The following is a 455,383-nucleotide window of genomic DNA, read 5'->3' as shown; positions in this document are numbered from 1 at the left end:
GCGGGCGGCGATTCCCGGATCCGAGCGCAGGCCGATGCCCACCAGCGACACCTTGGCCAGGTTCGACGACACCCGCAGCTCACGGGCGCCGAGCCGTTCGGAGAGCTGCTCCAGGTGGGGCTGCATGCGGAGCAACTCTCCCTCCGGCAGGGTGAAGGAGATGTCCGTCCGGGAACGCTCCAGGCCGCAGCGGGTATGGCAGAGCATGTCCACGCTCACGTTCAAGTCGGCCAGCAGGTCCGTGACCTCCAACACCTGATGCGGGCTGCACTCCACCCCGAGCAGCTCCACCCGGGCCTGCCCGCGCTCGCACGCCAGTCCGGTCAGTTGCCGGGCCTCGAGCACCTGCTCCCGGGCGACGATCCGGGTCCCTTCCTCTTCCGAGAACGTGCTGCGTACGTGCACGGGTACCTCGTATTTCATGGCGATCTCCACGCTGCGCACCTGGAGCACCTTGGCCCCCAGGGACGCCAACTCGAGCATCTCTTCATACGCAATGGTGTTCAGCTTTCGCCCGGAAGGACAGACACGGGGATCGGCCGTGTAGACACCGTCCACGTCCGTGTAGATTTCACAGACGTCCGCCTTCAGCGCGGCCGCCACCGCCACCGCGGTGGTGTCCGAGCCACCGCGCCCCAGGGTGGTGATGTTGTTGTCGGGATCCACCCCCTGGAAGCCCGCGACCACGACGATCTTCCCCTGGGCGAGGGCCCGGCGGATGGGGCCCTGCTCCACCCGCTGGATGCGGGCTCGGGAGAAGGCGCTGTCCGTGAGCACTGGCAGCTGGTGCCCCAACAGGGAGAAGGCCTGTCCGCCTTCCGCCTGGATGGCCAGCGCCGTCAGCGCCACCGACACCTGCTCCCCCGTCGAGGCGAGCACATCCATCTCCCGCGAGTCCGGCAGGGGAAGCACCTGGTGGGCCAGCTTCAACAGCCGATCCGTCTCGCCGGCCATGGCACTGACCACCACCACCACGTCGTTGCCCGCCTGCTGGCTGGCCAGCGCCATGCGGGCGATGTTGCGGATGCGCTCGATACCCGCCACCGACGTTCCCCCGAACTTCTTCACGACGAGGGGTCGCCGGTGGTTCTGGTACGCCCGCCCCCCCGGAGGGAGGGGGCTTATGACCGTGGGCTTCATTTCACGACCTCTTCCACCACGGGGGACCAGCGCACCTGGGGAGCGCGGTCGGGCAGGCTCCAGGTGCCACCGGACTCCGGCACCACGGCATGGTTGCCCAGGACCACCTCCTGCAGCTGGCTGAGCGTGGCGCGGGCGGACTCCCGCTGGAAGATGTTGCGTCCCACACACAGCCCGGTGGCGCCGCAGCGCACCACCTCCTCGGCCATCATGAGGATCTCCGCCTCCGAGCGCATCGCTCCCCCCGCGAAGAACACGGCGGTGTGCTCCCGGATGCCCTCGAGCAGCGTGGGCATCAGCGCGAGATCATCCGGCGCGGCCAGCTTGAGCGCGTCCGTGCCCAGCTCCACGCACGCGCGCATCAGGTGCTTGAGCCTGTTCACGCGCTGCTCCTGCGCGTCGCAGGGGACCTTGTCGTAGAGCATGGTGAGCACGGGCAGGCCGTACTGCTGGGCCTCGTCCACCACCGACCCGAGCTGGGCCAGGTTGTGGGCGTCGTTCTTTCCATCGAAGTTGAGCTGCAGGGAGACCGCGTCCGCCCCGAGGCGGAGCGCCGCCTCCACCGAGGTCAGCCGCTCCTTGCGGTCCGGTGTCGAGGCCAGCGACATCATGCCATTGAGGTGGATCATGACGCCGATGCCCTTCAACAGACCATGGCTCCCGAGCCGCTCCACCATGCCCTTGTGGGCGATGATCCCCGTGATGCCCGGATGACCGATCCAGCGCGAGAGCTGCTCCACGCTGGCCAGGCCTTCCACCGGTCCAATCGTCAGCCCATGATCCATGGGGACGATGATTCCCCGTCCGCTCCGCCGGTCCACGAAATGTGACCAGCGGATGCGCTTGGCTGTTCCATTCATGATGTCAGTCTCCTCCTGCTTGAAATGAAGTACTCCGATTGGGATGGGGCTCAGGTCTCGATGATGTGCTCGTCGACCTTGATGCCCACGTGCCGGCCGGGCTGGGCCAGGTGGCCGAGCACCTTGTCACCGGGCTTGAGGGCGGTGATGTTCAGCGGCTTGGCCTCGTCGGAGAAGATCCGCACGTGCCAGTCGTCCTGCATGATGGCGTTGATGCGCTCGCCGCTGGCGAACTCGACCTCGATGAGGCGCAGGGGCCGCACCTCCGTCTTCATCCGGCCGACGCTGGAGCGGCGCGTTTTGCCGTTGTGGTCCACCAGCATGATGGACGCGCCCGCGCGCAGCTCGCTCATGTAGTCCGTGCGGTTGTTGTAGTTGTAGACGTAGCTGTGCACGGCGCCGGCGTTCACCCGGAAGGGGCGCAGCTCCATGTAGGGCAGGAAGAAGACCTCGGGGCAGCACAGGATTCCGCCCTGCGAGGTGGAGCCCACCAGCATGCCCTCCGTCGGGGAGAAGAGCGTCGTGGTGTCGATGCAGCTGCGGTAGCCCATGCCGATGGGCACGCTGCGCACCACGCTGGCCACCTCCACCTTCGTCGCCGCGCGATCCAACCGGCCGAGCCGCGAGACGAACTCGCTCAGCGCCGCGTGGCTGCGCGGCGAGAACATGACGCCGTCCGCGCCCACCTCCATGACGCCCAGGGTGACGATGGCGTCATCCACGTCCGTCGGGGTGTTGATCTCCTTGATGAGCACGGTGCGCGTGGCCTGCAGCGAGGCGATCACCAGCTCCAGCGGGATGTTGGTGGGATCCCGGAAGCGGACCATCAGGTAGGCATGGTGGACACCCTCCTGGATGGACGCGTGGAGGCTGGCCCCGTCATCCACGTAGGCGCGGTAGCAGGTGTTGAGCCCCAGCTCGGCGGCCTTCAGCAGCACCTGGACGTCCGGGCTGGCCACCACGAAGCTCTGGCCGCCCTGGGGCAGGGTCTTGAGCCGCTCGAGATCCTCGATGCGCGGGGTATGCAGCACCTTGAGCACGCGCGCCGGGATGGCCGGCGCGAGCGCGGTGACATTCTCCGGGTAGAGGACGACGCCGGTGTAGGCCTGATTGACGATTCGTCCGAGCATGCCCTCGCAGTCCGCGGGCGTGGCCAGTCCGGCCGTGTCGAACCAGGCGATGAGCGAGCCGGTTTCCTCCACCCGGTTGCGGTCCCCCTCGACGCGCTCGAGGCGGATGCGCTCGCGCTTCTGCATGTTGACGACATCATTGTTCACGCTGTTGGTCGCGGTAACGTCCATGATTGTGTGTTCTCCACCCGGCATGTTCGTGATGCCTACCGTCCGCGGCGCGAGAGGGGCCGGGATGAGTGACGCGGACGGAATGGTTCGTCTTGGCTGGCCACTGCCTCACGGGTGGCGTTCTGGCGCGCTCACGTAGATGGGCTTGCCCGCCATTCCGAACGAGATCGGCTCCTGGCGGTCATAGAGGGTGCCCTTGGGGACCAGGTCGACCTTCAGGCGCAGGCCGTGGTGCTCCTCCAGCCGGGAGAGGAGGGCGGGCCGCAGCGAATCCCCCTCCCGCTCCTTCTCCACCGTGAAGTGCAGTTGTCCGTCCGACGCGGAGGTCACCCGCCAGAAGCGCCGGCTGGGCAGTTGGGAGACGATCTCCTCCAACTCCCAGAGATCGACCGGCCTGCCCTGGCTCCACAACAGGTCCTCCACCCGGCCGCGGACGATCAGGGTCGAATTCTGGCCGCACTTGCAGGGCCGCTCCACGCGCTGGACCCGATCGCCCGTGCGGTAGCGGATCATGGGCGAGGCCCGCGGGGTGAGCGAGGTGATGACCGAGTAGCCCGTCTCGCCCGGTGCCACCTCTTTCTCGAGCCGCTCGTCCAGCACTTCCATCAAGAAGTGCTCCTGCCAGGGATGGAGCTGCTGCTCCTGGCAGTCCATGGCCTGGGGACCCGTCTCGGTCATCCCATAGTTGTCATACACGGGCACTCCCCAGAGCTCTTCCAGCAGCTTGCGCCGGGCCTGGGTCAGGGGCTCTCCGGCGCAGCAGATGGCGCGCAGGTGGGGAAAGTCCCGGCGGAGTTCGAACCCCGCCATCTCCGCGGCCTCGGCGATCATCACCGCCGACAGGGAGATGGTGGCGAGCACGGTGACCTGCAACTTCTTCATCAGCTCGACCACGCGGGACAGCGGGGTGATGGAGCTCCGGCTGTCGGCGGGGATCACACAGGCGCCCTTGTGCTGGACGGCCCCATGGACGAAGTGCCCGATGGTGGAGAGGGCATAGGGGAAGCGGATGAGCACCCGATCCCCGGGCTTGAACCCGACGCCCCACTCGGAGAAGCGCGAATGGATCTCCGCGAGATCCTCGCCGCTGAACCAGGTGGACACGGGGGTGCCCGTCGTCGCGGAGGACTCGTGGTATTGCAGGAGCTTCTCGGGCGGGACACAGATGAGGCCGTGCGGCGACTGTCGGCGCAGGTCCTCCTTGGTCGTGAAGGGGAGCCGCTGGAACTCCTCCCAGGAGCGGAGGGGAGTATGCGGCAGGCGAGCCCGGTAGAAGGGGGCGCCTCGCGCGTGTCGCAGCACCTGATTGATGATGTCCATGCGTTCTGACGTGGCCATGGGTCGTGAGTCCCTCGGGGTGGTCAATCGAGGTGGAGCAGTTCGCGGATGTTGCCGCCCAGGATCTGCTCGCGCTCTCCATCGGTGATGGGAAGCAGGAGGACCTTCCTCAACTCCAGGGCGGGGTGGGAGAGGGGAAACTCGGAGCCGAAGATCACCTTGCTCGCCCCCGTCTTCTTCACCGTCTCCACGACGTGCAGGTAGCTGCTGAGCGACGTTTCGAGGAAGAAGTTGTCCAGCTCGGCGGCCGTGAGGGTCGCCTCTCCGTCGGTGGGCAACTGCCCCATGTGCTCCAGGATGAAGTTCGTGCGGGGGAACTTCCTGGCCAGCAGGGCGTAGTCGCCGGTGTTCGCCCCCGGCCGCCAGCCATTGTGGGAGACGATGGGAACGCCATACTCGCCGCACAGCTCGGCCAGCTCGGCCATCGAGTCATCCGAGAAGGAGAACTTGTGGACGAGCGGCGACACCATCAGGCCCCGGAAGCCCTGCTCCAGATACTGCTCCAGCTTCTCGGCGGCCTGGGGATCACACGGGTTCACGCAAGCCATTCCAATCAGCTTGGGACTGGATTGGACGCAGTTCCCCACGTACTCGTTCTTCGGGACCGCGTCTGGCTTCTTCTGACCAGACACGAACTCGCTCATCTTCCTCACATCCAGCATTCCGCCCGGACAGATGACGGCCTGGTCGATACCACTCTGGCTCAGGACCTCCAGGTACTGCTCGGTGGCGCCATAGGTGGTGGGGGAGACGTGTGCATGGGCATCGATGATCATGGATGAATTCCTCCGGTGGTGGGGTGGATCACTCACGGACGACACGGACCGCCTTGGCCGTCGGGCGGGGCAGGCGATCGACGAGCTCGATGTCGAAGGACAGGCCCGTCGAGAGCTTCATCCGGTTGGCGAGCGTGGTGGCCAGCTCCGGGGAGGGTTTGATGCCTTGAGTCAGCTCGCAGCGGATCTTGATGCTCGCGCTGTCCGTTGTCGGCATGACGAACTGGAACCAGTTGCCGACCTCGGGCATGCGCATCAGGTGCTCCTCCACGAAGAAGGGTGAGAATGGCTGACCACGGAAGTGGAGCTGGTCGAACGCGCGGCCCTTCATGTGGAAGCGGGTGAGCGTGGAGCCGCAGGCGCACGTGTCGGTCCGCAGGCTGCCCAGGTCTCCCGTGCGGAAGCGGAGGACCGGGCTGTCGTAGCGCAAGAGCGCCGTCACGACGATCTCGCCCACCTCGCCCGGGGGGAGCACCCGCCCGGTCTTCGGATCCACGATCTCCATGAGGACGTGGGCCTGGGCCAGGTGGTAGCCGTCATGCGCGTCGCACTCGATTCCGAGCTGCCCGCACTCGAGCGAGCCATAGAAGTAGTTGGCCGTGGTTCCCCAGAGCTTCTCCACGCGCTGGCGGAAGGCGGGCGAGCATCCTTCGCCGGTCAACCACATCTTCTTGAGCCCCAGGCTCTTCAGATCGAAGGAGGCCTCGGCCGCTTCCTCGGCCAGGGTGATGGACCACGACGGGCTGGTGACGACGATGGAGGGACGCAGATCCCGGATCATCTTGATGGTCTTGGCGGGCGTGGAGTAGGCGCCACCCTTTCCGGCGGGGATGACCGTGGACTGGTGGCCGTCCATGAAGGTCTTGTGGAAGGCGAGCCCCGCGGTGCTCATCTCGTACGGGAGGGCATTGAGACACACGTCGCCGGGTCCGACCGGAAACAGCTTCGTGTACCGGGGGGCGAGGTCGTGGAGCAGATAGTCATTCCACGTATACGTCATGTAGATTTCCTCACCGCCCGTCGTCCCGGTGGACACCTGGATGAGCACGACGTCCTTCTTGTCGCAGGTGAGCAGCCGCCAGGGCTGTCCGCGCAGCTCGTCCTTCGTCAGGAAGGGCAGCCGGGTGACATCCGAGAGTTGCTGGAGGTCGTCGGGAGAGATCCCGGCCCGGGTCATTTTCTGCCTGTAGAAGGGAGAATGGTCATACGCTTGCTGGACGACGGCCTTGAGTGCCTCGAACTGGTATCTGGCCAGCTTCTCGGGAGGCATGACGTCCGCCTGCCCCTCCCCGGAGAAGTAGTTCGCGATGACCGGGGGATTCCGCAGGGTCTTCAGTCGCTCTTCGAAGCTCGCGCGCATGTCTCTACACCTTCCTTCTGGAAGCCAGGGGGTTGGGGGCCGGTTTGGAGTTGTCCGTGCTTCCACGAAGGCCTGCCCAGGCCTTACACTCTCATCTCGAGAATTCAGCGGAGGCAGCGGGGGCGTTCACGGGCCTCAATGTAGACATGGCCGATCAGTGCGCTAGCCTGGCCCAGGAGGCTGGATTCATTCACGAAGCTAGCGCGACTCCAGGGCAGGGCTCCCCATGGGGCGGGGCGGGCAGTCGTCCTCGTTGGAGTTCATAGTTGATTGGGATTGGACACGCGTGTGAACCGCGCTCATCGCTGACAAAGTTCACTGCCTGACGCCCTGCCTCGGGATTCGATGGGCGGGTGATGCGCATCCGCCTGGCGCTTCTGGCATTCTCTCGTCAGCTTGCGTCTCACCCGAAGGAGTCACGACATGAGCGTACGTACCCTGTTGTTGGTCCTCTCCACCTCCACCGTGTCAATCCTCACTGGTTGCGCCACCAGCCAGACGGCGGCTCGAGAGGACACCACCGCTGCCTCCAGCACCTCCTCGGAAGTGGCCCAGGGCGAGTTCGGCGGATGCCGCTGCTCGCTTCACGCCAAGGCGGAGGATGGCTCCGCGCAGGCCGCGGCGGGCAGGGGTTGTCAGTGCCCGCATTGCTCGCATGGAGCCAGTGGCGCCGCGGGGAAGGGTCCCGCGTGCGGCTGCTGGCATCATGGCAAGGGCGACCAGGTCCAGGCCGAGGACGGCTCGCCCTGAGGAGGGCTCTCGCACGCGCGGGCACGAGGGGGCGCCCCCCATGTCCCGGGTCGGTGCGAGCTGAGTGGTCAGGGGGGTGGTGGAGGAAGCCGAGGCCGTGGCCTCAGGCTGGGATGATCGCCGCGGAGGGCCTGGCTCGCTCGAACTCGCGGAGGATCGCGTCCACCTTGTCGAGTTCCAGGCCGAAGGTGGCGCGTACCTCCTCCAGCGGTCTATCCAGCAGCGTCTTCCAGTCCGTGCCGAACAGCCGCCTGGCCCGCCGCCCCAGCAGCCATCCCCTTACCACCAGCGGCATCGCCACCTCGCACAACTCGAAGTTCTTCAGGAAGGTGAAGCACAGGCCCGCCACGAAGACACCCATCGACACGCGGGAGCCGCTCTGGGCGAAGTAGAAGGCCTGCAGCCCCATTTCCCCCTCGGAGGTCGTGGGGAAGCCCGTCACCACGTGCCACAGGTCGTGTGTCTCGAACAGGTGGGCCTTCACGTAGCTGGCCGCATCCGGGGCCTCTTGTACGCGCAGCAGGTTCGGATCCAGGCCGCTCTCACGCAGATGGTCCACGAAGGTGCGCCCCAGTGTGCCCCTGGGGAGCCGGCCCAGTGCCTCCAGGTCGATGCGTCCCAGACGGGGGCGCTCCCGCATCACGCGTGCGATCTCCGGATCTCGGGACATCCTCGCCACCGCCTTCTGCGCCGCATCCGACGATGAGTACAGCGCTTCGATCAAATCGAAGACCCGGTCGGGATCATTGGCGTTTCGGATCATGGCCAGGGCGGCACGGCTGACGCGGATCGTCTTGATGATGTTTCCCATGATGGACCTCCTCTGCCTGTTCCGCGCGCCCAGGGATGGTTGGGCGTGGGGATGGTTGCGAGGAGAACCTACTCATCGGGCTCAACCAGGTTCGATTCATCCCAAAGTGCCGGACTCCATCCAAATCGCGGCAATGCGGGGGCGTGGGGAGGTCCGCCCGTGTCCTCCAGGAGATGAATCTCTTGTTCTCCGGTGTGATTCTTCCGCTGGCACGCTCGGGGAACGGAGGATCGGTCTGGCGATTCGTTGGCGGCTATAAAGATAGACACGTTCATCATCGCCGCGGCGAGCCGAGCACCGCGGACGCCACTGTTCGGCGTCGAAGTGCCGGGGCGAGACGGGGCGGAGCTCCCGTGCAGGCGGAATGGGGTTCACCGGAAGAAACTCGTGCGCGCGGAAGTCGAGCCGTCGCACGTTGACTGCCGCACTCCCAATTGCACCCGAGGGCCATACTGACGATTTCGGCCATACGGTACAAGCCATGCAGACAGTCCTACGCCCGTCTCCCTGATTGGGCACACGAATGGCTTCACGTGACGGAGGTGTGCCTTGAGACGCAGGGTGGCGATCGTGGGCTTGCGGGGCCTCCTCCGGGTGCAGTGAGGCTCATGGCCATGACTCCGAAAGACAGAGAGGCCCAGCGCTCCCGGGCCGAGGTGGCCATCGTCGTGCTCGCCGTCCTGTGCATGGCGGTGCTCATGGCATTCATTGTCCCCGCGGCCAGGTTCGCACCGCTCCGGACGGAGCCGGTCGTCCTCTCCGAGCCCATTCAGGGCCCGCAGCGGCTCGTCAAGAATGGGGTGGTGGTGGAGTTCTCCCTGCTCCATCCCGACGACACCCATGGCTCCCAGGGGCCGCTGATGGAAGGCGATGAGGCCGAGGTTCGGCTGCGCATGACGGATGTGAGCAGTGGTCTTCCGCTGCGGGGCCTGTCGCCCTCGGCGTGGATGGACATGGGCCATCTGCTGTCGGACAAGGCGGAAGCGCAGCGGGAGTGCAAGGATCGGGTGGGTGTCTATCTCAAGGGCCTGGTCGGTATCCGCCCGCTCATCGACCTCAACGGCTACTACCTGCTGGTGCTCAACAAGGATCCGAGCATCTCCGTCATCGATCCGGTGGTGGGAATGACGGGCAAGACGAGCCTCTACACCACGGTGGTGCTCGAGCGCCCGGGAGCTGACTGGGTCAAGAGCCTGGATCAGAAGAGGCTCTATGTCTCCATGCCGAGGGCCGGGGCGGTGGCGGTGGTGGACACGACTGCGTTCCGGGTCGAGGCCCGGGTGCTGGCGGGCCAGGAGCCCACCCGGGTCGCCTTGCAGCCGGATGGGCACTACCTCTGGGTTGGCAATGACGCCAGTGAACCGGCTCGGAGCGGTGTCACGGTGATAGACATGCAGTCGCTGGAGCCCGTCGCGAGGATTGCCACCGGACGCGGGCACCATGAGATTGTCTTCTCCAGCGACGACCGCTACGCCTTCGTCAGCAACAGGGACGAGGGCACCATCTCCGTCATCTCCATCGCCCGGCTGGAGAAGGTCAAGGACCTGAAGGCGGGCCCGCTCCCCATCTCCCTGGCCTACTCACCGCTCTCCCGCGTCCTCTACGTGGCGGATGGGAAGGAGGGGACGGTGACAGCCTTTGACGGCGCTCGCCTGGAGGAGGTGGCGCGGCTGTCCGCGAGGCCGGGCCTGGGTCCCATGCGCTTCTCCCAGGACGGCCGTTGGGGCCTGATCGTCAATCCCGTCGAGCACGAGGTGTACGTCGTGGATGCGGCGGAGAACCAGCTCGTGCACGGCATCCCCGTGAGCGGGCAGCCCTACCAGCTCGGCTTCACCCGGGCCTTCGCCTATGTGCGGTTGCTGGACTCGGAGCGGGTGGAGATGATCAATCTCTCCACCCTGGGGAGGGGCAAGCAGCCCACGGTGCAAGGCTTTTCCGCGGGCCAGTCCGCCCCCAAGCTCGCGGGGGACCTGAGCATCGCCGACTCCATCTCCCAGGCCTCCATCGAGGCGGCCATCTTCGTGGCCAGTCCCGCTGACAACACCACGTCCTTCTACATGGAGGGCATGAATGCTCCCATGGGGAGTTTTGGGAACTACGGGCACAACGCCCGGGCGGTGCAGGTGGTGGACAGGCGCCTGCGGGAAGTGGAACCCGGCGTCTATACGGCTCGGCTGCGGCTACCGGTGGCAGGGCAGTATGACGTGGCCTTCCTCGTGGATGCTCCGCGGGTCCTGCACTGCTTCCGTGTGGAGGCCAAGGCCAACCCCGCTCTGAAGAAGGCGCTGGGCGCGCTGGAGATCGAGTATCTGGACGCTCCAGCGCGGTTTTCAGTGGGCCAGAAGCCGTTGCTGCGTTTCATGCTTCGCGAGGCCGCGACCCATCAGCCCGCCACCGGGTTGGCGGTGAAGGTCCTCACCTACGCCGCTCCGGGGCGGCAGCGCACGGAGATGACCGCTCGGGAGGTGGGCGAGGGCGTGTACGAGGTGGAGCCCTCGCTGCCACGCGCTGGCTCGTACTACCTCTACGTGGCGGTGCCCGAGTTGAAGCTGAAGTATGGCGAGCTGCCCTATCGCACCCTCTGGGTGGGGGGCATGACGCAGAACCAAACCAAGAGAGAGGAAGAGGCCCGTGGTCCACAAGCGAAGAACTAGCCTGGCCGTGGCAGGTTCCCTGGGGGTGCTGCTGCTGGCGGCGATGGCTCATGCTCAGCAGGCCTCTTCCTCCGCCGAGGTCCGCCTCGTCGACGCGGAGCTGCTCAATCAGGAGGGCGTGCCCGTCTACTTCAACAGTGATGTCCTCTCCAACAAGATCATCGTCATGGACTTCGTCTTCACCTCCTGCACCACCGTGTGCCCCGTGCTCTCCTCGCTCTTCGCCAGGGTGCAGGAGTCGCTCGGCGAGCGCTTGGAGAAGGAGGTGCGGCTGGTGTCTGTCTCCCTCGATGCCACGCGGGACACGCCCGCGCGGTTGAAGGCCTATGCCGCGCGGTACAAGGCGCGCCAGGGATGGACCTGGCTCACCGGAGACAAGCAGGACGTGTCCCGGGTGCTCGGGGGGCTGGGTGCCTACACGCCCGATTATAACAACCATGCGCCCATGGTGCTGGTGGGCGACATGCGCACGGGCAAGTGGGTGCGGCTCAATGGCTTTCCCAGCCACGAGCAGATCCTGGCGAAGGTGGATGAGCTGGCGGCGGCCCGCCGGAGCAGCAAGGCCGTCGAGCCATCTCCCAGCACGGGCTCGGCCTCCCAGCCCGAGGAGAAGTCCAGGAGCTACTTCACCGATGCGCCCCTGCTCACGCAGGAGGGAAAGACGGTCCGGTTCTACAGTGATGTGTTGAAGGATCGGGTGGTCGTCATCTCCTTCTTCTTCACGCGTTGCCAGACCGCCTGTCCGTTGCTCACCCAGAAGCTCCTGCAGGTCAAGCGGGAGCTGGGCGAGAGGTTTGGCAAGGAGGTGCATTTCATCTCCATCAGTGCGGACCCTTCCTTCGACACACCCCAGGAGCTGAAGAAGTTCGCCCGCCGCCACCAGGCGGAGGCCGAGGGATGGACCTTCCTCACCGGAAGCAAGGAGGACGTGGGACAGGTGCTCGGCAGGTTCGGGCAGACGGTGGAAGACGTCGAGGAGCACACCTCCCTGTTCATCGCCGGGAATGTCAGGAGCAGGCACTGGACGCGGCTGCGTCCGGACACGCCCGCGGCGGCCATCGCCGAGCGTCTGAGAGAGCTGGCCGGGCGGCCGTGAGGGGGCTGCTCCATGGGTTTCAGACTCTGTGGCTGGTGGCTGGTGACCCTGTTCTGCTGCGGCGCCGGGCGCCCGATGGGGCTCACGGCGCACGAGCAGGCGGGCAGGAAGATCTACCTCGAGGGGCAGAGCCCCACGGGGAGGGAGATCTCGGCGGAAATTGGAATGGGAGCACGCCTGCCGGGCAGCGCCGTGCCCTGCGCCAACTGCCATGGAGAGGAGGGCCTGGGCCAATCCGAGGGCGGGCTGCGGCCCCCGGAGATCACCTGGTCCCAACTCACCAAGCCCTATGGCCATCTCCACCCGAATGGCAGGAAACACGCCTCCTTCTCGGACAAGAGCGTGGCTCGCGCAGTGACCGAGGGAGTCGACCCCGACGGCAACCGATTGGACCCAGCCATGCCTCGCTACTCCATGTCCGCGGAGGACATGGCGAGCTTGCTGGCCTACCTCCAGCACCTGGAAGAGCAGGGCGATCCCGGGCTGACGGAGTCGGAGATCCGGCTGGGGGTGGTGCTCCCCACGCGCGGCCGGTTGGGCGAGATGGGCCGGGCCATGGCGGGATTGTTGAGCGCCTATTGTGACGCTCTCAATGCCTCCGGAGGGATTCACGGACGCCGGCTCGAGCTGGTCCTCGCGGAGTATGACAGTGATCTGGGCACGGGCCTCTCGAGCGCACGGGAACTCCTGGCTCGGGGTTCTGTCTTCGCGCTGCTCAGCGGGCTGGTGCCGGGGGCGGAGAGGGAGCTGGCGGTGCTGGCCGAGCAGGAGCGGGTTCCCCTCATCGGTCCGCTGACGCCGTGGACGTGGGAGGGCGGGCCGCCAGGCCGCCAGGTTTTCTACACCCTCTCCGGGGTAGGGGCGCAGGTCCAGGTGCTCGCCGAGTATGCCGCCAGGGCGCTGCACACGCACGGGCCTCGGGTGGCCATCATCCACCCGGCGCAGGAGAGCCTGGCCGAGGCGGCCCGTGTGGCGCGCGGGCGGTTTCGAGCGCATGGCTGGGAGCGGGTCGAGGTGCTGCGGTACGAGCGCGGCCGGTTCGACCCGGAGGTCGCCACGCGGTTGAAACAGAGCGGCACGAGGCTGGTCCTGTTCCTCGGCAATGAGGAGGAGTTGGCGGGACTCATGGGCAAGGCGCGGGCGCTGGGTTGGGCTCCCTACCTGTTGCTCTCGGGCTCACTCTCGGCTCGGGCGGCCATGGAGGCACCGGCCTTCCTCGATGGGCACCTCTTCCTCGCCTACTCGAGCCTGCCCTCGGACGAGCGGCCTGACGCGGTGGCATCCTTCAATCGACTGAGGGCTGGGGTACACGCCTCGGAGCGCCACCGGCTGCCCCAGGTGTCCGCGTATACGGCCGCGGCCGTGTTGACCGAGGCTCTGCGCCGCACCGGCAGACAGCTGAGCCGGGCCCGGCTGCTCGGCCACATGGAGAGCCTGTATGCCTTTGAAACAGGGCTGATGCCTCCCGTGAGTTACGGGCCTGATCGGCACGTGGGCGCGCGGGGGGCCTATGTCGTCACCGTGGAGCTCACGACTCGTACGTTCCGTCCGCTCGGCGGCTGGAGGGCGCTGAGGCCCTGAGCCCCGGCCACAGGCGGACCAGCAAGGCCGCCAGCGCCGAGGTGGTCGCCAGCAGCGTCACCGCCACCCATCCCCACCGGGCCAGCGCGAAGCTGCCGCTCGCCGCGCCGATGGACATGCCGATGAACATGCCGAAGATCAGCAAGGCGTTGATCCGGCTGCGCGCGGAGGGATCGATGCCAAAGACGATCGTCTGATGCGCCACGAGCGTGATCTGGACGCCGAGGTCGAAGCCGATCGCGCTGGCGGCGAGCAGCCACAGCCGGGTGTTCGGCTCGAGCCACGGCGAGGCGAACATCGTGGCGAACGAGAGGGCGGTCAGTCCGGCGCCCAGGCGCGTGACCACTTCGGGGCCGAAGCGATCCGCCATGCGGCCCGCCACCGGCGCGCCCAGGGCCCCGGCCGCGCCAGCCAGGCCGAAGGCACCAGCGGCCGCGCTGCCCAGATGAAACGGTGCGCCATGCAGCATCACGGCGAGGGTCGACCAGAAGGCACTGAAGCCCACCGAGAGCAGACTCTGGGCCATGGCGGCCCGGCGCAGGGCGCCATGCTCGCGCCACAGGCCAGCGAGCGAGCCGAGCAGGGCACCGTACGTGAGCGTGCTGGTCGGACGGAAGCGGGGCAGGCCGCGCCAGGCCACCAGGCCGATCAACGCCACGCTGGCGGCGGCGATCATGTACATGGCGCGCCAGCCGAAGTGCTCGGCGACCACGCCGCTGATGACGCGAGACAGGAGGATGCCGAGCAGCAGGCCCGTCATCACCGTACCGACCACCTTGCCTCGCTCCTTCTCGGGCGCGAGGGTCGCGGCGGCTGGCACGATGTCCTGCGCCAGGGTCGCCGTCAGGCCGATGGCGAGGCTCACCGCCAGCAGCAGGCCAATGCCGGAGGCGAGGCCGCCCAGCAGCAGCGCCACGCTCAGGACGGCGGCCTTGATGAGGATGATGTTGCGCCGGTCGAAGCGGTCGCCGAGGGGCGCCAGCAGCAGGATGCCCAGCGCGTAGCCCAGTTGGGTGAGCGTGGGCACGAGGCCCACCGCGGTGTCCGAGGCACCGATGTTGGCCCCCATCACCCCCAGCATCGGCTGGCTGTAGTAGAGCGATGCCACCGACAGCCCGGCGCCCGCGGACAGCAGCAGGCGCAGGCCGCCCGACAACCCGCTGACTCCGTGTCGGGTGGTCTCGGACCGCGACGGCTCGGCCCTCGTGGCGGCGGAGGCCGCCGCGGCCATGGTTCCGTTTCCGGCGGTACTATGTACGGTACGAATGAAGGACATGATGCTCACCCCGTGTGCTGCGAGTCGAGGCAACTGTGGGCCAGAGAGGTGGGCATCGGTAGTAGCGTGCTTCGCACAGCGGATATACGCTCCACGTATAAAGCAGCTTGAACCGCGCCATCATGCCCAACCCTTCGAAGCCGCCTCGGCCACGTGTTTCCCGGATGCGGAGTCCCCCACCCGCGGCATCGGCCACCGCCGACCGGCTCGAGCTGATGCAGACCTTCCTGCGCATCGTCGACGCCGGCAGCCTGTCCTCCGCCGCCGCGCAACTGGGCACCACGCAGCCGACGGTGAGCCGCCGGTTGCAAGCGCTGGAGCGCTCGCTCGGGCTGCGGCTGCTCCAGCGCTCCACCCACGCGATGAAGCTCACCGAGGACGGGGTGCGCTGCTACGAGCGCGCGAAGGAGTTGCTGGCGAGCTGGGAAATGCTCGAGGCCGACCTTCGCGGCGCCAGCGACGAACCGGAGGGCACGCTGCGCGTCGTGGTGCCCCATGCGTTCGGACAGCAGTTGCTGGTGGGGCCGCTGACGGAGTACCTGAATCGTCACACGCGGGTCTCGGTCGAATGGCTGCTGCACGACCGGGCGGTGGATTTCATCGCGGACGGCATCGACTGCGCCATCCACGTTGGCGAGGTGCATGACCCCAGCGTGGTGGCGATCCGCGTGGCCGAGGTGCCGCGCATCGTCGTGGCCGCGCCGTCCGTGTTGTCGGGCGTGCCCGTGCCGACCCATCCCGACGAGCTCGCGCGGCTGCCCTGGCTGTCGCTGCGCACGTTCTATCGCAACGAGGTCTCGCTGACCCACGTGGCCACCGGTGAGGTCCGGCCCATCGTCTTCCACCCGCGCCTGAGCACGGACAGCCTCTATGCCATTCGCAGCGCCGCGGTGAATGGCCTCGGCGTCTGCGTGGCCTCGGCCTGGGCGCTCCATGAAGACATCACGCGGGGTCGACTCGTGCACCTGGTGCCGCGCTGGCGGGCCGCGTCCTTGCCGATGTATCTGATCTACCCGTCCGCGCGGTTCCATCCAGCGAGGCTGCGCACGTTCGTGGAATTGATGCGGGAGACGATTCCAGGGGCCGTGGCGGTGGCCCTGGACGCTGATGAGCCGGACCCGTGACACTCTTCAGGTTGGGCTGCGGCGCGATCACCTCGGGCTCGGTGACAGCGCGGGTGTGAACGAGAAGCGTCTCCGCCCTGGCCTGTCCAGGTTGGGCCAGCCAGTCATGAAAGGCCTGCGGGCTGAGCGATTGCCGGATGAGGCGGGTAAACGCCTCGGCCAGATCATGCGTCTCCACGATGCTCAGTCGGGTGCAGGATTGCAGATTCTCCGGGACGTTGGGATCCACTCCGGGCTGGCATAGTGTCACGCAGAACGTTTCCCGATGCCCATACTGCTCCGAGCTGCTCAGGACGACTCGCGCGGCGGTGAGATCGACCAGACCGTCTCCCTGCTTCGTCTTGCACTCGACGGCGATGTCGGGGCGTCCCTCGACATGCAACAGGTAATCGAAGGCCCCTGGCTTCTGGCCCGTGTCGAACAGGGTATAGCGGATTCCAACGCGCGCCAGCAGGGCCTGGAACGCGGTCTCGAAGTGCTTGTCCCTGCTGCTGTAGAAGTTCTCGAGAAGGAGTTTGTCGGCGGTGTCCAGACGGCGCAGTTGCTGGGCTTTCGCGCGATCTCTGGTGGTGCCATGCCATCCGTTGGCGAGCTGTTGCAACTCGCGCGCACGAGCGTGTGGGTCGGTCGCTCCATTGGCGCCCAGTATCTCGACGAGGTGCTCCCAGTTGCTCCGGCGGCGGAGGCTCTCGAAGGATCCGAGGCCGATTTGATGCAAGGACAGGGCTTCGGCTCTGGAGACGGCACGTTCTCCGGTGGCGGTTTTCAACTCGGTCATCCAAAGAACCGTCGGTGGAAGACCGACATTGAGCCGCCAGACGAGGATCCGGAGCGGTTGAAGGAGACGGCGAAGGCTCTTCACCGCGTCGGGTGACAGCGCGCGAAGACAACTGGGCCGCTCCTCGGTCGATAGATTGGGCTGGGTGGCGGCCGCCAGGATGTTGGAGAGTCCGGAGAGGGCCCAGGCCAGATCCCTGCAAAGGCCTCGGATGTTGCCAGCCCGGACATTGGGGAATTGGCCCTCCAGCTGATTGAGGGGATCGCCCTCGAGCCAATCCATGAGAAGCATCGTGGCGTTCGCGGCTTCGCGGTAGGCCTGCCACTGCGTCTCGGCGAGGCTTGAGGCATAGGCCACGACGGGGTCATTCTGGACGAGGAGATCGAAACCATAGGGAATGGACCTTGCCTTGTGGATTCCCCAGAACTCGGGCGAGGTCAGGCAGGCGTTGATCAGGCAATAGTTGAGGCGTTGGGGGGAGCCCGGCCGCTGCTCTCCATCCGGGACGAAGGAGCAGAGCTCGGCGTGCCGGCTTCCCAGATAGTCCAACAGGTAGTGGGCGGTGTCGGGCCGCAATCCGCTGAACGCCACCTGGCGACCTACCTCCGTGACATGTATTTTCTTCACAGCATGAACCCCCATGTCCTGAGCGCCTGGATGGATTGACTCATGGCGCTTGTCCAATGTGACAGTCCCATCTTGTTCGATTCGAGTTCGCGCATGGCGCTGAAGGTGCTCGACAGGAAGTCGGAAACCTCTTCTTGCGTCTGGCATACCCCCGACGAGACGAGCTGGAGCGCGAGTTGGTTGAAGTCATCGGGCGTCACGCGCGGAGTGAGCGGCGTGGATTGGTCGGGATTCAGATAGGAGTTGACGGACTGTCTCTCCTGGTAGTTGTCCTTGGCCGTGAAGATGACGCTGCCGTGCGAGTGTTTCGAGCCCATGCGGCCAACCCGTCCGGCCATGTTGTGGAACTCGCTCGCGGGCATGGGCTCATGATTCTTGTTTCGATCGTTCCAGCGCTTCCAGTCGTCGAAGACCGCTGTCTTGAACGGGAAGTTGACGCCAGCGGCCAACGTGCTCGTGGCGAAGACCAGATCCAGGTGTCCCGATTCCAGTTTTCCTTCGACGAGTGCCCGCTCCTCCTCGATCAGTTCCGCCGAGTGGAAGGCGAACCGCTTGGGGATGAAGCGGGAGAGTTCCCGCGCCGCGGTGGTTGACTCCCTCAGTTCGGGCAGCAGGGGTTGTGTTGGCGAAGCGCCCAGGCCCAGCTTCCGAGCGTGCTCCTGAGACAGTTGTTCCACCTTCCGACGGGTCATACAGAAGACGACCACGGGGAGCGCGTCCTTGTTCTTGAGCAACTGCTCGAGGATCAAGGCCGTATCGTTCGGCGCTTGAGGAGTGGGCGCCGCGCTCTGGATGCCCGCTTCTGCCTTGTCTGTTCGGAAGGTGAGGACCCGGCTGGGGGTCCGGCATTCGTAGTGGAGGTGCTTCTCCCGGCCATCGAGACGAATCAGGGTGGCGTTGAACCACTCCCTCAGGTCCCTGGCGTCGCGCGCGTCGATCACCGCGGACAGCCCGATGAGCTGCCCCCATCGCGTCTTGCGCAGCAGCGTCAAGAGAACCTCGACGTTCCGGCCCCGATGCTGATCACCCAGAATCTGGATTTCATCGCAGACGATGACGCAATGGCTCATGTCGGAGCGGATGCCGCTTCCAGAGACCATCGCGAGATACTTCTCGTACGTCGCCACCAGGATGAGGGCGTCGAGGGGGTCCGTTGGAACGCCGCCCGCTCCATCCTCGACGGCGTCTCCATTGGCGAGCACGATGCTGCTCTTGTCTCCACCCAGATACCGGTCGCTCAGAAGCGCCACGAATTCTTCGAACTTCTGCCGGGCCAGGGCGCGATGCGTGACCAGGTACACGGCATGTCGGCCTGGACGAGCGAAGAGCCAGCTGCTCAAGGCCCAGATTCCAATGTGCGTCTTCCCCGTGGAGGTGGGAGCGACCACCAACATCGATGTGCCACGGGCGACGCCCTGGCTGAGGGCCTCGTACTGAACATCTGTCAGCGACGGTGTTCCCTCGGAGGTCTTCGGGAGGAGATCGGGGTCGCCGAGGATGCTGTCGGGCAGACCATGGTTGGCTGGGAGAATGTACTTCATTCATTCCTCTTCGTTCGTGAGAGGATGAATCTGGATGGAGCCCGCTGATGTTTCCATGCCTCTTTGGAGGTAGAGGATCGCCTTGACGCGCCAGGGCCGGCGCGTGGGCCGCGAGCGCGTGGCCCGTCTCATGGACGACTTCGTGCGCTCAGAACGTGTAGAGCAGGGAGCGGGGGGCGCCCTCGACGAGGATGGACATGGAGCCCTCCGTCTGCCGGTAGCCCCGGCGCCACTCCTCCTTGAGCGGCGTCAAATCGAACCGCCGTTTGTCGGAGACAGGGGTCTTGCAGCCGTCATTCCGGCCCTCATGGCCGAGGACGACCCTCGTCTGTACGGGGGCGCTCTCGAGAAAGAGGCGATCCCATTCGAGCCAGAACGAGTGCTCCTCGCAGCCGCCCTCATAGGACAACTCCAGTTCGAGGAAGTCGCCCTCGACCGAGACGCCCGTGATCTCGACGGGAGCCCCTCCGCTGGAGAGCAGCGGCTTTCCGTCCCCCGCCGCGTCGTCGATGATGATGGGCCCGCATCCGAGCAGGCCCAGGCCCGCCCACACTCCGGCGATGAACAGCAGACGTCGCATGTGTCCTCCTGAAGAACAGTCTGGGGAAGGTCGCAGCAAGTTCAGCGCCAGTCACCTGCCGGTGGCCACGCCCTGGAAGAGGCCCTGGCATGAAGCCCGAGTCCCCACGGAAAACCGAGGTGCCTCTCGGAAACCCGTGTCCCAGCCGGACCCTGTCAACAACCGAGGGCGCGCAGTGCGGCGAATGCTCCGCCCCCGGCGTGACTTTTGAAGTCACCTCCGCTAGCTTGATGACGCGGCTTGACGCTGTCTCACGGGGAGTGCTAGTCTCTCGGGTTAATAGGAGCTTTCAGTGAAGGGACGAGGTCCGAAGAGTCGGCCCATGGCAAACGAGCGTTCACGCGGAGGGCTGCCAGGGACGCTGTTGATATCGGGCCTGATGCTCGTGGGCTGTTCGGCCTCCCAATCCATTGAAGGGGTGGTGCGCCCCCAGCCCGGAGAGGCCTTCCTGGACAGTCTCCCGGGCCCGATGCCGGGCTTTGGGCCCTTTGACTCCTATTCGGATGCGCTGCTCGCCGCGTGCCCGCACATCCTGTCCAAGCCGAACGCGACCGCGGGCCGGGTGCAGTCCCAGGACTTTCAATTGCGCTGGCGCGTCTCCCGCGAGTACTGCGCCTGGCTCTATTACACTCCGGACCACAAGTACGAGATGAGCATGTTGACGGACCAGTCACGCCTGGACGGTCTGGACAGGAAGAAGAGCTGTGTCCTGCCTTCCCACGTGGATGATCAGCGCTATCCACCAGGCAGTCTCAAGTATGTCTTCGCGCTGCACAACCATCCCTACGCGGCCAGACTCTCCGACGAGGACATCCGCGCCATCGTCGCCAAGGGACGGACTCACGGCTTCGAGGCCGAGACCCGGGACGGCAAGGTCCGGCTCGCCGTCATCGCCTTCTTCTCCACCTCGAGTGATTCCGAGCACCCGACGTGCGATGGCTTCTTTCAATACATTCCCCTCACGAGCCAGTTGCTGAAATGGACCCAGGCCGAGGGGCAGTGGCGCTGCCAGCAGACGGGCACCCTGCGCTGGCTCAATGAGACGGACTTCCGGATCGAGGAGCGCGTGGCGCCCTGCCAGCTCGCCTCCGGGGGAACGCCATGAGACTCAGACGTCTGCTCCTCGCGCTCACCGTCCTGCTCTCGAGCTGTGCGTTCTTCCAGCGCGCGGCCCCTCCGCTCCAGGAAGATCCCTCCATCCGCTTCCCTTCCTTCCACGAGCCCCTGGCCGGGGACGGCGGCGCGGGACAGCTCCTGGACGTGGAGGGCGTGACGCTCCGGGCCCTCACCGTCGCGGCCAATGACTTTCTTCCCTCGAAGGCGGGCGAGCGGCCCTGCTGGGAGAAACAGGAGGCCCACCGCTACCGGGTCCTCCGCCAGGGCGACATCGTCTTCGTGTATATCTTCCTGGACCCCGCCGCGTGCGGGCACTCGGTGCTTGATGGGGGAGTGAAGTACGCCATCCATGTCGATGGCCGTATCCTCCGCCGCCTGTTCGACGGTGAGCCCGAGGCCCTCGCCGCGGACTCCGGGACGGCCGGTGAGCCCTCCTCGGAGGGGGCCCCTGTTCCGACGTCCCAGGTGGGCTCCACCCCGGCCGCGCCCGCGTCTGGCCTGCCCGCTTCGTGGTTCGACGGCGGCGTTCCCGATACCGGGATGGCGGAGACCGATGGCGGTGTGCGGACTCCGGACGCGGGCTGAGTGCCCACGCGTCCGTCCCTACGCCCGCGACCTGCCGATGGGACCGGGATGAACCCGGTCCCATCGTGACAATCACTACTGAGGGGTCAGCTTGCGCAGCGCGCCGTCACCGCCGCCCTTGACGTACCAGATGCTGCCATCGAGCGGCGACACCTTCAGCGCGCGCACCGCACCGGTGTACACGTTGTTCGCGCTGCGGCCGTAGCGCTCGACGCCCGTGACGTTGTTGGTCGCCGGGTCGATCACCACGCGGTACAGCGCGATGGACGAGGTGGAGCCGAGCAGTGCGGAGCCCTTCCACTGCGGGAACAGGTTGCCGTTGTAGAACGCCAGCCCGGACGGAGACATGGAGTTGGTGGTGGAGAACCAGCCCCAGTACGCCGCCGGCGGCGTGAACTGCGGCGCGGTGTCGTGGCGCGGATACGGCTGGCCCGGCAGGTAGGCATCGCCGTTGTAGTGGTTGCCGTTGCTCACCAGGGGCCAGCCGTAGTTGGCGCCCTTGATGATGAAGTTGAACTCGTCGCCGGAGGCGGGGCCCATCTCATTGAGCCACAGGTTGCCGCTGCCGTCGAACGCCAGGCCGTAGGGATTGCGGAAGCCCTTGGCCCACACCTGCCCGCGCACACCGCCCAAAGACGCCTCGGGGTTGTCGCTGGGGGTGCTGCCGTCGAGGTTCAGGCGGATGATCTTGCCCAGCGCGCTGTCCGTCTGCTGCGCGACGTGCCCGCGGTCGCCATTGGCGGCCGGGATGTCGCCGTCGCCGACGGCGAGGAAGACCTGCTGGCCATTCGGCGCGAACGCGATGCGCGCGCCCGGCTGGCCGCGGACCGAATAGCTCGACGGCTCCTGCCAGATGACCTGGAGGTTGGCGAGGGTCGCGGTACCGGCGCTCTCGTCGAGGCGCGCGGACGCCAGCGTGAGGTGGTTGTTGTTGTCCGCGCCCTTGGCCACGTAGCTGAACCACAGCTTGCGGTCCTGGGCGAAGGTCGGCGAGGTCGCCACGTCGTGAAGGCCGCTCTGGCCGCCACCGCCGTTGGCGCCCACGGAGACCGGCAGGCCGCTGATGGACGTCTTCACGCCCGCGGCCGTCACGATGTACATGCGGTCACTCTTCTCGGTGACCACGACGCGGCCGTCGGGCAGGAAGTCCAGACCCCACGGGTTGTTGAAGGTCGCCACCTCGGTGATGTTGAACGGCGCTGCGGGCTCCGTCTGGTTGCCGGTGACACGCGCGTTGTACGACACGGTGGGCGCCGTGCCCGGCGAGGCCGGAGGCGGATCCGTCGGGTCGGTCGGATCCGGGTCCGGCTGGCTGCCGCCGCTGGTGGCGTAGACCTCGAACTCGTACAGCGAGTAGCCGTAGATTCCGTTCTTCTGCGTGCCGTACACCGAGACGTAGCGCGCCAGGACGGGAGTGAACGAGATGTCTTCCGTTCCCCCCTGGCCGTTGGTCTTGGTATGCACGGTGCTCCAGGTGGTGCCGTCGTTGGAGACCCGGATGGTGTAGGCGGTGGCGTACGCGTTCTCCCAGCGCAGCACCACGCGGCCGATCGACTGCTCACTGCCGAGGTCGACGGTGATCCACGTGGGGCTCACGAACTCGGAGCCCCAGCGGGTGCCCAGGTCTCCGTCGTTGGCGTTGGCGGCCTTGAGCGCCACGGGGTTCTCGGTGCTGCTGGCGGCGATGGGCTTGTTCAGCGCGAGGTTGACCGGTGCGGTCTGCGCGAAGGCGCACGGGGTGGCGGTGAGGCCGGCCAGCAGCAATAACGAGTGTGGCACGCGACGCATGGTGAAACTCCATGTTTGGGTTGGGTAGCGGGAAACCACGGCTGCGACAAGGCGGCTTCCTTCCCAAAACGACGAGAGCGCCGAATTGGGATGTCGGTCGCAATATCATGAAATGCGGGGAGATGACGAGCGTCAAATCCGCCACGCACTCCTGACGGCCTCCTTTGGAAAGGAAAGGCAAAACGAGACGGGCCGCATCCTCACGTTCTGGGAATTCGTCCCGCGTTTCATCTCATACAGCGAGAACAACAACAAACACTCCAGCGTTTTCACTGGCTGTTGAAAACAGACAAACCTACCTTTGACTTCCTTTCGGCGCCGAGGCCGCGCGACCATTGAGATGACCATGCGCCACGCCCATCTCGCGCCAGCGGCCCGGGAGGGCGCGGGGCGGGCCTGTGTGCTCCAGTTCCCCACCGTGCCGGCCCGAGATGCCGAAGGGGCGCACGGAGGGCAGGGGAGAGCGCGCGGGAAAAGAAAAAGCCCAGCAACCCCGGAGGATTGCTGGGCTTTTATTGGCGAGGAGTACGGGACTTGAACCCGTGGCCTCCGGCGTGACAGGCCGGCGTTCTAACCAACTGAACTAACTCCCCACAGCGACTTCATTCTACGGACTTGGGCGGAACAGGGATTGAACCTGTGACCCTCGCCTTGTAAGGGCGACGCTCTACCGCTGAGCTATCCGCCCTCTCGCGCGTCACCGCGTTGCGACGGGGCGGCTTTTATCGGCCTCCCCCCGACCCTGTCAAGCATACCTTTTCCGGGGACGATTCATTCCGGGCCCACCCGTCACGGGCGTTGACCGGGGCGATTCCTCCTGTGACAACGCTCGCCCCCCGCTCGCCCCCCGAGGGACCTGGGGAGCCATCCGGAGTGTCCACCTTGAACGACCGCCTCCTTCGCGCCGCCCTCCGCCAGCCCACGGACACCACCCCCGTGTGGCTCATGCGCCAGGCGGGCCGCTACCTGCCCGAGTACAGGGCCATCCGCGGCAACATCGCCTTCCTCGACCTGTGCAAGCACCCGGACCTGGCCGCCGAGGTCACCGTCCAGCCCGTCACCCGTCTGGGCGTGGACGCGGCCATCATCTTCTCGGACATCCTCATCCCCGTGGAGGCCATGGGGATTGAGCTGGAGCTGGGTGACAAGGGGCCGCACTTCCCCAACCCCGTGCGCTCCGCCGCCGACATCGAGCGGCTCGGCGTGCCCGACCCCGTGCAGGGCACCGGTTTCGTCGCCGAGGCCATCCGCCGCACCCGGCGCGCGCTCAACGACTCGGTGCCCGTCATCGGCTTCTGTGGCGCCCCCTTCACCCTCGCCGCCTACATGGTCGAGGGCGGTGGCTCCAAGAGCTACATCCTCATCAAGCGCATGCTCTTCGAGCAGCCCCAGCTCGTCCACACCCTCTTCGAGAAGCTCACGCGCACGCTCATTCCCTACCTGCTCATGCAGGTGGAGGCCGGCGCGAGCATCGTGCAGATCTTCGACTCGTGGGGCGGCGAGCTCTCCCCCTGGGACTACGAGCGCTTCTGTCTGCCGTACCTCACGCGAATGGTGAAGGAGGTGCAGGCCAAGGGCGTGCCCGTCATCGTCTTCGGCACCGGCATGTCCAACCACCTGCCGCTGCTCAAGCGCACCGGCGCGGACGTCATCGGCCAGGACTGGCGCACCCCCCTGGACGAGGCCCGCCGCGTCCTCGGCCCCGACGTGGCCGTGCAGGGCAACCTGGATCCGCTCCACCTCTTCCTGCCTCGCGAGGAGCTGGAGCAGCGCGTGGTGGACATCCTCCGGCGCGCGGGACCCGTGGGCCACATCTGCAACCTCGGCCACGGCATCCTCCCGCCCACGGATCCGGAGGCCGCGAAGTTCTTCGTGGACGCCGTCCACAAGCATGGCTTCGCCCTGCGCCAGTCCCCGTGAGCCGCCGGGTTGTGTGATGTCTGACACCTCGCGTGCCCCCTCTCCAGGCGGGCCCCAGGGCGGGGGTGGGACGGGTTGATTCCAGAATCAATCTCCCGTTGACGCGCCGCACCACCGCTCATTAGATGCGCCTCACCCCGCAGGAAAAGGTGAGGCACACAATGGCACGCGAGCAGCAAAACGGTCACCGCAGGGTGGCCATCGTCCGTGGATTGCGGACGCCCTTCGCGAAGGCGGGTACGGACTTCGCGAGGCTCACCGCGTTGGAGCTGGGCCGCATCGTGGTCCAGGAGCTGGTGCAGCGCTCGGAGATCGATCCGCAGGAGATCGATCAGGTGGTGTTCGGGCAGGTCATCCCCACGCTCACCGCGCCGTCCATCGCGCGCGAGGTGGTGATCGCCGCCGGGCTGCCGCGCAAGATCGACGCCTTCACGGTGTCGCGCGCGTGCGCCACGTCCATCCAGGCGATGACCACGGCGGCCAATGCCATCGCCCTGGGCGAGGCGGACGTGGTGCTCGCCGGTGGCACCGAGTCCATGTCGGACGCGCCCATCTTCACCAGCCGTCCGCTGGCCCAGGCGTTGATGGCCGCCTCCAAGGCGCGCGACTTGCCCGGCAAGCTCAAGGCCTTCCAGGCGCTCAAGCCGGGAGACCTGGTGCCCGTGCCCCCGGCCATCGCCGAGCACTCCACCGGCCTGACCATGGGCGAGAGCGCCGAGAAGATGGCCAAGGAGAACGGCATCTCGCGCGCCGAGCAGGATCAGATCGCGCTCGCCTCGCACCAGAACGCCGCGCGCGCCTGGAAGGACGGCTTCTTCGACTCCCACGTCATGCACGTGGTGGTGCCGCCCAGGTACGAGAAGGTGGCGGACAAGGACAACATCGTGCGCGCGGACACGAGCCTGGAGTCGCTCGCCCAGCTCAAGCCCGTGTTCGACCGCAAGTACGGCTCCATCACCGCGGGCAACTCCTCGCCGCTCACCGACGGCGCCGGCGTGCTCTTGATGATGAGCGAGGAGCGGGCCAAGGCGCTCGGCCTGGAGCCGCTCGGCTACCTGCGCTCGCATGCCTTCGCGGCCACGGACCCGGGGGACCAGCTCCTGCAAGGGCCCGCCTACGCCGTGCCGGTGGCCCTCAAGCGCGCGGGCCTGACGCTCGCGGACATCGATCTCGTGGAGATGCACGAGGCGTTCGCCGCCCAGGTGGCGAGCAACATCCAGGCCCTGGCCTCCAAGGAGTTCGCCAGGAAGGCCGGCTGGAGCGCGCCGGTGGGCGAGGTGGACCGCACGCGGCTGAACCTGTCGGGCGGCTCGCTGTCGCTCGGGCATCCCTTCGGGGCCACGGGGGCGCGCATCGTCACCCAGGCCCTGCATGAGCTGAAGCGTCAGAACAAGAACACGGTGCTGTGCACCGTCTGCGCCGCCGGTGGCCTCGGTGCCGCGGTGGTCCTGGAGCGTGCGTGATGGGTGCCATGGTTGCTCAGGAGTCCGAGGTGAAGCAGGGCCTGTCCTTCCAGCTCGAGGGAGACATCGGCCTCGTGGTGTTCAACCAGGTGGACGAGCCGGTGAACACGCTCTCGCCCCAGACGGGCGCGGCGTTCGCGGCGCTGCTCGACCGGGCGGAGAAGGACGCCGCGGTGAAGGCGCTCGTCTTCATCTCCGGCAAGAAGGACAGCTTCGTGGCCGGAGCGAAGATCGACTTCCTCCAGACCATCAAGACGGCCGCGGAGGCCACCGCCACGTCCCGGGATGGGCAGCGGGTCTTCGATCGGCTGGAGGCCTTCCCCAAGCCGGTGGTGGCGGCCATCCACGGCGCGTGCCTGGGCGGCGGCCTGGAGTGGGCGCTCGCGTGCCACTACCGCGTCGCGACGGACAGCCCCAAGACGACGATCGGACTGCCCGAGGTGCAGCTGGGGCTGCTGCCCGGCGCGGGAGGCACCCAGCGTCTGCCGGCGCTCATCGGCGCGCAGGCCGCGTTGGATCTCATCCTCGCGGGCAAGACGGTGAAGCCCTCCAAGGCGAAGCGGCTGGGCATCGTGGATGAGGTGGTGCCCGTGCCCATCCTGCGCGAGGTGGCGTTGCGGCGCGCCCGCGAGCTGGTGGACGGGACGCTGAAGGTGGAGCGCTCGCACGGGCAGGGGCTCAAGGCGGTGGCGCGGCAGGGCAAGAAGGGTGGCCTGGGCGCGCTGCTGCTGGGGCTCGCCAACAAGGAGATGTGGACCGAGGTGGCGCTGGAGGACAACCCCCTGGGCCGCAAGGTGCTCTTCGATCAGGCCAGGAAGCAGCTGCGCAAGAAGACGCGCGGCAAGTTCCCCGCGCCGGAGAAGGCGCTCGAGGCCATCCGGGTGGGCCTGGAGTCCGGCCGCGCGGCGGGTCTGGAGGCCGAGGCCCGGCTCTTCGGGGAGCTGGTGGTGTCGGATGTCTCCAAGCGGCTGGTGGAGATCTTCTTCGCCACCACGGCGCTCAAGAAGGAGAACGGCACGGACAAGGCCGACGTGAAGGCGCGCCCGGTGAAGAAGGTGGGCGTGCTGGGTGGCGGTCTGATGGGCGGCGGCATCGCCTATGTCAGCTCGGCGCTGCAGGGCGTGCCGGTGCGCGTGAAGGACAAGGACGACGCGGGCGTGGGTCGTGCCCTCAAGCAGGTGCAGGGCATCTTCGACGAGCGCGTGAAGCGGCGCTCGCTCACGTCGCGCGAGTCGGCGGCGAAGATGGCGCTCGTCACCGGCGGCACCGACTACAGCGGCTTCAAGAACGTGGACGTGGTCATCGAGGCCGTCTTCGAGGACCTGGCGCTCAAGCGCCGCATCCTCGGCGAGGTGGAGGCCGTCACGCGCGAGGACAGCATCTTCGCCTCCAACACCTCGAGCATCCCCATCACCCAGTTGGCCGAGGGCGCGCGCCGGCCCGCGCAGGTCATCGGGATGCACTACTTCAGCCCGGTGCACAAGATGCCCCTCTTGGAGATCATCACCCACAAGGGCACCGCGGATTGGGTGACGGCCACGTGCGTGGAGATCGGCAAGAAGCAGGGCAAGACGGTCATCGTCGTCAACGATGGGCCGGGTTTCTACACCTCGCGCATCCTCGCGCCGTACATGAACGAGGCCGCGTACCTGCTGGCCGAGGGCGCCGACATCGCCGAGCTGGACAGGGCGCTCGTGGAGTTCGGCTTCCCCGTGGGTCCCATCACCCTGCTGGACGAGGTGGGCATCGACGTGGCGCAGAAGGTGGCGCCCATCATGGAGGCCGCGTTCGGCAAGCGCATCGCGGCGCCCAAGGCGTTCGACAAGGTGGTGGCGGACGGACGGCTCGGCCGCAAGAACAAGAAGGGCTTCTACACCTACGACGGCAAGAAGAAGGAGGTGGACACCTCCGTCTACGAGCTGCTGCCGCATGGCCGCGAGCGCAAGCACCTGGATGCCCAGGAGATGGCCGAGCGGTGCGCCCTGCAGATGGTGAACGAGGCGGTGCGCTGCCTGGGCGAGGGCATCCTGCGCAGCGCGCGTGACGGCGACGTGGGGGCCATCTTCGGCCTCGGCTTCCCGGCGTTCCTCGGGGGCCCCTTCCGCTACGCGGACAGCCTCGGGCCCGCCGAGCTGCTGCGGCGCCTGGAGCACTACCACGACAAGTACGGCGAGCGCTTCGAGCCCGCGCCGGCCCTCGTGGAGAAGGTGAAGGCGGGCGGGAAGTTCTACCCGGGCTGAGCCTCGCTGGCGCCGGAGCGGGAGGCCGCCACGAGGGGCTTCCCGCTTCGCGCGGGACGGATCAGTCGTCCAGCGCGGGCAGCACCCCCACCTTGAGGGAGCTGGGGTGCTGTGCCGTGTGGTGGACGCGGTGGAAGGCACGCACGAAGTCTTCCTCCCTGGCCTCGAAGATGTTGGGCACGAAGGTCTGCGGGTTGCGGTCGATGAAGGGGAACCAGCTCGACTGCACCTGGATCATCACGCGGTGCCCCCGCTTGAAGGTGTGCAGCACGTCGTTGATGGTGAATCGCACCCGCGTCACCTCGCCCGGCGTGAAGGCCTTGGGCTGGGTGTAGCTCTCGCGGAAACGGCCGCGGAAGGGCTCGCCCCGCACCAGCGTCTGTTGGTGGCCCCGGTCGGTCGCTCCCGGGCCCTCGTCGCGTCCCGGCGCGGCACCGGGCAGCTTGCCGGGGTTGACGTCGATGAGCTTCACCACCCAGTCCGCGTCCGTGCCGGTGGTGGATACCCACAGCTCCGCCTCCAGCGGGCCCGCGAACGTGAGATCCTTCTCCAGCGGCGCCGTCTGGTAGACGAGCACGTCGGGGCGGCGCGCGGCGAAGCGCTGGTCCTCGGCCATGTAGTTCTTGGCCCAGCCGGTGGTGATCTCCTGCGTGTAGGGCACGGGTCTGGCCGGGTCGCTCACGTACTCGTCGAAGGACTCGCCCGTGGCGGATGGGGCCTGGAAGGCGAGGGCGCCCCTGGGCTGGAAGTACAGCCGCTGCTCGCGCACGGCCTTGGGTGGCCAGGTGTCGAAGTGCCGCCAGCGGTTGGCGCCGGTCTCGAAGAGCGTGGCCTCGGACAGGGCGGGGGCCTCACCGCCCTTGAGGTGGTGCTTGAAGAAGGTGAAGCCCAGCTCCTGGTAGAGCGGGCTCGTGGAGAAGCCGAAGTCCGCGTCCCCCAGCGACGAGCCCTCGGTGCGCATCCATCCGCCATGGATCCACGGGCCCATGAGCAGGGAGTTGGAGATGCCCGGGTTCTGCTTCTCGATGGCGGCGTAGGTGCGCAAGGGCCCGTAGAGATCCTCGGTGTCGAACCAGCCGCCCACCACGAGCACCGCGGCCTTGATGTTCTTCAGGTGGGGCAGCAGGTTGCGCGACTGCCAGAAGGCGTCGTAGTTGGGGTGCGAGGCGAGGTCCTTCCAGAAGGCGACGTCGCCCTTGAAGTAGCGCGTGTCCGCGTTGCCGAGCGCGCCGAGCTCGAGGAAGAACTGGTAGGCGTCGGGGGTGCCGTGCTCGAAGCGCTTCCACTCCTCGCTGTCGGTGGGCTGGGGCCGGGGCAGGCCGAAGCCGGAGAAGAAGTTGAACGCCAGCACCAGGTTGAAGGCGCCGTGGCGGTGCATGTCATCCCAGAACCAATCGGCGATGGGCGCCTGGGGGGAGATGGCCTTGAGCGCCGGGTGCGAGTCGATGGCGCCCGCGGACGTGTAGTAGCCGGGGTAGGAGATGCCCCACTGGCCCACGCGGCCGTTGTTGCCCGGCACGTTCTTCACCAGCCACTCGATGGTGTCGTAGGTGTCGGTGCTCTCGTCGGTGTCCTTGGGGCCTTTCTTCGTGGCCAGGTGGGGCCGCATGTTGACGAACGTGCCCTCGGACATGTGCTGCCCGCGCACGTCCTGGAATGCGAAGATGAAGCCCTCCTTCTCGTACTGCGCGGTGGGCCCGAGCCGGTGGGCATAGCGGTCCACGCCGTAGGGCGCGACGGAGTAGGGCGTGCGCACGAGCAGCACGGGGTAGCGCTTGCCCGGACTCGCGTCGTTGGGGACGTAGACGGAGGTGAACAACCTCGTGCCGTCGCGCATGGGGATGCGGTACTCGAACTTGGTGTAGTGCGAGCGGAGGTACTCGAAGCGCTCGGGTCCTTCTCCATCGGCCTGGGCCCACGCCGGTCCGGTGAGCACGAGAAGTCCGAGCACCATGAGGTGGCGGAGGGTGGGGTGCATGCTGTCTCCTGGGGGAGGCGGCATTGTCGGTGACGGGGGGCGTGTCGGAAAGCGTCGTGTGCGGCATTCGCGTGGTGGCGCGTCTTGACCCCCAACCGTTTCTGGACGATGCCTTGCGGCGCATGCTCCGCTCTTCTTCCCGCATCCTGGCCCTCGTCGTGTTGGCCGCGCTCCTCGCCTGTGCCGCGGCCGCGGGCGCGGGGGCCTGGCGCTTCCATCACAAGAACCCCCAGGCTCCCGTGGTGCGGCTCGACGAGTACGTGGTGATGGGGTGGGTGGCGTGGGACGCGAGCTGGTACGCGCGGATCGCCGACCAGGGCTACGACTACCGTCCCGGCGAGCAGAGCTCGGTGGCCTTCTTCCCGCTCTATCCCCTGGCCATCCGCGCCGTGGAGGCGCTCGGCGCCAACGTGTACCAGGCGGGAGTGCTCGTCAGCCTGTTGTGCGGCCCGCTCGCGGTGCTGCTCTTCCTGCGCTGGGCGCGCCTGCTCGTGGACGACACCTCCGCGCTCCATGCCGCGCTGCTGCTCGCCCTCTACCCCTTCACCTTCTTCCTCTATGGCGTGATGTACTCCGACGCGCTCTTCATCCTGCTGGTGGTGGGCGCGTTCCTCGCGTTGGAGAAGGGGCACCTGGTGCCGGCGGTGGTCCTGGGCGCGCTCGCCACGGCCGCCCGGCCGGTGGCACCCGCGGTGGTGGTGGGACTGCTCGTGCGCCGCTGGGAGTGGAAGCGCGCGCGGGGCGAGCGCTGGAGCGTCGTGGATCTGCTGCCCGTCCTGTCCGCGCTCGGCTTCGTCCTCTACGTGCTCTACCTGGATCGCCGCTTCGGCCTGCCCTTCGCCTTCGTCGATGCCCAGGTGGGCTGGGGCCAGCAGCCCGGCTGGGAGGCATGGCTGAAGCTGCCCTGGTTCAAGGCCGTGTTCCACGAGGGCAACGCCGAGGTGAAGCTCCGGCTCGTCGTGCACGCGCTCTTGACGGGCGTGGCGCTCGCGCTCGTGATTCCCACCTTCCGGCGGCTGGGCTGGGGCTATGGCGCGTTCTGCGCCGTCATCGTGGGAATTCCCTCCGTGGCCACCAAGGACTTCATGGGCATGGGACGCTACCTCCTGTCCGCCTTTCCGCTCTTCGTCACCCTCGCGCTGCTCCTGAGAGACCATCCTCGCGTCCGCCAGGGCCTGTGGGCCGTGGGCGCGGTGTCTCTCGTCGTCCTCACCGCCGCCTTCGCCCTGGACCACTACATCTCGTGAACGCCCCGCTCACGCCCACCCTGTCCCTCTTTTCCCTCCTGCCCCCCGGCGAGCGCTTCCACGTGCACGCCCGGGCCTTCTCGGCTCCCCTGGAGGCCGTGGCCGCCCGGGTTCCCCCCGGGGGCCGTGTCGCCGAGGTGGGCTGCGGCCATGGCCTGCTCTCCGGGCTGCTGGCCCTGGGCGATTCCCGGCGCCGCGTGCATGGGGTCGATCCCGACCCACGGAAGATCGCGTGGGCGCGCCAGGGGCCGGGGACGCTGCCGAACACGGTGTTCGAGGTGGGGAGCGTGGAGTCGCTGGCCTCCGGACAGGCGGGCGGGTTCGACGCCGTGGTGGTGTGTGACGTGCTGTACCTGCTGCCGCTGGAGCGCTGGCCGGACTTCCTTCGCGACGCGTCGCGGCTGCTGCGCCCGGGGGGACGGCTGCTGGTGAAGGAGGCCGAGGGCGATGGCTCCTGGAAGCACCGCAAGTGCCTCGCGCAGGAGTGGGTGATGGTGAAGGTGCTCGGCCGGACGAAGGCGGGCGGCGCGCTGGTGCTCCAGCCGCGGCACGCGATGGAGGCGCTGCTGCGCGAGGTGGGCTTGCATCCGCGCGAGACGGTGGAGCTGGGCGCGGGTTACTCCACGCCTCACATCCTCTACGTGGCGGAGGCCAGGGCGCCGTAGGTGGTCAGCTCCACCCCGGCGCGCTGGAGCCGGGCGCGCACGCGGGGGCTGGTGAGCGCGTCCAGCTCGGACTGCCAGCCATAGGTCCACAGGGGATCTTCCGGCACATGGGGGCGGCCCTCGCCCGGGTGGCACCCCAGCTCGAAGTCTCCGGGGGGCAGGGCCTCGAGCAGCGACAGGAGGGCGGCCTCGTCGAGCTGGCCCGCCTCGAAGACGCCGCCCGCGCTCACCCGCCGCACGCCCGGCGCGGGCCTGGGCGCGCTCCGGGCCAGCAGCGTGAGCAACGACGTCTTCACCGCGGCTCCGGGTGCCCGTCTCCACGCGAGGCGGGGCAGCCGGTCCGGCCAGCGCAGGGGCAGGCGCTCACGCCGCGCCAGTGCCTCCACGACGGGGCGCACCCCGGGCAGCAGGTGCAGGTGCTGGTGCATGTCGAGGTGATCCACCTCGGCGCCCAGCTCCCGGGCCCGCGCGAGCTGCGCGGCCAGCTCGAGCTCCAGCTCCTCGCGGCGCACCCGTGCGGTGAGCCACGCGCGCGCGAAGTCCGCCCAGCCCGCGCGCAGACGACCGCCGGGCGCGAGCGTGGGGACGCGTGCGGGCGGCGAGACGGGGGGAAGCCGGGTGCACACGGCGAGGTGGACCCCCAGGGCGAGTCCCTGGGCTCGCGCCTGGCGCACCGCCTCGGGGGCGCTGGGGCCCATGACGAGCACGGTGGCGCTGGTGACGATGCCCTCGCGGTGGGCGCGCAGGATGCCCGCGTCCAGGGAGGGGTGCAGCCCGAGGTCGTCCGCGTTGACGACGAGGCGTGTGGGCGCGTGCTTCACCGGGGCCTATCCGTGGCCGCGCGCCTTCTCGCGCGCCGGGCCGTGCAGCGAGGCCACCGTGGGGGGCAGCCGCACCGGGCGTTGGGCCGCCCTGGGCCAGCGCGTCTCCGGGTACAGCCGCGCCAGCTCGCGCACCATCTTCAGGATGACCGTGGGCGAGGACAGCGTGGAGATGCCGCGCGTGCGCGGGAAATAATCCACGCCCATCTGGAATACCCTGAACCCTTGATGGATTGCCTTCACCACCAGCTCCGCGTCGATGAAGGAGCCCAGACTGTTGAGCTCCACCGACTCCAGGACCTTGCGATGCATCACCTTGAAGCTGAAGTTGATGTCCTTCACATGGACGCCGAAGAGCGTGCGGATGAGCAGGTTGTAGGCGAACGAGTAGACGATGCGCTTGGGGCCCTCGCTCGTGCGATCGAAGCGGAAGGCGCAGAGCATGTCCGCCTCGAGGTACTTCATCAGGCGCAGCGCCCGCTCCAGCTCGTTGAGATCGAAGGGCAGATCGATGTCCGAGTACACCACGATGTCCTTGGTGGACGCGGACAGGCCGGTGCGCATGGCGCCGCCGAGCTTGAGGTTGACCGGGTGCGTGATGAAGCGGAACTGGGGAATGCGCGCGGCGAGCTGCTCGCAAATCTCCTGGGTCCGATCCGTGGACGCGTCGTTGACGACGATGATTTCGAAATCATCGGTCAGCCGTGGAAGCACTTCCAGGGCGCGCATGACCGAGCGCTCGACGTAATCCTCCTCGTTCCAGGCGGGAAAGAAGAGGCTGATGCTGGGAGAAGGAGCCACGATGGAAGACCTCGGCGGTGCACCCCGATGAGCGGATGGCGGGGGAGGCGGCTGCTATCAAACATCCCTGGCCGAGTGCAATCCAACGGTCGCGGAGTGACGTACGGACGTGCTAGCGTCACGGCTTTGGCAGGTTTCGAGGGGTGATGTGGGAGACAGGCGCCTCATACTGTTGGTGGACGAACAGCCCGCTCGGCAAGCACAACTCGCGGGTGCGCTGGAGCAGGACGGTTTCTCCATCCGGTTGGTCTCCGCTGGCGCGGAGGCCCAACGCCTCATCGACGAGGCCCGTCTGGTGCTGCTCGTGCTCGGGCCGGCCGGTGGGCCCGCGCGCGCCCTCCTGCAGCACCTGATGGCCCGGGACGACGATGGGCAGCGTCCGTCCATCATCGCGCTCATCCCCGCCGAGGAGCGCGCGGCCGTGGTGGCGGTGCTGCGCCTGGGCGCCGAGGTGGTGCGCACGCCCGTGGATCCCGAGGAGCTGTCGGTCCGGGTGGAGCGCTGCCTGCAGGAGCGGCAACGGATGGACGCGCTGCTCACGCGCGTGACCGCGCTCGAGCGCCTGTCCATCACCGACGGGCTCACCCAGGTGCACAACCACCGCTACTTCCAGGACCGGCTGCGCGAGGAGTTCCGGCGCGCCCAGCGCTACGACGATCCGCTCTCGCTCATCCTCATCGACCTGGACCACTTCAAGCGCTTCAACGACGACCATGGCCACCAGGTGGGCGACGTCGTGCTGCGCGACGTGGCGGCCTCGCTCCAGCGCAACGTGCGCGAGACGGACTTGCTGGCGCGCTACGGAGGCGAGGAGTTCGCCATCCTCCTGCCGCGCACGCCCCTGGCCGGCGCGCTCACCGTGGCCGAGCGCGTCTGGCGGGAGCTGGGCGTGCTGCACACCGGCCCGGAGCGCACCCTGCGCGTCACCGCCTCGGTGGGCGTCGCCTCCTTCCCCCACCACGCCGTGGGCAACGCCGAGCAGCTGGTGCGCTCCGCCGACGAGTCCCTCTACCGCGCCAAACACGAGGGCCGTAACCGCATCTGCGTCCACTCGGCCCTCTCGTCATCCCCCGAACGGCCCGCCTCCCCCTAGTCCCCTTGCCCCCTCGGATGGGTCAAAAGGGGTGGGTCCCCATTGACCCGATTCATAAGTCGGGGTAGGATTATACCCAGGGTGGTCAGGGGCCCCGGGTGTTGAAGCACCCGGTATCAGGGCGGTTTGCGAGATAATGGATGTTGGCAGCGTCATTGCAAACGCTCGGGGTTCGGATTCGGGACGAGGTTGCCACTGGAACTGGCGCAGACACAGGGAGCGGTGCCACGCGGTCGGTTGCTGCTGGTGGACGACGAGGAGTACATCCTGAAGTCCATCCGGCGTGTTCTCCGGCGCGGTGACTGGCAGATCGAGACGGCGTCGGACGCGGAGGAGGGACTCAAGGCCCTCGAGCGCTTCACGCCCGAGGTGGTCATTTCTGACTTCCGCATGCCGGGCATGAATGGCGTGGAGTTCCTCAGCCGCGTGAAGGCGCAGGTTCCGCGCGCCCAGCGCATCATGCTCACCGGACAGGCGGATCAACAGGCCATCGAGGAGGCCATCAACCGCTCGGAGATCTTCCGCTTCATCTCCAAGCCGTGGAACGACAGTCACCTGGTGCTCACGGTCAAGAGCGCCTTCGAGCAGTACGCGCTGCAGGCGGAGAACGAGCGGCTGTTGCGCGTGACGCAGCAGCAGAACGAGGAGCTGCGGCGGCTCAACGCGGAGCTGGAGACGCGCGTGACGCTGCGCACGCACCTGCTCAGCCAGGCCAAGCGCGAGTGGGAGCTGGCGTTCGACTCCATGGACACGCCGCTGGCCGTGGTGCGCGCGGACTACGGGGTGCGCCGCGCCAACCGCGCCTACACGGAGCTGGCGGGGGACAGGCTCAAGGAGCCGCTGAGCGAGGAGGGCGCCGAGCAGCTGTGCCACAAGCTGCTGTTCGATCGCGACTCGCCCTGCCCGGGCTGTCCCCTGCACGAGGCGCTGGAGACCAATCGCGGCACGCGCGCGGAGATCCGCCCCCGTGGCCGCATCTACGCCATGGCCGCCTACCCGCTCACGGGCGAGGGGCGCGCGGTGTGCTCCTACCGGGACATCACCGACGAGCGCGAGATGACTCGCCGCTTCATCGAGACGGAGAAGATGGCGGCGGTGGGGCAGCTCGCCGGCGGCGTGGCGCATGAAATCAACAATCCGCTGGGCGGCATCCTCGCCTTCGCGCAGTTGATGAAGCGCGACGAGGGCCGCAGCAATGAGGACCTCGAGTCGCTGGGCCTCATCGAGGAGAGCGCGCTGCGCTGCAAGCGCATCGTGGAGAGCCTCCTGAAGTTCAGCCGTCACAGCCGCACGGATGATCGGCGCACGTTCCAGCTCAACAAGTGCGCGGAGGACTCGGCGGTGCTCTTCGGGGCCCAGCTCAAGTCCTACCCCAAGGTGCGGTTGGATCTGCGCCTGGAGCCGCAACTGCCCGAGCTGTTCGGAGACCCGGGCCAGCTGTCGCAGGTGATGCTCAACCTGCTGCAGAATGGCCTGCACGCGCTCCCATCCACCGGCGGCATGCTGACGCTGGAGACGGGCAGGGAAGAGGATCGCTGCTTCTTCCGCGTCGCCGACACGGGCTGTGGCATCGAGGAGCGCTACCTCGCGCGCATCTTCGAGCCGTCCTTCACCACGAAGCCTCCGGGTCAGGGAACGGGCCTGGGCTTGTCGATCGCCTACCGTATCGTCGAGGACCACGGCGGCGTCTTCAAGGTCGATACCCAGATGGGTGAGGGTTCTCGCTTCACCGTCTACATCCCCATTCCGTTGCAGCTCGAGAGGTCGCCGTGAGTCCTCCCCCGTCTGTTCCCGCACCCAAACGCGCCAAGATCCTGGTCGTGGACGACGATCCCATCGTCCTCAAGGCCGTCACCTCCATCCTCGTGCGCGAGGGCTATCAGGTCGTCTCCATCGACGACGCCGTCGAGGGACTGACGGCCGCGAAGGACCCGTCCATCGACGTGGCCGTGCTGGACATCAAGATGCCCAACCTGTCGGGCATGGACCTCTTGCGCGGCATCAAGGCGGTGCGGCCGGACGTGGAGGTCATCATGATGACCGCCTTCGCCACGGTGGAGACGGCCGTGGAGGCGGTGAAGGCCGGCGCCTACGACTACCTGACCAAGCCCTTCGAGAACATCGACGAAGTGAGCATGACGGTGGCCAAGGCCGCCGAGCGCAAGTCGCTCAGGGACCGGGCCCGCGCGCTCGAGGAGGCGCTCAGCGCGCGCAACCAGTTCGAGGAGCTCATCGGCCAGTCCGCGCAGATGCGCGCCGTGTTCAAGCTGGTGGAGACGGTGAGCCACTCCACCGCCACGGTGCTCATCCAGGGCGAGAGCGGCACGGGCAAGGAGCTCGTGGCGCGCGCCATCCACTACCGCAGCGCGCGCAAGGACAAGCCCTTCGTGGCGGTCAACTGCTCGGCCCTCACGGACACCCTCCTGGAGAGCGAGCTGTTCGGCCACGTGAAGGGCAGCTTCACCGGCGCCACCTCCAACAAGAAGGGCCTGTTCGAGGCGGCCGACGGCGGCACCATCTTCCTCGACGAGATTGGCGACGTGCCCCCCGCCACCCAGGTGCGCCTGTTGCGCGTGCTGCAGGAGGGTGAGGTCAAGCGCGTGGGCGCCAACGAGCCGGTGAAGGTGGACGTGCGCGTCATCGCCGCCACGCACGTGGACCTCAGCCGTGCCAAGGAGCAGGGCAAGTTCCGCGAGGACCTGTTCTACCGGCTCAACGTCATCACCATCGATCTGCCGCCCCTGCGCGAGCGTCCCGAGGACGTGCCGCTGCTCACCCACCACTTCCTCAAGGTGTACACGGCCAAGGTGGGCAAGCGCGTCACGGGCTTCACGCCGCGTGCCCTGGAGGCCCTCACCTGCAACCGGTGGACGGGCAACGTGCGCGAGCTGGAGAACGTCATCGAGCGCGCCGTGGTGCTCACCTCCAAGGAGGTGCTGGACACGGATGACCTGCCGCCGGGCTTCCAGGATGCGCCCCAGGCCGGTGCCCAGGTGGAGGTGTTCAGCCTCGCGCACCTGCCCTACGCCCAGGCCAAGCGCCTGGCCATGCGCGCCTTCGAGCGGCGCTACCTCACCGCGCTCCTGGAGAAGCACACCCACAACGTCTCCAGCGCCGCGCGCGCCGCCGGGGTGGATCGCTCCAACTTCCGCCGCCTGCTCAAGCAGTACGAGGTGGCCGGCCGCACCATGAAGCGCTCCAAGGACGACGACGACGACGATACCCTCGACGCCGCGTCCTGATGGTGGGGGGGCCGCTCAGCCCTCCTCGCCCGGCTCGCGCGTGCGGCCCTCCAGTTGACGTTGGAGCTCCTCGTAGCGCTCGGCCAGCTCCCGCTCGAAGCCGTTGCGCGTGGGCGTGTAGAAGCGCCGACCCTTGAGCGCCGAGGGCAGGTAGTCCTCCGGGACGTAGTTGCCCTCGAAGTTGTGCGGGTACTTGTAGCCCGCGCCGTAGCCCAGTGACTTCATCAGCTTCGTGGGTGCGTTGCGCAGGTGCGCGGGCACCGGCAGCGCGCCTCCTTCCGTGACGGCGGCGCGCACCGCGGCGTACGCGGAGATGACCGCGTTGGACTTGGGCGCGAGCGCCAGGTACGTCACCGCCTGGGTGAGGGGCAGGGTGCCCTCGGGCAGGCCCACCAGCTCGAAGGCGCGCAGCGCGTCCACCGCCACTCCGAGCGCGCGCGGGTCCGCGTTGCCCACGTCCTCCGAGGCGAAGATGACCATGCGCCGGAAGATGAAGACCGGATCCTCTCCCGCCTCCAGCATGCGCGTCATCCAGTAGAGCGCGGCGTCCACGTCCGAGCCCCGCATGGATTTGATGAAGGCGCTCACGACGTTGTAGTGCTCCTCGCCCGCCTTGTCGTAGAGCAGTGCCTTGTGTTGCAGGGCCTCCTCGGCGATGGCCTTGTCCACCCGGCCTCCCCCATGCGCGGCCGCGGCCTCCAGCGCCGTGAGCGCCTTGCGCGCATCGCCTCCCGACGCCTGCACGAGGAAGGTGAGGGCCTCGTCGTCCACCCGCACCTTGCCCGCGAGGCCCCTGGGCGACTCCACCGCCCGGCGCAAGAGCGCCACGAGCTCCTCTTCCTCCAGCCCTCGCAGGGTGACGACGCGCGCGCGCGACAGGAGCGCCGCGTTCAACTCGAAGGAGGGGTTCTCCGTGGTGGCCCCGATGAGCGTGACGGTCCCCTTCTCCACGTGCGGCAGGAGCGCGTCCTGCTGCCCCTTGTTGAAGCGGTGGATCTCGTCCACGAAGAGCAGGGTGCGCTGGCGGCGCATCTTCCAGCGCTCCTGTGCTCGCGCCACCGTCTCGCGGATCTCCTTCACGCCGGAGAGCACCGCGGAGAGCGACTCGAAGGCGGCGCCGGTGGAGTGGGCGATGAGGTGGGCGAGCGTCGTCTTGCCCGTCCCCGGTGGGCCCCAGAGGATGATCGACGGCACCTGATCCTGCTGGATGGCCCGGCGCAGGAAACGGCCTTCGCCCGTCAGGTGCTCCTGGCCGACGAACTCCTCCAGACGGGTGGGGCGCATCCGCTCGGCGAGGGGCGCCAGGGTGGCCTCGTCCTTGCGGCTGGCGTGATCGAAGAGATCCATGGGGGAATACTGTTGTCCCCCTCCGACCCTGGCACGGCGCCGTCGCCCCGCCGCGACCGCCAGGCCGTCCTTCGGCGGGTGCTCCTCCTTTCGTTCAGTGAATCGATTCCGTACAGGGTGAATAGGGGTCGACCCGATTCGGGTCGAAGTTCTGTGTTGTCGGGCCAAAGTCCGCTTCGGTAGTTTGGACTTCGGCTTTCTCGCAACGCCTGTCACCCCCTCGCGGAGACCCGACTTGAGCCGCTGGAACGGCCTATCTCCTGGAGAGCTCGCCCTGCTGGACACGGTGTTCTGGTCCAGCGGCCTGTCTCGCGACGCGCTCGCCCGGCGCTCGGCCTTCTCCAAGACGCGAGCCAACGCGGTGGTGGCGGGTCTGCTGGAGCGGGGGCTGCTGGAGGAGAACGGGTTGCAGGCCTCCTCCGGTGGCCGCCGGGCCGAGACGCTGCGACTTCATCGAGGGCTGGGCGTGCTGCTGGCGGCGGATCTCGGCGCGACCGGCCTGCGCGTGGGCGTGCTGACGCCGGACCTGGAGGTGCTGGCGCGGCACGTGGAATCCGCGGACGTGCGCAAGGGCCCCGAGTTCGTCCTCGCGCGCGTGCGAGCCTTGTTGCGTCAGTTGCTGGATCAGGCCGGCCGCTCGGCCCACGACGTCATCGGCATCGGCATGGGCGTGCCGGGCCCCGTCAACTTCGAGTCCGGTCAGCTCGTCAACCCGCCGCTGATGCCCGAGTGGGATGGCTTCTCCATCCGCGACGACATGAAGGCCGACTTCGCCGCGCCCCTCTTCGTGGACAACGACGTCAACATCATGGCGCTCGGGGAGCTGTGGCGGCTGCAGCGCTCGCTGCACGACTTCCTGGTCATCAAGGTGGGCACCGGCATCGGCTGCGGCATCGTGTGCCAGGGCCAGGTGTACCGGGGCGCCACCGGCTCGGCGGGAGATGTTGGCCACATCTGCGTGGACCCGTCCGGTCCGCGCTGCCACTGCGGCAACCTGGGCTGCGTGGAGGCGATGGCGGCGGGGCCGGCGATCGCCCGCATGGCGCGCGCGGCGGTGGAGGCGGGCGAGAGCGCGTTGCTCGCGGAGACCCTGGCGGCCACCGGCACCATCCGCCCCGAGGACGTGGCCCGCGCCAGCCGCGCGGGGGACGCGGCGGCCAACGCCATCGTGCAACGCGCGGGCGGGCTCATCGGACAGATGCTCGCGTCGGCCGTGAACTTCTTCAACCCGTCACACATCTTCTTCGGTGGCTCGATGATGCGCATCGGCCCGCTGTTCCTCGCGTCGCTGCGGCAGAGCATCTACCAGCGCTCGCTGGCGCTCTCCACGCGCCAGCTCGAGATCCAGCTCTCTCCCCTCGGGGAGCAGTCGGGACTCATTGGCGCCGCGGTGCTGGCCATGCAGGAGACCCTGCGCATGAAGGGAGCGGCGCGATGAGTCTCGCCATCGAGTTCCGTGACGTCGTGAAAGCCTTCGGCCCGGTGCGGGTGCTGCACGGCGTGAGCTTCGCGCTGCCGCCGGGCCGGGTCATCGGCCTGCTGGGCGAGAACGGCGCGGGCAAGTCCACGCTGATGAAGATCCTCTCCGGCTACGAGTCGGCCACCTCGGGCGAGGTGCTCGTCAATGGCGAGGCGGTCCACTTCTCCGGCTCCCGCGAGGCCGAGGCCCGGGGCATCGTGTTGATCCACCAGGAGTTCAACCTCGCCGAGGACCTGACGATCGCGCAGAACATCTTCCTCGGTCACGAGAAGAAGCGCGGCTGGTTGTTGGACGACGCGGCGATGAATCGCGAGTCCGCGCGCGTGCTGGAGCAGGTGGGGCTGCGGGCCTCTCCCGAGACGCCGGTGCGCCAGTTGATCGTCGCGGAGAAACAACTGGTGGAGATCGCCAAGGCGCTGGCGCGCAAGGCGCGGCTGCTCATCATGGACGAGCCCACGGCCACGCTGACGCCGGGCGAGACCGAGCGCCTGTTCGCGTTGATCGCCCAGCTCAAGGCCGATGGCGTCTCGCTGCTCTACATCTCGCACAAGCTGGACGAGGTGGAGCGCATCACGGATGAGGTGGTGGTGATGCGGGATGGCCGTTTCGTCGCCCGCTCGGCGACGCGCGACGTGACGCGCCACCAGATGGCCAGCCTCATGGTCGGCCGCGAGGCCTCGGATCTCTACCCGCCCAAGGCGCCCCCGCCCGCGGACGTTCCGCCCCGGCTGAGCGTGCGGGGACTGACGGTGCCGGGGTGGGCCCGGGACGTGAGCTTCGACGTGCGTCCCGGAGAAATCCTCGGCTTCGCGGGACTGGTCGGCGCCGGCCGCACCGAGCTGTTCGAGGGACTCCTCGGCTTGCGGCCGCGCGAGGTGGAGCGTGTCGAGCTCGATGGCCGCCGCGCCCACTGGCGCAACCCCCGGGATGCCGCCGGGGACGGGCTCACGTACCTCAGCGAGGATCGCAAGGGGAAGGGCCTGCACGTGCACTTCGGCCTGCGCGAGAACCTGACCATGATGGCGCTCTCGCGCTACGCCACGCCCTGGCTACGGCCCGACGCCGAGCGCCGGGCGCTCGAGGACGCCGTGAAGCGCTTCGGCATCCGCACGGGCTCGCTGGACAACCGCGCCTCGGCCCTGTCCGGCGGCAACCAACAGAAGCTCGCGCTCGCCAAGGTGCTGCACCCCGACCCCAAGGTGGTGGTGCTCGACGAGCCCACGCGCGGCGTCGACGTGGGCGCCAAGCGCGACATCTACTTCCTGATCGAGGCGCTGGCCCGCGAGGGCCGGGCCGTGATCGTCATCTCCTCCGAGCTGATGGAGCTGATCGGACTGTGCCACCGCGTGGCGGTGATGCGCGGCGGCCAGCTCCGCACCACGCTCGAGGCCGACCAACTGACCGAAGAGGAGCTCATCGCCCATGCCACCGGAACCCACTGACTCCCTTCGGCCAGGGGCCACCGCCCTGGGGGCCTCGGACGGGACGCCGCTGCACCGTGTCCGCGCCCTCCTGCATGGCTTCGGCCCGCTGCTCGGGCTCATCGTGCTGTGCATCGCCGGCACCGCGCTCAACGGCGACTTCGCCACGCTCGACAACGTGATGAACGTGCTCACGCGCACCGCCTTCATCGGCATCATCGCGGTGGGCATGTGCTTCGTCATCATCTCCGGAGGCATCGATCTCTCGGTGGGCTCGATGGCCGCGCTCATCGCCGGCGTGATGATCCTCCTGATGAACCGCCTGGCCCCGTCACTCTCATCACCCACGTCCGTGATCGCACTCGGCATCGGGTTCGCGCTGCTGTTGGGCGCGCTGTTCGGCCTCGTGCACGGCCTGTTGATCGCCCGGGGAGGCATCGAGCCGTTCATCGTGACGCTCGGCACGCTCGGCATCTTCCGGGCGTACCTCACGTACTTCGCCGACGGCGGTGCCATCACCCTGGATTCGGACCTGTCCGATGCCTACGGCCCCGTCTACTACGCCAGCTTCCTCCTGCCGGTTCCCGTCTGGGTGTTCCTCGCGGTCGCGCTCGGGGGCGGGCTCATCCTCAACCGCACGGCCTACGGCCGCTACGTGCAGGCCATCGGCTCCAACGAGCAGGTGGCGCGCTACGCCGCCGTGGACGTCAACCGTATCAAGGTGCTCACCTACGTGCTGCTCGGCGTCTGCGTGGGCATCGCCACCGTCCTGTACGTGCCGCGCCTCGGCTCCTCCTCGCCCACCACCGGCCTGTTGTGGGAGCTGGAGGCGATCGCGGCGGTGATCGTCGGGGGCACCGCGCTCAAGGGTGGCTCGGGCACCATCACCGGCACCGTCGTGGGCGCGGTCCTGCTGTCCGTCATCAGCAACATCCTCAACCTCACCAGCGTCATCAGCGTGTATCTGAACTCGGCGGTTCAGGGCTTCGTGATCATCGGCGTGGCGTTCATGCAGCGCCGACGCAAAGGAGCCTCGTGACGAAGTGAGCGGTGCCGTCCGGCAGCCGCGTGCTGCCCTGTCGTTCTCCCTTACCCCACCAGGAGACAAACCGTATGAAGCCCATGTTCCGTAGATTCGCTCTCGGCTTATCCGCCATGGCCGCGCTCCTCACCGCGTCCAGTGCGCTCGCGCAGGACAAGCAGGTCAACCTCGGCGTGGCCATCCCGACGGCCACCCACGGCTTCACCGGCGGCATCGTCTGGTGGGCCAACGAGGCCAAGAAGGAACTGGAGAAGCAGCACCCGGGACTGAAGATCACCGTGAAGACGGCCGCCAATTCCTCCGAGCAGGCCAATCAGCTCCAGGACCTGCTGACCGTCAACAAGATCAACACCCTGGTCGTCTTCCCCTTCGAATCCGCCGCGCTCACCCGGCCCGTGGCGCAGGTGAAGGGCAAGGGTGTCTACGTCACGGTGGTCGACCGGGGCCTGACCGATACCAACGCTCAGGACGCCTACGTCGCCGGGGACAACACCGCCTTCGGCCGGATTCCGGCCGAGTACCTGGTCAAGCGCCTCAACGGCAGGGGCAACATCGTGGCGCTGCGCGGCATCGCGACCACGATCGACAACGAGCGCATGGACGCCTTCAAGGCCGTGCTGAAGAACCATCCCGACATCAATCTGCTCGACGCGCGCTACGCCAACTGGAACCGCGACGATGCCTTCAAGGTGATGCAGGACTACCTCACGCGCTTCAAGCATATCGACGCCGTGTGGGCCGCCGATGACGACATGGCCGTCGGGGTGCTCAAGGCCATCGAGCAGTCCAAGCGCACCGACATCCAGGAGGTGTTCGGCGGCGCGGGCTCCAAGGGCATGGTCAAGATGATCCTCGACGGCAAGAACAAGCTCGTCCAGGCCGATGTCTCCTACTCGCCCAAGTTCATCTACGACGCCATCAAGCTGACCGCCGAGGCGCGCCTCAAGGGAGAGGTGCTGCCCCCGAAGACGATCATCCCCTCGGTGCTCATCACCAAGGAGAACGCCCAGCAGTTCTACTTCCCGAACTCGCCCTTCTAGGTGCCTCCCATCCCCGGCTCCGCCCGTGAGGGTGGAGCCGCGGGGTGTCTTCCCCTTCCAGGACTCCGACCATGCCAAGACCCGTCACGCTGTTCACCGGCCAGTGGGCCGACCTGCCTCTCTCCGAACTCGCTCCGTTGGCCCGGCGCATGGGCTACGACGGCCTGGAGCTGGCCTGCTCGGGCGATCACTTCAACGTGCGCGAGGCGCTCGCCTCCAAGACGTACGTGCGCGACAAGTGGGCCCTGCTCGAGTCCCATGGACTGCAATGCCTCGCGATCAGCAACCACCTGGTCGGCCAGGCCGTGTGCGACCTGATCGACGAGCGGCACCAGTCCATCGTTCCCGATCACGTGTGGGGGGATGGCGAGCCGGAAGGGGTGCGCCAGCGTGCCGCCCAGGAGATGAAGGACACGGCGCGCGCCGCCGCCGCCTTCGGCGTGAAGACCGTCACGGGCTTCACGGGCTCGTCGGTGTGGCATGCCACCTATGCCTTCCCGCCCACCTCCCAGGCCTTCTGGGACAAGGGCTTCGCCGACTTCGCCCGCCGCTGGACGCCCATCCTCGACGTGTTCGAGGAGCACGATGTCCGCTTCGCGCTCGAGGTGCACCCGACGGAGATCGCCTTCGACATCGCCACCGCCCAGCGCGCGCTCGAGGCGGTGAAGGGCCACCGCCGCTTCGGCTTCAACTTCGACCCCAGCCACCTCGGCTACCAGGGCGTGGATTACGTGAAGTTCCTCCGCACGTTCGCGGGCCGCGTCTTCAACGTGCACATGAAGGACGTGTGGTGGGGCCGGGGCGACGGCACCGTCGGCGTGTTCGGCGGCCACACGAGCTTCGGTGATTCGCGCCGCCACTGGGACTTCCGCAGTGTCGGCCGGGGGATGATCGACTTCGAGTCCATCATCGTCGCGCTCAACGACACCGGCTACGCGGGACCGTTGAGCGTGGAGTGGGAGGACAGCCGGATGGACCGCGTGCACGGGGCGACCGAGAGCGCGGCCTTCTGCAAGCGGCTCGACTTCCCCGCCGCGGCGGGAGCGTTCGACGCCGCGTTCGACAAGGACAAGCAGACCCGGGCGGCGAGATGAGTGCCTCACACGATCGCAAGCTGCGCTACGCCATGGTCGGTGGTGGGCGTGACGCGTTCATCGGCGCGGTGCACCGGCGTGCCATGGCCCTGGACGGGCAGATGGAGCTGGTCGCCGGCGCGCTCTCGTCCGACCCGGACAAGGCGCGCGCTTCCGGCCGCGACCTGGGCCTCGCCGACGCGCGCAACCACGGCCGCTGGGAGGACCTGCTCGCCGATGAGCTGAAGCGTCCGGTGGACGAGCGCATCGACTTCGTCTCCATCGTCACGCCCAACCACGTGCACTACCCGGTGGCCAGGGCCTTCGCCGAGGCCGGCATCCACGTGGTGTGTGACAAGCCGCTCGTGCACACCAGCGCCCAGGCCGAGCAGCTCGTGCGCACGGTGGAGCGCACCGGCATCGTGTTCGGCGTCACCTACAACTACACCGGCTATCCCATGGTCCGCGAGGCGCGGGCGCTGGTGCGCGGCGGCGTCCTGGGCGAGCTGCGCAAGGTGACCGTCGAGTACAACCAGGGCTGGCTCGCCACGCACGTGGAGGCCCAGGGCAACAAGCAGGCCGGGTGGCGCACGGATCCCGAGAAGAGCGGGGCGGCGGGTGCCATCGGCGACATCGGCTCGCATGCGGAGAACCTGGCCGCCACCGTCACGGGGCTCGAGATCGAGGCGATCTGCGCGGACCTCGGCTCGCTCGTTCCCGGGCGCCGGCTCGATGACGATGGCAACCTGCTGCTGCGCTGGCGCGGGGGTGTGCGGGGCGTGTTGGTCGCCTCGCAGATCGCCGCCGGCTTCGAGAACGATTTGCGCCTGCGCGTGTTCGGCTCCGCGGGCTCGCTCGAATGGCGGCAGGAGGAGCCCAACCACCTGGTACATGCGCCGCTCGATGGGCCCAGGCGCATCCTCACGCGGGGCTCGCCGTGGCTGAGCGAGTCGTCGCGCCGAGCCTGCCGCGTGCCCTCCGGTCATCCGGAAGCCTTCATCGAGGCGTTCGCCAACGTGTACCTGGGCGTCGCGGCGGACATCCGCGCCCGGCTCGCCGGAGTGCGCGCGGATCCGATCGCCGCGGACTATCCGCGCGTCACCGATGGCGCGCGCGGGGTGCGCTTCATCGAGAAGACGGTCGAGTCGGCCGCCAGCGAACGCAAGTGGACGCCCATGACGTGAAACGGACACGCCAAGGGCAAGGACCAAGGCCTCTTCAAGCTGTCGGCCGCGGGCACGGGCAACGGCTACGAGTTCAACCGCCCCCTCTGGGAGAACGTCATCGCTCCCGCGCACGGCCTCTGACGGGTCCGGGAGCGGCCGTCCCGGGGGGCTCCCTTCGGGACGGTTCGGCGCCCCGCCGGTGTCACGAGGTCATCGAAGCGGCCATTTCCTTCAGCGCGAGCCGGGGCGCTTGGTCTACAACCCGAACCCATCGTGCACACCCTGGTTCTGGTTGCGAAGAAGGACAAGCCCGAGGCGGCGGAACTCGCCCTGCGGATCCGTGAACGCTACCCCTCCCTGGAGGTACTGGGGGACCGCTTGTTGGCCCACACTCTCGGCTGGCCGCGCTTCGATGACCGGGAGCTGGTGAGCCGGGCGGATCTCGTGGTGGTGCTCGGGGGCGATGGCACCCTCATCCACGCGGCGCGGATGCTCGATGGGCGCCCCACGCCCATTCTCGGAGTGAACCTGGGCACACTGGGCTTCATGACGGAGATCTCCGCGGACGACATCTTCCCCGCGTTGGACGCGGTGCTCGCGGGCCGCTTCAAGCTGGAGTCGCGCATGAAGCTGTGCTGCCGGCTGGTGCGCGAGGGCAAGGTGCTGGTGCAGGACGAGGTCCTCAACGACGTGGTCATCAACAAGGGGGCGCTCGCGCGCGTGGCGGACCACGAGGTGTCCATCGAGGGCGTGCCCGTGGCCATGTACAAGGCGGACGGCGTCATCCTGGCCACGCCCACGGGCTCCACGGCCTACTCGCTGTCCGCGGGCGGGCCCATCGTCCACCCCTCGGTGGACTGCACGGTGCTCACGCCCATCTGCTCGCACGCCCTCACGCACCGCTCCACGCTCGTGCCCGCCGACCGCACCATCCGCATCACCCTGTGCAGCGAGACCGCGGACACCTTCCTCACGCTGGACGGGCAGACGGGCCACAGCCTGCAGTGCGGGGACAGCATCGAGGTGGTGCGCTCGCCCAACCGGGTGCAGCTCTTGCGCGACCCCGGCGTGGGCTACTTCTCCATCCTTCGCAAGAAGCTCCACTGGGGCGAGCGCTAGGCCCGGGCGTGTTCATCTTCCTGTCGAAGGTGTTGGATCTGTTCCTCGCGCCGCTCACCTGGGCGCTGCTGTTGATGGGAGTGGGCGGCGTGCTGCGCCGGAGGCGGGCGCGGCTGGCGGTGGGGCTGCAGGTGCTCGGGTGGCTCACGCTGTACGTCTTCTCCACCGAGGCCGTGGCCAACGCGCTCCAGCGCTGGGTGGAGGCGGACGTGGTGTCCACGTACCAGCCGGACACCGTCTACGACGCCGTCATCGTGCTGGGTGGGGCGGTGGACGCGGACGCCACGGAGCGCTCGGGCCATCCCGAGTACAACCCCGCGGCGGAGCGCATCATGCGGGGCTTCGAGCTGCTGCGCGAGGGCAAGGCGCGCCAGGTGCTCCTGGCGGCGGGCACGCTGGACACGCGCCCGGAGGCGCCGGTGGAGGCGGACCTGTTCGCGCGCCAGTTGATGATGTGGGGGATTGCTCCCGAGCGCATCGTTCGCGAGCGCAAGAGCCGCAACACGCGCGAGAACGCGGTGAACTCCGAGCGCATCATCCGCGAGCGGGGCTGGAGCAAGCTGGTGCTGGTGACGAGCGCGGCGCACATGCCCCGGGCGTTGGGGACCTTCGAGGCGGTGGGGCTGCATCCGGACACGCTCGTGGTGGATGTGCGCTCGCATGCCTGGTACCCGCACGGCTTCTGGTGGCAGCCCCGGGCGTCCAACCTGTCGGCGGGGACGGACGCGCTGCGGGAGCTGTTCGGGCGGCTGGTGTACCGGCTGCGCGGGTGGGCGTAGCGGGCTACTGCGCCGCCCGGGCGCCCAGGGCCGGGCAGGAGATGGGGATTTCCTCGTCCTTGGTCGCCTCGTCCTGGGCACCCGCGCGCAGCCGCCGGATGCGGCCGTCCGTGGCGGGGACGATGGAGGGCGCGGACGCGAAGGCGGCGCGCAGCACCTCCTGGGTGGTGCGCCCCTGCTTGGGGGCGACCTGGTACCTGGCGCCCTTGAACATGGTGTACCCGTCGCCGCCCCCGGAGATGTACGAGTTGGTGGCGAGCGTGTACGTGCGCTTGGGATCGAGCGGCTCGCCATTCACGCTGGCGCTCACGATGCGCTCGCCCACGGGCCGGCAGACGTCGAAGGTGTAGTGGATGCCGGAGACCTGGGGGAAGCGCCCCGGGTCCGCCTCCTCGGCGCTGCGGCTCACGCCGTGCTCCAGTGCCTGGCGCAGCACCGCGCCCGTCACCTCGATGCTCACCACCGAGTCCGGGAAGGGGTGGATGGCCAGCACGTCCCGGCGGGTGAGGGGCCCGGGCCGCAGCACCGAGTCCGAGCGGATGGCGCCGCCGTTGATGAGCGCCACCTGCGCGCCCGCGGCCTGGCGGTAGGCGTCCGCGATGAAGGAGCCCAGGTTGGTCTCGTGGTTGCGGTTGGCCTGCTCGTTCGCGTCGAGCGGCACGGAGGTGCGGCCCACGGGCTCGGACAGCTCGGCCGTCAGCGCGTCATATGGGTGCATGGCGGCGGTGAAGGCGGTGTCCTCGGGCACGTCCGGCGTCACCGGCAGCACGTCGAAGTCCATGCTGCGCAGCTTGCCGCTGCGCGTGCCCACGTGCAGCGTGACGCGTCCCAGCTCGCGCGCCTCGGAGGACATCTTCACGATGGGCGTGCCGTTGGACACCGCCTGCATCAGGATGTGCTCGTGGCCGCCGATGATGACGTCGATGGGCGCGCAGCGCGCGAGCGTCTTGTCCTCGGCCACGAACAGGTGCGTGAGCCCGACGATCACCTGGGCGCCCTGGGCCTTCATGAGCGGCACCAGCTCGCGTGCCTTGGCGCAGGTGTCCGTGAAGTACACGTTCGGCCCGGGCTTGGAGCTGTACTTCGTCTTGCCCAGCAGCACCCCGAAGAGGCCCACCTTCACTCCGCCCACCTCGCGGATGACGAAGGGCGGCGTGTCCGCGAAGGGGCGCCGGGTCTCCTTGTCCATGACGTTGGCGCCCAGCCACGTGAAGCGTGACTCCTTGATGCGCTGGCGCAGCACGTCCGGCCCGAAGTCGAACTCGTGGTTGCCCAGCACCGCGTAGTCCAGGCCCAGGGCGTTCCACGCGTCGATCATCTGCTTGCCCTTGTGGACGGTGGACTCCACCGAGGGCCCCAGCGTGTCACCGGCCATCAGGAACAGCGTGTGGGGCGATTCGGCGAGCGCCTGTTTGCGCAGGGTGGACAGCCGCGCCAGTCCTCCCCGGGCCCCGAAGTCCACCGGAGTGAACTGGTACACGTCGTTGACGTGCAGGAGCGTGACGGTGACGGTGGGCTCGTCCTCCAGCTCCGGCTCGGGCGGAGGCGTGCGTCCCAACAGGGCGGAACAGCCCGCGAGCAACAGGGGGGCCAGGAGAAGGGCGGAGAGGCTCGGCGGACGGAACGGAGAGGACATGGGAATTTCGGCGGCGAGAATCTCCCACGTTGGGCCCGCTTGTACATCCTTCTCGCGTGACCCGTTCGTGACGCTCCGTCGCAGGTGCGCCCTCCCTCTCGCACAGCGAGGTGGCGGGCGGTTCGGGTGGCTCACACCGTGTAGCGGCGTCCCTGGGCGAGTGGCTCGATGTTGCTCGCCGCGAGGTCGAACCCATCCGGGTAGTGGATGAGCCGCATCTTCGCGCGCACGGCCTCGGGCAGGGCCGCCAGCCTGTCGTAGGGCGTGTGGACGCCGTAGTTCGTCTCGTGCACCACGAGGTCCGCCTCGCCGAGCCAGGCGATCAACCCCTCGTCATAGGCGGTGTCCGCGCTGTAGCCGAGGCAGCGCCCGCCGGCGCGGATGCGCAGGGCGGTGGTGGGCACGTGGTGGTAGGTGCGGCGGCACTCGATGGTGAAGGGGCCGAAGCGCACGGCCTGCTCGGTGGAGAGCGGTAGGGGCTCGAAGTAGTCGTCGAGCCCATGGCGCTCGGGCTCTCCTCCGGGCGTGCGGATGAGATCCTCCATGCCGGCGGCGAGGTGGCCGTCCCACAGCCGGCGCGTCACGTCCGGGTGGGCGAGCAACCGCAGCTTCCGCTTGAGCACGAAGAAGGAGAAGTAGCCGAGCCCTTCCACGCCCGAGCTGTGGTCGGCGTGCAGGTGGGTGAGCACGAGGCCCGACACGCGGTCGGCGTCCAACGCCACCCCCGAGGACAGGCTGGCCTCGCGCATCATCTTGCGGATGGGGTGGGGACAGTCCACGAGCAGCACCTGGCCCTCGGCTTCGAGCGCCAGGCAGGAGGAGTAGTACAGGGCGGAGAAGGCATCGCCGACGCCGAGGGTGACGAAGGACAGGCTCATCGTGGACTCCAGCGAGACGTAGGGGAGGCGCGGCGCTGCTCGGGGCTCCAGTCGGGAAGGATGCGACTCATCGCCGCGCCTCCGGGCCGTCCGGGTCGAGCAGCCCCGCGGCCATGCGCTTCACGGTGCCCGCGGCCGAGCCCGGGGGAACCAGCCCCGGAGCGGCCGTCGAGAGCACGAAGTAGCCCTGGATCGCCGCGAAGAGCCCCGCCGCCACCGCCCGTGCCCGCTCCCGGCCCAGCACCTCGCCGACCAGCTCCTCCAGGTGCGTCAGGTCCGCGCGCACCACCTTGTCGTAGGCCGCGCGCACCTCGGGCTGGCGCAGTGCCTCCGCGCTGATGGTCACCCAGGCCGCCACCGCCTCTGGCTCCGCGTCGTCTCCCGTGGAGAGGAAGGCCTCGATGAAGGCCTCCACCCGTGCCCGCGGCCCTCCCTTCGTCCGCGCCAGCCGCGCCTTCACCCGCTCCCGCCCCCGCTCCGCCAGCTGCTCCACCAGCGCCAGGAGCACCTCCTGCTTCTGGGTGAAGTGGTAGTGCACCAGACCCGGGCTCAGCTCCGCCGCCTTCGCGATCTCCGCGATGGACGCGCGCTCGTAGCCGCGCTCGGCCATGACGCGCAGCAGCCCCTGGACGATCTGCCTCCGACGCTCCTCCGTGTTCGATGGGCGGGCCATGTCCGACCCCTCTGTTTATAAGTTGGTCGAACAACTTATAAACAGTCAGGGGAGACGGCGTCAACCGGGCCCCGGCTACTGTCCCAGGTCGGTCGGCTTGGGCTCGGGTTTGGTCTCCTGGGAGCGGCGGTGATGGGACTCGCGGTACACCTGGGCGCGGAAGCGCAGGATGGGGTCGTCGGACAGCTCGATGCCGGGGACGACGCCGGTCGGATCGAAGACGAACAGCTCGGACTCGCGCTGGTCCTCGTAGGGGCGCTCGAGCACGAGCCGGCCGACGGTCACCCGCGGGCGGTCCTCGGGCCAGGCGCGGGTGGCGTCATGGGTGGGGTCGCCCGGCTGGGCCAGCTGGAACTCGAGCTCCCAGGCCACGCGCTCGCGCGAGACGCGCTGCCGGATTTCGTCGAGCAGGTACTGCTCGGGGCGTTGCGTGGCCTCGGCCTCGCTCAGGGAGGTGGGGCTGGCCAGGGGCACCCAGCTGTAGCGGAAGGTGCGGCGCTGTCCGTGGGCGTCCACCAGGTGGTAGGCGTGGATGCCGTTGAAGCGCTCGTGGGCGAAGCTGGGCGTGGGCTTGAGCTGGGCGACGCCCTTGAAGCCGCGCAGCGCGTTCAGGTGCGTGGCGAGGTAGCCCAGCAGTCGCAGCGGGTTGGGCTTGCGCTTCTCGCCCTCGGGGCGCTGGGCGGTGGTGAGTTGGATGAACTCCTGGGGCGTGCGGGCGAGGAAGACGGGGATGTTGGCGGCGGCCCAGGTCGCGAACCCGCCCGAGGGCAGGGTGAAGCGCACGGCGAGGCCCAGCACCCGGCCCCGGGTGGGCGACACGCGATCCGCGGCGTGGGGGCTGCCCGCGGCGTTCGACAGCCGCACGAGCGTGCGGATGGGGGGGCCCTGGAAGTGCTCCGCCGTCGTCAGGCCCCGGGCGTCGGGCGAGGGGGTGAACGTCGCATGGAACACCAGCCCCCGGGAGTGGGCGCGCCGGTAGCCCTTCTCGGCGCCGGCATAGGCCTCCATGGCATGAATCGCTTCTTGAACTGGCTCCGCCATCTCGCTCGTCCTTCTTTTTTCTGGGAGGTTTGACACGACGCGCCACCAGCGGCGCCGCGCGCTGATAACAGGCGCTCGCGGGAGGTGCCATGCGGATTGGAATCATCGGCAGTGGGAAGGTGGGCCGGGCCCTGGGGGCCTGGATGACCCGGGTGGGCTACGAGGTGGCCTTCACCTCGCGCACCCAGGCGCATGCGCTCGAGGCGGCGCGCGACGCGGGCCCGGGCGCGACGGCCCTGGAGCTGCGCGCGCTGGTGGAGTCGTGCGACCTGCTCCTGCTGACGCTGCCCTTCGCGCAGATCGTCCCGACGCTCGAGCCGCTGCGCCAGGCGCTCGCGAGGAAGATCCTCGTCGACGTCACCAACCCGATCACGGACAACCACCGGGCGCTGAGCATGGGGCACACGACGTCCGGCGCCGAGGAGATCTCCCGGCGCTTTCCGGAGGCGAGCGTGGTGAAGGCCTTCAACGCCGTCTTCGCGGAGGTGTACGCCGCCCAGCGGGCCCGGCTCGAGGACCGGCCCATCACGATGTTCTACGCGGGTGACGAGGACGCCGCGAAACAGCGGGTGCGGGAGCTCCTCGTGCGGCTGGGGTTCGACGCGGTGGACGCTGGACCCCTGATGAACTCGCGCTACCTCGAGCCCCTGTCGCTGCTCAACATCCACCTGGGGCGCGTGCTCGGCTGGGGCGCGCACATCGGCTTCTCGCTGCTGCGCGAGCCCCGATAGGCCTCAATACGAGAGCAGGGCGCAGACCTTGTCGCGGCCCAGGCGCTCGCGTCCGGGCAGGAAGTCCAGCGAGATGAGGAAGCTGTAGCCCACCACTTCCGCGCCCAGCGCCGTCACCAGGCGCTGCGTGGCCTGAGCGGTGCCGCCCGTGGCGAGCAGATCATCCACGATGAGCACCCGGTCCCCCCGGCCCACCGCGTCCTCGTGCAGTTGCAGGCCGTCCTCGCCGTACTCCAGCGCGTAGCGCTCGGTGCGCGTGCGCCAGGGCAGCTTTCCCGGCTTGCGCGCGGGGGCGAAGCCCGCGTGCAGGGTCAGGGCGATGGGCGCGCCGAACAGGAAGCCGCGCGACTCCACGGCCACCACCCGGTCGATGCGCTGGCCCCGGAAGGGCGCCGCCATGGCGTCCACCACGCGGTGGAACAGGTGGGGGTCGGCGAGTACGGGCGTCACGTCCTTGAAGAGGATGCCCGGCTTGGGGAAGTCCGGCACGTCGCGCAGGCGGTTTTTCACCTCGTCGAGGAGGGTGGCGTCATGGCCGGCGGTGAAGAGGGAGGGCGAGGGATTCGGGCTCATGGTTGGTAGATCTCCGGGTTGACACAATTCGGGGGAGGGCGACCCTCCAGCGCGGCGAGCAGGTTGTCCACCGCCATGGAGGCCATGCGGCCGCGGGTGGCGTGGCTCGCGCTGGCGATGTGGGGGGCGAGCAGCACCCGGGGCAGGTGCAGGAGGGGACTGTCGAGCGGCAGGGGCTCGGGATCCGTCACGTCCAGGGCGGCGCCGCCCAGGTGCCCGCTCTCGAGTGCGTCCACGAGCGCGGATTGATCCACCACGGGCCCCCGGGCGGTGTTCACCAGCAGGGCGCCGGGTTTCATGGCGGCCAGCTCCGCCCGACCCAGCCAGTGACGGGTCTCGGGGGTGAGGGGCACGTGCAGCGAGACGACATCCGATTGGGCCAGCAGCGTGGCCTTGTCCACCCGCGTGAGGCCCAGCTCCGCCTCCAGCTCCGGCCGGGCCTGGCGGTTGACGTACAGCAGCCGCATGCCGAAGCCGCGGGCGCGCCGGGCCACCGCCGCGCCAATGGCACCCAGGCCCACGATGCCCAGCGTGGCCCCGTGGACGTCCGGACCCAGCAGCAGGCTGGGATCCCAGGTTCGCCACTGGCCCGATCGCACGTAGGCATCCGCCTCCGCCACCCGTCGCGCCAGCCCCATCAGCAGGGCGAAGGCGAAGTCCGCCGTCGTCTCGGTGAGCACTCCGGGGGTGTTGCCCACCGCGATGCGCCGGGCGGTGCAGGCGCCCACGTCGATGTTGTCGTGGCCCACCGCCACGTTGCTGACCACCCGCAGGTGGGGAGCACCGGCGAGCAGGGCCTCGTCCACCCGGTCGGTCAAGAGGGTGATGAGCCCCTCGGCCTCCCGGGCTTCCGCCTGGAGGACGTCCGGTGGGGGAGGAAGGGGTTCCGGCCAGACGCGGGGTGAGGTATGCACGGCCAGTCGGGCGAGCGCCTCTCCTGGCAATTGCCGGGTGACGAAGACGCGAGGGGGGTTGGGGCGTTTCATCTCGACCGACCATGCTCTCACAAGGAGCGGGCCGTGAGGTGGGTGAGCGATCGAACATCGTTCGCCCATCGCTCTTCACTTTTCCCACGACGCGAGACGCCCCGTCTGTGGTAATCGAATGGATTCCCCTCGCCCCGGGGGGAAGGGACTTGCCAGAACGTGCCTTCCATCGCCGACACACGAGAAGCACCTCCCCCTCTTGATGGCCAGTGGCTCCGGGCTCTCAAGGCGGAGGTTCCGCCCCTCACCTTCAAGAAGGGCCGCGAGGTCGCGGAATCCCGCCGCGTCTTCGGACTCAACCGGGATGGCGGACGCATCCGGGCCCAGGTGGCCAGCTCCGACGCGCCCGAGGTGCGCTACGAGGTCACCCTCGACGTGGGCGATGGCAAGCCCATCTCCAAGTGCACCTGCCAGGCCTGGAACGTCCAGGGGCCCCACTGCGAGCACGTGGTGGCCGCCGCCCTCATCTTCGCCGCCCGGCTGCGCGCCTCGATGATCGCCGCCGCGGCCTCCGCGCCGGCCAACGCTGCGGCCCCGGCGGCCGCTGCTTCCGCGTCGGCCCCGGCCGCCGAGCCCTCCCGGTACGAGGACGAGGCCCCGGTTGACTCGGAGGAGTCCGTGCCGATGGAGGAGGCGCCGGCCGGGGACGCGGTGAGTCTCCCCGCGCTCGCGAAGGTGGAGAGCTGGCTGGGCCTGTCCTCCCAGCCGGACTACGAGTTCCTCTACCGGCTCACGCCCACCAACGCGGGTCCTGGTGGGCGTCACTGGCTCATCGACGTGCGCCGCCAGGACGCGCAGATGAAGGGGCCGGTGCACATCAAGCGCATGCTCCAGGCCGGCATGCGCATCGCGCCCCCTGACGAGCGCGTCTTCATCCTGCTGGCCAAACACGAGCAGCGCTACGACTCGCGCATCGTGCTGTCCGACGAGGACCTGTGCGAGCTGTTCGAGTTCCTGCGCCAGCGCCGCGTCATCTACCGCGGCACCGCGCTCATCTTCTCCAACGAGCCGGTCCGGCCGCAGATCCACCTCGAGTCACGCCAGGACGGCGCCACCGCGCGCATCGAGCTGCTCATGCCGGATGGCACGAGCCTGTCGCTCAAGGACGCCATCCTGCTGGCGGGCATGCGCACCTACATCATCTCCGGGCAGAACCTGCTGCCGGTGGAGCCGGACCTGCCGCCGCGGCTGGTGCGCAAGTGGCTCCTGGAGCCCACCATGGCCTTCCCGGTGGGGCAGTTGGATCGGGTGCTCACGTTCTTCGCCGCCCATCTGCCGCGCTTCCAGATGGCGCTCAAGGCGGACGACATCGACGTGGACGAGTCCGTGGAGCCGCGCTTCCTGCTCACGCTGGAGGGTTCCTCCGAGCGCGTGAAGGTGCAGCTCGCCGCGCGCTACGGGCAGACCACCGTCGCCGTGTCGCCCACGGCCTCGCACCTGGGCTACGCGAGTGGCGTGGGCACCGAGGGCCGCAAGCTCTACCGGCGCCGCGAGGAGGAGGAGCGTGCCGCGGGCAAGCGCCTGCAGGACCTGGGGCTGCGCTACGATCCGCACACCCACGCGTACGACGCGAGCGGTGACGGGGCGATCGAGTTCTGGGCGCGGGGCCTGGCGTCCCTGCCGAGCAGCTGGGAGCGCTTCGGCGTGCAGGCGCCCAAGGTGCGGCTGCGGCCGAAGCTCCGGCCGCGCATCCGCGTGGGCATGAGCGGGGTGAGCTGGTTCGAGCTGGACGCCGAGTTCATCACCGATGATCAGGCGGTGGACCTGGGCGCGGTGCGCATGTGGCTCGACTCGGGCCGGCGCTTCGTGCCGCTCAAGGACGGCACCTACGCGGAGGCGGACATCGCGGAGCTCAAGCGCGCCGCGGATCTCCTGGAGGAGGCGGGGGCGCTGCCGGGACGCACGCGCACGCGCCTGCCGCTGCACCAGGCCGTCGCGTTGGATCTGCTCGCGGAGCTGGGCGACTTCACCGAGGTGGAGACCAAGGCGCGCAAGGCGATGAGCGAGCTGCGCGACACCAACGGCGTGCCCAAGGTGGCCTTGCCCGACGGGCTCAACGCCACGCTGCGCCACTACCAGGAGTCGGGCCTGTCCTGGCTGTGGTTCCTCCACCGCCACGGGCTGTCCGGCATCCTCGCGGACGACATGGGTCTGGGAAAGACGATCCAGTCGCTGAGCCTCCTGCGCAAGGTGGCCAACGAGGAGGGCCGCAAGCCGTCGCTCGTGGTGGCGCCCACCAGCGTGCTGGCCAACTGGGAGCGCGAGGCCGAGCGCTTCACACCGGGCCTCAAGGTCGTCGTCTGGCACGGGCAGGATCGCAAGGAGCGCGTGGAGGACCTGAAGGACGCGGACCTCGTGCTCACCTCCTACGCGCTCGTGCGGCGCGACCTGGAGGCGCTCAGCCAGGTGGGCTTCCGCTACATCATTCTGGACGAGGCGCAGAACATCAAGAACGCGGACAGCGCCACCGCCCAGGCCTGCAAGTCGCTGCCGAGCGACACGCGGCTGGCGCTCACGGGCACGCCGCTGGAGAACCGGCTCAGCGAGCTGTGGAGCCTCTTCGACTTCCTCATGCCGGGCTTCCTCGGCAGCGCCGAGGGCTTCAGCGACCGCTTCGAGCAGCCCATCCAGGTGGCCAACGACACCGCGGTGAGAGATCGCCTGCGCCGCCGCATCCAGCCCTTCATCCTGCGCCGGCTCAAGACGGAGGTAGCCAAGGATCTGCCGCCCAAGACGGAGAGCGTGGCGTGGTGCGAGATGGAGCCGGGCCAGGCGGCGCTCTACCGCGAGGTGCTCGAGGAGAGCCGCCGCAAGGTGAGCGAGTCCATCGAGAAGATGGGCTTCAAGCGCAGCCGCGTCTCCATCCTCGCCGCGCTCATGCGGCTGCGTCAGGTGTGCTGCGATCCGCGGCTGCTCAAGATGCCCCCGGGCACGCTCCTGCCCTCGAGCGCCAAGCTCGAGCGCTTCGGCCAGCTCGTGGACGACCTGGTCGCCGAGGGCCACCGCGCGCTCGTCTTCAGCCAGTTCACCGAGATGCTGGAGCTGCTCAAGGGCGAGGCGGATCGGCGCGGCCTGGGCTACCTCTACCTGGATGGCCGCACGAAGGACCGCATGGGCAAGGTGGACGAGTTCAACCGTCCCGACGGCCCTCCGCTCTTCTTCATCAGCCTCAAGGCGGGTGGCACCGGCCTCAACCTCACGGCGGCCGACTACGTCATCCATTACGATCCCTGGTGGAACCCGGCCGTGGAGGACCAGGCGACGGACCGTACGCACCGCATCGGCCAGACGCGCGCCGTCATCAGCTACAAGCTGATTACGCGTGGCACGGTGGAGGAGAAGATCCTCAGCCTGCAGAAGCGCAAGAAGGAGCTGGCCGCGGGCGTGTTGGGCGCGGACGGCGACTTCGGCAAGATGTTGACCGAGCAGGACCTGGTCGACCTCTTCCAGGCGGAATAGCGCTCCCTGGGACCCCGGTACACGCGGGGTCCCCACACTCCTTCGCGAGCGAGCGAGCGGGCGCCCGTGCTCCAGGCCGGAACGCTTGTGCAGTGTCAGAGGCCACTGCTAGGTTGTTCAGGTACGGGGTGTATCTGGCGAGGGAGTGCACCGTGCTGCTGGGCTTACGGATTTCGAATGTGGCGGTGATCGAGGAGGTGGAGGTGGCGTTCGGAGCCGGGCTGACCGTGCTCACGGGCGAGACGGGGGCGGGTAAGTCCATCCTCGTGGATTCGCTCGGGCTGCTGCTGGGGGGGCGGGCGGATGCGGAAGCCATCCGCGCGGGGTGCGAGGAGGCCTCGGTGGAGGGCGTGTTCGAGCGCACGCCCATCCTGGCCTCCCGGCTGGAGGAACTGGGGCTGCCGGACCTGGGCGACGAGGTGTTGGTGCGCCGGGTGGTGGGTCGCAGTGGTCGGGCCAAGGCCTACATCAATGGCTCCATGGTGACGGTGGGGGTGCTGGCGCGCTTCATGCGGGGCGCGGTGGACATCGCCGGCCAGCACGAGCACGTGAGCCTCTTCGACGCGGGGCTGCACCGGGTGCTGCTGGATCGCTACGGGCAGCTCGAGGAGCCGCTCGCCACCTATATGTGTGACTACGAGGCCGTCGCGGACGTGATGGCCCGCATGGAGGCGTTGGGCGGGGACGAGTCCCGGCTGCGCGAGCGCGCCGAGTTCATGCGCTTCCAGTTGGATGAGCTCTCCAAGCTGGACCCCGAGCCGGGAGAGGACGTGCGGCTGGACGCCGAGCGCAAGCGCCTGGCGGGCTCGGAGAAGCTCAAGCGCCAGGGCGCCGAGGCGGAGCTGCTGCTCGGGGGCGAGGAGGCGAGCGCCGTGGAGACGGTGGGCCGCGCGCTGGGGCTGGTGAACGAGGCGGTCAAGTGCGACGCGTCGCTGGAGCCGGTGGCCCAGTCGCTGGGCACCGCGCTGTCGGAGCTGGAGGAGGCGCAGCGGCGGCTCAACCGCTACGTGGAGGGCCTCGAGTCGGATCCCGCCCGGCTGAGCGAGGTGGAGGACCGGCTGGATGCCATCAAGCGGCTGTGCCGCAAGCACGCCACGTCCCTGGAGGGCCTGTTGCAGAAGCGCGACACCCTGGAGACGGAGCTGTCCACGCTGGACAACCGGCAGGAGGTGCTCGAGGAGCTCTCACGGGAGCGCAAGGTGGCCGAGGAGCGGGCGCGCCGCAGTGGCGAGGCCCTCTCGCGCGCGCGCGCCGCGTGCGCCGGAACGTTCGGCAGCCAGGTGCGCGAGGGCCTGGGGATGCTGGCGCTGGGCAAGGCCGCCTTCGAGGTCCGGGTGACGCCCGGCAACCAGCTCAAGCCCGAGGGCCTGGACGAGGTGGAGTTCTTCTTCAGCGCCAACCCGGGCGAGCCGGCGCGCTCGCTGGCCAAGGTGGCCTCGGGCGGTGAGGCCTCTCGCCTGCTCCTGGCCCTCAAGCGTGCACTGGCCGACAGTGACGGCTGTGGGTGCTACATCCTGGACGAGGCGGACGCGGGCGTGAGTGGCGCCATCGCGGACGTGGTGGGTCGGATGATCAAGGACGTGAGCGGACACCGGCAGGTGCTGTGCATCACGCACCTGCCCCAGGTGGCGGCCTATGCGGACGCCCACCTGCTCATCCGCAAGGGGCTCAAGGGCGAGCGCACCGTTTCGGAGGTGGTATCCCTGGAGGCGGGCGCCGAGCGGACCCAGGAGCTGGCGCGGATGATGTCCGGGGTCGAGGTGACGCGCGAGGCGCTGGGGGCGGCCGAGGCCCTGGTGCGCTCGGCCCACCGGGCCACGGGCTCGCCCCGGGCGCGGCGGGATCCGACCCCCGAGGGGGGCTCCCGGAGCCGGTTGCGCCGCAGCGCGTAGCAGACAGGCTGCAACCGCTTCTTGCTTCTGCCATGAGCGCTCACATAGCATCCACGACGTGTCCAGAACCGCAGGGCAGACCGCGGCTCCCCGCATGAAGGTCGTCTCGGCCGGCCTCACGGATGTGGGGCGTAAGCGCAATCACAATGAGGACAGCTTCCTGATCGACGACGAGCTCCAGCTCTATGTCGTCGCGGATGGAATGGGTGGCCATGCCGGGGGCGGTACCGCCTCGCGCATCGCCGTCGAGACCATCGACAAGGAGCTGAGGCGGGCCCGGGAGAGCCGGGACAACCCGTTCGCCACCAGCGCCAACCTGCAGGACTCGCTCCTGCCGGATGCCTTGCGCACGGCGGTGGAGAGGGCCTGTCTGGCCATCTTCACCACCGCGCAGGAGGATCCGCGCCTGTCGGGGATGGGCACCACGGTCATCTCGCTCGTCGTGCGCGACAACCACGCGTTCTTCGCGCACGTGGGCGACAGCCGCGCCTACCTCGTCCGGGGTCCCCTCATCCAGCAGGTCTCCGAGGACCACTCCCTGGTCAACGAGCAGATCAAGGCCGGGATGATCACCCCCGAGGAGGCCAAGCACTCGCGCTACAAGAACATCATCACGCGCTCGGTGGGCTTCGAGGAGGAGGTCCAGGTGGACGTGATGGGCGTGGTGGCCGAGCCGGGTGACGTCTTCCTGCTGTGCTCGGATGGCCTCGCCAACATGGTCGAGGACCGGGAGCTGCACGAGGTGGTGCAGGCCACGCCGGAAATCGCGCAGGTGCCCCAGCGCCTCATCGAGCTGGCCAACGAGCGCGGCGGTGACGACAACATCACCGCCATCGTCGTGCAGATGTGCGTCTGACGGGGGTGCTCCTCCTTCCGAGGAGCCTCCTGGAATCATTCCACCCGGCTGTAAGTGAAAGTCGGAGCGAGGGCGTCTCGGCTTGACACCCCTCGAAACCGGGTGGTAGCTGCCCAAACGACCCTCGTGGCAGTGCGGCACGGGGTGGGCATGAATCGGTGGCGAGGGCGGGGCAGGTGGAACGCGCCAGGGGCGGGTCAGTCGAGGACCGTCTCGCGAGCGCACACCGAAGCGCTTTGGCGCATCGAGGGAGTTTGCATTGTCGAAGGCGAAAAAGTCCTACACGCTGATGGTGATCGCGGACCACAACGCACCGGTCCGGCGTTTCAACATCTCCCGGTCGCTCATGTGGCAGGTGGGCAGTGGGGCGCTGTTGCTGACGGGACTGGCCCTGGGTGCTTCACTCCACTACTTCCAGGTGGCCCGGGACGCGGCGGAGAACCGCATCCTCCGGGAGGAGAACCTCACGCTGCGCACCCAGCTCAAGTCGGTGCGCGAGCGCATCGAGCACATCGGCTCCACGCTGGACCGGGTGGAGCGCTTCGATCAGAAGCTGCGCGCCATCACCCTCCTGTCGGATCCCCAGCGCAACCTGGCCATGGGCCCGGTGGAGCGGGAGCCGGGAGTGGGCGCGCCCGTGGCGGAGACCCAGTTCACCGAGCTGACGAGCCTGGAGTCGCCCAAGTCGCTGCCGGGCAAGCTGGATCGGCTGAGCGCCGAGGCCACGCGCCAGGAGCAGAGCCTCCAGGAGTTGCAGGCGTACTTCCAGGACCAGAAGTCGCTCCTGGCCTCCACCCCGTCCGTCTGGCCCACGCGCGGCTGGGTGACGAGTGACTTCGGCCAGCGGCTCGATCCGTACACCGCCGAGCGCGTGGGCCACGCGGGCATGGACATCGCGGCGCCCCACGGCAAGGCGGTGGATGCGCCGTCGGATGGCACGGTGGTGTTCGCGGGGCTCGAGGGCGGCTACGGCAACGTGATCGTCATCGACCACGGCTACGGCATCAAGACGCGCTTCGGCCACCTGTCGAAGATCCTGGTGAAGGCGGGGGATCGGGTGAAGCGCGGCATGCAGATCGCGAACGTGGGCAACACCGGCCGCTCCACCGGGCCGCACCTGCACTACGAAGTGCGCGTCAACGGCATCCCGCAGAACCCGCGCAAGTTCATCCTCGAGGACTAGAGGACCCAGTCATTCGCCGCGCCGCCCTTTCCGGGGCGCCGCGCCGTGAGCGGGGGTGGGAGCCCAGGGGCTTCCGCCCCCTTCGCGTTTGCTCAGGCTGGAGAAGCGGCGGGCACGAAGCCGTCGAGCCGCAGCCGGCGCCGCTGGAGCTCCTCGGCCTGTCCCAATCGCTCGAGGGTATAGGCGCGCTCCAGCTCTCCCCAGACGAGGGGGCCGAGCACCTGCCAGTGGGTGGGCTGCTCGAGCGTGAGCTCCAGCCGGGCGAGGGTGAAGTCCGGCACCTCGGCGCCGGCGGGCAGTGCGGCGGCCACGTCCGCGGCGAGCCGGGCGCGCACGGCGTCACGGGGGGCCTGCGCGAGAGACAGCCCCGAGGTGGGCACGAGGAGCACGGCGAAGTTGTCGCCGTGCAGACGCACCACCTTCGCCCCCGGAAAGCGCGCCTGGAGCGAGGCCACCACGGCGCGCAGCATCGCGTCGCCCGCGGGGAAGCCGTGGCGGGCGTTGACGTGGATCATCCCCTTCACGTCGAGGATGAGCGCGCCCAGCGTCCACCCCTCCTGGTGCGCGTGTGTGGAGAGATCGAACTCCTCGCGCAGGAGCGCGCCCTGGGTGAGGGCGAAGGGGTGGAGGGCACCCGTCGCATCCGGCACGCCCCGGCGCGCGTGCTCCTCGTCGAGCAGCCGCTGGAGCGCGACCTTCACGGGCTCGGCGGCGCGCTGCACGAGCCGTGGGTAGAGGGCCACCAGCGCGGTGGCCAGTTCTTCGTCGATGGCGTAGGGCATGGGGGGAGTCTGGCTCGCGAAGGAGGGGAGGCGCTCACTGGCCCCGGTGCGCGGTGACCGTCACCTCGTCCCGGTCATGGTAGAGCTGGCGCATGGTGAGCCCCTGCCAGCCCCCTTCCTCGGTGAGGATGTGGCGCACGCGCAGGAGCAGGGGGTTCTTGTCCTTCATGGGCAGCTTGATGTTGGCCACCAGGTGCGTGGCCCAGTCGCGCCGGCCCCACTTGGCCAGCAGCTGTGCCACCTCGAGCGGACGCCACGCCATGTCGCAGCACAACCAGTCGACGGGCTCCTCCGGGGTGTAGGCGAAGGCGCTCTCCTGCACGTGCTCCACCCGGGGGTGGTGGGCGAGCTCCGGCATCAACTTCGCCGGATCCACGGCGATCACCCGGGCGCCGCGCGCCACCAGCCGCTGGGTCCAGCCGCCGGGGGCCGCGCCGAGGTCCACGCACACCTCGCCCCGGCCGGGCTCGAAGGGGAGGTTGACCAGGGCCTCCTCCAGCTTCATCGCCGCCCGGGAGGGAGAGTCCGCGCCGCGGCGCATGCGCTGACGGCCTCCGGGCGAGAGCGACAGGGCCTCGCGCGCGGGCACCTCGCCCATCATCACCACCCCGGGTGCCACGCACAGCTCCACGAGTGTGGCTCCCGCCTCGCGCGCCCGCCACGTCTCCTCGAGGAGCCGGTCGGCGGGCAGGCGGGCCCGGGCGGCCTCCAGCAGGGCATCCGCCTCGTCCGCGAGCCGGTTGCCCGCCGGGCTGTCCGGGGTGAAGGACTGGAGGACGAGCATTCCCTGGGGCAGCGCGTCGAGGATGCGCTCGGCCAGGGCCCGGGCCGTCTGGTCGAGGTCCTGCCCGGAGGGGAGGGAAGTGAGCACGCGGATGCCGGTCCGCGCGAACACGGGCGGCTCGGCCGGGCGCGTCTCGCTCTCCACCAGGACCTCGCCCAGCATCCGGGGGGTGGCGCCCGCCCAGGCGAGCTCCTCGAAGAGGTGGGATTCGAACCCCGCCCGACACGTCCACAACCACCGGCCCGGTTGGGCGGGGAGGGTGGTGGGTGGGGGGACGGGGGCCTTGACCCGGGGCGGCGAGGCGCCAGGGGAGGGCCTGGCGGCCGTGTTCCGGGCGGAGGGGTTGCCCTTCGGGGCCGGGGGGCGGGGCGTCTGACGGGACGGCGGGGGTCTTTTCGACGAGAAGGCATTGCGTGGCCTCGGTTCCGCTTTACTGTGTCCCGCCGCTCGCGCGGCGGCCAATCTGATGGGATGACGGAGGAGAAACGCATGGTTTCCATCCAGCATCCCACCTATCTTTCGGGGATTTCCCTTCACTCGCCGTGTCCCATCGTGGACTCTCCGGCGGGAGAGTCACCATCGCATGATTGAATGGACGCTGAAGAAGATCATCGGGACCAAGAACGAGCGTGAGCTCCGGAAGACGGGTCCCAAGGTCCAACGCATCAACGCGTTGGAGAGCAAGATGCGGGAGCTCAAGGACGAGGACTTTCCCGCGGCCACCGCGCGCATGAAACAGGAGGTGCAGAACGGCCGTCCGCTGGACGACCTGCTCTGCGAGTCCTTCGCGCTGGTGCGCGAGGCCGCCCGCCGGGTGATCGGCCAGCGGCACTACGACGTGCAGCTCATCGGCGGCATGTTCCTGCACCAGGGCTGCATCGCGGAGATGCGCACGGGCGAGGGCAAGACGCTCACCGCCACCCTGCCCAGCTACCTCAACGCCCTGTCCAACCGCGGCGTGCACATCGTCACGGTGAACGACTACCTGGCCCGGCGTGACGCCGAGCAGATGGGTCGCATCCACCGCTTCCTGGGCATGACGACGGGCTGCATCCTGCACGAGCTCAACGACCGGCAGCGCCAGGAGGCCTACCGGGCGGACATCACCTACGGGCAGAACAACGAGTTCGGCTTCGACTACCTGCGCGACAACATGAAGTTCCGTCTGCAGGACTACGTCCAGCGCGAGCTCAACTACGCCATCGTCGACGAGGTGGACTCCATCCTCATCGACGAGGCGCGCACCCCGCTCATCATCTCCGGCCCCACCGACGACACCACCGACAAATACTACAAGGTCGACAAGGTGATTCCGGGGCTCGTGCCGGATCAGGACTACATCCTGGACGAGAAGCACAAGTCGGTGTCGCTCACGGACGCGGGCATCGAGAAGGTGCAGAAGCGCCTGAGCATCGCCAACCTCTACGATCCGGCGGAGATCGAGACGCTCCACCACGTGGACCAGGCGCTGCGCGCGCATACGCTCTACAAGCGCGACCGCGACTACGTGGTGCGTGACGGCGAGGTGATGATCGTCGACGAGTTCACCGGCCGCCTGATGAAGGGGCGCCGCTGGTCGGATGGCCTGCACCAGGCCGTCGAGGCCAAGGAAGGCGTGAACATCGAGAACGAGAACCAGACGCTGGCGACCATCTCGTTCCAGAACTACTTCCGCATGTACTCCAAGCTCTCGGGCATGACCGGCACCGCCGACACCGAGGCCGAGGAGTTCGCGAAGATCTACAACCTCGAGGTCCGCGTGGTGCCGACCAACCGGCCCATGATCCGTCAGGACCTGGAGGACGTGGTCTACAAGACCGAGCGCGAGAAGTTCGAGGCGGTGTGCAAGGACATCGAGGAGCTGCACAAGAAGGGGCAGCCGGTGCTCGTGGGCACGGTGTCCATCGCCAAGAGCGAGGTGGTGGCCAGCTTCCTGAGCAAGCGGGGCATCCCCCACAACGTGCTCAACGCCAAGCAGCACGAGCGCGAGGCGGACATCATCGCGCAGGCGGGCCGCAAGGGCGCCATCACCATCTCCACCAACATGGCCGGCCGCGGCACGGACATCCTCCTGGGCGGCAACCCGGAGACGATGGCCAAGCACGAGGTGGGCGCCGAGCCCCAGCCTCCGCCGCCCAGCCCCGACGGCCAGCCGGTGGACCTCACCGGCTACCAGCAGGAACTCGCCGCGCACAAGCAGCGCTTCGAGGAGGCGCTGGCGAAGTTCAAGGCGCAGACGTCCCGCGAGCGCGAGGAGGTCATGGCGGCCGGGGGCCTGTGCATCATCGGCACCGAGCGCCACGAGTCGCGCCGCATCGACAACCAGCTGCGCGGCCGCGCGGGCCGCCAGGGTGACCCTGGCACGAGCCGCTTCTACCTGTCGCTCGAGGACGACCTGATGCGCATCTTCGGCTCCGAGCGCATCTCGGGGCTGATGGAGCGCCTGGGCATGGAGGAGGGCGAGGTCATCGAGCACGTGTGGCTCAGCCGCGCCATCGAGAGCGCCCAGCGGCGGGTGGAAGGCCACAACTTCGACATCCGCAAGAACCTGCTCGAGTACGACGACGTGATGAACCAGCAGCGGCGCACCATCTACAAGCTGCGCCGCAAGGTGCTGGCCGCCGGCGCCGGCATCCCGCTCGTGGAGTACGACGAGGACAAGAAGACGCGCGTCAAGCTGCGCACCGAGCAGACCGTGTCCTGGGCGGACTACAAGGAGATGATCCTCGACGCCGTCGAGGACGTGATCGTGTCGCTCACCGACACCTACTGCCCGTCCAAGAACCCGGCGTCGTGGGACATCGAGGCGCTCGCGCGCGGTGTGAAGGACACGCTCAACCTGGAGATGTCCTTCGCCACGGCGGGCTCGCGCGAGGACATCCAGAACGACATCTACGCGACGGCGGAGAAGGTCATCCGCGCGCGCGAGGAGGAGTTCGGTGAGGAGTTCCTGCGCTTCCTCCAGGTGCGCTACCTCGTCTCCATCGACACGCTGTGGAAGGATCACCTGCTCGCCATGGACCACCTGCGCCAGGGCATCGGCCTGCGTGGCTACGGCCAGAAGGACCCCAAGCAGGAGTACAAGAAGGAGGGCTACTCGGGCTTCATGCAGATGCTCGGCGCCATCAGCGCGCAGTTCGTCAGCCAGATGATGCGGGTGCAGGCGCGCGCCGCCACCGCCGCCGCCGAGGAGACCGCCCGGCTCGCCCGGCAGATGGCCCAGCGTCAGCGCCAGATGCACGAGGGCCGCGCCGACGCCGACGGCAAGCTCGCCGAGCCGGCCGCTCCCCGTCCCGCCGCGACGCGTCAAGCCGCCGCCCCGAGCGGGGGCCCCAAGGTGGGCCGCAATGATCCGTGCCCCTGCGGCAGTGGCAAGAAGTACAAGAAGTGCCACGGCGCCAACGAGGCCAGCGTCTAGGACTTGACGCCGCCCGGCTCCTCGCCCTCCGGGGGAGCCGGATTCCCCACTCCCGCCCCTCCCGCCGTGCGCGTGAAGCTTGCATGGCCGGGAGGGGTTTTGTTAGAGAAGCCGCGCCCGCCGCCGGCCCAGGCTGGTGGCGGGTTTTTCACCGCAGTCAACCCACTTCACACACGCGCGTCCCGGCCCTCGGTGCTTCCGTCGAGGAGGCAACGGCCGGACCTTCCCCGCGCGTGGAGGACGAACCGAGATGGAAACGCAAGACACGACGCAGCAGCAGGCCATGGCCGCCGCCAGCGGCATCACGATGCGGCAGCTCCTGGAGGCCGGTGTTCACTTCGGCCACCAGACGAAGCGCTGGAACCCCAAGATGAAGCCCTTCATCTTCGGCGCCCGCAACGGCATCTACATCATCGACCTGCAGAAGACGGTCAACATGGCCCGCGCGGCCTTCCGCTTCGTGGCGGACATCACCGCGCGCGGTGGCTCGGTGCTCTTCGTGGGCACCAAGAAGCAGGCCCAGGACGTCATCCAGGAGGAGGCGCGCCGCTCGGGCCAGTTCTTCGTCACCAGCCGCTGGCTGGGTGGCACGCTGACCAACTTCAAGACCATCAAGCAGGGGATCGATCGGCTCAAGACCCTGGAGAAGATGGCCGAGGACGGCACCTTCGAGCGCCTGCCCAAGAAGGAAGTGGCGGCCCTGGAGCGCGAGCGCGAGAAGCTCGAGAAGAACCTGGGCGGCGTGAAGGAGATGACCAAGCTGCCCAAGTGCATCTTCGTCATCGACCCGAAGAAGGAGCACATCGCCGTGCACGAGGCCAACCGCCTCGGCATCCCCGTCATCGGCGTGGTGGACACCAACTGCGACCCGGACGGCATCGACTTCGTCATCCCGGGCAACGACGACGCCATCCGCTCCATCAAGCTCTTCACCTCCAAGGTGGCCGAGTCCTGCATCGAGGGCGGCGCCCGCTACCGCGCCAGCGGCGCGGCGGAGCGTGACGAGGAGGAGGCCCGTGACGACCGCCGGGGTGAGCGCGAGGACCGCGGTGGCGATCGCCGGGGTCCCCGCCGCAACGACCGGGGCGGTGAGCGCCGCGGTGGTGAGCGTGGCGACCGCGGCGGTGACCGCCGGGGGCCGCTCGTGGAGATGAAGGGTGGCGCTTCCGCCGCCGCCTCGTCGGGCGAGTCCGCCTCTGGCGAGGGTGGCGAGACCGCCGCCGAGTAATGCCGTCCGCGCCCCTTCCACGGGGCGCGTGGAGTCCAGCCGGACGGCGCCCGCTCGCCGCCCGGCTTTTCTGTTTTCAACCGCAGCACCCCTGACAACCTCAATCGCCCCTCCCGCCGTCCAGGCGTCCGGAGAGGCCCCTGGAGACGCACATGGCCGACGTCAGCGCCACGATGGTGAAGGAACTCCGCGAGAAGACCGGCGCGGGCTTGATGGATTGCAAGAAGGCGCTCGCCGAGTCCGCGGGTGACTTCGTGAAGGCCGAGGAGTGGCTGCGCAAGAAGGGCATCGCCAAGGCGGGCAGCAAGGAAGGCCGCGTGGCGGCCGAGGGCCTCATCGGCTCCTACATCCACGGCGGCCGCATCGGCGTGCTCGTGGAGGTCAACTGCGAGACGGACTTCGTCGCCCGCAACCCGGACTTCCAGGAGCTGGTGAAGGACGTGGCCATGCACATCGCCGCGGCCAACCCCCTGTACGTGCGCCGCGAGGAGGTCGCCACCGACAAGCTGGACAAGGAGAAGGAGATCCAGCGCGAGCTGCTCAAGCAGCAGGGCAAGCCCGAGGCCATGTGGGACAAGATCCTCGTGGGCAAGGTGGAGAAGTACTACGAGCAGGTGTGCCTCGTGGACCAGTTCTGGGTGAAGGACGACAAGAAGAAGGTCGGCGAGATGATCAACGAGCGCGCCGCGAAGATTGGCGAGAAGGTCGCCGTGCGCCGCTTCGTCCGCTTCGAGGTGGGTGCCGGCATCGAGAAGAAGAAGGACGACCTGGCGGCCGAGGTGGCCAAGACGCTCGGCCAGGCCTGAGCCCCTCGCCTCCACGAGGAGGCGGACGAGGGCCGTGTCTCCCGGGGAAGCCCCGGGCGGCGCGGCCCTCTTCATTTGCGTGCCCGCCTCGCCCGAGGGCTTTCTGGCGGACGCCCGAGGCACTCCGGCGTTGATGCGGCCGGGACGAGGGGATAGAAGCGGGGCCAATGTCCGCTCCAGCCTCGTCACCGCGCTACAAGCGCATCCTGCTCAAGCTGTCTGGCGAAGCCCTGATGGGTGAAGGGAAGTACGGCATCCACCCGCCCACGCTCACGCGCATTGCCTCGGAGTTGAAGGAGGTGGTGCAGGCCGGCGTGGAGCTGGCCGTGGTCATTGGCGGAGGCAACATCTTCCGCGGCGTGGCCGGCTCCACCGAGGGCATGGATCGCGCGAGCGCCGACTACATGGGCATGCTCGCCACCTGCATCAACTCCATGGCGCTGCAGGACGCGCTGGAGAAGCAGGGCTGCCACACGCGCGTGCTCTCGGCCATCAAGATGGAGCAGATCGCCGAGCCCTACATCCGCCGGCGCGCCGTGCGCCACCTGGAGAAGGGCCGCATCGTCATCTTCGCCGCCGGCACCGGCAACCCCTACTTCACCACCGACACCGCCGCCTCCCTGCGCGCCATGGAGATCAACGCCGAGGTCATCCTCAAGGCCACCAAGGTGGACGGCGTGTACAACGCGGATCCCAAGAAGGACTCCTCCGCGCGCCGCTACCGGACGCTCACGTACATGGACGTGCTCCAGCAGAACCTGAACGTGATGGACTCCACCGCCATCTCGCTCTGCATGGACAACAAGCTGCCCATCATCGTGTTCGACCTGACCCAGCGCGGCAACATCGCCAAGGCGACCCTGGGGCAGCTCGGGGAGATTGGCACCCTGGTGGGCGTGGGCGAGACCGCCTGGGCCTGAGGCAGTACGGACGCTTCGCAAGGAGACCTGCACATGGCAGACGTCGTGACCGATCTGAAGGGCCGTATCGACAAGACGCTCGATGATCTCAAGAAGGAGCTCACCAAGGTGCGCACCGGCCGCGCCAGCCCCAACCTGCTGGACGGCATCCGGGTGGACTACTACGGCACCCCCACGCCCCTGAGCGGCGTGGCCAACGTCACCTCGCCCGAGCCCCGGCTCATCATCATCAAGCCCTGGGAGAAGAGCGTCCTCAAGGACATCGAGAAGGCCATCCGCGAGGCCAACCTCGGCATCAACCCGATGAACGACGGCGAGGTCATCCGCCTGCCCTTCCCCCCGCTCACCGAGGAGCGGCGCAAGGAGATCGCCAAGCAGGTGAAGACCAAGGGCGAGGATCACAAGGTCGCCATCCGCAACATCCGCCGCGACGCCAACGAGGCGCTCAAGGCGCAGCTCAAGGACAAGAAGATCACCGAGGACGACTCCAAGCGCCTGACGGAAAAGGTGCAGAAGGAGACGGACGAGGGCGTGAAGAAGGTCGACGAGATCATCTCCAAGAAGGAGAAGGAAGTGATGGAGGTCTGAGATGGCGCTGGTCCTCGTCGCGGAGCCCTCGGTCGCGGTGGCCGGGGCGCTGCGCCGCTTCCTGGAGGGTGCCGGCCATGAGGTGTTGGTGGCCGGCGCGGTCCCGGAGGCCCTGGAGCGGGTGCGCGAGCTGGCGCCCGTCCTCGTGCTGTCTTCCGTCACGGAGAGTTTCGACGGGGAGAGCCTCTGCCGGCAGGTGAAGGAGGAGCTGCCGGGCACGCCGGTGCTGCTGCTCTACCTGCCGGAGGAGGAGAGCCCCGAGACGCGCTCGGCCTCCGCCGGAGCCGAGGCGTGTCTGGTGGGGCCCCTCAAGCGCGCCACCGTGGTGTCGTGCGTGAGCCTGATGATCCAACTCTCCAAGGCGCGCGAGGCGGTGTCGGTGGCGCGCACCGAGATGCAGCTCCTGCAGCAGCAGGGCAACCGCCGCGAGGCGACGGTGCCGCTGACGGACCTGGAGTTCTTCAAGCGGTTGCTCTTCATGGAAGTCAAGCGCAGCCGCCGCTACCGCTACCCCATCGCCTACCTGCTCCTGGAGCCGGATCGCTACGCGGAGACGCTCGCGTCGCTGCCGCCCCCGCTGCGCACGTCCGCGCTGGCGGAGACGCTCCGGCACATCAGCGACGGGCTGCGGGACATCGACGTGGCGGTGCCCTTCGCCGAGGGGCGCTTCATCATCTTCCTGCCCTATACCCCCTACGAGGGGGCCCTGGTGGTGGCGGAGCGGTTGCGCCAGCGCGTCAAGCAGGTGGAGTCCGTCCAGGGCCTCACGGCGTCGCTGGGCGTCGCGGTGTTCGAGCCGTCGGCGGCCAAGGGCCAGGCCCAGGTGAGCTTCGGCAGCCTGATGAAGGAGGCGGGCGAGGCCCTGCGCCGCGCGCAGGCGGACGGCGGAGATCGCGTCGTGGGGCGCGCGGTGGTCTCGGAGCCCGCCGCGTCGGCGGCCTCGGACGCCGCCCCGGAGACGACTCCGGAGGAGCAGGAGTAGCAGTCAGGCCCCTCCCTCCCACCGGTGGAGGAGGGGGGCCGGCACGCCTCCTGTCAGGCGCGGTAGGTGAGCGGCTCGCCGGAGATGTCCTGGACGACGTCCGCCACGAAGCGGAACAGCTCGAGCCCCTTGCCCTTGTCGTCCAGCCAGAGGCCCCGGGTGGGCTCGTAGGAGAAGTGGATGCCCTGCCCGCGGCCGGCGACCCAGATCTGCCGCACGGCGCGCTGGGTGTTGACGATGCACTTCTCGCGCGAGGCGCTGGTGAGCGTCACCATGTCGCCCGTGCTCTCGGCCTCCAGCACGTCGGGATCAATCCCGTCCGCCGCGGCGAGGATGCGCTTGAACGCCCCCGCCACGAGCTGGTTGTAGGTGGCCTCGTCCATCATCGGCTACTGGAGGACGTCGATGATCTGCTGGCCCGGCGAGGCGAAGAAGAGCAGCTTCGCGGGGGCGGGAGCGACGCCGGGCTCGGTGGCGTCCGGGCGCTCGATGGCGATGACGGTGCCGGGGCTCACCTGCTTGGGGAACGACTGCATCCCGAGCAGGTGGGTGGCCAGGGCGCCCATGGAGGGCTGATGGCCCACGAGGATGATGTTCTCGCCCGCGTGCTCGTCGATGACGGGCGTCACGGCTCCCACCGGCATGTCCGGCAGCAGGCAGCGGTGCACTCGCAGCGGCCCCTCGTGCTTCAGGGAGGTGGAGAGCATTTGCGCCGTCTGCACCGTGCGCACCAGTGGGCTCGTGAGCACGAGCGAGACTGTACCGATGCGCTCCGCCAGCGACGCGAAATGCGCGGCCGTGTTGGCTCGGGCCTTGGCAGTGAGCGCGCGAGCCTCGTCGCCGAGTCCCTCGGGGGCCTCCGCGTCCGCCTCTCCGTGCCTTACCAGGAAGATCCTCAAGGTGCCTCCACCGCTACCTGAACGAACCGCGGTTCGTACACGACCGCGAATGGGTTGGTCAAAGGTAATGCGGCGATTGTTGGATGTTGGGGCCTTGCCCGCTGGCCAGCAGGCAGCCAGAGCACCTCCGGCCGGTCCGACCCCAGCCCCGTGGCGGCCGGGGAACCCCTATACTGCGCCCTTTTCCTCGATGGGGTAGGTACGCCCCCAGGAGGCTCCTGGATGCGCAAGGTGTTGTGGGTGGTGTTCGCCGCTGGCCTGTTGTCCGGATGCAAGAAGGAAGGGCCCGCCGCCACGGCCGGGCCGAGGCAGGAGGCGCAGGCCGGCCGGGAGGAGGCCCCGGGCACGGGCGCCGACCCCTTCGATGACAGCAAGCCCTATGTGCTGACGCGGGAGAAGCTGGATGCCTATGTGAGCTACCAGCGCACGGTGCAGTCGGCCTACGCCGCCGTGGCCCGGGAGCTCCAGGCGGCCCGGGCCCGCTTCCAGGAGGCTCCCGGCACCCCCGCCCGGGGCCAGGGCCGCCTGTCCGAGTCCATGAAGGCCATCGAGAGCAAGGCGGAGCTCGAGGACAAGGCGCGCCGCGACGTGGGCCTGAGCGAGCAGGACGTCAACCGCATCGGCTCGCTGGTGACGGACGTCATCACCCAGCGGCACATGGCGGCCATGCTGGACCTGTCCGGAGAACTCCAGAAGCTCGAGCAGATGCAGGCCCGGCTCAAGCCCGAGCAGGCCGCGGAGCTGGCGCCGCAGATCGACGCCATGCGCCTGCGCCTGCAGGAGACGGAGAAGCTCGCCTCGGTGCGCAAGGTCCACGGGGACGCCAACGTGGACCTGGTGCTCACCCGGGAGCAGGAGCTGATGAACAACTACCAGGACATGCTCCGCTCGTTCGGGGGCAGGGCCCAGTAGGCGCCCACCCCCCCCCACCGGAGCCTGCACGCGGGCCTACACGCGGCGCAGGCCGGGCACCTTCTTGAGCAGCTGCGCCAGGTACAGGTCCGACATCTTCTCCAGGACCGTGTTGCCGCGCAGCCGCTGGTTGAGGTTGGCGAAGTCCACCTCGTCCAGGCGCTGATCCTGGTTGAAGCAGGAGAACACCCACGTCTCCTTGCCCGTCTTCGGATCCACGTGCCGCTGCAGGCACTGCGCGCAGATCTCCTTCATCATGCACTGCATGGGCGAGTTGATGGAGCCGATCGCCTCGTGCTCGGGCTTGAGGTGGGGCTGGAGCACCCCGTGCCGGGCCTCCTGCACCGCGCGCATCATCCGGTCCGAGCCGATGGCGATGATGCGATCCACCTGGCTGAAGGAGACCAGGGGCTTCGTGCTCAGCTCACCCTTGGCGTAGGCGAGCATCGCCTGCACCACGTTGCCCCGGAAGGACGAGTCCTGGGGACGCCGCGGCTCGATGGTATCGCCCGCGTCCACCGACCACACCACCTGGTCCGTGGAGGCCTCGATCTCCTCGTGCTTGAAGACGTCCGCGCGCTGACGGAAGCCGGCGAAGTACACCACCTTGCACCCGGCGGCGCGCAGCGAGCGCGCGATGGAGAAGAGCACCGCGTTGCCCAGGCCTCCGCCCACCAGCAGCACCGTCTCGTTGTGCGGGATCTCCGTGGGCGCGCCCGTGGGACCCATCACCACCACCGGCTCGCCCGGCTTGAGCGCCGCGCACAGCCGGGACGAGGAGCCCATCTCCAGCACGATGGTGCCCATGAGCCCCTTCTCCTTGTCCACCCACGCGCCCGTGAGCGCCAGGCCCTCCATGGTGAGCCGCACCCCGTCCACCACCGTCGCCGTCCGCTCGAAGTTCTGCAGCCGGTAGAACTGGCCGGGCTCGAAGTGCTGCGCGGCGAAGGGCGCCTTCACCACCACCTCCACGATGGTGGGCGTGAGCCGGTTGACCGTCACCACGCGCGCGAGCAACGCCTCGTCCAGCTTGCCGAAGTGCGCCGCCAGCTTCTCGTCGCGCCGCGCCTGCGCCAGCTCGTCGTTGAAGTCCAGCGCCGCCACTTCCTTCGCGTACAGCCGCGCCACCTCGGGGTAGCCATCCTTCGCGCTCGCCATGGCCTTCACCACGTTGCCCGCGTAGGTGGGGTGGTTGTCTCCGAAGTAGGAAACGAAGTGGCCCTCCTTGCGGTACGAGGTGAAGAAGCCCACCTTCGCGCCGATGTCCTCCACCGGCTTCACCTCGGACAGGGAGAAGCCCTCGGGGGACTCGGCCAGCTCGTAGCTGCGGAAGTACTCCTTGTTCTCGTCCAGCTCGAAGGTGCCCGGGTACTCCTTCTCGTAGGTGACGTTGGGCGCCGTGCCGGCCGCCACGCACACCGTGCGCGCGGGCATCTCGAAGAACTCGCCGCTGCCGCGCAGCTTGCCGTCCTTCGTCACCATGCGCTCGAAGCGCAGCGCCCGCACCGCGCCCTTCTCGTCCGCCAGCGCCTCCACCGGGCTCATGCGCTCGATGAAGCGGATGCCCTCCTCGAGCGCCTTGGACACCTCCTCGTGGTTGAGGCGGTAGGCGGGCGACTCGGTGAGGCCGCGGCGGTACACCAGGCTCACGCCGCCCCAGCCGCGCACCAGCCGGATGAAGTCCGGCGCCCGTCCCTCGGCCTTCGCGCTCTCGCGCTCGGCGCGCACCGCCCGGCCATGCTCCAGGAAGGTGAGGTAGGTCGCCTTCTCCTCGGGATCCAGCCGCGCGAGCACCGTCTCCTCGCCCAGCTCCGCCACGAGCTGCTCGTGCCGCAGCAGCGTCTTCTCCACCTGCACCGGGTAGTACGCCATCAGCTCCGTGGCGGTGTCGATGCCGGTGAGGCCACCGCCGATGACGATGGCCGGCAGGCGCACCTGGAGGTTGGTGAGCGAGTCGCGCTTGAAGGCGCCCGTGAGCTGCAGCGCCATGAGGAAGTCGCTCGCCTTGCGGATGCCCCGGATGAGGTTGTTCTTCATCCCGATGATGGTGGGCTTGCCCGCGCCCGCGGCGATCGCGAGGTGATCGAACCCCATCTTCCACGCGTCCTCGATGGTGAGCGTGCCACCGAAGCGGATGCCGCCGTAGATGCGCAGGTTCTCGCGCCGCTCGAGCGTCAGGTGGAGCAGGGTGAGGAAGTTCTTGTCCCAGCGCACGGTGATGCCGTACTCGGACACGCCGCCGAAGCCCTCCTGGATGCGCTCGTCCAGCTCGCGGGTGATGGCGTGCCAGTCGTGGATGGGCAGGAGCTTCTTGCCGTTGCGGCCCACCAGCTCGTCCGGGAAGGGCTCGATCTTCAGGCCGTCGATGCCCACCACGCCAAAGCCCTCGTTCACCAGGTAGTGCGAGAGCGTGTAGCCCGCGGGGCCCATGCCCACCACGAGCACGTTGCGGCCCACGTACGGCAGCGCGTACGGACGACGCACGTTGAGCGGATTCCAGCGCGTGAGCAGGCCGTAGATCTCGAAGCCCCAGGGCAGGCCCAGCACCTCGGTGAGCGTGCCCGTCTCCGCCAGGGGGATGTTCACCGGCTCCTGCTTCTGGAAGACGCAGGCCTTCATGCAGTCGTTGCAGATGCGGTGGCCGGTGCCCGGACACATCGGGTTGTCCAGCATCACCATGGCCAGCGCGCCCACCGACAGGCCCTCGCGCTTGAGCGCGTGCGCCTCCGAGATGCGCTCGTCCAGCGGACAGCCGGTGAGCGGAATCCCCAGCGGGTTCTTCTTGTACGTGTGGCCCTCGGCCACCGGATCCTTCGCCACGAAGCCCGTGGAGCACGAGTCCTTCTTGCGCTCGTGGCAGATGACGCAGTAGTCCACCTCGCCCATCACCTCGCGCTGGGTGCCGCGCGGATCCGTCAGCTTGAAGCCGTCGCGGTAGCGCAGGTGGTGCTCCGAGCCCTGCGTGGCCTCGGGCATGTTCGGGTCCGGCCGCTCGAGCTGCACGAGCTGATCGAACACCAGCGGCTTGGGCACCCGGTGCGTGGGCCACTTGTGGAACAGCTCCTTCATCTCCGGGTGCAGCGCGCGCGCGTACGTCCAGCGGTCCGCCAGCGACAAGAGGTTGCGCACCGACTGCAGCTCCGCCTCGTCCGAGCCCTGCTGCACCAGGCTGGAGCCGAACGCCTCCTTGCCCTCGGGCGCCGACAGCAGCGCGGCGCGCAGGCCCGTCCACCGGGTGCGCAGCGTCTCGGACTGCTCGGGCGTGAGGGGCGGCAGGTTGCCGGAGGTGCCGGAGAACAGCCGCTCCAGATCCATCAGCGTGAGCAGCGACTCGGCCAGCGCGCGCTCCACGTCGTCGCTCGCGAGCGCCTCGGGGAAGGCGAGCGACAGCATCAGCCGCATCCGCGCGTCCAGCGACGGGTACTCGGCGAGCGAGGGGCGATCCGCGGCGCCCTTCTTGAACACGCGGCGGGTGATGAACTCGCGCTTGAAGTCGAACAGGGGCAGCTCGCTCTTGAGCGAGCGCGCCAGCCGGTCCGACTCGGCCTCGACGCCGAAGAGCTTGGACACGAAGGCGCCCACATGGCGCGCCACGCGGATGAGCAGCTCGGACTCGGCGGGGCCCTCGAGGCCCTTGCCGCCCGCCTTGCGGTAGGCGTCGAAGCTCTGGAAGAGCTCGGGCTCGTCCTTGGCCAGCTGGGCGTCGAAGTGATCGGACAGGCGGCGCAGCCCGCGCGGACGGTAGAGATCCTCGAAGCTGAAGCCGGGAATACCGAGGGTCAGCGCGGGTCCGTCGTTGGAAGGAAGAGCGTTCAAGGATTGCATGTCACGGGCCGTCAAGGAGAGAGGGCAACCAGAGTGGAACGGCTGCTGGATCCGCTCCTATTTCGCGACTTACCGCCTGGAAAGCAAGCGGGACCGCCAGCCGGGCGGGAGGGCGTGCCCCGCCCCTTCTCCCCCTCGGCCCCGCTATTTCAGCAGGAGCACCTCGTAGGGACCCGCCGTGAGCCGCTCGTGGGGCCAACCCTCCCGGCGGAGCGTGGCTTCCCAGGGTCCGGGAACGAGGTAGCGGGAGCCGGGAACGATCGCGGAGAAGAGCAGGGCCCGCCGCGCGGCCGATTCGAACCGGCGCGAGTAGGGGGCATACCGGTTGTCGCCGGTGCCGGGCGCCACGGTCACCTGTTCCTTCCAGAGGTAGGTGAGCCGATAGGCGACCCAATAGTCGGCGACGGCGGCCTCCACGCCCCGCTGCTGGAGCGCGCTCAACAATACCCGGGCATCATCGCCGTTGCCCTCCGGGGTGATTCGCGGCAGTCCGTGGTGGATCCATCCGCCATGGCCCCGCCAGCCCGCCACGCCGAAGTGCGCGATCACCGGTAGCAGCAGGGCGGACACCCACACCGTCCCCCGCCCCCGCGGGAGCCGGGCGAGCACGGGTGACACCAGCAGTGGAAATCCCAGCAACACGGGCACGAGGTAGCGCGCGCTCATCAAATCCTGCGGACGGCGGGTGAAGAGGAACGCCACGAGGGATGCCCCCATCCAGGCCGCGCCACACCAGGCGAGCCGGCGCGCGCTCCACTCCATCCCAGGGGCGAGGCTCAGGAGCGCTCCCGCCACCGCCATTCCAGCGAAGAGCCCCATGCCCACCGAGGCGAGTACGAGCCAGGGTCCCTCCAGCACCTGCTCGGGCCGATCGAAGCCCGTGGTCGTGGCGAACAGCTTGGTGCCGGTGACATAGGGCAGGCACTTGCTCCAGAAGAGCGGCCAGTTGTGCTTCAGGTTCGACCAGGACAGCTCGCTGAGCTGGGGCGCCTCCATCCTGGCCAGCCAGCGCGGGATGCTCCCGAGTCCGAAGCCCACGAGCGCCCCGCCCAGCGCGAGCCACCGGGACGCGCGTGGCTCCCATGCCCACCCCAACAGGTAGAGCACCACCCCGGGCAGCAACTGCAGGACGAAGAGGTCCGTGTAGTAGCCCAGCCCCACGGCTCCTCCGGCCATCACCGCGAGCAGCAGCCGGCGGGTGGAAGAGCCGGCCCGCGCGGAGCGCTCGGCGAGGTACAGCCCGGCGAAGAGCAGGGTGAAGGCCCAGATGCGGAAGGCGCTGTAGGTGAGGAAGTTGAGCGGCTCGGGGCAGACCGCGACGCAGGCCGCGGCGAGCGCCGCCCACCTGGAGGGCAACCGACGCCGCAGCGCGCCATACAGGCAGAGCACCAGCAGCGCATGCCCCAGCACCGACGACACGGCGAGCGAGGCGCGGATGGGCAGCAGCAGCTCCACCAGCCGCGCCATCACGGGCGCGGTCACGCCCTGGTAGGTCGTTCCCCAGAGCAGCAGGGGTCTCGGTCCTTCTCCCAGGTGCCAGGCCTGCAACCCCACCACGGCGATGTCCGAGTCGAGCGCGCCGAAGTTGAGGATCGCCGGGAGACGGAACAGGAACGTGAGCAGCACCAGCAGCGCGCCCCCGCCGAGTCCCCGCCCGGCTCCAGGCGGGGCGTTGTCCACCGCGTTCATGTGGCGGGGGGGGGCGTGGTCGCCGGAGCCGGGGTCCGTGCCTCGAGGGGCCGAGCGGGGGCGTTCCAGGCGGCGAGCGCGCAGCAGAGGGCGGCGACGATGAAGTAGTAGTAGTTGCAGAACGCCTGCTTGCTGAAGGCGAAGAAGGCCATGAACAGCAGGCCCACCGCCAACGCGAAGCCCGCGGGGGTGCGAGGCGCTCGCCAGAGGGCGAGGCCGAGCGCGGGCAGCACCGCGACGAACCCCAGCAGGGACGGTGGCCGCACGCCCGTGCGCTGGTTCCACCAGGCGAGGTAGCTGAGCGACTCGACGCGGAAGGGCTGGCGGAACTGGAAGCCGATCAGATCCTGGAAGAAGGCCGCGGGATCGAGCACGGCGAAGGGCAGGGTGATGATCGCCGCGAGGGCCGCGGCCTTGAGCAGCGTGCGCACCGTGGCGCGCCAGGGCGAGGCGCCGGGGTGCAGCAGGACGACGAGTGGGGCGGCGAGCACCATGTAGTGCTTGATGGCGAAGAGCAGGCCCAGGGCCACGGGCAGCATCCGGGGCGAGCGGCAGGCACACCAGACGGTGAGCGCCAGCAGGAGCACGACATAGGTGTCCGTCCAGCCCTGCTCGAGCACGAAGAAGGTCCTCGGGGTGAAGAGGAAGACCGCCGCGGCCACCGCGGGCCAGCGCCCCGGTCGGCAATGCGTCATCAGCAACGCGGCCAGTCCCATCGCCACCAGGTTCGACCAGCGGTAGTCCCCGCCGAGCACGTATCCAGCGCCGGCGATCAGCAGGCTGAGCGGAGGGTAGGGGAAGCCCACCTGCACCCGGCCATCCACCAGCAGCCCCGGTCCATAGAACAGGTCGTGTCCGTAGATGTCCGGCATGGTGATGGCGTAGGGGTTCACACCCCGGCCCAGGGCCCGGAGCGCCTCGACATGCCAGGCGAAGACGTCGATGTGCGGCTGGGGAGAGGCACGCAAAATCCAGTAGCCCAGGGCCAGGTGGACGCCCACGAGGAGCGGCATCCGCCACCGGCCCAGCCACGAGCCGCTACCCAGTCCCGCCCCCGCGAGCACCGCCGCGGCCGCGATCCCCATGAGAAAGGGCTGGAAGCCTCCCTTTCCGGGCCGCAGGTACATGGCGGGCGAGGTCGTGGTGAGCTGGGCGAACTGCCAGATGAGACCCGCGCCCAGCACGAGCACCGCCACGCGCTCGGCATGCCGGGCGGCGTCCTCCCGCCGGAGCGTCGGCAGGACCAGGGCGAGCGTCGAGGTCACCAGCGCCACCGTGAGCCACGTCACCGACTCCGGATGGAGGTTTCCGTTGGACACCTGGATGGCGTAGCCGAGCCCCACGGCCGCGATGGCGACCAAGGGAGCGAAGAGGGCCCGATCGTCGGGAGAGGGGGTGTTCATGAGGGGGAGGTGGCGGTGGGCCGGGCGGAGACGATGAGCGTGCCCCCGCGCTCGAGCAGGGTGGTCAGGGTCACCGGGGGCATGGCCAGGGCGCTCAAGGCCGGGCCCAGGGCGAAGCTCAGGGCGCGCTCGGTGGGGCCGCCCTCCGAGGGCTTGCCGGTGAGCCGATCGAAGAAGACGTTGGGCGTGGGCATCAGCACGTTGAGGGCACTCTGGGCGACGCCCATCACGTCGTACTCGAACTCCTGGTGCCAGTGGCGCTCCACGCGGAGCCCGGCGCGCTCGACCATGCGCGTGAGCGACCCTCGGCCGAAGTGGTACAGGTGGCGGGGCACGTCCAGGTGGAACCACGCGGGGCCGAAGAGGCGGGCCTGGACTCCATCCGCGTCGGGCACCGCCAGCACGATGACGCCTCCAGGCGCCAGGGCGCCCGAGAGCATCCGGAGGCTGGCCAGCGGATCCCTCAGGTGCTCCAGGCTGTGCCAGAGCGTGATGCAGTCGAACTTCCCGCCAGGCAGCACCTCCTCGATGCGCTCGTACACCTCGAGCCCCGCCTCACGTGCTCCTCGCGGGTTGAACTCCGTGCCCAGCACCCGCCAGCCCCGCTTCCGGGCGGCGAGCAGGAAGGAGCCATCTCCGCAGCCCACGTCCAACAGCCGGCCTCCCGTGCTCCTCCCCGCCGCCTGCCGCACGAGCCGCAGCCGCCGGGCGTTGCACCAGGCGGCCGTCATCCCATGCCGGCCACCGTGGTAGGTCTCTCCGTAGTAGGGCGTGAGATCCTCGGGCTGGGGCAGCGTGTGCCCCAACCCACAGTCCTGGCACTCGTCGAGGGTGAAGACATCACGCGTGCGCGGATCCACCACCCGGGCGAAGCGGGTCCTCAGTGGGCCGCCACAGCCCACGCACTTCACGAGCGCGACTCCGCCGCCTGGGAGGAAGGCCCGGTCGGCAGCGTCAGCTTGCGCCCCTCTGGCGAGAGGAAGCGCGGATGGAGGAGCCCCATCCGGGTCAGCCGCAACTGGGCCGCGGTCTCCAGCACGCCGAAGCCGTAGCGCACGCTCCTGGCGAAGCTGATGGAGGACGAGTCCGTCTCGTAGCGCGTGGGACAGCTCACCTCGCCGATGCGGAAGCCGAAGTGGATGGCCTGCACCAGCATCTGGTTGTCGAACACGAAGTCGTCGTCGTTCTCCTCCAGCGGCAGGGTGAGCAGCACCTCGCGCGAGAAGGCGCGATAGCCCGTGTGGTACTCGCTGAGGCGGTGGTCGACGAGGATGTTCTCCACGGCGGTGAGGACGCGGTTGGCCACGAACTTGTAGAGCGGCATGCCGCCCTGGAGCGCCGACTTGCCCAGGATGCGCGAGCCCAGCGCGATGTCGTAGACGCCGCTGCTGATGCACGAGGTCAGCGCGGGGATGAGCTTGGGCGTGTACTGGTAGTCGGGGTGGAGCATCACCACGATGTCCGCGCCTCGCTTGAGCGCCTCGGTGTAGCAGGTCTTCTGGTTGCCGCCGTAGCCCCGGTTCCTCGGGTGGACGATCGTGTGCACCCCCAGCGAGCGCGCGACCTCCGCCGTGCGATCCTTGGAGCCATCATCGACGAGGATGATGTCGTCGACGATGTCCTTGGGGATCTCGTCGTAGGTCTTCTGGACGGTGTTCTCGGCGTTGTACCCAGGCATCACGACACAAATCTTCTTGTTGTCGAGCATCGTTGTTCCTTTGGGTTGCCCCGAGTTCATCCCCGCTCTGGCGTCTTGGCGACGCGGCGCTTCGCGGGCGGCGCTGGAGTCGGCGGCGGAGCCGGGGGCGTCGTCTGGGCGGCGCGCAGGGCTTCCACCTCGGCGCGCAGCCGCACCACCTCGGCGGAGAGCTGGGCGTAGGAGTCGCGCACATGCCCGTTGAAGGCGCGCTGGCGGCCGAGCGTCTCGTTGATGAACACCTGGCACGTCTGGCGGAAGGCCCACTTGGCCACCAGCACGAGCTGGCCCGCGCCGCCCCGGTGGGTGTGCGGGGGCAGCGGGCGGGTGGGGTCCGCGTGCTCCGCCAGCGCCTGGAGGTTGAAGGCGAGGGGATCCACCCGGGGCTCCACCCCGGAGGGGGGCACGTCCACGGGCTCGGAGGACGGCAGGCCACGCGTGCGAAGGCGCTCCTCGATGCGCGCGACCAGCTCGCGCGCGGGGATGTCTCGTCCCAGCAGTTTCATCGGCTCTTCTCCCTCAGGATGCGCTCCATCTCTTCGCGGTAGGCGTCCACCACCTGGGGCCACGTGTGGCGCTCGGCGTACGTCCGGGCCTTCTGGCTCAACCGGCCGCGCTGCTCGCCCACCTCGCGCAGCCCCGAGATGAAGGACTCGAGATCCGTGTAGACGCGGCCCGCGCCACTGCGCTCCACCTGGCCCACCAGCACCTCCGAGTGCCCGTTGACCAGCACCGGCGTGCCCGAGGCGAACGCCTCCAGCGTGAGCAGCGACAGGCTCTCGAAGCGCGAGGGCACCGTCACCGCCAGGGCCCCGGCCAGCGCGTCGTACTTCTCCTGCTCGCCAATGCGGCCCACCGCGTGCACGCCCTCGCCGCGCAGCTCCATGTGCGCCTCGCCCGCGAGCACCAGATCCGGCGCGTCGTGGAAGCGCGCGCGCAGCTCCCGGTAGTGCGACAGCAGCTCGGGGATGCCCTTGCCGGCCTCCAACCGCCCCAGATAGAGCAGATAGGGGTTGTGCAGGCCATGGCGCTCCCGGAAGCGCTGGGGATTCACGTCCGGAGGCACCTCCACCCCCACGCCCACCACCCGCGCGCGGGCATGGCCCGGCCAGGCGCGGCCGATGAGCGCCACCTCCTCGGGCGTGTTGCACAAGAGGGCGCGCGGGCGCTCGAACACGTCCGCGTAGGCGCCGAAGCGCAGGGGCGGCTCGTCATGCGCCGTGGGCACGAGCAACGCCCGATCCGCCACCAGCGGCAGCCCCCACACCGTGGGCGCATAGAGGTAGGTGAAGAAGACGAAGCCGTCGTAGTCGGCGCCGTGCGTGTCCAGGTGCTCGAGCAGCCCGGGCACCACCGGCCCCTGCTCGGCCACCCAGTGCTCCTCGCGCAGCCGCTCGTTGCTCCGATCGAAGACCTGCCGGGACAGGGCGTTGAAGGGCCGGATGTGGCGCACGCGCGTCACCGGGAAGCGGAGGATCCGCACGCCGTCCGCGGCCCGCTCCTCGCCCGGAGGGAAGGCGTTCTCCCAGGTGAGGTGGTTCCTCGCGCAGGTGGTGAGCACCGTCACGTCCCAGTGCGGCGCGAGCTGCTCCACCACCTGCTGCGCGTGGCGCTCGGCGCCTCCCGTCACCTCGCCGTAGCGCTGCACCACGAAGCCCACGCGGGGCTTCTTCCTCGTGCCCCGCGCGCGTTGCGCGGGTTTGGGCGGCAAGGGCAGGGCGCGCGCGAGGGCTTCCTGGCTCGCGTCGGCGGAGAAGTGTTTCAGCCGGCGGGCCTGGCCCGCGAGCAGCCGCTCGCGCAGGGCCTTGTCCTCGCATACCTCCACCACCAGCTCGGCGAGGAAGGCGAAGCGCTTCTCGTCGAAGGCGATGCCCGCGCCCCCGAGCGTCTCCGGCACGGCCGCCGCGGCGTAGGCCAGCACGGGCACCTCGGCGGCCATGGCCTCGATGAGCGGGACGCCGAAGCCCTCGTGCTCGCTCATGGAGACGAAGACATCCGCCGAGCGGTACGCCGCCACGAGCTGGGCATGGTCGAGCCGTCCGAGGAAGTGCACCCCTGAGAGTCCCCGGGCCGTGCGCTGGAGCGAGCGGAAGTAGCGGCTGCCCGGCTCATAGCCTCCCACCAGCAGCAGGCGGGCCTGGGGTCGCACCTCGAGCACCTGTGCGTGCAGCGCGAGCAGATCCTCGAAGCGCTTGTGGGGAGCCACGCGGCTCACCGAGAGAATGACGGGACCGGGGCCCTCGAGCCGCCGCAGCATCTGCGCGTCCGCACCCGCCCGGGCGAAACGGGAGGGCTCGACGAAGAGGGGCACGGTGTGCACGTCGCGGTAGCCGGCCTCGCGCAGCTCGGCGCTGTTGTAGTCCGACACGCCGAGGGCCACGTCCACGAAGGGGGCCATGGCGGCGAGCTGGGCCCGTCCGGTGCGCAGTGCCTCGGCCAGCGGGGTGCCCGCGTAGGTGTTCGCGGGGCTGATGTTGTGGAAGACGATGCCTCGGCGGCAGGGCAGGTGCAGGAGCTGGCCGCTCAGCGGCGAGGCGATGCCGTGGTGGTAGAGGACGAGATCCTCCGGTCCCGGGCGCAGCGCCGCGGCGGGGTGCGCGAGCGAGCCCAGGCCCTTGCCGACCTCGGCCGCGTACAGCTCGCCCGCATGGCCGAGCCGGCGCAGCAGCAGTTGCAGGTGCAGGGCCGCCTGCCCGGTGGCATCGCCCGCCACGAAGCTCGGAATCAGCTGATGGACCGCCATAGGGGGCCCCTGCCTATCACAGCGCCGTGTTATGAGGCGCCCCGTGTCCATTGGTCCTGTCGCTTTCGACGCGAGTCTGTGGGACGAGCCCATCACGGGCATTGGTCTGTATACCCACTGTCTGGCCGAGGGCCTCGAGTCCCGAGGCGTGCGGCTCCAGCGGCTGGGGGCCCGGGTGTCGGGTGATGAACCGCGGGGGACGCTGGGGCGCACCGCCTACGTCCTGGGCCGGCTGCCCGAGGCGCTGCGCCAGGCGGGGGCGGGGCTCTACCACGCGCTGGGCAACTTCAACCTGCCCCTGGTGCGCACTCCCGGCACCCCCTACGTCCTCACGGTGCATGACCTGATTCCGCTGTTGATGCCGGAGACGGTGTCCCGGGCCTACCACTGGCAGTTCCGCGTGTGGCTCGCCCGGAGCGTCCGGGTCGCGGATCGGATCCTCTGTGTGAGTGGGTGCACGCGGGACGATCTGCTCGCGCGCCACCCGGAGGCCGAGGGCCGGGTGGCGGTGGTGTACCACGGCGTGGACCACGTGGACCGGTACGTGCCGGATGCCGCCACGCTGGACTTCCTGCGTGCCCAGGAGCTGCCCGCGCGCTTCGCGCTGTACGCGGGCTCGCTGGACGTGCGCAAGAACGTGGGCCTGGTGCTGGACGCGCTCGAGCGGCTCAAGGCCCGGGGCCGTCCGGTGCCCCTGGTGCTGGTGGGGCAGCGCTGGTTCGGCTCGGGCTCGGTGGAGGGGCGGGTGGAGCGGCTGCGCGCCCAGGGCCATGACATCCGCGCGCTGGGCTATCAGCCGGAGTCCGTCCTCTACGAGCTGATGCGGCGCGCGTCGGTGTTCGTCTTCCCCTCGCGGTACGAGGGCTTCGGGCTGCCTCCGCTGGAGGCGATGCGGCTGGGCACTCCCGCCATCGTGTCCACGACGGGCGCCACCCCCGAGGTGTGCGGGAGCGCGGCGCCCGCGGTGCGGCCGGACGACGCGGAGGGGCTGGCGGAGGTGATGGATCGGCTGCTGCGCTCGGAGGAGGAGCAGCGGCACTGGGCTCAGGCGGGAGCGCGGCACGCGGCCGCGTTCACCTGGGCCCGCTGCGCGGAGGAGACACTCGCCGCGTACACCCACGTCCTGGCCAGGTAGCCCGCCGTCGCCCGCGAGCCCGGGGCGGGTTGCCAGGGGCAGGGCGCTGGGCTCAACTCGGCGCCCTCATGCCTTCCTCCCGACTGTTCCTCACGTGCGTCGCCCTCGCGGCCGCGGGTTGCGCGAGCGCCCCGCGATCCCTCTCCTCCACCGCGTCCTCCCCGGACTCGCGCCCCGCCGAGCCCGTGCGGCTCACGCTGGTGGGCACCAATGACTTCCACGGCTGGCTGATGCCCCATGACACCACTCTACGCAGTGGGCTGGTGGTGGAAGAGGGCGGAGCGGCGGCCTTCGCCGGCTACCTGGCCCGGTTGCGCGCCGACAACCCCGGGGGCGTGCTGCTCGTCGACGCGGGCGATCTCTTCCAGGGCACGCTCGTCTCCAACCTCACCGAGGGGGCCTCCGTCATCGACGTCTACAACCACCTGGGCTACGCCGCCGCCGCGCTCGGCAACCACGAGTTCGACTACGGGCCCGTGGGTCCCAAGGCGGTGCCGGGGCCGGGCGAGGATGCCTTCGGCGCGATCACCGCGCGCATCCAGCAGGCGCGCTTCCCCCTGCTCACCGCCAACGTGTTCGACGCCGCCTCGGGCAAGCCGCCCGCGTGGCTCGGCAACGATGGCACCCGGCTGGTGACGCTCCAGGGCGTGAAGGTGGGCCTCGTGGGCCTCACCACGCCGTCCACCGCGCGCATCGGCAACCCCGCCCAGGTGGGCTCGTTGCGCTTCGGTGACATGCGGCCCGCCACGCTCGAGGCCGTCCAGCGGCTGCGCGCCCAGGGCGCCGAGGTGCTGGTGGGCATCGCGCACGCGGGTGGCAAGTGCGCGGACCTGTCCAATCCCCACGACACCTCGAGCTGTGATCGCTCGGATGGAGAAATCTACGGGCTCGTCGAATCCCTGCCCACGGGCACCCTGGATGCCGTCTTCGCCGGCCACACCCACCAGGCCATGGGCCACTTCTTCAACGGCGTGCCCGTGCTCTCCACCCAGGGCCAGGGCCGCTCCTTCGGCGTGCTGGAGCTGTTCGTGGACCCGGTGAGCCACGAGGTGCTGCCCGAGCGCACCCGGCTCCAGGCCGCGGTGCCCGTGTGCGTCCGGGTGGAGGCGCAGAGCGGAAGTTGCGACGCGCGCAAGCTCAAGGACCTGGGCGCCGATGCGAAGCTCGTGCCGCCCACCTTCCTCGGGGGCGCGGTGGTGCCGGACCCGGAGGTGGAGGCGCTCGTGGCCCCGGCGTTCGCTCGAGTGGAGGAGGAGCAGCGCCGTCCCCTGGGCTTCACCGTCGCCTCCCCCCTGGGGCGCAACTACGAGGACGAGAGCGCACTCGGCGACGTCATCACCGATGGGATGCGGGAGATGGAGAAGGCGGACGTGGCGCTCGTCAACTCCGGCGGCCTGCGCGCCAACGTGAAGGCCGGCCCCATGACGTACGGAGATCTCTACGCGGTGTTGCCGTTCGACAACACCGTGGCCATCGTCACGCTCTCCGCGGACGAGCTGCGTCGTCTGCTGACGGCCGCCTATGGCGCGGGCACCAGCATGTTCCAGGTCTCCGGTCTCAAGGTGACGCTCGCGCGCTGCGCCGGGCCCCAGCGCTTCCGCGGCGCCACGCTGCCGGATGGACGGCCGCTGGATGAGAAGCGCATGTACCGGGTCGTCCTGCCGGACTTCCTCGCTCGCGGCGCGGGGGGTCTGGGCGTGGTGCTGTCCCAGGTGCCGCCCGAGCGCATCGACCTGGGGGCCGGCCGCGAGCTGACCCTGCGCGAGGCGCTCGCGGCGTGGTGGAAGAGTCGGGGCACGCCGGTGACGGTGCCCGCTACAGGCCGCATCAGCTACGTGGATGAGGGAGGCCCGTGCGCCGCGCGCCCGGCCTCCGAGCGCCCCGAACGACCATGAAAAAAGTGGCGCCTCCCGCTCGCCGGCCGCACCCTTGGCGGGTGATCGGGAGGAGGGTTCCCGGCCGAGTCCCCGCAAGTATCCGAGATCTGGGCGGATCGCCGCGCGGGCCGAAAAATCGGCTTGGGATCAGTTTTCAACTACCCTTTTCCTCCTTAGTCTAGTGAAGGCGCGCCGTGATCCGAGGAGCCTCCCAGGCTCCGCTCAGGGCCCGCCGGCTGGGGAGGAAACACATGCTCTACAAAGTGACCCCGATGATGCCGCCGCCGGGCTCCAAGGAGACCAAGGCGCGCGAGGCGGGTCAGCCGCGCAAGCGTCGCAAGTCGGCCATCTTCGATGCCGAGGGCCATGAGGTCCTCATCTCGTTGATGTGCCTCAAGTGCCGCTCGCTCAAGCCGCTCGCGCAGTTCGGTCTGCGCAAGATGGCGGATGGAGCCATCCGCAATCAGCCCTGGTGCCGCACCTGCCGCTCGGGCGCGGGCAAGCCCAAGGAGAAGGCCGGCGAGAACGTCGCGGCGCTCGAGCAGCCGCCCGCGGTGGCCGCCACCCTCCAGGTGGTTCCCGCCCCCGAGGCCGCTGTCGAAGAGGACGAGTCGTCCATCGCCCTCGCTTCCCAGGGTTGAGCCCGCTTCACCCCTCCATGCCGCCGCGAGGCTTCCGACGCGTCTTCCAGGCGGGAACGCCGGACGTGAACGGTCGCTTCATGGGCGGCACGGAGAGCATGCGCCTGGTGGCGCACTCGGGGCGGCGCTACGCGGCGACATCCACCCTGTGGGATCAGCCCGGAGATGAGCCGGCCGTGGGCGCGCAGGTGCTCGTGATGGAGCCTCCGGACGCGGGCTGGCCCGAAGCAGTGGGCGGGTCTCGAGCGTGTGGTGCGTGGGGATCGGATCACCGGCATCGAGCGCGTCTTCGCGGGAACGCTGCCCGGAGGGCTCTATAGCGGCGTCTATGACGCGGACGTGCCCGGGCGCATCCAGTGGAGCGAGGCCCCCGAGCTGTCGGGCTACAAGGCGCATCCCATGGCCTTCGCCGAGTGTGATGGGGCGCTGCACGTGGCGATCAAACCCCACCTCAACCGGCTGGTGGATGGCGAGCAGCCCCGATGGGAGACGGCCTACACGCTCCCGGGCGAGGTCACTCGCATCAGCAGTGGGCTGCGGGGGCTGACGACGATTCCGCACCCTGCACCCTTGGCCTGACGAGCGGGTCTACGCCAAGACGCGAGGGGATCGTCTTCATCTGTAAACGGCGAAGGGCCGTCCCTACCGCGACTCCTATTGGCGTGATTTGGGCTAGCTGACGATCCCCAAGCGGCTTCCCATGCCTCTCGCGATGTCTTTGAACAGCGTGTCGGCGTCTCGAGTTTTGTCATTGTATCCAGGATTCACGCCTTCGTATTCTCGCAAGCCTCCAATGGGTACGCCATGTTTTTGGGAGAGTGGCGACAAATAGGGTCCGCGGAGATGGAGCCTGTTTTTCATCCATGAGGCCAATAGTAGCCCACCGTCCGCAAAGCTCGGAGAGAGAACAAGTCGCAAGCCACTGTTGGACGAACATCACCTTTGCCACGGACGGACTTCGAGATGGATGACCAAATGGTGTTCCCTTTGTCCATTCCTGCTGGGTCTTCGAGCAACGAATGGAGCCTGGGCCAGCACCACCGGATTCGCGGGCAGTTGGCTGGCGGGACCTGCCTTTGCCATGCGACTGGACTTGTAAGCCAGGCTGCACCTACTGGACACGGACGGCACGTTGTTTTTTCCGGAAGGAGAATGCGCATGCGGTCGGAGGCCTTCTCTTGCATGAGCCTGGGAGCGGACAATGCGGACTGACTCGTCGCAGACCCGGTGGGCGGGCCTGCTGCTCGCCCTGATCCTGCTGTCCACCGGCTGCGTGTCGTTGACGCCACCACCCGGCCGGGGAATGCGCTTGCGCTACTCGCCGCGCGAGCCTGTCCCGCACGTCTCAACGGTGCGGCCCGGCGTCGAGGATCCGGGCGACCTCTCCTCCCCACCTGAGCGTCTTCGTCCGCTACTCCGATTACGGTGCCCAGCAGCTACGGTGGATTGACGCCCAGCTCTCCGCCGCCACCCGGTTGGCCAACGCCGCCTCGCAGGTGGAGGACCCGGACATGCAACTCGCCCTGCTGCGTCTGGCCGGCCCACGGATTGAGGCCGCCATGCTCGGCTCCCTTCTGCTCGCTGTCTGGCTCGACTTGCTCCACCTCGCCGACACCGTGTGCACCCAGCACTTCTACAGCGTGGAGCGGATGTTCGCGGACCTGGGGCGCTGGCAGCAGAGGCTCGAGCCCACCATGACGGCGCTCTCCTCGCTGGAGCCCGGGCAGGTGGAGGCCGTGGCGCGAGACGTCCCCGTACTGGTGGGCCACCTCTCAGGCGAGTTCACGGTCACTCTCGAGACCGCGCGCAAGGGGGCCGCGAACGTCGCCAAGGTGCTGGCGCTCAAGGAGGCCATCGAGGCGCTCTCCCTGTTCTCGGCGTTGAAGTTCTCGCTGCCCTCGGTGGCTCCGTCCGCTCCCGTCCTGCTCGGCATGGACCTCTCGGTGGGCAGCGGCGGCGTGATGATGGGCACGCGCATTGTCGCGTCCACCGATTGGGTGGAGATGATGCGCCAGTTGGTGCGGGCGGGCGTCCTCTCCGTGCCCGCCGTCAGCGCCGCCGTGCGAATTCAGGCCGGCCTGGTGATGATGGCCGAGGCGCACGGCGAGCTGCCCAGAGGCGTGCGAGAGGCCCTCGGCGACGGGCCCGAGGTGCGGGGCATGCGCGTGACGGGCAGAGCGGGGGCCGGCATGAACGAGCCCCCGCGACACCACGTCCTGCCCAAGGAGTTCCGCGAGTGGTTCGAGAAGCGCGGCCTCACCGGCGAGATGGACATCGACCAGTTCTGCGTGGAGATGGAGCAGGCACACCACCAGGCAATCCATGGCGGTGGGAACTGGAAGATGGGGCGAGCATGGCCCGGTGAATGGAACCGGATGATCATGAGGGCGCTGCGCGACGCCGAGGTTGAAACTGGACGGATGTTGACGCGGAACGAGGTGCTGGACATCGTCGCGGAGAACATGAAGGAGTACAGGCTCTCGATGAACTTCATCCGCTGGAGAGGGCGATGAGCGACGGACATGCCTGGGATGGCAACTGGAGGGTCCGACTGTACGAGCGGGTCCGCGAGCGTGGCTACTCTTCGCTCACCGCCTTCGCTGAGGCGCGCCCCACCGCCTCGCTGGTAGCTCTGGCTGATGAGCTTGGAGAGGACGATGTCGCCGGAGTGCAGGTGCTGAGCGGGTTGCTCGCTGAGGCGGAACAGCGGAAGCAGGTCACGCGTTTTGTTCGTGATGTGCTCGTACGCATGTTGTCCCAGAGTATCCCTAATGGCTGGCCGACCGTGATGGATGACGCCAATCGGTTCAAGGTTGCCAAGGCAATCGGCCGCTGGTCTGCCTATACACCAGAGACTCATCAGAAGCGCGTCGAGCAGGCCAGGGCAGCGCTCCGTTCTTCGCCTCCTCCTCCTGGCTGGCGCCCGCTCGGCCCCGACGACGAGTTGCTACGCGCGCTCCTGCCTGACGAGGAAGTCTAGGCCCGGATCGGTCACACGAAGGCCCGCGCCGGGCGGCCAGGCATCAATTGGCGGCGCCCGCGCGCGGCGCGTGGCGAATGGACACGCGGCAGCGTGCAGCGGGCATGACAGTGGCATGCACCGGCCGGCGTTGAGAGGTTGTCAAAGAGCTGCGAGGCGTCAGGAGGGAGTTGGGACTTCGCAGAGCTGTTGGGCGATGCGCGCGAAGAGGTCCTTCACCGGCGCAGCCGCGCTGAGCGAGAGCACGACGCGGCGGACGCTGGCGCGGACGATGGCGGCAACTTTGAGCAGCTTCAACCGGATGGTGCCCGCCTGCGCCCGCTCCATCTCGGTGCCGCGTAGGCCGAAGTGGCGCAGCAGGTTCAGCAGGACGTACGCGACGGAGGCAAACCAGAGGCGCAGATGGTTGGCGCGCGGGGAGTGGGCGCTGGTCCTGTCGGCGAAGAGGTCCAACTGCTGCTCTTTTATCCGGTTCTCCATGTCACCGCGGGCGCAGTAGAGCTGCTCGTACAGAACCCGGGCCTCATGCTCCTGGGGAGCAAAGAAGTCACCACGAAGCGCGGGTTGAATTTGTCCCCGAGCCATTCGGCCTTCGCGACAACGCGGCGCTCGCGAGTCCAGGACGTAAGCGTGCGGTAGCGAAGTTCCCGGTACGCCCGCACCGGAGCGCCCTTGCGCTCTTCGCGGGAGACGGCGCGCACCAGCTTCAGGTCCCCTCTTATCATGGCTTCCAGCCGGGCGTTTCGAGCTAAACCCAACACGAAGTCGATGCCGTTGTGCTCGCACCAGGTCATGAGTTCATCCCGGGCGAAGCCGGAATCCGCACGCAGGAGGATGCGCGTCTGCGGCCAGCGCGCGCGGATGCGCGAGACTATCCGCTGCACTTCCTCCAGCGAGCCCGCGGCGGCGTCGCGGTCGGCGGTGCGCAGCCTGGCGCACAGCAGGAAGTCGCCAGCGAAGATGTAGAGCGGCAGGTAGCAGTAGTTGCCGTAGTAGCCGTGGAAGAAGCGGCCCTCCTGCGTGCCGTGAATCGGGTCGTCTGTCGCATCGAGGTCCAGCACCACTTCGCGCGGCGGCTCACGGTGCGCATCCAGGAACGCGTCGACGAAGAAGTTCTCGATGGCCTGGCCGTCGTAAACCACCTTCCGGTAGCGGGCCTCGGCCGTCGCGTCCGCTGGCGTCAGCTCCAGCCGGTTGAGCGTGCTCGGGCTGGCCAAAGGCTGCTTCTGGGGCTCCGACTTGCCTACCACGGCCGCGAGCAGCGGGTCGTTTCGCAGCGTCTCATGGTCCACCAGGTCCTCGTAGCCGCACGCGATGCCGAAAACGCGCTGGCGGACGAGTTCTTCCACCGAGTGCTCAATCAACTCCGGCCTTCTCAAGTCCTTGAAGCACTCGGCGAACTTCTTCATCAGCCCGAACCGCTGGTCCGTTCGGTGCAACAGCGCCAGCCCTCCATCCGACGAGATGTGCTCGCCGTCGAACGCCGCCACCAGTTTCCTCCTTCCCACGCTGTCGAACTCGACCTGCTTCGCGTTACGCTCTGTTTTCACCGCGTAGCCCCTTCCGATGGGTGGAAAGCCTTGAGAACTCTCCAGTTATCGGCCGGTCGCTACGCGGTGTTCCCTCCCTTGGTGACCGATCCGGGCCTGGGTGCCACCACTTTCAAGGTCATGTGGGGGGGGGGCTACCATAGCGCTCGGGTGAGAGCATGAAGTATCACCTGGGTGGAGGTGGGTCCGGGAGTTGGATGGCCAAGAGCAATTCCTCACGCCCCTTCACGGAGGAATGAACGTGGCCTTGGATGCAATGGTGGAGCGATTCACGCAGCGCGGTCCCATCACGCTCATGGTGCGCCGCACGCTCGAGCATGCGCTGAGTTCGCAGTGGATTGATGAAGTCTTCGAAGCGCACCGAGAGCAACAGTACGCGCGTGAGCTGCTCTTTTCCACGGTGGTAGATTGGATGGGGCTGGTGGCGCTCTACGACAATGTGCCGGCGCAGAAGATGAGCGCGCTTGGAGGTGGCGGAGCTGTATGGGAGGCGATGGAAGATTGAAGGGATGTTTGGGAGTCAAGGGACCCTGCTCTGTGAATTATTACCTCCTTGAAAGGCTCGCCAACGTTGAGAGCGCGGAGCGGACTCCGAAATTCGTGACATTTAATCCGGCAGTCTCTCGGGCAACGTTTCCCCCATGAAGGCTTCGAGGGCTTGCCGAGCATACTCCTTGAGGTGAGCCATGCTCGGGGCATCATCGAAATCAATTGTCTCTACCATGTCACGGAACCGGGAGAGCGCGGCCTTGCACTCAGCGGGACGGCGAGTTGCCGGTGATTTGCGGCCCGCGTCGCTTTCAACCAGCTCGAGAACGAGGGTTGCGTCTTCGTGGAATGCTTCTCTTGCTTTCGCATCCCCTTGGGTGCCGCGAGCCCACTCTAGCGGGTGTCCGAGTGCGATATGCCCCAATCCATTGAGGGCGTTGGCGATGCGGGCCGCTTTTTCGCTGGCGGGATCTAAAGGCATTTGAGGTCTCTCCGCTGGAGGCTGCTCGGAGTTTCTGAATGTTCAGAAGATGGTGCGATAGCTCGTGTCGAGCACGCGCCGGTGCGTGATGAGCCGCGGCCTCCGGGCGTGCAGATCCTCGAGCGCGCAGTCGAGATGTCCGGGTGCTGCTTGCGGTACGTGTACACGGTGGTGGTCGCGCACCGGGGCGCCCCGACGATGAAGAAGTTCGGCTCGTGCATTCACCTCTACCAGGGGAAGTCCTGCCGGTCCTTGAAGAAGCCCCCTCGGGGCCCGTTGTCCGGAAGCGTGGCGAGCCAGGTGATGGTGTCCGCGCCCTCCTCGACGGAGCGATCCGCGTTCATGCCCCCCATGTGGGTGCGCACCCAGCCCGGTGTCATGGTGTTGACGAGGACGTTGGTGTCCTGGAGCTCGTCGGCGAAGACGCGGGTCATCGCGTTCATGGCCACCTTGGACAGACGGTAGGCGAGCCGGCCCGCGGTCATCTTCGAGAAGGAGCCCAGGCCGCTGGACACGTTGACGATGCGCCCGTAGTGGTTCTGCCGCATGAGCGGCACGAAGAGCTGCGTGAGGTGCATGGCGCCGTAGAGGTTGGTCTCCAGGGTGGGCCGGACGATCTCGTCGAGGCTCACCTCGAGGGCGGGAATGTTGCCGTCCAGGGAGATGCCCGCGTTGTTGATGAGCACGTCCAGCCGTCCGAACTCCCGGGTGATGAAGTCGGCGATGCGCACCCGGTCCGGCGCGGAGTCCACGTCGAGGGGTTGAAAGCCCACGTGCAGGCCCTCGGCCGCCAGGGTGGAGACCGCCTCCTTTCCCTTGTCCTCCCGGCGTGCCGTCAAGATGATCCGGAGGCCGAGCCTCGCGAGTTGCCGACAGGCTTCCAATCCGATGCCACGGTTCGCGCCCGTGACCAGCGCCACTCGTCGTTCCACGTTCCTGCCCCCCATCTCGAACATCGTGTTCAGGGAACATCTCGAAGAGCAGCCGCTCCCGGGACCGCACGAATCGTTTCAACTCTGGGGTGTAGTGGTCCTGCCAGCGCGACGCCTCGTCCCGGCTTCCCCTTCGGGGAACACCTTGGGCTCATCCAGGATGAACGCAATCCGTTCGCATGGCATCCCGCGGCCGCGCAGGAAGTCATGGAGTTGATGGTTGAGGCGCTCGGAGCGCGGGAAGTGCAAACCCTCCTCGTCCAAAGAGGCGAGGGCCGCGCGTGGTTCATGACAATAGAAAGGGATGGGACTGTTCGCGTGGAGGGCGCGCGGTGTGTGTGCTCAGGGGCGGCGTCCTTGCTGAAGCGCGGAGGGGGGATGTCATGGCCAGCGTGCGCAGGGCCTGACGATCCACCTTGCCGCTGGGCAGCAGGGGCAGGACGCGGAGGAGCCGGATTTCATCCGGGATCGCGTAGCCGGGCATCAGGTCGAGGCAGGCGGTGCGGATCCGCGCGGGCTCGAGGTGCTCTCCCTCGCGGGGAACGCAGAAGGCGATGAGGCGCCGGCCCCGGAGTCCCTCCGACCCGAGGACCGCGACGGCCCGCTCCACGCCGGCGACCCGCTCCACGGTGGCCTCGATGTCGGTGAGCATGAGGAGGCGTCCGTCCCGTTTGACGCCGAGATCCGTCCGGCCCAGGACCTCGAGCGTTTCCTCCTCGCGGAGGATGCAGAGCTCCCGGGTGCGGTACCAGCCGTCCCGCAGGAGCGGCTCGTCGTGCCAGGGATGGCCGTCCTCGTCGAGATGGCCTTGGGGCGACAGGGGGAGACATACGCTCGGAGGGAAGACTGGGGGCGTGTTGCCGGGGAAATCTAAACCCACCTGGGCGAACTCAAATGACGAAACCAGAAAATCTGGTAACTCCTTGACTTCGTCCCTGACCCGAGGGGGCTCCTCCCAGACACCGTCCGAGGCACTTCGCCCGAGGGGGCTACAAGCGCAGACCGGCGGGCAGGGTATCGCCGAGCGCGCGGGCCTCGTCGGCGGCCTCCAGGGCCACCACCTCGGTCACCATGCGCACCCAGGTGTCGGCGGCCTTGGCCGCGCGCAGGGCCTCGGCGGTTCTCGCTCGCAGGTCGGGGGAGATGTCGCGCATGCGGTCTCCGGTGAAGCGCGCGAGCTGGGCCGCGGCGAACGGGGCGCCGTCGATGCGCGGCAGGCCCAGGTCCAGCAGCAGGGACAGCCAGGCCTCGGCCACCTCCACCGCCACCACCTTGTGGCCGCTGCCGTAGAGCGGCACGCGCGCGCCCAGCCGGCCGAGGGCCCAGGGCCAGGGCCCGCCGCCCTTGTTCTCCGCCTTCAGCCGCGCCGCCATCCACCCGCCCAGCTCCGCCTTGTCCGTGGGCTCCAGGTGCTCGAGCGACGCCGCGGTGCGCACCATTTCGTCCAGGCCCTCGGGTTGGATGCCCTTGGCCTTGCCGGGGGGCGTGGGGGCGTCCAGGGGGATTTTCCGGGCCAGGTGCGGCTTGAGGTAGTCGTACAGCTTGCGCTGCTGCGCCTCGCTCAGTCCGCCGGCGATGCGCCGCCACATCACCCAGAACTCCACCCAGACGGACTTCTCGGTGTGGTGCTGCACGAGCGGCTCGAACAGGGAGAACGTCTGCTCGGCGCGCCAGTGGTCCAGGGGGTAGCCGAAGCCCGGGCGCAGCGTGTAGCCGGTGAGGCTGTAGAAGACGCGCTCGTGGTCCGCGGTGCGGCGGCGCTTGGCGGCTCCGGCGAAGAGCGCGCTCCACAGCTCGCGCAGCACGGGCACGCGCCAGGTCTCCCGGGGGCCGAGCACCTTCTCCAGCGTGCGCGACAGCTGCTTGATGTCCTTGGGCCCGACGGGCAGCGGCTTGTTGCCGTAGAGCCGGTCGACGTTGTCCTTGGCCTCGGCGAAGCGCGCCGGCATGGACTCGGTGACGGTGAGCTCGCGCTCGCCGCTGGTGCCCCGCAGCTCGAACTCCAGGCGCCAGCGCTCGTCGGCCACGTTGGACACGGCGAACAGCTCCAGCGTGCCGATCTCCGTGAGCCCCGAGCGCAGGTGCACGGGCACCAGGGCCGCCTTGCCCGTGGCGCCCTTGAGCACCGTGTGGATGGGGGGCAGGGGCTTGAGCTCGTCCTTGAGCTCTTCGGTGAGCGGCACCACGTCGCCCGGCTTGTCGATGCGGTCGCTCGTGGTGGAGTAGAGGGTGAACTGCACGGGCTGGCCGAGCGTGAGCGAGAAGGAGCGCTCGCCGATGTCGGCGTGCTGGCCCTCCTCGAAGCCGCGGGGGATGAGGCAGAGCACCGGCTGCTCCGCGCTGTCCGCCGGGCGCTGCAGAGCCACGTAGTACGCGCGCGCCGCGCCTCCGCCGATGCGCAGGCCGTGCCCGCGCCGCACGAGCCCGTAGTACGTCGCGCCCCGGGCCACGGCCAGCTCCAGCGACTCGTGCCGCAACAGCCGGATGCGCGGCGCTCCGGGCCACCAGGCGCTCACCGCGTCCACGAGCCGCTCGGCCAGCCGTGGCGAGTTGAAGACACCGCCGTTGAGGAGGATGGCATCCGGGCGGGGCAGGGCGCCTTCGGTGGGGGCGGACTCCCCGAGCGCGGTGAAGCCCGCGGCGGCGTGCTGCGCGAGGAAGGCGGCCAGGTGCCGGGTGATGGCGGCGTCCTGGGCGTAGGGCAGGCCCAGCTCCTGGAGCGCCATGCGCGCGGCGCGCCGGGGCCGCTCCTGGGCTCCCACCTGGGGGAAGAAGCCCTCCAGCACGAGCGCCTCGGCCTCCTCGCGCGTGAGGTCCGTGGACAGCGAGCCGCCGAGGAGTTTGCTGCCCCCGGCGACGAGGGACACGCCATGGCGCTCGGGGGGAGCGGTGCCGAGCAGGGACTCCTTGGCGGTGCGCGCGGCCTGGAGCGCCTGGGTCCACTGGGTGGCGGACAGGCGCCGGTTGCCGTCGGGGAAGAGCTTCTCCTCCAGCCGGCGGGCGAGCGCCGCGTCCATGTTGTCGCCGCCGAGCATGAGGTGCTCGCCCACCGCGAGTCGCCGCAGCATGGGGCCCTCGGGGGACACGCCCGCGTGCACGAGGGTGAAGTCGGTGGTGCCACCGCCCACGTCCACCACGAGCACCAGCCGCACCTCTTCCAGGGATTTCGCGAGGTCCTTCCGGTGGCGCGCGGTGTAGTCGTAGAAGGCCGCCTGGGGCTCCTCGAGGAGGGTGAACTTCTCCAGGCCCGCCCGGCGCGCGGCGCTCACGGTGAGGGCGCGCGCGGCCTCGTCGAAGGAGGCGGGCACGGTGATGACCACCTCCTGCTGGGCGAGGGGCTTGTCCGGGTGGGCGTGGTTCCACGCGTGGGCGATATGGGAGAGCAGCAGGGCGCTGGCCTCCACGGGGGACAGCTTGGCCACGTCGGCGGGAGCGCCCCAGGGGAGGATGGGCGCCGAGCGGTCCACGCCCGGGTGACACAGCCAGCTCTTGGCGGAGGTGACGACGCGGCCCGGCACCCGGGCGCCCTGCCAGCGGGCGAACTCGCCCACGACCTGGGTGCCGCCGTCGCCCCAGGGTAGCCGCAGGGCCCCCTCGGCGAGCTCGTGTCCGGCGGGCACGTAGACACAGGAGGGCAGCAGGGGCCGGGCGCTCACCTCGCCCTGACGCACCAGTTGGGGGACGGGGAAGTCCTCCACGGGAGCGGTGGGGCCCTTCGTGGGGTCCACCGAGGCGACGGCGCAGTGGGTGGTTCCGAGGTCGATGCCGACGATGTGCATGGGCGTGGGGAAGGGGCTTCTATTCCTTCATGCGGACGTTGAGCTCCAGTTTCCAGCGGCCGGGGCCGTTCTTCTCCAGGCAGCGCAGCTCCAGCGTGCCCACCTCGGTGACGGCGGCCTGGAGGTTGACGGGCGTCAGGTCGCCGAAGGGAGCGGGCGTGCCGGGGAGCGTCGTCTCCACGGGGGCCAGCTCCTCGAACTCGCCGTTGCCCTCCACGTCGTCCACGAAGGTGCCCACCTTGTCGTCGCGCCGCACGGACGAGGCGAAGAAGCGGAAGCTCGTGGGCTCACCGGTGACGAGGCCGAACTCCTGGGGAGGCACGTCCGCCTGGGTGCCTTCCTCCATGCCGAAGGGGGCCACGCACAGCGCCTTCACGGGGGGCTCCATGCCGGGCACGGCGGGCATGGCGGTCTCCACGCCCACGTAGTAGGCGCGCGCGGTGCCGCCGCGGATGCGCAGGCCATGGCCCTCGCGCACCCAGCCGTAGTAGGCGGCGCCCCGGGCCACGGCGAGGTCCAGGTCCGCGCCCTCGAGCTCCCGGGCGGGCTTGCCCCCATCGGCGGCGAGCCACGTGTTGAGCACCTCCATCACCCGGGCCTTGAGGGGGCCGGCCTTGAAGACGCCTCCGTTGAAGAGCACGGCGGTGGGGTGGATGAAGGCCTTGCCGCCCACGTCGACGGGCGAGTCCGGGGAGTTGGCCAGGGCCTGGGCCTGCCGGGTGAGGAAGGCGGCCAGGTGGCGCGTCACCGCCGCCTCCTGCGCGTACGGCAGGGCCATCTGCGCGAGGCCGGTGCGCCGGGCCACCCGGGGCAGCTCGGTGACGGGGGAGGGCGGGAAGAAGCCCTCGGTGAGGACCCGGTCGAGCTCCTCCCGGGTCAGCTCCGTGCGGATGGTGCCGCCCAGGAGCGAGGAGCCGCGGCTGGCGATGGCGATGGGCGCGTGGGTGAAGGCCGCGTTGCCGTAGAGGGACTCCTTGGCCATGCGGCAGCCATGGGTGAGGGCGTTGAACTGCCAGGCGTCCAGCTTCTTGCCCTCGGCGGTGAGGCGCTGCTGGAGCGTGTGCGCGAGCGCCAGGTCCATGTTGTCGCCGCCCAGGAGGATGTGGTCGCCCACGGCCACGCGCGTGAGCTCCACCTCGCCCGCGCGGTCGCGCACGGTGATGAGCGAGAAGTCCGTGGTGCCACCGCCCACGTCCACCACGAGGATGACCTCGCCCACCTTCATGTTCTTGCGGAAGGACTCGCCCTGGGCCTCGAGCCACGCGTAGAGCGCCGCCTGGGGCTCCTCCAGGAGCAGGACGTTCTCCAGCCCCGCGGCCCGGGCGGCCTCGAGCGTCAAGTCGCGCGCGGCGGCGTCGAACGAGGCCGGCACGGTGAGGATGACGTCCTGGGCGGCCATGGCGTTGCCCGCTTCCTCGCGCGAGCGGGCGAAGGTGTGATCCCACGCCTCGCGCAGGTGGCGCAGGTAGCGCGTGGCGGCCTCCACCGGGGAGACGCGCTGCACCTCCTCGGGGGCCTGCCAGGGAAGGAGCGCGCCGCGCCGGTCCACTCCGGGGTGGCTCAGCCAGCTCTTCGCCGAGGAGACGAGGCGCGTGGGCACCTTGGCCCCATGGGCGCGGGCGAACTCACCCACGAGCGCGGGGGCGTTCGGATTCCACGGCAGGGCGAGGCTTCCGGGAGGGAACTCCTGGGCGCCGGGCAGGTAGAGGAAGGAGGGCAGGAGCGTGCGCGCTTCCACGGTCCCCGGGGCGGTGAGCTGGGGAATGGGCAGCATGGACTGCGCGGGACCCCGGGCCTGGCCACCCTCGAGGTTGAGGTAGGAGACCGCGGAGTGCGTGGTGCCGAGATCGATTCCAATCGCGTAGCGGGACATGAGAGGAGGGCCCCCGTCGGGAAGGTCAGGACAGCTCGACTTCGGCGGGCGCGAGCACCCGCGGATCCAAGGCCGGACTGGTGGAGGGGAACGTCACGGAGGTGATGACCCAGCCCTTGTGCTTGAGCGAGCCGGAGTAGGGTGGCTGGCCGGCCACGTTGCCGGTGAGGCGGATGCGCTGGGCGTCGAAGCCGGCGGGCACCTGCACGCTGTCGCCCTCGTTCTGGGGGAGCACGGGCTCCAGGGCGAGGTACTGGCGCAGCACCTTGCGGCACCCCTCGTGGACGATGCGCGCGGCGGCCCCCACGTCCTCATCCGGGAAGGCGGCCACGTCCTCCTGGAGGAAGTCGACGAGGCGGCCCTCGCGCTGGAGCATGGCGAGCAACTGGAGGGCCGAGGCGTGCTCCCGCTCGGGGGGCAGAGGGGCGGGCGCCGAGGGGGGCGGGGTGGGCCGCGTGGGCGTCGGCTCGGGGACGAGGGTACCCGCCGGCAGCTTGCCGGCCCGGTCGGCCTCGCGCACGGGCAACACGGCCTGGGCGAACGAGCGATCGAGCCAGATTCGCCAGAAGCACACGAGGGCGAGCCACAGACGGGCGAAGAACGAGAGCGAGGGCTGGTCGGTCATCGGCCCCGGATAACAGACCCGGCGCGCTTTTCAATTCACTGGAGGCGCAAAAGAAAAGGGCTCCCCTGTTTCCAGGAGAGCCCTTCGGAACTTCATGGTGGAGGTGGACGGGATCGAACCGACGACCTTCGCATTGCGAACGCGACGCTCTCCCAACTGAGCTACACCCCCATGACACTCCTGTTTCTCAACACCGTTGGGCGGCTGCGGTTTCCCGCCGTCGAGAAGACGAACGGGCATGTACAGGACCCCAACCAGGGTGTCAAGCCGGGAATGTTCGGGCCCTCCTGGGCGATTGACGCACGGCAACTGGGGGTGTCATAAGAACCCCCTCAAGGCACCTCCTTTAATGTCCACCTCCCCATCAAAGACGTTGAGCCCGGCCGAGCTCGCGAAGCTGGAGCATGCCTTCGCGTCCGACCCTTCTTCCGAAGCCTACAAGCCCCTCGCCGAGGCGTATCTCGCCTCCGGTCGTTTCATGGAGGCGATGGTCGTCTGCAAGAAAGGGGTGAAGGCACACCCCAATCGAGCCGATCCCCGCCTCCTCCTCGCTCGCGTCTACCAGGACCAGGGCAAGGACAAGAAAGCCCTCGAAGAGGTGCTGGGCGCGCTGCAGGCCTATCCTACCGACAAGGCGACGCTGCGCATGGCGGGCGCCCTGCAGATCAAGACCGGTGAAGCCGACGCCGGCAAGGCCAACCTGCTCAAGGCCTACGAGGCGGATCCCACGGATTCGGACACGTTGGCGGTGATGCAGCAGTACAAGGTGCAGCCGCCCGCGGCCGCCGCGCCCGTGGCCCCCGCCCCGGCCCCGCGCCCACGCCTGCTCCCGTGGCGGCTCCGGTCGTCCAGGCCGCCACGCCCGCTCCGGTGGCCGCCGCGCCCGCCCCGGCCGCGCCCGCTCCGGCGGCCGAGCCGGCTCCTCGCGCCAAGGCCCCCGCCGCGCAGGCCGCGCGTCCGGCGGCCACCCGCCGTCCCGCCGTGGTCGTCGAGGACGATGACGTCGACGACGATGACGACGCGCCTGGCAAGTCGCGCAAGAAGAGCGGCTCCAACACGAACAAGTTCATCACCCTCGGTCTGCTCGTCGCGGTGCCGATCTTCCTGGGCGGCTACTTCGTCCAGGGCCGCATGGCCGCCCAGCGCAACCGGGAGATCAAGAAGCAGCTCGACGCCGCCACCCAGGAGCTCAAGCACGACTCCTTCGCCTCCTACAAGAAGGCGTGCGAGGCGGCGGACAAGGCGATCGAGGTCGCTCCCGACTCGACGGCCGCCCACGGCTATCTCGCGTACGCCTACGCCATCCGCTGGGGTGAGCACGGCGGCGGGGACGACGCGCGCAACAAGGCCGAGGAGCACCTGGCGGCCGCCCAGAAGAGCAAGGAGGTCAGCTCGCACCTCTACGCCGCCGCCGCCCTCGTCAAGACGTACGGAGGCAAGGGCAAGGAGGCGCTCGTCGAGCTCGAGAAGGAAGTGAAGAGCTTCGACGAGCAGGGCAAGCGCAGCTCGCTCCTGTACCTGACGCTCGGCCTCATCCAGATGAACGCGGGTGACCTGGATCGCGCCAAGGACAACCTGGAGAAGGCCCAGGGCCTCTCTCCGGACGATCCGCGCATCTACGCCGCGCTCGGCGCGGTGTACCGCCGGCTCGGCCAGGACGGCACCGCCTGGAAGAACTACGACTTCGCCCTGCGCTACGAGAAGGACCACCCCGAGTCCCTGCTCGGCAAGTCCCTGCTGATGCTCGAGCAGGACGAGCCGAACTTCGGCCTGGCCGCGGTCATGCTCAAGAAGCTGCTGGAGGTGGATCCTCCTCCCTCGCCGCGCCAGCTCGCGGCGGCCAACGTGGCGCGCGCGCTGCTCATCTCCCGCGTCTCCACCGCCATGGAGAAGATGAAGCCCGACGAGCAGGCCAGGCTCTCCGCGGACACCGGAGTGCCCACCGACAAGGAGAAGGCGCGCCAGGAGCTGACCAAGGCCGAGGACACCGGCTTCGCGCTCGACCGCAACAGCCCCGAGCTCTACCTCATCAAGGGCCGCCGGCTGCTCTCGGAGAACCACTACGACGAGGCCGCCGCGGAGATCCGCAAGGCCGTCAAGATGGACGGCACGCGCGCCCAGCTCTACGTGGAGCTGGCCAAGGCCCTCATGGGCAAGCCGGGCGGCGAGAAGGAGGCCTCCGAGGCGCTCGTCACCGCGCTCAAGACCATGGGCGACAGCCCCAAGCTGCTCACCATGCTGGGCAACGCCTACCGCCGCCAGGGCAAGCTGGACGACGCGCTCAAGACGTATGAGCGCTCGGTGAAGGACGCCAACGCGAAGAACCCCGAGGCCCGTCTGGCCATCGGTGCCATCTACCGCGAGCGCTCCGAGTGGTCCAAGGCCCAGGAGTCGCTGGAGAAGGCGAGCACCGAGTTCATCGGCCAGCCGGACAAGGCGGCCACCGCGCTGCTCGAGCTGGCGCGCGTCTTCGAGGGCAAGGGCGACACCGCCAAGGCCGACGAGACGTACCAGAAGGCGCTCAACGCGGACGAGAACTACGCCCCGGCCTACTACTTCTACGCGGCGTTCCTCGCCAAGGACAAGAAGCAGGCCCCCAAGGCCAAGGCGCTGGCGCAGGAGTACGTCAAGCGCGAGCCCAAGGGCGAGTACGTGGCGCAGGCCCAGGCTCTGTAGCCGGGCTCGTCCCACCGACAAGAAAAAGTAGTCACCAGACATGTGGGCGGGCGCGGGGATGGCATGAATCCCGCGCCCGTTTGCTTGATGTGGCCACCTCCTTGTGTGTAAGGGAGGGCGGCCTTTCATCTCATCTTGGGCGGAGTTCGCTCCGCCTCCAGCCGCGCCAGCCGCCCTGCGTGCCTGACGCGCCTCGGGGAGTCCGCGTGATTGCGCGTGCCGTGAGTTCGCCGAGCTTCGCCTCGGATCTGATGTCCCTCACCAAGCCGAGGCTGTCGGGCCTGGTGCTGGCCACCACCGCGGGCGGCATGTGGTTGGCCCCCGGAGCGCTGACGGTGTCGCGCATGCTGGTGACGCTCCTGGCCACCGCCGGCACGGTGGGCGCGGCCAACGCGCTCAACTGCTACTGGGAGCGCCACAGCGACCGCTTCATGGCGCGCACGAGCAACCGCCCCCTGCCCTCCGGACGCATGGAGCCCCAGGTCGCGCTCGCCTTCGGGGTGGGGCTCGCCGCGGTGTGCCTGCCGGCGCTCGCGCTGGGAGCCAACCCGCTCACCGCGCTGCTGGGCCTCGTGGCGCTGCTCAGCTACGTGCTCGTGTACACGCCGCTCAAGGCCCACTCCTCCATCGCCATGCTGGTGGGCGCGGTGCCCGGCGCGCTCCCCCCGCTCATGGGCTGGACGGCCGTCACGGGGCAGATCGACGCGGGCGGCTACGTCCTCTTCTCCATCCTCTTCCTCTGGCAGATCCCCCACTTCATCGCCATCGCCCTGTTCCGCCAGGACGAGTACGTGGCGGCCGGCCTCAAGTCCGTCCCCATCGAGCGGGGCGAGGACTCGAGCCGCCTGCAGATCGTCCTCTACCTCGTGGCGCTGGTGCCCATGAGCCTCTTGCCCTTCCAGCTCGGCATCTCCGGGGGCTGGTACCTCGCCGCGGCGGTGCTGCTGGGCCTGTCCTTCCTCGGCCTGGGCGCGGCGGGGCTCTTCCGGCGCCTGGGAAGGGCCTGGGCCCGCCAGACGTTCTTGTTCAGCCTGCTGTACCTGACCGGCCTTTTCGCCGCGATGATGCTCGACAGCGGGGGACATGGTTGATTCGAGGATGACTCCGGCCCCTTTGGCCTCTCCGGTCACGGCGCTCTCGTCCGTGCCCCTGCTCCAGCTCGACGGTCTCACCCGGCGCTTCAAGTCGCGCGTGGCGCTCGATGGCTTGAGCCTCTCGGTGCGCGCGGGGGAGATCGTCGGCCTGCTCGGCCCCAACGGGGCGGGCAAGTCCACCACCTTCCAGGTGCTCGCCGGACTGCTGGCCCCCGACGCGGGCCGCATCCTCTTCGAGGGGCGGCCCCTGTCGCTGCATGATCCCTCGCTGCGCCAGCGCCTGGGCATCATCTTCCAGCGCGGCAGCCTGGATGATCTCATGAGCGCGCGGGAGAACCTCCTGCTCGGCGCCCGGTTGTATGGGCTGACGGGTGAGCACGCCCGCACACGCGTGGAGGAGATGCTCCGGCTCATCGGCCTGGAGGCGCGTGGGGACGAGCGCGTGGGCACCTGGTCGGGGGGGATGCGGCGGCGGCTCGAGCTGGCGCGGGCGCTCGTGCACCAGCCCCGCGTGCTCCTCATGGACGAGCCCACCCAGGGGCTCGACGAGGCGTCCTTCCGCTCCTTCTGGGCCCACCTGCGCGCGCTGCGCGACACCGAGGGCCTCACGGTGCTGCTCACCACCCACCGCGCCGACGAGGCGCAGCTGTGTGATCGCCTGGCGGTCCTGGACGCCGGGCGGCTGGTGGCCATGGACACGCCCGCGGCCCTGACCGCGCGGGTGGGGGGAGATCTCCTCATCCTCGAGGGCCGCGAGCCCGAGGCGCTCGCGGCCGAGGTGCGCGAGCGCCTGGGGCTGGAGGCGCGCGTGGTGGAGGGGCACGTGCAGGTGGAGGCCGAGCGGGGCCATGCCCTGGTGCCCCGCCTGGTGGAGGCCTTTCCCGCGGGCCGGCTCGCCGCGGTGTCGCTGCGCCGGCCCACGCTCGCGGATGTCTTCCTTCAACTCACGGGCCGCACCCTGGGGGCGGATCAACCCACCGCCGAGCCTTCCAAGAGGAAAAGCCGTCGATGAACGCCCACGCCTCCTCCCTCTCCGACACCTCCCTGTCCCCCGAGCCCCGGCTCGAGCGGGTGGAGCCGGTCGCCCCCGCGCGGGCTCCGCGTGTGCCGGGCGCGCTCGCGCTCCAGTGGGCCACGGTGCGCGTGCTGCTCTCGCGTGACGTGGTGCGCTTCTTCCGTCAGCCCAGCCGCGTGGTGGGCGCGCTCGCCCAGCCCATCCTCTTCTGGTTCGTCATCGGCGCGGGCTTCTCCGGCTCCTTCCGCGTGGAGGGGGCCCGGGGCCTGGACTACCAGCGCTTCTCCTTCCCGGGCGTGGTCGCCATGGTGCTGCTCTTCAGCGCCATCTTCGCCACCATCTCCGTCATCGAGGACCGGCGCGAGGGCTTCCTCCAGTCCGTGCTGGCCGGGCCCGGCTCGCGCCTGTCGGTGGTGCTGGGCAAGGCGCTGGGCTCCTCGGCCATCGCGCTGCTGCAGGCCTCGCTCTTCCTGCTCTTCGCGCCGCTGGCCGGCGTGTCGGCCGCCACGGTGAACGTGCCCCTGTTGCTCTCGGTGATGGGGCTGTCCGCCCTGGCCCTCACCTGCATGGGCATCGCGCTCGCGTGGTGGGTGCGCTCCACCGCCGGCTACCACGCCGTCATGAGCGTGGTGCTGCTGCCCATGTGGGTGCTCTCCGGCTCCCTCTTCCCGCTCAACGGCGCCAGTCCCGTGCTGGCGTGGGTGATGCGCCTCAACCCCCTGCGCTTCGCCGTCGAGGGACTGCGGCGCGCGCTCTATGGCACCGAGGCCTCGCTCGCCCTGGGCTCCTCGTCCGCCGGGCTCGAGCTGCCCGTGCTGTGCGTCTTCGCCGCCGTCTTCACGGGACTGGCCGCGTTCAGCATCAGCCGCCGGGAATGACCCGTAAACCCGTTCTCGCGTTGACTTCCAGGACCGCTCTTCTTACGACAGGTGGCGCCCTTCACGGGTTCACCGCGCGGCCCGGCGGAAGTGGGCGCCATGAGGAGAGATGACATGAAGTTGCGTACGCTGGGGATCGCGCTGCTGGGCACGGTGGGACTCACCGCCCTGGCCGCCTGCAAGCAGGAGAGCCCCCCCGCGCCCGTTCCGACGGAGCCGTCCTCGCGGACCCAGAACGCGGCGGCGGAGGCGACTCCCGCCGAGGAGTCGCCCGAGCCCGAGCCCCTGACGGGCGGCGGCACCGTCCAGGGCACCATCACCTTCAAGGGCACACCGCCCACGCCCGCGCCCGTCACCCCCAGCCAGGATCCCTCCTGCCAGGGCATGCCGTTGGTGGACCAGTCCCTCCAGGTGAAGGCGGGCAAGCTGGAGAACGTGCTCGTGCGCGTGCGCGGATTGATGCCCCGCTCGCCCCGGACGCGGCCCGCCGTCGTGGACCAGAAGCAGTGCAGCTACACCCCCCGGGTGCAGGGCGTCGCCGTGGGGCAGCCCATCCTCATCAAGAACAGCGACGGCACGCTGCACAACGCGCGGGCCATCTCGGGCACGAAGTCCATCTTCAACGTGGCCCAACCGCCCAATGGCAAGCCCGTGCAGCGCACGCTGCCGGCCGACGCCGAGGTGGTCCGCTTCAAGTGCGACATCCACCCGTGGATGGTGTCCTGGGTGGTGGTGAATCCCAACCCGTACTTCGCCACCTCCAACGCGGACGGGGCCTACTCCATCGAGCACCTGCCCGCGGGCACCTACACGCTCGAGGCCTGGCACGAGGTGCTCGGCACCAAGACGGCCGAGGTGACGGTGAAGGAAGGGGAGAGCACGACGCTCGCCTTCGAGTTCTCCCCCGAGGACGCCAAGAACAGCGCGTCGGGCTCGGTGAAGTAGCTCACCCCGCCGCCGGGCGGCCGCCGCGCTCCAGGGTGAAACCCACGCGCGCGCCGCCCTCGGGCCGGTTCTCCGCGAAGGCCTCTCCGCCGTGGGCCCGGGCGATGCGCCGCACCAGCGCGAGCCCCAGGCCCAGCGAGCCCGCCTCGCGCCGCTCTCCGCCCGCGCTGCCCCGATAGAAGGGCTCGAAGACGCGGGCCTCCTCTCCCGGTGGCAGTCCCGGCCCCCGGTCCTCCACGCAGAAGGCGAGCCGCCCCTCGCGCTCCACCAACCGCAGCGCCTCCACCCCCTGGCCGTGTCCGCGCGCGTTGTCGAGCAGGTTGGTCAGCGCGCGCCCCAGCAGCGTGGCGTCGCCCACCAGCTTCGTGTCGGGCACCTCCACCGAGAGCAGCTCGGCGGACAGGCCCGTGCGCTCCAGGGCCCGCTGCGCCAGATCCTTCCCCTCCAGGGCGTGGGGGTTGAGCTGGCCGAAGTCCAGGCGGGAGCTGGCGAGCAGCTCGCCCACCAGGGCATCCAGCTCCACGATCTCTCGCTCCATCTGGTCCGCGGTGCGCTCGGGTCCTCCGGCGTCGCGCATCAGCTCCACGAGCACGCGCAGGTGCGCGAGTGGTGTGCGCAGCTCGTGGGACACGGTGGCCAGCAGCTCGCGCTGGTCCGCCATCTGCCGTTCGATGCGCGCGGCCATCTCATTGAAAGCGGAGGCCAGGAGCTGCATCTCCCCGGTGGCGTGGCGGCCCAGGTCCACCCGCGTCTCCAGCCGGCCCTCGCCCAACTGCTGCACGGCGCGCGCGAGCATGTCCAGGGGCCGGGCCAGCCGCCGGGCCACCCAGCCCGAGGCCATCCACATCGTGAGTCCGCTCACGGCCCAGAACAGGGTGCCACGCCAGGGAGTGCGGCTCCGGGTGCGCCCGGAGCAGACGTAGGCGGTGCCGAGCCGCACGCCTTCGTGCTCCACCGGGAGGATGACGTTGGCGGGGCCGAGACACGGCTCTCCGGCGCGCACGAGGCTCTTGCCCGAGGCGTCGAGCAGCTCGATGTCGAGCAGCAGATCCGTGGACACCTCGCGCACGAGGGCGTCGCGCCGCTCGGGCTCGTCCCAGACATCCGCGAGCCGGTGGATGGCGAAGGTGCGCACGCGCTCGAGCTCCTGGCGCCAGGAGTTGCCTCCCACCAGGTTCATCACCGAGCCCACCACGACGCCGGTGACGAGGATGGAGATGCCGAACCAGAGGAAGAGCCGTCGGCGCAGCCGGGCCCGGACATAGACGCCGAGCCGGGTCATCGGGCGGGGAGGCCAGCCGCCGGGCGATTCCCAGGGCCCGTGCCCGTGCCCGTGCCCGCGCCCGTGCCGTCTCACGGGCCCTCCCGGGCGAAGAGGTAGCCCACGCCCCGGACGGTCTTGATGAGCTTCGCGCCGTCCTCGCCCAGCTTCTGGCGCAGGTGGGAGATGTGCACGTCCACGGTGCGCTCGCCCACGAGGGTGTCGCTGCGGCCGGCCTCGCCGAGCAACGCGTCGCGGGGGATGACGCGGCCGGCGCGCCGCACGAGCGCCACGAGCAGATCGAACTCGAGCCCGGTGAGCTCCACGCGCCGGCCATTGACGCGGGCCTCGCGGGCGGGGACGTCGAGGGAGACGCCGTGGGCCTCGAGCTTCTCGGCCATGGCGGAGGGCTGGGCGCGGCGCAGCACGGCGCGCAGGCGCGCGAGCAGCTCGCGGGGGCTGAAGGGCTTGGCGAGGTAGTCGTCCGCGCCGAGCTCCAGGCCCACGACGCGGTCCGTCTCGTCGCCGCGCGCGGTGAGCATGAGGATGGGTACGGTGCTGCGCGAGCGGATGCGCCGGCACACCTCGAGTCCATCCATGCCCGGCATCATCACGTCCAGCAGCACGGCGTCGAAGGCCTGGGAGTCCAGGGCGGCCAGGCCGCGTCCTCCGTCGGGGGCATGGGTCACCTTGATGCCTTGCTGCCCGAGGTACTGCTCGAGCAGTTCATACATCCGGGTGTCATCGTCGATGAGCAGGACGCGGGTGGACATGGGCGGGGCGGACTCTACCAAGGCTTCACCCCGCCCAGGCGCCGCGCCAACCGCAGTGGCCAGCCCGGAAGGCGTGGGCGCGGCGGTGGCGGTGGTGGGAGAAGCCCCAGCCGCGCTCGACGAGGTCCGCCAGCTCGCGCCGCTGACGCGGATCGAGCGCCTCGTGGACCTTCGCGAGCGAGGCCTGGATCGTCTTGCGCAGCTCGTCGACGAGCGCGTCCTGCTTGGCGTCCTGCTCACGCAGCGAGGCCCCATCGAAGTGCTCTCCGCGCAGGGATTGAGCCCAGGCGGAGCGGGTGTCGCCCCAGAGGCCGCGCAGCTTCTCGGCGGCCTGGATCACGTCCTCGACGGCCTGGACGAGGATCTTCTCCTGGCCGGGGGAGGTGTCGAGCCGCTCGAAGACGTGGCGCATGCGGCCGCGCGGGCTCCAGGGGCCGGGGCCGCCGCGCCAGGAGGCGTAGCGCCGGGCGCGGCGCACGGTGAAGAGGGCTCCCGCGAGGCAGGCCGCGCCAAAGATGTATCCGAACATGGTGTTGCTCCTTCCGTGAGCGACCGGCCCGTCGGGGGCTCGGCGCCATCGGTCAGTCGGGAAGGTAGGAGGCGGATGTGAAGCGCTCACCCGGGGAGCGATGAAGAAGTGTGAAGGCCGGGGAGGAATGGAGGATGGCTCCGAGCCGTTTCATCCGCAGAACCATCCTCACGTTGAGGGTGGTGGATTGCCGTTACGCAGGCGCAGAAAGTCAGGGAAGTCCATGGCAACTGGTACCGTGAAGTGGTTCAACGACGCGAAGGGCTTTGGTTTCATCGCACCGGATGCGGGGGGGGATGACGTTTTCTGCCACCACACCGCCATCAACGCGCAGGGCTTCCGCTCGCTGGCCGAGGGTCAGAAGGTGGAGTACGACGTGACGCGCGGCCCCAAGGGCTTGCAGGCGCAGAACGTCCGCCCGCTAAGCTGAGCAGGGCCTTCGAGTCGTGACCCGCCCGCCCGCTTCTCCCTTCGGGGGGGGAGCGGGCGTGGTGTTTCGGGGGGTTCGCTTCGCTCTTGGCTTCCTTAGCTTGTCCGGAAGAAGTCAAACGACAGGGGAGAGCCGAGATGGGTGACACCAGTGTGAAGAAGGTCGATTCCCACCACTCGCCGACGGGGCAGATGGGGCAGAAGTACCTGGCGGAGGGGATTCGGGTGGCGATGCGGCTGTGGGAGAACGAGCAGCCCGCGGAGGCCAAGCCCGTGAGCATGCGTGACTACGAGACGGTGGGCTACGTCATCAAGGGCCGCGCGGAGCTCCACCTGGAGGGCCAGGTGCTGGTGCTCAACCCCGGGGACTCGTGGCTCGTGCCGAAGGGGGCCAGCCACACGTACAAGATTCTCGAGACCTTCACGGCGGTGGAGGCCACGAGCCCGCCGGCCTCGGTGCACGGCCGCGACGAGAAGAACAAGGGCGAGGTCAAGGCGTGAGGGGAGGGGGCGTGGGCCAGGCGGTGGGCCCGCGCCCCGGTCACGTCGATGGCCGCCTCAGCCGCTCGTCGTCGGCCGGGGCGCTTCCTCGGGGCCGTGTATTGTCTTCACCACGCGGACCACCAGATCCCGCATGAAGCGGATGGCGTCGTCGTCGTCGACCGTGTTGCGCCAGAGCAGCTCCGTCGGTGCGCCTCCCAGGTCCAGGGGCAGGGGAGTGGTTCGAAGGTTCGGACGCAACGAGATGATTTCGCGCGCGACCACGGCGGGCAACGTGGCGAGCAGGGCGCTGCCTTCCACGAGCGCCCCGACGCTGTGGAACATCGGGACCGAGACCCGGACACGCCGCTGGACGCCGAGCGCGTCCTCGACAATTCCTCTCAAGTCTCCGTTGTACGAGACGATGACGTGCTCGTGCGCGAGGTAGCTCTCCCGCGTCAGTCGCTTGCCAATCCGGGCGTGCCGCGGATCGTAGAGACAGACGAATCCGCCCCAGAACAATGACAGACGCCGCGTGTCGGCTGGCAGCTCGTCGGCCACCGTCACCGCGAAGTCCACCGCCGAGGAACCCAGGGCCTCGGCGATGGTGCGGAACTGCACGGGAATCACGACGAGCCTCATGCGTGGCGCCTCCTCGTCGAGCGCGCGCAGCAGCGGCGGAAGGAGCCAGGTCTCGTTCGCGTCCGAGAGGCCGATCCGCACGGTGCGCTCGCTCGTCTTCGGGTCGAAGGCCGCCGGGGAGACGGTGGCTTCGACGAGGGCCTGGAGGAGCGGCCGGGCCGAGGTGAACAGGCGCTGTCCGCGTGTCGTGAGGGCGAGTCCGCGTCCCGCGCGGACGAAGAGCGGTGCCCCGACCGTCGACGCGAGGCGCCTGAGCGCCGCGCTCACCGCGGGCTGCGTGAGGTAGAGGCGGCTGGCGGCCTCCGTGACGCTGCCCGCCTCCGCCACCACGACGAAGACGCGGAGCAGGTTGAGGTCCAGGTCTTTCTCATAGATTCCGTGCATGATTGGGATACATCCTATTGATTTGATTTAAGTGTGTCGATCCTTAGTCTTGGCGCAGCAAGGAGACACACGGATGAGCACGCACGAGACGAAGCAGACGAAGCGCACGGTGAAGCTGGGCTCCACGGGTCCCGAGGTCTTCCCGCTGGGACTGGGCTGCATGGGGATGTCGGGCACGTACGGGAAGACCGATGACGCCGAGAGCGTCCGGACGATCCAGGCGGCGATCGAGCGAGGGGTGACGCTGATCGACACGGGGGACTTCTACGGCATGGGCCACAACGAGATGCTCGTGGGGCGGGCCATCGAGGGGCGCCGGGACAAGGTGCAGCTCTCCGTGAAGTTCGGCGCGCTCCGAGGGCCGGATGGGAGCTTCAACGGCAACGACACGCGCCCCGTCGCGGTGAAGAACTTCATCGCCTACAGCCTGAAGCGGCTGGGGGTGGAGGCCATCGACATCTACCGCCCGGCGCGGCTCGATCCCTCGGTGCCCATCGAGGACACCATCGGGACGGTCGCGGATCTGGTGAAGGCGGGCTACGTGCGCCACATCGGGCTGTCGGAGGTGGGTGTCGAGACGATCCGCCGGGCCCACAGGGTCCACCCCATCGTCGACTTGCAGATCGAGTACGCCATCGGCACCCGGGGCCCCGAGGCGGAGATCTTCCCCGTGCTCGCCGAGCTCGGCATCAGCGCGACGCTCTACGGGGTCTTCTCGCGAGGACTGCTGACTGGCAGCAAGCCGACGGAAGCGGGAGACTGGCGCGCCCATCAGCCTCGCTTCGCTGGCGAGAACGGGGCGAAGAACGAGGACTCGGTGAAGGCCCTCCAGCGCTTCGCGCATGAGCGTCGCATGACGCCGGGGCAGGTGGCGCTCGCCTGGGTGCTGGCGCGGCAGCCCGCGTTCGTTCCCGTGGTGGGGGCGAAGACCCGCGCGCAGCTCGATGACGTGCTCGGTGCCCTGGAGCGCCCGCTGTCGAAGGATGACCTCGTGGCGCTCGAGTCGGTGGTGAAGATCTCCGGTGACCGCTACGACCCGGCCCAGATGAAGCACCTGGACAGCGAGCGCCGGTAGCGCGCTCCCTGTCGTCGGCGCTGGGGTCCCCCGAGGGAGGGGGACTCCGCCTACCGGCCGGCAACCGGGAGTGGCTCCGGGTGCTCCTGACCTGTGGAGAGGCCGAAGAGGACACGGCGCCGCTGGAGGGCTGCTCACGCGCTGGCTTTGTGCCGCGCCTGCTCCTCCGTGTAGAGCGCCCGCTCCTCCGCGAAAGCCTTCGCCACGCTCGGCCTGTCTCGCAGGCGGGCGACGTATGCGCAGATCGCCGGCCACTTCTTCAGGTCGACCGGCGTCACCACGGACCAGTTCAGCACCGTGAACAGGTATGCGTCCGCGACGCTGAATCGCTCGAGGAGGAACTCACGGCCGGTCAGGTACGTCTCCAGATGAGAGAGGCGGGAGGCCCCCTTCTCCAGCGCGTAGGCCTTCGCCCCCTCGGGGGCCTTCGTGTCGAGGAGTGGCGCGAAGAGTGCTTTGTGCAGCTCGGTCCCGATGAAGCACAGCCACTCGTGCAACCGGGCGCGCTCCATGCGGTCCGTCGGCGCGAGCTTTGCCTTGGGGAAGAAGTCGGCCACGTACTGAAGGAGCGCCGCGTTCTCCGTGAGGATGTCGCCGTCGTCGGTGCGGAGGGTTGGGACGAGGCCGAGCGGATGGATGTCCCGGAAGTTTTTTCCGTCGCGCGTGAGCTTCGTCTTCCGGTCGACCTCGATGAACGTGGCGTCCTCTCCCGCCTCGTAGAACGCGATTCGGGCCGCTATCGAACAGGACAGGGGCGAAAAATAAAGTTGCATGGCATTTCCTCCAGGGGTCGTTTTCGTTCCGTTCACCGGAACGAGCGCCACTCTGCGCATTCTGGAGGAATGCGTCCAACGCATCCTTGGCATAGACTCAATGCATGAATGACATTGCTCCTCCGCCGAGTCCCCGCCTCGACGTGCGCGACCTTCGCGTCGTGCTCGCCCTGGCCTCCGCCGGCACCACGGCGCAAGCCGCCTCCGTGCTGCACCTCACGCAGCCAGCGGTGAGCCGCGCGCTCCTCGCGGCGGAGGACAAGCTCGGCACGCGCCTCTTCGACCGTACGCCTCGCGGGCTCGTCCCCACCGCGGCGGGGCAGCGTCTCGTCACCGGCGCGACGCGCCTTCTGGTGGAGATGGGCGACCTCGAGCATCTCGTGCTCGCGCCGGTGGCTCCGCCCATGCGCATCCGCCTCGTCTGCGAGTGCTACACCGTGTACCACTGGCTCCCGTCCACGCTCATGAGGCTGCGCAAGAGCCTGCCGGAACTCGAGGTCGCGTTGGCGGTGGAGCACACACTCGCTCCCGTCGCGGCGCTCGAGGCCGGGGAGATCGACGTCGCGCTCGTCACGACGTCGGTGGTCCCACGCGGCAGGCTCAAGGAGCATCAGATCTTCTCCGATGAGGTCGTGTTCATCATGTCGGCGTCGCACCCGCTCGCTGCGCGCAAGACGCTCACTCCCGCGGACATCCGTGAGAACACGCTCCTGATCGGGCAGGTCGCGTCGGCGGAGTCGCACTGGTTCATGGCGAGCGTGTTCGGCCGGGCGAGGCCACGGCTTCGCTTCGAGCGGCTGCCGCTCACGGAGGCGATCCTCGACGTAGCGCGTGCGGGCATGGGCATCGCGGTGCTCTCCGAGTGGATCGCCCACCCGCACCTCGGCAAGGGAGAGCTCGTCGCGAAGCGTCTCGCGGCGGGACCACTCCGCCGGCCCTGGCGACTCGCGTGGCGGCGGGAGCTCAATGATGCCGCGCTCCGCCTCTTGTCCGCACTCGAGGCCGCGGCCCCCCGTGGACTTCTGGCTGGTTGAGGAGCACGGGACATCTCCATCGACGGGACTCAACGAGGTGTCGGCGGACACGAGGACCCGCATCGTGCGGTTCGTGGAGCCGAAGTTCCACGGCAACATCCTGCTGGAGACGCAGCGGATGGAGTGGACGTCGCCGGCCACGGCGAACCTGTACGAATCGCAACCGCTCACCGAGGCTCAAGTGCGCGAGTTCCAGCTGCAGGAGCACCTGGTGGCGCGCGCGGCCGAGACGCACGATCACACCGTGAGCGACCAGCCCAGCCGCCGCTTTCCCGGCAGGGGCGCGGCAGGGGCCAGACGCTCTGGGCTGGCTGTGGCGGCTTGAGCTTCAACACCACGCGCTCTGGGGCGGCCCTCGCGCCGGGGCCAGGCGCGCACTCGCCGTGGGCAACCCCAGGTGCGCCAGAATCGCTCTCACCCCTCCTGCTCCCTTCACGTCCGCCACTCCACTCCGCCTGCCTCCAACCACAGTTGACACCTTTTCTGGGAGGCGCCTGGGGGGCCTACAGCAGGTCCTCGATCCGGATCGGCATCTTGCGCACGCGCTTGCCGGTCGCGTGGTAGATGGCGTTGGCGATCGCACCGGACGCACCGGCCATCGCCACCTCGCCCAGCCCCTTGGCGCCAGTCGTATTGGTCAGCGGGTCGGGCTTGTCGATGAAGGTGACGTCGATGTCGCCCACGTCGGCGTTCACCGGCACGACGTAGTCGGCGAGGTCACAGTTCAGCCAGCCGCCAAAGCGCGGGTCGACCTCGGTCTCCTCGCGCAGCGTCGCGCCAATCGCCCAGACGACGCCGCCCAGCACCTGGCTCGTCGCGGTCCTCGGGCTCACGACCCGCCCGCAGTCGACGACGCTGACGACCCGCGGCACACGCACCCGCCGCGTGCGCGGCTCGACGTGGACCTCGACGAAGTGGGCGATGTAGCTGAACGACGTGAACGACGGATAGTGGGGTCCCCACACCCCGAAGCCGCCATGCCTGAGCGCGTCCAGCACGCTGGGATCCTGTCCGGGCCCGACTTGCGACGCCTCGATCTCCAGGTACGGGCGACGCACCTTGAGGAGCCGCTGGTGCAGGTTGCCGGAGAGCTCGCGACCCGCGAACAGTGCGTCCGCCGCCTCGCGCATCTTCGCCGCGGCGGTGGCGGCGGCGGAGACGACGCTCGTCGTGCCCGACGAGCCGGAGGTGGGGTGCTGCGGCGCGGCACTGGTGTCGCCAATCAAGATCTCCAGCCGGTTGGGATCCAGATCGAGCTCGCGCAGCAGCACCGAGGCGATCGCGGTGCGCATCCCCTGACCCATCTCGTGGCCGGAGGCGGCGTAGCGCGTCCTGCCGTCGGCGTAGACGCGCAAGGTCACCAGCGAAGGCGTCGTCATGGACGGATAGGCGCCGCAGCCGATTCCCCAGCCGACCTGTGTTCCGTCGGGCAACGCCATCGACCCCGGCGCCGCGGTCCGCCGCTCCCAGCCGAAGCGTTGCGCCCCCTCGCGGATGCAGTCGTTCAGGAACCGCGACGACAGCGGCTTGCCATGGAGCGGGTCGATCGTCGTGTCATGCCGCAGACGGAACGCGACCGGATCCTCGCCGAGCTTGTAGGCGAGTTCGTCGACCGCGCTCTCGAACGCGAATTGGGAGGGCTGAGGGAACGGCGTGCGCATGTAGCCCGGAGTCTGCGTGTCGATGCGGATGTTGCTGGCGGTGCCGAGATAGTCGGCGATGCCGTACATCTGCACCGTCGCCTCGTGGTACCGCGGAGGGAAGTTGCCCGAGCGCGACTGCTGGTGGTCGGCGTCGTACTGGACCGCGACCATCTTGCCCGCGTCCGCGCCAAGCTTGACGTGATGGCGGCTCCTCGGCCGGAAGCCCGCGTTGTGGAAGAGCTGCGCGCGCGGCATGACCAGCTTCACCGGGCGTCCGAGCAGCATCGCGGCGTGCGCGACGAGCGTGGTCTGGAGCTGAAACGCGCCCTTCTGCCCGAAGCTGCCGCCGACCGAGGGGCTCTTCACCTCGATCAGTGAGCGGTCCAGCCGAAGCATGAGCGCGAGCCCTGTCGTCATCGGGCCCGAGATCTGTGTCCCTTCCCACACGGTGAGCTTGCCATCCGACCAGTGCGCGGTGGTGGAGAGCATCTCGATCGGGTTGTGGTGCTGCGCCGGGCTCACGTAGGTGTCGGCGTGCGATGTCGAGGCGGTCTCCATGGCGAGTCGGGCGTTGCCGGCCTCCACACCCGCGAACGGCTCGTGCACCGCGCCGGTGCTGTCGATCAGCGCGCTGGAGGACATCGGGCAGCGGGTCGAGCTTGGGCAGGGGTCTCGAGGGCTTGGGTGGCTTGCCCCCATCGAGCGTGACGAGGTGTCCGAGCAGCCGTTGGAAGAGCACCTCCCACCCAGGGCGGTCGTGGGGACGAAGTCCAGCATCTGCCAATTGGAGGAGGAAGCCGAGGCCTGGATGAAGACCTTCATCCACCTGGCTCGCGGAGCTGCCGCGGCGACTCCCCTGTGTAGCGGCGGAAGACGCGCCGGAAGGCGGCCGCGTCGGCGTAGCCTACCCGCGCGGCGATGTCTTCAATCGCGTAGCGGGTGGTTTCGAGGAGATGGATGGCGCGGCGCACGCGCAGGCGATGGACGAACTCCAGCGGTGTCATGCCCAGGCTCGTCCGGACGCGGCGAGCGAGCGTCCGCGACGACACCTGCGCCGCGCGCGCGAGCTCCTTGAGCGACAACTGTCGCTCCACGTTTTCGGCGACGAAGCGCTCGATCGCGAGGACCGCTGGATCGCTCGCTCGAAGATGCTCGTGCACCATGTAGCGAGCCTGGGACGAGCGCTCGTCGAGCACGAGGTAGCGCGTCACGAGATGCGGCAAGGAAGGACCGATCATCCGCGCGACGATCGTGAGCGTGAGGTCGACGTGGGCCAGCGCGGCACCCGCCGTGATGATGCTCCCTTCGTCGACGACCATGCGCTCGGCGGACAGCGAGACCTTCGGGAACCGCCGTGCGAACTCGGGCGCGAGCCACCACGACGTCGTCGCGGACCGTCCGTCGAGCACGCCCGACGCGGCGAGCACGAACGTGGCGGAGCACGACGCAGCGAGGGTCACGTCCTTGGAGGCGGCCTTCGCGAGCAGTTCGGCTGCGCGGCGGGCGTCCTCCCGGGCCAGGAGCTTCTCGACGGTTCGTGCGCCCGCCGAGAAGACGCCCGGTAGCAGGACGACATCGCCTTCGCGAAGGGCGCGAGGGCTGAACGCACCATCCACGGCGACCGAGCGCCCGGCCGCCGAACGCACCGGCTCTCCGTCGAGGGACACCACGCGCTGGAGCAGCGCCTTGCCGCCGTGAGGCAACGGAGCGCGCCCGGACTGGGTGAAGTGGGCCGCGGTGGCGACGACGTCGAGCGCCACGCCGAGCGCGCTGTCCGCGACGCCGTCGAGAATCAAGTGAAGGAACATGTGGCGAGTATAGACCGAACATTGTCAATGACGCCACTGGCTGGAAATGTCCGCTGTTGCGATTGTTCATCCCGTGCCCGGCGGCCTCGCTCGTCGTCTTCACGAGTGGCACCGACGGCTTCTTCTTCAATCGGGTCGGCGCGCTGACGGGAAGATTCGTCGTCCATTCACTCAGAACACACAACATTGGAAAGGCAACACCATGAACAACAAAGAACTCGTCCTCGCGGCAATGACCGGGCTGTTCATCAAGCGGGACCTGACGGTCCTCGAGAAGTATTGGGACCCTGGATACATCCAGCACAACCCGCGCATGCCGAACGGGACGGACTTCTTCCGCAAGATGATCCCGAGCCTGAAGGCCGACTTCCGCTACGAACCCGGTCTCGTCCTCGAAGACGGCGAGTTCGTGATGATCCACGGTCGATACGTCGGTTGGGGCGACAAGACGATGATCGTCGTCGACATCTTCAAGGTCGTGAACGGGCGCTTCGTGGAGCACTGGGACGTGATCCAGGAGGAGGTCGCCGCCGAAAAGACGATCTCCGGCAACTCCATGTTCCCGATCAAGTAGCCGCGGCCGTCGGCTTCGACAGGACTTGTCGGAAGGCGACACCGGCTGCGGCCGGTGCCGTCGAACCGCCCGCCGCGCGACGCGGGCCGATGCGCGGCCAGCGGGCGGCCTCGACGGGAGGCGGCGGAATCAAGCCCGCGGCGGGCCTACGGAGCCGCCGCCCGCCACTCGGTCCCCGAGCCTAGGAAGGACAGGAGCCCTATGGGGGGTAGCGGGCGGGATCAAAGGGGGGGAGGAGAGGGAGGCGGACGGGGAGCCCATGAGCCGCACGCCGGGCGGGCGCGGAAGCACCCGAACTGAGTGGCGGCAGAGTGGGTGTCACGCGGGACTCAAGCCACAGGTAAACAGGCATGGCCTGGACGGGTGAACCGACCAGCCTCCAAGTCTTTCCGAGAACTTGCGAGCTGGCCCACGAGGTGCATCGGGCCCTGCGAACCGGATGCAGTGGATGGGGATGGGCTGGCCGCTGAGGATGTTCCAGGACGAGGGCTTCTACTTCGTCACTTCCAGGTGCTTTCAGGGGGTGCTCGCCAAAGCCGTTCAACACAGCGCCGGCTCCGTTCGCTTGCACGATTCACCTTCGCCTCCAATCACTTCCACCTGCTGCTGTGGGCTCGAGGTGCCTCTCTCTCCTCCTTCATGCAGGACCTGCGCGCCAACCTCTCCAGGAAGGCTGGGCGGCTGGTGGACTGGAGTGGCGACTTCTCATGTCAGCAGAGCGGCTGACGTGTCATTCAGAGCGGCTGAAACGCAGAGATGGGGCCTTCTTGCGGGAACCACGCACAGCTGCGTTATGTGTTGCCCTTGTCATTGGGGGCCAAACGAGCGAGATGCCGGGCCGGAACGCCAAAAGACGGGCAGGGGCCTGCCTCGACATCACATCCCGAAGCCGTATTCCATTCCACGGTGGCATCGCTCCTGTATTGACGACCTGGTGCTTCTCCTTTAGTCCGGTTGCTGCGCGCGGTACCCCACGCGCATACAAGAATAGAGGACTAGACCCAGACATGCGCTACCTCAAAAGCTCTCTCTCCTGCCTTACGATCCCGATTCTCTCCGCCCTGCTCCTCGCGGGCTGCACCAGCACTGACCCCTCCGAGGCCGACAGCCACGAAGGCGACGAGACCGTGGGCGAGAGCCATGACACGCTCACCGACGAGCAGTGCAACTACTTCGATGTCAACGGGCAGGTCCAGATCTGCCACAAGACCAGCTCGACGATTCATCCCTACACGATCGTCCGTGTTAGCGAGCAGGCGTGTATCAACGCGCACAGCGCTCACAACGGCGACTACGTCACCAGCCTCGATCTCCAGCAACGCGGTCGTGGCCGTGGACGTGGACGGCGACGGGTGGCTCGACGCCGTCACCGTCAACGGCCAGACCAACCTGCTCCTCAACAACGGAAACATCAGCGTCTACAAGAACCTGGGCCCGAGCGCGCCCGGAACCTTCGGCGCGCCGACGAGCTTCACCACCGGCACTCCGGGCTCCGTCCACCTCTGCACCGGGGACTTCGATCACGACGGGGTGGCTGACATCGCCACGACAAGCGTGACCCTGAACCAGGTGAGCGTGCTCTTCGGCACCGGCGCGGGCAGCTTCGGCGCGCCCACGCTCATCGGCATCCCGAACACCGGCGGCGTGCAGTCGACGATCGCCTGCCGTGACCTGAACAGTGATGGCTTCTCTGATCTCGTGGTGACGAGCCCCGCCAGCGCACGCCTGTCGATCCTCATCAACCAGGGCAACGGCTCGTTCGCCGCACCAGTCTCCTACACCAACGCCGTCAGCGGCCAGACGGCGGGCATCGCCTTCGGCGACGCCAACGGCGACGGCACGCTCGACATCCTCTCGAACGGCGCGGCCGGCCGGTACCTCTTCTTCTTCAAAGGGAACGGCAACGGCACCTTCGCGAGCGGCGTTCAGTCCGCCGCTGCCGCCACTACGGTCGCCAACTCGGCGCTGGGCGTCGTGGCCGATGACTTCAACGGCGATGGCAAGCTCGACGCCTACATTCTCGTTACAACGGCCTCGGGCGGCGTCCGCCCGATGACCGGCAACGGCAACGGAGGCTTCACCTCGGGCACTGTCGTCACGACCGGCGCCTCGCCTGGCCTCAACGCCATCGCCACCGCGGACATGGACGCGGACGGGGACGCCGATCTCATCCTGACCAACAGGGGATCCGGCACCGTGACCGTGGTCCCCAACGGACTCTGAGTTCTTGAGCAGCCCGGCGAGAGTCCAAACGGGGTGAGCGCTCCTTGCCCGGCTCCTCCACCGTCGCGACAAAGGCTGGGCTCTCCTCCTCCTGCCCCGGCTCTGCCCCCGCCCCCGCTCGCGGGACCCGGGACGCGCCTTCGCGCCGGTCGAGCCGACGAAGGCCCTGGCTTCCAGACCATGTCGCTCTTCGCGCCGTCGCCAGGGTGAGGGTGCTCTTGGTGCCGAGCGCCTGGAGGGGCTGGCCGTCGAGCAGCATCATCACCCAGTGGAACGTGTCGGGGTCGTCTCCGAGCGGGAACAGCCCGGTGGTGGCCGCCGAGCTGAAGCAGTGCGCCGCCAGCGGCTCGTGCTCGAACTCGATGGGCGGCGGACCGGGGGCTTTCCTGGCGGAGTGCAGGAGATCGTGACGGCAAGCACGGCGAGCAGGGTGTGCGTGCACCTCGTCCTGATGTCCAAACAACTTTCCCCTGATGGATGTGGTCGGCCCCGAGCCTACTCCGGCCCGGGACGTCGCATCGAGCAGGGCTGAATCATCCGAGGGCGAGGGCCTCATGCCGCCGAGTGGGCCCTCACCCTCCGAGTGCTTCTACTTCTTGCCCTCGGGAGGTGTCTGCGCGCCGCCGCTGGCGCCCTCGGGAGGCGTTCCGCCCCAGCCGGCCTCGACCATCGTCTTCCACTTCCACTGGCCGTCCCGCTTCACGAGCAGGGAGGTGTTGCGGCCGGTGACCTTCTGCTTGCCCTGGGTCATCGTGAAGTCATCGACGACACTCACCAGCGAGTCCGAGAGGACGCTGATGGTGTGCTTGTGGGTCACCTTCATGTCCTTCGGCATGTTCTCGAACATGGGCTTCATCATCGCGGCATACGCCTCGCGGGTGTACTCCCCGCTCTCGGGCACGCCCTTCAGGTCATCGGTGACCATGAAGATGGGGAAGTCGTACGTCGCGAGCGACGCCTCGAAGTCACCCTTCTTCTCGATCTCCTCCTGCTGCTTGAAGAACTCCATGACCTCCTTCTTCGTCTGCTTCTCGTTGGTGGGCTTGCGAGCCCCCGGGCCCATCGCCTTCAGGTCCATCGCTGGCGCCTGCTCGGCCGTGGCGGCGGGCTTCTGAGCCGCGGGTTTCTGCTCCTTGTCCTGAGCCCAGGCAGCGGAGCCTGAGATCGCAACGGCCGTGACGCACACCAGAATCGTACGTTTCATGAATGCTCCCTTGGGTGGTGGGCGGCGGTGACTACTGGACCGTGCATGAAGTCGTCAATACCGCGGTGTGGAGGCCGTGCGGGGACATGACAATCAGAGGAGCTTCATGGACTGGGCCGCGAAGCTCTGGCTCCCCGATTGGGAGAGTGTGGGGTCCCAGCTGCTGGGCGACCGATGTCATAACAAGGCCAGGCGCCAAGGGCACAAGACAGCGCGGCGCTGGCCCGGTGGAGCGAACCCACGCATGGCTCACGCGTTTCCGCCGACTGCTGGTGCGTTGGGAGAAGCGCGAAGACACCTCCCGGGGGATGCTGCACTTCGCCCTGGGCCTCATCACGGGGTTCCACGCCTTCCTACCGAAATAGGTTCTTAGGCGCGATCGTGGAGGGTGACCTGGTAGCCGTCGGGGTCAGCGAAGGTGAACGTGCGGCCGAAGGGTCCGTCGAACGGAGCCCGGACGATCGTGTGCCCGTCGGCCACGAGCGCGTCGTGAATGGCCTGGACATCCGTGGCGTGAAGCCAGATCGCGGCCCCGATGCCGGGCTGAGCAACGGACGCGAGATCGGTGCCGGGAACGATGTCTCGCAGCGCGAACGCGATCGGCGTCGTCTTGAAGACGACGGCATGGGGCGGGCCTGATGGAGAGCGGACGAGGCCGAGGTACCGCTCGTAGAACGCCCGCGACGCGTCGAGGTCGCGAGCCTGGAGGGAGATGAAGTCGGGACCGGTAACGGGCATGGTGATGTTCCTTCTCGGTATGTCAGCTTGCTGACATCGAACAATCTATGTCAGGATGCTGACATGAGTCAAGACGGAGTCGGCATCGACCTTGAGACGTCACTGGGCTACCTGCTGAAAGAGGCGTCGAGCGCCCTGCGCGCGGCGATGGAGGCAGCGCTGCGGCCGCTCGGACTGACCGTGACGCAATACTCCTGCCTCGAGCTGCTGGCTCAGCGTCCGGGCCTGTCAAACTCCCAGCTCGCGCGAGGCGCGTTCGTGACACGGCAATCGATGAACGTGCTGCTGCAAGCCTTGGAACGAGACGGCTACGTGACCAGGCCCGCGGAGGCCCCTGTCGGGAAAGTACTGCCCACGCGCCTCACCGCACGGGGTCGACGGCTCCTCGAGAAGGCGACCGTTGCGGTCCGATCCGTGGAGGTGAGGATGCTGGGTGGCATGACGGAGGATGAGCAGTCGATTGCGTTCAAGCTCCTGCGGAGCATGGTCCACTCCTTGCGTGACGGCGACGGCGACGGTGAAGACGGGGCGTAAGGCGGGGTCAGCGCCCCAGCGGCAGCACCAGGATCCCCGGGAAGAGCAGCGCACCCGCGCGAAGCCGTGCGCCAGTTCTCCGATGCAATCGAAGCACGCGGCGGACAGTGGCTTGCGCCACACCCAGCAGGTGGGACGGCCGAGCTGGGGGAAGGGCTGGAGCAGCGGGTAGTCGGCGAAGACCTGGCCCCAGGCGCCCGCGGTCGGGGCGTCCAGCTCCAGGGCATGGGGCAGGCCCACGAGGGCGTCCGCGGGCAGGGTCCACTGTTGTCCTGGCTGTCGGCGAAGGAGCGATCCTCGGCCACGCGGAAGGTGGCGGTGAGCCGGCCCTCGGGGGAGTAGGTGCCCCAGACGAGACGGCGCACCACGTGGATGAGCAGCGGATGCTCGACGAAGAACTGGCGGAAGACGTCCGCGCTCCAGCGGCGGCGCGCGCACATGGCCTGGCCACTCGGCGCACCTTTCCACCAGTCCCTCTTTCACCCCATGGGCGAGCACGTAGCTTCCAAGTCCTCGGAAACACTCGAAGAACGGTCGGGTGACCCGTCTACGCCGAGCCCTGTTCTTCGGACGCCTAAGCGTCCGTACGGCTCGTCTGACACCCTTCTCGGCGAGTCCTTTGACACCGTCTTCGCGACACCGTCTTCGCCCACTTGATGGTATGTTCGTCTGCTTGCAGGAAAGTTGCCCGTTTCTGCCCTCTACGCAGCTTGGATCTTGCGTCTTCCTCATGTCACAGAGCAACGCTGCCGAGATCTCTATATGCCATGCGTGCGGTGTGGCACATGCCCCGAAGAGCTATTACCACTGCGGATCGGCGAGTGCGTCGGAGAAGCCGCAGCGGGCGCCAGCAAATTACGCGTCCATGGGTCCGAATCGCGTCGACCAGACACACGCGTACGGCAGCCGCTGGGTGAGCGCGGGCGAGCCTACTCAGTCGCCCTGCGCACGCGACGGCTGCGGCAACGTTGAAGGCAACGTCAAGATCTTCATGGACGAGTCTGCAGGATTGGACGGCGTCAACGAATGCAGTGAGATCAAGTGCGCCAGATGTGGATGGTTTACGCTGTACAGATGGAGGGATGAGTTCTAATTTTCTACAGTTACAGGAGGGGCACACCCCTCGCCCCTTGCACGAGAAGGCGACGAGCAGTTTGTCCTTGCAACTCTCGCAGCGCACCCGCGCGAAGCCGTGTGCCAGCACTCCGCATTCCAGGTACCTGGCGAAGTCCCGCTCCACGTACCGGGGCAGGCCGCGTCCCAACTCGCCTGCCTCCGCTAGCAGCGTGGCCAGGTTCTCCCTCACAGCTGGCGGACGGCACCACGCATCTCTTTTTCACCGGGCTGGAACGGCTCCGTCGCATGGCGTCCCTGGTGCCTCCGCCTCGGGCGAACCTCACGAGGTTTCATGGCGTCTTCGCTCCGGGCGCCAGGCTCCGGCCATTTCTGCTCTCTCAAGCGGGGACGGAGGCGGGCCCACAGAAGGAGAGCCTCTCCTTGGCCGCGACGGTGGAGGAGCCGAGCAAGCAGAGGACGCCGCGGGTGGATTGGGCCGGGCTGCTCCCCAGCAGGCGTGGTGCTGAATCTGGCGCAGCCGCTGTCATTGCGCCCCAACTCCCTGCCTCTCTCCTCAGCGAGGGCGGCCAGGACAGGGGTGTGCCCCAAGAGGTTGTACCGTCCCGTGTACCGGCGCGGTGCGCGGCCTTGCTGGCCCCGGCTGCGGCCCTTCTCGGCCCCTCCTCTCCTGCCCTCACCCTCAACATGGCTTCTATCCCGCCTATACGCAATAAGCAGGATTATGTACAAGGCCGTTTGAATCTGTTAGACCTCTCTTCTCTATCATATCCCCTGCGGGGAAACTCAGGCCCGTTTGTGTAACGATTCAAGGAGAGAGCTCATGAAGCAGTTTCTTGCGGGATTGGTGCTTTCTGTTGCCGTTGCAACCCCGGCTCTGGCTCAGCAGCAGGACGGTCCGTTTGCCAGCACTGCCGAGCTGGCGAGCTACTGGGCGACGCAGAGCACCGGCGGCGCGCTGACCCAGATTTATGTCAATGGACACAAGATCTACCAGAGGTCCGGTTTCGGTCCGGCGTTCGTCAAGCAATACTTCAACTGTGCCGGTGGCAGCGTCATCAATGCTACATGTAACTCCATCTTCGATGGTTATACGACGGTGAGCGGTGCTGTGGGCACGTTCAGCAGTGGGCTCACCGTCTATCTCGACGGCGCGCCGTATCGCAATGCCAGCCCCTATTACTACGCGCATATCAAGACCTGCTACGGCGATGCGAGCTTTTACGGTGCCGTGAAGTATTACATCGTCGAGAGCATGGACGACGGCTTCAGCCCGCCCTACCCGGGCAATAGCTGTTTCTAGCAGGCTGAAAAATCCGGTCGAGCATGCCGTAGTCTGCGTCCACCGCGGCTGTCTCCAGGTGGGCGTCCTGGACGAGTTCGTCGCCCAGCACCACCACCGTCCATGTGCCGGCCGCCGGGTTCTGGAGGAAAGCGTTCTCCACGGTGTTGGAGCTGCCGTCGACCGTGGAGAGCTGGTCAAAAGCCATATCGATGCCCAGGGAAGGTGTCGAAGAACTCGTTTTGGCACCTCTCGCCCTCCGAGTCGTCTGACACTCTTCTCGTGGCTGGATCCCTCGGTGCCCATCGAGGACACCCTCTGCGCTCCAGCGCTTCGCGCGCGCGAGCGCGGCATGACGCCGGGGCAGGTGGCACTCGCCTGGGTGCTGGCGCGGCAGCCTTCGCTCGTCCCCGTGGTGGGGGCGAAGACCCGCGCGCAGCTCGAGGACGTGCTCGGTGCCCTGGAGCGGCCGCTGTCGAAGGACGACCTCGTGGCGCTCGAGTCGGTGGTGAAGATCTCCGGAGACCGCTACGACCCGAATCAGATGAAGCACCTCGACAGCGAGCGCCGGTAGCGCGCTCCCTGTCGTCGGCGCGGGTCCCCCCGAGGAATGAGGGCCGCCGCTTACCGGGCCTTGTCCGTGGGCATGGGATTCACTTCGACCCGGCAGTCTTGAACCTCGTCTTCCAGCCGCGCTCTGGGTCGCTTCTTTCCAACCCGGGTTTATAGTCGTTACCTACCCGACGAATCGCCGCATGGATATCCACGATGACAAGGAGCTGGACGCTCGCCCTGGCATGCCTGATCGTCTTCTTCGGCACCTCTGCTGTTGCCGCCGAAGCCTTGAGACTCGCCCACGTTCCGATCGCGGTACGCGACCTCGACACCATGGCCTCCGAGTTCGCGCGTCTCGGCTTTTCGATCAAGGGCGGTCGGCCGCATGCGAACGGCATCGAAAACCGGCACGTGAAATTTCCCGACGGCACCGAGTTGGAGCTCATCACCGCGCGTACGCGTGAGGACCAGCTTTCGGGCGATTACCTCGACTTGCTCGCCCAGGGAGAGGGGCCCGCGTTCCTCGCCCTGTACGTTTCGGCTCTCGACCCCCTCGCCCGCTGGCTCGATACGAAGGGTATCCGGCACGAAACCGACGACGGCCTGCTTTCCATCGTGCGCGGCCAGCCGCTGGACGACTGGTTCTTTGCACCGCTCGGTGACGGCGTGGGCCTGAACCGTTCACCCACCGACAAGCCGGAGCACTATCGTCATGCCAACGGCGCTACCTCGCTGTCGGCGGTCTGGATGGCGGCGGACGACTTCAACGCCGAGCGCGCACTGCTTCGCACGCTCGGCGCCCGGATGGACACGCAGACGATACGGGCGCCGAAAAGCATGAAGGCGCCGGTCGCCAAGCTACAACGCGGGCAGATCCGATTCCTGCCGAAGCATTTCCAGCGCGTGCCGGGCCACCGGATCGTTGGCGTCACGCTGGCCGTGCCGGACCTCGCCATCGTCGAACGCATCATGCGATCCAGTGACATCCGGAATCCCGAAGTGGCGTACTCGCCTGACAGGCGGAGCCTTGTCCTGCCACCCGGTGAGCACCGCCTCCTGTGGATCGAATTCAGCCTGCCGCAAGGAGCCTTTTCTGAATGATCCTCCGCGACGTCACAGATGAGGACCTTCCCATCTTCTTCGAACACCAGCGCGACCCAGAAGCGCTGCGCATGGCCGCATTTCCATCGCGGGAGCGCGATGCGTTCATGACCCACTGGCGCACAAGGGTTCTCCTCCCTGAAAACGTCACCCGCACCATCGTCATGGGCCGCGTGGTCGTTGGGTACATCGGCAGTTGGGAACAGGATGCCAGGCGCCTCGTCGGCTATTGGATGGGTCGCGAGCATTGGGGCAAAGGCCTCGCCACTCGGGCCCTCTCGGAGTTTCTCGTGCTCGAGCCCGCCCGGCCGCTTCATGCGTGGGTCGCTCTCCACAACCTCGCGTCGATCCGTGTCCTCGAGAAGTGTGGCTTCCACACCATGATCAACGAGAACCCGCATCACCCGGATGGAGTTGCCGAAGTCCTCATGAGGCTTGGTTCGACGGAGTGAGTGTGGCTCGCGCTACGACGACCTCCGGTCCAGATTCCGGCGCTTCGTCATGCCCGCCAACAGCCGATGGAGCATCCCTCATTCGCTCCATCGGCCGAACATCAAAGCGACCGACCTCCTCTGGCTCCGGCTTCGCCCCTGTTTGGGGGACGCCTTCCGGGGAGCGTCAGTTGATTCGCATCACGAACTTGCCCAGGTGATGCTTGAGCACCTCCTGCTGCGCCTTCGCCGCCTCCTCCAGCGCGTAGACGCGGCCAATCTCCATATGGAAGGGGCCGGCTTCGATCAGCTCGTTGATGCGTTCGAGGGACTTGGGGTTGGGGAGGCCGTCGTAGGCCTTCGTCTGAACCCCTTCGGGCCCTTTCGGCGCGGGCTCCACGCCGTTCGGGTACGCGATGCGCCCTCCCTTGCGGACGTGGCGGAGCAGGGGCTCGGCGGCGTCACCCTTCGCCAGCACCAGCGCGGCGTCGAAGCCTTCCGGCGCGAAGTCGCGGCAGGCCTTCTCCAGGTCTCCCCGTTTGCCGTCCACCACCGCGTCGGCGCTCAGCCTCCTGACCAACTCCACGCCGTCCTCGCCGGAGGCGACCGCCAGCACCTTCGCCCCCATCCTCCGGGCCAGTTGCAGTGCGAGGTGCCCCAGGCCTCCACTGGCTCCGAAGAGCAGCAGCTTCTGCCCGGACTTGAGCTGGAGATGGTCCTCCAGGCCCTGGATGGCCGTGACACCATCCCCCCCGAGCGCAGCGGCCTCTTCCACCTTCAGCCCCTTGGGCACCTTCGCCGCATGCTCCGCCTTCACCGCGACGTACTCCGCGTAGAAGCCTCCCTTGGGACTCATGAACGCGATGCCGTAGACGGTGTCGCCGACCTTGCGGTCCTTCACGTTCTTGCCTACGGCGATGACTTCCCCCGCTCCGTCGGTGCCGGGTACGTACGGGAAGCGGGGCCCGCCGGGGACCATGTCCTTCATTTCGCCTTCGCGCTCCAGGTGGTCCCAGACTCCGATCCCCGCCACCGCGACGCGGATGAGGATTTCGTCGTCGCCACAGGCAGGCACGGACATGGACTTGATACCCAGCACCTCTGGGCCGCCGAAGGTGTCGAGCGCCGCGGCCTTCATCTTGTCGGGAATGGACGATGCCATTGCTGTCACTCCTTCTCGGGTTGAGCGGTAACTCCCGAAAGGATATGCATGCCGCGTCCGACGGTTGACGGGTCCCTTGCTGGGCGGGCTTCGGAGCTGGGGAAATTCGCTGCCGCCAAGCGGGCGAACTCACGGAGGAAAGGGGTGGGCCCTCCTGGATTCGAACCAGGGACCAATCGGTTATGAGCCGGGGTGGGGTGGGTTGGCAGGGGGTGGCAGCCCCTATCACGGGCTCGCAACCCATGGAAAGCACTGAGGTTTCCGGCGGCGCGGAGGCGGAGCCGGTTGGCACCGTTTCCACCGTTTCGACTGGGCGTGGTGCGCCGGTGGTGCGGAGCGTGGTGCGCGCCCTGGTGCGGCCCGCGCGCCCCCGCGATGCTCACCGTTCGCGAGGTGGCGGAAGAGTTGGCCGTCTGCCGGGCCACGGTCTACGCGCTCCTGGCGCGCGGGGAACTGGAGCGGGTGTGGGTTGGATGCTCCATCCGTATCCCGGCCGCGTCCCTGGAGGCGTTCCTCGCCGGGGCGGTACTGCGGCGGCCCTACACCCCTGCCTCCAATCGCTCAAAGAACTCTTTCAGTTCACTCGAAGAGGAGGTTTCAGCGAGAGACACGCCATCTCGTTCAAAAATGAAGTCACCCGACGAGAGGTCGAGAACCGCCATGTGTGCGGCTCCGTTGTCCCATACAGTCAACTCGCCCAGTTGTTTTCCACGCTCGACTCTCAGTCGAGCTGACGCCCTGAAATCTTCGTTGACATGGAACTCAATCGTTGCGCCCAAGCCTCTGAGCGTCTCGCTTTTCGTGCGCAGCCATCGAACAAAATCGGTGAACGACCAGGTAACGTTGCTCATGGAACAGTGACTCGAATGTTTGTTGCAGGTGGCATTTCTGTGGAGACTGCGAATCCTTTGGCCGTAGCGGCCCTTGCCTCAAGCGAGCCAGGTCCGAACACCCGTCCCCACCCATTCACGGGGTCATGGATACGAAGCTGTCTTGTAGGAACATCGAACTCCACGAAGCGGGTGCTCTGTGGCGGAGGCTTGAACGCAGAAGCATTGGGCGGAACCGTTACATGAGTGGCACCGGCGCCGTTGTGCGGAGCCTGCACTCGCCCGCTCTCCACCATCGCTTTGTACTCGGCCTCGGACATCCATCGGCCAACCCGGGTTGTTTCCGCCTCATTCGTGGGTTGCCTTATCAGGCTATCCTGCTTCGAGGGTGGTTCTCCGCCCCCGGGTCCCATGGCCGTGGTGGCTACGGCGGTAGGTGCTAGCCCCACCACCAGTTCTTGGGTCCCCAGTGCCACGTTCCCAACCAGCCCCGCCGCCTCCAGCCTCACCCCTGTTCGTGCCGTGGAGGCCGCCGCCGCTTGATGGAAGCCGGGCAACTTGGGCCCTTTGGTCAGGAAGCTCGTCTGGCCTGCGATGGCTGCTGTCGCCAGTAGCAGGAGCACGCGCATACCGTTGTCCCCGAGGACCCGGCCATAGCGGCGGCCTGCCTGCCCCAACTCCTCGGTGGTTGTCGCACGTTGGGAGTCCTCCAGTAACTGCCACCCGGCTTTCATCATGGCCCACACCGGGCCGAAGCCCAGGTAGGCCACCAGCCAGACGGTGAGCACGGCCGCGAGCCCCTTCGTCAAAGGATCAGGTAGCAGGAGAGTCACAAGGTATGTGCTCAGAGCCGTGTAGGCCATCACTTTGAATGCGAGTGGATCCAGGAACTCGCTCATGGGCACTGTAGCCCCTTCCCACACGGAGTCCATGGAGTAAGAAAGTGCCAGCCGCAAACGTGCCAGAGTTTCTTGAGGTGGCGCGTTCTTCGGTAGCCTGAGGCAACCGTCCGGAGGCTCCGAGGGCGCACACTGGCTCATGAGCATGTGCTGGGCCTTGTCTTGCGACCCTCCCCAGGAGGCGAGTATCACCCGGCCTTGCTTCTCCGGAGGAGGAGAGAGGGTCAGTGACATGTGCAGCACGAGATCCGTCAAGGCTCCAAGAAATTCCTCTTGGCGGATCTCTACCGGTGGAGGATCGACGGATGGTGGGGTGTAGACGATGGGGGGGCCCTGTCCTGTGTCGAGGCGAATCTCGGGCCGAGTCACACAATTCGTCAACCAGGGCAACACCAGGAGCAGCCCGAGTCTACTCCATGTAGTATGCATATGTTTTCCACACCCCTCCCTGAGTTGGGAGCATGAGACAGGAACCTATAGGGTGTGTCTGACGTGGGTAGCTGGAGCGATCGGCCTGCATGCTGGGCATGTCTCTATCATCATGAGGTATGCGCGCCGATGGACGCGAGCCGGCACTGCGCTCGTGCCCGGAGTGGTTCGTATCATGGTGCGGCTGGTGGGCCCCGCGATGCTCACGGTCCGCGAGGTGGCGGGCGGGCTGGCCGTCTGCCGGGCCACGGTCTACGCGCTCCTGGAGCGCGGGGAACTGGAGCGGGTGTGGGGAAGAGCCAATCCTTGAGCAAGAGCCTGGGGCCTCCAAACTCCGTACAGCGCGTGGAGACGATGGTCGAGATATCATTCGTACTCTGCGCGGACCCAGATACGAAGCTTCGCTCCGTTGATGCATCGGGTGGTGAGGTGTTTCATGTTCTTCTGGGTGGTGGTGGAGAATTTGATTTGGTTTATATCTACGATGGAGAGGGGAGCCTGGTCGGCACGTGACTCGATTCGTTACCAAAGGGATGGTCGGTTGTTTTTCGGGTCTTCGGTACGTCGAGTGGGCAGGACTGTCGACAAGAGGCCGTGCGCATGGGGAGGACATGGGGCTCAAGGGCGTGCGGAGCCGAGCGATGGCCATGGGATTCAAGTCCCCGCGAGAGTTCGAGGCATGAATGAGACAGGGGCACGACCTGGGGTGCCGAAAGCCGCAGCTGTGCATGACAGAGCGCCTGGCTCCGCTGCCCTACTGGCCGGGTTGCAGTCGAATCTGTCGGCGCTGCGGGGCTCGGTCCCCAGCCGCCTGCTTCTACGGCGAGGGGCTATGCCGCTACTGGCAACGGCGGAGTGAACTCCATGCCCCCGCAGCACAGCAGTATCATCGCCCTGAATGCCTTGGGATTGCGGAAGCCATAGGCGCGGCGGCTGAGGGCTCGAATCTTGTTGTTGATTCCCTCCACCACTCCGTTGCTCAGTCCCGTCTCCACGTAGGCGAGAATGCCGTCCTTGTGCCGCTGGACTGTCTTCGCCAGCTTCGCGAAGGGGGCGAGCCTGGAGTGGCTGGCCCATTGACACCACTTGTCCAGGTGCTCCGAGGCTCGCTTGGGCTGCACGTAGTCCATGCCCCGTGCCAGGCTTTCCTTGAGCAGATAGGCCCGGTAGAGCGTCTGGTTCGTCTTCTTCAACTCGCTGAGCTTCTCTCCCTGGCGCACCGTCAGGTTCCACGGATTCTTCAGCAACGCCCAGCGGCTCTGTTTGAGCGCCTTTCCCTCCTGGCTCCCCGCCTGCTCGCGCACCTCTTGCCGGCGCACCGTATCCAGCGCTTCGTTCGCCAGCTTCTGCACGTGGAACCGGTCGAACACCTTGCGCACATGTGGGGCACGGTTGCCCACCGCCTTGCTGAAGGCCGCCGACAGGTCCATCGTCGCGTGCGTCAACTCCTTCGTCCTCTCCTCTCCCAGCTCGTCGAAGAAGGCGTCCAGGGTCTCTTCGTTCTTCCCCTCTCCCACCCAGACGACTCGCGAGCGCAGGTGGTCCACCACCAGGCTCACGTACTTGTGCCCGGCTTTCCAGCCCAGCTCGTCCACTCCAATGATTTGCAACCCCTCCAGGCGGCCTGGCGACAGGCGCTCCTCGACAATGCGCTCGATGATGGTGCCCACCGTGCGCCAGTTGATGCCCAGCAGCCGGCAGATGGAGGACTTGTCCAGGCGTTGCGCCTGCCAGGCCACCAGCTCCTCGAAGGCCCGCGTGAAGCTCGAGTCGTGCGCCGCCCAGGCCACCCGCTCCACTCTCACCCCATGCTCGCGGCAGTGCACACGGCGCGGGGCGTAATGCAGCCAGAAGATGGTTTGTCCCAGCGCCAGGTGCCGCCACAACCGCCCAGGGCTCGTGTCGTAGCCGGGGGCGGGCCGGCCGCACACTCCGCAGCGAGGCTTGCGCTGGCGCGGGCGCACCTCCACCACCACTCCCTTGGCCTCCAGCCGGGCCCCTTGCACACTCAGCCCCTGGATGCGCAACACCCGCCCCAGCACCTCTCGCAGCCTTGGCCCCGCCACGCCCCGCCTCCCCCTCCAGCACCCCGGGGGCGGCACGTATTGCAACTCCGCGACCTGGTCTCTTCCCAGAGCGACAGCCTCTATCGGCTTCTCGCTCCCCATCTCTCATCGGAGACCCTCCCGTCCACGGCGGGAACGCCCATTTCGGCTACAGAAGATCCTGTTTTTCTGACTGAGCTAAATTAGATCGCAGTGCAGTTTTTGGCGCAGCGGCGAAGTGAGTGAGGGCACGTTGAACGCGGCATCCGTGGAGAAACCGTCTACTGAAAAGCCATTTGATCCGGAGGAGTACCTGCGTGAAGCGGATTCAACGTAAGCCTCCGATCCAGCCCAGGTAGTGGAAGTGCTCGAGGGGCCGCAGAGTGCGCGGCGCGATGACGACGAACACAGCGACGACGAAGACGGAGCCGGCGTGGTTGGAGGCAGCGCGGCGGCCGAGGTGGACACCGGAGGTAGCAGCGCAGGTGGTGCGAGCGTGGGAGGAGGAAGGAGGCACGCAGTCGGCCTTCATGCGCAAGCACGGTTTGCCGCGCGAGAGGCTGCGCTTCTGGACGAGGAGGCGAGAAGGGAAGGAGGGGGCGCGCACGGCCATGTCCTTCGTGCCCGTGGAGGCGGCGCCCGCTGAGCGGAGCGAGGCGGGGCGGGAGCAAGGGGAGGCGGTGCAAGTGGAGGTGGGCGGAGTGCGGGTGCGAGTGGAGGCGGGAGCAAGCCAGGCACTGGTGGAGCGGGTGCTGCGGGCGGTGAAGGAGGTGCAGGGGTGCTGAAGCTACCGGAGGGAGTGAGAATCTGGGTGGCGACACAGCCGTGCGACATGCGCAAGCAGGCCGACGGGCTGAGTGCGCTGGTGCAGGGCGGCCTTGGGCAGCAGCCGAAGTCGGGCCACCTGTTCGTCTTCTTCTCCAGGAGAAGGGACTTCGTCCGCATTCTCTTCTGGGACGCCAACGGGTACTGCACCGTGAGCAAGAGACTGGAGGCGGGACGCTTCCGGGTACCGGCGCCCGTGGAGGGCCAGGCCGCGGTGCACCTGGACGTCCGGCAGCTCGCGGAGTTGCTGTCGCTGGTGGAAGCAAGCCACGCGGTACGGCGGCGCGAGGTGCACTGAGTCCGCGCTTGCGCGCCCGGCATGACTTCGGGCATAGGCAAGGCGCGCATGACTTCTCCCGTCACCATCGAAGAAGAGAGGGGCCAGGAGGAAGAGGCCCAGCTGCCCGCCATCGAGGGGAAAGACTTGGAGGCGGTGCGCGCCTACGTGCTGCAGCTGCTGACGGAGGGCCGCGGCGAGCAGGCCATTGAGATGTTGTTGGACCTGTTGGGTCGGCTGCGCGAGGAGCACAGCTCCACGCTGGTGCGACTCAAGCAGGCGCTGCGGCAGCTGTACGGACGGCGCAGCGAGAAGACTCCCGCCAGTCAGCTTCAACTCCTGCTGTCATTGCTCACCCAGCAGCAGTCCGTCGAGCCAGCGGCCGAGCCCACCACCGCCGACGGCGCACAGGCAGCCGCCCCAGCGGCCCCGCCGGCCGACGCGCCGAAGAAGGCGCCCAAGCGCCCGCCCGTGCGCGGCGCCCAGGCCCTGCCCGCGCACCTGGAGAGGCGCGAGGTGCTGGTGCAACCCGCGGCCGAGGAGTGCGTCTGCCCGGGTTGCGGTGAGCAGAGGCAGCCCATGGGCGAGGAGGTCAGCCAGCGACTGGAATTGGAGCCGGCGCGCTTCTACGTGCGGGTGGAGAAGCGCCCGAAGCTGGCATGCCAGCGCTGCAAGGAGGGGGTGGCCGCCGCGCCCGCCGGTGAGACGCCACTACCCGGGGCACTGCCCGGCCCGGGGCTGCTGGCGCAGCTGCTGGTGGGCAAGTACCGCGATGGGCTACCCCTGCACCGCCAACAGGCCATTTTCGACAAGCGCCACGGGGTGAGGCTGCCCGCCTCCACCCTGGGCGACTGGGTGGCGAGCGCCAGTGACTTGCTGCCGCCCGTGGTGCAGCTGCTCAAGCAGCGCACGCTGGCGGACGCCCTGCTGCACACCGACGACACCGGGGTGCGCGTGCTGGACAGGGACGACGCCCGTGGCATCAAGCGCGGCCACCTCTGGCCGTACGTGGGCGTGGGTGGCAACGTCTTCGTGGAGTACACCCCCGACTGGAGTGGCACGGGCCCCCAAGCGGTGCTGGCCGACTTCCGAGGCTATCTGGTGGTGGACGGCTACAAGGGCTACGAGGCCCTCTTCGGCCCCACCTCTCCACGCATTGAGGTGGGCTGTTGGATGCACGCCCGGCGTGGCTTCGAGCGCGCATACGTGGCCGGAGACGCTCGCGGCGGCACGGTGCTCATGCTCGTGCAGAAGCTGTACGCCGTGGAGCGGCAGGCTCAGGACGCGGGGCTCTCCCCCGAGGCGCGCCTGACCCTGCGACTTGCACACAGTCTGCCTGTCTACGAGGAACTCTTCGGCTTGCTGGAGCAGTGGGCCCCGCACGTGCCCGCCAAGACGCCGCTGGGCAAGGCCATTGCCTACGCGCGCAACCGCTACGTCCCCCTGGGCCGCTTCCTGACGGACGGACGCATTCCGCTGGACAACGGGGAGGTGGAGCGCCTCATCAAGCTCATTGTCCTCGGACGCAAGAACTGGCTCTTCCTGGGCAGCGATGCCGCTGGCCACCGGGCCGCCAACGTCTACTCCCTCGTGCTCAGCTGCTACCGGCTGGGCATGGACCCGTGGGCCTGGTTCCGCGACGTGCTGCCCAAGCTCGGCGACACCCGCTTCCCCGCCTCCCGCCTCGCGGAGCTCCTCCCCGAGTCGTGGGCCCAGCAGCAGGCTCAGCAGCGATAGGCTCGTCGACGTGCCGTCCATCACGCGGCCACCATGCCACGCTCCTCGCTGGTCGACACCCTGGGCTGGCTCGGGGGCTTACGATTCAACTCCCGCAGTAGTGGAGATGCCGTCCACTGAAAAGCCATCTAGCCCGAAGCAAAAACTTCGTGGGAAGGCGGCTGCAAAGTCCGGAAGCATGTAAAGTGCTCTCGCTCACCATCATGGATGGAGGTCTACGTCCTCCTGGACGCAGAGGACATGCTCGCGGGCCTGGAGCAGCTCCGCTTCCAGCCGGTGAAGGAGCCCGTTTCCCGGGTGTTTCGCTGTCCGTGGGCACTTCGCGTGGTGCGCCGGTGGTGCAGAACTCGTCCGGAGCGGGTTTCTCGGGCGCGCCACCCAACAAAATCCCGAGCAACTTCGCGAGGTGAAGGGGAATGGGCCCTCCTGGATTCGAACCAGGGACCAATCGGTTATGAGCCGACAGCTCTAACCGCTGAGCTAAGGGCCCTCGAACCTCGTGACGTCAAACGCTATAATAGCGCGCCGCGCCGGGAAAGCTCCTCAGCGTTTCACGCGCCAGTGGGTGCCTTCGCCTTCCAGCCGCACCCCCTCGGCTTTGAGTCGCCGGGCCTGCTCCACCGCCACCGCGGGCGCGAGCGTCCCATTCGAGCGCAGCACCCGCCACCAGGGCACGTTCTCGAGTGTCTTCAGCTCCCGGCCCACGCCCCGCGCCGCTCCCGGCCGCCCCGCGTAGAGCGCCACCTGCGCGTACGAGCGCACCTCGCCCCGGGGAATGGCGCGCACCGCCCGGCGCACCGCCTCGGGGAAGGGGAGGGGAGGCGTGGACTCCTTGCGGCGCGGGCTCTTCTTCTTCGCGGCCATGGCGGACTCCTCCCGAAAGAACAAAGCCCCCGCGTCCACGAGGGAGGCGGGGGCTTCGGTGACTACACCCAGGTGTGTTCTAGCTCTCCACGAAGGAGCGCAGGCGCTTGGAGCGGCTGGGGTGGCGCAGCTTGCGCAGCGCCTTGGCCTCGATCTGACGGATGCGCTCGCGCGTCACCTCGAAGTCCTGGCCCACCTCCTCGAGGGTGTGGTCGCTCTTCTCGCCGATGCCGAAGCGCATGCGCAGCACCTTCTCCTCGCGCGGCGTGAGCGTGGCGAGCACCTTGCGGGTCTGCTCGGCCAGGTTCATGTTGATGACCGCGTCGGACGGCGACACGAGGCTCTTGTCCTCGATGAAGTCGCCCAGGTGGCTGTCCTCTTCCTCGCCGATGGGCGTCTCCAGGGAGATGGGCTCCTTGGCGATCTTGAGCACCTTGCGCACCTTGTCGAGCGGCAGCTCCATCTTCTCCGCGATCTCCTCGGGCGTCGGCTCGCGGCCGATCTCCTGCACGAGGTAGCGGCTGGTGCGGATGAGCTTGTTGATGGTCTCGATCATGTGCACCGGGATGCGGATGGTGCGGGCCTGGTCCGCGATGGCGCGGGTGATGGCCTGGCGGATCCACCAGGTGGCGTAGGTCGAGAACTTGTAGCCGCGCTTGTACTCGAACTTATCCACGGCCTTCATCAGGCCGATGTTGCCCTCCTGGATGAGGTCCAGGAACTGCAGGCCGCGGTTGGTGTACTTCTTGGCGATGGACACCACGAGGCGCAGGTTGGCCTCGACCAGCTCCGTCTTGGCGCGCTCGGCGCGGCGCTCACCGGAGCGGATGGCCTCGTAGTTGCGGCGCAGCTCGCCCACCTCGAGGTTGGCCTCCTCCTCCACGCGCTTGATGTTGCGCGTGGCGGTGCGCACGTCGCGGTCGAGCGCCTCGAGCTGCTCGGCGGTGACGTTGAGCTTGCGCAGCGCCTTCTTCATCGCCTCGGGGTCTTCCTTGGCCTCGCGGAGCAGCTCGCGCATGGGCTCGATGGAGATGCCGTAGCGGCGCTCGTGCTCGCGCAGCTCCGCCTCGGCCTTCTCCACGCGCTCGATGAGGGCCTTGAGGTTGCCGACGATGCGGTCGACCTGCTTCTTGTTCAGCCGCATCTCCTCGAGGACTTCCATCATCTTGGTGCGCAGGTCCTTGACTTCCTGCTTGAGCTCCTTGCGCTTGACGTCGGTGTGCTTCTTCTTGCTGGAGAGCTCCGCGTCGAGCACCTCGCAGTCCTTGGCGAACTTGCGGATGCGCTCGATCTGCTTGTTGATCTGCTCGATCTTGTTCAGCTCGCTCTGGGCGAGCTGCTGCGGCTGGGCCTCGCCCTCGGGGGTCTCCTCGGCGGCCTCGGCCTCCTCGGCCTCGCCCTGGGTCTCCTCGGGCGCGTCCTTGATGACGTCGCGCACGCGCAGCTTGCCCGTCTTGAGCTTGTTGCCGATGTCGAGGATCTCCACCATGGCGACGCTGCAGGCGAGCAGCGCGCGCAGCACTTCCTTCTCGCCGTCCTCGATGCGCTTGGCGATCTCCACCTCGCCCTCGCGCGTGAGCAGGCTCACGCTGCCCATCTTGCGCAGGTACAGGCGCACGGGATCGTTGGACTTGCCACCCGGCTCGTCGTCCTCGTCCTTCTCGTCCTCGTCGGCCTCGGCGCGCTCTTCCTCGACGGCGACGGTGGGCTTGATCTCCGTGTTCTGGGCGGCCTTCTGCGCGTCGACGATCTCGATGTCGTTGTCGCCGAACATGCTCATCACGTCGTCGATCTGATCCGACGACACGATGTCCGCGGGCAGGGCGTCATTGACCTCGTCGTAGGTGAGGAAGCCCTTCTCGCGGCCAGCGGCCAGGAGGTCCTTGACCTCCTTGCGGTCGGCGATGGGCTCCTCGTCCACCTCGTCCTCGACGGCGTCGGGGTCCACCTCGACGGCGGCGGCGGCTTCTTCAGCGGCCTCCTCGGGGTCGACGTCGCCGTCGTCCACCTGGGTGACGGCCTTGCGCTTCTTGAGCGTCTCGGTGGCCTTCTCGGCCGCGGCGGCCTTCTCGGTCTTCTCGCTCTTGTCGGCCTTCTTCGCCTGGACCGCGGGCGTGGCGCTGGCGTCCGCCTCCTGAGCCGAGGCCTCCTCGGGAGACTTCTTCTTCTTGCGGATCTCCGGGGCCACCTTCTTCTTGGGCTTGACGGCCACCTTCGAGGAGGGTTTCTGCGTCGGCATTCGGGTACTTCTCCTTAGAAAAACAGGGCCTTGGCCTGGAGCGAACCGGGCGATCTATCGCAAAGTGAAGGATTCTTACAAACGCGAAGTCAAACCGGTTGCATTGGGGACTTTGTTCCCGCAGGAAGGTGGGTTTCCTCCTCCACCCGTTTCTTGAGGGCCAGCAGCTCCATGCGCTGGGCGAAGAGCTGTTTGGCCTCCTCGGACAGGTCCATGGCGCCGGCGGTCTGGGCCGTCACGCGGCCGATGTAGTCCAGCTGGAGCTTGATCCGGCGCAGCATGATGGAGCGGCACACCTGGAGGAAGTAGTGCTCTAGGGCGGACCCCTGCAGGGAGGCGAGCTGGCGCATGGCGGCTTCCACGGCCCGTTTCACGAGATCGGGGGCCTCGAACAGGGCGTCCTCGGCCCCATGGCCAGAGGTAGCGTGGGCGAGGACCAGCCGCAACCCGGAGTGGGACAGCTCGTCATGGACGCGGAAGGTGTCGCGGGCGATGAGCCGGGGCTCGCGCAGGATGGTGGCGACGTAGAGCGCCTCCAGGGAGTCCGGGGGTTTGACGGGAGGGGGAGCCCGGCCCGGGGGCGACGGGGCCCGGCCGGGAGCAGGGCCCGGGCGGCCGGAGGGACCCGCCCGGGGCGCCGGGGTGGGGGGCGGGGGAGGCGCCTTGGAGCGCAGCGCGGACTCCAGCTCGGCGGCGGGCAGACCGCACCAGGCGCTCAGCGCGGCGAAGAAGGCCGAGCGCACCAGCCCCACCGGGAGCTGCGCCGACACGGGCTTGAGCCGCTCGAGCGCGGCCATCTTCTCCTCGAAGCTGGCCTCCTTGCCCTGGGGCAGGACGGTGGAGAAGACGTGGGCGGTGAGGGGGCGGGCCTCGGTGAGCAGCCGCTCCAGGCCGGCGGTGCCCTCGCGGCGGATGAAGGTGTCGGGGTCGTCCCCCGTGGGCAGCAGGGCCACCTTGGCGGCGGCTCCCGCGGCGAGCAGGGGGCCGGCCAGGCGCTCTACCGCCGCCAGACCCGCCTGGTCGCCGTCCAGCAGGAGGAAGAGCTCCCGGGCCTCGGCGCGGCCGAGCGCCTTGAGGTGCCCCGGGGTGAGGGCGGTGGAGCAGAGCGCCACCGTGTGCTTCACCCCTTCCTGGTGCAGGGCGATGCAGTCGAAGTAGCCCTCCACGAGCACGGCGGCCTTGCGGCGGCGGATCTCATCGCGCGCCTGATCCATGCCGAAGAGCGTCTCACTCTTGTTGTAGAGCCGGGACTCGCGGGAGTTGAGGTACTTGGGGCCCTCGTCCGAGCCCACCAGCCGGGCGCCGAAGGCGATGGGGCGGCCCTCGGGGGCGCGGATGGGGATGATGAGGCGGCCGCGGAAGAAGTCGTAGTAGCCCTCGCCCTTCTGGCGCCGGTTGACGAGCCCCGCGTTCAGGCCCCACTCCACCATGCCCGCCTGGGTGAGCTTGTCCGCGAGCGACGACCACGAGTCCGGCGCCCAGCCGAGGCCGAACGCCCGGGCCGTCTCCTCGGAGATGTCGCGGCTGGCGAGGTAGTCGCGCGCCCGGCGTCCTTCCTCCTCCCACAGGAGCGCCCGGAAGTGCTCGGCGGCCAGGTCCGTGGCCTCCTTGAGCTGCTGCCGTTCCCGGGCGGCGGGGTCCTGTGCGGCCTCCAGGTCCACGCCCACCTCGCGCGCCAGGTCGCGGATGGCGTCGATGAACGTCTTGCCCAGGTAGCGCTGGACGAAGGCCACGGCGTCGCCGCTGGCCCGGCACCCGTGGCAGAAGTAGAAGCGCTTCTCCGGGATGACGTAGAAGGAGGGGGTCTTCTCCTGGTGGAAGGGGCAGCGGCCCTTGTACTCGCGCCCGGCCTTCTTCAGCTCCACGTAGCGCGAGACGAGGCTCACCAGATCCACCCGCTCGAGGACTTCCTGAATCTTGTGCTCGGGGATCACGAGATCCACCTCTTGCGGCCGGGATGCGCGGGCCGCCATGGTCCGCGCGCCGACGCCCGCGGACGAGTATGGGAAGCCCCCCTGACACCCGGGCGGCCCACCACCGGAGGGCCACCGGCGCGCGTCCGGCTGGAATGCGAGATGAGGACGAGGAGGGGCATGTCGGCGCGTCACGTGCCGCCCCTCGATGGAGGCGGATCGCGACGGGGACTACCCTTAATGGCCGATCAGGGGCCGGGCAAAAAATCGCCCGGCGCCGAGCTCGAGGCCTGGGTGCTCAGGACAACTTGGACAGCTGGCTCTTCACTTCCTCGGAGATGGCGCGGCCCTCGGCGCGGCCCTGGAGCTTGGGGGTGAGCAGCTTCATCACCGCGCCCATGTCCTTGGCGCTCTTGGCGCCCGCCTCGGAGATGGCGGCCTGGACCGCGGCGCGCAGCTCGTCCGGGGTGAGTTGCTGGGGCAGGTACTTCTGCAGGATGACGATCTCCTGCTCCTCCTTCTCGGCCAGGTCGGCGCGGCCACCGGCCTTGAACTGCTCGATGGAGTCGCGGCGCTGCTTGATGAGGGTGCCGATCACCTGGAGGATGCCCGCCTCGTCGAGCGGACTGGTGGCTCCGGGCTCCACTTCCTTGTACTTGACGGCGCTCTTGATCATCCGAATGACGCTGGTCGCGGACTCATTCTTCGACCGCATCGCGTCCTTGAGGTCGGCGTCGAGGCGCTCTCTGACGGTGGCCATACAGGTCTCCAGGCGTGTGGGGGAGGGTGCTGAAAAGACGGAAGCCAGGGCGCGTATCTGACGCGAGCCCTGGCTCCCGGTGGTGCGGCTAGTACGTCTTGCGCGCCTTCTTCACCGCGCGCTTCTTGGCCGCGAGAGCCTTCTTCTTCCGCTTCACGGAAGGCTTCTCGTAGTGCTCGCGCTTGCGGATCTCGGAGAGAATTCCAGCCTTCTCGGTGGCCTTCTTGAAGCGCTTGAGAGCGCTCTCGATGGACTCGCCGTCCTTGACTCGAATGCCGGGCATATCGTCACCTCCTTCCGGATGCGTTGAGGGTGGGGGGGCGCCGATATGACGCAGCGGCGGTGAAAACGCAAGGACGCCCTCGGAAAAGGATGGGGCGGCTGCGCTAGAGTGCACCCCCCGTGACTGCCTCCCTCCTGCTGCTGCTCCTTCTGTCGGCCGGTCAGCCTGGTTCCCAGGGGGCGACAGGGTGCTGGACGGCCTGCCAGCGCCACGTGCAGGACCCCGCCTTGCGCGCCCGCGTCTGCCGCACCTGCCTCACCTCGGGCCGCGCCGAGGGCTGGCTCCTGGAGCTGGCCGAGAAGTCCGATCCCGCTTCCCTGGCGGCGTTGCGCTCGGCGCTGGGAGACCCGAACTGGCGGGTGCGCTGGGGGGCGGTGCGCGCCCAGGCGAAGCAGCAGGGCGTCCTCGATCGGCGGATGCTCGCCGACTGGGTGAGCGACATCCCCGCCCGGGACGAGGTGGTCGCGTGTGTCACGGCCGCCCGAGCCGCCGCCGCCGCGGGTGCTTCCTCGGCCTCCTTCTTGAAGGACGCGGGCGCGCGGGGACCCGCGGCCGCCGCCCGTGTCTGGGAGAAGCGTGACGCGGTGCGGCGCGACCTGGAGGTGGAGGTGTACGCCGAGGACGCGGCGCTCCGGGGCGAGGCGCTGCTGCACCTGGCCACCTTCCTCGGCCGGACACCCGCCCGGGTGGTGCTGGAGGCCATGGCCCAGCGTCCCGAGTCCGCCGATGCCGCCCCCGCCTCCGCGCTGCTCTGGGTGGCGGACAAGCAGAACACCTCCGTGGGCCGCCTGCTCCTGCTGGAGGCCAGGCAGTCCTCGGATCAGGTCCTCATCAATCGCCTCTTCGCCGTGTACTCCCAGGAACTGGAGGCATTGCAGAAGGGCCTGGTGGCGCAGGACGTCGCCTCGCGGCGCACCACCGTGCAGTCCCTGCGGCTCTATGGCCCCCTGGCGCGGCGTGAGCTGGAGCGGGCCCTGGGGGACGAGGACTCGGGCATCCGTCAGATCGCGGCGCGGGCCCTCGCCCAGTCCGAGGGCCTGTCACTCACGGAGGCCGCGGGCCGGTGGCTGCGGACGGCTGACTCCGAGCCCGCCACCCGGCGCGCCTGGTGGGAGGTGGTCGCGGCGGACAAGAGGTGTGACTCCTTCCTCCTGGAGATGGCGCGGGACACCCGGCTTTCCCCCGTCACGCGCGGCGAGGCGGTGGCGAGGCTGTCCGAGTGCGAGAAGCTCGCCAGGCGCCACTTCGAGGAGGTGTCTACCTTCCTCACGGACGCGCAGCCCCAGGTGCGCGCGGGCGCGGTGCGGGCACTCGCCCAGCCGCGCTCGGCGCTGGGGGATGGCGCCGTCGCCGCCGCGCTCGAGGATGCCGCGCCGGAGGTGGTGGTCGCGGCCCTCTTCGTGGTGGGCCAGCACCGCCAGAAGGAGCGCGCCGAGGACGTGGTGGCCCTGCTGGACGCCGCGTCCCCGGAGGTGCGGCAAGCCGCCATCGAGGCCCTGGAGCGCCTGGGCCGCGCGCAGGATGTGAAGCCCCTGGCCCTCGTGCTCCGGGAGGACCGCGTGGCCGCGGTGCGTGTGGCCGCGGCTCAGGCCCTGGGGGTCCTGGGGGGTCCGTTCGCCGCCTCCGCGCTCAGTCAGGCCCTGTCCAAGGATCCCGACTCCCACGTCCAGCACGTGGCGCGGCGGGGCCTGGCGCGGCTCGGCTTCAACCCTCCCTAGCGCGGGGAGCGCCAGCCTCCTCGTTCCCCTTGCCGCCATCGAGGACCTGTCTGTAGGGTGCCGTGTCTGGAGAGGTGAGCATGAAGATGACACGAGCCATCATCGTCGAGCCGCGAACCGCCGGGCGCCGCAAGTTGAAGGAGGGCCTGGAGAAGGCGGGTCTCGAGGTCTTCGCGGAGGCGGAGTGGGGTGAGGAGGTGGGTCGGGCCCAGGTGGTGGTGCTGGGGCCCTCGGTGGAGGAGCCCGCGAAGGTGGCGCGCAAGGTGCGTGCGCGGCTGCCGGGGGCACTCGTGTTGCTCGCGCGGGAGGAGCCGGGCAAGGCGCCGGGCTTCGCCGATGGCGTGCTTCCCCTGCCGGTGTCCGCGAAGGATCTCCAGGTGCGGCTGCCGGAGCTGGTGAAGCTGCGGACGCTCTCGCGCGGCGCGCCCGCTCGCAAGGGCCGGTCCGCTGGAGTGGCCGAGGTGGTGCGGCTGCCGTCCGAGGGGTTGTTGGATCCCCTCACCCAGTTCTACGCCTTCCCGCACTTCAAGGATCTCGTCTTCGTGGAGGTGAAGCGCTCGCGGCGCTACGGCCTGCCGCTGGCGCTGGCGCTGGTGGCCTTCGATGCGCTGCCGGTGCAGGTGGACCGCGGCTTGCGCGAGCAGCTCAACGGAGGGCTGGCGCTCGCCATCCGGCGCTCGCTGCGGGACACGGACTTCCCGGTGCAGTACTCGCCGGACCGCGTGCTGTTGCTCCTGCCGCACACGGACCTCGCCGGCGCCCAGACGGTGGCGCGCCGCGTCTGCGAGCGCGTGGCCCGCTCCAGCCTCGCCTTCGATGATCAGGTGCTGCGGCCCACCGTGTCCGTGGGGCTGTCCGCGCTCGCGCCGGGGCGGGACGAGTCCTTCTCGGACATGGTGCGCCAGGCGCAGCGCTCGCTGGACGCCGCCCGGGCGGCGGGAGGCAACCGGGTGGAGATGCTCGCGGAGACGGCAGGACTCGAGGCCGGGTCCTGAGGATGCTCTCCTGACGATGCGCCGACCCGCTCAGGAGCCGCTGACGGCCTTGCCGTCCACGCGGTTGCGGCCGGCGCGCTTGGCCCGGTAGAGGTACTTGTCCGCCGCGGCGATGATGTCCTCGGCCTGGGCGTAGTCCGAGTCGTGCAGCGTGGCCACCCCCAGGCTGATGGTCACCTTGATGGGGGTGCCGCTGAAGATGAAGTCCGTGCGGTCCACCGCCGCGCGGCAGCGCTCGGCGCACGACATGGCCTGCTCCTCGGCGGACTCGCGCAGCATGAGGGCGAACTCCTCGCCGCCGTAGCGCGCGAACAGATCCTCGGTGCGCACCGTGTCGCTCACCCGCTGCGCGATGCGCGTGAGCACGTAGTCGCCCGCGGGGTGTCCGTACACGTCGTTGATCTTCTTGAAGTGGTCCACGTCGAACATCACCAGCGACAGGGCCACCCGGTGACGCAGGCAGTAGGAGAACTCCTTGCGCAGCGTCTCCATGAAGTACTTCTTGTTGTACAGGCGCGTGAGCCCATCGCGCGTGGCCGACTCGTAGATGCTGCGCTGGTAGGCCTCCTCCAGCTGATCCTGGATGGAGAACTTGAGCACCGTGTTGGAGCCGATCTGGATCTTGTCGCCATCGTAGAGCGGCGCGGCGCTCACCTTCAGGCCGTTGAGGAACGTGCCGTTGGTGCTGCCCAGGTCCACGAGCTGGAAGCGGCCATCCCCGAGCGACACCACCTTGGCGTGCTTGCGCGAGATGCCATCGTCCTCGACCTGGAACTGCGCCTCCACGCTACGGCCGAGCACCGTCTCGGAGCGATCCAGCTTGAACATCCGCCCGATGCCGGAAGCCGACTTCGCGCTGATCACGATGAGATACGCGCTCTGCTGTGGCGCGGCGGCTCCCAGCAGGTCCGAGATGGAATGGACGGCGGTCTTCTCGTCGGACATCGTGCCCCCCATCTTATGGGTCGAGGATTGGTAGCAGCAAGCAGACCTCGGGCCACCCGCCCAGCCATGATCGCTCTTAACGGGCGCGTCTCGACTTTTTGGCCGGAGTCCCGTGAACATTCGAGGGGCGATCGGTCATCTCGCCGACAATCGGCGTCTGGATGAACCGGGCCCGAGCCTCCCTGTCCTGGTGGTAGGCGAGCCCCTGCATGAGCTTCACGAGCGCCGCCGAGGGCGTCATGTCTCCGCCGCTCAGCGCCCCCTCGGCGAGCGCCGCCGCGCCGGATTCATAGAGGGAGAGGTCCACGCCGTTGTGGTGGGCCTGGCTCACCACCACCACCGGCACGTCCCGCGCGCGCGCCTCGCGGAACAGCGGCAGCAGGGAATGGCCGAGCGTGGGATCCAGGGGGTAGTTGCCCGCGCCATAGGCCTCCAGCACCAGGCCGCGCACCTGGGGCAGGAGCGCCATGGGCAGCGCGGGATCCAGCCCGGGGAAGACCTTGAGGAGGAAGACGCGCGACTCGAGCCGCTCGCGCAGGCGCCGGGGGCCCTTCTGCCTGAGACCTGGAGCGAAGGTGGCCTCCACTCCGAGCGTGCCGAGCAGGGGGTAGTTGGGGCTGTCGAAGGCGTCGTACTCGGCCACCTTCACCTTGCGGGCGCGGTTGCCTCGATAGAGATGGGAGTCGAAGCAGATGCTCACCTCGGGCGGGCCCTGCAGGGCGGAGAGCACCGCGTCGATGAGGTTGAGCCGCGCGTCCGAGCGCACCTCGCCCAGCGGCCGCTGCGAGCCCGTCATCACCACGGGCTTGTCCAGGCCGGGCAGCATGAAGGACAGGGCGCTCGCCGTGTAGGCGAGCGTGTCCGTGCCATGGGTCACCACGGCGCCATCGAAGTCGGGCAGCCGGCGGTGCAGGTGCGCGGCGAGCCGGCTCCACAGCTCGGGCTGCATCTCCGAGCTGTCCAGGTTGCAGAAGAGCTCCAGCTCGATATCGGCGAGCTGGAAGAGTTCAGGGCAGCGGGACTTGAGCGTCTTGAAGAAGGCGGCGGGGCGCAGCGCGGACGGCCGGCCTCCGGCCATCCCCAACGTGCCGCCCGTGTGCAGCAGGAGGAGTCTGGGCATGGGACGGACCCTTCCCTGGCAGAGCCAGGGTTGCTTTACAAGCCTCGCGCGCATGGCTAAACCGGCGATGTGCTCCCCGCCCGCCGCAACCGCGTCCTCCTGGCTCTCACCCTGGCGCTGACGGCTCTCGCCGGCGCTCCCTCCTCCGAGGCGGCTCCGCCGACCCCTCCAGCCCCGTTCAAGCCAGCCACTCCCACGCCACCCGCCACGTCCGGGACCTCGGCCCTCCAGGGCATTCCCGGCATGGACTTCTCCGCGCTGTCGCCCGCGGCCCAGCACGAGCTGGCCACGGTGCTCTCGGATGAGTTCTGTTACTGCGGCTGCCCCCATACGCTGGGCCAGTGCCTCAGGGGACACACCAGCTGCCAGCATGCCAAGCGCATGACGCGGCTCGCCGCCCGGCAGGCCGCCGCGGGCGTGCCGGCCACCGACATCATCGTCGCGCTCTCCGAGTACTACGCCTCCTTCCGCGCGCCCCGGCAGAAGTTCGAGGTGGACCCGCGCATGTGCACGGGGGACGCCAAGGCCCCGGTGACGCTGGTGGAGTTCTCCGACTTCGAGTGCCCCTACTGCGGCAAGGCCCGGCCGGTGCTCGAGGCCTTCGCGAAGAAGAACGCCACCAAGGTGCGCTTCTGCAACGTGCCCTATCCGCTGCCCATGCACGCCAACGCGGTGCCCGCCGGCCAGGCGGCGCTCTGGGCGCGCGACCAGGGCAAGTACTGGGAGATGCACGACGCGCTCTTCGAGAACGCCCACCGCCTGTCCACCGCGACGCTCGTGGAGCTGGCCAACAAGATCGGCCTCAAGGGCGCCGAGCTGCAGAAGGCGCTCCAGGCGGGCACCTACGCCAAGGAACTGGACAAGTACAAGTCGATGGGCACGCGCGCCAACATCCGCGGCACGCCCAGCCTCTTCTTCAACGGCCGCTTCAACGATCTGCAGCTGGGCCTCACCGAGGACATGCTCTCGCACGCCCTCGAGGACGAGACGACGTGGCGCGCCAACAACAACGCGTGGGCCGCGGACTGACGGGCTCATGAGCGCGCGCTTCCGCATCGAGGGCTCCCAGCTCGTCCCCGACGAGCGGCCCGGAGTGTCTCCGCAGTCGCCGTCCGGACTGGTGGGCCGCGCGGGCTCCTACATCCTGCAGCCCACCTCTCCGGATCTGCTCGTCTTCTCGCGCTCGCCCGCGGAGGGGGGCTCGCTGCCCACCCCGCGCGTGGTGCTCTCCGGGGACGCGTCCGGCTTCCCGCTGTCCGACCTCATCGCCTTCCTCAGCCAGTCGCGCTGGAGCGGCATCGTGCGGGTGCAGGCCCCCAGTGGCGAGCGCTCGGTGGTGATGCGCGAGGGCGAGGTGCGCGGGGCCACCTCGGACGTGGCGGCGGACCGGCTCGGGGAGGTGCTCGTGCGCCTGGGCTACGTGGAGCGCGCCCAGCTCGAGGCCGTGCTGCGCGAGCAGCCCCCTTCCAAGATTGGCCGCACCCTGGTGGAGCGCGGCCTGTTGCAGGCGCATGATCTCTTCCGGTGCGTCACGCACCAGGTGAGCGAGATCTTCCACTCCATCGTCCTGTGCCGCGAGGGCAGCTTCTTCCTCGTGGACCAGCCGGTGGAGGACAAGCTCGGCCACAACATCCAGCTGTCCACGCAGAGCCTGCTCATGGACAGCATCCGGAAGATCGACGAGCTGGCGCACTTCCGCAAACGCATCCCCCACAGCCGCCTGTACGTGCTGCGCAAGGGGCCGACGTTCGCCAAGCTGGAGCCGGACGAGGATCGCGTGCTGGGGCTGGTGGATGGGCGCCGCACCTTGCTGGAGCTGGGGCAGGCCAGCCGCCTGTCCGAGTTCGACGTCACCAAGGTCGTCTACGGCCTGCTGGAGGGCGGCTTCGTGAGCCTGTCCGACAAGGCCCTGGGCAGCCCGGTGCCGTCGATGTCGGGGCTGCCGGCGGTGCGCCCGCGCAGCATCATGGGCATCCCCGTGGTGCGCCCCTCCTCCACGGGCCTTCCGTCCGTGCGCGTGAGCCAGTCCGGCATCCGCGCCATCACCGCGCACCAGGAGCCGCCCCCGGTGGTGGCCGTGAGCGAGGTGGTGAGCGTCTTCAACCGCATCTTCCGGGAGATCGCCACCGAGGTGGCCAAGCAGGGGCTGGCGCGCGAGTTCATCGCCTCGGCCAACGCCGCGCTGTCGGGTCAGGCGCTGTCGTCCTCGCCGGTGCTGGCGGGGCTGTCCTTCGCCGCGGATGGCAGCCTGTCGGAGACGAAGCTGCGCGAGGCGTACGATCAGCACCGCGGCTCCATGGGCTCGGAGCCGGTGGTCGCCTTCCGCCAGGCGCTCAGCGACGTGATGTTCTTCCTCCTCTTCCAGGCCGGAGAGCTGCTCGAGTCGCGCGCCGACGAGGATCTCGCCCGGCGCGTGAAGGACATGCTCTCCACGCTGGGAGGCGGGTGACATGGTGGCCGCCGAGCGGCCCCGGTTGACCCAGGACGTTCCCGGGTGTGGCGGTGCCTTCAAGCTCGTCCCCGAGGACTTCGAGGTGGAGGAGCTCCCCGCGTACCTGCCCTCGGGGGAGGGGGAGCACCTCTATCTGTGGCTGGAGAAGCGGGGCCGCGACACCCGCGAGGTCGTGAAGGCCCTGGCGGCCGCCCTGGCGGTGGACGAGGGCGAGGTGGGCGTGGCGGGGATGAAGGACCGGCAGGCCATCACCCGGCAACTGCTCTCCGTGCCCGCGAGGGCCGAGGCGCGTCTGTCCGGCTTCGCGCTGGAGGGCGTGAGCGTCCTGTGGACGAAGCGCCATGGCAACAAGCTGCGCACCGGGCACCTGCGGGGAAACCGCTTCCGGTTGCGCCTGCGTGACGTGCGGGACGTGGGCGCGGCGCGCGAGACGCTCGCCCGGCTGGAGGCGCGCGGCCTGCCCAACTACTTCGGGGATCAGCGCTTCGGCCGCGAGGGCGACAACGCGGACTTCGGCCGGCTGCTGGTGCTCGGCCAGCGGCTGCCGCGCCGCCCCGACAAGTTCCAGCGCAAGCTCTACCTGTCCGCCTTCCAGTCCCGCCTGTTCAACCGGGCCCTGGTGGAGCGGCTGCGCGCGGGCACCTTCGACACGGCGCTCGCGGGTGACGTGCTGCGCCGCGAGGACTCGGGTGGCCTCTTCGTGTGCGAGGCCCCCGAGGTGGACGTTCCCCGCGTGGCCGCGTTCGAGGTGAGCCCCGCCGGCCCGCTCTTCGGGCCGAAGATGACCGCGGCGGCCCACGCGGTGGCCGAGGCCGAGGCGAAGCTGCTCGCGGACGAGGGCGTGACGCTGGAGGACTTCCGGCGCGGCGGCGACGAGACGCAGGGCGGGCGCAGGCCCTACCGGGTGCGGCTCGGCGGCGTGTCGCTGGAGGTGGAGGGAGCGGACCTGCGGCTCGCGTTCGAGCTGCCCAAGGGCTCCTACGCCACCGAGGTCCTCCACGAGCTGCTCAAGGACGGCTGAGCCCCTGAAATGCGAGGAGGGTGCTCGCGGCCTGGTGGCGCGCGGCACCCTCCCGGGGTTCCCCTCCCGAGTGGGAGGAGGGGACTACTGATCGGCGATGTTGAACTCGGTGCGGCGGTTCTCCGCGCGGCCCTTGGCCGTGAGGTTGGAGGCGAGGGGCTTCTCCATTCCGTAGCCCACGGCCTGCATGCGGCCCGGATCGATGCCGCGCTTGAGCAACTGCGCCATCACCGCGTCCGCGCGGGACTGCGACAGCTTCATGTTGTTGACGGGCTTGCCCACCGAGTCCGTGTGGCCCTCGATGCGGATCTTCTTGATGGTGGGCATGTCACGCAGCACCTGCGCCACGTCATCGAGGATGGTGAAGCTCTCCTTGCCGATGATCTTCGCCGAGCCGGAGGCGAACTTGATCTGCTTCTTGATCTCGATCTTGTCCCGCTTGACGACCACCATCTTGTACTTCTTGGGGCAGCCGCGCTCCTCCTTCACGCCGGGGTCGTCCGCGCACACGTCGATGCGGTCGGGGATGCCGTCCTGGTCGCGATCGGGATCCGGGCAGCCGCGCAGCTCCTGGGTGCCGGCCTGATCCGGGCACACGTCCAGCCGGTCGATGATGCCGTCGTTGTCCTTGTCCGCGTCGGGGCAGCCGCGCGTCTCGTGGGGGCCGGGCTTATCGGGGCAGATGTCGAGCCGGTCGACGATTCCATCGCCGTCCTTGTCCGGATCCGGGCAGCCGCGCATCTCCTGGGGACCGGGCTGGTCCGGGCACAGGTCGGTGCGATCCATGGTGCCGTCGCCGTCCTTGTCCGCGTCGGGGCAACCGCCTCCCTCCAGCGGGCCGGCCGCGAGCGGGCAGCGATCGATGGCATCCGGGATGCTGTCGTTGTCGTTGTCGAGATCCGGGCAGCCGTCCTCGTCCTGGAAGCCGTCCTTGTCCTCGGGCTCGTCCGGGCACTTGTCCTGCGCGTCCTCGATGCCGTCGCCGTCCTTGTCGGTGCGGGGGCAGCCCAGGCTCTGGATGGGTCCGGCGGCGTCGGGGCACTTGTCCGCGCTGTCGAGCAGCCCGTCATTGTCGTTGTCGAGATCCGGGCAGCCATCGGAGTCCTCGTGGCCGTCCTTGTCCTCGGGCTGCAGCGGGCACTTGTCCAGGTCGTCGGGGATGCCGTCGGCGTCACTGTCCGTGGCCGCCTCCTGCGGGCAGCCCTGGTTGGACAGGGGGCCGGGCGTCAGCGGGCACTTGTCGTTGCCGTCCAGCACGCCGTCGCCGTCGTTGTCCGGCTCGGGGCAGCCGTCCGCGTCCTCGAAGCCGTCGAAGTCCTCGGCACGGTCGGCGCAGGGGTCGTCCTTGTCGGGCACGCCGTCGCCGTCGCTGTCCTTCTCCTCGATCTGCACCACCACCTGCTGCTGGGGCCGGGTGGGGGAGGTGGTGTCCGCGGGCGTCTGCTCCTGGGCCTGCGGCTGGTCCTTGCCGTAGACGACCCGTGGGGGCGCGCAGTCCTTGGAGAGATCGAGCGCGCGCTTGATGGCGGCCTCGGCGGTGCGGATGTGCTCGGAGGCGCGGTAGCTGGCGCCCTGGCCGAGCTCGCCGCGGGCGAAGTCGAGGTTGGCCTCGGCGACGGCCAGCTCCACGGGGGCACAGCGCATGGCGCCGCTGCGGCGGGCGCGCTCGACGCTGGCCTGGATGACTTCGGAATCCGCGCGGACCTTGTTCCCGCTCACACAGGAGGAGCCGAGCAGCAGCAGCGCGGTGGCGAAGAGACGTCGCATCGGTAGGGGGCTCCCTGCGTCAGGGGTTGGGGCGGGGGGAGGCAGCGCCGTCGGTGTTGTCATTGGCCACGGCCAGGGCCTTTTCACGCGCCTCGGCGGCATAGCGCGCGGCCTTCTCGGCGAAGTCCACACCGGACTGGTAGTCCGAGTAGCTCACCTCTTCGCGCGCCTTGTGGATGTAGAGGTTGGCGGCCGTCCACTCGTAGGGCGCGAGCGTCTCGGCCCCGGCGGTGCGGGCCGCCTGGATCTGCACCTCGGCGTCCAGCAGGTGGGAAGTGGACTTGATGGGGCCGCAGCCGCTCAGGGCTCCCGCCACCGCCACCAGTACGAGGAGTCGCTTCATCGGAGAGGCCTCGGCATCAGGGCTGGAAGACACTGGGACGGGTCGTATCAATCGCCTCGGGGAGGGTCAAGAATCGGGGCGAAGGACGTTCCGGAGGGAGGAAGCAGGCCCGGGCCGGGTTTTTGACAGGCCCGCGCGAGGCTTGCCATCCTGCGCCCCCCGTGGGAACCCCGCTCGTCCGCCTGCTGCTCCTGTTGCCCCTCGTGTCCTCGCTCGCCGTCGCCGCGCCCCCTTCCGTGCAGAAGCGCATGGGGCGCCGCGCCGAGACCCAGGCGCTCGTCGAGCAGGTCATCGACGGAGCCCTCCCGGTGCCCACCGCCATCTCCCGCCTGCGCATCCTGCGCGAGGAGCCCTACGCCGCGCAGCAGCTCGCCCGGGGCATCTCCCAGGAGATGGATCCCCGGCGGCTGCGCGACCTGACGGCGGTGCTGGCCGGTCTGGAGACGCGCTCGGCCGAGTCGCTGCTGGCGCAGCTCGCCGGGCACGAGGACAGCGCGGTGCGCATGTACGCGGCGCAGGGCCTGGGCCGGCTGGGCAGCAAGCGCGTCGACGTGTTGTTGCCGCTGCTGCAGGACAAGTCGTACGGGGTGCGCCGCGAGGTGGCGCGCGCCCTGGGGGCCAGCCACGACCCCCGGGTGGGCAAGACACTCGTCGCCCAGGCGCGCACCGAGGCGGATCCCCAGACGCGCGTGTTGATGCTGGAGGCGGTGGGCGCCGCGGGGGACAAGAAGCAGGCCAAGGCGCTCGAGGCCTTCCTGGATGACAGCTCGGAGAGCACGCGCTTCGCCGCGGCCCGGGGGCTGTGCCTGCTCGGGGCGCCCGAGGGCTTCTCCTTCGCGAAAAAGCTGCTCGCCTCCGAGGACCGGCTCGTGCGCCGCCAGGGGCTCGGGCTCTACGAGGGGCTGCCCGTGAAGCAGACCGGGCCGGCGCTGCGTCCGCTCCTCGAGGACAAGGACCGGAGCCTCGCGGCGGGCGCGGCCCGCATCCTCGCCCAGGGCGGCGACAAGACGATGGTGTCGTGGCTGGTGCTCGCCTCGTGGAACGCCAACGGCGAGGAGAAGCTCACCTACGAGAAGGAGCTGGAGACGCTCCAGCTCGCGGATGACGAGCGCAAGGCGATTCTCCGCGCGGCGGGGGTGGCGAAATGATGGCCGCCGCCCTGGTGGCGGCCGTGCTCGCCCAGGTGGCCACTCCGGCGCCACCGCCCCGGACGGCGAGGGCGGGGAACGTGCTGCCCTCCGGCGCCCCCGTGGTGTGGGCCTCGCTCGGCGAGCGGGAGCGGGCCGATCTCATCTCCGGGGACGCGCTTTTGCCCCTGGGCGAGCGGCTGCTGCGCGTGAGCGAGCGCTTCCTGGGCACGCCCTACGTGCACTCGCCCCTGGGGGAGGGCATCGGGGTGGATCCGGATCCCACCTTCCGGCTGGACGCGGTGGACTGCCTCACCTTCGTGGAACAGTCCATGGCCCTGAGCCTGGCGCGCTCGGCGGTGGAGGTGCCGGGGCTGCTCGAGCGCCTGCGCTACGCGAACACCCCCTCCTATGAGGACCGCAACCACCTCATGGAGGCCCAGTGGCTGCCCAACAACCAGCGCAAGGGCTTCCTCGTGGACGTGACGCGGCGGCTGGGGGGCGCGGACACGGTGCGGGTGAGCAAGACGATCAACGCGCTCACCTGGAGCTCGCGCTCCTCGCTCGCCCTGGGCCTGTCCCCGGCGCACCAGCCTCGGGGCACCTACCCGCTCGACATGATTCCCCTGGAGCGGGTGCTGGCGCATGCGCGGCAGGTGCCCTCGGGCACCATCCTCATCGTGCTGCGCGAGGACCTGCCGCTCAAGGCCACCCGGGTGACGCATCTGGGCTTCGTGGTGCAGAAGGGTCGCCGCACCTGGCTGCGGCACGCGCGGCGGGGCGTGGATGGCAACGGCCGCGTGGTGGACGAGGACCTGGAGAGCTTCCTCGCGCGCAACGCGAAGTACGACAAGTGGAAGGTCACCGGCGTGAGCTTCTTCGAGGTGCGCGCTCCCTCGGAGACCGGCCCTTCGGCGGCCTCCACGCCGTAGCGGCTCCGAGGGGTCGGGCCCGGTTCACAAGGTGCCGGGGGGGAGCGAGCCTTCCGTCTCGCGCTCCTCTTCCTCGGCGGCGAGGGCGGCCTCGGCCGAGGTCTCCTCCAACTGCCGCTTCTCCTGGGCGATGAGCTGCACGGCGCGCTCGAGGTACTCCTCGCCCACCATGATCTCCCACCAGGGCTCCAGCGCCCCCGTGGTGAGCACGTCCACGGTGCCCGAGCGGCGCGGCCGGATGAACACCGGAATGCGCTGGATCTCCAAGAGCCGTACATAGTCCTCGGCGGTGAAGGGATCCTCCGCCGTGGCCGCCCGGACGAACTTCCGGGTTTCTCCCTCACCGGGCAGCGGGATGTGGCGCTGGCGCATGGCTTCCGCGTCCACCAGGGTACTTCCAGGACAGTCCGCACACTCCGTCACGCCCTCCTGGTACTCGGAACCGCACTGCATGCAGTATTTCATCGTGCCTCCCTCCGCAGGACCTACACCCTGGCAACCGAGCACGATTTTAGCACGCCGCGCCTCAGTGCCTGGCTGCTTCCCCCAGGCTTCCCACGACGGCTGACAAACGCTCGACATCAATCGGCTTGCGCAGCACCACGTCGCAGTAGCCAGAGTCCACGTTCGAATACCCGGACACGAGCACCACTCCCGCCTTGGGTTGCCGGCTCTTGACCTCCTGGGCGAGCGCCGTTCCACACATGCCCGGCAACGACTCGTCCGTGACCACCACGTCCGGATGATCGTCCACGAACGCGCGCAGCCCCGCCACCCCGTCCGCGGCGGTGATGACGTCGAAGTCCAGCTCGAGCAGCTCCGCGAGGAGCTCGCGGCTGTCACCGTCGTCCTCGACCAGCAGGACCTTGATCCGCTCTCCGATTCGCTCACCCATTCGAACGCTCAACCTAATGACGACACGAAAACATCCCCATGGAGCCTTGCTCCCGCGCTTGGAGAGCGGCCGGGCGGGCTCGCTCGCGCCTCCCCCCGCTCACCGAATGCGCCGGGACTGCCCACCCTGGGGAGACCAAGGGGAGGTGACACCATGAAGGTGTTGATGCGAGGAGTCCATCTGCAGCTCACGGACTCGCTTCGGGATTATGCGACGCGGCATCTGGTGGACCCCATCGCGAAGTTCATCGACGATGAGGCGAGCGAGGTGGATATTTCCCTCGTGGACATCAATGGCACCAAGGGGGGCGTGGACCAGGAGTGCCGGGTGACCGTGCGCATGGCGGGCTTCTCCAGCATCCACGTGACCGAGACGGCCGAGACCATGTTCCAGGCCATCGACTCGGTGCGCGACAGGCTGGAGAACACCATCAAGCGCACCGTGGAGAAGCGCCGGGAGGTCAACAGCGAGGGCCTGCCCCAGGACGTGCGCTTCTAGCAGCGCGCTGGAGCCCGGACTCCTCGTCTGGTGTCCGGGCTCCCAAGCGTTGGGGACCGAACCTTGCTGGTCCCGAGGGGCGGGCGCTATAACCGGGCCTCCACCCCGAGGGCGTAAAGGTCGGTGATGGTCCGCTTCAAGTTCTTCGTTTTCGCGCTCCTGGTCCTCGGACTGGGAGTGGCGCATCTGCCCCTGGTGTCGGGCCCGCTCAGCGCCGAGGCCGTGAAGGGGGCCGCGTCACCGGCCACTGCCGCCATCTCGGAGCTGGCCCGCGCCCTGGAGGCGCGCCGTTCCTCCGTGCAGGCCCTGGCCCTCTCGCTGGCTGGTAATCCCGAGGTCGTCGCCGCCGTGCAGCCCCACGTGGAGGCCCTGCCCCGGGGCAAGGGCATCCGCATCGTGGAGCCGCCCGTGGGCGAGCGCTTCGGCGCGCTGCGCGCCGCCCTGGGCGAGCACGTGCCCGAGCCGCTCAAGGACTCGCTCGTGCTCGGCCTCGTCACCGCCGAGGGCGCGCTGTACGCGCGGGGCGCGGGCGAGGCGAGCGCCGATGAGCAGTTCGACCCGCGCTCCCAGCAGAAGGCGGGCAGCGAGGGCGGGGTGGCGGACGCGTTCGGCGCTCCCCACGTCTTCTTCTCCGTGCCCGTGCTGTGGAGCCCCGACGGCGGCCACGCCCAGGTGGCGGCGACCCTGGTGCTGGGCGCCCCGGTGCTGCACAAGGCCTTCCTCGAGTCCGCGGCAGTGAACTCCGGCGTCGCCGTGCTCGCGGTGGTCCAGGGCGACCAGGTGCTGGAGAGCGCGGGCTCCGAGAAGGAACTCGTGACGAAGGCGCTCGAGAACGTGAGCGTGGGCAAGTCCGGCCAGGTGGTCGAGCGCGGCAGCGTGCGCAGCCTGTTGACCCAGGTGCCACGCGTGCGCCTGCCCCTGCTCACGAATCCCTCGGACACCCTGGGGGGCGATGCCCCGCTCGCCGTGGGCTCGCGCCAGTCGCTCGGTGGAGGGCTGGAAGCCGTGGCCGTCACCAGCGTGCGGCCCTTCATGACCGCGCTGGCCAACTACCAGCACGACGCCCTCTTCGCGCTGCTGGGCCTGCTGGGCTTCTCGCTCGTGTGGACGTTGTTGATGGGCGCGGGCCATCCGGCGGCCGCGACCGCCGAGCCGAAGAAGCAGAAGAAGGGCGGCAAGCAGCAGGAGGCGCCAGCGGGTGCTCCGGCGGCGGGCCCCGCGCTGGCCTCGTCCGCGCCCCTCGCCGGTCCGGTGTTCCTCACGCCCGCTCCCGAGCCGCCCACGGCGGGACCGGAGGACTTCCCGTTCCCCGGGTCGCCCGCTCCCGCGCGGCCCGCCGCCGCGGTCGCTTCTCCCGAGACGCCCTTCGACGCCCCGGCGGCGATGCCGTTCTCGGATGCGCCCTCCGCTCCGGAGGCCAATCCCTTCGAGGCGCCGCCCGTTGCCGCCGAGCCGGCCTTCGCCCGGGCTTCCGCGCCCGCCGGGGATCTCTACCCCTTCGCCACCCCGGACGTGCCGCGAGGCGGAGACCCGTTCGGCACGCCCACGGTGCCCGGCAAGGATCCGTTCGGCACGCCCACGGTGCCCGGCAAGGATCCGTTCGCCTCGTCGAGTGGGGCCTCGCTGCCCTTCGCCCCCACGGATTCCGCCGCGAGCGTGCCCGCGGCCGCTCCCCGGCGGGGCGCCGCCTTCGCCTTCGAGGATCACCCGACGGCGGCCTACTCGCTGCAACAGGCGGCGGACCCCTTCGCCGCGGCCACCGCGCAGGCGCGCCAGAATGGTGGCTTCGATGACGACGGCGGCTCGCCCGAGCCGACGCGCGTGGCGGCCATCCCGCGTGAGCTCCTCGCGCGCTCGGCCCGGCCGATGACGGGCGAGGTCAATGTGCCTCCCTCCGCGCTGGGCATCCACCCCGGCGTGGCCTCGCCGATGAACGCGCCCCAGTCGCAGCAGGCCGGCGTCACCACGTCTCCGTTCGGTACGGGCGCGGGAGCCGCCACGGGGGCGAGCACGGGCGCCGGTGCGGTGGCCCTGTCCGAGGAGCAGCACTTCCAGGAGGTCTTCCGCGAGTTCGTGCAGACGCGCGATCAGTGCGGCGAGCCCCAGGACGGGCTGACGTACGACAAGTTCGTCGCCAAGCTGCGCAAGAACCGCGAGCAGCTCGTGCAGAAGTACGCGTGCAAGACGGTGCGCTTCCAGGTGTACGTGAAGGAGGGCAAGGCCGCCCTCAAGGCCACGCCCGTCAAGGACTGACGCCGGCCGCGCGGCGCGAGCGGGCGCCGCGCGGGGCCGGAGTCTGGTTCATGATTCCGAGGCCAGCCGCTCGAGCAGCACCCGCGCGCGGTCCGCGATGGCTCGGCGCACCGCGCTCCGGTCTCCCTTGAAGACGTGATGCTCCACGGTGGCCCTCCCGCCCCGGCGCATCACCGCGAGGAAGGCCAGCCCCATCGGCTTTCGTGGCGTGCCTCCCGTCGGCCCCGCGATGCCTGTCTCCGCCACCGCCCGGTCCGCGCGCGAATGCGTCAGTGCCGCGTGGGCCAGGGCCTCCACCGCCTCCTCGCCCACCGAGCCATGTGCCTGGAGCAACTCCAGCGGCACGCCGAGCTGCTCCACCTTGGACTCGCCGCACGAACCCAGCCGGACCGTGCAGACCATTTGACTGAAATTCATTGCAACGAGAGGAGTGCATTCCCTGTCATTGCTTTGGAATGAAAAGGCGCCCAGCTCCGTTTCGAAGTCCAATTCCAAACCGTGACTTCGTCCAGCGTACTCGATGTCCTCGGACCAGGAGGTGGAAGGCTGCTCTCCCGGGAGGCTCTCGCTCAGCTTGACGGTATCGACTCACTTCACGGTTCAATCGCAACACCTTGCCCCCATCACCGAGGTTCTCATGGTTTCAGCATTCATCATGCGTCGTTGGGCAATCGCCAGCACGATCTCCCTGCTGGCTGGCTGTGGTCCCGAGGCTGTCGAGCAGACTCGTGAGCAGGAGACGGTGCTTGCCTCCGATCAGGAGATCGTCGGCGGCACCGACGCGACGATCGCCGCCAGTCCCTGGCAGGTGTCCTTGCAGGACAGCCCGGGCTCGCACTTCTGCGGCGGCTCGGTACTCAACGAGAACTGGATCCTGACCGCGCAGCACTGCGTGAACGAGAATGGCACCATCATCAAGCCGGAATGGGTGGCGGCGGGCATCACCACGCTCAATGGGATGAGCTCCTCCGGACAGATTCGCTCGGTCGCCGAGGTCATCGTCTACCCGGGCTACGTGGATGTGAACCAAGGCAAGGACGTGGCGCTGCTTCGCCTGTCCGCGCCGCTGGACCTGAGTGGGGCGAACGTGAAGGCCATCCCCCTCGCCACGGCGGCCGACGAGGCCGCGGGCATCACCAACGCGGGCGTGGTGGCGCGCGTCACCGGTTGGGGCGCGCTCACTGGCAGTGGCAACGCGTTTCCCGACACGCTGCAGACGGTGGACGTGAGCCTCCTGAGCAACAGCTCGGCCCAGTCCGCCTACGCGGGGGATACCATCGGCTCGGATCAGCTCGCCGCGGCCTCCCCCGGCAAGGACTCGTGCCAGGGTGACAGCGGCGGTCCGCTCACGGTGCTCAAGAACGGCACGCGCGTGCTGGTGGGCGTCGTGAGCTGGGGCGAGGGCTGCGCCGACTCGCACTACCCGGGCATGTACGCCCGCGTGGCGTCGTTCGAGAGCTGGATTGCCTCGAAGATCAACGACGGTGGCCCGCTGACCGCGACCCTCCCGTAGTCGTCCGTTGCCTTCACGGCGGAGCCGTCCCTCCCGAGGGAGCCGCGCCTCCGCCGTGAAGCCCGGTGAGGACCGGGTTGAAGCCACTCCTCCACCTCGAAACGACTTCTTGGAGGTTGTTGTCGCGAGATTGAAGAAAGCGGTATTCCGGGAGTAAGCGGGGTCACGGGCACGTGACTCTCTCATCTTCCTGTATTTGGAATTTGTTGTTGTTTGGTTTTCTCGTCGGTCAGCGGCCCCGAAAGGCAGACAGTTCACGTCTCATCGCATCCGCCCTGGTGACCGCGGTCATCAATGTGAAACTCCAGTCACCAGCCATGCGTCCCTCCCGGTGCGCCAACCTCTTGATTCCAGGAGCGGCGATCGCCTGACAATCCCTGGCGTGAGATCTGCATAGGACTTCTCCGTACCAGCACCCCGCTCGCAACACGAGTTCCATCCTTTCCGTGTTCGAGATCGAGAGTCCGATCATGATCAGCGTCAGCCGCAAGCCGCCGGTAGTGGCCTCCCCCATCCCCACCGCCTCCGAACAGAAGCCTCCCGCGACGATTGCCGCCCTCCCAGCGAGGAAGGACTCCGGAGTCAAGGGTCCATCCATCAATGATGTCTTCGAACCCAACCGTCCCTCCAATGATTGGACTGGGCCGAACCCGAGTTCGATGCAGTTGGTGGATCTCTTCTCGCTCGACCTCAACGATCCCGAGGTCATCCAGGATCTGGCCGAGACGTTTGGCGTTGAAAACGTCAACCTCTACAAGCGCTCCGATGACTCGGAGTTCGACGGTGCCCTCGTTGGCGTCGACAAGGCCATCAAGATGGACGATCTCCAGGGGAAGAAGGACCTGAGCTCCATCAAGCCGGGGGAGCTCAGCCCCTTCCAGCCGAAGCGCCTCAAGAACGAAGAACTCATCATCCAGGTCAATGGCATCAATACGAACCTGAGCGAGCAGAAAGCGGCCCTTCAGGCCACCGCCAATGCGACGGGCTCCAGGGTCGTTGGCATCCACAACGCCACCGACGGCTTCGTCGGGGACCTGACGCAGAGCCTGGGCGACAAGCTCAACACGGGCAAGAACCCGGCCGTGGACTCGATGAGGGATATCGTCCTCGGTGAACTGAGGGCGGGCAGAAATGTGCATTTGATGGCACACAGCCAGGGCGGCCTCATCACCAGCCGCGCGCTCGGCGAGGTCGCCGAGCAGCTCAAGAAGGAAAACAAGTTCGAGCTGATGGGCAGGATCCGGGTGGAGACGTTCGGTGCGGCTTCGGGCCGTTACCCGGATGGCCCCAAATACGTGCACTACATCAACAGCGGGGACCCGATCTCCAACTGGTTCGGCGTGGAAGGCAGTACGAGCTTCTATAACAACCCTGGCACGGATATCCACGGAAACAAGGCGGAGATCGTCACCTTCTCGGAGAAGAGCTTCCTCGCGGCGCACAGCTACAATGATGTCTACTTGAAACATCGCCGGGACTTCGGTGAGGTCTATGGCGATCTCGCCAGGCCACTCATCGTTCAGAACCCCAACGGCCCGCGGGTCATCCCCATCAAGCGAGACTGAGCGAGCGTTCGCGGCTTCGGTCGCGCGGCACGAGCGGGCGCCGCGCGCGGCCGTGGGGTTCACGGCGAGGTGTGGACGGTGACCTCGGCGGAGAGGCCGGCGCGCAAGCTCCAACTCCCGCGGGGGATTCACCCAGGCGATGCGCACCGGGACGCGCTGCACCACCTTGATTGGGTGCCGGGCGCGTTTCAACCCACCTGAGGGAAGCGCTCCAGGTCGACGGGCCCTTCACCCTGGCCTGCATCGAAACGACTGCGCAGGGCCAGCTCCCACCGGACATCCAAGGAGAGCCCCTGCTTCCATTCCGGAGTGCTGGTTTTCATCATGTCCACTCCGTGGCAGAGGCGGGTGGCTTCAGGCAGTGCCTTACGGAGCAACTCCCATCGAGAGCGTGCCAGCTCCGCATCCGGGATACGGACTTCCTCTGGGAGCGAATCTTCGTCGGCCCCGGTCTCCTCGCCTCCTTCGGGGATCTCCACACGCTGGGGCGTATCCACATTGATTCCAGTCATGCGTCGGAATGCCAGAGCCGCCCTGGCCGCCGCACTCGCCCCTCCGGTCTCCATGGTTCTCAACAGGAACTCCATCAGTGCTGGGTGGCCAAAAGCTCCCAGGAGCGCGAACCGTTCGGTTCCCAGACTCCGATCGTTTCCTACGGACTGGAAGAGTGGCAGGTCGGAGGCATCGCCCAACACCGCCAGGAGCCACAAGACCTGCCTGTCTTTCGAGGACTCCACGGCAGCGCGCCGCAGCTCCTTCAATAACCCGGGCTGGCGTGTCCACGCGGCTGCGTGCATGGCCGCGTGGCGCACCGACGGTGCTGGCTCCTGCATCGCCACCTGGAGTTCTCCGGACAGCTTTCGAAGGAGGACTCCCTGCCCGTGCTTGCCAGTCCCTGCTGATTCCAGAAACACCACGGTCTCCCACCCCACACACCGAACCTGTGGATGTCCGGACCGCACCAGTTCGAGGAGACGCTCGTTTGGTCCGAGCTTCCCGTGAAAGGCCAGCGCCGACAGGGCGGCGGCTGCGTGCAGCTCCGATTCACCTGCCGCAAGCCGCCTCAATGCCTCCTCGTAACGCATCGGCGGCGCATAGCGCAGGGCGAGTTGAAATCCCTCGAACGCAACGCCCTCCATGTCCAGGAACGCCTCGAGCGCATGCAGCGGGCCGCTCCCGTCTTCCTGCTTGAGCATCACGTATGCGGCCGCCAGCGCGGCTGGAACCGCTTCTGCCTTCTCGAAGCACTCGCGTACCAGCGGCAGCGCCTCCTCCCCAGCGAGCACCAGCGCATCCGTATGCGCGGCGATGCGCTCATCCAGTTGCGCCAGCGCCTGGGTGTCATACTCGGCCGAGCGCCAGGCGCTCAACCTTTGCCCCCACAACCACTCCAACTCCTCACAGTGCACTTCGAGGAGAGCGCGCATCCACTCTCCACCGCTGGCCAGCATGGCGCCTCCTCACTTCACCTCGAATGTTCCCAGGTCCATGCTCAGGAAGCCCTCCATGACCTCCAACCCACGGTTGCCACGGTTGGTGAAGTAGGTCAGCACGGCGCGATAGCGGCCGGGAGTGCTGAGCAACTTTTTGCGTACCACGAAGCGCAGTGTCTCTCCCGGTTTCAGGCTGACACGCCGCTCTGCCGGAGACTTCTCTCCTTCTGGAGGGTGAACATTATCGGCACCGAGTTCCAACCACAGCGTCTCGGACTCACGGAGTTGTTCAGGGGGCTTGTCCCGGGTGACGATGAGTCGGAGGTTTGTTTCACCGTTGACTCCCCGGGTCACGAAGGGACTATCCGTCTCGATCCGTTCGGTGCCCACGTTCTGCAATGTCACCTGGAAGGAGACGGGCTTCTCGATTGGAAAGTCGCTCTGAGTCGCGGCGCCTTCTCCCCGGAGGGCCCGGAGCGGGCTCATGCGCAGGTACTCTGTCGCCTTACGCATCTCGTCCAGCAGGGGCTCCACCTTCGGGGGCACGCCGTCCAGCCGATAGTTCTTCAGATCGAAATCACTCTCGCTCACCATTTCCCCAACCGACAGGGTCTTCGTGTCGGGAGGCACCTCCAGCACTTCAGGCAGATCGCTGAAATCAATCGACTCGTACAGCTTTCGCAGTCGTTCGTAGGAGCCCGGGGGCAATTCAGCCTCGTAGTAGCCGATCTCCTGCTTGCTCAGGAAGTTGTTCGTGAGGTCCAGTGAGCCCTTTCCGCGAGCAGGGAATGCGGCTGTCAGTGAGCCAGACGGCAAGTCCAGGGAGAACATCAGCGGATGTTGTCGCATTGAGGTCTTCTCTCCACGGGATGGAGGGGCAGGGGATGTTATATTTCGAGTGGGCTTTCGATGGGCAATGGGCCGGGCGGGAGTTGTGCTGCGAGCAGGTTCTGCCTTCGTGGGACTTCCCAGCAGCAGCAACCCCAATACGCAGCGGACGAGCGGATCTCCACGCCACCTGGCCGACTCAGATTCGGAGCAGCCGGGTCGCGCCGATGATGCCTTTGACCTTCTTCTCGAACCATGCATGGAAGTCTTTCATGTGCTGATGATAGACGGTCTTCCCCGAAGACATGATGCTGAGGGGAATGTTCGCGTATTTTCGTGAAGGATCGCAGGCTCCAGCGGGATACTCGTCATACATGCCAATGAGGTGACCGAACTCGTGGGCTCGAACCGTCACCGGGACACCCTTGAGTTGCTCCCACCAATCGTGGGAAAACCACCACTTGCCCTTCACTCCCCATTTCGATGGATCGTTGGCGCCCGCGTAGAGCAGGACCTTCTTTCCATGCCCCTGGCCCCACCCGCAGCGAATGCGGATGTTGAAGGAGCAACAGCCATTCTTGCTTGAACAATTACAATCATTGCCTCGCTTGCATTTGCTTCGGTGGAGCCGGAACTTCCGATCCCAGATGTTCTCGATCTCCTTCTTCCAGAGTTTCTTCAAGCGCTTGTTTGCGGTGGCTCCAGGCTGCAGGTCGAAGTCGACGAGCCGGGTCACCGTCAACTCTCCTGTCTTCAGCTGAATCTCATAGCAAACTTCCCAACGAGAGCACCGAGTCGTCCGGGAAGTTCCTGGTGCCGACGTTGAGTGCCGCCTCATCACCGCAGCACGCCTCCTGGCGGGCCCAGGCCATCTTCACCACCTCCGGCTCTTCCGGATCCTTGAGTGTCTCCGCACCAGAACCGACCGCGACCGTAGTATTCTGCATCTCGGCTGCGGGGGGTGTATTGGTGGGCGAGCCACCGTTCTGGAGCATGATGTCCGTGAAGCGGAAGACGTTCTGCCCCTCGACCTTGACATCGAAGGAGTACATCTTCGGGTAGGCCTTGCCCTTGATCTTGTTGGACGCCACTCCCATGGCGCTTCCAGCCTCGTCCCCCGTGCTCGTCGCGAAGTGGGAGGACTTGAGCATGAGCGGATTGCCATCTCCGGTGACGGTCCGGCTTCCGTTGGCCGTGTCTGCGGACTGGGCCACGTTGGGGTAGGGCATGGGCACGGGCCCTGCCGGGGTGGGGGTCTTGCAAACGTCGGGGAAGGCCATGGACACCCCGCCGCTGTCCTTGTGCACGGCGGAAAGGTTGTTGACGATGACGGTGGTCGGCATCAGTGTTCCCCCATGCGCGAGACGGCCAGCGCGGCCCGTTCGCCGCTCTCCGAAGCAGAGGCTATCAGGATCCTGGGTCTGGGGGTGTAGCCGCGTTGGACGGTATGGGCTGCCAGGCCGATGGCTACGGGGCCGAATGCGGTCCCTACGTCCCCGAGGCAGTCTGCGGGGTGCCACAGCCGCCAGCCTCGCGGCAGTTTCCCCAGACACCGCGTCTCGATGAGCGCCCACTCCAGGAATCGCCAGCGCTCACCATTGAGATCGCAGACCACTTGGCCGAACTCTTCCGGTCTGCCCACGGCCTCCAGGACTGTCTGGATCGCCCGGGTGAGTCCTCGCCCTCTCACGGGGCTTTGTGGTGTCCAGGGATCGTCTCTCTCCAGCCCCCCACGGCATCGATGCGCAATCGAGCGGAGACACCGCGCCGCCGCGCCATCGATTCTCGCTCCAGGACCAGGAAGGCCGCAGCCTCACCAGGGATGATTCCGGAGCTGACGCCAGGCACCTTGAGCCGTCCGGCCTCAAGCAGGGACTGCAGCAGCACGCTGTCCAGCAGTGAGTCCGCGGCTCCTACGAAACAGATGTCAGCGGAACCTTGCTGGAGCACCTCGCAGGCCCTGGCCACCCCCACGAGCCCGGAGGCATGTTCCATGTGGATGAACTCCAGGCGGACGGCCCCCTCCTGGAAGAGGTCTTCCTTGAGCGTTTCAGTGAACTCCTGAAGTTCTTCTGGAGAAGGGCCGGGACGGTCCAGAGGCGGAGTGCCCAGGAACATCTGGACGCGAGCCTCGCTCCTGGAGTGTGGGAGGTTGATGGGCAGGTCGAAGAGCCGCGCGCTCCAAAGGGCCTCGGTTAGGGGCTGTGGGAGCAGTTCGACCAGCTTCTCGGACCAAGCGCGCTCCCCGAGGTCCGGTCTCGTCCAGGAGGCGGTGAGGCCGCCGCCATCCACGCCAAAGTGGGGCCAGATCATGAATCGATTGAGGCCTGCTCGTACCGATGCACAGGACTGTTGGGCGTGCTGGCCCACTGCCGTCCGCATCCCGATGCCCGTCACCACGATGGCCTCACCTCGCATGAGGACCTCCTGCGTGCTGAACCTTGATCCACTGCACGGAGGGAATGCGGCCGTGGACATCGAACCTCGCTCGCCAGACGAGGACGAGCCGCTTCTGCTCGCACTCGATGCTAACGGTGTCACAGGGACACAGCGGGGTCTCTCGCGCGGGGCCCACCTTCACCACAACTTCCAGCCTCACCCGTGGCAGGGAGAACTCCAACACGCCCTCGGGTGTTGCGCCCACCACCTTCACGGGTTCCCCTCCCTGGACATAGGAGGGGAGGATTTGATCGGGCGGTGCGACCTGGAAGAAGCGCTCGTCGAAGTCCGCCGGCAACAAGGGCATGGTTTCCCGCTCCCACGCCTTGTCATAGGTACCTGCATGGAGTGCACGCGGATGCCAGTGGGGGGCAAGAGGACCGAAGGCCCGAGGCGTAGGGCGGTCGCTCGGCGAGCCGATGGGCGCAAGAGGGTCTTCGAGATTCGGGAGGGGCATGCCCTCCAGCGGGAGTTTGGAACGCGCGGCGCGAAAGCCTCTTCCAATTGGGTTCTCCTCGCACCGCTCAGGATGCTCCGGGTGACTCAGGTCCGTACCGCCGAATGCCCGCTCGTATGTCAATTCCATACGCTCGAAAGCGCGCGGAGATGAGATGGTGGCCATTCCGAACGTTCTGTCCCATACCCGCTCCCCCACGACCTGCACGCCCTTGGTGAGCCCCCCCAGACGAAGGGCGACCAGGACATCCTTCTTCGCGCGTCCCTGAGCGTATGCGAAACCACTCAAGAGAATGTCTGTTGCTGGCTTGAAGGGGGCCAGGTCCAGGGCGCGGAGCACGCTCGAATGCTCGGGCTTGCCATGGTACTCGTCCGCCAGACTCAATGGACTCTGCTCGTCCGCGAGGATGACCTGGCCTGCCCTCGAAGGTGAAGGTGGCCTTGATGACTACCGTGAGCGACTCTCGTCCCGTGTAATCCAGATGAACGAACCGTTCCACAACGAAGGGGGTCGAGTTGAACAGGTCCATCAAGAACTCCCTGGTGCTTCAGGCACTTTGCCCGAGTATAGGGTAGTTGGGGACCGCGCATGGCGAAGCGAGCTTCCGCAGGGGCTTCCGACCTGGGTCATCGACGCGTTACTGGGCGCTCTTCCGCGCTCGATCATCTTCCAGGAGCATTATCTCCTGCAGCCGCTCGCACGGTCGTCCACAGCGGCGTCCCTGGGTGCGCTGGCGATCTGGGCCACCGCCAGGAGGTCTTCCGCGAGTTCGTGCAGACGCGCGATCAGTGCGGCGAGCCCCAGGACGGGCTGACGTACGACAAGTTCGTCGCCAAGCTGCGCAAGAACCGCGAGCAGCTCGTGCAGAAGTACGCGTGCAAGACGGTGCGCTTCCAGGTGTGCGTGAAGGAGGGCAGGGCGGCCCTCAAGGCCACGCCCGTCAAGGACTGACACCGGCCGCGCGGCGCGAGCGGGCGCCGCGCGAGGTCGGAGGACTCACGGCGAGGTGTGGACGGTGACCTCGGCGGAGAGGCCGGCGCGCAGTGCCAGCTCCCGCGGGGGATTCACCCAGGCGATGCGCACCGGGACGCGCTGCACCACCTTCACGAAGTTGCCCGAGGCGTTGTCCGGGGGCAGCAGCGAGAAGCGCGCTCCCGTCCCACTCGACAGGCTCTCCACGCGGCCCTCGATGCTCTCGCCCTCGAAGGCGTCCACCTTCACCGTCACCCGCTGGCCCGGGTGCATGTGCCCCACCTGCGTCTCCTTGAAGTTGGCCACCACGTACGTCGCCGGCGGGACGAACTCCCCCAGTGTCTGGCCGGTCGACAGCAACTGGCCCTCGTGCACGGACAGCTTGGACACCTGGCCATCCGCGGGCGCGGTGATGTGCGTGTACTCCAGTTGCAGCCGGGCCTGCTCCAGCTGGGCCTCGGCCGCCTTCACCCGGGCATGGGCGAGCTGCGCGTTGGCGCGGGCCGCGGCGATCTTCGCGTCGATGGGCGCGCTCTGATCCAACTGCCCCTGGGCCTCGGCCACCCGGCTCTGGGCGACGTGCCGGCCTTCCTCGGCCGCGGCGAGCTGCGCCTTGGCGCCCAGCAGGGCGGCCTGCGCGGCCTCGTGGGTCGCCACCGCGTCATCGTAGGTCTTCTGGGAGACGGCCTTGGCCTCCATCAGTTGCTTCGTGCGCTCCAGATCCAGCTCGGCGCGGTGTGCATCCGCCTCGGCGCGAGCGAGTGCCGCGCGGGCCACGGACACCTGGGCCTCGGCGCTGCTCACCCCGGCGCTGGAGGTGGACACGAGGGCGCGCGCGCTGGAGAAGCCTCCCTTGGCGCCCGCCTCGGCGACGGTGGACTGGGCGTCGGCGGCCTGCGCCTGTGCCTGCGCCGACTCCAGCTCCGCCTCGGCCTGCTTCACCCGGGTGGTGTAGTCCCGCGGATCGATCTCCACCAGGACGTCGCCCTTGTGCACGAGGGCGTTGTCGGCCACGAGCACGTGCAGCACCGGGCCTCCCACGCGCGTGGCCAGCGGCACCACGTCCGCCTCCACCTGCGCCGCGTCCGTCGTCTCCTGACCGCGCGTGGCGACCAGATAGCCGCCGATGCCGAGCAGGAGCACGGCCACGATGACGCCGAACACGAGGAAGCCGCGGCGGCCCTTCTTGCGTGACGCTTCAATCACTTCGGCCGGTACTTCGGGTTGAACGAGGGGGGTCGCTGTCGAGGCCATGTTTCAGATCTCCACGTCGATATGAACGGGTTCGTTGGGCCCGGAACTCGCGGGCTTGGACTTGAGGAAGAGCACGAGCGGCATCACCAGCAGGAAGAGCAGGGCCGCGAGCAGGAAGAGTTTGTCGAAGGCGAGCACCATGCCCTGGCGCGCGGTGAGGCCCGAGAGCATCCGCAGCGCCGCCTCCTGGGCGCTGGCGAAGTCCATGCCGCGCGCGAGCATGCCGGCGCGCAACTGGGCCACTCGCTCCATCACCTCGGGGCGCGTGGGGGACAGGTGCACCGACAGCGCCGCCGTGGCCTGGGTGCTGTAGCGCGACAGGAGGCTGGCGAACACGGCCAGGCCGATGGAGCCGCCAATCTGGCGCAAGAGCGAGCTGAGGCCCGTGGCGTCCGGCATCCGGTGGCGCGGCACGCGCGAGAGCGCCACGGTGGACAGGGGCACCAGCATCATCGAGAAGCCCAGCCCCTGCAGCAGGATGGCCGCGATGATGTCGTGCGTGCCGATGTCCAGGTTGAAGTGGCTCATCTGGTACACGCCGAGCCCGGTGATCGCCAGCCCCACCGCGATGAACACCTGCGGTGGGAAGCGCGTGTAGATGCGCCCGATGATGGGCATGATCGCCAGCATCAAGAGCGTGCGCGGCATCAGCGCGAGGCCCGACTGGGTGGCGGTGAAGCCGAGCAGCTCCTGCATGAAGAGCGGCAGCAGGAACATGCTCGCCATGAGGATGGAGAACATCAGCGCGCTGAGCAGGGTGCCCGAGGTGAAGATGGGATCCTTGAAGAGGCGCAGGTTGACCACCGGCGCCACGGCGGTGAGCTCCCGGATGACGAAGGCCACCAGGCAGATGCCCGCCAGGAGCGCGCAGACGACGATCTCCGTGGACTCGAACCAGTCGTGGCTCTGCCCCTCCTCGAGGAAGTACTGCAGCGCCGCGAGCCCCACGCACAGCAGCAGGATGCCCTGCCAGTCCAGGTTCTTGCGCTGCTTCTCGCCCTCGAGGCGGTTGGCGATGAGCAGATCCTCCGGCTCGCGCACGAAGCGCAGCACCATGAAGAAGCCGAGCACGCCCACCGGAACGTTGATGAAGAAGATCCACGACCAGTGGAAGTTGTCGACGATGTAGCCGCCGAGCGTGGGACCGATGGCGGGCCCCACCATCACCGCCATGGAGAAGAGCGCCATGGCCATGCCCTGCTCCTTGGGGGGGAACGTCTGGCGGAGGATGGCCTGCTCGGTGGGCTGGAGCGCTCCGGCGCCAAAACCCTGGACGGCCCGGAAGAGCACGAGCGAGGGCAGGTCCCACGCGAGCCCACACAGGAACGAGCCCACCACGAAGAGCGCGAGGCAGGCGAGGTACACACGCTTCTGCCCGAAGAGCCGTCCGAGGAAGGCCGTCAGCGGCATCACCATCACCGTGGCGAGCGCGAAGCCCGTGGTGGTCCAGGTGATCTCCTGCACCGTGGCGCCCACGGCACTGCGCAGCTGGGGCATGGCCACGTTGACGATGGAGGAGTCGATGGCGCCCATGAGGGTGCCGAACGTCACCGACAGCGTGACGAGCCACTTGTTGGGCGGCGCCTGGATGGCGACGGCTCCGCTCGGAGCGGGCAGCACGGCGGAAGACATGGGGGCTACACCTCGATTCCCTTCAAGAAGACCTGGAGCAGCACGTCCGCTCCTCGCTGGAGCTCGTCGCTCCGCTTCGTCTCGGCGGCGCGCAGGAGCAGCGCGCGCACCATTCCCACCAGCAGCGAGGCGTGGAACTCGGAGCCCTCGCGCCGCACCTCACCCGCCTCCACCCCGCGCCGCACGAGCAGCTCCACCCGCTTCGTCAGCTCCACGATCGTGCCGCCCTGGGCGGGAACGATCGGGCCGCGCAGGGCCTCGGACTGCATCGCCAGGGCGAAGAAGCGCGAGTGCTCGCGGAAGTGGGCGAACACCAGGGAGAGCAGCGTCTGGAGCTGCTCGCGGAAGGGCTGGCCCTCCACCTCGGCGACCACCGCGTCCAGCTTCTCCAGCAGCGCCTCGCGCCGCGTGCGCAACAGCTCGCGCAGGAGCGCCGTGCGATCCTCGAAGTGGTTGTAGAGGGTGCCCACCGACACGCCCGCCCGCTCGGCGATGTCCTCCATGCGCGCGCCGAACCCCTGCTCGCCCAGCACCTCCTCCGCCGCCGCGCGGATGGCCTCCGTCGTCGCTTCCTTCAGCCTCGTCCGCAGCCGGGGCACGGGGGCTTTCTTCGCTGAATCCCGATTCATTTTCTGAGTTCTGATTAACTCCGCGCCTGCCTGCCGTCAATGGAGGGGGGTGGGTTGGCGCCAGGCGTCCGGGCGGACGAGGACTCGGAGTCCTGGCCGGGACGCCTGGGGAGGGTGGGGGGACGAAAGGCCCGGTGGTCCTACCTCGGGGGGCGTGATACCCCCGGCCGGGTGACCGACACCTTCGCCCAGCTTGGACTGTCCCCCGAGGCGCTCGACGCCGTGCGTCGTGCCCGGTTCTCGCGGCCCACCCCCATCCAGGCGAAAGCCATTCCTCCGGCGCTCGAGGGGCGGGACGTCATCGGGTGTGCCGCCACGGGGACGGGCAAGACGGCCGCGTACGTGCTGCCCCTGGTGGAGCGCCTGGCGGGTCAGGAGGGGACGCTGGGACTGGTGCTGGCGCCCACGCGCGAGCTGGTGCAGCAGATCTCCGAGACGGTGCGCTTCTTCGGCGAGTCGCGCGGGGTGTCACACGCGGTGGTCATCGGAGGCGAGGACATGGGGGCGCAAGCGGGGGCGCTCGAGCGGCGGCCCACGCTGGTGCTGGCCACGCCGGGGCGGCTGGTGGACCTGTTGAAGTCGGGCCTGGTGGACTTCACGCGGCTGCGGACGCTGGTGCTCGACGAGGCGGACCGGATGCTGGACATGGGCTTCCAGGAGCAGCTCGAGCGGATTCTCGCGGCGCTGCCCCGCCGGAGGCAGACGTTGTTGTTCTCCGCGACGCTGAGTCCGGACGTGAGCGACTTCGCGGCGGCGGAACTGCACCGGCCCGTGCGGGTGGAGGTGACGCGCAGTGGCACGCCGGCCGAGCGCGCCGAGCAGCGGCTGTACGTGGTGAAGCCCGAGGAGAAGTCGGCGCTGCTGCTCGCGCTGCTGGCGAGGGACGAGGCGACGGCGCTGGTGTTCGCGGGGACGAAGGAGCGGGCGGACAAGGTGCACAAGGCGCTGCAGCGGGCGGGGTACCGGTGTGGGGTGCTGCACGCGGACCGGACGCAGAACCAGCGCAACCAGGCGATGCAGGCGTTTCGGGACGGGACGTACCGGTGCCTGGTGGCCACGGACATCGCGGCGCGGGGGCTGGACGTGGAGGACGTGGGGCATGTCATCAACTACGACCTGCCGCACGAGCCGGAGGACTACGTGCACCGGATTGGGCGCACGGCACGGGCCTCGGCGAGCGGGGTGGCCTCCACGTTCGTCACGGCGAAGGACCGGCAGATGACGGAGAAGATCGAGCGGGTGATGCGCGCGAACATTCCCCGGGCGGAGGTGCCGCGAGAGGATCCGGTCTTCCAGGCGGAGATGGCGCGGCGGGAGGCCGCCCAGCGCGACCCCGGGCCGCCGCAGAAGGACCAGGGCGTGAAGAAGACCGAGGGCCAGGCACCCGGGCGGCACGCGCGGACGCACAAGAGGAATGTGCGCTAGCGTTTCCTAATGAGGAAGAAGTTATGACTCTTGTTGCTGGATGTGCTTATGCACTCTTCCTTGCTCTAGCCAGAGCTGCTTCTCCCTTCCCCGTTCCTGGGTGAGGCGCGTGATCACCTTTAAGATGAAGGTATTGGTCTGGAACTGGCTCAACTTTGTTAGGAGGCGGTGCTGGTGAGCGATCAGGGGGCATCAATTTGAGAGCACCGGTCTCAGGAGAGAGTTCAAGCAATTGGGTTCGGATTGCGCGTGCAAGAACCTCTGCAAGCAGCGAGGGGACCGCATTGCCAATTTGGCGTTGTACTTCAACTCGACCGCCAGTGATAACAATATCGTCTGGGATAGTCTGCAGGCGGCACAGTTCTTGAGCACTTAAACGACGGTTCTCCCAATGAAAGGGTCCAATCGAAGAGCCTGGTTGAGCTTGGATTGTCCAAGATGGACGATTTTTTGCAAGCTTCAATAGAAATTGCCAATAGCGTCTGCGCCACCCAAAAAGAGGAACGCCGCCACCGCGATCCGTGTGAAAGAGGTAGTTCTGTCCTTCTGGAATCGACGGAAGAAGAGCTGCCCACTTGCCTTGAACCGAAAGCTTTTCTCCAAGGGCAGGACGAACATCGGCAATTGCATCCCACGCTGTTCGATAAGGCAACAGCTTGACGGAGCTTGACTTCATGGGGAAGAGAGGGAGGTCTGGTTGCGGCTCGCCATGTGTGGGACTGGGGAAATTAAACGGCAAACCCTCCCTGGAGGCCACGAGGATAAAACGCTCCCGCAGTTGAGGAACACCATAGTTTGCGGCATTCACTATTTGGTAGTAAGGTACATAATTACTTTTTGTTTTCTTGTTTATTCGCTCGATTTTGTCGAGCAGAAGCTTGAGTCCCTCGTCCTTTCCTGAAAAGGCAAGGCCTCCTACATTCTCTAAAAGGAATGCTTTAGGGAGAGCCTCTTCGATGACTTGCATGTACGCTGCGAGCGTATCTGCGCGAGGGTCGTCGAGCCGGGATGTATCGCCCTTCACCCAGTAAGCAGACTTAGAAAATGGTTGGCATGGAGGGCCACCAATAACCAAGTCAACCTCTGCGCGCTTTAGTGCCCCCAGTTTCAATATTTCTTTAGTAGGCACGTCGAATATGCTGCGTTCGACCACTCGCCAGGAACGACGGTTGCGACGTAATGTTTCACAGCACTGTTTGTCAAATTCCACAGCGACAGCAGTGTCGAAACCTGCGGCCTCGAACCCATAGTCGAGACCTCCTGCTCCAGAATAGAGGCTGATGATTTTGGGCTGCTTGCTCATGGCAAAGGAGCTTTACCACGGGGATTGCGGCTTGCAACCTCCTTGGCCGGCTCCCTCCTGTTGATGGATAAGGTTGGGGATAAGGTGCCAACTTTTTAGGTAGGGGGCAAGTCGAAAACGCCAGGAGTGAAGCTTCTTGTTGCAGAATGGGGCACTGTGTAGTGCTGTCGACGCTTCTTTCGCGGTTGAAGTGCGCGAAGTGCGCGAAAATCTTGGTTGGTACGATTGCTGCTGGTAGTTGTTGCTCCGACATGTAGCCCTTGAGGTTGGCCACTGAGGGAACCACACCGTTAGATGTGGCTGTTCCGGGAACATGCGCCTTGGTGTCATGTCCGGCACGGACGTCGGTGCGTGGCAAAGTCTGGTGGAAACTCTGCAAGCAAGTTCCGTGCTGATCTGCTCGGTGCGGATTGTGCTGGTGAACCAGTCAGTGGGCCCATGGCCTTGGTTTGTAACCCGGGGCTCAAACGCGCATGTTATGCACCGTTTCGTTTCCGTCATGGATTCCTCCCTCCTGCTCTGTTGTTCTCACTTTTATCTGCTGGGGCAGCAAGTTATTGGTTCGTTTGGTGAGCCATGATTGGCGAGAGCAGTTGTGGTCGCTTGATTGATTGGTGTGGGTGGTCTGGAGTGAATGGAGTGTGTCGTTCATGGGGTTGCTAAATCTACCCATCGCTTTATTCCTTCTTTTGATACTTCAATTTGGTTGAGTCTTTTGTGTATTGCGCGGTAGGCAGACCCGGGGGTGGTGTTGTCTCGCCCTCGGAATAAAGAGTCGCGAAGAAAGGATTCCCAACCAACATACATGTGTAGTCTGACCCCACGTTGTAGCGACCAGTGTATGGCGTCGTTTAGCTTTGCGCCCATTGGTGCTTGGTTGGCCACCGCAAGCATGACTGCCCTTGTGACTTGGTGATCTAGTGCGCGCCTTGCTAGATGATAGAGATCCTCGCTTGTAACGGATTTGTCGCGAACTTCGTAAGTCAGTGTTGCTCGCGGATTGTCATAGGGGAGTGATGCAGAGTCCTGCGCTAAATTTGATGCTTGGGTGATCAAATTGTCCGTTTGGTCTTTGACGATAATATCTCCAGGGAATTTTCTGCTCGGATCGAAGATCTTCCCAACGTCAACGCGGTGTGCTCCGAACTCCGTATCAATGAGGCCCGCTGCTACTGCTTGGGCGCGTTTCCCTGATTCTGAATTTTCAGAAACGAACGTTTGAATGATACGAAGCAGCGTTGTCTCTGTGAGTTTGTCGCCAGCATCTTTGCTGATTGAGTGAACCTCAGTGTTGTCTTTGCGAACAAGCAAAAACGCTCGAAGGGCAGCACGTGCCTTTTGGGAATCCGTAATGGCGTCAAGCGCCGTTAATGCCTCAAGAAGAAGGCGAAGTGGTTCGCGTCCACTTGCGCGGACAGGAAGCTCCGCTGAAATGCGGTCCTCGGCAAAAAACGGCTGATTATTCAAGGGCTCTCTGCCTCTCACCCCTAGATTAATATGCAGTCTAGGCGCATGTGCGGCGAGTACGTCCTTGCACAAACTCCTTGCTGAATATCCACGAGTTCCTGAGCTGTCCTTAAGAGCAAAGGGGTCCACGCTTAGTTCGACTGACTTTGCTAGGAGTGCTGTTCCAAGTGCAGCTATGAACGTTTTGTTGCTGTGCTCGCAAGCTAGGCTTAGTGCCTCAACTCGCTTACACCAGTTGGAGGGGGAAGGAGATGTGGATGCTACTTCTGCTTCTAAAACCTGTAGTGCCTTTTCTTTGTCGATCTGCATCATGCCCTCACTTGAGCGTAATGGGTGAGAGCTAGCTTCAGATCGGAACAACACAGTTGGCGATTGTAAAATTGCTAATTTGCTGGTGAAGATTTTCTGATTTAAAGAGAGGCTGCTCATCGAAAATTGCATATATGAGTGACGCAGTGTGTTGGGTGTTGACCTGTCAGGTTGTGGGAGTTCTCATCGTTTTTGCCCGGAGAGTACCTGATATGTCGAGATCATGTGGTTGACCTTGCGTGTTGGTTTTGGTTGTTGGGCTGAGTTATTTCAATGGTTTGATGGTGCGGTTGCTCTGGTTGCGGCTAGATCTGATAGGTAGTCTTTGTGGCTAATTCCCCGAGTGAACAGGAAGTTAATGCTCTGGGGACAGGGGCTGTGTATCAGGTGCCCTGATTCGGTTCGTCGCCCACGTTCAGCTCGCCTCAGTGCTCCCTCCGTGCTCCTAGGATGCGCGCGGTGATGGCCAGAGGAATGCCTCCCTCCTTTGTTGTGAGAAAGGGCTCGAAAACGCGGGCCCGGTACTCGGGCGGGTAAGCGAGCTTGGGGTCAGAGGAATAGCCCAAAAAGTGGCGTAACCCTTCACCGCTCAGGCTCGGTTGATGGGGAATCAAGCTTGGCTGCATACCCTGGCGGCTTCCATGCCTCCTGGCATTAGGCGCATTGGTCGAGCCTCCTTGCCCGTCGCGGCATCCGGACAAGCGCTAGATGTCGAGCCTCCAGTGGGTGCATACCTCAGCGGGGAACCTCCTCGAACAGTGGGGTGACACCATGGACGTCAACGAGGTCATCGACAGGGCGCGTGATTCCTTCAACGTTCGGCGCGTTTTCGGAGAGCCCATCCAACAAGGCGAGGTGACTCTGGTTCCTGCTGCCTGGGTAAGGGGCGGAGGGGGCGGTGGTGGGGGCGAAGGTCCTGCCACCGAGGGAGCGAAGGCAGAGGAGAATGCCGCCAAGGGCTACGGCATTGGCGTTGGCTTGAATGTTCGGCCCGCTGGGGCCTTCATCGTGAGGAATGGAAAGGTGCGGTGGATGCCGGCGGTGGACGCCAACCGTATCGTCTTGGGTGTGCAGGTATTGGTGGGTCTCTTCCTGCTTACAATCGGCAAGCAACTCGTAGGCCGCTTCCTCAAGGAGGACCAGCGATTCGGCCGCAGGCGTTTCGCGTGGTGACATGCCTGGAGGAACGGCTTTCTGGCGCTCAAACGGAGCGGGGCAGGGACAGGGTGAAACAGGCGCCCTGGCCCGGTTCTCCGCCCACGTCCAGCTTGCCACCGTGCTCCTGGAGGATGCGCGCGGCGATGGCCAGCCCCAGTCCCGTGCCGCCCTCCTTCGTCGTGAAGTAGGGCTCGAAGATGCGGGCGCGGTGCTCGGGCGGAATCCCGGGGCCGCTGTCCTGCACCTCCACCAGTGCCTCCCGCTCCGTTCCCTTCACCCGCACGTGCAGGTCACCGCCCCCTCGTGCCATCGCCTCCTCGGCGTTCTTCACCAGGTTGACCAGCACCTGCGTCAGTTGATCCCTGTCCGCTCGCGCCACCACCCCCGGCTGCACCTCCGAGTGCAGGTGAATCCCCTCGGGCGGCGTCGCGTAGAGCGACAACACGTTCTTCGCCAGCTCTCCCAGGTCCACCGGCTCCAACTGCGGCTTGGGCATGCGCGCGAACTGGCTGAACTCGTCCACGATGCGCCTCAGCCGGTCCACCTCTTCCAGGATGACTCCCGCGCTCTGGCGGAAGATCGTCGGGAAGCGCGCGTCCTTCGCGTCCTGCACCGCCAGCAACGTCTCGATCGACATGCGGATGGGCGTCAGCGGGTTCTTGATCTCATGTGCCAGCCGCCTCGCCACCTCCTGCCACGCCGCCACGCGCTCGCTCGCCACCAACCGCTCCGTCGTCGAGCGCAGCTCCGTCGTCATGTGGTTGAACGTCTTCACCAGCTCGCCCACCTCGCCCGTCGTCTTCACCTGCACCTGCTCGTCCATCGCCCCCTGGCCCACCCGCCGCGCGCCCTCCGTCAGCGCCTCCACCGGCTGGGTGATGCGCCGGGCCACCAGCAGCCCCAGCAGCACCGCGAACGCCAGCCCCAATCCCGCCAGCAGCAGGAACGAGCGCAGCACCCCCAACGTGGCCTCGCGCTCCGCCGCCCGGCTGAACACGAGCCGCACCGAGATGCTCTCGCTCAACGGCAACACCCGCGCCACCGTGGGCGGCGTCACCTTGCCCGCCCTCGCCACCACCGCGCCGCCCGACAGCAGCGTCACCTCCGCCTGCGTCAGCCGTGACAGGTGCGCCGCCAGTCCCTCGTCCAGCAACACTCCCCCCACCACCCACAGCCGCGCGTCCCCGTAGTCCACCGGCCTCGCGGTGACGAGCGCGGGCACCTCGCGCAGTCCCTCGTTCCCCCGCACCGACACCGTCACCGGCACCGGCTGGGGCGACTTCTCCCGCGTCAGCGCGAAGAGCACCGGATCCGGATCCCCCCGGCGCGCCGGCAGGTGCCCCGAGGACAGCGTCGTCCCCTGCCTGTCGAACAGTGACAACACCGTGAGGCCCCGGCTCTTCATCAACGGCCGCGCCGTGTCCGCCCGGATCGCCCGAGAGGGCGCATCGCGGGACTCGCGCGCCAGATCCTCCAGGGCGGGGCTCTCCACCAGCTCTTCCACCGCCCGGCGCACCGTGGCCGCGGTCCGATCAATCGCCTCCTTCCCCGACGTGGTGGCCCCCTCCATCCGCGCGTCCAGGCTCCTCGAGAGCGTGGCGCGCAGCCGCGTCAGCGTGAAGGGCACCATCACCGCCAGCGGCACCAGGGCCAGCAGCGCGAAGGCCAGCGCCAGTCGCGTCCTCAGCCTCATCTCCTCCCTCCCGAGCCCCCCGCCGCCGGGGCCGGCGCGAGCCAGACGCCCTCCAGCACGGGCAGCCCCTGGGCATCGAAGACGAGTCCACCCACCTCCGGCTCGGCGCGAAGCGCCAGTCCCTGCGCATAGAGCGGCAGCAGCGGCAGGGTCGGGGCGAGCACCAGGGCCCGCTCGCGCACCCGGGCGTCCCGCGCCGCCGCGTCCGGCAGCGCGCCGATGCGAGGCAACTCCACACCCAGCAGATCCTTGCGGCCCGCCGCGTCCAGCACCACCGCCAGGGCGGGGCCCGGCACCGGGGGCAGCAGCAGCGAGTGGAGCATCAGCTCGTAGTCCCCCTTCGCCCAGCGCGCCCGGAGCTCGGCACGGGGCAGCGCCGTCAGGGCCACCGTGTAGCCCTGGTCGTGCAGCTTCACCTGGAGCCGCTCGGCCACCGCGCGTTGATCCTCGTTGTCCGCGTCGTGGAGCAGCGTCACCTGCCTCCCTCCGGCAGGCGCGGGCGGGCGGGGCGGACGAGGCCCCGCGGCCTTCGGCATCAGCGCCGCGGGCAACAGGTGCGGCATGGGCTCGGCGGGCCCGCGCACGAAGAGGCGCGTGAGATCCTCGCGGTCCAGCGCGTTCTCCACCGCCTGCCGGAACTCCGTCGGCACCCGCCGGGGCGACCAGGCCAGATAGGTGGCGTACAGCGCCGCGCCGGTGCTGCTTCCCGGATCCGGAGGCACGCCGAGCGCCACCTGGGTGCCGTGCGTCGACAGCAGTCGCGCGAGTCCCCGCTCGTCGGTGGCGCGCGCGCGCAGCGTGTCCAGGTACGGCCGCCCGGGAGGCCAGGAGAGCCTCGCGTCCAGGGTCTGGGCGGTAGCGATGGAGTAGGAGAACGGACCGAGCGCGGCGGCGGACGAGCGCGGCGGCGCGAGGGTGGGGTGGCACAGGGCCCGCTCCTGATCGGGCCAGGGGAAGGCGAGCGTCAGCTCCAGGGTGTCGCCCGTGGCGGAGAGCCGCCGGCCCTCGTCGCGCAGGGGGAAGAGGAGCGCGCGGTAGGGCGAGGCCTCCTCGGGGCTGGAGAGCCGGGTCCAGGCCTGGGCGAGCGCCTGCGCCTGGGCGGGCGAGGGCAGGACCAGTCGCACCACCTGGGGAAAGGGGCGGGACATCGACAGGGCGAGCGCGGGCGCTGCCTGTCCCTCGGGGGTGAGCTGGCAGACGGACCGGGAGACGAGCCCGAGCAGGGTGGCCTCCAGCGGCGTATCGGCGAGGGCGGGCACCGTGGGCGTGGCGGGTCCCGTGTGGGCGAGGCGCAGCTCTCCCCCATAGGGAATCCGTCCCGCCGCCCGGGCCGGGGTGGCGCCGAGGAGCAGGAGGCTGGCGAGGAGGGCGGAGCGGAGCGTCATGGCGCACCCTGGCGCAGGAGGAAGAGTTCGCCCGAGCCATCGGGCCGGGTGAGCCCCACCAGCACCTCGCGGAACGAGTCCCCGTCCAGGTTGGCCGTCACCCCCAGCAGCGCGCGGCCCGCGGGCAGGGGCCCCTGCCAGAGCGGCTCGCGCGACAAGGAGAGGCCTCCCTTCGTCGGGAAGACGCGCAGGACGTCGGGCGTGGGTTGGAGTTCGGGCGAGGTGGTGAGCAGCTCCGGTACCCCGTCACCGTCCACGTCTCCGAGCATGGTGCCCGCGCCGAGCCCCGAGAGTGACACCGGGGCCGCCGAGGGCTGGGCGTAGAAGGAGCCCGAGCCGTCCGGGTGGACGAGGAGGACCTGGGAGCCGAAGGAGCTGAAGGAGGTGAAGCGTGCCGGGACGTGCTCGAGCCGCTGCTCTCCGGGGCCGAGTCGCACCTCGGGGGCGAACGCGGTCTGTCCCGGCACGAAGGCGCCCCGGGCCTCCGGTCCCAGGGGAACGGCCTCGAGCCGGGACACGAAGCGCAAGGTGCCCTGTTCCAGTGCCAGCACCGTGCCGTGGGCGAAGCGGGTGGAGAACGCGGCGATGCGCGGAGGCCCGGAGAGGACGGCCACCGAGCCAAAGGGCTCGCGGGTGGCCGCGGTGGAGGGGGGCAGCACCTCCAGCGAGCGCTCGGCGACGAGGCGCCCGTCCGCGGCGAACACCTGGACGGCTCGCTCGGTGAGCACCACGATCTCATCTCGTCCGTCCCCGTCGAGATCTCCCGCCGCGAGCGCCGCGGGCGGCGTGGACAGGTGCGCGAAGGAGGCCCCCACGAAGCGGAGGGGACGCGGCGTTCCGGTGGCGGGAGGGGGCGCGGGAGGGGGCGCCACGGCGGCGAGTGCGAGGACCGCGGCATCCGCCTCCACGGCGTGGACGAGGGCCGCGGCGGGAGCGGGCGGACGCGAGGGCGTGCGGCCGGACCAGAAGTTCACCCAGGTCCCCACCACGTCGCCACGCGCGTGGAGCTTCCCGGCCTCCAGGTTCAGCGAGAGCCGGACCAGCGCACGGGCTCCCCGCTCCCGGGCGAGCGGCTCCGCGGCCTCGGCCGAGGGGGCGTCCAGGACGAAGGGCGCGAGTCCCCGCTCGGCCAGGCGGGCGGCGAGCAGCGTGCCCCAGGCGCGTCGCAGCTCGGGGGCGGCGCCCGAGAGGAACAGGGCCACGGGGGCCTCGGGCCGGGCCTCGCCCACGTCCTTCGCCACCGTCAGGGCGAGCCGTTCGAGGGCGGCGCGCGCGGGCGCCGGTTCGGCGGCGGCGGCGAGGGCGGCGGCGAGCAGCAGCGCGGCGGCGAGGGCGCGGCTCACAGCCCCCGGCTGCCTTCCTGGAGGAAGAAGTCGGTCTCGGAGGCGTGGCCGGGCGGAGGCGCCTCGGCGGTGGGCTGGGTGCCCTCGAGGAAGGACTCGAGCCGGCCGGGCACGGAGTTGCCCGCGAGCAGGCCGGTGGCGGGATCGATGCGCACCTGCACCACGCCCGGGGGCACGTCGAACTCGCGCGAGGGCAGCCCCTGGTGCGCGGCGCGCATGAACTCCAGCCAGATGGGCAGGGGGGCGCGGCCGCCCGTCTCCGAGCTGCCCAGGGGCGAGTGGTCATCGAAGCCCACCCAGGCGCTGGCCACCCAGTCGGCGGTGTAGCCGGAGAACCAGGTGTCGCGGCTCTCGTTGGCGGTGCCCGTCTTGCCCGCGGCGGGGCGGTTGAGCTCCGTCACCGCGCGCGCCGTGCCCTCCTCCACCACGCTGCGCATGAGCGACGTGGTGAGGTAGGCGACCGCCGGGGGCAGCTTCTCCTCGAAGGCCGGCTGGTGCTCCTCGAGCACCTTGCCCTGGGCGTTGGTCACCTTGAGCAGCAGGAGGGGCTCGGCGTAGCGGCCATTGGCCTGGAGCGTGGCGTAGGCGTTGGCCGCTTCCAGCATGCTCACCTCGCCGGTGCCCAGCGCCAGGGTGAGGTTCTCCGGCAGGGGCGAGCGGATGCCCGCGCGGTTGGCGAAGTCGATGGCGGCTGCGGGGGTGATGGCCTCGATGATGCGCACGGACACGGTGTTCTTGGACTTGGTGAGCGCGGTGCGCAGCGTCATGGGGCCCTCGAAGGTCCGGTCGTAGTTCTGCGGCTTCCACGTCTTGCCGGTGTAGGGATCTCGAATGGCCTCGGGGGCGTCGTTCACCGTGGTGATGGGGGTGAAGCGCCCGCTGCCGAGCGCGGCCCCGTAGATGAAGGGCTTGAAGGACGAGCCGGGCTGGCGCCGGGCCTGGGTGGCGCGGTTGTAGGGCGAGCGCGTGAAGTCATAGCCGCCCACGAGCGCCACCACGTGCCGGTCCGTGGGGCGGATGACGACGAGGCCGCCCTGCACGAGCGGCACCTGATCCAACGTGGCGTCGAGCAGCGCGGGCGCCGGGGTGACGCGCAGCACGCGCACGTGCACGATGTCCCCGGGCTTCACTACCTGCGACATCTTCGTGGGCGCGCTCTTGCCCTTGAGGCGGGCCCAGGTGACGGAGGCGAAGGGAATCTCCGCCATGCGCCCCACCAGGTCCACGCGGGCCTTCTTCGCGGTGTCATCCACCAGGGTGACGACGCCCGCCACGCGCAGGCCCTCGACGAGCGGCGCGAGCGCCACGCCCTGCGCGAGCTTCTCGTCGGGCGACAGCGTGGCGTCCTCCTCTTCCTCCGTGGGCGTGGGCTCCACCGGGGCGCCGGCCACCGCGGGCGGCGGCTCCTCCGTCTGCGCGAGCGTGGTGAGATCCGCGACGGAGGCGCCTTCCTTCTGCCGGCGGCCCGCCTCCTCCACCTGTTTGGCCAGCAGGGGCTTGAGCCGCTCGAAGCGCGCGAGCTCGATGGTGCCCACCGGGCCGCGGTAACCCTGGCGCCGGTCCACCGCCTCCAGGCCCTTGCGCACCGAGTCGTCGGCCACGGCCTGGAGCTTGGGATCCATGGCGATGTCCACGCGCAGTCCGCCGCTGAGCACGGCCTCCTCTCCGTAGCGCGCCACGAGCGTGCGGCGGATCTCCTCGGCGTAGTACAGACCCTGCTCCAGGGGCGGTCGGGGCGCGAGCACGATGGGCTTCTCCAGCGCCTTGTCCACCTCCGCCTGGGGGGCGAAGCCGTGCGCGGCCATCTGCCCGAGCACGTAGCGCTGGCGCTGCTTGGCCTTGACGATGTTGCGCTCGGGGTTGATGCGGTTGGGCGACTGCACCGTGCCCGCCAGCACCGCCGCCTCGCCCAGGCTCAGCTTCTCCGCGTGCTTGCCGAAGTAGTAGAGCGCCGCCTCCTCGATGCCGCTGCGGCCCTGCCCGTAATACACCTGGTTGATGTAGAGGCTGAGGATCTGATCCTTGGTGAGCGCCTGCTCCACGCGTGGAGTGAGGATCCACTCGCGAATCTTGCGCGACAGGCTGCGCTCGGGCGTGAGCAGCATGTTCTTCACCACCTGCTGCGTGAGCGTGGAGGCGCCGGACTTGCGGCTGCCGGGAATCAGGTTCTTCACCGCCGCGCGCGTCATGCCGAAGAAGTCCAGGCCCGCGTGGTTGTAGAAGTCCGCGTCCTCGGCGGCGAGGAAGGCGTTGCGCACGTGGGGCGGCAGATCCCCGATGTCCACCACGGTGCGCCGGCCCTGGGGCAGGAAGTACTCGGCGCACACCGAGCCGTCCGCGCACCGCACCTTCGTCACCTGGGGCAGGGCATAGTTGCGCAGCGCCTCGGCCGAGGGCAGGCCCTGGTTGAAGTAGAAATAGACGCCCGCGCAGCCGAGCACGAGCAGCACCCCCGCCACGGCCGCGAGCACCAGCAGCCGCTTCGTCCAACGCCACAGCCGGCCTCCCGGACCGGAACGGGGCGCGGGCGCCGGGGGAGTCGAGGAGGAGGGAGAGGAAGTCATGGGGTACGGGGACGGCGAGGGGGGACGACGTTAAACCGGCGGGCGGGGATCCGGAATGCCCTTCCCGGAGGGTCAGCCCGGGTCGACCTCCCGCGCCCGCTCGCGCGAGACGGCCTGGACCTGGGCGGACGCGTGGGTCTGGCGCTCGAGCCGCGCGTGGTTGAGGCGCGCCTTGCGGTTCTTCGGAGACAGGCGCAGCGCGGTGTCGAAGGCCATGGCGGCCTCCTCGTAGCGCCCCAGCCGCTCGTAGGCGAGCCCCAGGTTGTTGTGGACGAAGCCCTCGTAGGGCAGCAGGTAGGCGGCCTGGGCGAGCGCCTCCACGGCCGCCTCGTCCTGACCGGCGAGCAGCCGGGCGAAGCCGAGGTTGTTGAGGGCATACCCATGGTACGGGTCGAGGTGCACCGCCTGCTGGAAGCGGATGATGGCGTGCTCGAGCTGTCCGGCGGCCAGGTGGGCCCGGCCGAGCACCTGGTACACCTCGGGGTACTCGGGGTCGAGCAGGAGCGCGGCCTCGGCGGCGTGCAGGGCGCTCTCGGTCTGCCCCAGCTCCAGGAGGATGCGGGCCTTCTGCACCAGGGGCTCGGGGCCGTCCGGGAAGAGGTGGGCGAGCTCCTCGTAGGCGTCGACCGCGAGCTGCTTCTGGCCGGTGAGGCGGGCCAGGGGGATGAGGTGATCGAGCGCCGTCTCGCGCGCGTCGAGGTCCTCCCCCGCGTCGTGTACGGCGCGGCGCGCCTCGGTGAGGGCACCCGCGAGGTCTCCTTCCTCGCGCAGCACGCGCGCCCGGCCGAGGTGATCCACCGGGGCGAGGTGCTCCTCGTGCGGCAGCGAGAGCGTGTCCGTGGGCTCGGCGGGGGCGAGCGCCTCGGCCGTCACGGCGCTCGCCTGGACGGACCCGGCGGAGGGCTCGGCCTTGAAGGAGGGGCACGGCGCGGCCTCGGAGGACACGGTCCGGGGGGCGGAGCGGGTGACGGGAGCCAACCCCTGGGGGCCTCGGAGCGAGCGGGCCTCACAGCCGGCGAGGCAGAGGGTGACGAGGCAGGCGAACAGGGTGGTGGAGCGCATGCGCGGAGGTACTGCGATGCCCATGCCAGGGCGGTCTTCCCTCTATGGGACGGCGCGTCATGCGGGAAGGAGAGGACGCTCGCCCGCTGGGGATGAAGCTGCGGTGTGGTCCGCGGGCCACACCGTGGAACATACCTGGGCCTACAGGGGAAAAAGGGTGGCGAGGTAGGAGATCACATGCGACCTTGGCCGGGATGAAGATCGTTGCCTGGAACGTGAACTCCATCCGCGCCCGGCTGGACCGGCTGGTGGAGTGGTTGAAGAACGCTCAGCCCGACGTGGTGTGCCTTCAGGAGTTGAAGTGCACCGACGCGGAGTTTCCGCGGGAGGCCGTGCTGGCGGCGGGCTACCACGCGGCGGTGCACGGGCAGAAGACGTACAACGGGGTGGCCATCCTGGCGCGCACGCCCCCCCAGGACGTGGTGAGTGGCCTGTCGGACGGGGTGGAGGATTCGCACTCGCGGGTGATCGCCGCCACGGTGGACGGGGTGCGGGTGATGAGCGTGTACGCGCCCAACGGGCAGCAGGTGGACTCGCCCGCGTATGTCTACAAGCTGGAGTTCTACGCGCGGCTGCGGCGCTACCTGGACACGCGGCACAAGCCGGACGAGCCGCTCGCGCTCTGCGGGGACTGGAACGTGGCGCCCGAGGACATCGACGTGTGGGATCCGGCGGCGTGGCAGGGGCAGACGCTCTTCACCGAGAAGGAGAAGGCGGCGTGGCGGGAGCTGTGCGCCTTCGGCCTGACGGACACGTTCCGCTCGCTGTACCCGGCGGAGAAGAAGTTCAGCTGGTGGGACTACCGGATGCTGGCCTTCCAGAAGAACCTGGGCGTGCGCATCGATCACGTGCTCGCGACCGGGCCGCTGGTGAAGCGGCTGACGGCGGCGGGTGTGGATCGCGAGGCGCGCAAGGGCAAGCAGCCCTCGGACCACGCGCCGGTGTGGGCCGAGTTCAAGGCTGGCTGAGTGTTCAGGGCGCCACGTCCTGGCGCGCCCGCGGGGTTGCCATCGAGCGGGAGGGGACCCTCCTGGGGAGCATCGGCCGCCAAAGTTGCCCGGAAGAAGGCTACGTCCAGGCGCTCGGGGGCTCAGTGGACCTCCTCGAAGACCTCGGAGTCCGGCAGGGCGAGGACCTCCCGGCCCGCCTCGGCCAGCCGCTCCCGGGGCAGGTCCCGGTAGCGCTCCACGAAGCTCGCGGTGGGCCTCAGCGTGACGGCATCGCCGGTCGAGCGGCGGCGGTAGGTGGTCGCCACGCGTGAAGGATCTGGCTCGTCCACGAGCGCCAGGTTGAGCTTGCCCAGGCTCGCGCCGGTGGCCGCCGCCGCGCCATCCGCGATGCAGGTGTATTGCACCTTCGCGGGGGCGTGGTGCGCCACCTCCAGGTCGAAGCTGCCCGCCTTCAATCCGAGTCGTTGCAGCGCGGCTTGCCCCATGCGGTAGCCCGCCACCACCCAGGGGCCCGCGCCTCCATGGACGACGGTGATGCGGGCCAGCGAGGCCTCGGTGGAGTCCGCCGGGGCGGTGGATGGGGCCACGGGGCGCGAGGCCGCGCAGCCAGAGAGCAGGACGGAACAGAGCAGCAGGGAAGTAGAGCGCATGGACGAGCATTCTCGCGCGGAAGCGCGCGCTTCAGGTGATTCCCTCGGAGTCTGTCTAGAGTAGCGCCGCCATGGACACGCTCTCGCGGTTCCTCCTCTCCGAATCTCCCCACCCGGCCTCGCTCGGCTCCGTCGAGGACTGGTGGAAGCAGCACCTGCGGCTGGCCCTGCGCTTCTCCCTCCCGGTGGACGTGGCGCTGGCCGCGGGGTTCTCCGCCGATCGCCTGGGGTATGCGTTCGCCTCGGGCTATCACTCGGCCATCCGTTCCCTGCTGCCGGGCCTGCCGCGAGAACACCGCTACGCGTTGTGCGCCACCGAGTCCGGGGGTGGTCATCCCGCCGCCATGAACACCCGCCTCTCGGGTCCGGAGTCGGGGCCCTGGCGGCTGGACGGCACCAAGACCTTCGTCACCCTGGGCCACGCGGCGGACGAATTGCTGGTGGTGGCCAGCGAGGGCCAGGACGAGGGCGGACGCAACCGGCTGCGGTTGGTGCGCCTGGACGCGCGCCGCGCGGGAGTGACGCTCACGGAGCTGCCGCCCCCGCCCTTCGTCCCGGAGGTGCCCCACGCGGAGCTGCGCCTGGAGGGCGTGGCGGTGGAGCTCGGCGAGGTCCTTCCCGGGGATGGCTACGCGCGCTTCCTCAAGCCCTTCCGGACGGTGGAGGACTGCCATGTGTTCGCGGCGGTGCTCGGCTGGCTCCTCCAGGTGGCGCGGCGCTCGGGCTGGCCGGACGAGGTGCGCGAGGGACTGCTCGCCCTGGCGGTGATGATGCGGGGGCTCGCCCAGATGGATCCAGCGTCCCCCGAGGTCCACCTGGCGCTCGGGGGGGCGATCGGCCTGTTCCGCGAGCGTGTGGCGTCGTTGGACCCGCTCTGGGCCCAGGTGGATGCGCCGACGCGCGAGCGCTGGGAGCGGGACCGTCCTTTGCTCCAGCTCGCCGGGAAGGTGCGGGCCCTGCGCCTCGAGGCCGCCCGGCGGAGCCTCTCCGGACGCGGGTGAAACGCCGTGCCAGGGCCGCACGGAGACCCTCCAGGCGGGCGGAGGAGCGCGTTCGCCGGGGGCCCGATAGGCTGTAAGTCATCCCGGTATGGGGAGGATCTGATGGAGTTCGACTGTGACTGGCTCATCATCGGCTCGGGTTTTGGCGGGAGCGTGAGCGCCCTGCGCCTGACGGAGAAGGGCTATCGGGTGGTGATGCTGGAGAAGGGCCGCCGCCTGGAGGGCAAGGACTTCCCCGAGACGAACTGGAACCTGAAGAAGTGGCTGTGGATGCCGGCGCTCGGCTGGCGCGGCCTCTTCAAGATGACCTTCTTCCGCCACGTCACGGTGCTCTCTGGTGTGGGCGTGGGAGGTGGCTCGTTGGTGTACGCCAACACGCTGCCCGTGCCGAAGGACGACTTCTTCCAGTCGCGCTCCTGGGGAGGACTCGCGGACTGGAAGACGGAGCTGGCGCCGCACTACGACACCGCGCGCCGGATGCTCGGGGCCACGGTGAATCCGCTGCGCACCCTGCCCGATGAGATCGTCCAGCAGGTGGGCAAGGAGATGGGCCGCGAGGACTTCCAGCCCGCCACGGTCGCCGTCTACTTCGGACAACCCGGGGTGACGGTGCCGGATCCCTACCACGGGGGTGAGGGCCCCAACCGCACCGGCTGCAACTCCTGTGGCGGGTGCATGACGGGCTGCCGCTTCAACGCGAAGAACTCGCTCGACAAGAACTACCTCTACCTCGCGGAGAAGCGAGGCCTCACGATCCACGCGGACACGGAGGCCACCTGGGTGCGTCCCCTGCCCGGCGGCGGGTACGAGGTGAAGGCCGTCGAGGGCACCTCGCGCGCGTCCCGCCACGAGCGGCGCTTCACGGCGCGCCAGGTCATCTTCTCGGGCGGCGTGCTCGGTACGGTGGATTTGCTGCTCAAGCTCAAGGCGCATCCGGACGGACTGCCCCGGCTCTCGGAGCGCGTGGGCGACTGCGTGCGCACCAACTCCGAGTCACTCATTGGCGTGGTGGCCGGTCAGCGCTTCCAGGGCGAGGACCTGTCCCGGGGCATCGCCATCGGCTCCATCCTCCACACCGATGAGCACTCGCACCTGGAGCCGGTGCGCTACGCGGCGGGCTCGGACTTCTTCCGCACCCTCATGGCGCCTCACGTGGGGGGCACCACCGCGCTCTCGCGGCTGGCGGGCGTGCTGGGCCTCGCCTTCCGCCACCCGCTCAAGCTGCTGCGGGCCTGGTTCATCCGCGACTTCGCCCGGCGCTCGATGATCCTCCTCTATATGCGCACGCTGGATGGGCACCTGCGCATGCGCCGGGGCCGGGGGCTGTTCACCGGAGGGAGGAAGGGGGTGCTCACCAACCTCGCCGAGGGACCGGCCCCCTCCGCCTACATCCCCGAGGCCACGGAGCTCGCCCACCGGGTGGCGAAGAAGCTGGATGGGCTGCCCATGAACATGGCCTCCGAGACGCTGATGGGCATCCCCACCACCGCGCATATCCTCGGAGGCTGCTGCATGGGCAGCTCCACCGAGACGGGGGCCATCGACTCCCAGCATCGCCTCTTCGGCTATGACGGGCTCTACGTCATCGACGGCGCGGCCATCTCCGCCAATCCGGGCGTCAATCCCTCGCTCACCATCACCGCGCTCGCCGAGCGCGCCATGAGCTTCATTCCCGCCCGACGGCGGGTGGAGTCCGGCGACGAGATGACGCGGCCCGCCACGCACCTCACGGCCGTGGGGGCCTGAGCGCTCCGCGTGCTACGAAGCGGGGTCGCATGATCTCCCTTCCTTCGAAACGAAGAGCGGGCGTGCTCGCCTGCGTGCTGCTGCTGGCCGCGGGCTGCGGCCTCGGCGATGCCCCCGGGACTCCACGCCTCGTGGCGCATCGCTCCGGCTCGGGCAACTTCCCGGAGAACTCCCGCTCGGCCATCACCGCCGCCCTGCGCGAGGGCTATCCCTCCATCGAGGTGGACCTGGTCCTCACGCGCGATCGCATCCCCATCCTCTCGCACGATGCGTGGATCGATCCGGTGCTGTGCACCTATGCGCAAGGCCCGGGCGAGGCCGAGCCGCGCCGGCTGCCCGAGGACTCGCGCTGGCCCATCCAGGACTTCACGCTCGAGGAGCTGCAGCGGGACTTCCGCTGTGGAGGGCTGGGCGATCCCACCAAGCCCGAGGCGCAGCGGATCGCGGACACCTACGTCACCTTCGAAGAGCTGCTCTCGCTGGTGAAAGGCCACCCGGACACGGTGCTCCAGTTCGACATCAAGGAGGACCCCGCGTACACGCAGACCCCCGAGGTCTTCGCCGAAGAGATCCTCGAGCGGTGGAACACGGCGGCGCTGCCCAACCGCTTCTTCATCACCTCCACCCGGGGGGCGCTGCTCAAGGCCTTCCAGGCGCGCCAGGACATGGAGGCGCTGCTCATCTGGCCGGAGCTGCGCAAGGACTCGAACGCCACCGTGGCGGCCATCCTCAACGAGTTGCAGCGCCAGGTGGGCGTGAAGGAGCTCATCCAGCTCACGCGCGACGCGGGGGCGGATGGCATCGCCGTGGCCTACCAGGTGGCGGATCGCGCCGCGCTGGAGTCCGTGCGGAGCGCCGGGCTCAAGACGGCCGTGTGGACGGCCAACACCGAGGCCCAGCTCTCCCTGTTCTGCCGCTGGCCCCTGGACTACCTCATCACCGACTACGTGGAGCGTGCACCGTGCCGTTGACCCTCTCCCTGGTGGCCGCGGGCCTGACCCTGGCCGCCGCGCCCGTGCGCCTGGATCGCGTGGACCTCCTCAGCGAGGACGAGGGCACCTTCCTCAACTATGACCTGCCCCTGTTCTCGGCGTATGCGCCCATCACGGGTGGGCGCTTCCTCGAGCAGGTGAAGGTGGTGCTCGCCCTGCCGGTGAGCGGCCTGTACGCGGGGGCGTCCATCGCCTCGCAGTCGATCTCCTACGAGGGGCCGCTGTGGCGCTCCCAGGACGGGCGGGGCCTGTTCTGGGTGGGCAGCGTGCACACGCGGCTGCTCATGCCCTACGGAGCGCACGCGGGCGTGGCATGGCGCTTCGGCCTCATGCGGCTGGGCGTGGGCGCGAGCCTGTCCACCGAGGCCACCTGGGTCCGGCCGGAGTGGAACCAGTGGCGGGTGCTGCCCGTGCTGGCGGTGGGCATCGGCCCCAACGTGGCCCCGGGGATGTAGCGGCCCGCTCCAGGAGAGGGCTCACTCCACCCGGATGCTCATGAGTTCGGACATGCTCAGAAGGGGCGGCGGCGCATCTTCGCGTCGACGCTCAGGGGCCCTCCGCCGATGAACACGGCCGCGAGGAACACCGCGAGGTAGAGCACCGCCAGCTCCATGCGGCCGAAGGCATCCATGCGGTGCTGGTAGAGGGCCACTCCCATGGTGCAGGCCACGAAGAAGGCCGCGAGCCGGGTGAAGAGCCCCAGCGCCACGAGCAGCCCGCCCACCAGCTCCGACAGCGCCGCGGCCCAGGCGAAGTAGAGCGGGTAGGGGAAGCCCAGCGCCTCCACGCCCTGGGCGAAGCGGCTCATGTCACCCGTCACCTTGGGCAGCCCATGGGCGAACGCCAACGAGAGTCCGAACACCACCCGCACCAGCGTCCAGCCCAGCGTGAGTCCACGTGAACCGTTCATCCTTCACCTCCCGAGGTGGACGGATCCTTGTCGCCGCCGCGCTTGAGCCCGAGGGCCTTCTACTTCTTGTACAAGGAGGGGCTCTCCACCCTGGTTGCCCCAGTTGCCTTCGCTTGTTTCTACGAGAGGTTGCGGGCGGGGGCCACTCCACACTCCTGGTTCGCCTGCCCCCTGGGTGGTTGCACGTGCGCACGCCGTGAGCACACGGGTCGCGTGCTACAGGGTGCTTCCACCCGATCCCACGAGGGACGAGGTGGAGACGATCGGCACGGTGGTGGATGCCGCGCCGCATCGTCTCCATCACCGACACGCCAGGGAAGTGACTTCTAGTCCCGTCGTAGCTCGAAGGCGGAGGAGACGTAGCCAGCGTCGGTCTGGACGTAGGTCATGTTCGCCCCGTTCTTCGTGACGAAGAAGTCGAAGTGCGTGGTGTCTCCGTGGTTGTCGGTGAGCGTCGCGGTGCCGCCACAGTTGGGATCGAGGGTGTAGGTGCCAGAGTAGGCGATGCGCGTGATCTCACCGTTGGTACTGATGGTCGCCCAACCGGTAAGGGTCCCATCCCCCTGGAAGAGATCATGACCGGCCTGTGCGAAGGGGATCTGCTCGGACCCACTCACGATGTACCCATCGGTTGCATAGACGTAGTGGCCCTTCAGCATGCTCGGCTTGCATTGGGAAATCATCGAAGGCTCCGCCGCGGGAGCCTCGCCAGATGCCTCGTGCGCAACTCCCAGGAGACCGGCCGTGAGGACACTGCCCATGACGTACCATTGGAATCGCTTCATGTTCCCCCTCCTTTGCTTCGGGCCATCACGGCCCGATGCACTGGGCGACGGAGGGTAGGCACGGCCCGGGTTTGCTCAAATCGGACCTGGGTGGGTCCCGGCCGTGCAGTAATGGATTGCCGAGTACGACCGCGAGCGGAGGAAGGTTTGGCTGGACACGGATGGCGGGTGATTCTCAGGGGATACCGGGCTCCTTGTCGCCGCCGCGCTTGAGCCCGAGAGCCTTCAATTTTTTGTAGAAGTGACCGCGTTCGAGATCCAGCAACCGCGCCGCCTCGGTGACGTTGTCCTGGGTATGTGCGAGCGCGAACAGGAGGATCTCCCGCTCGGCGTCCTCCACCTGCTCGCGGAAGGTGCGATCCACGCGGGGCCGGAAGCCGCCCGGGGCTCCCGTGGGCATGGCCGCGGGAGCGGGAGCGCGGGGCGCTGGAGGAGAGGAGACATCGGAGGGGGCGGGCGGTGGGGAGCCCTTGCTCCGAGGGAGCAGCTCGGCGGCCTCGGCGCCGGTGACGGTGGGGCCCTCGCAGAGGATGGCGAGCCGCTCCACGAGGTTGCGCAGCTCGCGCACGTTGCCCGGGTAGGAATGGGCGGCCATCACCGCGAGGGCGTCGGGCGACAGGGACAGCGGGCGGCGGCCATTGCGCGCGCACGCCTCCTTGAGGAAGGTGTCGATGAGGACGGGGAGGTCCTCGCGCCGCTCGCGCAAGGGGGGCGAGTGAATCTGCACCACGTTGATGCGGTAGTAGAGATCCTCGCGGAAGCGGCCCGCCTCGATCTCCTTCTCCAGGTTCTTGTTCGTCGCGGCGATGACGCGCACGTCGACCTTGAGCGTCTCGGCGCCGCCCACGCGCTCCAGCTCGCCTTCCTGCAACACGCGCAGCAGCTTGGCCTGCATCGCCTGGGGCATGTCGCCGATCTCGTCCAGGAAGAGCGTGCCCTCGTGGGCGAGCTCGAACTTGCCCCGGCGCATGCTCACGGCGCCGGTGAACGCGCCCTTCTCGTGGCCGAACAGCTCGCTCTCGATGAGCTCGTGCGGCACCGCCGCGCAGTTGAGCTTCACGAAGGGCCCGCCCTTGCGCCGGGAGTTCTGGTGCAGGGCGCGGGCGATGAGCTCCTTGCCGGTGCCGTTCTCGCCGGTGATGAGCACCCGGCCCTCCGAGGGGGCGGCGCGCTGGATGAGGGAGAAGATGTGCTGCATGGCCGGGCCGCCGCCCACCATGTCGTAGCGTCCCATCTCCGCGCGCAGGGCGCGCAGCTCCTCCAGGGCGGCCTGGTGCTTGAGCGCGTTGCGCAGGGCCACGAGCATCCGGTCCCGGGCGATGGGCTTCTCCAGGAAGTCGCGTGCCCCCAGTTGGGTGGCCTTCACCGCCGTGTCGATGGTGCCGTGCCCGGACATCATGATGACGGGCAGCTCGGGCTTGAGCTCCATGAGCCGGGCGAGCACGGTGAGCCCGTCCATGTCCGGCATCTTCACGTCCATGAGCACCACGTCCACGGGCCGCGCGGACACCACCTCCAGGGCGAGCTGCCCATGGGCCGCGAGCTCCACGTGGTAGCCCGCGAGCTGCAGCGAGGTCTGGAGCGTCAGCAGGATGTTCTTCTCGTCATCGACGATGAGGATGGAGGCGGGCATGAAGGCGCACCTGGAGAGCGGACAGGGGTGGACGTCGCACCGTCTCGTAAATCAGCCAACCCTTCAAGGGGGCCGCGCCCTCCCGGGGTTCTCGTGGACGGCTCGATGCGGCGGAACGACAGACAAGATTCCCACGCTGGGGCCGCGTGCTTGTCATTCTTTGCCGCGCTCCTCGCCGCGCTCCAACGGTGACGGGGGCGAACGGCGCCGTGCCGATGGCCCCCTTCGAGTCCGAGGGTCAAGGGAAAAGCGGACCCGGGTCCATCCTTCCTGGCGCGGGACGTGCTTCTCTGCACGGGTTGAGTGGACGACAAATCGTTCGATCCGCGTGGAAGTGTCCAACAGTGGTGCGTTCTTGCACCTGAAACAGACCGGCAACGAGTGGGCCCACCCCTGCCAGGGGGCAATGGACAAAAGGCTTTGACTCGGCGTTCCAGGGCGGGCTAGAGGCGAGCGCGTTGCCCATCCGCTGGATGACATCATTTTTTGGAGGATCAATGCGTCGGATCTCGATGGTCGCGGGGCTCGCCCTCGCCGTGGCCGTACTCACCGGCTGCCCGCCGACCTACCCCAACTGCAAGAGCGACGAGACCTGCCAGGAGAAGGGCGAGGTTTGCGTCAACGGCACGTGCCAGGAGTGCTCCACCGACGCCAACTGCAAGGAGGGCTTCGCGTGCCAGGGGAACAAGTGCGTGCCCAAGGCGCCCGAGTGCTCGCGTGACGAGCAGTGCACGGGCGGGCAGATCTGCGAGGGTGGCAAGTGCGCCGCGCCGCAGTGCACCGCCAAGGCCGACTGCCCCGGAGCCCAGGAGTGCCAGAAGGGCCGCTGCGCGCTGCCGCCCGGCGCCTGCAACTCCAGCACGGACTGCGGTGATGGCCAGGAGTGCCAGCAGAACAAGTGCGTGGCCGCCTCGGCCCCCCAGGGCCAGTGCAACTGGGAGCCGATCCGCTTCGGCTTCAACGAGTACACCCTGCCCGCCGACGCCCAGGGCCGTCTGAGCGAGCTGGCCCAGTGCATCAAGGACGCGGGCTCGGGCCGGATCGAGCTCGCCGGGCATGCGGACGAGCGTGGCACGGAGGAGTACAACCTCCAGCTGTCCAACAAGCGCGCCGCCTCGGTGCGCAAGTACCTGCTGGACCTCGGGGTCCCGGCCAACCGCCTCAAGGCGGTGGGCTACGGGGAGAACCGGCCGGCCGAGCAGGGGGCCACGGAAGAGGCCTGGGCGGCCAACCGTCGCGTCGAGTTCGTTCGCTAGCCCTCTTTTGAGGTAGGCTGCGCGCGAATGGCCTCGATCGAGACCGAGACACGGCAGTCCTACCTCGTCTTCGCCTGCGGCGGCAGTTGGTATGCCGTGCCCGCCGAGTGCGCGGCGGAAGTGGTCAGCTTTCCGGAGCTGACGCGGGTGCCCGGTGCCGCCGGGCATCTGCTGGGCGTTTTCGCCCACCGTGGGGAGGTCATCCCCGTGGTGGACATCAGCATGTTGGTTTCCGGGGAGCGCGAGCCCACGCGTCGCGCGGTGCTGGTGCGGCTGACGCGCGGCACCCTGGCGTTGACGGCCAGCCGCGTGGCGGGCGTGTCCCAGGTGGATGGACGCCTGGAGCCGCTGGGCGCCAACGGGGTGCACCTGCACCTGCGTGGCCCGGCCCGCAGCGCGCAGCGCGACGTGGCGGTCATCGACCCCGAGGGACTGTTCGACCACCTCAGCCAGGGAGGCTGAGCGATGCGGACGGACAGCCGTATCTCCGGCACGCTCCTGTGCCGTGCGGGCGAGGGCCGCGTGGCGTTCGCCGCGCATGAAGTGGCCTCCATCGAGTCTCCCGAGACGTTCGGGGGCTGGGCGGGCTCGGCCTGCGCGGCGTTCGCGGAGGAGTGCATCTCCGGGCGCATCCTCGTGGCCGCCTCGGGCGAGGCGGTGGGGGTGAGTGCGCTGGAGATCGACGCCGAGCCCTTCGCGGTCCTGCCCGCGCCGGCCCTGCTCGTGCGCGTGGCGGGGGGCAGCTTGAGGGGCTTCATCCAGGTGCGTGGCATGTTGTGGCCGGTGATGTCGCTGGTGGACTTCGGCCGTTTCCTGGCGCCCGGGGAGGCCGCGTGAGGGTGCCGAAGGATCTCAAGGGGCTGTCGGCGTGGACCCTGCGGCCGTCCTGGTGGGGCGGGGTGCTGGGCCTGTTGTTGTCGTTGCTGTACGGGTACGTCACGCACTCGCTGCCCCGCGAGGGCCTGGGGTTGTTCCTCGGGTTGGTGGGGGCGGTGATGACGATGAACGTCCTGCTGAGCTCCGCCCAGGAGCGGCACGCGCTGCGGGTGCTGTGGGCGCTGGAGCAGGGACGGCTGCCTCCGAGCCCGGACAACCTGCGCCGGGCGTTGCAGGAGGTCCGCCGCGTTCCCGGGCGCTCCTTCTGGTTCACCCTCCAGGGGTGGTTGGGGGGCACGCTGCTGCTGGCGGCGACCTACACCTCGCTGGCCGGAGTGCACTGGATGGTGGGCGTGCGCATCGGCCTGGTGGGGGTGTCGCTCGGGCCGCTGTCCTCCATGCTCGTCTATCTGCTGGTGGTGCGCCGCAGCCGCCGGGCCGCCGTGCTCATCGCGGACAAGGGCTTGTCGCCGCAGGAGGTCATCTCGGCCCTGCCCGCCGAGCGGTTGCGGCTGCGCAGGCGCCTGGTGTTGTTCACCGCCGTGGCGGTGCTCTGTCCGTCCGTCTTCATCCTCGACGTGTCGGTCAGCCGCACCATGGACACCTTCGATCAGATCCTCCAGACGAGGGATCCCCAGCAGCAACAGCGCGTGGTGCATCAGGCGCGCCGGGCCACGGGCCTGCCGCTGGGGCTGCTCGCCGGGTTGGTGGTGGTGCTGGTGCTGGGCACGGCGTACGTGGCGGGCACGGCGCTCGCCGAGCCGCTGCGTGCCCTGTCGGAGGATGCCACGCGCATCGCCCAGGGCGAGGTGCGCACCCCCCGCTTCATCCCCGCCGAGGACGAGGTGTGGGCCGTGTCCGCCGCCTTCACCCGCATGCAGGCGCAGCTCGCCCAGGCGCTCGTGCAATTGCAGCGCGCGGGGCTTCAGATCTCCTCCACCACCGAGCAACTGGTGGCGACGTCCGCGGATCAGGAGTCCGGCGCGGGCGAGCAGGCCGTGTCGCTCAACGAGACGCGCGCCACCACCGAGGAGCTGGCGCGCTCGGCGCAGCAGATCGCCGTCAACGCCGAGTCGGTGTCCGCCATGGCGGAGACGACCTTCGGGGCGGCGCAGAGCGGGCAGCGCAGCGCGGCGGCCTTCCTCGCCGCCATGCACCGCATGAAGGGCGACAACCAGGCCATCGCCGACGCCGTGGTGCGGCTCAACAAGCGGGTGCAGCAGATTGGCAAGGTGGTCGAGTTCATCAACGAGATCGCCGACAAGTCGGACCTGCTCGCGCTCAACGCCGAGCTGGAGGGCACCAAGGCGGGCGAGCCCGGCCGGGGCTTCTCGCTCGTGGCGGCGGAGATGCGCCGGCTGGCGGAGAACGTGCTGTCCTCCACCCTGGCCATCGAGCGGCTCATCGATGAAATCCGCGACGCCACCCAGGCCGCGGTGATGGCCACCGAGGCGGGGCTGAAGACGACGGAGCGGGGCGCGTCGCTGGCGGCGCAGGTGGACACGAGCCTGGGCCTCATCCTCGAGCTGGCGCGGCAGACGTCCCACGCCGTGCGCTCCATCTCGCTCGCCACCCAGCAGCAGCAGACGGGCACGGATCAGCTCGCCGCCGCCATGGGCGACATCCTGCGCGTGACGGAGGAGAACGCCGAGGCCACCCAGCAGATGGTGGCCGCCAACACGGACCTGTCCGCGCTCGCGCGCGACTTGAAGGCCACCGTGCAGCGCTTCCGCGTGGCGGATCGGGAGGGGGCATGAGCCGTCCCGTCTTGTCGTGGGTACACCGTCCCTTCAGCCGCCCCCTGATGGGCGCCATCGTCACCGCCAACGTCATCACCGCCGCGCTCGGCGCGCGCTACGCGCTGTTGACCGCCAGCCTGCGCCTGAAGGAGAGCCTGACGCTGTTCCTCTCCCTGATGGGCAGTTTCTGCCTGGCGGCCATCGCGGTGGTGTGGTTGCTGGCCCTGCGCCGGCTGCGCGTGCTGCGCGAGGTGGAGGTCCTGCGCCCTCCCGTGGCGCCCGAGCGCTTGAGCCAGGCCCTGCTGGAGAACCACCGGCTCGCGGACTTCGCCTTCGTCGCCACGCTGGTGGGGTGGTTGCTGGCCGCCGCGTTCGCCAACGTCGCGCTGTGGAGCCTGGGCGGGTTCACCGGCTCTCTCGTGGAGCTGCGCACCTGCCTGCCGGGCCTGCTCTTCGGGCCGCTCGCCGCGCTGCTCACCTATTGCATGGTCACCCTGCGCTCGCGCGCGGTGGGCTTGTACCTGTCGTCCCGGGGACTGACGCATCCGCAGGCCATCGCCGTGGCGCCCAAGCGCGCGCAGATCCGCCTGCGGCTCATCCTCTTCACCGCCATCGTCGTGGTGACGCCCGCGGTGTTCATCTGGGACGTGTCCTCGGTGCTCACCCACCGGGCCTACGATGAGCTGTTGGCGACGAGCCCGGAGCGCCAGGCGGCCCTGGTCGAGCAGCTGCGCATGGACGCCATCGAGGTGGGCGGCGCGATGTGCCTGCTCGTCTTCGCCGTGGCGCTGGCGGCCGCCTACCTGGGCGGCACGCTCCTGGGCCGACCCATGCGGCATCTCGGCGAGGCGGCCCACCACATCGCCGAGGGGGATCTCAGCCAGCCCCGCCTCATCCCCGCGGAGGACGAGATCTGGTCCGTCTCCGCCGCCTTCTCCACCATGCGGGCGCACCTGGCGGGCGTGCTCGCGCAGCTCCAGCGCGCCGGCAGCCGCATCGGCACCACCACCGAGGAGATCCTCGCCACCTCCTCGCGCTACGAGGCCGGGGCCGCCGAGCAGGCCAGCTCCCTGGATCAGACGAGCGCCACCACCGAGGAGCTGGCGCGCTCGGCGCGGCAGATCGCCGAGAACGCGGGAAGCGTGGCGGAGATCGCCCACAAGACGCTCGCGGCGGCCAAGGCGGGCCAGGCCAGCTCCGAGGCCTTCATGGAGACCATGAGCCGCATGCGTCACGACAACCAGGCCATCGCCGCGGCGGTGGCCCGGTTGAACAAGCGCGTGCAGCAGATCGGGAAGATCGTCGAGTTCATCAACGGCGTGGCCGACAAGTCGGACCTGCTCGCGCTCAACGCCGAGCTGGAGGGCACCAAGGCCGGTGAGGTGGGGCATGGCTTCTCGCTCGTGGCGGCGGAGATGCGCCGGCTGGCGGAGAACGTCATCGAGTCCACCAAGGAAATCGAGGGGCTCATCGAGGAGGTGCGCGATGCGTCGGGGGGCGCGGTGATGGCCACCGAGGGCGGCGTGCGCGCCACCGAGACGGGCACCACGCTCGCCCAGCAGGTCTCCGAGTCGCTGCGGCAGATCGTCGAGCTGGCCGGGAGGACCTCGGACGCGGTGCGCGCCATCTCGCTCGCCACCCAGCAGCAGCAGGGCGGCACGGATCTGCTGGCCGAGGCCATGGCGGACATCCTGCGCATCACCCAGCAGAGCCACAACGCCACCAAGCAGGTCATCGGCGCCAACGGGGATCTGTCCACGCTGGCCCGGGACTTGAGGAGCGTGGTGGAGCGCTTCCAGATCGACTCCTCCACTTCCTCTTCTTCCTCGTCCTCTTCCTCCTCCTCACCGGGAGTGCTCGGGTGAGCAGCGCGCGGGAGAAGTTGCTCAAGCAGTTCCGCGAGCTGGTGGGAGTGCGCCTGGAGCGCATCAACCGCCGCATCGTGGAGCTGGAGGCGGGAGCGAGCCTGGAGGCGGGCCGCACCGTGTTGCGCGAGCTGCACGGCCTCAAGGGCGAGGCGCGGATGATGGGCTTCGACGCCATCAACGCCGTCGTCCACGAGATGGAGGAGCTGGTGCGCTCCACGGAGCGCGTCGAGCATGCGCTGTCCGCCGGCTCCATCGACGCGCTCCTGCAGGCCGGGGACGCGGTGTTGGTGTTGTCCGGGGCCGCCGTGCACGAGCCTCCGCAGCCGCCTCCCGAGGTGGACAAGCTGGTGCGCTGGCTGAAGGACTGCACCCGCCTCGAGCAGTCCGGCCTCGCGGAAGCGGGGCAGGGGCGTGCGGCCCCCTCGTCCCGAGTGGTGCCTCCCCCCGCGACTCCCCCGCGCCCCGAGCCCTTGGAGCGGGACGAGGAGGAAGTCACTCCGGCCTGGGGCTCGGCGTCGCTCAACTTCGTGGCTCCGTCCCTGGTGTCGCGTCAGGCGCCCCCACCCACGATACCGTCCCCGCCCGTCGCTTCCCGGACGCCGGGAGGAGGCCGGATGGGAGGGGGCGAGCCCGCGCGCCCCGTGCCCTCGGCGGTCGTCACGGCCACCGCCGCCGCGATTGGCCGGATGCCGCCCGCGGCGCCCGAGCCTCCCGTCCGGGGCACGGGCTCCTCCCCCGCGGTCCGCCCGGGGGATCGCGCGGATGGCTCGGTGCGCATCGGCGTGGCGAGCCTGGATCGATTGACGAGCGCGGTGACCAACCTCACCCAGGTGTCGCGCCGCCGCGAGCTGGCCACCACCCGGCGGTTGGATCTGGCGCGCGAGCTGAGCCTGCTGGCGCGCGTCGCGGAGGACCTGGGCCCGGCGGGCGCGGAGCTGGCCGAGCGGCTGGGCCGCGCCAAGGAGCTGGCGGCCACCCTCCACCGCGAGGAGAAGCTGCTGGCCAACGAGGAGCTGAGGGACCTGGGCTACGTGGCCGACGAGGTGCAGCGCCTGCGCATGCTGCCCCTGTCGGTGCTCTTCGAGCCCTACCCGCGCATGGTGCGCGATCTCGGGCGCGAGCTGGGCAAGGAAGTGGAGCTGAAGGTGGAGGGCGAGGACACGCGCGCCGATCGGGCCGTGGTGGAGGCGCTGAGGGATCCGCTGCTGCACCTGGTGCGCAACGCCCTGGACCATGGCCTGGAATCGCGCGTGGACCGGGTGGCCGCGGGCAAGCACCCCCGGGGCAGGCTGTCGTTGGTCGCCGCGCGCGATGGCAACCGGCTCGTGCTCCGGGTGGAGGATGACGGCGTGGGCCTGGAGCCCGCGCTCCTGCGCCGGGCGGCGGTGCGCAAGGGCTTCCTGGACGAGGCCGCGGCGTCGGCGTTGACGGATCAGGCGGCGCGCGAGCTCATCTTCCTCTCGGGCTTCACCTCCCGCGAGGTGGCCACGGACATCTCCGGGCGGGGCGTGGGGCTGGACGCCGTGCGCAGCTCGCTCCGGGCGCTGGGCGGCGACGTGCTGGTGTCGTCCGAGCCGGGGGCGGGCACGCGCTTCGAGCTGCGGGTGCCCGTGTCCCTCACCGTCTCCCCGCTGCTCTTCGTGACGGTGGCCGAGGAGACGTTGTGCCTGAGCGCCGCCCATGTCTCGCGGGCGGTGAAGGTGGAGCCCGGCCACCTCAAGGAAGTGGCCGGGCGCGCGGTGCTGCAGGTGGATGAGCAGCCCATGCCCTTCGCCTCCCTGCGCTCCCTGCTCGGTCTGGGCGCCGAGCAGGGCCTGGACGAGGGCGCGCTGGTGCTCGTGGTGCGCAGTCAGGGCGCCATGGCCGCGCTCGCGGTGGATCGCGTCCTGGAGGAGAGCACCCAGGCCATCCTCCCGCTCAAGGGGCTGCTGGCCCACTACCCCCACCTCACCGGAGCCACCACCCTGGCGGATGGCCGGCTGGCCATGGTGCTGTCCGCGGCGCACCTCATCGCCAGCGCCCGGGGCCTCGCGGGCTCGCGCATCGCCCGCTCGGCCGCCGCCCCTCGTCCCGCCCCCGCCCCCCGCCGCCGCATCCTCGTGGTGGACGATTCCCCCCTGACGCGCGAGCTCATCTCCTCCCTGCTGGAGGCCGTGGGCTACGACATCCTCATGGCCACCGACGGAGCGGAGGCCCTGGACCTGCTCGCCCAGAATCCGGTGGACCTGGTCTGCACGGACCTGGAGATGCCGCGCGTGGACGGGCTCGAGCTGACCCGCCGGCTCAAGGAACACCCCACCCACAAGGTTCTCCCCGTGGTCATCCTCACCACCCGTGGCGGAGAGGCGGACCGCCAGCGTGGGCTCGCCGCGGGGGCGGACGGGTACATCACCAAGGGTGACCTGGTGCGTCAAGATCTCGTGGATGTGGTTGGCCGGCTGCTCGGCTGATGGCGCGATGCCGCATGTCGGGCCACATTGGCTATACTCCAGGGAGTGCGCACGGGGTATGGAAGTCACATGGGCAAGAAAGTGTCGGTGCTGGTCGTTGACGACTCGCACATCTGCCGACAGCTGATTTGCGAAGCACTGAGCCGGGATCCGGATCTGGAAGTGGTGGGAACGTGCGCCAACGGCCAGGAGGCTCTCGACGCGGCGAGAGATCTCCGTCCCCAGGTCATCACCATGGACGTGGAGATGCCGGTGATGGATGGGCTCACGGCCGTGGAGCACATCATGGCCGAGGTGCCCACGCCCATCCTGATGCTCACCGCGGATCCGCGGCAGCAGGCTCCGGAGCTCACGTGCCGGGCGTTGGAGATCGGCGCCCTGGCGCTGCAGATCAAGCCCTCCATCGACGCGGGCACGGAGGCGTGGAACCTGTCGCGCGAGGTGAAGCTCCTGTCCTCGGTGCGCGTCATCCGCCACATCCACAGCAAGCGTCGGCCGCCCCTGCCGGGTGGGGGCGTGGCGCCGCCCGCGCCGGTGGGCATGCCGTATGGCGTGCTCGCGGTGGCCAGCTCCACGGGAGGCCCCCAGGTGCTCTTCCGCATGGTGTCGGAGCTGCCGGCGGACTTCCCCACGCCCATCGTCATCGTGCAGCACATCAACGCCGCCTTCTCCGAGTCGCTGGCGGGCTGGCTCGCCAACTCCTCCAAGCTCAAGGTGCGGCTGGCCCAGGACGGTGAGCAGCTCCTGCCGGGCAACGTGCTCATCGCCCCGCCGGGCCAGCACATGTCCATTCCCTTCCGGGGCCGGGTGGCGCTGCGGCCGGGCGTGGAGCGTGACGGGCACATGCCTTCCGGCACGGTGCTGCTGGAGAGCGCGGCCAAGGCGTACGGACGGCGCGCCATGGGCCTCATCCTCACCGGCATGGGCGAGGATGGTGCGGACGGCATGCTCGCCATCAAGCAGGCCGGGGGCCTGACGCTGGCGCAGAACGAGGAGTCCTGCGTGGTGTTCGGCATGCCGGGCGCGGCGGTGGCGCGCAAGGCGGTGGATCATCTGGTCCACGGAGATGACGTGGCGAGCACGCTGGTGCGCCTGGTGCGCGGTGAGTCCCTCTCCGTGGGTCGCTGAAGCCTCGGTGGCGCCGCCCTCCCGCTCTCCCTTCGCTTCCATCCACGCGCTCGTGGCGCGCCGCACGGGCACGGCCCTGAGCGAGCTTCAGTGCCGGCGCATCGACGAGAAGCTGGCGGGGCGGGACGGCGGCACGAGCGCGCGCTACGTGCTCTTCCTGCAATCCCCCGCGGGGGCCGCGGAGCTGGCCGAGCTCATCGACGCCATCTCCGTGCAGAAGACGGAGCTGTTCCGGGACGAGGCCCAGCTCGAGGCGCTGCGCACGCACGTGCTGGTGCCCCTGGTGGCCCGGGCCCGCCGGCCGTTGCGGCTGTGGAGCGCGGGGTGCGCCACCGGCGAGGAGGTGGCCACGCTGCTGGTGATGCTCGCCGAGGCGGGCGCGGATCCGGCCAGCACGGTGCTGGGCACGGACATGTCGGAGACGGCGATCGCGCGCGCGCGCGAGCTGTGCTTCAGCTCGGAGCAGCTCCAGCGGGTGCCGCCCGTCATGAGGGATCGCTGGTTCGTGCCCCTGGGCTCGGGTCGCCACTCGCTCGTCGGACACTTGAAGGATCGCGCCAGCTTCCTCGTCCACAACCTCATGGAGCCGTCCTACCCCTCGACGGTGGAGGGGCGGGGCTTCGACATCATCGTCTGCCGCAACGTGCTCATCTACTTCACCCCCGAGTCCTTCACCCGGGTGGTGGAGTCGCTCGCCGAGCGGCTCGCGTCCGAGGGGTTGCTGGTGCTCTCCTCCGCCGAGCCGCTGCTGAGCGCTCCGCCGAGCCTGCGCACCCTGCGCTACGCGGACGCGTTCTTCTATGGCCGCGCGCCCCCCGCGGCTTCGCCCGGTGGCCCAGCCTCTTCCTTGTCGGGTCTGTCCGCGGTGCGCCCCTCGCAGTCGGGTCTGCCCGCGGTGCGCCCCTCGCAGTCGGGTCTGTCCGCGGTGCGTCCCTCGCAATCGGGGCTTCCCGCGGTGTCTCCCACGAGGCCGGACGCTCCGTCGGAAGCCGCTCGCGGCGAGGACTCCGTGCATCGGGAGGCCGATGCGCTCTTCAGCCAGGTCCTGGACGCGGTGGGCAACCAGGGTCAGCCGGATCCCCAGACGGAGGAAACCCTGCGGCGGTGCCTCTTGTTGGATCCGAACCTGGCCGCGGCGCGCTATCTGCTGGGCCTGGTGTTCGAACAACGCGGCGCGTGGGCGGAGGCCGCGGGCGAGTACCGGCGCGCGCTGCGCTCCCTGGAGGAGGGCAGGGCGCGCGCCACTCCTTTCTTCCTCAACAACTCCCGGCTCCTGGTGGCCTGCGCGCGGGCCATCGAGCGCGTGGAGCGGGCCACTCCCCCGACGTCGCGTTGAGGGGCGGACAGGTGGGCCTCCCCGGAGCGTGAAGAAGCACACGCGCGCCGGGACTTTGCCCGATAGGATGCGCCGCCTATGCGAAGGCTTGCCCTCATCGCCCTCCCTTTCCTGCTCTCGGGCTGCTTCTACCCGGCGGCTCGCGGACGCGCGCTGGAGACCCGGCTCGATCAACTCGATGCCTCCCAGGCGCAGATCCAGGCGGAGCTGAAGCGCACGCGCGAGCAACTCGACGCCACGCTGCCGCTCATCGACGAGAAGATCGCCCAGGTGTCCAAGGCCCTGGAAGGTCTGGACAAGGCCTCGCGCCGCTCGGGCGCGGACATCGGCATCCAACTGCAGAAGACGGTGGAGGACCTGGCCCAGTTGCGCGGTCAGGTGGAGACGTACGTCTACAAGATTGGCGAGCTGGAGGCGGCGCTCGCGAGAACGAGCCAGGACACCGACAAGCGGCTGCTCGAGCTCAAGGGAGAGCAGGCGCTCAAGGAGGCCGAGGCCCGCAAGAAGGCCGAGGAGCTCAAGCGTCCCACGGACAAGAAGGAGTTCCTCGTGCTGGCCCAGGACAAGGCCAAGGCCGGTGACGTGGCGCTCGCCCGCCAGCTCTACGGGGAGTTCCTCAAGAAGTGGCCCAAGGACGCGCTCGTCGCCGAGGCCCACTTCGGGCTGGGCGAGAGCTACTTCGCCGAGGACAAGTGCCGCGAGGCCCTCTTCGAGTACGGCAAGCTGCTGCAGGAGCACCCCAAGGCGGACTCCACGCCGGAGGCCTACCTGCGCTCCTCGGAGTGCTTCCAGAAGCTGAAGATGCAGGACGAGTCGCGGCTGGCGCTCGAGGAGCTCGTGAAGGGCTACCCGAAGTCCGAGGCGGCCAAGACGGCCAAGACGCGGCTCGCGGAGCTGGACAAGGCCAAGAAGAAGGGAAGCAAGAAATGAGCAGGCGACCGTTGCTGCTGGCGCTGTTGGCGCTGCTGCTCTCGCCCTGGGTGGCCGGGGCGGAGCCCAAGCACGTGGTGCTCCTCTTCACCGGAGACAATGGGGGCGAAATCGCCCCCTGTGGTTGAAGCCACAACCCGTCTGGCGGTCTGGCCAGACGAAAGACGGTCTTCTCGCGGGAGCGCGCGAAGGGGCCGGTGCTGGTGCTGGATTCAGGAAACGCTCTCTTCAAATCACCCGCTCCCGGAGGCATGGCTCGGGAGAAGGAGCGGGCCGTGCTGTTGCTCGAGCAGATGGATGCCCTGGGCACCGCGGCCATGGCCGTGGGCGCGCGCGATCTCACCCTGGGGGCCGACTTCCTCTCCCAGACGGTGAAGGGCAGGAAGCTCAAGCTGCTGTCCGCCAACCTCGTGGACGCGGAGGGCAAGCCCCTGTTCGCCGCCTCCACCGTGGTGACGGTGGGTGGGGTGAAGTTCGGCGTGGTGGGCGTGTCGCCCTCGGGCCCGGTCTCCACGGCCAAGGGGGTGAAGGGCCTGCCTCCAACCAAGGCGGCCCTCTCCGAGGCGCGCCGGCTGCGCGAGCAGGAGAAGGTGGACGTGGTGGTGGTGCTCGCGGCGCTTCCCCAGGCCGAGCTCCAACCCCTGTCGGTGCAGGTGGGTACCACGGTGGACTTCCTCCTCCAGTCCCACGAGGGCCAGGCGTTCCTGCCCCAGCGCAACGACTTCGCCGTGCTCCTCGGGGGGGGAGAGCGGGGCCGGCAGGTCGCCCGGCTGGAGCTCTCCGTGGAGGGGAAGGGCCCCTTCCAGGATCTCTCGTCCGCCGAGCGGGCCCAGCAGGGCATCAAGCTCGTCGAGGAGAACCTCCAGCAGGCCCGGCGCAGCCTCGCGGCCGCGAGGGACGAGACCGTCCGGGCCTCGTGGCGGGAGACGATTGCCAGCCTGGAGAAGCGTGTCCAGGATCTCACCCTCGAGGCGAAGCTGGTCGGGAAGGCGGGCGAGCGCACCTTTCGCTTCTCCTACCTCCAGCTGGGGAGCGACGTGGTGGATGATCCAGCGGTGAAGCGGCTCGTGGAGCGAATCGAGTCCCCTGGGTCCGCATCTCATTAGAAGGGACAGGGCCCGGTCACGGGCCTTGTGCCCCGCCCGGCGCGCCGTTATAAGCGCCGGCCTACCTCGAAAACGCCAGACCTCCCACCTTGGGGTGGGGGCAAGGCGCAGGGAGTTGAACATGAAGCCCGATCTGCACCCGGTTTACGCCCCGTCTCGCATCACCTGTGCGTGCGGCAATGTCGTCGAGACGCGGTCCTCGCGTGGCTCGTTCGCGGTGGAAGTCTGCTCGAACTGCCACCCCTTCTTCACCGGCAAGTACAAGCTGCTCGACACCGCGGGTCGCGTGGAGAAGTTCCGCAAGAAGTACGCCGCGAAGCCCGCCGAGGGCGCCGCGGAGGGCGCTGCCCCCGCCGCCGCTCCCGCCAAGAAGGGCGGCAAGAAGGCCGAGGCCTGATCGTCTCGCCCTTGTAGTCCGTCGTCACCGCCGAGCACGGCGCCGGAAGTCCTCCCCGAGGGCTTCCCGCCGTGCTCGCGGCGTTTGGGGGGGAGTGCTCAGAGCTACGTGTGAGAGGCCGCGCTGACGGCCCTGCGCGGGGAAGCCATTCCCCTGCCCAACCAACTCGTGCAACCCGCCGGGGGCTGACGCGCCACGGCACTCCTTCCCACCTGTCCTGAGCTGACCGGGTGCTGCGGTGCTTGTCGCATTTCGGTGAACGCCCCCCTCGCGCCCTTCTATTCGTCGTCAAGCGCTTCGACCACGGGGCTCGGCGAGCATTTACGCTAAGTGCTCGTTTCAAAAATGAACCCACTGGGTCAGGACAGGTAACCCAGTTCACCTTGCTCGGAGAGGGTTGTGTGCGCTGTGCGGCTCGCTCTCTGCCGCTAACGTCACCTGCCTCGACAGGTCCATTTATGAAACGAGCTCTAAGTTCGAGTTTCGCACTTTTGATGCGCTGAGAGAGGAAGAGAAGAAGGGGCTGAAGAGTGGGCTGCTCCTCATGCGAGCTGGCGGCAGGAGGGCGAGCAGGAGGGGCGAGAGGCGCCGCAGGACGTTAGAAGTCATCCACTGCAAGCTGATGGCGGAGGTGGGGAGCGTCGAGTCGAGCTGGCTGTCCCCTCTCGCCAAGGGGACACCATGTTCTTGCCGGATTCCTTCCTCCAATTGCTCCTGGCGCTGGGCGCCACCATGAACGCGCCCACGCGGGCCTCGTGGGTGACGGTGGTCAAAGGCTGGCTGTTCGCTGGACGCCGCACTCTGACGGGGGTCCTGGTGGCCGCTGGAGCCGTGGGCGACAAGCACCACTCGGCCTATTACCGGGTTTTCGCCACCGCCCGCTGGAGCCTGGATGCATTGGGCCTGGCGCTCTTCGCCCTGGCCAGGCCCTTGCTTGAACCGGGCGCAGTGCCCCTCACTCTGGACGATACCCTGGCGCGCAAGCGGGGCGTGAAGATGTTTGGCACGGGCATGCACCATGACCCGTTGGCCAGCAGTCGCCAGTGCGCTGTCCTCAGCTGGGGGCACTCGTGGGTCGTGCTGGCCGTGCGCGTGCAACTGCCTTGTGTTCCAGGCCGCTATTTCAGCCTGCCGCTCCTCTTCCGCCTTTATCTCAATCGCAAATCCGCAGCGCGCTGGCGCCTGACTTATCGCACGCGGCCCCAGCTGGCTGTCGAAATGCTCAAGTGCTTGAGCAAGGGAGTGCCCGAGCGACGCTTTCACGTGTATGCCGACTCGGCCTACGGCGGACAGAGTGTTCTGGCCCATCTCCCTGACCGGTTTGACCTCACCAGCCGAATGCCATTGGATGCCCGGTTGCACGCCCCTGTCCCCGCGCGCCGGACGACGACTCGGGGTCGGCCTCGCCGGCGTGGGCCTCGCTTGCCCAACCCGGAACAAATGTTGGAAAAGCAGAAGGCGCGGCACCTGACGCTGCGACTGTATGGACGTCAAGACAAGGTGCGTGTCGTCGAGGGGCTGGTGTATTGGTACAGCGTTCCCAACCGTCTGCTCAAGGTCGTCGTCGTCGAGCCCCTGACGGGAAATCGACCCGTGCAAGCTTTCTACTCCACCGTCTCCACACAGACGGCGGAGGAGGTGTTGCAGGGGTACGCCGGACGATGGTCCATTGAGGAAGCCTTCCAAGGAAGCAAGAGCCACCTGGGTTTCGAGGAGCCGCAGGGTTGGAGCCGCTTGGCGGTGCGGAGAACCGCTCCTATGGCCATGCTGCTCTACAGCCTGACCGTGCTGTGGTTCGCCAGAGAAGGGCACACCCACTACGAGCCTCCCTTCCGCCCCTGGTACCGCCACAAGGTGCGCCCTTCCTTCGCCGACATGCTCACCACCTTGCGCTACGCCTGTTTGCGCTCGGCATTTTCTGCGACCCCGCGCGATGAGCAGGGTCAACAAAAACCGCTCCTCCTCCTCCCGGGCTCCTCCCAAGCGGCGGCTTGAGCCTCGCCAGAAAGTGCGAAACTCGAACTAAGGACCTGGAGGACACGGTCGGGGGCGCCGCTGAGCACGAGGTTGGTGCACCGCTGGAGGAAGACGCGGCCAAAGGGGCTGTAGCGGCAGAGCGACCGCGGGCTCGGGAGCGACGCGTGAGCGAGGACGACCGGGAGGAGGAGCTGGAGGGCAAGGGCGTTGGGTGGCGGGATGGAGTGGGCGACGGGCGGCCGTTCGAGGTGCCCATGACGCTCGACTACTTCCAGGGGTTCCTCTCCCAGGCGGGTGTCCCCAGCAGCGCGTTGCCGAAGGACGGGCGGACGTTGGCGCCCCAGCAGGCTCTGGCGCTGGTTTCACATCTGCTCTCTACGCCGGTGACACTGGGTAACTTCGGGCTCCGCCGCATGGCAGCGCACCTGCTCTTGGAAGTAGCCACGGGGGCCGAGGTGGTGACGAGGGACGAACTCCACGCGCGCATGCGGCGCTTTTCGCGGCTGCTGGTGCTTCGTCCAGACGGATACTTGGTAAGGGTCACCTCTGGAGTAGCGATCCAGAAGGCGGGGCAGGTTGTGCTCGCCGAGGACGGAACGCTACGGGCTGGTCGCTTTGAGGTTGGTCCCTTCTATGTCATTGAGGGAGAGCGCCTTCTTCCGGTCAACCAGCAGCTCGAGGTCCCGAAAGGGGTGCCACCGACGGGCCTTTACGAGCCCGACGACAACCCGGCGCTGGCGGTGGCCGAGGGGGCGGTTCTCGCCGTGGTGGACCTGGTGGAAGGCCTCTACCGGCTCGTCTTCTACACGGGCGAGACGCTCGAGGGGCTCGCGCAGCTGCCGGGCGCAGTGAGGCAGCTCTACGAGAACTCCCCGCGGCTTTGGGACGAGTTTCGGCACAAGCCCTATGCGGAGAAGGTCCGCACCGTGTCACGGCTGGCGACGGGGATTGTCCTGACGGTGGGTACCGCGGGGGCGGGGGCCGCGAAGGCATCGTCCTGGGGGGGGACGCTCGGGAGTATGAGCGTGCCAGTCTTGTCGCTCTCGAGTGATGGGCTTCTCGCTGTGCGATTGGTCGCGGTTCCTGTAGGGGGCGCGGTTGCCGTAGCGGGAAACGCGCTGAGTGCCACCTACGTTCTGCACATGGCGAACATGGGCGCGCAGGGCGGGGGAGGCTGGCCTCCCTCTGGCGGTCCTGGGAAGTGGGAGCAGGCAAACGAGAGCATGTCGGAGGACTCTCGGTGCTACCAATGCCAAGTGACGGGGGCTCCGCCGGGGTGGGTCTATCGCGTTTGGAGGAATGGAGAGAAGGCGGACTTCGACGGCTACAGCATCTCGGAGGGTGTTCTGCAGGACGGCAAGGCTTTCAACTACGCTAAGCACTATGACGAAAAGCTCGATCCCAAGAGGTATTTCAAGGGCGCCAAGAAGCTCCTTGAGACTGCCAAGCGCCAGTTCAGGGTGGCGAATGGGGTTCCTATCCGGTGGTACGTTGCAGAGCCGGAGATGGTCGGTATTCTTGAGAAGATGCTCGAGAATGCGGGTGTTACCGGGATCGAGGTTGTCTACCAGCGAGCCGCAGCCGGAGGAGTGCCATGATGGAAAGCTACTATGCAGCCGTCTACTGGCCGGCCCGGCTGGAGTCCGCAGAGGAGTGCGCCCGGCGCTCGGTGGCTTTCTTTCGCCTCCTCTCGCAGTGCGACGAGATTTACGCTCGTTGGTTCGAGCAGGGGGACTCGCTGGAGGAGGCGCTCCAGCAGGAGTTCACGCCGGACTTTGCGACCTTCCTTCGCTTCTATCAGAGTGAGGAGAACCAACTCGGAATAGACGGTTTCAGCTTCGGTGCCTGGACAGGTCACGCCGAGGACGGGCGCGGGGGCATGGTGAACCTCACGTGTGGAGATGCTTCCGGGGCCTATCCCAACTGCTGCTTGCTGTACCTCCCATGGCCCGAAATCGAGCCAGAGGGGCCGCGCGTGATGAAAACGGCTGTTCTCGTGAACGTGCTGCGGGCAATGGTGCTCGCATGGGATCCCCTCTTCGGCGTCATCGCCACCCATGAGTTTCGTAGGGCGCTTCGACCTGCGAGAGATCCAAGAGGCTTTGTGGGTTGGCTCACCTATCTTGCCCGAAGTCGCGGGGAGATTCCGCCACTACCGCCGCCCGTCCGCGTTGAGCCCGTCGAAGACAAGGGCAACCTGATCGTTGGCGCGCCGGAGCGACTCACCGCCGCCAACCCGGAGCACGTGTCGCTCGGACGCAGGGTTCAGGAGGTGTTGGACGCAAAGGGGTTACTTCGCCCGGTGCTCGATTAGAGGATGAAACACCCCGGCCCGAGGAGACCTCGGAGCCGGGGCTGTCGTCGGCAGTGCGTTCAGGTGGTGGCGCCCCGGTGAGGGGGCGTGATGCGGCTGCTGGCCAAAATCAGCCTCCTTTGCTGGAGACGTCATCTCTGGATGACGTCTCCTTTGGCGTCCTTCGCTTCTTTATCGGGGCTCGTCGGCCACCGGGCCGGTGACTCCGGGGGCCATCCACTGCATCTGGTTGAGCTCCTCCTTCGTCAGCGTCTTGCCCGCGGGCACGCGCGTGGCTCCGTGGCGATCCTGGAGCGGGCCGGTGAAGGGATCGAAGCCGGGCTTGCTCGAGGACATGTCCTTGAGCAGCTCCAGCACCCGGTCATGCACGGACACCTGCTTGCCGTTGACCGTCATCTGCGCCTTCTTCAGCGCGTCCACGAACTTGGGATTGATGGGCACTCCCGGCTGGCCGCCCATCTCCACCGCGCCCTCGCGCAGCAGCCACCAGTAGTCCACGTCCTGGAGCTTGCCCGGCGCGTACGTGCCGTCGCGCACCTTGCTCAGGAAGTCGATGTAGATCTTCTCCCAGTGCACCAGTTGTCCGGACACCACGAAGTCCGGCGCGAAGCGCTGCATGGGTGAGTAGTGCGCGAAGGACGGCACCTTCTTGCGTCCCGCCACCTGCACCACCGTGGCCGTGTCCTCGGTGAAGGCCAGCACGTCATTGCCCTCGGCCATCAGCGCCTCGGCCGCCTCGCGCGCCTTCACCGGGCTCACCCAGGCGCTGATCCACTTCACGTTCACCGTGGCCTGGGGATTCACCGCCCGCACGCCCATGGCGAACGCGGAGATGTGACGCTTCAACTCGGGGATGGGGAAGGCGCCCACGTAGCCCACCTTGCCGGTCTTCGTCAGTGCCCCCGCCATCAGGCCGTTGAGGTAGTAGATTTGGTAGAAGTCGGCCATGTAGGTGGCCATGTTGGGCGCCCGCTTGAAGCCCGTGGCATGCGCGAACACCACCTTCGGGTATTTCCTGGCCGCCTCGAGCGTCTGATCCATGAAGCCGAAGCTCGTGGTGAACACCACCTGACAGCCGCCCTTCACCAGCCGATCGATGACGGGCAGCGCCTGGCCCTCGGGCACGGACTCCACGTACTGGGTCTCCAACCAGGGCAGCGCCTTCAGGGTCAGCTTGCGCGCCTCGTCGTGCGCATGGCTCCAGCCGATGTCTCCCACCGGCCCCACGTAGACGAAGCACGCCTTGAGCTTCGCCTCGTCCGCTCGCGCCGAGCCCGCCAGTCCCAATGCCAGCAATACCAGCCACAACCCAGGTGACTTCATCCGTATGCTCCTTGTCTGATTACCGCTCGCCCCGATGATAGGGTTTGCCCAACGCCGCCGGCGCCGAGCCCTGCGTGCGCCGCAGCCCCGCGAGCGCCAGCACCCCCACCACGAGCAGGTAGGGCATGGCCGCGAAGAGCTCGGTGGGCACCCGGCTCTGATCCTGGAGCCGGAATTGCAAATAATAGAGCAGTCCGAAGAAGACCGAGCCGAGCACCGCGCGCGGGGGGCTCCACCCCACGAAGATGACCAGGGCCACGGCGATCCACCCCAGGCCCGCCGTCATGCCATCCGTCCACGCCGGACGGTAGGCCAGCGACAGGAACGCGCCGGCCAGTCCCGCCAGCGCGCCGCCGAAGGCCACCGCCAGGTAGCGCACCCCGCCCACGCTCACGCCCAGCACGTCCGCCGCCGCCGGGTTCTCTCCCACCGAGCGCAGCACCAGCCCCGGTCTCGTGGCGTGCAGGAAGGCCCAGAGGCCCACGGCCAGCACTCCCGCCGCCACGGTGAAGGGCAGCTCGGGCGCGGGCTCCATGAGGATGGCTCCCTCGTAGCGGTTGCCCAGGAGCCCCGCCACGCCCAGCCCCAACATCGTCAGCGCCAGCCCGGACACGTACGCGTTGGCGCGCAGCGTGAGCGTCACGAAGCCATGCAGCAGCGCCGCCAGCGCTCCGGCCACCAGGGACAGCGCCACCGCGAGCCCCAACGACTCCGTCTCCGTCGCCACGCCGAAGGCCGTCAGGGCCCCCAGCGCCATCATTCCCTCCACCCCCAGGTTCACCACGCCCGCCCGCTCGTTGACGAGCACGCCCAGACACGCCAGCAGCAGCGGCGTGCCGAAGGAGAGCGCCCGGAGCAGCGCCTGGATCATTTCGTCGATCATCGTCCCCACCTCACGCGGTAGCGCGCCAGGGCCTCGCCGGAGATGAGGCAGAGCAACAACACTCCACTGAAGACGTCGATGACCCGGAAGGGCATGTTGAAGCTGATCTTGAGCAGATCGCCTCCCGCGAGGATGACGCCCATGAGGGGCGCGGTGAGCAGCACCAGCGCCGGGTGACCCCGGGCCAGCCACGCCACGATGATGGCGGTGAAGCCGTAGCCGAGCGAGAGCTGGGTGGGATCCAACAGCCGGTGATGGATGCCGGCCACCTCGCCCACGCCCGCCAGCCCCGCGGCTCCGCCCGAGAGCAGGCCGGTGAGCAGCACCACCCGACCCGTGGGCAGGCCCGCGTAGCGCGCCGCCCGGGGGCTCGCCCCCACCACCCGCAGCGCGTAGCCGAGGGACGTCCGCGTGAGCAGCACCTGCAGGGCCAGCGCGAGCACCGCCCCGAGCACCCCGGTGGGCCAGTGCACCAACGTGTCCCCCAGCACCGGGAGCGAGGCCGCGTCCGGGAACGCGTCGGTATAGGTGTAGCCCTGGACCTGCTCCCCCCGCCACGGGCCACTGACGAGGTAGAGCACGAAGGAGCCGGCCACCGCGTTCAACATCAACGTGGTGAGGATCTCGTTCACGTCCACGCGCGAGCGCAGCCACGCGGCGGGCAGGGCCCACAGCCCTCCGGCCACCGCGCCCGCGAGGAACATGAGGGGCAGGCTCAGCGCCCCCGGTGGCAGGAAGAGCGCGACGGCCGTGCCCCCCACCGCGCCCATCAGGAGCTGTCCCTCCGCGCCGATGTTGAAGAACCCCACGCGGAAGGCCAGGGTGAGCCCTCCCCCGATGAGCAGCAGGGGGAGGGTGCGGCGCAGGACCTCGGCCAGTCCCTGGCGCTCGCCCAACGTGCCCTCGAGCAGCGCGCGGTAGACCTCCCACGGGCTCACGCCATACGCCGCGAAGACGCCTCCGGTCAGCGCGAACGCGATCACGCCCATGCCCAGGTACACCCCGAGCGCCTTCGCCCGGCGGGGCCGGGGCTCCTGTTCCAGGCGGATCACGCCGCGCCCTCCATCGCCTGCGTCATCATCCGCCCGAGCCGCTCCACGTCCACCTCGCCCGCGGGCCAGGGTCCCCGCAGCTCGCCCTGGTAGAGCGCGGCCACGCGATGCGAGAGCGTGAACAGCTCCTCGAGATCCTCCGTCACCAGCAGCACGGACATGCCTTCCTGGGCCCGCTCGATGAGCAGCCGGTGCACCCGCTCGGTGGCCCCGATGTCCACCCCGTAGGTGGGATGGACGGCGATGAGCAGCCGGGGCGAGCCCGCCAGCTCCCGTGCGAGCACCGCGCGCTGGATGTTGCCTCCGGACAGCAGTCGCAGCGGGGTGCGTGGGCTCGGTGTGGCGATGCCATATGTCTGGATGATGCCGAGCGCTTCGCGTTCCATGCGCGCCCGGTCCAGCCAGGGCCCGCGCCGCAGCGCCGTGTTCCACGTGCGCAGGGCGAGGTTCTCCGCCACGCTCAGCGAGGGCACCGTTCCGGCGGCGCGCTCCTCGGGGACATGGGCCACGCCCCGGGCGAACAGCTCCGCCGGTGACGTCGCCCGCAGGGGCTGCCCCTCGAAGCGCACCTGTCCCTGGTAGGGCCGCAGGCCCGTGAGCGCCTCCACGAGTTCGCGCTGGCCACTGCCCGCGACTCCCGCGATGCCGAGGATCTCCCCGGGTGCCAGCGAGAAGTGGATGTTCTTCACCGCCCGCGTGCCGCGATCCGAGCGGACCTCCAGGCCCTGGACCTCCAGCCGCACGCCCGGCCGGGGCGGTGCGAGCTGGGGCCGGGGTACCGCCTCGCGTCCCAGCATCAACTTCACCAACTGCTCCCGCGTCGTCTCGCGCGCGGACGCCTCGCCCACCTTGCGGCCCGCGCGCAGCACGGTGATGCGATCCGAGTGCGCGAGCACCTCATCCAGCTTGTGGCTGATGAAGAGGATGCCCACGCCTTGGGCCTTGAGCTGGGCGAGCTGCTGGAAGAGCGGCTCCACTTCCTGGGGGGTGAGCACGCTGGTGGGCTCGTCCAGGATGAGGACGCGGACGCCGCGCAGCAGCGCGCGGAGGATCTCCAGCCGCTGTTTCTCTCCGGCGGAGAGGTTCTCCACCCGGATGTCGAGGTCCATCGGGAGGGGTTGGCCGGCGAGCCGCTCGCGCAGGGTGGCTCGCAGCCGGTGCCGGGTCATCAGCCAGCCGCCGCGCAGGCCGAGCGCCAGGTTCTCCGCCACGGTATGGCGCTCCACGAGCAGGGGATGTTGCGGCACCAGGGCGATGCCCCGCCGCAACGCCTGGGCGGGAGAGCCCATGCGCACGGGGAGCCCATCGACGAGGATCTCCCCCGAGTCCGGTGCATCCAGCCCATAGAGGATGTTCATCAATGTCGTCTTTCCCGCGCCGTTCTCGCCCAGCAGGGCATGGACCTCGCCCGCGTGGAGGTCGAGGCTGACGTGGTCGTTGGCGACGACGCCGGGAAAGCTTCGGGTGATGTTCGACAACCGGAGGAGCGGGGGGGACGTCTCCATGCGGGCCGCGAGCTTGCCACAGCGCACGGGCGCGCGGGTCGGCTTCACGCGCGAGCACGTGGAATGAGGTCGGTGGGGCTCCACATTCTCGGAGCTCGGTAAAGGGTTCGCGCGCTGTCTTCGTGCGGGGCGGCATACTGCTGGGCACGGCGTTGAACGAAAAGCCGTTCCCGGGGGCCTTCGTCTCCTGGGACAGGGGGGTGGTCCATGTCCGCTGCGCGAGTATGGAAGTGGGTGGCCCTGTTGCTGGGGATGGTTGCCGTGGCCACGGGTTGCGCGACGGCATCTGACGGCGCGTTCCTGGACCACGGCCCGAGTGTCGCGTCGGGCCGCCGGGGTGCGCGTGTCCCTCTCATGGCCGTGGCCATGGTGAGCCCGGCCGACATGGCCGTGCGCGCGGTGAGCGGTGGCGCCGTGCGGATGGATGCCTTCGACTATCTGTTGACACTCGCGGGCCTGGACAACGTCCACGACATGCCTTCGGCCAGGGTTCCCCTTTCGCAACAAGAGGCGGCCCGGGTGCTGACCTTGCTGATGCGAAGGCCCATGACGCCAGGCTCACTTCCGCCACGCATGGCCGCCTGCCATCTGCTGCGCGAGGTGTTGGAGGGAGGGGCCGCCTCTCGCGAGGAGCTGGTGCGCCGGGTGGAGCGCTTCAACCGCGTGGCCGTGCTGCGGCCGGATGGCTATCTCGCCTGGGCGCTCAACGGACGCACACAGCAGAAGGTGGGCCCGGTGGTGTGGAAGGACAACGCCTTTCGCGCCGGGCCCTTCGAGCTGGGGCGCTTCTACACCGTGCACGGATGGGTCTTCCGGAGAGCGGACGCGCGACTGCGGCCCATCATGGACGGGCCTGGACTGGCCGAGGTGTATGACGACGCCGACCACATCAGCCGCGTGCTGGACGGGGCGGAGGAGTCCTTCGTCGAGCTGTACCACGCGATGGGCCAGTTGCTTTCACACCCGGTGGACAGCATCGCGGCGCTGCGACATCTCCCCGCGGGAGTGGCGGCCCTCCTCGCCTCTTCGCCCGAGTACCTCGCGCGCTTCCGGTTGATGACGCGGGGAGAGCAGGTGAAGGCGCTCTCCAAGCTGACCACGAACCTCCTGGTCACCTTTGGCGCGGCGGGAGGTACCTCGAGCACCTTGACGAGGACGTTCGCGGGAGCGGAGGCCCTGGTGCCGGTGCTGTCGCTCTCGGCCGAGGGGGCACTGGCGATGGAGCGCGTGGTGGTGCCCGTGGGGAAGGTGGCCACGGTGCTGAGCGGCGGGCCGGGGGCGGCCATCATCCTCCAGCGGACGCAGGCGAGTGGGCAGGCGCCCTCACCGGCTCCGGGGCCGGGCCAGTGGGGCCCCGCAGGGGAATCCATGTCCGCTCGGGCCCGCGCCTACCAGGAGCAGATCACGGGGCACTCGGCGGACGATGCCTACTGGGTTGGGGGCATGAGCACAAAGGCCGGGGGCGTGAGGTTCGACGGCTTCACGGATGGTGTGCTACTGGAGGCCAAGGGGCCCGGCTACGCCAACAAGTTCTTCGACACGCTGGAGCCCAAGCCCTGGTTCAAGAACACGGGAGCACAGGCCCTCGTCGATCAGGCCAGGCGGCAGCTCGGGGCTGTGAGAGGGAAGGGGATCTCCATCCGATGGCATATCGCCGAGGAGAAGACCGCCGAAGCCATCCGACTCTTGTTCGAGAAAAACAACGTGAGCGGAATTGAAGTGGTTTATACCCAGCCTTTGTAGGGAGATACGCTGCCCATGCCGAAGACGTTTCAGCGGATTGAGTCGTATTACGCAGGCGCCTATTGGGGACCGAGGAAGGAGTCTCCAGAGGAGTGTGCTCGGCGGGCGGAAGCCTTCTGGTCCGCCATGGCGAAGGTCGACCCTTCCTTCTCGCGTTGGTTTCAACAGGGCAGGTCCCGAAAGGACGCACTATCTCGTCCCATCGAGCCCACTCGAGAGTCTCTCGAAAAACTGATTCGCCGGGGCAGGGATCGGCAATTCGAGGATCTCGGTTACTCTGTCTGGGCGTGGAACGGTGTGTGCGTCGACTACGAGGACAGCGGTTTGAACTTCTCATGCGGCGCCTACTCGGAAGCCGTGAGCAACGTTTGTGTATGTAGCTTGCCAACCCGAGGGTCAAACGCGGAGCGGGTTTTGAGCGTACCTGTTCTGACCGAGCTCATGCGGAGCATGGTGCTTGCCTGGGAGCCAGGATTCGCCCTCGTCACCTCATCGATGCTCCGTGAAACGATGCTCCGTGAAACCGTTACCTCCATCGGCATCGCGGGGACGTTCGTGGGATGGATCATGTATTTCCCGCGCAGCCGGGGCACGGTGCCTCCGTTGCCTGCTCCCGTGCGTATCGAGCCGGTAGAGGACAAAGGGATGCTCGTCATCCTCACGCCTGACCTGCTCACGGTGTCGAACCCCGAACACGTGGAACTCGCTCAGCGCGTTCAGGGGCTGCTGGACAGAGCGGGTCTCCTGGAACCCATCATCACGCCTTGAAGCATCCCCGCCGTGCTCACCCCGGGCGGGCCACCTGGAGTTCCTGCCGTGAGGCCCAGGCGCGCAAGTCGTTGCGCTGAAGGGCCGCGGCCATGAGTTCCGGGAAGAGGTCCGGCGTGCATGCGAAGGTGGGGATGCCCAGCGCCGCGAAGTGCGCTGCGTGGTGCGGGTCATGCGAGGGCGTGCCCTGATCGCTCAAGGCCAGGAGACATACGACCGTCACGCCGCTCTGGACGAGCGCGGCGGCCCGCTGGAGCATCCGCTGCGCGTTGCCCCCCTCGTACAAATCCGTGACGAGCACGAGGATGGTCTGCGCCGGACGGGTGATGATCTGCTGGCAATACCCGAGCGCCTGGTCGATGTCCGTGCCCCCTCCGAGCTGGGTGCCGAACAGCAGATCCACCGGATCCGACAACTGCTCGCTCAGGTCCACCACCGCCGTGTCGAAGAGCACCATCTTCGTGGACACCGCCCGCAGGGACGCCAGCACCGCGCCGAAGATGCTCGAGTAGACGACCGACGCCGCCATGGAGCCGCTCTGGTCGATGCACAGCACCACGTCCCGCAGGCTCGAGCGCTTGCGTCCATGGCCCACCAGCTTCTCCACCACCACGCTCTTGCGCTCGGGCAGGTAGTTGCCCAGGTTGGCCCGCAGCGTCCGGTCCCAGTCGATCTCCGAGGCCCTTGGCCGGCGCGTGCGCGAGGCCCGTGACAGCGCTCCCCGCACCGCCCGCTCGGTGGGAGCCCGCAGCCGACGCTCCAGCTCGTCCACCACCTTGCGTACCACCCGGCGCGCCGTCTCCTTCGTCTTCTGGGGAATGACCTTGCGCAAGGACAGCAGTGTGGCCACGAGCTGCACGTCCGGCTCCACCGCCTCCAACATCTCCGGCTGGAGCAACATCTCCGTCAGCCCCAGCCGCGCCATCGCATCCCCCTGCATGACGCGCACCACGGGGGCGGGGAAGTACTCGCGAATGTCTCCGAGCCAGCGCGCCACCTGCGGCGAGGACGCGCCGAGTCCCGCCTTGCGCTCGGAGTCGTACAGCGCCTCGAGGGTTCTATCCATGCTCCGCTCGGTCTCCCCGAGCGACACCCCCAGCGACTCCTGCGCCGGCTGTCCCAGCACCAATCGCCAGCGCTCCAGCCGCTCTTCATCCGAGGTTTTCATCGAGCCTCACTCCCAAGATGAGCGACAGCACGGGCAGCACCTGCGCCACGCGCTCGGGATCCAGATCGTCTCCACCCCTCGTGCTCCGGGCCGCTCCCGGCGCGGTGGCGGGCCGCCGGATGCGATCCGCCATGGCGCGCCGCTCGGCCGCTCCGAAGCGCGAGAACGCACGCCGCACCAGGGGAAGCTGCTCGACGAAGGTCTCCCGCGTGAGGCCGGAGAGCCACCCGTCGAGCGCCGCCCACAGCTCGTCGCGGTGCAGCAGCAGCAGCGCGCTCCCGGTGACGAGCCCCTCCAGCCACGCGGCCGCCTCGGCGGGGGGCACCGCCGGAGACAGTGCCTTCCGGGCGAGTGGGCCCAGCACGGCGTCCTCCACGTGGCCCATCTCCACCCGCAGCCGCAGCGCCGCTCCGCGCAGCAGCCCGTGCACCGCGTCCCGCTGCACGAGCCCGTCCAGGGCCTGGGACCACTCCTCCAGGCGCTCCTTGTCTTCCAGCAGCACCATCGCGGCGTGCAGGGTGCTCAACTGGCCATGGCGCTCGCGCGCGGCGTCCTCGTCCAACGCGACGCACGCCCCGGGCAACCCGATGAAGATGCGCTCGAGCAGCCCGTGGATGATGGCGAGGATGGGCTCGGTGGGCGTTTCCCGGACGCTGCCGTAGCGCACCGTGCGCACCAGGGGCGGGAAGGCCTCCATCAGCTTCGGCACGTCCGCCGAGCGCGTGGAGAGCTCCTGCACATGGTGCAGCACGGTGTCGATGGACGCGGACAGCTCCGCGAGGAGACTCGCCTCCAGCAGGGCCGTCAGCGTGTCCAGCTCTTTCGCCTCGGCGGCGCGGGCCTTCACCCGGCTCGTGGCCGCCGACTCCACCGTGTTGCCGAAGAGGCTCGCCTCCACGACGCGCACGGCCAGCTCGGGCTCCCACTTCACGCGCCAGTTCTCGCGGAAGGTGCCCTTCGCGTTGCGCGTGTCGTCCTCGGGCTCTCCCCAGGGAATGTCGAGCAGCCGCAGCCGGTGCAGCAGCCGGCTCCGGCCCCGGTCGAGCTCCTTGCGCAAGTCCAACTCCTGGAGCTTGCTCTCGGACGTGGGCGGCAGGCGCAGCGACTTCTGCAGCGCGGCCAGGTCCCTCGCGAGCGGCACCGCGGGCACGTCGGAGGGTACCTCGCCCAGGCCCGTGCCCACCTCCAACCGGTCGTGCACGAGCACCAGCGGGGTCGCGTCCCCCTCGCACAGCACGCTGAGCGCGGCGTCGCGCAGCTCTCCCAACCCCACCGCGCTCCGCCCCCGCAGCGCCGCGAGCGCCTCGGCGAGCCGCACCGTCTCGATGACGCTCGCGGACGAGGCGTCCAATCCCTCGCCGCGCAAGAGCTGCGCGATGCGTGCCGCCCAGGTGCTCACCGGCCGCTCGGGAGTGAGCCACAGGTGCGCGTACCACCCGGGGGAGTCCACGCCCGCGCCGTACCCGCTGCGCCAGCCGAGCCGGTCATACGTCCAGGGAATCCACGTGGCCGCCACCTTCGTCTTCGGCAGGCCCTTGAGCAGCGCGTCGTCCTCGCGCGCGGGCTTCGCCTGGACGAGCGCCGGGCCATGCCACGCGCCACACACGACGGCGATCCGCTGGAAGCCCTCCTTCTTCGCCTGGCGGATGCAGCGCCGCATGTGCGCCTCGCGCAGGGCCTCGCGCGCGGGAATGTCTCCCCCCGCCTCGCGCACGGCAGTCATCGCCTCGAGCACGGCCTCGAAGACGCCCCGCGCGTCCTGGCGTTGCTCGATGAGCTGCTCCCACCAGCCCTCGCCCTCCTCGTGGCCGGCCGCTCGCGCGAGCCCCCCCAGCGCATCCTCTCGGGGTGGCTCCGCCTTCTCCTGGGCCATGGCCTCGGGGACGAGCTGGTGTGCCTGGGGCAGGTCGATGAAGCGCACGGGCAGCGAGCGCCCCAGGGCGTATTGGATGGCCTGCCACTCCGGGGAGAAGACGGCGAACGGGTAGAAGACGGCGTGCGCGGGCGCGTCGAGCGCGTAGACGAGCAGCGCCACCGGCGGCTTCATCCCGGCCTGGGCCGCCAATGGCAGCAGCTCGTCCGCGTCGGGAGGGCCCTCGATGAGCACCACGTCGGGTTGGAGCGCTTCCAGCGCGGAGCGCACGCCGCGCGCGCTGCCGGGCCCATGGTGCCGCACGCCGAGCACATGAACGCCCGCGCCCGGCTCCGTGCTCACAGGACCTCCATGCACGCGCGGTAGAGGTCCTTCCACCCCTCGCGCTCCTTCACCACCGTCTTGAGGTACTCCAGCCACACCACCCGGTCCTGCACCGGATCCTTCACGATGGCGCCCGTGAGGCCCGCGGCCAGGTCCGGCGCCCGGAGCACGCCGTCCCCGTAGTAGCCCGCCATGGCGAGGCCCCCGTTCATCACGGAGATGGCCTCGGCCGTGGACAGCGCGCCCGAGGGCGTCTTGAGCTTCATCGTCCCATCCAGCGTCGCGCCGCCACGCAGCTCGCGGAAGAGGGTGACCACCCGGCGGATCTCCTCCAGCGCGGGCTTCTCCGCGGGCAGGGCCAGGGCGCGCCCCAGCTCCGCCACGCGCTTCTCGACGATCTCCACCTCCTGCTCCAGCGAGTCGGGGGTGGGCAGCACCACCGTGTTGAAGCGGCGCAACAGGGCGCTCGACAGCTCGTTCACGCCCCGGTCCCGGTTGTTCGCCGTGGCGATGACGTTGAAGCCCGCACGGGCCTGCACCTCGCTGGACAGCTCCGGAATCGGGAGCGTCTTCTCGCTGAGCAGGGTGATGAGGGCGTCCTGCACCTCGCCCGGCATGCGCGTCAGCTCCTCGATGCGCGCGAGCTTTCCCTCACGCATGGCGCGCATCACGGGGCTCGGCACCAGGGCCTTGTCCGAGGGGCCCTCGGCGAGCAGCCGCGCGTAGTTCCAGCCATAGCGCAGGGCCGCCTCGTCCGTGCCCGCCGTGCCCTGCACGAGCAGCGTCGAGTCCCCGCAGATGGCGGCGGCCAGGTGCTCGCTCAGCCAGGACTTGGCGGTGCCGGGCACGCCGTAGAGCAGCAGGGCCCGGTCGGTGGCGAGCGTCGCCACGGCGATCTCCACCAGCCGCGCGTTGCCGATGTACTTGGCGCTCACCCGGAAGCCGTTGGGCAGCGTGCCGCCGAGCAGGTAGAGGCGCACGGCCCAGGGCGAGAGCGCCCAGCCCGGGGGCTTGGGCCGGTCATCCGCCCGGGCGAGCGCGGCCAGTTCCTCGGCGTATTGCTGCTCGGCGTGCTGACGGAGAAGGGCGGTGGCGGTCACGGTTTCAGCTCCTCGTGAAGGGTCCGGCAGATCGAGACGCTCGTCTGGAAGCGATCGAGCTCCCGCTGCCAGGGGGACAGGGGGGGAGGTAGATGGAAGGGTTCGGCGGCGGCGGCGAGGCACTCCGCGGGCAGGACGAGCGCGGAGCGCGGGATGGAGGTGAACAAGGCCAGGGCGCGGTTCGTCGTGTCGTTCTGCTGACGAAGGGCCAGCAGCCACTCCCGAGCGAGTTCCACCGGCCAGGGCGTGGGCGTCAGGGCGAGGGCTTGCTCCAGGCGGGGCAGGGCCTGCGCTCCACGGAGCACGCGCAGGGTATGCCCGGCGCGCTCCGAGGGAGGCAGGGCCTCGAACAGCGTGAACGCCAGGGACTCCGCGCGCTCGGGTGGGAGCATCTTGGGTTTCTGACGGGCCCAGAAGTCGAGCAGGGCGGAGGCCCAATCCGGGGAGGCACCCAGGCGCATCGCGTGGGCCCAGCCCTCCGAGAGCCCGATGCCGTCCTCGCTCCGCCCGGCGGCGGCGACGAGCTGCTCCGGCGTGGCGCCGAACGCGCGCTCCCAGGTGGACAAGGGGAGCGCCGACAGGAGCCGCTGGAGCCAGTGCTCGCCCTGGCCGATGCCGGCGGGCGGCTTGTCCAGACCATCGCGTTCGGCCTCGGCGTCCCACTTCGCGGGGAAGCGGACGCGGAGCGTCGCGGGTTGCTCCCAAAGCAGCGCCGCCCGGGCCCGTTCCTCCATTCGCCGCGCGAAGGCGGACGTGGGCAGTTGGGAGAGCAGCTCCCTGGCCACCTCGCGCACCCCGGCTGCGCGATCCTTGCGGCCCAACTCCAGCAGGGGTTCATCCTCCAGGGAGAGTCCCTGCTTCAGGCTGGAGAGGAATCGGGCGCGGTGCTCGCTCTTCTCCTGGGCGAAGGTGCCCTGGAGCCAGGCTCGGGCGCGGGCTGGATCCGTGAGCCGGGTCTGCTCGAGCACCGTGCGCCGCTCCTCGAAGGACCCCTCCGTCCACACGCGCTCGGCCTCCTCGGACGAGGTGCCGGTGCCGGTCAGCGCGGAGCGCCATTCGGGGTGGAGACGGGCGAGCCACCGGCCCCGTTCGCCCAGCACCGGAACGATCGCCGCGCGCATCGGTCCTTTGAATCCGAGCATGCGGGGCAGCAGCTCCGGGGGAAGGCGGCGGCGGGCATGGGCCATCCGCTCGAGGATCGCGCCCAGCATCTCGGCATCCGCGGAGGCCATGACCTCCACCAGGAGGGCGCTCACACGGGGAGGACAGACTTCCAGGGAGTCGGGCGGTGCCGCTTCCCCGGGCGCGTCGAGCCGGGACAGGCGGCCACCCGCGGCCCGTGCCACGCCCCGCGCTCCGGCCGCGAGCAGCACCCGCTTCTCCACGGACAGGGCACTCAGGGCTCGCGCAGCCTGGCCCTCCACTCCTCCCAGGGCATCGGGCTCGGGCGCGTGGGCGGTGCCCAGGAACGCGAGGCGCGTCAATGAATCCAGGTCGTTCACCGCTCACCTCCACCCAGGGCGTACAGCGTCCCGTCCACGAGCACGCTCAGCGGACGCAGCCGTTCCCCATCCCATTCGCCGAACACGTCCACCGGGTGGCCGCCCGACAGCGCCAGCAGCCTCCACCGATCACACGGACCGAGCCGGAGCGCCGCGCCCGTGGCGTCCCGCAGCCACATCCGCTCCTCGTTCTCCAGCACGGGGACGACACCACCCAGCATCGCCGCCGTGCGCTCCTGGAAGGGTTGCCGGGCCAGCTCCTCGGTGAAGCGCCGCTGGAGCGCGTCGAGCGTGAGCGAGGGCAGGGTGCCCGTCCAGGGTCGGAGGTCTCCCTTCCGCTCCAGGACCTTCGCTCGCTGGGGCGCCGCGCTCGGCCAGTACACGAGCTCCGCGTCGAAGGCGGTGCCTGGAATGAGCTTGTCGGAGAACTGCCCGGAGGCCCCGACCGCGAACTGGAGGACGCGGGCCGTCCGGCCATGGGTGGTGCCGAGCAGCCACGTGCGTTGCTCGCGCACGTGCGCCGAGTCGTCCAGCTCCTGGCTGACGACGGCCCAGGTGCCCTGGACGCGCTCGCCGCGGGCGAGGACGTCCTCGTCACGCAGCGGGGCACCCACCCGCGCCTGGACATCCGCCGCGAGGGGGGCGGGAAGTTGCTCCAGCTTCCGCCAGGCCTCGGTGACGAGGGCGATCCGCCCGATCCGCTCCACGAGGCGTCGGGGCTCGGGACGCCCTTCCAGCTCCGCCGCGAGCAGACGCAGTTGCGCCGCGAGGCCCGGGCTCTCCGCGTCCACCAGCCGCGCCGCCTGCTCATGCACGGGCGTCGCCGTGTCGAGCCGGGCGAGTCCCCCGCGTACGAGATCCTCCATCCATAGCCCCAGGGCCTCGATGCCCCGGGCCATGCGCTCCTGGCGCTCGGAGGCGCGTTTGGCCCGCGCCTTCGTGTCCGCCGGGGTGGCGCCTTCCGGCGCGGGCGCCGCCTTCTTCGCCGCCTTGCGCTCGGCGGCGGCGGCGCGTTGGGTGAGCCACCCCTCCACCCAGGATGGGAGCGTCTCCTGGGGCAGGCGCTCCGCGGCGAGCAGCAGCAGCAGTCCGATGCAGTGCTTGCAGGGAATCTTGCGGCTGGGGCACGAGCACGACGAGGTGAGATCCGTCAGGTCGATGCGCACCTGGTACAGCGCGCTGCCCTGGCACTCGCCCCAGGCGGCGCGCTCGGCGCGGCCCAGGAGCTTCCACTCCCGCTCCCGCGCGAGCTTCTGGCCGGAAGCGGCCACGGAGGAGTCGGGCGCGAGCGCGAGGGCCTGTTCTGGTGTGAGGGGCGGAGCCATGATCGTTGGAGCGGGAGAGCATAGCGGTTCGGTCCGCGCGGAGTGGAGCAGTCAATTTTTCGAACGCGCTTTTGGTGCTACAGGATCGATCAGACAAAAACAGGCTGGGAATTAGACGTAGCCGATTGTTGCGGCACATTGCCCTCCGTTCACCGACCCCCTGACGGAGGCGAGATGTCCGCCGAAGCCGCAGCTCCTGTCCTGAAGCTTGTTCAGCCCACCCTGCGCGAGAGCCTCTACGCCAAGAGCGATGCGTACCGGCTCTACCAGGGGGACAGCCTCGCGCTGCTCGAGCAGTTCGAGCCGGGCACCTTCGACATGGTGTTCGCGGACCCGCCCTACTTCCTGTCCAACGGCGGTTTCACCTGCAAGAACGGCAAGCGCGCCGCGGTGAACAAGGGCGGCTGGGACGTGTCGCGCGGGGTGGAGGAGGACCACGCCTTCACCACCGCGTGGCTCAAGGCCTGCCAGCGCGTGCTCAAGCCCACCGGCAGCATCTGGGTGAGCGGCACCCAGCACGTCATCTTCTCGGTGGGCTTCGCGATGCAGAAGCTCGGCTACAAGCTGCTCAACACCGTCACCTGGTACAAGCCCAACGCGAGCCCCAACCTCGCCTGCCGCTACTTCACCCACTCCTCCGAGCTGCTCATCTGGGCGTCGCCCAAGCCGGCCGCGAAGCTCCAGCACACCTTCAACTACGCGAAGATGAAGGCGGACAACGGCGGCAAGCAGATGCGCGACGTGTGGGCGCTGCCGCGCTCGGGCGAGGAGGAGCTGAACGCCGACGAGTCCGGCCGCGTGTGGACGATGACGGCGCCGCGCAAGGAGGAGAAGGCGCACGGCAGCCACCCCACGCAGAAGCCGGTGTCGCTGCTCGAGCGCGTCATCGAGGCGAGCACCCCCGAGGACGCGCTGGTGTTGGATCCCTTCAACGGCAGTGGCACCACGGGCGTGGCGGCGCTCAAGCTGGGTCGGCGCTACGTGGGCATCGACATGGACGAGAAGTACCTGTCGCTGTCCAAGAAGCGCCTGACCGAGGTCGAGCGCGCCACGCGCTGAGCCCTCACTTCGTGACGAGCGGGAGGGTGTGTCCCTCCGGCGCGTGCTTCATCGCCACCGAGTTCATGCAGTAGCGCAGCCCCGTGGGCGGAGGGCCATCCGGGAAGACGTGTCCCAGGTGCCCATCACACCGGCCGCATCTCACCTCGGTACGCACCATCCCGTACGAGACGTCGCGATACTCCGCCACCGCGTCGGGTTTGAGCGGTTGGGTGAAGGAGGGCCAGCCCGTCCCGGACTCGAACTTCTCGCCCGCCTTGAACAGCGGGTTGCCGCAGCCGGCGCAGACATACGTGCCGGGCTCCTTCGTGCCCAGGAAGCAGCCGCTTCCCGGCCGCTCGGTGCCGTGCTGGCGCAGCACCTGGTACTCCTGGGGGGTCAGGCGCTTCTTCCACTCCTCGTCGCTCAGGATCAGTTTGTCACTCATGCGGGAATCCTGCTGTCCGGCCTTCCCGGGAGCAAGCCCATCGCATGCCCCGGGCGTGGGTTCTCCCGGGATGCCCCGTGTTCTGTTGGCTCCTCCCCAGGCGGCGGGAGGCGCCTCGGGGCTCTACTCCTTCTGTTCCAGGACCTTCTGGATTTGAGGCAGGGCGTAGGGCTTGGGCAGGACCACCACCCCCTGCAGGCGCGCGTCCGCGCCGGTGAGCACCGAATTCCCGTGTCCCGAGGCGATGACGATCTTCATCCCGAGCTGGAGCCGGATGACTTCCCGGGCCAGCTCCACGCCCGACATGCCCGGCAGTGACACATCGGTGAACAGCACGTCGAAGCGCTGGCGCTTCAGCACGCGGCTGGCCTCCTCCGCGCTGCCCACCGCCACCACCTCGTGCCCCAGCAGGCCCATCAGCTCCAGCGCCGACGCGCGGATGTCCTCATCGTCCTCCACCAGCAGGACCCGCAGGGGCGAGGGCTCGTCCGGGCGCGGCGGGGGTTCGGGGGCCCGGGGTTTCTCGGGGGGGCGCGGGGGAGTCTTTTCCTGCCGCGGCGAGCGCTGGTTGAGCAGTTGCCGCAGCTTGCGCGCCAGCTCCTCCCGGCGGTGCGGCTTGCTCAACAGGTGGACGCCCGGGTCGAGCCGCCCTCCGTGCACGATGGCGTTCTCCGTGTAGCCCGAGGTGAAGAGCACCTCGATTCCCGGTTGCAGGGTCTTGGCCTGCCGGGCCAGGTCGGTGCTGCGCACCGGACCGGGCATCACCACGTCGGTGAACAGCAGATCCACCGGGAGGCCACTCTGGATGATGGCCAGCGCGCCCTGGCCATCCGCGGCCTTGAGCACGCGGTAGCCCAGGTCCGTGAGGATCTCCACCACCGTGGCGCGCACCTCGGCGTCGTCCTCGACGACGAGGATGGTCTCGGTCCCTCCCTCCACGGGGCCCTCGGGGAGCTCCTCGAGGGGCATCTCGGCCTGGAACGACCGGGGCAGGTAGATCTTCAGCGTCGTGCCGTGGCCCACCTCGCTGTAGATCTTCACGTGGCCGCCGCTCTGCTTGACGAAGCCGTACACCATGCTCAGGCCCAGCCCCGTGCCGCGGCCCTCGGGCTTGGTGGTGAAGAACGGCTCGAAGGCGCGCTCGATGACCTCCGGGGGCATGCCGCTTCCGGTGTCGGAGACGGCCAGCAGCACGTAGGGTCCGGGCTTCACGTCCGGGTGCATCCGCGCGTAGCGCTCGTCGAGCCGGGCGTTGCTGACCTCGATGGTCAGCTTGCCCGACTTCTCCATGGCGTCCCGGGCGTTGATGGCCAGGTTGAGCAGGACGTTCTCGAGCTGGTTGGGATCGACGGCCGTGTTCCACAGCCCGCCCGAGATGATGGTCTCCACCTCCACGTTCTCGCCCAGGGCGCGGCGCAGCAGATCATCCATTCCGCGCACCAGCCGGCCCAGGTGGAGCACCACGGGGGTGAGCGGCTGCCGGCGGGCGAAGGCGAGCAGTTGCGAGGCGAGCCGGGCCCCCCGTTCCACCGAGTGGATGGCGGTGCGCACGCGGCGCATCCCCCGCTCGTTGCCCACCAGGTCGCGCTGCAGCAGTTGGAGGTTGCCTCCGATGACCTGCAGCAGGTTGTTGAAGTCATGGGCCACGCCGCCGGTGAGCTTGCCCACCGCCTCCATCTTCTGGGACTGGCGCAGTTGCTCCTCGGTCTGCCGTTGGTCCGTGATGTCCCGCGCGGTGGAGTAGGTGATCCCCTCCTGGGGCATGGGGACCGCCTTCCAGGACAACAGCCGGTAGGTGCCGTCCTTGTGCCGCAGGCGGTTCTCGAAGCGCATGACGGGCTGGCCCTCGGACAGGTGCCGCCGTTCCGCCTGGGTCTTCTCCAGATCCTCGGGGTGCTCCAACCAGACGGACGTCTTGCCCAACAGCTCCTCTGGCGTCCAGCCCATGAGGGTGGTCCACGCCGGGTTGACGCGCAGGAACCTGCCCTCGGCGTCGGACACCACCAGCAGATCCTGCGACACGGTCCAGACCCGATCGCGCTCGCGCGTGCGCTCCTCGACACGCTGCTCCAGCGTCTCGTTGGCTTGCCGCAGTTGCGCCACGGCCCGCACGCGCTCGCTCGCCGTCCGGATGCGATCGGCCACATCCCGCAGGAAGTCGATGTCGTCCTGGCTCCACTGGCGTACCTGATCGTCGTGAAGGTAGAGCAGCGCGACGAGGCGGCCTTGCTCCAGCAGGGGAACGTTGAGCAGCGCCCGGATGCCGAGCACCCGCAGGTTGTCGGCGCCGGCACTCGTCCGCTCGTCCTGCTCGATGTCCGCGATGGCGATCGTCTCTCCTCGCTTGAGCGCCTCGATGTAGACGCCATAGTCGGCGAAGCGGTGCAGGCCGGCCACGCTGAGGATGCCGGGGCGGGAGGCCCAGTCCCGCTCGACCTCGAGGTACTGCTGCGAGGCGTCGAACGTGCCGTACCCCGCGCGCGGCACGCCCAGCAGCCTCCCGACCCGCTCCATGGCGGTGCCCGCGATGTCGGCCGTGTCGCTCAGGTCGCGCAGTCTGTCGCCGAGCTCGATGACGGCCGCCTGGCGCAGCTCCCCCTGTTTGCGCTCGTCGATGTCCATCAGCAGGCCGGGAAAGCGCAGCGGCTGGCCGTCGGCGCCGAGTTCGCAGTAGCCGTTGGCTTCAATCCAGAAGTAGGGCCCTTCCCGGGTACGGCGGACGCGGTACTCGCAGCGGTAGGGTCCTCCCGTGCGCAGCGTGAGGAGCGTCTGCTCCTCGACGCGGAGGCGATCCTCGGGGTGGACGAACGTCCCGTATTCCTCGATCGGCAACCCCCGCGCGGCTTGCTCCGGTGCGAGCTCGAAGGTCCGCGCGAACCGCTCGTCACCCGTGAGCAGACCGGCCGGGATGTTCCACACCCACGTGCCGAGCACCGAGCCCGCGTTGAGCGCGAGCTGGAGCCGCTCGTTGGTTTCACGCAACCTGTCCTCGGCGGCCCGGCGCTCCGTCACGTCCTGCACGACACCGAGCAGCCGCAGGGGGTGGCCCTTCTCGTCCCGGAGCATCTCGCTGCGCCGGGCAATCCACCGCACCTGTCCCGAGCGGGCCTGGCGGATCCGGTACTCGGCCTGGACGCTCACGCGGCCGTGAGCGCGGAACTCCACCGTCGAGGCGTGGTGCAGATCCTCGGGGAGGAGGGTCGCCTCGATGTCCTTGGCGGGGGGATGCTCCATCGGCTCGATGCCATACAGCCGGCAGAACTCCGGCGTCACGGTCAACACGCCGGTGGCCAGCTCCACCGTGAACACGCCAATGCCCCCGATTTCCTGCGCGAAGCGCAGATGCCGTTCTCGCTCCCGCAGGCGCTCCTCGGCCTCCCGGCGGGCGGTGATGTCCTGGGTGACGCAGATGGCGAACTTCGGGCGGCCCCGCTCGTCCCGGGCGAGCGCGACGTGGTTGTTGACCCACACCACGGAGCCGTCGGGCCGCACGTTGCGCTTGTCCACGGTGTAGGGCTCGCCCGTCTCCAACAGCTTTCGCCACTGGGCGGCATGCGCGTCGCGATCGTCCGGATGCGTCAGGGATTGTTGGGAGTGGCCAATCACGTCCTCGAGCGCACGCCCGACGATGTCGCAGAAGCGCTGGTTGGCCATGACCAGCGTGCCGTCGAGGGCTCGCTGGGTGATGCCCACGCTCGCCTGGTTGACGAGCATGTCCAGCCGCTCCCGATCGTCGTCGCGCTGAGCCTCGCGCGTCTCCGGGGTGCTCTCCCGGTGGGGGATTCCAGGGGGCGCGGGTGCTTCGTCCTCGACCTTCAACGAGGGCTCCTGACCGGGGGGCGTCTGACTCAGAGTCATAGGGGCGGGTGGACTCGCGCGAGGGCGCTTCGCGGACAGTTGATGCTGGGATCGGCCGCGTCACGCAACGACAAGCCCATTTCGCGCTCCTCCCCGTCCCAGCGTCCTGGGCTCGGAGCGGATGCTGCATGGTTCGCCCAGGGAGGGGAACCCTGGGCCGACCCACGTGCGCTCCCCGTCAGTACCTCCGCTCACCAGCGGACACTGAGGCCGCGTTCCTGGTTGGCGGCCCGCTCGCGGGTGCGCACCATGGCCCCTACCTGTTGGTGGGGTGGCGAGGGGGTCGGAGATGGTGCGCAAGGAATGGATGCTCGCGGGAACATTGGCGGCGTTGCTGTTGAGCACGGGCTCGGCCCAGGCGCGGGAGCTCGCGGGGGTGAGGGTGCCCGAGGAAGTCACGCTGCAGGGCAAGCAACTGTCGCTGGCCCACGTGGAACTGCAGCAGATGTTCTTCTTCAAGGTCTACGTCTGGTCGCTCTATTTCGAGCAGCCGCCGCAGGCGAAGGCCGAGGCCATCTCCTCCAACTGCATCAAGCGCCTGCAACTGCGCTTCCTGCGCCATGTCACCCGGGATCAGCTCGTGGATGCCTTCCGCGATGGACTGGCCCGGAATGCCGCGCTGCGCCACTCTCCGCTGAGTGACGACCTGGAGCGGCTGCTCGGCTCGTTGCGGGACGTGCCCAAGGGCGGCGAGCTCACGCTCACCTATGTGCCGGGAGGCGGACTGCAAGTGGAGGGCGAGGCCACCCACGGTGTCCACATCGGGGGCAAGCCGTTCGCGGACGCGCTCTTCGTGTCCTGGCTGGAGAACCACCCCATCTTCGCGAACTGAGGCGGGGGCGGGGCCCCGCTCAGTCCAGGAAGCGACGCTCCCACCGGAGCAGCTCCTCGGGGGTGAATTCATCCTTGATGTAGGGCTCATGGTAGAGCCAGGGCTCGAGGACGCGCGCGAGTTCCCGGTACGCCGGGAGCGGCTGCTCCTCCCCGGTGTCTCCGGCCTCGGGAGCTTCGCCCAGGGTGACGACGGCGCGTTCGTCTCCCAGTTCCCGCACGGTGGTTCCCGGAGTGGAGAGGCGGGCGCGGAGCGCGCTGGCACCGCCCAGTTCCCCGAGCACCGGTGGGCCCAGGAAGTTCATCCAGTGGATGCCATTGATGCGGGTGCCCAGATTCCAGGACAGGTGCCCGACCTCGGTCCTATCCATTCCAGGGTAGCTGGAACACAGGGCGTGGAATCCAGGGGTTCTGCCCAGGCGGTGCAGGGAGAGCCCCGCGTGTCCGGAGCAGAAGGGGAGAAAGGCGCCCAGTTCCAAGGCCAATTCCTGCACACGGCCCGGACCGTGCTCTTCCATGTACTCCGTCGGTAGCCAGAAGGCCATCGCGCACACTTCGCGTGGATAGGACGGATCTATTGTTCTCCCCCGATACTCGAACTGATACCCGCTGATCGCGTCGGGTCTATCCCTCAAATCAACAATGCCTCCCCCCTCATCGCGGAGTTTGTGCTGAATGCGCGCCCATCCTTTGTCGTCAAGTTCCCACAAATCTCCGTGCTCATCCGGATACCAGGCCATCGCCCCGGGGCCGATTGCGCGAAGGTAGAACTCCAAAGCGCGCCTGACATGTTTCGCGATGTCCTGATGGGAGAGCGAAAGATAGAAACAGATGCTCAAGCTCTCACGGAGAAGGAGCGCCCCCATTTCAGGAACGTGGATTCTGAGCTTGGGAGGTGGGTGCATTAGCGGACTCTCCAGCGGGGAGCCACCCGGAATGCGGCTGCACCCAATGCCTGTTCGTACATTTTACCTTGGTTTTCAGGGTAGTGGGGATGCCCTTCGGGATACTCGCTCCAAGAGGGAGGATTGGTCGAAGGACAAGGAAACTTGAAGTCGTAGATGGCCAGGGCTTCAAGAGGGTTGCCCGAGTGGATGACCACATCGGGAACGAGGGTGCCCTTGAGTTCCTCTCCACAATCCTGTTTCCGGAGTACGCGGGCTTCTTCTCGGCTGATGAGTTTCGTGCTTCTGGTCTGCTTGTCGTAGCGATAGCGCTGCTCCAGGCTGAAACGCCCAGGGAACAGGCGGTTGAATCGCTCCTGGATGCACTGGAGGGCCAATTGGTGCTTCTCGGTGCCCAGTTGCATGGCGCGGGTTACCTTCTTGCCGCAAGGATCCCACCCGGGCAGTACCTCCTGGCACTGCTCGCGCGATGGCTGATCGCCAGCGAAGCGACGAATGTTGACCTGAAAATCCGCCCGCTCAGCGCATTCCACCAACTCCCGTTCGACTCGCGCTTTCATGTCGGTTGGCAGCAGGCGGAGGGTGGCCGCGATGGAGGCAATCTCGGCCGCGCCCTTCGTGGCGGGCACGGCGGCTTCCTTGCCCGTCAGCACGGCGCAATACGCCGGGTTCTGTCCGCAGGCGTTCGTGACGGAATCCGCGGCGTGGCCGGTCAAGCCAAAGGTCAGAAGCATGCTCAGGAAAACGAGTTGTCTGGGGTGTGGGGTCTTCACGGGGCTGTGGCCGTCTCTATCTGATGGTGGGCATCCGCTTGCCAAGGATCTAGGTGTCGCCCCAAGTGAATCCAGTGCCCAGGGTGAAGGAGATACCGTTCGCCCAGGGTCCCAGGGATGGAGAGAAGAGCCGGTATTGGGCTTCCGCGCTGAGTGACAGCCGCGTGCCCAACTGGGTGTGCAGCCGCAGGCCCACGGGAAGTTCCGGACGGGGCGCGCCGCCGAGGAAGGACAGCCCTCCGCCCACCATGGCGCGCAGATCGAACCCCCTCGCGTAGCCCAGCCGCGCCGCCCACAGCGGCGGAGACAGCACGGACAGCGACCAGCAGCCGGCCCCGCCCGCCAGGAGCGGAGCGCTCAACGTCTGGGCATAGCTGGCCGACAGGGCCATCGCCCACGGCAGGGGAAGCAGTGCCCGCGCGCCGGCCACCGGCGTGGCGCCTCGCGGGGACGCGAGGGCTCCTCCCATCACCTCCAGGGCGAGCGCGGGGGAGGGAGCCCATTGGGCGCGCATGACCTGCTGGCGTTCCCCGGCCAGGGTGGTGATCCGCTCCGTCGCCCACACCAGGAAGGCGCGCGAGTAGGCCATCGCCGCCTCCGCCCGCCCATTCACGAAGTCCTCGTACACGGCGGGGTCCACCTTCCACTCTCGCCCCTCCCATCGCACCCGCGTCGCGCCAAAGGCGTTGCCCACTTCGCCATAGCCGCCGAACACGCCAGGGCGGGCATGGGCGGGCTCGGCCCAGAACGCGCTCCAGGGGATGTTGCCGTCCACCACCGGCAGCGCGCCCGTGCGCACCAGCTTCAGCGTCTCCTCGGCCAGGGCGAGCTGCGCCTCGTCGCCGGGCATCGGCGGGATGTCGATCCGGGGCCCGTGGGCCAGGGTCTCCGGCGCGATGGCCCGTTGCTCGAAGCGATCCGCCAGCCCGTGCATCACCGGCACCACGTGCGGTGGCGACGCCATGTCCTGGATGTGATGCACCAGGTGCCCCACGCGGCCGAACGCCTGCTCGAGGTCCCCGTGGCTCGCGGCCTCCTCGGCCTCCTGCCACAGGGCCCGCACGCGCGCCGAGGAGTCCTTGCGAAAGGCCATGTCGAGCGTCTGGCCCGGGTGGAAGAAGTGGTTCCACCCGGTCCACTTGACGTGCAGGTTCAGGTCCTCGTCCCGGCTGCCCGCCACCACGATGGCGCGGTGCGCCGCGAGCTCGGGCAGGCCGTCCGATGCGACCGCCGCGTCGACGGAGGCGCGCGTCAGCGCCTCGTGGTTCGGCACCGAGAAGGCGCTGGCGAGTGAGGGCAGCAGGACCGTGGCCAGCAGGAGCGGGAGAAGTCGGGGCGCGGGCATGGGGAGGCGTCATGCTACCGCGACGGGCCCGTTCTATTTCAGGGGGGCGGTAGGCGTCGGGCGCTTGCCCGGTCACCAGGCGATGCCTTCCACGCGACAGGTCCGCCCCGAGGTCCGTTCTCCAATGGGCACACCCGGGTGAGGTTTCCGTGAAGCGCTCGCCTCCCCTCCTGCCCATGCCTATCCGGGCAGGGGACGTCAGGAGGACGCACTTGCACAAGAAGACCCCGGACACAGTGAGCATCGACGCGCGCAGCAAGGACGAGGCCCTCGCCAGGGATCGCTCGAATCCCACGGGCCATCGGATGACGTCGGACCAGGGGATTCCCATCGAGAACACCGACAACTCGCTGCGCGTGGGCGCGCGTGGCCCCACCCTGCTCGAGGACTTCCACTTCCGCGAGAAGATCATGCGCTTCGACCACGAGCGCATCCCCGAGCGCGTCGTGCATGCCCGGGGCTCGGCCGCGCACGGCTACTTCCAGCCCTATGAGTCGCTGGCCGATCTCACCAAGGCGAAGCTCTTCCAGGATCCGTCCAAGAAGACGCCCGTCTTCGTGCGCTTCTCCACCGTGGCCGGCTCGCGCGGCTCCATGGACACGGCGCGGGACGTGCGTGGCTTCGCCGTGAAGTTCTACACGGAGGAGGGCAACTGGGATCTGGTGGGCAACAACATCCCCGTCTTCTTCATCCAGGATGCCATCAAGTTCCCGGACGTCATCCACGCGGCCAAGCCGGAGCCGCACCACGAGATGCCTCAGGCGGCCACCGCGCATGACTCCTTCTGGGACTTCATCTCGCTCATGCCGGAGAGCGCCCACATGCTCATGTGGGTCATGTCCGATCGCGCCCTGCCGCGCAGCTACCGCATGATGGAAGGCTTTGGCGTCCACACCTTCCGCCTGGTGAACGACAAGGGCGTGTCGCGCTTCGTGAAGTTCCACTGGAAGCCGAAGCTCGGCGTGCACTCGCTCGTATGGGACGAGAGCCAGAAGCTCGGGGGCAAGGATTCGGACTATCACCGCCGCGACCTCTGGGAGAACATCGAGAAGGGCAACTTCCCCGAGTGGGAGCTGGGGTTGCAGATCATCGAGGAGAAGGACGTGGCGAAGCTCGGCATCGAGATCCTCGACTCGACGAAGATCATCCCCGAGGAGCTCGTCCCGGTGCGCCGTGTCGGCAAGCTCGTGCTCGACCGCAACCCGACGAACTTCTTCGCCGAGACCGAGCAGGTCGCCTTCTGTACCGCCAACGTCGTGCCGGGCATCGACTTCACGGATGATCCGCTGCTGCAGGGGCGCAACTTCTCCTACCTCGACACGCAGCTCTCCCGGCTGGGCGGGCCCAACTTCGTCGAGATCCCCATCAACCGTCCGCTCGCGCCGGTGCACAACAACCAGCAGGATGGTTTCAAGCGGCACACCATCCTCGAGGGCCGCGCCAACTACTTCCCCAACTCGCTCGGGGGCGGCTGCCCGTTCATGAGCTCCGCGGCCGAGGGCGGCTACCGGCACTTCCCGGAGAAGGTGGACGGGGAGAAGCTGCGCGCGCGTGGTGAGTCGTTCCAGGATCACTTCACCCAGGCGGGCATGTTCTACCGCAGCATGTCCAAGCCCGAGCGGGAGCACATCATCGCGGCCATCCTGTTCGAGCTGGGCAAGGTGGAGCGCAAGGAGGTGCGCGCGCGCGTCGTGGAGCAGATCCTCGCGAAGATCGACGAGGAGCTCGTCACGCAGGTGGCCGAGGGACTGGGCCTGCCCGTGCCCAAGAGCGCCGTGGAGAAGGGGAAGATCGACAAGTCCCCAGCGCTGAGCATCGAGTACATGAAGAAGGACGCGAAGAAGGACGCCATCCCCACGCGGCTCGTCGGCGTGCTGGTGGCGGATGGTTTCGACGCGGAGGACTTGTCGGCCACGCGCGCGGCCGTCGAGAAGGCGGGGGGCCAGGTGGTGGTCATCGCCAAGCGCCTGGGCACGGTGAAGGGCTCGGATGGCCAGCCGGTGATGGTGGACAAGAGCTCGCTCACCACGGCCTCGGTCGAGTACGACGCCGTCTTCGTGCCCGGTGGCACCGCGAGCGTGGCGGTGCTCAAGAAGGACGCGGACGCGATGCAGTTCATCCAGGAGGCCTACCGGCACTGCAAGGCGATTGGCGTCACTCGCGAGGCCAGTGAGCTGCTCGAGGCCGGTGGCATCTCTTCCTCCGCGCCGGGCATCGTCGCGGACGCCAAGGGGGCCAGGCACCACCACTTCACCGCGAAGTTCATCGAGTCCATCGCCGAGCACCGGCACTGGATGCGCCTCGATCGCAACAACGTCCCGGCCTGAGCCGGGGCCCTCGAGGTGGGAAGGCCGGGCGTTCATCCCCGGGCTTCAAAATCGGTGGGGGACATGGGGACATGTCCCTGGGAGATTCGATTCGTTAACATACAACCCGCCATGCCACGCCCTACTGACCCGCCTCCTCTACGCTGGGACATCGCGGAGGAGCACCTGGACGAGGCCGCCTTCCTGCTCAATCGGTGGGAAGAGAGCCTCTCCTCCCCCCTCTATACGCCTCGGGAGGTCGCGGGTGGCCCGGAGGAGCGGCTGCTGGCTCACGTGGATGCGCTGGCGCTGGGAGGCCCCCAGGTCGCCCGGCGCCTGCTGCTTCCCCGGCTGGCTGCGGACAGCCGGGAGGAGTCCTTCGCAGCAGGGCTCTCGCTCCTCGGCATGGAAGAAGACTGGAGCGGGGCCATTCTGGACGTCCTGCAAGAGGGGGAGCCCCACCAGCGCGAGGGGCTCCGAGAGGCGCTCCGCCTCTCCTCCCGTCCAGGCTTGGCGCCTCACCTGCTGGCCGCCTTCGAGCGCGTCGGCCCCACCGCCCGGGCCGCCCTCCTGGACGTCCTCGTGGCCCGACAGCACCCTCCCCCTGGCAGCTTGGACCACCTCGTGGCTGACGAGGACCCGGATCTCGCATGTGCCGCCCTGCGCGCGGCCCGCCACTTCCCCACCCTGATCAAGCTGGCCTCCCTGCTGCAGGCGCTCCACTCGGATGCCCCGGCGATACGCGGCGCCGCCCTGGAGACGGGCTTGATACTCGGGCTGCCGGAGGCGTGGCATGCGTACGAGCAGTCCATCGCGTCCCTCTCGGAGTCGTGGAAGCCCGTGGCCGAGGTCTGGGCGCTGGGCTCATCCGGGCAGGAACTTGAGCCGCTGCTGCGGGGGCTTGACGCCCCCGCGACCCGGCGCGATGCCCTCTGGGCGCTCGGCTTCAGTGGAAGACTGGCGGCAGCCCAAGCACTACTGCCCTGGCTGAGGGACGAGGCATTGGCCCGGGTGGCCGCAGAGGCCTTCACGGCCATCACCGGCCTGCCGCTGGAGCAGGGGTTCGTCCTACCTCCCGTGGAGAATGAGGAGGATGGGGGACCAGAGGGCGACCTGCTCTCTCCGGACGCCGGGCGCATCGAGGCGTGGTGGAAGGAGGCGCACTCCCGTTTCAAACCCACCGAGCGGTACCTGGGCGGCGACCCGTGGAGTCCCGAGCGGCTCCTCGAGTTCCTGGAGCATGGTCCCATGCGCCGCCGACCCGTGCTGGCGCTGGAGCTGGCGATTCGCACGGGGGGGCGGTGCCAGCTCGACACCAGGCTCCTCGCGGCCCGGCAACTGCGAGAGCTGGCGCGGATGCGTGGCGCCCTGGGCCGGGTGCCCGCCGGCCGGTTCCGAGAGCTGATGCGGGGCTGGACGTCGCCGCCCTCCGCTCCGCGCTCCGAGCAGGTGGCTCGCCCCCAGGCCCGCGCACGGGTGCCCAGCGCGCTCGTCTTCACGGGCATGGGGATGGTGAGCGCTATCGGCCATGGAGCGGTCGAGTCATGTGCCTCGCTCCGGGCGCGCATCGTCCGGCCCCGGCCTCTGCGCTTCCAGGTTCTCCGGCTGGACGAGCCCGGCGCGGCCGTGGTCACGGGCCACCCCCTGCGGGGGTTGGTGGACGGGTTCACCGGCCTGGCCCGGCTCATCAAGCTGGGGACACTCGCTCTGGAGGACCTGCTGCGCTCGGCTGAGCTTTCCGGAGGCGACACCGCCTTCTTCCGGCAGACGGCGCTACTGCTCTGCCTGTCGCCCACCCGGCGGGACGACTTCGACTTCCAGGACGAGCTCATCGCCGAGCAACTCCCCTCGCGGCTGCTACGGCACGGCGGTCTGGCCCTCCCCGTCCAGAACGTCTCGGTGCTGCAAGCGGGCCATGCCTCGGGGCTGCTCGCCCTCCAGCAGGCCTCCCAGTTCCTCCAGGAGAGGCGTTTCCAGCGGACCCTGGTGCTGGGCATCGACAGCCTGGTGGATGAGGACACACTCCAGTGGCTCGCCAGCCGGAGGCGGCTGAAGACGCCGGAGCACCCCATGGGGCTGATGCCGGGCGAGGCAGCCGCCGCCGTGTTGCTGGAAACTGGCACCGAGGCGGCGCGGCGCAACGCATCCCTGCTGGGCACGCTGGCCGCAGTGGGGATGGGGCGGACGGTGGGGGAGGCTCGCAGGGGCGCGGAGTCCGGGCGCGCCCTGACACAGGCCGTCCGCCAGGCTTGGCCCGCCGGTGCCCCGCCGGTGGGAGACATCTACGGCGACGTCAACGGCGAACACGCGCGTGCCCTGGAGTGGGGCTTCGCGCAGTCGGTGCTCCGGGAGACGCACCCACTGGAGCGGACCCACCTCCACGCCCCGGCCGAGTGCCTGGGGGACACCGGAGCGGCCAGTGGACTCATCTCGGTATGTGCCGTGCTCCAGGGGTTCGCCAGGGGGTATGCTCACGGAGACCAGGCCCTCGTCTGGTCCAGCTCCGACTCCGGAGAGCTCGCGGCCGCGCGGCTCTCCCGGGCCTGAGTACCAGCGGGCGGTACCCGGGAGGTAGCGATGGGGAAGAAGAAGCACGTTTCCTGGGACTTCAAAGCGCAGTACCACCAGGATGACACGACCGGCTGCATCTGGCGCCACTCTGGCGGCTATGGGACGACGGCCTGCCACTACGCCATGAACGGCTACAAGGTCAGCGGCTCCCGCCTGGACATGTACAACAAGGACCACCGCAAGAACGCCCTGGCGCTGGGCTACGTCCTGGATGTCTCGGGCGACAAGCGCAGGCGCGGTGACCTCAAGCTCACCTCGAAGATTTCGCAGGAGGTGAAGGCCAAGTCCCGGACCGCCCGGAAGACGAGCGAGGCGAGGGAGGCGTTTCGCAAGCTCTTCGAGCGCCGCTTCGGCGGGTCCATCAAGTGGCTGAGCCTCAACGAGAAGGGCTGGCACTACGACTACACACTCCCGGCCGAGCACGTCCCCAAGAAGTACTTGGGGCGCCGCGAGCCCACCTTCAAGGTGAAGAACGGGCCCGCCGAGGGCTATGGGGCGTGGTACCCATACCACCACAACTACCACCACCTGATTCCGCAGGGCGCGCTCCAGGAGTACGTCTGCGGCAACGACGACAAGACGAAGCGCCGCGTCGAGCTCCTGTGTGCCTCGAAGTGGAACATCAACGGCCCGAACAACATCGTCCTGCTGCCGCAGGAGACCTCCGTCTCGAAGATTGTCGAGCTGCCGGCGCACTGTCCCTGGGGGCTGAAGAAGCACGCCGCCTATTCCAAATCCATGAGGGACTGGCTGACGGACGCAAAGCAGAAGCTCACCAAGGCAATGCGGACGAAAGCCTGCGAGGACACCGAGGACGTGGCGGTCGATCTCGACTCCGTCTCCGAGAAGATTCTCAAGCAGATCAAGACCATGAAGCCAGGCAGGCAGATCGGCCAGGTCAAGCCCGGGTGAGCTGATAGGGTCAGGATATGGCACGTCACGAGTACTTCATCTTCGTCATCAACAGTGACCCCCGTGTGGGCGTCATCGAGAAACTCGATGACGCCTTCGACGACTACTGGATGCTGAACGAGGGCATGGCGCTGGGGGACAAGTATCCCCCCAAGCTGGAGCTCACCCTGTCGAAGAAGGACGGCGACATGGTCACCGACTTCATCGACAACATCCACAAGGTGGTGCTGGTCTCGGAAAAGGCCCGGGCCATCCTGGAGCAGGCGGGGTTGGGGCCCGAGCAGGTGGAGTTCCTGCCCTTCACCCTCAAGGACCGCAAGCGCAAGAAGGTCCCCGAGCCCTACTTCATCGCCAACGCCCTCCAGAGCTTCGACTGCTTCGACTGGGACCGCTCCGAGTACAACCTCTACCCGACCAAGCGGAAGGTGGTGAGCACCAGCCTCAGCAAACTGTACGTGCACGAGGACAAGGTGCCGAAGGACGCCCTGTTCTTCCGGCTCGGCGAGCTGAAGAACCGCATCCTCATCCGCTCCGACCTGCTGGAGAAGCTCAAGGCCGCCGACTGCACCGGCATCAGCGTCGCCGCCATGGGCGAGACCCTTCCCTAGGAGCCCTCATGGGCATGCTCGAGTTGGACATCACGCTGGAGAACCTCGAGGAAGAGCTCCAGGACGGACTGGAGCGGCTGCGCGAGGACGGCCCGGACGCCGCCACCGTGCTGGACGTCTGTGCCCGCTCCCGCCAGCTCGGCTGCGGCCTGCTGCTGATCGACCTGGACGTGGATGGCTTCCAGCACTCGCTCTTCCAGAGCGCCCGCCTCTACGAGTGGCTGCTGGACCAGCGCGCCGCCCACCCCCGGCTGGACACGTACTACCTCTGCAAGTCCCGGGCACAGCCCCTGTTGGATGCGCTGGCGCTCAACCAACTGCCGCTGGCCCGCAGTATTAGCGCGAAGCTGGACACCCCCTGGGCACCGAAGATGGAGCCCGAGGAGGACTTCCGCTACTTCGACTTGCTCTCCGGGCCGCTGCTGGAGCGGCAGCCGGACGAGGCACGGCTGGCCTCCTTCGAGCGTTGCCTGGAGGGGTCCTCCGCCCGCTTCGACGCCCTCGCCGCGCTCATGCGCCAGGATGCCGACGCCTTCTGGCATGCCCTGTCGGTGCTCACCCGGGAGTGGGAGGAGGGCATCGAGGCCGACCGGCGCCAGGACGCGCTCGATGCGTACTTCGCACGGACGGAGGCCTCCATCTTCGTGGAGGGTCTCGCGTTGGTCCGGCTGGCGGGACTGTGGGGGATCCCCGCGCGGCCGCGTCTGCCCTTCATGCCTTCGGAGGCCTTCCAGGCCCCGTCCGAGCCGTTTCCCGAGCAGTTGGGGCTTTAGCGGCCCGCGTCAGTTGATCTTCACCTTCCCTCCGCGGATGCGGTGGACGCCTTCCGCCTCGGTGAGGACCTCCACCCCACGGAGGATGACCCTGCCGTCGGCGCGAAGAACAAGGGTGGCCTTGCCACACCGCAGCACCACCTCGTCGCGCCCCTCCAGCAGGACACGCCGGCCGTCGACCTGGGCCTCCCGGGGCGCCTCGGGGAGCTGCTGTGCCAGCACGGCGTCGAGCAGGGGCGTGGGCGGCATGGGCTGGAGCAGGCCCGTCAGGACAGGGCGAGAGGGCCTGCCGTCATCGAAGAAGAGCGTCGCCTCCCGGCGCTCGCGCGCGGCTTGGCGCCACTGCTCCGGCTCGAGCAGGACGGTGGTGCGCGCCAGCAGCGGCCCGTGCCGGTTGCCCGCGAAGTCGACCCGGACCGAGCCGTCCGAGTCCACACCCACCACCCAGCCGACGCGCATGCCATGGATGGGGGGATCCTCCTCCCCGGGCTGGGAGGATGCGGGGTGCCTGGGAGAGTTCTGAGCCATGGGGTGGGCGCGCTCCGTCAGGACTGCAGGTCCCCGCAGCAGGGGCACTTGAGCTTCTCGTCCTGCTTGTCCATGGCGATGACGGGCGGCTGGAGCACGGGAAAAGGCGGCGTGTTCTTGTCGTTGTGGAGCATGAGGTCGAACGAGCGCGGCACGTTCTTGCCCTCGATGGAGACGTCGAAGGAGTAGTTGACGAACTCGGCCTTGCCCTTTGTCTTCCCCGAGGCCACGCCGCCCGCGCTGCCGGCCTCGTCGCCGGTGCTGGTGGAGAAGTTCGAGTCCTTCAGGCAGAGGGGCTTGCCCTCCACGGTGACCGTCTTCGAGCCCTTGTCGGTGTCAGCCGAGCGGGCGATGTTCGGATAGGGGATGGGTACGGGGCCCGCCGGGCTGGGCGTCTTGCACACGTCCGGGAACGCGATGGTCGTCCCGCCCGAGTCGGCATTGACAATGGACAGCTTGTTCACGCCCACGAAGTTCTTCCCCATGACCGCCATTATAGCGCCCCGGGCCCCCCAGGGCATGGCCCCCGGGCGGCCCGCCCAACAGGGCCGTGCACTGATAGTCTCCGGCCTGGAACTGCCCTCCGAGGAGGGATTTGGGAGCCGAGGAAAGCGTGGGACTCGCCATCAACAACCAGACGCCCTTCGCGGTCGAGCCGCTCGCCCTGGCGGACGAGGAACTGCGTCCGCTGGTGGTGGTGGTGGTCAAGGCCACCTACCTGCTCGAGAAGGACGGGCTGAAGCTGGCAGACACGCCCGTGCCGGTCAGCCTCACGGGAGAGACGTGGGGGGAGCCGGGCCAGTCGAGCTATCGGTACGAGCCCGAGACAGCCTTCACCAAGCTGGCCACGGACGTGGTCCTGAACGGGCACGCGTATGCGCCCGCGCGGAACACCACCGAGTTGGAGGTGGAGGTCCGGGTGGGCCCCCTGCGCAAGGTGGTCCGCGTGGTAGGGGACCGGGTCTGGGTTCGGAGCCTGGGGCAGGTCTCGATGACGCGCCCGCTGTCCTTCGAGAAGTTGCCCCTCGTCTATGAGCGGGCCTTCGGCGGACGTGACCGGACGGCCACGGCTCCGGCGAACCCGCAGTTCGAGCCGCACAACCCGGTGGGAGCGGGCTTCCGGGCCAGTCCGCGTCACTACGAGGAGGGGCTGCGGCTGCCCAACCTTGAGGACCCGGCCCGGCCCCTGATTCAGTTTGGGCAGCGGGTCCCCCCGGTGGGGTTCGGCTTCATCTCTCCGGACTGGCAGCCCCGGGCCGCGCTCGCCGGCACCTACGACAAGGCGTGGGAGTCGGGCCGCAAGCCGCTGCTGCCCAGGGACTTCGACCGGCGCTACTTCAATGCCGCGTCCCCGGGCCTGGTGGCTCCGGGCTACCTCCAGGGCAATGAGCCGGTCCTCCTCGTCAATGCCTCACCCAAGGAGCGATTGACATTCCAGCTTCCGGGAGTGCGGCCGCGGGTGTGCGCGGCGCTGGAAGGCGGGCCCATCGAGCCGGTGATGAGCCTGGACACAGTCATCCTGGAGCCAGATGCGCGCCGCGTGCTACTGCTGTGGAGGGGCACCATCCCCCTGGAGCAGGGCGCGCATGAGGTGCGGGGGCTCAAGGTGTGGATGGGGCCGGGGAGCGGAAGAACCCCTCCCTGAGGGCCTCCTGCCTGCTGGCCTGCTCGGACCCTCTGCACCAGCCCTCCCTCAACAAAGCCCCTATACGTCTTATGCTTCGCTCATGTTCTCCAAGGAGCGGCAGACGGCAATCGAGCAGTTGGAACAGCTCGCGTCGCAGGTCAACGCGGAGCAGCTGTTCACAGCATGCTTCCTTCATCTGGGGATTCGCCCGCTGGACGGAGAATCCCTCCTCACCGTGGCGGAAAAGCCCCTGTCGCTTGAGCTGCTCGCCTACTGGCTATACCCGAAGTTCAGTGCGTCGGCGCGGCAAGGCATGCCCTCCTGCATTCAAATCGAAGAATGCCTCGAGTCAATCCATGCGCTCGCCAAGACGGAGGGCCTCTCGAATATTGACCACACGCCAGTCCCTGAGGGACAGCCGCAAGGTGACGATACGTTCGAACTGTCCGCCTACATGAAGCTCCACTCGACCTACCTGCGCGGTTCGGCGTATGCCGAGCAGACCGCCGAGGAGATCCGGGCAACCCAGGGCAGGTTCGAGGAGTGGTTCAAGAGGAGGGCGGGGATAGGCCCGTCACGTGCCGTAGAGCTGGTCTTGGCAATCGGAAGCACGGAGGAACGAGCCCTGAGGGCCGTGCTCTCCGTCGGGCGATCCTCGCAGGCCACGTCGCAGGAGCAGCAGCTCAGCCAATTCGAGAGTCAGTGTCGCATCTTCGATGCTATGGCTCAGGCCGCCGTTCGAGAGCTGCCCGTGGCCATGTCATCCATTGACCCGGCCCTAGCCGTCTCCCGCGAGGAATGGCTGGCCCTGGGACGGCTGATCGGGTGCACGCAGGAAGCCCGGCGGTTCATGAAACATGTCCAGGAAATTGCGAGACACCCCCTCTACGTGCTCTCGGAGGACAGGTTCCTGCTTGCCAACGTCACGAGTGCGTTTGACGAATTGCAGGCGGCATATGAGACGCTCGCCAGAGCCGATGAAAAGTTCTACCAAAAATATCAGAAGCACCAAGCCAATGCCATCCAGCAGCAGGTCGTGAATAGCCTGAGCAATCTGTTCCCACCGTCCGCCATCTTCTCGACGCTCGACTATCCGGACCCCGACCATCCTGCGAGCACCACGGAGCTGGATGTCCTCGTCGACTGGCCCCCCTTCCTGTTCTTGATCGAGGTGAAGGCCAAGCAGATCCGGCGACAGTCCGCGCTGGGAGACCTGGTGAGGCTGCGCTCCGACTTGAGGAGCTCCATCGAGGATGCATTCGGACAGGGACTCCGCGCCCTGAAGTACGTACAGTCCACCGAGCGTCCACGCTTCATCGAGAGGGAAACCCGAAATCCGGTTGAGATAGATACCTCCAGGATGAAGAGGATCTATTTGATGGCTGTCTCTCAGCATGACGTCAGCCAACTGAGCGCCATGCTTCACCGGCTTCATCCCATGGGCCTGTTCCGCGAAGGTGAATACCCATGGGCGCTCTCGGTCGCGATCCTTGAGACCATCACCCGCTTTTGTCCCGGGCCCGAGGTGTTCGCGCACTACGCAGATCGGCGTATCGATGGAATGCGCCGGTCGACGGTATTGCGCGGGGACGAGCTGGAGTATTTCGGATTCTATCTTGAGTCGAGATTGATCCATGTCGACTCGCTGCTCACGTCGGTGATGGGGGAGTCCTCCTATCTGGCCCTCATGGGCTATCAGCACCAGTTCGACTTGGCCATGTCCTACCAGCGAGGGCATGTCGAGACTCCGCCGAACATCAAACTCAACGTGCCAGCCGAGGTGCGCGCGATCCTGGGGGAGCTGAGGCGGCGAGACACTCCAGAAGACAGGTGGGTTGCATTCTGCATCCTGTCCATGACCTTCGGGGAGTTGAAGGAACTAGCAGATGCCTTCCTGCATGCCAAAGCCTCCCCAGCCCCTGGGCCTGGGTTCTTCAGTTGCGCTACCCATCGCGTGGAGGACCTGACGATCTCCATCGTCTCGACGGTGGACCTGGTCCCCGAGTTACTGAAGGAGCCTGTTCAGTCTAGCCTCTCTCTGGATAAGTACCGGCAGAGAACGACCAGGGGAATAGGCTTCGGGCTCATCCTGCGGCAGAACGCTTCGTATTTCGAGTGCGTAGCGTTCATCGACGCTCCATGGAAGTACGATTCAGTCATGGAGGAGTTGTTGAAGGCTGAAGAGGCCGCGGACCCGACGCCCAGATCCTACCGACCCGGCCGGAACTCTCCGTGTCCGTGTGGGAGTGGAAAGAAATACAAGCACTGCTGTATAACCAGGCGGTAGACGGAGGACATGCGCACACACCTATCCGTCCTACAGGTCACCCAGCGGTATCCAGTAGGAGTACGCTGAGCATCTCTGGAATCCGAGTAACTCCATTGCAGAGGTTGAAGCCGAACTCCTGAAGGCCCTGAGGGAGCTCGCTCCGGCCGGCCTTGCTGGAGAGCAGTGGCTGGTGAGGGCCCCGTGAGGATCCAGCTTTCCGACCTTCGACGGGCGGCGGATGTCCTGTTCCTCAATGGACTCGCCGCCAGCCCTGCTCCAGAGGGAAGCCGATCCCCACGAAACTCGCGCCGCGCCGGGTGGAGGGGCTTCCCGCCCCGGTGGGGGAAGTGCGCTAGAAGCGCCGGCCGTCGACGGGCTGGGGCTTGAGGGCGGCGAGGTCCACGTCCTCCAGGCACCGCACGTTGATGGCATACATCCTCTTTCCGTCCGGCGTGCTCCCCGTGGCGAACGACTCCACGCCGCACTCCGGGCAGAACAGGTGGTGGATGACCTTCTTGTTGAACTGGTAATCGGTGAGCGCCTTCTCGTCGCCCTTCTGGAGCACGAACTGCTCTGGGGGCACGAAGGTGAGCAGCATTCCCCGCTTCTGGCAGATGCTGCAGTTGCAGGAGATGACGTTGTCCAGGTTCGCGCTCACTTCGTACGCGACCTTCCCGCAGTGACAGCCGCCCGTGTACTTCTTCAATCCCGACATGTGGAGCTCTCCAGACGTGACGTGGGCCCGTGCCCCCGCGTGGCGCGAGGGGCATGCCCGGCGCGCACGATGGCACACCTCATCCGACGGGAGGAGTCGGGAGGAAGGGGCTCACGCCCGGCGCAGGGTGATGACGGCCAGCTCCGCCGGAGCGCCCAGCCGCACCGGCGGCCCGGTGGTGCCCGCGCCGCGGTTCACGTACAGCCACGAGCGGCCCTGCCGGTAAAGCCCCGCCGTCCACCGGCTGATGAACCGGGCCAGGGACAGGCCGCGCACGCCCGGCACCGCGAGCTGCCCGCCGTGGGTGTGGCCCGAGAGCGTCAGCTCGATCTGGCGGGCCTGGGCCTGGGGAAACAGGTTGGGGTCATGCGCGAGCAGCACCGTGGGCACCCCGTCCGGCCGCGCCGCGAGGGCCCGCCGCAGGTCGTGGCGCGAGGTCCAGGTGTCGTCCACCCCCGCGACGTACAGGCTCGCGTTGCCCCGTTTCACCACCACGCCGCGGTTGCGCAGCACGGTCAGGCCTTGCCGCTCCAGCGCCTGGACGAAGCGCTCCCCATCCGTGAAGTAGTCGTGATTGCCCATGCAGGCGAACACGCCATCCCGGGCACGCAGCCCGCCGAGCGCCCGGGAGACCGCCTCGACGTGCGAGGAGCCCTGGGTGATGAGGTCTCCCGTGACGGACATCAGGTCGACGTCGAGGGCATTGAGGCGGGCGACCCAGGTGGCCACGCGGCTCTCGGGGACATAGGGGCCGCAGTGCACGTCGGAGATCTGCCCGATGCGGTAGCCGTCCAACTCGGGGGCGAGTCCTTCCACCCGCACCACGAGCCGTCGCAGCCGGGGCCGGCCGAGCACCGAGTGCGCCCCCATGGCGAGCGCGATGACGCCACACCCACCCCAGACCCAGGCGCGGGGCAGGCCCGCATGGATGGCCAGCGTGGCGGGAAGCAGGAGCACGCCGAACACAAGACACGCCGACCACCAGCCCAGCGTCAGGTAGGCCATGCGCGCGGGGCTCGTGGACTGCCAGGGCGTCTGGAGGTGACGCAGATAGGGCAGGGACACCAGCACCGCCCCCAGCGCTGGCAGGGGCGAGTGGGTGACCCCGCAGGCCCACAGCACCGCGGGCAACTGGATCACGGCGACGAAGAGGATGGTGAGGACCTGGAGTCGGCCCAGGGGAGGGGGATGGCTGGACATGGACACCCCATGTCTAACGCACGCGCGCGGGGAGTGCTGGAACTCAGGCGTTGGCGTGCCGCGTGCCCTCCACTCCGTGGAGCGGCAGGCTGAAGCAGAACGTGGTGCCCTCGCCGGGGGCGCTCTCCAGCCAGATGCGGCCACCATGTGCCTCGATGATGCGCGCGCTCAGGTGCAGCCCCAGTCCGGCCATGCCCGCGTAGCCCGGCGCCCCGGAGGGCAGGGGCTCGTAGAGCGGCTCGAAGACATGGGGCTGGCGCTCGAGGGGAATGCCGGGGCCGTGGTCGTGGATCGACACCACGGCCTCGTTGCCCGCGCATCCCAGCCGGACCTCGATGGGACGGGCGGGTGGTGAGTAGCGCAGGGCGTTCTCCAGCAGGTGTGCCAGCACCTCGCCCATGCGCTGGCGGTCCGCCTCGATGATGGGCGTCTCCTCGGCGACGAGGTGGATGGGGTGATCCGTGCTGCGCGACAGGCTGGCGACATGCTCGGCCAGCAGGGCGCGCAGGTCCACCCGGTCCCGCTCCAGCTTCGTCAGACCCGGTGCCATCCGCAGGGCCGTGAACAGGTGCTCCACGAGCCGTCCCAGCCGCCGGGCCCCCCGGGAGATGGCGGCGAGCCCCTTGCGCTGGCGCTCGGAGCCCGGCTCCTTCCAGGTGAGGATGTCCGCCCACGTCTGGAGCGTGGTCACCGGCGTCTTCAGCTCGTGGGCCGCCGCCGACATGAACTCCTCGCGCAGCCGCAGGGCCTCGCGCACCTCCTGGAACAGCCGGGCCTTCTCGATGGCCACGGCGACGAGCTGGCCCACGGTGGTGTGGAACTCGCGCTCGCTCGTGGACAGCTCCAGCGGCTCCCGGGAGAAGCAGGCCAGGACGCCCACCAGCCGTCCGCGCGAGTGCAGGGGAATGAGCACCACGCTGGCGAAGCCTTCCCGCTTCGCCAGTGCGTGGCCCGGGAAGGACACGTCTCCTCCGCCATGGGCGTCGATGAGCTGGATCTCCTCGTCCTGGATGGTCCCGGGTGGCAGCTCGCACAGGGGCAGCTCCTCCACGTCCTCGCGGCTCGCCGACGAGAAGCCATGGGCGGCCACCCGGGTGAAGCGGGTGGGATCCGGGTGCGCCAGCCACAGCCCGACGGCGTCCGCGCCGAGCGCCTGGCGGCACTGCTCGCTGGCCACGGAGGTGATGCGCTCGAGCTCCACCTCTCGCACCAGGGCCTGCCCGATACGGGCCAGGGCCTGCTCTCGCGCCAGGAGCCGGGCCCGCTCCTCCTCGATCTTCTTGCGCTCGGTGATGTCGTGGAGGACGACCTCGCCGAGGATGATCCGCCCGGTGGCGTCGCGCACCGGCGCCCCGTTGACGCTCACGAGGTACTCCTCGCCCGTGAGCGAGCGCATGCGCAGCTCCAGGTCCGAGAAGGTCTCCCCCCGCAACGCGCGACTCAAGGGCAGCTCCTCCTGGGTCAGGGGGCGACCATCGGGGTGGCGGATCCACGAGCGCTGGAGGTGGTCGGTCAGCAGCACCTCCAGCTGGGTGTGCTCCGTGACGCCCAGCAGCCGCCGTCCGGCGGGATTGGCGTCGAACAGCCGACCGTCCGGACTGGCCAGGAGGATGGCATCCGGCACGCTGGCGATGATGGCGGCGAGTTGCCGGGCATGGTCCTCGGCCTCGGCGCGCAGGGCGTCCACTTCGCGCTGGCGTTGGGCGATGTGGATGGCCATCTGGTTGAAGGCCTCGCCGAGCTCCTCCATCTCGTCGCCCGTCTGGATGTGGGCGCGCCGGGCCATGTCCCCCTGGCCCAGGGCATGGGCGAGCGACTGGAGCTGACGCACGGGCCGCGTCTGGCGGCGCGACAGCACCACGGCCAGCATGCCGCTGAACATCGCGATGCCGACGACGGCGCCCAGCTTCAGGTACAGCCGCTGGGTGAGCGGGGCCATCGCGGACTCGCGCGAGGCCATCACCCCCACGGCCCAGCCATAGCGGGGCGTGGGCACGAAGGCCCCCAGGATGTCCTCCTGGGTGAGCGGGTCCGTGGCATGGTCGATCCGCACGGGGCGGCCCTCGAGCGCCGCGTGCAGCGGGGGGAACGAGGCGAAGGACAGGCCGTGCTCGAACGACAGGGTGGGGGAGTGGGTGTGGAAGGCCAGCCGGCCGGCGGGGTCCACCAGGAGGATCTCCTGTTGGGAGTGGTGTCGGGCGGAGAGATAGCGTTGGGCCAGCAGGTGGGTCTCCATCACCACGTCCACCACGCCGATGGGCTGTCCCCGGGCGTCGCGGATCGGCACGGCGACGATCAACGCCGTGCGCACGGGCCGCTTCAGCTCGATCACCTCCGAGACGACGGGCGTGTTGGTGGCCATCACCTTCTGGAAGAAGGGCCGGTCTCCAATCCAGAGCCGGGGCTCGGCGGGCATCTCCGGATCCCCCCAGCCGCGGTTGTGGCCCCGGGCGTCGTAGACCCCGACCGAGCTGAAGCGGGTGTGGTGCCCCGTGAGCTTCAGCAGGTGCGCATCCAGCAGCTCGGGGTTGAGTGTGCGCACGAGGGGATCATTGGCCAGTGCCCAGCCCAGATCGATCGCCGCCTCGAAGGACTCGGTGACCTGCACGGCGACGGCATGGGCCGTGAGGCGTTGGGCGTCCAGGAGCGTCTTGCGCGTCATCCGCGCGTCCTCGACGAGATCCACGCCCAGTAAAACCATCACCGGCAGCAGTACCGCGGCGGAGGCGAGCAACAGCTTGCGCTGGAAGGTCAGGCGCAACGGAGCGCCGGGGACGGTTCGCACCCATTCACAACCCCACGTGTTCCCTCCTCTCGTCCCTGGCCTTTCCGGGGCGCTTCCGGAGCAGGCGGGCTGCCGACCTCGGGACCAGCGAAACGAGAGAATCCAGGGCTGCGTTCCGGGTCAAAAAATCAGTTTTCCGAGGGAAAAACTCCAAAGTGTCCACTCATGGACATTATCATTCATTTAAGTTTTCCTCGGTTTTCCAATAAGTCACCTTGCGCCCGCCCTGGCCGCCGAGGTGGAGCCAGGCCCGACATCTGCGAGGAGTTTCAATGAGCTCGAGACCGTGGAAGACGCTGGGAATGCGTGGGTTGCTGATGGTGGGGATGGGGGGCGTGATGCTGGGCGCCGGAGCCTGTGGTGGCGCCGCGCAGGAGCCCGCTGACCAGGTCACCGAAACCCAGGCGCGTCCGCTGGCGGCGGCGCCCATCGGCCAGACGATCTGGCTCAAGGCGTGCTCCACCCAGAAGTACGTGTCGGCGGACAAGAACATCAGCGCGGACGCGCCCCTGGTGGCCGACCGTGCCGCCGCGGAGGGCTGGGAGCAGTTCCAGGTGGGCGACGCGGGCAACGGCTACATCACGCTGCGCGTGGCCGAGACGGGCCTGTACGTGTCGGCGGACACGAACCTGGGCGGCAAGCTCGTGGCCAACCGCGCGAGCCCGGGTGACTGGGAGCACTTCCAGTGGGTGGATTATGGCAATGGCTCCATCGGCCTGAAGGCCCGGAGCAATGGCCTGTTCGTGACCTCGGATCTGAACCAGGGCGCCGCGGGACCGCTGGTCGCCAGCCGCGCGGCCTCGGCCGGGTGCTGGGAGTCCTTCACGTGGGCCGCCGTGGGCGGTGGCGGCAACCCGGGCGGCAACTGGGTGCAGATCTGGAGCGACGAGTTCGACGGCACCAGCATCAACACGTCCAACTGGGCCTATGTCACCGACGTCCACGTGAACAACGAGCAGCAGCAGTACACGACCTCGTCGGAGAACGTGCAGGTCAGCAACGGCACCCTCAAGCTCATCGCCCGCTACAAGCCGACCAATGGCTACCCGTACACCTCGGGCCGTCTGGAGAGCGCGGGCAAGCGCGAGTTCTCGCACGGCCGCATCGAGGCGCGCATCAAGCTGCCGGTGGGTCCCGGGCTGTGGCCGGCGTTCTGGTTGCTCGGCAATGACATCAATACGGTGGGTTGGCCCGCGTGCGGTGAGCTCGACATCCTGGAGAACGTGGGCTACAGCGACTGGACGTCGGGCGCGCTGCATGGCCCCGGCTACTCGGGTAACACGCCCATCAACAGCCGCTTCTACCCGAACTCCTCCGTGAGCAACTGGCACGTGTACCGCACCGAGTACTCCCCCACGGACATCAAGTGGTACATCGACGACGTGTTGGTGAAGACCACGCCGAAGTCGGAGGTCACCCGGTACGGCAACTGGGTGTATGACAAGCCGTACTACATCATCCTCAACCTGGCGGTGGGTGGCAGCTATCCGCAGGGCGTCAATGGCGCCACCTACCCGTACCCCGGCGTGCCGCAGTCCACGGCGGACCTCATCCGCAACACGCCCCAGACGATGGAAGTCGACTGGGTGCGCGCCTACCAGTGGCGGTAGCCGCTCGGAGCGCGCCCAGCGCTCCGTTGCTCTTCTGAAGGGTTGTCACTTGCCGGTCCTCCCGCTCGTGCACATGTGGTGCACGGGCGGTGAGGGGACCGGCAGGTCATGGACTAATGCCCTGGCTTGTGAGGTGGCAGTTCTTCCGGTAGCGGTATTCGGACGAGTTTCAGCCCCTTCGGCCCATGGTCCACCACCGTGAAACCCTGGCCGGCAACCCTGACGAGCTGACCATCTTTCGCGGTTCCACTCGCGAGCCACGCGTCCGCCTCTTGTCGCGAGGCGAACGTGTGCGCGACCTGGACACCATCGATTGCCGGGGTTGTGATTTTGCGAAAAAATTCGCGAAACTCTCCGAGTTGTTTGAGTTCGTCGCGGACGAAGAGCAGCGCGGCCGCACAGGTCCGAAGTGCCTCGTCCTCTGGTGTCCCCTTGGAGTGGTGTTTGCTCATGGCCTCCATGGTTCGGAGGACAGCATCGGCATCGAAGTTCTTGTTATAGGTCATTGTGAGCGAGGGCCTAGAGTACGAGGGGGGCGAGAATCAGTGTGCCGCCTCCGCCAGTGGCGAGAATGAAGGCGGTGCCTGCGACGATGACGACGGTCCCGAATGCGACCTCGGTCTTGTGCGCCCGAATCCAGTTTCGCGCCTCGTCGAAACTGGAGAACTCGAGCGGAGGGCGTTTCTTCACCCGCTCCGCTTCCTCCTTCTCCTTCTCGTCGACGCACTGCATGTATTGCTTGCGGCACTCCCTCGTGCAGTGCTCGTAGTACCACTCGTTGTGTTCGACGTGCGGGTAGGGCTGCTTGGTGGACTCCCAGCAGCGGGTGAAGCATTTCTTGAGTTCGTCATCGCAGTCGTACCCGGAGCCCCCCGTCCCGAGTGCAATGCCAACGTTGCTCGCGTCCTCATCAATGACGTAGGTCCGGGCATTCAGGTCCCGGCTCGGCCGTGCATGGCCGCAACTGGTGCAAGCCACCATCGCGGCGCTCAGCAACGCCAACAGCCTTATGCCCCCTCCATCACCGACACGAGAGGGTCTGGCCGCGCGGCTACCCATGGGGTGAGTATCATCATTCCCAACCATGCCTTGGTTTCCTTGCGAAAAATCCCCAGTAATATCAAGTAGTTAAGGCGTTGGGAGGGGGGGGGGGGGGGGGGGGGGGGGGGGGGCTGTACAAAGGTTCAGATCAATCTCCCCCCACCGACTGGTCGCCGACCACCCGTTCCGTCCGCGTTGATCTACGGACCGACGCGGTACACCCTATAGGTCGGGCGGTATACCGACAACGTCATCCGTCAGATGGCGATAGGTAGGAAACGTTTTCGGCTCCGTGCGAATGCCTGGCTCCGGCAGCCCTCTCCCGATGAAGCGTCTTCCAATGGGCGTTGACGTGGGGGGGGAGAAAGCCACGCGTCACTGTTCACCAGCTCAGACGGTGAATGAGGTGGGCCAATTGCTCGCGACCCACCCTGCAGTCCCGCGCGCGGCTCGGCATGTACACGCTCGGTTTCCGACGTCGCGATTCAGGCGCGCTGGAGAATGGACTCGACCGCCGCCCGGGCGATGGGGTGATAGCGCTTGGCGTAGTCCTGGAAGAGCCGCCGCGCGCGCACCTTGCCCTCGGGGCTCGTCACCAGCGCGCCATAGAGGGGCTTGAGGTACTTCATCCGGCCCACCTCGCCGAGGAAGGCCGCGGCGCGCTCCCAGGCGGGCTCCCAGCCCGAGCGCAGCGCCACCGTCAGCCACGCCACCAGCACCTCCGCGTTGCCGCTCCGGGTGAGGTGGAAGCGCTCGTCCAGCTCGCGCAGCGTCTTGTGCGGCGTCCGCGCGGGCAACCGATCGATGTAGAGATGCCACTCGGCCGGGGTCCAGTCCTTCACGTCCTCGGTGGAGGGCACCTGTCCCGTGAAGCGGGCCAGGGCCGCGAGCCGCTCGGAGTGGGCCGTGGGCGCGCCCGGGGGGATGCCCGGCTTGCTCAGGTAGGCCTCGGCGTCCACCTTCGCCAGCGCGCCCGGCAGGCGCCGCTCCACGAAGGTGGTGAACTCCTCGGTGGTGAGCGCCTGGAAGCGGTGCGCCTGGAGGTAGTCGCGCAGGAAGCCGTCGAAGGCGTCGCGGCCCACCGCGTCCTCCAGGGCGCGCAGGAAGAGGTAGCCCTTCTCGTACGGCACGAGTGAGAAGGCCTCGTCCGGATCCACGCCCGTCAGGTGGGTGCGCAGGCACGTGAGCTGCGGGTGCTCCTTGAAGTGCTGGATCGTCTCCTCCAGCGAGCCCCGCCCCAGGGTGGCGTGCAGCGCCGCCACGTCCTTGCCGTAGAGCGCCTCCACGATGCGCCGCTCGGCGAAGACGGTGAAGCCCTCGTTGAGCCAGAAGTGCTCGGCGGACGCGTTGGTGACGAGGTTGCCCGTCCACGAGTGCGCCAGCTCGTGCGCCACCACCGATACCAGGCTCTTGTCCCCGGCGAGCAGGGTGGGGGTGAGGAAGGTCAGGCGCGGGTTCTCCATGCCGCCGTAGGGAAACGAGGGCGGCATCGTCAGCAGATCGAACCGCTCCCAGTCATACGGGCCGAAGAGCGCCTCGGCCGCGCGCAGCATGGCGTCCACGTCCTCGAACTCGGCGGCGGCGCGCTCGATCACCTCGGGCTCGGCCCACACGCGCGAGCGCGGCCCCAGCTCCTTGGAGGCGAGTCGTCCCACCGCGAACGCCAGCAGGTAGGGCGGAATGGGCTGGGGCATCTCGTAGCGCTCCACCGCCTCCTCCCCCCTTTCCTCTCGCCCGACGAAGCCCGCGGCCATCACCGCCCTCAGCTCGCGGGGCACGGTGAGCTCCGCCTCGTAGCGAATGCGCAGCCGCGGCGTGTCCTGCAGCGGCACCACCGAGCGCGCGTGGATGGCCTGGCACTGGCTGAAGAGGTACGGCGCCTGGCCTCCCGCCGTCTGCGCGGGCGTGAGCCACTGCAGCGCGCTCGCTCCGGGCGAGGTGCGGTAGCGCACCGTCAGTTGCTTCACTCCCGGACGCAGCTCCACACGCAGGCGGCTGCCCAGGATGGGTTCCGCAGGTGACACGAGAAACGACAGGGGTCGGCCCTCTCCATCCACCACCGACTCCACCTCCAGCTCCCGGGTGTCCAGGTCCAACGGCCCCGCGGACGCCTCCTTGAGCGTGAGGGTCGCCTCGGCATGAAGCTGCCGGCTCTGGAAGTCCACGCGCGCCTTCCAGGTGAGGCGCTCGGTCTCGGGTTGGGTGTCATCGCTGTACGAGTGCGGATCGCGTCGGGCCATGGGGCGCACCTTACCCTCCACGCCTCCACAGAGGGGACCTCAACAGGCGATTGACTTTTGAATCAACCGGCGCGATGTCTCCCGCCATTCCTTTTTCCTGATTGGGAGCCTCATTCGATGACGATGCGGATCCGCAAAGTGGCAGTGCTGGGCGCGGGAGTGATGGGCAGTGGCATCGCCGCGCACCTGGCCAACTCGGGTGTTCGCGCTCTCCTCCTGGACATCGTGCCGCCCAAGGCGGCGCCCGGCGAGGACACGGCCTCCAAGGCGTTTCGCAACAAGTTCACCCTGGGCGCCCTGGCGAACCTGCGCAAGCAGAAGCCCAGCCCCATCACCACCGAGCAGGCGCTGGGCGCGCTGGAGATCGGCAACCTCGAGGACGACATCGGGCGCATCGCCGAGTGCGACTGGGTCATCGAGGTGGTGAAGGAGGACCTGGCCGTCAAGCAGGCCCTGTTCGCCAAGGTGGAGCAGCACGCGCGCAAGGACGCCATCATCAGCTCCAACACCTCGGGCCTGTCCATCAAGGGCATGCTGGAGGGCCGCGGCCCCGAGTTCCGCAAGCGCTTCCTCGTCACGCACTTCTTCAACCCCGTGCGCTACATGAAGCTGTTGGAGCTCGTCGCGGGCCCGGAGACGTCGCCCGAGGTGATGAAGACGATCCACCAGTTCGGCGAGGAGGTGCTCGGCAAGGGCGTGGTGTACGGCAAGGACACCACCAACTTCATCGCCAACCGCATCGGCACCTACGGGATGATGCGGGTGCTGGCGGACATGCAGAAGGCGGAGCTGTCCATCGAGGAGGTGGACAAGATCTTCGGCCCCGCCATGGGCCGCCCCAAGTCGGCCGTGTTCCGCACCGCGGACATCGTGGGCCTGGACACCTTCAGCCACGTGGCCAAGAACTGTTACGACACGCTCGCGCACGATGAAGAGCGCGAGGTGTTCGCCGCCCCCGACTTCCTCAAGAAGATGGTGGAGAAGGGGATGCTGGGCGACAAGACCGGCGGCGGCTTCTACAAGAAGGATCGCGCCTCGGGCGGCAAGGACATCCTCGCGCTGGACCTGAAGACGTTCGAGTACCGGCCCCAGGGCAAGGTGCGCTACGAGTCGCTGGGCGCGGCCAAGGACGTGGAGGACGTGCGCGAGCGCGTGGCCACGGTGATGCGCGGCCAGGACAAGGCGGCGAAGTTCGCCGAGCGCGTCACGCTGGACACGCTCGCCTACGCGAGCCGCCGCATTCCGGAGATCGCCGACGACGTGGTCAACGTGGACGGCGCCATGCGCTGGGGCTTCGGCTGGGACCTGGGGCCCTTCGAGACCTGGGATGCCTTCGGCGTGAAGCAGGGCGTGGAGCGCATGAAGGAGCTGGGCCTCAAGCCCGCCGCGTGGGTGGAGGAGATGCTGGCCGCGGGTCGCACGTCCTTCTACGGCGTGGAGAACGGCAAGGACACCTACTGGGACATCCCCAGCAAGTCCGTGAAGACCGTGGCGCAGAACCCGCGCACCCTGCGCGTGGAGTACCTCAAGCGCGGCAACAAGAAGATCTCCGGCAACGACAGCGCCAGCCTCTGGGACATGGGCGATGGCGTGACGCTGCTCGAGTTCCACTCGAAGATGAACTCCATCGACGACGGCATCATCGAGATGATGAACACCGCGCTCGATGAGACGGAGAAGAACTTCCGCGGCCTGGTGGTGGGCAACGACGGCGGCAACTTCTCCGCCGGCGCCAACATCTTCTCCATGCTGTGGGCGGCCAAGGCCGGCGAGTTCGAGACGCTGCGCAAGATGGCGGGCGCGCTCCAGACGGCCAACCAGCGCATGCGCTACAGCCCGGTGCCCGTGGTGACGGCGCCCTTCAACCTGACGCTCGGCGGCGGCGCCGAGGTGGCCCTGGGCGGCAACGCCATCCAGGCCTCGAGCGAGCTGTACATGGGCCTCGTCGAGGTGGGCGTGGGCCTCATCCCCGGCGGTGGCGGCACCATGATGTTCCTGCGCAACGTGATGGGCGCGTACGCGGCGGACAAGGACTTCGATCCCTTCCCCTTCATCAAGAAGGTGTTCCTCACCATCGGCACCGCCAAGGTGGGCACGAGCGCCGAGGAAGCCCGCGAGATGGGCTTCCTGACCGCGGCGGACGGCATCAGCGCCAACCGGGATTTCCTCCTGTCGGACGCCAAGCAGCGGGTGATCGGCATGGCCAACGCGGGCTTCCGCGCGCCGCGCCCCACGCGCTTCCGCCTGCCCGGGCCTAGCGGCTACGCCACCATCGACATGATGCTCTACGACATGGAGCTCAACGGCCAGGTGTCCGCCCACGACCGGAAGATCGCCCAGAAGCTCGCCCGGGTGATCACCGGCGGAGACACCAGCCCCTCCGTCCTCCTGTCCGAGGAGCGCGTCCTGGAGCTGGAGCTCGAGGCGTTCCTGAGCCTCGCGGGCGAGGAGAAGACGCAGGACCGGCTGCAGTACATGCTCGAGAAGGGCAAGCCGCTGCGCAACTGAGGCGGCGGCGTTACGGGAAGTCCCACGTCATCCAGTTTTCAAGCATTCAAGGCCCGGGGGTTGCTCCCCGGGCGAGGAGACAGACAGATGCCCGGTCGAGTCGTGATTGCCAGCGCGGTGCGTACCCCGTTCACCCGCGCGCACAAGGGAGAGTTCAAGGATACCCGGCCCGATACGCTCGCGGCCCTCGCCATCAAGGAGGCCGTGGCGCGCGTGCCCGGCCTCAAGCCCGAGCAGGTCGAGGACGTCATCCTCGGCTGTGCCATGCCCGAGGCGGAGCAGGGCATGAACGTGGCGCGCAACGCCTCGCTGCTGGCGGGGCTGCCGGACACCGTGCCGGGGATGACCATCAACCGCTTCTGCTCGTCGGGCGTGCAGTCCATCGCCCAGGCGGCGCAGGCCATCCAGGCGGGGTCCATCCAGGTCGCCGTGGCCGGTGGCACCGAGTCCATGACCATGGTGCCCATGGGCGGCAACAAGGTGAGCGCCAACCCGGAGATCATGGAGAAGTACCCCGAGGTCTACACCTCCATGGGCGCCACCGCGGAGAACATCGCCTCGCGCTACAGCGTGTCGCGCGAGGACGCGGACAAGTTCGCCTACGAGAGCCAGCGCAAGGCGGCCACCGCGCGCGAGCAGGGCAAGTTCAAGGACGAGATCTTCCCCGTCACCACCACCGTGTATGACGAGGAGGGCAACGCCAAACAGGTGACGGTGTCCGTGGACACCATCCTGCGCCCGGAGACCACGCTGGAGGGGCTCGCCAAGCTGCGCCCCGCCTTCAACCAGAAGGGCGTGGTGACGGCCGGTAACGCCTCGCCGCTGACGGATGGCGCCGCCGCCGCGGTGGTGATGAGCGAGGAGAAGGCGAAGGAGCTGGGCGTCAAGCCGCTGGGCTACTTCGTGGACTTCCAGGTGGCGGGCGTGCCTCCGGAGATCATGGGCGTGGGCCCGGTGCCGGCGGTGAAGAAGCTGCTCGCGAAGAACAACCTCAAGATCGAGGACATCGACGTCTTCGAGCTCAACGAGGCCTTCGCTGCGCAGGCGCTGCACTGCATCCGCGAGCTGGGCGTGCCCCTGGAGAAGGCCAACCCGAACGGCGGCGCCATCGCCTTGGGCCACCCGCTGGGCGTGTCTGGTGCGCGCATGGTGGCCACCATCCTGAGCGAGCTCAAGCGCCGCGACGGCCGCTACGGCGTGGTGACGATGTGCATCGGTGGCGGCATGGGCGCCGCCGCCCTCATCGAGCGCGTGAAGTAGTTCTCTGTTGCCCGATGTGCGGTGCCCCACGGTCCTTCTTGGCAATCCAGGAGGGGCCGTGCTGTTTTCCGGGCGCATGAACCTCCGCGTCTTCGTTCCCCTGGCCGCGTTGTTCCTCCTGGGTCTCGCCCCGGTTCCTCCGAAGGAGGAGGCCGCTCCCCGGAAGCCCCGGGCGCGTGAGCTGGGCATCACCTTCGGGGGCCAGGCGGGCCCGCTCGATGCGATCACCGACGTGCCCGGGGTGGAGGTGGGCCAGACGACGCTCGTCTCCGGCGAGGGCAGGCTCAGGGTGGGCAAGGGCCCGGTGCGCACGGGCGTCACCGCGGTGCTGCCCCGGGGCCGCGCCCGGCTGGCCGAGTCCATGTTCGCCGCCACCTATGCCCTCAATGGCAATGGTGAGATGACGGGCACGCATTGGGTGAACGAGTCGGGTCTGCTCGCCGGTCCCGTCATGCTGACCAACACCAACAGCGTGGGGGTGGTGCGCGACGCGGTGGTGTCGTGGGGCGTCCAGCATGGCGCGGCGTGGGAACTGGCCCTGCCGGTGGTGGCGGAGACCTATGACGGCCTCCTCAACGACATCGATGGGTTCCACGTGAAGACGGAACACGCCGTGCGGGCCATCGACGGAGCGCGCGGAGGGCCGGTGGCCGAGGGGAACGTGGGTGGCGGCACGGGGATGATCTGCCACGGCTTCAAGGGAGGAATTGGAACGGCCTCGCGCCGGCTGCCCGAGTCGCTCGGGGGCTACACCCTGGGCGTGCTGGTGCAGTGCAACTACGGCCGCCGCTCCCTTTTCTCGGTGGAGGGGGTTCCGGTGGGTGAGGAGATCAAGGATCTCTTGCCCTGCCACACGGGGAACGAGGCGCCTTCCTCCTCGTTCACCAAGGACTTGAAGCCCTGTGCCCAGAGAGCGGAAATCCCCTCCCGCTCCGTGTCCGAGGGCCTGGGCTCCATCATCGTGGTGGTGGCCACCGACGCGCCGTTGTTGCCACACCAGCTGGGCCGCATCGCCCGCCGCGTGCCGCTCGCCATCGGGAAGATGGGCGGTCTGGGCGAGGACTCCTCGGGCGACATCTTCCTGGCTTTCTCCACCCAGCCGACCAAGCCGTCACCCGGGAGCCGGGTGGCGCAGGTGGGCTTCTTGGACAACGAGCACCTCAACCCGCTCTTCGAGGCGACGGTGCAGGCCACGCAGGAGGCCATCCTCAATGCCCTGCTCGCCGCCGAGACCCAGACGGGCGCCGATGGCGTCCGCGTCTTCGCCCTGCCGCATGACCGGCTCACCCAGGCCCTGCGCAAGTATGGGCGGCTCACGCCCGCGCCTTGAGGAGCGCGAAGTTTCTCGCGGAGAAGGATTCCACGAGGCACGGACCGGGCTCCCGCTGGGGGTCTACTCCGTGAGGGTGTTTCCCGAGGAGACCAGCAGATTGTTGTCGTCGTGGCCCTGGTTGTCGGGCGGGACGAACGTGGCGAAAGCTGTCGAGCCGCCTACGTTGATGGACCAGGGGTAGGTCAGCGCCAGGTTCGTGAAGACAATCGTCCCGAACCGTGAGCCCACCACGACCTGTTCATAGAGGGGTGAGATGTCGATGTCGACCAGATCGTAGGCCCCGCTGGGGATGACCCCGAGTTGCACGCCGGTGGCGCTGAAGCGGTGGATGGTGTCATTCCACGAGGCCCCGTAGATTTCCCCCGCCGTGCTGACCGCGATTCCCCGGATGTACGAGCCAAAGGGCAGCGAGAGTGCGCGCACCTGCGTCAGGGTGCTCGGGTCGTAGACGTAGACGCTGCGCTCGTCGCCCGCCAGGCCATACAGGAGCCCGTCCAGGCCCAGGGTGACATCGATGAAGTCGATGGTGTCGGCGAAACGCTGGGCGCCTCCCGTGAGCAGGTCGAAGCGCACCAACCCCTTCGGGATGTCCCCTTGACCATAGGTGCTCATATCCGTGACGAAGATGGAATGGCCGTGACTGGCGATTCCGCCGTAGCTCACGTTGTTGGCGGTACTCCAGCCCGTGAACGTCCAGTGGGTCCAGCTCTGCGCGGCCACGTCGTACCGGCTCAGGTACGGATCGAACGTGCCGTTGTAGATCTGGAGGTTGCCGTTGGCATCCACCAGTGCGTCCCGGGCACTCTCCGTGACGGGTCGCGTCCCCGTGGGGTAGGGGATGGGAAGCGTGCGCACCCACGTGCCATTCGGAGTGTATTCGTGGACGGAGTTCTCCGTGCTGATCAACACGTTGCCCGGCTCGAAGGGCTCGGCGGCCACCTGACCCAGCCCCGCGAGCGTCAGGAACAATGGCATCCAGCGAATACTCGAACGGTTTCCCATGGCCTTCATGTCTCCCCTCATTTACAGGTGTGTCCTGTTCGAGACACACTTTGCAAGTCGGGTCTGACATCTCTCGGATGGGCTCCCCCCCGAGACGAGCCCGTCACCAGCCGCCGTAGGGGACGGTGATGGCCTCCATGAAGTGACCCGAGGGATCCTGGAAGTAGACGCCTCGGCCCCCGTCGTGGGTGTTGATCTCACCGGGGTGCCGGCCCTGCGGGTCGGCCCAGTGCTGGATTCCTCGCTCGCGGATCTTGGCGATCAGCGCGTCGAACACGTCGTCCGATACGAGGAAGGCATAGTGCTGGCCGGGGAAGTCGCCGCTGGATTCGATGTAGTCGAGCGACACCCCATCATCCAGCTTGACTGCCTGGAAGTGCCCGAAGGGTTGCGGCTCGGGCAGCCCGAGGAGCTCGGCGAGGAATCTCGCGGAGCGCACCTTGTCCTTCGCGGCGATGATGGTGTGGTTGAAACGGACGGTCATGGAGGGCTCCTCGTCGGTGCGCGCCTCCATGCTACCCCGTCATGCCGAGCGGGGCGGCCCGGAGCCATCCACTGTCTTCCACTGATCAAGCAGCGTGGACGTATCGTGCTCGTCTGGCTCAGTTGCGCGGGCTCGTGGCGTTACTCTGTTGCGCGTTCCACTGGGCGGTCGATGCCGCCTTCTCCTCCTCCTCGGTGATGAGCGCACCTCCCGCCGCGGCCGACACCGCGCCCGTCGAGACCTTCGTCTCCGAGTCCTTCGGCTCGCACACGCATCCGGCGGAGTTCCTGATGATGACCACCCCGCTCAACTTCATGCCCAGCTCCTCGCAGTTCGTGGCGCACTCCGTGGCGCGCTCCTTCGGTACCTTGCTGTAGGCGGCCGGCGCCGTTGTCAGACAACCCGTGGACAGCAGACAGCACAGCATCGCAAGCGTGTGACGCATCGTGAGCCCCCCTGGTGACTGGTGGATGCTCTCGCTTCTGCTCGGGCGTGGACGCCTTGTCAACGCCATTGCCTCCTGTGTCTGCTCCTCGTCAGGAGGAAGGGTCCTCGGACAACATCATCTTCCTCCACCGCCGCCGCGCTCCCGCCACCAGCAGGCGCTGGTAGAGGGTGGGCATCAGGCGCTGCAGCAGATCGACGACCACGGCGTCCGAGCCGATGAGCTGGCGCCGCCGGTTCTTGAGGATGGCGGAGCGGATGTCGGACGCGGCGCGCTCGGGCGTGGTGGCGAAGAGCTTCTCGAAGTCCGCGGATGAGTTCGGCCCCACCCAGCCCCTGCGGGGGATGCTCCGGGAGTTCCGGGCGATGTTCGTCTTGATGCCGCCCGGGTGCACGCACGTGACGCCGATGGGGAGTCCCTCGACCTCCAGCTCCTGGCGCAGCGCCTCGGTGAAGCCCTTCACGGCGAACTTCGCGGCGTTGTAGGCCGCCTGGGTCGGCACGGCGATGATCCCGAAGACGCTCGAGACGTTGACGATGTGGCCCTCTCCCGCCGCCTTGAGGTGCGGCAGGAAGGCCTTGGTGCCGTGCACCACGCCCCAGAAGTTGATGTTCATGAGCCACTCGAAGTCCTCGTACCGGGTGTCCTCGATGGTGGCACCCAGGGCGACCCCGGCGTTGTTGATGACGAGGTGGACCGCGCCCAGCTCCCGCGCCACGTCGCCGGCCCAGGCGTGCATCGCCTCGCGATTCGCGACGTCCACCCGGGCCGTGTGCACCCGCACGCCGTGGCCCCGGCACTTCTCCGCCGTCTCCGCGAGCCCCTGCTCGTTCACGTCGGAGAGCGCCACATGACAGCCGTTGCGCGCGAGCAGCTCCGCCGTCGCGCGGCCGATTCCCGAACCCGCGCCCGTGATGGCCGCGACTCTTCCCTTCACCGACTTCATGGGCCGTGACTCCGTTCTGGTGGATTTCCCCCCCCTGCCTACCACCGGACGTGCAGCGAGGTGAACCCGCGGAACGCCAGGCTGTGGTGTTTGACGGGCGTGTGCTCCTCGTCCAGGAGCAGGCCGGGCAGCCGTTGGAACAGCAACTCGAGGGCGATCTCCAGCTCGCGGCGGGCCAGGCCGGACCCGATGCACTGGTGCGGACCGAACCCGAAGCCCACGTGCCGCGTCTGCGCCATGTCCCGGGTGATGTCGAACCGATCCGGCTCGGAGAACACCTCCGGGTCCCGGTTGGCGGCGCCCAGGGCGAACATCACGTGCGAGCCCTTGCGGATCGTCTGCCCGCGCAGCTCGAAGTCCTCCACGGCGACGCGGCCGATGAAGGGCACCGCCGGGTTGAAGCGGATGCTCTCCTCGACGGTCGAGCCGAGCAGGCCGGGGTTGTCCCGCAGCGCCTTCAACTGGTCCGGGTAGGTCAGCAGCGCATGGACGCAGTTGCTGAACTGGTCCGTGGTGGTGGTGTGCCCGGCGAAGAGCAGCAGCATCGCGTTGGACACCACCTCCTCCGTCGTCAGCTTGCCCTCCTCCTCGGCGCTCACCATCTGGCTGATGACGTCCGGCCCGGGCGCGCTCCGGCGCTCCTCGACGATCCGCGTCAGGTAGCCACTGAACGCCATCATCGCCCGGTTGACCTCTTGGACGAGCACGCCCATGTCCGCGCCCGGCGCGGGGCTGGAGAAGTCGGCCATGGGCTTGGACCAGGCCCGGAAACGCTCGCGGTCCTCCACCGGGATGCCGAGCAGCTCGGCGATGACGAGCGGGGGCAGCTCGTGGGAGATCTCCTTCACCAGATCCATCCGGCCACGGCCCTGGACGCGCTCCAGCAACTGCTCCATCGTGCGGCGGATGGCGGGCCGCCATTTGTCGAGCGACTGGGCCGTGAAGCCCGGGTTCATGTTGCGGCGCAGCCGGATGTGCTCGGAGCCATCCTTCATGAACACCTGATTGCGGATGATCTTCATGAAGTCCTGGATGCTGGCCGGGCCGAGGCTCTGCACCTGGTGCTCGAAGAACGCCGTCCGGTTGGCGCTCAGGCGCGGGTCGCGGAAGCTGGCCACCACGTCCTCGTGGCGGGACACGAGCCAGGTATGGATGGGTGCCGCCCAGTACACGGGCGCCTGGCGCTGGAGCTCCCGGTAGAACGGAACAGGGTCCGCGAGGTTCTGGGGACTGACGGGATTGAGATCGAACTGCTCGGCGGTAGGCGTCATGCGCTCCATGTTAACCGCATACGCCGCTCGGGTCTGGATTCCAGATGCCCTGGAAGCCTCCAGTACACATGCAATCCCTTTCATGCGGACAGCCGAGCAATCAATGGAAGACGGGTCCCATGGGGATTCCATGTCTCGTCAATATCGCGTGACGCCCCAGTGGCTCCGCGCCATAGTCCCGCGCGGAGGAATGGATGAATCTCGCGCGCTGGTTGTGGTTGCCGCTCGTCCTCGGCATGGCTGGATGTGAGCCTTTCGACCCCTGGTATGACTTCCCCGCGAATGACAAGCGGTTGCAGTTCATCGGACGCATGGACTTCACCACTCCGGAGGGGCCGACCTATGCGCACCCGGGGACCACCATCCGCTTTCGCTGTGATTGCACCGGCGTGGACGTGTCCTTCGAGGACAAGGGCAAGGGCGGCGACGAGAACACCAACTTCGTCAACATCCTCGTGGATGGCGAGCATGCCGCCAAGGTCGAGCTGCGGCGCGAGGGAGGGATGATCCGGGGCGCGCGGGCGCTGCCTCCTGGCGAACACGTCATCGAGATCGTCAAGCGGACCGAGTCCTATGCCGGCACCATCCGCTTCCTGGGGCTCAGCCTCCAGGGCAGCCTGCTGGATCCACCCCCCTGGCCCACGCGGCGCATGGAGTTCATCGGTGACTCCATCACCTGCGGCTATGGCAACGAGGTGCGCATCTACGCCCCGACCTACACCGAGCCGAACACCGGCTACCACTCGGAGAACGAAGACATCTCCAAGGCCTATGGCTCACTGCTGGGCCGCAAGTACGACGCCGATGTGATCACCACCTGCATCTCGGGCATGGGCGTCTACCGCAACCTGAACGGCTCGACGGGCGAGAAGGCCTTTCCCAACCTCTACCGGCGCATCTACCCCGGCCAGGACAAGCCGCTCTGGAACACCTCGCTCTTCGTGCCCGAGGTCATCGTCATCAACCTGGGCAACAATGACTTCAACGTGCGCGATGAGAGCAACATGCCGAGCGCCCCGCCCGCCAGGCCCTTCCAGGACGCCTACAAGGCCTTCGTCCAGCAACTGCGCGGGTACTATCCCAAGGCGAAGATCGTCTGCACCATCGGTCCGCTGATGAACGACAACTACCCCGCGGGCCGCAAGCACTGGACGCTCATCCAGAAGTACGTCTCCGACATGGTGGATGTCCTCCACGAGGAGGGCGACTCGAATGTCTACTACTTCGCCTATACCCCCGTCCTGACCGACCCCTACGGCGAGGACTGGCACCCCACGGCCGAGGTCCACGCGGCGATGGCCAAGGAGCTGGGCGCCTTCCTCGACGCGAACGTGTTCTGACGTCCGGCGGGAGGGATGATTGGGAAACCGATCATCTCGGGGTGGCGCGCGTCCCTGGTCAGCGGCGGGCAAGCCATGTATGAAGCGCGCCCCGGGCGCGAGGAGGGTGTGGCGCCCGAGAGGACGTCATGAAGGCTGCGGAGGTCATCGTCTTCGAGGGAGCCGATCCCCGGGAGTTCTCGCGCGTGGATGCCATCGCCCGGGAACGCGCCCTGGAAGGCCTCTCCGACTACCCTGGCTTCAAGAGCATGACCCTCTTCGAGGACTCCTCGCTCGGAACGGTCCACCTCATCTTGACGTTCGCCACGGAGTACGACCGCCTGGAGACGAACTCGGCGATCGAGCAGATCTCACGTGTCGTGGCGCTCGCCCTGGGCGCCAGGACGGTGCGCCGCTTCGGGTGCCCCGTGTTCAAGGCCCGGAAGTGATGCGTTCCAACGGATCGAGGAGGCGGCTCCACGAGCCCGCCTCTCGGGCGTACTTGCCGAAGGTCGCACTGGATGCGCCCGTCCTCCGGGGCCGGGCCGTCGGGCGGCCCGGGCTTCTACCCCGGTTGCTCCGGCCCTCGGGCTCCGGGGATGCCTACGGCTGCACCGGAGTCTGTTCCCAGGGGCGGGTGCGCAGCACGTCCTCGATGAAGGCCAGGTGCCGCTGCTCGTCCATGTAGTTGCGCTCGATGATGGCGCGGGCCTCGGGGCCCCATTCCTCGTTCAGCGCGTTGCGGTAGGTGCGGTTGGTGAGGTTCTCGTTGCCCCGCATCGCCTGCAGCGCCGCCTCGGTGCCCATCATCGACGTCACCGCCGTGAAGCCCTTGAGGATGAAGCCCTTGGCGTCCGGCTTCTGCCTCGGCGTGCCGCCCAGCGTCCTCACCACCTGCGACAGGTCCCGGATGTGCCGCTCATGGTCCTGTTGGAACTCCCGCAGGTTCATCCGCAGGGACTCCACGTCGATGCGGTTGATGGCCGCCTCGTAGGCTCCCACCGCGTCGATATCCAGCGCGATGAGGTCATTGAGCTGCTTGATCATCTTGTTCATGTCCATCGCCGCCATGCCGTCCTCCTCCTGACTCCGCGCGGGGAATTCCGCGCCGCCGAAAGTTGGGGCGGAGGGCAGGGGGTCTCAAGCGGCCCTGGAGGACATGCCCCTACGTCCCGAATGAGGCTCTTCCGGCGAGGGGGCAGGCCAGGCGTTGCTTCCACGTGGGCTTTCACACCGTCTGATACGGCGCGTGACGTCCGTTGGGGTCATTGTTCCTCTGGCATGGGACGTGCCACGCTTCTCGGATGGCCGACACTCCGAAGCCAGACACGACCTTTGTCGAGGTCCACATCGACCGGCGGCGGTTGCTCACCTGGATGGTGGCCGCGCCCACGCTGGTGATCGCGGCGCGGCTGGGGCCCGAGGCCGCCGCGGCCCAGACCGCCGCCGACGCCGCCACCTTCGATCTCTTCCTCGCCCTGCACCCGGATGGCCGCATCGCGCTCACGATGCCCCGCACCGAGACCGGCCAGGGCATCTCCACCGGCATGGCCATGCTCGTGGCCGAGGAGCTCGACGCGAACCTCTCCAGCGTGGACGTGCGCTCGGCGGACGCGGACCCCCGTTGGCTCGTGCAGCTCACTGGTCTGTCCACCACGATGCGCTACCTCGCCGACCCCGCGCGCGCCGCCGCCGCGTGCGCCCGCGCCCGGCTCATCACCGCCGCCGCCCACCGCTGGCACCTGCCCGCCTCCAGTCTCACCACCGCCCAGGGCGAGGTGCTCGCTCCCGATGGGCGCCGGGCGGGCTATGGGACGCTCGCCCACGAGGCCGCCCAGGTACTCATCCCCGAGGTCTCGCCCCGGCCCAAGTCCCCGAGCGCGTATACCCTCGTCGGCCAGCCCACGGGGCGGGTCGATGCGCGCGCGCTCGTCACCGGCGCCGCGCGCTTCACGCTCGACCTGTCCCACCCCGAGGCTGTCTGTACTGTGGTGGCCCGGCCGCCCACGCTCCGGGGGACGGTGCGGTCCTATGACGCCTCGGCCGCGCTCGCCCTGCCCGGCGTCGTGGGCGTGGTGCCCCTTCCCCATGGCGTGGCGGTCGCCGCGGACAACTTCGCCCAGGCCCTGGCGGCGCGCGACGCCCTGAAGATCTCCTGGCAACCGGGTCCCGCCGCGGGCCTGTCCGACGCGAACATCCGGGCCACGCTCGAGGCCCGACTTGGTCCCCGGCCCCTGCCGCCCCTGTTCACCACGCGCACGCTCGAAGCCCGCTTCGACTTCCCCTACCTCGCGCACGCGCCCCTGGAGACCCAGGACTGCGTCGCCCGCGTCGTGGGCGACAGCGCCGAGGTATGGCTCGGCGCGCAGGATCCCCAGTTCACCCAGCGCGAGGTCGCCACGGCGCTCGGCTGGGCCCTGACGCCCGGGCGCGTCCAGGTCCACCCCCAGCGCGCGGGCGGCGCCTTCGGCCGGCGGTTCTTCTCCGAGCCCGCCATCGAGGCCGCGCTCGTGTCGCGGGCGCTCGGCCGGACGGTGCGGCTGATGTGGACGCGCAACGACGACATGCGCCAGGGCCGCTACCGCCCCGCCAGCCATCACCGGCTCCTCGCCTGGGTGGGCCCCGGTGGCGTCGTGCTCGGCTACAACCACCAGGCCGTCATCCCCACCCTGGATCTCTCGCATGGCTTCGGGGACCTGGCCACGTCCCTGGGCAGCGGGCTGTCTCCCGAGCTCGCCAGCGAGGCCTTCTTCCTGCTCACCCAGCAGGTGCCCTACCGCCTGGGCCTGGTGAGCCAGCAGCTGCTCCAGGTCTCGCTGCCCATCCCCACGGCCTCGTTCCGCTCCGTCTACAGCAGCCAGGTCGTGGTGGCCAACGAGGTCTTCCTGGACGAGGTGGCGCGCGAGCTCGGTGTGGACGCCGTGCAGTGGCGGCGCTCGCGGCTCACCTCGAGCCGGCTCCTGGCGGTGCTGGACACGGTGGCGCGCGAGGGCCAGTGGGGCCGTGCGCTGCCCCCCGGGGTGGCGCAGGGCGTGGCCGTGCACGAGGAGTGGAACAGCGCCGTGGCCCACCTCGTCGAGGTGGACACCCGTGGGCCCACGCCCCGCGTGACGCGCGTCACCGTGGCCGCCGATGTCGGCCTGCCCATCAATCCCCGGAGCGTCGAGGCCCAATTGCAGGGCGCCACCGTGGACGCCTTCTCCACGACGCTGAGCGCGGGGCTGCACCTGGACGCGGGCGCGGTGCGCGAGGGCAGCTATGCCGACTACAAGTGGCTGCGCATGAGGGACACGCCCGCGGACATCCGCGTCCACCTCGTGCGCTCGGATGAGCGCGTGGGCGGAGTGGGCGAGCTGGGCTACCCCACCGCCGCCGCCGCCCTGTCCAACGCCCTCGCTCGGGCCACGGGCGTCATGCCCACCCGCTTTCCCATTCTCGATTCCGGAGCCTGAACCCATGGCCCTGCACCACTTCCTCCTCAATGGCCAGACGGTGTCCCTGGAAGCCCCGGAGGACATGCCCCTCTTGTGGGTGCTGCGCGACGTGTTCGGTGTCACCGGGCCCAAGTACGGCTGCGGCGTGGGCGTGTGTGGGGCCTGCACCAGCCACCTGAACGGGCACGCCTTCCGCCCCTGCATCCAGCCCGTGGGCGGCGTCCACGGCCAGCGGGTGACCACCATCGAAGGGCTCGGCGGCGGCGAGGCGCTGCACCCCGTGCAGCAGGCGTGGATCGATGAGGACGCCGCCCAGTGTGGCTTCTGTCAGCCGGGGCAGATCATGGCCGCGGTGGCGCTGCTCCAGAGCCACCCTCAGCCCACGGACGCGGACATCGACGCGGCCATGAGCGACAACGTGTGCCGGTGCGGCACCTATGTCCGCATCCGCTCGGCCATCAAACGCGCGGCCTTGCTGTTACGCGCCTCGCCTCGGCCCTGACGTGGAAGACGAAGGAGCGAACCGAGGGCAATGAGGAGATCAGACAAAGGAAAAGCCCAATAGCCCTCGGGACTGCTGTGCTTCTGTGCCGAGGGGTGCGCGCGATTGTGAAGCACCTGGGCCTATCCACGGCAGGTGCGAGGCTGGACCCGGCGCGAGGGCCACATAAGGCAGCGGGGTGCCATGCGCCAGGGGGAGGCGGAACCTTGCGGCGCGCGAGCAGGACCCTTCATGGCCTCTGGTGCGCGGTGGCTCGGATCACCAGAGCATCTTTCAAAACCATTTGCAGATCGGGTGGATGCGTACGCGTGGACCGCGCCCGGGCCCTTGCTCAACGCGCGTTGCCCGCGCGCAGCCACGTGATGTAGTTCTCGGCCGCGCGCTGGGTGCCATAGGCGGGTTGGTAGCCGGTGTCTTGCTGAAGGCGGCTGATGTCGAGGTAGTTGTGAGGGGTCGGCTTGCCGGTGGGGAGCTCGAGCTGGGCGTCGGGAACGACAGTCTTGATCGCGGCGACGACCTCGGCATTCGTCGTCGCACGGCCGGACGCGACGTTGTACGTGCGGTAGTTCAGACGCTCTGCGAGCTGAAGGATCGCGATGGCGCGGCCGGTGTCCTTGACGTAGCAGAGGTCCAGCGCGTTTCCTGCGTAGGCGGGAATGACGAGTCGGGACAGGTCCGGCTTCGTGCCACGGACCGCCGCGTGGATGAGCGCGGGCGCAGGGAAGAACGGATCGTCGTGACCGCCTGGGCCCCAGGTGCCAGATATCCGGTAGTTGATGAGCTCGATGCCGGTGGCGCTAGACAGGTGTTCGTTGAGCAGTTCGCCGATCTTCTTGAACGTTGGGATCAGGTGTGGAGCCGACATCGGTAGCGGCATGTCTTCACGGAGAGCGCCTTCGCTCGCGACACCGGAGTAGACGCCGATCGTGCTCGCGACGCCTACGCGCTTGACGCCCCACTTCTGGGCGGCCTGCACGATGTTCAGGAGGCCGCCGAGCGCCTTACGGGTGGCGTCGACGGGCGGCTCGGACGTCGGAGGCCAGGGCATGGAGCCCGCGAGATGCACGATGCCGGTGATCTTGTGGCGAGTGCCGACTTCGAGCAGCGACGCCAGATCGGTGACGTCCCCCTGTGCCACCGCCACGGGCAGATCGGCGAGTTGAGCCGGGAGTTCCCCGGTTCGTCGCTGGAAGAGGATGCACTTCTCGCCCATTTCGTGCAGCGCACGAACGGTGTGCGAACCGATGAAACCTGAACCTCCGGTAACCAAGATCATGTGTCACTCCTTCGTAGAGGGTGGTCTTCAGCACCCAGAAGATAGGAGTCAGCGACAGGACGCACTACAATAGGAAGTCCATATTTCATTTGCAGGAGTCCGGCCTTGATCGATCCGCTTGCCGAGGTAGTCACGCTGCTTCTCGAGAAGGGTGACTTTGTTCTAATCCTCCTTTGGAGAAGTCACCTCGGGCATGGAGGTGGTGGACGCGCTGACGGAGGGAGATGTCATCCTCGAGGTGCGTGCGGAGCCCTGATGAGGGCTGACCGGCACGCAAGAGAGGCTAGCCGATCGGGAGCCGCTCAAAAACCGTGGAGGCGGCGGGAATCGAAGCCGCTAAGGGCGGATCCGCCCCCACTCGGGACCAGAGGCCCACCCCGCGCTTTCCCTCTGAAAATGGGGGGCCCATCTGTCCGGGCGAGTCCATCCGCGTCCGTTCGATTTGGTCCTTTTTTGGTCCCCTTGCCGGGCGATAAGTGGCGAGCCCTTCGCCCCGCGTCCTGGCTTCTGGCGCTGATGCTATTGCCTACTAATGCCCTGCCCTGGTGGCCTCTACCGGGCCCGAGCTTCGCCTGCCGGGCCCTGTTGGTCTTCACCGGGCCCTGAGCCCGAGCCCACTAGAGCAATCGGGAAGCCTGCGGAGCTACACTACAGCGGCCCCTGACAGTGGAACATTAGTGCTTTCAACCAGAATCTTCGCTGTGGTGCGGCTCCGAATGCGTGTCATGCTCGTTCCCTCTTGCTATCCCTAATCAACGTCCAAGCTCCAAGTGCCCGCGTTCCAATGCTTCAATGCCTCCGATGCAACAAATGGAATCATGCCTTCTCCTTCGGCGGCCTCCTCTAGTACGGGCTTGGCCTGTGCAGGTCTATCACTGAGCAAGCAAATTGCCGCATTGACTCGAACGTCCATGCGTGAATGCGTCAACAATGCTGCGAGCGCATCCCGCCCTGCCTCGCCGTGGTCGCGCAACTTCTTGTAAGCAGCAATATACCGCTTTGCATATTTGTTCCCGCCTTTGCGGTCGCCACGCCAGATCGCATCCGTCTGCGCAGCCACGTTTTGGGCGAATTCCTCCGCAATGTCCTCCAGACTCATCACCAGATTCCCTTTCTAATATTGTCAATGGCGCGCAGACCAAACTCCCGCTGCGCCTCGTATGGCTGGAGACTAAGCCATTGCCTCACGGTCAGGCGCGATCTTGTGATGCCCCATTGGACCGACGAATAAAACGCACTCGTCTTTCCATGTAGTATCTTGTCTAATGCAATGACGTTCTCGGTGTTTTGCAGGGCTTCGCCGCCGAACCGCTTCACGTTGCCCGGAGTCTGCTCCACGATGTGATGCCATTCCTTTCCGGGGCCTGCCTTCCCCATAGCTGACTTGAAGCCACTAAACGACCCCCACGCCCTGTGTCCATTGGGGAGGAGCTTACCCCGACTCGGCGCAGGACTCCCGGCGCCAACGCCCCGGGCAACCATGGCCACAGCATGAGGCGCCAACACCACGCGGATCGTCCCCTCGGGCACAGAGACAATAAGGCGCTCGGCTCCGGTTGCCGTCTCCAGCAGGCCCAACCCGGTACGAGTCGCGACTTTCTCCGACGCTTGCGTGAATCCGGGGAGCTTCGGGGCCCTGGAAGCGAGGGCCGCCGTCTCACCAATAGCCGCCGTCCCAACGATGACGAGAATGCGCACACTGTTGGGGCCGATGACACGCCCGAAACGCTCGCCAATCTCGCGCAGTTCCGCAAAGGTGGAGGCCCGGGGCGCATCTTCGTAAAGCCGTGCATAGGCCCGCAGCAAATCGAAGAATTCATAACCGAGATAACCCCACAGGGCAGCGCTAAACACCAGGGCCGCGCCCTTTGTTATCGGCTCGGGCACTGGCGCAACCAGCAGCGCCATATAAATCGTTATGCTAATACTAATCACTGAGAGCATTCGTGTGGGATCGAGCATGCCCCGCACTTCCGCGTTTACTCCTTCCAAAGCTGGCCCCACCGCCAGTGCAAGTGCAAGACTTCGCTTGTCTTCATCCTGGAAGCGGGGCCCATCCTCAAACAGCGTCAGACAATCTCCGGGAGTGCCGCACCGCTCGCAAAACTGCCCATAGGACCGGGCCAGGTCTGATTGCCACGCTTCGCCGCTCAACGGCGCGGAGGCCAACGCCAGCCTACGGCCGACATACAACGGTGGGCGGGACGCGGCCACCCGAAGCGGCATGTTAAGCCAGAGCGCTGTCATGGCTGCCGAGAACTCAGCGTTACTCACCTGCACCGGCGCGAAGTCCGTTGGCAGCTTCGTAAAGAAAGCCTCTCCCTGGCCCCCGGCGTCAGCTTCCGACTCCAGGGCCCCCGCTTCGGGCGAGTTGTGCGACACGGGCGGACGGTAACGGGAAGCCATGTCCACGGGCGCCCCCGTGGCGCACGCTGTCACCAGCATCAACGCAGCCAGGGCCAGCGCCCCCACGCGTAAGGGCCTCCGTGTGTCCACCGGGCGAGTATCGACGGCACGCCTAGACATTTACGCACCTCTCCGGGCAAGCCGCCCGAGTTGGAAGCCAAACCCGCCGATTACAGAAAACGGCTGATGGCTAGGTCAAGCCGTCGGGTCTGGTAAGGTGCCGAAAACCCATCGGGTAGGTTGCGCTTCCCTCGGGCCGCACGACGCGGCGACACCACTCACTCGCGCTCGCCTCCTTGCTCTACAGGCGGGAACGTTACGTTCCCGAGGGTGACGGTGCGGGGCCCCTGCGCTTCCCACCGCCTGAGGGTGCAGGGGCAGGCGAATTGCCCCGGCTGCCTCTCAGTGCCCACCACGACAAAGCCAAGAGTGTCGGGAGCAATGGCCGACGCTTGCCACGCAGAAAGCTCCACCTCGGCGCCTGTCGAGTCCTTCAACATTGCTCCCGCTGCCGTCCAGGGCTTGGCGCCAGGATTTGCGAGTTGAAGCCTTACCGCCATGCTTTCCGGGTGGCTGTAGCTTCGGGCTCCTGTTGTCCTGAGTGCGTCTGCGGGGTGGTGCTTCAACGCTTGGGAAATGTCGTCTGACGCAACCAGCATTTCACGCTCCAGCCATGCGGCGCCCATGAGTCCGCCGGGTTCCTTGAGTTCGGCCAGAAGTCGCGCCTTGTCCTCCTGGCATTGGCGCGCTTCGGCCTGTGCGAGCATCTTCTCTCGTCTGATCTCCGGGAACTTCACCTCCGCAAGAAACTTCCGGGATCGCGGCGAGTGCTTGTCGAAATTATCAGCAAGGTGGCGAGGCAAGGGGATGGGCTTGCATCTCGGGTCGTCTTCCTCCACGAGGGCGGACGCGGGCTGCTTCTGCGGCGAGGGCTTCCGGGCCGGTGCTTTCGCCGCACGAGGCTGGGCCTCGAGTTCCGCCATGAGCTGTCGCGAGGCTTCCGAGACGTCCCGCAGCCGTGCCTCGAATTCCCGTTGAGCGTCGACCCAGGGCGGACGGCTGTCGGACTCCGGCCCGGCGGTGTTGGAGGGCCAGAGCAGGGCGAGGGCCACGAGCACCGGGCCCACCCGGGAGAGCGCTAAAGGGGCTTCGCTTGCGCGTCCAGCCTGGGCGAGACCCTCGGCTCCCCTCGCCACCTCGGCGGCTTGCCCGCTCGTCCTCGCGGCGCGCGAGAAGCGCTCGAAGGCCCGTTTCGCCGCGGTGAGCTCGCGGTCCAACTGCTCCCACTGACGCGGCTCCAGGTCCTCGCGCGCCCGAGACAACGTCGGTGACCAGGATGCGTTGTCGCGGCTCCATCATGAGCAGGCAGTCTCCTCGAGGGGCTGATAGGGCAGCTCCAGCGTGAAGGTGGCGCCACGCCCGGGCCCCTCGCTGTGGGCCTTCAAATTGCCGCCCAGCTCCTGGGCCGCCACCGCGCAGGAGTGCAGGCCAAAGCCGTGCCCCTCCAGGCGGGTGGTGAATCCATACTGGAAGATGCGCGTCATCAGCTCCTGGGCAATGCCCATGCCGTTGTCTCGAACCTCGATGCGCACGCGATCGGCGACGGGGACGTCCAGCTTCACGGTCAGCAGGCGCTGCTCCGCGGGGGTGTCATCCATGGCGTACTTCGCGTTGCTGATGAGGTTGACCAGGATCATCAGCACCTTGTGCTTGTCTGTCATCACCGGTGGCAGGTAGGTCAGCTGCCGCACTTCCTTCACCTGGTGCCGGCTGAGCGCGGCCGTGTTGATGCGCAGCGCGTCGTCCACCAGCGTCGCGAGGGAGACGGGCTCGTTGAGCCGGGGGGTCCGGGCGTGGTTCTGCTGCACCTTGACGATGTCTCCGACATGCTCCGTGTACCGGCACACGTCCTCGAGCAGACCGATGATCTTCTGACGCTCGTCCAGCAGGTTGGTTCCCAGCTTGTGCAGGAAGGGCAGCACGTTGCGTCCGCGCGCATCCCGCTTGATGAAGGTGTCGAGCTCCTCCTGGTGCTTCTCGAGCAGGGTGGCCGTCTTGCTCACGTGCTCCAGCCGAAGCTCGCGCACGCCGTCCAGCGCCAGTTGGGAGGAGGTGTAGACGCTGTTGAGCACATTGCCCACGTTGTGCAGCACGTTGGTGGCGATCTCCGCCATGCCCGCCTGCCGGGCCGTCTGCACCAGTTGCCCGTGCACCGTCTTCAGCTCCCGGGTGCGTTCCTCCACCCGCTGCTCCAGCCCATCGTTGGCCTGCCGGAGCTGCTCCTCCCGCTGCTTCACCTTGTCGGACATGGTCCGGAAGGCACTCGCCAACTGCCCCAGCTCATCACGCCGTGAGGCGTCCAGCTCCACCTGGAAGTCACCGGAGGCCACGTGCTCGGCCGCCTGGGTGAGCGCCAGCAGGGGCCGGGCAATCTGCTGCTGGAGCACCCAGTACATGATGAGCAGCTCCAGCAGCAGCGACACCAGACCGAACACCAGGACATAGTGCGCCGACCGCAAGGCCGCCGCGGACACCACGTGCGCGGGGAGCACCGTGACGAAGTTCCAATCCGGCCCCTCGAGCCGATCCACGGCCAGGTACTCGTCCTGCTCCGGTAGCTCCAGGAGGCTTTCGTCAGAGGTGCGGTCGCGCACCTTCTCGAAGATCCGCCGCAGATGCGCCTGCTCCTCGGCGTCCAGCTTCGGGGCAAACTCCCCGGGCTTCAGCGCGTTCCCCAGGATGTTGTAGCCGACGTTGGCCCCCTCGAGGTCCAGCGAGGGATGGGCGATGAGCTGGCCGTCATCGCGCACGAGCAGGTTGTAGGCGTTGTCCAGGTGGTCCTTGATGGAGCGCTCCATCAGCTCATCCAGCAGGACGTCATGGGCGAGCGAGGCGACATGGCGGCCCTCCATGTCCAGCGGGGTGGTGACCGTGGCCATCCAGTGTTGGGTGACGGGGTACTGGAAGATGCCGCTCCAGACCGTGCCGCGGCTCGGGTTCTTCTCGGGCGTGCTGATGGTGTAGTACTCGTACTCGAGCGTCGGATCGTCCGCGGGGATCTCCTGCGCCCAGTTGGGAACCGAGGGCCAGTAGGAGAGGACCGGCCCCTCCACCAGGGTGATGTAGGTGCTGTTGAAGCGCGTCGAGAAGGCGGGCCCGTACTGGGTGAGGACGTCGTAGGCGGCCAGGATGCGGCGGCGCAGCTCCGTGTCGGGTTTCACGCCCGGAGGGATGAAGACACCCACCATCTTCGTCGCGTCGAAGCCCTCCGCGCGGGAGCGAACCGAGCCGTCGGGCTGCTGGGTGAACAGGCTGTCGAAGCGGGAGTTGGGGTCCTCCTGGCTCCAGGCCCGGATGCGCTCCGCCAGCGCCTTCTTGAGGAGCGCGTGGTTGTCCTCCGCCAGGACGAAGATGGCCTGCTCTCGCTGGCTGCGCTCCTCCACATGCCGTCTCAATTGATGACGCGCGTCCTCACGCAGCGTGTGGAACATGTGGACATAGCTGATCAGCGTGGTCAGGAGGATGATGACGCCGATGCGCACGCCCATCTGGATGAGCGTGGAACGGGCCAGGGAAGCAGACGGCCGGGAGTTTTGTGCTGACATTCGCGGGACGGCTCAACGGCTGTCCGCACCGGGATGTTTCCTCCGTCCTCCCGCTCCCTTCCCAGGGGAGAGGCCATGACCGTCTCCGACGGAAGATGGAGTGCGCCGCATGGGACATGGGTCGTGAGCCCGCTTCCGCACGGAGCCCTCGGGGCGCGGTTCGCGTCCGGCTGGCCCGCGATTTGCCCTGGGGTGGTTCGCCGCGCGTCCTGACTCGTGAGGGATTCGGGAGAACCCGCGCGGCCGGAGGAGATGCGAACATGAACCGCGTTGGTTCGAGCCGTAACGATGATGTCCTCGTGCTCGGGATGAATCCACATACCGGGACCGAAGCCGAAGCCATTCACCGCGCCAATCCCAGGGCGCGGGTGACCACCCTCCAGGACACCGTCCGCAACGATCAGGTCGTGACCTCGAGCGCGCGGGGCGGCGAGAAGGTTCACGATCTGAAGGGGGAGGCGGGCCTCCAGTCCTTCGTGGCCACCCTGGAGCTGCCCTGGGCCCAGTCCCAGCGGGTGGCGGCGGCTCTCGCGGGCGCGGGGGAGGATGCCCGGGATGAGCTCGCGCAACTGGCCCAGGTGTGGGCCCGGGCGGAGAAGGGTGGAGTCATTCCCTCTCGCCTCGTGCTCTCGGGACACAGCGGTGGTTCGAGCCTGTGGGGCGAGGAGCGGGGCTTCAAGAATGGCGTGCTGTCACGCGACAACATCGCCCAGCTCGCGGCGGCCCTGCCTCGCGCGGCGGCCGGTATCGAGGACCTGTGCGTCGCGGCCTGTTACAACGGAGGGCAGACCACGGTGGAGGCGTGGCGCGCCATCTTCCCCCAGGTGCGGACGGTGTGGGCCTATCACGGCAGCGCTCCCGGAGCCGCTTCCGGCTCCACGGCCCACCTGGCTCGTTGGGAGAAGGCCACGCGAGGCGAGGTGAACGCGCTCCAGGCGGATGCGGCCCGGGGCCTGCGCAAGGGAGAGAACCTCGCGGTGTGGTCACGTCGCGACGGCTATCAGACCGCCGCCGTGAACGCGAACCTCGACGAGCTGAGGACCCGCTACGCCTCGGGCCAGGGGAGCTTCGCGCGCTCCTTCTCGGGCGCGGAGGCGGTTCGAGATGCCCAGCGCGGCCCGTTGCGCGAGCACTACAACACCCTCCAGGCCCTGCTGGGACGGCCCGAGGTGTCCGCCTCGGAGCGCGCGGGCCTGGAGCGGGCGAGGGATCAGACGCTGCGGGTCCTCTTCTACGGCAACGTCGCCGTTCAGTTTCAACGGACCCATCAGGCGAGCCTTCAGCGAGGCTTCGCGGCGCTGGGCTGGAGCGCCCCGGATTTCTCCCGGCTGGGCCGGGGCGAGGCGCTGTCCGTCATCCAGTCCTTCGAGGCCGAGCTGTCCCGCCGTCAACCACCGCCCCCGGAGGCGCGGCGACTGCTGCCCTTGCTGACCGAGGGCTTGCGCGACCTCCGTCGCGAGCGCGTTCCGGAGAACTGGCTATGAGCCTGTATGCCCTGGTGTTGGGGGGGTGGATGGGGTTGGTGGGCGCCCTTCCTCCCGGCGCTTGCGCGGAAGCGGCGCGAGGGGAGGGGCCCGTTTCCCCCGAGGTGCTCGCCCGCTGTCACGCGGACATGGAGCGGGTGCTCGGGGAGGCGGCGCGGTTTGGTTCCGTCCAGCGGCGGGCGCAGGCCCTGCTGGCGGGACTGTCCACGGCGTGTGGGGGCGTGCTCCCCGAGCGTCTTCGGGAGGGTGCGGGGATGGCGGCCTCGGCACGTCGGGCCGAGCGCTCCCGTCGTCTGCTCGAGGTGGCGCGGGGGTTCGTTCCCGAGGCGTGTCTGGCCTCGGAGCCAGCATGGGCGCGCGAGGTGGAGGCGCTCTGCCCTCCGCCCGAGGACACCCTCTTCGTCCGTCCCCTGCCAGCCTCCCTCGAGGCGGGCAGCTACGCGTTCGCGCTCGCCGTGAGGGCGCGGCTGAGAGAGCGGGGCGCGTACGACGCGAGGTCTCAACGCTGGGTCGCGGAGTTCCTCCTGCGCAGTGCCCTGGATGGAGAGGCGCGGGCGCATCGGGAAACGAGACGCTCCGACTGAGGGGAGGACGACGCCGCGCCTCAAGGGAGGACGGGCTCGGTTCCTGGCCCGTCCCCTTCGCCCTTCTCGCGCAGCCGCAGGATGATCCACAGCGACAGGAGGCCAAACCCCGTGACGACGCCCTCGGCGGCCACGTTGCCCGCGGCTCGCGCCACCAGGACGGAGCTCAGATTGAACAGCGTATGGAGGCCCAGGGCCAGCCAGTACCAGCGGCGTTGGTCGCGGAGGATGCGCTGGAGGACCAGTACACTCATGGCGACGTGAAACGCCATGGCGTTCACCCGCTCATAGGCGCCCAGCAGGGGCTCCCACCAGCGCAGCCCGGCCACCTGGGCCTTCGCGGCGCGAACCTGCTCGAGCTGCTCCGCGGGCAGCGGAAGCGTGGAGGGATCCATCCGTGAGAGCGCCACCACGTTGATGAGCCCGATGATCGCCATCCCTCCCACCAGCACGACGGACTCCAGCCCACCATGGCCGATGCCGAATCCCACCGCGTCGCGCCAGCGCCGGAAGTCCTTGAGCGGGTATTTGAAGGCGATGAGCCGCGCTGTCTCCTCGAACAGTCCGGCGGAGAGGGACAGGGCGACGATCCACAGGGTGAGCAGGGTCTGGGAGCTCTTCAGCTCCTCGCGCAGTTGGTACTGAATCACCTGGACCGCGGGCACGCGCGTCAGCAATTGTGACAGGGCGAAGGCCAGCGCTCCCACTTCGATCGTCTTCCTGGCGAAGCCCAGCCGGTGCCGCACCCAGCGCGCGAGGAGGAAGGGCATTGCCACGTCGAAGGCGATGGCCAGGCAGAAACTCACGATGAGCCGTACGTCGAGTCCCGACATCGTTTCACCTGGAGCAGGGGCCGCCGGAGTCCAGGGCCACGTCGTGCGCGCCATCTTCTCACGCCGGATGCGAACGCGCTCCGCTCTCTGTCAGACACGAGCCGTGGCGCTCGGGGTGTCCTCGGGTAGTGTGCCCCTTGAAGGAGGAGGGCACCACGATGATGCGGCGTCTGGTCGAGCACGCGAGGGAGGCGGTCCGGTTCGCTCCGGTGAAGCCGGCGGTGATGGCCGGGATCCGGGCGGCGATCGCGACCATCATCCCCGTGATGGTCACCACGGCCCTGCGGCTGACCGATGGGGTGTGGCCGAGCCTGGGCGGGTTCAACGTCTCCTTCGCCGACAAGGGAGGCTCCTACCGTGCCCGCGCCACGAGCATGGCGTGCGGTTTGATCGTCGGCGCGCTCGCGGCCTTCCTGGGCGCCCTGGCCGGGGAGCACCCGGTGCTGTCCATCGTGATGGCGCTGTTCTGGGTGACGGCCTGCTCGTTCGCGGGTGTCTACGGCGCGGCGGCCACCGTGGTGGGCAACACCGCGGCGAGCGCCTTCGTCGTCTCCCTGGCGTTTCCGTCGTCGGGAGTGGGGGAGGCCCTGGCGCGTGGGGGACTGCTGGCCATGGGCGGCCTGTGGGCGATGTTCCTCTCGCTCGTGCTCTGGCCCATCCGTCCCTACCGGCCGTCCCGGCTCGCCGTCGCCCAGTGCTTCCGGGATCTGGCGGAGTACGTGGGCGAGGTGACCCGGGTGTTCACCGCGGAAGAGGAGGGCCCGCTCTGGCAGGGGCTCATCCAGCGTCACCACGGGCGGATTCGCGAGACGTTGGAGGTGGCGGGAAGCACGCTCGCCGCCACGCGCCGGGGCCGCGGCGAGAGTCAGCGCGGCGAGCAGCTCCTGGTGCTGTTGCAGATCGCCGACACGATGTTCGGCACGGTGATCGCCCTGAGCGACGTGATGGAGAGCCTGCCGCGCGAGCACCGGGCCGAGCCCGCGTGGCGGTTGGTGGAGCGGTCGGTCATTGGCTTCCGCGAGTCGCTCCTGGCGCTCGCTCGGGGGGTGGAGACGGAAGGCGGGGTCAGTCCCCTGCCCCCGCTGGAGTGGGGGCTCGAGCCCCCGGAGAGCCCCCGGCCCGCGGCGGGAACCGAGGAGCGGGCGAAGTACCTGTACGCGTTGCGGCTGCTCGCCCAGCTGCGCGACTTCATGGGCGCGGCGACGCGGACGGAGACGCGCCTGACGGATCCGAACGCGCTGCCCCGGACGGATCCCCGCCCCTGGTCGCAGCGGGTGCTCGGGCCGGTGCGTGACAACCTCTCGCTGGACTCCATGGTGCTGCGCCACGCGCTCCGGGTAGGGTTGACCACCACGGTCGCCGTCGGCGTGTCGCTCGCGTTCATTCCGAGCCACGGCTACTGGGTGACGATCACCGTGCTCACCATCATGCAGCCGTACACGGGCGCGACGTTCCTCCGGGGACTGCAACGGGTGGGCGGCACGGTGTTGGGTGGAATCCTCGCCGCGGCGGTCGCCTCCAGCATCCAACAATACCCCCAGGCGCTCCTGCCGCTGCTGTTCGTCACCGTGGCGATCAGCATCGCCGTCATTCCGCTCAACTACGGGCTCTATACCGCCTTCCTCACGCTCACCTTCGTGCTGCTGGCGGAGGTGGGGACGGGCGATTGGGGACTGGCCCGGGTGCGCATCCTCAACACGCTCATTGGAGGCGCGCTGGCGCTGGCGGGCACCTGGTTGTTGTGGGAGCGCTCCGAGCACCTGCTGCTTCCCGAGCAGATCTCCGCCGCGCTCCGGGCCAACCGCGAGCACTTCCTCCAGGTGTTCGCCAACTGGCGCGAGCCGTCGAGGGATCCCCAGGAGGGTTTCTCCGAGGCGCGGCGCAAGATGGGCCTGGCGACGCTCAACGCCGAGGCCTCCTTCCAGCGGCTGCTCTCCGAGCCCCGCCGGCGCACCGAGCCGCTCGAGCCGTTGATGACCCTGCTCGCCTACCTGCGGCGGTTCGCGGCGTCGGTGGTGTCCCTGTCGGCGACCCCGCGGGAGGCGTTGCCCGACGGACGCCGGGCCCACCTGGAGCGCTTCGCGGACACCGTGAGCGGGGTGCTGGATGATCTCGCCGACGCGGTGGTGCGGGGCCGTCCGCCCTCGCCGCTGCCGGATCTGGAGGGGTGGTTGAGGGAGGCGCCGCTCGCGGCGGAGCACGCGGAGGCCGGAGCCGAGGAGGAGTCGCTGCTGCGCATCCAACTGGAGCGGGTGACGCGGCGGCTCAGCGTCCTGCACGGGGCCGTGTCTCGCCGGGGGACGCGCTCGCCCCTGGAGCGGACGTCGGGCGCCGTGGCGGCGATCCGGTGACGGCGGGAGCGGCTCGGGGGCTCACGGCGCGGCGTGCAGCGAGGCGCCTTCGGCTCCGGCGGTCTTGATGAAGAGGAGCGCGTTGGTGCCCATGTGCTGGACCTTCAGGGACAGGTGCAGCTCTTGTTGTCCCCGGCGGAAGACGAGGGGTTCTTCCTCCTTGTAGCCGGCGGCGAGCAGCCGCTCACGGTACCAGGTCTCCACCTGCTCCGTGCGTGCCGGCGCCCAGAAGGAGAGGGTGCGCGCGCCCTCGAAGTTGCCTTGGAGGACGTGCCTGGCCCCGGGGTAGGTGGGCACGAGCGAGGGGGTGGAGGGCGCCGTCTTCTGGTCCATCCTCGCCTCGCCGAGCACGACGGTGGTGAAGCCATCGGGCGAGGGGTTGAGGATGACGGTGTAGGCGGTGAGCGTGCGCGTATCCAGCGCGGTGAGGTGGGGCTGGCGCGCCACCCGCCGCGTCGTGCGGGGGATGTAGAGGCCCGCTGCGTCGGAGGCGGTGGCGAAGGACTGCAACAGCCGCTCGACGGGCTCGCGCGAGGTGTAGACCTGGAGGCGGATGGGGATGTTGCCCACGTTCATCTCGCCGGGGACATCCAGCGTGGACACCAGCCCGGGCACCTTCCAGTGGAAGGGCGCGGGGGGTGGGGAAGGCGTGGGCGAGGCGGCCAGCCACCCCGCGGCGAGCACCGCCAGCAGACCGCTCAGCATCCGGGGATGCCCAGGAAGCACGTGTTGGAGTCACGCCGCTCCGGGTCGGGTTCGTGATTGACACCGCCCGTGTTGTAGGGCCGATCCCTCATGTCCAGGGCCTCGCCCTCGGGCGTCTTGTTCTCGATGTACCCGTCCTCCTCGCCGCGGTAGCTCATGAAGAAGCCGTCCTCGTCGATGGGGCTGAAGCCCGCGAACTCCTCGGCGAACTCCGAGCCGGCCTTGCCGACGGAGCCCAGGTTGCGATCGAACACGCTCATCGCCGCGTAGTAGAAGGCCCGGTTCTCCCCGCAGGGCTCGTCGGGCCGCTCGGGCTGGAGGGGGCAGTGCTCGCTGACCTCGCGGTCGGCGAAGGCCCAGTCCCCGAGCAGGATGCCGTAGCGGCCCTTGCACTCGCCATCCTTGGCGCGGCCCACGGCGCACACCTTCATGGTGAAGCGCGTGGCGAGCGGGGTGTCGAAGAAGCCGCCGTTCTGCTGCTCCAGGAAGTGCCTGGGCAGTGAGGGCAGCGTGTCGAGCCGGGCCTCGGCGCGGCACGAGATGCCGCCCATGTTCTCGTAGACGTCCGTGAGCACGCTGTCCGTGTCGTTGCCCGTCTCCGCGCCGGACGGAGGCTGCGCGAAGTCGCCGTCGACGGCCTCGTAGAGGGCCGGGCGCCTGCCACGCACCAGGTCGAACTCCACCTCGTCCTGGCGCTCGCAGCGCACGATCAGGTCCTGGATGCGGGTGAAGACCTGGGTGACGGCGGTGTCGCCGTTGCCCGGGGTGGAGCTGCGCCCGTCGAAGTCGTGGTAGCGCCCGTTGGCGTTGGCCTCCACCGAGGTGGGGATGGCGGGGAAGGTGGAGAAGTCGCCGATGTTGGTCTTGCTGCCTCGCATCCGGTGGACGCGCAGGGCGGTGCTGTCCCAGAGCGGGGAGACGGCCGCCTCGTGCACCTTGATGGGCAGGTAGCCCACCTCGGCGAAGTGGATGCCGAGCATGACCACGGAGATGAAGAGCAGCAGGGCCAGGGCCAGCTCCACGATGGATTGGCCCCGGGGGGCCTTGCGCGCGGTCCGCTTCATCAGTGCGCTCCCTTGAAGCCGGCCCGGATGAGGGCGTTGTAGGCCTGGGCGGCGGGGCCTCCCACCGTGCGCTCGACGTCGGCGTTGCCCGACGCGTCGACATCCGCGGAGGCGAGGGTGGCGCGCCAGAAGGGGTTCCAGAGGTTGGGGGGTTCGTTCCAGCGCCCGCGCCGGTGGTAGTAGGCCAGCCCCGTGGCGAGCGAGTACTGCACGCTGATGTCGGTTCCGTCCGCCAGGGTCAGGCCGCGGTTGTCGAACGAGCTGGTGCGCGCGGGGGAGAACTGGAAGTTGAAGCGCAAGAGCCAGGGATCGCGCAGCACGCCCGCCGCGTCGCGGACCTTGTAGTCGCGCTGGACGAGCGAGAAGAGCTTGGGCTGGGCCCAGAGGTTCTTGTCGTTGACGTCGCCGGTGTTGAAGGCCATGCCGCCGACGAAGACGTTCGGGCAGTACTTGGGGTTGTCACAAGGCAGGAGCGTGTGCCGGTACTGCTTCTCCATGCCGGGATCCTCGCCGACCGCGGCTCCAGCGCCCCAGGTGTGGTTGTCGCTGGTGTCGTTCATGTCGGTGGCGCGCACCATGGCCCGGGCCGGTACGGGCACGCCCGAGCAGCCGGCATAGCTGGCCGTCACGGTGGCGTGGTCCTCGGCGATGAGGAAGTCGGTGGTGCCGGGATCTCCCGTGCTTCCTCCGTGGCCGTTGGCGCCCCCCGGAGGGGTATCGCCCCAGTAGGTGCTGCCCCCGCCCGCGCCGTTGGGCGTGACGGTGATGTCCAACTGCCCGATGGGGCCATCGGCGGTGGCGGTCGGCGCGGGAACCGCCCGGCGGGTGATGAACTCGTAGCCGCGGCTGGCCATGGCCATGTCGCGGAACCAGCCAGAGCCCGAGGTGGCCCAGGTCAGCTCGTCCAGGGACACCTGGGTGGCGCCCCCCTTGAGCTCTGCCTGGAAACGGGTGCCCTCGCTGGCCAGCTTCGACAGCTGGGTGGCGAAGGACTTGGGTCCTCCGTCGACGGATTCCTGCAACTGCTCGTACAGCTTGCCCTCGAGACCGGACATGTGCCAGGCCATCATCTGGATGTTGAGCGCCTGCACGCCCGCGGCCGCGTCCAGATCGTCCCACTTCTCCTGGATCTCCTCGTTCTGCTCGTCCAGGGCCTCGAGCACCTCGGGTGGGGGCGAGCAGCCGGCGATGCTCACGCGCGCGGCGACGAGGCTGGCACGCACCATGCTGGTCCAGCTCACCAGGCTCTCCGTCGCGGTGAGGGCCACGAGCTGGCCCGTCTGCGCGCGGTTCATCAGGGCGATGCTGTTGAAGGTGCGCGCGGTGGCCACCGCGCTGCTGTAGGCGGCGAGGTCCGCGATGCTCTGCGCCTCCATCTTCTCGCGCACGCGCATGGAGAAGGAGAGCGTGACGCAGACCATGAGGGTGAGCAGCAGCATCGTCAGGCTCATCAACACGAGAGCCTGTCCACGGGGGCGCGGGTGGGGGGACCGGATCTTCACAACCCCTCCGGGGTCGGGTTGCAGTTCTGCCGGGTGAAGTTCCTGCGACGCGGGGGCGTCATCATGCGCATGGCGTAGTTGGCCTGGAGTGGGAAGACGTATTGATGGCGGCTGGCGCGATCGAGCAGCTCCTGCCCGATGAGGCCGTTGAGCCGGAAGGCCGTCTGACTGCCCCACTGCGCCCGTTTGGGGGACATGAGCGGGTTGTCGGCGGTGTAGTCGCGCAGTCCCAGGTGGGCCAGGAACATGCGGCCGAGCACCCAGTTGGCGAAGGGGATGCGCATCGGGTACCAGAAGACGAGCCGGGCCTCCAGGCGCGTCACGTCCGCCACGCCGTTGTAGCGCGCGGGGTCATCGAAGGACTCCTCCTCGTTGGCGCGGATCTCCCCGAGCACGGGCCGCTCGCGCACGATCCACACGATGGCGCCCGTGTGTCCCGAGTCATGGCCAGCCGTGTACTCGTTGTCCCGGTGGTGCTCGAAGGCCCTGCCCAGTGCCGCGGGCGAGTCCGTCCGGGCGAAGGTGGGCAGCAGCGCCGCGATGGCCGCGTGGGTCATCGCCTCGCAGTTGGCGTGCTTCACGCTGCCGGTGCGCACGGCGCGAAACGCCGCGTACTCCGTCATCGTGCGCGCCTGGAGCAACAGGAAGAACTGGATCGTCGCCAGGATCAGGAAGATCGACAACGGGAGCGTGAGCGCAGCTTCCACCGCCGCTTGTCCGGACTCCGTGTCCGCAGGGCGATTGTTCTTCCTCGACATGGACGCCTACTTTCAACCATTTCCGGTCCTGAATCCACCGGGTATCGTGTCGTCCATGCTTTCCTCGTTTAAAAGGAATGGAGAGAAGGCGACAATGTAGGTGGATAAAGTTCCCGCTCAGGAGAGGCCCTCACCAGGAGTGGACCGGAGCGGAGCGGGGGGTGTGTCCTGCACGGGGACGCCGGCCATCTTCAGCACGCGCAGGGCGTTGGTGGTGTCCACCACGCCGGGGCGCAGCTGGTAGTCGAATACCATCTTTCCGTCCTCCAGGTGATCGCGGAAGTGCATGTTGACCACCCGGCCGCCGTACTCCTCGGCGAGGCTGGCGAGCGACAGGTCGTGCGTGGTGACGCCGCCGCTGGCGCCGGTGGCCAGCAGCAGGCGCAGCACCTCGCGCGAGGCGATCTGCCGCTCGCGGGTATTGGTGCCGAGCAGGATTTCGTCCAGGAGGAAGAGCGCCTGGCCCCGGGCGGCGCTCGCCGCGTCCAGCACGGCCTTGATGCGCTGCACCTCGGCGTAGAAGTAGGACACGCCCCGCTCCAGGGAGTCCTTCACCCGCATGCTGGTGAGCACCTGGACGGGCGAGACGGAGAAGGCGCGGGCGCAGACGGGGGCGCCGGCCAGGGCGAGCACCGTGTTGAGCCCCAGGGCGCGCAGCAGCGTCGTCTTGCCCGACATGTTGGAGCCGGTGAGCAGCAGCGCGCACCCGGGTCCCGGCAGCTCCACGTCATTGAGCACGGGGGCGTCCAGGAGCGCGTGGCCCATGCCCTCCCCCTTCACCCGGGGGCCCGTCTCCTCGAGCGTGGGCCAGACGAAGCCCGGTCGATCATAGGCGAGCCCCGCCAGGCAGCAGAGCGCCTCCAGCTCCGCCAGGGCCTCGAACCAGCGCCGCACCTGGGCGCCATGGCGCTGCTTCCACCGCTCCAGGGCGAACATGGCGTGCACGTCCCACAGGGTGAACAGGTGCACCAGCGGGTGGAACTGGTGCCGTTTGAGCTCCGCGAAGGAGTAGAGGAAGCTGAAGCGCTTGAGGTGCGCCGACACGGGCTCGCGCGCCTCGCGCTGCATGCCGCCCTGGATGCGCCGCAGCTCCGGGTGCTCGAAGCGCTCGCGCTCCACGCGCTCGAAGACGGGGGCATAGCGCACGAAGCCCCGCTCGCCCGCGCTCATGCGCTCCTCCATGGCCTGGAGCCGCCCCCGGGTCACCAGCGCCACGCCGAGCTGGGCGAACAGCCCGGGCCACCACGCCCAGCCGGGGAGCAGCTCGAACTGGCCCAGCACGAGGAGCGTCAGGGTGATGGGGGGCAGAATGAGCGCCACGGGCCGGGCCCATTGAATCTCCGTGAGCGAGGGGCCGCTCTCGGCCCAGGCGATGAACAGCGCCGGGTCCGCCTTCTCCCGCGCCACGGTGCGCGCCTCCACGCACACCTCCTGACGGAAATCCAACCGGGGGATGAGCTCGCGCGCCGCCTCCTGCCGGGTGCGCACCTCGGACGCCGTCGCCGGCTCGGACAGCCACGCCGCCAGCCGCTCCTCGCCCGCGCGCGTCGCCGTCTCGTTCATGAGCTGGAAGACACTGCCCTGGCCGAAGACGTCCAGGTCCGCCGCGTACAGGTGCGAGCCCGACAGGAAGCGCTCCCCGCGCTCGGGGAAGTCGTGCCAGCCACGCGACATCCGGGCGAGGCCCCGGGCGTTGAGTTGAACGAATTGTCGCTGCCGCGCCTCGCGCAGGAATACCTGGTGGTGCAACACCGCCAGGACGATGTAGCCGAGCAGGGCCACCCCGACGGCCCACCACCCCGTCCGGGGCAGCCGGCCGAACAGGACGGCCAGCGCCACCGCGGCGCCAGCGGTGAAGACGACGGCGCGCAGGTTGGCGTAGCGGGCACTGACCGCGTCCAGTCGCCGCAGCTCCGCCTCGGCGGCGGTGCGGCGCTCGGTGTACGTGCGATCAGGAAGGGCGGAGTCGGAGAGAGCGGGAGTCGTCACGGGCCCGCGCATGCTGGGTCTCCCGGACGGAGGGAGCAAGCCCGGAGACACGCGGAGCACGCGAAAAGAAGAACCCCGGCGCCCACCCCGTGTGAGACGGGAGGCGGCCGGGGCGCGGGGGCTTGCCCGGCGAGGGCGAAGCCGTGGGACTACTTCTCCTTGGAAGCCAGCTTGCGCAGCGCCTTCTGGTCGCGGATGCAGAGGATGCGGCCCACGTTGCCGAGCACGCCATCGCGCTTCATCTCGTTGATGAGCGTGGAGACGAAGGAGCGCGAGGCGCCCACGAGGTCCGCCAGGTCCTGCTGGGTGATGCCGCGCAGGTCGGTCTCGCCGCCGTGCGGGCAGCGCTCGCCGTGGGCCTCGGCCAGGGTGAGCAGGGTGTCGGCCAGCCGGGCCGGCACTTCCTTGAAGGTCAGGCCCAGCACGCGCTTGCGCAGCGAGCGCACGCGCTCGGCGTAGGCGCGCACCACGTCCACCGCCAGGGCCGGCCGCGCCTCGAGCTGCGCGCGGAAGTCACGTCCCTCGATGCTCCACACCTCGGCCTCGCCCGACGCGATCGCCATCTCCTCGACCGGCGTGCCCTCCGGACGGAACAGCTCGCCGAACAAGTCCCCCGCGCGCAGGATGCTCACCACCGAGCGCGAGCTGTTCTTGCCCAGCCGCATCAGGCGCACGCGCCCGCTCTTGAGCAGGTACACGCGGTCCGTCGTGTCGCCGGGGCGGTAGATGACGGAGTTGTGGGGGAAGGACTCAACCTTGAAGTAGCCCTTGAAGTCGATCGCCTCCTGACCGGGCACCAGCTTGTTGGCCGTGACGAGCATGCCGGAGCTCGTGGTCTGGATGGGGGCAACGACGTTGGAACCGATGGGACCGAGGGGGCGGTTGAAACCGTGCATGGCGGGCACTCCTGCAGGCGGTTGAGGGTTTGGAAGAGGGCTTGCTGTGCTGCGAACGGAACAGTCCCTTTCCAAGCTTTGTGCCAACCCGAACGTTCTTCCCAAGTCCTGAAAAACCCTGCGATGACGCCTACTTAGCGATGCATCGCGCCGTGACGTGGTTTCGAATGTCCGAAAGCTGAAACAGAACGTTCAAACAGTCTGATCAATTTGAACGTTTCGTTCAATCCGGAGGGGGTGGTGTTGGAGGCGCGACAATGTCCACCCGCGAGCCTTTGCCCCTACGGCTGATGATCTTGTCGGACGCCGTACTTCTGGAGCTTGCGCTCGAGCGTGGGGCGACTGATGCCGAGGATCTGGCACGTCTTGCCCTTGTGGCCCTTGGTGACGTTGAGGGTGAGCTCGATGAGCATCCGCTCGGCCTCTTCCAGGGTGGGGATGAGGTTGGGGTCGGCGATGGGGGAGGCGAGGAAGTTGGGCAGGCCGTTGGCAGCGGAGGAGCCCGGGGCGTGGCCATGCTCGGAGGGGGTGGGCTCCAGGGCGGGGAGGTTCTCGGCGAGCAGCACCTCGCCCGGGGCGAGCACCACGGCGCGCGTGAGCACGTTCTCCAGCTCGCGCACGTTGCCGCGCCAGGGCAGGCGCGTGAGGTGCTCGAGCACCTCCGGGGGCACGCGGGTGACACGCTTGTGCACCTTCTCGTTGATGCGCTCGAGCAGGTGGTGCACCAGCGGGGGGATGTCCTCGCGCCGCTCGCGCAGCGGGGGCAACTGCAGGGTGATGACCTTGAGGCGCTGGTAGAGGTCCTCGCGGAAGCGCCCCGTGGCCACCTCGTCCGCCAGGTGGCGGTGGGTGGCGGCGATGACGCGGGCGCGCAGCTTGATCCGCTTGACGCCGCCCACGCGCTCGAACTCGCGCTCCTGGAGCACGCGCAGGAGCTTCGCCTGGAGCATCAGCGACATGTCGCCGATCTCGTCCAGGAAGATGGTGCCATCCTCGGCCAGCTCGAACTTGCCGGGCTTCACGGCGTTGGCGCCCGTGAAGGCGCCCTTCTCGTGGCCGAACAGCTCGCTCTCCAGGAGCGTGTCCACGATGGCCGAGCAGTTGATGCCGATGAAGGGCTTCACCTCGTCATAGGAGTAGTTGTGGATGACGCGGGCGATGAGCTCCTTGCCGGTGCCGCTCTCGCCGTGGATGAGCACGGTGGCGTGGCTGCCGGCCACCTTGCCAATCTCCTTGACGAGCTGCTGCATGAGGGGGCTCGTCCCCACGATGTCGCCCAGGCGCGCCGCGGCGCTCTCCACGTTCACCGTGGCGGCGCGGCGCGACAGCTGCCGGTACTCCAGGGCGCGCGCCACCACGATGTCCAGGGCCGCCAGGTCCGGGAAGGGCTTGTGGATGTAGTCGAAGGCGCCGGCCTTCATCGCCCGGATGGTGGTCTCCATGTCATGGAAGGCCGTCACGAGGATGATGCGCGCGTCGCCGCACAGGCCCTTCATCTCCTCGATGATGTCCAGGCCCGTGCGGTCCGGCAGCTTCATGTCGAGGATGACGACGCTCGGCTGGGCCTCCTCCGCCAGCCGCAGGCCCTCGGAGGCGCGCGTGGCCGTCACCACCTGGTAGCGCGGCGCCCCGTCGTGCTCGATGTCCTCGAAGTGCATCTTCAGGGACTCGAGCAGGGACAGGTCGTCGTCGACGATGAGAAGCGTCTCCATGGCCCTCAGACCGTAAAGGTAAGGGTGAAGACCGTGCCCCCGTGGGGTCCAGCCTCGGCGGACACATCGCCCCCCTGGTGCACCAGCACGCGGCGCAGGGCCGCGAGCGACAAGCCCGCGCCTCGTGCCAGACTGCTCTCGAAGGGGACGAAAAGCGAGTCGCGCTCCTCCTCGGAGAGCGTGCCGGCCATGTCCTCCAGCACCACGCGCACCCGCCCCGGTGGGCCCGGGTGGATGGTCACCGGCACCTGGGTGCCCGCCGCCTGGCCCATGGCCACGTTGAGCAGCACCTGGGCGAGCACGGGCCGCAGTCTTCCGGGCTCCACCCGCACGCGCGGCACCTCCGCGCTCTCCGTCACGCGCACCTCCACCTGGCGCTCGGCCAGCTCCGGCGCCACCACGGCCGCGGCTTCCTCCAAGAGGGTGCGCGCGGCGTGCGGCTCCAGGGTGGGGGTGCTGTCCCGGGCGTACTCGGACAAGAGCCACAGCATGCGCTCCAGGGTGCGCACCTCCCGGTTGGCGATGGTCAGCCGGCGTTGATCCCGCTCGGACAGGCCCGTGTTGCGCGCCAGCGTCTGCACCGCCATCTTCACGGAGCTCAAGGGGTTGCGCAGCTCGTGGCTCAGCTGCGAGGCGAGTCCGGAGAGCTGCACCGGCGGGGCGTCCTGCAAGAGGGCCTTCAGGTCCACCACCACGGCGCTGGCCTCGCCCGCGTCCAGCCCGAGCGCCAGCCGCAGCTGCACCGGATCCTGCGCGCCGAACGTGCCCGGCAGGAACTCCACCGCCCGGCGGTCCTCGCGCGCCAGGGCGTCAATCGCCCGGGCCTTCTCGGCGGTGGTTCCCAGCACCACCTCGAGGGGGCGATCCACCATCTCCGAGGCGGGGCGGCGCAGCACGCTCTCGCAGTCCCCTCCGGCGCGGGTCACGCGCAGACTCGGAGACCAGGACAACTGGACGGCTTGCAGCAGCTGGACGGTCATGGGCAGGCACGAACCATTGACGAGCCGCCATTGCGGGTGGACCCCTTCATGGCGCCGCGGTTTCCCTTTAGAATTCAATACATTGGAGCCCTACCCATTGGGAAGGCGCTTTGAGTGGACCTGGGGGGTGTCCACCCCTTGACAGAGGGGCGGGGGAGGGGCCGGCACGGGACGAGCCCCGGAAATTCCAGGGAAGTGCGATCATCCTCCCGATGACGGATGGAGGAGCGAAGGGGAGCAAGGTAGCTTGCGTATCGCTGGTGAGGGGCACTCCCCCCCCGTCGCTACTCCCCCGGAGACATCACATGACCACCCAGAAGAGCCAGAAGAAGCTGCTGCGCAAGCGCCGCGGCCAGGGAATGACCGAGTACATCATCATCGTCGCCCTCATCGCCATCGCGGCGATCGGCGTCATCACCCTCTTCGGCAACAACATCCGCAAGCTCTTCGGCGCGTCGGCCGAGGCCCTGGCGGGTAACGAGGACGTGAAGAACACCGGGCAGACGGCCAACCAGCAGCTCCAGCGCAAGAACCTGAAGAACTTCGGTTCGAACAGCGCGGACTGAGCCAGGCGTCAGCCAACGGCTTCGAGGGCGGTTCTCTCCATACTAAGGAGGGGCCGCCCTTCGCGCTTTGCGGGGCCAGAGCACGAGCACCCACGCGCCCAGGGCCAGCCCCGAGAGGAGCGCGCCCCAACGGAAGCTCCCCGGGCGGTAGTCGAAGCGCACCGTGTGGGCGCCGGCGGGCACCGGCACCGCCCGCAGGAGGGCATCGGCCCGTCGCAGGGGCACCGGGGCCCCATCCCGCGTGGCCTCCCACCCCGGGTAGAACCAGTCCCCGAGCACCAGGTAGCCCGGGCCACACGCCTCCAGCGCCACCTCCACCCACGCCCGTCCTTCCTGGGTGATGCGCGCCGTCGAGCCCCGGCAGCCCGGGCCCGTCAGGGGCTCTCCCTCGGCGAGCAGCGCCTCCCGCCGCAGCGGCTGGGCGGGGTCCACGAAGGCCGCCAGGGCCTCCTCGTCCGAGGCCACGCGCGCGGCATGGACCAGGAACGCCCTCGGCAGGGCGGTGCCGGAACGGTAGAGGGTGGGCAGTCCGGGAAGGGCCAGGAGCGGTTCCAGGTCCTCGAAGGGTGGCGGACCCCGGCGCACGTAGTAGTCCACGCCCAGCTGATCGAACGCCGCCCGCGCGCCCGTGCCTGACAGGGACTCCACGTGCTGGGGCTCCGGGGCCCCATAGCCCTCGAGGACGCGCAAGTGCTCCTCCACGAAGCGGTTGGGCACCAGGGCATCCCGGCTGAGCGCGATGTAGGAGCCCCCTTCCTCCTCCGGCGGCGCGGTGCGGGGGCTTGCGGCGCGCGACACGTCGGTGAGCTCGTCTCCGGACAGCTCCACGCTCACCCGGCCCGAGTACCCGGTGGGCAGGGCGGCGGCGAGGCGGGACGCCCGGCTCAGGGCTTCCATGGGCGCGCTGCCCGTGCCCCCTTGCAACAGGTGGAAGGCCCCTACTTCCACCAGGGCGAGCCCGGCGAGCAGCCCGCGCACCCGGTGGCCCCGGCGGGGACCGGCGGCGGGAAGGCACAGGGCGAGGGCGCCCGCGCCCAGGGCCAGCACCACCCAGGGCAGTCCGGCTTCCACGCCGGGGCGGAAGAGCGGAAGCCGTGCCAGGGGCGGCCCGAGCAGCAGCGCCACGAAGAGGGCGGCCACCACCCCGGCCACGCCCGGCAACGAGCGCTGTCCCCCTCGCGCCCGGCGGGCGAGGGTGTCCAGTCCGAACGCGGCGAGCACGGCGATGCAGAATGCCGCTCCGACGAAGTACTTCACCGGGTAGCGGAAGAGGTGGAAGGGCGGCAGTTGGAGGAGGAGCGCGGCGGGAGGCAGGTGGGCTCCGAGCGAGAGCGCCGTGAGGCCCAGGGCGCCGAGCCCGAAGGGAAGTCGCCGCCCCGAGCGCCCGAGGCCCGCGAGCGCCAGGGCACACACGAGGGTGCCCAGGAAGAGCAGGAGGATGAAGAACTGATCGCCTCCTTCCCAGTAGCGCGAGCGCGGATGCTCGGCGAAGGGCCAGGCCACCGACAGCAACTGGGGCCAGGACAGGGACCACTCGAGTCCATTCATCCCGCCCGAGCTCCGGGTGGAGTGCCGGGTGAACTCCAGCGCGGGCAGGGCCACGAGGGCGCCGAGCATGAACCCCCAGGCGAGTCCGCCCCCCGTCGCCCCGAGCGCGCGGCCCGTGCGCCGGGCGGAGAGCGCCACGAGGAGGGCGAGCGGGGTCTGCCACAGCCAGGTCTCGGGCGAGCCCGCGAGGAAGGACAGGCCGGCGAAGAGCGCCACCCGCGCGGCGCTCCGGGGCGAGGGCGCGCGCGCGGCCTGGCGCGAGGCGAGCAGCAGGAAGCCCGTCCACGCGGCGGCGCTGGCCACGTTCTGCTGGGTGGCGAGCTCCGTGAAGGGCGCCGAGAGCGCGAAGGCGGCCGCGCCCACCCTCGCCGCGGGGCGTGAGGTGCCCAGGTGCCGCGCGAGCCGCCAGGTGCCCGCCGCGGCGATGCCCACGTGCAGCAGGTGTTGCAGGGTGAAGCCGAGCACCGGGCCCGCGAGCAGCACCGTGAGCAGCCGGGGGGGATAGAAGACCTGGGAGTACAGGGTGGCGGCGAAGGGCTGGCCGAGCCTCGGGTAGGGCGTCCACAGGGGAAGCTCTCCCGCGCGCAGCGCCTCCAGGAGGAAGGCCGAGTCCGGAAAGAAGATCCGGAAGGCATCCCGTCCGGCGAGCACCTGTCCGCGCAAGAGGGCGCGGTACACGAGCGCCATGCCCAGCAGCAACCCCACCCAGGGCAGCAGCCGCCGTGCCGCCTTCCCGGGCCAGCTCATGACGCGGACGAGGCGGCGGGCGGCGCGGCGGACGGGGCGGACGGGGCGGGCGCCGCGGGCATGAAGACGCGGAACGTGGTGCCCTTGCCGACCTCGCTCGACACCTCGATGCGCCCGCCCATCGACGTGACGATGCCATGGCAGATGGACAGCCCCAGCCCCGTGCCCACGCCCACGGGCTTGGTGGTGAAGAAGGGCTTGAACAGGCGCTGGAGGTTCTCGGGGGGAATGCCCACCCCCGTGTCCTGCACCGCGATCTCCACCCACCCGTCCGTCGCCTGGCCGGTGGTGAGCCGCACGCAGTGCCCCTTGGCGTCCCCATCCGGGATGGCCTGGGCGGCGTTGACCAGCAGGTTGAGGAAGAGCTGTCCGAGCCGGGACTCATTGCCGAGCACGGGAGGAATCCGCCCGTACTCCTTCACCAGTTGGGCGCGGTGGCGCAGCTCGCCCCGGGCCAGGCTCGCGCACGAGTCGAGCACCGCGTGGATGTCCACCGGCCCCTGACGCTCGTCCTCCCGGCGCGAGAAGCTGCGCAGGTCGCGCACGATGTTGCGCATGCGCTCGCCGCCCTCGAGCGATTCCTGGAGCGCCTGGAGGATCTCCTGGGCCTGCTCGTCCGTCATCGGCTGGCCCGCGCCGAGCCGCTCGTTCAGCTCGTCCATCGCGAAGCGCAGGTTGCTCAGCACGTAGGACAGGGGGTTGTTGAGCTCGTGGGCCACCCCCGCGGCGAGCGTGCCGAGCGACACCATGCGATCCGTGGAGCGCAACTTCTCCTGCACCTGCCGGCGCTCGGTGACGTCGCGGGCGATGGACACCCAGGCCGGCTCACCCTCGAAGGGGATGGAGAAGGTCACCACCTCGCCGAGCACCGCATGGCCCTGGCGGTGCCGCAGGTGCATCTCGCGCATGGCCTCCGTCAGGGGCGCCTGGGTGAGCGGCTCCATCTCTCCGGGCATGAGCAGCTCGCGCACCTCGATGCCCCGCAGGGCGTCCTCCCGCTCATGGCCCAGCAGGGCCGCGGCCGCCGGGTTGGCGAAGAGCACGCGCCGGGCCCGGTGGACGAAGATGGCGTCCGGTGAGCGCTCGATGAGCGTGCGGAAGCTCGTCTCCGAGCGTCGCAGGGCCTCCTGGTCCTGGCTGATGCGCTCGGCCATCTCGTCGAACGCCTGGCCGAGCCGTCCCACCTCGTCCATGCCCCCGAGCCCCGAGCGCACGTGCAGCTCCCCCGCGGCGAGCCGTCGGGCGGCGCTCTCCAGGCGCTGCACCCGCCGCCCCAACACGAAGTGGAAGAACACGCCCATCAACCCGGCCACCGCCGCCTGCACCAGACTCGAGCGCAGCGCGTAGCGCTCGGCCCGGTCGCGCTGCTCGGCCTTGAGCAGCGAGAGATCCTGCTGGAGGTAGATGAGGCCCATCCGGGGGCGCGTGCCGCCCGGCCCGATCACCAGGGGATAGGCGCCCTCCACCCGGTGGCCATCCTTGCTCACCCACACCGCGCCCTCGCGACGCGCCTGGACGGCCTCGCGCCGGGCGGTGACCTCCTCGCTCGCCCAGTCCGGCCAGAGGTCGCGCACCGGCCGGCCGACCCACGAGGACTGGAGGGCGGCCAGGACCATGCCGTGGTCATCGACGAGGAACGCCGCGCTCAGCAGGGAGTTGGCCCCGAGCGTGGAGACGACCTGCTGGGTCGCGTCGAGCTGCCCGGTGCCCAGGAGGTACTCGAGCGTGCCGCGCAGGGAGATCATCTGCAGGGTCATCTCCTCGCGGGACTTTTCCTCCACCTGCTTCCCGCGCTGCCGCAGGTTGCGTTGCAGGGTCGTGACACCGAAGGCACAGGCGTAGGCGAGCAGCAGGAGGGGGACGAGCACACGGAGCGACAGGAGTCGGTGCCATGGCTGGAGTCTCGGCGCATTCATGAAGGATCCGCCGCGAGGATACCAATCTGGCGGGAGTCCGCCCGGGAGATCCGCGCCTCGGGGCCCGCCCGGTCCGCCCCACAATGAACATTCCGGGCCGTACGGGAGTGGGGCTAAGGTCGCCGGATCGCGGTGATTTCCCAGCAGGGGGACCGCGAGGAGGAGACCGATGGACATACTTCAAGACCTGGGCAGTGGATTCCTGCTGGGCGCGTTGGCCTGGTTCGCGGTGCGCTGCATCCTCACGGGCTTCTTCACCGTGGATCAGAGCGAGCGCGCGGTGAAGGTGCGCCTGGGCCGGGCGGTGCGGCTGGCCGGAGAGCCCACGACGCGCGAGGGGCCGGTCAGCGAGGGCCTGGCGCGCACCGACGAGGATCGCTACGTCTACCCCCAGCTGGAGGTCATCCAGCCCGGCGGGCCGTACTTCAAGTGGCCCTGGGAGAAGGTGATCAAGGTCTCGGTGTCCACGCAGACGCTCAGCATGGCCTACGATCCGGAGTCCCCGGACGCGAACCAGGGCGGCACGGTGCTCGACGCGGTGACCAAGGATCAGCTCAACACCGGGCTCACCGGCCAGCTGCGCTACCGCATCTCCGAGCAGAACCTCTACGCGTACCTGTTCGCGGTGAAGAACCCCATCGCGCACGCCATGGGCTACTTCATCTCCATCCTGCGCGAGCGCATCGCCAGCTTCGAGGCGCCGCCCCCTCCCGCCCAGGAAGGCACGCTGGAGGCCGTCGAGGCCTCGGTCGTCTCCGGCGTCTCCATCAATGATCTGCGCAAGAACCTGCGCGACCTGAACGAGCACATGGACCGGGAATGCCGGGGCAGCCTGTCGCGCTACGGCCTCGTCCTGGATGCCTCGCTCATCACTGGAATCGATCCTCCCGCGGAGGTGGAGTCGGCGCTCGCGGCGATCAACACCGCGCACAACCACGTCTCCTCCGACATCAGCCTCGCGCAGGCGGCGGCGGACCAGAAGATCGTCCAGTCGCGCCGGGCCGTGGAGATCGAGACCCTCAAGGCCCAGGCGGAGGTGGAGCCCCTCAACGCCATGGCCGAGCAGCTCACCGTGCTCAAGCGCAGCGGGCCGGGCTCGCTCCAGGCCTACCTGCGCAACATCCGCCTCGGCCTCTTCTCCAAGGCGAGCCAGGTGGTGCTGGGGGTGAAGTCATGAGCCTGCTCATCGGAATGGTCGCCGGCTTCATCGCCATGGGAGTGGGTGTGCCCGTGGTGCTGGGCCTGTGCCGGATGTTCGGCCTCTACGCCATCGTGGAGGAGCGCACCTGCCGCGTCTACGTGTTCCTCGGCAAGGTGCTGGGCGTGCTGGACGAGCCCGGGCTGCACTTCCTGTGGGCCCGGTTCGGGTGGAAGGCGTTCCTGGTCAACTGGTTCGGGCGCTGCCATGTGATCGATCTGCGCCTGGATCAGCAGTACCTGCGCAGCCAGGCCGTCAACTCCGAGGAGGGCGCGCCCATGGGGATCGGCATCTGGTACGAGATGTACATCTCGGATCCCCTCAAGTACCTCTTCGAGAACGCGGATCCGCGCGGCTCGCTGGCGGCCAACGTGAGCAACGCCGCGGTGCGCTGCCTGTCCAACATGAAGCTGGCGGACATGCTGGAGAACCGCCACGGGATGAGCCGCACGGTGCGCGCCGAGGTCTCACCCATGTCGCACGCCTACGGCTACCAGCTCGGCTCGGTCTACATCCGCAAGGTGCACTTCCGCGACGAGGGGATGATCCGGCAGATCGAGGAGAAGGTGGTCAACCGGCTGCGGCAGGTGACCTCCGCCATCCGCCAGGACGGCGCCAACCAGGTGAGCATCCTCACCAGCTCCGCGGACCGCCAGGCCGCCATCGCCTTCGCCAAGGCGGCCGCCCTGCGCCCGCAGATCGTGGGTGAGGCCCTGCGCCGCATCTCCCAGGATCCCGAGGTGGCCACGGCCATGTTCGAGATCCTCGAGGTGCAGCGGCTCCAGGACGGCTCGGCGAAGGTGACGCTCGTGCCCGAGTCGCAGAAGAACGATCTGCTCACGCAGATGCTGGCGGCCTCCCCGGTCCCCACCCGGTGACGGCGTGGGGCGTGAGACAGGAGGGTGGGACGCTCCGCCGCTGACCTGACGTGTCGGGTTGGCCATCCTACGGCGGACGTCCTACCGCCTTCCCCAGGACCGTCCTCCGAGGTAGGACGGGGTATCTGACTGGAGAAGACATGTCCACGACCGTGACCATCACGATGCAGGAGCGCCGGTACTTCGAGCGCATCCACCAGGTTGTCGAGCAGGTTCCACGAGGGCAGGTGTCCACCTATGGGGACATCGCGCTCATCGTGGGGGGAGGGTGCGACGCCCGTATCGTCGGGCTCGCGATGGGGGACCTGGGGTCGCGCTCCGCCCAGGTGCCCTGGCAGCGCATCATCAACCGCTCCGGGGGCATCTCCACCCTGGAGGCGGTGGGCCAGCGCGAGCGGCTGCGGGCCGAGGGGGTGGAGTTCGACGAGAAGGGCCGGGTGCTGATGGAGCGCTTCCGGTGGGCCGGACCGACTCCGGAATGGGCCGCCCAGCACGGCTTCACCCCTCTGCCCGCACGCTCCGCGTCCAAGGACGAGGAGGACAAGTCGCAACTGCGGCTGTTCTAAATGCCGACCGGGCGGGGGTCCGTGCGTATACTCCCGCCCCCATGGAAGGCCGTCTGGTCCTCAAGAATTGTTCCATCTTCCGCGCGGACGGCCGGGGCCGCGCGGGCATGGCCGTCGTCATCGAAGGGGGTCTCATCAGCCGGGTTGCTCCGGACGAGGAGATTCCCGTGTTGCCGGGAGACTGGGAGGTGGCGTGTCGGGGCCGGCTGGTGATGCCGGGCCTGGTGGATTGCCACTCCCATCTGGTGGGCGATCTGGTCATGCCCCCCTCCAGCGAGCTGCTGCTGCATCCCCCCCACATCCGCATGGAGCACGAGCGGCTGCTGTCCTCGTTCCTCACTCCCGCGGACGTGGCGGTGCTGTCCCGGTACGCCATGGCGCGGGCGCTGCGTTCGGGCGTCACCCTGGCGGTGGATCACCTGTCCTGTCCGCGCGACGTGAGGGGAGGGCTGGAGGCCATGGCCCACTCGGCGCAGCAGCTCGGCATGCGGCTGGTGGCGAGCCACTGCACCCACGGTCTCGACGGAGACGCCCAGGCGGTGGCCCAGGCACGCGCCAACGCGGAGTTCGTGCGCGACCAGGGCTCGCACCCCCTGGTGCGGGGCGCGCTCGGCTTCCACTCCTCGTGGACGAGTGGGGACGCGCTGCTCGGGGAGCTGCGCCGCTCGCGTGAGATCTCCGGCTCACCCGTCATCTTCCACCTCTCCGAGGGAGACCACGACCTGGCCATTACCTGGGCCAAGCACAGCCAGCGCGTGGTGCCCCGGTTGGAGTCCTTCGGGCTGCTCGGGCCGTTGTCGGTGGCCGCGTACGCGCGCTCGGTGGACGACGCCGAGTCCATCCGTCTGGCCGAGTCCGGCACCTGCGTGGCGCTCGGCCCCGGGGCGGCCCTGCTCATCGAGCCGGGTGGGCGCTCGCTGGAAACGCTGTATGGCCGCCAGAACCTGCTGGGGCTGGGCAGCGCCGGCCATGGCCACCTCTGGGACGCGTTGTTCGTCGCGCTGGGTACCTCGCTGAATGCCGCGCGCGGCTCGCGCCTGGTGGATCCGGACGGGGTGCTGGTGCAGCTCTTCTCGGATGGCCCCGCGGAGCTGTGCTCGCGCCTGTTCGGCATGCCCTCCGGCACGGTGGAGGAGGGGCGGCTGGCGGACCTGGTGGTGTTCGACTGCGTGCCGGTGCTGGATCCGGACAGCGGACAGACGCCGCACATGATCGGCCAGTTGCTGCGCTCCCGGGTGGCGTGGACGGTGGTGGATGGCCGGGTCACCGTGCGCGAGGGACAGGTGCTCGGCGTGGACGAGGTGGCCCTGGCTCAGGAGGCCTCGCTCATCCTGTCGCGGTTGTGGGCCCAGGCCCGGCTGCCGGAGCCCGCGCCGCCGTCCCCGCCGGCGCGCCGGACATGAGCCCTCGGGCTGACTCCCGGGTGGCGCTCTTGCGCCGGGCCCACGAGCGGCGGACTCCGCTGAGGGAGCAGCCGGGCACCACCGCCTATCGGCTCGTCCACGGGGCGGCCGATGGGGTGCCCGACGTGACGGTGGATGTCTTCGAGTCGCTCCACGTGGTGAGCCTCTACCGGGACTTCTCTCCGGCCGAGGAGGAGGCGTTGCTCGGGGACCTGGACGCCGCGTGGGCTCCGCCGTGCGTCTACCTCAAGCGCCGGCCTCGCGAGGCGCGCCACCTGGCGAACGTGGCCCGGGAGCAGCTCGCGCCCGAGCAGGCCGTGCGGGGGGCCTCGGTGGAGTCGGTGGTGGCGTGGGAGAACGGGTGTCGCTTCCTCATCCGCCCGGGACAGGGCCTGTCGGTGGGGCTCTATCTGGACATGCGCGACACCCGGGCGTGGGTGGCCCGGGAGGCGCGCGAGCGCACCGTGCTCAACCTCTTCTCCTATACGTGCGCGTTTGGCGTGACGGCGACGGCGGGAGGGGCGCGGCGGGTGCTCAACATCGACGCGAGCCGGCGGGTGTTGGAGTGGGGGGCGGAGAACGCGCGCCTCAATGATCAGCCGGTGGACCGGTACGACTACGTGGCGGGGGATGTGTTCGAGTGGCTGGAGCGCCTGGCGCGCAAGGGCGAGGCGTTCGAGCTGGTGGTGGTGGATCCGCCCTCCTTCGCCACCACGCGCACCAGCCGCTTCTCCGCCGCGAAGGACTACGCCTCGCTGGCCGCCCTGGCCGCGCGGGTGGTGGCCCCGGGAGGGCGGCTGGTGGCGTGCTGCAACCTCGCCACGCTGGCGCCCCGCCGCTTCGAGACGATGGTGGCCGAGGGGGTGGCCCGGGCGGGCCGGCGCGCGGGGGGCGGGGTGAGCCTGGGCCCTTCGCCGGTGGACTTCCCCGCCTCCGCCGAGCACCCGGCGGCACTCAAGGTGCGGGTGCTCGAGCTGGCGTGAGGCAGGGGGCGGGGGCCCCGAGCAACTCCGTTGTCCGCGCGGACCCGGGAGGCGCTATCGTGCCGCCACCGATGGCTCCCGTCGCGCCGCGCACCCCCGTGCCCTTTGGGCAGTACCAACTCCTCGAGCGCATCGCCGTGGGTGGAATGGCGGAGCTGTTCCTGGCGCATCAGTCCGGCCCGGACGGCTTCGACAAGCCCGTGGTCATCAAGCGCATCCGCTCGGAGCTGTCCAAGCAGCCGGCGTTCGTGCGCATGTTCCTCAACGAGGCCCGGCTCGCCGCCCAGCTCAACCACCCCAACATCGTGCAGATCCACGATCTGGGGAAGGTGGAGGACAGCTACTTCATCGCCATGGAGTACCTCTTTGGCCGCGACACGCGCAAGGTGGTGCCCATGGCCGAGTCGCTCGGCATCTCCTTTCCCATGGTGTACGCGCTGAAGATCGCCTCGTCCGTGTGCGAGGGCCTGCACTACGCGCACCAGAAGGTGGACCTGTACGGCTCGCCGCTGAACATCGTCCACCGGGACGTGACGCCGGAGAACATCTTCGTGTGCTTCGACGGCACGGTGAAGGTGCTCGACTTCGGCATCGCCAAGGCGGCCAACCGCGCCGGGCAGACGACGCGCGCCGGAGAGCTGCGTGGCAAGCTCAGCTACCTGAGCCCCGAGCAGTGCCTGGGCAAGCCCGTGGACCACCGCAGCGACTTGTTCTCCCTGGGGGCGGTGCTCTACGAGTGGCTCACCGGCTTCCAGCTCTTCTCCGGCGAGTCGGAGGTGGCCGTGATGCGCGGCATCGTCGAGGGCAAGGTGTACGCCCCCTCGTACTTCCGCGCGGACATCCCCGAGCCCGTGGAAGCCATCCTCATGAAGGCGCTGGAGCGCGACCGGGACAAGCGCTACCCGTCCGCCTGGCACTTCCAGCAGGACCTGGATCGCTTCCTCAACGCGTACGACTTCACGCCCACGAATCTGCACCTGTCCAACTTCCTCAAGCAGCTCTTCCTGCGCGAGCTGGAGGAGGAGCAGGAGCGGCTGCGCTCGGTGCCCCGTACCCCCCAGGAGCAGGTTCCGGCGTCGGACTCGCCCTCCGGGAGCGAGCACGTGCTTCCCGTGCCTGTCTCCGCCGCGCAGTTGGAACAGTTGGAGGCGATGGCCCGCCGCAACCACGTCCCCGTGACGCGCATGGTGGGCGAACTCCTCTCCGCCTGGCTCAAGTACCGCTGACATGCCCCGCCTGAAGCTGACGGTCGAATACGACGGCACGAACTACGTGGGGTGGCAGGTCCAACCCAATGGGGTCTCCATCCAGGCGCGGCTGATGGACGCGGTGGAGAAGCTGCTCGGCGAGCGCGTGCCGGTGGAGGCCGCGGGCCGGACGGACGCGGGCGTGCATGCCACCGGGCAGGTGGTGTGCTTCACCACCGAGCGCGTGCTGCCGCTCAAGGCCTACTGGATGGGGCTCAACAGCCTGCTGCCCGAGGACATCGCCGTGGTCCGGGCCGAGGAGGTTCCCGCCGGGTTCGATCCCCGCCGCTGGTCGCTCGGCAAGCGCTACCGCTACCGGGTGAGCAACGCGCCCTCGCGCTCGCCGCTGCTGCGCGCCACGCACTGGGAGGTGTTCGCGCCCTTGGACGTGGAGGCGCTGCGGCGCGGCGCGGCCCATCTGGTGGGGCGGCACGACTTCTCCTCCTTCCGGGCCTCGGACTGCCAGGCCGCCCACGCCGTGCGCGAGGTGCGCCGGGTGGACATCCAGGGGGAAAGCCGCGGGGTGCTGTCCTTCACTGTCGAGGGCACCGCCTTCCTCAAGCACATGGTGCGCAACCTCGTGGGCTCCCTGATCGAGGTGGGCAAGGGTCGCCGCTCCCCGGACTGGGTGGCCGAGGTGCTCGCCGCCCGGGATCGCAAGCGCGCGGGACCCACCGCGCCGGCCCACGGGCTCGTCCTGGAGGAGGTCTTCTACGGAGAGGGCCCGCCCCCTCGTTCCCCCGGCGGCACGGCGGACGGGGGCGATGAGGAGTGAGCGGCCAGGAATGTCTGCCCGGTCAGGCTTGAGCTAGGCTCGCCTCCCCGTGAGCTCCTCGAAGGCTTTTCTCGAACCGCTGCGCGTTCGCATCCGCCGTTTCCAGTTCACCGTGGGGTTGGGGTTTCTCGCCTTGATCCTCGGCTCCATCGTGAGCGTGGCCCTCTCCCAGCGCCTCCTCGGCCGGGTCCAGGCGTTGCCCTTCGGCTACGTGCGCTTCGCCATCGGCCTGGGCGTGCAGAACCTGTGGGTGCTCGTCGCGCTGCCCCTGCTGTGCTACGGCGCCGCGCGCATCCTCGAGCTGCGCCCCCTGTCCACCGCGCTCGGGGCCGCGCTCACCGGGCAGCTCTTCCTGGTCGCGCTTCAATTCGTACAGGAAGGCATCGACGGGTGGGTGGAGCGCGGGTGGGTGATCCTCTCGATGGAGGCGGCCGTGTTCGCGCTGGGCGTCTGGCTCACGCATCGCGCCCTTCAGCGGGGCCGACGCGACGCGGCCCAGCAGGCGGAGCAGGCCCAGCAGCGCGCCGCCAGCCGCAAGGACGAATACGCGGAGTTCCTTCGCGAGGCCGAGCGCGCCGGGGAGCGGAGTGCCCAGCGCGACGCCCAGAAGAAAGAGGAGCCCGGCGGCGCGCCCGAGACGCCTCCCGCGCCGGAGCAGCCCGCCCCGCCACCCGAGGGGCCCGCGCCGGAGCCCATCGAGCCCACCACCGGGGAGCCGTCGAAGACGCCCGTGGTGTGAGTGTCCCCGCGAGGGGCGCCCGTGCTCAGCCCTGGACCACGCGCTTGACGCCGCGGCGCAGCAGCAGATCGGGCAGGGAGAAGCGGTGATCTCCCCGGAGCCGCAGCCGCTCTCCCTCCACGGTTCCGGAACACGCGAGGCCCCGCTGGATGGCCTGTAACCAGCTCTGGAGTTCCGCCGCGGGCAGGCCCAGTCCCTCCACCACGGTGAAGTCCTCGCCGCCCTTGCCGCTCTCCCGGCGCACCGTCACGCGCTCGGGCCCCTGGTCGGGTGGGGTGGTGGGGAAGTCCTCCGGACGCAGCTCGGGCTTCGTGGAGGGCAGGGCGTCGCGCAGACCCCCGAGCCTGGCGAAGGGCTGGTGGAACCCCTTGGACTTGTCGTCGTTCCTGGCCATGGCCCTCACTCCTCCTTCGCCCGAGGCATGTGCCGCCCCACGAGCCGGGACAGGAGGGCCTGGAACGCGTCGGGACTGATGTCCAACTGCTCGACGACGTGTCCGTAGAGCTGCGCGGTGGGCACGGCGCGCCCGGGGCGCTCCTGCTCGAGCCGGTGCAGGGTGTGCAGGATGATGCGCTCGGCCCGGGTGAGGCCGTCTCGCACGTCGGGGAGGTGATCGAAGGGGTGGCCGGACATGGGGGATGCCGGCCCGGCAGCCTATTCCAACGCGCCCGGTGCCCGCCTGCCCTCCAGACCGGATTGACAGTCCCTCCGCTCAAACGGATATTGCGCGCATCCGCTTCTGCGGACATGATTCCGTTATCGGAGACACTTCCTCATGAATCAGGCTGCCGAAGTCATCAACCTCGAAGAGTTCCGGAAGCGGCGCGAGCCCAGGGCCTCGTCGGCCTGGACACACATGCCCATGCACCGCTGGACGCCGGTGTGGGTGTGGGTCATGGTCTGGCCGACGTGAAATCGGTTCGAGAAAACACCCCTCCCTCGTCGGAGGAAGCCGAGGTCGCTCCGGCCAAGGGCCGGAAGCGGGAGTCGAGCGCGAAGAAGGTGGAGCCGCCCGTGGCCGATGCCCCCACCTCCGAGGAGGAGTGGGCCTACGAGGTCGCGCACGCGGAGGCGTCCACGGACTTGGCGCCCATCGTCGGACGCAACCTGCGTCGGCTGCGCACCCAGCGGGGTTTGTCCCTGGAGCGGCTCGCCAAGGCCTCGGGCGTGAGCCGGGCGATGTTGGGGCAGATCGAACTGGGACAGAGCGCGCCCACCATCAACGTCATCTGGAAGATTGCCCGGGCGTTGGGCATTCCGTTCTCGGCGCTGATCAGCACCACGGCCCAGACGGGCACCCGCCTGATGCGCTCCCAGCAGTCCAAGCGGCTGTCCTCCCATGACGGGAAGTTCGTGTCGCGGGCGCTCTTTCCGTTCGACGAGCCCCGGCGCGTGGAGTTCTACGAGCTGCGGCTGGCCGCGCACGCGACGGAGGCGGCGGACGCCCACCCGCCGGGCACCATGGAGAACCTGGTGGTGACGTCGGGCACGGTGGAGATCGACCGGGGCGAGGAGCGCCACGTGCTGAACGCGGGAGACGCCATCCTGTTCGAGGCGGACGTGGCGCATGTCTACCGGAACACCGGCAACGCGGACGCGGTGATGTACCTGGTGATGACGTACGCGGAAACGGTCGGCTGAGCGGGCACTCCGTGGCCCCGGAAACGCCGAGAGCCGGCGCGGCCCCGTGGGGCGGCTCGCCGGCTCTCGTGCTTCGTGCCCGAGGGGGCGCGGACTACTTGGTGGGGCCCATCATGGTGCCCATCATCATGGGCATGCCGTTACACATCATCATCATCGGCATCCCCATGGCCATCATGGAGTTCATCGCCTCACAGCACTCCTTCATCATGTCCATCTGCGACGCATCCATGGGCATCATCCGGCACATCATGCCGTCCTTGCCCATCTCCATCGTCATCCGGCACATCATCGGCATGCGCATCATCATGGGCATCATCATCGGCATGCCGCCCATCATCGGGTTCATGCCCATCATCGGCATCTGATTCATGCCCATCATCGGCATGGGCATCATCCCGCCCATCATCGGGTTCATGCCCATCATCGGCATGGGCATCATCCCGCCCATCATCGGGTTCATGCCCATCATCGGCATCTGGTTCATGCCCATCATCGGCATGGGCATCATCCCGCCCATCATCGGGTTCATTCCAGACTGCATGGGCATGGGCATCTGAGAAGCAGGCATCATGGTGCGTCCTCGCGTGACTGTGACGGCGTGTATGACTTCGCCTGGCAACAGTAGAGAGGGACACCCATCGCGACAATCCACCCGGTTTTTTTCCTCCAGTGAAACGGAGGAGCCGCTTCCGGCGGCGGATGACGTGTGGGATTCAGTACGGCGAGCCGGGAGGTTCGAGGACTCCGGCTCGCCCGGGCGGAGGGGGCACCTCGCCCGTCGCCTGGCCGCCTAGCGGCACCGAGGCTGCTCGGAGGCTCCGGTGCTGGAGGCGACGAGCCGCAGGAACTCGTCGGGCGCGGGCTCCGAGCCGTTCTCCCAGAGCGTGGCTTCCGCCCAGCACTGCACCCAGTCGGTGTTCCAGTTGGCGGGCAGGGCATTGCATGCGGAGCGGCGCGCGGCGCCTCGCACCCGGGCGTCGTGCTGCACCGCCGCGAACACGTGCGGAGCGAGCCGATCGAGGAAGGCGTTCGCGAAGGCGTGGGGGGGCGGCACGTCGAGCGGATCCGCCGAGATGCCGGCGGGACTGAAGCCCACGTGCTCCGCGTCCGAGAAGCGCAGCTCCCCGGCATCCTGCACCGGCGGCGAGCCCCCCGGGGTGTTCGCGCGCAGGGTGAACTGGTAGGGCGAGCGCCAGTCGTGCGTCAGCACGGAGTAGGTGAAGGTGTCGTGGACGTCCTCGGTCACGGTCTCGGGGAGGCCGTCCAGCGCCCGGCCCGCCTCCTCCCGCTCCGCCACCTTCTGCTTGCGCTCCTCGTCGAGCCGGCGGGCCTCGTCACACGCGGGGGTGCTCGCCGGGGGCGAGTCCGGGCAGCCCACGCACGTCGCATCGTGCGCCGGCGGGTTCTTCTTGCACTCCTTGTCCTTCTCCTCGAAGGCCCGCTCGGCCCTCCGCAGCTCGCGCTCGGCGTCTCCGAGCCGATCGCGGGCCCGCTCGAACCTGGGGTTGGGCACCTGCCGCGTGCCGCTCACATAGTTCACGTGGTTCACGTCCTCGGTGATGTTCTCCACCACGCGCTGGACGACCGCGTCCACCTGGAGGCGCAGCGGCGAGGGCTGGCCGGACACCGTTCCGCTCTCGGCGCACCGGCTTCCCCGGGGCAGGCTCGAGGACAGACTCATGCACGGAGAGGACAGGCTCTGGGCGATGGGACGGTAGATGGGGCCGTCGAGTCGGGTCTCCACGGGGATGCTGCTCTGGGAGAGGAAGTCCTGCTGGGCGCGCTGGAACTCGGCGCCCGTGGTGTCCGAGGGGGCCAGGCACTGCGCCGTCGTCCACAGCGCGGCGGCGGCGCCTTGCGTTCCCCGGGAGCGCGCGGTGGTCGCGAGCGTCGCGAAGCGCTCGGAGAGCTGGTTGGCGCGCGAGGCGAGGAGATCCTGGTAGGCGACCACGGGAAGCTGGTGTCCCCGGGACTGGAGGCACGCGAAGCCCGCGACGGCCGAGCCCACCGAGCCGTCCTCCTTCCACTGGCTGGCGCAGCGCTCCGTGTGCAACTGGCTCGCCTTCTCGAGCATCGCGTTGACCTCGACGTGCTCGGGCAGCAGCTCCCGCGCGTCGAGCAGCGGCGGCAGGCAGCGATCCAGCTCTCCCGCGTCACACCCCGGCCGGGCGGTGGTGATGGCCTGATCCGTGGCCTTGACGGAGAAGAGGGGGACACGGCCGCACGCATCCTCGTCATCGGGCGCGGCGCGGCAGGCGTCGCGGTAGGAGCGCGCCGCGGTCAGGAAGTCGCCGCGGATGGCCGCTTCCCGGGCGCGGTTGAAGGCCTCCCGATAAGCGCTGTTACAGCCGCCCAGTAGGAGGAGGGTGAGGACCGAGGTGAGTCGCAGTGGGGACGAGGGGGTGTTCATGGCGAAGGGTGGCGGGCGAGCGGTAGTGGCGCTCCGGACGGGGACCCGGCCCCTCTATTCAGCCCCATCCGCCGTCAACTTCCAAACCCCCCTCCTGTCCACTGAAGTCCATTGGCGCCACCCGGGAGGGCAGGTGTCTTGACGCAATGCGGCGTGGGTCTCAAGTTGTTAGGAAAGGAGCGGGAGGTCCTCCATGGGGTCCTATCGTCGTTTTCATCCTGGGTTTCGAGAGCGGGTGATGCTCGAGGATGGGACGTGGGCGGAGGTGCGCATGGTGCGGCGCGAGGACGCGCATCTCCTGCGAGAGGGGTTCGGGCGGCTGTCCGTGCGGGCCCGCTACCAGCGCTTCCTGTCCGCCAAGCCCCGGCTGACGGACGAGGAGCTGCGCTACCTCAGCGAGGTGGATGGGGAGAGCCATGTCGCGCTGGGTGTGGTGACGTGGGATGACCTGGGGCGGGAGGTGGGGCTGGGCGTGGCCCGCTTCTTCCGGCTGGCGGACATGCCCGAGGTCGCCGAGGCGGCCATCACCGTGGTGGACGATGCCCAGGGCAAGGGAATCGGCCGCCTGTTGATGGACGGCCTGGTCCAGGCCGCGCGCGAGCGGGGCGTGGAGCGCTTCGAGTTCCGCGTGCTCCCGGGCAACGAGCCCATGAACCGGCTCATCCAGGCGCTCGCTCCGAGTGAGCCCCGACACGAAGGCGAGGCGCTGTGCTTCAGCGTGCCGTTGCACACGTCCTCGCTCGAGGAGAGCGATCTGCTCCGTCCCCTGTTGTCGCTCGCGGCCCAGGGAGCGCTGACGCTCGTGGGCCCCACGTGCCGGGCCCGGCTCCTGCCGTACACGCCGCTCGCGCAGCCGGAAGTCCACGCCCCCTGAGGGCGCGGCTCAGGGAGGGGAGGGAGGGGCCGCCACTTCCTGGTAGCGGAACGAGGGCCGCGCGGGAGTGCCCGCGGCGTCGTAGTACGCGAGCATCTTCAGCTTGAAGAACTTCCCGCGGCTGCTGCGCACCACGTAGAGCAACTCATCGCGCGGCTGGAGGCGGTGCTTGACGAGATCGTAGACGTACCAGCCGCCCTGCGCGCCGTTGAATACCGTCTCGGAGGCGTCCTGCTGGTAGCCCTCGGTGGGCGCCTCCGTGAGTGCGTCCCAACTTTGCCCCTGGAGCACGGCCACACGCACCGAGCCCGCCGGGTTGCCTCCGCCTCCATTCATCGTGACGGTGAAGCGCTGGAAGGCCAGGTCCCACTCGTTGCTCTCCAGGGCCTCGTCGGTCTTCATCTCCCGGCCCTCGTCGATGTCGAAGTAGACCTGGGCGGACTTGTTCGTCGCGTCGATGAGGGCGACGTGGCTGCCGTCCTCCTGGAGCGTCACCTCGACGAGCGGCCCGGTGGTGATCTGTCCATCGAAGGGGTAGTCCTCGCGCAGGTCCGGCGCGCACGCCGCCAACAGGAGCCCCGTCATCGGCCCGATGAAGGGCAGTGCTCCGTGAGTCCGCGTCAGTATTCCCATTGCACACCCCCGAGCACGCCACGTGGCGGACGCGGGTTGAACTGCTGATCGCCCGCGTTGAACAGGTTGTAACCGTTGACGAAGAATTCGAATCCCGCCTTGAAGTGGTACGTCACCTGGGCCTCGAGATCGAAGTAGGCGGGCACGCCCACGCGCGTCTCGTCCCCGGCGCCGATCACGTTGGCGAAGCCTCCTCCCATGCCGAGGTAGTAGGGCCGGGCGCTCACCCACGAGCCGCGCACCACGGCCTCGAGGTTCCACGGGCGGTAGCGCGTGGACAGTTGCGCGTTGACGCGGTGCCGCGAGCGGCCTTCCAGCGGTCGGTTCCGGGTGAGATCCCTCGCGTCCAGGAACATGTACGCCAGGTCGAGGTACGTCGAGCGCACGGGGAGCCGGAAGCGGCCGTTGAGCTCGATGCCCTGGGTATAGGCGCGCGCCACGTTCTCGTAGTTGAAGGTGACGGGGTTGTCGGGGTTGGGCTCGCCCGTGGCGGTGACGTTGATGAGGTTGCGCAGCTGGGTGTGGAAGCCGCTCGCGGAGAAGAGCCACCCGTCGATGGGTGGCCGCCAGTCCACGCCGACATTCACGCCCACGGAGCGCTCGGCCGTGAGCTCGGGGTTGCCCGAGACCACGTAGCCGATGCCCGTGTTGGAGAAGCGCAGGTAGAGCTCCTGGAACGAGGGCGGACGGAAGCCGAGTCCCGCCGAGGCGCGCACCGTGAGGGCCGGGCTCGGATCCAGCTTGAGCGCGAGCCGGGGCGAGGGCGCTCCACCGAACTGCGAGTCCAGATCGAAGCGGAACCCGGGGGCGATCTTCAGCTTCGGCCCCGTGCCTTCCGCGCCCAGGGCCACGTCCCACTCGTCCTGGAGGAAAGCGGCGCCCCGGAGGCGGAACACGGGACTCTGGTCGAGCCGCACCGAGGTGAGCCGCTCGCCGAGCAGCTCCACGCCCCCGGTGAGGGCATGGGCACCGAGGCGATGATCCGCCTGGACGAGGCCCTCGTAGAGCCGGGTGAGGTTCTGCGAATAGTCATCGAGCCCGCGCGAGCCGCGCTGGTCCTGCAGGAGCTGCTCGCGGAACAGGCCGAAGTGTCCCCGGGCGAGCAGGGAGGGGCCGCCGGAGAATCGGTGCTGGCCGCCCAGGGAGAGGTCGAACTGCTCCTGGCGCTGCCGCCGGTCGAGCACGGCCCCCGAGGGGTTGAGATCCACGGCGTTCTCGTCGCGCCGGTTGTAGCCGCTGCGCAGCCACACCCGCGACCGGTCATCCGGCGCGTAGGCGAGTGCCACGTCCCCATCGAAGCGCTTCAACCCGGCGCCGCTCGTCGCCGCGTCCTGGGGCTCCCAGTCATAGGGATTTCTCGTGCGGTAGCCTCCGCCCACGCGCACCTCGAAGGGCCCCTGCTTCGTGCCCGCGTTGGCGCGGACATCTCCCTCCAGCAGTGTGCCGAACAGGCCCCGTGCGCTGGCCTCCAGGGGGCGCTGGACGCGGCGGGTGATGAGGTTCACCACGCCGCCCATGGCATCCGCGCCGTAGAGCGCCGCGGCCGGCCCCTTGACGATCTCCACCCGCTCCAGCTCGCGCAGGCTGAAGCGCCCCAGGTCGAGCGTGGTGCCCACCCGGCCGCTCACGCGCTCGCCATCCACGAGGATGAGCACGTATTCGGGATCCAACCCTTGCAGACGCAGCCCCACGCCCCGGAAGGTGTAGACGAGCTCCACGCCCGGGTGCTGCTGGAGGAGCTGTCCCAGGTCCCTCGCCCCGGTGGCCTCCATCTGCTGGCGGGTGATGACCTCGGTGGCCACCACCGCGTCTTCCAGCTTGCGCTCGGCGCGCGAGGCCGTGACGACCGTCTGCTGGCGCCGGTCGGGCTCCTCGGGCCCGGATGCCTCGGGCGGTGGGAGGGGGGACTGGGACGTGAGGACCGCGGCCACCAGGGAGAAGATCACGCAGACAACTCTCTGCCTGGGATGCCACCCAGGTCAATGAAACCCAGTTGCCGCGTGAGGGTGCAGGGCTTAAACCGGGCCCACCTATGACCGACACGTCTCCAGGTTTCGACCCGACGAAGTTCCAGGAATTGGTGGCCAAGGTCCGACAGGAGCAGCAGAGCGCCGGACCCTCCACGCCCGCGGTGGAACTGCGCCCGCTGGATCCCTCCGACATCGAGGCCGTGCCCGCGCCCGGCACGTCGCTGTACGAGGAATGTCTCCGCCTGGGCTCGGAGTCCCTGCGGCGGGGTGAGGTCGCCATGGTCATCCTCGTGGGTGGCGCGGGGACCCGCTTCGGTGGGGCGGTCAAGGCCCTGGCTCCGCTCATCGACGAGCGCACCTTCCTGGACGTGCGGCTGGAGGACGTGCACCAGGTCTCCCAGCGCCACGGGGCCCCGGTACCCGTGGTGCTGATGACCTCGCCGCTGACCCACGAGGGCATCGAGGCGTTCGTGCGCTCGCGGGGTCTGGGCCGGGACGTCCTGTTGTTCCAGCAGCGGATGCTGCCGCGGCTGACGCCCAACTGGGAGCTGTTCCGGGACAAGGCGGGTGAGCTGTCCCTGTCCCCGTCCGGACACGGGGACTTCTTCCGGGCTCTCCGCGAGAGCGGCACGGCGGCGGAGCTGCACCGGCGCGGCGTGCGCCACGTGTTCTTCTCCAACATCGACAACGTGGGCGCGACGCTGGATCCCATCATCGTCGGGCTGCACCTCAAGCTCGGCCGGGAGATGACGGTGGAGGTGACGCCGCGCGCGAACCAGAACGGCGCGCTCGACACGGGCGCGGCCCCGGTTCGCATCGGCAATCACCCCCAGCTCATCGAGCACATCGATCCCAAGCAGCACCGGCTCATCAACACCAACAACATCGCCTTCGCGCTGGAGGCGCTGATCCACAAGAGCATCGATCTGCCCTACCGCGTGGCGCGCAAGAAGGTGGAGGGCCAGGAGGTGTTGCAGCTCGAGCAGGTCACGGGCGAGGCCAGCACCGTCGTGGGCCCCGACAACCGCCCGCTGCTCTCCGTGGCCTTCATCGAGGTGCCGCGTGACAACCCCGTCACCTCGCGCTTCGAGCCCGTGAAGGCGCCCGAGGATCTGTCCTACGTCGTCCCCCGGCTGCGCGAGCGGCTCCAGGCGGCCTCCGCCCGGGTGACCGCGGGCGCGTCGGAGACGCCGCGCTTCGATCCTTCCGAGCTGGAGACCAAGCTGTCGCGCGTGCGCGCGGTGCTGGAGAAGCACGGCCTGGGCGCGGTGCGGCTGCGGGGCGTGGACTGGTTCGCCTGGGCGACCTGCGGGGGCTCCAACGTCGTCCTGCTCTCCACCGACGTGGGCGTGGCCGAGGTGCTCATCACCCGGGACGGCGCCTGGGTGCTGACGGACGCCATCGAGGCGGCTCGCATGGAGGAGGAAGAGGTGCCCCCAGGCCTCACCGTGTGGTCCGGTCCGTGGCAGGACAAGGCCCAGCGCGAGACGTTCGTCGCGGCGCGCGCGGGCAAGGCTCCGGTGGCGTCCGATCGCCCCGCGAAGGGCGAGGTGCCGCTGCCCCAGGAACTGCTCCACACCCGCTGGTCACTGCTGCCCCAGGAGCTGGCGCGCTACCGGGTGCTCGGGCGTGACGCGGCGGAGGCGATGACGGACGTGCTGCTCGCGGCGAAGCCGGAGTGGACGGGCTGGCAGCTCGCGGGCGCGGGCGCCGAGGCCCTGTGGGCTCGGGGCATCCACCCCGCGCTGACCCTGGTGGGCGAGGAGCGCCGCCTGCCCCTGCACCGCCACGCCACGGCGAGCCGGGAGAAGCTGGGCGAGCGCGCCATGCTCGTCTTCTGTGGCCGCCGCCACGGGCTCTTCGCCAACCTCACCCGCTTCGTCTACTTCCGCAAGCCCACCCCCACCGAGCGCCACCTCATCGCGGACGTCGCCCAGGTCGAGGCCGCGGTCTTCAAGGTCTCGCGTCCGGGCGCGACGCTCGGCGAGGGCTACGAGGCACTCGTGAAGGCGTACGCGGCGCTCGAGCGCAAGGGCGCCGAGGCCTTCCACCATCAGGGCGGCTCGTGCGGCTACCTGTCGCGGGACGAGATCGCGAGGCCGGGCTCCCAGGTCGTGCTCCAGCCCCACAATGCCCTGGCGTGGAACCCGTCGCTGCCCGGCGCGAAGATCGAGGACACCCTCGTCACCAGCGAGGGCGGGGTGGAGATCCTCACGGTGGACCCGCGCTGGCCCACCGTGAGCATCGACGGCCGCCCCCGGCCGGACATCCTGGTGCGTTAGCCCTCGGAGAGCTCGGGCAGGAGGATCGTCGGGCGCTGGCCGGAACGGGCCGCGTAGCGCTCGGCGATCCGCCTGGCCACGGCGGCACCGGTGCCCGCTCGGGCCAGCATCACCACCGAGCCGCCGAAGCCTCCGCCCGTGAGGCGCGCGCCGTACACGTCCGCGTCCTCCCGGGCCAGGTCCACGAGCAGATCGATCTCCGGCACGGACACCTCGTAGTCCAGGCGCTGGGAGTCGTGCGAGGCGTAGAAGAGCCGGCCCAGGCCGGGGAGATCCGCCTTGCGCAGCGCCGACACGGTGGCGAGCACGCGCGCGTTCTCCGTCACGATGTGCCGCACGCGCCGGCCCAGCGGCTCGGACAGGGCCATGGCCCGGGGAAGATCCGCCTCGGTCAAATCCCTCAACTGTGGCACGCCGAGCTGGGACGCGGCGCGCTCGCACTCCGCGCGGCGCACGCGGTAGTCACCCGCCGAGTGGTTGTGCGCGACACCCGAGTTGATGATGACGGTGTCCACGCCGGGCGGGAGGGGAACGCGCTCGAAGCGCATGGTGTGCGTGTCGAGGAAGAGCGCGACGTTCAGGCCCGCGATGCTGGCGGCCATGGGATCCATCACGCCCACCGGCGCGCCCACGAAGTCCACCTCCACGCGCTGACCGAGCAGGGCGATCTGCACGTCATCCAGCGGCAGCGCGAACGCCTCGCGCAGCGCGCGCAGCAGGCACACGTCGAGCGACGCGCTGGAGGACAACCCGCTGCCCAGCGGCACCTCGGAGGTGATGCGCAGGTCGACGCCCGACAGGGGGAATCCCTCGCGCTGGAGTACGTGGGTGACTCCCTGGACGTAGTCGAGCCAGCCCTTGCCCGTGGACTCCTGGCCGAGCTCGAACTCGAGGACCTCCCCCGAGGCGCTCTTGTTGGTGCTGAAGGCGCGAACACGCCGATCCCCCCGTCGACGCAGCTCCACGTGGGTCTGCTGGGGGATGGCCATCGGCAGCACGAAGCCGCCGTTGTAGTCGGTGTGCTCGCCGATGAGATTCACCCGGCCGGGGGCGTGCGTGACGATCTCCGGCCGATGACCGAACAAATCCTGGAAAGAAGGGCTCACGCTCCCTTTCATCGATTATTCGGGGGTGATGCGCAATGACTCATAGCGGGCGGAGGAGCCCGGAGCCCCACTGGTGGTGAGACCCACTCGCACGCCGCGATCCCAAGGCGGCAGGAGGATGGGTCCATCCTTGCGGTAGCTGATGCCGCCGTCCTGCTCGCCGCCCACGTCCACCCAGCTCCCGTCCTCGCTCCGCACCGAGAACTGGAACAGGTGCCCGGCCCTCGTCTTCATCCGCAGGGTGAGCTTGCCGTCGGCCGTGGTGGGCGCCTCGAGAGAGGCAACCACGACCTGTTGGCTTTCATAGCGCCGCCAGACCTCCACCTTCTGGCCGTTGAGCACGACGCCAATCCAGTTGTCCCAATCGCCCACCGCCGCGAGTCCGGCCTGGGCTCCCGGGGTGATGCCGGTGACGTCCACGACGGCCTCGGCCGAGTAGGTACCGGTGTTGGTGGAGCGGGCGAGGATGGCGCCCACGGGTCTGTCCGCCCGGTCCGTGGTGGGGACGCCCAGGGTCAACAGCCCGTTGGCGAGGCTCGGGACGGGAGGGAAGGCGTTCGGCCACTGCCAGCCGAGGACGAGCGACTGGGAGGTGAACTCATCGGAGAAGGGCGCGAATTGGGTGAGCACCTTGCCGCCCGGACCCCGGCGCGAGTTGAGCGTGGGCCAGCCATCCTCGCCCCACTGGATGACGTCCAGCAGGCCCTGGCGGCCGACGTAGACCGTGTCCGTGGTGCGGTAGGCGTGGTACAGCAGATAGTCGCGGCCCTGTGCATCCGTCACCACGCTGCCGTGGCCCGGGCACTTGAAGGCCTCGTTGTTCTTCATGATGGGGTTGAGCGGGTTCTTCTCCCAGCCCTCGAGCAGCTTGCGCGAGCGGGCCACGCCCACCGCGTAATTGCAGTCGCGGCCACAGCAGCCGGCGCCGGCGTAGAACAGATAGAACCAGCCATTGCGCTTGATGAGGTGCGGCGCCTCGATGAGCTGACCCTCCCAGGGCGTGTCGTTGAGGAGGATCTGCGTCTTGTCTCCCACGAGCTTGGGCTCGTTTCCGCTCACGTCCAGCCGCTGCGCCCAGAGGGGGGTGGGCAGACCCCGGCTGTTGCCGTCCAGCTTCCAGACGAGGAACAGCTCATCGTTCTCGTCGCGGATGAGCGCGCCATCGATGGAGCCCAGCTCCTCGCAGACGAGCGGACCATGGTCGGTGTACGGCCCCTGGGGCTGGGAAGCGGTGGCCACGGCGACGCACAGCGGGCCACCCTTCTTCTTCGCCGTGTAGAAGACGTAGTAGCGGCCCCTGTCGACCGCCAGCTCGGGCGCCCAGTAATTGGCCTCGGACCAGGAGGGCTGCTGCGTGAAGACTGCGCCCACCTGCTCCCAATGCAGCAGATCCTTCGAGTGCAGCAGCGGGAACTGGGGCGCCCACTCCGAGGACGTCGCCGAGGCCCAATACTCCTCGCCCACCTTGATGACGGACGGGTCGGCGAAGTCTCCCGAGAGCACCGGGTTGGTCACCTCGAGCGGAGGCGGGGGCGGGGGCGGCTCGACGGGGGGCTGGGGCTCCACCGGAGGCGGCTTGGGAGCATCCTGCGTGCAGCCTGTCACCGCGAGCGTCAGGGACACGGACAACGAGAGCAGGGCCGCGGAAAACGAGACACCGCGCGATCGCATCAAAGGGGGTCCTCGGCGAAAAGGGGCGGCAGGCTACGGTGCGTGGATCGGCCGGTCAATCCAGCAAGGACGTCAGGACACGTGTCACTCACTGCATGTCTGGGCTTCTTGCTCGGGAGTGTATTTCAGCGGACATATGACTTTGACGCAATGCATTGTCATCGCGTCTGGTGCAACGGATGGAAGGCCCGCGAGAGGGCGGCTCGCTGTCCTTGACACCCTCCACCCGCCTGTATCTGATGCGCGGCCTCTTGCACGGTGCCCGGGACCGGGCGGCCTGAGAGTCACAGCCGTTACATCATCCAGCGAAGGGAGCAGGGTTCATGCGGAGAGGTTTGTCCTCGTCTCGGGGGTGGAGCCGGATGGGAGCCCTGCTCCCGGTGCTCGCATTGCTGACCATCACGGCCTGCCCGAGCGAGCCGACGCCCTCGGGGCCTCCGGGTCCCGAGCCCCAGCCGCCTCCAGCGCCCACGCCCGTGAGTCGCACCTTCACCAATCCCTTGCGGGCCTCCATTCCGGGCGGAGGCTTCGTGGAGACCTGTGCCGACCCGACTCTCATCCGCGGCCAGGGCAGCGATACGTCTTGGTACATGCTGTGTACCTCGGACCCCCTGAACGAGCAGGACCGGGACAGCTCGGGCCGCTACAAACACCACCTGCTGCCCATCCTCAAGTCCCAGGACCTGGTCGACTGGGCCTACGTGGGGGATGCCCTGACCAGACTCCCGGATTGGGCGAAGCCCGGCGCCGGCATCTGGGCCCCCGAGATCGCCTGGTTCAACGACAAGTTCTATCTGTATTTCACCGTCACCGACACCCTGGAGGGCGGCAGCGCCATCGGCGTCGCGACGAGTGACAGCCCGGCCGGGCCCTGGACGATCTCGAACAAGCCCGTCGTGGAGCCGCACGAGAACGTCTGCTGCGGCAACTCCAGGCGGCAGGTGTACGACCCCGAGGTCCTCGTCACGCGGGACGGGGATCGGTACATCTACTACGGCAGCTATTACGGCGGCATCTCGGTGCGCGCTCTCTCGGAGGATGGCCTCACCTCGGATCCCTACACCCAGGTCGAGGTCGCCATCCCCAACCGCTACGAGGCGCCCAACGTCATCCAGCATGGGGAGTACTTCTATCTCCTGGCCTCCTCCGCGGAGTGCTGCCGGGGCGCGCTCACCGGCTACAGCGTCTTCGCCGGACGCTCCAAGCAGCCCTACGGCCCCTTCGTGGATCGTGAAGGCGTGCGCCTCACCTACAACCGCGTGGGCGGCACGCCCGTGCTGGGCGCCAATGGCAACCGCTGGGTGGGGGTGGGGCACCACAGCGTCTTCACCGACACGGGCGGCCAGGATTGGATCGTCTACCACGGCATCGACCGCAACAGCCCCTACGTGTCGAGCACGCCCGGCGGAGGAGATCTCCTCAACAAGCGGCCGGTGCTCATGGACGCGCTGGACTGGGTGGATGGTTGGCCGGTGACGCGCGGAGGCCAGGGGCCCTCGGATTCCGAGCAGCCCGCTCCCGCTGCCCAGGCCAACGAGAAGAGCCACTACGAGCCCGTCTTCGCGAAGCAGGAGCTGCCGGGCGTGGAGCTGACCGCCTTCTCGGACGAGTTCAACGGCTCCTCGCTGGACCCGAAGTGGTCCTGGACGCGTCCTCCCGTGATGAGTGACTACGGCGTGGAGGCGGGCCAGTTCCGTTTCAACACCCGGAACAAGGACATCTACCAGGGCGACAACGCCGCCGCCGTGCTCTGGCAACCCGCTCCCACGGGGAACTTTCTCGTGGAGACGAAGATGGCGCTGAACGTTCCGCCGGTGAGCTGCTGCCACAACTTCGTCCAGGCGGGTCTGCTCATCCAGAAGGATGACGACAACTACGTGCGGCTGACCCACGTCTCGTTCTACGAGACCCGGCAGATTGCCTTCTCGAAGGAGGTATCGCCGGAGCAGGTGCCGGTGGGGGCGCCGCTCTTTGGTGATACCTATGGGGGCCCTGCCGACGAGACCGTGTGGATGCGGATCGCCCGGCGGGTCCAGGGCAACGAGGAACTCTACACCGCGTATTCGAGTCGGGATGGCACGACCTGGACCCGGACCGCGACGTGGACTCACTCCCTGGGCGCGGCGCCCCGGCTGGGCCTGTTGTCGATCGGTGGAGAAGGTTTCGTCGCCACCTTCGATTACGTGCGAGTCTATGAGTTGAAGGAGCAGTAGGGACACGGCCGTGTCCGGGAAACACCGTCGCTTGTGGTGCACCGAGTGGAGCTTCGTTGATTTCAGCGGCGGACCGGTTTCGCCGCTCACCTGGAGGGACACATGAGATGGATGATCGTGGCGGCGATGGTCGCCCTGGTGGGTTGTAAGCAGCAGGCCGCGGAGAACAAGGCGCCGGCGACGGGCGCGGAGGGCGCGGGCGGCGCCCCGGTGGCCAAGAAGCTGACGGTGGGCTTCTCCCAGGTGGGTGCCGAGAGCGCCTGGCGCACGGCGGAGACGAACTCGATCCGCGGCGAGGCGGAGAAGCGGGGCGTGGACCTGAAGTTCGCGGACGCCCAGGGCAAGCAGGCCCAGCAGATCCAGGCCCTCACGTCCTTCATCGCGCAGAAGGTGGACGCCATCGTGCTCGCCCCGGTGGTGGAGACGGGCTGGGAGGTCGTGTTGACGCGCGCCAAGGAGGCCAACATCCCGGTCATCCTCGTGGACCGCGGCATCAAGACGAGCGACGAGAGCCTCTACACCACGCTCATCGCCAGCGACTTCGTGGAGGAGGGGCGCATGGCGGCCGAGTGGCTCGCCAAGAAGACCAACGGCAAGGCCAACATCTACGAGCTGCAGGGCTCCACGGGTGCCGCCCCGGCCATTGATCGCAAGAAGGGCTTCGAGGAGACCCTCGCGAAGTACCCGGACATGAAGATCATCAAGAGCCAGAGCGCCGACTTCACCCGCGCCAAGGGCAAGGAGGTCATGGAGGCCTTCATCAAGTCCGACCGCGAGCAGATCCAGGCCGTCTACGCCCACAACGACGACATGGCCCTGGGCGCCATCCAGGCCCTGGACGAGGCGGGCATGAACCCGGGCAAGGACGTGACGCTCATCTCGGTGGACGGGGTGAAGGGCGCCTTCGAGGCGATGGTCGCCGGCAAGCTCAACGCCACGGTCGAGTGCAACCCGCTGCTCGGGCCCCTCGTCTTCGACACCATCAACAAGGTCCGGGCGGGAGAGAAGGTCGAGAAGTTCATCAAGAGCCACGACCAGCTCTTCGAGCAGAGCACCGCGGCACAGGTCATCGGCTCGCGTGAGTACTGAGCCCATCCTCGTCGCTCGCGGAGTCCAGAAACGTTTTCCCGGGGTCCACGCGCTGGCGGGCGTGGACCTCGAAGTTCGTGCGGGCGAAGTCCACTCCTTGATGGGCCAGAATGGCGCCGGCAAGTCGACGCTCATCAAGATCCTCACCGGCGTCTATGCGCGAGATGGAGGCTCCCTCACCTTCGAGGGTCGTGACTTCCATCCCACCTCGCCAGGCGATGCCCAGAAGAAGGGCATCAGCACCATCTACCAGGAACTCAGCCTCATCCCGACCCTGACGGTGGCGGAGAACCTGTTCCTCGGCCGCGCCCCCCGTCGCTGGTTCGGCATCGACTGGCGGGCCATGCGCCGTCAGGCCGAGGAGATCCTCGCCACCTTCGATCTGCACGTCGACGTCACCCAGCCGCTGGGCACGTTGTCGGCCGCCGTGCAGCAGCTCGTGGCGATCGCCCGTGCCGTGCAGACGCGTGCCCGGGTGCTCATCATGGACGAGCCGACCTCGAGTCTCGACAGCCACGAGACGGAGGTGCTGCTCGACACCATCGTGAAGCTGAAGCAGCGGGGACTCGGCATCATCTTCGTCACCCACTTCCTGGATCAGGTCTACCGGGTGAGCGATCGCATCACCGTGCTGCGCAACGGCACGCACGTCGGCACGTACGAGGCCAGCCAGCTGTCGCGTCTGGATCTGGTCTCGCACATGCTGGGCAAGGTGCCCGAGGAAGTGGAGCCCGCGCTGCACGAGCATGGGCCGGCCCAGCGGCCGGTGGTCGTCGAGGCTCGGGGCCTGGAGCGCCGGGGCGTGCCCGCGTTCGATCTGACGTTGCACGAGGGCGAGGTGGTGGGCTTCGCGGGGTTGTTGGGCTCGGGCCGCACGGAGGCCGCGCGTCTGTTGTTCGGCGCCGACCATGCCCGGAGCGGAACGATCAATGGGGAGTCTCCGAGGGGGCCGCGCCACGCGATTGCCCGGGGGATGGCCTTCCTGCCCGAGGATCGCAAGGCGGAGGGCATCTTCCCGGAGTTGTCGGTGCGCGAGAACCTCGCGCTGGTCGTCCAGCGCAAGCTGGGCTTCACCCTGTCGCACGCGCGCCAGGTGCAGCTCGCCCAGGAGTTCGTGACGAAGCTGGGCATCAAGACGCCCTCGGTGGAGCAACCCATCCGCCTGCTCAGCGGAGGCAATCAGCAGAAGGTCATCCTCGCCCGGTGGCTCGCGTACGAGCCGCGCCTGCTCATCCTCGACGAGCCGACGCGTGGCATCGACGTGGGGGCCAAGGGGGAGATCGAGAAGCTCATCCAGCAACTGTCCCAGAAAGGACTCGCGGTGCTCTTCATCTCGGCGGCGCTGGAGGAAGTGCTCCGGCTGTCTCATCGCATCGCCGTGTTCCGGGATCGCAAGAAGGTGGGGGAGCTGTCGCGCACGACGCTTCCAGAGGTCATGAAGATGATCGCCAGCGAGGACACCGATGCGCGCTAGGAACTTCTGGCCCTGGGTGGCGCTCGCGGCGCTGCTCGTCTTCAATCTGTTGTTCACCCCGGGCTTCGCGCGGCTGGAGCTGCGCGACGGCCGGCTCTTCGGCACGCTCGTGGACATCTTCCAGAACGGAGCCCCCGTCATGCTCCTGTCCGTGGGGATGACGCTGGTCATCGCCCTGGGGGGAATCGATCTGTCGGTCGGCTCGGTGATGGCGCTGTCGGGCGCGGTCGCGGCGCTGCTGATGACGGAGCAGGGGCAGTCGGTGCCCGTGGCGGTGCTGGCCGCCCTGGCCCTGGCCGTGGGGGTGGGGGCCTTCAACGGGGCGCTCGTCGCCTATGGAGGCATCCAGCCCATCATCGTGACGCTGGTGATGCTGGTGATGGGGCGGGGGCTCGCGCAGGCGCTCACCCATGATCAGAAGATCCGCTTCGAGGTGCCGGCCTTCGAGTTCATCGGCAATGGGACGGTGCTGGGCCTGCCGTTTCCCATCTTCCTCGTCGCGGCGCTGGCGCTGCTCGTGGGGCTGATGCTGACCCGGACCGCGGCGGGGCTCTACCTCGAGGCGATGGGGAGCAACCCGCGTGCCGCGAGGTTGTGTGGCCTGCGGGTGCATGTCATCCGGCTGGTGGCGCACATGACGTGTTCCCTGTGCGCGGGGCTCGCCGGACTCATCGCCGCGGCGGACATCAAGGAGGCGGACGTGGCCAACGCCGGGCTCTACCTGGAGTTGGATGCCATTCTCGCCGTCGTGCTGGGCGGCACGAGCCTGACGGGAGGGAGGGCCAACCTGGTGGGCTCGCTCATCGGGGCCACCTTCATCCAGACGCTCACCACCATGCTCCAGATGCGCGGGGTCATCACCGAGCACACGCTCATCATCAAGGCCGCGGTGGCGCTGTCCGTGTGCTTCATGCAGACGCCCGCCTTCGAGCGGCTGGCGCGCCGCTTCCGGTCCGCGGAGGCCGCATGAACTTCGTGCGCAAACACATCACCGTGCTGGCGGGAGCGCTCGTCTACGTGCTGCTCTACGCGGTGGCGGCCCTGCGCTACGAGGGCTTCTTCTCGCTGCCGGTCTTCATCAACTTCCTGTCCAACAACGCGGTGCTGGGCATCGTGGCGGTGGGCATGACGTTCGTCATCCTCTCGGGGGGAATCGATCTGTCCGTCGGGGCGGTGATGTCCTTTTCCAGCGTGCTCATCGGCGTGCTGGTGATGGACATGCACTGGAACGTGTACGTGGCCATCGCGGCGGCGCTCGTGTGTGGCACCACGTTGGGCGCGGTGATGGGGGCCATCGTCCACGCGACGGGCATCAAGCCGTTCATCGTCACGCTCGCGGGGATGTTCTTCGTCCGGGGGCTCGCCTTCCTCATCCACCTGGAGTCCATCTCCATCTCGGACCCGCGCCACACCGCCATCGCCCTGGCCAGCGTGGGCCCGCTGCCGGTGACGGCGGTGCTGTTCCTCGGCTTCGTGCTGGTGGGGTGGTACGTGGCGGTGCTCACGCCTTTCGGGCGCGAGGTCTACGCGCTCGGGGGAGGGGAGGAGGCCGCGCTGCTCATGGGCCTGCCGGTGCGGCGCACGAAGATCGCGGTCTACGCCGTCAGTGGCTTCTGCGCGTCGTTTGCCGGGGCGGCGCTCACCTTCTACCTGTCGAGCGGCAGCCACCTGGAAGGCGTGGGGATGGAGCTCGATGCCATCGCCACGGTGGTAATTGGAGGCACGCTGCTGGCGGGCGGGGTGGGCTCGGTGTTCGGCACGCTCATTGGCGTGTTGATGCTGGGCCTCATCCTCACGTCCATCACCACGTACGAAGGAATGATGAGTTCGGGGATGACCCGCGTGGCCATTGGCGGCCTGCTGCTGGCGTTCGTGCTGTTGCAGAAGGTGCTGACGCGGCGAGCGGGCGTGGGCCGCGCCACCTGAGCAAAGCAGAAGGCCCGTCCCTTCCAGAGGCGCCTCGCGGAGCCGGGAAGAGACGGGCCTTGGGGGCAGCGACTCCCACGGTCAGGTGCCGTGGGAGCCTTTCCCGGGGACGACTAGAACCACCACTCCACGCGCGTGCCCAGGTAGTGGCCGACCTTCACCGGGCGACCGTTGTCGGACACGACCTGCTGGTAGGGCGAGACGAGGCCGATCGCCGCGGCATCGTTGTAGAAGGCGGCGGTGTAGAAGATGCGGAAGTGGGGGCGGGCCCACATGGTGCGGCCGCCGAGCGGGACGAAGGTGGGCGCGATGGTCAGCTTCAGGGCCGTGGCCAGGTTGCCTTCAGCGATTCCGGCCTGCTTGACGCCCTGGTAGTGGACCTCGCCGATGAGGTGGAGGTGGTCGGTGAAGTAGTACTCGCCGCGGGCGCCCACGCCGAAGTCCATGGCGCTGCCCACGGTGGTGCCGGGCCCGCCCTCGGCCGCGGTCAGGTTCCGCAGACCCTGGTTCCAGTGCAGGATGGCGTAGGCGTTGAGGCTGAAGACGTTGCCGAAGTTGTAGAGGAAGTGATCCACGGCCTGGATGCCCGCGGAGTCGTCATAGACGCCCTGGGCGTTGGCCACGCCGAACGAGAAGAACGTCTGCGCACCGCCGCGCGCGCCGCTGGCGGCACGGCTGCCGTAGCGGATGGACATGTCATTGAAGGAGCCGTTGCCCAGGTCGAAGTGGGCCTTGGCGCCCAGCACCCAGCCCATATCGGCGTTGAGGCCGACCTCGGTGCCATCGTCCCGCCGCACCTTGGCGGCGGGCAGCAGGTGCAGCTCCGCCAGACCGTGGAAGGAGTGACCGGCCTCGAGCTTGTGCACGTACTGCGCGACGAACACGGTGCGCTGGCGCCGGATGTCTCCCGAGCCAATGCGCCCGTCGCCGTTCACGTCGAAGTTGTACTGGCCGCTGGTGGCGTTCGCGCTCTGCATGATGATGGCCAGATCCAACGGGCCGTACATCACGCCACCGCCCTGTCCCGACAGGTTGTTGAAGTAGAAGATATCCGCGATGTGCACGTCCGTGCCGCGGTAGAACCGGGCGCCGCCCCACACCCGCAGGTTGGGCACGAGGATGTTGCCCGCCTCCATGTACGCCTGGAAGAGCGCGATCACGAGCGGGTCGCCGTTGTTGCTCAGCGCGCCGGCGAACAGGCCGTTCTGGGTGTACATGGACGGGGTGATGACGAAGTCCACGTACGGCGCGCTCGTGTCCGTGCTCGGCGCGAGCAGGTGCAGCTTGATCGCGGGCTCGAGATAGTCGCCTTCCTCGAGACGGCCGCCGATGGCGCTGCCCGTCACGTTCATGCGCTGTCCCTGGATGTAGCGACCCGAGGAGGGATCCCAGGCGGCGCCCATGCGGCCGTACATGGAGATCTCGAGACGGTCATACAGGAGGCTCGCGTTCGCCGATGTGGAGCCCGCCGCCAGGACGATGACGCACAGCATCAGACAGACGCGCCAGAGGCGGGACAGGGTGGGGGTGAAGTCAAGTGTCATAAAGTCAATCTCACAAGGGGGCCGCAGGGCAGCTCATACTCTGCTGCACATACTCTGACACCGAAGTTGTTGGGTTTGTCGAGAAAATTAGAGATGCTGCTACGCGTCGTTCTTCCCACCGGAGGCAGGCGTCGAATGCGAGACAGGCGGAGGGTGCCCCAGGGGGCCGCCGCTCCATTTTTCCTGTTGGAAAGTACCGGCCAGGGCAGGGACTCGGAGGCTGAAACGTGTGAGCAAGGCCATTGGCGCGAGGGAGCGACTCGGCTCGTCCCGCCAACGGCAGTCCGCGGGTCCGGCGCTCATGACTGTCTGCGGATGAGCCGGTGGGGCTCGCACCATCGGCTTGGGCTTGGTTGGTTTGAAGTCCTATGGTCCGTGGCGGTGAAGGGCGGCGGTGGGCGGCCACGGTGGGGACGACATGGCTGAATTCTTGACTTGTAAAACATTGATGATCCACGAGGGGACGTGTTGAGTATGGCGGACAGCGGCACAAAGGCATCAACCCTTCCAACCTCCGAGGGCTCCGCGCCGAGCCCGAGTTCGATGCTGGCCCGGCAGCGTGTGCGGGCGGCGTGGCTGTTCCTGTTGCCCACGCTCGTCGTGTTGGCGGGAGTGGCGGGGTGGCCTCTCTTGCGGACCTTCTGGTTCGCCTTCACCAACGTCAGTTTCGCCGCCAACGAGCCACCCGAGTTCGTCGGCCTGGAGAACTTCGTCGTGGTCATGGAGGATGAGAGCTGGTGGCGCTCGGTGCGCAACACGTTCCTGTTCACCGGGGTCTCCGTGACGCTGGAGACGGTGCTGGGGATGATCATCGCGCTCACGCTCAACAGCCGCTTCCGGGGTCGGGGCGTGTTGCGGGCGGCGGTGTTGGTGCCGTGGGCCATTCCCACGGTGGTGTCCGCGAAGATGTGGGGGTGGATGTTCAACGACCAGTACGGCGTCATCAACGAGATGTTTCTGTACGTCGGATTGATTTCCGAGCCCATCGCCTGGACGGTGGATCCGGATCTGTCCATGGCCGCCATCATCGCGGTGGACGTGTGGAAGACGACGCCGTTCATGACGCTGCTCCTGCTCGCGGCGCTGCAGATGCTGCCGGACGAGCTCTACGAGGCGGCGCGCCTGGACGGGGCCCACCCGGTGCTCGTCTTCTTCCGGATTACCCTGCCGCTCATCCGGGGGCCGATGCTGGTGGCCATCATCTTCCGCGTGCTCGACGCCCTGCGGGTGTTCGATCTGTTCTACGTGCTCACGAGCAACAGCGCCGAGTCCATGTCCATGGCCGTCTATGCCCGGCAGCAGATGTTCGAGTTCCAGGATCTGGGGCCGGGAGCGGCGGCGGCGACGCTGCTCTTCGCGCTCATTGCGCTCTTCACCATCATCTACATGGTGCTGGGCCGTGACGCGGTGATTCAGGAGGCCGCATGAGCCCGGCCCTGGGGTGGTTGAAGCGGATCGCGTTCGGGGTGTTGGTGACGGTCATCACCTTCTACACGCTCTTCCCCTTCTATTGGGCGGTGGTGTCGTCGCTCAAGGAGGGCAGCGCGCTCTTCCAGGTGGAGTGGTGGCCCAAGAAGCCGGCGTGGCACAACTACGTCGCGGTCTTCACCGAGCAGCCCTTTGGCCGCAACCTGCTCAACTCGGTGCTGGTGGCCAGCTCGGTGGTGATCGTGTCGCTCTTCCTGGCGATCACCGCCGCCTTCGCCCTGGCGCGCATCCGCTTCCGGGGGCGCACCCCGCTCATGCTGATGATCCTCGGCGTGTCGATGTTCCCGCAGATCGCGGTGCTCTCCGGCATGTTCGAACTCATCCGCGCCCTGGGGCTATACAACAAGCTGCCTGGGCTGACGCTGTCATACATGCTCTTCACGTTGCCGTTCACCGTGTGGGTGTTGACGACGTTCATGCGCGAGCTGCCCAAGGAGCTGGAGGAGGCGGCGGTGGTGGATGGCGCCACGCCCTGGGTCGTCTGCATGCACGTCTTCCTGCCGCTCCTGCGGCCGGCGCTGGTGACGACGGGCCTGCTCGCCTTCATCGCGGCGTGGAACGAGTTCATCTTCGCGCTGACGTTCACGATGGATCAGGAATCGCGCACGGTGCCGGTGGCCATCGCGCTGATGAGTGGCGCCAGCCAGTTCGAGTCGCCCTGGGGCCTCATCATGGCGGCATCCGTCATCGTGACGGTGCCGCTCATCGTCCTGGTGCTCATCTTCCAGCGCAGCATCGTCTCCGGCCTCATGGCGGGAGCCGTCAAGGGCTAGAAACGGCTCCGCCCCACACGGTGCGAGCACCGTGCGGGGCGGGGAAGGGCGCCCGGGACGAGCGCCCGGGGCTCAGGCCGCCTTCGCTTCGCCCTTGCCGAAGGTCAGGCCGTCCTTGTCCGCGTCCACGAGGATGTGCTCCCCGGGAGAGTAGTCGCCGCCGAGCACCTTGCGCGCCAGCGGATCCATCAGGTGCTTCTGGATGGCGCGCTTGAGCGGACGCGCTCCGTACACCGGATCGTAGCCGCGCTCGGCGAGCACCGCCGCGGCCTTGTCCGTGAGCGACAGGGTGAGCCGCTTGTCCGCGAGCAGCTTCTGCAGGCGCCCCACCTGGATGTCCACGATGCGCTGGATGTCGCGCTTGCGCAGCGGCTCGAAGAGGATGATCTCGTCCACGCGGTTGAGGAACTCCGGGCGGAAGTGCTGGCGCAGGATGCCCAGCACGTCCTCGCGCGTGCGCTCGTCCAGCTCGTCCTTGCCCGCCATGCCGTCCTGCAGCGCCTGCGAGCCGATGTTGCTCGTCATGATGAGCACCGTGTTCTTGAAGTCCACGGTGCGCCCCTGGCTGTCCGTCAGCCGGCCCTCGTCGAGCAGTTGCAGCAGGATGTTGAAGACGTCCGGGTGGGCCTTCTCGATCTCGTCGAAGAGGATGACGGTGTACGGACGGCGGCGCACGGCCTCGGTGAGCTGGCCACCCTCGTCGTAGCCGACGTAGCCCGGAGGCGCGCCCACCAGGCGGGCCACGGAGTGCTTCTCCATGTACTCGGACATGTCGATGCGCACCATGGCGGTGTCGTCATCGAAGAGGAACTCCGCGAGCGCCTTGGCCGTCTCCGTCTTGCCCACGCCCGTGGGGCCCAGGAAGATGAACGAGCCGATGGGGCGGTTGGGATCCTGCAGGCCCGAGCGCGCGCGGCGCACGGCGTTGCTCACCGCCTCGATGGCGCTGCGCTGACCGATGACGCGCTGGGCGAGCCGGTCCTCCATGTGGATGAGCTTCTGCACCTCGCCCTCCAGGAGCTTGGAGACGGGGATGTGGGTCCACTTGGCCACCACCTGCGCGATGTCCTCCGCGTCCACTTCCTCCTTGAGGAACTTGTGGCTCTTCTGGAGCTCGGCCATCTGCGCGTTGCCCTGGGCGATCTCCTTCTCCAGGGAGGGGATGAGGCCGTACTTCACCTCGGCGGCCTTGTTGAAGTCGCCCTGGCGCTCGGCCGCGGCCTGATCGTTCTTGGCCTTCTCGAGCTTCTCCTTCTTCTCGCGGATGCTGGCGATGGCCTTCTTCTCCGAGTCCCAGTGGGCCTTGAGCGCGGTGAAGTTCTCGCTGAGGTTGGCCAGCTCCTGTTCGATCTTCGAGAGCCGCTCCTTCGAGTGGGGATCCGTCTCCTTGCGCAGGCCCTCGCGCTCGATCTCCAGCTGGGTCATCTTGCGGCGGATGTCGTCGATCTCCGTGGGCATGGAGTCGATCTCGATGCGCAGGCGGCTGCACGCCTCGTCCACGAGATCGATGGCCTTGTCGGGCAGGAAGCGGTCGGAGATGTAGCGGTTGGACAGCGTCGCCGCCGCCACGAGGGCCGAGTCCTGGATGCGCACGCCGTGGTGCACCTCGTAGCGCTCCTTGAGGCCACGCAGGATGCTGATGGTGTCGTGCACCGTGGGCTCGCCCACCATCACCGGCTGGAAGCGCCGCTCGAGCGCCGCGTCCTTTTCGATGTGCTTGCGGTACTCGTCGAGCGTGGTGGCGCCCAGGCAGTGCAGCTCACCGCGCGCGAGCGCCGGCTTGAGCATGTTGCCCGCGTCCATGGAGCCCTCGGCCTTGCCGGCGCCCACCAGGGTGTGCAGCTCGTCGATGAAGAGGATGATCTCCCCGGCCGAGTCGGCCACTTCCTTGAGCACCGCCTTGAGGCGCTCCTCGAACTCACCGCGGAACTTGGCGCCGGCCACCATGCTGCCCAGGTCCAGCGTCACCAGCCGCTTGTTCTTGAGTCCCTCGGGCACGTCGCCGTCGACGATGCGCCGCGCGAGCCCCTCGGCGATGGCCGTCTTGCCCACGCCCGGCTCGCCGATGAGCACCGGGTTGTTCTTCGTGCGCCGGCTGAGCACCTGGATGCAGCGGCGGATCTCCTCGTCGCGGCCGATGACGGGATCCAGCTTCCCGGAGCGGGCCGCCTCCGTCAGATCGCGCCCGTACTTCTCCAGCGCCTGGTAGGTGGACTCGGCGTCCTGGCTCGTCACCCGGGCCGAACCGCGCACCTCCTTGATGCTGGACAGGACGCGCTCGCGCGTCACCCCGGAGGACTTGAGCACCTCGCCCACGTTCCCCTTGTCCTGCGTGAGGGCGAGCAGCAGGTGCTCGCTGGAGACGAAGTCATCCTTGAGGGACTTCGCCTCGTCCTCCGCCTTGTCGAAAACCTTGGCCAGGCGCTGGCGCACCACCGCGCTCTCGCCTCCCTGCATGCGGGGCAGCTTCTGGAGCGCCTCGCCCAGCCGGGACGCGAAGAGCTTCACGTCCACGCCGATCTTGCGCAGCAGGGGCTCGACGATGCCGTCCTTCTGTTCGAGCAACGCCGCCGCGAGATGCTCCGGCTCGTAGTCCGGGTTGTCGGCACGCCGGGCCAGAGACTGACCTTCCTGGATGGCCTCCTGGGCCTTCACCGTATACTTGTCGAGTCGCATGTCTTCAACGTAAGGGCCGTGACCCCCTTGGCAAGGAACGCCTGTCCGTCCTCCTTTCACGCCTCGTGGGGGTTTTTCAGGGATTTTCTGACTCTCCGGGAGTTGCCTTCCCCACCCGGTCCAGGTATATGCCCGCCCGAACACCCTGGGGGGCACCCACTGGAATCGCACGGCGGTTACCTCATTCGAGTCGAGTCGCTGGGCAGCCTGCCGTTGAAGGCGCTCGCCCAGCAGGCGCTCGTCGAGGACGGCGCCCCGGCGGACACGGTGCTCTCCCTGTCCGTCTATCCGCGGCGGAAGATCGTCCGTCTGGCCCTGGACTCGGCCCTCACGGCGGGACGCCGGGGGGCCCACTGGTACAGCACCCACCACGCGCTCGCCCGAGCCCTCTCACGCGCCACCGGCGTCACCGTGCACACCTACGTGTACGATCCCCAGGAGTACGAGGAAGTGCTCGCCTTTGGCCGGGGGCAACATGTGGGCGGGGAGCGGCTGTTCTACGACACGGTGGATCTTCCCGAGAGCGTGGACGGGGAGTTCGACGACGCGGCGTTCGCGCGGATGCAGGCGCGCTGGCCGCTGGGGCACCTGGCGTGGGTCTTCGGGGTGGAGCGGGAGCTGTTGCTGCAACTGCACCAGATGAATCCGACGCGGTTGAGCCTCCAGGACTCGGGGCCGGAGTTGTCCCTGGAGCACCTGCTGCACGGCATCGCCGCCTGAGCGCGCCGCCCGAGGGCTAGTCCTCTTTGGCGAGGCGCCCGTCGAGCAGGCTGATGGCCTGACGCACCCGCTCACTCTGGAAGTACTGGCCGAGCACGGCGAAGGAGCCGGCGATGAGGGCCGTGAAGCCAATGGTGGTGGCGGGCAGCAGCCAGGCCATGACTTCCAGGGGCGCGGCGCTGGAGCCCTGGAACTCGGGGAGCGTTTTCAGGGCGTCGGCGATGATGGGGCCCATGTGCCGGGCGACCACGGCGCCCTGGGCACCGTCGATGGTGCGCAGCAGGGCGGCGGCGATGGTGGAGCCCGCGAGCATCCGGCGCATCCGCTCCAGGGGGAGCCCGTCGGGCCGCAGCAGCCGGCCGGCGGACACGAAGGCGAGCGAGCACACCACGGAGAGGGCGCCGAGGAAGAGCGCGCGCGACTCGCGCAGCGACTGGAGCGCGGAGAGTTGCGCCTTGGCGATGCGGGCGTCGAGCACCGGGTCTCCCACGAGGGAGAAGTGGGCGGCGTTCCGGGTGTCCTCGAGCTGGCTGAGCCCCAGGCACTCGCTCAGGGCGAAGAAGCCCGTGAAGGCGGAGAGCACGAGACAGACGAAGGCCGCGAAGCGCAGGCCTCGCGGCAGGGGGCTCTTCTGGGGGGAGGGTGCGGCGGGGGGCGTCACCGTTTGTTCGCCTCCACGAAGCGCAGGCGCAGGTCGGCGAGGAGGTTGTCGAAGAGCTGCTTTTCCTCGCCCGTGAGGTTGCCGCGGGTCTTCTCCTGCAGCATCCCCAGCAGATCCAGGCTCTGGCGCGCGAGCACCAGGTCCCGCTCGGCCTTGCCCGTCTCCGGGTTGGGGGCCTCGCCCAGGTGGATGAGGGCGCTGGACGCGAGGCCGATGAGGAAGGTGCTGAAGGTGATGGGGGCCTCGGGCGCGCCCGGCTTCGGCTCGCCCCGCATCACGAAGGTCTCTCCGCGCTTCTCATCGCTCATGGGCTCACTCGTTGGCTTCGGCGTCCTCGTCGCCCTCGTCCTCGTCGCCCTCGTCCTCGTCCTCGTCGTCCTCGAAGTCGTCGTCGAGGTCCTCGTCCTGCATCAACGTTTCCACGGGCACGGACTTCTCGGCCACGTCCGGCAGGCCCTCGATGTGGCGCTTGTACGACGCCTCGTCCAGCTGACCGCTGCGCAGGTAGCGCTCGACCGTGCGCTTGTCGAGGTGCTTGGGGTCCATCGCGTCTGCCATGCTCAACTCCTCGGAATCTCTTGGAAAAGGGCGCGCCACCTTATAGCAGGGCTCCCCCCTGTCAACGCCGCTCAACCCCCCGCCCCTCCCGAGCCGATGAACGCCCCCCTTCCTCCCCGACTTCCACGAGATCCGTCCCTCCCGGGTGACGACGCGCAGCGGGTATGCGCGCCGGCGCGGCGGTCAGGCGCTGCCTTTGACAGGGGCACCCAGGGGACTAGCCTCGACGCGAGAGGCGTATGATTCATAAAACCCATGGTCAGGCTCCGCGCCGGCCCAATATCGGCATCACCCCGGACTTCAGCGCGAGCCGGCCGGATTCGGCCTTCCCCAGCTACGAGCTGAGGGCGGCCTACCCCGAGGCGGTGCTGCGCGCGGGGGGGCTGCCCCTGGTGTTGCCGTACTCGGACGACGCGGCGTGCGTGGAGGCCTACCTGGACCGCATCTCCGGGCTGATGGTCACCGGAGGCGCCTTCGACATTCCCCCGGACGCCTATGGCGAGACGGCGCGCGAGGGCCTGGGGCCGATGAAGCCGCCGCGCACGGCGTTCGAGACGGCGCTGATGCGCGGGGCCCTCAAGCGCAACATGCCGGTGCTGGGCATCTGCGGGGGCATGCAGCTGCTCAACGTGGTGCTGGGCGGCACGCTGTTCCAGGACATCGGCCTCGAGGTGCCCGGCGCGAATTCGCACCAGCAGACGCATGACCGCACCCAGCCGCAGCACCCCGTGGAGGTGCGCGATGGCACGCACCTGTCGGAGGCGCTCGGCCGGGGTCAGCTCATGGTGAACTCCACCCATCATCAGGCGGTGTCGAAGCTGGGCGAGCAGGTGGTGGTGAGCGCGACGGCGCCCGATGGGGTGGTGGAAGCCATCGAGTCGCCGCAGCACGTCTTCGCGCTGGGTGTGCAGTGGCACCCGGAGCTGATGCTCCAGACGATTCCCCTGAGCATGGGCATCTTCCGGTTGCTGGTGCAGAAGTCGCGCGAGCACCGCCGCTGAGCGCGCCGCTCACCGTGCTGTCAGACCTGCATGGCAGACATGCGGGGCCGAGCATGGTGAGAGGACATGGCCCCGAAAGAACAACGCCTGCGCGAGCTGCTCCAACTGCCGCCCGCCGACGCCGTTGCCCCCGTGTATGCCTCCTGGCCCGATGAGTACTGGGACGAGAGCTTCATGCGCCTGGGGCGCGGGTATGTGTTCGAGCCCGACGCGGGCGAGTTCCCCGTCGATCATTCACGCTTGATGGAGGAGCTGCTGCCGCTCGTCTCGCCGTGGCTGGCCGGGGCCCGGTTCTCCCAGGTGCTGCCGGGCCAGGGAGACCTGGCGGGGGAGGGGTGGGGGCCGTACTTCGGGGAGGAGGACCGGGAGGGCAGGGGCGTGGCGTACCGCTACACGCTGCGCCTCACCCATGGGGGGCGCCGCTACGGCGTCACGTTCCACGACAGCTCCGAGTTCTACAACCTCAACGCCGTGCTGGCCCTGTTGAACGCGGCGCTGGAGACGTGTGGCACGCCCCTGCGGCTGTTCGGCCTGGGCAACGTGGTCCTCCTGGGGCCGCTCGGGGGCCTGCAGCAGGCCATCCGCGAGGGCTTCATTCCCGGCTTCGAGGGCGAGGGCATCTACGAGGAGTGGGAACTGGAGGCCATCGACGCCTGGTGTGAGTCCGGAGACACGCCTGAGTCCCTGGCCCGACAACTCGAGAAGGGGCTGCGGCGGGTCCAGCTCCTGCTCGTGGTCTGAGCCCCCGTGGGCCCACCACGCCGCGCACGCCGTGGCGAAGGCGGCGCCGCTGGACGCCTCGGCCCGTCTTCACTCCATGCGCGCCCGGCTCTCGAAGCGCGTGTACTCGGCGAGGAAGACGAGATCGATGTCCCCGATGGGACCGTTGCGCTGCTTGGCGATGACGAGCTGCACGGGGATGGCGCTGCTCGTGCGCACCTCGCCTCCGCCCTCGCCCTCGCCCTGATCCTCGCGGTGGATGAACATCACCACGTCCGCGTCCTGCTCGATGGCGCCCGACTCGCGCAGGTCCGAGAGCATGGGCTTGCCGCCCTTGCGCTCCTCCACCTTACGGCTGAGCTGGCTGAGCGCGATGATGGGCACCTCCAGCTCCTTGGAGAGCTGCTTGAGCGAGCGGGAGATCTCCGAGATTTCCAGCTGGCGGCTCTCCACCTTGCCCTTCTGGTGCATGAGCTGGAGGTAGTCGATGATGATGAGCGACAGCCGGGGATCCCTCTGCTTGAGCCGCCGCGCCTTGGCGCGCAGATCGAACGGGGACAGGCCACCCGAGTCGTCGATGTAGAGCGGGGCGTTGTAGAGCTTGCCCGCCATCTCCTGGAACTTCTCCTCGTCGTGGGGCGTGAGCCGGCCGCCGCGCAGCTTCTTCATGTCCACGCGCGCGCACGAGGCGAGCAGACGCATGAGGAGCTGATCCGCGGGCATTTCCAGGCTGAAGATGGCCGCCGCCCTGGCCTCCTCCTGGAGCGCCACGTGGGTGGCGATGTTCATCGCGAAGGACGTCTTGCCCACGCCGGGGCGCGCTGCGAGGATGATGAGCTCGCCGGGGTGCAGGCCCGTGAGCTGGTTGTCCAGATCGACGTAGCCCGTGGACAGGCCGGTGATGCCCGTCGTCGCGGTCTTCATCTTGTCGAGCAAGTCGAGCGTGTGCTCCATCAGCTCGCTCACGGGCCGCAGGTCGCCCTCGCGCTTCTTCTCCGCCAGGAGGAACACCTTGCGCTCGGCCTCGTCGAGCAGCACCTCCAGCTCGCCCGTCTCCTGGCTGGCCAGCTCCTGGATCTCCCGGCCCACGCCCGCCAGGCGCCGCCGGATGGCCTGATCCTTGACGATCTGTGCGTACTGGATGGCGTTGCCCGGCACGGGCACCACCTGGTCCAGGCTCATCAGGTACGCGGGGCCGCCCACCGCGGCGAGCTGGCCGAGCACCTTGAGTTCCTCGGCCAGGGTGAGGTGATCCACCTGGCGGCTGGAGCCATCCAGCTTGATCATCGCGGCGAAGATCTGGGCGTGCGCGGGACTGGCGAAGTCGTCCGTGCTCACCACCTCCGCGAGGCTGGCGAAGATGCTGTTGTCCGCGAGCACGGCGCCCAGCACCGCGCGCTCGGCGGCCAGATCCTCGTGGCCCCGCCGCGTTCCCGTCCGAATGTCGAGGATGTTGTCCATGTTGTCCGGCCAGTCTCCGCGCTACAGACGTGTGGCGCAACCCTGGCAGCCACCCCTGACACGTGCCCGGGTGCCCGCTCCCGAAAAAGCGGAGGGCCGCCCGGGAGTGAACCCGGACGGCCCTCGGTGCTTCACGCGATGTCAGGGGGGGCTTTACGCCTCCGCCTGGACCTCGACCTTGATCTTCGCCGTCACCTCGCGGTGCAGGCGCAGCTCCACCTCGTACTGACCGGTGGCCTTGATGGGCTCGGCCAGGTGCAGCTGGCGGCGGTCCACCGTCTGGCCCTGGGCGGCGAGCGCCTCGGCGATGTCCAGCACGGTGACGGAGCCGTACAGCTTGTCCTGCTCACCCACCTTGCGGCGGATGGTGACCTTCACCGAGCCGAGCTTCTTGGCCTGCTCCTCTGCGGCGCCCTTGAGCTTGACGTTGCGCGCCGCGATGACCGCGCGCTCGTGCTCGAGCTGACGCACGTTCTGCTCGGTGGCGAGCACCGCCATCTTGCGCGGCAGCAGGTAGTTCCGGCCGAAGCCGTCCTTCACCGTCACGAGCTCACCGGACTTGCCCAGGTTCGCGACGTCCTCACGAAGAATGACCTTCATTGAATGTCTCCGTTGGTGCGGGCGAGGGGACTAGCCGACCATCGCGTTGTAGGGGAGCAACGCCAGGCCACGAGCGCGCTTGATGGCCGTGGCCACCTCGCGCTGGTGCTTGGCGCAGTTGCCGGAGATGCGGCGGGGGATGATCTTGCCGCGCTCGGTGACGAAGTACTTCAGCGTCGCCTGATCCTTGAAGTCCACCTGGGCGTTCTTCTCGGCGCAGAAGCGGCACACCTTCTTGCGGCCAAAGCCGCGGCCACCGCCACGCTTCTCGTCATCGCCCCCGGCGCCACCACCCCGGCCGCCGCCGTCCCGATCCCTGTCCCGATCCCGGTCGCCACCACCGCGGGACGCATTCCTGTCGCTGTTGCCAATCATTGAGCGTTCTCTCTTCTCTGGTAGGGGTCCGTGGAGGACCAAGGGGCTCACGCCTCCTCGGTGCTCTCCTCCTCAGCCTCGCCCGCATCCTCGACCACGCCGCGATCCTGCGCGGGGGCCACGCCCGGACGGGTCTCCTCGACGTCACCGGCGAGCTTCACGTCCTCGAGCACCGGACGGCTCTCGGGATCCACCTCGTCCGCCAGCTTGGTGGACAGGTAGCGCGTGACCTCGTCGAAGTTGCGGAGGTTGCGCTCCACCTCGGCCACGATCTTGGTGCCGCCCAGGTAGTGGGCGTGGACGTAGATGGCGCGGGGCTGCTTGGCGATGGGGTAGAGCGTCTTCTTCTTGCCCCACACCGTGAAGCGGATGACCTTGCCACCCTCACGGCCGACGATGCCGCGCACGCGCTCCTTGAGCTTGTCCACGTTGTCGTCGGTGAGGTCCGGCTTGACCAGGAAGATGGTCTCGTACTCACGAAGCCGCTTGGCGGCCTGCGTCTCAGCCATGTTTCTCTCCCCTTGGGGTTGAGTGCCCCCCGGAGGCCGGGGAGCGGGGAAACGGTCGGAGGGTCCAAGGGGGATCCTCCGCCGGGGACGGGAAACCGCGCGCCCGTCACCCTCGCGCTGTGAAAAAGAACGATGAAGAGGGGGCCTTCTAGGGGTGCCCCGGCCCGGAAGTCAAGGCGCCCGCTTGTTGTAACGGTTCATCGCCGTGGCCAATCCGTCCCGGACCCACGTCTCGGCCGCGTCCGCCGCCTGGGCGAGCAGCTCGTCGAGCCTCCGGCGCTCCCCGTCGTCGAAGTTGGAGAGCACGTAGCCGGCCACCCGCTCCTTGGCGTTGGGGCCCTGCGGCTTGCCGATGCCGAAGCGCAGGCGGATGAAGCCGTCCTCGCCCAGGCTGGACACCGTGCTCTTGAGCCCGTTGTGGCCCCCGCTGCCGCCCCCCGCCTTGAGCTGCAGGCGGCCGAAGTCCAGATCCAGCTCGTCGTGGATCACGAGCACGTCCTCCACCGCCACCTTGTAGAAGCGCGCCGCCTCGGCCACCGAGCGGCCCGACAGGTTCATGTAGGTCTGCGGCTCGAGGAAGACGATCTTCTCTCCCCCCAGGGTGCCCTGGCCCACGCGGGCCTGGAACTTCCCCTGGTGAAGCTCGGCGCGCGCGCGCGGCAGCAGTGTCTCCACCACCATGAAGCCCACGTTGTGCCGGTGGCGCTCGTACTCGCGCCCGGGGTTGCCCAGTCCACAGATGATCTTCATGACGGTGGCTCCGGAAAACAGACGGGGCCAGTCCCGTGGATGGACCGGCCCCGCGGGTGTGACAGGGGAGGGGGACTACTTCTTCGCGCCGGCCGCGGGCTTGGCCGCAGCGCCGGCCGCGGGCTTGGCCGCAGCGCCGGCCGCGGGCTTGGCCGCAGCGCCGGCCGCGGGCTTGGCCGCAGCGCCGGCCGCCGCCGCCGCCGCGGGAGCCGCCTCGGCCGCACCCTCGGGCGCGCTGACGACCGCCACGGTGTAGTTGACGTGCGACTTCACCGTCACGCCCTCGGGCATCTTCACGTCGTTGATGTGGAGCGCCTGGTTGATCTTCAGCGGCGTCACGTCCACCTCGATCTTCTCGGGGATGGCGTTCGGCTTGGCGTAGATCTCGATCTCGCGGCGGGCCTGGGTGAGCAGACCGCCTTCGGCGACACCCTCGGAGCGGCCGGTGAGCACCAGCGGCACGTTCACCTTCACCTGCTCGCCCTCGCGCACGGCGATGAAGTCCACGTGGAGCATCTGCCGGGTGAGCGGATCCTGCTGGTAGTCCTTGAAGAGGACCTGGTGCTCGCCGCCCACGCCCGTGAGGGTGAGCAGGGTGTTGAACTTGTGCGGGGTGTTGATGGCCTGGCGCACCGCCTTCGCGTCGACGGCGATGGACAGGGGCTTCTCCAGGTGCTTGCCGTAGACGACGGCGGGCACGAGGCCCTGGGTGCGCAGGCGGCGGGCGGCGCCCTTGCCAGAACCCTCACGCGGCTTGACCTCGAGCGGGCGCTTGTCGATGGACATGGATTTCCTCGGTCTGTGGACTGCGGTGTGTTCCCCGCCGACGTCCCGGCGCCTCTGGCATCCCGCCCCCGTGGCGGGCCCCAAGAGCAGCGCCTCGCTTTTCGGGCAAGGACCGGCAGGGTGTGCCCGCCACATGCCAGCGCGCGCGCCCCGAGTCAAGGCGCATGGCGGGAGAAGCAGCGGGCCCTCCTCCGTCCGCCTACACGAAGAGCGAACTGAGCGAGTCGGCGCGATGGATGCGCGCGATGGCCTCGCCGAAGAGGTGATCCGTGGCGATGACCCGGATCTTCCCGCACGCCTGGGCCGCGGGGGCCAGGGGCACGGTGTCCGTGAAGACGACCTCTTCCAGGGGCGAGTCCTGGATGCGCTGGATGGCGGGCCCGGAGAGGATGGGGTGGACGGCGTAGGCCACCACCCGGCGCGCTCCGCGCTCCTTGAGGGCGGCGGCCGCCTGGGTGAGCGTGCCCGCGGTGTCCACCATGTCGTCCACCAGCACCGCGTCCTTGCCCGCCACGTCGCCAATGAGGTTCATCACCTCGGAGGAGTTGGGCTGGGGCCGGCGCTTGTCGACGATGGCCAGGGTGCAGCCGAGCCGCTTGGAGTAGGCGCGTGCCCGCTCCACTCCGCCCGCGTCCGGCGACACGATGACGAGCTCCTGCGTGTCGGGGAACTTCTTGCGCGCGTCCTCGAGGAAGACGGGCGAGGCGTACAGATGATCCGAGGGGATGTTGAAGAAGCCCTGGATCTGCCCGGCGTGCATGTCCATGGACACCACGCGCGTGGCTCCCGCGCCCTCGAGCAGGTCCGCGATCAGCTTCGCGGTGATGGGCGTGCGCGGCGCCACCTTCCGATCCTGCCGGGCGTAGCCGTAGTACGGGATGACGGCGTTGATGGAGGCGGCGCTCGCTCGCTTGAGCGCGTCGCACATGATGAGCAGCTCCATCAGGTGATCATTGGCCGGCGGGCAGGTGGACTGGACGATGAAGATGTCCAGTCCGCGCACGTTCTCGCCGATCTCCACGTGGATCTCTCCGTCGGAGAAGCGCCCCACGTGTGCCTTGCCCAGAGGTCTCTTGAGATAGTCGCAGATCCGCTGGGCCAGGGCCGGGTTGGAACTCCCGGAGAACACCTTGAAATCGCTCGGGCTCATGGGGCGCGCTCCTAGCGCGCCCCGTGGCGGAAGGGAAGATCCTTCCACCGCCAGCGTGCAATCCCAGGCTCAGTCGGCCACGGCTTCCAGGTGGTACGAGCCCATCGCTCCCATGCTCGTCTGCTGATGCCGCTCGTACTCCAGGAGAATGGCACGCTCCATCTGTGTGCGGGTGTCCGCGTTGAGCGGGTGGGCGATGTCCTTGTACGTCCCGTCCTTGCGCCGCTTGGCGGGCATGGCGATGAACAGGCCCGAGGCTCCGTGGATCACCTTCAAGTCCCGAATGACGAAGCAATGGTCCAGGGTGATGGTCACGTAGGCCTTCAGTTTGTCTTCTTCAACCGGATATACCTTGACGTCGGTGATGTTCATGGTCCCCCCAAGGACCCTTCGGATCCAAGCGCTGGGAGAAGCCTGAAACAGACAGGCCTGGAAAAGCAAGTCTGTCTGGACTGGTTGTGCGTCACGCGACGATTTCGTGGACGATGTGCGCCAGGAAGGCCAGGTGGTAGATGTCAATCACCGTATAGAGCGCCGCGCCCGCCTGGATGGCGCGCTGGCTCAGCCGCATGGAGCGGTGCAGGCAGAGCAGGGCGAGTCCCAGGCTCACGATGGTGAGCTTCACCGCCATGAACGACAGCGGCGAGTGCATGTAGGCCACCCGCATCAGAGGGTTGAGTTCCTCGGCCACGTTCATCTGTAAAAACGTCAGGGTGAAGAGCCCGTCCAGCAGGTTGAGCACCACCAGCAGCGCCGCCGCCGGCGAGATGTGGAACGAAGCCCCCTCGATACCCGCCCAACTCGACTCCTGCATCTGCGCTGTCGCCGCCACCCGTCACCTCACCGTTTGAACCCGAAGCACTCCTCTTCAAGATGCTTGCCAGGGGCATGGGCGCCGGGGGGCGTGGGAGGCGGGTCCCCGGAAAGTTGACGTCCCGGGGGGGTCGTGAAAGAGGTGGCTGTCGCTGTCGTCACCGCCCGGAACGAGCTTCTCGCGTGTACCAATTTCCCAAAGACATCGGGTGGATAGAGGTCATCTGCGGCTCGATGTTCTCCGGAAAGACGGAGGAGTTGATTCGCCGCGTCAAGCGCGCCGTCTACGGCAAGCAGGCGGTCCAGGTCTTCAAGCCGAAGCTGGATAACCGCTACGACGAGACGCAGGTGGTCAGCCATTCCCAGTTGAAATTGACCTCCGTGGCCATCGAGAGGGCTGAAGAAATTTTCCATCACTTGTCCCCCCGCACCCAGGTGGTGGGAATCGACGAGGTGCAGTTCTTCGGCTCCGAGGTGGTGGCCGTGTGTGAGGCGCTGGCGCACCGTGGCCTGCGGGTCATTGTCGCGGGGCTGGATCAGGACTACCAGGGCCGTCCCTTCGAGCCCATGCCGCAGCTGCTCGCCGTCGCCGAGTACGTGACCAAGCAGCTCGCCATCTGCGTGGTATGTGGCAATCCCGCCCACCGCTCCCAGCGGCTGGTGGACCGGGGCGAGCGCGTGGTGGTGGGGGCAGCCGGGGCCTACGAGGCTCGCTGCCGCAAGTGCCACCGCGCCGAGCCCACCGAGGCCACCCCTCCCCAGACGCTCGAGCTCTTCAAGGACTGAGCCCGCGAGGCCCGAGCGCATGCACGACCCGCTCTACTCCCACATCCCCTTTCAGTTGAACGAGCTGCCCCACCGCTACGGGCCCCAGGTCCACCTGGTGGGCAATCCGTTCCTGCTCTCCCAGCTCGCCCGGCTGTGTGCCAAGGGGACGACCCAGCCGGAGATCAACCGGCTGGTGGCCCTGCTCTACACGGACCTGCTGAAGACGGTCCTCAACGCGGAGTTCCCCCGCACGCGCGTGGCCGTGGCCACGCGGATGATCGACTCCACGCCCCAGGGCATCTACCAGGGCGAGGTGCTCGATCCCTCCGTGCGCGCGGTGACGGTCAACATCGCCCGGGCCGGCACGCTGCCCTCCCAGGTGGCGTACGATCTGCTCAACACCACGTTGGAGCCCGCGCGGGTGCGACAGGATCACATCATGATGAGCCGGACGACGGACTCCCGGGACATCGTGGTGGGCACGAACATCGGCGGGGCGAAGCTGGGCGGAGACGTCGACGACGCGTTCCTCCTGTTCCCCGATCCCATGGGCGCCACCGGCGGCAGCCTGAGCACCGCGGTGAGCCTGTACAAGAACCAGGTGGCCGGCACCCCCCGGCGCATCCTCAGCCTGCACCTCATCGTCACCCCCGAGTTCCTGCGGCGCGTCACCCGCGAGCACCCCGACCTGAGCGTGTACGCCCTGCGCCTGGACCGGGGCTTGTCCCCACCGGAAGTGTTCGGCACGGTGCCCGGGGAGTTGTGGGAGAAGGAGCGGGGGTTGGATGATCGGCAGTACATCGTCCCCGGTGGCGGCGGCTTCGGGGAGATCATGAACAACGCGTACGTGTAGAGGTCGGACCGTGGCTTTCTTCGAGCAGGACGTCGGCATCCACATCGATGAGCAGAAGCTCCAGGCGCGCGTGCGCGAACTGGGCGCGCAGATCACCCGCGACTACCAGGGCAAGGAGCTCACGCTCGTCTGCGTCCTCAAGGGCTCGGCGTTCTTCGCCATGGACCTGGCGCGCTACGTGGACCTGCCGCTGACGATCGAGTTCCTCGGGGTGTCCTCCTACCAGGGCGGCACCGAGACGACGGGCGAGGTGCGCATCACCACCGACGTGAGCAAGCCCATGGCGGGCAAGCACCTGCTCATCATCGAGGACATCATCGACACGGGGCTCACCATGAGCTTCCTGCTCGAGAACCTCAACGCCCGGCACCCGGCGTCGCTCAAGGTGTGCACGCTGCTGGAGAAGCCCGCCCGCGCCCGCGCGAAGATCCCCATCGACTACAAGGGCTTCGTCATCGACGACGTCTTCGTCGTGGGCTACGGCCTCGACTACGCCGAGCGCTACCGCAACCTGCCCTTCATCGGCGTGATGAAGGGCAAGTAGGCGCGGTCGGCCTACCGCTTCACCGGGGCCTTGCTGGCCGTGCGCTTCTTCGCGGCGGCCTTCTTCGCCGGGGCCTTCCCGGCCGCGCTCTTCTTCACGGTGGCCTTCGTGGCGGGCGCCTTCTTCGCCGGAGCGGCCGGGCGCGGCGTGTCCGTGCCCCCCGTCAACCGGTCCACCAGCTTCTTGGGCGCCACGGCGCGGTAGCTCTCGTCGAGCCACCGCCGCAGCATGTCCACCGGAGGCGTGTCCTTCGCGCCGAAGCGCGCGGTGACCCAGCCGCTCTTGCCCAGCCCGTACCCGGTCGGCTCGGCGAAGGGCAGCATCAGCGCCGCGCCGTGCGACTGGGGCAGCTTCACGGACAGCGAGAGTCCCTCTTCGCTCAGCGAGAAGAAGACGAACGCCTTGCCCTTCACCTTCAGCGTCGGATGGCCCCAGGGAAAGTCCTCGGTGACTTCCGGGTAGCTCCGTCCCGCCTCACGCAGGCTCTTCTCGAACGGCTCGAGTCTCTTCATCTCCGGGGGAACAACCGGGGTCATCGTCATGTCGCACGCCTCCTCGGACCCGGCGGTTATACCGCTCGCGCGGCCACGTGCTCAGCGCGCCGTGCCCGGGGCCTCGCCGGTGGCGCCCGGAGCCGGTCCGGTGGACGGCGGAGTCCCGGCCGGTGTGGCCTCGCTCCCGGGAGCGGGGGCGGGCGCCGGGGTGGGCAGCGGGGGGGCGTCGGCTCCCTCGAAGCTCGCGTCCACGGCCCGCAGGGCCCTCTCCAGCGCCTGCGCCGCTGGCCCCACGGTGGTGAGCATCTGGTTGGCCCGCTGCGTGTTCCGGTTGCGGCTCTCCGCCGCCAGCTTGAGCTGCGTGAGCGCCTCGGTCACCCCCCGCCGCGCCTCCTCCAGCTTCTGCTTCGCCTGGAAGAAGGCCACCTCCGTCTTCATCGTCCCCAGCGAGCGCCGCTGCTCCTCCGTCAACCCCGTGAGCAGCTCCGCGCGCCGCAGGTAGTACAGCCCCTTCTCCAGCACGGCCGGGTCATCCGACTGCACCTTGGGCTGGGCGAGCGACTCCAGGAGCGGGAAGAGGGCCCGGTCCAGCTCGTCGCGCTCGGTGAACTTGCGCTCCACGAGCATGCTCACGTCCCGGCCCTCCACCCCCAGGGGGGCATAGGCGTCCGCCAGCCGCGCATCCCCGGGCCGGTAGGGCACCGCCCCCGTGGGCAACAGCCGGCCCTTCATCACCACCAACTGCCCGTTCTCCTGGGCCAGCGAGAAGGTGCGCGCGTTGAGCTGCGACAGCAGGAAGACCACCGCCGCCCCCAGGCCCAGCACGAGCAGGGTGACGAGAAGCCGCGTGAAGGCGCTCGTGGCCCGGCGGCCGAGGCTCGGCCGGTGCTGGGAGGGACTCATCGGGGAACTCATGGTGCTTGCTCTCCCTTCATCCGGGCAGCGAGGCGATCTCCTGACCCCGGTGCTTTGCTTGGGACAATCCTCCCCGGGGCTATACTCGTCCGCTGGACCTCATGCACCCTACATTCCGCCGCCTGGGCAGCAGTGAGCTGTTGCCCCGGTACATCTTCGCGGAGAGCCTCTTCGCCCGCCGCCGTGTGTTGGAAGTGGACGCGGTCTCCACCACGGGTGGGGAGAGCGCGCGCTTCCTGCTCGAGCGCGGGGCCCGGACCGTGGTGGCCTGCGACGCCGACGTCGCCGCCGTGGAGGCCGCCCACAAGGCCCATGGTGGCCCCTCGCTGCGCTTCCGCGCCAACGTCTACGACGACCTCGAGCCCGGCAGCTTCGATCTGGTGCTCGTGGCCGACCTCGCCCCCTACGTGCGCGCTCCCACGCTGCTCGCCGAGCTGACGCGCCTGGTCAGCCGGCAGGGCCATCTGGTGGGCGGCTTGCGCAATGGCGCGGGGCTCGCCCTCTGGCAGCTCATGGAGGTGGAGGAGGAGGCGCCGCCCACGTACGGGCAACTGCTCGACGCGCTCTCGCCCCACTTCCCCCACGTGGAGGTGGCCACCCAGTCTCCCGTGCTGGGCTACCAGCTCGCCTTCGAGAAGGGCGATGGGCTCCAGGTCGATGGCACCCTCATCCACGGGAGCGATGCCGCCTACTTCCTCGTCGTCGCGGGGCATGATCCCGCGCGCATCGTGGACCCCACCTGGGTGCAACTGCCCCCCGAGCCGCTCGCCTTCACCCGCGGCAAGCTCGATGAAGTGGCCCAGCGCGGCAAGAGCTGGGAGGAGCGCGCCGGCAAGTTCAAGGAGTCCCTCGCCCGGGCGCGCGCGGAGCTGATGGATCGCGAAGCCCAGGTGCTCGCCCTCCAGCCCGCCCTGGAGTCCGCCCGGAGCGACGTGGCCCGCCTCACCGCGCAACTGGAGCAGGCGCGCGGCACTCCCGACTCCGCCCGCGAGCGCGACGAGCTCGCCTCGCGTCTGCGCCGCACGAGCCTGGAGCTCCAGGTGGCCATGGAGCGCCTGTCGGACGCGGACAAGCGCCTCACCCAGCAGCGGCTGGAGGTGGAGTCCGCCGAGCGCGCCCGCAAGGAGTTCGAGGCCCAGGCCCTGGGCGCCCAGGAGGCGATGCGGCTGGAGCGCGCGCGTCTCGAGGAGCTGAGCACCACCCTGGAGGAGTCCCGCGGGCGTCTGGCCCAGGCGTACGCCGATCAGCGCGAGCTGCGCGACGAGCTGGCCAGCGTGCGCGTCGAGCGCGAGAAGGATCGGCTCGGGGCCGAGCGCGCACGCGAGTACTCCGAGGACTCGCGGCGGCAGTTGGAGGCGGCGCGGGAGCGCGAGGTGCGCCTCGCCGAGCAGCACTCGACGGCACTGGCCGCCGTGGAGATGCTCAAGGCGGACGTGGCCCGCGCCGAGCACGCGCGCGAGGCGGCGGAGAAGTCCCTGCGCCTGCAGGACGCCGACCTGTCGCGCGTGTCCCGGGAGCTGGAGGCCCATTCCCGGCGGGTCTCGGCCGCGGAGGCGGCACGGCGCGACGCGGAGCTGCGTCTCACCGCGCGCGAGGCCGAGTTGCGCGGCGTGAACACCGAGCTCACCGCGGCACGTGCCGAGGTGCAGCGGCTCAACGCCGAGGGCGAGGAGCACTCCCGCGCCCAGGAACTGCTCCGGGCGGCGGCCGCGCGACTCGAACAGGAGCTCGCCGAGGCGCGCGCCCGGTTGTCGTCGCTGGAGCAGGAGCGCGTACGCGCCGCGGCGGAGCTGGAGGAGACCATCGAGGAGGAGCGCCGGCTCGCCGAGGGGCGGCTGGAGCACGCCGTGGCCCAGGAGCGCGAGCGCACCGAGCAGGCCACGGCCGAGGCGGCGCAGGAGCGGGCCGAGCGGGAGGATCAGGCGCGGCGGCTCGCGGAGCTGGAGCACCAGCTTCGTCTGGAGGAGGCCGCGCGGCGCGACGCCCAGCGCGCCCTCTCCGGTCTGGAGGCGCAACGTCAGCAATGGGCGGATGAGCGCGGCGTCCTGAGGCGGCGCGTGTCGGAGGTCGAGGAGTCCCTCGCGGAGCTGGAGCGCGTGCGGGCCTCGGACATCGAGTCCATCTCCCGGCTCGAGGAGGAGCTGAAGGCGACCCACGGCAACATCGCGGCCGAGCAGCAGGCTCGGGTCCGGGCCGACGAGGAGCGGGAGCGGACGCTCGTGGAGCTCGGGCTGGAGCGCGATGCGCGGCTCCGGTTGAAGGAGTCCCTCGCCCTGGCCCAGTCCGGACTCACGGCCGAGCAGCAGCGCCTGGCGGAGACCCAGGAGGCGCTCGCCGAGGCCCACGAGCAGCTCGAGTCGACGCGGCAGCGGCACGTCCAGGCGGCGCGCGAAGGGGCCCGGACGCAGGAGGAGCTCGAGGCGGAGCGCCAGCAGCGGGCCCAGGTGGAAGAGGCCCTGGCCGAGACCCGGATCGCGCTCGAGGCCGAGCAACAGGCACGGGGTCTCTCCGAGGAGTCGCTCGCGCGGCTCCAGGCCGAGTGGGAGGCGGAGCGGACCCAGGGCGACGAGGCCCGGGACTCGCTCCTCCAGGCGCGGGCGGAGCGGGAAGCCGAGCAGCAGCGGACCGAGCACGCCCTGGAGTCGCTCCGCGCGGAGCTGGAGGCCGAACGCTCCCGGCTCGTCGTGCTCGAGGAGACCCTGGCCTCGGAGCGCGAGGGGCGGGAACAGGCCGAGCAGTCGCTGGCGCGGACCGAGGAGACACGGGCCGACGAGCAGCGGCGGCGGGCCGAGGTGGACACGTCCCTGGCGGCCCTCGAGGAGCAGCTCGCCGAGGAGCGGCTGGCGAGAGCCAGTCTCGAGGACTCCCTCACGCGCGTCCAGGAGGAGCTGGACACCGAGCGGGCGAAGCGCGCCGAGACGGACGAGTCGCTCACCGACATGAGCGCGGCCTGGGAAGTGGAACGCGACGGCCGGGCGGCCATCGAGGCCTCGCTGTCTCGGGTGCAGGCGGAACTCGACACCGAGCGGACGAAGCACGCCGAGGTGGCGACGTCGCTCGCCGCCGCCGAGGCCGGACTGGAGTCCGAGCGCGAGGGCCGCGCCCAGGCAGTGGAATCGTTGGGCATCCTCCAGGAGGAGCTGGCGGCCGAGCAGCGGCAGCGCTCCGAGCTGGAGGGCCTGTTCGCCGCGGAGCGTCAGGAGGCGGAGGCGCTCCTCGCCGAGGTGCGCGAGTCACTGGAAGCGGCGCTGGCGTCGGCCCGGGAGGAAGGGGAGGCGCGACGCCTCCGGGTGGAGGCTCTCGAGGCGCGCCTGGAAGAGGAGCAGCGCTCGTTCGCCGAGCTGTCCGCCACCGCCCAGGCGCACGAGGCCGACCTGCGTCTGGCCCGTGAGAAGCTCGAGGACACCGAGGCCCGGCTCGCCGAGACCCAGGCGCGTGAAGCCGCCGCCTCCGCCGAGCGCGAGGCCCGCAAGCGCGATGCCGTGGAGAGCCGGATGGAGCTGGAAGGTCTCCGGGACGAGCTGGAGGCCGCGCGCGCCCGGCTGGCCACCCTCGAGGCCGCCCAGGCCCAGGCCCGGCTGGACGCGGACGCGCTCGAGGCGGCTCGCTCGGAGCTTCAGGATCGGGACGTCCTCGTGGAAAACCTGCGCGAGGAACTGGACCAGACGCGCGTCCGGCTGGCCTCCGAGAGCGAGCAGCAGGAGCTGCTCACCCTGCAACTCGAGTCCGCGCGGCGCATCGCGGGCAAGGTCACCTCGCTCGAATCCTCGCTCCAGGAGGAGAAGGGCCGGCTCGAGGCCTTCCGCGCCGAGCTCGAGTCCGTTCGCGCCGAGCTGGAGACGGCCCGGGAGCGCGTGGCCGAGCTGGAGAAACAGAACGACGCCGCGGAGAAGGCCCGCCTCATGTCCGAGCGGGAGCGCCTGGCCTCGGACCTCACCGTGGCCCGGGCGGCTCGCGTGCGCTTGGAAGGTCGGGTCTCGACGTTGGAGGCCGAACTGGCCACCCTCAAGGCCGGGGCCGCGCGCAAGGAACCAGATTCCGTCCAACACATCTATGCTCGTGCCCACGCCGAGCTGAACGCGGTAAAAAACGATTTGCTGCGCCGCCCCAAGCCCAGTGCGCCGGCGCCCACCGCCTCACCCTCCAAGCCCGATGAGCCGGGCTGAAACGACTTCCGCGTATGAGCACCACAGAGTTCTTCCACAAGTACCACGGCCTCGGTAACGACTTCATCGTCCTGGATCGCCGCCAGACGGGCGTGGACGTGGATGCCCAGACCGCCCAGTGGTTGTGCGATCGGCGCCTGGGCATCGGCGCGGACGGAGTGCTCAGCCTGCTGCCCTCGGAGACGGGCATGGCGCGCATGGTGGTGCACAACTCCGATGGCAGCATCGCCGAGATGTGCGGCAACGGCCTGCGCTGCGCCGTGAAGTACCTGGTGGACAACTCGGGCGAGAAGCCCGAGCGCATCGACGTGGAGACGGGCGCGGGCCTGCTCGCGTGCGTGCCCGGCTATGGCGCGGATGGGGTCGCCCAGGTGGAGATCTCCATGGGGCCCGCGCGGCTCGTCGAGCCGAACCTGCCCTCGGGCGCCACCCAGCGGCCCTTCCTCGACGAGCCCGTGCCGGGCCACGCCGGCCTGCGCGGCCATGCCATCAGCATGGGCAACCCGCACCTGGTGTTGCTCGATCAGCCCCTGGAGACCGCGAGCCGCCTCGGCCCCGTGCTCGAGCGCCACCCCGACTTCCCCGAGCGCACCAACGTCGAGTTCGTCCGCGTGGACGCGGATGGCCTCACGGTGGTGGTGTGGGAGCGCGGGTGTGGCCTCACCCAGGCCTGTGGCACCGGCGCCTGCGCGGCGGCCGTGGCGGCGGTCCTGGCGAAGCGACGCCCGGCCGAGGACTGGTCGCGTGTCCGCCTGCCCGGAGGGGACCTGTTCATCTGGGTCGCCTCGGATCTGTCCGATATCCGCCTGCGCGGTCCCGCCTCCTTCGTCTTCACCGGCGTTGTCCCGGATGCTCCGGGCCGCTAACCTCCACTCCTTCCACTCCTTTCTCGTCCCGAGTTCCCCCCCCGCCGTGGCCGGTCCCATCCTCGTCGTCGACGACGACCAATTCTTCCGGCAGCTCGCCTCCGACATGCTCTCCCGGCGGGGCTACCGCGTCGTCACGGTGGAGAGCGCCGCCCAGGCCCTGGAAGAAGTGGGCCGCGCCTCCTACGACCTGGTCATCACCGACGTGGTGATGCCGGGCATGGATGGCATCTCCCTCACCGAGAAGCTGCGCGAGCGCGACCCCGCCCAGGAGGTCATCCTCGTGAGCACGCGCAAGGACGTGAAGGGCTCGGCCATGGCGTTGAAGGTGGGGGTGGCGGTCGTCCTCCCCAAGCCCGTGGACGAGACGGACCTGCTCCTGGCCACCGAGCGCGCCCTGGAGCGTGCCCAGCTGCGCCACGAGCGCGCCAAGCTCCAGAACGAGAACCTGGAGTTCGCCCGCTACCAGCACCTGCACCAGCGCTGCCTGGAGTTCCTGTCCCAGCCGGACCTCGAGTGGCTCCAGGAGCGCGTGGCCGCCGAGCTCGCCTCCGTGTGTGACGCCCAGAGCGCCGCCCTGTGGATCTCCGATGACCGGGGTCAGCTCGTCCTGCGCGCCTACCGGGGTCTGCTCGACCGGCACTTCCTCGTGGATCGCATCAGCACCGAGGGTCCGCTCGGCCCCTCCATGCGCGAGGGCCAGCCCTGGGTGGCGCACGAGCAGCGCTCGCCCATCCTCTACGTCCCCTTCGTCAACAACGGCGAGTTGCTGGGGCTGGCGCAGTTGTCGGATCCGCTCGCGGGCGACTTCCGCGCCGAGCACCTGCACTACGCGAAGATCCTCGGCGACTCGGCCGCGGTGGGCGTCAAGAACGGCCGCAAGATGCTGGCGCTGCAGCGGCTCGGGCTGCGCGACCGGGACACCGCCGCCTACAACCTCAGCTACTTCACCGACTACGCCTCCAAGGAAATCTACAAGGCGCGGCGCTACGGGCGCATGTTCTCGCTGCTCACCTTCAGCGTGGACAACCTGCCCCTGGTGCGCATGCGCCTGGGCGCCACGGAGGCGAAGCTCGCCGTGCGCGGCATCATCAAGGCGCTCTCGCGGATCGTCCGCGACTCGGACGTCATCGCCAAGGCGAGCGACCAGGAGTTCTACCTGCTCCTGCCGGAGACGGACTTCTTCGGCGCCATGATGTTCGTGCGCCGCGCCCTGGCCGCCGTGCGCGAGGAGCCCGAGGCGCAGGAGGTGGAGGCGCGGCTGCCGCTCGCGCTGGTGGGCGGGGCGAGCACCTTCCCCAAGGACGGCGAGGACTTCGACGAGCTGATGTACCGCTGCCGCCGGCGCATGGACGAGCGCCGCGCGTCCCTGCAGCGCAAGCTCATGCTCGACACGCTGCCCTTCTGGGACGAGGTGGATCTGCTGCTCGGCAACGCCTCCAGCCCCCGGCTGCCCGTGGAGGACAACGCCGAGCCCTCGCGCCGCGGCAAGGTGTCCGACGCGCTCTTCGACGAGCTCCAGGTGGAGATCGCGCGCGAGCTGATGCGCGATCCGACCTCGCGTGGGCTGTTGTACGTGGGCAGTCCGGAGATCCGCTCCGAGCTGCCCATCGTGCAGGGCCTGGAGTCGGCCTCGCCCGACATGGCCTCGCGCATCTACCTGCTCGGGCGGCGGATGGACCTCGAGTCGCACCGGGCCCTCACGCCCGTCTTCCTGGAGGGGGACGAGCGCATGAGCCGGCACGAGTTCATCCTCTGGCTCTCGGAGAACGCCGCCTACGCGCTCATCCAGCGCCGGGGGCTCGGCGCCACCTGGGGCTTCCACTCATCGGACACCGCCGTGGTGGATGGGCTCATCACCCGTCTGCAGGCCGAGTACGATCTGCAGCCGTACTGACCCGGCGAGGAACACCCCCCATGGCCCAGGTCCGAAAGATCCTCATCGCCGACCCCGACCTCGAGTCCGTACGGCCGCTGTCGCGGGCCCTGCGCACCAAGGGGTACCAGGTGCACTACGCGCCGGATGGCTCGCGCGCCCTGGAGGTCGCCGTGCTGCGCCACCCGGACCTCATCCTCTTCGATGAGGCGTGCCGGATGCTGGATGCGCGCACCTTCATCAACATCCTGCACACCAACCCGCGCACGGACGACATCCCCGTGGTGGTGTCCACCAGCCAGTTCGAGGCGGACAAGCTGCGCGGCCTGCGCGATGGCTTTTTGCGCAAGCCCTTCAACCTCGACGAGGTGCTCTCGCGCATCGAGCACGTCTTCCGCCGCAGCGAGGCCGCCAAGGATCTCAAGAGCGAGGCGCAGGAAATCGAAGGCTCGCTCAGCCAGCTCGGCATTCCGGATCTGATGCAGATCCTCGGGATGAACAAGCGCAGCGGCAAGCTGACGCTGGAGCGGGGCAACGAGCGCGGGGAGATCGTCGTCATGGAGGGCCGCCCGTTCAACGCCCGGGTGGGCCGCGCGGAAGGGGAGAAGGCCCTGTTCCGGCTGCTCGTGTGGACCGAGGGCACGTTCACCTTCGCGCCCGGCAACACGAGCGGCAAGCCCCGCATCCAGCGCCCCATGGACAGCGCCCTCCTGGAGGCCATGCGGCAGGCGGACGAGGTGAACCGGCTGCTGCCCGGACTGCCGCCGCGCCACACCCGGCTGGTGCTCGCGCCGGAAGCGGACCTCACCCAGGACCAGCACCCGGTGACGGCGCAGGTGGTGGATCTGCTGCGCCAGCCTCGCTCGCTGGGCGAGGTGTTGGACCTGGCGCCGGCCACGGACCTGGACGTGGTGGGGGTGCTGCACACGCTCCTGCAGAAGGGCGTGGCCCGCATGACCGACGGCGACTCGGACGAGGGCACCCAAGCGCCGCTGTTGGGGACCGCGGAGCTGCACGCGCTGCGCGGGCGCATCCTCCGGGGCCGGGGCTCCTCGCGCGAGGCCGTGGCGAAGATCTTCGTGTGTGGCAGTGGGCCCGCGGTGGCGCGGCGGCTGCTCTCCCAACTCGCGGACATCGCCGCCGTGGCGGCCGAGCCTCCCGCGGTGCGCAGTGGCTTCGGCACGCTCGGGCGGCTGGCCCTCAACGAGCTGCTGAGCCTGGACTTCTGCGTCCTGCCCCCGGCGGAGGCGGCGCGCCCCCTGTGGCGGCCCTTCAGCGCGGGCGCGGTGGGCGCGCTGCTCTTCGACGCCACGGACGCGGCCGTGAAGCTGGCCCACTTCCTGACCTGGGACATCCGCCTGCCCCTGGTGGTGGTCGGCCAACCCGTGCCTCCGGAGCTCCAGGGCGCGCCCTCGGGCTCGGCCAGCGTGGGCGAGGATCTCAAGGAGGCGATGCGCAGCCTGCTCGTCCTGGCGCTCAACCCCGCGCCCCTGGTGTCCGGCATGCCCCCTCTCCCGCGCCCCAGCGCCTCGACTTCCCCCTCGCCGTAGCGTGTCCGCCCCCGACCCCGCGATGCCCTCGAGACTCCTCCGCCCGCTCTGGGCCCTCCCCTTGCTGCTGTCGCTCGCCTGCAAGGACTCCGACTCGCTCTCCGCCCGAAACCAGGAGCAGCGCTACCAGGCGAAGATGAACGAGGGCCATGCCCTGCTGAACGAGAACCAGCCCGAGCTGGCCGCGCGCGCCTTCAGCGCCGCCTCCGGCCTGGCGCCCGACCGCACCGAGCCGCTCGTCCAGCTCTCCGAGGCCCAGCGCCGCGCGGGCAACTCGGGCGCGGCCATCCTGGCGCTCAAGCAGGCCATGACGCTCAATCCCTCCGAGGCGCCCGACATCAAGCGCAGGCTGGCCGAGCGCTACGAGCGCGACGGGCTCATCCGGCAGGCCATCGCGGTGTTGCTCGAGCTGCGCGACGCCGATCAGCTGCGCGATCCGGAGATCCTCCGGCTCGCCCACCTCCAGACGATGCAGGGCCAGCACGAGGAGGCCTTCAAGACGCTGGAGCGCATCCAGAAGGAGCGTCCCGACGACCTGGACGCCAAGGTCGTGGAGGCGGAGATCCTCCTGGCCAAGGGCGAGGAGGTGCTCGCCGCGAAGTTGATGGATCGGCTGCTGGAGGAGCAACCGGGGCTCACGTCCGCGCGGGTGCTGCGCGCGCGCTACTTCCTGCGCAACGGCTACGCGGAGTACGCCGAGCAGGATCTGTCGCGCATTCCCCCCGAGGATGCGCTGAGGCCGGAGTACGTCGCCCTGCGGGTGGGGGTGCTGACGGAGCTGGATCGCCGCGCGGACGCGGAGAAGCTGCTCGCCCAGGCGGTGGAGCAGAACCCGCGCAACGCGGACCTGCTCGCCCGGCTCGCCGAGCTGCGGTGGGAGGCGGGCAACAAGGTCGAGGCGCAGCGGCTCGTGGAGCAGGCGCTCAAGGCGCAGTCGGACTCGGCCCGGGCGCTGTACGTCCGGGGCCTCATGCACGAGAGCTCGGGCAACGCCCAGCTCGCGAAGGAGGACTACGGCTTCGCCCTCACCGAGAACTCCCGCTTCGCCCCGGCGCTCTCGCGGCTGTGGCGCCTGCAGGCTCGCGCGGCCCAGGACGACGCGGCCGTCGCCTCCCTGGAGCGGCTGCTGGCGCTGGGCGAGGCCACCCTGGAGGAGAAGGTGGCGCTCGCCGACCTCTACGCGCGTACCCGGACGAAGCCCGAGCAGGGCTTGAAGCTCATCGCCGAGGCGCTCAAGCAGGACGCGCGCAATGAGGAGTACCTGGAGATCCAGAAGGAGCTGAAGAACAACCTGCCCCGGAAGAAGGCCGCGGGGCCGCTCATCATGCGGGGCGGGCGCCGCTAAGGGGCGGCGTGGGCGAGCACCACGACGTGGCCGATGACGGGCTGGCCCGCCTGTCGGCGCAGCGTGTCCTCGCGCTCCACCACCGGACACAGGCCCGCCACGTGGGCGCAGTGCCGGACGTAATCGAGGTGGTGCGCGTAGCGCGCGCTCGGCTGGAGCCGGTAGCCCGGCTCGGTGCTCTTCTCCACGGTGAAGGCGAACAGGCCCTCGGGCGCGAGCCGCCGGGCCACCTGCGCGAAGAGCGGCTCCAGCGCGCCGAAGTAGACGAGCACGTCCACGGCGACGATGAGATCCGGGCGCGCGAGGGAGGCGGCGAGTCGCGCGGTGATTTCCCCGGCATGCAGGGCGTCATACACGCCGCGCTCGCGTGCCTTGTCCAGCATGCCCGTGGACAGATCGATCCCCTCCAGGTTGCGGGCGAGGGGCTTGAGCAGCGGACCGGCGAGCCCCGTGCCGCAGCCCAGGTCCAGCACGTCGAGCTCCCTCCGGGGTCCGAGCGCGGTGAGCACCGCGTCCAGGAGCCGCTCGGGCGCGCGGTAGTCGAGGAAGCCCCGCAGGCTGTCATCGAAGGTGGGGGCGTAGAGATCGAACAGCGCGCTCACGTATGCGTCGGCCGAGCGCTCGGGCGGAGGGGAGCCCGTCTCCGCCGCCTCGAGGTAGGAGATCACCGTGTCGCGGGCGTGCTCGGGGACGCGCAGATCCTGGCAGCGCCGTTCCTGGAGCTGGCGGCGCAGGGAGTGTTCCTCGTCGCCGCGGCCCAGCTCGCGCAGCAGGGCGATGAGCGTCTTGAGCGCGTCCTTGTCCTCGGGCTGCTGCTCGAGCTGCTCGCGCAGGGCGGCCTCGGCGGCGAGCGGCTCGCGCCAGGAGCGCAGCACGTGGGCCGCGTAGCCGGGGGGGACGTCCCACGCCCCTTCGAATCCACAGGCTTCCAGGCGCGCGCGCCAGTCCACGGGGGAGGGCTTCATGGAGGGCTCAGTCCTTGCGGTGCAGGACGAAGACGGTGTGCTGGAGGCCGGACTGGTCCGGTTGGTACTCCCCGGAGCGGAACGGCGCGCCGACGAGCGCCATCATCGCGTCCATGCTGCCGTTCATGAAGTGGGGCTCGATGCCGGACTGGTTGCCCAGCGCGGCGTGGAACTCGGGCAGCACCTCGAAGCGCACCTCGAGCGCGCCCCCCTCGAGGAACCGGGTCTTGGCCGACAGGAAGTTGGTCCCGGATTGGAGCCCCCGGGTGATGCGGGACAGCGAGGACTGCCAGCCGAGCATCCGGAAGAGCTGGAGCACGGCGCTGCCCATGGTGGTCCGCCCATAGGCGTCGGTGAGCGCGTAGCCGATGCGATAGCGCCCCTGATCACTGGGCAGGTGGGGGTGGAGGATCTCCGCGCAGACACCGACGGTGGCGTGCCAGATGGGCACCGAATAGGCGACCAGCAGCGGTTGATCCATGTCGACGCCAATGGCCTTGAGGCGCTTGCGGGTGTCCGCGTCGAAGCGCTGCCTGCCGGTGAGCCGGAAGAGGGAATCCATCACCTGACTGAAGATGACGGGTTCTCGTGGGCCCTCGACCGCGTTCATCATGTGCCACATCCCCCGATGGTCGGGCGTCATCGAGGGCGAGGGTATAGGGGGGCGGGGGATGGCGGCTAGCACGTGCGTTCAACGAGCCCCGCACATCGTCAAGTGGCGGATGGCAGGCCCTCGGCGTTCTCCACCACCTTCTCCAAGGCCTTGATTCCCTTACGTTGGCCCACGGCCACCACGGTGAGGTTGTCCCGGGCGAAGTAGCGCCGGGCCACGTCTCGCACCTGGATCGCGCTGGCCGCGTCCACCAGGTCCGCGCGCAGGCCGAAGGACTCGGGACGCCGGAACAACTCGGTTCCCGCGAACCACCCGGAAAGCTCTCCCGGCGAATCCTGGGAGAATTCCAGCAGCATGCGGTGCCGCCGCTTGGCGCGCGCCAGCTCCTCCTCGGCCACGGGGGACTGGGCCAGCTCGCCCAGGACGCGGAACATCTCGCCCACCACGAGCGAGGCCCGCTCCGGAGCGCTCGCGGCCTCGATCTCGAAGATGCCCGCGTCGTGGAAGGCCTCGAGCGAGGCGTGCACGGAGTAGGCGAGGCCCCGCTTCTCGACGATCTCGAAGGGCAGCCGCGAGGACAGCCCGTCATCGAGGAAGCGGCGCAGGAGCTGGAGCGCGGGCCAGTCCGGATGGTGCTCGGGCACGGTGCGGAAGGACAGGCGGAACTCGGTCTGGGCCTCGTCGTGGGTGACGACGTGCAGGCGAGGGCCCCGAGGAGTGAGGGGCGGAGGGATGTCGAGGCTCTCGGGGCCCTGGGGCAGGTGCGCGAAGTGACGTTCCACGAGCGCGAGCACCTCGTCGCGTTTGACGCGGCCCGCGGCCGACACCACGAGGTTGCCGGTGACGTAGTGGCGCGCGAAGTGCTCGAGCACCTGCGCATGGGTGAGGGCGGAGACGGACTCGCGCGTGCCGGCGATCTTGAAGGACAGCGGGTGGTCGGGGAAGAGCAGGCGCTTGGACAGGTTGTCGATGTCGATGTCGCGGCCCTTGTCGTCCACCTCGTCGAGCATCTCCTCGAGGATGATGCTGCGCTCCACCTCCATGTCGGTGAGGCGGGGGCGGGTGAGCATGTCGCCGAGGATGGCGAGGCCCACGTCCAGGTGCGCGGGGTGCAGGGGGGTGTAGTAGTAGCCGTGGTCGCGCGTGGTGACGCCGTTGAGGTTGCCGCCCACCTCCTCCACGGCGGAGTTCATCCGCACGGTGTCGGGCCAGCCCTCGCTGCCGCGGAAGAAGAGGTGCTCGAGGAAGTGGCTGACGCCGTTGCTGTGCACGGACTCGTGGCGGCTGCCGGTGCGCACGTACACGGCGAGCAGCGCGGTGTGCAGGTGCGGGGTCTCGATGGTGACGACGCGCAGGCCGTTGGGCAGCACGTCGCGGTGGTAGGTGAAGCTCATGCGCGGGGAAGCCTGACGAAGAAGGTCGTGCCCCGGCCGGGCTCGCTCTGACACGAGAGCTCCCCGCCGTGGGCCTGGAGGATCTGCTGACAGACGGCGAGGCCGAGGCCCGTGCCGTCTTCCTTGGTGGTGAAGAAGGGTTCGAAGATGCGGGAGAGCACCGCCTCGGTCATGCCGCGGCCGGTGTCGCGCAGGGCGACCACCACGTCGCGCGCCTGCACCTGGGTGGCGATGGTGAGCCGTCCTCCGCCGAGCATGGCCTCGCGGGCGTTGCGCAGGAGGTTGAGGAACACCTGGCGCAGCTGGCCCTCGTCGGCGAGGGCGCGGGGCGGCTCGGGGGACAGCTCGCGCACCACCTCCACCCCGGCGCGCTCCAGCTCCTCGCGGGAGAAGTCGAGCACGCTGGCGATCACCTCGGTGACGTCGGTGGGCTCGAGGCTGGGGCGGGGCGGGCGGGCCATGCGCAGGTACTGCTCGGTGACCTCGGTGAGCCGGTCCACCTGGCGGGTGACGGCGGCGAGGATCTCCCGGGTCTCGCGTGCCTCGTCGGGCGAGTCGAAGGTGGCGTGCTCGAAGGCGTCCTGCATGAGCTCCACGTTGAGGCCGATGGAGGACAGGGGGTTGCGCACCTCGTGGGCGACCTGGGCGGAGATGCGGCCCACGGCGGCGAGCTGCTCGGCGCGCATGAGGGCCTCGGCCTGGGCCTTGAGCTGGGCCTCGCGCGCCTGGAGCGAGCGCGCCATGGCGTCGAACTCGCGGGCGAGCACGGCCACCTCGTCCTCGCCGCGCACGCCGAGCTGGGCGCTGTAGTCGCCGCGGCCGATGCGCGACACGCCCTCGATGAGGGTGCGCACCGGGCGCAGCGTGCGCGCCGACCAGGCCGTGGCGACCAGGCCCACGATGATGGCGAGCACGGACAGGGTGATGATGGCCAGGCCCGTGCGGCGCTCGCGGTCCTCGGCCCCGTCCACACGCTCGCGGATGCGGTTGGTGAGGGCGGCGCGCAGGAAGCGGATGTCGCGGCCGATGGCGTTCTCCTGCTGGCGCAGCTCGGTGGCGGCGCGTGTCACCTCGTCCGCGGGGGGCGACTCGCTGGCGAGCACCGTGAAGACGGCCTCCGCCGCCCGGCCATAGGTGGGGTAGCGATGGGCCAGCTCGCCCAGGCGTGACTCCAGGTCCTGCACGAAGGGCACCTCACCGGGGGGCGCCAGCGCGCGCACCTCGCGAGCCCGGGCGAGCGCATCGTTGAGCCGCTCGGACATGAGCGAGGGGACATAGAGCCGGGCGAGCCGGATGAGGGCGCGCCGGGTCTCCGCGTTGCCTTCCTCCAACAGCCGCTCGGTGTCCTTCTCCTGATTGGTGTGGAAGGAGTCGAGCGCGGCGGCGTCCTGGGACAATTGGAGGTAGCCCTGACTGACCAGACGGATCTCCAGTTGGTTGCGGTGCAGCTCGGCGACGCTGAAGAGGGACACCGCGCCGAAGGTGACGAGCACCACCGCGTAGCCCAGGAAGATGCGGGTGGCGAGCGAGAGCTTCATCGGAAAGAGGGCCGCGTTGACCCTGGCCAGAGGGCATCGCTACGCTCGCGCCGGTCCGAGCGCAAGCCCTCTTTCGTCTGAGCCGGGGCCATCGGATCGCGAAAGGGTACCTCATGGGGCGGAGCAACAACCGGTGGGACTTGACCGCCGGGAGGAGCGTCGGGCGGGGGAGGGGTCGGCGGCTGGGTTGGATGGCGTTGACCGTCGCGGCGCTGGGCATGCTGGGCGGGTGTGAGACGCGTCCTCCCGTGGAGCTGCGCACCGAGGCGTGCTCGGGGACTCCGGCCCTGGAGGGAGTCTCCTATCTGCGCTGGCGCGTCACCGGCGAGGGCATGCAACCCCGCGAGCACTTCACCACCGTGGAGGTGGGCGCGGCGGGCGTCCCCACCCTTCCTCCGGGAAAAGGCCGGGTGGTGGAGGTGCGGGGGTACACGGCCATGCCCCGGCAGGGGGGACGGGTGGTCGCGGTGGGTCGCTCGCGCCCCTTCGAGGTGCGGGGGGGCGGCGAGGCGCCGACGGTGGCCATCGCCCTGCGCCGGGTGGGGGAGTTCGTGAGGCCGAGGCTGGCCCAGGGTTGCGCGGGGCTGGGCGAGGCGCGCGCGGGACACACGGCGACGCTGCTGGAGGACGGGCGGGTGTTGTTGGCCGGGGGCGTGCGGCTCGGTGCGGACGGGAGGCCCGCCACGGTGTCCGCGGTGGAGGTGTTCGATCCGGCCACGGACACCCTGGAGCGCGTGCCCGCGCTGGACTCGGCCCGGGCCTTCCACACGGCGACGAGGCTGCCGGGAGGCAAGGTGCTGCTGGTGGGCGGCGAGGAGGAGACACCCGAAGGCACGAGGCCCCTGGCGAGCGCCCGGGTGCTGGATGTGACGGCGGGCACGGCGACGCCGGTGGAGGGCCTGCGGGCGCGTGGCCACCACGCGGCGGCGGCGGATGCGAGTGGGCGGGTGCTGGTGGTGGGGGGCGTGGGCGTGAACGGCGAGGTCGTGTCCGAGGCGGAGGGGTATGACGCCGCGACGGGCCGGAGCTTCCAGGTGGGCACGCCGGTGCGGCGGGTGGGGATGGGGGTGAGCCCGGTGGGAGATGGGTGGCGCCTCGCCGTGGTGGGCGGCTCGGATGGGACGGCGTTGGTGCCGGAGGTGCTGTTCTTCTCGTACCAGGGGGACACCTTCGTCGCGGAGGACACGGGCGAGCGGCTGCGCGAGCCCCGGCGTGACGCGGCGCTCGTGCCCTTTGGTGGGCCCGGGCGGTTGCTGTACGTGGGGGGCCATTCCTCCGTGGGGGCGGCGATGATGCGAACGCTGTTGGCCTCCTCGCAGATCGTGTCTCCGGACGCGGCCTCGCGTCAGGGCCAGGGTCCCCAGATCTTCGCCCGGAGCGAGCCGTGCGCGGTGGCCCTCCAGGATGGACGGGTGTTGACGCTGGGTGGATGGGGCAGCGTGGGCCTGGACGAGCTCGTGAGCGACGCCCATGGGGAGCTGCTCGTGCCTGGAGCGGAGGGGGGAGCGGCGGGGTTGCTCGGGCTGCCCGAACTGGAGCGGTCGCGGCACCAGCACACCTGTACGGCGCTGGAGGATGGCTCGGTGCTCGTCGCGGGCGGGCTGGAGGAGGATGGCGTCCGGCGCACGACGCTGGATGACCTGTTCCTCTACATGCCCGCGCCGCTGGACTGACCGCGGGCGTCCCCTCCCAGGCGCGGGAGGGGGACACCGGGGCGGCGACTACGGCGTGGCCGGCTTCTCTTCCTGCGCGGAGTCGGTCGCGGCGGGCTGTCCGGAGGTGTCACCCGAGGCCGGGGCGGCGGCCGGCTGGGCGGCCTGCTGCTGGGCCGCCTCGGCGGCGGCGCGGGCCCGGGCGGCCTCCTCCACCTTCTGATCGCTGGCGGCCATCTCGTCCGGCGTCAGCTCGGTGCGATCGGCCAGCATGCCCGTCTTCTTCTCGAGATCCTTGATGGCCCGGCGCAGCAGATCCCTCTCGAGCAGCGTGCGGTTGAGCCGCTTCTCCAGCGCCTTGAACTTGTCCTTCACCAGGTCCAGCTCGCTCTTGCTGGCGGCGAAGATGCGCTGCTGCGAGTCGGCGCGGCCACGCACGCGCTTGAGCTCGCGCTCCAGCTCCCCGGCCCGGCCGCGCTCCTTGTTCGCCGTGGCCTCCAGCCGCTCCATCTTCTCGCGGTCGGCGTCGTTCAGCTCGCGGTAGCGGCGGGGCGCCTTCTCGGGGGCGGCCTCGGCCGGGGCGGCGGCGGCGGCGGGTACCACGGTCGTGGACACGGCCACCACCGGCTCATCCGCCTGGGCCGGAGCGGAGATCGGCTGCGCGGGAGCGGTCGTGACGGGAGCGGGAGCCGGCGCGGGAGCGGCGTTGCGGCGGCCACCGCGGCCCATTTCCAGCTCCGAGCGCAACCGGGCGATCTCCGTCTGGGCATCGGCCAGCTCGCCCCGGACCACCTCGAGCTGCAGGGACGCGTTGCGCTCCACCTCGGCGCGTGCCCGGGCCAGGTCCTTCTCGCCCTTCTCGGCCTCGCGCTGCTCGTAGTTCTTGCGCTTGGCCTGCTTGAGCTGCTCCTTCAGGTCCTGGAGCTGAGCGCGCTGCTCGTCCATTTCCTTGCGCTTGCGATCCAGGTCCGACTCCAGACGCGCACGCACCTTGGCCTCGGACTCCGCCAGCTCACCCCTGGGCTTGTTGGCCTGGGGAGCGGCGATGGCCGGGGCGCCCGTGGGGCGGAAGAGGAGCAGGCCGAGCGTGATCAGGAAGCCCGCTGAGACGACGATGAGGAGTGCTACCAGCACGAGGGTGACCTCCGGGGATGATGCAAAAAGCGGCGCAGCCTAGCGTCAGAAGGCGGGACGTCAATAGATGTCGTGGGTTGTCTTTCCGGCCATGAACCTGGCGCCACCCCGCTCGCCTCCCTCTGGAGGGGGCGGGCGAGGGGGGAGCGGATGACGCGGTGCGGCTCGGGGCTGGACGGGGGCGGGGGGTTTTGCCGGGGAGCGGAACACGCGATGCTGGAGGACCGCCTCTTCGTGAAGGAACCCCCGCCTCATGGCTCACCTGGAGCTGATTCCCAAGGACAACATCTCGAGCTTCCGCAAGCTCGCCATCGGAAGCTGGAAGACCGCGTACGACCCGACCGTGTACGGGACGATGACGCTGCGGATGGAGAAGGCGCTGGCCTACATCGAGGCCTTCCGCCAGAAGACGGGCGTCCGCCTCACCGTCACGCACCTGCTGGCGCGCGCCATGGCCGAGGCCCTGCGCCGCTGCCCCGAGGCCAACGCCATCCTGCGCTTCAACAAGATCTACCTGCGCAAGCGCATCACCATCTCCATGCTGGTGGTGCAGACGGATGGCGGGAAGGTGGACCTCACCTCGGCGAAGATCGACGACGCGGAGCGCAAGAGCCTGCGGGAGATCGCCACCGAGCTGGAGATCGCGGTGCAGCGGGTGCGCCAGCGCAAGGACACGATGATGGAGAAGGGCAAGGGGACGGTGCAGAAGGTGCCCTACCTGCTGCTCAACCTCTTCACCTGGATGATGTCCTTCTTCATGTACACGCTGAACTGGAACATGACGTGGGCGGGCATGCCCTACGACGCGTTCGGCTCGGCCATCCTCACCAACGTGGGCTCGCTGGGCCTGGACACGGCGTACGTGCCGCTCGTGCCCTACAGCCGCGTGCCCATCCTCATCGCGCCGGGTGCGGTGAAGGACGCACCCGTGGTGGAGAACGGCCAGGTGGTGGCGGGGAAGATCATGAACGTGAACGCCACGTTCGATCACCGCTTCATCGACGGCTTCCACGCGAGCATCCTCTCCACCACGCTGCGCGAGATGATGGAGGATCCCTTCAAGCACTTCGATCCGCTCGACGAGCTGTCCGCCGAGGGCACCCAGGCTCCCGCGCCCCAGACGGCCGCGGGGTAGGGCCCCCTCCCGGGGAAGGGGCCCCTGGTGCCGGGCCTTACGCCCAGACGCTGCGCCAGGCGCGCGGCGAGCGCGGGGTGAGGGCGCTCATCTCGCGCAGGCGGCGCACCCGCTCGGGGATGGGCGGGTGCGTGGAGAACAACCCCATGATGGCGCCGCCGGACAGCGGGTTGACGATGAACAGGTGCGAGGTGGCCGGCGCCCGGTCATAGGGCATCAGCTCCGCGCCGCGCTCCAGCTTCAGCAACGCGTCCGCCAGTGCATCCGGATCCCCACTCAACTGGGCGCCCGTGGCGTCCGCGCCATACTCGCGCGAGCGGCTCACCGCGAGCTGTAGCAGCGTGGCGGCGATGGGCGCCACGAGCAGCACGCCCAGGTTGCCGAGCGTGTGGGCGAGCCCGTCCTCGTCATCGTCGCGGCTGAGCAGCGAGCCGCCGAAGAAGAAGAGCATCTGCGCCGCGTAGCTGATGACGCCCGCGAGCGTGGCCGCCACGGTGCCGATGAGCGTGTCGCGATTCTTCACGTGCGCCAGCTCGTGCGCGAGCACGCCTTCCAGCTCGCGCTGATCCAGGATGTCCATGAGGCCCGCCGTCACCGCCACCGCGGCGTGCTCCGGATTGCGGCCCGTGGCGAACGCATTGGGCGTGCGGGTGGGCAACAGGTAGATCGCCGGCTTGGGCATGCCCGCGCGCGCGGCGAGCCGCTCGACCATGGCGTGCAGCCAGGGCGCCTCGGCGTACTCCAGCGGCTGCGCCCCGTGCATGGCCAGGGCGATGCGGTCGCTGAACCAGTACGAGACGAAGTTCATCACCACGACGAAGAAGCCCGCCACGACGAGCCCCTGGGGTCCTCCCAGCCGCTCGCCCACCACGAGCAGGAGCGCGGTGAGTCCGGCCAGCAGCACCGTCGTCTTCAACGCGTTGCCCAGCCGGTGGCCCCATCCGCCACCGCCCGTGCCCATCGGGGGCAACGACGTGTTTCGCATCTCTCCAGCACGCATGATGTGGCCTCGTCTTTCCTTTCCCTGGACTCAAGGGGTCTCGAAAGAACGTAAACAGGCGACAGGACACGTCAAATCAGGGGAAGGACGAGAGAGGCGGATACACCTACCCGGTCGCCGACCGCTCCACCGCCTGCTCGCACCTCGCTCCGCCGGCTTCGAGCAACATCGTGTGGCCCGAGGTTTCAGAGGGGCGGCATACCTTTCCCCTCCTGCCCCGGGGGGTCGTGGCGTGCACGTCGCTTGCGCCTGCCTGCCCGCCTTGGTAGGGATTCGAGGTCCAGGATAGGCTTGGCGTGAGTGTATTTTTTTCAGACCATGGTTCCACCAAATGAGGGCAGGCGGCACGTGACGGACGAGGAGGCGACAGCGAAGCGCAAGGACGCCCACCTCGATCTGTGTGCGACCGGGGACGTCGAGCCGTTGGGAAACAGCACGTTGCTGGAGGACGTGCGGTTGGTGCACTGCGCGATGCCGGAGCTCTCGGTGGACGAGGTCAACCTCTCCACGGAGTTCCTGGGCAAGACGCTGCGCTACCCGCTGCTCATCACGGGGATGACGGGTGGTACGGAGCGGGCCGGGGTGGTGAACCGGGACCTGGCCCTGGTGGCCGAGCGGCACGGGTTGGCCTTTGGCGTGGGCAGTCAGCGCGCCATGGCGGAGAACCCCCAGGCGGCCGAGTCCTTCCAGGTCCGGCGGGTGGCGCCCACGGTGCCGTTGCTCGGCAACATCGGGCTGTACCAGGCCGTGCGCATGGGCGTGGACGGGGTGCGGCGGCTGGCGGACGCCATTGGCGCCGACGGCATGGCGCTGCACCTCAACGCCGGGCAGGAGCTCACCCAGCCCGAGGGAGATCGGGACTTCCGGGGCGGCTACCAGATCGTGGAGCAGCTCGTCCGGGCCTTTGGCGCGCGTCTGCTGGTGAAGGAGACGGGATGCGGCATCGGCCCCGACGTGGCGCGCCGGCTGGTGGAGCTGGGGGTGCGCAACGTGGACGTGTCGGGTCTGGGTGGCACGTCCTGGGTGCGCGTGGAGCAGCTGCGCGCCGAGGGAGTCCAGGCCCAGGTGGGCGCCGAGTTCTCCAACTGGGGCATTCCCACCGCGGCGGCCATCGCCTCGGTGCGTCGTGCCGTGGGCTCCGGGCCCCGGCTGGTGGCCTCGGGTGGACTGCGCACGGGCCTGGACGCGGCCAAGGTCATCGCCCTGGGCGCGGACGTGGCCGGCATGGCCCTGCCCCTGTTCCGGGCGCAGCAGGCCGGTGGTGTGGAGGGAGCCGAGAAGGCTCTCGCCGTCATCCTGTCGTCGCTGCGGCAGGCATTCGTCCTCACGGGTAGCGCGAGCTGTGCGGACCTCCAGCGTAAACCCCGAATCATCGGGGGGCAGTTGAAGGACTGGCTCGCGACGCTGTAGGACTCTGTTGGGTTTCGCGCAAATGCCGCGTGGGGAAGAGAGAAAGAATGTCTGACACGTTGACGTCCCGGCTGGCGGGTTTCCACAAGCTCTCGATGGTGGCGCGGCACGAGAAGCTCGCCGAGATGCTGAACCTGACCGAGGAGGACCTGGCGCAGCTGCAGGGCATCAGCGCGCTGCAGCCGGGTCTGGCCAACCAGATGATCGAGAACGCGGTGGGCACGTTCTCGCTGCCGCTCGGACTGGGACTCAACCTCCAGGTCAACGGCAAGGACTACCTGGTGCCCATGGCGGTGGAGGAGCCCTCGGTGGTGGCGGCGGTGTCGTTCGCGTCGAAGATCGTCCGCGAGGCGGGCGGCTTCACCGCGGAGACCGACGAGCCCATCATGATCGGCCAGGTGCAGCTCACGCGCTATGGCGATCCCACCGAGGCGACGCAGAAGATCCACGCGGCGCGCGAGGCCATCCTGGCGCTGGCCAACAGCTTCCACCCCTCGATGGTCAAGCGCGGCGGCGGGTGCAAGGACATCGAGGTGCGCGTGCTGCCGGCCCCCGAGGGTCCGCGGGGCGAGCCGCTGCTCGTGGTCCACCTGGTCATCGACACCCAGGACGCCATGGGAGCCAACCTCATCAACACCATGGCCGAGGGCGTGGCACCGCTCCTCGAGCAGCTCACCGGCGGCAAGGTCTACCTGCGCATCCTGTCGAACCTGGCGGACCGGCGGCTGGCGCGCGCCATGTGCCGCATCCCGCTGGAGGCGCTCTCGGACTTCGACATGCCCGGCGCGACCATCGCCGAGGGCATCTACCAGGCCAGCCGCTTCGCCCTGGCGGACCCGTACCGGGCGGCCACGCACAACAAGGGCATCATGAATGGCATCGACTCGGCGGCGATCGCCACCGGTCAGGACTGGCGCGCCATCGAGGCCGGAGCGCATGCCTTCGCGTGCCGGGACGGGCAGTATCGGCCGCTGTCGACGTGGCACGTGGAGGGCGGCCATCTGGTGGGCCGCATCGAGCTGCCCATGGCGCTGGGCACGGTGGGCGGTCCCATCAAGGTCCACCCGGGCGTGCAGATCGCCATGAAGCTGGTGAACGTCACGTCCGCGCGAGAGCTGTCCATGGTGTTCGCGGCGGTGGGACTGGCGCAGAACTTCGCGGCGGTGCGGGCGCTGGGCTCCATCGGCATCCAGAAGGGTCACATGGCGCTGCATGCGCGGTGCGTGGCGGTGACGGCGGGCGCGCGCGGAGACTGGGTGGAGAAGATCGCCGAGTTGTTGGTGACCGCGGGCCACGTGAAGGTGGAGAAGGCGCGCGAGCTGATCGCCTCGCTGTCGGAAGAGGACTTCCGCGCCGCCACGGGCACCGAGGGCTGAAAGACAATGGACTCGAACAACACATTGGTGGGTTTTGGTGCCGGCAAGGTCATCCTGCTGGGCGAGCACAGCGTGGTGTACGGCTACCCGGCGCTGGCGGGGCCGCTGTCGCGCGGCGTGACGGCTCGTGGTGAGGCGTCCAACAAGTGCCAGCTCGTCATTCCCGAGGCCCTGACGCCCGAGCAGCGCAAGGTGCTCAAGGCCGCCTTCGGCCGGGCCATGGCCGCGTGTGACGAGCCGGGCGTCCGGGTGTCGTTCAACACGGATCTGCCCCTGTCCATGGGCCTGGGCAGCTCCGGCGCGCTGTCGGTGGCGTGCGCGCGCGTGCTCTTGCAGGCCGCGGGGCGCAAGGCCACGGCGATGGACGTGGCCAACGTGGCCTGGGAGATGGAGCAGGAGTTCCACGGCACCCCGTCCGGCGTGGATCACACCACGAGCGCCATGGAGCAGCTCATCCTCTACCGCCGCAAGCCGGGGGCCGAGTCGGGCCGCTCGAAGGTGGTGGAGAGCCCCAAGCCCGTGCGGTTGGTGGTGGTGATGGCCGGCGCGCGCAGCCCGACGAAGACGACGGTGGGCGCGCTGCGTGAGCGCCAGAAGCGCTGGAGCGAGCGCTACCAGCGCGTGTTCCGCGAGATTGGCCTGCTGGCCTCCGAGGGTGCCGAGGCGGTGGAGGAGGGCGATCTGGAGGCGTTGGGTGACGTGATGAACGTCAACCACGGCCTGCTCGCGGCACTGGGCCTGTCCTCGCCGGGCCTGGACGACATGGTGCACCGGCTGCGCACCATGGGCGCGCTGGGCGCCAAGCTCACGGGCGCGGGTGGCGACGGCGGGGCCGTCATCGGTCTGTTCCACGACACGGCGCCCGCGGTGCACGAGCTCACGCGCCAGGGCTTCCGCTGCTTCGACAGCCAGCTCGCGGGACCGCGGGAAGAGGGCGCGACCCGGGGCGCGGCATGAAGGCGACCGCCCTCGCGCATCCGAACCTCGCGCTGGTGAAGTACTGGGGCAAGCGGGACGACGCGCTCATCCTGCCCCATCAATCGAGTCTGTCCCTGACGCTCTCGCCCCTGTCGGTGCACACCACGGTGGCCTTCGGGGTGGGCAACGCCGACGCGGTGGAGCTCAACGGCTACGTGGCCAAGGGCAGCGAGCGCGACCGGGTCCTGCGCGTGCTGGACGCGGTGCGTGCCGAGGCGAAGGAGCGCTCGCTCGGCCCGGCGAGGATGGTGTCGCGCGGGGACTTCCCGGCGTCGGCGGGCCTGGCGAGCAGCGCGGCGGGCTTCGCGGCCCTGGCGGTGGCGGCGCGCGCGGCCGCGGGGCTGCCGGCGGATCCCCGGGCGTCGAGCCTGCTGGCGCGGCTGGGCAGCGGCTCGGCGTGCCGCAGCGTGCAGGGTGGCCTGTGCGAGTGGATGCGCGGTGAGCGCCCGGACGGCTCGGACAGCTACGCGGTGCAGCGCTTCGACGAGAAGCACTGGCCGGAGCTGCGCATGGTGGTGGCCATCGTCAGCCGCGACGAGAAGGAAGTGAAGTCGCGCGACGGCATGAAGAACGCCGTGGAGACGAGCCCCTACTACGCGGCGTGGATCAAGGACGCCGAGGCCGAGGTGGTGCGCGCGCGTGACTACCTCGCCCGGAAGGATCTCCAGGCGCTGGGGGAGATGTGCGAGCGCAACGCGTGGCGGATGCATGCCACGTCGCTCGCGGCGGATCCTCCGCTCTGCTACCTCATGCCGGGCACGCTGGCGCTCATCCACTCGCTGCGCGAGCAGCGCAAGAAGGGCGTGCCGGTGTGGTTCACCCTGGATGCGGGCCCCAACCCGTGCATCCTCACGGACGCGGCGCACGAGGTAGCGGCCGAGGCGGTCGCGCGGGCCTGTGGCGCCACCGAGGTGGTGCGGTGCGTGCCGGGCGGGGACGCGCGGCTGCTCACGGAGCACCTGTTCTGATGGAACGCGCCCTCTCGGCCCCGGGGAAGTTGTTCGTGTCCGGCGAGTACGCCGTGCTGTGGGGAGGCCTGTCGCGCGTGGCGGCGGTGGGTCCCCGTACGGCGGCGCTGGTGCGGCGGCGGGCCGACTCCCAGGTGCACATCTGCCTGGAGGAGGGGACGCTGGCGGGGCGGACGACGTCTCGGGGCGTGAAGTGGGAGCGCGAGGTGCCCCCGGGCTTCTCCTTCGTGGCCCGCACGCTGGACGAGGCGCTGCGGCTGCACGGGCGTGAGTCGGTGGGCTTCGATCTGGCGCTGGCGCCTTCGGCGGTGGGCCCCAACGGGCTCAAGCTGGGCATGGGCGGCAGCGCGTGCGCCACGGTCCTGGCGGCCGACGCGGTGCGCTTCGTCCTGGAGGAGCGCTTCGACGCGTTGAAGCTGGCGCTCGTGACGCACGCGGCGGCCCAGGGCGGCAAGGGCAGCGGCGGCGACGTGGCCACGAGTCACGCGGGCGGCGTGGTGCGCTATCGGCGCTACGAGGTCTCCGGGCTCATCGAGGCGTCGAGCGCCGGGGGCTACCGCGCGGCGGTGGATGCCTCGCCTCCGGTGGACGTGTGGCGGCTGCCCACGCCCCGGGTGTCCCTGGGCTATGCCTTCACGGGCGAGAGCGCGTCCACGCGCGTGCTCATCTCCCAGGTGGAGGCGAAGTGGGGCGAGCAGGGCCGTCGCTCCTTCGTGGAGCGCTCGGACGCGCTGGGGCAGGAAATCGAAGAGGGGCTCGCGGGCGGTGACTTCCGCTCCTTCTCCGAGGCCGTGCGCGAGCAACACGCGCTGCTCCAGGAACTGGGTCCGCTGGAGACCGAGCCGATGAAGCGGGTGCTGGGTCTGGCCGCGTCCTACGGGTGCGCGGGCAAGCAATCCGGAGCCGGGGGAGGGGATGGGTGCATCCTGTTCGCCCCGGACGCCGAGCAGCGCGCGGCGCTGTTGGAGGGCATCCGCGCGCGGGGCTTCCACACGTTGGAGCTCACCGTGGAGCCCGGTGTGCGCAGCGAGGCCGTGGCGGATTCCCGGTTGCGCGCCTGGCTCGACGCCTGTTCCTGAACCGAGAGGGCCCCATGCGCCGCTCCCCCATCTGGAGACTCCCCGTGAGCGCCCTGTTGCTGGGGGCTTGCCTCGCCGGGGCGTCCGAGCCTCGCGCGCCCACCCGGCAGGAGCGGGCCCGCTACCCCTGGTTGTCCGCGGACAGTTCCATTCGTCCGCTCGCCGAGGCCCTGCCACCTCCGCGGGGCTACACGCGCGTCGCGCTCGAGGAGGGCTCCTTCGGCGCCTGGCTGCGAGGCCTGCCGCTGAGACCGGAGGGCACCCCGGTCCTCGACTTCCAGGGGCGGACCATCCTGGCCGCGAAGGATGCCTCTCTCGCCGCGGTGGCCGAGCTGAACGTGGGGCGGGCGGATTTGCAGCAATGCGCGGACTCCCTCATCCGCCTGCACGCCGAGTGGCTCTGGTCCCGTGGCGACAAGGAGCGCATCGCCTACCGCTTCACGAATGGAGACCTCGCCTCCTGGCCTCGCTACGCCCAGGGGGAGCGCGCTCGCGTGTCCGGCTCGAAGGTGACGTGGGTGAAGAGCGGACCGGTGGATGGCTCGCGCGCCGCGTTCCAGAAGTACCTGGACCTGGTGTTCACCTACGCGGGCACGCTGTCCCTGGCCGCCGGAAAGCGGCGGCCCTCGCGCGAGGACGTACGCCCGGGAGACTTCTTCGTGCTGGGCGGCAGTCCGGGCCACACGGTGATGGTGCTGGACGTGGCGCGGGACGCCGAGGGCCGGCGGGTGGCGTTGCTCGGCCAGGGCTTCACGCCCGCGCAGGACTTCCACGTGCTGTCCCCGGGCGATGCGGGGCCCTGGTTCTCGCTGGAGGGTGACACGGTGGCGACGCCCTTCTGGGCTCCCTTCCCCTGGTCCTCCCTTCGCCGGTGGTGAGCGGCGCCCACGCCTCGGTCCGGGAAAGCTACGCGGACCTCATGTCTGCTTGTTCCAGTCCTTGATGAACTCGACGAGCTTGCCGTTTCAACGTCTGCCCATGGTTGAATGCGGCTCATGAAAACCCCTCTGGGGAAATCCCTCGTCCCGAATTGCGGAGGCCACGCGGTGAGAATCCATGAGGCTCTCGCACGGGCATCACAATTCACCGCGCCTCGCTGGAGAGCGGCCAGGGATGAAGGCAGAGAAGATGAAATGCGAATCTGGCACTATGTGGACGAGCACATATCCTTCATCAATGGAACAGGCCAGGCCTACCAATTCGAAGACTATCTTGAGAGGATGACTCCCTCGTCCCGCCCCTACGTGAGTGCCGCCCTCGGTGTGCGCGGGGACACGACCTCAGCCCAGGCAATGGCGCTCCTCTTCAGGGCCCTGGATGAGACGGTTGCTCCTGAACAGAGCACCTGCTCTTCACCGGGCTGGAACTGTTACGGCGTGTAGCGTCCCTGGTACCTCCGCCTCGGGCAAACCTCACGAGGTTCCACGGCGTCTTTGCTCCAGGCGCGCAACTGCGGCCATTTCTGGTCCCCCAAGCGGGAGCGGAGGAGGCGAGCGTGGCGCCCCAGGCAGCGGCCAGCAAGGAGCCGATAAAGGAGAAGACGTCGCGAGTAGACTGAGCCGAGTTGCTCAGGAGGACGTTCGACTTCGAGGTGTTCGCCTGCGTGAGGTGTGGAGGCAGGCGGCGAATGCTGGCGTACGTGAACGAGGCGGGAGGGGTGCGAGCGATTCTGGAGCACCTGGGACTGGCCACGGCCACTGCTCGGGCGGGCCCCCGTCAGCGGCCCTCTGAGAGCCGCCCAGGCGCGCCCGCTCCCGCGATGCGGCTCACCGAGGCCGCCGTGGCCCACAGGTGCAGCGGCGCAGCCTCTCTTGGACGGAGGGGGCGCGAGGCGCTAGTGTCAGGATGCCTTCACTCACGAATGGGGTAGGCCTCATGACGACGATACGGTACTTCAGGCTCACTGATCGCAAGGACATCCCAGGGCGCTGGCTGCTCAGTGATCCGATAGATGCCAAGGGACAGCCGATCGATGACCCGCTTCACTTCGCGCAGGGGCTTCCCGTTCCTGCCGGAGCGCGGTACCGGATCGCCGTCGAGCGTCCAGGCAAAGCACTCGACTTCTCGCTGCCGAGCGCGGGGGTGACGCCCATCGTTCACAAGAAGGTCGCCACCCTGTTCACGGAATTGGCGCCTGGCGACGTACAGGCCATTCCCGTCGACATCAACGGACAGTCCGAACCCTATTTCATTCTCGTCGCCACCCGGAACGTGCGGTGCATTGATGACCGGGCCTGCGAGAAGGTGGAGTTCTGGAAGCCGGAGGACGGCGAGAAGGAGCTGGTCGGGCAATACCGGAGCGTGGTGGGCCTGCGGATCGATCCGGCGAAGGTGGGCGGCGTCCAGGTCTTCCGCCCCTGGGGTTGGACCGTGGCGCTCATCGTGTCCGAGACCATTAAGACGGCGCTGGAGCGCGCGCGGGTCTCGGGCATGGCGTTCAAGGAAGTCACGGGTTCGAAACCCGGGTGAGGACTAGTGAGCGTAGTGGTCGAGCGAGAAGCTGCTGTAGTCCTTGTGGTAGTTCAGCTTGTTCGCATGAAGGATGGCCACGTTGAGCATGTCCGTGGGATCGTTCATTCGAAACTCGCCCGTGTTCGGGTCCATGTACTTGTACTCACCCGTATCATGGGAAACCTGCAATCCCACGACGTGCCCATGTTCGCCCTCCGCCCCATTGAAGGAGAGCCGGTAGAATCCGTTGTTGCCTCCAATGAGCTCGGCGACGTGCTCACCGAAAGTGTCGGGATTGAGAGGCTCCTTGTTAGCCATGTTCGTGTGTGGCAGCCCGGCGCCCAGATTCGACTTCAACTCCTGCTGCTTCGCCGAGGTCTCGGCCATGGCTTGTTTGACCCCGGCCAGCTCCGACCTGAACCATTGTCTGTGCTTCTCCAGATCCTGGAGCCCTTCGGGCGATAGCTTGCCCTCCTTCGCCAGCTTCTTCTTTTGATTGATTGTCTGCTGCTCTTGGGTGAGGACGGTATCGAGATAGTTCTCGGCGTGGTTCAGCTTGTTGCTCAGGCTGCTGATCTCTGTCTCGATGTGCTGCTGGTCCGAGATGATGTCATTGATGTTGTTGTTGAGTGTCTTGCCGAAGTGAGCCGATGCCTCGGAGGGGGAGCTGTGCTGGGACGATTGATCGATCCAATGCAGTGTCATGGCACTGCACACCCCGCCATTCTGCTGGACATAGGGGTGGGACGATTGATCGATGTACTGGGTGAGCTTGGCATCCGGAACATCCAGGAGGACTTGCTGGGTCACCTGCTGTACATGCTGCGAGATGGGCCACGGGCGTTGGTGGGCCGCATCGGCCGGAGAAGGCGACCGGCTCTTCGAGCTGTACCTCAGGGTGTCGGTCCGCGTGTTGTACGCCGCCTGTTGCTGGGGTGATGGGGACCTGCTGTTGTGTGCAACGGGGGAGTGGGCGGGTCCTCGCGCGTCGAACTGGGAGGAGGGACGAGGGGGCGTTGTCGGCGTGGGAGGCGCCGATGGCTGCCGGGCTACTTGGGAGGCCGGTCCCGTCGAATGGGACTGCCGGGCCGGTCCTACGGACGGACGCATCATTGGCGGTGGACTGTCACCGAGACGCCTTGGCATCGACTTCCTCCTGGTGCGAAAAGTTTACACCAGGCGAGCGGACTTCTGCCAGACGCCCCCGTTGCGCCTCCCTCGCCTCTAGAACCCCTGGCCCATTGCTCTCGGTGCCCGACTCGGGAAACGCCCGGGCAACGGGACTCCGTCAGGGTGCTGGCACGAAGCGGTAGAGCGCGCTCTCGATATCGGAGGACATGTAGATGGTGCCCGAGCGGCCCACGGCGACCCCCGTGGGGATGTAGCCCGGAGGCAGGCCCTCGCTCTCGGGCAGACCGATGCGCATGTTGCTCGCGAGCACGGTGGAGCGTCCCGTGGCCGGCTCGATGCGCACCAGTCGCTTGCGGCCCACCTCGGCGACGATCAATCCCCCGTCGGGATGCCGGGCGATGCCCTCGGGGGCCTTGAGGCCCTTGGCCACCGTGCTCCGGGCCCCATCCGACAGGCGCACCCGGGTCACCTTCCCCGAGCGCACCTCCGTGACATACACCCCCGGCTCCTGCGCCTCCGTGTCGGCGCGGCCAACCCATCCCCATCCCCCTCGTGAGCACAGCGAGGCCGGATACACCGCGCGCGTCAACTCGCAAGTCCGCGGAAGCATTTGAAGAGGGTGGGTTCCACCGTCCACGCCACGTCTCGTTGCGTTTCGAGTCCTTTGACACCATCCCGGAGACACCATCCCGGGGCTTGGGTCCCGCGTTTCGAGTCCTTTGACACCATCCCGGGGGGAGATATGGAGTGGAGGCGGAGGGAAGCGAACCCGCCGTCGGAGGCATACGGCGAAAGCGTTCCAGAACGTTCGAGCGCGGTTTTCGGTGGGCTTCCGGCCAGTGATGCAGCGCCCTGCCCTACCCCGGTGATCCTCCGGGGCCGTGTTACATGCTCCCGGCGAGCGTCTCCAGGTCGCTGAGGAACTCCCGCCGTTCCTCAGCGGAGATGAACCGGCCCCGGACCACCACGGAATGAATGCGCGTGGTGTTGCGGATGTCGTCCAGCGGGTTGGCATCGAGCACCATCAGATCGGCGACTTTCCCCTGCTCCACCGTCCCCAGCGAGTCCTGCATGCCGAGATACCGCGCGGGCTCGAGGGTAGCGGACTGAATTGCCTGGAGCGGCGTGAGCCCGGCCTGGACCAGCAGCGCCAACTCGTCGTGAAGGCTGAAGCCCGGAAACACCCAGGGGGTGGTGCTGTCGGTTCCCGCCAACACCCGCACCCCGGCGCGGTGCATCTGGCCCACCAGGGCGAGCCTGTGGTTGAACAGGTCGCGGCGCTGCTCGCTCTCTTCCGCGCTACGGTCCTGCAGGTAGATTTCCGCCAACTGCCACCGCCAGCCGGCCACCACCGAAGCCGGCAGGTACTTCAGCCGTGCGTCGTCCATGTCGAGGTCCATCGATCGGTCGAGCACGTCGTGCAGGACCAGCGTCGGAACCTGGGCGGACCCGTTCCTCGCGAGCTGATTGAAGAGCTGCAGGCCCTTGGCGGAGGAGTAGGTGCGAGCCGCATCCCACTCCACCGCGTGGGTCTGCTGGAACCAGGTGTTGTAGCCGGTGAGGGTGTCAGGCCTGAGCGTGATCTCCCCGACCCGCTCGCGCAGCTCCGCCTCCTCGGAGGACGTCGCGTACATCACTCCGTACAGGTGCTCGAAGCTCGCCTGGCCCGCCGCGCTGGCCTCGGCGGTGGTGACCAGATCCGGGCAGTGTCCGGCAAAAGGCATCTGTTGCAACCGGGCCTCGTCGGCGATGCCGAAGTAGGCTTCGCGCGACAACCGGGAGTAGACCTTGATGAAGTCATAGCCCTGGGCCCTGGCTTGGCGAACCGCCTCCCGGCCCTCGGCTTCGTTGCGGACCGAGACATGGGGGACCGGCGAGTTCTGCCAGAGAGACGGAGTGCCGTCGATGATGGTGCTGCCGAGGATCATCCGGGGCCCGAGCATGCGCCCCTCCTCGATTCTGCGCCGCCACTCCAGCAAGAAGGGCGAGCCGTCCATCTCCCGGAGGGTGGTGACTCCGTTCACCACGTGGAGCAGCGGGAAGACCTGCTCCAGCTCTTGGGTGTGGACGTGCATGTCGGTCAGCCCTGGCATCAGATACTTGCCCTGGAGATCCACGGTCTTCAGATCTTCGGGAAGCTCGACGTCATCGGATTTGTGCAGCGCCACGATCCGCTCGCCCTTGATGAGCAATGTCATGTCGGACTGGGGAGGGGTTCCGGCGGCGTCGATGACCGTGACATGGGTCAAGGCGTAGTCCGCGTCGACGGCGGCCGGGTCATCTTCGCAACCGAGGCACCAGGTGGCGAGCACCAGGGCGAGGAAGAGGTAACGTACAGGATATCGAGGCATGGATGAATAACTCTCAGGAGTGTCCCTTGCGGCTTTCGTGTCCAATGGAACACCGCGGGCAGCGGGAAGTGTCACCCGGCACGTCATCGGCGAGATGAAAGGGACGGAGCCCCTCAGCACCTCACGCGCCCTCGGGCTCGCGTGCTGGCATACTCAGCGCGCCGGGGGAAAATGGGCAGAAGAGACCCGACGGTGGGTGTTCTATCCGTGAAGGGAGGGGGTGGGTGGAGTGCGAGCGATTCTGGAGCACCTGGGCCTGGCCACGGCAGGTGCGGGGCTGGCCCCGGCGCACGGGCCCCTCCAAGCCGCGTGGTGTTGAAGCTCAAGCCGCCAGCGCCAACAGAGCCAGGCGCCTGCCGCGCACCTCATGGGAGGGCGGCCTGGGCCGGCGTGTACCCCAAGGGGCAACGCGGCTTCTCCACCCGCCTGGCTCACTGCTCGGGCGGGCTCCCGTCAGCGGCCCTCCTCGCCACCTCCGCTCCAGGCCGCCTCCTCTCAGCAGGGCTCCTATCCGTCCTATACTTTTCCTCATCCTGGTGCTGACGAGCTTCCTGAGCTGCGCCACGCACTCGGGGCCGATCTTCCACACCGTGAGCTACGCCGTCACCTGCGGCATCCCGCTGATGGCTGCCGTGTCGATCTACAGCATGGAAGGCCTCGCGGGCATGGGCGGCCGCCTCGTGTTCGGGCTGCTGGGAGACCGCTTCGGCGCCGCACGCGTGCTGGTGCTGGCGCTGCTCGCCCAGGCGGTCGTGGTGCTGGGCTATGTGTTCGCGCGCCTGCTGGGCAGCTTCTACGCCGTGGCCGCGTTGTTCGGCTTCACCTATGCGGGCGTGATGCCGCTGTTTGCCGTGATCGCGCGCGAGCACTTCCCGCTGCGCATGATGGGCACGGTGATCGGCGGCACCACGACGGCCAGCAGCCTGGGAATGGCGCTGGGGCCGGTGGTCGGCGGGCTGATCTACGACTCGACCTCCAGCTATGCGTGGCTCTTCATCGGCGCGTTCTCGCTGGGCATCGGCGCCTTCCTGTCGGCGCTGGCCTTCACGCGGCTGCCGGGGCGCAGGACGATGGTTGCGCTGGCGTGACGGCCTCACCGCTGGGGGCACCCCGGCGGCATACTCATGCACGCCCCGCAACATGACAGCTGCCGAATGCTCCGCCCCGAGGTGACGAGAACGTCGTGTCCGTCTTCAACGTGTGGTCGGCGGGCGACGCTTTGCCGCTGGCGGCGAAACACTGCCGAGCGCATGGCAAGGATGCGGTCTTCGACCGGATGTCATTCATCACCGCGCATTTCAAGTGCGAGTCCTCGGCGAAATGAAGGGGATTGGCCGTGGTGATTTTCTTGGTCGTGGTGGACACGGTGGTGTGGCCGGCGGGGCGCTGAAGCTGTCGTCGTTCGATAGCGACTAGGCTTGCGCCAAGGCCGTCGAAGCGCGCAAGCGGGCTATGTCGCGCGCCGGGGGCTCTCCAAAGTGGCGGCGATATTCGCGGCTGAACTGTGACGGGCTTTCGTAACCCACGCGGAGGGCGGCAGTGGTGACGTCGATGTCATCGACCAGCATGAGGCTGCGCGCCTCCTGCAGCCTGAGCTGCTTCTGGAATTGCAGCGGCGTCATCGCCGTCACGGCGCGAAAGTGTTCGTGCAGGCTCGACGGACTCATGCCTACTTCCGCCGCAAGCCGCTCGATCCTGAACCCTTCCCGGAAGTTCTTCCCGATCCAGCCGATGGCGCGGCCAACCTGGGCCACCCGCCCCTGGCTGGAGGTGATGTGGCGCATCCTGGCGCCGTCCGGGCCGGCGAGCAGGCGATAGAGAATTTCCTGCTCGGCCAGCGGCCCGAGTATGGGCAGCGCTGCCGGATCGTCGAGCAGGCGCAGCAGGCGCAGCACGGCGTCGAGCAGATCGGTGCCGACGTCGGACACCGTCATGCCTATTGGCGGGCAGGAAGCTCCCGGCGGCGGCACGCGTAACGCCAACTCCCCCAGCATGACCGGATCGAAATCGAGGAACAGGCAGAGATAGGGCTTGTCAGGCGTCGCCTCGACCACATGACCTGTCACTGGCAGGTCGTGGACCACGATCCCATAGCGCCCCGGTGCATATCTGAACACGCGGTCGCCCAGCGTGACTTCCTTGTGCCCCTGCGCGACGAGGCACAGCTGCGGCCGGTACACATTCGGCATCGGCAGTGTCACCGTGGAGGATCGAGCAAGCGTCAGACGTTCGATGGGGGTGGCGTGGAAGCCATCCTTCGAGACGTGCCGGGCAATCACGGCCGCGATTTCGATCAGTGTTTCCATGAATCGGACCATCGCATGCGAGCGAAGAGCCGGCAATGTTGGTCCGCAGCTTCTGGAGGAATGTGCAGCAATCTCGGCGGATCAGGCTAACCGTTCGGCGTCGCCGCGCATCACAGTGTCGGCGGCGTCAGGGAGGGGCACAGCAAACCCGGCCGCAGCACCAACATGGAGAGAACATGACCATCGACAATCTGAAGACCCCCACGGTCGCGCTGGGCACGTGGGCCTGGGGCGACAGCGGCGAGACGGGCAACGGCTACTTCGGCAGCCACCTGACTCCATCTGGCCTGGAGAAGGTCGCCGACAAGGCGCACGCGGCCGGGTTCACGCTGTGGGACACCGCCGTGGTGTACGGCATGGGCCGTTCCGAAACCGTGCTCGGGGATGTACTGAAGCGCTATGCCCGCAGCGACTACCAGCTCTCCACGAAGTTCACGCCGCAGGCCGCGGGAACCGGCGAGGATCCGGTGGCGGACATGCTCGAGCAGAGTCTGGCACGCCTCGGTACCGACTACATCGACCTGTATTGGATTCACAACCCAGCCGACGTGGCGCGGTGGACGCCGCACTTGATTCCACTGCTGAAGAGCGGGAAGGTCAGGCATGTTGGCGTCTCGAATCACAAGCTGAGCGACATCGAACTCGCCAACCAGATCCTGGGAGCAGCCGGGTTTCGGGTCGAGGCCGTCCAGAACCACTACAGCCTCCTCTACCGCAGCTCCGAGCAAGCCGGCATCCTGGACTACTGCCGCAAGCGCGACATCCCATTCTTCGCCTACATGGTGCTTGAACAGGGCGCCTTGAGTGGCAAGTACAGCCCGGAGAACCCGCTGCCGCAAGGCAGCGACCGGGCGAAACATTACAACGGCCTGCTGCCTCAGTTGAAGGCGCTCACGGACAAGCTCGCCTCGATAGGCCAGAAGCAGGGTGTGGCAGCGCCCGAGATCGCGACAGCGTGGGCCATCGCCAAGGGCACGACGCCGATCATCGGCGTCACCAAGCCCCAATACATCGAGAGCCTGGTCCGAGCCAACAGCATCACGCTCACCAGAGAAGACATGGCGGAGCTGGAATCTCTCGCCGACGCGGCCGACGTGAACACCCGCGGCTGGTGGGAACAAGAGATGTCAGTCTGAACGGCTGGCTGGCGACGAGACTTCCCACCGCCTCAACCCACCCGCCCGGCCAGCAGATCCGCAAACGCCACGCCATCGGGCAGGCCTTGGATGATGTCCACCGAGTCGTCGTTGCCAGCCTCCGTCGTCCGCCACCACAGCGTGTGTCCATGCAGGCCCGAGGCGAGCGCCTGTGCAGCCACGCCATGCAGCCAATGCAGCAGGCCAGGAAATCCCCCCGACTCCACCGCGCCGCCGCCTCTCGAGAACACTCTGCGCGCCGGCCCCAGCAATTGCGGCAGGCACGTGAGACCCGGCCACTCAGCGCTCCTCTCCATGAGGCGCTCCTTCACCCCATGGGCCAGCACGTAGCGCATGAAGCCGGCAAGCGCGGCACCCCGTGCCCACACCAACAAGTGGAAGTGATTGGAGGCGAAGGTAAAGGCGTACGGCCGGATGGTGCCCGCGCTCTGCTGGACGGCTCGTGCCAGCACCCCGCCTACCACCTCGTTCACCTCCGCGCTGGGGCGTAGCAGCAGTCGCCCCTGGAAGCACCTGGACGTGACGAAGTAGTGGGGGAATGCGGCATGAGCACTACCCGGCGTCACCTTCGCGGGCGAGCCGGCGTATATAGCCGGACTCCCATGGACAAGGTCACTTCGAAGGACGGGACGTCGATCGCATACGAGAAGACGGGCTCCGGACCTGCGCTCATCCTCGTCGACGGCGCCCTCTGTTACCGTGCGTTCGGGCCGATGCCAAAGCTGTCGCCGCTCCTCGCCCGGCACTTCACGGTGTTCACGTACGACCGCCGTGGCCGGGGCGACAGCGGCGATACGCAGCCCTACGCGCGGGAGCGGGAAATCGAGGACCTCGCCGCGCTCATCGAGGCCGCGGGCGGCTCCGCTGCCGTCGCGGGCCTGTCGTCCGGCGCAGCACTCGCGCTCGAGGCGGCGGCGAGCGGGCTGAACATCACGAAGCTCACGGCGTACGAGCCCCCGTACGTGTCCGCCGCGTCCGGACGTCTCGAGGCCGACCACGAGGCAAACCTGAAGCGGCTCCTCTCGGAGGGGGGCCGTGGAGACGCAGTGCAGTACTTCATGCGGGACATGATGGGCGCGCCCGGGTTCGTCGTCCTGCTCATGCGGCTGATGCCCGGCTCCTGGCGGCAGCTTCAGGCGGTCGCGCACACGCTGCCTTACGACGCGAACGTCATGCGCGGCTACTCGGTCCCGACGGAGCGGTTCTCGTCCATCCGCGTCCCGACGCTCGTCATGAATGGTGGGAAGACGGACCCCCGGCTGAAGCAGGCGGCCGAAGGCGTCGCGAAGGCCGTGCCGAACGCACAGCACCGCACGCTGGCGGGACAGACACATAACGTAAGCCCCAAGGTCCTCACCCCGGCGCTCGTCGAGTTCCTCACCTGACACAGGCTCGCACTTGCCGTGGGCAGCTCGAATGGGCGCACCTGGGACTGCCCACGCGGGCGCTGAAGCGGGCCCCGGCCCGGGGATCACCCCAGCGGGCGTGGTGCTGAACCTGGCGCAGCCGCTGTCCACACGCCCCAACGGCCTGCCGCTCTGCTCAAGCGAGGGCGGCCAGGGCAGGGGTGCGCACCAAGGGGTTGCACCGTCCCGTGTACCGGCGCGGCGCGCGGCCTTGCTGGCCCCGGCAGCGGCCCTTCTCGGCCCCTGCGCTCCAGCCCTCTCCCTCCAACATCTCCTACTCAACATTGAAGCCGGCGTGCTGGGGGCGTTGTCGGCCGGGGATATATCTTTGTCTGAAAATCCTGTTTAGCATGTGATTGGAAATTGGACCGCCCCCATTGGTCGCGTGCCTCACCTATCTGTCCTCGAGAATTGATATGCATTCCCGCGGTTTTGGATGCGGACAGGGGACTCGGAAGAGGGGGCAGGTGGGGGGGTGTACACCATGAGTCTCTCAGCCGTGCCCGCGCCGCGTGTCCTGGTCATTGATGACACTCCGTCGATTCACCAGGACTTCCACCGGCTGCTCGCCGAGAGCGAGGGCGGCGCGTCACTCGCGGAGTTGAGGGCCTCGCTCTTCGGCATGCCTCCACCCCGGCCCAAGGGGTATTGCTTCGAGGTGGACTCCGCCTTCCAGGGAGAGGAGGGTCTGCAGCGCGTGAAGGTCGCACTGAAGGAGGGGCGGCCGTACGCCCTGGCCTTCGTCGACGTCCGCATGCCGCCGGGAATGGACGGCGTGGAGACCACCGAGCGCCTCTGGCGGGAGGACCCGGACCTCCAGGTCGTCCTCTGCTCGGCGTACACGGATTACTCCTGGGAGGAGGTGGTGCAGCGGCTGGGCATCAGCCAACGGTTGCTCATCCTCCACAAGCCCTTCCAGAGCATGGAGGTGCGGCAGATGGCCCACGCGCTCGCCGAGAAGTGGGAGCTGCTGCGGCGCGAGCGCAGGCGGGTGGCGGAGCTGGAGCAGGCCAACGCCCAGCTGCGGCGGGAGACGGAGGAGCGCAGGCTGCTGGAGTTCAAGCTCGTCCAGGCCCAGAAGCTGGAAGCGCTGGGGCGGCTCGCCGCCGGGCTGGCGCACGAGGTCAACAACCCCCTCAGCTTCATCATCGCCAACCTCCACCATGTTCGAGGGGAGCTGAAGGCGCTGGCCGCCACCCAACCCCCGCGAGACGTGGAGGAACTCCAGGAGTCCTGCCACGATGCGCTCCAGGGCTGCGAGCGCATCCAACGGTTGGTCCAGGACGTGCGGGGGTTCTCCCGCGGCAGGAGCTTCCCCGACGCGCCGGTGGCGCTGGACACGGTGCTGGAGGATGCCCTCGCCATGGCGAACCTCGCCCAGGTGCCGGGGCTCCGGGTCGAGTGGGCGCGGTGTCCGGTGCCGCCCGTTCTCGCCGACGAGCATGGGCTGGGGCAGGTCTTCCTCAACCTCATCATCAACGCCCTCCATGCCGTGGCGAAAGGGCCCGCCGAGCCCCGCCTCCGCGTGGCCACGGGCCTGCTCGCGGATGGCCGGGTGTGGGCGGAGGTCCAGGACAATGGCCACGGCATCGCCCCCGAGGACCTGGGCCGCATCTTCGAGCCCTTCTTCACCACCAAGCCGCCGGGCGTGGGCACCGGGCTGGGCCTGTTCATCTGCCACGGCCTCATCACCGGGTTCGGCGGCGAGCTCTCCGTGGAGAGCCAGCCGGGCCAGGGTGCGACCTTCCGCGTCCTGCTGACAGCGGCCCCCGCCGATGCGCCTTCCAGCGCGGTGGCATGAGCTTCCGGGCGGGCAGCCTCCGTTCCCCCCCTCCCCTGGTGTTTCCGGTGGGTCCGTGCGTGGATTCACGCTCCAACTCGTTGAGCGCGCTCCATGCCGAACCCGATTCCTTCCCGCCCTCGTGCCTCCCTGGCCCGCGCGACGCTCCTCAAGATGGGGATGCGCATCGCGTTGGTCATCGCCCTGAGCACGCTCTTCAGCTACCTGCACCTGTTCAAGACGCTGCGCGACCAGTTTCTCCTTCAGCTGGAGCGGTCGGTCGTCGAGCGCGGCCATCGCGAGGAGTCCATCTTCCTCCTGGCGGAGGACCACCATGCCTTCCTCAAGAAGGCCCTCCAGGAGCGCATCCAGTCCTTGAGCCAGGAGGAGGCGGCCTCCCGCTTCGAGCGCCTGACCGTCCAGCTCCCCGACGGGACGATCCGCAGCCGCCCCGAGGGCTTCGATGGCACGAAGATGCCGGGGTTCATGGTGTTCCGCGGCGTGTCCCCCAACGCGGAGCTCCGCCAGCGGCTCGTGGCCGCGTACGACGTGCTCGTCCAGCACGGGCCGCTCCTCCTGACCCGTGTCGAGGACACCTACATCATGATGCCGGAGGGAGCGTTCGTGACCCTGTGGCCGGAGCGCCCCACCTATACTCAGGACACCGAGCCCGACTTTCCGCTCTACACCTTCGATTACTTCACCAACAGCCTTCCCCAGAACAACCCCCAGCGGAGGACGGCCTGGTCCGGCGCCTTCCTGGACTCGGTCTCGAAGGTCTGGATGGTCACGGCCTCCACCCCATTGGATGTGGAGGGCCGTCATGTGGCCACCATCGGCCATGACCTCCTCCTGAATGAGCTGATGGCCCGCACCGCCAAAGGCCACCTGCCCGGCTCGTACAACGTCATCTTCCGCGACGATGGTCAGCTCATCACCCATCCCGAGCTGAAGCTGGATGGCACCGAGGCCTACAACATCCGCGACGTCTCGTTGTCCGGGGGCTTCACCCCGTTCGGCTCCCCGGAGCAGCGGGCCCACCTGCGGCACATCTTCGAGCGGGTGATGGCACGCGCGTCCGGCCAGAGCGTGCTGGAGCTGCCGGAACACGGCGAATTCCTCGCCACGATCCGGCTGGGGGGCACGGGCTGGAACTTCGTCACGGTGCTCCCCGGAAAGGAGCTCACCGGGCCCGCCCTCCTGGCGGCGCGCTACGTCCTGGTGTTCGGCCTGGCGGCGCTGGTGTTGGAGCTGGCCATCATGTTCTGGGTGCTGCGGGAGCAGATCTCCCGCCCCCTGCTGGACTTCACCCACGCCACCGAACGGATCGCCACCGGGAACTTCCAGGTCCAGCTGGACACCCGGCGTCAGGACGAGCTGGGACAGCTGGCCTGGTCCTTCCGCCTCATGGCCGACGAGGTCCAGCGGCGCGAGGAGGCCTTGCGACAGGCCAACGAGGGGCTGGAGCAGCGGGTGGACGAGCGCACCCGGGAGCTCAAGGACGTCCACCGGCAACTGGTGCAGGTGGCACGGCAGGCGGGCCGGGCGGAGGTCGCCACCAGCGTGCTGCACAACGTGGGCAACGTGCTCAACAGCGTCCACACCTCGGCCATGCTGGCCAAGGAGCGGCTGGTGGGCCTCCAGGTGGACGACGTCAGCCAGCTGGCCACCCTGCTCGAGGAGCGGCGCGATGACCTCGCCACCTTCCTCACCCAGGACGAGCGCGGCCGGAATGTCATGCCCTTCCTGAGCGGGCTGGGACAGCACCTGCGCAAGGAAACCCATGAGGCCGTGTCGCTGCTTGACGAGGTGGGCCGGTACACCGAGCACATCGGCACCATCGTGAAGCTGCAGCAGAACTACACCCGGACACCCCGGCTCAACGAGCCGGCCCACCTGGTGGAGCTGTTGGAGGATGCCTTGCGCATCAACTCGGCGGGGCTCACCCGTCATGAGGTGCGGGTGGTGCGGCACCTGTCCCCCGTGCCCCAGCTCCTGACCGACAAGCACAAGGTGTTGATGATCCTGGTCAACCTCATCAGCAACTCCAAGTACGCCCTGGATGCGGCGCCCGCGGAGCAGCGGTGCCTGACGCTGCGGGTGGAGGCGCCCGCGGCCGACCGCGTCCGCATCGAGGTGAGCGACAACGGGATGGGCATCGCGCCGGAGCTGCTCACGCGCATCTTCCAGCACGGCTTCACCACCCGGGAGGAGGGCCACGGCTTCGGTCTGCACTCCAGTGCGCTGGCGGCCCAGGAGCTGGGCGGCACGCTGACGGCGCACAGCGACGGTCTCGGGCGCGGCGCCACCTTCACCCTGGAACTGCCCTGCACACCCCCGGAGGCGGCATGAGTGACAAGCGGCGGATCCTGATCATCGATGACTCCGCGGCCATCCACCAGGACTTCCGGCGGCTCCTCTGTCCGGAGCGCGGCGGGAGCCCGGAGCAGCTCGCCTCGCTGCGGACGGCCCTCTTTGGCGCGCCCTCCGCTCGTGCGCGGCCCGCCGGTCCGGAGTTCGAGGTGGAGTCGGCCTTCCAGGGACAGGAGGGGGTGGCCAGGGTACGGGAGGCCGTGGCGGCGGGCCGCCCCTACGCGTTGGTCTTCCTGGACTACCGGATGCCGCCCGGCGGCAATGGCGTGGAGACGCTGCGGGAGCTGTGGAAGGTGCACCCCTCGCAGCGGGTGGTGCTCTGCTCGGCCTACTCCGACTACTCCTGGGAGGAGATTGTCGAGGAGTTCGGTGAGACCCCGCTGCTCAAGGAGCTGCGTAAGCCCGTCAACGGTCACGAGCTGCGCCAGCTGGCGCTCACCCTCACCGAGCCGTAGGCCGTCCCATGAGCCGGTGGCGCAGTACCCGGTGCAACTCGCCGAGCATCTCTGCTGACGTTTCGAGTAGGAGTCTTCGGAATGACCTTCCGTGTTATGGGGCTCGGCATGTTGGTCGCCACGGCGGTTCATGCCCAGGCAGTGGCTCCAGCTCCGTCCATCCCAGTGCCTGTTCCCCGGTACGTCCCCGCGGGAGCGGGGGCACCCATGGTGGGCCAGCCGGGCGAGCAAACCGCGCCCATCGACCGCTCGCCAAACTCGCGAGTACTTCCTCCAACCTATTGAGGCGCGGCGCCGTGAGGTCGATGCTGTCTTTTTTTGGCAGTCGAGGCTTTGTGAGTCCTTTCGTAGTTTGCCGCAGATTGAGCTGCTCTATAGAAACATAATCTCCGCACTCGAGAAGCAGTTCAAAGGCGCGAAACCCAAATGAAAACCGTCGAGAGTGCTGTGTGGTTCTCCGAGAAAATCAAGGCGATTCGCGCCGAGGCAGGACGTGACGCCGCGAAGTTCGAGGAACTCTGTAGAGACCCGGTGCTTGCGCGCGAAGCTTCAGAGAAATTCCCCGATGATCCACTTTTGTACCAGCAGCTTCAGTCCGCGTTGGAGAACGAGATCATTCTAGCAAGATGCGGCCTCTTCTTGGCCGACTCCGCTTTCTGGGACGAACTCTAGCACGACTGGTAAGCCCAGACGGCTCGCGTCGCCTCGTTCCTTCAGCGGGCATCGTACCTCCCCCAGTCCTTTCCAGCACGGCAGGGGCGCCATCTCCAACTCCACCGGCTCGGCCCATTGCTCTGCGAACCGAGCGGGCTCAGGCCCTGCTGAAGTAAGCTGACGCCGCCTTCCAGATCAGACCCATCGGCTTCTCCCAAACATGCAAACCTGATGGACCTCGGGCCATTCTCACCTGGTACGAATGTCGAGACATCCTCCTGCTTCTCGAGCCGTGAGGAAAGACATGCGAATCGCAGTGATTCCCGTCGTCAGGAGCGGGCCCGCTACCCCTGGCTGTTCGCGGAGCGCCCCATCCGTCCGCTCGCCGAGCACGGACAGTTTCGGCCGGTGACGGGGAGGCGCGCCCAGCACATCCCTGCTTTCTTGTCAATTCAGCAAAACGCTTATCCCCCGAATTCGAACCAGACAGTTATACGGGCTCTCCCGGCAAGGGAAGACAGCGCAAGACGAGTACACGCAGTCGTCGTCCGACACCTATCGTCAAACGTCCTTCCAAAGGAGCATCGCCATGGCTGGAGAGCCGACGACCCCCAATGTCCTTCTCGTCCCCATGCACCTGGACGCGCTCTGTCTGTCCAGCCCCACGCCCGTCCGCGAAGCACTCGCGCAGTACACCCGGCTCCCCTTCACCTACAAGAAAGCGGATGGCGACTACGGCCACAGCAATGACCGGGCGAACATCAGCGAGAACATCCTCTCCCAGCCCTTCTCGCCCACCTTCCAGGAACTCGCGCCAGGCATCCACTTGCACTGGGCCCTGCCCGACACGCTGACTCGCAGCACCCAGTCGGATCTCTCCGGACGGCATCGCTTTCCCATGGTCCCCAACCGCTGGCTGGTCCGCCGCCTCCGGGGCACCAGCGTGGAGCGGCAGTGGGTCGTCGAGAGTGATTACCTCTACCCGGATCTGACGGTCCAGCGTCCGCAGCAGGAGCAGCCCGTCGCCGCCATCATTCCCTTTCCGCGCACCCGGCTGAAGGAGGGGCCCTACCAACCCTTCCGGCACATCGGACGCGCGATGCAGGTCACGGACTGGCAATCCTCCGGAAGCTCGGGCGAGTACCTGCGCCAGTACGAGCTCGCGCTCACGGCCATGGGGCCACTCGAGTGGCACGCTTCACTCGACCATGTGAAGGCCTCGTTCGCGGCCTTCTACCCGGGCTGCTTCAGCGTGTTCGGCTTCCACGACCCGGACGCCGCGCTGGGCGCCGACCCGTCCGGTGTCAGCTACGACGTCCTCGGCTGGTATGACCGGCCCGACGATGATGTCTTGAAGGACTTCTACCACCAGCACCAATCCGAGACGGATCGCATCCGGGTCCGCCAGGACTTCGAACAACGCTTCCGGTGGCAGGTGGACCTGGGTAAGGCCGCGCTCCCCCGCCGGACCGTCTGCCACGCGCGGCTCACGTTCCAGGGGCCCACCCGGAGCAACGCCGCCGCCAGCCAGAAGACGCTCACCCTGTCGGTGGGTGACACCGGCACCGAGGCCCTCTCCGCCTATCTGGCCCACCAGCTCGCGGAGGAACCCGACACGCGGCGCGATGTCGCGCGACAACTCGACGCCCTCGAGTTCACGGATCAGCTCGACCAGCTCCAGCTCGACGTGGACGAGAAGTTCCACGAGGCGCGCCACGAGCGGGGCTTCACGGCCCGTGCCGGTGGCACCCTCTGGTCCATCCAACGCGCCAATCCCGCGAGCGACACCGAGGGAGAGGAGGTCACCCTCCCGGACGACGTGGCCCACCTGCTCAGCGAGCTCAACCAGCTCCAGGGCGCGTATGACCGGGCGAACGAGGCCACGGCGTCCATGAGCGCGCGGCTCTTCAATGACTGGCACAAGTTCATCTACGCCACCCACCCCGAGGCGATCGGCGACCAGATGGGCGAGGACCAGCCCACCGACGCCGAGGACCTCTCGGACGCGATGCAGACCCTGCGCGCCAACGGGCTCGCCACCCTCCGCAAGCACCTGCTCGCGACGGGCAAACTCGGGTGGAAGCAACCCCGGAACACGCAACAGGTGGTGGGAGCGCCCGAGACGCTGCGCTTCGGCCTCGTCAATGCCGGCTCGACGCAATACTTCCGGGAGTACCGGGAGGATCTCGACGCCAGCTACATCAGCGCCTCCTCCAGCCATTGGGCCAAGGAGTTCAAGAACTTCGGCATCACGCTCTCCTCGAGCGCGACCGTGAAGGTGGTGGCGGAGGGCGGCGAGGAAGGCGAGGGGAGGGTGTGGAACATCACCGACGGGGGGCGGACGTATGTGATTCGAATCGAGAAGGGGTTGATCAGCCTCGACATCCCCCCCTTCGCGGAGCAGCTCGCGGCGCGCTTGCAGCGTGCGATGGATGCGCTCCAGCGGCGCGTATGGGGACTCACCCCCCCATGCGCCCTCAGGGCCATCCCCGGTCCCCGCTACTGGCAGCCCAATGATCCGGTCGTCTTGATGCATGGCGAGTCGCTCTCGCGCGGTGTCCGGCATGGCCGCGACGGCCGGCTCCAGAAGGACGGTCTGCTGGCGTGCCAGCTCCTCGAGGGCGTCTCCGACGAGAGCCTCGACCGCCTGCCGCTGGAGGACGCGCTCCTGGGCCGCATTCGACAGCTCATCGACGCCTCACCCGCCTCCCAGTCCGGCGAGCGCGCGGGCTTCACCACCTGGACCCAGCAGCCCTGGAACCCCTTCCTGCTGGAGTGGGACGTCCAGTTCTTCCCGCACCCCGTTCCCAAGGTGGATGGCCGTGACGCCTACCCGCCAGACCACATCACCCGCCGCTATGTGCGCGCCCCCGAGGCGGTGGACCTGGCGCGCCGGGAGCCGGACAACACCGATGACGTCGTCACCAACTCGGAGCCCTATCGGGGGTTCAGCATCCTGAGCGCGCACACGAGCGGGACGCTGAAGCAGCGGATCGCCTCGTACGTGGTCAAGCAGCGGCTGCTCCTGTCGGAGGAGAGCCACCAGAAAGCCCTGTATGGACTCACCGCGGCGCAGGCCGAGCAATACCTCGACACGAACGGCAACGCCCAGGCCCTGCTCTCCGGCTATCAGCCCGAGCCGGGACAGGAGGACGACACGCTCCGCACGGCGCTCAGGGCCTACGTGACGCTCCAGTCCCAGCAAGAGCACATCCTCTCCCAGGCCCTCAATGGCTTCAACGACGCGCTCCTGATGCAAAAGCGCACACTGCAGCTCGACATCGAGGAGCCCATCGGCTTCGACGACCACCGCCTCTTCGCCTCGCAGGTGGCGGGGACGGTCCGCGGCGCCCTGCTCCTGGCGTCCACCCCGAAGCGCGACTTCAATCCCTTCCGCGGTGGAGAGCTGCGCATCACCGGCCTGCGCCTGGTGGACACGTTCGGACAGCTCAACGACCTGGACGCCCGGCCCGACGAGGGGGGCACGACGATCGTGTCCTCCGAGCTGATGCCCCTGAGGGATCGCGGCGAGAATGACCACCGGGTGCTGCTCGCGCCACGGCTCGCCCAGCCCTCGCGCATCCAGTTCCGGTGGCTGTCGGGCATGCCCCTGGAGGGCGAGGACCAGCCGGAGATGAACGCGCATCCGGCGACGAGCCCCATCTGTGGCTGGCTCATCCCCAACAACTTCGACGGTGGCCTGATGGTGTACGCCACCTCGGGCACCCCGCTGGGGGTCATCAACGCGGCGGGGTATTGGGATCCCTTCCCCGGCACGACCCATCCCGTGGCCGTGGAGGCCATCGAGAACCCCCACCTGCGCAAGGTGGTCGATCACCTCACGTCCGCCGGCAGGGCGGGCCAGGACTACACGAAGGCGTTTGGCACGGTGCTCAACGCCGCCCTGGACCAGAGCGACCCGGAGGCGCTCTCCCACAGCCCCTCGCTCTCGCTCCTGATTGGACGCCCCCTGGCCGTGGTCCGGGCGTCGGTGGACCTGGAGCTCCACGGACTGCCGGCGCGTGACAAGCGTTGGCGGGTCTTCAACGAGACCCTCGCGCAATACCAGGACGGGGAGGCGCCCACGCCCATCTCCCAGAGCCCCGAGTCGTGGACGCTGGGCTTCGATCAGGTGGAGCTGCCCATCCGCATCGGCGAGTTCCGCCAGTTCAACGACGGCCTCCTCGGCTACTGGAAGGAGCAGGCGGATGGCCGCTTCGAGAACGGCACCTTCTATGCGCCCCAGAGCGAGCACGCGGGCTTCTCCGGCACCGACCCCGCCGGGCGCTCGATCGTCACCGCCTCGGGAAACAGGGCGGTGGAGATCCCCCAGACGGTGAGCGCACCGGCTCAAGTCCTGACCATGCTCGTGGATCCGCGAGGCGAGGTCCACGCGACCAGCAGCATCGTGCCGGCCAAGTCGATCCGGATTCCCCCCGAGCAGTACGAGAAGGCGCTCGCGTCGCTCGAGGTGACGTTCACCTCCGCGCCGCTGCTGACGGGCCGGGCCGCCTACGGCAAGGCCGGCGGCGAGCGCGCGGTGAGCGTGCCGGTACCCGAGCAGCCCGGCTTCACCTGGTCCTGGGTGTCCCGGCAGCGCGGCCTGTGGGAGGAGACGCGGGCGCTGACTCCGGCGGAGACGCGCGCCCGGATGCCGGACGCCCTGCAACTCGCCGAGGGCTGGCTGAAGCTCTCGCGTGAAACACCTCCTGGAGGCTCCAACAACCATGGCGCATGACACGAACAAACCGCTCCAGCTCACGTTGAGCGTGGCGGAGATCAACCAGGTCCTGGAGGCGCTCGGAAGGCAGCCCTACGCGCGTGTCTTCCAGCTCATTGGCCGCATCCAGCAACAGGCCGCGGCCCAGATCTCGGCCTCCGAGACGACGGCCCCCGCTGGACCCGCTCACAGCTAGAGGAAGCCCATCATGGCCCAGGCATTCGCGTTCCAATTCAACCTTCCCCTCCCGGACTCGAGCGACACGCTCACCAACGTCCTGTTCATCAACGAGTCTCCAGAGGAGAGCGACACCCTCGAGATCGAATCCAAGCCCCACTCTGGCGTCACCATGACGCTCAAGAACGTGAGCGACATGGTGGTGAGCAGCTCCAACCACCATTTCAAGCTCACCTTCCGTCCCGACACGCTCGTGCGACCCGAGGAGCTCCTCCTCGACGCCTCTCATGACGGACAGTGGGGACTGCTCTGTGAGATCGAGAAGCGTGTTCCGACCTCGGCTGACGAGTACGCGCTGGGCGACGTCTATCTGTATGTCCTCTACAAGGGCGCAGCGCCGCTGGAGGTGAAGCCCAGCACTCCCCTGGCGCTGACCTTGAAGAAGGTGGGGGCGGTCGCCGGAAAGGGCACGCGGCCCACGCTCGCCCAGCTCATCCTGCACCGATACGAGACCTACGTGACGCTCAGCGGACCGGATGACGAGTACAACCGCACCGAGAACTCCGACCTCGGCCTCATCAACATGAGCATGGGCGGCGCGTCGGCTCCCTCCCTGGAGGCGGAGTTCAGCAGCTCCAACATCGTCCTGAATGATGGACATACCGACAACCACCTGGTGCTGCGCATCGTCAACACGGGCCTGGTCCCCATCCTCCTGACGCCTGGCACGGGCGGGGAGTCGGTGAGCCGCTTCACCGTCCGCTTCGAGTCCAGCGAGGACACCTCGCACCTCTGGGCCCTGGGGACGTCCTCCCAGGTGTCCAGCATCCTCATCCCGGGCAAGCCAGACCACACTGGAACGGACCCGGACTGGCCCGGCCACGCCCTCTGGAACGTGGAGGGGCCCAACCAGTTGGGGGAGTGGACGCTCACGCCCAAGCCCGGCAACACCACCCTGGACAAGGGGATGGCGATCGAGGTGCCCATCTCGAAGGTCAAGACGGGCCACGCCACGGGCCGCTCGGCGCTGCTCGTTCGCTACGGCGGGCTGACCGGCTACAGCGACGGTGAGCGCGTGGCGTTCATCCAGAAGCAGCCCTTGAAGTTCGCGGACCAGATGGTCGGCATCGGCACCGGCATCCCGACCAACAAGCTGACGGTGGAGACCGCTGAGGATGCGTATGGCATCACCCACTCGGATGGAACGGTCAAGCTGTCCACACGGCTGCGTGGGACCTCCAGCACCCGAGCGGCCGGGTTTGGAACCCAGACGAACCATGACCTCTTGTTCTACACGAACAACAGCGTCTCATCCCCCGCGATGACGTTGAAGACCGATGGCAGGGTGGGCATCGGCACGAGTGCGCCCAACCACCCCCTCGAGGTGCGAACGGACAGCAATTCCAGCGGGCTCAGCCACACGGACGGAACCCATGTCCTCGCGACCCGTGTGGGATCGCCTGGAGGCGGAATCGGTACGCTCTCGGAGCACAAGCTCAACTTCTTCACGAACAACTCGCTTGCCCAGATGACGCTGACGACCGAGGGCAAGGTGGGCATTGGCACGAACGCACCCGATTATCCCCTCCAGGTGAAGACGGGCACGGGCGAGCACGGGCTCAGCCATACCGACGGCACCCGGACGCTCACCACCTATGTGAACAATGATGGCGGATGGTTCGGCACCAGGTCGAATCACGATCTCCATTTCTTCGCCAACAACAAGACCGAGCCCCAGCTGACGCTGAAGACCAGTGGCAACGTGGGCATTGGCACGTATGCACCCGATTACCCCCTCCAGGTGAAGACGGGTGCGGGTGCGCACGGTCTCAGCCATACCGACGGCACCCGGACGCTCACCACCTATGTGAGCGACAAGGGCGGATGGTTCGGCACCAGGTCGAATCATGACCTTCATTTCTTCACGAACAACCACACCACGACTCCTGAGCTGACCCTGAAGACCGACGGTAAGCTCCTGCTCAAGGGGGAGGCGCCATTCCAGTGCAAGTCCATCACCGTGAACAGAGGCGCCGCCAGCGGTAATACCGGCTTCTCCAAAGACGAGTGGGTGGTCTTCGTCGCTGGATTCTATCTCAATGCCGACGATGACAGCGCTGACAAGGATATCTCCTTCAACTGCTACCCCAAGGTGAGCGGCACCACCTGGCACATCTTCGCTGACGTGGTGCGGGTCAGTGACGACTGGCGTGTCCATGTCATCGCGATCCGGCGCGCCCTCATCACCGGCGACTATTCCTATTGAGATGAGATGCAAACCCGCCGGAACACGGACCGGCGCGTGAACACCTTGAGCAGGGCGAGGATGGCCATGGCATTGCTGGATGACTTGCTGACCAATGAAGGGATTGCCGCCCTGCTCGGTGACGGCCTCGAGTTCGAGCTCGAGACGGCCGATGGCGGCAAGGTCCTCGTCTTGAAGGGCGAGCTCGCCGAGGGAGGAGGAGACACCTCGCCCCTCGTCGTCACCGCGGAGCTGGATGGCATCCGGCTGACGGAGCTGGATGCCCTGACCCAGCTCGTGGGCGGTGTGAGCCTGGACATCATCCCCGCCCAGGTTCCCCTGGCCAACGTCATCGCCCTCCAGGGGTTCGAGCTCATCCTCGAGCAGAATCCCACCCGCCAGGTCAGCTCGGTCACCCTGGAGCTCCAATCCGCCGAGCCCTGGCAGATCATCGACGGGCAGTTCGCCCTGGAGGAGCTGTTCTTCTCCATCACGGTGAAGTCGCCGTCGGATCCCCTGACACGCCAGGTGTTCTGCGAGGCCCGGAGCACACTCAAGCTCGACGATGAGATCCTGCTGAAGGCCGGGGTGGCGCTGCCCTCCATGAATGTCGCCGTTGCCCTGCCCGAGGGACAGACGGCGCCGCTCTCGTCGCTGCTCGCGGGCATCCTGCCGGAGAGCGGTGACCCGTCCACGTTCACGCTCACGGGGCTGGAGGCCATCATCCAACCCCGCGAGCAGAGCTATTCCTTCGCGGCGGAGATCGCGCAGGAGTGGGAAGTGGTGCCGGGGCTCGTGACCCTGACCGGGCTCGGCCTCGACATGTCGAAGGAGGGGGTCAACCGGCCCGAGGTGGAGATCCACGGCTCCTTCGCGCTCGCGGACAAGGAGTTCGTGGTCTCGGCGAGCCGCTCGGGGGGAGGCACCTCCGCCAATCCCACCGCGACCCATTGGGTCTTCGAGGGCGGGCTGGCGGAGGACGAGCAGGTGGAGATTGGAGCCCTCGTTGGGGACCTGACCGGCAAGCTGGGCATCCCCATGCCACGGTTCATCGAGGAGCTGGTCCTCGAGGACCTCTCGGTCACGCTCGACAACACCACGAAGAATCTCTCCGTCCTCAGCGAGTGGGCGTCCACGGGGAAGCTCGCCATCGACTCGCGTCCCAACCTGCCGGCGCCGCTCGGCAAGACGCTGCTCGCGGGCTTCTCCAACCCCGAGGGTGAGAGCACGAGCCTGCGGAAGATGGTCGAGGGCATCTCGCAAGACTTCGCCGCGCTCATCCCCGACGGGCTCACCCTCCAGGTGAACCACGCGCTCTTCGCCTCGTGGCAGCAGCCGCCCACGTCCCTGACGGCCAGGCGGCTCTTTGGCGTGGAGGTCGGCGCGGGTCTGGATCTGTCGCAGCTTCCCCTGGTGGGTCAGAACTTCACGCCAGAAGACGGGGTGAAACTGACCTACCGGATCATGGTGGCCTCCGCCGCGCTCACCCAGCCCGAGGTGAACGCCCTCATCCCCCTGTTCGAGGCCCAGGGCGTGCCCCTGGGCAAGGAAGTGCTCCCCCAGGGGGTGACGCTGCGGGGAGAGCTCCAGATCGGCGACCTCACGCTGCCCATCAACGTCCCGGTCCAGGTGAGCGACAACGGTCAGATCGTCGAGGGTCCCGGAACCCGGAGCGGCATGGAGCCCCAGTGGTTCTCGCTCCAGAAGGCCGTGGGCCCGGTGAGTCTGGAGCGCGTGGGGGTGAAGTTCGACGCGGGCGAGTTGTGGCTGTTGCTCGACGCGTCCCTTGCCCTGGGGCCGCTGTCCCTGGGCCTGTCCGGACTGTCCGTGAGCGCGCCGGTGACGATGAGCTCGCCGCCCCGCTTCCACCTCGAGGGCCTGGCGCTCGACTACCGCACGCCCAATCTGGAGATTGGCGGCACCCTCCTGCGCCGCGAGATGGAGGTGGAGGGCGAGAAGGTCGAGAGCTACGACGGCCTGGCGCTGCTCAAGGCGAAGATGGGCGGCCGGGCCATCTCGCTCAGCGCGATTGGCGGCTACGCGCAGTTCCAGGGCGAGCCCTCGCTGTTCCTCTATGCCGTGCTGGGCGTGCCCCTGGGCGGGCCGCCCTTCTTCTTCGTGGAGGGGCTGTCCGCGGGCTTTGGCGTCAACCGGGCGCTGACGATTCCCACGGTGGACAAGATCAAGGACTTCCCCCTGGTCCGGGAGGCGCTCAGCGGGCAGAACGACATCGGTGACGCGAACAGCCGGGCGGCGCTCCTCCAGGAGAAGGTCGCCCTGCTGTCCACCTATCTCACGCCCAGCGTGGGAGATGGCTTCCTGGCCGTGGGGGTGAAGTTCACCTCGTTCAAGCTGCTGTCGGGGTTCGCCCTGCTCACGGTCAAGCTGGGCGAGCGCTTCGAGGTGCACGTGCTCGGGCTCGCCAACCTGAGCATCCCCTTCGGGGCGGCCAACTCGGGCGTGGACCCCATCGCGCAGATAGAGCTGGCGTTGAAGGCCTCCTTCATCCCCGAGGAGGGCTTCCTGGGCGTCATCGCCCAGCTCACGCCGTCCTCCTACATCCTGTCCAAGGACTGCAAGCTCACGGGAGGCTATGCCTTCTACACGTGGTTGGCGGGGCCGCACGCGGGCGACTTCGTGATCACCGCCGGCGGCTACCACCCGCGATTCCCCGTCCCCGACCATTACCCGCTGGTGCCGCGGTTGGGCTTCAACTGGCGCCTGGGCGATGTGGCCATCATCAAGGGAGGAGGCTACTTCGCGCTCTGTGCGCACGCGGTGATGGCGGGCGGCTCGCTGGAAGTCAGCTTCGAGTCGGGGGATGCGCACGCCACCTTCCGTGCTGGCGCCGACTTCCTGATCAGCTGGAAGCCCTACCATTACGACATCGAACTCCGGGTGAGCATCAGCGCCGGTTTCGGCTTCCTCGGAGATGTCGACGTGTCGGCCGCCCTGCGGCTGTGGGGACCGGATTTCGGCGGCTACGCGGAGATCGACGTCACCCTGTTCTCCTTCACCATCGAGTTCGGAGACCAGGGCAGCGTCCATCCCAAGGCCATTGGCTGGGAGGACTTCCAGAGCGGATTCCTGCCTCCGGGGGAGGAGATCTGCACCCTGGGGGTGACGAACGGGTTGCTGCGGCGGCTGCAGAAGGGGGCGGAGGATCTCTGGGTGGTCAACCCCAAGGACTTCGCGCTCACCACGGATGCCTTCGTCCCCACGAAGAAGGCCGTCCAGGGGGAGGGGAGGCAGGAGATCGGCATGGGAGGTGCCCAGGGGGCCTTCGGCATCCGTCCCATGGCGGTCATGCCAGACGATCTCGAGACGGAGCAGTGGCTCCGGGTCACGAAGCTCACGGACGATGGAGAGCTGGACGTGACGGACTGGTTCACGTTCACGCCGATGACGCGCAAGGTCCCCTCCGCGGTGTGGGGCACGGCCAAGACGGCCTCCGAGGATCGGGTGCTTCCTCCCACCGCGGACGAGCCGGGCTTCGTGGAAGGCGTGGTGACATGCTTTGACGTCCAGATCAAGGCACAGCCCGCACCCGGCCATACCGAGAACATCCGCACGGATGTGCTGCGCTACGACACGACCCCCATTCCAGACGCCTTCCAGTGGGAGCCCATCGCCGCGTTCCAGCCCATCAGCGGAGACGATGCGGCGCGCCGTGAGCGGCTGCGCGAGACGGTGGGACGGAATGACCTCCGTGATCAGCTCCTGAAGGGACTGGGATTCGATCCCGAGCGGGACGTGTCGCTCGATCCGGAATCACTCGCACAAACCTTCGTCGTGGCTCCCCAGGTCCAGTGAGCCGCCCATCCCTTCGAGGAATCCGATCATGACTGGAAAGACCCGCACCGACACCGCCCCGCTCGTCGAGTTCATCCAGTATCACCAGCCCCCGCTCGACAGCGGCACCTACCGCGTGGACCTGACGCAGTCGCTCCAGACGCTCCAGAGCGACAAGGTCTCCACGCCAGCCACCTGGGAGCGCAGCCTCACCTTCGTGGTCACGGGAGAGCGCTTCACCGCGCTCGCACCGAGCGATGTGGCCGGCGTCTTCCCGCCCGAGGGAAGCCTGGGTGACCATCTGAATGTCCTGCCCCACATCACGCTGACCCGCAGCACACTGCCCTGGGAGCGCTCGCCCGACAACGAGGATCCCAATCTCCCGTGGCTCGCCCTCCTGCTGTTCCGGGAGTCGGATTTCAGCTCGCCCGAGGACAAACCGGTCGAGCGCATCCTCCCGCTGCGGGAGCTGGCGTCGGCTCCTGGGGCCACGTTCCCCCCCTTCGAGGAGGAGGTGGGGCAGGACCCGGACGACAGCGTGAGCGTGATCGAGGTGAAGCGGCGGCTGCTCGAGGCGGTGCTGCCCAAGAAGAGCGAGCTGGGTTATCTGGCCCACGTGCGCCAGCTCAAGGGCATGAAGAAAGAAGACCCGTCGGCCAGCACCAATACCCATGCGACCGTGCTCTGCAATCGTCTGCCCCAAGAGGGCGGAACCAGCACGGCCTATCTGGTCTCCGTGGAGGGTCGCTACCATCAAGACTCCGAGGAGTTCGATTTCGGAAGTGCTGGCGAAGAGGCGCTGATCCGCCTCGTGAGCCTGAAGCGGTGGAGCTTCTCGTGCCTGGATCCGGACCAGAGCTTCACCGCGCTGCTCTCGAAGGTGAAGCGGGAGCCGAGCACGCTCAGGCTGACCGAGGCGGTCGAGACCGAAGCGGCTCCGTATCTCGCCCGGGGATGCATCCCCCTGCCGCACGCCCTTCGCCAGGGTGACAAGACGGTCTCGTGGTACCACGGCCCCCTGAGCCCCGGCGACGTGCAGGAGCCGGTGGCATTGCCCGCCCTGGCCGCGGACGAGTTGCTGCGCTACGAGGCGCGGACCGGCATGTTCGACGTCTCCTATGCTTCGGCCTGGGAGCTCGGGCGCCGGCTGACACTGCAGAACCAGGCGGTCTCCCTCGCTCTCTACCAATGGAAGCGCACGGGCCGGCTCGCGCAGCGCCAGGAGGAGCAGCGGTCGCGGAGCGTGTCCCGCATGCCCTTCCGGAGTGTGCGCACCCCGCCCGGGCAACCCGAGGTGGTGAGGAAGTGGTTCGAGGACCTGCGCGACCTGCGCGGCGTGCCCTTCGAATACCTGGTGCCCGACGCGCGGCTCCTCCCCGCCGAGTCCCTGCGGTTCTTCCGGATGGACTGGCGCTGGATGAAGTGCCTGCTGGATGGCGCCAACAGCATTGGCCGGGTGACCGAGGCGGACAGGCGTCTGGAGCTGCGGCGGAGGAGCGCCAGCCCCCTGGAGGAGGCGGAGCGGTTGATCACGGGCTTCCTGCTGCGCTCGTCCGTGGTCTCCGGCTGGAAGGATCTGCTCGTGGATGGCTATGACGTCCTCATCGAGGACAACGCCTTCCAGCCTCCGGATGAGATGTTGAACCTCGCGCGGATGGAGCGGCTGAACGACAACGTGCTCCTGTGTCTCTTCGAAGGCGACGTGAAGACGGTGGACATCCACCTCCAGCCGGAGGCGATGCATTTTGGAGTGGATGCGCCCGTCAACGAGGCGCCGAGGTTCCGCAAGACGCCGCGTGACCGGGACACGGGGAGTGAAATCCTGGAGCACCAGTTCCCCGTCCCCTGGAAGAAGGACGAAGCGCTCGGCGTCATCCACATGGGTGAGCTCGCCCAGAAGCTGCAGAGCGTCCAGAGCCGCTCCGAGTACACGTCCGCACCCCTCGCCCTGCAGATGATCGAGGGGGTGCAAAAGGTGCGCTTCTCACAAGTGACCCCGTAGCCCCCGTCGCGTCCCGACGCGAGGGGGCATTGCCCGGGGGAGCCTCATGCGAGGCTCCCCCGCCCCTTCTCGAGGGCGACACGGTGGCGACGCCCTTCTGGCCCCCTTCCCCTGGTCCTCCCCGCGCCAGTGGTAGTAGAGGAGGGGGCATGCGCAAGCGCTCCAACCGCATGCCCCTCGTCCTTCCGCTGTCCCACACGGTGCTCTTGTCGATGGCCGTGGCCCTCGCGGGTTGCTCGGAGAAGAAGGAGGCGGCGCCCTCCGCTTCCGGAAACACCGCCACCGCCCAGGCGCCACGGCCTCCGGAGGAACTCTTCGCCAGCTTGAAATGCCGCGGCTGCCACGGCGAGGGCGCCATGTTCGCTCCCGCCCTCGTCAACGCGCGGAGCAAGCCCGACGAGACGGTCGCCATGTGGATCCTCGACGCCCAGAAGGTCCGGCCCGGCACGGGCATGCCCAGCTACGCGGACGTCATGTCCACCCAGGAGGCCCTCTCGCTGGCGCGTTGGATCAAGGCGGGCAACCCCGCTGCCGCGGCGACTCCCTGAGGCGGGCAGAAGCCTCCATGTTGCATCACGGTCAGTGAGCCCATTCGATGAAGAACACTCCTTTTCGCGTCCCCCTCGTGCTCGTGGGCTTCCTGTCCGCGGGTTTTGTCTTCCATGCCTCCGCCGCGGAGCCCGAGCCCCAGAAGGCCGCTTCGTCCAAGAAGCCCAAGGCGGAGAAGCCCAAGGCCGAGGCGGCCAACAAGGAGTCGCCTCCCTCCTCGTTGGGCAAGCCGGACTATCTGCCCGAGCAGGCCCGGTCCCTGCTGCGCCAGAAGATGGAGCGGCATGGGCAGGACGCGCGCGATCTCATGTATGGCGTGACGTTGCTCCAGTACGACGTCGCGCGCGCCGCGGCCAAACACATCTCCGCCGAGCCCCGGATCATCCGGCCGCTGCCCGGCGGTGAGGCGGATCTCAACGCGCTCCTGCCCGAGCGTTTCTTCGTCCTCCAGGACGAGGCTCGCCTGCGCGCTCGTGCCGTGAGCGAGGCCGCGGAGAAGCGGGACGACAAGGCGCTCGCGGAGAGCTACGGGCGCCTCGTGGAGACGTGCGTGGCGTGTCACTCGACGTATCTCAACCATCGATGAGTCGGGACGGAGGCGTGATGCGCACCGTGTTCCTGTCGGCCCTGCTGTGTGTGGGCGTGGGCTGTGCCCGCGTCTCTTCCAACCAGCCCGTGCGCTACGTGGTGGACGGCGCGCGGGCCCCCACCTTCCGTATCGCCCAGGGCAAGGGCACCGCGCTGTTGCTCCTCAACGAGGAGACCGGTGCCAGTGCCGCCTCGATGGGCGTGTTGGAACTCCAGGGGGGAAGCACGGTGCCCGAGCATGTCCACGCGGACAGCGTGGAGATGATCTACGTGGAGGAGGGTGGGGCGGAGATGACCGTCGAGGGGCAGGTGATGTCCGTGCGTCAGGGCGACGCCGTCTACATCCCCGCGGGACTGCGCCACTCGGTTCGGGTGGCCGAGAGCACGCCGCGCTTTCGCACCGTGCAGGTGTACGTGGGCCCGGGTCCGGAGGCGCGCTTCCGCCAGGGCGAGCCCGTGACGCCCGTTGTCTCTCCGTAGCCTCCTATTCCGGAGGGTGTTCCCGGTGGGGGCGCTCGGGGTGGCAGGCGCGCTGTTGATCGGGGCCGGTGTGGCACTGGCCCTGGAGCTGCCTGTCGTGGAACGTCACCGTGCAGGCCTCGCCCTCCTGGAGGTTCGCGCAGGCGGCGAGGGCCTCGGGAGGAGGACCGGGAGGACGCGCCGGCCGGCAGGCGAGGGTTTCTCCATGGTGTGACTCGCAGGTGCCCTCGAGCTGGCGATCCGGGAAGTCGATGGTGCAGGTGGCGCCCTGGCTCTTGGCGGCGCAGGCCTGGAGGGCCTCGGGGGGCGGGCCTCGCCGATGCGGCGGTGGCTGTGCGAGCACCGACGCGGAGACCAACGATGCCGCCACGGTGAGCACGGCCTGGAGAGGGAAGAACCGACGCATGGGCTACCTCCTGGGGTGAGGATTCGACGCTCGCCAGTGTCGGTGCCGCATGTTTCCGGGTGATTTCTCTCCCGTTGCGAAGCTTGTTCTTCCGCGCTTGGAGGAGCCGCGGCCTAGAACATGTGGCCGAAGTTGATGTACACGCGGTGGCGCAGCGTCTCCGGGGACATGGCCCAGTCGAAGCGCACCACGGCCGCGCGCCGGGCCACGCGCAGGCCAGCGCCCACGCCCGGATGCACCATCCACCAGGGGCCGTCCGCCACGTCCGGGTGCCACACGCGTCCCACGTCCACGAAGGCCACGCCGCCCGTGTAGACCGGAGCGCCGAACAGGTGGAAGTCGAAGGCGCGCACGCGCAGCTCCGTGTTGGAGAACGCCTTGACGTTGCCCGCGAACCGGTTGCGCTCGATGCCGCGCACGCTGCTCATGCCGCCAATGCCTTCCGAGACGCTCACGCCGCCCGTGTTCACCCACTCGAAGAAGGGCACCTCTCCGAACAGCGCGTCCAGCGTCAGCCGCTGGGCGAGCACCACCCTCGAGCCGAACTGCCAGAAGCGCTTCTCGCTCAGTGTCACGCCCCCGTACTGGTAGCGGCTGCCCGTGGCGGAGCCCGATACGCGCACGCTCAGCTCCTCCACGCCGCCGCGCACCGGGTCCGACTCGTTGTCGCGCGTGTCCCACATCACTCCCGCGGACACCTGTCCGGTGGGCCCGCCCTCGATGCCCACGGGCTTGAGCTCACTGAGCACCGAGGCCTCGAAGGGCGACACCTCGGTGTAGCGCCACGCGTAGCCCACGTATGCCTGCAAGGGGTGGCTCTCGCCGAGGGGCCGCCCGCGCAGGCGCATCCACGCACCGGGCGAGCCCTTCTTGTAGTTGAAGCGCTCCTGGTTCTCGTTGCCGCGGAAGTCCTGCGCGGACACGTTGCCCGCTCCGTAGAAGGGGCTGAGCAGCTCGCGCCGGTACTCCAGGCGCAGCTCCAGGCGCATGGGCCCGATGAGCCGCGGCCCGTCGTAGCGCAGGTAGTGGTTCTGCTGTCCCCGGCTGGTGAACATCGCCTGGATGGCGATGGCATGCCGGTAGGGCACATAGCCGGGCGAGTACAGATAGGCGCCCGCCACGCCGCCATAGGTGATGCCCAGGTCGGAGTTGTAGCTCACCAGGGGGACCACGATGGCGTCCGCGCCCTTCTCCTTCTGGACGGGCGCCTCGAGGGGGGCAGCGGTTGCGGAAGAAGGGGTCGTGGCCAGCGTTGTCAGCAGCAGCAGCGCGGTCGGAAGCATGACGACCCAAGGTGCCATGCCCAGGGGGATGGGGACCATGACCCGACCGAACGGCCCGCCTGGCTGGCCGCTTTGCGGCGGAGCTTTCGAAACACCCCGGTTCGCACGGCTGGCGGCTCCCTCCGTGCACATCTTCCCGGCCGGGGAGGGGAAACGAAACCGTGAACGAAGTCATCAACCCGCAATTGCAGACGTGGGCCCGCGAGTACGTGCGCCGAGTCGGCTCGAAGATGAGCCCTTTGTCCGCTTCACGTCAACGCAAGCTGCTCATCGTCCACCTCGATGGCGTGCCCAAGGCACACCTGGCGAACGCCGTCCGCACCGGACAGATGCCCTTCTTCTCCAGGCTCGTCACCTCGGGCGCCTATGCCATGGACGATGCGTTCTGGGGCTCGCCCGCCTCCACGCCCTTCTTCCAGGCGGGGCTGCTCTACGGCATCCGCCATCCCAACCTGCCGGCCTATAGCTGGTTCGATCGGGAGCTGGGGCGCAAGGTGCAGATGAACACCCCGGCGGACGCGCTCGCCATGGAGTCGCGGCTGGGCCGCGACTCGGGCACGAGCCTGCTGTCCGAGGGCGGCCATGCCTACTTCGCGCTCTTCCGCGCCGAGGCGCGCAACCGGCTGTGCATGAGCACGGTGGCCAGCTACAAGACGATGCTGCGCAGCTTCAAGTACGAGTTCGAGGGCGTGCTGACGGGGAGCACGCGAAAGCCCCTGTCGTACCTGCGCTCGTTCGGCGAGGACGCGTGGAACTCGTTCCGCGAGGTGTACCGGTGGGCGCGCATGCAGCGCGACTGGCGCCACGAGCAGGGCTACCTCGTCAGCCGGATCTTCCTGCAGCGGCTCGGGTGGAGCTTCGCCCACACCAAGGCCATGGTGGACATGATCCGGGGCGTGCCCTCCATCTACCTCGTCTATGGCAACTACGACGAGGTGGCTCATCGCCGCGGCCCCCGCTCGGAGCAGGCGCTCACGGAGCTGCGGCGCGTGGATTCCTACCTCGCCGAGCTCTACGCCGTGTCCAAGGCGGTGGAGCCCGGCTACGACATCGTCTTCCTCACGGACCACGGCCACGTGGACAGCGACGCCATCGAGCGGCGCACCGGCAAGCGCCTGGAGAAGCTCCTGTTGGAGGGGGCGCCCCTGCCGCTGTCCGAGGACGTGCGCCGGGCGTTGCTCGATGGCCGTCCGCTCCTCGAGGAGGTGTCCCTGAGCGGGCCCGAGGAGCCGGTGGTGGTCGAGTCCGGCAACTTCTCGCACGTGTACCTGACGCGGCGGCGCGAGCCGCTGGAGGCCGCGCAGCTCGTGGCGCGCTTCCCGGAGGTGCTCGGCCGGGCCATGCGCCATCCGGACCTGGGCATCGTGGCGGTGCGCCGCCGGGACAAGGCGGTGGCCATCATCGGGGGCCAGGTATACGAGGCGCATCAGATCGACAGCGCGCCCCTGTCCTCGGAGTTCTCGCGCCGCGCGGTGGCGGACTACCTGCGCGAGCTGCCCCACATGCCCACCGCGGGCGATCTGGTGCTCTTCGGCCAGGCGGTCTCCAAGGGCGGCACGGTGGGCTTCGCCTGGGAGTTCGGCTCGCACGGGGGGCTGACGCGCACGGAGACCAACAGCGTCATCTGCTGGCCGCGCGAGCTGCCGGTGGACCTGTCCGCGATGAGCCACTGCACCCAACTGCATGATCGGCTGTCGAGCGTCTACCGCGAGGGGCGCCGAGCGCTGGTGGAGGTCGCGGCGTCATGAAGAACAGGGCGGGGGGCCGAGTGTTCCTCAAGGTGCTGGCGGTGGTGGTGGGCGCGGTGCTGTCCGTGTTCCTCATCTCCAGCGCCTTCTTCCGGTGGAACTTCGGACCGGGCCCCCTGCTCATTCCCCGCTTCTCGCTGGAGGGCTTCATCGAGGATCTGCCCGGGCACCTGCCCTGGCTCATCCCCTTCCTCCTGCTGTCCGCCTCCATCATCCCCTTGCGGGCCGTGCAGTGGCAGACGACGCTGAGCAAGCCCGTGCCCCTGCGCGAGCGCTACCACCTGGTGGCCATCGGCGCCTTCACCCACAACGCGCTGCCCGGGAAGCTGGGTGAGTTCATCCGCTGCTTCCTCCTGTCGCGCACCCAGCGCATTCCCTTCCTCCAGGCCCTGGGCTCGGTGGCGGTGTGCAAGCTGCTGGAGTTCGCGGCGCTCATGGGGCTGGTGGCCCTGTCCTTCCTGGGGCCCTTCGGGGAGAAGATGGCGGAGTTCTCCGGGCCGCTGCGCATCGCCGTGGGGGCGTGCGTGGGCCTGGTGGTGCTGGTGGTGCTGCTGGCCCACTACGCGCTGCCGCTGGCCCGGGCGCTGGGCCGGCGCAACCGGCTGCCCCGGGTGCGCCACCTCCTGGGGCACGTCTCCGAGGGCCTGGGCACCGCGCGCAGCTTCCGGGGCATGGCCCGCACGCTGTTCTTCTCCGTGGGGCCCGTGCTGGCGCCCGCGCTGGCCTACGGGCTGGCCCTGAGGGGCCTGGGCATCTCCGGGGGGCTCTTCGCCGGCACCATCGTCCTGGCGGCGATTGCCCTGGGCCAGAGCCTGCCGGGCGTGCCGGCGGGCATGGGCATCTACTACTTCGTCACGAGCTGGGCGGCGCGCAGCCTGGGGGCCTCGGCCGAGGACGCCGCGGCCTTCGCGGCGCTCACCCACCTGGGCACGCTGCTCAGCCAGGTGTCGCTGGGGGCCGTGTCCGTGCGCATGCGCGGCATCCGCATCAAGGACCTGCGCCGGGGCGGCAGTCTGGCGCGCGAGGCGGCGGGCCACATGGCCCACGAGGCCGTGGAGCCCGTGCACAGCCCCGCGTGAGAGGCGGAAAAAGAAAAAGGCCCCGACTTTTCAGTCGGGGCCTTCTTCAGTGCCCAGGAGAGGACTCGAACCTCCATGCCCTTGCAGGCGCTAGACCCTGAATCTAGTGTGTCTACCAATTCCACCACCTGGGCAGGTGGCTGCTGCTGCATCGCTGCGGCGTCTCGGCGGTGCGTTGCGTCGACGGGGGCGGTGTATAGATGCCTGAACCGTCCCCGTCAAGCAGTTGTTTCAACCTACTTCTTCAGGGGCCATTTTCCCTCGGACTCGAGGCGGCGGCGCACGACGGGGTTCTCGTCCATATAGGCCGAGAGCGACTCCTCGGTGATCTCCACGTGCACGTCCGCCTGGCCGACCTCGCTCTGGCAGGACAGGCGGGAGTAGGGGCGCACGTCGAACCCCATGTCCAGCCGGTCCATCTCCTCGTCCCGCTGCTCGGAGAGCGACTCGAGACCCTTGCGCACCCAGACGTGGCAGGTGGAGCAGGCGCAGACGCCGCCGCAGGAGTGGCCGACCTGGGCGCCGGCCTTCTCGGCGGCGTCCAGCAGCGTGGTTCCCGGCGACACCTCCACGGTGACGTCGTCCAGGGGGCTCTTGAAGTGGACCTTGGGCACGTCAGAACTCCTCGACCGAATGGCCCGCGACGACCCGCGTCACGGCCTGGTTCATGATGCGCTCGACGAAGGGCTTGCAGGCCTCGTCCAGGGCGTGGATGGCCTCCTTGAGGGCCTGGGAGTCCTTGCCCTGGGCCAGCTCGCGCACCCGGGCCATGGCGGCCTCGAGGGTGGGGCGCTCGCCCTCGTCCACGAGCGTGGCGTGCTGCCCGAGCTGCCGCTCCACCTCGGTGAGCACGCGCTCGGCCTCCACGCGCTGCTCGCGCAGCTGGCGCACCTGCACGTCCTCCTCCGCGTTGTCGATGGAGTCGAGCAGCATCTGCTCGATCTCCTCGTCGGTGAGGCCGTGGCTGGGCTTGACGGTGATGGACTGGGTGGCGCCGGTGCTCTGCTCCTTGGCGCTCACCGAGAGGATGCCATCCGCGTCCACCTGGAAGCGCACCTCCACCCGGGCCATACCCGCCGTCATGGGGGGAATCCCACTCAGGGTGAAGCGCGCGAGGCTGCGGCAGTCCTCCACCAGCTCGCGCTCGCCCTGGAGCACGTGGATGTCCAGGCCCGTCTGCCCGTCCTTGAAGGTGGTGAAGACCTGGCCCGCGCCGATGGGGATGGGGGAGTTGCGGGGAATGAGCTTCTCCACGAGCCCGCCCATCGTCTCCAGCCCGAGCGACAGGGGGATGACGTCGAGCAGCAGCACCTCGTCCTGGCGATCCACGTTGGTGAGCAGGTCCGCCTGGATGGCGGCGCCGAGCGCCACCACCTGATCCGGATCGATGTCGCCCAGGGGCTCGCGGCCGAAGGTCTCGGCGACGAAGCGGCGCACGGCGGGTACCCGGGTGGAGCCGCCCACGAGGATGACGCCGTCGAGCTCCGAGGCCGTCACGCCCGCGTCCTTGAGGGCCCGGCGGCACACCGCGCCCGTCTTCTGCAGGAGGGGACGGATCCACTCCTCCACGTCGGTCCGGCGCACCGTCTGCTGGTGCGCGCCCACGGTGAGCAGCGTCTCGGGGCTGTCGGTGAGGGCTTCCTTGGCCTTGCGCGAGGCGGCCAGCACCTCGGCCACCAGGGCGTGGGAGGGGGTGGCCTGGCCGAGCGCCTCCAGCACGCGCTGGGCGATGGCCCGGTCGAAGTCATCTCCGCCGAGCGCCGAGTCGCCGCCGGTGGACTTCACCTCGAAGACGCCGTCCACGAGCTTGAGGATGGAGATGTCGAAGGTGCCGCCGCCCAGGTCGTACACCGCGAAGGTGCCCTGGCTGCCCTTGTCGAGCCCGTAGGCGAGCGCCGCGGCGGTGGGCTCGTTGAGCAGGCGCAGCACCTCCAGGCCCGCGAGCCGGCCGGCGTCCTTGGTGGCCTGGCGCTGGGCGTCATCGAAGTAGGCGGGCACGGTGATGACGGCCTGCTCCACACGGCCGGAGAAGTGTGACTCGGCGCGGCGCTTGAGGGCGCGGAGGATCTCCCCGGACACCTCGATGGGGGTGACGGGCTGGCCGCCGGCCACCTCGAAGCGCACCACCTTGCCGCCGGAGGCGAACCGGTAGGCGCCCAGCTTGCGCGTCTCCGGATCGTCCGGGCCGCGGCCCATGAAGCGCTTCACGGAGACGATGGTGTCCGTGGGGTGCTCGGCGGCGAGCCCCCGGGCGCGTGTGCCCACCACCACGCCTCCATCCCGGCCGTAGTGCACCACCGAGGGCAGCAGGTTGCCGCCGTTCTCGTCCGCCACCAGGCAGCGGGGCTTGCCCTGGATGACGCCCGCCACGAGCGAGTTCGTGGTGCCCAGGTCGATCCCCACCGCATGCCCCTTGGGCTTGAGCGGGTCATGAATCTGCAGGAAGCCGTTCTTGCTCACGCCAGCATCTCCTCCTCGAACGCGTCCACCTGCTCGAGGAAGCGCGTGAAGTACCGCACCCGTCCCAGCGCGTGCGACGCCTTTTTCAGTACCGCCTCGTCCGCGGGCCCCTTCTCGAGCACGCGCAACGCCTCCACCGCCTCCTGGAGGGCCGCCGAGCGCCTCGTCTCCACGTCCCGGGCCATCGCCTGGACGCGCGCCTGATCCTTCGCCTCCATGGCCCCGTCGAGCGCCTCGCGCAGCTCCATCACCTCCTCGAGGAATTCGAGGGGCATGTTCTTCTGGGCGGCGGAGTCCTCGCGGTCCAGGTCCACCCCGTGGAGCGAGAGCAGGTAGAAGGCGCGCCGGGTGGCGTCCTTGAGCGTCTTGTAGGCCTCGTTGAGCGCGGTGGTCTGCTCCAGCGACAGCCGGCGCTCACGCGCCTCGGCCTGGGCGAAGCGGTCCGGGTGCAGCCGCAGGGACAGCTCCCGGTACTGCCGCTCCAGGGCGGCCAGCTCCACGTCCGGGCTCGGGGGCAGGCCGAAGACGGCGAAGTGGGTGGTGCCGGCGATCCGGCCCGCGATCTTCCCGCAGGCGCCGCAGAACGGGCTGCCCCCCGACTCCTTGTCACAGTTCCAGCACTTCACCGGGTGTTTCCTCTCGACGGAAAGAAACGACGAGGGCCCGGCGATTGGCGGCCGGGCCCCCAGGATTGCGTGGTGGGTGTCGCGTGCGTCAGACGGAGAAGCTCTCTCCGCAACCACACGAGCCCTTCACGTTCGGGTTGTTGAGCTTGAACCCGGAGGCCATCAGCGTGGACTCGTACACGATCTCCGTGCCGATGAGGTACAGGTAGCTCTTGGGGTCCACGAAGACCCGCACGCCCTCGCGCTCGAAGATCTTGTCCTTCTCGCGTGGCTTCTCCGCCCACTCCATCACGTACGCCAGCCCCGAGCACCCGCCGCCACGCACCGCGAGGCGCAGCCCCGCTTCGGGCGTCTGCCGCTCCGCGAGCAACTTGCGCAACTGTTCCACCGCGCTGTCATGCAGCGTGATGCCCCGTGCCGGTTTGGCGGCCGGGGTCACAGGCGCCGTCTTCTGGCCCGTCTGCTCTGTCGCCTGCTCGTTCATCACGCGCCTCCTGACTGCTCTTTCGGTTATCCGCGCTCAGGCCAGCTGCTGCCGGCGCGCCTCGCGCTTCTTCTTGAAGTCGTCGATGGCGGCCTTGATGGCGTCCTCGGCCAGCACCGAGCAGTGGATCTTCACCGGCGGCAGCGCCAGCTCGCGCGCCACGTCCTTGTTGGAGATGGTCAGCGCCTCGTCCACCGTCTTGCCCTTCACCCACTCGCTCACCAGGGAGCTGGAGGCGATGGCCGAGCCACACCCGAACGTCTTGAAGCGGGCGTCCTCGATGATGCCCTCGTCGGTGATCTTCAGCTGCAGGCGCATCACGTCGCCGCACGCGGGCGCCCCCACCAGGCCGGTGCCGACGTTGGGGTCCGCCTTGTCGAGCGTGCCGACGTTGCGGGGGTTCTCGTAGTGGTCGATGACTTTGTCGCTGTAGGCCATGGGAACTCCGGGGGGAATGGGGTGGGAGGGGAGACGCGCCTAGTGCGCCGTCCACTCGATGCTCTTGAGGTCGATGCCTTCCTTGGCCATCTCGTACAGCGGGCTCATCTCGCGCAGACGGTTCACCTTGTCCACCATGAGCTTGATGACGAAGTCGACCTCCTCCTCGGTGTTGAAGCGGCCGAGGCCGAAGCGGATGGAGCTGTGCGCCAGCTCCTCCTCCACGCCGCAGGCGCGCAGCACGTAGGAGGGCTCCAGCGAGGCCGACGTGCACGCCGAGCCCGAGGACACCGCCACGTCCTTGATGGCCATCATCAGCGCCTCGCCCTCCACGTAGGCGAAGGAGATGTTGAGGTTGCCCGGCAGCCGGTGCTCCTGCGAGCCGTTCACCGTCACCATGTCCAGCTGCTCGACGATGCCCTTGCGCAGCCGCTCGCGCAGGCGCGTGAGGCGCACGGCCTCGTCGGCCATCTCCTCGCGGGCGATCCTCGCCGCGTGGCCAAAGCCCACGATGGACGCCACGTTCAGCGTGCCCGAGCGCATGCCGCGCTCATGGCCGCCACCGTCGATGAGCGGCGCGATGCGCACGCGCGGCTTGCGGCGCACGTAGAGCGCGCCCACGCCCTTGGGGCCATACATCTTGTGCGCGGAGATGGAGACCAGGTCCACCTGCATCTCCTCGACGTGGAAGGGCACCTTGCCGATGCCCTGCACCGCGTCGCAGTGGAACAGGATGCCCCGGGCGCGGCACAGCCGGCCAATCTCCGCGATGGGCTGCACGGTGCCGATCTCGTTGTTGGCGAGCATGATGGACACCAGGATGGTCTTGTCCGTCATGGCCGCCTCGAGCTTCTTGAGGTCGACCCGCCCGTCCTTCTCCACGTCCAGGTACGTCACGCGCGCGCCGCCCGTGGGCAGCTCCGCCCACTGGCGGTACACCGCGTCGTTGTCCAGGTCGTGCTTGATGGCGAGCGTGGCCAGCTCGTCGCGGCTCACCGGCGCGCCCGTGAGCTGCATGAGCCGCAGCGTCTTGAGCTCGTCCAGCCGCTCCTGGCGCACGCGCTCCAGGCGCTTGCAGGTGTCGAGCACCGCCTTGTGCTCGGTCTTCAGGGTGATGATGTGATCACCCTTCTCCTTGTAGAACTCGACCACGCCCTTGATGGCGAGGTTGTCCGACTCGGTGGCGCCCGAGGTGAAGACGATCTCCTTGTCGGACGCGCCGATGAGCGCCGCCACCTGCTTGCGCGCCTCCTCCACCGCCGCCTCCGCCTTCCAACCAAAGGCGTGGTTGCGCGACGCGGCATTGCCGAAGTCCTCGCGCAGGTAGGGCAGCATCGCCTCCAGCACGCGCGGATCCATCGGCGTGGTGGCGTGGTTGTCCATGTAGATGGGCAGCTTCAGCATCTCGGTCGCCTTCCAGGCAGCAGCGGTCGTTCTCGAACCCCGGGGCCGGGGGTAACCCCGCGAGGTCTCTGGTGCTCCTACATCGGCGCACCTAAAGTGGACTGGATTGGTCAATTATAAAATCGACCCCCCCTCGGTCAAGACGACATGAGGGGCGTGACTCCAACCCCGTCTCAACCACGAATCGGAGGGATTCAGTCCACTTCCAGGCGCGTGGGCCGGGAGGGAGCGATCCATTCCGGTGCACCCGCGCCAGGACGGCGCACCCCCTCCTCGCAACCAGGCCATTTCAGGGCAAGGGAGGGCTGGCGAGGGGGCTGCAATCGGGGAAGTCCGCGAGAGACCGGGAGGCACGCGGATGGCCACGAACGAGAAGCGAGCGGTGAGGGTGAACGCGGCGGGCGCACTGGCGGTGCGGGTGGGCGGAGGCATGGAGCCCCCTCCGCCGCCCCGGGACGAGGAGTGGGCGCGGGACACGGAGGGGTGGCGGGCGGGCAAGCCAGCGGAGGATCCGGAGAAGATGAAGAAGTGGGGGCTCATCACCGCGCGGCCGAGCGAGTTCCTCATTCATATGCGCCGGGGCCGGGTGCGGGAGGTGAGCGGGCAGGGGGCCTCGTGCTTCAAGCTGCCGGGGGACTCGGTGGCGATCGTGCCCACGAGCGTGCAGCGGCTGCGCTTCACGGCGGATCAGGTGACGAGCGAGAAGGTGGGGGTGCAGGTGACGGGGCTGGCGGTGTACCGCATCGTCGAGCCGCTGGTGGCCTTCCGGATGCTCAACTTCTCCTTTCCGGAGCGGGCGCAGGAGAAGCTGCGCGAGCTGCTCACGGAGATGTTCGTGGGCGCGGTGAGGCGGCTGGTGGCGAACCTGTCGGTGGAGGAGTGCCTGACGCGGCGCAAGGAGGGGATCGCCACGGAGCTGATGCGGGAGATTTCCCCGGTGGTGTCGGGGCGGGGGCGGCCGGAGGACCGGACGGACACGGGGTGGGGGGTGGTGCTGGACACCATCGAGATTCAGGACGTGCGGGTGCTGTCGGAGACGGTGTTCGCGAACATGCAGGCGCGCTTCCGGCAGGAGCAGGAGCGGGTGGCGCGCGAGGCGGAGCTGACCAAGGAGCGCTTCATCCGACGGGAGGAGGCGGAGGCGGAGCGGCAGATTGCCCTCACGCGGCTGGTGACGGAGGAGGAGGTGCGGCACAAGCGGCGGGCGGCGGAGGAGCAGGCGCAGCTGGAGTCGCTGGCGGTGGAGGCGCGGGTGGCGGAGGCGCGGGTGGCGCAGGAGCACGGGGCGAGGCAGGCGCAGGTGACGCTGGAGCGCGAGACGGCGCTGGCGAAGCTGAACGCGGAGCTGGAGGTGCGCGAGCGCGAGGCGCGGGCGGAGGAGGCGCGGGAGCTGGCGCGGCTGGAGACCGAGCGGCGGATGGCGGAGGCGCGGCTGGAGAACGCGCGGGCGCTGGCGGCGGCACAGGCCCAGGCGGAACTGGAGCGGTTGAAGCTCGAGGCGGAGGCGCAGGCGGCGCGGCACGCGGCGGAGGTGGCGAAGCTGCGGCAGGAGGAGGAGCGGGCGCGGACGGAGGCGAAGGCGGCGGAGGCCCGGTGCGCCATCGCCGAGGCGGAGCTGGCGCGGACGGAGCTGGAGGCGCGGCAGGCGCGGATCGCCCAGGAGCCGGAGCTGGCGCGGGCGAGGGCGCAGCGCGACATCGAGAACACACTGTCACCCGAGTCCATCCAACTGGAGCTGGCGCGGCAACTGCCGAAGGTGGCGGCGGCCTTCCAGCAGAAGATGGGCGAGGTGCACGTCACGGCGGTGGATGGAGCCAATCCGTTTGGTTACATCGCCGCGGCGGTGGAGGGCGTCATGGGGCTGGCGCGCTCGGCGGGGCTGCAGGTTCCCGCGAGCAAGGAGTCGTAGCGCGTGCCGTATTGAATCGCGCGCGGCTTGCACTCTGCCCTCGCTTGATCAATCCGGTGGGCTTGACTGGCACACCCGCGGTTCCGTGTGATTGCGGCGCGAAGGCTTTCAGCCTCGTCATTCCCGGAGGTGGGCCGTGTCCACCCGTCTTACTGGCTCGCGCCCATCGAGTGCGCGGCTGGCGCCCCTTGCTGCGCGGCTGCTTTCTCCTCGTCCTCTTCCTCCAGGCTGCTTGTGTTACGGGCACTCCACGGGGGCGCGACCGCGACAACTCGTCCATGTCCCCGCCGGCCAACACGGCAAGTGGGGCTCTTTCGGCGGAGCCTGGCCTCGAGTCCGCCACCGTGTACGACGCGGACTTCCTGGAGCCGGGCGCTATCGCCACCCGGCCGGTGCGCATTTCCCGGGCCGAGTTCCAGCAGGCCTTCCTGCGCCTGTCCCGCGACATGCGACTGGGGGCGAAGACGCCACAAGCGGTCGCTCGGGAGTTGCTCCTCCTCCTGCCGCCACCCGAGGGCGTCGAGACGGTGGACAGCACGGGAGACTGGCTGCTGGAGGTGTACCGCGACCAGGCTTACACCCTGGTGCCCGAGCGCCAGGAGGGCCCGGTGGTGCTCACCCCCGCGGCGGATGAAGCCCTGAGGGTCAGGTACCTCCAGTGGTGTGTGCCCCGAGGAGGTGGCGATTGCCTGGGCCTGCTGGACGACGGGCCCTACCTGCGCACGGATGACCGGCGGGCGTTCGCCCTGGCGCTGGCCTTGGGCCACGTCCTCGATGAGACGCGCGGGGCCCTGGCGCGCGAGCTGCTGGACGTACGGATGCTCGTCTCCACGGTCGTCTGGACGGTGGCCCTCTACTGCATGATGTGGGTAGTGCCCGAGCCAACGAGCAAGGCCCTGGCCGCCGGCATGACCCTCCTCTTGATGGGCTACCTGGGCCTGGAGACGGTGTACGGGCTGATGGACGGCTGGGCTCGCCTGGCCGACACGGCGCACCACGCCACCACCTTCGAGGAGCTGCGCGCGGCGGGTGAGGAGTTTGGCCGGGTGCTGGGCGAGGACGCGGCACGGGCGATGATTCTGGCGGTGGCCACGCTCAGTGGGCACACGTTGAAGCAGGTGCTGCCGCGGGTGAAGTCACTGCCGGGCTTCAAGCTCGCGGGGAGACAGTGGAAGGCGCAGGGCGGCGCCGCCGTCATGGAGCGCGTGGAAGTAGTGGAGACGGCACTCGCGACGGAGGAGGCCCTGGCCCAGGCGATTGCGGCGGTGGAGACGGTGGCTACCTCTCCACAGGGCCCCTTGGCCGTGGTGATGTTCAAGAAGGGGCAGGGCCATGGGTCGGCAATGGCTCCTGGGGGCCGCTCCGCGCGAACCGTCATTCGACACCGGGGTGGCAACCGGCAGGTGGAACTGAGCGACGGTCAGCGTTGGCACGTGCCCCGCGGCAAGTCGGCCGCAGACATTCCCGCCCAGGACAAGCTGGGAGACATGCTCCAGGATGCCGTCACCCAGGCCGCGAACGAGTGGGGGCCGCATAGGCTCAGCCAGAACGAGCGAAGAGCCATCGATGAGGCCCTGAAGAACGGCGAGTATTGGCTGGCGCGGCTGCTGGAGCGCGAGGCCCGAGGGCGCTTCGTGCATTCCAGGGTGGAAACGCAGTTCCGAGCGCGCCTTCAGTTCAACTCCCATGGGGTCGATGTGGTTGACCCCTCTCCGGGTGGCTATAAGTACGAGATTCTCTCTGGAACGGAGTCGAACCTGGCACGGCACGGCAGGCGTATGGCGGGCGAGTTCTTCCGGATGCTCACCTTCTGAAAGGGGCGGCCATGGGGTTGCTTACGAACGTCCTCATCGAAAACAAGGAGATGACGAACGAGCGGCTCGAGGTGACGGACAAGGATTCGCTCTATTTCCTTGGCCCCAATCTGACGCTGCGTCACTGCACCGTCGTCCTGAAGGTGCCCGCTAGGCGTCTGCACATTCTCGGAGCTCGCTTCATTGATTGCACCTTCGAGGTGAAGCAGGAACTCAAGAACCATCAAAGTTGGGTGAGCGCATCTCTGAAGGGCTGCCGGTTCAAGGGGCGGCTGACTGGGTGCGATTTCGGCCACTGGCCTGAATACAGCAGCTCGCCGGGGTATCAGTTCGGCGCCATCGAGGATTGTGACTTCACTGCGGCCCAGATGGACTCCTGCCGCATCATGGGCTCCGATCCTGGCACCCTTCGCTTTCCCAAGTGGCCCTGCTTCACCATTCTGGATCCCATTGCTCATGCCTCCGAGCTACGCAGCGTCAAGTGGCCGGGCCGGTATGGTGCTGCCGTCGTGGACGAGCTTCACACTCAACCGGCTCGCACCACGGCGATCATCGAACACGCCCCCTCCATCGCGAAGCAGTTGGGCGCCACCCCGGAAGAACTCCGGGCCGTCATCGAGAAGTTCGACTGCATCGTCTACTGACGTGACCATGCTGAGTTGGAGCGGGGCCTTGCGGGGGGGTCCTTTCCCCTGGGTTCGGAGAATCCTGAAGAACAAGCTGACGAAGCACCTTGCTGCTCACGTTTGTGCGGAATCGTTCACGGCAATGCGGGTCTGAGCTGGAGCCATCTCTCCAATTCAGGATGCCGCCGAACCGTTTCCACTCCAGCGATCAGGGACACGACATTCAGTGCGTTCTTGATGGCCCGAAGCTCGCGGAGCACCTCCATGGGGAGGAGGTGCAAGTCCTGCGAGGACGCCCTGGCCGCTTCCTCGATGGACAGGGTGGCGCTCTCCTGGAACCAGGCCACGATGATCTCGGGGTCCAGGACGTCGTCACCTTCACGAGCGCCGAACTCGCGGATCATTGCTGCACGCAGATTCATTTCCGAAAGCAGGAATGCGTGCCTCTCCCGATGAGATGTGCGCTCCGCGAGCACCCCATACACCATCAGGGCGATTCGAGCCCACGGAGTGCTCCGCTCTTCATGGGCCCTGGCGGCTGCGGTGAAGGCGAGGAGTTCCCAGTTGAAGTATTCGCCCTCTACCGGCGCACCGATGGCAAGCCCATCCAACCATGCGATGACTTTTTGAGAAGGCCAGCTCAGAACTGTTTGCAGCAGGGGGGTCTTCGTATCCATGGCTCAGGGGGTCAATGGAAAAGTAATTCCAAACCGAGCGAAGGCCTGCCTTGCAATGTCCAAAGCCTTGTCGCTCACGGCCTTGGATGCGCCATTCATGTAGTGGCCGCTGTGGGACGTGATCTCCGTGCCAATGCGCGTAGCCCCATGGGCAGCGATCTCCGCCTCACCGGCGGCGAGCACGGGTCGGCCTCCACTGTGATGAGCTGCTTGTCCGAAGCTCGCCTTTCCCGCTGTTGCCCGAAATCGCCATGGAGACCGCCGTGGCTGGCAGGGAGATGACGATGGCTTTGCCAACGACAGCCACTGCGGTCACCTGTCCCACATTCATCAGGCTGATGCCGACCCGTGAGGCCCCCACCACCGCCTCTGGGTAGCTGGGCAGCACTGCCAGTCGAGAGGCCAGCAACGCAGCCCCCCCAGTCATGCCCTGGCTCACGACTATCGTTACCGCGAGGACGGCGACGCGTGCCACCTCCGGACCCACCCTGTTCGCGAAGCGCTGGCCAGCCTGATCCAATTCCTCGTAGGTAGTGGCCTCATCGGTGGCGAGTTTCAGTTCCCGGACTGCGACCACTACCTCCAGGAAGGTCTCCGCTCCTAGATAGGTCAACATCAGCGCGGAGACGATGGCCGCCGCCTTCGTGAAAACGGGCTCGGGGTTTGCTGCCAGAAAGGCCCAGCTCATGAGACCCGCGGCGATGACTGTGTAGAAAAGCTGAGGGGACAGGGTCTTCTCCACTGCCTTGGTGATGCTCTCTCTCAGGGGTTCAAGCGACAGACTCAAGGCCACTCCCAGCTTGTTCCACTCACTCAGGCTCGTCACATCGGCGAGCAGGGAGTGGGCGGTTTTCTCACCCTGCCTCGTCTCGCGGATACCATTGGAATTCCTGTTCACGCGATACTGCCCTGCCGTGTCCGCATCGTTGCTGCGGTAGGTTGCGAGCATCAGCCAGCCTTGCTGGGAGGCGCGGATGGGAAGGGGAGCATGTAGCACCAACTGTGTCAGAGCTTCCTCGAACGCATCCGCACTGACCTGTACGGACCCATTCGAGGTGGATGGCCTGTACTCCAGTGGAACGCCCTGCCCCGTGTCCAGGCGCACCACACGCGTGGCGCTGCACGCGGAGGACAGGACCAGGAGCAAGACGGCAACGGCCAGACGAGGTGCCATGAGACGCCCTCCATACCAAAGAGTGTTCCATCTTACGGGTAGCTCTCTTCAATGGCGATGAAGTCACCGAGAACGCGCAGCGGGAGCGGTTCTCTTGAGCGGCCCGTGCCCCGCCTTTTGGGGGATGATGAGCCCATGTCCCACACCTCAGTTCCTGTCTTCGGTAGAAGGAGCCGAGGCAGGGCCACGCCGCGGTGGGTCTGCCAGATGGACGGGTGCTGCTCGTGGGTGGGCGGGACGGCACGGAGTTGGAGTTGCGCACCACGCTCCTCTCCGACTTCGGTGCTTTGCAAAATCGGGCAAATGCGGGTAATCCAGGATTTGCTTCTCCCGACCCCGGTTTCACCCAGAAGGAAGCACGCATGCCCCACACGTCGAGAACCCGGCGCCTCTTGCCCCTCCCCACGCCGTTGCTGCTGCTGCTCTTGAGCCTGCTCCCCGGGATGCTTCCGATGGCGAGCGCGGCCACGGGGGATGGCTCTCCGAGCGATCCGAACATCGTGTATGTCGGACGCTGGGACAAAGGCAACGCGAGTGTCTATCGAAGCAACTGGTCGGGGGCCTACTTCCGGGTCGACTTCACCGGCACGAGCGTGAAGCTGCGGCTGGCCGCGGCCGCCCACGTCTATGTCAGCATCGATGGTGGAGCCGAGGCCAGCTACCCCGGTGCCGTCGGGACGATCAACCTGACGCCCACCCCGCTTGCCTCGGGACGCCACACCCTGCGGGTCGCCACCCGGGAGCAGGACCTCATGCAGTTCCAGGGCCTGGTGCTCGACAGCGGCGCGAGCACCCTGGCTCCCGTCCCCCGCGCGAAGCGGATCGAGTTCATCGGAGACTCCATCACCGCGGGGTGCTGTGCGTTGAGCCAGGGCGCGTTGAGTGACTACGCCTGGCTGGTGGGCGAGTTCCTCAACGCGGACCACACCCGCATCGCCTATTCCGGCATCTGCTTGCAGGATGCCTTCCCCTGCCACTCTCCCAACAGCATCGGGATGAGCCGGCAATACTTCAAACTCCAGACGGTGGAATACCCGTCCTCCCCCGACTGGAACTTCGGCCAGTACCAGCCCGACGCGGTGGTGATCAATCTCGGCACCAATGACCAGAACTTCGGAGTCTCCGATGCCGCGTTCCAGAGCACCTACATCACGTTCCTCCAGAACGTCCGGGCCCGCCATCCCAATGCCTTCATCTTCGTGCTGCGCACCTTTGGTGGCTTCAAGGTCGCGCCCACCCAGGCGGCGGTGAGCGCCCGGATCGCCGCGGGGGATACGAAGCTGTACTACGTGGATACGACGGGCTGGGTGTCGGTGGGCACCTCGGATTACTCCGATGGGCTGCACCCCTCCGACAGTGGCCACCTGAAGATCGCCCGCTTCCTGGCGCCCTTCATCTCCAAGACCGCTCGCTGGGAGAGCCCCTTCGCGGATGACTTCAACGACGGCAACGCCACGGGTTGGCAGACCTATGGAGGCGCCTGGTCCGTCGTCAATGGACAGCTCTCCGTCGGGGCCGATGCGGGCGCCAAGGCCCTCGCGTTCGGTACCCTGTTCTCCAACTTCACGTACGACGCCGACATCACTCCCGGCCCGTCCGGCAACCCCGGGCTCCTGTTCCGCGCCAGCCGCCCGGCCACGGGGGTGGATGCCTACCAGGGCTATTTCGCTGGCATCGATGGCAACCAGGTGGTCCTGGGCAAGGCGAACGGCACGTGGACGACGCTCGCGGTCGCGGCCCTGCCGTCCATGACGGGCACGTCCCGTCATCTGCGCGTCGTGGCCGTGGGCTCCGCACTCAAGGTCTATGTCGACGACCTCGTGACTCCCAGGATTTCGGTGACGGATGGCTCCTATGTGTCCGGTGCCATCGGCGTGCGGACCTACCAGGCCCAGGCGAGGTTCGACAACCTGTCGGTCCGCGCCTTCTCCCGGTTCGAGTCCCTGCTCCAGGGCTCCTTCGTACGGCATCAGAACTCCCGGGGGCGCATCGACCACATCATCTTCCCGGCGGAAGACGCGGAGTGGAGGGTCGTTCCTGGATTGGCGAATGCCTCGGCCCTGTCGCTGGAGTCCGTCAACTTCCCGGGCTACTTCCTGCGGCATCGCAACGGCGAGGTGTGGCTGGACCGCGACGATGGCTCCAGCCTGTTCAAGGCGGATGCGACCTGGTGGAGACGAGCGGGACTGGCCAACAGCTCGCTGCTCTCCTTCGAGTCCTCCAACTTCCCAGGCTATTACCTGCGGCACCGCGAGGGTCTGCTCTACCTGAATGGGATTTCCACGAGCACGGACCGGAGCGACGCGACCTTCCGCGAGTGAGGGTGGAGTGGTCCTTCCACCCCCACGGGGAGGCCCTGTGCCCGCCTTCTACTGCCCGCGTCCGGGGTAGGGGCGGGCCTGCTTGATGTACAGCGTGGGGGGCTGGCCGGGGTTCGCGTCGTCGTCGAACTTGAACTCCACGTCCATGGCGTACCAGCCCGTGTTGCCCGCCGCCGGCCCATACGCCGGGGAGAAGCGCTTGTGGATGGCATCCAGCGCCACGCCCAGTTGGTGCACCTGAGTGGTCGTCAGCACGGTGGTTCCACTCGGGACGAGGTTCGAGTGCGCGAAGTACGTCACCGGCTGGTTGGGCTGGCTGAAGAAGGAGAGGAACTGGTCACTCGTCACGCCCACGGGGGGTGACACCACCTCCGCGTCTCCTCCGTACTGCACGTTCACGTAGAAGGCCGGATCCAACCCCGTGGCGTCGAACGGGTTGCTCGTCACCGCGACGCCGTTGGCCTCCTCGTTGGGGAAGTTGTGGTGCACCAGGAGCGCCATGCCCACCGACTTGTGATCGATTCCGTAGTAGGTGCGCTCCTCGAAGGTGCGCAGCGCCCAGGCGCTCGCGTACGTCTTGCGGATGGCGCTCAGCACGTCCTCCCAGCCCTCGGCGGGGTCTCCCGTGTGCGAGTCGTAGCAGCCCGCGCACGGAAACCCATCCAGGTCCTCGCTGTTGGTGCTCGTGCGGAAGCGCATGGACTGTCCCGGGTAGTCCTGGTCCAGCTTCTCCTTGAGCCGTGCCTGGAAGTCCGCGTCGAGCGGCGCCTTCTTCATCGCCGTGCGCAGGGCGTTGAGTCTGGCGTCGCGCACGGCGGGATCCGTGGCGAAGCTCGGCTCCGCCACCATGGCGTCGATCTGCTCATAGAAGCCGTTCTGCCGCATGAACTGGTCATAGAAGTAGACGGGGATGGCGAAGGCCTTGAGCAAGGGGACGGACGGCGTCCTGGCCAGGATGGAGTAGTGCGCCGCCTTGCCCCCGAAGGCCTGGACGGACTTCTTGATGTCGTCGCGCAGCGAGCCCGTCTCGGGCGTCACGTCCTCGATGTCCACCAGCTCCTTCACCGTCAGGTCCAACGCGGGCAGCGTCACGGGCGTGGGCTTGTGCGCGTCCCAGAAGGCCTGGGCCTCGGCCTCGCTCACCTCGTGCACCGACCACGCGGTGGAGCCCACGGTGAGCTGCACCAGCTTGCCCTCGAGCGCGCGCAGCGTGGCGTTCGTCATGGCACCGCGCAGGCCCATGTTGGGCGTGTGGCGGTTGGCGGACAGCACGTTCACATGGGACAGCGGTGTCTGGAACTCCTGGGTGATGAGGCCCTGGACGACGGAGATGTCATTGGGCGCCTCGTCGAGCACGGCGATGTCCTGGTAGGACAGGTACTCGTCCTCCAGCTCCGCGGCCTTGACGAAGCGCAGCCGGCCGATACCCGAGGCGAGCGTCAGTGGCTGATAGTCGATGGCGGCGTAGATGTCGTCCGTGCTCTTGATGGGGATGTCCGAGGGCAGCCGCCTGGCCTCCACCTCCACCGCGGCCGAGGTCGGGTGGAAGACCAGCTCCGCGCCGAAGAAGGCCGAGCCCTTCACCTTCTGGAACAGCGTGGTGATCATCGCCGCCGAGGCGGTGTCATAGGGCGACAGCTCGAGCGCCCACAGCTTGGGGCCCTCGTAGTACGTCACCGTGCCCAGGATGAAGCGGCGCTCGGGGCTGTAGTACTCGGAGGCATTGAACGACGCGAGCGCGGGGACGATGGGCAATCCATTGCCGGACAGGTGCGTCGAGGCGAACTGGTAGTGGATTTGATACCGGGTGCTGTTCTGGAAGTAGAGCGCGTTGTCGTCCGCCGTATCCAGCACCACCTTGACCGAGCGCGCGCCGGGCAGGGTCGAGTCGATGGGCTCCGAGGCGAGCGCCTGGAAGTCCGTCTCGCAGCCCACCTGCTCGAGGTAATCGGGCGCCTCGGTGGTGCTGGGCGCCTGGCACGTCCACTCGATGGCGGGCGTGGATGGGTTGTTGCTCTTGCCGCACGCGGCCAGGAGCAGACCGCCCAGGAGCGCCACGCCCCACGGGCACTTCGCGGTGTGAGTCTTCAACATTCGTCCTCCGGGGATGTCTGCCTTCATGGGACCAGGGAGAAGCAATAGATGCCGCCGTAGCCACCGCCCGAACCCACCGTGTTGGAGCTCTCGATGGGTCCACCCATCTCCACCAGATTGACGCCCGGCGCGCAGCCCGACTCGTCCAGTGAGGACATCCAGTTGTTCATGTCCCCCATCCCGCCGCCCGTGCCGCCGCCCATGCCGCCATCGCCGCCTTCCGGGGGGAAGCCGCCATCCCGCCCGCCCGGCGGAGGCATGCCGCCATCGCCACGTGGGGGACGGCCTCCATCGGTCGGGAACGTGCCGCCATCCCCTCGGGGGAAGCCACCGCCGCCACCCGCGCCCGAGCGAGGCCAGGAGTGGCCCACGCGCGGCCGGCCCTCGGTCGCCTTGTCTCCCGTCGCCGCCGTCCAGTCCTTGCAGGTGGAAGTGGCGCTGTAGAACATGCCCGTGGCGCTCGAGCCCGTGAGGATGTCGTGGTTGTCCACGGCGGGCTGGCTCGGGTCCGGCTGGTGGTTGGGGATGCCGTCCTCGTTGGGGAAGTCGTTCTGGATGATGGCATTGCCGCCCAGGGGCCGCGTGTTCGCGAGGTCCGTCTTGTTCGCCGCCAGCAGCCGTCCGAGCCGGTCATACCAGGGGCCTTCCCCGATGCGATCGATGGCGTTGACGGGCTGGCCGTCCTCGCCCGCCGAGGCACTGAGGAAGGCACGCCAGGGCTTCTTGCCCGCGCCCGGCATGCTGCGCTCGGCGATGGTGGCGCAGATCTTGTCGGCGCCCCGCAGGCCGGCCCCCGGACCCGTCTCGCCATAGCGCAGGTCACCGCCGAAGCCGCTGGGATTGCCGGACAATTCCTGCATCGCCTTGAGGCTCGTCACGAAGAAGCTGAAGTGCTCCGTGTCGCCGGGGTCACCGTTATTGACGGTGCCCGAGTCCAGCTCATCGGAGGAGCTGCCCGTTCCGGGGTCGTGGTCGTTGGAAGAGCAGCCCGCGCTCGACAGGGCCAGCGCGCAGCACAGGGGAAGCCAGGGGGAGGGGAAGCGAGGGGTCATGGTCTTCTCAGCCACAGGTGAGGTCCGGCTGGCAGGTCTTGCCGGAGGGACAATCCGAGTTGCTGCTGCACGAGGTGATGCCGGGGACGACGACCGCGCGCTCGACCTCGGAGGAGACGAGCAGATCCACACGGCCAGGGGCGATCGTCACCGAGCCCACGGACCGTCGCGTCACGATGATGGTGGGGTAGCCCGCCACCCCGAGGTCGAGCAGTTGCGTGACGAGCTCGGCCGGCAGTTGGAGCGAGCCGGTGTCCGCGGTGTCACACTCGATCATCCCCTTGGTGCCACCGTGGTGGCTGATGTCCAGCTTGACGTGGATGGTGGAGACATCCGCCTGGCCCGCGGGCGTCCAGTGCAAGGCCAGGGGTTGGCCACGCTGTAGGGTGAGCGTGCCATCGAGCAGTTGGAGCGGGGTGATGCCACGCCCCTTGAGCGTGAACGCCGGGTAGTACGCGCCCGCCGCGGTGAGGACGATCTCGTCCCCCTCCGAGAAGGCGGGGTAGGGCAGCGAGACACTGCCCGGGGGTTGATAGTTGTTGGCGATGGGGCTCATCGAGAACCCGGTGGCCCCCGAGGCCGTGCGCAGCCCCTGGACCTGGATGGTGCCCACGGCCCGCGCGGTGGGATAGGCCTGACACTTGTCATCGTCGACACAGACGGCGCTGCCACCACAGGGCGTGCCGCAGAAGGGGACGCGCGGTGTCGTCAGCTTGCAGTCCCCACCCTGGGCGGCTTGTTGCCAGATGATCTGGGAGGGGGAGGGGCCGTCATAGATCTTGCCCACCACCGTGGTGTACCCCGGCGTCTCGGACTGGCCGCCCGAGGCGGCGACGGGCGGTACCAGCAGCACCTGGAAGGTGCCCACGAGCACGTTGGGGTCTCCCGTCGGCGTGGAGTCCGGCGGCGTGTCCTCGGGGGGCGTGTCGTCCTGGGTACCACAACCACCCAGGAAGAGCCCGACCGCGGCGGCCAGGGCTCGGAGTACGGGAGGGGGGGTCAATCCACGCGGCGTGCCGCGGAAGGGGGGTTGGCGGAGGCGGGTCCACATGGACGGCCAGCCTGTGACGGAATTGTTACGTGATTCTTAAGGAGGTGTTTTCGTGCATGACCGTTGGCCAGAACCCGTTGACTCATGGCATTTCCGCCAATTGTTCGGGTGTGACGGGCCGCTTAGCGTGGAGGCATCGAAAGGGTTTTCAGTGAAAGGAAAGTCATGCCGTTCACGGAGTTGTTGATCGAAAAAACCCGGAGTTTGAGCGTCTTGCATTACGTGGCGCCGCCCCTGATCGGGCTGCTGTACATCTGCCTCTGCTCCTTGCTCAGGGAGCCCGCCCGACAGAAGTTCAAGGCGGTGATGATCGCGGGCGCGGGCGCCGCGTACCTCAGCGGTGGCTTCGGTGTCTGGGAATTCGCCTTCGCCACGATCATCACGTACTGCGCGTACCGGGGGCTCGAGGACTACCGTTTCATCGGTGCCGGTTGGCTGTTGCATACCTGCTGGGATTTCGCCCACTACCTCTACGGCAATCCGATCATCCCGTTCGACGCCACGTCGTCGTTTGGCTGTGCCCTTTGCGATCCGGTGATCGCCCTGTGGTGCTTCGCGGGCGCTCCTTCCGTGTTCGAGCTGCTTCGTCGAGCCACGGGCGCCGCGCGAGTCCCTGGGGCCAGCCAGGGCTGAGGGGTCGAAGGGGTGCCAGCCCACTCGGACGGCACCCCTCCTCCCTTCCTCTCACCCCGCGCAGGGCAGGACGCGGAGGATCTTGAGCTTGGTCGCGCTGCTGCCCGGTGCGGCGAAGGCCACGCTGCCGTCCGGGAAGGCCACGAAGTCCTGATAGCGGTTGCCCTTCACATCGACCTGCAGCGCCGCGCCGTTCGCGGCACCGGTCGCGCGATCCAGCGCCTGGACGTAGAGCTTGCGGCTGGTGTCGTTCCGGATCAGGTCTCCCGTCCGCGTCGAGGTCTCCCAGGCCGCCAGGAGCTGGTTCTGGCCATAGGCGGCCAGGTGGGGGGCGCGGTTGTTGAGTCCCGCATCGCTCGCCAGGACGAGGTCCTTGTCGGAGGCGCCGTCCACGAAGTGCAGGAGGTGCACGTCCGCGAGCCCGTTGGCATTGGGCGTCTGGCCGGAGCGGATGTTGCTCGTGGTGAGCCAGTACCCCCCGCCCGTGGCCGTCACGGCGTTGCCCAGGTTCGAGTAGGCGAGGTCGACGGGCTGGATGGTCTTGTAGGTGGGGGCGAACGCGATCCGGTTGTTGTTGTCGGTCTTGCAGATGGAGACGAACTTGCGGGCCGTGGGATCCCAGATGAGCCGCTCATAACCGCTGTGGCTGCAACCCCAATCGAAGCCGCCGGACTGGAGCTTGCCGTCGGTGCCGACGACCTTCATCCGGTCGCCCTGGTGGATGTTGATGCAGCCATTCTGCGAGATGCTGATCGCGGCGCCGAAGTACCCCGCGTAGCGCGTGCCGTCGAACGCGATGCGCCCGTGGTGGGCGTACCACCAGATCATGTAGACGCTGGGGCCCGTGGGTCCGGTGGAGTAGGGCGGTAGGGTCTCGCTGGAGCTCGTCAGCACGGTGGCCCACGTCTCGGTGGTGCCGTCGAAGCGCACCATGTACATGTCGTAGCAGGGCACGGGCGGGTTGGGTGGGCTGCCACAGAGGTTGGTCGGTGCGCCGCAGTTGAGCGTGCCTCCGCCCTTCGCATTCCGTGTCAGCAACAGCGTGCCACCGGTGTCGTCGGCGTACAGGTCGGCGAAATCATTCGCCGGCAGGCCGAAGGACGTTCCCACCGGGCGATCGCTCGCATCGAGCTGGGTGATGTGCACCTTGCCGTCATTGCCCATCCAGGCCAGACGCGAACCTCCGGAGGGAATGGGGGAGATGACGAGGGGCTTGAGCGCCACTTCGTCCTCGTTGCTCACGACCGTCGCGCCGACATCGATCTCGGTGATCCGCACGCGCTCCTGGGTGATGTTGCAACTGGCGATGGCGGGGTTGCTTGGAGCCGGGTCCTGCGGCGCCGACGGGGCATCGCCACCCTGGGCGGCGGGGGGCGTGGGCGCGTCACCAGCGCAGGCGATGGGTCCGAGCCAACTGCACGCCAGAACCAACGAACCGATGAGTTTGTTCTTCATGGACACCGTCCGGGAGAGGGTTGTTGCCGACGCGTCAATAACATCATCACCACGGACACGGTGAGGACGGAATGGGTGCCCGCTCCCTCGGTTCCTCTCATGAAATGAGACTGGGACGGATCTTGATGACAGGGCGATACCGCTGACCTGTCGTTGCTCGTATAACATTATGGCCAGGGTGTGCCTGGCCTGGTCTCATGCTCCTGGAGCTGGGAATCGGGCAACGCCGCGCGTGCCTCGAGTTTCCCCCGCGAAGAGCAGACGCTCCCGGCTCTTGAACGAGCCGGGGGAATAGTACGCCCGGGTCCAGGAATCATCGGGCGAGAGGTTCCGCCGGGGCGAGGGCCGGTTCGCCACGGAGGTGCGGAAGTAGAAGTGATTGAAGAGCCGCATGAACTCGCCGAGGTAGATGTCGGCCACGCGGGTGTCGCCGCGGATGACGAGCATGTTCTCGTCATTGTCGCGCGTCGAGGCATCACTGAAGTTCGCTGAGCCGGTGATGACCAGGGGGGCCGGACCGAGTGGATCGATGAGCAGGTATTTGGTGTGGATGTACTTCACGTGTCCGTTGAGTCCCGGCACCGTGCGCTCGCGCACCCAGCGCTCCAGGACATCCCCCTGGAGCACGGAGCCCACGGCGATGCGGTTGTCCCGGTCGCGCCGCAGCAGCTCCATGTGGTCATCCTCCCGGTCCAGGAGGACGTAGCGCGGGAAGTCCACGTCCTCGGCGAGCACTTCCTCCAGGAGATCGTTGACGCCGAAGGCCGCGGTGAGGAAGACGCCGCTCCGGGCCTCGCGCATCCGGTCCCGGTACCACTTCAGGGCTTCCAGCGACGCGCGTGGGCTGAACAAGGGCGTGCAGCCGAGCGGCGGTGGGACGCGCGGCACGGGCGTGGCCTGCTCGGTCCACTGGCGCAGCGAGCGCGCCTCGGGGTCGCCCGCGAGCTGCTCCCAGTAGCGCAGGAAGGTGGTGGCCACGGACGGCTCGCGCACCACGTGCGCCACGTTGGAATGGCCGTAGAGACCTCCTGGGGTGAGATTGGTGGAGCCGGTGAGGACGGCCACCGGCTCGCCGTGGTGGAGCAGGACGATGAACTTGTTGTGGGAGATGGAGCGGGCGTTGCTCTCCCTCGGGAGGGTGAGCGCCTGGAGGTTCGCCGCCGCGATGGCCGTCAGGTTGCGATCGCGCGGATTTCCATGCGGTTCCCCGTCCGCTCCAGGCCGCTGGTTGCGCTTGGCGTCGAAGACGATGCGCACGTCGGCGCCTCGGGCCTTCGCCTGGGCGAAGGCCTGGAGGATGGAAGGGGCGGTGAACTCGTAGACGGAAGCCCGGAGGCCCCAGCTCGAGTCCTTCGCCTGGGTGATGAAGCGAGACAACGCCTCGACGAGCCCCCGGGAGAGCCAGGTGTAGGCCTGGCCGTCCGGGACGTCGTCCGGATGCCGGTTGCCGAAGCGCCGCGCGTAGGCCTGGGAGCCCGCGATTCCGCGGTTGAAGTACACCGAGTGCGTGCCGTCGTGCTCGAGCTCCGTGGTCACCTGGACCTCGACCTCCTGGCTTTCCTCCAGGTGCTTGGGGTGGCCGCGCAGGGCGACGATCCGGTACGTGTAGCGGTGAGCCGGTTTGGCCGTGAAGTCGCTCCACAGGAAGCCCTGCAGTGGATGCATGCGCAGGGAGACGGAGGCACCCGCCGCCAGGCGGGGTTCCGTGTCCGAGAAGGTCCGGAAGCCCCGCAGCCAGTAGCGCTCATTCTCCGTGTGGTCGGTCCGCTCGATGGCGAAGCCCAGGAGCCCCGCGAGGTTGCGCTCTCGCAGGTTGATGCCGAGCAGCACCACGTGCGTGCCCGCGGTGGCGTGGACGGAGAGGGGACCTGCTCGTTGCTTGACCCGCATGGCGCGCTCCCCGGACTCAGAAGACGAGGGTCCAACCCGGCCGACGGGCCTGCTCGCGCGAGGACGAGCCGCCGTGGACCTTCAACCCCCGGTCGTTCAGCAGGGTGATGAGGCCACCCTGGTCTTGCACCTGATTACCCTGATGGAGGGAACGCGGAACGGATGTGACGGCCACGAGACAAAGTGCCCCTCTTGGGGCCCGGACCTCCGCGCGGCGCTCAGTCCAGCGCCGTCACCGCGACCTTGGCATACGTGCCGTTCGAAGAGGCGTCCTGCGAGTAGGCACCGAGCTTGAAGTACAGATCGACGTCGCTCCATGACGCACTGTCGTAGGTGAACGACTTCGACGTGCCATTGACGGTGACCGTGACGGTGGGTCCAACCAGCTTGATGACGTAGTCGATGTTCTCCCCGAGCGCGACGCCGCTCTTGATCAGGATCCTCTGCTCGGAGTCGCCGAAGTTCTTCTTCACGCCCATGAGGATGTCACCATTGGTCCAGCGCAGCTTCAACAGCTCCGAGCCGCCGGTTTGTTCGCCATGAATCTGGCCGATGATGATCTGACCGGTGGCCGGTTGTTGCAGCACCTTCATCGACACGGCCAGCGTGTGCGTGCCGCCCATATGCCAGGTGGTATCCGCGCGCAGTTCCGAGCGCGGATACTTGGAGTTGGCGGTCGAGCCCGCTCCGGACGGCACGTAGAAGGTCATCGCGCCGGTCGATGGGTCGGTATAGAAATACTTGTCGGTGTAGGTGTTGATGGGATCGACGAATTTGACTTGAAGCGAGCTGTTCAAGGTTTGCAGTTGGTAGTCGGACAGGTCGAAATTCTCGCCCGGGGTGCGATTCCGGTCGAGCCCGGAGCAGGTGCCCGTCCCCTGGGTCCAGATCTCCATCTCCGACAGGCTGACCCAGCGGTTGACATTGCTGCCCGTGCTTTCCAGCCGCACGTATTTGGCTGGCCTGTCACCGAAGGTATAGGGCTTGAGTGCCGCCGTCGTGCCACTGTTGGTTCCACTGAACACCGTGGACCAGGTGGTGCCGTTGTCCGACGTCTTGAGCTCGAGATTGTATTTGCGCGAATCGCCGTTGTACCAGGCGAGATTGGCGAACGCGATCCTGTAGCAGCCGCCCAGATTGTATTGGAGCCATTGGGTGCCCGTCGTGGCATCGGCCGACCAGCGCGTGCTCAGCGAACCGTCATTCGCATGGACCGGCAGGTTGCTGTCACTCGCGCTGGCGCTGATGTTGGCCTCCGGGATGGCCAGCTTCGTTTGCGCGAACGCGGGCAGCGACACCAGGGGAATCACGGCCATGAGCACGAAGGTGGAGAGCCCACCAGCACGGCCTGCCCCCTTTTGATTCTTGGGCATAGGTCTATCCCTTTCGGTGTTTAAACCAGGAATTAAAGGTTTAAAACACCTTGAAGGATACTCGGAGAGTAAAACAGGGTAAACTGGTTTTGTGGGTGATGGAGTACCAGACGGCACCCGACGGGGTGCACGCCATTCGGGAGCACCTGGAACGACCCACGGCACGCCGGTTTCGTGCCCGAGGCGGCGGCGGCCCGCACGCGAGCGTCGACCGCCTCGAGCATCCTCACGTCCGAGGAGGACGGGCCACGGGCGTGAAGGGGGCGGCGTCGATGCGCACCCCCACGTACGAGGGGAAGCGGGGCACGCCGTCGTTGGACAGCTCCTGGTAGCGGAAGGTGATGATGGTGCCCATGCCGGGGGGGTTGCTGCGCTCCGCGTCCGAGAAGCCGGTGCCCACGGAGAAGCGGGTGCCGTCGCGCAGCTCCACCTCCAGCGCGCCCAGGCGGCCCTTGTGCTTGCCCGCGCCCGCCACGTGTCCCACCACGCGGGCCTCGTCGTCCTTGAAACTCTTCACCTTCAGCAGGGTGTGCGAGCGGCCCACCTCGTAGCGCGAGCCCGGCTGGCGCAGCATCAGCCCCTCGCCTCCGAGCCCCTCCACCCGGGCGAGCTCCTGGCGCAGGTGATCCACGCCCCGGCAGGGCTCGTGAGGCAGCCACTGGGTGTAGGGCGGTGACACGTCCTTCACATACCGCTCGCAGTGCGCCAGCCGCTCCTCGAAGGGGGCGTCCAGGGCCGGGGCGTCGAAGACGACGAAGGCCAGGTTCTTCCACCCCTCGCCCCGGTCCTGTCGCCGTACGATGCTCACCGTCTGCTGGAACTTGCGGCGTCCGCCGAACAGCTCCCCGTCGAGCGGGGTGTCCGGCAGCTTCTCGGTGAACCAGTCGGGGGCGAAGAAGGGATTGCCCTGCCGTGACAGGAAGCGCTTGCCATCCCAGTACGCGCGCACGCCGTCGAGCTTCTCGCTCATCCACCAGCCCGTCAGCTCGACGTCGTTCTCCCAGGAGTGGGCCAGCAGCACGGGCGGCGCGGTGGCCGGGTCCTCGCTCGTGCTCGTGCCGGGACGCACGTTGGTGCGGAGCGGGGTCCGGGCCGCGGGGGCCGTGTTCGTGGTGCCCACGCGCGCCTCCTCTTCCGCGTCTCCCCGGAGCTTGCGCAGGTGCTTGCACGTGCGCCGCTCGATGGCTACCGACTGGTTGCGCCACGCCGGGCAGGAGCACGAGTACACGCCCCCGGTGTTCTTCAGGATGTACGGCTTGGCTCCCGAGCCCTTCATCTCCACCTGGGCCCCGTCCGCGAGGTCCGCCACGGTTTCCTCCCTCTCGAAAGGGGCGAATCATATCCGCCGGGTCCTACGGGTGCGGAGGACGTGTCTGGGAGGGTGGTGGGCGCGACCTCCGAGGAAAGGAGGGGAAGCGGTACCCAGGCGTCGCACTGAGCGAGGGGGGTCTTGTCCCTCCGCCTCTCCACGTATTCTCCCCTGACCGCAGGAGAGGGTGGACCATGACGCGAAAGAGCTGGCTGTGCGGAGCGGTACTGACGCTGTTGACGGCGTGCGGTGTCTCCGGCGCGGGAGGTGCCGGCGGAGGAGGCGGTGGCCCGCCCCGGGAGAACACGGCGGCCACGCTGACCCTCACCGGGACGCGCTTCTTCGTCGAGTACCGCAATGGCACCATCGGCACGCTGCCGGATGGAGACGTGGTGCTGGCGGCGCTCCTGGCCGACGACAAGGGCTACAACAGCGACATCGCGGTCCTGCGGCTCGACGCGAAGATGTCGCTCAAGTGGGTCGTACGCATCGACGAGCGGGACCTTCCCACCCATCTGGTGGCGGGCAGGGATGGCGCGCTCTTCCTCATCTCCGGCGAGACCTATCCCGGCTCGCTCCGGGTGCTGAAGCTCGACGCGGCCACGGGCGCGGTGCGGCAGGCCGCCGAGTACACCGGCTTCTCACCGGGACGGGCCCTGCCGCTCGACGATGGCGGGCTGCTGCTGGCCGGGGGCAACCTGCTGCGCGTGGACGCACAGCTCGAGCCCGTGTGGGCCAAGAGCATCCCCGCCACGCACGTGATTGCCGCGGGCGATGCGTTCATCGCCGCGGGGGTGCCCCTCGACTCCAAGAGCCGGATGTCGGGCATCGGCCTCACCAAGGTCTCCGCGGACGGACAGGTGGCGTGGAAGAGCTTCGCCTCGCCCGGACCGGGCAACCACTCCCTCTCGGGCCTGCGCCTGCTGGCCGATGGCTCGGTGATGGTGGGCCTGGGCAACAACTCCACGCGCAGCGACAACGTCGCCGTGCTCAGCCCCTTCGTCCTCGCGACGTTCGACGCCCAGGGACAACCGAGGACCATGAGCCGCGCGGATCTGACCCAGCAGGTGCCGACGTCGACGGGCACCACCGAGGCCCCACTCCAGTTCGGCAGTGGCCACTCGCTCGTCGCCTCGGGTGAGGACACGTGGATCTCCTTCACCGCGAACAGTGGTGTCCTTGGCTCCAATGTCATCTCGCAGGTGCTCGCCCGCTTCTCGTCCGACGGCTCCCTCCAGGAAGCGCTCTACGGAGGGCTCCAGGCGACCGCCGGCCCTGACGGCTCCACCTTCTCCTTCACCCTGAATGGCCCGGCGCTCACTCTCCTGCGGCTCTTCCCCTCGGGCTCGGGCTGCGTGAAGTCCCCCACCACCGCCGGCCTCAGGCGCGTGGAGGGCAAGACGGAGTACGCCGAGGGCGGCGCCGTCCAGGTGTCCAACATCTCGGTGACGCCCAGGAGTCTCACCCGCACGGCCACGCCCCTGTCGGCCACCGTGGCCCTGGGCTGCGCGGCGCCCTGAGTCCCCCCTTCTCTCTCCTGGACAGGGAGGGAGGGGGAGGGTCTCCGCCTTCGCCTACTGGAGTTCCGCGTAGAGGGCCCTGACCGCCCAATCCAGATGGAGGCGGTCGGGGTAGCGCTCCGACAGCGCCGCCGTGATCTCCGCGACGGCCTCGTCCACCGTGCGTCCGGCCTTCTTCGCGGCCGCGGTTCGATCTCGGATCGTCGTGAGGAAGGTCCGATAGGGCGGGAGGAACTCCAGGCCACCCACCGGCCCGTGACTGGGCACGATGACGGAGGGCTCGAGCGCTTCCACCCGGTTCAGCGTCTCCATCCAGTGGGCCATGGTGGACTGGGGGCTCGCGAGCGCGGGAGTGCCCTTCATCGCCACATCGCCCGCGAACAGCACACGATCGGCCTCGATCCAGACACCGGTATCACCCCGGGTGTGGTTCGCCCCGAGGGCCAGCAGACGCACCCGCAGCGAGCCCAGCTCCAGCTCGAGGGAGTTCGTGAAGGTGATGTCCGCCTCGCGGAACCGGGCGCCCTCGAGCAACTCGGCATTGATCCTGGACATGCTGGCGAACAGCTTCGCCAGCGACAGACCGAACTCGGCGATGTCCTTCTCCTGGTCCACCGACCGGATCATCGTGATGTCCGCCGGGAACCCCTGGGCGCCCAGGTCATGCTCGGGGTGGACGTGGGTGGTCACCAGGTAGATCTTCCGCTTGCCGGCCAACTTCCTGGCCACATGAGCCACCGCGGCGCCGTTGCGCGCTCCCATTCCCGTATCGATGACGAGCACCGCCTTGTCGCCGACGACAAAGCCGATGTTGGAGACGAAATCGACGTCGTTGTCCAGAATGACGCGCACGTGCTCGCTGATCTTCTTGAGCTGGTCGACCTGCACGATCGGTGGGGGCGACTGTTGAGCCCGTGCCGACCGCGCGGACAGTCCCACCAGGAGGGACGCGAAGGTGATGGTGATGAGGATGACTCGCTTCTGGATGACAGACATTGGCTTCCTCGTTTTGGGACGACGACTACCTAAGCGCCGGTGATGCCGATAGAAATTTGGAAATCACGACCAACACCGTAGGATTTTCCTACAATGTTCGACTTCACCTTGCATGAGTTGGTCTGCCTCGATGCGGTGGTGACCGGGGGCAGCTTCCAGTCAGCGGCGAAGATGCTGCACCGTTCCCACCCCTCCATCCACGCGGCGATCAAGAACCTCGAGGCCCAGTTGGGCATCCGGCTGCTCGACCGTTCCGGCTACCGGGTGGCGCTGACCGAGGAGGGAAGGACCTTCCATGCGCGCGCGCGCGGTCTGCTGGCGGACGCGCGCTCCCTGCACACCCTCGCGGACTGCCTGGCCCAGGGAGAGGAAAGCGAGCTGCACGTCGTCGTCGCCTCGCTGTGTCCGTTGGATCGGATCGTCAAGCTGCTGCGGCGCTTCTCCGACGACTTCCCCCACACCCAACTGCACCTGCACTTCGACTCGTTGTCCGGTCCGCTGGAACGGCTGTTCGATCAGGACGCCGATCTGATCTTCCATGACCACGACAGGAGCGACCCTCATCTCGATAGCATCGAGCTGTTCGGCGTGGAGCTGATACCGGTCGTGGCGCCGGGCTTCCTCCCCTTCCCGATCACCGACGGGCTCACGCCAGAGGACATGAGAAATCATGTGCAGTGCGTGATCCGAGACTCGGCCCGCCGGCTGCCACCCCAGGACTACTTCGTCGTCGATGGGGCACGTCGCTGGACGGTGGGAGATCAGTGGATGAAGAAGGAGTTGATCCTGCGCGGAATGGGCTGGGGCCACATGCCCCGCTTCATGATCGAACAGGAGCTGAAGGACGGACGCCTGCTCTCCATCGCGGGCAGGTACCTCAAGCGGTTCAGGAGGGAGATCGTCGCCGCCCGGCTGCACCACGTTCCGCGAGGGCCGGTGGCCAAACGACTGTGGGAGTACATCGAGACGGAGGCCCGGCGCTCCTCTCCGTGACGCTGCGGAAATCGACCCCCGTGGCGCTCGGAGCACCCGGTTCAGTAGGCGCGGCTGGCCACGTCCTTGCGCACCACGCCGGAGATGGTGTCAAAGAACTCGAAACGAGGGGCTTGAGAACGAGACGCGGCTTGGACAGGTGCGTCTACCGGGATCAAGTCTTTCTGAGGACTTGCGGCTGGCCCGCGGGGTGCATGGACCTCACGTGTCTGCCGCAGTTGCTGGGGGTCGCGAAGCGGCTGTTCCCCTGGTTCAACTGGGCGAAGCGTTGGATCAAATGGGGAGCGCGAGGACATGGAATGAGTGCATGGGTGCTTCGCGGAGCAATGGGCCGAGCAGGTGGTGTTGGACGATGCCCGAGCGAGTGGCACGCCTACCCCTCCGCGGCCTCCCTGTTTCAATCCGCTGCCCGCGGCAGTGCGTCCATCCCTCCCCGTCTTGGGCCTTTACGTTGACTGGAGTGGTGGGCACTGGGATGGTTCGCACCTCCTTCTACATGGAGCGGCTATGAATCTGGAGCATCTTCAGTTCAAGGACATCAATTTGGCCGACCCGTTCTTCGATTCGCTGAAGGCGAACTACCAGGAATTCCCAATCTGGTTCGCCAAGAAGGCGGATGACCGCGCCTACGTGTTCAAGAACGACCAAGGTACTATCGACGGATTCCTATACGTGAAAGTCGAGGTGGGGCCGGTCGCGGATGTAGCTCCGGTCCTGCCGCCTGCGCGTCGCTTGAAGGTCGGGACGATGAAGATCAACGCCCACGGAACGAAGCTGGGCGAACGGTTCATCAAGAAGATCTTCGACCACGCCATCTTCGAGAAGGTGGACGAGGTCTACGTGACCGTCTTTTCGGAGCATGGGCCATTGATCGGGTTGCTCGAGAGGTACGGGTTCCGGAACGTCGGGACAAAGACCTCCAAGAATGGGACAGAGCAGGTGTTCGTCAAGCAGTTGCGGGGCGCCTACGAGGACGTGGTGCGGAGTTATCCCCTCGTGCGCCTATCCCAGGAGCGGGCCTACCTGCTCGCGCTCTATCCTCAGTGGCACACGCGCCTGCTGCCCGATTCGATTCTGAAGACCGAGGATGCCGATGTGGTGCAGGACGTGTCGCACACCAACAGCATCCACAAGGTGTACCTGGCCGCGATGTCGGGCATGGATGCTCTGAAGCGTGGCGATGTGCTCCTGATCTACCGGACGAGCGACCAGCAAGGGCCCGCCCACTACCGGTCAGTCGCCACGTCAGCCTGCGTCGTCGAGGAGTACCGGCCCATCTATTCCTTCAAGACGCAGGAGGACTTCCTCGCGTACTGCCGCCCCTACAGCGTCTTCGAGGAGCACGAATTGCTGGGCTTCTGGAAGCACAAGAAGTACCCTCACGTCATTCGATTCACCTACAACATTGCTTTGAAGAAGCGGGTGACTCGCAAAGTAATGATCGAGGAACTCGGACTTGAAGGCAATGTTCGCTGGGGCTTCCTGCCGCTAAGCCATAAGCAATTCCTAAACGTTCTTCGGAAGGGGCTCGTCGATGAAAGTCTTGTTGTCAATAAAGCCTGAGTACGCGGAGAAGATCCTCGATGGTGAGAAGCAGTTCGAATTTCGGAAGGCGGTCTTCAAGAACCCCACGGTGAAGACCGTGGTCATCTACGCCACCAAGCCAGTGGGCAAGGTGGTGGGCGAGTTCGACATCGCCGAGGTTCTGTCTGAGCGCCCCAGCACGCTCTGGGCGCGGACTGCAAAGCTGGCTGGCATCTCTCGGCGCTTCTTCGATGAGTACTTCGAGGGGCGATCGACCGCGTACGCCATCAAGGTCCAGAGAGTGCGTCGATACCGAAAGCCACTGGAGTTGCGGTCGTTGATCAAGAGTGGCGTGGCCCCCCAATCGTTTTGCTATCTGCCTGCGCGCGCGCGGGACCGGGATGGTCAGGACGCAGCATGACTGACCGGGATTGTTCGCGTTCGCTCAGGCAGTGGTGGCTTGATTGGAGTGGGCTGCCCTTCAGTAGGCGCGGCTGGCCACGTCCTTGCGCACCACGCCGGGGATTCCCTCCCAGTTGCCGTTGCCCGAGTGGCTGTAGTCCTCGCCGTCATCCCGGAAGCTCACCGAGTGGTAGGACCACTTGGCCTGGCCGGAGCTGCACGCGCTGGTGCCCGTGTTGAGTGTGCCGCCGCAGAACCAGTCCCCCGGATTGCACAGCGAGCTGCCCGAGGAGCCGGAGACGCCTCCCGTGGAGTGATAGGCCACGGCCTCGTCATCCTGGCCCGGGAGGATGCCCGAGTAGGCCGTGCCCTTGGCGGCGGCGAAGTTGTAGAACCACACCGAGCGCGTGGTGTTGTGGTTGTACATGCCGCGCGCCGTGGTGGTGACCAGGTCGCTCACGATGGGATCCTTCACCGCCCACTCGCCCATGTCCGCCAATTCGCTGCCGCCGCTCGCGCCCGAGGCCACGTCCACCCACTTGATGTTCCAGCCCACCTGGGTGCCGCCCGCGTTGCCACACACGCCACTGCTGTTGGGCGTGGCGTTCTTGATGGAGCGCGTGGAGCCGCCGTAGAGCGACAACGCATAGCCAATCTGCAGGTCCCCCGCGCTGTGCACGGCGACGTAGCACCAGTTGTCGCCCGTGCAGAAGCAGTCGAGCGCGTCGCGCACGCGGTAGTTCTCCACGGAGATGCGCTGGGTGCCGTTCCAGTTGACGGCCTTCTTGTTCACGCCCGCCGCGGCGGTGCTCGGGCCCCAGTTGGAGAAGTCGTTGTAGTTGCCCGCCTGGGTGCCGCCGCCATTCTTGCCGTGGATCCACAGCGTGTAGTTCGTGGCGAGAGCGGGGACGGCGAGGAGGGTGGTGGTGAGGCCCGCGACGAGGGCCGCGTGACGAGTGGAACGCATTGGGGACTCCGGGGGTAGGGAGGTACGCCCGCTCGTCGAGGAGGCGAGCGGGCCTCCAGCGTACCACCCGGGTTCCCGCGTCAGGCTTTACCGCAGTGCGGCGAACAGCTTGCCCCCGAGCGCGGCGGCCACGGCGTCTTCCGCGAGCCCCGCCACCACGTTGGGCACACCCAGACGGCGCGTCATGAACCGACGCAGTGCGTAGAAGGTGAAGGACGAGGCCACCGCCGCCGCCGCGCCCAGCACCGCGTGGACCGGGGTGAGTGGGCGGCGTGGTGCCAGGGCGGCTCCGACCAGCGCGCCCGAGAGGGCCCGGCCCACCAGCGCGGGCGGCGAGATGCGCGCGGGAATCCACGGCGTCTTGTCGGCGACCACCTCGCCCGCCGTCAGCACCGCGAGCGCGCGCGACACGAGGGGCGAGGCGAGCAGCCCCAGGTTTCCCGAGGGCGCGGCTTGGGGTTCGCGGGAGAAGTGGAATCCGAGCAGGGCCGGGGCGCTGAAGCCGCGCATGCCGGCGAGCACTCCGAGGCCCAGGGTGTTCCACCCGTTGCCCCGCTGGTCCCGCTCCACTTCGTGCTCCACGCCCAGCAGGCGGCGGCTCAGGCCCCGCTGCGAGGCGAACTGCACGGGAAGCCGTCCCACCCGGAGATTCGCCTCCTGCAGGGCCTGGGCGTCCGGGTGCTGCTCCAGGTAGCCGCCGCGCAGCAGCTCCCGCAAGCGCTGGTGGGCCAGGTGGTGCCAGGCGCGCTGGTAGCGGCGGCCCACCAACTCGAAGCCCACGTGGCTCCACCAGTTGGGGAACTGTCCCTCGCGCCACGCGGCGCGGATGTGGAAGCGCAGCTCGCCCGTGCGGTGATCCTTGCTCAGCAGGAACCACTCACGCCCCGCCTCGACGTGCCCCTGCAGCGTGTCGATGCTGAAGCCGTAGACGGTGCGCTTGTCATCCACCTCGGAGCGCACGGCGCGCACGCGCACCGGGCACAGGTAGCGCAGGCCCACCAGGGGCCGCAGCTCGAGCATCATCGGACGGCCCAGCAGCGGCATGGCGTCATTGAAGTGCCCGTGCACGATGCGCGGGTCGGAGAAGCCCATGCGCGCCACGGCCTCCTTGAGCTTGTGGAACGCATCCCCTTCCTTGGGCGGGCCCGGAGGGTCACAGCCGATGAGGGCCTGGGATTCCACCTGGCTCCAGCCGTTGTCGGGCGTCATGTCCTTCTCTTGCACCTCGAAGTTGAGGGGCAGGGTGGACGCGCGCGCGAGCCGCTCCAGCACCTCCTTGTCCGACCAGCCCGACATCAAGCGCCACTCGACGTTCGTCATGTCTCGTCTCCCCGTGCGAGATAGGTGGGGCCCTGGACGTCGTCCTGTTCCTCGTGCTCCTTTTCCATCACGGTCGTGTCCGCGTGGATGAAGCCGATGATTCCCTCACCCACGGTGAGGGCGACGTTGTTCACGAAGTCCGTCCAGGTGTTCGTCTGCATGGCCTCGCCGCCGGTGTAGAACCCCAGGTAGATGATTCGCGAGCCGGAGCGTGCCCGGCTTCGAATGTGGAAGATGACGTCGCCCCGCTCATTCCGGTAGGCGCCAAACGTGATGCGTCCCGCCTCGGGGTGGCCGGGCAGGGTGCCCAGGGTGAAGCTCTGGCGATCCCGGTGGATGACGCGCACGTGGCACCGGCCCGCGCCCCGGATGCGCACCTCCATTTCGTGCCCCAGCTCCAGGGGCCCGGTGGGGTCTCCCGCCCGCTCGAAGACACACAGCTCCTTGGGAGCGAACTCTCCGAAGTGCGAAGCCACCCACTCCATGACCTCCGTGGGCGAACGCGCGCAGCGGTCGATGAGTCCCCAGTAGTCGCGCTGCAGCAGGGGACCCGCTCCGTCCGCAGCGAATAGCAACCCCTCGTGTACCTGCTCGCTCGCTTGCATGCCCCTCCCCTCTGCCCCTCGCCCTCCGGGGTGGAGGACTTAATATGGTACGCAGCGCCAGGGGCGCACGGGGCCACACCGGCTCCATCACATGGGGGAGGCGGGATGCGGCAGGACACGAATCCGGCGAGTCAGCGATCGATGATGGAGTACCGGGCGGCGGCGGTCATGCGGGCCGAGCACACGGAGAATTCCCTCACCCGGCTCCTGGAGCAACAGGCGGCGAAGATTCCCTCGGATGTCTTTCTTTTCACCAGCCTGTGCTCGATGGCCTTCTCGCTGGGGGCGGAGCTGATGGGGCACGAGCGGGCGGCCCGCTTCACCGGCATGTGGGTGGGGCCCCTGCTCATCATGGGCGTGTACACGAAGATGGTGAAGACGTTCGGCGCGCGCTGAATTCTCCGCTAGCGTCCGGGGGGTGACGCCTACTTCGTCCCGGTTTCGCAAGGTGGCCCTGCTCAGCGCGCTGTACTTCGTGCAGGGGCTGCCCTTCGGTTTCCAGACCACCGCGCTGCCGGTGTACCTGCGCACGCAGGGCGTGTCGTTGATGGTCATCGGCAGTCTGGGCCTGCTGTCCCTGCCGTGGATGGGCAAGGCCCTGTGGGCACCGCTGGTGGATCGCTATGGCTCGGAGCGCGTGGGCCGGCGCAAGTCGTGGATATTGCCCATGCAACTGGGGCTCGCGGCGACGTGCGCCCTGGCGGCCTTCGTGCCCGTGCCCGACGCGCTCAAGGCCCTGTTGGGGCTCGTCTTCCTGATGAACCTGTTCGCGGCCACGCAGGACATCGCGGTGGACGGGTTCGCGGTGGACCTGCTGGAGCCCCATGAGCTGGGGTGGGGCAACTCGGCCCAGGTGGTGGGCTACAAGCTGGGGATGCTCACCGGGGGCGGGCTGCTCGTGTGGATGAGCGGCTCGCTCGGCTGGAGGGGCATCTTCCTGGTGATGTCCGCCTTGTCCCTGGGCGTGCTCGGGCTGGTGGCCCTGACGCGTGAGCCCCGGCGCGCGGAGGTGGTGGGTGGAGGGGAGCTCGTGTCGTGGCGCGAGGTGCGTGAGCGGCTCGCCGCCGCGTGGCGCCTGCCGGGCACGGGCTGGGTGTTGCTCTTCATCGCCACCTACAAGCTGGGCGAGACCCTGGTGGACGTGCTCTTCAAGCCCTTCCTCGTGGACATGGGCTTCACGCCCGCGCAGATCGGCCAGTGGGTGGGGACATGGGGCATGGTGGCGTCGTTGCTCGGCTCGGCGGCGGGAGGCTGGCTGGCGGCGCGCATGCCGTTGGTGGGCGCGCTGGCGCTCGCCTCGTGCCTGCGCGTCTTCCCGCTCGGAGGCGAGTGGTGGCTGGCGCTGCATCCCCCCTCGGCGCAAGGGGTCATCGCCGTCACCGTGGCGGAGCACTTCTTCGGGGGTGTGCTCACCACCGTGGTCTTCGCGTTCATGATGTCGCGGGTGGATCGCCGCATCGGCGCCACGCACTACACGCTGCTCGCGAGCGTGGAGGTGTTGGGCAAGTCCCCCGGGGGGCCGCTCGCGGGCCTGCTCGCGACCCGGTTCGGGTGGAGCTACGCCCAGGTCTTCCTGTTGGGCACGGTCCTCTCGGTGGCCTTCGTGGCGCTGCTCTGGCCCCTGCGCCGGGGCGAGCAGGCCGCCCACTCCGTGTCTCCGTCCCCCTGAGCCCGGGCGGGCCCGCTCAGGCGTCGCGGTGCACGGTGTCGGGAGAGAAGGCCGGCAGGCAGATGGCGATGTACTCGGCGCCCTCGGCCTCGGGGGTGCTGTAGCGCACCCACTCGCCCGCCTCGGTCACCACCGCCTGTCCGGCGCGCACCTCGAGCATGCCGCCGCGGTGCTCCACGCGCAGCAGGCCGCGCAGCACCACCGTCATCTCCTGGAACTCGGGGGTCTGTCCGGGCTCGAGCCAGCCGCCCGGGCTGCGCATGTGGGCGACGCTGAGCCCGGCCTGCCGCGTGTTCACCCGTCCGATGTACTCGTCGATGAGCTTGGGCTTGTTGCCCACGGCGGTGACGCGGGTGGGGGCGGCGATGAGGGTCGGCATGGACTGTCCTCCAGGGAAAGGGTGAGGAGGACAGTCTAGCGGTCCGCCTACCGAGGTGTACCTCCCGTCATCGTGGCGGATGGTATGTGGCTCGAGGCATTGCCTCCGCCTACGCGAGGTGAGGTGGAGCGACTGCCGCGAGTGGTGCGTCACCGGGTGCTGCGCCTTCTGGACAAAACCTCTTCGGTTGGGACGCCGACGTCTACCGGGCCTCGTTCCCATCCGCCTGGGAGGCGGTGGTGGCTGGGGGCTCGACGAGGAACCTGATGCGGCCCTCGGCCGCGCAGGAGATATCAGGCTGAACCGCGGGCTTGAGCAGGAACGCCCGGGAGATGTCCGCCGCGCAGGGATGGGAGGAGAGCACCGCGTGAGAGCCGCCCGCGATGACCACGTGGTGGCCATGCTTGAGGGACTGCACCGCGGCGCTCGCCAGCTCCGGCGGGGTGACGGGGTCGAACTCTCCGGAGAGCAGCAGCGTGGGCACCTTGGACACCACCGGTTCGTACCAGGCAGCCTCCGCGGTGCCCGCGGGCCACTGGGCGCAGGTGTTGAACATGTCGAGTTGCGTGGGCAGGAAGAAGCCCTGGAGTTCCGGCAGCGCCCCGGCCGCTCCCGTCGTCACCGCCTCGGGGGTGGTGGCGGACACCTCTTCGCGGCACAGAGTGGAGAGGTGCATGCCGTAGCTGAGACGCATGAACGACGTCAGCACCGGCGAGGCGCCGATGGCGTTGCCGAGCAGCGTGGTCCGCTCCTCCTTCAGTGCGTGGAGCATGGCGGGGAGCGTCTCCAGAAGCGCCGGGTCCTGGAGGAAGCTGTGCAGGAATTGGACGAAGATGGCTCCGTTCACCTGCATGCGGCCACTCCGGCCCTCCGGGGTCTGGAAGACCACCAGGAGGGGCCGCGCGTTGAGGGACTGCACCACCGAGGAGAAGAGGGGCTCCAACGAGGGATGGCGGGCGTTGCAGGCTGCGTCCGCGGCGCAGAGCTCGAACACCTTGCGTAGGGAGCGGTCGAAGCCCGGCACCGCCTGGAGGTAGAGGTTGTCCCGCGGCGGCAGCACCGAGTCGACGATGGCGCTTCGCACGCGCTGTGGCGCCCGGCGGAGCACCTCCATCGCCAGCCGCGAGCCGTAGGCGGAGCCTCGGAGGTTGATGTGCTGGAACCCCAGCGCGACCCGGAGCGCCTCCACGTCCCCGGCGCTCTCCTGGGTGTTGTAGGCCGTGATGTCAATGCCCTGGCTCTGCAGGCGCGCACTGCACCGGCGCAGCGGGTCCGGATACGGCATACCGACCTCCCAGCACTCCAACGCCGGCTGGGACGCTCCGACGCCGCGCTGGTCGAACACGATGAGCTGCCGGTCCGGGGTGAGGGCCTCCACCCGCTCCCGTGTCAGGGTGCTCGCGAGGTAGGCGGCGCGAACTCCCGGGTTTCCCTCCAGGAGCACCACCGGATCCTTCGCCTTCACCTCCTCGGGGTTTCCGAAGAGGGCCACCGCGAGGCGGATCCACTTGCCCTCCGGTTGGGCGTGGTGCTCCGGGACGGCGACGTAGCCGCACCGCACCGTCTCGCCTTCCACCTGGTCAGGTGCCAACGAGAACCAGCACGGCGTTGGCTCGAAGCCCGCTGGCGCGAGCTTCTTCACCAGGGGCATGCCAGTGCTGTCCGTTGCGGAGGGCGGCTCGGCCTCGTCCGCCTAGCCGCAGCCCGCGAGCAGCAACCCACTTCCCACCCGCACCAGCCAACGCGTCAGCCCACTTCTCGAGAAACGCATGCGTCCTCTTGGGTTTGGTTGGGCACGGCGTGTCGCGTTCAGCCGCGGGCCTTCCCCTGGAGGTGTGGCCCCGTGCGCCAGTCCTCGGTCTGGCACGATTACAGGAATTATTGAAAATTTTGAACCCCTTGTGCTTCCTGGATTGCCAGAAAAGCATGACGCCGTGTGTCGTGGAGCGCATGGCGGGGGCTCGGTCCACCCGCCGCGCTGGCGCGGTGCTCACCGGCCGGGGTTGGGCCGGCGCCCCCCAGGCCGGGCTGCTGCGCAGGACGGAAAGCCGCGTGGTGTTGAAGCTCAAGACACCCAAGAAACCCAGGGCCCCTGCCGCGCACCTCAGGGGAGGGCGGCCCAGGGAGCGAGGGCGCCCGCCGGAGGGCATGAGCCTCAAGGAGCGGATGAAGCGCACGCCAGCCACCGCAGGGGTTGTTGCACCACTCGGACCGGGGCAGCCAGTACGCCAGCACCGACTACCAGCAGGCACTGGCTGCTCGGGGCATCCAATGCAGCATGTCGCGCAAGGGCAACTGCTGGGACAACGCCGTGGTGGAGAGTTTCTTCAGCAGCTTGAAGCAGGAACTCGTCTACACCACCGCCTTCGCCACGCACGAGCAGGCTCGGCTGGCCCTCTTCGAATACATCGAGGTCTTCTACAACCGCCAGCGGCGGCACTCTTCGCTGGGCTACGTCAGTCCAGTGGATTTTGAGCTTGCGGCCTTACCGCAAAAGTTGGCATCTTAGCCCTACTGTCCACGTAACCGGGGCAAGCCCAGTCAAGACCGACAACTTCGACACGTACCCGGAGGCCCTTCGAGAATTTGTGATCAGAGATCAGTTGGCGAAATTGCGGATTGAGCGCGACCTTGCAAGGGCCTGCGGCTTTGACTTCCGGGTTGGTGTGCGAAGCAAAGCGCACAAGGAAGCGCTGGAAGAAGCGGACCCGACCTTCGATGGTCTCATCGTCGTCATGAACTGGTGCTGAGATGACGGCCAAGCAAAAGATTACCCTCATCGTCTACGCACCCGCGCTCGTGGGTGACGACAGCCGCCCTGTGGCCGTGGTTCATGGGATGGAGCGTGCGTTCCCTGGCCTGCGCCTGGGGTGGAGGATTTCTGAACAGGGGCATTTCATCCCCTTGCCACAGCGCGACGCGGCGGTCGCTCTAGAGAGGCCGGACGGGGGATTTCCGCTCATCAGCAACGACAATGAGAGCGCCCTCGTGACGGTGACGGGATTGGAAACCTCGGCGGTCAGCTCGTCAGGCGGTCAGGCCCAACTTGAAGTCCATGCGAGGTTGCCTCTAACGCCAGAGGGCATCGCGGCAGCCGCAGACGTGCTGGAGGCCGTGGCAGAAGCCGCGCGCGCGTACTGGGGGCATGCCACGCCTTCCAGGGCGGGGCTGGACATCGCACGGCAGACGAAGAACTGGGCGGCCAACCCGCAGCCTCCCCCCCGGGGATTGCCGGCACTCAAGCTCGCGTGGGACATCCCTTCGCCTGAGATTCCGCATCGGCTGGGATGGCTCAATTACTGGTCTGCCGCTGCCGCACGCGCCATCGGGTTCCCGGACCCGGCCCGAGACGCGGAGCTGCTGTCTCGTGCACGGCGTACCGCGACGGGCGGGCGGGTCGTGCAGCTCACCGATGCGCCGCTCGACCTGGACAACCCTGCGCACCTAGACGCGCTTAAACGGGCCTACGAGCGCTTCCCGGAGATCGGCGGGCGCTCGGCCCCTTGAGTTGAGGTTGGCACGGCTTCAGGGCGCCGCCTGCTGGCTCACCGGGAAGGTGACGTTCCCGAGGGTAACGGTACGGGGCCCCTGTGCTTCCCACAGCTTGACGTACAGCTACGCTTGCCGGGCGGCTCTCGCCCGTGGGCGTGTAGCTGTAGCTCCAGGCCACCTCCAGCCCGAGCGCGTTGGCTGGCCGCTCCCTGACCTGCGAGCGAATTTTGTTGGACGCCACGACCCCGGCCCCCTCCAGCCATGCGACCCCCATGAGTCCGCCCGGCTCCTGACGCTCGGCCAGAGGCCGCGCCTTGTCCTCCTGACACTGGCGCGCTTCGGCCTGTGTTGGAGGCAGCTTCCAACCACCCGTGATCACAGCGTAAAACAGTGGACGCGGCGGGAATCGAACCCGCCGCTGGAGGCCTCTGGACGGTTGGGAGGCTCGCCTACCGCGGCGTCCCTCCCGTCACCTTGGTGCCCACGCCCTTGCTCACGAGGTATTTGAGCGCCCGTTCCAGTACCTCGTCCTGGCCCTTCTGGACGCTCGCGAGGGAGGGCCGCACGAAGACCTGGGGCTTGAGCCCCACGCGCTGCAACTGACGGCCGTCCACGTGCCGCACGTCGTCGCCGGAGAAGAGCAGCGCGATGCCGCCCGGGAGCACCATGTTGGTGACATCGCCGTCGGCGCCCGCGCTGGTCGTGCCGATGAAGGTGGTGTTGTTGGCCGCCTCGAGGAACAGGCCCGTGTACTCGGCCTGGCTGATGGTCCGCTCGTCGATGAGCATCACCGTACGGCCGACATAGGGGGTGACGTCGGCCTGGGGCAGGGGCTGGAAGTACTTGTAGCGTCCACCCAGCTCCTCCGCCGAGACGATGTTGCGCTCGATGATCGCCCCGTAGGGCGCCTTGCGCGCGTTGAGGTACGGCGCGATCGCCCAGACGGTGCCGTTGGGATAGCCGCGCATGTCGAACACGAGCGCCTTCGTGCTCTTCATCTTCTCGAACATTGTGGACACGTCGGTGGGCCGCAGGCGCGTCAGGTCCACGTAGCCCACGCCGTTGCCCAACATGCGCCAGGCATCTCCCGTGGGCGGCTTCTGCAACGACTGCATGCTCCGGGTGAAGCGCACCTGCTTGCGCTGTCCCGCGGCGTCGCGCACGCCCACCGTGGCCTGGCTTCCCTCGGCTCCCGACAGGGCACGCGCCAGCAGGCGGTGGCGCAGGTGCGTGGGTGTCGAGGCCGTGACGTAGGGCTTGAGCGCGTCCATCCGCTCCGCCAGGGGCTTGCCCTCGTACGTCTCGATGAGCTGTCCCGGAGCGAGCCCCGGGGCGGCCGCCTCGTCCCACACCCGGGTCACCACCGCCTTGCCCTCCAGCTCCATCGCCTCGAAGGGGGCCAGCACGCCGGCGATGCCGCGCTTCTCCAGCTCGGGGTGGCCGTGCAGGGTGGTGTGCCCGTCCTTGAGCAGCGTGCTCATCTCCGCCACCGCGAGCGCGTACTCGGCGGCGTCCTTGGCCTTGGAGAAGCGGGGCAGGAACGTGGAGAGGGCCTTGTCCCAGTCCTGATCCATCAGGTGTTTGTAGGGGTAGAAGAACTCGATGATGTTCCACATCCGGAAGAGCGCGAGCAGGCGATGGGGCCTGTCCGGGTAGGGCATGTCCGCGTACGCCTGGTCCGCCTGCCACCGGCCCGGGGGGAGATCCGCCTCGCGCACCTTGGGTGCCTTGCCGCGCACCGGCTTGCGCGCCAGCTCGAGCGCCTTGAGCAGCGCCTCGTCCTTGCCCGAGCGCGAGCGCTTGGGCAGCACGGCGTCCGCGCGCAGGGGCACGCCCAGCTCGCTCAAGCGCACCACCGCCGTCAACCCGGCGCCCAGGTCCACCCGCGTGCGCTCCACGCTCGAGCCATCGTCCAGGCGGCCCTCGGTGATGAGCTGCGCCAGGCCCTGCGCCTTCATGGTGAGCACGCGCGCGTCCACGGAGGACTGATCATCCAGCAGGAAGAGCAGGGGCAGGGCCTTGCCGGGGGCCTGGGGCGAGATGCGCTCGCCCGTCGAGGAGAGGAACGACGTGGCGAAGCCGCCGCTCGAGGAGATCGTCTGTGGGCGGTAGCCCGAGTGGTACACGGCGCGGGGTCCGGGCACCTGCAGCTCCTGGGTGAGCAGGAGCGGCAGCACCTCGCCCAGGGCCTGGCGCATGGACTCGGAGGCGCGCGCGTCCAGTCCCCGGGCGCGCAGATCGAGGATGACGGCCTTGGCCCGGGTGAGCTCCTCGCGCAACGGGGCGGTCGGCTGCATCACGCCCATGTTGACCACGAGCACGTCCTTGCCCTCCCACCGGCGCGGCTCGCGCGTGCGCGCCGGATCGGCCGGCGTGCCTTCCTGCCGCTCGTCGGGGCGGAGGATCCGCGTGGCGGGATCGTTGAGCGCCTCCAGCATGTCCTGGACGGCCGCGGCGTAGGCGGCTCGGTCCTTGGCGGCCTCGACGCGGGGCAGCGCCGTCATCAGGGCGGCGTCCCAGTCGATGGATTTGTAGGCCAGGGAGGGGTGGCGGTACTTCACCTGGCCCCACAAACGGGCCAGACGGTTCAGCCGCTCCTCGGGGGAGGGAAGCTCGGGGGCGTTGGGGGTCGGCGCCGCCGAGGCCGTCCAGGCGATGAGCCCGGCGGCCAGGATGAATCGGGTAAGCAGGGTGCGCAGCATGTGCCTTCCTGGAGGATGGAGACCATCCGGCACCGGCAGGCTAGCTCACCCCCGTGGATTCCCCGAAGGGCGGAGTGCGTCCGGGCCCAGACTCTCCGCTCGATCGCCGCCCCCGCCGCCGCGCGGAGGGGGGCCCCCTGGGTGTGAAGCCGTTCACTTCCCGGGAGTGAACGGCTTCACAGACTCGGGCAGGCAGGCGTGGGATGGTGCGCCTCGGAACAGGGAAGGGGGTTCCGGGTTGCGAGGGGGATCGCGACCTGGAGTCACCGGCCCCGGGAGGTGGGCGCCTCGTCCTGGGCCCCACCTCCCCGTTCCCGCGAGCCGGGGGGCACGCGGGATTTCTCCGTGGCCCGTTCCCCGGTGCCGAGAGGTATCGGGGGGCGGGCTTCGGTTTTTCCGGGGGAGAGACCTACGGCCTCCAGGTGATGTGGAAGGTGGCCTCGTGGGCCTCGCCCTGGGTCAGCAGCGTCACGGACACCTCCCGGGCGCCCGTCCTCGTCAGGGCCTCGGTCAGCAGGCCCCGGAAGAAGTTCGGGTGACGGGTGTGGTTGAACCACAGCTCGTAGTGGCTCGGCCCCACCTTGTTCAGCTTCGTCTCGGTGAAGTTGTTGGCGCTGCGGAAGTTGCGGCTCATCCGCTCGAGCGACCGGTGGGGACCGATGACCCGCGTCACCGCGGCCACCGCCTTGCCCATCGCCGTCTGCTGGTAGGTGCGCATGAAGGCCCGGCCCAGCTCGAAGCCGGCTTCCTCCCGCGGCAGCCGGGGCCAGAGCTCGGTCGCGATGAAGTCGAGCACCTGGGTGTACTTCTCCACCGGATAGGCCGGCTGGAGCTGACGGGGATCGACGCCCAACGCTCGAAGCGCGGTGAGGTGCTCGGCCGTGAGGGGTTGGCCCAGCACGCGCAGCAGGGCCTCCATCGTGTAGTCGTAGACCAACTTCTCCGTCACGGCGCTCACCCTACACCAGGCGGGCGCCGCGAACCGGCTTCCCGCTCAATCCTCGTCGGAGAGCCGGCCCCGGGCGGCCAACACCCGGTCGATCATCAGCTCGTGCAGCGCGTAGAGGGGCCGGGCCACCTCCTCCCCCTCCAGCACGGAGAGTGCGCCGGCGATCGCCTCCACCGTGGACATGCCGTAGGGGTGGGGGGGGCGGCGCAGGCGCCGGGTGTCCGCGGCGGGCGGGGGCAGGGCCACTCCCGGCATGCGGCTCAACCCCAGGCGCTGGTACATGCGCCGGGCCTGGGCCCAGTTGCCGTCGAGCACCAGCAGTCGCTCGGGTGGAGGCGCTCCGGATGGAGGGGGCGGGGCATCCGGGAAGACGATCCACGTGCCCGGCGAGTCCAGCACCGACAGCGCGAAGGGTTGGCCCGGCGCGCCATAGGGCAGGATGTGGCAGCGGGGCAGGGCGAGCGCCGCCAGGCGTGCCGTGTTGGTGGACTTGTGCGCTTCCTTGTGGTGGCGGATGACGAGCACCCCGGTGCGGGTGTCCACCCGCGGCACCTCGGCGCACAGACACAGGGCACACGGCAGGTAGCAGCCCGGACAACGACCGGCGAGATCCGCCGGAGTGCTGGACCTCATCGGCTCTGGCGGTAGCGCTGCATGAAGGCGCGCGCCTCGCGCAGCTTCGTCTCCACGAAGCGATCCTCGGCGTCCACCTCCTCGTCGGCATCCAGGGCGAGCTGGAAGAGGGCCGAGAGGTGCGCGGGGTTGATGTCCAACCACTCCGCGGTGCGATCCAACACGTTGCGGCGCTGGCCGCTGAACGTCTCGGGGTTCTCCTCGGGCATGCACCGACAGATGCGCGCCGAGTCGCTGCCCACGTCCACGTAGAGCCCGAGCACCTCGGTGTCCAGCTCGGTGGAGATGGCGGCGGCCGCCTCGGTGACGTGGGCGGCGAGGGCGTGCGCGGCGGAGCGCTCGGTCATGGAGCGCACGAGGTAGACGCGCCAGCCGGCCTCGCCCAGCGTGCCCGCGGCCTCGAGCGGCGCGAGTTCGGCGGGCGGGGCGGAGATGCGCGTGAGCACCCGGCGCACGGGGGCCTCGATGTGCTCGAGCTGGGCGCTCGAGGTCGGGCAGAAGAAGACGACGCGGTACTCACGGCTGTCGATGGAAGGTTCCATACGGGTACTGCTTCCGTGGGGGCATGACGGACTGGCTTGGAAGGAAGGGAAAAGAGGACCATTCCCCCGGCCCCGAGCGCAAGCGGGGATTTATGAGGGATTCCATTTATGTGCATCCCACGCTCGGCGCCACCTCGACGGACGGGGCGGGAGCACGGGGGGCCCGGGCCACCCAGACGCCGGTGCCCAGGACGATGAGGCCCCCCACGAGTCCGGAGGGACCGAGCGGCTCGGCGAACACCCCCCAGCCCACCAGGGCGGCCGTCAGCGGCTCCAGGTACGTGAGGGCCGAGCCGGCGGCGGCGGGCACGCCCTTGAGCCCGGCGGAGAAGAGGGAGTTGCCCACGATGCCACACAGGAGGCCGCCTCCCCCCACCCACAGCAGGCGCACGTCCAGGGCGGGAGGGAGGGCCTCGCGCCCGAAGACGAGCAGGAGCACGAGCGCGGACAGGGGGGCGTGCAGCGAGTTGATGGCCAGGGGCGAGAAGGCGCGGGAGGCCTCCTTGATGGAGAGCACGTTGGCCGCGAAGAAGAGGGCGCTGGCGCCGCCGAGCAGGGCCGTCCGGGGGTCGGCGAGGCCGCCGCGGGGCGTGCCCAGCAGGAGCGCGAGGCCCAGCAGGGTGAGGGGGGCGCCCAGCAGGGCTCGGGGGGAGCGGCGCTCGCGCAGCACCCACGGGGCGGCGAGCGCGATGAGCAGGGGGGCCAGGTAGTGGGTGAGCACGGCGACGGCGACCGGACCGCGCTGCACGGCGGCGAAGAAGAGGGCGGCGTTGGCGGCGTCGCACAGCGCGAGCACCCCGAGCGCGAGCGTGGCGCGCCGGTCGCGCCAGGCCCCGGGGCTCAGCACGAAGGGCGCCGGCAGCGACATGATCACCAGGGACAGGAAGGCGCTCTGGGTGCCGGACAGGCCCGCGGGCCGCAGGAAGAGGGACCAGCAGCCCCAGAGGGCGGCGCCCGCCGCGACCATGAGGAAGGACTTCACGTGGACTCCTGGAAGGGCCGGGCGCGTGGGCCCGGGCGCCGGCAGCCTACCCCGCGAGTGCCCCGGGCGGCGCGGGAGAAGCCGGATGGCGGAGGGGCGCGCTCGCCCGGAAGCCCGGCGAAGGGGCATCAGCCGATGCGGCCGATGACGGCGCCCCGCTCGTAGACGGTGATGGGACCGTCCTCGGAGACGTTGAGGGCCACGCCGCGGAAGCTCGCGCGCCAGGCGGCGAGCGCCCGCGCCCCGGGCATGCTGGGCTCGCGCACCCCCAGGCGGGCGATCTCCTTGGGGCTGGAGATCATGCAGGCGATGTCGAGGACGCTGCCGTCCGCGTCGAGCACGACGGCACCGTCGGTGGTGGCCGCGGCGGTGATGACCTGGCGCTGCGCCCAGATGGCGATGTTCTGGCCGCGCAGGGAGCGGCGCAGGTGGGAGTTGGCGGCGAGCGGGTGGCCGTGGTCGGGGATGAAGTCGGTGAGGTCCTCGCGCGAGTCGAGCAGGCAGAAGAGGGCGCCGGTGCGCTCGAAGGCCAGATCGATGGCGGCGCGGAGCACGCCGGTGACGACGTCCTCGCGAAAGCGCATGGAGATGCGCTCGTGCAGGGCCGCGTAGTCCAGCACGCGCCAGTGGCCGTGGGTCTTCTGGAAGACGGAGCCCTTGCCACTGAGGATGAACAGGTCGCCCTGGGGCGAGGCCACGAGCGCGACGTCATGGGGCGAGTGGGACAGCACGGCCTGCACGGGCAGGAGCGTCTCGTGGGGGGCGTAGCGCAGCGCGGCCTCCTGGCGATCCATCTCGGCGAGCGAGATGAAGCCGATGATGCTGCCGGAGTGCATGCTGCCGAGCAGGGCGACGCGGCGGCCGTCCACGACGGTGCGGATCCACTTCTCGCGCAGGAGCGCGTTCTCGATGGAGATGCCGCCCGGCAGGGGGATGAACTTGTTCTGCAGCTTCTGCACGAGCTTGGGCGCCTGGCGCGCGACGATGAGGCAGTGGCGCACGGCGCGGCCCTCGTAGGTGAGGGCCATGGAGTCCTCCACGGCGCGGATCCAACTGGACATCTGCTGGGGCCGGTAGTTGAGGAAGCGCGCGACGGCGCGGCGCAGGCGGGTCTGCTCGAGCGAGACCCAGTGCTCGTTGAGGGGCAGGGCGGCGGAGACGCGGTTCAGGTCGTCGTTGAAGACGCGGCAGAAGGAGCGGGCGAAGTGGCTGTCGCTGGTGCGCACGGGGCGCCGCAGGTCGATGAGCAGGCCGGCCTGGGGGGTGGGCTGATCATCGAAGTAGAGCAGGGCGGCCAGCCGCGTCTCGTCGAGTGGAATCACCTTGGGCTTGAGGGCCGCGCGGGTGCCCAGCGCCTCGACATGGGCGGCGAGCTCGTCCGCCGACAGGGTGGACGTGATGCTGCCCGGGAAGATGTCCTTGAAGACGGTGGCCAGCGAGGCGAGTGCATCGAAGATGGCCAGGGGCCTGCGCGTTCGCATCGGGGGGCATCCTATAAGGGATGCGGCCCCCGCCTAAGATCCTCGTCGCTGGCTCGTGGCGGAATTTTCCTGGGTCGCTCCCGAGGGGAGCGCTCGCGTCAATCGCAGGTGCCGCAGTCCTGCTTGCAGGAGGGACCCGCGTTGTTTCTGGCGCAGGTCTCCGGGAACTGGCAGCGCCCATCCCCACAGGTGTAGATGTCCTGGGGGCGCAGCCGGGTGCTGAGCGCGTGGTAGGTGACGCCGCCGCGGGTGCACCGCGTGAAGTAGGTCCCCGTGGCGTCGTGCTGGCAGACCGCATGGCAGCTGCCGACGTGCACGAGGGGTGCGCACTCCTTCTTTCCCATCAGCGCGCACGCGCGCAGGCTCGACTGGTTGCCGTCCAGCATGCCCTGGTCGTTGCCGACGAACAGGCCGGCTCCATTGAAGAGGTTGCCGAAGAAGCAGGCCTCGCGCAGGGAGTACTCCGCCAGCTCCCCGCTCGTCGTGGAGATGCGAACCCCCCTGGCGCTGGTGCCCTGCACCGACAGGAGGACCGAGCGCCCATACTTGTTGGTGAGGGCCGCCAGACACGCGCTGACGACCTGCTGCTCCTCCAGGGTCGCCGCCGCGCCGTTGGCCCAGCCCGGTGCCAACCCCAGGCCGCCCGGCCACACATAGGTGGTGGAGCCCAGCGTGTAGCCGCGCTTCTGACCCTCGGGCACGGCGCAACGCACCAGGTACTTCATGAAGACGTTGGACTCGGACGGGCGCTGCCGGAACCAGGAGGCGAACAGGGGACTGGCCAGGCCGTTGAAGGCGAGCCCGTTGAAGGCCAGGCCGTTGAAGGCGAGCCCGTTGAAGGCCAGACCGTTGAAGGCGAGCCCGTTGGGTGTCAGGCCGTTGTCATCCTCGATGGCCTGGGTCACCTGCCCGGGTGCTGCCTCGGAAGGGGTGGCGGCTTCCTCGATCGGACCACAACCCGTGGCGAGAGCCACCCACAGCATTGCGCGCGGCACGAGCGTCTTCATGGTGTTCTCCTGGTCTGGTGGGTGCCGCACCTCGGGGCAAATCGGCGGCGGTGTAGGCTGCCGGGAAAATTTCGGCATTTCCGCGAGACTGGGAAGCGTGTGAAGGAAGGTTTCCCGTGGGTCCGTCGTCCAGGAACGGTCGATTCGTCCCCCAGGGGACATCTCTCCGGGGAGACCCCTTGTGGCTCACTCAGGCCTGTACGCCGGTCCACTCCAGGCCGAAGCGGGCGAGGTATTTGCGCAGCCGATCCGCGTCGTTGACGCTCTTCTTCTGTGCCCGGGAGCAGGCGAAGAGCATCCGCCCCGCGTCGGACAGGGAGCGGGCCTCGCGGCACACGGCGAGCACCTCCTCGAGCTGGGCCCGGTCGAAGCGGTCCAGGGCCTCGGCCTTGTCCTTCCCGAGCACCCGCGTCACCAGCTCCTCCGCCACGGGCTGGGTCGCGGACGGAGTGGGGAGCCACGCGGCGCGCAGCCGCTCCAGCTCCTCGTCCACGCCCTCGCGGGTGATGCGGCCGCCGGGGGCGAGCGTGGCCATGCGTAGCACGGCGGCGTTGAGGTCGCGGAAGTTGCCGCTCCAGCGGGCCTCGGCGGAGGTGGCGAAGCGCAGGAAGTGGGCCTGGGCCTCCTTGTTCATCGTCACGCGTGTGTCGAGCGCCTGCGAGGCCTGATCCATCTCATAGAGGAGGTTGGGGAGGATGTCCTCGGGCCGCTCGCGCAAGGCGGGCAGCCGGAAGGTCCACAGGTTGATGCGCGCGAGCAGATCCTCCCGGAAGCGTCCGCGCTCCACCTCGGTGAGCAGATCCCGGTTGGTGCCCGCCAGCAGCTGGAAGTCGCTCTCCACCTCCTTGTCCGAGCCCACCGGCAGGAAGCGCTTGTCCTCGAGCGCGCGCAGGAGCATGGCCTGCTCGTCCGCGCCCAGCTCGCCGATTTCATCCAGGAAGAGCACGCCCGCGTTCGCCTGGCGCAACAGCCCCGGCCGGTCTCCCACCGCGCCGGTGAAGGCCCCCTTCACGTGGCCGAAGAGGGCGGACATGGCCCCGTCGCCGCGCAGGGTGGCGCAGTTGACGTCCACGAAGGGGCCGCTCACGTGTCGCCGCGCCTTCTTGAGCTGGTAGATGCGCCGGGCGAGTTGTGACTTGCCCGCTCCAGTGGGCCCCATGAGCAACAGGGGCGCGCGTGAGCTCGTGGCCACCTGCTCGATACGCTCGATGAGCCGGTTGAAGGCCGCGTTGCGCGTGTCGATGCCCGCCTTGAGGAAGGACAGGCCCTCGCGCTGCTCCTGCTGGAAGCGGCTCGCCAGCGTGTCGTACTTCGACAAATCCAGATCGATGAGGGTGTGTGTCCCCGGCCCGCCATGGTCCCGGCCGGGGGCCGGAGGCGAGGTCTGTACCAGCCGCGCGGGGATGTGCCGGCTCTCCACCAGGAGGAACAAGCTGATCTGCGTGATGTGCGTGCCCGTGGTGATGTGCACGAGGTAGTCCTCCTGCTCGGGCTGGAAGGGGTACGTGCGGGCGTAGTCGAGCAGGGCACCGTAGGTTTCCTCCAGGTCCCACGGATTGCGGATGCCCACGGCGGTCAGACGCACCTGCGTCTCGGGGGAGACCTGCTGGATGTCCTGCTCCACCGTGCGTGCCAGCTCCACCTGGGTGGGGGGATGGAGCAGCTCGAAGCGGTGCACCAGCAGATCTTCCTGCTGACAAAGCCCCACCGAGGGGCGCCACTTGTCCCACCTCCGGGGCCCCCTGCCCGCATCCAGGTTGGTCCCCAGCACCCCGAACACCACCGTCTCGCGGACTCGCGTCTTCGCCATGAGGATAGGGAATTTATCCCAGGAGATAGGAAAAAGGCCGGAGTTTCGGTGCTCCCCTGGGGAAGTGGGCTGGCACGCGGCCTGCTCTACCCCTCCGCGTGACCCGGGACGGACCCCGGGCAGACGATTCGAGGAAACAGACCATGCGGACCGAGCGCGACTACGAGGTGCTGACGAACGAGGCGGGTGGGGTGCCCATCAAGGCGTGGACGGTGGGGGTGCCGTTCGAGGACGAGGCGAAGAAGCAGCTTCGGGCGATGGCGGCCCTGCCCTTCGTGCACAAGTGGGTGGCGGTGATGCCGGACGTGCACCGCGGCTTCGGCGCGACGGTGGGCAGCGTGGTGGCGACGGCGGGCGCGGTGATTCCGGCCGCGGTGGGCGTGGATATCGGCTGCGGGATGATCGCCGTGCGCACCACGCTGCGCGCGGAGCAGTTGCCGGACTTGCTCGGCGGGGTGCGCTCGGCCATCGAGCGCGCGGTGCCGCACGGCCGCACCGACAACGGGGGTCGCAATGACCGGGGTGCCTGGAGGGAGGCGCCCGCGGCGCACCGCGAGGCCTGGGGCCGCCTGAAGCCCGGCTATGACGCCATCCTGGAGAAGCACCCGCGCCTGGGCCGGGGCCCGGACCTGGGACACCTCGGGACGCTGGGAACGGGAAACCACTTCATCGAGGTGTGTCTGGATGAGGCGGACCACGTCTGGGTGATGCTGCACAGCGGCTCGCGCGGGGTGGGCAACCGCATCGGCAGCCACTTCATCGAGCTGGCCAAGGAGGACATGCGCCGCTTCTTCATCCAGTTGCCGGAGGCGGACCTGGCGTACCTGCCCGAGGGCTCCGAGCACTTCGAGGACTACCTGCGCGCGGTGGGTTGGGCGCAGGAGTACGCGGCGACCAACCGCGA

General features: G+C 68.5%; 388 protein-coding genes, 5 tRNA genes and 8 pseudogenes (2 of these 401 only partly in view). 199 read left to right on the top strand and 202 right to left on the bottom strand.

The annotated features are described in order from the left end of the window. The 6 genes from CYFUS_RS36355 to CYFUS_RS36330 all read right to left on the bottom strand — a co-directional run. A protein-coding gene (locus tag CYFUS_RS36355; RefSeq protein WP_095989387.1) for an aspartate kinase crosses the window boundary here: on the bottom strand, window positions 1-1,140 show its 5' portion. 180 nt of this gene lie to the left of the window's left edge; 1,140 of the gene's 1,320 nt are visible here — the first part of the coding sequence; it begins with the start codon at window positions 1,138-1,140; the stop codon falls past the left edge of the window. Beyond that, window positions 1,137-2,000 (bottom strand): class I fructose-bisphosphate aldolase, encoded by an 864-nt coding sequence (locus CYFUS_RS36350; protein WP_095989386.1) that lies wholly within the window; start codon window positions 1,998-2,000, stop codon window positions 1,137-1,139. Before CYFUS_RS36350 ends, CYFUS_RS36355 begins: the two co-directional genes overlap by 4 nt. 50 nt (window positions 2,001-2,050) lie before the next feature. After that, window positions 2,051-3,301: a 3-dehydroquinate synthase II gene (locus CYFUS_RS36345; RefSeq protein WP_095989385.1), complete on the bottom strand. Its 1,251-nt coding sequence runs from the start codon at window positions 3,299-3,301 to the stop codon at window positions 2,051-2,053. 108 nt (window positions 3,302-3,409) lie between these two features. Further along, window positions 3,410-4,639 carry a phenylacetate--CoA ligase family protein gene (locus CYFUS_RS36340; protein ID WP_095989384.1) on the bottom strand — a complete coding sequence of 410 codons (1,230 nt, stop codon included), beginning with the start codon at window positions 4,637-4,639 and terminating at the stop codon, window positions 3,410-3,412. 23 nt (window positions 4,640-4,662) lie between these two features. After that, on the bottom strand, window positions 4,663-5,415 hold the full coding sequence (locus tag CYFUS_RS36335; protein ID WP_095989383.1) for an amidohydrolase family protein: 753 nt from the start codon (window positions 5,413-5,415) through the stop codon (window positions 4,663-4,665). A gap of 28 nt (window positions 5,416-5,443) precedes the next feature. Continuing rightward, a complete protein-coding gene (locus CYFUS_RS36330) occupies window positions 5,444-6,775 on the bottom strand; it encodes a phenylacetate--CoA ligase family protein (protein WP_095989382.1) in 1,332 nt (443 codons plus the stop codon). Window positions 6,776-7,198: 423 nt separating this feature from the next. On the opposite strand from CYFUS_RS36330, the gene CYFUS_RS36325 reads away from it, so the two are divergent. Continuing rightward, the gene (locus CYFUS_RS36325; RefSeq protein ID WP_095989381.1) at window positions 7,199-7,525 is read left to right on the top strand and encodes a hypothetical protein; all 327 of its coding nucleotides are present in this window, start codon (window positions 7,199-7,201) and stop codon (window positions 7,523-7,525) included. Between the two features lie 103 nt (window positions 7,526-7,628). On the opposite strand, the gene CYFUS_RS36320 is transcribed toward CYFUS_RS36325, so the two are convergent. Beyond that, window positions 7,629-8,336 carry a Coq4 family protein gene (locus tag CYFUS_RS36320; protein WP_095989380.1) on the bottom strand — a complete coding sequence of 236 codons (708 nt, stop codon included), beginning with the start codon at window positions 8,334-8,336 and terminating at the stop codon, window positions 7,629-7,631. Between the two features lie 614 nt (window positions 8,337-8,950). Between CYFUS_RS36320 and CYFUS_RS36315 the strand changes: the two genes are divergently transcribed. Genes CYFUS_RS36315 through CYFUS_RS36305 form a run of 3 tightly spaced genes read left to right on the top strand, consistent with a single transcriptional unit; the run spans window position 8,951 to window position 13,667 of the window. After that, on the top strand, window positions 8,951-10,990 hold the full coding sequence (locus CYFUS_RS36315) for a YncE family protein (RefSeq protein ID WP_095992445.1): 2,040 nt from the start codon (window positions 8,951-8,953) through the stop codon (window positions 10,988-10,990). A 7-nt stretch (window positions 10,991-10,997) separates the two neighbouring features. Beyond that, window positions 10,998-12,086: an SCO family protein gene (locus CYFUS_RS36310; RefSeq protein WP_157758862.1), complete on the top strand. Its 1,089-nt coding sequence runs from the start codon at window positions 10,998-11,000 to the stop codon at window positions 12,084-12,086. 12 nt (window positions 12,087-12,098) lie between these two features. Continuing rightward, window positions 12,099-13,667 carry an ABC transporter substrate-binding protein gene (locus CYFUS_RS36305; RefSeq protein WP_095989378.1) on the top strand — a complete coding sequence of 523 codons (1,569 nt, stop codon included), beginning with the start codon at window positions 12,099-12,101 and terminating at the stop codon, window positions 13,665-13,667. On the opposite strand, the gene CYFUS_RS36300 is transcribed toward CYFUS_RS36305, so the two are convergent. Next, window positions 13,615-14,898: an MFS transporter gene (locus CYFUS_RS36300; protein ID WP_232537006.1), complete on the bottom strand. Its 1,284-nt coding sequence runs from the start codon at window positions 14,896-14,898 to the stop codon at window positions 13,615-13,617. The genes CYFUS_RS36305 and CYFUS_RS36300 overlap by 53 nt on opposite strands. 209 nt (window positions 14,899-15,107) lie before the next feature. On the opposite strand from CYFUS_RS36300, the gene CYFUS_RS36295 reads away from it, so the two are divergent. Both CYFUS_RS36295 and CYFUS_RS51960 read left to right on the top strand, forming a co-directional pair. Then, a complete protein-coding gene (locus CYFUS_RS36295) occupies window positions 15,108-16,067 on the top strand; it encodes a LysR family transcriptional regulator (protein WP_095989376.1) in 960 nt (319 codons plus the stop codon). 265 nt (window positions 16,068-16,332) lie between these two features. Continuing rightward, window positions 16,333-16,941 carry a hypothetical protein gene (locus tag CYFUS_RS51960; protein WP_198316257.1) on the top strand — a complete coding sequence of 203 codons (609 nt, stop codon included), beginning with the start codon at window positions 16,333-16,335 and terminating at the stop codon, window positions 16,939-16,941. A 527-nt stretch (window positions 16,942-17,468) separates the two neighbouring features. Here the strand turns inward: CYFUS_RS51960 and CYFUS_RS36285 are convergent. After that, window positions 17,469-19,013 carry a DEAD/DEAH box helicase gene (locus tag CYFUS_RS36285; protein WP_095989375.1) on the bottom strand — a complete coding sequence of 515 codons (1,545 nt, stop codon included), beginning with the start codon at window positions 19,011-19,013 and terminating at the stop codon, window positions 17,469-17,471. A gap of 148 nt (window positions 19,014-19,161) precedes the next feature. Further along, entirely contained in the window at window positions 19,162-19,593 is a 432-nt protein-coding gene (locus CYFUS_RS36280) for a hypothetical protein (protein ID WP_095989374.1), read from the bottom strand. A 322-nt stretch (window positions 19,594-19,915) separates the two neighbouring features. Between CYFUS_RS36280 and CYFUS_RS36275 the strand changes: the two genes are divergently transcribed. Together CYFUS_RS36275 and CYFUS_RS36270 are read left to right on the top strand one after the other, a co-directional pair. Beyond that, window positions 19,916-20,698 carry a hypothetical protein gene (locus CYFUS_RS36275; protein ID WP_095989373.1) on the top strand — a complete coding sequence of 261 codons (783 nt, stop codon included), beginning with the start codon at window positions 19,916-19,918 and terminating at the stop codon, window positions 20,696-20,698. Continuing rightward, complete coding sequence (locus tag CYFUS_RS36270; protein ID WP_095989372.1) at window positions 20,695-21,294, top strand: hypothetical protein; 600 nt, start codon at window positions 20,695-20,697, stop codon at window positions 21,292-21,294. Before CYFUS_RS36275 ends, CYFUS_RS36270 begins: the two co-directional genes overlap by 4 nt. A 75-nt stretch (window positions 21,295-21,369) precedes the next feature. On the opposite strand, the gene CYFUS_RS36265 is transcribed toward CYFUS_RS36270, so the two are convergent. The 3 genes from CYFUS_RS36265 to CYFUS_RS36255 all read right to left on the bottom strand — a co-directional run bounded on the left by CYFUS_RS36265 (window position 21,370) and on the right by CYFUS_RS36255 (window position 23,770). Next, window positions 21,370-23,082 carry a PQQ-dependent sugar dehydrogenase gene (locus CYFUS_RS36265; protein ID WP_095989371.1) on the bottom strand — a complete coding sequence of 571 codons (1,713 nt, stop codon included), beginning with the start codon at window positions 23,080-23,082 and terminating at the stop codon, window positions 21,370-21,372. A 516-nt stretch (window positions 23,083-23,598) separates the two neighbouring features. Next, window positions 23,599-23,675, bottom strand: a tRNA-Asp gene (locus tag CYFUS_RS36260). A 23-nt stretch (window positions 23,676-23,698) separates the two neighbouring features. Next, window positions 23,699-23,770: transfer RNA gene (locus CYFUS_RS36255), tRNA-Val, on the bottom strand. Window positions 23,771-23,964: 194 nt separating this feature from the next. Here CYFUS_RS36255 and hemE point away from each other — a divergent pair. The 3 genes from hemE (at window position 23,965) to fadJ (ending at window position 28,705) form a co-directional block, all read left to right on the top strand. Further along, window positions 23,965-25,002, top strand: a complete 1,038-nt coding sequence (gene hemE / locus CYFUS_RS36250) for a uroporphyrinogen decarboxylase (RefSeq protein WP_095992444.1) — start codon at window positions 23,965-23,967, stop codon at window positions 25,000-25,002. Between the two features lie 161 nt (window positions 25,003-25,163). After that, window positions 25,164-26,465: an acetyl-CoA C-acyltransferase FadI gene (fadI, locus tag CYFUS_RS36245; RefSeq protein ID WP_095989370.1), complete on the top strand. Its 1,302-nt coding sequence runs from the start codon at window positions 25,164-25,166 to the stop codon at window positions 26,463-26,465. Beyond that, a complete protein-coding gene (gene fadJ, locus CYFUS_RS36240; RefSeq protein WP_095989369.1) occupies window positions 26,465-28,705 on the top strand; it encodes a fatty acid oxidation complex subunit alpha FadJ in 2,241 nt (746 codons plus the stop codon). Before fadI ends, fadJ begins: the two co-directional genes overlap by 1 nt. Before the next feature lie 61 nt (window positions 28,706-28,766). On the opposite strand, the gene CYFUS_RS36235 is transcribed toward fadJ, so the two are convergent. Further along, window positions 28,767-30,683, bottom strand: a complete 1,917-nt coding sequence (locus CYFUS_RS36235) for a CocE/NonD family hydrolase (protein ID WP_095989368.1) — start codon at window positions 30,681-30,683, stop codon at window positions 28,767-28,769. Between the two features lie 122 nt (window positions 30,684-30,805). Between CYFUS_RS36235 and CYFUS_RS36230 the strand changes: the two genes are divergently transcribed. Beyond that, entirely contained in the window at window positions 30,806-31,930 is a 1,125-nt protein-coding gene (locus CYFUS_RS36230) for a mannosyltransferase family protein (protein ID WP_095992443.1), read from the top strand. Further along, the gene (locus CYFUS_RS36225) at window positions 31,927-32,595 is read left to right on the top strand and encodes a class I SAM-dependent methyltransferase (RefSeq protein WP_095989367.1); all 669 of its coding nucleotides are present in this window, start codon (window positions 31,927-31,929) and stop codon (window positions 32,593-32,595) included. Before CYFUS_RS36230 ends, CYFUS_RS36225 begins: the two co-directional genes overlap by 4 nt. Here CYFUS_RS36225 and CYFUS_RS36220 read toward each other — a convergent pair. Then, a complete protein-coding gene (locus CYFUS_RS36220) occupies window positions 32,568-33,416 on the bottom strand; it encodes a carbohydrate deacetylase (protein WP_095989366.1) in 849 nt (282 codons plus the stop codon). The two genes, CYFUS_RS36225 and CYFUS_RS36220, sit on opposite strands and share 28 nt — an antisense overlap. Before the next feature lie 6 nt (window positions 33,417-33,422). Next, window positions 33,423-34,217: a glycosyltransferase family 2 protein gene (locus tag CYFUS_RS36215; RefSeq protein ID WP_095989365.1), complete on the bottom strand. Its 795-nt coding sequence runs from the start codon at window positions 34,215-34,217 to the stop codon at window positions 33,423-33,425. Between the two features lie 175 nt (window positions 34,218-34,392). Here CYFUS_RS36215 and CYFUS_RS36210 point away from each other — a divergent pair, with 175 nt between their 5' ends. The 3 genes from CYFUS_RS36210 (at window position 34,393) to CYFUS_RS36200 (ending at window position 38,552) form a co-directional block, all read left to right on the top strand. Further along, window positions 34,393-35,310 carry a diguanylate cyclase gene (locus CYFUS_RS36210; RefSeq protein ID WP_332468444.1) on the top strand — a complete coding sequence of 306 codons (918 nt, stop codon included), beginning with the start codon at window positions 34,393-34,395 and terminating at the stop codon, window positions 35,308-35,310. Between the two features lie 195 nt (window positions 35,311-35,505). Next, entirely contained in the window at window positions 35,506-37,083 is a 1,578-nt protein-coding gene (locus CYFUS_RS36205) for an ATP-binding protein (protein WP_095992442.1), read from the top strand. Next, complete coding sequence (locus tag CYFUS_RS36200) at window positions 37,080-38,552, top strand: sigma-54-dependent transcriptional regulator (RefSeq protein ID WP_095989363.1); 1,473 nt, start codon at window positions 37,080-37,082, stop codon at window positions 38,550-38,552. Before CYFUS_RS36205 ends, CYFUS_RS36200 begins: the two co-directional genes overlap by 4 nt. 15 nt (window positions 38,553-38,567) lie before the next feature. Here CYFUS_RS36200 and CYFUS_RS36195 read toward each other — a convergent pair whose 3' ends face one another. Beyond that, window positions 38,568-39,899, bottom strand: a complete 1,332-nt coding sequence (locus CYFUS_RS36195; protein WP_095989362.1) for a replication-associated recombination protein A — start codon at window positions 39,897-39,899, stop codon at window positions 38,568-38,570. A gap of 235 nt (window positions 39,900-40,134) precedes the next feature. Here CYFUS_RS36195 and CYFUS_RS36190 point away from each other — a divergent pair, with 235 nt between their 5' ends. The 8 genes from CYFUS_RS36190 to CYFUS_RS36155 all read left to right on the top strand — a co-directional run bounded on the left by CYFUS_RS36190 (window position 40,135) and on the right by CYFUS_RS36155 (window position 49,019). Continuing rightward, on the top strand, window positions 40,135-41,337 hold the full coding sequence (locus CYFUS_RS36190) for an ROK family transcriptional regulator (protein ID WP_095989361.1): 1,203 nt from the start codon (window positions 40,135-40,137) through the stop codon (window positions 41,335-41,337). Beyond that, window positions 41,334-42,821, top strand: coding sequence for a sugar ABC transporter ATP-binding protein (locus tag CYFUS_RS36185; RefSeq protein ID WP_095989360.1), 1,488 nt, complete (start codon window positions 41,334-41,336; stop codon window positions 42,819-42,821). Before CYFUS_RS36190 ends, CYFUS_RS36185 begins: the two co-directional genes overlap by 4 nt. Next, window positions 42,802-43,839, top strand: a complete 1,038-nt coding sequence (locus CYFUS_RS36180) for an ABC transporter permease (protein WP_095989359.1) — start codon at window positions 42,802-42,804, stop codon at window positions 43,837-43,839. The genes CYFUS_RS36185 and CYFUS_RS36180 overlap by 20 nt, the downstream gene beginning before the upstream one ends. Before the next feature lie 74 nt (window positions 43,840-43,913). Further along, window positions 43,914-44,882, top strand: a complete 969-nt coding sequence (locus CYFUS_RS36175) for a substrate-binding domain-containing protein (protein WP_095989358.1) — start codon at window positions 43,914-43,916, stop codon at window positions 44,880-44,882. A gap of 71 nt (window positions 44,883-44,953) precedes the next feature. Beyond that, the gene (locus tag CYFUS_RS36170; RefSeq protein WP_095989357.1) at window positions 44,954-45,976 is read left to right on the top strand and encodes a sugar phosphate isomerase/epimerase family protein; all 1,023 of its coding nucleotides are present in this window, start codon (window positions 44,954-44,956) and stop codon (window positions 45,974-45,976) included. After that, on the top strand, window positions 45,973-47,139 hold the full coding sequence (locus CYFUS_RS36165; RefSeq protein WP_095989356.1) for a Gfo/Idh/MocA family protein: 1,167 nt from the start codon (window positions 45,973-45,975) through the stop codon (window positions 47,137-47,139). Before CYFUS_RS36170 ends, CYFUS_RS36165 begins: the two co-directional genes overlap by 4 nt. A 255-nt stretch (window positions 47,140-47,394) precedes the next feature. Next, window positions 47,395-48,240, top strand: coding sequence for an NAD(+)/NADH kinase (locus CYFUS_RS36160; RefSeq protein ID WP_095989355.1), 846 nt, complete (start codon window positions 47,395-47,397; stop codon window positions 48,238-48,240). An 8-nt stretch (window positions 48,241-48,248) separates the two neighbouring features. Continuing rightward, window positions 48,249-49,019, top strand: a complete 771-nt coding sequence (locus tag CYFUS_RS36155) for a YdcF family protein (RefSeq protein ID WP_095989354.1) — start codon at window positions 48,249-48,251, stop codon at window positions 49,017-49,019. A gap of 4 nt (window positions 49,020-49,023) precedes the next feature. Here the strand turns inward: CYFUS_RS36155 and CYFUS_RS36150 are convergent, their stop codons facing one another. The 4 genes from CYFUS_RS36150 to CYFUS_RS36135 form a co-directional block, all read right to left on the bottom strand. Then, entirely contained in the window at window positions 49,024-50,655 is a 1,632-nt protein-coding gene (locus CYFUS_RS36150) for a bifunctional metallophosphatase/5'-nucleotidase (RefSeq protein WP_095989353.1), read from the bottom strand. Between the two features lie 131 nt (window positions 50,656-50,786). Beyond that, on the bottom strand, window positions 50,787-51,533 hold the full coding sequence (locus CYFUS_RS36145; protein WP_095989352.1) for an MBL fold metallo-hydrolase: 747 nt from the start codon (window positions 51,531-51,533) through the stop codon (window positions 50,787-50,789). A 67-nt stretch (window positions 51,534-51,600) separates the two neighbouring features. After that, complete coding sequence (locus tag CYFUS_RS36140) at window positions 51,601-52,206, bottom strand: TetR family transcriptional regulator (protein WP_095989351.1); 606 nt, start codon at window positions 52,204-52,206, stop codon at window positions 51,601-51,603. A 75-nt stretch (window positions 52,207-52,281) separates the two neighbouring features. Continuing rightward, window positions 52,282-53,214 carry a catalase family peroxidase gene (locus tag CYFUS_RS36135; RefSeq protein ID WP_232537005.1) on the bottom strand — a complete coding sequence of 311 codons (933 nt, stop codon included), beginning with the start codon at window positions 53,212-53,214 and terminating at the stop codon, window positions 52,282-52,284. A gap of 122 nt (window positions 53,215-53,336) precedes the next feature. Here CYFUS_RS36135 and CYFUS_RS36130 point away from each other — a divergent pair, with 122 nt between their 5' ends. Beyond that, entirely contained in the window at window positions 53,337-53,978 is a 642-nt protein-coding gene (locus CYFUS_RS36130; RefSeq protein WP_095989349.1) for an NADPH-dependent F420 reductase, read from the top strand. Window positions 53,979-53,981: 3 nt separating this feature from the next. On the opposite strand, the gene CYFUS_RS36125 is transcribed toward CYFUS_RS36130, so the two are convergent. Next, on the bottom strand, window positions 53,982-54,551 hold the full coding sequence (locus CYFUS_RS36125; RefSeq protein ID WP_095989348.1) for an adenine phosphoribosyltransferase: 570 nt from the start codon (window positions 54,549-54,551) through the stop codon (window positions 53,982-53,984). After that, the gene (locus tag CYFUS_RS36120; RefSeq protein WP_095989347.1) at window positions 54,548-55,537 is read right to left on the bottom strand and encodes a 2-hydroxyacid dehydrogenase; all 990 of its coding nucleotides are present in this window, start codon (window positions 55,535-55,537) and stop codon (window positions 54,548-54,550) included. Before CYFUS_RS36120 ends, CYFUS_RS36125 begins: the two co-directional genes overlap by 4 nt. A gap of 159 nt (window positions 55,538-55,696) precedes the next feature. Between CYFUS_RS36120 and CYFUS_RS36115 the strand changes: the two genes are divergently transcribed. The 4 genes from CYFUS_RS36115 to CYFUS_RS36100 all read left to right on the top strand — a co-directional run bounded on the left by CYFUS_RS36115 (window position 55,697) and on the right by CYFUS_RS36100 (window position 62,927). Then, entirely contained in the window at window positions 55,697-58,996 is a 3,300-nt protein-coding gene (locus CYFUS_RS36115; protein ID WP_095989346.1) for a DEAD/DEAH box helicase, read from the top strand. 152 nt (window positions 58,997-59,148) lie between these two features. Further along, window positions 59,149-60,888: a DNA repair protein RecN gene (gene recN / locus CYFUS_RS36110; RefSeq protein WP_095992441.1), complete on the top strand. Its 1,740-nt coding sequence runs from the start codon at window positions 59,149-59,151 to the stop codon at window positions 60,886-60,888. Window positions 60,889-60,982: 94 nt separating this feature from the next. Continuing rightward, a complete protein-coding gene (locus CYFUS_RS36105; protein ID WP_198316972.1) occupies window positions 60,983-61,744 on the top strand; it encodes a Stp1/IreP family PP2C-type Ser/Thr phosphatase in 762 nt (253 codons plus the stop codon). A gap of 289 nt (window positions 61,745-62,033) precedes the next feature. Next, the gene (locus CYFUS_RS36100; RefSeq protein WP_095992440.1) at window positions 62,034-62,927 is read left to right on the top strand and encodes a M23 family metallopeptidase; all 894 of its coding nucleotides are present in this window, start codon (window positions 62,034-62,036) and stop codon (window positions 62,925-62,927) included. A gap of 92 nt (window positions 62,928-63,019) precedes the next feature. On the opposite strand, the gene CYFUS_RS36095 is transcribed toward CYFUS_RS36100, so the two are convergent. Next, window positions 63,020-63,709 (bottom strand): diguanylate cyclase domain-containing protein, encoded by a 690-nt coding sequence (locus tag CYFUS_RS36095; protein ID WP_095989344.1) that lies wholly within the window; start codon window positions 63,707-63,709, stop codon window positions 63,020-63,022. 34 nt (window positions 63,710-63,743) lie between these two features. Continuing rightward, window positions 63,744-64,655, bottom strand: coding sequence for a 23S rRNA (cytidine(2498)-2'-O)-methyltransferase RlmM (gene rlmM / locus CYFUS_RS36090; RefSeq protein WP_420042717.1), 912 nt, complete (start codon window positions 64,653-64,655; stop codon window positions 63,744-63,746). 421 nt (window positions 64,656-65,076) lie between these two features. On the opposite strand from rlmM, the gene secA reads away from it, so the two are divergent. The 6 genes from secA (at window position 65,077) to CYFUS_RS54130 (ending at window position 72,435) form a co-directional block, all read left to right on the top strand. Further along, window positions 65,077-67,911, top strand: coding sequence for a preprotein translocase subunit SecA (gene secA / locus CYFUS_RS36085; RefSeq protein WP_095989342.1), 2,835 nt, complete (start codon window positions 65,077-65,079; stop codon window positions 67,909-67,911). A gap of 250 nt (window positions 67,912-68,161) precedes the next feature. Beyond that, a complete protein-coding gene (gene rpsB / locus CYFUS_RS36080) occupies window positions 68,162-69,139 on the top strand; it encodes a 30S ribosomal protein S2 (protein WP_095989341.1) in 978 nt (325 codons plus the stop codon). A 152-nt stretch (window positions 69,140-69,291) separates the two neighbouring features. Further along, window positions 69,292-69,945, top strand: a complete 654-nt coding sequence (gene tsf, locus CYFUS_RS36075) for a translation elongation factor Ts (protein ID WP_095989340.1) — start codon at window positions 69,292-69,294, stop codon at window positions 69,943-69,945. Between the two features lie 167 nt (window positions 69,946-70,112). Beyond that, complete coding sequence (gene pyrH, locus CYFUS_RS36070; RefSeq protein WP_095989339.1) at window positions 70,113-70,865, top strand: UMP kinase; 753 nt, start codon at window positions 70,113-70,115, stop codon at window positions 70,863-70,865. 33 nt (window positions 70,866-70,898) lie between these two features. Then, complete coding sequence (frr, locus tag CYFUS_RS36065) at window positions 70,899-71,453, top strand: ribosome recycling factor (RefSeq protein WP_095989338.1); 555 nt, start codon at window positions 70,899-70,901, stop codon at window positions 71,451-71,453. A gap of 1 nt (window position 71,454) precedes the next feature. Continuing rightward, on the top strand, window positions 71,455-72,435 hold the full coding sequence (locus tag CYFUS_RS54130; RefSeq protein WP_095989337.1) for a diguanylate cyclase: 981 nt from the start codon (window positions 71,455-71,457) through the stop codon (window positions 72,433-72,435). 53 nt (window positions 72,436-72,488) lie between these two features. Here the strand turns inward: CYFUS_RS54130 and cyaY are convergent, their stop codons facing one another. Together cyaY and CYFUS_RS36050 are read right to left on the bottom strand one after the other, a co-directional pair. Further along, the gene (cyaY, locus tag CYFUS_RS36055) at window positions 72,489-72,821 is read right to left on the bottom strand and encodes an iron donor protein CyaY (protein ID WP_002621580.1); all 333 of its coding nucleotides are present in this window, start codon (window positions 72,819-72,821) and stop codon (window positions 72,489-72,491) included. A gap of 3 nt (window positions 72,822-72,824) precedes the next feature. Next, window positions 72,825-73,334, bottom strand: coding sequence for a SixA phosphatase family protein (locus tag CYFUS_RS36050; protein WP_095989336.1), 510 nt, complete (start codon window positions 73,332-73,334; stop codon window positions 72,825-72,827). 222 nt (window positions 73,335-73,556) lie between these two features. On the opposite strand from CYFUS_RS36050, the gene CYFUS_RS36045 reads away from it, so the two are divergent. Beyond that, window positions 73,557-74,246: a hypothetical protein gene (locus tag CYFUS_RS36045; RefSeq protein WP_095989335.1), complete on the top strand. Its 690-nt coding sequence runs from the start codon at window positions 73,557-73,559 to the stop codon at window positions 74,244-74,246. Window positions 74,247-74,282: 36 nt separating this feature from the next. On the opposite strand, the gene CYFUS_RS36040 is transcribed toward CYFUS_RS36045, so the two are convergent. The 7 genes from CYFUS_RS36040 to CYFUS_RS36010 all read right to left on the bottom strand — a co-directional run bounded on the left by CYFUS_RS36040 (window position 74,283) and on the right by CYFUS_RS36010 (window position 85,602). Beyond that, complete coding sequence (locus CYFUS_RS36040) at window positions 74,283-78,071, bottom strand: FAD-dependent oxidoreductase (protein ID WP_095989334.1); 3,789 nt, start codon at window positions 78,069-78,071, stop codon at window positions 74,283-74,285. 144 nt (window positions 78,072-78,215) lie between these two features. Continuing rightward, window positions 78,216-79,760 carry a hypothetical protein gene (locus tag CYFUS_RS36035; RefSeq protein WP_095989333.1) on the bottom strand — a complete coding sequence of 515 codons (1,545 nt, stop codon included), beginning with the start codon at window positions 79,758-79,760 and terminating at the stop codon, window positions 78,216-78,218. Next, window positions 79,757-81,163 (bottom strand): hypothetical protein, encoded by a 1,407-nt coding sequence (locus tag CYFUS_RS36030; RefSeq protein ID WP_157758861.1) that lies wholly within the window; start codon window positions 81,161-81,163, stop codon window positions 79,757-79,759. The genes CYFUS_RS36035 and CYFUS_RS36030 overlap by 4 nt, the downstream gene beginning before the upstream one ends. Further along, window positions 81,160-82,074, bottom strand: coding sequence for a class I SAM-dependent methyltransferase (locus tag CYFUS_RS36025; RefSeq protein ID WP_095989331.1), 915 nt, complete (start codon window positions 82,072-82,074; stop codon window positions 81,160-81,162). Before CYFUS_RS36025 ends, CYFUS_RS36030 begins: the two co-directional genes overlap by 4 nt. Further along, window positions 82,071-82,871 (bottom strand): glycosyltransferase family 2 protein, encoded by an 801-nt coding sequence (locus tag CYFUS_RS36020; protein WP_095989330.1) that lies wholly within the window; start codon window positions 82,869-82,871, stop codon window positions 82,071-82,073. The genes CYFUS_RS36025 and CYFUS_RS36020 overlap by 4 nt, the downstream gene beginning before the upstream one ends. Window positions 82,872-82,897: 26 nt before the next feature. Next, entirely contained in the window at window positions 82,898-83,365 is a 468-nt protein-coding gene (locus CYFUS_RS36015) for a hypothetical protein (RefSeq protein WP_095989329.1), read from the bottom strand. Next, window positions 83,362-85,602 (bottom strand): glycosyltransferase family 4 protein, encoded by a 2,241-nt coding sequence (locus CYFUS_RS36010; RefSeq protein WP_095989328.1) that lies wholly within the window; start codon window positions 85,600-85,602, stop codon window positions 83,362-83,364. The genes CYFUS_RS36015 and CYFUS_RS36010 overlap by 4 nt, the downstream gene beginning before the upstream one ends. Before the next feature lie 43 nt (window positions 85,603-85,645). Between CYFUS_RS36010 and CYFUS_RS36005 the strand changes: the two genes are divergently transcribed. The 6 genes from CYFUS_RS36005 to CYFUS_RS35980 all read left to right on the top strand — a co-directional run bounded on the left by CYFUS_RS36005 (window position 85,646) and on the right by CYFUS_RS35980 (window position 92,235). Beyond that, window positions 85,646-86,737, top strand: a complete 1,092-nt coding sequence (locus CYFUS_RS36005; RefSeq protein ID WP_232537004.1) for a glycosyltransferase family 4 protein — start codon at window positions 85,646-85,648, stop codon at window positions 86,735-86,737. A 68-nt stretch (window positions 86,738-86,805) separates the two neighbouring features. Next, window positions 86,806-88,632, top strand: coding sequence for a bifunctional metallophosphatase/5'-nucleotidase (locus CYFUS_RS36000; protein ID WP_095989327.1), 1,827 nt, complete (start codon window positions 86,806-86,808; stop codon window positions 88,630-88,632). 233 nt (window positions 88,633-88,865) lie between these two features. Continuing rightward, window positions 88,866-89,255, top strand: coding sequence for a hypothetical protein (locus CYFUS_RS35995; protein WP_095989326.1), 390 nt, complete (start codon window positions 88,866-88,868; stop codon window positions 89,253-89,255). 252 nt (window positions 89,256-89,507) lie between these two features. Further along, window positions 89,508-89,834 carry a hypothetical protein gene (locus CYFUS_RS35990; protein WP_157758860.1) on the top strand — a complete coding sequence of 109 codons (327 nt, stop codon included), beginning with the start codon at window positions 89,508-89,510 and terminating at the stop codon, window positions 89,832-89,834. A 932-nt stretch (window positions 89,835-90,766) separates the two neighbouring features. Next, window positions 90,767-91,768 (top strand): DUF2380 domain-containing protein, encoded by a 1,002-nt coding sequence (locus CYFUS_RS35985; protein WP_232537003.1) that lies wholly within the window; start codon window positions 90,767-90,769, stop codon window positions 91,766-91,768. Continuing rightward, window positions 91,765-92,235: an NUDIX hydrolase gene (locus CYFUS_RS35980; protein WP_095989324.1), complete on the top strand. Its 471-nt coding sequence runs from the start codon at window positions 91,765-91,767 to the stop codon at window positions 92,233-92,235. Before CYFUS_RS35985 ends, CYFUS_RS35980 begins: the two co-directional genes overlap by 4 nt. 159 nt (window positions 92,236-92,394) lie before the next feature. Here CYFUS_RS35980 and CYFUS_RS35975 read toward each other — a convergent pair. Next, window positions 92,395-93,785: pseudogene (locus CYFUS_RS35975) on the bottom strand (IS1380 family transposase). A 295-nt stretch (window positions 93,786-94,080) separates the two neighbouring features. Here CYFUS_RS35975 and CYFUS_RS53280 point away from each other — a divergent pair. Further along, a pseudogene (locus tag CYFUS_RS53280) lies at window positions 94,081-94,215 on the top strand (IS4 family transposase); the annotation flags it as partial. A gap of 177 nt (window positions 94,216-94,392) precedes the next feature. On the opposite strand, the gene CYFUS_RS51215 reads toward CYFUS_RS53280, so the two are convergent. The 7 genes from CYFUS_RS51215 to CYFUS_RS35940 form a co-directional block, all read right to left on the bottom strand. Continuing rightward, window positions 94,393-94,755, bottom strand: coding sequence for a hypothetical protein (locus CYFUS_RS51215; protein WP_157758859.1), 363 nt, complete (start codon window positions 94,753-94,755; stop codon window positions 94,393-94,395). Window positions 94,756-94,982: 227 nt separating this feature from the next. Next, window positions 94,983-95,687: an SDR family oxidoreductase gene (locus tag CYFUS_RS35965; protein WP_095992438.1), complete on the bottom strand. Its 705-nt coding sequence runs from the start codon at window positions 95,685-95,687 to the stop codon at window positions 94,983-94,985. 286 nt (window positions 95,688-95,973) lie between these two features. Then, window positions 95,974-96,567, bottom strand: coding sequence for an AMP-binding enzyme (locus CYFUS_RS35960; RefSeq protein WP_095989322.1), 594 nt, complete (start codon window positions 96,565-96,567; stop codon window positions 95,974-95,976). A 109-nt stretch (window positions 96,568-96,676) separates the two neighbouring features. Continuing rightward, entirely contained in the window at window positions 96,677-99,466 is a 2,790-nt protein-coding gene (locus CYFUS_RS35955; protein ID WP_095989321.1) for an Hsp70 family protein, read from the bottom strand. Between the two features lie 19 nt (window positions 99,467-99,485). Further along, window positions 99,486-101,339, bottom strand: a complete 1,854-nt coding sequence (locus CYFUS_RS35950; protein WP_095989320.1) for an Hsp70 family protein — start codon at window positions 101,337-101,339, stop codon at window positions 99,486-99,488. Between the two features lie 25 nt (window positions 101,340-101,364). Then, window positions 101,365-101,964, bottom strand: a complete 600-nt coding sequence (locus tag CYFUS_RS35945) for a DUF2760 domain-containing protein (RefSeq protein ID WP_095989319.1) — start codon at window positions 101,962-101,964, stop codon at window positions 101,365-101,367. 95 nt (window positions 101,965-102,059) lie between these two features. Then, window positions 102,060-102,135 (bottom strand) — tRNA-Ala (locus tag CYFUS_RS35940). A 178-nt stretch (window positions 102,136-102,313) separates the two neighbouring features. On the opposite strand from CYFUS_RS35940, the pseudogene CYFUS_RS35935 reads away from it, so the two are divergent. The 5 genes and pseudogenes from CYFUS_RS35935 (at window position 102,314) to CYFUS_RS35915 (ending at window position 108,572) form a co-directional block, all read left to right on the top strand. Beyond that, window positions 102,314-104,640 (top strand): annotated as a pseudogene (locus tag CYFUS_RS35935) (tetratricopeptide repeat protein). A gap of 206 nt (window positions 104,641-104,846) precedes the next feature. Further along, the gene (gene cyoE / locus CYFUS_RS35930) at window positions 104,847-105,731 is read left to right on the top strand and encodes a heme o synthase (protein ID WP_095989318.1); all 885 of its coding nucleotides are present in this window, start codon (window positions 104,847-104,849) and stop codon (window positions 105,729-105,731) included. A 22-nt stretch (window positions 105,732-105,753) separates the two neighbouring features. Then, window positions 105,754-106,746 (top strand): ABC transporter ATP-binding protein, encoded by a 993-nt coding sequence (locus CYFUS_RS35925; protein WP_232537001.1) that lies wholly within the window; start codon window positions 105,754-105,756, stop codon window positions 106,744-106,746. Then, window positions 106,743-107,627: an ABC transporter permease gene (locus CYFUS_RS35920; RefSeq protein ID WP_095989316.1), complete on the top strand. Its 885-nt coding sequence runs from the start codon at window positions 106,743-106,745 to the stop codon at window positions 107,625-107,627. Before CYFUS_RS35925 ends, CYFUS_RS35920 begins: the two co-directional genes overlap by 4 nt. Before the next feature lie 114 nt (window positions 107,628-107,741). Beyond that, window positions 107,742-108,572 (top strand): carboxypeptidase regulatory-like domain-containing protein, encoded by an 831-nt coding sequence (locus tag CYFUS_RS35915; protein WP_095989315.1) that lies wholly within the window; start codon window positions 107,742-107,744, stop codon window positions 108,570-108,572. A 1-nt stretch (window position 108,573) separates the two neighbouring features. Here CYFUS_RS35915 and CYFUS_RS35910 read toward each other — a convergent pair whose 3' ends face one another. The 3 genes from CYFUS_RS35910 to CYFUS_RS35900 are packed head-to-tail and all read right to left on the bottom strand — an operon-like array spanning window position 108,574 to window position 111,135. Further along, window positions 108,574-109,929 carry a HAMP domain-containing sensor histidine kinase gene (locus CYFUS_RS35910; protein ID WP_420042662.1) on the bottom strand — a complete coding sequence of 452 codons (1,356 nt, stop codon included), beginning with the start codon at window positions 109,927-109,929 and terminating at the stop codon, window positions 108,574-108,576. Continuing rightward, entirely contained in the window at window positions 109,926-110,606 is a 681-nt protein-coding gene (locus tag CYFUS_RS35905; RefSeq protein WP_002621544.1) for a response regulator transcription factor, read from the bottom strand. Before CYFUS_RS35905 ends, CYFUS_RS35910 begins: the two co-directional genes overlap by 4 nt. A gap of 25 nt (window positions 110,607-110,631) precedes the next feature. Then, window positions 110,632-111,135: a periplasmic heavy metal sensor gene (locus tag CYFUS_RS35900; RefSeq protein ID WP_095989313.1), complete on the bottom strand. Its 504-nt coding sequence runs from the start codon at window positions 111,133-111,135 to the stop codon at window positions 110,632-110,634. A gap of 223 nt (window positions 111,136-111,358) precedes the next feature. Between CYFUS_RS35900 and CYFUS_RS35895 the strand changes: the two genes are divergently transcribed. Together CYFUS_RS35895 and CYFUS_RS35890 are read left to right on the top strand one after the other, a co-directional pair. After that, entirely contained in the window at window positions 111,359-111,565 is a 207-nt protein-coding gene (locus CYFUS_RS35895) for a cold-shock protein (protein WP_002621542.1), read from the top strand. Window positions 111,566-111,702: 137 nt separating this feature from the next. Continuing rightward, complete coding sequence (locus CYFUS_RS35890; RefSeq protein ID WP_095989312.1) at window positions 111,703-112,065, top strand: cupin domain-containing protein; 363 nt, start codon at window positions 111,703-111,705, stop codon at window positions 112,063-112,065. A 57-nt stretch (window positions 112,066-112,122) separates the two neighbouring features. Here the strand turns inward: CYFUS_RS35890 and CYFUS_RS35885 are convergent, their stop codons facing one another. After that, window positions 112,123-113,070 (bottom strand): LysR family transcriptional regulator, encoded by a 948-nt coding sequence (locus CYFUS_RS35885; RefSeq protein WP_095989311.1) that lies wholly within the window; start codon window positions 113,068-113,070, stop codon window positions 112,123-112,125. A 73-nt stretch (window positions 113,071-113,143) separates the two neighbouring features. Between CYFUS_RS35885 and CYFUS_RS35880 the strand changes: the two genes are divergently transcribed. Beyond that, complete coding sequence (locus CYFUS_RS35880) at window positions 113,144-114,145, top strand: aldo/keto reductase (RefSeq protein ID WP_095989310.1); 1,002 nt, start codon at window positions 113,144-113,146, stop codon at window positions 114,143-114,145. Window positions 114,146-114,279: 134 nt separating this feature from the next. Here the strand turns inward: CYFUS_RS35880 and CYFUS_RS35875 are convergent, their stop codons facing one another. Next, window positions 114,280-114,918, bottom strand: a complete 639-nt coding sequence (locus tag CYFUS_RS35875; protein ID WP_095989309.1) for a glutathione binding-like protein — start codon at window positions 114,916-114,918, stop codon at window positions 114,280-114,282. Between the two features lie 104 nt (window positions 114,919-115,022). Here CYFUS_RS35875 and CYFUS_RS35870 point away from each other — a divergent pair, with 104 nt between their 5' ends. Together CYFUS_RS35870 and CYFUS_RS35865 are read left to right on the top strand one after the other, a co-directional pair. Continuing rightward, window positions 115,023-115,952: a LysR family transcriptional regulator gene (locus CYFUS_RS35870; RefSeq protein WP_095989308.1), complete on the top strand. Its 930-nt coding sequence runs from the start codon at window positions 115,023-115,025 to the stop codon at window positions 115,950-115,952. Beyond that, window positions 115,933-116,277, top strand: a complete 345-nt coding sequence (locus tag CYFUS_RS35865; RefSeq protein WP_095989307.1) for a hypothetical protein — start codon at window positions 115,933-115,935, stop codon at window positions 116,275-116,277. Before CYFUS_RS35870 ends, CYFUS_RS35865 begins: the two co-directional genes overlap by 20 nt. A gap of 178 nt (window positions 116,278-116,455) precedes the next feature. On the opposite strand, the gene CYFUS_RS35855 is transcribed toward CYFUS_RS35865, so the two are convergent. Both CYFUS_RS35855 and CYFUS_RS35850 read right to left on the bottom strand, forming a co-directional pair. Beyond that, entirely contained in the window at window positions 116,456-118,237 is a 1,782-nt protein-coding gene (locus tag CYFUS_RS35855) for a xanthine dehydrogenase family protein molybdopterin-binding subunit (protein ID WP_232537000.1), read from the bottom strand. A gap of 176 nt (window positions 118,238-118,413) precedes the next feature. Then, window positions 118,414-119,391, bottom strand: a complete 978-nt coding sequence (locus tag CYFUS_RS35850; RefSeq protein WP_232536999.1) for a GlxA family transcriptional regulator — start codon at window positions 119,389-119,391, stop codon at window positions 118,414-118,416. A 214-nt stretch (window positions 119,392-119,605) separates the two neighbouring features. Between CYFUS_RS35850 and CYFUS_RS35845 the strand changes: the two genes are divergently transcribed. Both CYFUS_RS35845 and CYFUS_RS35835 read left to right on the top strand, forming a co-directional pair. Further along, window positions 119,606-119,977, top strand: a complete 372-nt coding sequence (locus CYFUS_RS35845) for a nuclear transport factor 2 family protein (RefSeq protein WP_095989305.1) — start codon at window positions 119,606-119,608, stop codon at window positions 119,975-119,977. 1,326 nt (window positions 119,978-121,303) lie between these two features. Next, window positions 121,304-122,200, top strand: a complete 897-nt coding sequence (locus CYFUS_RS35835) for an FG-GAP repeat domain-containing protein (protein WP_198316253.1) — start codon at window positions 121,304-121,306, stop codon at window positions 122,198-122,200. Window positions 122,201-122,789: 589 nt separating this feature from the next. On the opposite strand, the gene CYFUS_RS35830 is transcribed toward CYFUS_RS35835, so the two are convergent. Then, the gene (locus CYFUS_RS35830; protein ID WP_157758857.1) at window positions 122,790-123,404 is read right to left on the bottom strand and encodes a DUF4440 domain-containing protein; all 615 of its coding nucleotides are present in this window, start codon (window positions 123,402-123,404) and stop codon (window positions 122,790-122,792) included. Between the two features lie 227 nt (window positions 123,405-123,631). On the opposite strand from CYFUS_RS35830, the pseudogene CYFUS_RS53275 reads away from it, so the two are divergent. Then, a pseudogene (locus tag CYFUS_RS53275) lies at window positions 123,632-123,769 on the top strand (IS5/IS1182 family transposase); the annotation flags it as partial. Between the two features lie 4 nt (window positions 123,770-123,773). On the opposite strand, the gene CYFUS_RS35825 reads toward CYFUS_RS53275, so the two are convergent. After that, window positions 123,774-124,142 carry a VOC family protein gene (locus CYFUS_RS35825; protein WP_095989302.1) on the bottom strand — a complete coding sequence of 123 codons (369 nt, stop codon included), beginning with the start codon at window positions 124,140-124,142 and terminating at the stop codon, window positions 123,774-123,776. A gap of 63 nt (window positions 124,143-124,205) precedes the next feature. On the opposite strand from CYFUS_RS35825, the gene CYFUS_RS53270 reads away from it, so the two are divergent. After that, a complete protein-coding gene (locus CYFUS_RS53270) occupies window positions 124,206-124,676 on the top strand; it encodes a MarR family winged helix-turn-helix transcriptional regulator (RefSeq protein WP_095992437.1) in 471 nt (156 codons plus the stop codon). A 186-nt stretch (window positions 124,677-124,862) separates the two neighbouring features. Here CYFUS_RS53270 and CYFUS_RS54700 read toward each other — a convergent pair. Both CYFUS_RS54700 and CYFUS_RS54695 read right to left on the bottom strand, forming a co-directional pair. Then, window positions 124,863-125,116: pseudogene (locus tag CYFUS_RS54700) on the bottom strand (DUF4132 domain-containing protein); the annotation flags it as partial. Between the two features lie 293 nt (window positions 125,117-125,409). Beyond that, window positions 125,410-125,982 carry a transposase zinc-binding domain-containing protein gene (locus tag CYFUS_RS54695; protein ID WP_095989301.1) on the bottom strand — a complete coding sequence of 191 codons (573 nt, stop codon included), beginning with the start codon at window positions 125,980-125,982 and terminating at the stop codon, window positions 125,410-125,412. A 591-nt stretch (window positions 125,983-126,573) separates the two neighbouring features. Between CYFUS_RS54695 and CYFUS_RS35805 the strand changes: the two genes are divergently transcribed. Continuing rightward, window positions 126,574-127,053: a hypothetical protein gene (locus tag CYFUS_RS35805; RefSeq protein WP_095989300.1), complete on the top strand. Its 480-nt coding sequence runs from the start codon at window positions 126,574-126,576 to the stop codon at window positions 127,051-127,053. Here the strand turns inward: CYFUS_RS35805 and CYFUS_RS35800 are convergent. Continuing rightward, entirely contained in the window at window positions 127,019-127,240 is a 222-nt protein-coding gene (locus CYFUS_RS35800; RefSeq protein WP_095989299.1) for a hypothetical protein, read from the bottom strand. The two genes, CYFUS_RS35805 and CYFUS_RS35800, sit on opposite strands and share 35 nt — an antisense overlap. A 90-nt stretch (window positions 127,241-127,330) precedes the next feature. On the opposite strand from CYFUS_RS35800, the gene CYFUS_RS35795 reads away from it, so the two are divergent. The 3 genes from CYFUS_RS35795 to CYFUS_RS35785 all read left to right on the top strand — a co-directional run bounded on the left by CYFUS_RS35795 (window position 127,331) and on the right by CYFUS_RS35785 (window position 129,140). Continuing rightward, the gene (locus tag CYFUS_RS35795; RefSeq protein ID WP_232536998.1) at window positions 127,331-127,606 is read left to right on the top strand and encodes an aldo/keto reductase; all 276 of its coding nucleotides are present in this window, start codon (window positions 127,331-127,333) and stop codon (window positions 127,604-127,606) included. 194 nt (window positions 127,607-127,800) lie between these two features. Then, entirely contained in the window at window positions 127,801-128,688 is an 888-nt protein-coding gene (locus CYFUS_RS35790) for a VOC family protein (protein WP_095989298.1), read from the top strand. Next, the gene (locus tag CYFUS_RS35785; protein WP_095989297.1) at window positions 128,685-129,140 is read left to right on the top strand and encodes a GNAT family N-acetyltransferase; all 456 of its coding nucleotides are present in this window, start codon (window positions 128,685-128,687) and stop codon (window positions 129,138-129,140) included. Before CYFUS_RS35790 ends, CYFUS_RS35785 begins: the two co-directional genes overlap by 4 nt. A gap of 166 nt (window positions 129,141-129,306) precedes the next feature. Here the strand turns inward: CYFUS_RS35785 and CYFUS_RS35780 are convergent, their stop codons facing one another. After that, entirely contained in the window at window positions 129,307-130,281 is a 975-nt protein-coding gene (locus tag CYFUS_RS35780) for an NADP-dependent oxidoreductase (RefSeq protein ID WP_198316252.1), read from the bottom strand. Window positions 130,282-130,656: 375 nt separating this feature from the next. Here CYFUS_RS35780 and CYFUS_RS53260 point away from each other — a divergent pair. Then, window positions 130,657-130,740 (top strand): annotated as a pseudogene (locus CYFUS_RS53260) (helix-turn-helix domain-containing protein); the annotation flags it as partial. A gap of 80 nt (window positions 130,741-130,820) precedes the next feature. Here the strand turns inward: CYFUS_RS53260 and CYFUS_RS51950 are convergent. Both CYFUS_RS51950 and CYFUS_RS35770 read right to left on the bottom strand, forming a co-directional pair. Then, entirely contained in the window at window positions 130,821-131,132 is a 312-nt protein-coding gene (locus tag CYFUS_RS51950; RefSeq protein WP_198317010.1) for a hypothetical protein, read from the bottom strand. Then, window positions 131,129-132,010: a hypothetical protein gene (locus tag CYFUS_RS35770; RefSeq protein WP_095989296.1), complete on the bottom strand. Its 882-nt coding sequence runs from the start codon at window positions 132,008-132,010 to the stop codon at window positions 131,129-131,131. Before CYFUS_RS35770 ends, CYFUS_RS51950 begins: the two co-directional genes overlap by 4 nt. Window positions 132,011-132,614: 604 nt before the next feature. On the opposite strand from CYFUS_RS35770, the gene CYFUS_RS35765 reads away from it, so the two are divergent. Further along, window positions 132,615-132,749, top strand: coding sequence for a helix-turn-helix domain-containing protein (locus CYFUS_RS35765; protein ID WP_232536997.1), 135 nt, complete (start codon window positions 132,615-132,617; stop codon window positions 132,747-132,749). After that, window positions 132,746-132,952: a hypothetical protein gene (locus CYFUS_RS51205; protein ID WP_157758854.1), complete on the top strand. Its 207-nt coding sequence runs from the start codon at window positions 132,746-132,748 to the stop codon at window positions 132,950-132,952. The genes CYFUS_RS35765 and CYFUS_RS51205 overlap by 4 nt, the downstream gene beginning before the upstream one ends. Before the next feature lie 317 nt (window positions 132,953-133,269). Here CYFUS_RS51205 and CYFUS_RS35760 read toward each other — a convergent pair whose 3' ends face one another. Continuing rightward, window positions 133,270-134,505: an ISL3 family transposase gene (locus CYFUS_RS35760; protein ID WP_095989294.1), complete on the bottom strand. Its 1,236-nt coding sequence runs from the start codon at window positions 134,503-134,505 to the stop codon at window positions 133,270-133,272. Between the two features lie 374 nt (window positions 134,506-134,879). On the opposite strand from CYFUS_RS35760, the gene tnpA reads away from it, so the two are divergent. From tnpA to tnpC, 3 genes are read left to right on the top strand one after another with little or no spacing between them, the layout of a single operon-like run. Further along, a complete protein-coding gene (tnpA, locus tag CYFUS_RS35755) occupies window positions 134,880-135,269 on the top strand; it encodes an IS66 family insertion sequence element accessory protein TnpA (protein ID WP_095984753.1) in 390 nt (129 codons plus the stop codon). A 26-nt stretch (window positions 135,270-135,295) separates the two neighbouring features. Further along, window positions 135,296-135,607, top strand: coding sequence for an IS66 family insertion sequence element accessory protein TnpB (gene tnpB, locus CYFUS_RS35750; protein WP_198316251.1), 312 nt, complete (start codon window positions 135,296-135,298; stop codon window positions 135,605-135,607). A 48-nt stretch (window positions 135,608-135,655) separates the two neighbouring features. Continuing rightward, the gene (tnpC, locus tag CYFUS_RS35745) at window positions 135,656-137,323 is read left to right on the top strand and encodes an IS66 family transposase (protein WP_095984752.1); all 1,668 of its coding nucleotides are present in this window, start codon (window positions 135,656-135,658) and stop codon (window positions 137,321-137,323) included. Between the two features lie 417 nt (window positions 137,324-137,740). On the opposite strand, the gene CYFUS_RS35740 is transcribed toward tnpC, so the two are convergent. The 6 genes from CYFUS_RS35740 to rpsU form a co-directional block, all read right to left on the bottom strand. After that, a tRNA-Ile gene (locus CYFUS_RS35740) sits at window positions 137,741-137,813 on the bottom strand. A 53-nt stretch (window positions 137,814-137,866) separates the two neighbouring features. Then, the gene (locus CYFUS_RS35735; RefSeq protein WP_095989293.1) at window positions 137,867-138,187 is read right to left on the bottom strand and encodes an MGMT family protein; all 321 of its coding nucleotides are present in this window, start codon (window positions 138,185-138,187) and stop codon (window positions 137,867-137,869) included. 79 nt (window positions 138,188-138,266) lie between these two features. Beyond that, window positions 138,267-140,426, bottom strand: coding sequence for an RNA polymerase sigma factor RpoD (rpoD, locus tag CYFUS_RS35730; RefSeq protein ID WP_095989292.1), 2,160 nt, complete (start codon window positions 140,424-140,426; stop codon window positions 138,267-138,269). Between the two features lie 89 nt (window positions 140,427-140,515). Next, window positions 140,516-142,399: a DNA primase gene (dnaG, locus tag CYFUS_RS35725; RefSeq protein WP_095989291.1), complete on the bottom strand. Its 1,884-nt coding sequence runs from the start codon at window positions 142,397-142,399 to the stop codon at window positions 140,516-140,518. Window positions 142,400-142,637: 238 nt separating this feature from the next. Further along, window positions 142,638-143,099 carry a GatB/YqeY domain-containing protein gene (locus CYFUS_RS35720; RefSeq protein ID WP_095989290.1) on the bottom strand — a complete coding sequence of 154 codons (462 nt, stop codon included), beginning with the start codon at window positions 143,097-143,099 and terminating at the stop codon, window positions 142,638-142,640. Window positions 143,100-143,187: 88 nt separating this feature from the next. After that, the gene (gene rpsU, locus CYFUS_RS35715) at window positions 143,188-143,382 is read right to left on the bottom strand and encodes a 30S ribosomal protein S21 (protein WP_002621505.1); all 195 of its coding nucleotides are present in this window, start codon (window positions 143,380-143,382) and stop codon (window positions 143,188-143,190) included. 119 nt (window positions 143,383-143,501) lie between these two features. Between rpsU and CYFUS_RS35710 the strand changes: the two genes are divergently transcribed. Together CYFUS_RS35710 and CYFUS_RS35705 are read left to right on the top strand one after the other, a co-directional pair. Beyond that, window positions 143,502-145,100: a HEAT repeat domain-containing protein gene (locus tag CYFUS_RS35710; RefSeq protein WP_095989289.1), complete on the top strand. Its 1,599-nt coding sequence runs from the start codon at window positions 143,502-143,504 to the stop codon at window positions 145,098-145,100. 80 nt (window positions 145,101-145,180) lie between these two features. Then, entirely contained in the window at window positions 145,181-146,095 is a 915-nt protein-coding gene (locus CYFUS_RS35705) for a GGDEF domain-containing protein (RefSeq protein WP_157758853.1), read from the top strand. Between the two features lie 30 nt (window positions 146,096-146,125). On the opposite strand, the gene CYFUS_RS35700 is transcribed toward CYFUS_RS35705, so the two are convergent. Together CYFUS_RS35700 and CYFUS_RS35695 are read right to left on the bottom strand one after the other, a co-directional pair. Further along, window positions 146,126-147,040 (bottom strand): GGDEF domain-containing protein, encoded by a 915-nt coding sequence (locus tag CYFUS_RS35700; RefSeq protein ID WP_020918025.1) that lies wholly within the window; start codon window positions 147,038-147,040, stop codon window positions 146,126-146,128. A 76-nt stretch (window positions 147,041-147,116) separates the two neighbouring features. Beyond that, entirely contained in the window at window positions 147,117-148,160 is a 1,044-nt protein-coding gene (locus CYFUS_RS35695) for an asparaginase (protein ID WP_095989287.1), read from the bottom strand. Between the two features lie 69 nt (window positions 148,161-148,229). Here CYFUS_RS35695 and CYFUS_RS35690 point away from each other — a divergent pair, with 69 nt between their 5' ends. Genes CYFUS_RS35690 through truD form a run of 3 tightly spaced genes read left to right on the top strand, consistent with a single transcriptional unit; the run spans window position 148,230 to window position 151,633 of the window. Then, entirely contained in the window at window positions 148,230-149,189 is a 960-nt protein-coding gene (locus tag CYFUS_RS35690; RefSeq protein ID WP_095989286.1) for a DsbA family protein, read from the top strand. A 7-nt stretch (window positions 149,190-149,196) separates the two neighbouring features. Beyond that, window positions 149,197-150,609: a DUF4388 domain-containing protein gene (locus tag CYFUS_RS35685; RefSeq protein WP_095989285.1), complete on the top strand. Its 1,413-nt coding sequence runs from the start codon at window positions 149,197-149,199 to the stop codon at window positions 150,607-150,609. A gap of 1 nt (window position 150,610) precedes the next feature. Further along, entirely contained in the window at window positions 150,611-151,633 is a 1,023-nt protein-coding gene (gene truD / locus CYFUS_RS35680) for a tRNA pseudouridine(13) synthase TruD (RefSeq protein WP_095989284.1), read from the top strand. An 84-nt stretch (window positions 151,634-151,717) separates the two neighbouring features. Here the strand turns inward: truD and CYFUS_RS35675 are convergent, their stop codons facing one another. Beyond that, complete coding sequence (locus CYFUS_RS35675; protein ID WP_157758852.1) at window positions 151,718-153,400, bottom strand: OmpA family protein; 1,683 nt, start codon at window positions 153,398-153,400, stop codon at window positions 151,718-151,720. A gap of 19 nt (window positions 153,401-153,419) precedes the next feature. Continuing rightward, window positions 153,420-153,743: a DUF4398 domain-containing protein gene (locus tag CYFUS_RS35670; protein WP_002621496.1), complete on the bottom strand. Its 324-nt coding sequence runs from the start codon at window positions 153,741-153,743 to the stop codon at window positions 153,420-153,422. Window positions 153,744-153,904: 161 nt separating this feature from the next. On the opposite strand from CYFUS_RS35670, the gene CYFUS_RS35665 reads away from it, so the two are divergent. Further along, on the top strand, window positions 153,905-154,891 hold the full coding sequence (locus CYFUS_RS35665; protein ID WP_095989283.1) for a HEAT repeat domain-containing protein: 987 nt from the start codon (window positions 153,905-153,907) through the stop codon (window positions 154,889-154,891). Further along, window positions 154,888-155,802, top strand: coding sequence for an N-acetylmuramoyl-L-alanine amidase-like domain-containing protein (locus CYFUS_RS35660; RefSeq protein WP_095989282.1), 915 nt, complete (start codon window positions 154,888-154,890; stop codon window positions 155,800-155,802). The genes CYFUS_RS35665 and CYFUS_RS35660 overlap by 4 nt, the downstream gene beginning before the upstream one ends. A gap of 24 nt (window positions 155,803-155,826) precedes the next feature. Here CYFUS_RS35660 and CYFUS_RS35655 read toward each other — a convergent pair whose 3' ends face one another. Together CYFUS_RS35655 and CYFUS_RS35650 are read right to left on the bottom strand one after the other, a co-directional pair. Continuing rightward, window positions 155,827-156,267, bottom strand: a complete 441-nt coding sequence (locus CYFUS_RS35655) for a DUF2007 domain-containing protein (protein ID WP_095989281.1) — start codon at window positions 156,265-156,267, stop codon at window positions 155,827-155,829. Between the two features lie 61 nt (window positions 156,268-156,328). After that, window positions 156,329-156,697, bottom strand: coding sequence for a response regulator (locus CYFUS_RS35650; RefSeq protein ID WP_002621492.1), 369 nt, complete (start codon window positions 156,695-156,697; stop codon window positions 156,329-156,331). Between the two features lie 153 nt (window positions 156,698-156,850). Here CYFUS_RS35650 and hpf point away from each other — a divergent pair, with 153 nt between their 5' ends. Further along, on the top strand, window positions 156,851-157,195 hold the full coding sequence (gene hpf / locus CYFUS_RS35645; RefSeq protein WP_095989280.1) for a ribosome hibernation-promoting factor, HPF/YfiA family: 345 nt from the start codon (window positions 156,851-156,853) through the stop codon (window positions 157,193-157,195). A gap of 126 nt (window positions 157,196-157,321) precedes the next feature. Continuing rightward, window positions 157,322-159,448 (top strand): MXAN_5187 family protein, encoded by a 2,127-nt coding sequence (locus tag CYFUS_RS35640; RefSeq protein WP_095989279.1) that lies wholly within the window; start codon window positions 157,322-157,324, stop codon window positions 159,446-159,448. A 48-nt stretch (window positions 159,449-159,496) separates the two neighbouring features. On the opposite strand, the gene CYFUS_RS35635 is transcribed toward CYFUS_RS35640, so the two are convergent. After that, window positions 159,497-159,850 carry a CinA family protein gene (locus tag CYFUS_RS35635; RefSeq protein WP_332468313.1) on the bottom strand — a complete coding sequence of 118 codons (354 nt, stop codon included), beginning with the start codon at window positions 159,848-159,850 and terminating at the stop codon, window positions 159,497-159,499. 253 nt (window positions 159,851-160,103) lie between these two features. Here CYFUS_RS35635 and CYFUS_RS35630 point away from each other — a divergent pair, with 253 nt between their 5' ends. Both CYFUS_RS35630 and CYFUS_RS35625 read left to right on the top strand, forming a co-directional pair. After that, the gene (locus CYFUS_RS35630) at window positions 160,104-160,961 is read left to right on the top strand and encodes a serine protease (protein WP_232536996.1); all 858 of its coding nucleotides are present in this window, start codon (window positions 160,104-160,106) and stop codon (window positions 160,959-160,961) included. Window positions 160,962-161,431: 470 nt separating this feature from the next. Next, window positions 161,432-162,526 carry a hypothetical protein gene (locus CYFUS_RS35625; protein WP_095992435.1) on the top strand — a complete coding sequence of 365 codons (1,095 nt, stop codon included), beginning with the start codon at window positions 161,432-161,434 and terminating at the stop codon, window positions 162,524-162,526. 188 nt (window positions 162,527-162,714) lie between these two features. Here CYFUS_RS35625 and CYFUS_RS35620 read toward each other — a convergent pair whose 3' ends face one another. From CYFUS_RS35620 to CYFUS_RS35595, 6 genes are all read right to left on the bottom strand, one after another. Further along, complete coding sequence (locus CYFUS_RS35620) at window positions 162,715-163,977, bottom strand: hypothetical protein (RefSeq protein ID WP_232536995.1); 1,263 nt, start codon at window positions 163,975-163,977, stop codon at window positions 162,715-162,717. Window positions 163,978-163,986: 9 nt separating this feature from the next. Continuing rightward, complete coding sequence (locus CYFUS_RS35615) at window positions 163,987-164,808, bottom strand: hypothetical protein (RefSeq protein ID WP_095989276.1); 822 nt, start codon at window positions 164,806-164,808, stop codon at window positions 163,987-163,989. Window positions 164,809-164,986: 178 nt separating this feature from the next. Then, the gene (locus tag CYFUS_RS35610; RefSeq protein WP_157758851.1) at window positions 164,987-165,523 is read right to left on the bottom strand and encodes a hypothetical protein; all 537 of its coding nucleotides are present in this window, start codon (window positions 165,521-165,523) and stop codon (window positions 164,987-164,989) included. A 28-nt stretch (window positions 165,524-165,551) separates the two neighbouring features. Beyond that, complete coding sequence (locus tag CYFUS_RS35605; RefSeq protein WP_095989274.1) at window positions 165,552-166,130, bottom strand: DUF4150 domain-containing protein; 579 nt, start codon at window positions 166,128-166,130, stop codon at window positions 165,552-165,554. Window positions 166,131-166,473: 343 nt separating this feature from the next. After that, a complete protein-coding gene (locus tag CYFUS_RS35600) occupies window positions 166,474-167,205 on the bottom strand; it encodes a beta-ketoacyl synthase N-terminal-like domain-containing protein (RefSeq protein WP_232536994.1) in 732 nt (243 codons plus the stop codon). Then, window positions 167,195-168,067, bottom strand: a complete 873-nt coding sequence (locus CYFUS_RS35595) for a DUF2169 family type VI secretion system accessory protein (RefSeq protein ID WP_232536993.1) — start codon at window positions 168,065-168,067, stop codon at window positions 167,195-167,197. Before CYFUS_RS35595 ends, CYFUS_RS35600 begins: the two co-directional genes overlap by 11 nt. 204 nt (window positions 168,068-168,271) lie before the next feature. Between CYFUS_RS35595 and CYFUS_RS54400 the strand changes: the two genes are divergently transcribed. Then, window positions 168,272-168,634, top strand: a complete 363-nt coding sequence (locus tag CYFUS_RS54400) for an MXAN_5187 C-terminal domain-containing protein (protein ID WP_332468312.1) — start codon at window positions 168,272-168,274, stop codon at window positions 168,632-168,634. Between the two features lie 45 nt (window positions 168,635-168,679). On the opposite strand, the gene CYFUS_RS35585 is transcribed toward CYFUS_RS54400, so the two are convergent. From CYFUS_RS35585 to CYFUS_RS35575, 3 genes are read right to left on the bottom strand one after another with little or no spacing between them, the layout of a single operon-like run. After that, window positions 168,680-169,909, bottom strand: coding sequence for an HlyD family secretion protein (locus tag CYFUS_RS35585; protein WP_095989271.1), 1,230 nt, complete (start codon window positions 169,907-169,909; stop codon window positions 168,680-168,682). A 3-nt stretch (window positions 169,910-169,912) separates the two neighbouring features. Continuing rightward, complete coding sequence (locus CYFUS_RS35580; RefSeq protein WP_095989270.1) at window positions 169,913-171,541, bottom strand: DHA2 family efflux MFS transporter permease subunit; 1,629 nt, start codon at window positions 171,539-171,541, stop codon at window positions 169,913-169,915. 5 nt (window positions 171,542-171,546) lie between these two features. Then, a complete protein-coding gene (locus CYFUS_RS35575) occupies window positions 171,547-172,170 on the bottom strand; it encodes a TetR/AcrR family transcriptional regulator (protein ID WP_095989269.1) in 624 nt (207 codons plus the stop codon). Window positions 172,171-172,341: 171 nt separating this feature from the next. Between CYFUS_RS35575 and CYFUS_RS35570 the strand changes: the two genes are divergently transcribed. Beyond that, window positions 172,342-173,595: a DEAD/DEAH box helicase gene (locus tag CYFUS_RS35570; protein WP_095989268.1), complete on the top strand. Its 1,254-nt coding sequence runs from the start codon at window positions 172,342-172,344 to the stop codon at window positions 173,593-173,595. Window positions 173,596-173,641: 46 nt separating this feature from the next. Here the strand turns inward: CYFUS_RS35570 and CYFUS_RS35565 are convergent, their stop codons facing one another. Together CYFUS_RS35565 and CYFUS_RS35560 are read right to left on the bottom strand one after the other, a co-directional pair. After that, a complete protein-coding gene (locus CYFUS_RS35565; RefSeq protein ID WP_095989267.1) occupies window positions 173,642-174,898 on the bottom strand; it encodes a DNA cytosine methyltransferase in 1,257 nt (418 codons plus the stop codon). Window positions 174,899-175,546: 648 nt separating this feature from the next. Continuing rightward, a complete protein-coding gene (locus CYFUS_RS35560; protein ID WP_157758850.1) occupies window positions 175,547-176,677 on the bottom strand; it encodes a restriction endonuclease, SacI family in 1,131 nt (376 codons plus the stop codon). Between the two features lie 768 nt (window positions 176,678-177,445). Here CYFUS_RS35560 and CYFUS_RS35555 point away from each other — a divergent pair. Continuing rightward, on the top strand, window positions 177,446-177,847 hold the full coding sequence (locus CYFUS_RS35555; protein WP_095992433.1) for a spore germination protein GerW family protein: 402 nt from the start codon (window positions 177,446-177,448) through the stop codon (window positions 177,845-177,847). A gap of 28 nt (window positions 177,848-177,875) precedes the next feature. Here the strand turns inward: CYFUS_RS35555 and CYFUS_RS35550 are convergent, their stop codons facing one another. From CYFUS_RS35550 to CYFUS_RS35530, 5 genes are all read right to left on the bottom strand, one after another. Then, window positions 177,876-179,525, bottom strand: coding sequence for an ATP-binding protein (locus CYFUS_RS35550; protein ID WP_095989265.1), 1,650 nt, complete (start codon window positions 179,523-179,525; stop codon window positions 177,876-177,878). Next, window positions 179,522-180,910 carry a peptide ABC transporter substrate-binding protein gene (locus tag CYFUS_RS35545; protein ID WP_095989264.1) on the bottom strand — a complete coding sequence of 463 codons (1,389 nt, stop codon included), beginning with the start codon at window positions 180,908-180,910 and terminating at the stop codon, window positions 179,522-179,524. Before CYFUS_RS35545 ends, CYFUS_RS35550 begins: the two co-directional genes overlap by 4 nt. Next, window positions 180,907-182,253, bottom strand: coding sequence for an FG-GAP repeat domain-containing protein (locus CYFUS_RS35540; protein ID WP_095989263.1), 1,347 nt, complete (start codon window positions 182,251-182,253; stop codon window positions 180,907-180,909). The genes CYFUS_RS35545 and CYFUS_RS35540 overlap by 4 nt, the downstream gene beginning before the upstream one ends. After that, window positions 182,250-184,817 (bottom strand): penicillin-binding protein 1A, encoded by a 2,568-nt coding sequence (locus tag CYFUS_RS35535; protein WP_198316250.1) that lies wholly within the window; start codon window positions 184,815-184,817, stop codon window positions 182,250-182,252. Before CYFUS_RS35535 ends, CYFUS_RS35540 begins: the two co-directional genes overlap by 4 nt. A gap of 72 nt (window positions 184,818-184,889) precedes the next feature. Then, window positions 184,890-185,903 (bottom strand): tetratricopeptide repeat protein, encoded by a 1,014-nt coding sequence (locus CYFUS_RS35530; protein WP_095989262.1) that lies wholly within the window; start codon window positions 185,901-185,903, stop codon window positions 184,890-184,892. Window positions 185,904-186,073: 170 nt separating this feature from the next. Between CYFUS_RS35530 and xth the strand changes: the two genes are divergently transcribed. Next, entirely contained in the window at window positions 186,074-186,847 is a 774-nt protein-coding gene (gene xth, locus CYFUS_RS35525) for an exodeoxyribonuclease III (RefSeq protein WP_095989261.1), read from the top strand. A gap of 122 nt (window positions 186,848-186,969) precedes the next feature. Here xth and CYFUS_RS35520 read toward each other — a convergent pair whose 3' ends face one another. Next, entirely contained in the window at window positions 186,970-187,479 is a 510-nt protein-coding gene (locus CYFUS_RS35520; RefSeq protein ID WP_095989260.1) for an FmdE family protein, read from the bottom strand. Between the two features lie 71 nt (window positions 187,480-187,550). On the opposite strand from CYFUS_RS35520, the gene CYFUS_RS35515 reads away from it, so the two are divergent. From CYFUS_RS35515 to CYFUS_RS35500, 4 genes are all read left to right on the top strand, one after another. Then, the gene (locus CYFUS_RS35515; RefSeq protein WP_095989259.1) at window positions 187,551-188,480 is read left to right on the top strand and encodes an acyl-CoA dehydrogenase family protein; all 930 of its coding nucleotides are present in this window, start codon (window positions 187,551-187,553) and stop codon (window positions 188,478-188,480) included. 102 nt (window positions 188,481-188,582) lie between these two features. Further along, window positions 188,583-190,226, top strand: coding sequence for a GMC oxidoreductase (locus CYFUS_RS35510; RefSeq protein WP_095989258.1), 1,644 nt, complete (start codon window positions 188,583-188,585; stop codon window positions 190,224-190,226). A gap of 29 nt (window positions 190,227-190,255) precedes the next feature. Further along, a complete protein-coding gene (locus CYFUS_RS35505; protein ID WP_095989257.1) occupies window positions 190,256-191,197 on the top strand; it encodes a glycerophosphodiester phosphodiesterase in 942 nt (313 codons plus the stop codon). Next, window positions 191,188-191,673, top strand: a complete 486-nt coding sequence (locus tag CYFUS_RS35500) for a hypothetical protein (RefSeq protein ID WP_095989256.1) — start codon at window positions 191,188-191,190, stop codon at window positions 191,671-191,673. The genes CYFUS_RS35505 and CYFUS_RS35500 overlap by 10 nt, the downstream gene beginning before the upstream one ends. A gap of 56 nt (window positions 191,674-191,729) precedes the next feature. Here CYFUS_RS35500 and CYFUS_RS35495 read toward each other — a convergent pair whose 3' ends face one another. From CYFUS_RS35495 to CYFUS_RS35485, 3 genes are all read right to left on the bottom strand, one after another. Continuing rightward, window positions 191,730-192,128, bottom strand: coding sequence for a DoxX family protein (locus CYFUS_RS35495; protein ID WP_095989255.1), 399 nt, complete (start codon window positions 192,126-192,128; stop codon window positions 191,730-191,732). A gap of 326 nt (window positions 192,129-192,454) precedes the next feature. Continuing rightward, window positions 192,455-192,913, bottom strand: a complete 459-nt coding sequence (locus CYFUS_RS35490) for a hypothetical protein (RefSeq protein WP_095989254.1) — start codon at window positions 192,911-192,913, stop codon at window positions 192,455-192,457. 175 nt (window positions 192,914-193,088) lie between these two features. Further along, a complete protein-coding gene (locus tag CYFUS_RS35485; RefSeq protein ID WP_095989253.1) occupies window positions 193,089-194,546 on the bottom strand; it encodes a sigma-54-dependent transcriptional regulator in 1,458 nt (485 codons plus the stop codon). A gap of 497 nt (window positions 194,547-195,043) precedes the next feature. Between CYFUS_RS35485 and CYFUS_RS35480 the strand changes: the two genes are divergently transcribed. From CYFUS_RS35480 to CYFUS_RS35410, 15 genes are all read left to right on the top strand, one after another. Beyond that, the gene (locus tag CYFUS_RS35480) at window positions 195,044-195,802 is read left to right on the top strand and encodes an OmpA family protein (protein ID WP_095989252.1); all 759 of its coding nucleotides are present in this window, start codon (window positions 195,044-195,046) and stop codon (window positions 195,800-195,802) included. Between the two features lie 27 nt (window positions 195,803-195,829). Beyond that, window positions 195,830-196,264 (top strand): chemotaxis protein CheW, encoded by a 435-nt coding sequence (locus CYFUS_RS35475; RefSeq protein ID WP_095989251.1) that lies wholly within the window; start codon window positions 195,830-195,832, stop codon window positions 196,262-196,264. A 3-nt stretch (window positions 196,265-196,267) separates the two neighbouring features. Further along, window positions 196,268-196,639 carry a protein CrdC gene (locus CYFUS_RS35470; RefSeq protein WP_095989250.1) on the top strand — a complete coding sequence of 124 codons (372 nt, stop codon included), beginning with the start codon at window positions 196,268-196,270 and terminating at the stop codon, window positions 196,637-196,639. Beyond that, entirely contained in the window at window positions 196,636-198,435 is a 1,800-nt protein-coding gene (locus tag CYFUS_RS35465; RefSeq protein WP_095989249.1) for a methyl-accepting chemotaxis protein, read from the top strand. The genes CYFUS_RS35470 and CYFUS_RS35465 overlap by 4 nt, the downstream gene beginning before the upstream one ends. After that, window positions 198,432-200,282 (top strand): methyl-accepting chemotaxis protein, encoded by a 1,851-nt coding sequence (locus CYFUS_RS35460; RefSeq protein ID WP_095989248.1) that lies wholly within the window; start codon window positions 198,432-198,434, stop codon window positions 200,280-200,282. Before CYFUS_RS35465 ends, CYFUS_RS35460 begins: the two co-directional genes overlap by 4 nt. After that, window positions 200,279-202,735 (top strand): hybrid sensor histidine kinase/response regulator, encoded by a 2,457-nt coding sequence (locus CYFUS_RS35455; RefSeq protein WP_095989247.1) that lies wholly within the window; start codon window positions 200,279-200,281, stop codon window positions 202,733-202,735. Before CYFUS_RS35460 ends, CYFUS_RS35455 begins: the two co-directional genes overlap by 4 nt. 69 nt (window positions 202,736-202,804) lie before the next feature. Next, a complete protein-coding gene (cheB, locus tag CYFUS_RS35450) occupies window positions 202,805-203,863 on the top strand; it encodes a chemotaxis-specific protein-glutamate methyltransferase CheB (RefSeq protein ID WP_071897501.1) in 1,059 nt (352 codons plus the stop codon). Window positions 203,864-203,870: 7 nt separating this feature from the next. Further along, entirely contained in the window at window positions 203,871-205,199 is a 1,329-nt protein-coding gene (locus CYFUS_RS35445; RefSeq protein ID WP_095989246.1) for a CheR family methyltransferase, read from the top strand. Between the two features lie 78 nt (window positions 205,200-205,277). Next, window positions 205,278-206,129: a tetratricopeptide repeat protein gene (locus tag CYFUS_RS35440; protein WP_095989245.1), complete on the top strand. Its 852-nt coding sequence runs from the start codon at window positions 205,278-205,280 to the stop codon at window positions 206,127-206,129. Continuing rightward, window positions 206,126-206,257, top strand: a complete 132-nt coding sequence (locus CYFUS_RS54125) for a hypothetical protein (protein ID WP_269770168.1) — start codon at window positions 206,126-206,128, stop codon at window positions 206,255-206,257. Before CYFUS_RS35440 ends, CYFUS_RS54125 begins: the two co-directional genes overlap by 4 nt. A 123-nt stretch (window positions 206,258-206,380) precedes the next feature. Then, on the top strand, window positions 206,381-207,235 hold the full coding sequence (locus tag CYFUS_RS35435) for a 5'-nucleotidase (RefSeq protein ID WP_232536992.1): 855 nt from the start codon (window positions 206,381-206,383) through the stop codon (window positions 207,233-207,235). Between the two features lie 121 nt (window positions 207,236-207,356). After that, on the top strand, window positions 207,357-207,632 hold the full coding sequence (gene rpmE / locus CYFUS_RS35430) for a 50S ribosomal protein L31 (RefSeq protein ID WP_095989243.1): 276 nt from the start codon (window positions 207,357-207,359) through the stop codon (window positions 207,630-207,632). A 681-nt stretch (window positions 207,633-208,313) separates the two neighbouring features. Continuing rightward, complete coding sequence (locus CYFUS_RS35420) at window positions 208,314-209,627, top strand: transposase (RefSeq protein WP_095987584.1); 1,314 nt, start codon at window positions 208,314-208,316, stop codon at window positions 209,625-209,627. Between the two features lie 146 nt (window positions 209,628-209,773). After that, the gene (locus CYFUS_RS35415) at window positions 209,774-211,207 is read left to right on the top strand and encodes a Tox-REase-5 domain-containing protein (protein WP_095989241.1); all 1,434 of its coding nucleotides are present in this window, start codon (window positions 209,774-209,776) and stop codon (window positions 211,205-211,207) included. Continuing rightward, a complete protein-coding gene (locus CYFUS_RS35410; protein ID WP_095989240.1) occupies window positions 211,204-211,923 on the top strand; it encodes an Imm52 family immunity protein in 720 nt (239 codons plus the stop codon). The genes CYFUS_RS35415 and CYFUS_RS35410 overlap by 4 nt, the downstream gene beginning before the upstream one ends. 171 nt (window positions 211,924-212,094) lie before the next feature. On the opposite strand, the gene CYFUS_RS35405 is transcribed toward CYFUS_RS35410, so the two are convergent. The 4 genes from CYFUS_RS35405 to CYFUS_RS35390 are packed head-to-tail and all read right to left on the bottom strand — an operon-like array spanning window position 212,095 to window position 216,734. Next, a complete protein-coding gene (locus tag CYFUS_RS35405; RefSeq protein WP_095989239.1) occupies window positions 212,095-213,246 on the bottom strand; it encodes a BMP family ABC transporter substrate-binding protein in 1,152 nt (383 codons plus the stop codon). 19 nt (window positions 213,247-213,265) lie between these two features. Beyond that, entirely contained in the window at window positions 213,266-214,129 is an 864-nt protein-coding gene (locus CYFUS_RS35400; RefSeq protein ID WP_095989238.1) for an ABC transporter permease, read from the bottom strand. Further along, complete coding sequence (locus CYFUS_RS35395; protein WP_198316248.1) at window positions 214,126-215,181, bottom strand: ABC transporter permease; 1,056 nt, start codon at window positions 215,179-215,181, stop codon at window positions 214,126-214,128. The genes CYFUS_RS35400 and CYFUS_RS35395 overlap by 4 nt, the downstream gene beginning before the upstream one ends. Then, window positions 215,178-216,734, bottom strand: coding sequence for an ABC transporter ATP-binding protein (locus tag CYFUS_RS35390; RefSeq protein ID WP_232536991.1), 1,557 nt, complete (start codon window positions 216,732-216,734; stop codon window positions 215,178-215,180). Before CYFUS_RS35390 ends, CYFUS_RS35395 begins: the two co-directional genes overlap by 4 nt. A gap of 159 nt (window positions 216,735-216,893) precedes the next feature. Between CYFUS_RS35390 and CYFUS_RS35385 the strand changes: the two genes are divergently transcribed. Further along, a complete protein-coding gene (locus CYFUS_RS35385) occupies window positions 216,894-218,429 on the top strand; it encodes a Tox-REase-5 domain-containing protein (protein ID WP_232536990.1) in 1,536 nt (511 codons plus the stop codon). A gap of 15 nt (window positions 218,430-218,444) precedes the next feature. Beyond that, entirely contained in the window at window positions 218,445-219,197 is a 753-nt protein-coding gene (locus tag CYFUS_RS35380) for an immunity 52 family protein (protein WP_095989237.1), read from the top strand. A 16-nt stretch (window positions 219,198-219,213) separates the two neighbouring features. Here CYFUS_RS35380 and CYFUS_RS35375 read toward each other — a convergent pair whose 3' ends face one another. Genes CYFUS_RS35375 through CYFUS_RS35355 form a run of 5 tightly spaced genes read right to left on the bottom strand, consistent with a single transcriptional unit; the run spans window position 219,214 to window position 226,489 of the window. Then, window positions 219,214-220,365, bottom strand: coding sequence for a VWA domain-containing protein (locus CYFUS_RS35375; RefSeq protein ID WP_095989236.1), 1,152 nt, complete (start codon window positions 220,363-220,365; stop codon window positions 219,214-219,216). Further along, window positions 220,349-222,580: a DUF5682 family protein gene (locus CYFUS_RS35370; protein WP_095989235.1), complete on the bottom strand. Its 2,232-nt coding sequence runs from the start codon at window positions 222,578-222,580 to the stop codon at window positions 220,349-220,351. Before CYFUS_RS35370 ends, CYFUS_RS35375 begins: the two co-directional genes overlap by 17 nt. After that, window positions 222,577-223,662 carry an ATP-binding protein gene (locus CYFUS_RS35365; protein WP_095989234.1) on the bottom strand — a complete coding sequence of 362 codons (1,086 nt, stop codon included), beginning with the start codon at window positions 223,660-223,662 and terminating at the stop codon, window positions 222,577-222,579. Before CYFUS_RS35365 ends, CYFUS_RS35370 begins: the two co-directional genes overlap by 4 nt. Further along, window positions 223,659-225,164 (bottom strand): DUF5691 domain-containing protein, encoded by a 1,506-nt coding sequence (locus CYFUS_RS35360; protein WP_095989233.1) that lies wholly within the window; start codon window positions 225,162-225,164, stop codon window positions 223,659-223,661. The genes CYFUS_RS35365 and CYFUS_RS35360 overlap by 4 nt, the downstream gene beginning before the upstream one ends. Continuing rightward, entirely contained in the window at window positions 225,161-226,489 is a 1,329-nt protein-coding gene (locus CYFUS_RS35355) for an SWIM zinc finger family protein (protein ID WP_095989232.1), read from the bottom strand. The genes CYFUS_RS35360 and CYFUS_RS35355 overlap by 4 nt, the downstream gene beginning before the upstream one ends. Window positions 226,490-226,663: 174 nt before the next feature. Here CYFUS_RS35355 and CYFUS_RS35350 point away from each other — a divergent pair, with 174 nt between their 5' ends. Then, window positions 226,664-227,548 carry a DNA-methyltransferase gene (locus tag CYFUS_RS35350; RefSeq protein ID WP_095989231.1) on the top strand — a complete coding sequence of 295 codons (885 nt, stop codon included), beginning with the start codon at window positions 226,664-226,666 and terminating at the stop codon, window positions 227,546-227,548. A 4-nt stretch (window positions 227,549-227,552) separates the two neighbouring features. Here CYFUS_RS35350 and msrB read toward each other — a convergent pair whose 3' ends face one another. The 3 genes and pseudogenes from msrB to CYFUS_RS54120 all read right to left on the bottom strand — a co-directional run. Beyond that, window positions 227,553-227,975 (bottom strand): peptide-methionine (R)-S-oxide reductase MsrB, encoded by a 423-nt coding sequence (msrB, locus tag CYFUS_RS35345; protein WP_095989230.1) that lies wholly within the window; start codon window positions 227,973-227,975, stop codon window positions 227,553-227,555. A gap of 123 nt (window positions 227,976-228,098) precedes the next feature. After that, entirely contained in the window at window positions 228,099-231,338 is a 3,240-nt protein-coding gene (locus CYFUS_RS35340; protein WP_269770287.1) for a PAS domain-containing protein, read from the bottom strand. 9 nt (window positions 231,339-231,347) lie between these two features. After that, window positions 231,348-231,833: pseudogene (locus tag CYFUS_RS54120) on the bottom strand (PAS domain-containing protein); the annotation flags it as partial. A 289-nt stretch (window positions 231,834-232,122) separates the two neighbouring features. Here CYFUS_RS54120 and CYFUS_RS35335 point away from each other — a divergent pair. After that, the gene (locus CYFUS_RS35335; protein ID WP_095989228.1) at window positions 232,123-232,665 is read left to right on the top strand and encodes a chalcone isomerase family protein; all 543 of its coding nucleotides are present in this window, start codon (window positions 232,123-232,125) and stop codon (window positions 232,663-232,665) included. A gap of 19 nt (window positions 232,666-232,684) precedes the next feature. Here CYFUS_RS35335 and CYFUS_RS53250 read toward each other — a convergent pair whose 3' ends face one another. Genes CYFUS_RS53250 through CYFUS_RS35320 form a run of 3 tightly spaced genes read right to left on the bottom strand, consistent with a single transcriptional unit; the run spans window position 232,685 to window position 235,687 of the window. Further along, complete coding sequence (locus CYFUS_RS53250; RefSeq protein ID WP_095992428.1) at window positions 232,685-233,530, bottom strand: type VI immunity family protein; 846 nt, start codon at window positions 233,528-233,530, stop codon at window positions 232,685-232,687. 38 nt (window positions 233,531-233,568) lie between these two features. Beyond that, entirely contained in the window at window positions 233,569-234,342 is a 774-nt protein-coding gene (locus tag CYFUS_RS35325) for a hypothetical protein (protein WP_157758849.1), read from the bottom strand. A gap of 49 nt (window positions 234,343-234,391) precedes the next feature. After that, on the bottom strand, window positions 234,392-235,687 hold the full coding sequence (locus CYFUS_RS35320) for a hypothetical protein (protein ID WP_095989226.1): 1,296 nt from the start codon (window positions 235,685-235,687) through the stop codon (window positions 234,392-234,394). A 212-nt stretch (window positions 235,688-235,899) separates the two neighbouring features. On the opposite strand from CYFUS_RS35320, the gene CYFUS_RS35315 reads away from it, so the two are divergent. The 5 genes from CYFUS_RS35315 (at window position 235,900) to CYFUS_RS35295 (ending at window position 242,857) form a co-directional block, all read left to right on the top strand. After that, the gene (locus tag CYFUS_RS35315) at window positions 235,900-238,014 is read left to right on the top strand and encodes a catalase (RefSeq protein WP_232536987.1); all 2,115 of its coding nucleotides are present in this window, start codon (window positions 235,900-235,902) and stop codon (window positions 238,012-238,014) included. 111 nt (window positions 238,015-238,125) lie between these two features. Continuing rightward, window positions 238,126-240,540, top strand: a complete 2,415-nt coding sequence (locus tag CYFUS_RS35310; RefSeq protein WP_157758848.1) for a TIGR02270 family protein — start codon at window positions 238,126-238,128, stop codon at window positions 240,538-240,540. Between the two features lie 30 nt (window positions 240,541-240,570). Continuing rightward, window positions 240,571-241,476 carry an AHH domain-containing protein gene (locus CYFUS_RS35305; protein ID WP_095989224.1) on the top strand — a complete coding sequence of 302 codons (906 nt, stop codon included), beginning with the start codon at window positions 240,571-240,573 and terminating at the stop codon, window positions 241,474-241,476. A gap of 17 nt (window positions 241,477-241,493) precedes the next feature. Next, window positions 241,494-242,084 (top strand): imm11 family protein, encoded by a 591-nt coding sequence (locus tag CYFUS_RS35300; RefSeq protein WP_095989223.1) that lies wholly within the window; start codon window positions 241,494-241,496, stop codon window positions 242,082-242,084. Between the two features lie 8 nt (window positions 242,085-242,092). Then, window positions 242,093-242,857, top strand: coding sequence for an immunity 49 family protein (locus CYFUS_RS35295; RefSeq protein WP_095989222.1), 765 nt, complete (start codon window positions 242,093-242,095; stop codon window positions 242,855-242,857). Window positions 242,858-242,866: 9 nt separating this feature from the next. On the opposite strand, the gene CYFUS_RS35290 is transcribed toward CYFUS_RS35295, so the two are convergent. Beyond that, window positions 242,867-243,385 carry a DUF6484 domain-containing protein gene (locus tag CYFUS_RS35290; RefSeq protein WP_095992426.1) on the bottom strand — a complete coding sequence of 173 codons (519 nt, stop codon included), beginning with the start codon at window positions 243,383-243,385 and terminating at the stop codon, window positions 242,867-242,869. Between the two features lie 17 nt (window positions 243,386-243,402). Next, window positions 243,403-243,870 carry a DUF4150 domain-containing protein gene (locus tag CYFUS_RS35285; RefSeq protein WP_095992425.1) on the bottom strand — a complete coding sequence of 156 codons (468 nt, stop codon included), beginning with the start codon at window positions 243,868-243,870 and terminating at the stop codon, window positions 243,403-243,405. A gap of 128 nt (window positions 243,871-243,998) precedes the next feature. On the opposite strand from CYFUS_RS35285, the gene CYFUS_RS35280 reads away from it, so the two are divergent. Beyond that, entirely contained in the window at window positions 243,999-245,030 is a 1,032-nt protein-coding gene (locus tag CYFUS_RS35280; RefSeq protein ID WP_095992424.1) for a DUF2169 family type VI secretion system accessory protein, read from the top strand. A gap of 82 nt (window positions 245,031-245,112) precedes the next feature. Continuing rightward, window positions 245,113-247,299 carry a YecA family protein gene (locus tag CYFUS_RS35275; RefSeq protein ID WP_157758847.1) on the top strand — a complete coding sequence of 729 codons (2,187 nt, stop codon included), beginning with the start codon at window positions 245,113-245,115 and terminating at the stop codon, window positions 247,297-247,299. Window positions 247,300-247,633: 334 nt separating this feature from the next. Here CYFUS_RS35275 and CYFUS_RS35270 read toward each other — a convergent pair whose 3' ends face one another. From CYFUS_RS35270 to CYFUS_RS35260, 3 genes are all read right to left on the bottom strand, one after another. Next, on the bottom strand, window positions 247,634-247,996 hold the full coding sequence (locus CYFUS_RS35270) for a GFA family protein (protein ID WP_095989220.1): 363 nt from the start codon (window positions 247,994-247,996) through the stop codon (window positions 247,634-247,636). Window positions 247,997-248,107: 111 nt separating this feature from the next. Continuing rightward, window positions 248,108-249,196 (bottom strand): metallophosphoesterase, encoded by a 1,089-nt coding sequence (locus CYFUS_RS35265; RefSeq protein ID WP_157758846.1) that lies wholly within the window; start codon window positions 249,194-249,196, stop codon window positions 248,108-248,110. 43 nt (window positions 249,197-249,239) lie between these two features. Next, a complete protein-coding gene (locus CYFUS_RS35260) occupies window positions 249,240-251,882 on the bottom strand; it encodes an ATP-binding protein (RefSeq protein ID WP_232536986.1) in 2,643 nt (880 codons plus the stop codon). A gap of 371 nt (window positions 251,883-252,253) precedes the next feature. Here CYFUS_RS35260 and CYFUS_RS35255 point away from each other — a divergent pair, with 371 nt between their 5' ends. Then, complete coding sequence (locus CYFUS_RS35255; RefSeq protein WP_095989217.1) at window positions 252,254-253,591, top strand: glycoside hydrolase family 16 protein; 1,338 nt, start codon at window positions 252,254-252,256, stop codon at window positions 253,589-253,591. A gap of 113 nt (window positions 253,592-253,704) precedes the next feature. On the opposite strand, the gene CYFUS_RS35250 is transcribed toward CYFUS_RS35255, so the two are convergent. From CYFUS_RS35250 to CYFUS_RS35240, 3 genes are all read right to left on the bottom strand, one after another. Continuing rightward, entirely contained in the window at window positions 253,705-254,097 is a 393-nt protein-coding gene (locus tag CYFUS_RS35250) for a hypothetical protein (RefSeq protein WP_095989216.1), read from the bottom strand. A gap of 13 nt (window positions 254,098-254,110) precedes the next feature. Beyond that, window positions 254,111-254,677 carry a hypothetical protein gene (locus CYFUS_RS53245; protein ID WP_232536985.1) on the bottom strand — a complete coding sequence of 189 codons (567 nt, stop codon included), beginning with the start codon at window positions 254,675-254,677 and terminating at the stop codon, window positions 254,111-254,113. Window positions 254,678-255,117: 440 nt separating this feature from the next. Then, window positions 255,118-256,872 carry a M1 family metallopeptidase gene (locus CYFUS_RS35240; RefSeq protein WP_095989215.1) on the bottom strand — a complete coding sequence of 585 codons (1,755 nt, stop codon included), beginning with the start codon at window positions 256,870-256,872 and terminating at the stop codon, window positions 255,118-255,120. Window positions 256,873-256,989: 117 nt separating this feature from the next. Between CYFUS_RS35240 and CYFUS_RS35235 the strand changes: the two genes are divergently transcribed. The 3 genes from CYFUS_RS35235 to CYFUS_RS35225 all read left to right on the top strand — a co-directional run bounded on the left by CYFUS_RS35235 (window position 256,990) and on the right by CYFUS_RS35225 (window position 261,970). Further along, complete coding sequence (locus CYFUS_RS35235; protein ID WP_095989214.1) at window positions 256,990-259,380, top strand: 3-hydroxyacyl-CoA dehydrogenase/enoyl-CoA hydratase family protein; 2,391 nt, start codon at window positions 256,990-256,992, stop codon at window positions 259,378-259,380. An 87-nt stretch (window positions 259,381-259,467) separates the two neighbouring features. Beyond that, on the top strand, window positions 259,468-260,640 hold the full coding sequence (locus CYFUS_RS35230) for a thiolase family protein (RefSeq protein WP_095989213.1): 1,173 nt from the start codon (window positions 259,468-259,470) through the stop codon (window positions 260,638-260,640). Window positions 260,641-260,716: 76 nt separating this feature from the next. Beyond that, window positions 260,717-261,970: a P1 family peptidase gene (locus CYFUS_RS35225; protein ID WP_095989212.1), complete on the top strand. Its 1,254-nt coding sequence runs from the start codon at window positions 260,717-260,719 to the stop codon at window positions 261,968-261,970. A 63-nt stretch (window positions 261,971-262,033) separates the two neighbouring features. Here CYFUS_RS35225 and CYFUS_RS35220 read toward each other — a convergent pair whose 3' ends face one another. The 5 genes from CYFUS_RS35220 to CYFUS_RS35200 all read right to left on the bottom strand — a co-directional run bounded on the left by CYFUS_RS35220 (window position 262,034) and on the right by CYFUS_RS35200 (window position 266,121). After that, window positions 262,034-262,948: a hypothetical protein gene (locus CYFUS_RS35220; protein ID WP_157758845.1), complete on the bottom strand. Its 915-nt coding sequence runs from the start codon at window positions 262,946-262,948 to the stop codon at window positions 262,034-262,036. A 130-nt stretch (window positions 262,949-263,078) separates the two neighbouring features. Further along, the gene (locus CYFUS_RS35215) at window positions 263,079-263,459 is read right to left on the bottom strand and encodes a VOC family protein (protein ID WP_095992422.1); all 381 of its coding nucleotides are present in this window, start codon (window positions 263,457-263,459) and stop codon (window positions 263,079-263,081) included. Window positions 263,460-263,577: 118 nt separating this feature from the next. Then, the gene (locus tag CYFUS_RS51200) at window positions 263,578-263,904 is read right to left on the bottom strand and encodes a hypothetical protein (protein WP_157758844.1); all 327 of its coding nucleotides are present in this window, start codon (window positions 263,902-263,904) and stop codon (window positions 263,578-263,580) included. Window positions 263,905-263,995: 91 nt separating this feature from the next. Then, on the bottom strand, window positions 263,996-264,850 hold the full coding sequence (locus CYFUS_RS35205) for an SDR family NAD(P)-dependent oxidoreductase (protein WP_095989209.1): 855 nt from the start codon (window positions 264,848-264,850) through the stop codon (window positions 263,996-263,998). Window positions 264,851-264,888: 38 nt separating this feature from the next. Continuing rightward, window positions 264,889-266,121, bottom strand: a complete 1,233-nt coding sequence (locus CYFUS_RS35200) for a cytochrome P450 (protein ID WP_095992421.1) — start codon at window positions 266,119-266,121, stop codon at window positions 264,889-264,891. A gap of 194 nt (window positions 266,122-266,315) precedes the next feature. Between CYFUS_RS35200 and CYFUS_RS35195 the strand changes: the two genes are divergently transcribed. Together CYFUS_RS35195 and CYFUS_RS35190 are read left to right on the top strand one after the other, a co-directional pair. Continuing rightward, a complete protein-coding gene (locus CYFUS_RS35195; protein ID WP_095989208.1) occupies window positions 266,316-267,461 on the top strand; it encodes an SGNH/GDSL hydrolase family protein in 1,146 nt (381 codons plus the stop codon). Window positions 267,462-267,589: 128 nt separating this feature from the next. Further along, on the top strand, window positions 267,590-267,889 hold the full coding sequence (locus tag CYFUS_RS35190; protein ID WP_095989207.1) for a hypothetical protein: 300 nt from the start codon (window positions 267,590-267,592) through the stop codon (window positions 267,887-267,889). A 154-nt stretch (window positions 267,890-268,043) separates the two neighbouring features. Here the strand turns inward: CYFUS_RS35190 and CYFUS_RS35185 are convergent, their stop codons facing one another. Further along, on the bottom strand, window positions 268,044-268,511 hold the full coding sequence (locus CYFUS_RS35185) for a ferritin-like domain-containing protein (RefSeq protein ID WP_198316247.1): 468 nt from the start codon (window positions 268,509-268,511) through the stop codon (window positions 268,044-268,046). Between the two features lie 233 nt (window positions 268,512-268,744). On the opposite strand from CYFUS_RS35185, the gene CYFUS_RS35180 reads away from it, so the two are divergent. Beyond that, window positions 268,745-270,892, top strand: coding sequence for a xanthine dehydrogenase family protein molybdopterin-binding subunit (locus CYFUS_RS35180; protein WP_095989206.1), 2,148 nt, complete (start codon window positions 268,745-268,747; stop codon window positions 270,890-270,892). Between the two features lie 4 nt (window positions 270,893-270,896). Then, window positions 270,897-271,376: a (2Fe-2S)-binding protein gene (locus tag CYFUS_RS35175; RefSeq protein WP_095989205.1), complete on the top strand. Its 480-nt coding sequence runs from the start codon at window positions 270,897-270,899 to the stop codon at window positions 271,374-271,376. A gap of 331 nt (window positions 271,377-271,707) precedes the next feature. Here CYFUS_RS35175 and CYFUS_RS35170 read toward each other — a convergent pair whose 3' ends face one another. The 5 genes from CYFUS_RS35170 to CYFUS_RS35150 form a co-directional block, all read right to left on the bottom strand. Continuing rightward, window positions 271,708-272,652 carry an NAD-dependent epimerase/dehydratase family protein gene (locus CYFUS_RS35170; protein ID WP_095989204.1) on the bottom strand — a complete coding sequence of 315 codons (945 nt, stop codon included), beginning with the start codon at window positions 272,650-272,652 and terminating at the stop codon, window positions 271,708-271,710. A gap of 748 nt (window positions 272,653-273,400) precedes the next feature. Continuing rightward, the gene (locus CYFUS_RS35165; protein ID WP_095989203.1) at window positions 273,401-273,751 is read right to left on the bottom strand and encodes a DUF2019 domain-containing protein; all 351 of its coding nucleotides are present in this window, start codon (window positions 273,749-273,751) and stop codon (window positions 273,401-273,403) included. Next, a complete protein-coding gene (locus CYFUS_RS35160; protein WP_157758843.1) occupies window positions 273,751-275,058 on the bottom strand; it encodes a hypothetical protein in 1,308 nt (435 codons plus the stop codon). Before CYFUS_RS35160 ends, CYFUS_RS35165 begins: the two co-directional genes overlap by 1 nt. 278 nt (window positions 275,059-275,336) lie before the next feature. Then, complete coding sequence (locus tag CYFUS_RS35155) at window positions 275,337-276,335, bottom strand: DUF2381 family protein (protein WP_157758842.1); 999 nt, start codon at window positions 276,333-276,335, stop codon at window positions 275,337-275,339. 78 nt (window positions 276,336-276,413) lie between these two features. Then, entirely contained in the window at window positions 276,414-278,663 is a 2,250-nt protein-coding gene (locus CYFUS_RS35150; RefSeq protein WP_095989200.1) for an ATP-binding protein, read from the bottom strand. A 260-nt stretch (window positions 278,664-278,923) separates the two neighbouring features. Between CYFUS_RS35150 and CYFUS_RS35145 the strand changes: the two genes are divergently transcribed. Both CYFUS_RS35145 and CYFUS_RS35140 read left to right on the top strand, forming a co-directional pair. Then, on the top strand, window positions 278,924-280,147 hold the full coding sequence (locus CYFUS_RS35145; protein WP_095989199.1) for a hypothetical protein: 1,224 nt from the start codon (window positions 278,924-278,926) through the stop codon (window positions 280,145-280,147). Next, window positions 280,144-280,731: a hypothetical protein gene (locus CYFUS_RS35140; protein WP_095989198.1), complete on the top strand. Its 588-nt coding sequence runs from the start codon at window positions 280,144-280,146 to the stop codon at window positions 280,729-280,731. The genes CYFUS_RS35145 and CYFUS_RS35140 overlap by 4 nt, the downstream gene beginning before the upstream one ends. 20 nt (window positions 280,732-280,751) lie before the next feature. On the opposite strand, the gene CYFUS_RS35135 is transcribed toward CYFUS_RS35140, so the two are convergent. Beyond that, complete coding sequence (locus CYFUS_RS35135) at window positions 280,752-281,564, bottom strand: YhfC family intramembrane metalloprotease (RefSeq protein ID WP_095989197.1); 813 nt, start codon at window positions 281,562-281,564, stop codon at window positions 280,752-280,754. 158 nt (window positions 281,565-281,722) lie between these two features. On the opposite strand from CYFUS_RS35135, the gene CYFUS_RS35130 reads away from it, so the two are divergent. Further along, window positions 281,723-283,915 (top strand): FUSC family protein, encoded by a 2,193-nt coding sequence (locus CYFUS_RS35130; protein WP_095989196.1) that lies wholly within the window; start codon window positions 281,723-281,725, stop codon window positions 283,913-283,915. A gap of 21 nt (window positions 283,916-283,936) precedes the next feature. On the opposite strand, the gene CYFUS_RS35125 is transcribed toward CYFUS_RS35130, so the two are convergent. The 8 genes from CYFUS_RS35125 to CYFUS_RS35090 all read right to left on the bottom strand — a co-directional run bounded on the left by CYFUS_RS35125 (window position 283,937) and on the right by CYFUS_RS35090 (window position 293,521). Next, on the bottom strand, window positions 283,937-284,620 hold the full coding sequence (locus CYFUS_RS35125) for a hypothetical protein (RefSeq protein WP_095989195.1): 684 nt from the start codon (window positions 284,618-284,620) through the stop codon (window positions 283,937-283,939). After that, on the bottom strand, window positions 284,614-285,684 hold the full coding sequence (locus tag CYFUS_RS35120; RefSeq protein WP_095989194.1) for a TadE family protein: 1,071 nt from the start codon (window positions 285,682-285,684) through the stop codon (window positions 284,614-284,616). Before CYFUS_RS35120 ends, CYFUS_RS35125 begins: the two co-directional genes overlap by 7 nt. Continuing rightward, on the bottom strand, window positions 285,684-287,141 hold the full coding sequence (locus CYFUS_RS35115; RefSeq protein ID WP_095992419.1) for a hypothetical protein: 1,458 nt from the start codon (window positions 287,139-287,141) through the stop codon (window positions 285,684-285,686). The genes CYFUS_RS35120 and CYFUS_RS35115 overlap by 1 nt, the downstream gene beginning before the upstream one ends. Before the next feature lie 41 nt (window positions 287,142-287,182). Further along, window positions 287,183-287,944: a TadE/TadG family type IV pilus assembly protein gene (locus CYFUS_RS35110; RefSeq protein WP_095989193.1), complete on the bottom strand. Its 762-nt coding sequence runs from the start codon at window positions 287,942-287,944 to the stop codon at window positions 287,183-287,185. A 117-nt stretch (window positions 287,945-288,061) separates the two neighbouring features. Continuing rightward, entirely contained in the window at window positions 288,062-289,945 is a 1,884-nt protein-coding gene (locus CYFUS_RS35105; protein ID WP_095989192.1) for a MutS-related protein, read from the bottom strand. A gap of 137 nt (window positions 289,946-290,082) precedes the next feature. Beyond that, the gene (gene mrpC, locus CYFUS_RS35100; protein WP_002621158.1) at window positions 290,083-290,829 is read right to left on the bottom strand and encodes a Crp/Fnr family transcriptional regulator MrpC; all 747 of its coding nucleotides are present in this window, start codon (window positions 290,827-290,829) and stop codon (window positions 290,083-290,085) included. A 281-nt stretch (window positions 290,830-291,110) separates the two neighbouring features. Continuing rightward, window positions 291,111-292,541: a sigma-54-dependent transcriptional regulator gene (locus CYFUS_RS35095; protein WP_095989191.1), complete on the bottom strand. Its 1,431-nt coding sequence runs from the start codon at window positions 292,539-292,541 to the stop codon at window positions 291,111-291,113. A 5-nt stretch (window positions 292,542-292,546) separates the two neighbouring features. Beyond that, complete coding sequence (locus CYFUS_RS35090; RefSeq protein ID WP_095989190.1) at window positions 292,547-293,521, bottom strand: sensor histidine kinase; 975 nt, start codon at window positions 293,519-293,521, stop codon at window positions 292,547-292,549. A gap of 305 nt (window positions 293,522-293,826) precedes the next feature. Here CYFUS_RS35090 and CYFUS_RS35085 point away from each other — a divergent pair, with 305 nt between their 5' ends. Continuing rightward, window positions 293,827-294,087 (top strand): hypothetical protein, encoded by a 261-nt coding sequence (locus CYFUS_RS35085; RefSeq protein WP_002621155.1) that lies wholly within the window; start codon window positions 293,827-293,829, stop codon window positions 294,085-294,087. A 42-nt stretch (window positions 294,088-294,129) separates the two neighbouring features. Here the strand turns inward: CYFUS_RS35085 and CYFUS_RS35080 are convergent, their stop codons facing one another. Beyond that, window positions 294,130-296,382, bottom strand: a complete 2,253-nt coding sequence (locus CYFUS_RS35080) for a YfhO family protein (RefSeq protein WP_095989189.1) — start codon at window positions 296,380-296,382, stop codon at window positions 294,130-294,132. Next, window positions 296,379-298,298, bottom strand: a complete 1,920-nt coding sequence (locus CYFUS_RS35075; RefSeq protein ID WP_157758841.1) for an ATP-binding protein — start codon at window positions 298,296-298,298, stop codon at window positions 296,379-296,381. The genes CYFUS_RS35080 and CYFUS_RS35075 overlap by 4 nt, the downstream gene beginning before the upstream one ends. Before the next feature lie 169 nt (window positions 298,299-298,467). Between CYFUS_RS35075 and CYFUS_RS35070 the strand changes: the two genes are divergently transcribed. The 8 genes from CYFUS_RS35070 to CYFUS_RS35035 all read left to right on the top strand — a co-directional run bounded on the left by CYFUS_RS35070 (window position 298,468) and on the right by CYFUS_RS35035 (window position 306,087). Beyond that, window positions 298,468-299,475: an SPFH domain-containing protein gene (locus CYFUS_RS35070; RefSeq protein ID WP_095989187.1), complete on the top strand. Its 1,008-nt coding sequence runs from the start codon at window positions 298,468-298,470 to the stop codon at window positions 299,473-299,475. Further along, entirely contained in the window at window positions 299,472-300,374 is a 903-nt protein-coding gene (locus CYFUS_RS35065) for an SPFH domain-containing protein (RefSeq protein ID WP_095989186.1), read from the top strand. The genes CYFUS_RS35070 and CYFUS_RS35065 overlap by 4 nt, the downstream gene beginning before the upstream one ends. Before the next feature lie 140 nt (window positions 300,375-300,514). Next, on the top strand, window positions 300,515-300,940 hold the full coding sequence (locus CYFUS_RS35060) for an MGMT family protein (protein ID WP_095989185.1): 426 nt from the start codon (window positions 300,515-300,517) through the stop codon (window positions 300,938-300,940). Window positions 300,941-300,981: 41 nt separating this feature from the next. Further along, complete coding sequence (locus CYFUS_RS35055; RefSeq protein ID WP_095989184.1) at window positions 300,982-302,343, top strand: amidohydrolase family protein; 1,362 nt, start codon at window positions 300,982-300,984, stop codon at window positions 302,341-302,343. Further along, the gene (locus tag CYFUS_RS35050) at window positions 302,340-303,326 is read left to right on the top strand and encodes a class I SAM-dependent rRNA methyltransferase (protein WP_232536984.1); all 987 of its coding nucleotides are present in this window, start codon (window positions 302,340-302,342) and stop codon (window positions 303,324-303,326) included. The genes CYFUS_RS35055 and CYFUS_RS35050 overlap by 4 nt, the downstream gene beginning before the upstream one ends. 71 nt (window positions 303,327-303,397) lie before the next feature. Then, window positions 303,398-304,552, top strand: coding sequence for a serine/threonine protein kinase (locus CYFUS_RS35045; protein WP_095989183.1), 1,155 nt, complete (start codon window positions 303,398-303,400; stop codon window positions 304,550-304,552). 1 nt (window position 304,553) lies between these two features. Next, window positions 304,554-305,348 carry a tRNA pseudouridine(38-40) synthase TruA gene (gene truA, locus CYFUS_RS35040; RefSeq protein ID WP_095989182.1) on the top strand — a complete coding sequence of 265 codons (795 nt, stop codon included), beginning with the start codon at window positions 304,554-304,556 and terminating at the stop codon, window positions 305,346-305,348. Between the two features lie 49 nt (window positions 305,349-305,397). Further along, window positions 305,398-306,087: a hypothetical protein gene (locus tag CYFUS_RS35035; RefSeq protein WP_095989181.1), complete on the top strand. Its 690-nt coding sequence runs from the start codon at window positions 305,398-305,400 to the stop codon at window positions 306,085-306,087. Window positions 306,088-306,112: 25 nt separating this feature from the next. Here the strand turns inward: CYFUS_RS35035 and CYFUS_RS35030 are convergent, their stop codons facing one another. Beyond that, the gene (locus CYFUS_RS35030) at window positions 306,113-306,481 is read right to left on the bottom strand and encodes a translation initiation factor (protein WP_095989180.1); all 369 of its coding nucleotides are present in this window, start codon (window positions 306,479-306,481) and stop codon (window positions 306,113-306,115) included. A gap of 5 nt (window positions 306,482-306,486) precedes the next feature. Beyond that, window positions 306,487-306,720, bottom strand: a complete 234-nt coding sequence (locus tag CYFUS_RS35025) for a hypothetical protein (protein ID WP_002621142.1) — start codon at window positions 306,718-306,720, stop codon at window positions 306,487-306,489. A gap of 142 nt (window positions 306,721-306,862) precedes the next feature. Here CYFUS_RS35025 and CYFUS_RS51945 point away from each other — a divergent pair, with 142 nt between their 5' ends. From CYFUS_RS51945 to CYFUS_RS51190, 4 genes are all read left to right on the top strand, one after another. Continuing rightward, the gene (locus tag CYFUS_RS51945; protein WP_187344977.1) at window positions 306,863-307,000 is read left to right on the top strand and encodes a hypothetical protein; all 138 of its coding nucleotides are present in this window, start codon (window positions 306,863-306,865) and stop codon (window positions 306,998-307,000) included. Then, on the top strand, window positions 306,997-307,728 hold the full coding sequence (locus CYFUS_RS35020) for a helix-turn-helix domain-containing protein (RefSeq protein ID WP_232536983.1): 732 nt from the start codon (window positions 306,997-306,999) through the stop codon (window positions 307,726-307,728). Before CYFUS_RS51945 ends, CYFUS_RS35020 begins: the two co-directional genes overlap by 4 nt. A 113-nt stretch (window positions 307,729-307,841) precedes the next feature. Next, a complete protein-coding gene (locus tag CYFUS_RS51195; RefSeq protein WP_157758840.1) occupies window positions 307,842-308,096 on the top strand; it encodes a hypothetical protein in 255 nt (84 codons plus the stop codon). Window positions 308,097-308,099: 3 nt separating this feature from the next. Beyond that, the gene (locus CYFUS_RS51190; RefSeq protein WP_157758839.1) at window positions 308,100-308,288 is read left to right on the top strand and encodes a hypothetical protein; all 189 of its coding nucleotides are present in this window, start codon (window positions 308,100-308,102) and stop codon (window positions 308,286-308,288) included. Window positions 308,289-308,521: 233 nt separating this feature from the next. Here CYFUS_RS51190 and CYFUS_RS35010 read toward each other — a convergent pair whose 3' ends face one another. Beyond that, window positions 308,522-310,141, bottom strand: coding sequence for a hypothetical protein (locus CYFUS_RS35010; RefSeq protein ID WP_095989178.1), 1,620 nt, complete (start codon window positions 310,139-310,141; stop codon window positions 308,522-308,524). Between the two features lie 193 nt (window positions 310,142-310,334). Between CYFUS_RS35010 and CYFUS_RS35005 the strand changes: the two genes are divergently transcribed. Next, complete coding sequence (locus tag CYFUS_RS35005; RefSeq protein ID WP_095989177.1) at window positions 310,335-311,015, top strand: GNAT family N-acetyltransferase; 681 nt, start codon at window positions 310,335-310,337, stop codon at window positions 311,013-311,015. A gap of 9 nt (window positions 311,016-311,024) precedes the next feature. On the opposite strand, the gene CYFUS_RS35000 is transcribed toward CYFUS_RS35005, so the two are convergent. After that, window positions 311,025-311,648 (bottom strand): HmuY family protein, encoded by a 624-nt coding sequence (locus tag CYFUS_RS35000; RefSeq protein WP_095989176.1) that lies wholly within the window; start codon window positions 311,646-311,648, stop codon window positions 311,025-311,027. Next, the gene (locus CYFUS_RS34995; protein ID WP_095989175.1) at window positions 311,636-313,594 is read right to left on the bottom strand and encodes a TonB-dependent receptor plug domain-containing protein; all 1,959 of its coding nucleotides are present in this window, start codon (window positions 313,592-313,594) and stop codon (window positions 311,636-311,638) included. Before CYFUS_RS34995 ends, CYFUS_RS35000 begins: the two co-directional genes overlap by 13 nt. A 134-nt stretch (window positions 313,595-313,728) precedes the next feature. On the opposite strand from CYFUS_RS34995, the gene CYFUS_RS34985 reads away from it, so the two are divergent. Next, window positions 313,729-315,900, top strand: coding sequence for a UTP--glucose-1-phosphate uridylyltransferase (locus CYFUS_RS34985; protein WP_232536982.1), 2,172 nt, complete (start codon window positions 313,729-313,731; stop codon window positions 315,898-315,900). On the opposite strand, the gene galK is transcribed toward CYFUS_RS34985, so the two are convergent. Together galK and CYFUS_RS34975 are read right to left on the bottom strand one after the other, a co-directional pair. Then, window positions 315,897-317,006 carry a galactokinase gene (galK, locus tag CYFUS_RS34980; protein ID WP_332468311.1) on the bottom strand — a complete coding sequence of 370 codons (1,110 nt, stop codon included), beginning with the start codon at window positions 317,004-317,006 and terminating at the stop codon, window positions 315,897-315,899. The genes CYFUS_RS34985 and galK overlap by 4 nt on opposite strands. A 15-nt stretch (window positions 317,007-317,021) precedes the next feature. Beyond that, window positions 317,022-318,677: a family 43 glycosylhydrolase gene (locus CYFUS_RS34975; RefSeq protein WP_095989173.1), complete on the bottom strand. Its 1,656-nt coding sequence runs from the start codon at window positions 318,675-318,677 to the stop codon at window positions 317,022-317,024. Window positions 318,678-319,039: 362 nt separating this feature from the next. Between CYFUS_RS34975 and CYFUS_RS34970 the strand changes: the two genes are divergently transcribed. The 5 genes from CYFUS_RS34970 (at window position 319,040) to CYFUS_RS34950 (ending at window position 325,379) form a co-directional block, all read left to right on the top strand. Continuing rightward, window positions 319,040-320,890, top strand: coding sequence for a family 43 glycosylhydrolase (locus CYFUS_RS34970; protein WP_095989172.1), 1,851 nt, complete (start codon window positions 319,040-319,042; stop codon window positions 320,888-320,890). Between the two features lie 102 nt (window positions 320,891-320,992). Then, the gene (locus CYFUS_RS34965; RefSeq protein WP_095989171.1) at window positions 320,993-321,979 is read left to right on the top strand and encodes an ABC transporter substrate-binding protein; all 987 of its coding nucleotides are present in this window, start codon (window positions 320,993-320,995) and stop codon (window positions 321,977-321,979) included. Then, complete coding sequence (locus CYFUS_RS34960; protein WP_095989170.1) at window positions 321,969-323,453, top strand: sugar ABC transporter ATP-binding protein; 1,485 nt, start codon at window positions 321,969-321,971, stop codon at window positions 323,451-323,453. The genes CYFUS_RS34965 and CYFUS_RS34960 overlap by 11 nt, the downstream gene beginning before the upstream one ends. After that, window positions 323,443-324,423: an ABC transporter permease gene (locus tag CYFUS_RS34955; protein WP_095989169.1), complete on the top strand. Its 981-nt coding sequence runs from the start codon at window positions 323,443-323,445 to the stop codon at window positions 324,421-324,423. Before CYFUS_RS34960 ends, CYFUS_RS34955 begins: the two co-directional genes overlap by 11 nt. After that, window positions 324,420-325,379: an ABC transporter permease subunit gene (locus CYFUS_RS34950; RefSeq protein WP_095989168.1), complete on the top strand. Its 960-nt coding sequence runs from the start codon at window positions 324,420-324,422 to the stop codon at window positions 325,377-325,379. The genes CYFUS_RS34955 and CYFUS_RS34950 overlap by 4 nt, the downstream gene beginning before the upstream one ends. Before the next feature lie 113 nt (window positions 325,380-325,492). Here CYFUS_RS34950 and CYFUS_RS34945 read toward each other — a convergent pair whose 3' ends face one another. Next, the gene (locus tag CYFUS_RS34945) at window positions 325,493-326,923 is read right to left on the bottom strand and encodes a carbohydrate porin (RefSeq protein ID WP_095989167.1); all 1,431 of its coding nucleotides are present in this window, start codon (window positions 326,921-326,923) and stop codon (window positions 325,493-325,495) included. Between the two features lie 543 nt (window positions 326,924-327,466). Between CYFUS_RS34945 and CYFUS_RS34940 the strand changes: the two genes are divergently transcribed. Beyond that, window positions 327,467-328,351: a carbohydrate ABC transporter permease gene (locus CYFUS_RS34940; RefSeq protein WP_095989166.1), complete on the top strand. Its 885-nt coding sequence runs from the start codon at window positions 327,467-327,469 to the stop codon at window positions 328,349-328,351. Then, a complete protein-coding gene (locus CYFUS_RS34935) occupies window positions 328,348-329,184 on the top strand; it encodes a carbohydrate ABC transporter permease (protein WP_095989165.1) in 837 nt (278 codons plus the stop codon). The genes CYFUS_RS34940 and CYFUS_RS34935 overlap by 4 nt, the downstream gene beginning before the upstream one ends. Before the next feature lie 72 nt (window positions 329,185-329,256). Here the strand turns inward: CYFUS_RS34935 and clpB are convergent, their stop codons facing one another. Next, window positions 329,257-331,860, bottom strand: coding sequence for an ATP-dependent chaperone ClpB (gene clpB / locus CYFUS_RS34930; RefSeq protein ID WP_095989164.1), 2,604 nt, complete (start codon window positions 331,858-331,860; stop codon window positions 329,257-329,259). 213 nt (window positions 331,861-332,073) lie between these two features. Here clpB and CYFUS_RS34925 point away from each other — a divergent pair, with 213 nt between their 5' ends. Then, complete coding sequence (locus tag CYFUS_RS34925) at window positions 332,074-332,580, top strand: hypothetical protein (RefSeq protein WP_095989163.1); 507 nt, start codon at window positions 332,074-332,076, stop codon at window positions 332,578-332,580. Window positions 332,581-332,596: 16 nt separating this feature from the next. On the opposite strand, the gene CYFUS_RS34920 is transcribed toward CYFUS_RS34925, so the two are convergent. Genes CYFUS_RS34920 through CYFUS_RS34910 form a run of 3 tightly spaced genes read right to left on the bottom strand, consistent with a single transcriptional unit; the run spans window position 332,597 to window position 333,799 of the window. Further along, complete coding sequence (locus CYFUS_RS34920) at window positions 332,597-333,241, bottom strand: hypothetical protein (RefSeq protein WP_095989162.1); 645 nt, start codon at window positions 333,239-333,241, stop codon at window positions 332,597-332,599. After that, entirely contained in the window at window positions 333,238-333,549 is a 312-nt protein-coding gene (locus tag CYFUS_RS34915; RefSeq protein WP_095989161.1) for a DUF1844 domain-containing protein, read from the bottom strand. The genes CYFUS_RS34920 and CYFUS_RS34915 overlap by 4 nt, the downstream gene beginning before the upstream one ends. A gap of 4 nt (window positions 333,550-333,553) precedes the next feature. Further along, complete coding sequence (locus CYFUS_RS34910) at window positions 333,554-333,799, bottom strand: hypothetical protein (protein ID WP_095989160.1); 246 nt, start codon at window positions 333,797-333,799, stop codon at window positions 333,554-333,556. A gap of 239 nt (window positions 333,800-334,038) precedes the next feature. Between CYFUS_RS34910 and CYFUS_RS34905 the strand changes: the two genes are divergently transcribed. Next, complete coding sequence (locus CYFUS_RS34905; protein ID WP_095989159.1) at window positions 334,039-334,800, top strand: gamma-glutamyl-gamma-aminobutyrate hydrolase family protein; 762 nt, start codon at window positions 334,039-334,041, stop codon at window positions 334,798-334,800. Window positions 334,801-334,866: 66 nt separating this feature from the next. Further along, window positions 334,867-335,541: a hypothetical protein gene (locus tag CYFUS_RS34900; protein WP_095989158.1), complete on the top strand. Its 675-nt coding sequence runs from the start codon at window positions 334,867-334,869 to the stop codon at window positions 335,539-335,541. Between the two features lie 69 nt (window positions 335,542-335,610). On the opposite strand, the gene dnaB is transcribed toward CYFUS_RS34900, so the two are convergent. The 9 genes from dnaB to CYFUS_RS34855 all read right to left on the bottom strand — a co-directional run bounded on the left by dnaB (window position 335,611) and on the right by CYFUS_RS34855 (window position 341,983). Beyond that, window positions 335,611-336,981, bottom strand: a complete 1,371-nt coding sequence (dnaB, locus tag CYFUS_RS34895) for a replicative DNA helicase (RefSeq protein ID WP_095989157.1) — start codon at window positions 336,979-336,981, stop codon at window positions 335,611-335,613. A 153-nt stretch (window positions 336,982-337,134) separates the two neighbouring features. Beyond that, complete coding sequence (rplI, locus tag CYFUS_RS34890) at window positions 337,135-337,581, bottom strand: 50S ribosomal protein L9 (RefSeq protein WP_095989156.1); 447 nt, start codon at window positions 337,579-337,581, stop codon at window positions 337,135-337,137. A gap of 30 nt (window positions 337,582-337,611) precedes the next feature. Further along, window positions 337,612-337,956 carry a 30S ribosomal protein S18 gene (rpsR, locus tag CYFUS_RS34885; RefSeq protein WP_095989155.1) on the bottom strand — a complete coding sequence of 115 codons (345 nt, stop codon included), beginning with the start codon at window positions 337,954-337,956 and terminating at the stop codon, window positions 337,612-337,614. 47 nt (window positions 337,957-338,003) lie between these two features. Next, window positions 338,004-338,465 carry a 30S ribosomal protein S6 gene (gene rpsF / locus CYFUS_RS34880; RefSeq protein ID WP_095989154.1) on the bottom strand — a complete coding sequence of 154 codons (462 nt, stop codon included), beginning with the start codon at window positions 338,463-338,465 and terminating at the stop codon, window positions 338,004-338,006. 171 nt (window positions 338,466-338,636) lie between these two features. Then, window positions 338,637-339,215, bottom strand: coding sequence for an aminoacyl-tRNA hydrolase (pth, locus tag CYFUS_RS34875; RefSeq protein WP_095989153.1), 579 nt, complete (start codon window positions 339,213-339,215; stop codon window positions 338,637-338,639). Between the two features lie 75 nt (window positions 339,216-339,290). Next, window positions 339,291-340,001, bottom strand: coding sequence for a 50S ribosomal protein L25/general stress protein Ctc (locus CYFUS_RS34870; RefSeq protein ID WP_095989152.1), 711 nt, complete (start codon window positions 339,999-340,001; stop codon window positions 339,291-339,293). Between the two features lie 199 nt (window positions 340,002-340,200). Next, complete coding sequence (locus CYFUS_RS34865) at window positions 340,201-341,151, bottom strand: ribose-phosphate pyrophosphokinase (protein ID WP_095989151.1); 951 nt, start codon at window positions 341,149-341,151, stop codon at window positions 340,201-340,203. 69 nt (window positions 341,152-341,220) lie between these two features. Beyond that, entirely contained in the window at window positions 341,221-341,523 is a 303-nt protein-coding gene (gene spoVG / locus CYFUS_RS34860) for a septation regulator SpoVG (protein WP_002627417.1), read from the bottom strand. Window positions 341,524-341,614: 91 nt separating this feature from the next. Beyond that, the gene (locus CYFUS_RS34855) at window positions 341,615-341,983 is read right to left on the bottom strand and encodes a DUF5658 family protein (protein ID WP_232536981.1); all 369 of its coding nucleotides are present in this window, start codon (window positions 341,981-341,983) and stop codon (window positions 341,615-341,617) included. 41 nt (window positions 341,984-342,024) lie between these two features. On the opposite strand from CYFUS_RS34855, the gene CYFUS_RS34850 reads away from it, so the two are divergent. Genes CYFUS_RS34850 through hpt form a run of 3 tightly spaced genes read left to right on the top strand, consistent with a single transcriptional unit; the run spans window position 342,025 to window position 344,129 of the window. Then, window positions 342,025-342,750, top strand: a complete 726-nt coding sequence (locus CYFUS_RS34850) for a thymidine kinase (protein WP_332468310.1) — start codon at window positions 342,025-342,027, stop codon at window positions 342,748-342,750. A 19-nt stretch (window positions 342,751-342,769) separates the two neighbouring features. After that, complete coding sequence (locus CYFUS_RS34845; protein ID WP_095989148.1) at window positions 342,770-343,585, top strand: uracil phosphoribosyltransferase; 816 nt, start codon at window positions 342,770-342,772, stop codon at window positions 343,583-343,585. A 10-nt stretch (window positions 343,586-343,595) separates the two neighbouring features. Further along, complete coding sequence (gene hpt, locus CYFUS_RS34840; RefSeq protein WP_095989147.1) at window positions 343,596-344,129, top strand: hypoxanthine phosphoribosyltransferase; 534 nt, start codon at window positions 343,596-343,598, stop codon at window positions 344,127-344,129. An 11-nt stretch (window positions 344,130-344,140) separates the two neighbouring features. Here hpt and CYFUS_RS34835 read toward each other — a convergent pair whose 3' ends face one another. Both CYFUS_RS34835 and CYFUS_RS34830 read right to left on the bottom strand, forming a co-directional pair. Beyond that, the gene (locus CYFUS_RS34835) at window positions 344,141-344,671 is read right to left on the bottom strand and encodes an MmcQ/YjbR family DNA-binding protein (protein WP_095989146.1); all 531 of its coding nucleotides are present in this window, start codon (window positions 344,669-344,671) and stop codon (window positions 344,141-344,143) included. Window positions 344,672-344,722: 51 nt separating this feature from the next. Beyond that, complete coding sequence (locus tag CYFUS_RS34830) at window positions 344,723-345,538, bottom strand: IF-2 protein (protein ID WP_157758838.1); 816 nt, start codon at window positions 345,536-345,538, stop codon at window positions 344,723-344,725. Between the two features lie 101 nt (window positions 345,539-345,639). Here CYFUS_RS34830 and CYFUS_RS34825 point away from each other — a divergent pair, with 101 nt between their 5' ends. From CYFUS_RS34825 to CYFUS_RS34805, 5 genes are read left to right on the top strand one after another with little or no spacing between them, the layout of a single operon-like run. Further along, window positions 345,640-349,704, top strand: coding sequence for a methyltransferase domain-containing protein (locus CYFUS_RS34825; RefSeq protein WP_157758837.1), 4,065 nt, complete (start codon window positions 345,640-345,642; stop codon window positions 349,702-349,704). 14 nt (window positions 349,705-349,718) lie between these two features. Continuing rightward, window positions 349,719-350,570, top strand: coding sequence for a diaminopimelate epimerase (dapF, locus tag CYFUS_RS34820; RefSeq protein WP_095989143.1), 852 nt, complete (start codon window positions 349,719-349,721; stop codon window positions 350,568-350,570). Window positions 350,571-350,616: 46 nt separating this feature from the next. After that, entirely contained in the window at window positions 350,617-352,467 is a 1,851-nt protein-coding gene (locus tag CYFUS_RS34815; protein ID WP_095989142.1) for a response regulator, read from the top strand. Between the two features lie 20 nt (window positions 352,468-352,487). Further along, entirely contained in the window at window positions 352,488-353,996 is a 1,509-nt protein-coding gene (locus tag CYFUS_RS34810; RefSeq protein WP_095989141.1) for a DUF4388 domain-containing protein, read from the top strand. Window positions 353,997-354,018: 22 nt separating this feature from the next. Further along, window positions 354,019-355,341: a tetratricopeptide repeat protein gene (locus tag CYFUS_RS34805; protein ID WP_095992415.1), complete on the top strand. Its 1,323-nt coding sequence runs from the start codon at window positions 354,019-354,021 to the stop codon at window positions 355,339-355,341. Here the strand turns inward: CYFUS_RS34805 and CYFUS_RS34800 are convergent. From CYFUS_RS34800 to CYFUS_RS34785, 4 genes are all read right to left on the bottom strand, one after another. Then, on the bottom strand, window positions 355,338-356,306 hold the full coding sequence (locus CYFUS_RS34800; protein WP_095989140.1) for a class I SAM-dependent DNA methyltransferase: 969 nt from the start codon (window positions 356,304-356,306) through the stop codon (window positions 355,338-355,340). The two genes, CYFUS_RS34805 and CYFUS_RS34800, sit on opposite strands and share 4 nt — an antisense overlap. 7 nt (window positions 356,307-356,313) lie before the next feature. Then, window positions 356,314-356,919 (bottom strand): DUF2378 family protein, encoded by a 606-nt coding sequence (locus CYFUS_RS34795; RefSeq protein WP_157758836.1) that lies wholly within the window; start codon window positions 356,917-356,919, stop codon window positions 356,314-356,316. A 98-nt stretch (window positions 356,920-357,017) separates the two neighbouring features. Further along, on the bottom strand, window positions 357,018-358,313 hold the full coding sequence (locus CYFUS_RS34790) for a M16 family metallopeptidase (protein WP_095989138.1): 1,296 nt from the start codon (window positions 358,311-358,313) through the stop codon (window positions 357,018-357,020). Beyond that, window positions 358,310-359,851 (bottom strand): sensor histidine kinase, encoded by a 1,542-nt coding sequence (locus tag CYFUS_RS34785; RefSeq protein ID WP_095989137.1) that lies wholly within the window; start codon window positions 359,849-359,851, stop codon window positions 358,310-358,312. Before CYFUS_RS34785 ends, CYFUS_RS34790 begins: the two co-directional genes overlap by 4 nt. 191 nt (window positions 359,852-360,042) lie before the next feature. On the opposite strand from CYFUS_RS34785, the gene CYFUS_RS34780 reads away from it, so the two are divergent. Continuing rightward, on the top strand, window positions 360,043-361,524 hold the full coding sequence (locus CYFUS_RS34780; RefSeq protein ID WP_095989136.1) for a kelch repeat-containing protein: 1,482 nt from the start codon (window positions 360,043-360,045) through the stop codon (window positions 361,522-361,524). A gap of 48 nt (window positions 361,525-361,572) precedes the next feature. Here CYFUS_RS34780 and CYFUS_RS34775 read toward each other — a convergent pair whose 3' ends face one another. Beyond that, the gene (locus tag CYFUS_RS34775) at window positions 361,573-362,634 is read right to left on the bottom strand and encodes a cell envelope biogenesis protein TolA (RefSeq protein ID WP_232537859.1); all 1,062 of its coding nucleotides are present in this window, start codon (window positions 362,632-362,634) and stop codon (window positions 361,573-361,575) included. 256 nt (window positions 362,635-362,890) lie between these two features. Between CYFUS_RS34775 and CYFUS_RS34770 the strand changes: the two genes are divergently transcribed. Next, window positions 362,891-363,772 (top strand): 2-oxo acid dehydrogenase subunit E2, encoded by an 882-nt coding sequence (locus CYFUS_RS34770; RefSeq protein ID WP_095989134.1) that lies wholly within the window; start codon window positions 362,891-362,893, stop codon window positions 363,770-363,772. A 37-nt stretch (window positions 363,773-363,809) separates the two neighbouring features. Here CYFUS_RS34770 and CYFUS_RS34765 read toward each other — a convergent pair whose 3' ends face one another. Further along, on the bottom strand, window positions 363,810-364,733 hold the full coding sequence (locus tag CYFUS_RS34765) for a zinc metalloprotease HtpX (protein WP_232537858.1): 924 nt from the start codon (window positions 364,731-364,733) through the stop codon (window positions 363,810-363,812). 387 nt (window positions 364,734-365,120) lie between these two features. On the opposite strand from CYFUS_RS34765, the gene fni reads away from it, so the two are divergent. The 8 genes from fni to CYFUS_RS34720 all read left to right on the top strand — a co-directional run bounded on the left by fni (window position 365,121) and on the right by CYFUS_RS34720 (window position 373,052). After that, window positions 365,121-366,182 carry a type 2 isopentenyl-diphosphate Delta-isomerase gene (fni, locus tag CYFUS_RS34760; protein WP_232536980.1) on the top strand — a complete coding sequence of 354 codons (1,062 nt, stop codon included), beginning with the start codon at window positions 365,121-365,123 and terminating at the stop codon, window positions 366,180-366,182. A gap of 29 nt (window positions 366,183-366,211) precedes the next feature. Continuing rightward, a complete protein-coding gene (locus CYFUS_RS34755; protein WP_420042661.1) occupies window positions 366,212-367,558 on the top strand; it encodes a hydroxymethylglutaryl-CoA reductase, degradative in 1,347 nt (448 codons plus the stop codon). Window positions 367,559-367,564: 6 nt separating this feature from the next. Further along, the gene (mvk, locus tag CYFUS_RS34750) at window positions 367,565-368,515 is read left to right on the top strand and encodes a mevalonate kinase (protein ID WP_095989130.1); all 951 of its coding nucleotides are present in this window, start codon (window positions 367,565-367,567) and stop codon (window positions 368,513-368,515) included. After that, entirely contained in the window at window positions 368,512-369,504 is a 993-nt protein-coding gene (gene mvaD / locus CYFUS_RS34745) for a diphosphomevalonate decarboxylase (RefSeq protein ID WP_095989129.1), read from the top strand. Before mvk ends, mvaD begins: the two co-directional genes overlap by 4 nt. Next, window positions 369,504-370,583 carry a mevalonate kinase gene (locus CYFUS_RS34740; protein WP_095989128.1) on the top strand — a complete coding sequence of 360 codons (1,080 nt, stop codon included), beginning with the start codon at window positions 369,504-369,506 and terminating at the stop codon, window positions 370,581-370,583. Before mvaD ends, CYFUS_RS34740 begins: the two co-directional genes overlap by 1 nt. A gap of 44 nt (window positions 370,584-370,627) precedes the next feature. Then, window positions 370,628-371,461, top strand: a complete 834-nt coding sequence (locus CYFUS_RS34735) for a DUF4846 domain-containing protein (protein ID WP_095989127.1) — start codon at window positions 370,628-370,630, stop codon at window positions 371,459-371,461. Window positions 371,462-371,928: 467 nt separating this feature from the next. Beyond that, on the top strand, window positions 371,929-372,141 hold the full coding sequence (locus tag CYFUS_RS54690) for a transposase (protein WP_095992414.1): 213 nt from the start codon (window positions 371,929-371,931) through the stop codon (window positions 372,139-372,141). A gap of 317 nt (window positions 372,142-372,458) precedes the next feature. Beyond that, window positions 372,459-373,052 carry an imm11 family protein gene (locus CYFUS_RS34720; RefSeq protein ID WP_095989126.1) on the top strand — a complete coding sequence of 198 codons (594 nt, stop codon included), beginning with the start codon at window positions 372,459-372,461 and terminating at the stop codon, window positions 373,050-373,052. A gap of 3 nt (window positions 373,053-373,055) precedes the next feature. On the opposite strand, the gene CYFUS_RS34715 is transcribed toward CYFUS_RS34720, so the two are convergent. The 3 genes from CYFUS_RS34715 to CYFUS_RS34705 all read right to left on the bottom strand — a co-directional run bounded on the left by CYFUS_RS34715 (window position 373,056) and on the right by CYFUS_RS34705 (window position 376,516). Then, window positions 373,056-373,844 (bottom strand): hypothetical protein, encoded by a 789-nt coding sequence (locus CYFUS_RS34715; RefSeq protein ID WP_095989125.1) that lies wholly within the window; start codon window positions 373,842-373,844, stop codon window positions 373,056-373,058. Between the two features lie 478 nt (window positions 373,845-374,322). Beyond that, window positions 374,323-374,664 (bottom strand): SMP-30/gluconolactonase/LRE family protein, encoded by a 342-nt coding sequence (locus CYFUS_RS34710; protein ID WP_232536979.1) that lies wholly within the window; start codon window positions 374,662-374,664, stop codon window positions 374,323-374,325. A 385-nt stretch (window positions 374,665-375,049) separates the two neighbouring features. After that, window positions 375,050-376,516, bottom strand: a complete 1,467-nt coding sequence (locus CYFUS_RS34705; protein ID WP_157758834.1) for an amidohydrolase family protein — start codon at window positions 376,514-376,516, stop codon at window positions 375,050-375,052. Between the two features lie 224 nt (window positions 376,517-376,740). Between CYFUS_RS34705 and CYFUS_RS54395 the strand changes: the two genes are divergently transcribed. Both CYFUS_RS54395 and CYFUS_RS51175 read left to right on the top strand, forming a co-directional pair. Then, window positions 376,741-377,604 carry an MFS transporter gene (locus CYFUS_RS54395; protein ID WP_332468309.1) on the top strand — a complete coding sequence of 288 codons (864 nt, stop codon included), beginning with the start codon at window positions 376,741-376,743 and terminating at the stop codon, window positions 377,602-377,604. A 95-nt stretch (window positions 377,605-377,699) separates the two neighbouring features. Beyond that, window positions 377,700-377,840, top strand: a complete 141-nt coding sequence (locus CYFUS_RS51175) for a hypothetical protein (protein ID WP_157758831.1) — start codon at window positions 377,700-377,702, stop codon at window positions 377,838-377,840. A gap of 88 nt (window positions 377,841-377,928) precedes the next feature. Here the strand turns inward: CYFUS_RS51175 and CYFUS_RS34695 are convergent, their stop codons facing one another. Further along, entirely contained in the window at window positions 377,929-378,822 is an 894-nt protein-coding gene (locus CYFUS_RS34695) for an AraC family transcriptional regulator (protein ID WP_095992413.1), read from the bottom strand. 176 nt (window positions 378,823-378,998) lie between these two features. On the opposite strand from CYFUS_RS34695, the gene CYFUS_RS34690 reads away from it, so the two are divergent. Then, window positions 378,999-379,958, top strand: a complete 960-nt coding sequence (locus CYFUS_RS34690; protein WP_095989122.1) for an aldo/keto reductase — start codon at window positions 378,999-379,001, stop codon at window positions 379,956-379,958. A gap of 32 nt (window positions 379,959-379,990) precedes the next feature. Here the strand turns inward: CYFUS_RS34690 and CYFUS_RS53240 are convergent, their stop codons facing one another. Next, window positions 379,991-380,431 carry a hypothetical protein gene (locus tag CYFUS_RS53240; RefSeq protein ID WP_232536978.1) on the bottom strand — a complete coding sequence of 147 codons (441 nt, stop codon included), beginning with the start codon at window positions 380,429-380,431 and terminating at the stop codon, window positions 379,991-379,993. A 150-nt stretch (window positions 380,432-380,581) separates the two neighbouring features. Between CYFUS_RS53240 and CYFUS_RS34680 the strand changes: the two genes are divergently transcribed. The 13 genes from CYFUS_RS34680 (at window position 380,582) to CYFUS_RS34620 (ending at window position 401,200) form a co-directional block, all read left to right on the top strand. Then, window positions 380,582-381,364, top strand: coding sequence for an alpha/beta fold hydrolase (locus CYFUS_RS34680; protein ID WP_095989121.1), 783 nt, complete (start codon window positions 380,582-380,584; stop codon window positions 381,362-381,364). A gap of 505 nt (window positions 381,365-381,869) precedes the next feature. After that, window positions 381,870-383,186 (top strand): ATP-binding protein, encoded by a 1,317-nt coding sequence (locus CYFUS_RS34675; protein WP_095992412.1) that lies wholly within the window; start codon window positions 381,870-381,872, stop codon window positions 383,184-383,186. 93 nt (window positions 383,187-383,279) lie between these two features. Continuing rightward, on the top strand, window positions 383,280-385,517 hold the full coding sequence (locus tag CYFUS_RS34670; protein ID WP_232536977.1) for an ATP-binding protein: 2,238 nt from the start codon (window positions 383,280-383,282) through the stop codon (window positions 385,515-385,517). Next, window positions 385,514-385,993 carry a response regulator gene (locus CYFUS_RS34665; protein ID WP_095989120.1) on the top strand — a complete coding sequence of 160 codons (480 nt, stop codon included), beginning with the start codon at window positions 385,514-385,516 and terminating at the stop codon, window positions 385,991-385,993. The genes CYFUS_RS34670 and CYFUS_RS34665 overlap by 4 nt, the downstream gene beginning before the upstream one ends. A 426-nt stretch (window positions 385,994-386,419) precedes the next feature. Further along, entirely contained in the window at window positions 386,420-386,665 is a 246-nt protein-coding gene (locus tag CYFUS_RS34660; protein ID WP_095989119.1) for a hypothetical protein, read from the top strand. Window positions 386,666-387,236: 571 nt separating this feature from the next. Then, window positions 387,237-391,385, top strand: a complete 4,149-nt coding sequence (locus tag CYFUS_RS34655; protein WP_157758830.1) for a hypothetical protein — start codon at window positions 387,237-387,239, stop codon at window positions 391,383-391,385. Beyond that, complete coding sequence (locus tag CYFUS_RS34650) at window positions 391,375-391,563, top strand: hypothetical protein (protein ID WP_095989117.1); 189 nt, start codon at window positions 391,375-391,377, stop codon at window positions 391,561-391,563. The genes CYFUS_RS34655 and CYFUS_RS34650 overlap by 11 nt, the downstream gene beginning before the upstream one ends. A 12-nt stretch (window positions 391,564-391,575) precedes the next feature. Continuing rightward, a complete protein-coding gene (locus CYFUS_RS34645) occupies window positions 391,576-393,810 on the top strand; it encodes a hypothetical protein (RefSeq protein ID WP_095989116.1) in 2,235 nt (744 codons plus the stop codon). Window positions 393,811-393,816: 6 nt separating this feature from the next. Next, window positions 393,817-397,602: a DUF6603 domain-containing protein gene (locus CYFUS_RS34640; protein ID WP_095989115.1), complete on the top strand. Its 3,786-nt coding sequence runs from the start codon at window positions 393,817-393,819 to the stop codon at window positions 397,600-397,602. A gap of 28 nt (window positions 397,603-397,630) precedes the next feature. Beyond that, window positions 397,631-399,583, top strand: a complete 1,953-nt coding sequence (locus CYFUS_RS34635; protein WP_095989114.1) for a hypothetical protein — start codon at window positions 397,631-397,633, stop codon at window positions 399,581-399,583. A gap of 149 nt (window positions 399,584-399,732) precedes the next feature. Next, window positions 399,733-400,131 (top strand): c-type cytochrome, encoded by a 399-nt coding sequence (locus tag CYFUS_RS34630; protein WP_095989113.1) that lies wholly within the window; start codon window positions 399,733-399,735, stop codon window positions 400,129-400,131. A gap of 47 nt (window positions 400,132-400,178) precedes the next feature. Continuing rightward, the gene (locus tag CYFUS_RS34625; protein ID WP_095989112.1) at window positions 400,179-400,718 is read left to right on the top strand and encodes a cytochrome c; all 540 of its coding nucleotides are present in this window, start codon (window positions 400,179-400,181) and stop codon (window positions 400,716-400,718) included. Between the two features lie 17 nt (window positions 400,719-400,735). After that, window positions 400,736-401,200 (top strand): cupin domain-containing protein, encoded by a 465-nt coding sequence (locus CYFUS_RS34620; RefSeq protein ID WP_095989111.1) that lies wholly within the window; start codon window positions 400,736-400,738, stop codon window positions 401,198-401,200. A gap of 4 nt (window positions 401,201-401,204) precedes the next feature. On the opposite strand, the gene CYFUS_RS34615 is transcribed toward CYFUS_RS34620, so the two are convergent. Both CYFUS_RS34615 and omp85 read right to left on the bottom strand, forming a co-directional pair. After that, complete coding sequence (locus tag CYFUS_RS34615; RefSeq protein ID WP_095989110.1) at window positions 401,205-401,606, bottom strand: hypothetical protein; 402 nt, start codon at window positions 401,604-401,606, stop codon at window positions 401,205-401,207. A gap of 113 nt (window positions 401,607-401,719) precedes the next feature. Continuing rightward, on the bottom strand, window positions 401,720-402,889 hold the full coding sequence (omp85, locus tag CYFUS_RS34610) for an Omp85 family outer membrane protein (protein ID WP_095992410.1): 1,170 nt from the start codon (window positions 402,887-402,889) through the stop codon (window positions 401,720-401,722). Window positions 402,890-403,050: 161 nt separating this feature from the next. Between omp85 and CYFUS_RS34605 the strand changes: the two genes are divergently transcribed. Continuing rightward, window positions 403,051-404,637, top strand: a complete 1,587-nt coding sequence (locus CYFUS_RS34605; protein ID WP_095989109.1) for an alkaline phosphatase family protein — start codon at window positions 403,051-403,053, stop codon at window positions 404,635-404,637. Then, on the top strand, window positions 404,634-405,716 hold the full coding sequence (locus tag CYFUS_RS34600; protein WP_095989108.1) for a lysylphosphatidylglycerol synthase transmembrane domain-containing protein: 1,083 nt from the start codon (window positions 404,634-404,636) through the stop codon (window positions 405,714-405,716). Before CYFUS_RS34605 ends, CYFUS_RS34600 begins: the two co-directional genes overlap by 4 nt. Before the next feature lie 50 nt (window positions 405,717-405,766). On the opposite strand, the gene CYFUS_RS34595 is transcribed toward CYFUS_RS34600, so the two are convergent. From CYFUS_RS34595 to CYFUS_RS34565, 7 genes are all read right to left on the bottom strand, one after another. Beyond that, window positions 405,767-405,850: transfer RNA gene (locus CYFUS_RS34595), tRNA-Leu, on the bottom strand. 102 nt (window positions 405,851-405,952) lie between these two features. After that, a complete protein-coding gene (locus CYFUS_RS34590; RefSeq protein WP_095989107.1) occupies window positions 405,953-406,330 on the bottom strand; it encodes a 2Fe-2S iron-sulfur cluster-binding protein in 378 nt (125 codons plus the stop codon). Between the two features lies 1 nt (window position 406,331). Beyond that, window positions 406,332-408,176: a Fe-S protein assembly chaperone HscA gene (hscA, locus tag CYFUS_RS34585; RefSeq protein ID WP_095989106.1), complete on the bottom strand. Its 1,845-nt coding sequence runs from the start codon at window positions 408,174-408,176 to the stop codon at window positions 406,332-406,334. Continuing rightward, window positions 408,173-408,802, bottom strand: coding sequence for a Fe-S protein assembly co-chaperone HscB (hscB, locus tag CYFUS_RS34580; RefSeq protein ID WP_232536976.1), 630 nt, complete (start codon window positions 408,800-408,802; stop codon window positions 408,173-408,175). Before hscB ends, hscA begins: the two co-directional genes overlap by 4 nt. A gap of 88 nt (window positions 408,803-408,890) precedes the next feature. Further along, on the bottom strand, window positions 408,891-409,286 hold the full coding sequence (locus CYFUS_RS34575; protein ID WP_095989105.1) for a HesB/IscA family protein: 396 nt from the start codon (window positions 409,284-409,286) through the stop codon (window positions 408,891-408,893). A 36-nt stretch (window positions 409,287-409,322) separates the two neighbouring features. Beyond that, a complete protein-coding gene (gene iscU, locus CYFUS_RS34570; RefSeq protein WP_095989104.1) occupies window positions 409,323-409,724 on the bottom strand; it encodes a Fe-S cluster assembly scaffold IscU in 402 nt (133 codons plus the stop codon). A gap of 39 nt (window positions 409,725-409,763) precedes the next feature. Continuing rightward, a complete protein-coding gene (locus CYFUS_RS34565) occupies window positions 409,764-411,125 on the bottom strand; it encodes an IscS subfamily cysteine desulfurase (RefSeq protein WP_232537857.1) in 1,362 nt (453 codons plus the stop codon). 361 nt (window positions 411,126-411,486) lie between these two features. Between CYFUS_RS34565 and CYFUS_RS34560 the strand changes: the two genes are divergently transcribed. The 3 genes from CYFUS_RS34560 to CYFUS_RS34550 all read left to right on the top strand — a co-directional run bounded on the left by CYFUS_RS34560 (window position 411,487) and on the right by CYFUS_RS34550 (window position 415,495). Further along, window positions 411,487-413,037, top strand: a complete 1,551-nt coding sequence (locus CYFUS_RS34560) for an SPFH domain-containing protein (RefSeq protein ID WP_095989102.1) — start codon at window positions 411,487-411,489, stop codon at window positions 413,035-413,037. 344 nt (window positions 413,038-413,381) lie between these two features. Continuing rightward, on the top strand, window positions 413,382-414,851 hold the full coding sequence (locus tag CYFUS_RS34555; RefSeq protein ID WP_198316245.1) for a hypothetical protein: 1,470 nt from the start codon (window positions 413,382-413,384) through the stop codon (window positions 414,849-414,851). An 11-nt stretch (window positions 414,852-414,862) separates the two neighbouring features. Then, window positions 414,863-415,495: a hypothetical protein gene (locus tag CYFUS_RS34550; RefSeq protein WP_095989101.1), complete on the top strand. Its 633-nt coding sequence runs from the start codon at window positions 414,863-414,865 to the stop codon at window positions 415,493-415,495. Between the two features lie 116 nt (window positions 415,496-415,611). Here the strand turns inward: CYFUS_RS34550 and CYFUS_RS34545 are convergent, their stop codons facing one another. Further along, window positions 415,612-416,154, bottom strand: a complete 543-nt coding sequence (locus CYFUS_RS34545) for a hypothetical protein (protein ID WP_095989100.1) — start codon at window positions 416,152-416,154, stop codon at window positions 415,612-415,614. Between the two features lie 166 nt (window positions 416,155-416,320). After that, complete coding sequence (locus CYFUS_RS34535) at window positions 416,321-417,103, bottom strand: hypothetical protein (RefSeq protein WP_157758829.1); 783 nt, start codon at window positions 417,101-417,103, stop codon at window positions 416,321-416,323. 587 nt (window positions 417,104-417,690) lie between these two features. Here CYFUS_RS34535 and CYFUS_RS34530 point away from each other — a divergent pair. Then, on the top strand, window positions 417,691-419,649 hold the full coding sequence (locus CYFUS_RS34530; protein ID WP_095989097.1) for an AbfB domain-containing protein: 1,959 nt from the start codon (window positions 417,691-417,693) through the stop codon (window positions 419,647-419,649). A 48-nt stretch (window positions 419,650-419,697) separates the two neighbouring features. Here the strand turns inward: CYFUS_RS34530 and CYFUS_RS34525 are convergent, their stop codons facing one another. Genes CYFUS_RS34525 through CYFUS_RS34515 form a run of 3 tightly spaced genes read right to left on the bottom strand, consistent with a single transcriptional unit; the run spans window position 419,698 to window position 423,846 of the window. Further along, on the bottom strand, window positions 419,698-421,743 hold the full coding sequence (locus CYFUS_RS34525) for a PEP/pyruvate-binding domain-containing protein (protein ID WP_095989096.1): 2,046 nt from the start codon (window positions 421,741-421,743) through the stop codon (window positions 419,698-419,700). A 23-nt stretch (window positions 421,744-421,766) separates the two neighbouring features. Then, window positions 421,767-422,795 carry a hypothetical protein gene (locus CYFUS_RS34520; protein ID WP_232536975.1) on the bottom strand — a complete coding sequence of 343 codons (1,029 nt, stop codon included), beginning with the start codon at window positions 422,793-422,795 and terminating at the stop codon, window positions 421,767-421,769. A 7-nt stretch (window positions 422,796-422,802) separates the two neighbouring features. Then, on the bottom strand, window positions 422,803-423,846 hold the full coding sequence (locus tag CYFUS_RS34515; protein WP_095989095.1) for a hypothetical protein: 1,044 nt from the start codon (window positions 423,844-423,846) through the stop codon (window positions 422,803-422,805). Between the two features lie 165 nt (window positions 423,847-424,011). Between CYFUS_RS34515 and CYFUS_RS34510 the strand changes: the two genes are divergently transcribed. Further along, window positions 424,012-424,479 carry a DUF6010 family protein gene (locus CYFUS_RS34510; RefSeq protein WP_095989094.1) on the top strand — a complete coding sequence of 156 codons (468 nt, stop codon included), beginning with the start codon at window positions 424,012-424,014 and terminating at the stop codon, window positions 424,477-424,479. Between the two features lie 51 nt (window positions 424,480-424,530). Here CYFUS_RS34510 and CYFUS_RS34505 read toward each other — a convergent pair whose 3' ends face one another. From CYFUS_RS34505 to CYFUS_RS34490, 4 genes are all read right to left on the bottom strand, one after another. Continuing rightward, window positions 424,531-425,934 carry a hypothetical protein gene (locus CYFUS_RS34505; protein ID WP_095989093.1) on the bottom strand — a complete coding sequence of 468 codons (1,404 nt, stop codon included), beginning with the start codon at window positions 425,932-425,934 and terminating at the stop codon, window positions 424,531-424,533. Window positions 425,935-426,129: 195 nt separating this feature from the next. Beyond that, entirely contained in the window at window positions 426,130-427,824 is a 1,695-nt protein-coding gene (locus CYFUS_RS34500; protein WP_095989092.1) for a phospholipase D-like domain-containing protein, read from the bottom strand. Between the two features lie 218 nt (window positions 427,825-428,042). Then, window positions 428,043-429,197 carry a polysaccharide lyase family 7 protein gene (locus CYFUS_RS34495; RefSeq protein ID WP_095989091.1) on the bottom strand — a complete coding sequence of 385 codons (1,155 nt, stop codon included), beginning with the start codon at window positions 429,195-429,197 and terminating at the stop codon, window positions 428,043-428,045. 226 nt (window positions 429,198-429,423) lie between these two features. Further along, window positions 429,424-430,506 (bottom strand): DNA ligase, encoded by a 1,083-nt coding sequence (locus CYFUS_RS34490; protein WP_198316244.1) that lies wholly within the window; start codon window positions 430,504-430,506, stop codon window positions 429,424-429,426. A gap of 194 nt (window positions 430,507-430,700) precedes the next feature. Here CYFUS_RS34490 and CYFUS_RS34485 point away from each other — a divergent pair, with 194 nt between their 5' ends. After that, a complete protein-coding gene (locus tag CYFUS_RS34485; RefSeq protein WP_095989090.1) occupies window positions 430,701-432,026 on the top strand; it encodes a hypothetical protein in 1,326 nt (441 codons plus the stop codon). A gap of 54 nt (window positions 432,027-432,080) precedes the next feature. On the opposite strand, the gene CYFUS_RS34480 is transcribed toward CYFUS_RS34485, so the two are convergent. Beyond that, window positions 432,081-433,022, bottom strand: coding sequence for an MBL fold metallo-hydrolase (locus CYFUS_RS34480; protein ID WP_095989089.1), 942 nt, complete (start codon window positions 433,020-433,022; stop codon window positions 432,081-432,083). 93 nt (window positions 433,023-433,115) lie between these two features. Between CYFUS_RS34480 and CYFUS_RS34475 the strand changes: the two genes are divergently transcribed. The 3 genes from CYFUS_RS34475 (at window position 433,116) to CYFUS_RS34465 (ending at window position 435,960) form a co-directional block, all read left to right on the top strand. Next, window positions 433,116-434,015 carry a LysR family transcriptional regulator gene (locus tag CYFUS_RS34475; RefSeq protein ID WP_095989088.1) on the top strand — a complete coding sequence of 300 codons (900 nt, stop codon included), beginning with the start codon at window positions 433,116-433,118 and terminating at the stop codon, window positions 434,013-434,015. Window positions 434,016-434,522: 507 nt separating this feature from the next. Next, window positions 434,523-435,578, top strand: coding sequence for an N-acetyltransferase (locus CYFUS_RS34470; protein WP_095989087.1), 1,056 nt, complete (start codon window positions 434,523-434,525; stop codon window positions 435,576-435,578). Further along, window positions 435,550-435,960, top strand: a complete 411-nt coding sequence (locus CYFUS_RS34465; protein ID WP_095989086.1) for an ASCH domain-containing protein — start codon at window positions 435,550-435,552, stop codon at window positions 435,958-435,960. The genes CYFUS_RS34470 and CYFUS_RS34465 overlap by 29 nt, the downstream gene beginning before the upstream one ends. A 60-nt stretch (window positions 435,961-436,020) precedes the next feature. On the opposite strand, the gene CYFUS_RS34460 is transcribed toward CYFUS_RS34465, so the two are convergent. The 3 genes from CYFUS_RS34460 to CYFUS_RS34450 all read right to left on the bottom strand — a co-directional run bounded on the left by CYFUS_RS34460 (window position 436,021) and on the right by CYFUS_RS34450 (window position 438,833). Continuing rightward, window positions 436,021-436,908: a hypothetical protein gene (locus CYFUS_RS34460; protein ID WP_095989085.1), complete on the bottom strand. Its 888-nt coding sequence runs from the start codon at window positions 436,906-436,908 to the stop codon at window positions 436,021-436,023. A gap of 87 nt (window positions 436,909-436,995) precedes the next feature. After that, complete coding sequence (locus tag CYFUS_RS34455) at window positions 436,996-438,228, bottom strand: DUF1990 family protein (protein ID WP_095989084.1); 1,233 nt, start codon at window positions 438,226-438,228, stop codon at window positions 436,996-436,998. Continuing rightward, on the bottom strand, window positions 438,225-438,833 hold the full coding sequence (locus CYFUS_RS34450) for a DUF1990 family protein (protein ID WP_095989083.1): 609 nt from the start codon (window positions 438,831-438,833) through the stop codon (window positions 438,225-438,227). The genes CYFUS_RS34455 and CYFUS_RS34450 overlap by 4 nt, the downstream gene beginning before the upstream one ends. Before the next feature lie 105 nt (window positions 438,834-438,938). On the opposite strand from CYFUS_RS34450, the gene CYFUS_RS34445 reads away from it, so the two are divergent. Then, window positions 438,939-439,229: a hypothetical protein gene (locus tag CYFUS_RS34445; RefSeq protein ID WP_232536974.1), complete on the top strand. Its 291-nt coding sequence runs from the start codon at window positions 438,939-438,941 to the stop codon at window positions 439,227-439,229. A 22-nt stretch (window positions 439,230-439,251) separates the two neighbouring features. After that, the gene (locus tag CYFUS_RS34440) at window positions 439,252-440,502 is read left to right on the top strand and encodes an MFS transporter (protein WP_095989081.1); all 1,251 of its coding nucleotides are present in this window, start codon (window positions 439,252-439,254) and stop codon (window positions 440,500-440,502) included. A 16-nt stretch (window positions 440,503-440,518) separates the two neighbouring features. Here the strand turns inward: CYFUS_RS34440 and CYFUS_RS34435 are convergent, their stop codons facing one another. Together CYFUS_RS34435 and CYFUS_RS34430 are read right to left on the bottom strand one after the other, a co-directional pair. Next, window positions 440,519-440,881 carry a cupin domain-containing protein gene (locus CYFUS_RS34435; RefSeq protein WP_095989080.1) on the bottom strand — a complete coding sequence of 121 codons (363 nt, stop codon included), beginning with the start codon at window positions 440,879-440,881 and terminating at the stop codon, window positions 440,519-440,521. Between the two features lie 202 nt (window positions 440,882-441,083). After that, window positions 441,084-442,532 carry an alpha/beta hydrolase gene (locus CYFUS_RS34430; protein ID WP_095989079.1) on the bottom strand — a complete coding sequence of 483 codons (1,449 nt, stop codon included), beginning with the start codon at window positions 442,530-442,532 and terminating at the stop codon, window positions 441,084-441,086. A gap of 525 nt (window positions 442,533-443,057) precedes the next feature. On the opposite strand from CYFUS_RS34430, the pseudogene CYFUS_RS34425 reads away from it, so the two are divergent. From CYFUS_RS34425 to CYFUS_RS34415, 3 genes and pseudogenes are all read left to right on the top strand, one after another. Then, window positions 443,058-443,390, top strand: a pseudogene (locus CYFUS_RS34425) (integrase core domain-containing protein); the annotation flags it as partial. Further along, on the top strand, window positions 443,353-443,631 hold the full coding sequence (locus CYFUS_RS54115; RefSeq protein ID WP_332468308.1) for a DUF6310 domain-containing protein: 279 nt from the start codon (window positions 443,353-443,355) through the stop codon (window positions 443,629-443,631). The pseudogene CYFUS_RS34425 and the gene CYFUS_RS54115, both read left to right, overlap by 38 nt. 1 nt (window position 443,632) lies before the next feature. Continuing rightward, window positions 443,633-444,388, top strand: a complete 756-nt coding sequence (locus tag CYFUS_RS34415) for a DUF5953 family protein (RefSeq protein ID WP_095989078.1) — start codon at window positions 443,633-443,635, stop codon at window positions 444,386-444,388. A 434-nt stretch (window positions 444,389-444,822) separates the two neighbouring features. Here CYFUS_RS34415 and CYFUS_RS53235 read toward each other — a convergent pair whose 3' ends face one another. From CYFUS_RS53235 to rtcR, 8 genes are all read right to left on the bottom strand, one after another. Next, the gene (locus CYFUS_RS53235; RefSeq protein ID WP_095989077.1) at window positions 444,823-447,075 is read right to left on the bottom strand and encodes a S41 family peptidase; all 2,253 of its coding nucleotides are present in this window, start codon (window positions 447,073-447,075) and stop codon (window positions 444,823-444,825) included. Between the two features lie 409 nt (window positions 447,076-447,484). Beyond that, window positions 447,485-448,024: a DUF2378 family protein gene (locus tag CYFUS_RS34405; RefSeq protein ID WP_157758828.1), complete on the bottom strand. Its 540-nt coding sequence runs from the start codon at window positions 448,022-448,024 to the stop codon at window positions 447,485-447,487. Window positions 448,025-448,069: 45 nt separating this feature from the next. Next, on the bottom strand, window positions 448,070-448,657 hold the full coding sequence (locus tag CYFUS_RS34400; RefSeq protein WP_095989075.1) for a tRNA-uridine aminocarboxypropyltransferase: 588 nt from the start codon (window positions 448,655-448,657) through the stop codon (window positions 448,070-448,072). Further along, entirely contained in the window at window positions 448,654-449,199 is a 546-nt protein-coding gene (locus CYFUS_RS34395) for a hypothetical protein (protein ID WP_002632263.1), read from the bottom strand. Before CYFUS_RS34395 ends, CYFUS_RS34400 begins: the two co-directional genes overlap by 4 nt. Before the next feature lie 106 nt (window positions 449,200-449,305). After that, a complete protein-coding gene (locus CYFUS_RS34390; protein ID WP_198316243.1) occupies window positions 449,306-450,181 on the bottom strand; it encodes a DMT family transporter in 876 nt (291 codons plus the stop codon). A gap of 128 nt (window positions 450,182-450,309) precedes the next feature. After that, entirely contained in the window at window positions 450,310-451,662 is a 1,353-nt protein-coding gene (locus tag CYFUS_RS34385; RefSeq protein WP_095989074.1) for a hypothetical protein, read from the bottom strand. Window positions 451,663-451,760: 98 nt separating this feature from the next. Next, on the bottom strand, window positions 451,761-452,669 hold the full coding sequence (locus CYFUS_RS34380; protein WP_095989073.1) for a hypothetical protein: 909 nt from the start codon (window positions 452,667-452,669) through the stop codon (window positions 451,761-451,763). 190 nt (window positions 452,670-452,859) lie between these two features. Next, the gene (rtcR, locus tag CYFUS_RS34375) at window positions 452,860-454,479 is read right to left on the bottom strand and encodes an RNA repair transcriptional activator RtcR (protein ID WP_095989072.1); all 1,620 of its coding nucleotides are present in this window, start codon (window positions 454,477-454,479) and stop codon (window positions 452,860-452,862) included. A gap of 143 nt (window positions 454,480-454,622) precedes the next feature. Between rtcR and CYFUS_RS34370 the strand changes: the two genes are divergently transcribed. After that, window positions 454,623-455,383, top strand: the 5' portion of a protein-coding gene (locus tag CYFUS_RS34370; RefSeq protein ID WP_095989071.1) for an RtcB family protein. It continues 475 nt past the right edge of the window; 761 of the gene's 1,236 nt are visible here — the first part of the coding sequence; the start codon lies at window positions 454,623-454,625; the stop codon falls past the right edge of the window.

Source organism: Cystobacter fuscus (assembly GCF_002305875.1).
Classification (GTDB): Bacteria; Myxococcota; Myxococcia; order Myxococcales; family Myxococcaceae; genus Cystobacter; species Cystobacter fuscus_A.
The sequence above is the reverse complement of the archived record's forward strand: the minus strand, read 5'-3'. Positions and strand labels throughout refer to the sequence as shown.

Bases quoted from the DNA above. Each gene is read 5' to 3' on its own strand.
- CYFUS_RS36350 (WP_095989386.1), bottom strand. From the start codon at position 2,000: ATGAATGGAACAGCCAAGCGCATCCGCTGGTCACATTTCGTGGACCGG.
- CYFUS_RS36345 (WP_095989385.1), bottom strand. From the start codon at position 3,301: ATGGACGTTACCGCGACCAACAGCGTGAACAATGATGTCGTCAACATG.
- CYFUS_RS36340 (WP_095989384.1), bottom strand. From the start codon at position 4,639: ATGGCCACGTCAGAACGCATGGACATCATCAATCAGGTGCTGCGACAC.
- CYFUS_RS36335 (WP_095989383.1), bottom strand. From the start codon at position 5,415: ATGATCATCGATGCCCATGCACACGTCTCCCCCACCACCTATGGCGCC.
- CYFUS_RS36330 (WP_095989382.1), bottom strand. From the start codon at position 6,775: ATGCGCGCGAGCTTCGAAGAGCGACTGAAGACCCTGCGGAATCCCCCG.
- CYFUS_RS36325 (WP_095989381.1), top strand. From the start codon at position 7,199: ATGAGCGTACGTACCCTGTTGTTGGTCCTCTCCACCTCCACCGTGTCA.
- CYFUS_RS36320 (WP_095989380.1), bottom strand. From the start codon at position 8,336: ATGGGAAACATCATCAAGACGATCCGCGTCAGCCGTGCCGCCCTGGCC.
- CYFUS_RS36315 (WP_095992445.1), top strand. From the start codon at position 8,951: ATGACTCCGAAAGACAGAGAGGCCCAGCGCTCCCGGGCCGAGGTGGCC.
- CYFUS_RS36305 (WP_095989378.1), top strand. From the start codon at position 12,099: ATGGGTTTCAGACTCTGTGGCTGGTGGCTGGTGACCCTGTTCTGCTGC.
- CYFUS_RS36300 (WP_232537006.1), bottom strand. From the start codon at position 14,898: ATGGCCGCGGCGGCCTCCGCCGCCACGAGGGCCGAGCCGTCGCGGTCC.
- CYFUS_RS36295 (WP_095989376.1), top strand. From the start codon at position 15,108: ATGCGGAGTCCCCCACCCGCGGCATCGGCCACCGCCGACCGGCTCGAG.
- CYFUS_RS51960 (WP_198316257.1), top strand. From the start codon at position 16,333: ATGCCCATACTGCTCCGAGCTGCTCAGGACGACTCGCGCGGCGGTGAG.
- CYFUS_RS36285 (WP_095989375.1), bottom strand. From the start codon at position 19,013: ATGAAGTACATTCTCCCAGCCAACCATGGTCTGCCCGACAGCATCCTC.
- CYFUS_RS36280 (WP_095989374.1), bottom strand. From the start codon at position 19,593: ATGCGACGTCTGCTGTTCATCGCCGGAGTGTGGGCGGGCCTGGGCCTG.
- CYFUS_RS36275 (WP_095989373.1), top strand. From the start codon at position 19,916: ATGGCAAACGAGCGTTCACGCGGAGGGCTGCCAGGGACGCTGTTGATA.
- CYFUS_RS36270 (WP_095989372.1), top strand. From the start codon at position 20,695: ATGAGACTCAGACGTCTGCTCCTCGCGCTCACCGTCCTGCTCTCGAGC.
- CYFUS_RS36265 (WP_095989371.1), bottom strand. From the start codon at position 23,082: ATGCGTCGCGTGCCACACTCGTTATTGCTGCTGGCCGGCCTCACCGCC.
- fadI (WP_095989370.1), top strand. From the start codon at position 25,164: ATGGCACGCGAGCAGCAAAACGGTCACCGCAGGGTGGCCATCGTCCGT.
- fadJ (WP_095989369.1), top strand. From the start codon at position 26,465: ATGGGTGCCATGGTTGCTCAGGAGTCCGAGGTGAAGCAGGGCCTGTCC.
- CYFUS_RS36235 (WP_095989368.1), bottom strand. From the start codon at position 30,683: ATGCACCCCACCCTCCGCCACCTCATGGTGCTCGGACTTCTCGTGCTC.
- CYFUS_RS36230 (WP_095992443.1), top strand. From the start codon at position 30,806: ATGCTCCGCTCTTCTTCCCGCATCCTGGCCCTCGTCGTGTTGGCCGCG.
- CYFUS_RS36195 (WP_095989362.1), bottom strand. From the start codon at position 39,899: ATGGATCTCTTCGATCACGCCAGCCGCAAGGACGAGGCCACCCTGGCG.
- CYFUS_RS36185 (WP_095989360.1), top strand. From the start codon at position 41,334: ATGAGTCTCGCCATCGAGTTCCGTGACGTCGTGAAAGCCTTCGGCCCG.
- CYFUS_RS36180 (WP_095989359.1), top strand. From the start codon at position 42,802: ATGCCACCGGAACCCACTGACTCCCTTCGGCCAGGGGCCACCGCCCTG.
- CYFUS_RS36175 (WP_095989358.1), top strand. From the start codon at position 43,914: ATGAAGCCCATGTTCCGTAGATTCGCTCTCGGCTTATCCGCCATGGCC.
- CYFUS_RS36170 (WP_095989357.1), top strand. From the start codon at position 44,954: ATGCCAAGACCCGTCACGCTGTTCACCGGCCAGTGGGCCGACCTGCCT.
- CYFUS_RS36165 (WP_095989356.1), top strand. From the start codon at position 45,973: ATGAGTGCCTCACACGATCGCAAGCTGCGCTACGCCATGGTCGGTGGT.
- CYFUS_RS36150 (WP_095989353.1), bottom strand. From the start codon at position 50,655: ATGTCCTCTCCGTTCCGTCCGCCGAGCCTCTCCGCCCTTCTCCTGGCC.
- CYFUS_RS36145 (WP_095989352.1), bottom strand. From the start codon at position 51,533: ATGAGCCTGTCCTTCGTCACCCTCGGCGTCGGCGATGCCTTCTCCGCC.
- CYFUS_RS36140 (WP_095989351.1), bottom strand. From the start codon at position 52,206: ATGGCCCGCCCATCGAACACGGAGGAGCGTCGGAGGCAGATCGTCCAG.
- CYFUS_RS36135 (WP_232537005.1), bottom strand. From the start codon at position 53,214: ATGGAGGCCTATGCCGGCGCCGAGAAGGGCTACCGGCGCGCCCACTCC.
- CYFUS_RS36130 (WP_095989349.1), top strand. From the start codon at position 53,337: ATGCGGATTGGAATCATCGGCAGTGGGAAGGTGGGCCGGGCCCTGGGG.
- CYFUS_RS36125 (WP_095989348.1), bottom strand. From the start codon at position 54,551: ATGAGCCCGAATCCCTCGCCCTCCCTCTTCACCGCCGGCCATGACGCC.
- CYFUS_RS36120 (WP_095989347.1), bottom strand. From the start codon at position 55,537: ATGAAACGCCCCAACCCCCCTCGCGTCTTCGTCACCCGGCAATTGCCA.
- CYFUS_RS36105 (WP_198316972.1), top strand. From the start codon at position 60,983: ATGAAGGTCGTCTCGGCCGGCCTCACGGATGTGGGGCGTAAGCGCAAT.
- CYFUS_RS36100 (WP_095992440.1), top strand. From the start codon at position 62,034: ATGGTGATCGCGGACCACAACGCACCGGTCCGGCGTTTCAACATCTCC.
- CYFUS_RS36095 (WP_095989344.1), bottom strand. From the start codon at position 63,709: ATGCCCTACGCCATCGACGAAGAACTGGCCACCGCGCTGGTGGCCCTC.
- rlmM (WP_420042717.1), bottom strand. From the start codon at position 64,655: ATGCTGGGCGAGGTCCTGGTGGAGAGCGAGACGCGCCCGGCCGAGCCG.
- secA (WP_095989342.1), top strand. From the start codon at position 65,077: ATGATTGAATGGACGCTGAAGAAGATCATCGGGACCAAGAACGAGCGT.
- rpsB (WP_095989341.1), top strand. From the start codon at position 68,162: ATGGAAACGCAAGACACGACGCAGCAGCAGGCCATGGCCGCCGCCAGC.
- tsf (WP_095989340.1), top strand. From the start codon at position 69,292: ATGGCCGACGTCAGCGCCACGATGGTGAAGGAACTCCGCGAGAAGACC.
- pyrH (WP_095989339.1), top strand. From the start codon at position 70,113: ATGTCCGCTCCAGCCTCGTCACCGCGCTACAAGCGCATCCTGCTCAAG.
- frr (WP_095989338.1), top strand. From the start codon at position 70,899: ATGGCAGACGTCGTGACCGATCTGAAGGGCCGTATCGACAAGACGCTC.
- CYFUS_RS54130 (WP_095989337.1), top strand. From the start codon at position 71,455: ATGGCGCTGGTCCTCGTCGCGGAGCCCTCGGTCGCGGTGGCCGGGGCG.
- cyaY (WP_002621580.1), bottom strand. From the start codon at position 72,821: ATGATGGACGAGGCCACCTACAACCAGCTCGTGGCGGGGGCGTTCAAG.
- CYFUS_RS36045 (WP_095989335.1), top strand. From the start codon at position 73,557: ATGCGCAAGGTGTTGTGGGTGGTGTTCGCCGCTGGCCTGTTGTCCGGA.
- CYFUS_RS36040 (WP_095989334.1), bottom strand. From the start codon at position 78,071: ATGCAATCCTTGAACGCTCTTCCTTCCAACGACGGACCCGCGCTGACC.
- CYFUS_RS36035 (WP_095989333.1), bottom strand. From the start codon at position 79,760: ATGAACGCGGTGGACAACGCCCCGCCTGGAGCCGGGCGGGGACTCGGC.
- CYFUS_RS36030 (WP_157758861.1), bottom strand. From the start codon at position 81,163: ATGAACACCCCCTCTCCCGACGATCGGGCCCTCTTCGCTCCCTTGGTC.
- CYFUS_RS36020 (WP_095989330.1), bottom strand. From the start codon at position 82,871: ATGCTCGACAACAAGAAGATTTGTGTCGTGATGCCTGGGTACAACGCC.
- CYFUS_RS36015 (WP_095989329.1), bottom strand. From the start codon at position 83,365: ATGAAACTGCTGGGACGAGACATCCCCGCGCGCGAGCTGGTCGCGCGC.
- CYFUS_RS36010 (WP_095989328.1), bottom strand. From the start codon at position 85,602: ATGGCGGTCCATCAGCTGATTCCGAGCTTCGTGGCGGGCGATGCCACC.
- CYFUS_RS36000 (WP_095989327.1), top strand. From the start codon at position 86,806: ATGCCTTCCTCCCGACTGTTCCTCACGTGCGTCGCCCTCGCGGCCGCG.
- CYFUS_RS35995 (WP_095989326.1), top strand. From the start codon at position 88,866: ATGCTCTACAAAGTGACCCCGATGATGCCGCCGCCGGGCTCCAAGGAG.
- CYFUS_RS35985 (WP_232537003.1), top strand. From the start codon at position 90,767: ATGCAACTCGCCCTGCTGCGTCTGGCCGGCCCACGGATTGAGGCCGCC.
- CYFUS_RS35980 (WP_095989324.1), top strand. From the start codon at position 91,765: ATGAGCGACGGACATGCCTGGGATGGCAACTGGAGGGTCCGACTGTAC.
- CYFUS_RS51215 (WP_157758859.1), bottom strand. From the start codon at position 94,755: ATGCCTTTAGATCCCGCCAGCGAAAAAGCGGCCCGCATCGCCAACGCC.
- CYFUS_RS35955 (WP_095989321.1), bottom strand. From the start codon at position 99,466: ATGCACATCGTCGGCATCGACCTCGGAACCACCCACTGCGCCGTCGCC.
- CYFUS_RS35950 (WP_095989320.1), bottom strand. From the start codon at position 101,339: ATGTCCCGCTACGCGATTGGAATCGATCTCGGCACCACGCACTCCGCG.
- CYFUS_RS35945 (WP_095989319.1), bottom strand. From the start codon at position 101,964: ATGACCGACCAGCCCTCGCTCTCGTTCTTCGCCCGTCTGTGGCTCGCC.
- CYFUS_RS35920 (WP_095989316.1), top strand. From the start codon at position 106,743: ATGAACGCCCACGCCTCCTCCCTCTCCGACACCTCCCTGTCCCCCGAG.
- CYFUS_RS35915 (WP_095989315.1), top strand. From the start codon at position 107,742: ATGAAGTTGCGTACGCTGGGGATCGCGCTGCTGGGCACGGTGGGACTC.
- CYFUS_RS35905 (WP_002621544.1), bottom strand. From the start codon at position 110,606: ATGTCCACCCGCGTCCTGCTCATCGACGATGACACCCGGATGTATGAA.
- CYFUS_RS35900 (WP_095989313.1), bottom strand. From the start codon at position 111,135: ATGTTCGGATACATCTTTGGCGCGGCCTGCCTCGCGGGAGCCCTCTTC.
- CYFUS_RS35895 (WP_002621542.1), top strand. From the start codon at position 111,359: ATGGCAACTGGTACCGTGAAGTGGTTCAACGACGCGAAGGGCTTTGGT.
- CYFUS_RS35890 (WP_095989312.1), top strand. From the start codon at position 111,703: ATGGGTGACACCAGTGTGAAGAAGGTCGATTCCCACCACTCGCCGACG.
- CYFUS_RS35885 (WP_095989311.1), bottom strand. From the start codon at position 113,070: ATGCACGGAATCTATGAGAAAGACCTGGACCTCAACCTGCTCCGCGTC.
- CYFUS_RS35880 (WP_095989310.1), top strand. From the start codon at position 113,144: ATGAGCACGCACGAGACGAAGCAGACGAAGCGCACGGTGAAGCTGGGC.
- CYFUS_RS35875 (WP_095989309.1), bottom strand. From the start codon at position 114,918: ATGCAACTTTATTTTTCGCCCCTGTCCTGTTCGATAGCGGCCCGAATC.
- CYFUS_RS35870 (WP_095989308.1), top strand. From the start codon at position 115,023: ATGAATGACATTGCTCCTCCGCCGAGTCCCCGCCTCGACGTGCGCGAC.
- CYFUS_RS35855 (WP_232537000.1), bottom strand. From the start codon at position 118,237: ATGTCCTCCAGCGCGCTGATCGACAGCACCGGCGCGGTGCACGAGCCG.
- CYFUS_RS35845 (WP_095989305.1), top strand. From the start codon at position 119,606: ATGAACAACAAAGAACTCGTCCTCGCGGCAATGACCGGGCTGTTCATC.
- CYFUS_RS35830 (WP_157758857.1), bottom strand. From the start codon at position 123,404: ATGAAACGTACGATTCTGGTGTGCGTCACGGCCGTTGCGATCTCAGGC.
- CYFUS_RS35825 (WP_095989302.1), bottom strand. From the start codon at position 124,142: ATGCCCGTTACCGGTCCCGACTTCATCTCCCTCCAGGCTCGCGACCTC.
- CYFUS_RS53270 (WP_095992437.1), top strand. From the start codon at position 124,206: ATGAGTCAAGACGGAGTCGGCATCGACCTTGAGACGTCACTGGGCTAC.
- CYFUS_RS35805 (WP_095989300.1), top strand. From the start codon at position 126,574: ATGAAGCAGTTTCTTGCGGGATTGGTGCTTTCTGTTGCCGTTGCAACC.
- CYFUS_RS35800 (WP_095989299.1), bottom strand. From the start codon at position 127,240: ATGGCTTTTGACCAGCTCTCCACGGTCGACGGCAGCTCCAACACCGTG.
- CYFUS_RS35790 (WP_095989298.1), top strand. From the start codon at position 127,801: ATGACAAGGAGCTGGACGCTCGCCCTGGCATGCCTGATCGTCTTCTTC.
- CYFUS_RS35785 (WP_095989297.1), top strand. From the start codon at position 128,685: ATGATCCTCCGCGACGTCACAGATGAGGACCTTCCCATCTTCTTCGAA.
- CYFUS_RS35780 (WP_198316252.1), bottom strand. From the start codon at position 130,281: ATGGCATCGTCCATTCCCGACAAGATGAAGGCCGCGGCGCTCGACACC.
- CYFUS_RS51950 (WP_198317010.1), bottom strand. From the start codon at position 131,132: ATGAGCAACGTTACCTGGTCGTTCACCGATTTTGTTCGATGGCTGCGC.
- CYFUS_RS35770 (WP_095989296.1), bottom strand. From the start codon at position 132,010: ATGAGCGAGTTCCTGGATCCACTCGCATTCAAAGTGATGGCCTACACG.
- CYFUS_RS35765 (WP_232536997.1), top strand. From the start codon at position 132,615: ATGGTGCGGCTGGTGGGCCCCGCGATGCTCACGGTCCGCGAGGTGGCG.
- tnpA (WP_095984753.1), top strand. From the start codon at position 134,880: ATGACGACGAACACAGCGACGACGAAGACGGAGCCGGCGTGGTTGGAG.
- tnpC (WP_095984752.1), top strand. From the start codon at position 135,656: ATGACTTCTCCCGTCACCATCGAAGAAGAGAGGGGCCAGGAGGAAGAG.
- CYFUS_RS35735 (WP_095989293.1), bottom strand. From the start codon at position 138,187: ATGGCCGCGAAGAAGAAGAGCCCGCGCCGCAAGGAGTCCACGCCTCCC.
- rpoD (WP_095989292.1), bottom strand. From the start codon at position 140,426: ATGCCGACGCAGAAACCCTCCTCGAAGGTGGCCGTCAAGCCCAAGAAG.
- dnaG (WP_095989291.1), bottom strand. From the start codon at position 142,399: ATGGCGGCCCGCGCATCCCGGCCGCAAGAGGTGGATCTCGTGATCCCC.
- CYFUS_RS35720 (WP_095989290.1), bottom strand. From the start codon at position 143,099: ATGGCCACCGTCAGAGAGCGCCTCGACGCCGACCTCAAGGACGCGATG.
- rpsU (WP_002621505.1), bottom strand. From the start codon at position 143,382: ATGCCCGGCATTCGAGTCAAGGACGGCGAGTCCATCGAGAGCGCTCTC.
- CYFUS_RS35705 (WP_157758853.1), top strand. From the start codon at position 145,181: ATGAAGATGACACGAGCCATCATCGTCGAGCCGCGAACCGCCGGGCGC.
- CYFUS_RS35700 (WP_020918025.1), bottom strand. From the start codon at position 147,040: ATGTCCGACGAGAAGACCGCCGTCCATTCCATCTCGGACCTGCTGGGA.
- CYFUS_RS35695 (WP_095989287.1), bottom strand. From the start codon at position 148,160: ATGCCCAGACTCCTCCTGCTGCACACGGGCGGCACGTTGGGGATGGCC.
- CYFUS_RS35685 (WP_095989285.1), top strand. From the start codon at position 149,197: ATGAGCGCGCGCTTCCGCATCGAGGGCTCCCAGCTCGTCCCCGACGAG.
- truD (WP_095989284.1), top strand. From the start codon at position 150,611: ATGGTGGCCGCCGAGCGGCCCCGGTTGACCCAGGACGTTCCCGGGTGT.
- CYFUS_RS35675 (WP_157758852.1), bottom strand. From the start codon at position 153,400: ATGCGACGTCTCTTCGCCACCGCGCTGCTGCTGCTCGGCTCCTCCTGT.
- CYFUS_RS35670 (WP_002621496.1), bottom strand. From the start codon at position 153,743: ATGAAGCGACTCCTCGTACTGGTGGCGGTGGCGGGAGCCCTGAGCGGC.
- CYFUS_RS35660 (WP_095989282.1), top strand. From the start codon at position 154,888: ATGATGGCCGCCGCCCTGGTGGCGGCCGTGCTCGCCCAGGTGGCCACT.
- CYFUS_RS35655 (WP_095989281.1), bottom strand. From the start codon at position 156,267: ATGAAATACTGCATGCAGTGCGGTTCCGAGTACCAGGAGGGCGTGACG.
- CYFUS_RS35650 (WP_002621492.1), bottom strand. From the start codon at position 156,697: ATGGGTGAGCGAATCGGAGAGCGGATCAAGGTCCTGCTGGTCGAGGAC.
- hpf (WP_095989280.1), top strand. From the start codon at position 156,851: ATGAAGGTGTTGATGCGAGGAGTCCATCTGCAGCTCACGGACTCGCTT.
- CYFUS_RS35640 (WP_095989279.1), top strand. From the start codon at position 157,322: ATGGTCCGCTTCAAGTTCTTCGTTTTCGCGCTCCTGGTCCTCGGACTG.
- CYFUS_RS35635 (WP_332468313.1), bottom strand. From the start codon at position 159,850: ATGGTCTGCACGGTCCGGCTGGGTTCGTGCGGCGAGTCCAAGGTGGAG.
- CYFUS_RS35630 (WP_232536996.1), top strand. From the start codon at position 160,104: ATGCGTCGTTGGGCAATCGCCAGCACGATCTCCCTGCTGGCTGGCTGT.
- CYFUS_RS35625 (WP_095992435.1), top strand. From the start codon at position 161,432: ATGATCAGCGTCAGCCGCAAGCCGCCGGTAGTGGCCTCCCCCATCCCC.
- CYFUS_RS35620 (WP_232536995.1), bottom strand. From the start codon at position 163,977: ATGCTGGCCAGCGGTGGAGAGTGGATGCGCGCTCTCCTCGAAGTGCAC.
- CYFUS_RS35615 (WP_095989276.1), bottom strand. From the start codon at position 164,808: ATGCGACAACATCCGCTGATGTTCTCCCTGGACTTGCCGTCTGGCTCA.
- CYFUS_RS35605 (WP_095989274.1), bottom strand. From the start codon at position 166,130: ATGCCGACCACCGTCATCGTCAACAACCTTTCCGCCGTGCACAAGGAC.
- CYFUS_RS35600 (WP_232536994.1), bottom strand. From the start codon at position 167,205: ATGCGAGGTGAGGCCATCGTGGTGACGGGCATCGGGATGCGGACGGCA.
- CYFUS_RS54400 (WP_332468312.1), top strand. From the start codon at position 168,272: ATGGCGAAGCGAGCTTCCGCAGGGGCTTCCGACCTGGGTCATCGACGC.
- CYFUS_RS35585 (WP_095989271.1), bottom strand. From the start codon at position 169,909: ATGGCCTCGACAGCGACCCCCCTCGTTCAACCCGAAGTACCGGCCGAA.
- CYFUS_RS35580 (WP_095989270.1), bottom strand. From the start codon at position 171,541: ATGTCTTCCGCCGTGCTGCCCGCTCCGAGCGGAGCCGTCGCCATCCAG.
- CYFUS_RS35575 (WP_095989269.1), bottom strand. From the start codon at position 172,170: ATGAATCGGGATTCAGCGAAGAAAGCCCCCGTGCCCCGGCTGCGGACG.
- CYFUS_RS35565 (WP_095989267.1), bottom strand. From the start codon at position 174,898: ATGAGCAAGCAGCCCAAAATCATCAGCCTCTATTCTGGAGCAGGAGGT.
- CYFUS_RS35560 (WP_157758850.1), bottom strand. From the start codon at position 176,677: ATGATGCAGATCGACAAAGAAAAGGCACTACAGGTTTTAGAAGCAGAA.
- CYFUS_RS35555 (WP_095992433.1), top strand. From the start codon at position 177,446: ATGGACGTCAACGAGGTCATCGACAGGGCGCGTGATTCCTTCAACGTT.
- CYFUS_RS35550 (WP_095989265.1), bottom strand. From the start codon at position 179,525: ATGAGGCTGAGGACGCGACTGGCGCTGGCCTTCGCGCTGCTGGCCCTG.
- CYFUS_RS35545 (WP_095989264.1), bottom strand. From the start codon at position 180,910: ATGACGCTCCGCTCCGCCCTCCTCGCCAGCCTCCTGCTCCTCGGCGCC.
- CYFUS_RS35535 (WP_198316250.1), bottom strand. From the start codon at position 184,817: ATGACTTCCTCTCCCTCCTCCTCGACTCCCCCGGCGCCCGCGCCCCGT.
- CYFUS_RS35530 (WP_095989262.1), bottom strand. From the start codon at position 185,903: ATGGGCATCGCAGTACCTCCGCGCATGCGCTCCACCACCCTGTTCGCC.
- xth (WP_095989261.1), top strand. From the start codon at position 186,074: ATGAAGATCGTTGCCTGGAACGTGAACTCCATCCGCGCCCGGCTGGAC.
- CYFUS_RS35520 (WP_095989260.1), bottom strand. From the start codon at position 187,479: ATGCGCTCTACTTCCCTGCTGCTCTGTTCCGTCCTGCTCTCTGGCTGC.
- CYFUS_RS35515 (WP_095989259.1), top strand. From the start codon at position 187,551: ATGGACACGCTCTCGCGGTTCCTCCTCTCCGAATCTCCCCACCCGGCC.
- CYFUS_RS35510 (WP_095989258.1), top strand. From the start codon at position 188,583: ATGGAGTTCGACTGTGACTGGCTCATCATCGGCTCGGGTTTTGGCGGG.
- CYFUS_RS35505 (WP_095989257.1), top strand. From the start codon at position 190,256: ATGATCTCCCTTCCTTCGAAACGAAGAGCGGGCGTGCTCGCCTGCGTG.
- CYFUS_RS35495 (WP_095989255.1), bottom strand. From the start codon at position 192,128: ATGAACGGTTCACGTGGACTCACGCTGGGCTGGACGCTGGTGCGGGTG.
- CYFUS_RS35490 (WP_095989254.1), bottom strand. From the start codon at position 192,913: ATGAAGCGATTCCAATGGTACGTCATGGGCAGTGTCCTCACGGCCGGT.
- CYFUS_RS35485 (WP_095989253.1), bottom strand. From the start codon at position 194,546: ATGCCCGCCTCCATCCTCATCGTCGATGACGAGAAGAACATCCTGCTG.
- CYFUS_RS35480 (WP_095989252.1), top strand. From the start codon at position 195,044: ATGCGTCGGATCTCGATGGTCGCGGGGCTCGCCCTCGCCGTGGCCGTA.
- CYFUS_RS35475 (WP_095989251.1), top strand. From the start codon at position 195,830: ATGGCCTCGATCGAGACCGAGACACGGCAGTCCTACCTCGTCTTCGCC.
- CYFUS_RS35470 (WP_095989250.1), top strand. From the start codon at position 196,268: ATGCGGACGGACAGCCGTATCTCCGGCACGCTCCTGTGCCGTGCGGGC.
- CYFUS_RS35460 (WP_095989248.1), top strand. From the start codon at position 198,432: ATGAGCCGTCCCGTCTTGTCGTGGGTACACCGTCCCTTCAGCCGCCCC.
- cheB (WP_071897501.1), top strand. From the start codon at position 202,805: ATGGGCAAGAAAGTGTCGGTGCTGGTCGTTGACGACTCGCACATCTGC.
- CYFUS_RS35440 (WP_095989245.1), top strand. From the start codon at position 205,278: ATGCGAAGGCTTGCCCTCATCGCCCTCCCTTTCCTGCTCTCGGGCTGC.
- CYFUS_RS54125 (WP_269770168.1), top strand. From the start codon at position 206,126: ATGAGCAGGCGACCGTTGCTGCTGGCGCTGTTGGCGCTGCTGCTCTCG.
- CYFUS_RS35435 (WP_232536992.1), top strand. From the start codon at position 206,381: ATGGCTCGGGAGAAGGAGCGGGCCGTGCTGTTGCTCGAGCAGATGGAT.
- rpmE (WP_095989243.1), top strand. From the start codon at position 207,357: ATGAAGCCCGATCTGCACCCGGTTTACGCCCCGTCTCGCATCACCTGT.
- CYFUS_RS35420 (WP_095987584.1), top strand. From the start codon at position 208,314: ATGTTCTTGCCGGATTCCTTCCTCCAATTGCTCCTGGCGCTGGGCGCC.
- CYFUS_RS35410 (WP_095989240.1), top strand. From the start codon at position 211,204: ATGATGGAAAGCTACTATGCAGCCGTCTACTGGCCGGCCCGGCTGGAG.
- CYFUS_RS35405 (WP_095989239.1), bottom strand. From the start codon at position 213,246: ATGAAGTCACCTGGGTTGTGGCTGGTATTGCTGGCATTGGGACTGGCG.
- CYFUS_RS35400 (WP_095989238.1), bottom strand. From the start codon at position 214,129: ATGATCGACGAAATGATCCAGGCGCTGCTCCGGGCGCTCTCCTTCGGC.
- CYFUS_RS35385 (WP_232536990.1), top strand. From the start codon at position 216,894: ATGTCCGCTGCGCGAGTATGGAAGTGGGTGGCCCTGTTGCTGGGGATG.
- CYFUS_RS35380 (WP_095989237.1), top strand. From the start codon at position 218,445: ATGCCGAAGACGTTTCAGCGGATTGAGTCGTATTACGCAGGCGCCTAT.
- CYFUS_RS35375 (WP_095989236.1), bottom strand. From the start codon at position 220,365: ATGAAAACCTCGGATGAAGAGCGGCTGGAGCGCTGGCGATTGGTGCTG.
- CYFUS_RS35355 (WP_095989232.1), bottom strand. From the start codon at position 226,489: ATGGCTCCGCCCCTCACACCAGAACAGGCCCTCGCGCTCGCGCCCGAC.
- CYFUS_RS35350 (WP_095989231.1), top strand. From the start codon at position 226,664: ATGTCCGCCGAAGCCGCAGCTCCTGTCCTGAAGCTTGTTCAGCCCACC.
- msrB (WP_095989230.1), bottom strand. From the start codon at position 227,975: ATGAGTGACAAACTGATCCTGAGCGACGAGGAGTGGAAGAAGCGCCTG.
- CYFUS_RS35335 (WP_095989228.1), top strand. From the start codon at position 232,123: ATGGTGCGCAAGGAATGGATGCTCGCGGGAACATTGGCGGCGTTGCTG.
- CYFUS_RS53250 (WP_095992428.1), bottom strand. From the start codon at position 233,530: ATGGGGGCGCTCCTTCTCCGTGAGAGCTTGAGCATCTGTTTCTATCTT.
- CYFUS_RS35320 (WP_095989226.1), bottom strand. From the start codon at position 235,687: ATGCCCGCGCCCCGACTTCTCCCGCTCCTGCTGGCCACGGTCCTGCTG.
- CYFUS_RS35310 (WP_157758848.1), top strand. From the start codon at position 238,126: ATGCCACGCCCTACTGACCCGCCTCCTCTACGCTGGGACATCGCGGAG.
- CYFUS_RS35305 (WP_095989224.1), top strand. From the start codon at position 240,571: ATGGGGAAGAAGAAGCACGTTTCCTGGGACTTCAAAGCGCAGTACCAC.
- CYFUS_RS35300 (WP_095989223.1), top strand. From the start codon at position 241,494: ATGGCACGTCACGAGTACTTCATCTTCGTCATCAACAGTGACCCCCGT.
- CYFUS_RS35295 (WP_095989222.1), top strand. From the start codon at position 242,093: ATGGGCATGCTCGAGTTGGACATCACGCTGGAGAACCTCGAGGAAGAG.
- CYFUS_RS35290 (WP_095992426.1), bottom strand. From the start codon at position 243,385: ATGGCTCAGAACTCTCCCAGGCACCCCGCATCCTCCCAGCCCGGGGAG.
- CYFUS_RS35285 (WP_095992425.1), bottom strand. From the start codon at position 243,870: ATGGGGAAGAACTTCGTGGGCGTGAACAAGCTGTCCATTGTCAATGCC.
- CYFUS_RS35275 (WP_157758847.1), top strand. From the start codon at position 245,113: ATGTTCTCCAAGGAGCGGCAGACGGCAATCGAGCAGTTGGAACAGCTC.
- CYFUS_RS35270 (WP_095989220.1), bottom strand. From the start codon at position 247,996: ATGTCGGGATTGAAGAAGTACACGGGCGGCTGTCACTGCGGGAAGGTC.
- CYFUS_RS35265 (WP_157758846.1), bottom strand. From the start codon at position 249,196: ATGTCCAGCCATCCCCCTCCCCTGGGCCGACTCCAGGTCCTCACCATC.
- CYFUS_RS35255 (WP_095989217.1), top strand. From the start codon at position 252,254: ATGAGCTCGAGACCGTGGAAGACGCTGGGAATGCGTGGGTTGCTGATG.
- CYFUS_RS35250 (WP_095989216.1), bottom strand. From the start codon at position 254,097: ATGACCTATAACAAGAACTTCGATGCCGATGCTGTCCTCCGAACCATG.
- CYFUS_RS53245 (WP_232536985.1), bottom strand. From the start codon at position 254,677: ATGGTTGGGAATGATGATACTCACCCCATGGGTAGCCGCGCGGCCAGA.
- CYFUS_RS35240 (WP_095989215.1), bottom strand. From the start codon at position 256,872: ATGGCCCGACGCGATCCGCACTCGTACAGCGATGACACCCAACCCGAG.
- CYFUS_RS35235 (WP_095989214.1), top strand. From the start codon at position 256,990: ATGACGATGCGGATCCGCAAAGTGGCAGTGCTGGGCGCGGGAGTGATG.
- CYFUS_RS35230 (WP_095989213.1), top strand. From the start codon at position 259,468: ATGCCCGGTCGAGTCGTGATTGCCAGCGCGGTGCGTACCCCGTTCACC.
- CYFUS_RS35225 (WP_095989212.1), top strand. From the start codon at position 260,717: ATGAACCTCCGCGTCTTCGTTCCCCTGGCCGCGTTGTTCCTCCTGGGT.
- CYFUS_RS35220 (WP_157758845.1), bottom strand. From the start codon at position 262,948: ATGCCATTGTTCCTGACGCTCGCGGGGCTGGGTCAGGTGGCCGCCGAG.
- CYFUS_RS35215 (WP_095992422.1), bottom strand. From the start codon at position 263,459: ATGACCGTCCGTTTCAACCACACCATCATCGCCGCGAAGGACAAGGTG.
- CYFUS_RS51200 (WP_157758844.1), bottom strand. From the start codon at position 263,904: ATGCGTCACACGCTTGCGATGCTGTGCTGTCTGCTGTCCACGGGTTGT.
- CYFUS_RS35205 (WP_095989209.1), bottom strand. From the start codon at position 264,850: ATGAAGTCGGTGAAGGGAAGAGTCGCGGCCATCACGGGCGCGGGTTCG.
- CYFUS_RS35200 (WP_095992421.1), bottom strand. From the start codon at position 266,121: ATGACGCCTACCGCCGAGCAGTTCGATCTCAATCCCGTCAGTCCCCAG.
- CYFUS_RS35195 (WP_095989208.1), top strand. From the start codon at position 266,316: ATGAATCTCGCGCGCTGGTTGTGGTTGCCGCTCGTCCTCGGCATGGCT.
- CYFUS_RS35190 (WP_095989207.1), top strand. From the start codon at position 267,590: ATGAAGGCTGCGGAGGTCATCGTCTTCGAGGGAGCCGATCCCCGGGAG.
- CYFUS_RS35185 (WP_198316247.1), bottom strand. From the start codon at position 268,511: ATGGCGGCGATGGACATGAACAAGATGATCAAGCAGCTCAATGACCTC.
- CYFUS_RS35180 (WP_095989206.1), top strand. From the start codon at position 268,745: ATGGCCGACACTCCGAAGCCAGACACGACCTTTGTCGAGGTCCACATC.
- CYFUS_RS35175 (WP_095989205.1), top strand. From the start codon at position 270,897: ATGGCCCTGCACCACTTCCTCCTCAATGGCCAGACGGTGTCCCTGGAA.
- CYFUS_RS35170 (WP_095989204.1), bottom strand. From the start codon at position 272,652: ATGATCTTGGTTACCGGAGGTTCAGGTTTCATCGGTTCGCACACCGTT.
- CYFUS_RS35165 (WP_095989203.1), bottom strand. From the start codon at position 273,751: ATGAGTCTGGAGGACATTGCGGAGGAATTCGCCCAAAACGTGGCTGCG.
- CYFUS_RS35160 (WP_157758843.1), bottom strand. From the start codon at position 275,058: ATGGCTTCCCGTTACCGTCCGCCCGTGTCGCACAACTCGCCCGAAGCG.
- CYFUS_RS35150 (WP_095989200.1), bottom strand. From the start codon at position 278,663: ATGTCAGCACAAAACTCCCGGCCGTCTGCTTCCCTGGCCCGTTCCACG.
- CYFUS_RS35145 (WP_095989199.1), top strand. From the start codon at position 278,924: ATGAACCGCGTTGGTTCGAGCCGTAACGATGATGTCCTCGTGCTCGGG.
- CYFUS_RS35140 (WP_095989198.1), top strand. From the start codon at position 280,144: ATGAGCCTGTATGCCCTGGTGTTGGGGGGGTGGATGGGGTTGGTGGGC.
- CYFUS_RS35135 (WP_095989197.1), bottom strand. From the start codon at position 281,564: ATGTCGGGACTCGACGTACGGCTCATCGTGAGTTTCTGCCTGGCCATC.
- CYFUS_RS35130 (WP_095989196.1), top strand. From the start codon at position 281,723: ATGATGCGGCGTCTGGTCGAGCACGCGAGGGAGGCGGTCCGGTTCGCT.
- CYFUS_RS35125 (WP_095989195.1), bottom strand. From the start codon at position 284,620: ATGCTGAGCGGTCTGCTGGCGGTGCTCGCCGCGGGGTGGCTGGCCGCC.
- CYFUS_RS35120 (WP_095989194.1), bottom strand. From the start codon at position 285,684: ATGAAGCGGACCGCGCGCAAGGCCCCCCGGGGCCAATCCATCGTGGAG.
- CYFUS_RS35110 (WP_095989193.1), bottom strand. From the start codon at position 287,944: ATGTCGAGGAAGAACAATCGCCCTGCGGACACGGAGTCCGGACAAGCG.
- CYFUS_RS35105 (WP_095989192.1), bottom strand. From the start codon at position 289,945: ATGCGCGGGCCCGTGACGACTCCCGCTCTCTCCGACTCCGCCCTTCCT.
- mrpC (WP_002621158.1), bottom strand. From the start codon at position 290,829: ATGCACGGTTTCAACCGCCCCCTCGGTCCCATCGGTTCCAACGTCGTT.
- CYFUS_RS35095 (WP_095989191.1), bottom strand. From the start codon at position 292,541: ATGGAGACGCTTCTCATCGTCGACGACGACCTGTCCCTGCTCGAGTCC.
- CYFUS_RS35090 (WP_095989190.1), bottom strand. From the start codon at position 293,521: ATGACCGTCCAGCTGCTGCAAGCCGTCCAGTTGTCCTGGTCTCCGAGT.
- CYFUS_RS35085 (WP_002621155.1), top strand. From the start codon at position 293,827: ATGACCACCCAGAAGAGCCAGAAGAAGCTGCTGCGCAAGCGCCGCGGC.
- CYFUS_RS35080 (WP_095989189.1), bottom strand. From the start codon at position 296,382: ATGAGCTGGCCCGGGAAGGCGGCACGGCGGCTGCTGCCCTGGGTGGGG.
- CYFUS_RS35075 (WP_157758841.1), bottom strand. From the start codon at position 298,298: ATGAATGCGCCGAGACTCCAGCCATGGCACCGACTCCTGTCGCTCCGT.
- CYFUS_RS35070 (WP_095989187.1), top strand. From the start codon at position 298,468: ATGGACATACTTCAAGACCTGGGCAGTGGATTCCTGCTGGGCGCGTTG.
- CYFUS_RS35065 (WP_095989186.1), top strand. From the start codon at position 299,472: ATGAGCCTGCTCATCGGAATGGTCGCCGGCTTCATCGCCATGGGAGTG.
- CYFUS_RS35060 (WP_095989185.1), top strand. From the start codon at position 300,515: ATGTCCACGACCGTGACCATCACGATGCAGGAGCGCCGGTACTTCGAG.
- CYFUS_RS35055 (WP_095989184.1), top strand. From the start codon at position 300,982: ATGGAAGGCCGTCTGGTCCTCAAGAATTGTTCCATCTTCCGCGCGGAC.
- CYFUS_RS35050 (WP_232536984.1), top strand. From the start codon at position 302,340: ATGAGCCCTCGGGCTGACTCCCGGGTGGCGCTCTTGCGCCGGGCCCAC.
- CYFUS_RS35045 (WP_095989183.1), top strand. From the start codon at position 303,398: ATGGCTCCCGTCGCGCCGCGCACCCCCGTGCCCTTTGGGCAGTACCAA.
- truA (WP_095989182.1), top strand. From the start codon at position 304,554: ATGCCCCGCCTGAAGCTGACGGTCGAATACGACGGCACGAACTACGTG.
- CYFUS_RS35030 (WP_095989180.1), bottom strand. From the start codon at position 306,481: ATGGCCAGGAACGACGACAAGTCCAAGGGGTTCCACCAGCCCTTCGCC.
- CYFUS_RS35025 (WP_002621142.1), bottom strand. From the start codon at position 306,720: ATGTCCGGCCACCCCTTCGATCACCTCCCCGACGTGCGAGACGGCCTC.
- CYFUS_RS51945 (WP_187344977.1), top strand. From the start codon at position 306,863: ATGAATCAGGCTGCCGAAGTCATCAACCTCGAAGAGTTCCGGAAGCGG.
- CYFUS_RS51195 (WP_157758840.1), top strand. From the start codon at position 307,842: ATGGTGCCCATCATCATGGGCATGCCGTTACACATCATCATCATCGGC.
- CYFUS_RS51190 (WP_157758839.1), top strand. From the start codon at position 308,100: ATGCCCATCATCGGCATGGGCATCATCCCGCCCATCATCGGGTTCATG.
- CYFUS_RS35010 (WP_095989178.1), bottom strand. From the start codon at position 310,141: ATGAACACCCCCTCGTCCCCACTGCGACTCACCTCGGTCCTCACCCTC.
- CYFUS_RS35005 (WP_095989177.1), top strand. From the start codon at position 310,335: ATGGGGTCCTATCGTCGTTTTCATCCTGGGTTTCGAGAGCGGGTGATG.
- CYFUS_RS35000 (WP_095989176.1), bottom strand. From the start codon at position 311,648: ATGGGAATACTGACGCGGACTCACGGAGCACTGCCCTTCATCGGGCCG.
- CYFUS_RS34975 (WP_095989173.1), bottom strand. From the start codon at position 318,677: ATGCGATCGCGCGGTGTCTCGTTTTCCGCGGCCCTGCTCTCGTTGTCC.
- CYFUS_RS34970 (WP_095989172.1), top strand. From the start codon at position 319,040: ATGGGAGCCCTGCTCCCGGTGCTCGCATTGCTGACCATCACGGCCTGC.
- CYFUS_RS34965 (WP_095989171.1), top strand. From the start codon at position 320,993: ATGAGATGGATGATCGTGGCGGCGATGGTCGCCCTGGTGGGTTGTAAG.
- CYFUS_RS34955 (WP_095989169.1), top strand. From the start codon at position 323,443: ATGCGCGCTAGGAACTTCTGGCCCTGGGTGGCGCTCGCGGCGCTGCTC.
- CYFUS_RS34950 (WP_095989168.1), top strand. From the start codon at position 324,420: ATGAACTTCGTGCGCAAACACATCACCGTGCTGGCGGGAGCGCTCGTC.
- CYFUS_RS34945 (WP_095989167.1), bottom strand. From the start codon at position 326,923: ATGACACTTGACTTCACCCCCACCCTGTCCCGCCTCTGGCGCGTCTGT.
- CYFUS_RS34940 (WP_095989166.1), top strand. From the start codon at position 327,467: ATGCTGGCCCGGCAGCGTGTGCGGGCGGCGTGGCTGTTCCTGTTGCCC.
- CYFUS_RS34935 (WP_095989165.1), top strand. From the start codon at position 328,348: ATGAGCCCGGCCCTGGGGTGGTTGAAGCGGATCGCGTTCGGGGTGTTG.
- clpB (WP_095989164.1), bottom strand. From the start codon at position 331,860: ATGCGACTCGACAAGTATACGGTGAAGGCCCAGGAGGCCATCCAGGAA.
- CYFUS_RS34915 (WP_095989161.1), bottom strand. From the start codon at position 333,549: ATGAGCGATGAGAAGCGCGGAGAGACCTTCGTGATGCGGGGCGAGCCG.
- CYFUS_RS34910 (WP_095989160.1), bottom strand. From the start codon at position 333,799: ATGGCAGACGCGATGGACCCCAAGCACCTCGACAAGCGCACGGTCGAG.
- CYFUS_RS34905 (WP_095989159.1), top strand. From the start codon at position 334,039: ATGATTCATAAAACCCATGGTCAGGCTCCGCGCCGGCCCAATATCGGC.
- CYFUS_RS34900 (WP_095989158.1), top strand. From the start codon at position 334,867: ATGGCCCCGAAAGAACAACGCCTGCGCGAGCTGCTCCAACTGCCGCCC.
- dnaB (WP_095989157.1), bottom strand. From the start codon at position 336,981: ATGGACAACATCCTCGACATTCGGACGGGAACGCGGCGGGGCCACGAG.
- rplI (WP_095989156.1), bottom strand. From the start codon at position 337,581: ATGAAGGTCATTCTTCGTGAGGACGTCGCGAACCTGGGCAAGTCCGGT.
- rpsR (WP_095989155.1), bottom strand. From the start codon at position 337,956: ATGATTGGCAACAGCGACAGGAATGCGTCCCGCGGTGGTGGCGACCGG.
- rpsF (WP_095989154.1), bottom strand. From the start codon at position 338,465: ATGGCTGAGACGCAGGCCGCCAAGCGGCTTCGTGAGTACGAGACCATC.
- pth (WP_095989153.1), bottom strand. From the start codon at position 339,215: ATGAAGATCATCTGTGGACTGGGCAACCCCGGGCGCGAGTACGAGCGC.
- CYFUS_RS34870 (WP_095989152.1), bottom strand. From the start codon at position 340,001: ATGTCCATCGACAAGCGCCCGCTCGAGGTCAAGCCGCGTGAGGGTTCT.
- CYFUS_RS34865 (WP_095989151.1), bottom strand. From the start codon at position 341,151: ATGAGCCCGAGCGATTTCAAGGTGTTCTCCGGGAGTTCCAACCCGGCC.
- spoVG (WP_002627417.1), bottom strand. From the start codon at position 341,523: ATGAACATCACCGACGTCAAGGTATATCCGGTTGAAGAAGACAAACTG.
- CYFUS_RS34850 (WP_332468310.1), top strand. From the start codon at position 342,025: ATGCTTGCCAGGGGCATGGGCGCCGGGGGGCGTGGGAGGCGGGTCCCC.
- CYFUS_RS34845 (WP_095989148.1), top strand. From the start codon at position 342,770: ATGCACGACCCGCTCTACTCCCACATCCCCTTTCAGTTGAACGAGCTG.
- CYFUS_RS34835 (WP_095989146.1), bottom strand. From the start codon at position 344,671: ATGACGATGACCCCGGTTGTTCCCCCGGAGATGAAGAGACTCGAGCCG.
- CYFUS_RS34830 (WP_157758838.1), bottom strand. From the start codon at position 345,538: ATGAGTTCCCCGATGAGTCCCTCCCAGCACCGGCCGAGCCTCGGCCGC.
- CYFUS_RS34825 (WP_157758837.1), top strand. From the start codon at position 345,640: ATGCACCCTACATTCCGCCGCCTGGGCAGCAGTGAGCTGTTGCCCCGG.
- dapF (WP_095989143.1), top strand. From the start codon at position 349,719: ATGAGCACCACAGAGTTCTTCCACAAGTACCACGGCCTCGGTAACGAC.
- CYFUS_RS34810 (WP_095989141.1), top strand. From the start codon at position 352,488: ATGGCCCAGGTCCGAAAGATCCTCATCGCCGACCCCGACCTCGAGTCC.
- CYFUS_RS34805 (WP_095992415.1), top strand. From the start codon at position 354,019: ATGCCCTCGAGACTCCTCCGCCCGCTCTGGGCCCTCCCCTTGCTGCTG.
- CYFUS_RS34800 (WP_095989140.1), bottom strand. From the start codon at position 356,306: ATGAAGCCCTCCCCCGTGGACTGGCGCGCGCGCCTGGAAGCCTGTGGA.
- CYFUS_RS34795 (WP_157758836.1), bottom strand. From the start codon at position 356,919: ATGATGAACGCGGTCGAGGGCCCACGAGAACCCGTCATCTTCAGTCAG.
- CYFUS_RS34790 (WP_095989138.1), bottom strand. From the start codon at position 358,313: ATGAGCTTCACCTACCACCGCGACGTGCTGCCCAACGGCCTGCGCGTC.
- CYFUS_RS34785 (WP_095989137.1), bottom strand. From the start codon at position 359,851: ATGAAGCTCTCGCTCGCCACCCGCATCTTCCTGGGCTACGCGGTGGTG.
- CYFUS_RS34780 (WP_095989136.1), top strand. From the start codon at position 360,043: ATGGCGTTGACCGTCGCGGCGCTGGGCATGCTGGGCGGGTGTGAGACG.
- CYFUS_RS34770 (WP_095989134.1), top strand. From the start codon at position 362,891: ATGGCTCACCTGGAGCTGATTCCCAAGGACAACATCTCGAGCTTCCGC.
- CYFUS_RS34765 (WP_232537858.1), bottom strand. From the start codon at position 364,733: ATGGGCACGGGCGGTGGCGGATGGGGCCACCGGCTGGGCAACGCGTTG.
- mvk (WP_095989130.1), top strand. From the start codon at position 367,565: ATGGACTCGAACAACACATTGGTGGGTTTTGGTGCCGGCAAGGTCATC.
- mvaD (WP_095989129.1), top strand. From the start codon at position 368,512: ATGAAGGCGACCGCCCTCGCGCATCCGAACCTCGCGCTGGTGAAGTAC.
- CYFUS_RS34740 (WP_095989128.1), top strand. From the start codon at position 369,504: ATGGAACGCGCCCTCTCGGCCCCGGGGAAGTTGTTCGTGTCCGGCGAG.
- CYFUS_RS34720 (WP_095989126.1), top strand. From the start codon at position 372,459: ATGACGACGATACGGTACTTCAGGCTCACTGATCGCAAGGACATCCCA.
- CYFUS_RS34705 (WP_157758834.1), bottom strand. From the start codon at position 376,516: ATGCCTCGATATCCTGTACGTTACCTCTTCCTCGCCCTGGTGCTCGCC.
- CYFUS_RS34695 (WP_095992413.1), bottom strand. From the start codon at position 378,822: ATGGAAACACTGATCGAAATCGCGGCCGTGATTGCCCGGCACGTCTCG.
- CYFUS_RS34690 (WP_095989122.1), top strand. From the start codon at position 378,999: ATGACCATCGACAATCTGAAGACCCCCACGGTCGCGCTGGGCACGTGG.
- CYFUS_RS34680 (WP_095989121.1), top strand. From the start codon at position 380,582: ATGGACAAGGTCACTTCGAAGGACGGGACGTCGATCGCATACGAGAAG.
- CYFUS_RS34675 (WP_095992412.1), top strand. From the start codon at position 381,870: ATGAGTCTCTCAGCCGTGCCCGCGCCGCGTGTCCTGGTCATTGATGAC.
- CYFUS_RS34670 (WP_232536977.1), top strand. From the start codon at position 383,280: ATGCCGAACCCGATTCCTTCCCGCCCTCGTGCCTCCCTGGCCCGCGCG.
- CYFUS_RS34665 (WP_095989120.1), top strand. From the start codon at position 385,514: ATGAGTGACAAGCGGCGGATCCTGATCATCGATGACTCCGCGGCCATC.
- CYFUS_RS34660 (WP_095989119.1), top strand. From the start codon at position 386,420: ATGAAAACCGTCGAGAGTGCTGTGTGGTTCTCCGAGAAAATCAAGGCG.
- CYFUS_RS34655 (WP_157758830.1), top strand. From the start codon at position 387,237: ATGGCTGGAGAGCCGACGACCCCCAATGTCCTTCTCGTCCCCATGCAC.
- CYFUS_RS34650 (WP_095989117.1), top strand. From the start codon at position 391,375: ATGGCGCATGACACGAACAAACCGCTCCAGCTCACGTTGAGCGTGGCG.
- CYFUS_RS34645 (WP_095989116.1), top strand. From the start codon at position 391,576: ATGGCCCAGGCATTCGCGTTCCAATTCAACCTTCCCCTCCCGGACTCG.
- CYFUS_RS34640 (WP_095989115.1), top strand. From the start codon at position 393,817: ATGCAAACCCGCCGGAACACGGACCGGCGCGTGAACACCTTGAGCAGG.
- CYFUS_RS34635 (WP_095989114.1), top strand. From the start codon at position 397,631: ATGACTGGAAAGACCCGCACCGACACCGCCCCGCTCGTCGAGTTCATC.
- CYFUS_RS34630 (WP_095989113.1), top strand. From the start codon at position 399,733: ATGCGCAAGCGCTCCAACCGCATGCCCCTCGTCCTTCCGCTGTCCCAC.
- CYFUS_RS34625 (WP_095989112.1), top strand. From the start codon at position 400,179: ATGAAGAACACTCCTTTTCGCGTCCCCCTCGTGCTCGTGGGCTTCCTG.
- CYFUS_RS34620 (WP_095989111.1), top strand. From the start codon at position 400,736: ATGCGCACCGTGTTCCTGTCGGCCCTGCTGTGTGTGGGCGTGGGCTGT.
- CYFUS_RS34615 (WP_095989110.1), bottom strand. From the start codon at position 401,606: ATGCGTCGGTTCTTCCCTCTCCAGGCCGTGCTCACCGTGGCGGCATCG.
- omp85 (WP_095992410.1), bottom strand. From the start codon at position 402,889: ATGCTTCCGACCGCGCTGCTGCTGCTGACAACGCTGGCCACGACCCCT.
- CYFUS_RS34600 (WP_095989108.1), top strand. From the start codon at position 404,634: ATGAAGAACAGGGCGGGGGGCCGAGTGTTCCTCAAGGTGCTGGCGGTG.
- CYFUS_RS34575 (WP_095989105.1), bottom strand. From the start codon at position 409,286: ATGAACGAGCAGGCGACAGAGCAGACGGGCCAGAAGACGGCGCCTGTG.
- iscU (WP_095989104.1), bottom strand. From the start codon at position 409,724: ATGGCCTACAGCGACAAAGTCATCGACCACTACGAGAACCCCCGCAAC.
- CYFUS_RS34560 (WP_095989102.1), top strand. From the start codon at position 411,487: ATGGCCACGAACGAGAAGCGAGCGGTGAGGGTGAACGCGGCGGGCGCA.
- CYFUS_RS34550 (WP_095989101.1), top strand. From the start codon at position 414,863: ATGGGGTTGCTTACGAACGTCCTCATCGAAAACAAGGAGATGACGAAC.
- CYFUS_RS34545 (WP_095989100.1), bottom strand. From the start codon at position 416,154: ATGGATACGAAGACCCCCCTGCTGCAAACAGTTCTGAGCTGGCCTTCT.
- CYFUS_RS34535 (WP_157758829.1), bottom strand. From the start codon at position 417,103: ATGCTCGCAACCTACCGCAGCAACGATGCGGACACGGCAGGGCAGTAT.
- CYFUS_RS34530 (WP_095989097.1), top strand. From the start codon at position 417,691: ATGCCCCACACGTCGAGAACCCGGCGCCTCTTGCCCCTCCCCACGCCG.
- CYFUS_RS34525 (WP_095989096.1), bottom strand. From the start codon at position 421,743: ATGTTGAAGACTCACACCGCGAAGTGCCCGTGGGGCGTGGCGCTCCTG.
- CYFUS_RS34520 (WP_232536975.1), bottom strand. From the start codon at position 422,795: ATGACCCCTCGCTTCCCCTCCCCCTGGCTTCCCCTGTGCTGCGCGCTG.
- CYFUS_RS34515 (WP_095989095.1), bottom strand. From the start codon at position 423,846: ATGTGGACCCGCCTCCGCCAACCCCCCTTCCGCGGCACGCCGCGTGGA.
- CYFUS_RS34510 (WP_095989094.1), top strand. From the start codon at position 424,012: ATGCCGTTCACGGAGTTGTTGATCGAAAAAACCCGGAGTTTGAGCGTC.
- CYFUS_RS34505 (WP_095989093.1), bottom strand. From the start codon at position 425,934: ATGAAGAACAAACTCATCGGTTCGTTGGTTCTGGCGTGCAGTTGGCTC.
- CYFUS_RS34500 (WP_095989092.1), bottom strand. From the start codon at position 427,824: ATGCGGGTCAAGCAACGAGCAGGTCCCCTCTCCGTCCACGCCACCGCG.
- CYFUS_RS34495 (WP_095989091.1), bottom strand. From the start codon at position 429,197: ATGCCCAAGAATCAAAAGGGGGCAGGCCGTGCTGGTGGGCTCTCCACC.
- CYFUS_RS34485 (WP_095989090.1), top strand. From the start codon at position 430,701: ATGACGCGAAAGAGCTGGCTGTGCGGAGCGGTACTGACGCTGTTGACG.
- CYFUS_RS34480 (WP_095989089.1), bottom strand. From the start codon at position 433,022: ATGTCTGTCATCCAGAAGCGAGTCATCCTCATCACCATCACCTTCGCG.
- CYFUS_RS34475 (WP_095989088.1), top strand. From the start codon at position 433,116: ATGTTCGACTTCACCTTGCATGAGTTGGTCTGCCTCGATGCGGTGGTG.
- CYFUS_RS34470 (WP_095989087.1), top strand. From the start codon at position 434,523: ATGAATCTGGAGCATCTTCAGTTCAAGGACATCAATTTGGCCGACCCG.
- CYFUS_RS34465 (WP_095989086.1), top strand. From the start codon at position 435,550: ATGAAAGTCTTGTTGTCAATAAAGCCTGAGTACGCGGAGAAGATCCTC.
- CYFUS_RS34460 (WP_095989085.1), bottom strand. From the start codon at position 436,908: ATGCGTTCCACTCGTCACGCGGCCCTCGTCGCGGGCCTCACCACCACC.
- CYFUS_RS34455 (WP_095989084.1), bottom strand. From the start codon at position 438,228: ATGACGAACGTCGAGTGGCGCTTGATGTCGGGCTGGTCGGACAAGGAG.
- CYFUS_RS34450 (WP_095989083.1), bottom strand. From the start codon at position 438,833: ATGCAAGCGAGCGAGCAGGTACACGAGGGGTTGCTATTCGCTGCGGAC.
- CYFUS_RS34445 (WP_232536974.1), top strand. From the start codon at position 438,939: ATGCGGCAGGACACGAATCCGGCGAGTCAGCGATCGATGATGGAGTAC.
- CYFUS_RS34435 (WP_095989080.1), bottom strand. From the start codon at position 440,881: ATGCCGACCCTCATCGCCGCCCCCACCCGCGTCACCGCCGTGGGCAAC.
- CYFUS_RS34430 (WP_095989079.1), bottom strand. From the start codon at position 442,532: ATGCCCCTGGTGAAGAAGCTCGCGCCAGCGGGCTTCGAGCCAACGCCG.
- CYFUS_RS34415 (WP_095989078.1), top strand. From the start codon at position 443,633: ATGACGGCCAAGCAAAAGATTACCCTCATCGTCTACGCACCCGCGCTC.
- CYFUS_RS53235 (WP_095989077.1), bottom strand. From the start codon at position 447,075: ATGCTGCGCACCCTGCTTACCCGATTCATCCTGGCCGCCGGGCTCATC.
- CYFUS_RS34400 (WP_095989075.1), bottom strand. From the start codon at position 448,657: ATGAGGTCCAGCACTCCGGCGGATCTCGCCGGTCGTTGTCCGGGCTGC.
- CYFUS_RS34395 (WP_002632263.1), bottom strand. From the start codon at position 449,199: ATGGAACCTTCCATCGACAGCCGTGAGTACCGCGTCGTCTTCTTCTGC.
- CYFUS_RS34385 (WP_095989074.1), bottom strand. From the start codon at position 451,662: ATGCGAACGCGCAGGCCCCTGGCCATCTTCGATGCACTCGCCTCGCTG.
- CYFUS_RS34380 (WP_095989073.1), bottom strand. From the start codon at position 452,669: ATGAAGACGCTCGTGCCGCGCGCAATGCTGTGGGTGGCTCTCGCCACG.
- rtcR (WP_095989072.1), bottom strand. From the start codon at position 454,479: ATGGCGAAGACGCGAGTCCGCGAGACGGTGGTGTTCGGGGTGCTGGGG.